Source organism: Aliiroseovarius pelagivivens (assembly GCF_900302485.1).
Taxonomy (GTDB): Bacteria; Pseudomonadota; Alphaproteobacteria; order Rhodobacterales; family Rhodobacteraceae; genus Aliiroseovarius; species Aliiroseovarius pelagivivens.
In genome coordinates this window covers 1,363,829-1,810,229 of record NZ_OMOI01000001.1, presented here as the reverse complement: position 1 = coordinate 1,810,229, position 446,401 = coordinate 1,363,829, and the positions used below count along the sequence as shown (strand labels likewise).

The window sequence follows — 446,401 nt, the reverse complement described above, 5'->3', positions numbered from 1 at the left end:
ACCTGTTTCCACGTTGCCCCCTATGAGGGGTACATATCGCTGGCCGAGCGTTTGAATGCCGCCACGCCGGGTGATTTCGCCAAGAAGACCATGATGGTCACCACCGGCGCTGAAGCGGTCGAGAACGCCGTGAAGATGGCCCGTGCCTACACCGGCCGTTCGGGCGTGATTGCATTCTCGGGCGCTTTCCACGGCCGCACCCTGATGGGGATGGCGCTGTGCGGCAAGGTGAACCCTTATAAGAAAGCCTTTGGCGCCATGCCGCCCGAAGTGCTGCACGCCCCGTTCCCGAATGCCTTCCACGGCGTTTCGGTCGAACAGTCGCTGGCGGTACTGGACAACATGCTGAAAAGCTCGATCGACCCCGAGCGTGTTGCCGCGATGATCATCGAGCCCGTTCAGGGCGAGGGCGGCTTCAATATCGCGCCGCCTGAGTTCCTGAAAGCGATCCGCGCCCTCTGTGACGAACACGGCATTGTCCTGATCGCGGACGAAGTTCAGGCAGGCATTGCGCGGACCGGCAAAATGTTTGCCTTCGATCATGCTGGTGTCGCTGCCGATCTGGTGACCATGGCAAAGGGTCTGGCCGGGGGCTTCCCGCTCTCAGCTGTCACTGGCCGGGCCGAGATCGTCGATGCCGCCCCAGCGGGTGGCATCGGCGGTACTTATGCCGGTAACCCGCTGGCTGTCGCTGCCGCGCACGCCGTTCTGGACGTGATCGACGAAGAAAAGCTGTGTGATCGCGCCACCGAGATTGGTGAGAAGATCAATGCACGCCTGACCGATATTGCGGCCCGTCAGGGCATGGAAGCCATCGGTGATGTGCGCGGCTTGGGCGCGATGGTGGCCTTTGAACTGGTCACCGACCGCGAAACCAATGCACCGGATGCAGCGCTGACCATGGCGATTGTGGCCGAGGCTGAAAAGCGCGGTCTGATCATCCTGCCGTGCGGCACCCGTGGCAACGCCGTGCGCCTGTTGCCGCCCCTGACTGTTCCGGCTGATCAGCTGGACGAAGCCCTTGATATTCTGGAAGCTTCCATCGAAGCCTCCATCAACGCGAAAGGAGCCTGAGACATGGCCGATCTTGCCCCTCAATCCCGCCCTGAACTGTCCAGCTTTAACTGGGAAGACCCGTTCCTGCTGGAAGACCAGTTGAATGAAGACGAGCGTATGATCCGCGACGCGGCCAAGGCCTATTGCGCCGAGAAGCTGGCCCCGCGCGTCACTGAAGCATACGCAACCGAGACCACCGACCCGGAAATCTTCGCCGAGATGGGCGAGATGGGCCTGCTGGGCACCACCATTCCCGAGGAATACGGCGGCATCGGTGCCGGTTACGTGACCTATGGTCTGGTTGCCCGCGAAGTGGAAGGCATCGACAGCGGCTATCGCTCGATGATGTCGGTGCAGTCGTCGTTGGTGATGTACCCGATCTACGCCTATGGCTCGGAAGAGCAGCGTAACAAGTACCTGCCGAAGTTGGCCTCGGGCGAGTGGATCGGTTGTTTCGGTCTGACCGAACCCGATGCGGGTTCGGATCCCGGAAGCATGAAAACCACGGCCAAGAAGGTCGATGGCGGCTATGTGCTGAACGGATCGAAAATGTGGATCTCGAACGCGCCGATTGCGGATGTCTTCGTTGTTTGGGCCAAGTCGGATGCCCATGGCGGCAAGATCCGTGGCTTCGTGTTGGAAAAAGGCATGAAAGGCCTGTCCGCGCCGAAAATCGAAAACAAGCTGAGCCTGCGTGCGTCCATCACCGGCGAGATCGTTCTGGACGGCGTGGAAGTGTCGGAAGATGCGCTGCTGCCCAACGTGGAAGGCTTGAAAGGCCCGTTCGGCTGTCTGAACCGTGCGCGTTATGGCATCGCTTGGGGCGCCATGGGTGCTGCTGAAAGCTGCTGGCACGCCTCGCGTCAGTACGGTCTGGACCGTAAACAGTTCGGCAAGCCGCTGGCACAAACCCAACTGTTCCAGCTGAAACTCGCCAACATGCAGACCGAGATCTCACTGGGCCTGCAAGCCGCGCTGCGCGTTGGTCGCCTGATGGACGAAGCCAAAGCCGCGCCCGAGATGGTCTCGATCATCAAGCGCAACAACTGCGGCAAGGCACTGGAAATTGCCCGACACGCCCGTGACATGCACGGTGGCAACGGTATCTCGCTGGAATTCAACGTGATCCGCCACATGGTGAATCTGGAAACAGTGAACACCTATGAAGGCACCCACGACGTCCACGCCCTGATCCTTGGTCGCGCACAGACCGACCTGCAGGCGTTCTTCTGATCGCCAACTAATCGAATAAAGGGGCGTCCTTTTGGGCGCCCCTTTCCGTTTAATTACCCTCCAAACAGGCGGCGATCGTATCTGCCATCGTCCACATCAGGTTTTCATACAGCATTGGTCCGATATCTTGGGTCGCTCCGCCGGGATCCAGAGCCGCAGTTCCAATGCCTTCGTTCTTGGCCAGCTCCTGCACCAGAGATGTGCCCTGTGTGGGCTCTGAGAAGATGCACGACACGTCGCCCTGCGCGATCTGGTCGGCAATTTCGGCGAGTTGCGCGGCCGAGGGCGGAGCCGCATCAGTTTCGCGGATCGCTCCCAGACTGTTTAGCGCATAGTGATCTGTGAAATAGCCAAGCGCATCGTGGAACAGGATGAATCCCTTGCCTTGAACAGGGGCAAGACGCGCTTGAATGCGGCTGTCCAACGCGGCGATGTTTTCCTGCGCCTTGTGGGCATTTTCGTGATACCGCCCGGCGTTCTCGGGATCCAACTCGGACAGCTCTTCGGCGATGGCTTCAATCCAGACCTGTGCGTTCTGGGGTGACAGCCATGCGTGCGGGTCGACACCTTCGACATGCACGGCGTGCGTGTCATGATCATGGTCGTCATGCGTTTCATGCTCGTGCTCGTGCTCGTGATCATGTTCTGCATGGTCGTCATGTCCGTGATCATCCGTGTGATCGCCTTCATGCTCCTCGGAATCGTCGTGGCCGTGGTCATGCCCGCCTTCGCGCAGTACTGTGCCTGCCTCGGACAATAGTGCCATGCTGTGATCTAGCGATGCCCCTTCGACAGCACGCTCAAGCCACGGCGTCATGGCCGGGCCAACCCAAATCAGCAGATCAGCATCCGACAGGGACCGCATTTGCGACGGACGCATTTGAAAACCGTGCGGATCGGCGCCTTGCGGCAGCAGCAGCTCAGGTGCGCCTACGCCCTCCATCACCTGTGTGGCAAGAGAATGGATGGGTGCGAAATCGGTCACGGCTTTCGGCGTTTCCGACATCAGAAAAGTTGGCACAATGCACAGTGCAACTGTGGCACGGGTCAATGTCATCGGGGCTTGCTCCGGTTAGTGTGATGTTATATCATTTTTAAAAGGTGATAATATTACACAGATCAGGTGTCAACACATGTCCGATCCTGCCAGCGCGTTCCACGACCACGACCACACGTCATGTACCAGCGACGCGCTTTCGCGCGCCGAGGGTATTTGTCTTCAAGCTGGGGCGCGGTTGACGCCGGTACGCCGCCGTACTTTAGAGATTTTGCTTGAGGAGCACCGCGCGATGGGGGCGTATGATGTTCTGGAACGCCTGTCTGAAGATGGCTTCGGCAGCCAGCCGCCCGTCGCTTATCGTGCCTTGGAATTCCTTGTGGATCAGGGGCTTGCGCACCGAATTCGGCGCTTGAATGCCTTCACGGCCTGCACCACATTTGAATGCGACCACGCCCCAGCCTTCTTTATTTGTAGAACCTGCAAGGCCGTGGCCGAGATCCCGGCAACTGCCTTGCGTTCGATGATCAACGAGGCGGGCGCGAAGCTGGGTTTTGCCGTCGAACGCGCCAATGTCGAGGCATTGGGCCTATGCCCATCCTGTCAGGACGAGGCAGCGGTATGACGTTGATCGAGGCCAAGGGCCTGACGGTCCGTCATGGCGCGCAGCTTGTGCTGGACAAAGTCGACATGTCCGTCGCGCCGGGCGAGATTGTCACCATCGTTGGCCCCAACGGATCAGGCAAGACATCGCTTCTGCGGGCACTTCTGGGGCTGATCCAATCCAAGGGGAAGGTCACACGGAAGGCGGGTTTGGTCATTGGATATGTTCCACAAAAGCTGGCGCTTGATCCGACACTTCCATTGCCCGTGCGCACCTTTCTGAACCTTCCAAAGTCGCACAAGCCGGATCAGATCTCGGCGATGCTGGGACGCGTAGGGGTGCCCGGGATCGAAGCACGCCAAGTGGCAGAGCTGTCTGGTGGTCAGTTGCAGCGCGTTCTTTTGGCGCGTGCCTTGCTGGAAAATCCCGACATACTGATCTTGGACGAGCCGACACAGGGGCTGGACCAGATGGGCGAGGCGGGCTTCTATCGCCTGATCGAGGATGTGCGCCGTGATACGGGTGTTGCTGTTCTGATGGTCTCGCATGATCTGCACGTGGTGATGAGCGCCTCGGATCGGGTGATTTGTCTGAACGGGCATGTCTGTTGCGAGGGCAAACCCCAAGTTGTGCAGAACGCTCCTGAATATCGGGCGCTGTTTGGTCATGGCACGCAAGGCGCGCTGGCGTTGTATCAGCATGCGCATGACCACGATCACGATCATAACTGCACGCATGATCACAGCCACGAACACAGCCAAGAACACCGGGCACCGCAGGACGAGGTCGAACATGCTGGATGACTTCCTTGTGCGCGCAGCACTTGCTGCCTTTGGCTTGTCCATCGCAACCGGTCCTTTGGGGGCCTTCGTCGTATGGCGTCGGATGGCCTATTTTGGCGATGCTACGGCCCACGCGGCCATTTTGGGTGTCGCGTTGGCGTTGATCTTCTCGGTTCCAATCAGCCTCGGCACGTTGATCGTCGCGTTGGCTATGGCTGGCGCGATCAGTTGGATGATGGCGCAGGGGCAGTCGCCAGACAGTGGGCTTGGCGTTCTGTCCTTCGGGGCGCTGTCAGCAGGGCTGGTCGCAATATCGTTCGTGCCTAACGTGCGGGTTGATCTGTCCGCCTATCTGTTCGGAGATATTCTGACGGTCACGCGATCCGATCTTCTGCTGATTTGGGGGGGCGCTGCCTTGATAGCTGCAGTTATCGCGTGGCGCTGGTCCAAATTGCTGCTGTCCACACTCAGCCCCGATTTGGCGGCGGCTTCAGGTGTGAAGCCCAACCGCGAAAGCCTTGTCATCACGGTGTCTATTGCGCTGGTGGTTGCGGTGTCATTGAAGGTTGTTGGGGCGCTTTTGGTGTCTGCCATGCTGATTATTCCGGCCACCGCCGCGCGCCGCGTTTCGACGTCTCCGTTGCAGATGGTGATTGCGGCAGTACTGGTCAGCTGGGCCGCCAGCGGGGCAGGGCTTTGGGCGTCGCTGCGGTTGGATACGCCTGCCGGACCGTCAATCATCGTCGCCGCAGCGTTGATCTTTGTGCTGACAACAAGTTATAGGACGATCCGCAACCCAACCTCTTGATAGGACAGCTTCATGACGGCCACGCTGGATCGCGCCTTCGAGATCGCCGCAGAGCGAAAGCCGCGCGTTGTCTTTCCCGAAATGGAAGATCCCCGCATTTCAGAGGCTGCTGCGCGACTGGATGCCGACGGATTGGTGACGCCGGTTGCACTTGTCGAACAAGCCGAGCATCACGTGAACGCGCTGACATCCAACCGGGCAATGCGAAGCACGATTGCCAAGCGGCTGTTGCAACGGCCCCTCATGCGGGCAGCGGCCATGGTCGCGACGGGTGAAGCGGATCTGATGGTGGCAGGCGCCATCGCCCCCACTCGCCGCGTGATCGAAGCCGCGTCAATGGTGATCGGGCTTGAAGACGGTATCCAAACGCCGTCCAGCTATTTCCTTATGGTTCTTCCCGATGGGCAGGAATTCATCTTTGCCGATTGCGCGGTCAACGTGTCTCCGACCTCTCAGGAACTGGCGGATATCGCCAATGCAAGCGCCAAGACCGCAAAGTCCCTTCTGGGGCGCGCTGATGTCGCGCTGTTGTCCTTCTCGACAGGATATTCCGGAACAGGCGAGGCGGTCGAGAAAGTGCGCGAAGCCGCAAATATCACGGGGTTTCCCGGGCCGGTCCAGGCGGATGCTGCCTTGGATATTGTGACGGCGCAGAAAAAACAGGCGGGCATAAGTAGTCGCGCCAATGTGTTGGTTTTCCCAAATTTGGACGCTGGCAACATCGCCTACAAGCTGCTGGTGCAACTGGCAGGGGCCAAAGCGTATGGCCCAATCCTGCAGGGCTTCCGAAAACCGATCTGTGATCTAAGCCGCGGCGCAACTGTAGACGAGATCGTCGCTGCGACTGTTCTGTCGATCGCGGACTCGGACGGGCAATAGAGGCTATTCGTTGTCGCTGGCTTGTGCGGCTGTGACGGCAATCATATGCAGTATGTCCTCGGACGAACATCCGCGTGAAAGATCATTGGCCGGTTTGGCCAGCCCCTGAAGGACTGGCCCAATCGCCTCGGCCCCACCCATACGTTGGGCGATCTTATAGGCGATGTTTCCGCTTTCCAGATTGGGAAAGATAAAGACATTTGCGTTGCCCTGAAGGGGACTGCCTTCGGCTTTGCGGGCGGCCACGTCCGGCACAAAGGCAGCGTCGAATTGAAGCTCGCCGTCGATTATCAGATTTGGCGCGCGGGTGCGGGCGGTCTCGGTCGCGGTCACGACTTTCGACACCGCGTCATGTTCGGCACTTCCACGGGTCGAGAATGACAGCATCGCCACGCGAGGCGCTTCGCCGATCAGGCGCTCGAATGAATGGGCCGAGCTGAGGGCGATCTGTGCCATTTCGTCAGCCGACGGATCAACCACCAGCCCGCTATCGGCAAAGATTATTGCCCCCTTGCGATCATGGTGTTCCTTGCAGAACAGCATCAGAAAAAAGGAGGATACCAGATTGGTGTCCGGTTTGGTCCCGATGATCTGGATAGCGGCACGCACGATGTCTGCGGTGGTCGCAACAGCGCCGCCCACGGTGCCATCGGCGTGGCCGGATTTAACCAGAAGGGCTGCGAAGATATGAGGCAGATCCACGGCGGTCTGCGCATCTTCAGGCGTCACACCCTTGTGTTTGCGCAAGCTGTGATAATGCTCGGCCAGTTCATCGCGAAGTAAAGAAGTCGCAGGATCGTGGATCTCGATCCCGTCCGGAATTTCGATGCCTTGTGCTGCGAACTCGGCCTGTATTTCTGCTGTGTTGCCCACAAGACCAATGCGCGCAATTCCTTGCGTAACTGCCTGATACCCAGCGGTCACAGCACGCGGGTCGCTGCCCTCGGAGAGGATGATCCGCAGGTTGGTGCGGGCCGCATTTTTCAGAAGGGTTTCTAGCGGTTTCATCAGGGCCTCGGGGTCAGGGGACGGGGAGTCGTAAAGTTCTCGGCCAAATGTCCGGGCGCGAGGAACCTCGCGCCCGGGGTGTTGCGATCAGACTTGCTGAGGCTTCATGTCGTCTTTGCTGATGCCAGCAACTTTTACTGGCTTCTTCATCGCGTCGCGACGGAAGGGCTCACCAAGTTCTTGGTTGATCATGGCTTCGATCAGGGTGGTGATGCCGTTCTTCTGGTCCTTCACGGCCTGGTTCAGTGCATCTGTCAGCTCGTCCATGGTGCGGGCGACAACGCCTTTCAAACCACAGGCGTTGGCGATGCCAGCGTAGGATACCTGCTGGTCCAGCTCGGTACCCACGAAGTTGTCGTCAAACCACAGGGTCGAGTTGCGCTTCTCGGCGCCCCACTGGTAGTTGCGGAAGACGATTTGCGTCACGGCGGGCCATTCTTCGCGACCGATGGCGGTCAGTTCGGTCACGGCGATGCCGAAAGCACCGTCGCCCGAGAAGCCAACAACCGGAACATCCGGGCAGCCGATCTTTGCGCCGACAACCGCTGGCAGGCCATAGCCACAGGGGCCAAACAGGCCGGGCGCCAGATACTTGCGGCCCTCGTCGAAGGACGGGTAGGCGTTACCGATGGCGCAGTTGTTGCCGATGTCGGACGAGATGATCGCCTCTTTCGGCAGGGCGGATTGGATCGCGCGCCACGCCATGCGGGGGCTCATCCATTCGGGCTTGTCTGCGCGGGCGCGTTCGTTCCAGGTGGTACCCGGATCGTCGTCCTCGTGCGTCATCGAGCTGAGCTGCTGGGCCCAAGCGGATTTCTTCTGCGCGATGTTGGCTTTGCGCTCGTCGCGGCCTGCATCACCGGCGGTATCCGACAGTTGCGCCAGAATGCCATCGGCGACTTTGGCTGCGTCGCCAATGATGCCTACGGATACGGCTTTGGTCAGGCCGATGCGGTCGGGGTTGATGTCGACCTGAATGATCTTGGCGTCTGCGGGCCAGTACTCCATGCCATAGCCCGGCAGGGTCGAGAACGGGTTCAGGCGGGTGCCAAGGCACAGAACGACGTCGGCGTCCTTGATCAGCTCCATGCCGGCTTTAGAGCCGTTATAGCCCAAGGGACCAGCAAACAGCGGGTGCGAGCCCGGGAAGGCGTCGTTGTGCTGGTAGCCAACGCAAACCGGGGCGTCCAGACGCTCGGCCAGCGCTTTGGAAGCGTCGATGCCACCTTTCGACAGAACCACACCGGCACCGTTCAGGATGACCGGGTTCTTGGCGTCCGACAGCAAGGCTGCAGCTTCGGCCACGGCTTCTGCGCCGCCCGAGGGGCGTTCGAAGTCCACGATGGCAGGCAGGTTGATGTCGACGATCTGGGTGAACATATCGCGCGGAATGTTCAGCTGCGCTGGCGCCGAGGCGCGCTTGGCGTTCATGATCACGCGGTTCAGAACTTCGGCAACACGAGACGGGTCGCGTACTTCTTCCTGATAGCAAACGCAGTCAGCGAACATGCGCATCTGTTCCATTTCCTGGAAACCACCCTGACCGATGGTCTTGTTGGCGGCCTGCGGGGTGACCAGCAGCAGCGGAGTGTGGTTCCAGTAAGCGGTTTTGACAGCAGTCACGAAGTTGGTGATGCCCGGGCCGTTTTGCGCGATCATCATCGACATCTTGCCGGTGGCGCGGGTATAGCCGTCGGCCATCATGCCGCCCGATCCTTCATGGGCACAGTCCCAGAAGGTAATGCCCGCATCGGGGAAAATGTCAGAAATCGGCATCATTGCAGATCCGATAATGCCAAAAGCATGTTCGATCCCATGCATCTGAAGCACTTTTACGAACGCTTCTTCCGTGGTCATTTTCATCTTCACGCTCTCCCTTGAAATGGCAGTGGGGGCCGAGTTCACTTCGGTCACCCTTTTTGTTTTCCTGAATCTTTATTAGGCAGCGTGACCCATCGCCTATAGGGCCAGTTGCATTGGCTATCTGGCGCCAGATCTTTCGGCCGAGGTGATCTCATCCGCAATCAGCGAGATCCCTTCGGGGATACGCGCGGCTGGAATCGAGCTATAGGCGATCCGATAGAAATTGGTTGGTTGGTTGGGGCCGCGAAAGAACGGTGTGCCGGGTTCGATCAAAACACCTTTGGCGTTCAGCTGTCCAGCCAACTTGTCCATGTCCACGCCGTCTGGCGCGCGCATCCAAAAGGCCGAGCCGCCAAAAACGCCGCGTCCCGCTATGGTCAGCCCCGTCTCTTCAATGGCTTGGTTCATGACTTCACGCCGTTCCTGATAGGCGCTCCCCATGCGGCGGATCAGGGCATCGTAATGGCCCAGCGACAAGAAATAGGCGACGGTGCGCTGGATCAGGCCGGGCGGGTGGCGCAGCACGGCAGATCGCAGTGCACGGGCTTCGCGGATAAAGGGTTCGGATCCGACCATGTAGCCAAGGCGCAGTCCCGGAAACAGAGATTTCGAGAAACTTCCCACGTAGATCACACGCCCCTCGCGATCCAAGGATTTCAACGCGGGCGAAGGCGGTTTCAGGAACGACATCTCGAAATCATAGTCGTCCTCGACGATCACCGCGTCCAGTTCCTTGGCGCGCGCTAAAAGCGCCTTGCGCCGCTCGATCGGCATGGTGGCTGTGGTCGGGCTGTGGTGACTGGGCGTGGAGAAGATGACATCGGTGCCGTCTGGCAACATTTCGGGTGGAAGGCCGTCGCGGTCGACGGGGATGTTGACCAAATGGCAGCGACTTTGGGTCAGCACGTCGCGCAGGGAATAGTAACACGGGTCTTCAATCGCAGCGGTGCGGCGTTGGGTCAGAAGGATTTGCGCGGCCATCCACAGCGCGTTCTGCGCGCCCAGCGTGATCAGAATTTCCTCGGGCCGGGCCAGAATGCCGCGACGGGGAAGAATGTGGCGCGCGATGAATTCGATCAGTTGCGGATCATCCTGATCGTAATAGTCGCCCATCATGATCTCATGGTCCTTGTGCCCAAGCGCACGAAGGGCACAAAGGCGCCATGCGTTGTGGTCAAACAACTTCGGGTCAGCCTGACCATAGATGAATGGATATTTCTGTTGCCGCCAGTTCTGCGGCTTTTGCGGCGTGCTGCCGCCGGTGAAATGGTTGCCAATGGCGCGATGCCAATCAACCTTGTCTTCGCCCCGGGCGCGGGGTTGGAAGCTGGGTGGTTCCGGAGCGTTCTCCGAGACATAAAAGCCCGATCTTCCCTTGGACGAGAGATAGTCGTTCGCCTGAAGCTCGGTATAGGCCAATGTCACTGTGATCCGGCTAACACCCAGATGGGTTGACAGTTTCCGCGTTGAGGGAAGCTTTTCGCCACGGGGCAGGCGCCCGGACAAGATCGCCTCGGCGATCATTTGCTGGATCTGAGCCTGAAGCGTGCCTTGGGCGTCTGGGTCCAGAAAAAATGTTTCAACAGGTGCTGCCATAGGAAGCACCTTATATTGGACTTAGTTGGGGTGCAATCTGGATATATTCAACTTCTTAGCGATTTGACGAAATCCAGGCCGACATCAGGCCCGCATCGCGAAAGCACTCATCCGGGACCGAGCGGCGTTTTGCCCGTGCGATACGCTCGGCAAAGGCCACCTGTTTCGAGGTCGCCCGTGTGTCACGCGGTTGTGCAGTGCGGGCCTTAAGGCGGGCTTGGTGTTCTCCAATCCAGCCCGACAGGGCGGCGCGGTCTTGCGCCACATCCGCAGGGATTGCCGCGCCCAGTTTCGACGCAATTGCGCGGGCATAGTCCGTTTGTTTTGGCGTCGGGGGTAGGCTTAGGGGCTGGGCCATGGCGCGTTCCTTTGTTCCAATCACATGAGAACAAATATAGAACAAAATGGTTAATTGTCCAGCCCCCGAGGGTCACGTGTTGGTGACACCCCTTATTTTCTGGGCTTCTCAAGCCGCCATGTCAGGTTTGCCCGGACAGCAGGCCATTCCGATGCGATGATCGAATACACCGCCGTGTCGCGCAGCACACCGTTGCCCTGATCCATATGGCTGCGCAAAACACCGTCCAGTTTCGCCCCGAGGCGTTCAATAGCTGCCCGGCTTTGATGGTTCATGAAATGGGTGCGGAACTCGACCGCGATACAGCCCAGATCGTCAAAGGCATGGGATAGCAAAAGCCGCTTGGCTTCGGTGTTCAATGGGCCGCGCTGGACAGAGGAGCGATACCAAGTCGATCCGATCTCGACCCGTTTGTTGGCGGCGTCGATGTTCATGTAGGTCGTCATGCCAACGGGTGTGCCGTCCGGGGTCATAACGCAGAATGGCAGCATCGCACCGGCCTTTTGCAGAGACAGGCGGCGATTGATTTCGTCCTCCATATCCGCAGGCTTGGGGATCCACGTGTACCAAAGACGGTGCAATTCTCCGTCAGCGCTGGCCTTTTTCAACGCGGGCGCGTGGTCCAAGCTGAGCGGTGCGAGTGTAACGTGATCGCCAGTAAGGGTGACGGGGGCTGGCCACATGATGCAGGTCCTTTCATTGTGCCTGATCGACATGCAAAAAAGGTGGCCCTGTTTCCAGAGCCACCTTTTGATTTTTTGACCAGTCCAATTTTTGTGGGATTAGCCAAACACCTTGGTCAGGGCGTTGTCGACGGCTTCGCAGATCCGGTCGATATCCTGCTCGGTTGCGATCAGGGCCGGGCTAAAGCACAGCGTGTTGTTGCGCCCAGGCAGCGAGCGGTTGGTCGCGCCGATGATCACGCCTTGTGCGCCACAATCAGCAACTACGGCGCCGACTTCGGCTTCCGTAACCGGTTCTTTGGTCTCGCGGTCTTTGACCAGCTCGGCACCAAGGAACAGACCCTTGCCGCGCACGTCGCCGATGACGGCGTGTTTTTCGGCCAGCGCGTTCAGGTTGGCCAACATGCGTTCGCCCATCTTGGTGGTGTTTTCCAGAAGGCCTTCGTCTTCGATGATGCGCAGGTTTTCCAGCGCCGCAACAGGGCCGGCGGTGCAGCCGCCAAAGGTCGAGATGTCGCGGAAATAGCCCAGCGGATCCGAAGCGTCCTCTTTGAACATGTCAAATACACGCTCGTTGGACACACAGCAGGCAATCGCTGCATAGCCCGAGGCCACGCCTTTCGCCATGGTGACAAAATCAGGCTTGATGCCATAGTGCTGATAGCCGAACCAGGTGCCGGTGCGGCCCAGACCGCAGACAACCTCGTCGATGTGCAGCAGGATGTCGTACTTTTCGCAAATCTCTTGCACGCGCGGCCAGTAGCCTTCGGGCGCTTCGATCACGCCGCCACCGGCGGTGATGGGCTCAAGGCACAGGGCACCAACGGTCTCGGGACCTTCGCGCAGGATGACGTCTTCGATGGCGTCAGCAGCGGCGCGACCGAACTCGGCGCCTGACAGATGCTCCAGACCCAGCTCGTGCTTGCGGTATTCCATGCAGTGCGGCACGCGGATGAAGTCCGGCGCGAAGGGGCCGTATTGCGCGTTGCGCTCGTCCTGACCGCCGGCCGACATGGTTGCCAAGGTCGAGCCGTGATAGTCGCGGTCGCGATACAGGATCTTGGTCTTCTTGCCGCCATAGCGCTTATGCGCAATTTGGCGGATCATTTTGAAGGCCTTCTCGTTGGCTTCCGAACCCGAGTTTGTGATGTAGACGCGGCTCATGCCCGGCATCTTCTCGATCAGTTTTTCCGAGAACAGCGCGCCGGGAATCGACCCTGCCGAAGCAGCAAAGTAGTTCATCTTGACCAGCTGATCACGTACGGCGTCTGCAATGGTTTCGCGGCCATAGCCAACGTTGACAGTCCACACGCCACCGGACACAGCGTCGAGATATTCTTTCCCGTTCTGGTCCCAGACCTTCATGCCTTTGCCTTCGACGATGATGCGCGGATCACCGGTTTCAAAGGGCTTGTGTTGGGTCAGGTGGTGCCAAACGTGGGCCTTATCGGCCTCGACAACGTGGCTGATATCGTTTTCTTTGATTTGACCGTCCATGACGTCCTCCGGTGCTGAAGGTTCCCCGTGCGAAGCGGGCCGTGGGAACAGAGATTCTTTGATCAAATATCTTCTCGGAATTCGAAAACGAAAATAGGGCCAGCCCGCTATTAGGATATGTCCAGAATTCCCGAGCAACCGCGGGTTGGGTGGGGTTCTAAGGTGGTCCGTGCTTGAAATGTAACACAGAAATTCAGCGAAAGCTGGAAATCGCCGCTGGATTTGCTTAACTGCCCACATGGCTGGTCAAACTGAAATCGTTCTGAATGCAATCCTGACGTCAATCGACAGGGGTGAATTATCGCCCGGAGAAACGATCGACGAGAATGCGCTGATCGCGCAGTATGAGGTTTCGCGCACGCCTCTGCGCGAAGCGTTGTTGCGGCTTGAAGCGATGGGGTTGGTCGCGCGCCCGCCGCGCAAGGGCGCAGTGCTGTTCAAGCCTAGCTTTGAAGAGTTTCTGGCCATTCTTGAAGTGAACGCTCAGCTGGAAGGGCAGGCGGCAGGTTTGGCTGCGCGTCGGATTGGGGCCGAGGATGGCGCGTCATTGATGCGAATCGTCGAAGCCTGCGAAGCCCATGCCCGTGACAAGGGGGATGGCGACCCGAATGGGTACTATGCGCTAAACCTCGCGTTCCATAAAACGGTGGCCGAGGCGGCAGGCAATCCGTTCCTTTTGGACATGATCAAGATGAACGGGCGCAAGCTGTTGGCCTACTATCGTGCGCGATATCGCAATCCGGGTGCGATTGCAGAAAGCGCGCGCGAGCATCGCCAGATTGCCGAATTGATCCTTGCCCATGACGCTGAAAAGGCTCGCGCCTTGATGACTGAACACGTCTTGTTTGACAGGGTGACCGTGACGGATCTGCTGGCGGCACTTGGTTAGGATTTGGCCGTTGCTGCGTGTTCGAAGAACCTGACGATCCAATCGGCAAATTGCGGGCCGTTGGCGGGTTTTGAAAGCGTGTCACGGGCGGACGCGATCACCTCGGCGGGCTTTTCTTCTTCCAGTTCGTCGATCAATGCCGCGATGAAGTCTGGTGTCATTTCAGGATGGTTCTGCGTGGTGAAGACATGATCTTCCATGCGAAACCCACCAATCGGGCATCCTTCAGACGTCATAATGTTTGTGGCGCCCTCTGGCATCTGGGTCACCTGCTCGATATGGGCGCCATAGAGCCGGAATTGCTGCGCATCGACCCACGGGGCAGGCGTGCTGATCTCCATCTCAGTTGATCCAAAAACCCAGCCGCCCGGGTTGGTCTCGACTTTACCGCCAAGGGCTTTCGCGATGGCTTGATGCCCGAAACAAGCGCCGAAGAGCGGTTTTCGCAGGTCATGCAGGGTGCGGATCAGGTCTGAAAGCTGCTCTACCCACGCATCAACATCATGGACCGAAGCCGGGCTGCCCGTGATCACGAACCCATCAAAGGCTTCAATGTCTTGCGGGAAATCACCGTCTTTCACGGAAAAGGCCACATAGTCCCAATCCGGGCGCTGATGAGACAGCAGCGCGGTCCACTTCTCGCCGTCCTTTGGGTGTTGGTCGGCAAAGCTGCTGTCATCCGTGTTTGCCATCAGAATTGCGATGCGCATGATTTCGGCCTTTACATATTTAACATGTTCTCTAATATATTTATAGACGCGCTATATACAACAGCAAAAACGCCAGGGAGATGCGCATGACCGTTTGGACCCCACAGGATGATGGATTCGCGGATCTGTCCAGCCACGACACGTTTGTGAATGGCGCACCGCATAACACCTTTGCGCGCCTACGCCGTGAAGACCCGCTGAGTTGGACCGATTGGGACGGGGGCGAAGGCTTCTGGAACGTGGTGCGCCATGCGGACATCACCGAGCTGAACCGGAATTACGAACTGATGTCCTCGGCCCGTGGGATCCGGATGGAGGACCAGACCTACGAGGAATATCTGGCCCGCCGCACCTTTCAGGAAACCGACCCACCCGAGCATATGAAAACCCGTGTGATGGTGGGCAAGGCGTTCTCGCGCCCTGTCGTTGCAGGCTTCGAAGATCAGATCCGCGAGCTGTGCCACCCCATTCTGGACGCTGCTCTTGAGGCTGGCACGTTCGATGCCACGAAGATAATCGCCCGCCAACTGCCGATGATGATGCTGGGTCGGATCATCGGCACGCCCGATGAAGACCTGCCGTGGCTGGTTGAAAAGGGCGATGCGTTGATCGCCAACACCGACCCGGACTTCACCGATCACGTCTTGGACAAGATGCAGACCGATGAATACCGGATGATGCCGTTCAACTCGCCCGCCGGGGCCGAGTTGTTCGACTATGCCAAGCGTCTGATCGAGGAAAAGAACCGCAAGGGCGACACCGATGGTGTTCTGCACATGATTTTGCAGCCGAACCGCGACGGAGACGTGATGCCGGAACAAGAGTTCCGCAACTTCTTCTGTCTGCTTGTGGCCGCTGGCAACGACACAACACGCTACTCGATTGCTGCGGGCATTCAGGCGATGGCGCATCAGCAGGAACTGCTCGGTCAGATGCAAGTGGGCGGGGATATCTGGTCCACCGCGCCGGACGAGATTATCCGCTGGGCCACGCCCGCGCTTTACTTCCGCCGCACCGCCACGCGCGATCATGAAATGCACGGGAAGCTTATCAAGGAAGGCGACAAGGTGCTGTACTGGTGGTCATCCGCCAACCGCGATGAAGAGGTGTTTGACGACCCCAATCGTGTGGACCTGCACCGCAGCCCCAACCGCCATATGTCCTTCGGGCAGGGCGGCCCGCATGTCTGTCTGGGCATGCATCTGGCGCGGCTTGAGGTGCGTGTCTTGTTCGAAGAACTGGCGAAACGCGTGAAAATGGTGGAACCTGCCGGGGACCACAAATTCCTGCGCTCGAATTTCGTGGGCGGGATCAAGGAACTGCCTGTGACAATGCAGGCCAAATAACCCCGAAGGGGACGACCCGGATCACCGGGCAGGGAGAGAACATGAAAGATCGTTTGCGGGCCTTGTGGCTTGATCACCTAAGCATTCTGCGTGGCAAATATCTGCCCGGCTCGAAAATCGGCAACAACGAGACGCGGTTTTGCCGGTCCACTTATGGCGTGCACTACGACAAGGACCTTCTGGACGCGCCCGGCGCGATGATGAAGGAAGGCTTGCCGGATATGGAGCTGCGCTGGCGGGCCGAAGACATCCGCGAAGGGTGGGAGTCCTCGACGCAGATTGTCATTGGTGATCTGTACGATCAGGATGGCGTGCCGTTGGACTTGTGCGGGCGGCAGGCGCTGAAACGTGCAATTGCGGCGTGGGAAGAGCGTGGCTTGACCCCGATGGTGGGAATCGAACTGGAATGCTTTGCCCTGATGGCCAACGAAGTCGGGCGCCTTGTCCCCTATGACGCGCCGGGTGGTGTGGTCTATGGCACCGGGCCGTTCACCGATCCGCTGCGCTTTACCGACGACATCTGGGAACGCGCCGAGAAGCTGGGCTTCAATCTGGAAATGATGACGGGCGAGTATGACAGCCCGCAGTTCGAGTTCACCCTGACCTTTGACGAGGCGCTGAAGCATGTGGACGACATTGTCCTGTTCCGCCAGATGGCACGCGAAGTGGCGCTGGAGCACGGGCTTGTCCTGACGTTCATGCCCAAACCGATTGCCGAGGCTGGCGGATCGGGCATGCATATCAACTATAGCTTCCGGGATCGCTCGGGCGGAAATGCGTTGGACAACGGCCCCGTGGGCGGACCCGAGCATATGAACGATTTGGCACGCGGCTGTATCTCGGGCCTGATGCATCACCACAAGGGGCTGGCGGGGCTGGTCGCGCCAACGACGAATTCCTACCAGCGTTTGCAGCCGGGATCCCTGTCGGGCTATTGGCGCAATTGGGGCGGGGATCACCGCAATGTCACTACGCGAATTTCGGGCGAAGGCGGCGCGAAATCGCGGCTGGAGCACCGGATGGCAGATGCTGCGGCCAACCCCTATACGGCGGTCGCCGCGGTGTTGCAGGCGTCATTGCTGGGGCTAGAAAACAACTATCCGCTTGGTCCGATCGAAGGCGGGGATGGGTTTGATCGCACCGAGGCCAAAGACGGCACGGCAGTGAACCTGAAAGCCGCGATGAAGGATCTTGAAGCCGACACAGTGCTTGGCGATCGCGTTGGCCGTCTGCTGGTCGACAATCACATATTCATGAAGCGCAAAGAGGTCATCAAAACCCGCGATCTGGAAGGTGACGGGCTGCGCGATTTCTATGTGAACTTCATTTAAGGTCTGAAAAGCAAGGAGATAGAAGATGAAAGTAACCTGGGTCTTGCCTGGGGGCGAGGAAGTTATGGCAGATGTCCAGACGGGCGTGAACCTGATGGAAGCCGCCCAAGCCAACAATATTGCGGGCATTCAGGGTGAATGCGGCGGGTCTTTGTCTTGTGCAACGTGCCATGTGCATGTGGACGGTGATTGGCTGTCCAAAACCGGCGAAAAGGGCGACTTTGAAGAGGCGATGCTGGACATGGCGGATGGCGAAGTCACCGATGCCTCGCGCCTGTCTTGCCAGATCGAAGCCTCGGATGAACTGGACGGCATCCGGCTGGTTGTTCCTGTCTGAAGCCAGCGTGAGTGTGACCTGTGCTACACTCGTAGCAAAAGGAGGATCACATCATGCAACTCGGAGCGTTTTCCGTCAGCCTTGGCGTCAAGGACCTGGCCGTTTCACGCGTGTTTTACGAAGCACTTGGCTTTACCGCTTATGCAGGAACCGAGGATCACAACTATCTGATCATGAAAAACGGCGACACGCTGGTGGGGCTGTTTCAGGGGATGTTTGAAGGCGCGATGCTGACCTTCAATCCCGGCTGGGATCAGAACGCTACAAATGTGGACCCGTTTGACGATGTGCGCGCGATCAAGGCGCAGCTTGCGGCGGCTGGGATTGAAGTCGCGCAAGAACAGGGCGGGGCAGAGGGACCGGGCAGCTTCATGGTCACTGATCCCGACGGCTTTCCCATCCTGATCGACCAACATAGATAAAGGCCGCCCGATAGGGGCGGCCTTTGTGTTCGTTTCGTTAGGGATTTAGACGGCAGCGAAACCCGCCTTCAGCGCGGACAGAATGGTCTGCACATCCTCTGACGTCAGCACCAGCGGCGGCGACATGATGACGTTCGGGCCAGAAACGCGCACCATCGCGCCGTTCTGATAGGCGACCTCTTGCAGGGTGCCGATGGTCTTTTTGTCGACGGATGCTTTGGTGGCGCGGTCCGACACAAGTTCCAAGGCACACATCAGCCCGTGGCCCCCACGAACATCTCCGATGATGTCATGTTCGGTGGCCAATTTCTGCAGACCCGCGAACAACTCGGCTCCGCGCGCTGCGGCGTTTTCGTTTACCTTCAGGCGCAGGGTTTCTTCCATACAGGCAACCGCAGCAGCGGCCCCGACGGGGTGACCCGAATAAGTGTAGCCGTGGCCGATAGCGGCGGCGCCCGTGGTGTCTTTCTCGAAGGTTTCAACCACATGGTCAGCGATCATCACTGCGCCAAAGGGGAAGTACCCGTTGGTGATCGCCTTGGCCGTACACATGAAATCAGGCTGGACGCCCCAGTACCGGCTGCCGGTCCAGCCACCGGTGCGGCCAAAAGCTGTGATGACCTCGTCGGCGATCAGCAAGATGCCGTGCTTCGAGCAAATTTCGCGCACACCGGGCATGAAGCTTTCATGGGGCGGGATGACGCCGCCTGCGCCCAGAATGGGCTCCATGATCATGGCAGCGATGGTGTTCGCACCTTGGAACGCGATCTCGTCTTCCATCGCCTGCAAGCACAGTTGCGCCAGACGCTCGGGGTCCGTTTCATTGAATGGGTTGCGATAGGTATACGGCGCGGGGATGTGATAACAGCCGGGCAGAAGCGGTTCGTATTGGGTGCGGAAGTTGGCGTTTCCGTTCACCGACGCGCCGCCCATATGGGTGCCGTGATAACCCTTCTTCAAGCTCAGGAATTTGGTGCGGCCAGCGTCGCCCTTCACCTTGTGATACTGGCGCGCAAGACGCAGAGCGGTCTCAACGCTGTCCGACCCGCCCGAGGTATAAAACGCGCGTGTCAGGCCATCTGGTTCGAAGAAATCACGCAGAAGCTCGGACAGCTCGATCACCTTGTCATTGGTGGTGCCCCGGAAGGTCGAATAATAGGGCAGGGTGTCCAGCTGGGCAGAAATCGCATCCTTGATGGGCTGGTTCGAGAAGCCAAGGTTCACGTTCCACAGACCGCCCACGGCGTCGACGACCTCGTGCCCGTCGACGTCCTTGATCTTCACGCCGGATGCGCCGGTGATGATGGTGGGCGGGTTCTGAAGGCTGTCGGCGGGATGCGCCATCGGATGCCAGAGCGAACGGGCGTTCTTTTCTTTCAGAAAGTTGGAATCTTTCATGTCAGCTCGCTTTCTACAGGAGAGTCTGTTGTTTTGATTTTTGGAAAACTGTCAGGCGGGAAGCCCCCAAGCACGCGCGTCGTGCGCCGGGCTGCAAGGGCAAGTTCGGTTTGGATCGTCGATCTCAGCTCGTCGGTCATACGCGAGACAGGGGCGGCGACGGCCATCGCGCCGATACAATGCGACCCGGCGTCGAAAATTGGCACGGCGTGGGAATAGACATCCCGTTCATAGCCACCGATCGACTGTGCCATTCCGCGTTTGCGAATTTTTGGCAGCAAAGCTTGAATCGCTGCGGGATCGGTGACGGTTTCCGGGGTGCGCGCAATAAGCGGTTTGCTTAGGACGGCGTCGACGAATGGGGTGGGCGAAAAGGCTAAGACGGCCAGACCTGAGCCGGTGGAGTGCAGCTCTAGCACCTCGGCGTCTTCCATCATCACCATCGTGCCGTGCTTGTGCGCATAGCTATAGGTGAGGTTGGACAGAACATCGCCGTTCAACAGCGACATATGTGATGTTTCGCCAGTCAGCTCGCTGAGTTTCGTCAGCTCGGCGAGCGCCAGTTCGCGCATCGGAACGGCCTTCTCACGCAAGGCTGCGAGACGCAGAAAGGCTGGGCCGAGACGATATTCACGCCCCGCACCAATCTGTTCAACGAATCCATGATCCGCCAATTCCCCCATCAGGCGATAGACGGTCGCTTTGTTCATACCCGATAGGCGCGCCAGATCGCTTAGTCCGATCTGAGAGTGGGCGCGGCTGAAATAATTCAGCAATGTCAGAGCTTTGGATGCGGTTCCCATAGGGTCTTCCGGTTGGTTTTTGCCCCTGTCCGCTAGCGGACTGCGCAGTTTTTCGTTCACATGTTCAATGATTTGTTGACAGGAATCACTCCGGTCTGTCAATCTATTTTAAAACCAATGGTTCAAATAATGAACCGGCGACATAAATTTTGATCTGACGAAATAGGGAGACCGTCATGAACACCAAATCCATTCTGGCTGGCGCGCTGGCCGTAACCGCAACCATGGTCGCTGCACCGGCCATGGCCGAATATCCGGAAAAGCCGGTTAGCTTCATCGTGCCGTGGCCTCCGGGTGATCTGGAAGACGTGCTGACCCGCATGATTGCTGAAGACTTTCAAGCGGAATACGGCGTCTCGGCTGCCGTCGTGAACAAACCTGGTGGCGGCGGTGGCCCGTTCCCCGGTGCAATCGACGTGGCAACGGCTCCGGCTGACGGTTACACAATTGGCAGCTTCGTGCCCGCTGTGCCCGTGATCGGCCACGAGATCGGCATCGACGAGCTGGCCCCGGCCAAGTTCGACCCGATCGGCATCTTCCTGACCTATCCCTTCGTGGTCGCGACTTCGGGCAACGCGCCCTACAGCTCTATGGAAGAGCTGGCGGCTTACGCCAAAGAAAACGACGTCGCGCTGGGCCACTTTGGCGACGTGCTGACGCCGACGCAGGTCACCAAGGCCTACGCGAAGAATGCTGGCTTCGAGTGGGGCTCGGACGCGGCGTTTGATGCGCTGGACTGCAACACGCTGGCCTCGGGCGACGCGGACGTTATCAACACCACACTGCAGCTGATCCTACCCTGCCTTGACGATGTGAAAGTCCTAATGGCGGTCACCGACGAGCGTATCAGCCTTGTGCCGGACACGCCCACAATCGGCGAACTGGATGAGATGTTGAATATCGCTCTGTGGAACGGCCTGTTCGTGACCAAAGACACACCGGCCGACGTGCGCGAGAAGATCGCCGCTGTTGCCGCTAAAACAGTGATGAGCGACCGTGCTCAGGCAGTTGCCAAGGAAACCGGTGCACTGGTGTACTGGATGGATGCTGAAGCTTCGGCCGCACGCATCGCTGGCGACCAGGAAACCGGTGCCGTGATCAGCGGGATCCTTGAGTAATCTCATCTAACAAGACCTTTCGCGGGGCTGGCTGTGGCTGGCCCCGTGTGACGCATAAGCCCCCCGGAAAGCGCCCGATATGAGCGACGAAATCACCGAACATCCCGATCGACCTCAGCGTGGTCAGGTGTTGTTTGCAGCCTTGTTTTTGATTTGCGCCACGTTGCTGTTGGCTGCCATTGAAGATCAAACCAAGTGGCTGAAAGGCAAAGACTTCTTCGCGCAACCCCGATTTTGGCCGGCAATCGGTGTCGGCGGCATGGTGCTGTTTACGGCACTGCATTTCTGGCATTTGCCGCGCAAACCCCGCCTCCTTCCGCGCTGGATGCGCGAGGCAGATTGGCTGCAATGGGCTGAAAGCCTGTCATGGGCCGTGCTGGCCATAGGGCTGGCGCTTTGGCTTGGGCCGATTGGTGCGGCCCCCATGGTGTTCCTGGTCGCCATTGTTCGCGTGACATGGCTGTACCAGCACTGGACCGACCGGCGCGAAGCCAAGATCTGGGCGTCCGTCTTTGAATGGGCCGGATGGTTTTTGACGTATGTGCTTCTGGTTCCGCTTATCGGGTATCTGCCGGTCACCATCGCGTTCTCGTTGATCCTGACATGGCGGGTCGGCTACCGCTCGCGTCTTATGATGTGGAGCGCTGCTGTCTTCGCCGTCACGGTTGTTCTGGTCTTCAAAAGCTTCCTTCAAGTGAAGATCCCCGGTGCGGCCATCTATGAATATCTTCCGGGCGCGCTGCGCTCGTTCTTCATCCTGAATTTCTGAGGGCAGCATGGACTTGATATACGATTTCCTTGCGCAAGTGCAGGCCAGTTCCTCGGTTCTGGCCCGTTGGGACGTGGTGCTGGCGCTTCTGGTAGGCTCGGTTGGCGGCGTTCTGATCGGCGCGATCCCCGGGGTTGGCCCGGCTGTGGCCATTGCCATTTTGTTGCCAGCGACGTTCAGCATGGACCCCATTGTGGGGCTGACGGTGCTTTTGGGTATTTACGGCAGTTCGATGTACGGGGGCTCGATCCCCGCAATTCTGATCAACACGCCGGGCACGGCGGTGAATGCGTTGACCACCTACGATGGCTATCCCATGACCACGCGGGGCGAGGCACGGCGCGCACTGTCGCTGGCCTATAGCTCGTCTTTCTTTGGCGGTATATTCTCGGTCGTTTGTCTGATCTTCTTCGCGCCAGTTCTGGCAAAGATCGCCCCCATGTTCGGCTCGCGTGAGATATTTCTGGCAGCCCTTCTGGGCATCATCCTTGTCGTCACGGCGCACCGGAAACACACACTGATTGCCGCCTCAATGGCCTGCTTTGGCATCTGGTTAAACTCCATCGGCCTGCATTCGGCGAGCTATTCCAAGCGCTATACGTTCGACCAAAGCTGGTTGTCCGGCGGGGTGAACCTGATCGTGGTGGTGTTGGGTCTCTTCGCGCTGTCACAGGCCTTTACGCTGTTGCATGGCGACGACGAAAAGGTCCGACTGACCAAGTTGAAGGGCAGTTTCTTTCAGGGCTTTCGCGAGCTAGCGCGCCACCCGCGTATTGCAGGTATTTCGGCCACGTTTGGTGTGGTCATGGGCATGATCCCCGGCGTGGGCGAGTTCACCGCGCAGTTCATGTCCTACACCTACGCGCAGAAATCATCCAAGCGGCCCGAGGATTTCGGCCACGGGTCCAGCGAAGGTCTGATCGCAGCTGAAACCGCCAATAACGCGGTCCCCGGCGCGGCTATGGTGCCACTTCTGGCGCTGGGCATTCCGGGCGAAGCGTTGACGGCGATGATGCTGTCCGTTTTCTATGTGCACAACGTGATCCCCGGCCCGCAGTTGTTCCAGAACGACATGGATTTTGTGGTGGCGCTGTACTTGGCGCTTCTGATCCTGAATGTGCTGGTGGTGATCTTCCTTCTGGTCGCAACGAACCAGCTGATCAAAGTGGTGAAGATCCCCAACCGCTTCCTTGGTGTCTGCATCCTGATCCTCAGCTTCGTCGGGGTCTATAGCCTGCGCAACTCGCTGACGGACTGCATCATCGCCGCCGCGTTCGGTATTTTCGGTTTCATCATGAAACGCATGCAACTGCCCGTCGTGCCCATCGTTCTGGGCATGGTGCTGGGCGGCATCATGGAAGTGAAACTGCGCAGCGCCATGGCGCGCGTGAAGACCCCCTTGGACTTTATCGATCGCCCCATCGCGGCGATCCTGTTTGGAATGATCGTTCTGGTCCTGATCCTGCATTTCCGCCGGGTCTGGCTGGACTATAAGGAAAGAAAGAAAGACGAATGGCAGATCAGTCACGCATCAACGAGCTTTCCCGCCATCCTGTCGCGCCGCAGAAACTATATATTGACGGAGCGTGGCAAGAAGCTGAGGGCGAAGCGCAAGACGTTTTCTCGCCGATTGACGGGCAAAGACTGACCACGATTGAACGGGCTTCGGCTGCGGATGTGGATCGGGCTGTTGCGGCAGCACGTCGTGCCTTTGATGATGGGCGCTGGTCGCGTGCAGCTCCGGCGTACCGCAAGAAGGTGCTGCATAAGCTGGCCGATTTGATCGAGGCCAATGCCCTGGAACTGGCCGTTCTGGGCGTGCGCGACAACGGGACCGAGATTGGGATGGCCCTGAAGGCCGAGCCTGGGTCAGCCGCGGGCACCTTCCGCTATTACGCCGAAGCGTTGGATAAAGTGTATGGCGAGATCGCCCCGACGGCACCGGGTATTCTGGGCCTTGTGCACAAGGAACCCGTGGGCGTCGTGGGCGCGATTGTGCCGTGGAACTTCCCGCTGATGATCGGGTCATGGAAGCTGGCGCCTGCGCTGGCAGCCGGGAACTCGGTGGTGTTGAAACCGGCAGAAACCGCGTCATTGTCGCTGCTGAAGCTTGCTGAATTGGCCGCCGAAGCAGGGCTGCCCGATGGTGTGTTGAACGTCGTCACCGGGGCGGGGTCCGTCACGGGCGAGGCGCTGGCCATGTCCATGGACGTGGACGTTCTAGTCTTCACCGGGTCCGGTGGGGTGGGGCGTCGACTGCTGGAATACTCGGCCCGGTCGAACTTGAAGCGCTGTTATCTGGAGTTGGGCGGGAAATCCCCCAATGTGGTCTTCGCAGATGCCCCGGATTTGGAACAGGCCGCCAAGGTCTCGGCAGCAGGCATCTTCCGCAATGCGGGTCAGGTTTGCGTGGCGGGGTCTCGGTTGTTGGTTGAAGAGAGCATCCACGATGAGTTCGTCGAGGCGCTGTCGCGTCACGCCGCCGCGATGAAAGTCGGCAATCCGCTGGACCTGACCACCAACATCGGTGCGGTGAACAACCTGACCCAATTGGAAGGCAACCTGAACTTCGTGACGAAAGCCATCGAAGAGGGCGCAGAGATTGCATTGGGGGGCTCGCGGATCATGCAAGACACGGGGGGCTATTTCATGGAGCCGACCGTGCTGAAAGGTGTGAAGCCCGAACACAATGTGGCCCAGAACGAGGTCTTCGGTCCGGTTCTGGCCGTGACACCGTTCGCTTCGGATGAAGACGCCGTTGCCATAGCTAATTCGACGAAATTTGGTTTGGCCGCAGGGGTTTGGACGTCGAACCTCAGCCGCGCGCACAACATGGTGCGAAACATTCAGGCGGGCGTTGTACACGTGAATACCTATGGTGGCCCCGACGGAACGGTGCCCTTGGGCGGCGTCAAACAATCGGGCAACGGGCACGACAAATCGATGCACGCGTTCGACAAGTATTTCGACCTCAAGACAGCATGGATGCAACTATGAGCGACAAGACAATTCTGGTTGTCGGGACCTATGACACCAAAGATGAAGAGCTGAACTATATTGCCGACGTGATCCGCGAACAGGGTGGCGCTGTTGCCACGATGGACATCTCGGTTCTGGGCGATCCCAGCGCCCCGTGTGACTACTCGAAGCATGACGTGGCCGAGGCGGGTGGGTCGTCCATTCAAGCCGCCATCGACAGCGGCGACGAGAACACAGCCATGCAGATCATGGCGCAGGGCTCGGCGGCTTTGGCGTTGAAACTTTACCGCGAAGGCGTGTTTGACGGGTTGATCGTGCTGGGCGGCACGATGGGCACGGATGCCGCGCTGGACCTGTGTCAGGCGCTGCCGATTGGGGTTCCGAAATACGTGGTCTCGACCGTCAGCTTCTCGCCCCTGATCCCGCCGGAACGTCTGCCTGCGGACGTGCAGATGATCCTTTGGGCGGGTGGACTTTACGGGCTGAACTCGATCTGCAAGGCGTCGCTGTCGCAAGCGGCAGGAGCCGTGCTGGGTGCAGCCCGCGCGGTCGAAAAACCAGACTTCCAAAAACCACTGATCGGCATGACCAGCTTCGGGAAAACCGTGTTGCGCTACATGGTCAGCCTGAAACCGGCACTGGAGGAGCGCGGGTACGAGGTTGCTGTTTTCCACGCCACCGGCATGGGTGGTCGTGCGTTCGAAAGCCTCGCGGGAGAGTGCGCTTTCGCCGCCGTTTTGGACTTCGCCCCGCAAGAGCTGGGCAATCATATCATGGGATCTACAATCTCTGCCGGGCCGGACCGGATGACCAATGCAGGCGCGTCCGGAACGCCGCAGATGGTGTCGATCGGTTGCTATGATCTGGTCGATTTCATCGGCTGGCAGGATGTACCGCCGAAACTGGCGGGGCAGGAGGTGCATGCACACAACCGGCTTCTGTCCTCGGTCATGATGACCCCCGATCAGCGGCGCGAAATGGCGCAGGCCATGTGCACCCAGCTTGCTGGCGCAAAAGGCCCGGTGAACCTGATCCTGCCGCTTGAAGGCGGTAATGAATGGGACCGTCCCGGAGGTCCGCTGCACGACGCAGATGGACTTTCCGCTTTCATCGACGAGATCCGCGCCCATTGTCCAGACAACGTGACGCTGATCGAGTTGGACAGCCACATCAACGACGCGGAATTTTCGGATCGTGTGCTGGCCGAGTTCGATGCGTGGGTTACGGCGGGTGTCGTCACCACCTGAGACAACTTGTTGCACCTGCAATGATTTGCAATTTAGAAGCGATGGGTATTTACTACCAGTGTTAAGGAGTGAACATGCCACACCTGTCTTTCGAATTCAGCAACGGGTTGAGCCAACTGGCAAACTTGCCGGGCCTTGCCGAAACCATGCGCACCACACTGGTCGCCACCGGGAAATGTCCCATTGGCGGTATCCGTGTCCGCGGGTTTGAAGCTGACATCGACGCCATCGGCGATGGGGCAGGCGGGTATCACTTCCTGGATATGATCCTCAGACTAGGGCAGGGACGGGACGAGGCTACGCGCGAGGCCATCGCCGACACCCTTTACAGCGCGGTTGAGGACGCGCTGCGCCCGCAGATGGGCGACACGCCCTTCATTCTCAGTCTCGAGGTTCAGGAAATCGAAACCCGCTTCAGCCGTAAAGGTTGGAGCACGATCCACGCGGCCATCCGCGAAAGGACTGACAATGATGAAGAAACTCGATCGCGCGCTGCCTCTGGCTCTGCTTCACGCTCGTGAGGCGACCCTCAAACCCTTCCGTCAGGAACTCGATGATATCGGCCTGACCGTACAGCAATGGCGCGTCATCCGGGTGCTGGCCGAAGGCAAAGCCTGCTGCGCCACTGAGCTGGCTGAACGGTGCGTCCTGATGCCCCCCAGCCTGTCACGCATCCTGAAAACGCTGACGGAACGCGGGCTGATCGAACGGATTGAAGACACCGACGCCCGCCGCCGCCGCGTACAGATCACAGAAGTGGGCCGCGAGAAATACAGCGCCATGTCGCAGAAGGCTGCCGGGATTTATGAAGACCTGGAAGAAAAGTTCGGAACCGATAAAATGGAAACGCTTCTGGATCTTCTGAACGAGCTTTATAACGTCGCCCGTGCGGCCTGACCCAGGAATAACGTAAGGGCGTCCTTGCGCAGGGACTTGGTGCGGCTTACCCATGGGTAAGCAATGAACGAGGCTTTTCATGTCCGACACCCAATCCGCCCCCGAAGGCGACATCATCCTGCGCACACTTGCCATGCCAAAGGACACCAACGTGGCCGGAGACATCTTCGGCGGTTGGGTGCTGTCCCAAATGGACATCGCGGGCGGCGTGCTGGCGGCGGAATACGCTGGCGGACGCGTGGCAACCGTGGCGGTGGACGCGATGAAGTTCATCTCTCCGGTCAAAGTGGGTGACGTGCTGTGCCTTTATGGCGAGGTCACGAAGGTCGGGCGCACGTCGATGGCGATCACGCTGGAAGCGTGGTCGGAACGTGACCGTGGCCGGTCCAAGCACAAAGTGACCGAGGGCGTGTTCGTCTTCGTCTCACTGGATGATGATGGCAATCCGGTACCGGTGGAGAAAGACTAGACCGCCGGCCCGTGCTGGCGCCGGTCGATCCGCAACATGCCGAAGCGGTTGGCCGTCACGGTGAACAGGTCGCCGTAGTTCAGCGGCGGCTCTCCGCCTGCGCCCAAGGCTTCCCAGATTTCGCGCAAGTTGCCCTTGTTGCCGACCCAGACCACGGTTCTTCCGGCGGATTCGTTGATGAGGCGTGTCGCCATTCCATTGGCGGGCAGCCGGTTGATCGGCAAATCGCGGTCCGTGGCCAAAGGCTGCGCCGTGTCCAGATTGCGCTGCACACTGGGTGCATAGATCGCGTCGACATGGATCCCGTCCAGCGCGCCCACCAAAGCCTGCGCCCGCGCGCGTCCTGTGACATTCAGGTTCGGACCTGTGCGGTCGCCATGCCGAACCATGATCAGCGTTGTGTTCGGAGCAAGCCCGAGCACTCCCGGTCGTGCACATGCCATCAAAACCCCAGCGCCCATCAGCGCAAGAAAACCCCTTCTTTTCATAATGTTTCCCCTCTTCTTAATAGGGGAAGCTTAGCAAGGGGTGGGGGATGAGGCTAGGTTTTGGGGCGGCGGATAGTTGAGCTCAACTTATTGAATATGTTGACGAGGGGCGCTACAACGCTGAGTGGAGATGGTTGCAGGGGAGTGAATTATGGCCAAACGAACAACTGCTGAAAGCAGAAAAATCGACGAGAAGAAGAAGCCGATTTGCGGTATTGTAATGCCGATCTCAGATATCGATGGTTGTTCCCCCCACCACTGGGCCGAAGTGCTTGGTATTGTAAAAGAGGCAGCGGATTCTGCAGGATTCGATGCCGAGCTAGTCAGCGAATCTGATGATGTAGGCGTCATTCAGCAGCGTATTGTGCAGAATCTTTACGATGCGGATATCGTTGTGTGCGATGTTAGTGCAAAGAACGCAAATGTTATGTTCGAACTGGGTTTAAGGCTCGCCTTTGACAAGCCAGCAATTGTTCTCAAGGATGACAAGACGACCTACAGTTTCGATACTTCGCCCATCGAGCACCTAGAGTATCGCCGAGACCTTAGATACAACGATGTTCTCGCATTCAAAGAGAAGCTATCACAGAAGATGATAGCAACTTTTGAAAAGTCATCTGATCCAGAGTACACCACCTTCCTTAAGCACTTTGGGAAGTTCAAAGTTGCTGGTTTGGATACCACAGAGGTTACTGAAAAGGAATTCTGGGCAAGTGAGTTTAATAGTCTCCGTGGTCAGTTGCGAAGACTTGAGAATCAAATTGCGATGCCGAGGCTCTCAACAAGAAACGCGCTGGCACGAAGTAGCTTCTCGCCAAATGCTCCATCACGAACTGAAATCGCCCAGATGCTAGTCCAAGGGCTTGATAGCGGAGCTATTAACCGCACAAAACTTGAGAATGACCATTTGTCTGCGATTGACTATCTAGTTGAACAAGATTCAAGATTTGTGACTAAGTTCAAACATTCGTCGCAGCTCGCGGAAATGATCAGCGAAGAGGTTAAGTTTGTTCTGCGAAATCACCAAGACGATGGTGACTAACCATCTAGCGCTGTAGTCGAGTTTGAATAGCAACGGCCCCCGAAGGGGCCGCTCTCTTATCTCGTAAACTTCTTATGCTTCAGACGCTTAGGCTCCAGCGCGTCCGGTCCCAGCCGGCGCTTCTTGTCCTCTTCGTAGTCCTCGAAATTGCCTTCGAACCACTCCACATGGGCGTCGCCTTCGAAGGCCAGGATGTGGGTACAGATGCGGTCAAGGAAGAAGCGGTCGTGCGAGATGACGACGGCGCAGCCGGCGAAGTCCACCAGTGCGTCTTCGAGGGCGCGCAGGGTCTCCACGTCCAAGTCGTTGGTCGGTTCGTCGAGGAGGAGCACATTGCCGCCCTCTTTCAACAGGCGTGCCATGTGCACGCGGTTGCGCTCACCACCTGACAGCAGGTTCAGCTTTTTCTGCTGATCGCCACCCTTGAAGTTGAAGCTAGAACAATATGCGCGGGAGTTCACCTGCGCGTCGCCCAGTTCGATGATCTCGGCCCCGCCGGAAATGGCTTCCCAGACGGTCTCGTTCGCGTTCAGGTCATCGCGGGACTGGTCGACATAGGACAGTTTCACGGTGTCGCCCAGTTCCACGGTGCCCTCATCAGGTTGTTCCTGACCGGTGAGCATCTTGAACAGCGTCGATTTACCCGCGCCGTTCGGACCGATCACGCCGACGATGCCGCCGGGGGGCAACGAGAAGTCGAGGTTCTCGATCAGCAGCTTGTCACCCATGTGTTTCTTCAGGCCTTCGACCTCGATCACCTTGCCACCCAGACGGGGGCCGTTGGGAATGACGATCTGCGCACGGCCGACTTTGTCACGCTCGGACTGGCCTGCCATCTCGTTATAGGCGGCGATACGGGCCTTGGATTTAGCCTGACGGGCTTTCTGGCCCTGCTGCATCCATTCCAATTCGCGTTCGAGCGTTTTCTGCTTGGATTTGTCTTCGCGCGCTTCCTGCGACAGGCGTTTGGCCTTCTGTTCCAGCCACGCCGAGTAGTTGCCTTCGTAGGGAATGCCCGAGCCACGGTCGAGTTCAAGGATCCAGCTGGTAATATCATCCAGGAAGTAACGGTCGTGGGTGACGATCAGGATGGTGCCTTTGTAGTCGATCAGGTGCTGTTGCAGCCACGCGATGGTTTCCGCGTCCAAGTGGTTGGTCGGTTCGTCGAGCAGCAGCATATCGGGCGCTTCAAGCAGCAGCTTGCACAGCGCAACGCGGCGTTTCTCACCACCCGAGAGCGTTGTGACGTCGGCGTCATCGGGGGGGCAGCGCAGCGCCTCCATCGACACGTCGATCTGCGCATCCAGATCCCAAAGGTTCTGGGCGTCGATCTCGTCCTGCAGCTTGGCCATCTCGTCGGCGGTTTCGTCCGAGTAGTTCATGGCCAATTCGTTATAGCGTTCAAGAATGGCCTTCTTTTCGGCCACGCCCAGCATCACGTTGCCGCGCACATCCATCGATGCGTCCAGCTCGGGCTCCTGCGGAAGATAGCCAACCTTGGCGCCTTCGGCGGCCCATGCCTCGCCCTGAAATTCCTTGTCGATGCCAGCCATGATGCGCATCAGCGTCGATTTACCGGTGCCGTTTACACCGACCACGCCGATTTTCACGCCAGGCAGGAAGCTGAGGCGGATATTTTCAAAGCATTTCTTGCCACCCGGATAGGTCTTTGAGACACCGTCCATGTGGTAGACATATTGATAAGCGGCCATGTGAATGCTCCGTTGAGTGGGCATCTGCCCGTTGTTCCTTTTCGCGCAAGTGATTTGCGCGCATTCCATGCAAATAGCGATTTCGCTGGACGAGGGCAATTGCCGCACGCTAGGGAAGTTGCGGTTTTAGCAGGTGGGCGATGCGTCACGATTTTCCATATGCACGGGCAGGGCAGGTTATTGGCCTATTGGGCGGGTCGTTTGATCCAGCCCATGAAGGGCATGTGCATATCACGCATGAGGCGTTGAAGCGGTTCGGGTTGGATCAGGTCTGGTGGCTTGTGACGCCCGGCAATCCGTTGAAAACGTCGGGTCCGGCGCCTCTTGCGCAACGGGTGTCCCATGCGCAAGCCGTCATGCAGCACCCGCGCGTGAAGATCACGCAGATCGAGGCACACACAGGCACGCGGTATACGGCCGAGACGTTGGAAGCGCTGATCGCGCTCTATCCCGGTGTGCGCTTCGTTTGGCTGATGGGGGCTGATAATTTGGCCGATTTCCATCGGTGGGAACGCTGGGACTGGATCATGTCGAACGTGCCTGTTGGCATCTTGGCCCGTCCGGGGGATCGGGGTGCGGCGCGCATGTCGAAGGCAGCGCGCCGGTTCCGCTCGGCCCGGATCACAGGGCGGGAGGCCGCGAAACTGCGTGTGTCCGAGGCGCCCGCGTGGTCTTTGGTAAATGTGCCGATGCTGGATGTCTCGTCTTCCCAGATCCGGGCACGCGGCGACTGGTAGACCTATCAGAAAGAACATGCCGAGGCGTGGGTTTCTAGCTTGATTGCCCAGAAGTCAGAGGGTTAACTCGCTTCATGACGATCTCTTTCTCAAGACGCGCATTTCTGGCGGGCCTAGGGGCTGGGGCAGGGCTGCCTGCCTTTGCCAACGCCCCCGTCACGTCGCTTTTTCCTGCTCCAAAGCCGGGTGACTACGCCAAAAACGGCCTGCCATCCGCCGATGCCTTGATGGCCGACGCAGGTCTTGGCGGGAAGCTTGGTTTCATGGTGGCGGACGCGCGAAGCGGCGAGGTTCTTGAGGTTCACAACCCCGTTCTACCCTTGCCGCCTGCCAGCGTGGCAAAGGCGATCACCGGGGCGTATGCCCTGTCGACGCTTGGCGGGACGCATCGCTTTCAAACCCGATTGATGGCGACAGGAGCAGTGCAGAGCGGCGTCATTCAGGGGGACCTGATCCTTGTGGGCGGGGCGGACCCGACGCTGGACACGGATGCCCTTTCACAATTGGCGAAAGATCTGCGCGCGAAAGGTGTGACGGGGATCACCGGCAAGTTCCATGTGAACGGTGCGTATCTGCCCTATCAGCGTGTGATCGATCCGGGACAGCCCGATCATTTGGGGTACAATCCGTCCATTTCCGGGCTGAACCTGAACTTCAATCGCGTGCATTTCGAATGGAAGCGAGAAGGGCAGGGCTGGAATGTGGCGATGGACGCCCGGTCGGAAACGCTGCGACCTGCGGTAAAAGTGGCCCGGATGGAGGTTGTTGATCGCAAATCCCCCATTTTCACCTACAAGGATGCAGCAGGCGTCGACAGCTGGACGGTCGCGCGGGCGGCCTTGGGCAAGGGCGGTTCACGCTGGTTGCCGGTTCGGCGGCCTGACATTTATGCGGGCGAGGTCTTTCAGGTTCTGGCGCGCGGGCAGGGAGTGAAACTGCCGCGCCCATTGGCACAAGACGGAGCGCCGATCGGCGAAGTTCTGGTTACGTATTCCTCCGCTCAGGTCACTGAAATTGTGCAAGGAATGCTGAAATACTCGACCAACCTAACAGCCGAAGTCGTGGGCATGGCGGCAAGTGTGGATGTGGGCGGTACACCAGAAGACCTGGCGGGATCAGCGGCGATAATGTCGGACTGGGCGAAACAGGCATTGGGCACCCGTCGTTTGAAGTTTGCCGATCACAGCGGATTGAGCGACCAGTCGATCGTGACTGCAAGAGATATGGTTAAGGCTTTGATTACATTGGGTCCAGACGGGGATCTTGCGCCGCTGTTGAAGACCATCCCACCCAAATCCGAGCTGGTGCCCGGCGGCGGAAGTCACACAATCCGCGCCAAGACGGGCACGCTGAACTTCGTGTCCTCACTGGCGGGATATGTCACTTTGCCAAATGGGCGCGAGCTGGCCTTTGCCATCTTCACTGCTGATATGGAGCGAAGGGAGGCAATTCAGAAAGCGTTCCGGGAACGCCCGCAAGGCGCTCGCGGGTGGAGCCGCAGGTCGCGGCGATTGCAGCACGACCTGATTGCCCGCTGGTCAGTGTTGTTCGGAACATGAAAAAGGGGCCGTGGGGCCCCTTGTGTTGTTTCATATTATTCAGCTTTTTCAGGGCTTCGGCGGCATATCTACGGCGATTTTAGACGCCGGACGATCTGCGCACATGGTGTGCCAACGCAGCACGTTCGAGAAGCTCTCAAGCTCCAGCGCTTCACCCGCATTGTAACCGGTAAACAGTGCGCGGACCCAAGGCCAGATGGCGATGTCTGCGATGGAGTATTCGTCACCGGCCACGACCTCGCGTCCGTCAAGACGGTTGTCCAGAACGCTCAACAGGCGCTTGGCCTCAGTCTGGTAACGTTCCAGCGGGCGTTTGTCCTCGATGTCTTTCCCGCCATAGGCATAGAAGAATCCGAACTGTCCCAACATTGGACCAAATCCGCCCATCTGCCACATCAGCCACTGGATAACTTCGGCGCGTTTCGCTGGGTCAGTGGGAAGGAATTTGCCAGATTTTTCAGCAAGGTAGATCAAAATCGCGCCGGTTTCCCACAGAGGCAGAGGCTTTCCGTCGGGGCCATTGGGGTCAATGATTGCGGGGATCTTGTTGTTGGGGTTCAGCGACAGATACTCGGGCGTGAACTGGTCGCCATCCATGATCGAAACGCGATGCGCCTCGTATGGCAGGCCGGTTTCTTCCAGCATCGCCGAGGCCTTCACGCCGTTTGGTGTCGGCAGAGAGTAGAGTTGGATGACGTCTGGCCGTGTGGCGGGCCAGCGTTTGGTGATTTTAAAATCCTGCAACATGGTTTTCCCCAAGTTTAAATCATTCAAAGAGACGGAAGCCGAGACGCAGTGCTCTTCGAAGTTGCTGCGATGTGACATTGACGCCGGATATGGGCCCGGGTTTGCAACGCTTCAAGATGCGTGTTGATCACGCACGCGTGGTGTCTTTTCGGACACGCAAAACGGAAGGCTATATCAGGCCAACAAGGGGCCACGTGGCCCCTTTATGATGTTCTAGGAATGGCTGTTGCCTTAGATCGTCATGTGACGGGCGCGCGCACCACGTTCGATGGCGGCGGCGTGAAGGCGATCGATGTTCAGCTCGTACCGGATTTCTTCGAGGATGCGCAGTTCCGGGCCTTGCAGGACACCATCAGCGGCAGCTACGTCACAGGCCAGCGCATAAGCGGTTTCCCACAGGTTTTCCGGCAGGTTGTCACGCACAAGACCAAAGAGCGCATCCAATCCATCTTCGACGGCGAATAGGTCAAATACGGTCTGTGACACGGTCTTGAAACGGTCCGGGTCATAGGTTGCGAAGACGGGCAGGTGATTGACGATCCGTTCAATCGTCAAAAGTTCGGCGGATGTAACTTGTTCATCCGAAGCGGAAACCGCCATCATTACGGCGATCAGGCTGTCCTGAGGGGTCAGGGAATGGGGAATGTCTTGCACTTGGAATTGCTCCTCTGTTGCAGTGCAGAATATTGACCCCAGCCCCCCTAGGCAATAGGGAGTGGACCCTAGGGGCAATCGGCCCCTAAATGGTGCGAATATGTGCCGAGAGATAAAGGAAACAGCAGATGACTGATCAGATCAGCCCTGAAATGCGCGACGCCGCGATGGCGTCGAAAGCCTGGCCCTTTGAAGAAGCGCGCCGGGTGCTTAAACGCTATCAGAAGGGCGCACCTGAAAAGGGACATGTGCTGTTTGAAACGGGTTATGGCCCATCGGGACTGCCCCATATCGGCACCTTTGGCGAAGTTGCGCGGACAACGATGATCCAGCGCGCGTTCGAGGTGATATCGGACATTCCGACCAAGCTGATCTGTTTCTCGGACGATCTGGACGGGATGCGCAAGGTGCCGGGCAATGTGCCAAACTCCGAAAGCCTGCATGAGCATCTGCAAAAACCACTGACCAGCGTGCCGGATCCGTTTGGTACGCATGAAAGCTTTGGTCATCACAATAACGCCATGCTGCGCCGCTTTCTTGATACGTTCGGGTTCAAATACGACTTTTACTCGGCCCAAGAGTTTTATCAGTCGGGCCAGTTTGATGAGGTGCTGAAGCGCGCCGTCGAGAAATATGACGAGGTCATGGAGGTGATGCTGAAATCACTGCGTGAAGAGCGTCGCCAGACGTATTCGATCTTCCTGCCGATCCACCCCGAAACCGGCCGCGTTCTGTACGTGCCGATGAAAGAGGTGAATGCCGAGAACCACACCATCACCTTCGATGATGAGGATGGTAAAGAATGGACGCTGCCCGTGACCGGCGGCAATGTGAAGCTTCAGTGGAAACCCGATTTCGGGGCGCGCTGGGCCGCGCTGGAAGTCGATTTCGAGATGTACGGCAAGGACCACTCCACCAACACGCCGATCTATGACAAGATCTGCCGCATTCTGGGCTGGCGTGCGCCGGAGCATTTCACCTATGAGCTGTTCCTCGATGCCAATGGGCAGAAGATCTCGAAGACCTCGGGCAACGGGATTTCGATTGATGATTGGTTGAAGTATGCGTCGACTGAAAGCCTTGCGTACTTCATGTATCTCAAGCCCAAGACCGCCAAGCGGATGCATTTCGATGTGATCCCCAAGGCGATGGACGAATACCACCAGCAGCTGAACGCGTATCACAAGCAAGATCTGAAGCAGCAGTTGAACAACCCGGTTTGGCATATCCACGGGGGCGATGTGCCAGTGTCGAATTTGGTCGTTCCGTTCTCGATGCTGCTGAACTTGGCGTCGGTGGCACATGCCCATGACAAGGCGCAGCTTTGGGGCTTCATCCAGCGTTATGCGCCGGATGCGTCGCCGGAAACGCATCCTGATCTGGATGCGGCGGCAGGCTATGCGGTGAAGTACTATGAGGACTTTGTAGAACCCGAGAAAGTCTTCCGCCTGCCCACAGATCAAGAACGTGGCGCACTGGAAGAGCTGGCGCGTGCGCTGCGCGATGGTGACGTTGCGCTGGACGCGATTGCCCGCAAGAACGAGATGATGGGCAATGAAGACCCGCTGCCCGAGGTCAATTTCCACTCGGACGAGTTCCTGCAATCGGTCGTTTTCGCACTGGGCAAGCTGCATGGGTTCGAAAACCTGCGCGACTGGTTCAAGGCGCTCTATGAGGTGCTTCTGGGTGCCAGCCAAGGTCCGCGCTTTGGTGGGTTTGCTGCCCTGTACGGCGCCGCGGAAACCGCCGCCCTGATCGACAAGGCGCTGGCCGGAGAGCTGGTGAAGTAAGACCTTCTAGGTCACTGAAATAATGAACGGCGTCCGAGTGATCGGGCGCCGTTTTCTATTCTGGCTCTCGTGCAACGCACGCCTGCCTTAACGCTCGTTAACTCCAGGCATTTACCTCTTTTGGCGTTTCTCGCCCCGTCCTGCGCGTCCTTCGCGTCTGCGCGGGGCTTTGCGTGGATTTCGACCTGAAAGGGAACCTGATGAATAAGGCGATTACCGAAGGGGTGGTGTTCATGCCGCCTGAATTTACGGATGGGCTGGATGTCTGGTCAAGCGAGGACGGCACCCCCGGCAGCCTGACCTATGACGGGGCGGGTAATGCGGCCATCGTTCCGGCGGATCAGGATTTCGACAGCTGTCTTGAGCTGTTCAAGGACCAGAATACTCAGACGCTGCGCTATATGGGGCAAACACCGTTCGAACAGGGCTGTTATTTGCGGGTGCGTGCGCGGGTCAAGGCGATCTCGGGGCCGTTGCCGTCGGTCCGTATCGCGACGCGTCCCAGCTTGTCGGGCGGGGGACATGCGGGCGGGTATGTCGAAACCGGGCCGGACGTGCCCCTGACAGCGTATGGCGAAGTGGTCGAGGTCTCGGCGATCATCGGGTCGGGTAGCCGGTCGAGCGTTGATATGGTCTGGGGCGAAGATGTGGCCTATGCCCATATCGGGCTGGATTTGACTGGGTCAAACGGGGCCGCGGTGCGCATTGACGATATGATCGTCGAGGATGTCACCGGCGCCTATCTGCGCGACATGATGGATTGGGTCGATGTGCGCGACTTTGGTGCCGCCGGGGATGGTGTCACCGATGACCATGCCGCGTTCGAGGCCGCCGACGCCGCTTCGGGTGGTCGCACCCTGTTGGTGCCTGACGGGGTATTTCATATCGGCGCAAATCTAACCCTGCATACCGATATTCGTTTCGAGGGCACGGTGACGATGGCGGACAATGTGTATCTGTCGCTGACACGGAGCTTCGATCTTCCCACCTATATCGACGCCTTCGGCAGCGAACTTCTGGGCTTTCGCAAGGCGTTTCAGGCGTTGCTGCACTATGCCGACCACAAGGTTCTGGATATGTGCGGCCGACGCATCGACGTGACTGAACCCATCGATATGCAAGAGGCATATGCGACATCGGACACCTTCCTGATCCGGCGTGCGATCCGCAATGGCCAGTTCTACGTCATCGGCGGCGCGCCTTGGGATGAAGACGTAACGACCTCGGCGGCGCAGTACAGCCCCGCCAATCCAAACAAACTGACCAATGTGCCGGGGATTTCAGCTATCCAGCCGGGATCGGTTGTCACCGGCAATGGCGTCGGGCGCGAAGTGTATGTGAAATCGGTTGATGTCAGCGCAGAAGAGCTTGAGCTAAGCCGCCCACTGTGGGGCGCGGATCCCAACCAGACCTATACGTTCACCCGCCACAAATATGTTCTGGATTTCGGCGGTTTCGCCGAGTTGCGGCGCATGAACCTGATCGAGGTCGAGTTCCAGTGCAACGCGCATGCCTCGGCGGTGATGCTGGCGCGCAACGGCGAGAACATGGTGTTCGAGGATTGCCACTTCATCAAACCGAAGAACCACGGGATCAGTTCGATCGGACGGGCCTGTCAGGGGCTTCATGTAGACCGATGTCAGTTCATCTCGGCCGAGCAAAGCCTGACCGCGACGGATCGTGTGTCGGTAGCAGTGAATGTAAACGCCAACGACTCGAAAATCCGGGATTCTCAATTCCAGCGTATGGGGACATCGATGGTGATGTATGGCTCGGGCCATATCATTCAGGGCAACCATCTGTACCAAGGGGATGAAGTGACCGATGGTCCGCGCGTTGCGGGCATTGTGTTTACGCTTGAGAACAACAAAACGGTTCTGACCGGCAATTACATCGACAATTGTATGATCGAATGGAACAACGAGCATGACTCGGAGCCGGACTTCAGCAACGAGTATGCCTTCGGTGGGATGACGATCACCGACAACATTTTCACCGCCAATGACGTCGCTTCGTGGTTCACGTGGATTATGATCAAGCCGTTCGGGACGGGGCACTATCTGTCGGGCTTACACGTCAGCAACAACACCTTTCGGTCGTTGAACGGGCGGGTTGATCGCGTCGAAAGTGTTTCAACGACTCATGGAACCTTGAACGGTTGGAGCATGCGCGACGTGACCTTCCAGAACAACGCCTTCGTCGGGGTCGATCAGCGCACAATTTCGCCTGTGACCCTCGAGTTCAATCAGAATACAGAGGCCAGCACCTGGAGCTTGGATGGTTCGGCCTATTTCCCGTTTGGTGGGAATGCCCGGACGGTCTCGTCCGTGGTGATCGAAGGTGATCTGCGAGATGGGTCAAACAATCAGGTCTGGGACAATCCGCATGTTTTGGTGAATCAGGGTACTGGTGCGAAGCTGGCCCAGTTGAAGTGGTCCAAGCCCGTACGCGGGACGGCGCATGTGACGCTGCGCACCGATAAACCCGTCTGACACTCTTGTAGAAAGGCCCTCCTATAGGTGGGCCTTTTTCGCAGCTTTTGTGTGGGATTTGTCTGAACATCTTCGGATTCATTGATGCGGATCAAGGCGCGGTGCGGGCTGACTTGGTAAAGGCAAACCGGACAATCAAGGAGAGATGCGAATGAGTGTGAATCAGACCCGTACCAGTACGCCAAAAAATGCAGCAAAAGTAGCTGCCAAGCCCGCTGCTGAAGTCAAAGCCGAGCCCAAACCGTTCCCGAAGGTGAGTGCTGACCAGATCCGCGAGACCTTTGAGAACGGCAAGTATCCCTATGACACCAAGCTTGGTCGCAAGGAATACGAGGCCGAAAAAGCCCGCCTGCAGGCTGAGCTTTTGAAGGTGCAGCGCTGGGTTGGCGAAACGGGTCAGAAATTCGTACTGTTGTTTGAAGGCCGTGATGCGGCCGGCAAGGGCGGCACGATCAAACGCTTTATGGAGCACCTGAACCCTCGCGAAGCGCGCGTTGTTGCGCTGAACAAGCCCACCGATGAAGAACGTGGCCAGTGGTTCTATCAGCGTTACATCAGCCAGCTTCCCACTGAAGGCGAAATGGTCTTCTATGACCGCTCATGGTACAACCGCGCGGGTGTTGAGCGCGTGATGGGTTTCTGTAACCCAAGCGAATACTTGGAGTTCATGCGCCAGACACCTGAATACGAGCGCATGCTGACCCGTTCGGGCATTCGCCTGTACAAGTATTGGTTCTCGGTCACCCGTGAAGAGCAGAAACGCCGCTTTGACAGCCGCAAAGATGACCCATTGAAGCGTTGGAAGCTCAGCCCGGTCGATCTGGCGTCTCTGTCTAAATGGGACGACTATACGGAAGCGAAAGAAGCGATGTTCTTCTATACGCACACTGCTGATGCGCCATGGACCATCATCAAATCGAACGACAAGAAACGTGCGCGTCTGGAATGCATGCGCCACTTCCTGTCGACGGTTGATTACCCGGACAAGGACTATGATCTGGTCCGTGCACCCGATCCGCTGATCGTTGGTCATGCCAGTCAGGTGATCCACAATTCGAACCATATTCTGGGCGCAAGCCTGCATCCGGATCAACGTCGCGGTTGATCCGACCGACGAAACAGAAAGACAAGGGGCGCTTCGGCGCCCCTTTTTCATTCAATCTTTTGTTGAGGCGGGTTAGTCTTGAGAAAACAAGTTTGCGCACGGATCCCAAAGCGCATCGTATTCAAGCAGTGCAGGTGGTTTCATGATCTATTCCAGACGTTTCATTCTGGCCGGTATGTCGGCGCTGTCCCTAGTGGCCTGTCAATCGGGTGGAGCAGGGGGGAGCGCCGTGCGCAGCACGCAAGGCGGAATGCGGGTGGCCCCGAACGCACGGTTTGATGCCTGGGTGCCAGGTGCCAAGAAAAGGATGATCGCACGGGGGCTTTCCCCATCCACCGTTAATCGTGCCTTCCGCGATGTGGGCTTTCTGCCCGGTGTGGTCGAACGCGACCGCAATCAAACCGAGTTCGTGCGCTCGTTCGAAGACTACTTGGCCATCGCCGCATCTGACGCGCGGATCGAGAAAGGGCGCGCGATGCTGTCCAAACACGCGCGCCTTTTGAACAGGCTCGAGGCAAAATACGGTGTCGAGAAAGAGGTGATCGTCGCCATCTGGGGCGTGGAAAGCCGCTATGGTGCGCGGCGCGGCGACGTGCCTGTGATGTCCGCCTTGGCGACGCTTGCCTTTGATGGGCGGCGTGGTCGCTTCTTCGAAGGCCAGATGGCCGCCGCGATTAAAATCTTTGCGCGTGGTGACGTCACACCCGCGCGGATGACCGGCAGTTGGGCGGGCGCGATGGGGCATACGCAGTTCATCCCGACCTCGTATCTGGCATATGCGGTGGACTTCCAGGGTGACGGCAAACGCGACATCTGGTCGGATGATCCCACGGATGCGTTGGCTTCGACTGCCGCTTACCTCAGCCGATCAGGCTGGAAACGCGGGCAACGCTGGGGAACGGAAATTACAGGACGTGAACCATCTGGTCGGGGTCGCGTCGTGAAGCCTGCGGGAGACAGTGGGCCGGTGTTCGAGGTCTACCACAACTACGGTGTGCTCGGCAGGTACAACAACGCCCAGAAATACATCATCGGCGTGGGGCATCTGTCAGACCGTCTGGTCGGGCGTCCCGCCCTTCGTGCTTCGTTCGGTACAGACGAACACGGGCTAACATTGGACGACCGCAAAGCGCTGCAGAAAGGGCTGACACGCGCAGGCTTTGACACCGGAGAGGCCGATGGCGTTCTGGGGAACAAGACCTATGCCGCGATCAAAGCGTTCCAGCGGTCGCGCGGACTTCTTGTGACGGGTACCCCATCCAAAGCGCTACTGGCAATGCTGCGATAGCGCCAACACTCTGTGCTTGCCCAACCGTACCACCGGGAATAGAGGTGGATCATGACACAAGTAATGACTCTCCCTCAGCACATGCGTGCCGTTTTGGTTCTGGGTACGCCCTTGGTGGCCTCGCAGCTGGCGCAGTTTTCGGTGCAAATCACCGACACGATCATGCTGGGGTGGTACGGTGTCGAGGAACTGGCCGCCGTTACCTTGGCCGGCACGTTCTTTTTCATCTTTCTGATCATGGGATCGGGGCCGGCCTTTGCGTTGATGCCCATGGTTGCCGAAGCCGCCGAGGCCGGAGACGACGTCCGTGTCCGTCGCCTGACCCGGATGGCGCTTTGGATCTCGATCGGCTTTGCCCTCGCGGTGTTGCCCCTGATGTGGATGTCCGCGCCGATCCTTCAGGCGATGGGGCAGGACGAGGGGCTTAGCCTGATTGCGCAGGATTACTTGCGGATTGCGGGCTTTGGCTTGATTCCGGCGCTGGGCGTGATGGCCTTGCGCAGTTATCTGTCAGCGTTAGAGCACGCGCGGATTGTGCTGTGGGCGACCATCATTGCGGCCGTGATGAATGGGGTCATCAACTATGCGCTGATCTTCGGCAATTGGGGCGCACCGGAACTGGGTGTCCGCGGGGCGGCGATCGCCTCTGTCACCATTCAGATCGCAGCAGGGATTGTCCTGTGGATGTACGCAGCGCGTCTGAACCCGGAACAAGCGTTGTTCCAGCGGCTGTGGAAGCCGGATTGGGAGGCCTTGATCGACCTGCTGAAACTGGGCGTTCCGATTGGATTGACCACTCTGGCCGAGGTGGGGATGTTTTCGGCCTCGACCATCGTGGTGGGGTTGATTGGCACGGTAGAGCTGGCGGCCCACGGGATCGCGCTTCAGATCACCGCGACCTTCTTCATGGTGCATCTTGGCTTGTCGATGACAGCAACTGTGCGCGCAGGCCGTGCGCTTGGCCGCAAGGACGAACTCGGGCTACGTCGGGGGGCGTTGGCGGCGACACTGGCGTCCGTCCTGTTCGGCGGGCTGACGGTCATCTTGTTCTTTGTGTTCCCCGAGCCGCTGATCCAACTGTTCTTGGACCCAGCCGAGGTCTTGCGCGACGAGATCGTTGTCCTTGGTACCGCATTGCTTGTGGTCGCAGCCCTGTTCCAGTTTGCAGATGGCGCGCAGGCCATTGCCATGGGGCTTCTGCGGGGCGTACAGGACACGCGTGTGCCGATGGTCATCGCCAGCCTTAGCTATTGGGTGGTTGGAATGGGGTCGTCCTATGTGCTTGGTATCACGATGGGCTTTGGCGCGGTCGGCGTCTGGTGGGGACTGCTTTTGGGATTGCTCTGCGCAGGCGCCTTCATGTCGTGGCGCTTCTGGATGCAATCTTCGCGTATTGGCGCATCCGCCTGACGCTGCAGACGACCACACGTACCATCTGAGGCGGCGATTAGCCTTTGATCAACCGATCCGCCTTCTTGCGCACCAACATCGTGCGCAAATCATGCATGGCCAGCAACAGCGCGTCGGTCACCTGTTCCAGATCCTCATCCGAGGCACGGGCCTGCGCCCAATGCGTGGTCAGGTTCAGGTGATCGACGGTGCGCAGGATGTCATCGATATCGCGCTGTTTAAGCTGGGCGCGGCGTTGCTCCATCCAATCCGAGATCGCGGCTTTGTCCTCATCGGACAGCTCACGACCCCCTTGGGGTTTCACATCGCCGTTCTTGATGTTCACGACCGCGATCTGGTCCAGCTCGATCCGGCGCTGCCGATTTTCCGTATCAACCTTGAAGACGAAGGCACCGTTTTCACGGACGCGGAAATAGTAATCTGGCAAGACAGCAGTCATCTGGGACCTTTCGATTCGGATCGCTTTTGGTTCTATACCAAAGAAGCACAGAAATCCTGAATGCGTGTGCAGGCTTCGGTCAGCGCGTCGTCCGACGTGGCATAGCTGACACGGAAGTTCGGCGACAGACCGAAGGCCGAGCCAAAGACCACTGCCACGCCTTTCTCTTCCAGAAGCGCCTTGGCGAAAACTTCATCCGTGTCGATCTTCACGCCCCCAGCCGAGGTCTTGCCGATGCAATCCTTGATCGAGGGGTAGACGTAAAACGCCCCATCCGGCACCGGGCATTCGATCCCTTCGGCGGCGTTCAGCATGTCGACCACCAGATCACGACGACGCACGAACATCTTGTTGTTCTCGGCAATGAAGTCCTGCGGTCCGTTCAGCGCCTCGACGGCAGCCCACTGGCTGACCGAACAAGGGTTCGAGGTCGACTGAGACTGAATCTTGCGCATGGCAGCGATCAATTCCACAGGTCCCGCAGCATAGCCGATCCGCCAACCGGTCATGGCATAGGCTTTGGACACGCCGTTACAGGTCAGCGTGCGGTCATACAGGCCGGGTTCGACCTCGGCAGGGGTGCAGAACTCGAAATCATCGTAGGCAAGGTGTTCATACATATCATCCGTCATCACCCAGACTTGCGGGTGACGCATCAGAACGTCCGTCAGAGCCTTCAGTTCCGCGCGTGAATACCCTGCGCCCGTCGGGTTCGACGGCGAGTTGAAGATCAGCCATTTGGTTTTCGGCGTGATCGCGGCCTCAAGCTGTTCGGGTGTCATGCGGAACCCGGTTTCGATCGGGCATTCGACCACCACGGGTTCGCCGCCGGCCAGAAGCACCATGTCGGGATAGCTGACCCAATAGGGGGCCGGGATGATCACCTCGTCGCCCGGGTTCAGCGTGGCCATCAGCGCATTGTAAAGGATCTGCTTTCCGCCTGTTCCGACAGACACCTGAGCAGGTGTATAGTCCAGCCCATTCTCGCGCTTGAACTTGTCGCAGATCGCCTGCTTCAGCTCGGGCATCCCGTCTGGCGCCGTGTATTTTGTTTTGCCCGCATCAATCGCGGCTTTCCCCGCGGCTTTGATGTTCTCGGGCGTGTCGAAATCCGGCTCGCCTGCGCCAAGTCCGATCACATCGCGCCCGGCTGCTTTCAGCTCGGCTGCAAGAGTGGAAACAGCGATGGTCGGAGAAGGTTTTACGCGGTCAAGTGTCGCGGAGAGGAAAGACATGGCGGCCTCGGTTTGTATGTTGGTCACAATTCTTCTAGGGTGCGCCGCGAAGCTGATCAAGCATCATCAGGTGCCGGTTGTCGACATTGTATGAGGAGAGACAGGCATGGAACAAACTGAATCAAACGGTGACTGGTTTTCCGAGGATGCTGCGACCTTTGGGGATCGCCTTGCTGCCGCCCGCGAAGCTGTAAATATGTCGCAATCCGACTTGGCTAGACGACTGGGTATCAAGCTGAAAACTTTGCGTGGATGGGAAGAGGATCTGTCCGAACCCCGCGCCAACAAACTACAGATGGTTTCGGGCGTCTTGAACGTCTCCATGCGCTGGCTTTTGACCGGTGAAGGGGAAGGGGTTGAAGAACCGGCGCTTGAGAATGGCGAAGCCCCGGAAGTGCGCGACCTTCTGCTTGAAATTCGTGACATCAAGATGCAGATGAACCGCTCGGCCGACCAGCTGGGGCGGCTTGAAAAACGCCTGCGTAAGCGGCTGGAAGGATAAGAGATGAGCGGTATTCCCTATGATCAGCTGAAGGAAACTCCCGGCGCGCATGCGGGCGAGACACCCGAGCATCGTGTCAAGCGGTTGGCCATGCGGTCGATGCGGCGCGGGATCAAGGAAATGGACATCATCCTGACGCGCTATGCCGACGATCATCTGGAAGACATGAGCGCGGATGAGTTGGATCTGTACGAGGCGCTGTTGGGTGAAAACGATCAGGATCTCTATCAGTGGGTGTCGGGTCAACAGGACGCTCCAGAAGCCCTGTCCGAGCTGATCTCTCGAATTGCCAACCATATGCAATCGCGCTGATTGCACCCTGTTCGCACGGCGATTTTCCGAAAATTTTCCCGATCTTGTCGGTGGTTTCACGACATATTTAACTGAATGTTCTTCTTTCAACCTCAAGAGTCGTCACAGTAACGGTTCGGAGAGACGGATGAGCATGCATTTGCAGATCGGGCAAACAGTCAATCATGGCTTCGTAGTGCAATATCTTGAGGCGCTGGCTTTGGTCGAGCGTTTGCACAGATTATTGCTTGATGTAATCAAGGATGAATTTGAACGTGTCGGCGTGTTGGAAGTGAATGCGGTTCAGGCGCTTTTACTGTTCAACATCGGTGATAACGAGGTAACAGCGGGCGAGCTGAAAAGCCGCGGTTATTATCAGGGCTCCAACGTGTCCTATAATCTGAAGAAACTGGTCGAGATGGGCTATATGCACCATCAACGGTGCGAGATTGACCGCCGCTCGGTTCGGGTGCGCCTGACAGAAAAAGGCCGCCTGATCCGCGATACTGTCGCCGGATTGTTCGAGCGTCACGCGGACGGATTGCAGTCGCGCGATGTGCTGTCATCGGATGGCATCAACGACATCAACACCGCATTGAAACGTGTCGAACGGTACTGGACCGACCAGATTCGTTATATCTATTGATCCGAGACGTGCAGGGGCGGCGACGCGTCTGACACCATCATCCCCTGCGTTTCACGCAAAATCTTCTTGATCATGGCGGATTCGAATTCTTTGAAACTGCGGGCCTGGATGGTGAAACTCCCAATGCCGTGCAGGACATAGGCTTCGAAATACGAGGTCAGATCGCGGTCGGGAACAGATGCGCCGATGACCAGTGCGTTGACGACAACGTTTCTCAGTCGCGGATCTTGTCGAACGTCTTGCGGTCGTGGACCGGAATTTGATTGTCCGTCGCCTGAAAGGTCAAGGCTGTGGGACCAGCAGTCAGGTCGTTGCGACAACAGCTCGGCTCCGTAAAGCATCGCGCGCCCCAACCCGGTCGAGGGATCGACGGGTATGCGTGTGGTTCGGCGTAGTCGATCTGCAATGCCGGAAATCACGCTTTCAGAGGTTAGCGCAGTCCAGTTTTGCAACATCCGCTGATGTCCTGGACCACTCCATTCGTAAATGCTCAGTTCGATGACTGTCTCGGGTGAGGCAAGCAGTTTTGCCACCACTTCCGGGCTTTCTAACGCGGCAGCCAGACCATCCAACTGCAGGCGATATTCTTGGCTGTCGACAGATCCCGAAATATCCAGCCCCATCGCAAGCGCCTGCCTGCACTGAGACTGCGAGAGCGCGAGTTGCGGGATCAAACAGATCACCGCCATGCACCTAAAGAAGTGCAAGGCAGTTGCTCCGAATTTCGCCCGAACTGGCATCACCAGTGCCCGGTGTTTTCCATGCTGGCCCAGGGTTCCTGCGATGGCAGGGGGGTCCCGGCCTGCAACAGTTCAACCGACACGTTGTCAGGCGAGCGCACAAAAGCCATCCGCCCGTCGCGCGGTGGGCGGTTGATCACCACGCCATTGTCCTGCAGGTGTTGGCACATGGCGTAGATATCCTCGACCTCATAGGCCAGATGTCCGAAATGACGGCTGTCCGACGGCAACCCGTCATCGCCATCCCAGTTATGGGTCAGCTCGACCGGGCATTCGGGTTGGTCCGGCGGGGCCATGAATATCAGTGAAAACCGCCCCTCTTCAAAGTCGGAATGACGCGTTTTCTCAAGGCCCAGAAGCTCGAAAAAGCGAATGCTGGCCTCCAGATCCTTTACTCGGACCATTGTGTGCAGATAGCGGACTTTCATTGAAATATCTCCGATCCAAGTCTGGTTCGAGGATTAGCCTAACAGTTCAGCCGGGCGATAAAAGCCAAAACAAACGAAATACGGCATATGGCTGTTTTTCCGAAAGCCGCAACTAGATATAGTGGCGGGGCAGCCAACATACGAGAGATTCGCAATGTCACTTAGCCCCGAGCAAATTCAGGAAATTGAAGACCAACGCGCCCAGACCGGCACCACCCGCCGCGCGATCAGCGAGGGGATGGAGAAACACCTGTATACCGCGCATGAAGTTCTGGATCACGGGTTCGTTCGGGTGATCGACTATATGGGTGACGATGCTGCGATCTGTCAGGCCGCGCGTGTCAGCTATGGCAAGGGCACCAAGTCGGTGCAAAACGACGAAGGTCTGATCCGCTATCTGATGCGCCACTGGCACTCGACCCCGTTCGAGATGTGCGAGATCAAGCTGCACGTGAAACTGCCCGTCTTCGTGGCACGCCAGTGGATCCGTCACCGGACCGCGAATGTGAACGAATACTCGGCCCGCTATTCGATCCTTGACCGCGAGTTCTATATCCCGGCGCCCGAACACGTCGCCGCACAGTCCGTGGTGAACAACCAAGGACGGGGCGCAGCCTTGCAGGGCGAGGAAGCCGCGCGGGTTCTGGAGATCCTGAAGGCCGACAGCAACCGCGCCTATGATCACTATCAAGAAATGATCAGTGACGAAGGGCAGGACGGTCTGGCCCGCGAACTGGCCCGCATGAACCTGCCCGCCAACATCTACACCCAATGGTACTGGAAGGTGGACCTGCACAACCTGTTCCACTTCCTACGCCTGCGCGCCGACCACCACGCTCAATACGAAATCCGCGTCTATGCGGATGCGATCTGCAACGTCGTCGCCGACTGGGTCCCCGCCGCCTATGGCGCGTTCGAGGACTACCGTCTGGGCGGCGCCAACCTGTCCGGCCGCGCCATGGAGTGCATCCGCCGGATGCTGAAAGGCGAGGACGTAACGCAGAAGAACTCGGGCATGTCGAAGGGGGAGTGGCGTGAGTTTGAGGCTGAATTGAAGGGGTGACGCCCCCTGAAGGTGTTGCGAAGTTTCCTCATGACCACTTAACATTCTGGGAAGCGTTTTCATTTCATGTCCACCCAGGGTCAGGTGACGCCCTCAGCAGATGAAGCGATCCCCCAAAGAAAAACCCCGCCGAGTATTCACTCCGCGGGGTTTCGAAATTCAAACGGGTCGAGGCTAGCTTAGCCCTGAACCTCAAGATCAATAGCCGACTGGCGACCGTCACGACCTTCTTGTAGCTCGTAAGCCACTTTGGTGTTGTCAGCCAGACCGGTCAGGCCCGAACGCTCAACAGCCGAGATGTGTACAAACACGTCTTTGCCGCCGTTATCGGGCGCGATGAAGCCATAGCCTTTGGTGGTGTTGAACCATTTAACGGTGCCGGTTTCTTTATCGGACATATCCGCTTCTCCTTTATGTAACCCTGCAGTGTGCGGGGCCTTCGTTCGCAATCAGGTATCGTCCGACTGCCTGAAAGGAGGCGGTAGATAGTTCTGTCTTACCCCTCAGACATGGGACGAGAGGCTAATAAATGCAAGAAAAACCTTGTTAACGCCTGATTTGCAGCAAGTCTTTGCAACCTTTCGCTTCGTATGTTTTACGGCCATAAATGGCGCTGACAGCATCATCATTAGGATGCATGACAAGGATATGACAGGGGGCAATATGCGCATCTGGGGACTGAAAAACTGTGACACTTGCCGCAAGGCCGCGAAGGCGCTCGAGGGGGCCGGGCGCACGCTGGACTATGTGGATGTACGTGCCGATGGGGTTTCCGCTGCTGATATTGCCCGGTTTTTCGACACCTTCGGCGATGCGCTGGTCAACAAGCGGTCAACCACGTGGCGTGGACTGTCCGAGGATGAACGGGCGGGCGATCCCGTTGCGCTTCTTGCGCAGCATCCCACATTGATGAAGCGCCCGGTGATTGAAGCGGACGGTCAGTTGACGCTGGGTTGGGACGCAAAAATGCAGGCGAAATGGTTGGAGAACGGCGCCTGATCCCTTATCTGGGATGAAAGAGCAGGAGGATAACGATGCGTAATGCCGCTTTGGTTTTGGGTGTGATTGCTGGTGTGTTGGGCATGATCGTCGGATTTTTTGGATATGGTTACACGGAAGTGATTGACCGATTTGGCGAGCTGCCGGATCTGGCCGAGCAGGTCGAGAACCCCGGTCGCGTGCGGGCGTTTGCGTTGATTGCGCCGCTTCTGGCGCTGGCTGGTGGCGCGATGGCGCGGTCTGTGGCGCAAATTGGCGGCGGGTTGATGCTGGCCTCGGCCGCTGGGATGTATTTCGCTTTTGGTTATGGCGTTTTCACGATGTTCCCGATTGCGCTGGCCGCGCTGGGTGGCATTCTGGCGCTGGCGGCAGTGAAGCCTGATCCGCACTAGACGTTCCAAAGATTTCAAGATTTTTAACACCCGCAGATGCACTCTGCGGGTGTTTTTGTGCCGCCCTGCGGCGGCATGGTTTCTGCATCTGCGTGACTGGAATTTGCAAAAATCGCCGTCTTTGGCCACGCTCGTCCCATCAACGATAAGAAAAACACGCTACTATTGGGGATTTCCCCAAGAAGAACAGGGACATACCATGACAGACCTAGCAAGCGCAGAGAACCTGCGAAACCCAGATTACACGCCACCCTTAGGACAAGCCGTGCCATTGGGCATTCAGCACGTCCTGGCGATGTTCGCGTCCAATGTGACGCCTGCGATTATTGTTGCTGGTGCAGCAGGGTTCGGTTTCGGATCGAACTCGCCTGATTTTCCGGTGATGCTGTACATGATCCAGATGTCGATGCTGTTTGCTGGTATCGCGACGCTGTTTCAGACCATCGGCATGGGGCCGGTGGGTGCGCGACTGCCGATTGTGCAAGGAACGAGTTTTGCCTTTCTTCCGGTGATGATCCCGGCTGTTGCGGGGCAGGGCGTGGCTGGAATGGCCGGGCTGATGACTGGCGTCGTCATTGGGGGTGTGTTCCATTTCCTGCTGGGTACGGTGATTGGGCGCATCCGTTTCGCGCTTCCTCCGTTGGTTACGGGACTGATCGTCCTGATGATCGGCTTATCGCTGGTGAAGGTGGGCATTCAATACGCCGCCGGGGGGGTGCCGCTCATGGGTAAACCAGAATTTGGCAGTCTGAACATGTGGATCCCGGCACTGGTCGTGATTGTCGTGACACTTGGCATCAAATTCTTCACACGCGGCTTTATGGCCGTCGCGGCGGTGCTGATCGGATTGGTCGTAGGCTATGTGGTTGCGTTGATGATGGGGCAGGTAGATTTCGGCAATGTGGGTCGCGCATCGTGGTTCGCACTTCCGACGCCCTTTAAGTGGGGCATGGACTTCAACGGGGCGATCATCATTGGCATGTGCTTCATGGCCGTGATCTCGGCCATCGAGACGGTGGGGGATACGTCAGGCATCACCAAAGGCGGTGCAGGGCGTGAAGCCACGGACAAAGAGATCTCGGGGGCGACCTATGCTGACGGGTTGGGCACTGCGATTGCCGGCATTTTTGGCGGGCTGCCCAATACCTCGTTCAGTCAGAATGTCGGGCTGATCAGCATGACTGGAATGATGAGCCGCCACGTAGTGACCATCGGTGCACTGTTCCTGATCCTGTGTGGTCTGGTGCCGAAGATCGGGTCAATCGTGTCGACGGTGCCGATCAATGTGCTGGGCGGCGGTGTAATCGTGATGTTCGGCATGGTTGCTGCAGCTGGTCTGAACATGCTGTCCGAGGTCACTTGGAATCGCCGCAACATGGTGATCTTCGCCGTGTCGCTGTCGATGGGGCTGGGTCTGCAGATGGTACCGGAAGCGCTTCAGCATATGGGGCGGACGTGGCAGATCCTTCTGACCTCGGGCCTGTTGCCCGCAGCCTTCCTGTCGATAGTGCTGAATCTGGTTCTTCCCGAAGAGCTGGATAAGTAGTTGAAAAGAAAGAGCACCCCGAGGGGTGCTCTTTCCAACACAAGCAAACAAAACACTCGTTACTTAAGCTTAAGAAGCCGATCTACAGATAGCGATCCGGCGCCTTTCAGGACGGGGATCAGCAAAACGACAACCCAGAACAGGCGCTGATCCAGAATAAGGCTGTCGGGGATGCGATCGAACCAGGCGCCAAGCGTTTCCGCATGCTCAATTCCCCCATGACCGAACAGGTCGGTCAAGCTTTGCACGATGACAAAGCCGATCATGCTCAGTGACGCCAGGCGGGTGAACAGCCCGATCACTATCAAAAGCGGCAGGATGAATTCGGCCACGGTGCCTGCGAAAACCACAGCCCAGTGGAAGAAGGTTAGATCACCGACGTTATAGCTGGCGGCCTCCATCGCTTTGGGGAAGATCTGGGCATAGGCGCCAAGCGAGGGTTTGAAGATCCCGAGAAGACCCGGACCCACCTTGGTCAGGGCCGAGGCCCAGAAATAGCCCAAGAGTGTCGCGGCAAACGTGAAGCGCGCCAATAGGGGCAGGGCTTCGGGGGCTGCGCGATCAGCCAGTCCGGCCAGCCGGTTGTGAATGTGCACCAAGGCTTGCATGGTGATGTCCTTCCTTCTTCTTAGTCCCGGTCTATGCCGGTTATGGCCTGCGCCGCGATCAGCGTCGTCAGCGTGGAGGTCAGGTCGAAATCTGGTGTCTCGGATGTGGCAAGCCCAAGCGCCGTGCCAAAACTGCGTCCCTTCAGAAGCGAGCTGACAAAGGCCGCACCGCCTTCGGGCAGCAAAAAGGTTTTCGGTTCAAACCCAATACGCGAGATCAGGATGTCTTCACTGCCCGCACTGGGCTGCGGACCATCCGCCATGTTGAAGTCCCAGATGGACTTCGCAGGCCACTTGGCGCGCAGCACCTCGCAGGCGGGGGCCAGCACCAGGTGGGATTCCATCAGCGCGTGCTGGCTGAGGGCTGTCAGCGCTGCCGGATCAACCGGATCAGCATCGCCCGCGTGATAGGCGCGGCGCAGGGCCAGTTCCAACCGGGCCACATCGGGCAGGTATTTCAGGTGTAGCGTGCCGGGGAAGCTTTCTAGAAAGCCGGGAAAGGCAGCGCCGTAATGCATCATCAACTGCGAGGCGGGCGGGTGGATACGCAGATAGACCTTGGCCATCTCGCGGAAGAATTCGTCCCCCAACAGTTTGGTCAGTACCGGGAAACCGGTCAGCATCGCCTCGGACAGGCTGTGCACCACGTTGTTGCGATAGACCGAAAAGCGTTTGGACGCCTGCTGGCCATCCGGGTTCACCAGCCCCTCGGGTACATCGGCCTGCGCGTTCAGGATCGCGGTGCGAAACTCGGCCTGAGAAACGGTGCTGCGCGCGGGCGTTTGGGTCAGCGTGTCTTGGGTCATGCGGGCACCTTTTGAGTCTGTGCTGCCATCTGCGCGGTGGCGCGGGCGGCTTCGCTTTCCAGCACGTCCCAATCAGGCACGTCATTGTCCCACTCGATCAGGGCAGGGCGAGCACCTGTGCGGGCGATTACATGGTCAAACAGCGCCCAGACAGGTTCGTCCACGGGCTTACCGTGGCTGTCGATCAGCAGCTTGCGACCCAGTTCGTCCGCGTCTTCGTCGTGACCGGCCAGGTGGATTTCCTCGACCAGTTCCAGCGGGTAGGCGTCCAGATAATCCAGCGCTTCAAACTCAAGATTGGTGGCCGAGATGAACACGTTGTTCACATCCAAGAGCAGGCCACAGCCGGTACGGCGCGCGATTTCGCGGATGAAGTCGGGTTCGGACCACGTGCTCTCGGCGAAGGCCAGATACGAGGACGGATTTTCCAGCAGCATCTTGCGACCCAGCAGGTCTTGCACCTCGTTAATATGCGCGGTGACGCGAGTTAGCGTGTCGTTCGTATAGGGAAGGGGCAAAAGGTCGTTCAGGAATGCACTGTCATGGGTCGACCACGCCAGATGCTCCGAGAAGCTGGCCGGGTTCAGCCAATCCACCAGCTTTTTCAGCCGTGCCAGGTGTTCCGGGTCCAAGCGCGTTTCGCCGCCGATGGATGCGCCAACGCCATGCACGGAAATAGGGAAGTTTTCCGCAAGGTGTCGCAGCTGTGCGATCTGACGACCGCCATCGCCCATATAGTTCTCGGCGTGGATTTCCAGCCAAGTGACGGCACCGGGGGTGTTTAGAAGGTCTTGGAAATGCTGCGGCTTGTACCCAACGCCAGCGCCGTCGGGAAGCGTCGTGTTGTTGCGTTGGTCCAGCATGTCAAAGCCCTTCGTGTTCTTGTCTGTTTTGGTCGCTCTGGCCAAATGACCTTGGCCAGAGCGCTTTTTTAGGGACTAGTCAGCGATCCTTAAGGATTAGCCGGGCAGGTTCATTTCAGTCGCGGCCAGCGAACCCATGTGCTTTTTGCCGTCTGCATCGGTGATTTCCATGGTTTCGCAGGTGCCAGCCGGAACCAGTTTCCAAGCGTTGCCCTGATAGTCGACGGTCGACGAACCGGCGCAGGTGGTGCCGGGACCAGCTGCACAGTCATTCTGGCCTGCAAGCGAAACGCCGAAGCATTTTTCGTTGTCTTCAGCAAAAGCCGGAGCAGCGTTGGCAGCTACAGCAGCGGTGACGGCGCCCAGGATGGCTACAGTTTTCTTCGACATCGTATTTCCTTTCGGGTTTGTAATTCGTTCCGCCTCGAAGCGGTAAGGAAAAGCTAAGCGGGGAAATGGGTGGTCTCCACTCACGAAAACGTGGATCACGGGCCTGTCAGGTCAGCGCGAGCGGCACATAACGCGGGCGTGAGCGGCTTGGTTGGGTGGGATTTCGCGAAGATCCAAGAAAACTTGAGTTTCCGTCGGGTTAGCATTTGTCACGTTGCAATGGATTGTAACGAAATATGCTGTCCCGCCGTTCACATCTTTCAAAGGAGCTGGCGCCGATTTCTGTAATGTTACAGTTTTCTGCAATGCGGCGGGGGCTGGATCACGTCCTTTGTGAGCCTATGTAACACCCCAAAATACAAAAAAGCGCCCTCTGACCGGGTCAAAGGGCGCTTGAATTGGTTTTATTTAGCGATCAGGTCAGATCAGGGGCTGTGGCTTCTATGGCCAAATCCGCCGCTACTTGGGCCAGCGGAAGCACCTTCGAATGCTTTTCGCCCAGACGACGCATAGACACGGTGCCGTCTTCGACTTCTTTTTTACCAACGGCCAAGATCACCGGAACCTTGCCGACAGAGTGTTCGCGGACCTTATAGTTGATCTTCTCGTTCCGGATGTCGGCCTCGGCACGGATGCCCTTGGCTTTCAGCTCGGCGACAACTTCCTGCACAAAGTCATCCGCATCCGACACGATCGAGGCCACAACAACCTGACGCGGGGCCAGCCAGAAAGGCAGTTTGCCCGCGTGTTCTTCGATCAGAATGCCAATGAAGCGCTCGAACGAGCCCAGCGTCGCGCGGTGCAGCATGACCGGGCGGTGCTTGGCGCCGTCTTCGCCGACATAGTTTGCGTCCAGACGTTCCGGCAGAACGAAATCGACCTGCAGCGTGCCACACTGCCAGTCACGGCCAATTGCGTCGGTCAGAACAAACTCCAACTTCGGACCATAGAAGGCGCCTTCGCCGGGATTCAGCTCGAACTCGCATCCGGCTGCCTTGGTGGCGGCCATCAGCGCGGCTTCGGATTTGTCCCACACCTCATCAGAGCCCGAGCGTTTTTCAGGGCGATCCGAGAATTTGACCGAGAACTTCTCGAACCCCAAGTCCTTATAGATGTCGGACAGGAATTCGATGAACAGCTTCGTTTCGTCTTCGATCTGCGCTTCGGTGCAGAAGATGTGCGCGTCATCTTGGGTAAAGCCGCGCACGCGCATGATGCCGTGCAAAGCGCCCGACGGTTCATAGCGGTTACACGATCCGAACTCGGCCATGCGCAGCGGCAGGTCGCGATAGGATTTCAGGCCCTGATTATAGACCTGAACGTGGCAGGGACAGTTCATCGGCTTCAGCGCGTTCACAGCCTTTTCGCGGGCGTGCTCTTCATCCACTTCCACGATGAACATGTTTTCCTGGTATTTGTCCCAGTGGCCCGAGGCCTCCCACAGGCGGCGATCCACCACTTGCGGGGTGTTCACTTCGACATAGCCGCCTTTTTGCTGCTGGCGGCGCATGTAATCTTGCAGTTGGGTGTAGATCGTCCAGCCGTTCGGGTGCCAGAATATCTGACCCGGCGCTTCTTCCTGCATGTGGAACAGGTTCATCTCGCGACCCAGCTTGCGGTGGTCACGCTTGGCGGCTTCCTCCAGCATGTGCAGGTGCTTCTTCAGCCCATCTTTGTTCTGGAAGGCGACACCATAGATCCGCTGCAGCATTGCGCGGTCTGAATCACCGCGCCAATACGCACCGGCCACGCTCATCAGTTTGAACGAGTCGGCGGGCAGCTGGCCTGTGTGTTGCAGGTGCGGACCACGGCAGAGATCCTGCCAGTGACCGTGCCAATACATGCGCAGCGGTTCGTCGCCCGGAATGGCTTCGATCAGCTCGACCTTATAGGGCTCGTTATTGGCCTGATAGAACTTCACCGCGCGGTCACGTTCCCAGATTTCGGTGGTGACGGGATCGCGCTTGTTGATGATCTCTTTCATCTTGGCTTCGATCGCGCCCAGATCTTCCGGTGTGAACGGCTCTTCGCGGTCGAAGTCATAATACCAGCCGTTATCGATGACCGGGCCGATGGTAACTTTGACGTCCGGCCAGATCTCTTGCACAGCACGTGCCATCACGTGGGCAAAGTCGTGCCGGATCAGTTCCAGCGCCTGATCGGGATCCTTCATCGTGTGGATAGCGATCTCGGCATTTTCATTGATCGGCCATTGCAGGTCCCAATGGGCTCCGTTCACAGTGGCGGAAATGGCCTTCTTAGCCAGCGAGTTGGAAATGCCAGCAGCGACTTCGGCAGGGGTCACACCTGCGTCGTACTCGCGCGCATTGCCATCGGGAAATGTAAGGGAAATCTGGCTCATTGGCCTAGCTCCTCGTCGTTTTGGCGCCCACGGAACGCCCGGTTGCGGGTTATGTGTGCGGGTCTTTTGACGACTTGAGACAGCTCTGTCAACGCTCGACCCGACACAAGGGGGATTGCACTGGGGCAAGGGGTGGATATTGTCGTCGCCAACGAAAGACGAGGGAGCCAAAATGTCCGAAATCCAGCATCTCGAAACAAAGCAGGGGCGTCGCATCGCCTATGCCAAATCAGACGGGCAGGGGCCGACGATCGTCTTTTTGTCTGGCCTGAAGTCGGACATGGAAGGAACCAAGGCCGTCGCGCTTGAGGCATGGGCGAAAGAGCAAGGCCGCGCATTCCTGCGCTTTGACTATTCGGGCCACGGCGTCAGCTCAGGCGAGTTTGCGGACGGCAGCATTGGCGATTGGCATGAAGATACGCTGGAAGTCGTCGACAAGCTGATTGACGGCCCCATTCTGGCGGTCGGAAGCTCGATGGGCGGCTGGCAGTCGCTTCTGCTGTCACGTGCACGGCCCGAGCGGATCATGGGACTTGTGACCATTGCCGCCGCGCCTGATTTCACCGAGGACGGATATTGGGCTGGGTTCACGGATGAACAGAAAGCCGAGTTGGAGCGCGAAGGCTTCCTGACACTCCCATCAGACTATGAAGAGGACTACATCATCACCAAACGGTTGATCGAGGACGGCCGCGACCAGCTGGTGCTGCGCTCGCCGCTACGGTTGGATATGCCAGTACGATTCCTGCAAGGAACGGAAGACGACGCGGTCCCCACGTCTCAGGCGGTGAAGCTGCTTGAACATGTCGAAGGCGATGACATTCGCCTGACCCTTGTGAAGGGGGCGGATCACCGGTTCTCGGATGATGAATGCCTGCGTACGATCCAGAAAATGGTCAAGGTCGTTCTGACCCGAGGTGCAGCATGAACGGAGTATTGCGTACCGCCATGGGCGTTTCCGCTGTTGTTGCGGCCCTGTTTGTAATCGGCCCGTACGAGCCGGTTGATCTGGAAGTTCAGTTTGACGCGGCCGTAATCGGCCCGGATCCCGACGCCTATCTGGCGCAGCGGGAAGCTGTGTTTGACGACTTGGTCGACGGCGCAGAAAAGCAGATCGTCTGGGCAGGCGAAGCGGGGCAGAAGACGCCCTTGTCCGTCGTCTATATCCATGGCTTTTCCGCCACCCATCAGGAAATAACCCCTGTACAACAACTGGTTGCCGAAGGGCTGGGCGCGAACCTTTATAACGCCCGTTTGGCCGGGCACGGCCGAAGCCCCGAGGCGATGGACGGTCCGACCGTCAACGACTGGATGGTTGATTTCGCCGAAGCGATGGCGATTGGGCGTGCCATCGGGGATGAGGTTCTGATCATCTCGACCTCGACTGGCGGCACCATCTCGGCCCTTGGTATGTTTGATGACGCGGCCGCGAAGAATGTGAAAGGGATCACGTTCATTGCGCCAAACTTCGGGATCAAACAGGCTGGTGCTTCGTTTCTGACCTTCCCTGCTGCACGTCTCTGGGTGCCGTTGATAAAAGGGGCGACCCGCGGATTTACTCCCATCAATGACGCACAAGCCAAATACTGGACCGAAAGCTATCCCACCACGGCTTTGATGCCGATGGCGGCGATGGTGAAGGTCGCGGCGAGCTCGGGCTATGGTATCGTCAATGTGCCGGCATTGTTCATCTATTCGAAAGAGGATCAGGTGGTGTCGGCTGAAGCGACCGAGACCGTCGCCTCGGGCTGGGGCGGGATCGTGCATCGGCACGTGGTCGCATTGGGACCGGGCATCGACCCGATGGCGCATGTGTTGGCGGGGGACATTGTCAGCCCGAATGGCACAGACTCCACGGTTGACAAAATTCTGGACTGGGCGCGCGGGTTATAACTTGCGCGAGCCCTGACCTCGGGCCAAGGTCAGGGCAAAGCAGATAAAAAAATACAGGTGAGGCCAGCATGCAGGAACCCTTGGTTCTGATTCCCGGAATGATGTGCGATGCGCGTGTTTTCGGACCGCAAATCAATGATTTATCCAGAGATTACACAGTGATAACCGCCGCCCCAACACGGGGCGACACCATCCGCGAAATGGCAGCGAAGATCCTTGATCAACTGCCTCCGCGCTTTGCTTTGGCAGGACTAAGCCTTGGTGGGATCGTCGCGATGGAGATGGCCCGGCGCGCCCCTGATCGGGTAAATCGGCTGGCGTTGATCTCGACTTCGCCCTTGGCGGACACGCCGGGACAGGCCGCGTGGCGCGAGCCGCAGATTGTGCATGCAAATATTGGCAGGCTGGATGAAGCCATGGCCGAGGCCTTTTCCCCAGACGTTCTGGCCCCCGGACCGGCACAGGCCGAGATCATGGATCTTGTGTTCCAAATGGCGCGTGCCATTGGGCCCGAGACATTCGTACGCCAGACCCGCGCCCTGCAACGTCGACCTGATGCGCAGCGGGCGTTGCAAAGGCTGAAAGTGCCAACCATGGTGATGTGTGGTGCTCATGACAAAATGACTCCGCCCAAGCGGCATGAAACCATGGCCGAGCTGATCAAGGATGCTGAATTGGTGATCCTGCCCGACGCAGGCCACCTGCCGACGTTGGAAACACCCGAGCATGTGAATATCGGCCTGCGCGCCTGGATGAAGCTGCCGCTCCAGTTGCGAGAACGCGCCATCGCGTGATTCATATGTGATGAAGCATGAAAAAACGCGCCATGCCGACGGGCAGGCGCGTTTTTTAGTGTCTGAGCTGGCCGACGAGACTTAGCTAGCCGCTTTCTTTACGGCCTTCACAGCAACCGGTTTGCCTTTCTTGGCGGCCTTTCTCTTGGCAGCCTGAGCGGCATGGCGGCCGGCGTTCTGATCAATGAAGTCCAGAACCAGCGGGCGGATGTTGGTACGCCAGCTTTTGCCCGCGAAAATCCCGTAATGGCCTGCGCCTTCTTCGACATGGCTGGCCTTTTTGTCGTCCGACAGACCCGTCAACATGTCCAATGCAGCGATACACTGGCCGGGGGCAGTGATGTCGTCCTTGGTGCCCTCGACTGTTTTCACAGCAACATCGGTGATTTTGCCGATGTCGACACGATGGCCATCGACGATGAATTCGTTCTTCGCGATCTCACCGTTTTTGAAAAGACGCTCGACCGTGGACAGATAGAACTCAGCAGTCATGTCCATCACGGCCAGATATTCATCGTAGAAGCGGTTGTGTTTGTCGTGGTCCGACGCTTCACCTTTGGCTACACGCGTGATCTGATCCGCAAATGCTTTCGAGTGCGTCTCAGAATTCATCGACATGAAGCCTGCCAGTTGCAACAGTCCGGGATAGACCATGCGGCCTGCACCATCATATTTAAAGCCGACACGCTGGATCGCCATCTCTTCCAACTGGCCCATGGTCACGCGGCGACCAAAGTCGGTCACGTCGGTGGCGGCGGCATCCGGATTAATCGGGCCGCCAATCAGGGTCAGGGTCTGCGGCTGTGCTTCTGGGTCGATCTCGGCCAGATAGGCGGTGGCAGCCAGCGTCAGCGGAGCGGGCTGGCACACGGCCACAACGTTGATGTCCGGGCCAAGGTGGCGCATGAAATCAACAAGATAGAGGGTATAGTCTTCGACGTCGAACTTGCCTTCGCTAACCGGAATGTCACGGGCATTGTGCCAGTCGGTGACATAGACTTCGGCATCGGGCAGAAGGCTGGCAACGGTCGAATGCAGAAGCGTTGCATAGTGGCCCGACATGGGCGCGACCAGCATTACGCGTCGTGCTTTTTCAGGGCGGCCCAGAACTTTGAACTGGATCAGGTCGCCAAAGGGGCGCTCCACCAGCTTCTCGATCTGCACCACGTGGTCACGCCCGTCCTCGGCCACCACGCTAGTGATGCCCCAGTCAGGCTTTACAACCATTCGGTGAAAGCTGCGCTCGGTCACTTCGCCCCAAGCCGCCATTAATTGAAATACCGGGCTGGGGAACAGTGCGGTCGCTGGGTACGATCCCATTGCCGCGGCCGTGGCGCCAAGCCACTGATTCGTGTTCCGGATGGTCTCCATCAGGTCGTAGGTCGCCATGTAGCGCATGCGCAATCCCCTAATTAGCCTTTGCTTTTTTGTTTCTGCATTTGCATAGTCATTAACATATGCGGTTTTTAAAATGCTGCAACAGCGAAAGGATAGGGGGGAATTCGTGTTATGACAACTGATCAAAAGGAAACTTCGGCAGGTTTGGTGCCCGATACAAGCGAATTGGGGGCGAATCTCGCCAAGATTGAAGAGTTGTCCAGCCGCTTGGGCGAGATCATGTCACATCGAAAACCGGTGCGTCCCAGCCTTCAGGGCCCGGGGCAGGATTTCTATATGAAAGCCGCCAGTTCAATGTGGTCGGACATGATGGCCAACCCCGCCAAAATGATCGAACAGCAGGCTGCCTTTTGGGGCAAAACGCTGGAACATGCGGTCGAGGCTCAGGCCGCGCTTTTGTCGGCAGAGCTGAAGGTTCCTGAGGATCAAGGCCCCAAGGATCGCCGTTTTTCAAACCCCCTTTGGGAAACGCATCCCTACTTCAACTATCTGAAGCGACAGTATCAGATCACTTCGGGCGCATTGGCCGAAGCGTTGGAAGGTGTTGATGGGCTGGACGCTGACGAGCGCAAGCGCCTCGACTTCTTTACGCAGCAAGTGATCGACATGATGAGCCCAACCAACTTCTTGGGCACGAACCCTGATGCGATGGAGCGCGCGATCGAGACCAATGGTCAGTCGCTGGTCGATGGGCTGGAGAATCTTGTATCGGATCTGGAAGCCAATGATGGCGAGCTTCTGGTCAAGCTGGTCGACGAAAGTGCGTTCGAGGTTGGTGGCAACATCGCGACCACGCCCGGCGAAGTCGTATATCGAAATCGTATGATCGAATTGATTCAGTACGCGCCGACGACCGAAAAGGTTCACGCTCGGCCTCTGATCATCTTCCCGCCCTGGATCAACAAATTCTACATCATGGACCTGAAAGAGCAGAACAGCCTGATAAAATGGATTGTTGATCAGGGGTATACACTCTTTGTGGTCAGCTGGGTGAACCCGGATGCGACCTACAGCGATGTAGGGCTCGAGGACTATGTGGAAGACGGCTATATGGCTGCGATCCGTGAGGTGAAAGAGATCACCAACCAGCAGAAAGTGAATGTTGTCGGCTATTGTATTGCGGGCACCACACTGTCGCTGACATTGGCATTGATGAAGAAACGGGGGGACAAGTCGATCAACTCGGCCACCTTCTTCACGACTCTGACGGATTTTTCCGATCAGGGTGAGGTCGGCGTGTTTCTGAATGAAGACTTTGTCGACGGGATCGAAGAAGAAGTTAAAGAGCGTGGGTATCTGGACAGTTTCTTCATGTCGCGCACTTTCTCGTATCTTCGCCCCAATGACCTTATCTATGGCCCGGCGATCAACAGCTATATGCTGGGTAAAACGCCACCGGCCTTTGATTTGCTTTATTGGAATGGCGACAGCACCAACTTGCCGGCCAAGATGACTGTCGAATATCTGCGTGGGCTCTGCGTAGGGAATGAGTTTGCAGAGGGTGGTTTTGATCTGATGGGCGAAACCCTGTCCCTGTCGGATGTGGAAACGCCGATTTGCGCAATTGCCTGCGAGACCGACCACATTGCGGCTTGGAAGTCTTCTTACAGCGGCATGCGGCAGATGTCGGGCAAGGACAAAACCTTCATTCTGTCCGAAAGCGGCCATATCGCGGGGATCGTGAACCCGCCGTCCAAGAAGAAATACGGACACTATACCAATGACAATTGGATCGACGCGCCTGAAGACTGGCTGGAAGGCGCCAGCTTCCACGAAGGATCGTGGTGGGGCCGCTGGGATAAGTGGTTGGCGAAGAAATCCGGCAAAAAGGTCGACGCGCGAGAGCCCGGTGATTCGTCGCATAAGCCCCTCGCACCGGCACCTGGCACCTATGTAAAGGCCGTTCCTAAGGAGTGAAGCCGTCTAAGGGCTTGGAAATTCAACAACTTAAAGTGTTTTATGCTGCAGTGCAGAAAAAAGCTTGATTTGCTGCACTGCAGCATACATATTGGTTGCAGAAACAGAACGGCGCTTTCTCCCGGCGCCCCCGCTACTCTAGGAGCTTTAAGATGACCAAGACTCAAGACTTCAACAAAATGTTCCAGGACATGATGGCCAACTTCCCGATGGACATGTCGATCGCTCAGGACGCTTTCAAAAACCAGGCTGCCCTGGGTGAGAAAATGTCGAAAGTAGCCCTGCAGGCTGCTGACAAGTCGGCTGAGATCTCGACCAAGTGGACCAAAGAAACTCTGGCCAAAATTGGTGACGTTGCGACTGCTAAAGAAGAAGCAACCGACTACACCAAAGCCATGACCGACTTCGCTTCGGCTCAGGCTGAACTGGCTGCTGAAAACATGGCTGCTTTCGCTGAAGTTGCGAAAAAAGTTCAAGCTGAAACCGTTGAGCTGATGATGGCTGCCGGCAAAGAGATGGGCGAAGAAGCTCAGGCCGCTGTTAAAAAAGCCACCGACGAAGTGTCGAAGGCTGCCAAAAAAGCGACCGCTAAATAAGCTAGGATAAACGCCGGGATCCTCCTCCCATCCGGCAACTTCCTGAAGGACGGGTCATTGACCCGTCCTTTTCTTTTTTGGGTGATGTACAGAATTTGAGCAAATGTCTTGCCTTTACGCCCCGCGCTGTTAGGATTTTGCAGTGCAGAAAGCTAGTTTTCTGCGGGGAGGTAACATGAAGAAGTCTCAGGACGCTCTGCTGATCAAGCGTTATGCCAGCCGGCGGCTCTATAACACCGAAACGTCCGATTACGTAACTTTGGACGACATTGCGGGGTTCATCCGCGATGGGCGCGAGGTGCAGATCATCGACCTGAAATCTGGCGATGACCTGACACGTCAGTATTTACTGCAAATCATCGCTGAACATGAAAGCCGCGGCGAGAGTGTCTTGCCAGTGGATGTGCTGACCGATCTGGTTCGCTCTTACACCACGCAAGCCCAAAGCATTGTGCCGCAGTTTCTTGCAGCCAGCTTCGAGATGCTGCGCGACGGCCAGTCGAAGATGATGGAAAACTTAGGCACCATGGGGAACCCAATGGCGAATATGCCAGGTTTTGAAGCCATGCAAGCCCAGCAAGAAGCATTCATGAAAGCTATGATGGGCGGATTCCCCGGTGCGTCAGAAACTTCGCAGGAAAGCGAAGCAGACGAGAAAACCGGAGATGCGGACGAGCTGGACAAGATAAAGAAACAGTTGGTCGAGCTTCAGTCGAAACTATCCAAACTGAGCTAAGACACTGCGTCTTTGACCAAATGGAAAAGCCCGGTGCAGACCGGGCTTTCTTCGTTTCAAGGGTGGCGCTGAAGGCTTAATAAGTGCGGATCAATCCGACCAGCTTGCCCTGAACTTTTACTTGGCCTTCCGGCAGAAGGCGGGTTTCATAGGCGGGGTTTGCAGCCTCAAGCGCGATCATGTCGCCGTTCTTGCGGAAGCGTTTCAGCGTCGCTTCGTAGCCATCAACCTGTGCCACCACGATGTCACCATTATCGGCCTGACTGGTTTCGCGGATTACAACAACGTCGCCATTGTTGATGCCCGCGTCGATCATCGAATCGCCTTTGACTTCAAGCGCATAGTGACGCCCGCCTGCGCCCAGCATGGCACCGGGCACGGACACATGCTGTGCCCCATCGGTGATCGCTTCGATCGGCGTACCCGCAGCGATCCGACCCAGAAGCGGAAGGTCATTTACACCAAGCGCATCCAGCGGCATCGCAGTGTTAGGGGTGCTTTCAGGGCGGCCGCCTTCGACGACGCGCGGTTCGAATCCGGCGCGGCCGGAATTCTCCATGGTTTCAGGCAACTTCACGATCTCGATCGCGCGTGCGCGGTGCGCCAAACGACGGATGAACCCACGTTCTTCAAGCGCTGTGATTAGACGGTGGATGCCGGACTTGGATCGCAGGTCCAGCGCCTCTTTCATTTCATCAAACGAGGGCGAAACCCCGTCCTTCTGCATCCGTCTATGGATAAATTCCAGAAGTTCCAACTGCTTGCGGGTCAGCATCTGCGTTCCTCCGTCCTCGTTCATGGGGCGAAAGGATCAATATTCGACCTTCAGCCCGAGGCCCTCGTCGCGGGGCGTTCAAGGTATGTTCTACCCATGTTCCCTTTTTGTGTCAAGCTCGTCGACCGAATGCACTGAAGCGTCAGATGGGAAGGTATTCAACCTGTACACCTGCCGCCAACGCAGGCGCCGTGACAGGGCGTACAAGAAGCGCATTAGCCTGCGCCAACACACTGAGAAGCGCGCTGTCCTGGCTGTCAAATACGGTCAGTTCGCCATTTTCGACCCGTGCACGCATATAATGTTCACGCGGACCATTCGAGGCGACATCTGCTGTAAGCATGGCAGAGCGACGCGGCGCTGCGGCTTCGCCAAGTCCAAGCATGGCGCGCAGGGCAGGGACAAGGAACACGTGACCACAAACCATTGAAGACACGGGGTTTCCGGGCAGGCCGATCATCACGGCGTCCCCCATCCGGCCAGCCATCAAGGGCTTTCCGGGGCGCATCAGCACTTTGTAAAAACTCTGATCCATTCCCATGTCTGCGGCCACATCCCCGACGATGTCGTGATCCCCAACCGAGGCGCCGCCGATGGTTACGATCAGATCAGCGTCCGCCGCCAAATCCAGCGCCGCGCGCAGGCTGTCAGCATTGTCGCGGGCGATGGGCAACATGCGCGCGTGGCCTCCGTTCGCCTCGATCAGGGCTTTCAGACCGAAACTGTTGGACGCGATGATCTGATCCGGGCCCGGAGTCTCGCCGGGCATGACAAGTTCGTCCCCAGTGGCCAAAAGCGCCACAACTGGCCTACGGGCAACAGTCAGGGTGGGCACGTTCATCGCCGCAGCAAGTGCGAGATCAGCGGGGGTCAGTACGCGGGGCGCGGGGATTGTGTCGCCGGGTTTGAAATCGGCACCTGCCGGGCGCACATGCGGACCTTTGTCCAGCTTGCGGGCCAACGTGATCAGATTGCCCTTGCGGGTCACATCTTCCTGAATGATGACGCGATTTGTGCCTTCGGGCAGGGGCGCGCCGGTAAAGATGCGCACGCATTCGCCGGGGCCGACGCGGCCATCGAACCCGTGACCTGCAGCACTTTCACCAATCACGCGGAACATCGCTTCGGGGTCGGCCTCAACCCCATTCAGTGCGTATCCATCCATTGCAGACGCGGCAAAGGGCGGTTGCAGACGGGTAGCGGTGACGGGGACGGCAAGGGCACGGCCAGCGGCCTCGGCCAGCGGCACCTCTTCGGTTCCACAAGGCGTGACCAGATCAAAGATTGCGTCCAACGCCTCGTTCACCGTGATCATTAGCTTGCCCCAGTATCTGCCGTGTATATTCCTGATTTCCCGCCTTCTTTTCGCAAAAGGCGAATGCCCGTGATTTCCATGCCCTTTTCAGCGGCTTTGAGCATGTCATAGACGGTCAAGCAGGCGACGGACACGGCGGTCAGGGCTTCCATTTCCACGCCGGTTTGGCCACCGGTTTTGACCGTAGCGGTGATGCGTACACCCGGCAGGTCAGGCTGCGGCTCAAGCTCTAACGCGACCTTGGTGATCGGCAGCGGATGGCAGAGCGGGATCAGGTCCGAGGTCTTCTTGGCCCCCATGATCCCGGCCAGACGCGCAATGCCCAGAACGTCACCCTTCTTGGCGGCACCCGAGGTGACAAGTGCCAAGGTCTCAGCCGTCATGCGTACGAAGCCCTCGGCCAATGCCACGCGGTCTGTTACGGCTTTGTCCGAGACATCGACCATATGGGCCTGTCCATCGGCGTCGAAATGGGTCAGAGGGCTATCGTTCATGCGGGTACCGGATTGGCAAGAATGGCGCGGGTTGCGGCTTCGACGTCATCCTGACGCATCAGGCTTTCGCCGATCAAGAAGCTGCGTGCACCATGTTCGGCCATGTCGGCCAGATCTTGTGGCGTGAAAAGGCCGCTTTCGCAGACCAGATGACGTTCAGCTCCGGCCAGTTTCGACAGGCGGCGGGTGGTGTCGAGCGAGGTCTCGAAGGTTTTCAGATTGCGGTTGTTCACGCCCAGAAGCGGGGACTTCAGGATCGTGGCGCGTTCCAGTTCCTCTTCGTCATGCACTTCGACCAGAACATCCATACCCCAGGAAAAGGCTGCGTCTTCAAGTTCTTGCGCCTGAGTGTCTTCAACCGAGGCCATGATGATCAGGATGCAGTCGGCACCCAGCGCACGGGCTTCGGCGACCTGATAGGTGTCGTACATGAAATCCTTGCGCAGGGCAGGAAGCGACACGGCAGCGCGCGCGGCCACAAGGAACTCGTCCGCGCCTTGGAAGGATGGCGTGTCGGTCAGAACCGACAGGCAAGATGCCCCGCCAGCTTCATAGGCCTTGGCGATTGCAGGCGGGTTGAAATCGGCGCGGATCAGACCCTTGGACGGGCTGGCCTTTTTCACCTCGGCAATCAAGCCATAGCCGTTTTCGGCGTCTTTCATCAGCGATTGTGCAAAGCCCCTTGTGGGGGATGCGTCGCGGGCGGCGGCCTCGACTTCGGACAGGGGGCGGGCGGCTTTGCACGCGGCCACGTGTTCAAGTTTGTAGGCTTTGATTTTATCTAGAACGGTGCTCATGGGCTTGGTCTAAATCCTTGAGGAAGCAGGGGCAAGTCAGGCAGCTGAAGTTAGCGCAGCCAATGCCTCGATCTTGGCCTTCGCAGCACCGCTATCGATGCTCTCGGCCGCCATCTCGACGCCAGATTTCAGATCTCCGACCTTGTCGGCAACAACCAGAGCCGCAGCGGCGTTGAACAGAACCGCATCGCGATAGGCTGACGCTTCGCCATCCAGCAGGGCGCGGAAGGCCACGGCGTTCTCGGCAGGCTCGCCGCCAAGGATCGAGGCCAGCGGATGCACCGGCAATCCAGCATCTTCCGGGTGGATTTCGCGGGCGTGGATCTTGCCGTCTTCCAACGCCGCAACCGAGGTCGCCCCGGTGATCGAGATCTCGTCCATCCCGTCTGCGCCGTGCACCAGCCACGCTTTCTCGGACCCGAGCGCTTGCAGGGTTTCGGCCATTGGGAAGATCAGATCGGCGGCAAAAGCACCGGTTAACTGGCGTTTGGCGCCCGCGGGGTTGGTCAGCGGACCCAGAATGTTGAAAATCGTCTTGCAGCCCATTTCCTGACGCACTGGCATCACGTGTTTCATTGCAGGGTGATGCATCGGGGCCATCATGAAGCCGATCCCGACCTCGTTGATCGCGCGTTCGGCCACATCGGCGCCGACCATCACGTTCACGCCCATTTCAGTCAGCGCATCTGCTGCGCCCGACTTGGACGACAGGTTGCGGTTGCCGTGTTTGGCGACAGTCACCCCAGCACCTGCAACGACAAAGGCCGTCGCGGTCGAAATGTTCAGCGTTCCCATGCCGTCGCCACCTGTGCCGACGATGTCCATTGCACCCTCGGGTGCGTTCACCTTTGCGCATTTCGCACGCATGACGGCGGCAGCGGCAGAATACTCCGCCACACTTTCCCCGCGTGCCCGCATGGCGGCCAGAAGCGCACCGATTTGCGCAGGCGTGGCGCGGCCCTCGAACAATTCTTCAAACGCAGCTTCGGCCTGAGCGCGTGACAGTGGACCTTCGGTGGCCGCGTAAATCAGAGGTTTCATCGCGTCGCTCATGCCGCCACCTTTGTTTTCTTCAGGAAATTCTCGATCATCGCGTGGCCGTGTTCCGACCGGATGCTTTCGGGGTGGAACTGTACGCCTTCGATCTCAAGCTCTTTGTGGCGCAGGCCCATGATTAGACCATTGTCCAACTCGGCTGTGATCTCAAGGCAATCGGGCAGGGTGTCACGATCCACCACCAGCGAGTGATAGCGCGTCGCCTGAAGCGGCGAGGGCAGCCCCTCGAACACGCCTTTGCCTTCGTGACGTACCGTGCCCATCTTGCCATGCACGATTTCGGGCGCACGCACGACATCACCTCCGAACGCTTCACCAATGGTCTGATGGCCAAGGCAGACACCAAACAGCGGCACCTTTGCCTCGGCGGCGGCCATGGTCAGAGGCAGGCAAATCCCAGCCTGAGCCGGATCGCAGGGGCCGGGGGATAGGACGATCCCGTCCGCGCCCATGCCCATCGCTTCCTGCACATTCAGCGCATCGTTGCGACGCACGACCACATCGGCCCCAAGCTCGCCGAAATAGTGGACGAGGTTGTAGGTAAAGCTGTCATAGTTATCGATCAGCAGGATCATGTCGCGGCCTTTCGCCAAAGTTGTATCAGAAGGGGTTACGTAAAGCCCTTGTCGGGCTATACATGGTCCAGGCATGCGCCGAGGGTCAAGAGCGGCGCGGGATCAATCGAGTATTCAGGGGGTAAAAGCCATGGCAAAAGGCTTCCTTACAGGTGTAATTTGCGGCGGTTTCGTATCTGCAGTCGGGTTGGCCCTTGTGTCGCCAATGCTGCCGCCCATCCAGATGGCTGCGGCACCGATCGCCCCGGTCGAGGCTCCGCCCCCCAATGAAGAACCCGTTACCGAGGGATCGCAGGCTGAAAATGGCGCGACCGAAACGGATAAAGCACCGGTTTCGGATGCGGTAGAAGAGGCCGCCGTTGAGGATAATACGGCGCAGGCGGATCAATCTACCGAGACAGCTGCCGCGCCAATGACAAGCGCTGACGACAATTCGGAAAGTGCAGAAGCGGTTCAGACCGAAGATTCGGCAAGTGACAATCAGGACGCGGCGACCACCGAAGGTCTAGAACAACCGCAGCCTGAGCCTGACACACCTGAGGCCGAAATCACCGAACCTAACGCCAGCGAACCTGACACCGCTGCTCCCGAGGTGACCACCGAGCAGCAAAACGGTTTGGGAACGGCTGTCGCCCCCCTTGAAGACCAAGCCAACGGCGTGACCACCAACCGTTTGCCCAGCATCGGCTCTACAGCCCCAGAAACAGAGAATTCTGTGTCAGATGAAGGTGTACCTTCCCCTGAGGCTGGAGTCCTTCGGGTCGACCTTTCGTCCTCACCGCTAGCGATCGAGCGTAATTCGGTACCCGTTCCTGATACCAAAGGGCGTCCCCTTATGGCGGTCGTTTTGAAAGATATGGGACCAGAGCGTACCCAGCTGGAAGGTATCGAAAAGCTGCCCTTCCCGGTCAGTATTGTGCTGGATGTAACGGCCCCCGATTTGGACGACGCCATTGCGTTCTACCGAGGCGCGGGCGCCGAGCTGGTGATGCAAGCCGATCTGCCATCCGCAGCCACCCCGACAGATGCCGAGGTGAACCTGCAGGTGCAGCAGGCCAAATTGAACATGGGCGTCGCCGTCTATATGGCGCCTGACAGCGGCTTTCAGACCAACGCGCCCCTGTCGCGTCAGATCTCGGAAATCCTTGTGGCATCTGGGCATGGGCTGATCACACGGCCTGAGGGGCTGAATACAGGCCACAAGAATGCGCTGAAAACGGGTGTGCCGTCTGCATTGGTGTTCCGTGATTTGGATGGAAACGGGCAGGACAACAAAGTGATCCGTCGTTTCCTGGACAACGCCGCATTCAAGGCTGATCAGGAAGAGGGCGTTATTCTGATGGGACGCGCTGTGCCGCAGACCGTGGCCGCCTTGGTCGAGTGGAGCCTTGGAAACCGCGTCAGCTCGGTCGCAATGGTGCCGGTATCGGCCGTGCTTTTGGGCGGCTCGTAAGCTTAGGCTCGGGGGATATCGAACTCGGGCGCAGCCAGCGTGAAGCCTTCAAACCGGAACCCCGGAGATACGGTGCAACTGACCAGCGTGTACGCTCCGGTCGAGCGTGCCGATTGCCAATGATCCTTGGGCACGATGATCTGCGGCATCTGCCCCGCCGCAAGATCAGGTCCAAGCACGTGATCCGTGGCAGGGCCGTTATCCGTCTCGGCCATGGACAGCACCAAGGGTGCGCCCGCGTGATACAGCCAGATCTCGGTTGCATCGACCCGGTGCCAATGACTGTGTTCGCCTTCTTTCAGTAGGAAATAGATGCAGGTGCCGCTTGGGCGGCCATTGCTGTCCGTGTCTACCCACGTCTGCCGATAGTACCCGCCCTCGGGATGGGGGGCGAGATCTAGGTGCTGAATGATCTGGTCCGGGGTCATAGGAAAAAGTGTATAGCCTTTTGATGTATACGCGCGAGTCTGAATGCGTGGTAAGATTTCGTATCTTCACGAGTGCCGAGGCAAGGCAGGGACCTATCATCCATTTCCAATCAGGAGGTTGATATGTCTTTTTATATGTTCAAAGGCCGTTACAGCACGGATAGTCTGCGTGCGCTTGTTGATACCCCGCAAGATCGCGAAGCCGCTGCCGGCGCGATGATGGACAACATGGGGGCCAAGCTACATCACCTGTTTTTCTGTTTCGGAGACGATGATGTCGTGGCGTTGATCGAGGCGCCAGATGACGAAACCATGGCGGCCTGCGCCTTGGTGGTTGGGGCGTCGGGCATGATGGCCGGTGGGTCCACGACCAAGCTGATGACCAGCAAAGATGCGATGAAAGCGATGGAGGCCGCCAGCAAAGGGCGCGCCAGTTATCAGACTGTGTGAGGTTGAACCTAGGCTGGGCGGGGCGGCACGATGCGGTCCCGCCCATCACATGCTGTGGCGCAGTTCGGTGATGGATTTGCCCAATCGGAATGGGGCCGCGAAACTAACCATGCACAGGGCGATCACCTGCCAGATCAGGATGCCAGAATGCTGTTGCAGGTATTCCCATTCGTCTTTCAAAGCGCCGACCTCGGTCACCAGATCCTCATAGGCGCGGGCCAGCACATAGAAGTCGCCGACCACTTCGGGGCGTGTCGGGGTAAGTGCGGTGGCGGCGAGCTTGGTCTTGTCATCTGTGGCCGCAAACACCAGAAACCGCGAGATGTCGAATGCGTCGGCTTGGCTGCGCATTTCCTGCATCTCGGCGTCGCGCTCGGCAAGACGTTCTCCGAACAGAAAGCTCAAGCCCGCAAGGGGCGCGACAGACTGCGTGATTTCGATAAACAGGGGAAGATCGGCATTGGTGGCGGTCGAGGCCGACAGGAACTCGATCTTTTCGCAAAGGGTGATCAGGTCTGGATCCGTTGCCCCCTCGCAGTATCGCAACCGAAACCGGGCGGCATCCCCATCAAAGGCCCGCGTGACCGCATAGGCCACGTCAATCTGACGGTCCAACCGCGAGCTGTCGGTCGTATAGAGCCCGGCGATAATCGCGATTAGCGCACCGATCCCACCCAGCAGAACCCAGACCAGATCTGCCAGCTTCCACGCCGTATGCCCCGGCGGTTTGCGAAACAGAAACAGCGTTCCGACTGCACCGATCCCGAAGAGCAGCAGCATGAAGTGAACTTGGTATTGCGCGATAGAGGCCATGCCCGAAGTTTAGGCGCTGATCGGCGTGGGGCAACCGGGATGACGAAGTTGTCATCGGGGGTATTTGAAGCTGCGCAGTGGCTAAAGATTCATCTCAAAGAACAGAAGGTGCCCCTCGGCGATCTCGGGCACCGGTTGATAGGGGGCGCGAAGCTTGAATCCCATCGACTGATAAAGCTTTTGTGCCGATCGAAGCGGCTTAGATGTGTCCATCAGGATGCGTGCATATCCGGCTTGACGGGCTTGCGTGATCAAGGCGTCCATCAACGCGTAACCTGCACCTGTTCCACGCGCGGTCTCACTTACATAAACGCGTTTGATTTCGGCCGTGTCGGGGGACAGACCATGATACATGCCGCACCCGGCCGGCTGTCCGTCTTTAATCGCAAGCCGAAGCGCGCCTGCGGGGGCTGCGTGCTCAACTTCCAGATTGTCGACAATATTTTGATATTTTTCTGTGGGATAGATTGTGTCGACCAGCGTCGCATCGAACGAGCTGAGAGCGCGAAGAAAGGCGTGGTATTCCCAACAAAGACGCCGGACCGCATCAAGCTGGCCCGGCGTTTCTGGTTCTATGATTGTCAGCATGTCAGGCTCCCTTAGAGGGAAGCCTAGCACGTTTCGGCATTACTTTAGAATGCTGCGCCCTGCATATTCAGCGGTCGCGCCCAGGCTTTCCTCGATGCGGATCAGCTGGTTGTATTTCGCCAACCGGTCCGAACGTGCCAGCGAGCCGGTTTTGATCTGGCCGCAGTTGGTGGCAACAGCGAGGTCAGCAATGGTGGCATCCTCGGTCTCGCCCGAGCGGTGCGACATGACGTTGGTCATGCGCGCGCGGTGGGCCATGTCGACGGCTTTCAGCGTTTCCGACAGCGACCCGATCTGGTTCACTTTCACCAGCATCGAGTTGGCAGCGCCTTTTTCGATGCCCATCGCCAGACGGGCCGGGTTGGTCACGAACAGGTCGTCGCCAACCAGCTGAACCTTGTCGCCGATTGCTTTGGTCAGGGCGACCCAGCCGTCCCAATCGTCTTCGTCCATGCCGTCTTCGATCGAGATGATCGGATAGTCGTCACACAGCGCTTTCAGGTAGTCGGCGTTCTCTTCCGATGTCAGCGATTTGCCTTCGCCAGCCAGAACGTATTTGCCGTCCTTGTAATATTCAGTCGCGGCGCAATCGAGGGCCAGATAGATGTCTTCGCCCGGTGTGTAGCCTGCTTTCTTGATCGAGCTCATGATGAAGTCCAGCGCTGCGCGGGTCGAGCCGATGTTGGGGGCAAAACCACCTTCATCACCGATGCCAGTGGACAGGCCAGCTGCGGTCAGTTCTTTCTTCAGGGTGTGGAACACCTCGGCGCCCATGCGCACGGCTTCGCGGATGTTTTCCGCAGCCACTGGCATGATCATGAATTCCTGAATGTCGATCGGGTTGTCGGCATGCTCGCCGCCATTGATGATGTTCATCATCGGCACCGGCAGAACGCGGGCCGAGGCGCCGCCTACATAGCGATACAGCGGCAGGGCCGAGGCATCTGCAGCGGCTTTGGCAACGGCCAGAGATACGCCCAGAATGGCGTTGGCGCCAAGGCGGCCTTTGTTGGGGGTGCCGTCCAGCTCGATCATGGCAGCATCGATGGCTTCCTGCTCGGTCGCGTCGAAGCCAACTAGCATGTCCGCAATCTCGCCATTCACGGCTTCAACAGCTTCCAGAACGCCTTTACCCATGTAACGCGCCTTGTCGCCATCGCGCTTTTCAACGGCTTCGTGGGCACCAGTTGATGCGCCCGAGGGCACAGCGGCGCGGCCCAGCGTGCCGTCTTCCAAGATCACGTCCACCTCGACGGTGGGATTGCCGCGGCTGTCCAGAATTTCACGGGCGAGAATGTCGATGATGGTGCTCATGTTAGCGCTCCCAATAAGAAGAAAACTTCAGTTGAGGCGTCTTTAGCGCGTTCCGCGCGGCACGACAACAGGGCAGGTGAATTGTTAGCGCACGCGGGCCTGTCGTTCGCGCAGGAACATGTAAATTCCGGTGCCAATGACGATGGCCGCGCCCAGATAGGTCCAGCTGTCAGGACGCTCTGCAAAGATCAGCACGCCAAGGATCATCGAGAAGATCAGCCGCATATAGCGAAACGGCATGATGATCGAGGTTTCTGCGATCCGCATCGCTTGCACGATGGCATAGTATCCCGACACGCCGCAGATGATTGCACCCAGCATGATCAGCCACTCGACACCGTGCGGCATCACGAAGGGATCATTGATCGGGGCCAGAATGATCCCCGCCGGAATGACCGACGCAAAGCCATAGAAGGCAACGCTCATCGATGGGATCGACGCGTCCATCTGCCGGGTCAGCAGATCGCGTACAGCAATGGTGATCACCGCGCCCAAGGGCAGAAGGGCGGCCAATTGGAACGTGTCGCTGCCGGGGCGGATGATGATCAAGACGCCGATGAAACCAAACCCAATGGCGCTCCAACGTCGCCAGCCGACCTGTTCGCCCAGAAACAGAGCAGCCCCTGCGGTGATCGCCAGTGGCGTGGCCTGAAACACGGCCGCGACGGTCGACAGCGGCACCAGCGACAGGGCGGTGATAAAGAACATGGCGGCAACGGCCTCAGACGCATTGCGCCACAGCATGATCGGTGATCGCATGTCGCGATGGACAAGCGGTGCCAGCGTGCCGCGTTGCATATACGTCATGGCGCCAAAGGCAATCATCCCGCCCAATCCCAGAAAGATCAGGACTTCGGACACGGGAATGCCGCGCGACATCGACTTGATGAACGCGTCTTCGCAAGCAAAAGCTGCCATGGAAAAAGTTACGAAGATGATGCCGCGAATGTTTTGCATTGTTTGGTCCGTCTGCACAGTCAGGCGACAGAACCCGATTTGAAGAATTGCGGCAAGTGGGATTTCGATGATGAAACGGATCACCAGAAGTGATGGACGGCGTCAGTCTTTCTTGCGCACGCCGTAAAGCTCCAGACGATGACCCTTCAGCTCGTACCCCAGCTTGGCGGCGATTTTTTCTTGAAGGGCTTCGATCTCGGGGTCGAGGAACTCGATCACTTCGCCGGTGGACAGGTCGATCAAGTGGTCGTGATGGTCACGATCCGCACTTTCATAGCGCGCACGGCCATCGCCGAACTCGTTCTTGACCAGAATGCCTGCTTCTTCAAACAGCTTCACAGTACGATACACCGTCGCCAGTGAAATCCGGTTGTCCACGGCAGACGCGCGGGCGTGAAGCTCTTCCACATCCGGGTGGTCGTGATGGGCGTCTTCCAGCACACGCGCAATCACGCGGCGCTGATCGGTCATGCGCAGCCCCATATCTTCACAACGTTTCAAAATGGATGCGCCTGACATTTGCCCCTCGGTTCTGATTTGCCTGCCCCTTATGCCGTGAAAATTCGGGTAGGCAAAGGGGGTAGGGTGAGCGTGTTAGCGGATCGCGGTCTTCATCATCCAGTCGAACGCCCGATGGGGCAGGATCCGGCGCATCAGAGGCAGAAGGTATCCGAATTTGCCCGCGCGATAGATGGTGCGCGGTTTGGCATCCTCGATCCCGCGCCGGATCGCGTCGGAAATCACTTTGGGATGCGACCCTTTCAACGAAGGCGATGGATTCTGTGCGGCATTGATCATCTTCGCAACTAAATCCGCATAAGGACCGTTGCCCGAGTTTCGGGTGATCTCTTCCCCCAGCACATCGCCAAAGCCGGTGTCGATGATCCCGGGGGCGACCAGCACCATATAGATACCCCTGTCTTCGACCTCGAGCCGCATCGTGCTCGTGAAGCCCTCGACGAAAAATTTGGTGCCGTGATACCAGGCACCCATAGGCGTGTGGACGGTGCCCCCAATGGACGAAATGTTGATGATCCGACCGCTGCCCTGTTCACGCATGCCGGGCAGAACCAGCTGGGTCATGCGCGCCAGACCAAAAATGTTGGTGTCAACTTGCTTGCGGGCGACCTCCATCGAGATGTCTTCGACCGCGCCATAAAGCCCGTAACCTGCGTTGTTGACCAGCACGTCGATCCGGCCCTCGATTTCAAGCACATGGGTAACGGCGGCCTGCATGGAGGCATCGACCGTCACGTCCAGTGAAAGCGCGTGGCCACCGGCCGCTGTGATCTCGGACATGGCGTTCACCCGACGTGCGCCGCCATAGACGGTGTAACCTGCCGCCAAAAGATCCAGCGCAGTCTGTTTGCCGATACCCGAGGATGCACCGGTAATCAGGACAACTTTCTTTTTCATGCTATTTGCCTTTCACTGGGCAGAAGGGATAACTGATTAAGTGACTGATGGTCAGTTAAGTCAATGACCAGCGGAAGCTATCAAGGGGAAGGCGGCGTTGCTGTCGCGAGTGGGGTTATGGCACTGGAAGAAAAGGCAAAACGCGCCCGGTCCGAGGATCAGAAGGCCGAACGGCAAGCCGCGATTCTGGCTGCCGCACGGGAGATCATCGACGAATCAGGCTTTGATGGTGTGACGATGAGCGCCTTGGCAAAGCGCGCGGGGCTCGCCAAGGGGACGTTGTATCTCTACGTGCGCTCGAAAGAAGAGCTGTTCCTGCTTTTGTTCATCGAAGCGATGGAAAAGGTGGTGGAGCAGTTCAAAACAGGTGCGAAACCCGGCGACAGCGCTGCGCAACTGGCGCATCTGTTGACCGTGAATGCCCAGACTACACCTCTTTTCTTGCCGCTATTCGCGCGGCTGGTCGCTGTGATCGAAGCCAATGTTGCGGATGAGCCTCTGTTTGTCGCCAAACGCAGGCTGCTTGCCTTGGGGCACGACTGGGCCACGCATCTGGCGATGGTCATCGGGATCGGAGCCGAGCAGGTCGACACGCTGGCGCGCACGATCATGATGGCGATGCTGGGGGCTGCACAGTTCGACATCTCGGCGCAGCGCGACCCGGAAGGGTTGCCCGACGACATGCGTGAAGCATTCGCAGCCTACGCCTTTGCGCCCAGTTTCGAACCCTCGGTGCGGTTGATCCTAGAAGCTGTGATGATCCCGCCCAAGCAGGGCTAAAGGATCAGTTTACCCGACATGATGCGCACGGCAGATCCAGCAACGGTGACGCGCCCCGGTTCCGCCTGCAAATGGATTTGCGACGGGCGGCCCATATCATAGCCTTGATGAACGGTCAGGCTTTGATCTTCTTCGCGGTCCGCACAGAGAAGTGCCGCCAAGGGCGCGGCTGCGGACCCGGTGGCCGGGTCTTCCGGAATGCCATCCAAGGGCGCGAACATGCGGGCATGGATGGTGCCGTCGGTGTCTTCAACCCACGCATAAACAGCGAAGTCGTGATTGCCGGGGAACAGTTTGGTTCCTTCGCGCATGGCGTCGATGTTGGGCGACAGTTTGGACAGGGTTTCGCGGCTGTCCAACTGCGCATAGACGAAATCCCCACCAAGCGAGGCGATCTCGGGCTGGGTCACGATCAGATCCGGCGTGCAGCCAATGGCACGGGCGACCAGGTCGATTCCGGGTTTACCTTTGCGCTCCAACGGCACCTCGGTCACGAAACGGGCCTGTCCTGCCGCGGCGTGGGCGGGCAGGGGGCCGACGCCCAGCTCCAGCACCATGTCGGGGCCATACCCCATCTCGGCCAGCATCACAGTGGTGCCAATGGTCGGGTGCCCCGCGAAGGGTAGCTCGCGATTGGGGGTGAAAATGCGGATGCGGGCCGTGTGCGCCGGATCCTCGGGCGGCAGGACAAAGGTGGTTTCCGAGAAGTTGAACTCGCGCGCGATGACCTGCATCTGCGCGTCTGTCAGCCCCTCGGCCTCTGGGATTACGGCCAGTTGGTTGCCGCCAAAGGGCGTGTCGGTGAACACATCATAGACAGCATAGTCACGCATCACATCAGCTCCGGTTCGCGGCCGATCCGTTTCGCCATCGGCGCAACGGTCAGCCCTTGCACGATGATCGAGAAGATCACGACGATATAAGTCGCAGTCAGGATCAGAGGTTTCCATTCACTGTCGGGCAGAGACAGAGCCAGCGCAACGGAAATCCCGCCTTTCAGCCCGCCCCAAGTCATGATCGGGATCACCCCGCGTGAGAAGCTGCGGAAGGGTTTCAGAAGCAGCACAGGGACGGCCACGGCGGTCAGGCGCGCGACAAGCGCCAGCGCGATGGCCATGGTGCCCGCCATGACTGCGTCCATGGTGAAGGCAACGGCGAAGACCTCGAACCCGATCATCAGGAAGAGGACGGCATTCAGAATCTCGTCAATCAACTTCCAGAAGGCGTCGACATAGTTGCGGGTCTCTTCGCTCATCCCGTGTTTTGCGCCGACGTCACCGATCAGAAGACCCGCACAGACGGCCATGATCGGGGCCGAGAAATGCAAGGCAACCGCCAGTTCATAGCCACCGAAGGCAAGGCCCAGAGTCAGCAGAACCTCAAGCGAATAGTCGTCGATCTGGCGCATGATGCGGAAGGTCAGCCAGCCAAGGGCCACACCCAGAACGGCGCCGCCAACCGCTTCCTGCAGGAACAGCATGACCGCGCCCATCGCAGCGCTTTCCTCGTGCCCGCCACCGTGGCTACCGTGATGTGGAAAGGCCAATCCGACCAGTACAAGGAAGACCACGTACCCTACGCCGTCGTTGAACAGGCTTTCCCCCGCGATCTTGGTTTCCAGCGACTTTTGTAGGTTCGCCTCACGCAGAACACCAAGAACAGCTACGGGATCGGTAGGGGTGATCAGCGACCCGAACACCAATGCGATCAGGATCGGCATGCCGGTGATCCAGCTGAAGCCCACGCCGACCACGACGGTCGACAGGGCGACCCCCATCGTGGCCATCAGAAAGACCAACCGCCATTGTTCGCGCAAGTCCGAGATTTTTACGTGCAGAGCGCCTGCAAACAGCAAAAGCCCCAGCATGCCTTCCAGCAGCGCGTCCGAGAAGTCGATGCTGGTGACTTGCGTGCGCACCTGATCGGCAACGCCCAGTCCGGGCGCCACAAGATCCAGCAGCAGAATTGCCACCGAAGCCGCCAGAGACACCACAAGGATCCCGATGGCCGATGGTAGTTTCAGGAATAGATAGTTGATGGCGCCAAAAAGGCCGGCCAAAACAATCAAAAGAGATGCAATTTGCAGAAAAGTCATTGTCGGTCCTGTGTGATCCGTAAATCGTGCTTGAGCGCCTCTTAGCACGTGGGCAGGCGCAGACAAACATCGGAAATTGCGACGGATTTACTCAGTCCGTGATCCGCAGCTTTGCCCAGACCGGCAGGTGGTCCGACGCAATGCGCGCCAGTTTGGACTGGTCCACGCCCGCATCACGCAACTCGACGCCCTCTGACGTCGCGATCCGGTCCAGCGCCGCCATCGGGCGCGAGGCGTGGTAAGACCGGCCGGGGGAATGGATGTCGAAATGCACTTCGAGCGGTTCGAAGCCGCGTCGGGGGGACCATTCATTGAAGTCGCCAAGGATGACAGTCGGCAACTCTATATGGTCGAAATGCCCCGCAAGCGCACGCATTTGCTGATGCCGGTAGGGGCGCAGTAGGCCCAGATGGGTGCCGATCACCTGCATCTTGCCTTCGATCCCGACAGACACGGCACCGCGCGGCTCCAGCCCCGGCAGTTCGACCGTGCGAGCGTCATGAAAGGTCAGCCCCTTGCGCACCAGCACCGCGTTCCCGTGGCTGCCAAGGGACAACCCATTGGTGGCAAAGGGGACGGGGATAAAATCCGTCTCTTCCTCGATCATTTTGAAGGGAAGGGCCGAGGGGCGGGGACCAAGGCGGCGGTCAGCCTCTTGCAACACCAACACATCCGCATCCAGATCGTTCAGCACGTTCAGAATGCGATGCGGATCACGTCTGCGGTCCAGCCCAATGGCTTTGCGCATGTTGTAGGTGGCGATTTTCAGGTCCATAGCAGTGCGGCCCGCGCGGGCATATCAAAAGAGATGTGTCATCAAATGATAGCGGTTACGCGACTGAAAGCCCATGCGTTCATAAAGCGCACGTACGCGCTCGTTGTCAGAGTCGACCTCAAGGTTCATCGCTTTCACGCCTTGATCGGACAAGGCGCGCGACAGTGCGGCCAGTGCTTCCGAGCCCATACCGCGTCCGCGCACCCGATTGCGCACATAGATCTCGTCCAGAAAGCAATCGATGCCTCCGAACTCGATCGACCAACCGAAGCTGACGGCGACATAGCCCACAGGGGCCACACGTGGGCCGATCATCCAAATCGCCCCATGGGGTGAGCCTTCCAAAAGTGGGGTCAGAGCGCCGCGCCGCGTCTCGTCATTCTGTTCAATGCCTGCTTCGGCATGGAACCCGGCCACAAGGGGCAGAAGTCGATCAAGGTCGTCCGTTGTGGCAAGGCGCAGGCTGCTCATAATCGGGCAATCCTTTTGGTCAGAAGGTCAAAAAATCCATCCGCATCAAGGTCGCCGATGAAGGTGGCATTGGGGGGGAGATCAGTAACGCCCCACCAGTCTGCAACGGTCATGCCCATGGTCAGCTCGGACTGGGTTTCGATCTGCACATTGATGTGCCGGCCTGTGAATAGGTCCGACCGGATCAGATAGGCGATGACGGTCGGATCATGCAAAGGCGCACCTTCCGAGCCGTATTTGTGGATGTCGAAGCGCTCGAAGAAATCCGTCATCTCGGCCACCGCATGGCCGACGTCTCCGGGCAGGGCACGGAAGGCGTCATTGCGCGGTTTGGTGACCAGCGCTTTATGGGTGACATCGAGCGGCATCACGACAAGATGAACGCCGGATTGAAAAACAATATCAGCAGCTTGCGGATCGACATAAATGTTAAATTCCGCCGTGGGGGTGACGTTGCCAACCTCGAAATAAGCGCCGCCCATCAGGACGATCTCTTGCACATGCTCGACAATGTCGGGTGCGCGTTCAAAGGCGGTGGCGATGTTGGTCAAAGGTCCAAGCGGGCAAAGCGTGACGGTGCCTGAGGGCTCTGTGCGCAGAGTTTCGATGATGAAATCGACCGCGTGCTGATCCTGAAGTGGCATGGTGGGATCTGGCAGAACCGGCCCGTCCAGACCTGTTTTCCCGTGTACATACTCGGCAGTCACCAAGTCTCGGCGCAAAGGGCGGTCACAGCCTGCGAAGACACGTGTTTCAGGTTTCCCAGCCAGTTCACACACGATGCGCGCGTTCTTCTGTGTAAGGTCCAGCGGCACGTTGCCTGCCACAGCGGTAATGCCCAGAACTTCGACATCTTCGGGACTGGCCAGAGCCAAGAGGATGGCGACCGCGTCGTCCTGACCTGGGTCAGTGTCAATAATGATCTTGCGTGTCATTCCAAACCCTTACGCGGCAAGCTTTACCCAAATCGGGACATGGTCCGAGGGCTTCTCACGTCCGCGCACTTCCTTGTCGATCTGGCAGTCTTCCAGCAGGTCCGCACATTCTGGGGACAGCAGGAAATGGTCGATGCGAATGCCGTCATTGCGTTGCCAAGACCCGCGCTGGAAGTCCCAAAACGAGTATTGTTCCGGAGCCTGATTGCGGGCGCGAAACGCCTCGGTCAGGCCAAGGTTCAGGATCTTGCGCCATGCATCACGGCTTTCAGGGCGATAAAGCGCATCTTCCGTCCAATCCTGCGGGCGCGCTGCGTCTTCGGCTTGTGGGATGATGTTGTAGTCACCTGCCATCAAGAAGGGCATTTCTTCGGCCAGCAGTTCCTCGGCACGGGCGCGTAGACGCTCCATCCACGCCAGTTTGTAATCGTATTTCGGACCGGGCACGGGGTTGCCGTTGGGCAGGTACAGCCCGCATATCCGCACGGCCTGATCGCCCACCACGGTCGCCTCGATATAGCGGGCCTGTTCGTCTTCATCGTCACCGGGCAGGCCGCGCGTTACATCCTCAAGCGGTAGCTTGGACAGAAGCGCCACACCGTTAAAGCTTTTCTGCCCGTGTGTTTCCACATTATATCCTTTGTCTTCAAAGGCTTCACGGGGGAAGTTCTCGTCAATGGACTTGATTTCTTGCAAGATCGCCACGTCGGGCTGCGCCTCGTCCAGCCAGTCCATCAAAGCGGGCAAACGGGCCTTGATGCCATTGATGTTGAAGCTGGCGATTTTCATGAGGCTCTCCTGTTGTTGGCGGTACTGTGGGGGCAAATGAGGGTCGGCGCAAGCGGTGCGGGTCAGCCTTCGGCGATATGCCGCCCGGCAGCGTGCGCGCTGGCCCAAGCCCATTGGAAATTGAAACCGCCTAGCCAGCCGGTGACGTCGACGCATTCCCCGATGAAGTAGAGACCGGGGATGGTTTTCGACATCATGGACTTGCTGTCCAGCCCGTCGGTCGAAACCCCACCAAGCGTAACCTCGGCCGTGCGATAGCCTTCGGTGCCAGACGGTATGACTTCCCAGTCAGACAATTGCCCCAGCAACGCATCCAGCGCCTTGTCCGATTGATCTGCCAGCCTCTCGGTTAGGTCGAAACGCCCCGCCCACTCTGTGGTAAGATGTTCAACCAAGCGCCCGGGTAGGTGGCGGGACAATTCGGTCGACAGCTGACGCCGTCCTTCCGATTGGCGCTGAGCGCGCAGGATTTCCCGCAGATCAAGCCCATGGATCAGGTCGATATGCACGGCCTCGCCGGGTTGCCAATAGGACGAGATTTGCAGGATCGACGGGCCGGACAAGCCGCGATGGGTGAACAGCATCGCTTCTTCAAAGCTGGCGCGGTCGTTCCAGACGCGCACAGGCAGGGAGACGCCTGAGATAGACGCAAAACGCCCATCCGGGAAGGTGAAGGGCACAAGCCCCGCGTTTGTCTCGATGATCTTGTGCCCGAATTGCCGTGCAACATCATAGGCAAACCCTGTGGCACCCATCTTGGGGATCGACTTGCCGCCTGTCGAAATGACAAGGTTTTGGCAGGTAAACGAACCCTTCGAGGTGTCTAGTCGGAAACCGTCTTCGATCTGCGTGACCGCATTCACCGCGGTCTCCATCGACATCTCCGCCCCGGCCTGCGCCAGGCGGGTCGTCAGCATCTCGACAATCTGGGTGGACTTCCCGTCGCAAAAAAGCTGCCCCAGCGTTTTCTCGTGCCACGCGATACCCGCCTGATCGACCAGTTCGACAAAATCCCATTGGCTGAAACGGGCCAACGCGGATTTGTGGAAATGCGGGTTTTGCCCCACGAAATTCTTTGGCTCGGCATACATGTTGGTGAAGTTACAGCGCCCGCCACCCGAGATGCGGATCTTCTCGCCGGGTTTCTTGGCGTGGTCAATGACCAGCGTGGCACCCGCCTTGGCCGCATAGGGGGCGGCAAACAGCCCCGCCGCGCCTGCGCCAATGATGATCGTATGCCAATGCGTCTTCATGCGCGCCTCGTAGCGTGTTCGTGGGGTGGGGGGAAGAAAAATGCGCGGGGCAGCGGTTTTCTTCGGAAGCAGTCAGAAATTGTTAACCGAGATCCATCAAGTTTGACGCAAATCTGACGTTTCACAGGAAGGAACACTGCCATGGACCATCTGACACGCGCGCAATGCCTGCACAGCCTAGACCTTTTGGTCGGACAGGAAGATGCATTTGCCCATGCGTTTTTTCCGTTGCTGTTTGCCCGCGCCCCCGAGTTGCGGGTGTTGTTTGGCGACAATATCGACGATCCCACCCAACAGGTTCGGGTGCTCTATCGCATGATGATGGCGTTTGCCGGGAACGATGTGACCCTGATCGCTGGATTGCGCCTGATCGGGTTTCGATTGGCCATGCGCGGACTGGGTGCGGACCAAGCCGAACTTATGGCAAACACGCTGATTGGCACGTTAAAACGCCAGTTGGGAAATTCGTGGCAGAGCGATTTTGCCTTTGCGTGGCGGATTGAGAAAGAGGATGCGTTGGACGCGATGGCACTGGGTGCCGATCTGATGGCAGCCTGATCCCTTAGATCGAGAACGAGGTGCCACACCCGCAGGAGGCCGTGGCGTTCGGGTTGTCGATCACGAAGCGTGCGCCGATCAGCTCTTCGGTAAAGTCGATGACCGCATTGGCCAAAAAGGGCAGGGACACTTCGTCGACCACCACTTGTTCGCCGCCGCCAGTCAGTACCATGTCGCCCTCGGCAGGGTCATCCAACGAGATCTCGTATTGAAACCCTGAACAGCCGCCGCCTTCGACGGCCACGCGCAACGCTTTGCCCTGCGCACTTGCGCCGATCTCGGACAGGCGGGCAAAGGCCCGTTCGGTAACTTTGGGGGGCAGGTTCAGGTCCATCGGGAATTCCGTTTCATGTTCACGCCAAAGGGAATATAGGTTGGCCGGACGGGCGCGACAAGACGCCCTGAACAGGTGCGTGCGGACGGGACATCCAAAACGCGCCAGAGATGACAGGCGGAAAGGGGCAGCCATGCTTGCCAGCTTTGCAACTCAGCCCGGCGCCAGCCGGGGGCGGCTTCATGCAGAAGGGGAAAGCGAATTTCGCGAGCCCTATCAACGGGATCGAGACCGGATCATCCATTCCTCGGGCTTTCGCAGGCTAAAGCATAAGACGCAGGTGTTCGTGGAACACGAAGGCGACTATTTCCGCACCCGCCTGACCCATTCCATCGAAGTGGCACAAGTGGCGCGCACAATTTCGGGAGCACTAGGTCTAAACTCGCACCTGACCGAAGCCGTGGCGCTGGCGCATGATCTGGGTCACACGCCGTTTGGCCATACCGGCGAGGATAAGCTGGACGAGCTGATGACCCCCTTTGGCGGGTTCGATCATAACGCGCAGGCGCTGAAGATCGTGACGTCCTTGGAGCGGCACTATGCCAATTGGGACGGGCTGAACCTGACATGGGAGACGCTGGAAGGGATTGCAAAGCACAATGGCCCGGTGACCGGCGATCTGCCTTACGCATTGGCCGAGTATAACGCACTACACGATCTGGAGCTGTCCACCCATGCCGGGGCCGAAGCGCAGGTGGCTGCACTGGCGGATGACATCGCCTATAACAACCACGACCTGCATGACGGGCTGCGGGCCGGGCTGTTCACGATGGAAGAAATCGCCGAGCTGCCTATTGTGGGCGCTGCGATTTCCGAGGTGGACGGGCTCTATCCCGGTCTGGATGCGGGACGAAGGCGGCACGAGGCGCTGCGCCGCGTCTTTGGCGTGATGGTCGAGGATGTACTGGACACGTCGCAGGCCTTGTTGAAAGCGGCCGACCCCAAAACGGTCGAAGACATTCGCGCGCTGGATCACGCGGTCATTCGCTTTTCGCCCGAACTGTGGAGCGATCTGAAAGTGATCCGCAATTTCCTGTTCACCCGCATGTATCGCGCACCCTCGGTGGTCGAGATGCGCACCCGCGTCACTGCCGTGGTCGGGGATCTATTCGCCCAATTCATGGCGCACCCGATGGAGCTTCCCGACGAGTGGTGCCGCGAGATCGAGGCCGCTGATGGCGAGACCGCTTTGGCGCGCTTGGTGTCGGATTATATCGCGGGCATGACCGATCGTTTCGCGCTTCAGGAACATGCGCGTTTGGGGCTGGGCGGGTAGGGGCTTTGCCCCTCTTGGCCTGCAGCCAATTCACCCCAGGATACTTTAAGTAAGAAAATGGGCCGACAGCGGGTTCGGGCCCAGCATCGCTTGACCTTTGGGGCGGGGCTGATAGGAGTGCGCCTGAGAGAAAAGGACCAAACCGATGAACCTGTTTGCCGATATTCGCGCGCTTGTGATTGATGCCCTGACCCAGATGGTCAGCGAAGGCGCTTTGCCCGAGGGGCTGAGCTTTGACAACGTGGCGGTCGAACCTCCGCGCGATGCGGCGCATGGGGATATGGCAACGAATGCGGCGATGGTTCTGGCAAAACCCGCCAAGATGAAGCCGCGCGACATCGCCGAGACCTTGGCAGCTAAGCTGGTCGAGGATGCCCGCATCGACGTGGCCGAAGTGGCTGGTCCGGGGTTCCTAAACCTGCGCTTGCCTGCATCTGTTTGGACGGGTTTGGTTGAAGGCGTGCTGGCAGATCCAGGCTTTGGCCGGTCAGCCATGGGTGCTGGGCAGAAGGTCAACGTGGAATATGTGTCAGCCAACCCCACGGGACCGCTTCATGTGGGACATACGCGCGGTGCGGTGTTTGGGGATGCTTTGGCCAGTTTGCTGGACTTTGCCGGTCACGACGTGACGCGCGAATACTACATCAACGATGGCGGCGCACAGGTCGATGTGCTCGCCCGCTCGGTGTACCTGCGGTATCTTGAGGCGCATGGCCAAGAGGTGGCGTTCGAGGACGGCACCTATCCCGGCGATTATCTGGTTCCGGTAGGTGAGGCACTGAAAAACCAAGTGGGCGATGCCTATGTGGGCAAGCCCGAAGCTGATTGGCTGGTCAATATTCGTGAGTATGCCACCGAAGCCATGATGGACCTGATCCGCGAAGATCTGGCTCAGTTGGGTGTGAAGATGGATGTCTTCTTCTCTGAGAAATCGCTTTATGGCACGGGCCGGATCGAAGGCGCGATCAAAACGCTTGAAGGCAAAGGCCTGATCTATGAAGGCGTTTTGGAGCCACCCAAGGGCAAAAAGCCCGAGGATTGGGAGCCGCGCGAGCAGACCCTGTTCAAATCGACCGAGCATGGCGACGATGTCGACCGTCCGGTGAAGAAATCTGACGGCAGCTGGACCTATTTTGCGCCGGATATTGCCTATCATTTCGACAAGGTTGAACGCGGCTTTGACGCCTTGATCGACGTGTTTGGCGCCGATCATGGTGGCTATGTGAAGCGGATGAAGGCAGCGGTTTCAGCGCTGTCTGATGGCAAAGTGCCGCTGGACGTCAAGCTGACCCAGCTGGTGAAGCTGTGGAAGAATGGCGAGCCGTTCAAGATGTCCAAGCGGGCGGGCAACTTTGTAACCTTGCGCGATGTGGTCGAGCAGGTGGGATCGGATGTGACCCGCTTCGTGATGCTGACCCGCAAGAACGATGCGCCGTTGGATTTCGATTTCGACAAGGTGTTGGAACAGTCCAAGGACAACCCGGTGTTTTATGTGCAGTATGCCCACGCGCGTGTGCGTTCGGTTCTGCGTAAGGCTGAAGAGCAGGGTATCGCCCTGACCGACACACCAAACCTGCAGGACGAGGCCGAGCTGGCCGTCGCAAAGAAACTGGCCGAATGGCCGCGTTTGGTCGAGATCGCCGCGCGCACCCACGAGCCGCACCGGATCGCGTTCTATCTGTACGAGCTGGCCTCGGAATTCCACGCGCTGTGGAACCGTGGCAACGATAAGCCTGAACTTCGCTTCCTTCAGGATGGCAAGAATGACTCATCGGCGGCAAAAATTGCCCTGCCGCGCGCAGTCGCCGTTGTCATTTCGTCGGGATTGGGTATTTTGGGCGTAACTCCGGCCGAGGAAATGCGCTGACAAAATGCGCCCCGGTCGAGTGCGAGTAGAGCAGTTTAACCGGTGCAGGGTGTGGAAAGAGCCATAAAGGCCAAGCCCCTGGAAAAGCCGGGTGTGAGGCAAGATGGCAGAAGCAAATTGGGGGCATGGCGCCCCACATACGGCGTATCAAAATCATCCTGACTATGGGCATCGGCCCGTAGCGGCCCCAGCAGCGGGATCGGCCTATGTGCATCCCGCGCATGGTGGTCCAGCCCGGCAGCCTGCGCAAATGCAGGCCGATTATGCGGGCTACGAGGAAGCGCCCTATGCCGATCCGGGCTACGATACCCAGTCTGCCGCGCCGACCGCACCATATGGTGGGGGTGCCGGGGGGCTGCTGAACTACGCAGGTGCCGCCGTGTCGCTTGCTCTGATCGTCGGTCTTGGTGTTTGGGGCTACAAGCTGGCCATGCGCGATGTGACCGGCATTCCAGTTGTACGTGCCCTTGAAGGGCCGATGCGTGTGCAGCCTGAAAATCCGGGCGGTCAATCTGCCGATCATCAGGGCTTGGCCGTAAACGCCGTACAGGCTGAAGGCGAGGCATCCGCCCCCGCAGATCGCCTTGTTTTGGCACCCGAGCCCGCTTCGCTATCCGATGATGATGCATCAGTGGCCGCGGTCGCCCGTGCCGATACGGACCTGACTGTTCCCGCTGCCGCCATTCAGGCTTATGTGACCGAGCCGGTCTTGGATGTTGACCCTGTGGCCGCAGCACTGGCCATTGCGGCCCAGATCGCTGCCGATGCACCGTTGCTAGGCACCACAGCCGAAACTGAGCTGACCGAAGTTGTTGCCTCGATCGCGCCGACTGTCGTTCCGATGCCTTCGGTGGCTGACGTTGAAACACCTGAAGCGCCTGCAACGTCTGGCGTCAAAATCATCCCGGCGTCGGTTCCCGGTGTTAGTAAATCCCTGCGCCCCGTTGTGCGGCCGGTGGATCTGAACACCAAGGTTTCAGCCCCTGTTTCGTCGGATACGCCCGCTGCGAAAGAGGTTGATCCGTCAACTCTGGCGCCCGGAACGCGTCTCGTCCAACTGGGTGCATTTGACAGCGCCGAGGTTGCCCGCGAGCAATGGGGTGTCCTGTCCGCCCGGTTCGAGGACTATATGGGCGGAAAGACCCGCGTGATCGAAAAGGCGCAAACCGGGGGCAAAACCTTTTATCGCCTTCGTGTGATGGGCTTCACGGATTTGGCAGATTCGCGTCGCTTCTGCTCGGTGCTGATGGCTGAAAAAGCCGCCTGTATCCCTGTAGTGACCCGATAAAACATGTCCCGCTTTGGTGCATATATCCTTGGATGCGAAGGCCTCGTGCTTTCGCGGGCCGAGCGAGATTTCTTTGAGCGGGTGCAGCCCTGGGGCTTTATCCTCTTTGCCCGAAACGTTGACACGCCCGACCAATTGCGCGCGCTGACCAGCGAACTTCGGGGTGCTGTGGGGCGTGATGCACCCATATTCATTGACCAAGAAGGCGGCCGTGTGGCGCGCATGGGCGCCCCTCATTGGCGTGAATGGTTGCCCGCGCTGGATCAGGTCAAGCTGAACCCCAAGGCGTCGGTGCGCAGCCTGTATATTCGCTATCGCTTGATCGCGGACGAGCTTTTGTCCGTTGGAATTGACGGCAACTGCGCTCCGTTGGCCGACATTGCCACCGCCGAGACTCATCCGATCCTGCACAACCGCCTCTATGGCGAAGATGTTGTCAAAGTCGCCGAACGTGCGGCCAGCGTGGCACAAGGCTTGCTGGATGGTGGCGTCTTGCCAGTGGTTAAACATATTCCCGGGCATGGCCGCTCGACGCTGGATAGCCATTTAGAGCTTCCGCGCGTGAAGACCAAAGCCAAGGAACTCGGTTGGACCGACTTCATGGCGTTCGAGCCGCTGGCCGGGCTGCCCTTGGGCATGTCCGCACATATCGTCTTTGAAGACATCGACCCCGACCTCCCTGCCACCCAAAGCCCGGATATGATCGCGTTGATCCGCGGTAAGATCGGATTTGGCGGGCTTCTGATGACCGACGACATCTCGATGAAGGCATTGTCAGGTGCCTTGTCCGTGCGATCTCGGGCTGCGTTGCGGGCAGGCTGTGACATCGTATTGCACTGCAATGGCGTGCTTGAGCAGATGGAAGAGGTCGCAGACGCCTGCGGAGATCTGGCCGGAGAGGCGCTTTCGCGCGCCCAAGCCGCGCTTTCATGGCGCAAACCGCCCCTTCCCATTGACATTGAAGCCTTGGACGCTGAATTTCAGAGCCTGATGACTGGTGAAACAGTAGCGCAGGCGGGTGATGAGCGAGACTGAAGAGTTTCAAGAAGATGCAATGTCAGTGTCCGAGCGGTTGGCCGCCGAGGCGCTGATCGTTGACGTCGAGGGGTTTGAAGGCCCGCTCGATCTTCTTCTGACGCTGTCTCGGACCCAGAAGGTGGACCTGCGCAAGATCTCGGTGCTGGAGCTTTCGGTTCAATATCTGGCTTTCGTGGAACAGGCGCGGCATCTGAGGATCGAATTAGCTGCCGATTATCTGGTGATGGCGGCGTGGCTTGCCTTCTTGAAATCACGCTTGCTGTTGCCGCCTGATCCCACCGAAGAGGGGCCGTCGGGTGAAGAACTTGCCGCCCACCTTGCTTTCCAGTTGGAACGCCTTCAGGGCATGCGCGACGCCGCTGCCAAGCTGATGGCGCGCGACCAGTTGGGACGCGATTTCTTTGCACGCGGTGTACCCGAAGATGTGACCCGTGTGCGTCGTGTGACCTATACCGCGACGCTTCTGGACCTGATGCAGGGCTATGCCCGGATCCGCACTAAGGATGAGTTCCGCCCCTTCGTCATGGACCGCGACGCGGTGATGACGATGGAGCAGGCACTGGACCGGATGCGCGGGTTGATCAACTATGCGGGCGACTGGACCGAGCTGACTTCCTATCTTCCCGAAGGGTGGGAGATCGAACCCGCCAAACGACGCTCGGCTATGGCCGCAAATTTCGCCGCCACGTTGGAAATGGCCAAACGCGGCGAGCTTGAACTTAGACAGGGCGACTCGTTCTCGCCCATTCAAATCCGCAGGAAATCGAATGACGGATGATGTGATCAGTGACACGCCCAGCGAGGGCCAACGCGCAGACGCCCGCGAAGAAAGCCTGTTCGAGGCACCTCCGATGGGCGAACAGGAACGCATGGTGGAAGCCATCCTCTTTGCCTCGACCGAAGCCGTCAGCGTGAAAGAACTGGAAGGCCGCATGCCCCATGGCTGCGACGCGGCCGAGGCCTTGGTCCATCTGCGCAAGCGCTATGAGGGGCGGGGCGTGTCGGTTGTGAAAGTGGGGGATGCTTGGGCCATCCGCACCGCGCCCGACCTTGGATACCTGATGCAGAAAGAGACGGTCGAGCAGCGCAAACTGAGCCGCGCCGCGATCGAAACTTTGGCAATTATCGCATATCATCAACCTGTTACACGTACCGAGATTGAAGAAATCCGGGGCGTGTCTGTCAGCCGTGGAACCATTGACCAATTGATCGAGATGGAATGGATCCGCTTTGGTCGTCGTCGTATGACGCCGGGTAGACCAGTAACTTTCGTGGTCACGCCGGGGTTCCTGGACCATTTCGGTCTGGAAAGCGCCCGTGACCTTCCGGGGCTGAAAGAACTGCGTTCGGCCGGACTGCTGGAAAGTCGTCCGCCGCCCGGATCCATGCCTGGCCCCAGCAGCGATGACGAAGACGAAAGCCCAGAAGGCCAGTCAGAACTGTTCGAGGATTAATGCTATGAACGCCAATCAGTTAATCAACATGATCATTCGCTTGGTAACGCGCCGTCTGATCAACAAAGGTGTGAATACTGGGGTCGACATGGCAGCCCGGAAAGGCAAGCGGGTGGAAGACATGACTCCGCAAGAGCGCGAGGAAGCCCGGAAAGCGCGCGAGCTTGCGAAACGTGGGCGGAAGTCTATGCGGATCGGAAGGCGATTGTTTTAACCGCCGCGCAGCCGGTCCGCGCATGATACGGCTTTTGCGTTTACTTAAAGTGCTTGGACAGCTTCAGCCCTTGGCCTTGATAGTTCGACTTGATGTCGACGCCATACAGTGCCTCTGGGATTTCACTCATCTTTTCATAGACCAAGCGGCCGACGACCTGCCCGTGCTCCAGTACGAACGGGGCTTCGTGACAGCGAACTTCCAACACGCCGCGTGATCCGGTTCCGCCCGCCGCATCATAGCCGAATCCGGGGTCGAAGAAGCCCGCGTAATGCACGCGAAACTCGCCGACCATGGCCAGATAGGGCGCCATTTCGGCCGCGCAATCGGGTGGGATGGCAATCGCCTCGCGGCTGACAAGGATATAGAACGCGCCAGGGTCAAGGATGATCCGGCCTTCGGTTGTGCGGACCTCTTCCCAGTACTCTGCAGGGTCGTAGTGGGCCAGTTTTGACAGGTCCACGACGCCAGTGTGGCGCTTGGCGCGATAGCCGACCAGATCGCCTTTGGCAGGTTTCAGATCGACCGAGAAGCCCAACCCGTCCGAGATGACAGGCTCGCCCGATACGATCGGGCTGCGGGTATGTACTTTGCGCAGTTCGTCGTCAGACAGAATCGTTTTGCCCTGCCGGAAAATGATCTGGTTCAGCAGTTGACCGGGCTGAACTACGACAGAAAAGCTTTGCGGGCAGAGTTCAGCATACAGCGGGCCGTCATAACCTTCGGGGACGCGGTCAAACTCGATCCCCTGATCGGTGATCACGCGAGTCATTAGGTCGACCCGCCCGATCGAGCTTTTGGCACTGGCAGCGGCGGTCATGCCCTCGGGCAGGTTCAGCCGTTCCATCAGGGGAATCACATAGACACAGCCCTTTTCCAGTACCGCGCCGCCGGTCAGTGACAGCTCGTGCATGGTCAGTTCCGACAGGCGATCGGTGACGGTGGCCTCTTTTCCCGGCAGGAAGGATGCGCGCACGCGATAGGCTTTTTCGCCCAAACGCAAATCAAGCGAGGCCGGTTGGATTTGATCATTCAGGATAGGAGAGGACGCGGAAATACCGCCTTCCGTGATCATCTGCCGGATCTGATGATCAGCCAGCACACCGGATTTCATGGCGTTCCTCCTTCGTCGCAGGCCATAGAGGGGCCTGATCCATACAAAAACACCCACCCGAAAGCCGGGCGGGCGTTTTTTGAATTGGTCGGGCTAGCAGGACTCGAACCTGCGACCTTCCGTCCCCCAGACGGACGCGCTACCAGGCTGCGCCATAGCCCGACTGAGGCCCTTACATAGTGATTTTCACGGGCAGGGCAAGCGGGAAAAGTCCCGAAATTGCGCATTCTTTCCAATGAAATTGTCCAAGGCCCAAGCAGGGTCATTCCGCCTGCCCATTGTCTGACGGGGCAGGGGCCATGCGGGTCGCCAAATCTGACAGACGCGCGGTCAGGCTGCTCAGGGTGTCGTCGGGCAGGTTGCCACCTGCGGCGCGGAACGCTCTGAGTTGCACACTGACCAAAACGCTTGGCGCAACGGCATGGACGTCATCGGCACTGTCCGCAGGGATATGAGAAATGTCGATCGGCGCGGGGGCTTCTGGCGCCGGATCAGATTCTGTCACCGGGGCAGGATCTGCAGGGGCTGCGGTCTCTGGTTCAAACGCCTCGGGCGCCTCTCCCAAGATGTCTGCTGCAGGATCTGCGATTTCACTGGGCGGCGTCTCGCCTTCGTCGGGGGTGTGCGTCTCGGCAATATCAGCCTCAAGCTCGGTTGGCTCGTGGCTGTGCTCGGGTGCAGAAAGATCAGGGTCCGACTGGGGGGCTGCGACCGCTTCCGATGCCTGCGCAACCTCGGCCGAAAACAAATCACGTTCGGTGGGGGCGTCTTCGGCCAATACGGGCTCCGACTGGTCGGCGTGAGGGACAACAAGGTCCTCTGGGGCCTCGTCAGTCGCGTCCGTCAAGGTCGGCGGGCTGTCATGATCGGCGATGTCTTCTGGCGCGGGCTCTGGAGCAGAAGCTGGGGTTTCGTCCACGGTGTCCTGATGATCGTCATGCGCTTCAGCGACGTCCGGGCTGTTGTCCTCTGTCGCTTGCACGACAGATTCTTGTGGGTTTTCGTCGGTGGTGTTTCGTGCGGAGGCCAGAGGCACCACGTTCGATCCATCCGAATCCCGCATTTCGTTGCTTTCAAGCGGAGGGGACATGGTCGCCACGTGCTTGACGCCCTGTTCACGCAGAAGTTTCTGCACGCCACGAATGGTCATGCCATCTTCGTGCAGCAGCTTCCGAATGCCGCCCAGAAGCTCCATGTCGGCGGGGCGATAGTACCGGCGCCCGCCAGCGCGCTTGACGGGTTTGACTTGCGTGAACCGGCTTTCCCAGAAACGCAACACATGAGTGGGCACACCCAACCAATCGGCCACCTCGCTGATGGTGCGAAAGGCGTCAGGAGACTTCTTGTCCATGTCGTTGCCTGCTCTCTAATCCGTGGCGTCTTGGTGCAAATTCAGGCCCTGAACAGGCTCAATCAGCGCTTATTGCCATCCGCAACACGATCTTTCATCAGATGTGACGGACGGAAGGTCAGAACGCGCCGCGGCAGGATCGGCACTTCTTCCCCAGTCTTGGGATTGCGGCCAACGCGGGCCGCCTTATCGCGGATGGAAAATGTTCCAAACGACGAAATCTTGACGCTTTGGCCGGATACCAGCGCGTCTGAAATGTGGTTTAAGACGTTTTCAACCAATTGCGCGCTTTCGTTGCGCGATAGGCCGACCTCGCGAAACACGGACTCGCTAAGGTCCATGCGGGTCAAAGTCTTTTCACTCATATTGTCCCCCTGAATGGCTTTTTCTGCCCTTTTTATCGGCGCATAGGCACCGGGCATGATCAGATACTGGCATGGAGCATGGAATTTTTGAAATTCCGAGTCAATATCAATGGCTTGCGAAAGCAGAAGCTTGCCTGCCCTTTTTGATGTGGATATTGCGCCTTGGAGTGCGAAATACGCGGGTTCAAGCTGTTACCAGCGGAGAACCACGGCCCCCCAAGCAAGACCACCACCGATGGCTTCGGCGACCAGAAGGTCTCCGTCTTTGATTTTACCTTCGCTGCGCGCCACCGACATGGCCAACGGGATCGACGCGGCCGAGGTATTGCCGTGATCCTGTACGGTGACCACAACGCGGTCCATCGGGACGCCAAGCTTTTTGGCGGTGCCTTGGATGATACGGATATTGGCCTGATGGGGCACGATCCAGTTTACGTCATCATCGGTCAGGTCAACTTTGGACAGTGCCGTTTCAGCAGTCTGGGCCAGTTTTCCGACCGCTTGACGGAACAGCGGATTGCCCTGCATGCGCAGGTGGCCCGAGGTCTGCGTGGTCGAGACGCCGCCATCCACATAGAGCATCTCGCGCAGACGACCGTCCGAGTTCAGGTCTGCCGAAAGGATGCCGCGATCGGCGTTCGATCCGTCGCCCTCTTGTGCCTCAAGCACCAAGGCGCCAGCACCGTCCCCAAACAGAACGCAGGTAGCGCGATCTTTCATGTCCAGAATGCGCGAGAACGTCTCGGCCCCGATCACAAGCACACGTTTGGCTTGACCCGCAAGGATCAGCGCGTTGGCATTGGTCAGTGCAAAGACAAAGCCTGCACAGACGGCCTGAACGTCAAATCCAAAGCCGCGCGTCATACCCAATTCGTTCTGCACCATCGTCGCGACCGACGGGAAGGTCAGGTCTGGAGTCGAGGTTGCCAGAACGATGGCGTCGATGTCGTCAGGCTCCAGCCCCGCATCTGCAAGCGCTGCACGTGCCGCGTTTGCACCCATTTTCGAGGTCGTTTCATCTTCTGCTGCGAAGTGGCGGCGTTCGATTCCCGAACGGGTGCGAATCCATTCGTCTGAGGTATCCACGAGGTCTTCGAAATACGAGTTGGGAACCACGCGTTCAGGCAAATAGTGCCCGACGCCTTTGACCACGGCGCGAAGTGTCATGCTGGCTGCTCACCTTCCGGATTTTTGTTTTTTTGATCTTGGCTTGGCGTGCCTGCGGATGCAACCCGCGCAGCAAGCTTCTGGTTGAAACCGCTTTCGGCCAGACGGAAGGCCAGTTTTACGGCCGCAGACATGCCCATCGCATCCGCCGATCCATGGCTTTTTACCACGGTGCCGTTCAGACCAAGGAACACGCCACCATTGTTGCGACGCGGGTCCACACGTTTGCTGAGGCGGCGAAGCGAGCTTAGCGCCAATAGAGCCGAAACCTTCGACAGGATGGTCGCGTTAAACGCATCGCGAAGCAGGCCCGAAACAAGGCTCGCGGTGCCCTCGGCGGTCTTCAGGGCCACATTTCCAGTAAATCCATCGGTGACAATGACGTCCACGCGGTCGGACGGAATATCGCCGCCTTCGACAAAGCCGATATAGTCGATATTCGCGGTCTCGGCGACGTCGCCAATCAGCTCGTGTGCGCTTTTCAGCTCGGGCCGGCCTTTATGTTCTTCGGTGCCAACGTTCAAAAGGCCGACGCGGGGGCGCGCCAGACCAAGCCCATTGCGCGCATACGACGCGCCCATCAAGGCATATTGCAGAAGATCGGTATCATCGGCGCGGATATCCGCACCCACATCCAGCATCACATTGAAGCCAGCTGGATTGCGCGAGGGCCACAGACAGGCAATCGCCGGGCGGTTCACGCCGGGCAGTTTGCGCAGGCGGACCATCGACAGCAGCATCAGCGCGCCGGTGTTGCCACAGCTGACGACCACATCGGCCTCGCCGTTGCGCACCGCATCAATGGCTGACCACATCGAGGTGTTCTGACCATTGCGCATCACATAGCTGGGCTTGTCATCCATGGTCACAACCTCATCGGCGTGACGAATGTCGCAAACCTCGTTCAGATCTTTTGTCCGGGCGACCAGTTTTTCAAGTTCGGGTTTATTGCCGTGCAGAATGAACCCGATATTCGGGTTCTTGTCTGCAGACAGCGCAAGACCGGCAACTACAGCTGCCGGTCCAAGATCTCCGCCCATGGCGTCGACCGATACGATTGTGCGTTTGGGGGCGTTCATTGTCATTCTTTATCCCATGCTCGGGGATTTTCTGACATGCCCACCCGCGCGGGGCAAGTGCCTTACGCCGCGTCCTCGTCGTCCAGGTCGATTTCGTCGGCCATGGCAACAACTTCGCGGTCGTCATAGTGGCCGCAGGACGGGCAAACGTGGTGGGGGCGCTTCAGCTCGCCGCAGTTCGAACATTCGTTCGGGTTCGCAGCAACCAGAGCGTCATGTGCGCGGCGGTTGTTGCGGCGCGACTTGGATACTTTGTTCTGTTGGACGGCCATGGTCTCAACCTTCGATTTTGGGGGCACATGGCCCGTTGAATTCTTAAGGCTTCAGGGAAGCCTGCTTATTCTCGTGTCTGAGTCTGGCGCCTCATACGCTGTTTGCGGGGCGCTGTCCAACCCATCTTGTGGAGAAGCCGGGAAAATACTGGGATTCTTTTTTCTTGCAAGTGCCGATTGGGCCGAATTCACCGAAATATGCCGCTTTCTAGCGAGTTTCAGCGTGATGCGCCGCATCTGCGGGTTTATTCCGCGTCGTCCTCCGACTCGGATTTGCTGGCCAATTGGTCACGCAGGGCAGATAGACCCGCAAAAGGTCTGGCGTCCTCATCGCGCATCGGCGCAACTCCGGGGGCGGCGAAGTTGGCTTGATCCAATGCGGCGCCGTCGGCACGCGGAAAGAGCGGCAAAGCCAGCGCAAGGGATTCGGTCATGACCTCGCCCAGATCAATTTCTGCGCCCAGTTGCTCCAACGTTTCATCATCGGGCATTTCCGTTTCGTCCCCGGCTTCAAGCTCGGGAAGGTCGCGCACCCAGCGGCGGCTGATCGGTTCCTCGATCCGCGTGGTGACGGGATCCAGTGTTACAACACAGTCCTGCACTACGGTTGCGCCCAGTTGCGCCTTCAACTGCCAGTCCGTCTTGCCGCGCGCGGTCAACGTACCTTTGAATCGCACCTTGCGCAGGGCAGGCAGGCCCAAATCTGTCGCAATGGCTTTGCATTCTGCATCCGTCGGGATCAGTTCGAACGGGGTCGCTGCGCCGGTCGACAGATCGGCCACACGCAGGACGTGCTGATACACGGGTGTATTCTGGCCCGCGTTGGGCGTATCGGTGCTCATGGCGGTGTCTCCTGACGTTGTGCCAAACCGGATATGGTGGGAATCCTCACCACGGGGATACAAGATCGGGATCGTTTCTTGAACCGTGGCCGTTCCTGCGATAAGCCGATACCTAGAAGCAAGGGTAGAACGCAAGGGGAGCATATGTCTTATCTTACCGATAGGCTGAAACGCACGGGCAAGGCTATTGCTGTTGCCACGCTTGCCATCGCCTTGACGGCGTGCGCCGCAACCTACCGCAACCACGGCTATTTGCCGGTGAAAGAAGATGTGGATCTTCTGGTGGTTGGTAAAGATACACGCGAAACCGTGACCGAGGCGATCGGCAAACCGGGGACCGCTGGGCTGTTGTCTGACAGTGGGTTTTACTATGTTCGCTCGCAGTTCAAGCACTACCTCTACAACGCGCCGCAAGAGGTCGACCGCGAAGTTCTGGCGATCAGCTTTGACAGCAAAGGGCGTGTCGAGAACATCGAGCGCTTCGGGCTGGACGAGGGACGCGTCATCGTTCTTGAACGTCGTGTGACCGAAAGCAACATCAAGGGCGTCAGCTTCCTGCGTCAGCTCTTTGGGTCGTTCGGCCGAATCGATCTGGCGGAGCAGCTGGGCGGAAGCTAAGTACCGCCTGAATCCAGTGAATTGGCGTCGGTCCTCCGGCGCCTTTTTCATTTGTGGGGCAGGGTGCGCAGCTTTCGCTTTCGTCACGTCACCCCTCTGTCATATCTTATGGGCAGAAGGGCGCATGCGCATATGAACGGAATGGCGTTCGCGCAACAAGCGGAGGCACCTCATGCCGACACGGAACTCACCCTGCTTTCGGGCGCGATTTGATGAAACGCAGGCCGACATTCTGGCCGCTCAAGCGTTGCGCCATAAATGTTTTCGCGGAGGCGAGGGGCTGGACACCGACCCCTTTGACGATATGTGCCGTCACATACTGGTCGAGGACGTCGCAACAGAGAAGCTGGTCGCCTGCTTTCGCCTGATGCGTTTTCGAAACGGAACGTCCATCGACGACAGCTATTCCGCGCAGTTCTACGATCTGTCAGCGCTGCACGCCTATGCTTCACCAATGATTGAAGTTGGGCGCTTCTGTGTTGACCCTGACGCTTGTGACAACGCGGATATCCTGCGCGTCGCGTGGGGGGCATTAACGCGGTATGTGGATCAGGAACAAATTGGGCTGATGTTCGGCTGTTCGTCTTTTCAGGGCACGGACGAAGCGCAATACCTCGACACGTTCGCATTTTTGCGTGACCACCACATCGCACCCGAACGATGGCTTCCGCGTGTCAAAGCACCCAACGTGTTCCGGTTTACTCAGCGCTTGCGCCGCACCCCTGACACCAAGCGCGCCCTGCAGGGACTACCGCCGCTTCTGCGCACCTATCTGATGATGGGGGGGTGGGTGTCAGGTCATGCGGTCGTGGATCACGATCTAAATACACTACATGTCTTTACAGGGGTCGAGATCGCTTCGATCCCAGCCGAGCGTGCGCGCCTGCTGCGGGCAGTTGTGCCTCCTGCTTGACCCCACAGGTGCAAGCCCGTAACCCGTCCCCATGGCACGTATACCTCTTCTGCAAATGAACGATATCGCCCTTACCTTTGGCGGCGATCCTATCTTTGATGGCTTGGACCTTGTGGTGCAGCCCAGCGACCGCGTGGCGCTGGTTGGACGCAACGGGTCAGGCAAGTCGACCCTGATGAAGATCATGGCCGGGATGGTGGAACCCGACACCGGCACCCGCGTTCTGTCTCCGGGCGTCTCGGTGGGCTATATGGACCAGCACCCGGACCTGTCAGCCTATGAGACATTGGGCGAGTTTGCGGCCTCAGGCCTGGAGCCGGGGCATGACTATTTGGTCGAACGGGTGGCCGAGGGTCTGAAGATGCGGCTGGATACGCCGGTTGCCACCGCCTCGGGCGGGGAACGCCGTCGCGCTGCGTTGGCCAAGCTGCTCGCTGAAGCGCCCGAGCTGATGCTGCTGGACGAACCGACCAACCATTTGGATATTCAGGCCATCGAATGGCTGGAAAACGAACTGAAGCAGACCCGCGCGGGTTTTGTCCTGATCAGCCACGACCGTGCCTTCCTGCGCGCGCTGACCCGCGCCACGCTTTGGGTCGATCGGGGGCAGGTGCGCCGTCAGGAAAAAGGCTTCGAGCACTTTGAGGCTTGGCGCGACAAGGTTTGGGACGAGGAGGACACGAACCGTCACAAGCTGAACCGCAAAATCAAATCCGAGGCCCGCTGGGCCGTCGAAGGCATCTCGGCCCGTCGCAAACGCAATCAGGGTCGTTTGCGGGCTCTGCACGCTTTGAAAGACGAACGCTCCTCGCAGATCAAACGGCAGGGCGCTGCGGAAATGGCGCTTGAGGCCGGGCCGAAATCCGGTCGCAAGGTGATCGAGGCCAAGGGGATCTCGAAAATCTATGGCGACAAGGTCATTCTGAAACCCTTCGACCTGCGCGTCATGCGCGGCGAAACCATCGCTTTTGTCGGCCCGAATGGCGCAGGCAAAACCACGCTTCTGAAAATGCTCACCGGTCAGGAAGAGCCTGATACGGGCAGCGTGTCCCACGGGACTGGAATCGAGATGGCGGTGTTCGATCAGAACCGCTCGACGCTCGACGAAAACGCTAGTCTGTGGGAGAATCTGACCTCGGACCCTGAAATGCGCATCTCGGGCAAATCCGATCAGGTGATGGTGCGCGGCAACCCGAAACACGTGGTGGGCTACCTGAAAGAATTCCTGTTCTCGGACGAACAGGCTCGGGCACCGGTACGGTCCCTATCCGGTGGCGAAAAGGCACGTCTGATCCTTGCTCGCATCATGGCACGGCAATCTAACCTTCTGGTGCTCGACGAACCGACCAACGATCTGGATGTGGAAACACTGGACCTGCTGCAAGAGCTGATTTCAGGCTTCGACGGCACCGTGTTGGTCGTCAGCCACGACCGCGACTTCTTAGACCGCGTGGCTGAGCGTACCATCGCGATGGAAGGCAACGGGATCGCCACCGCCTATGCCGGTGGCTGGTCTGATTATCGCGCGCAACGACAAGAGGTAGCTTCCCCAGCTGCGAAGAAGCCAGAGAAAACGAAAACCGCACCCAAGGACAAACCCAAAGACAAACCAGCCGCCTCCGGCCTCAGTTTCACCGAACAGCACCGTCTCGATGCATTGCCCGACGAAATGGACCGCCTGACGGCCGAAATTGCGAAGCTGGAAGAGTTCCTGATGGACCCTGATCTCTTCACCAAAGAGCCGGTGAAATTCAAGAAAGCCTCTGAGGGACTGGCCGAACGGCAACAGAAACTCGCCGCCGCTGAAGAAGAATGGCTGGAGCTGGAAGAAAAAGCCGAAACAGCCGGCTAGCTCTTTTTCTTACGTCAAATATCCTGCGGGGGTCCGGGGGTGCAAAACCCCCGGTCCTGTTAATGCCGCAAAGCGCCAACCTATCTCGGTAGGTGGATGTTGAACCGCGCGCGGATGGCTTGGTCCACAATCGGATCCAAATGGGCACGCGATGTTTCGGCCAGAATGGTCTCTTTCCGGGTCTTGGCGGCCTGAACCAAATCAGGCTTGCCGACCTCGGCCCATTCCTTAGGCGACGTGCGGTCGCCAAGGGTCGGATAGACATATTCCGTCTGCATCAGGCTCAAGGTCTGATCTTCGCCCAAATAGTGCCCAGGTCCGCCCAGACAGACCGAGCGCATCAGGTCCAGATCCACCGCATCCTCGGTCACCTCGATGCCGCGCACGCAGCGCAGGGCCTGTCCGATGATGTCGTCACCAAGGATCAGGCTTTCATGGCAGAAGCCCAGAAGGGACGCATGCATGCCCGCCGCCTCATAGACCATGTTCAGCCCAGACAGACCCGCCATGACGTTCGAGCACATCTGTTCCCACCCGGCTTGCATGTCGGGCAGTTTCGCATCCGAAAACCCCGACGCAGCGCCACCGGGAAGCCCATAGAACTGGTGCATCTGCGAGCAACCAGCGGCAAGCAAAGCCTGTTCGCCCGATCCGCCTGACATCGCGCCGGACCGCAGATCGACCACGAAGGGCCATGTGCCAAAAATCGCCGGGTGACCCGGTTTGATCGCGTTGACATAAACTACGCCCGCCAAGCATTCCGCCACGGCCTGAACAATCGTACCTGCCAGAGTGGGCGGGGCGGTTGCGGTGGACATGCCTGCGGACAGCAGCAACACCGGCATACCTGCTGCGATGACCTTCTCCATCACCTCACAGCTTTCGGTGGCGAACTTCATCGGCGGGACAACGAAACAGTTCGAGTTCGAGACGAAAGGACGGGCGCGCCATTTGTCTTCGCCGCCGGCCATCATGTGCAAAAGCTCGATCCCATCATCGACGAAATCCGGTTCGGTGAACGAGGTGCCAATATGTTTGGTGGTTCCCGCCACACAGGCGTAGATCGAGTTCAGGTCCATATCGCGATTATCTGGGATGTCGCGGCAGACCATTGGGCGTTGCAGGAAGTGGATGTTATCCAGTTGGTCCGCGATGCGGGCCGCGTCGTGCAGATCCTGCACGGTGCTGTCGCGGTATTCGCGGCCATCGACATCTACCATATGCACTGCCGCACCTGCCGTGCCGTAGTGCACACGCGTGCCTGAAAGGTTCATGTCATGCTGTGGGTCGCGCCCGTGCAAGGTGATGTTCTTGGCAGCTTTGGCCAGCATGTCCTCGACCAAGGCGCGGGGGAACCTCAGGCGACCGTCGTCGCCCAGTATGGCGCCGGCGCGGGTCATAATCTCGATGCCAGATTGTGGCGCGTCCGCCAGGCCGATCTGTTCCAGCGCGTCCAGGGCGGCTTGGTGGATGCGCTCCATTCCCGCCTGAGTGAGCGGCTTGTATGCGCCACCTTCAAGACCGGCGCGTACCGGGCGGGTTTCCTTGGCCAAAGGGGCTGCGCGAAGGGCCTGACGGGCCTGGCGGCCGCCCGCGCGGCGAGAAGTTCTTGTTGTCATGTGTGGGATATCCTTCCTGCTGTTTGTCAAATTCTGAGAAATGACATCAGCAGGGGCGACCACGCGCCGCGCGACCGCGCTCGGCGCCGATTGTGCGCACGACGATCGAAATTTTCCAATCCAACCGGTCCATAGTGTTCCTCCACAGAGTTAACTATTGGAGACGTCAGCCGAGGATTCTATTCCGTTTGCGTCATTCACTGTGACGCTTTCTGTACCCCTAAGGGGGCTGGGAAAGATCACGACCACGCCACCATCACCACGGCGGCATAGTGCGCCGCGGCACCTAGAAGCACATGCACATGCCAGATGGCCCGATTGAAGGGCACGTGTTCGCGCAGGTGAAACAGAGTGCCGATGGTGAACAGAAACCCACCGCCGACCAGAAGGACTAGTACCCCAAGGCTGACGCTTGCCAGCAATGGCCCGATCATCAAGACGCCCATCCAGCCCAGCATCAGGGTCAGCATGAAGCCTGTCCGCTCGAACCGGCACAGGAAGAAAAGCTTCAGCGTCATGCCAAACAGGGCGACGCTCCAGATCAGGGCAGCCCATGCCACACCGGTGCTGCCGCCGATCCCGATCAGCGCGATGGGCGTATAGGTGGCAGCGATAAAAAGAAAAATCGCCGCGTGATCAAAGCGGCGAAGAACGGAACGGGCAGATGTGTGCAGGGTCATGTTGTAGGCCGCGGAAAGCGCGAAGCTGGCGACCATCCCAATACCATAGACCATCAAAGGTGGTAGATGCCCCATTGGCGCATCGCCCGAGGCCCAAAGGATCAGCGTGATCGACCCGATCAGCGCGGCGATCACCCCCAGCCCATGCACGACCCCGTCGGCCACATATTCGTGAAAAGTAAAGTGCTGCCCGAAATGGTGTCGGTCGGGCAGAGTGTCAGTGTGGTGGGCAGTACAGCTGTCCGACAGGTTTTCAGTGTAGCCGCCCAGAAAATGTTCACGGAAACGATCCATGTGAATACCCTCTTTCGCTTGCCTCTAATATAAGGGGCGATACAGGCTTGGGTGTGCCGAGCTTTGGTCAATAAAATGTCAGTTGCTCGTGACACCAGCCCCTTTAGAATAGAGCATACTCACGAAAATGTAAAGATTTCCTGACGTTACAGATCTTGTGCAAGTTCTGCGAGAACGGAAGGGATCGTCATCACGTCTTCTCGCGTGCAGGTGAACTGTCCTACGGACACGCGAATGACGAAGGATCCGTCGTGATATGTCTGGGTCAGATAGATGCGCCCGTCGCGGTTCACACGCTCCAAAAGTTCGGCCGTTTTGGCGTCGTCCTGATAGCGGAAGCTGAACAGTGACAGGATCGGGGGCGTGGTGATTTCGAAGCCGGGCAGGGCGGCAATGGCGTCGCTGGCTTCGTTCGCCCACGCGACGTGGTTGCGGATACGAGCGCGTAGGCCCGACAAGCCCTCGGCGCGCAGCAGGAACCAGATTTTCAGCGCACGGAACCGGCGACCAAGGGGCAGGGTCCATTCGTTGTAGTTCACGATCTCGTCTGCGCCCTGCGTCTTCAGGTATTCCGGGCGCAGGCCCATCGTGCCAATCTGTGGGCCGGGGTCGCGCAGGAACTGAACGGCGCAGTCAAACTGCGCGCCCAACCATTTATGCGGGTTGAAGATGATGCTGTCGGCTTGCTCGATTCCCGCCCAAAGATGCCGGAACTCTTCGCAGATCATGGCCGAGCCAGCCCAAGCAGCGTCCACATGCACGGTCAGACTGTGACCATGCGCAACCTTGATACAGGCGGCGATGTCATCGCAGGCCCCAATCGAGGTGCCGCCGACGCACAGGACAACACCTGCAGGTTTGCGCCCGGCGGCGATGTCCTCGCGGATCAGGCGATCCAGCGCGTCCGGGTCCATCGACCATGTTGGGTGGCCGGGAATGGTGGGAACCTTCACCAGATTGTCCTGCCCGATTCCCGACAGGCGCACGGCCTTGTCGACACTGGAATGGGTCTGCGCGCTGGCATAGATGCGCAGTTGAGGCGCGCCGGAGAGGCCCTTGGTGATGCCTGTGTGATCCAGCGCAAGCTCGCGCATCGTTGTGACCGCCGAGAACGTGGCAGTCGTCGCACTGTCATGAATGGTGCCGGTGAAATCCTCGGGCAGGCCCATACCATCGCGCAACCAGCGGATCACGAGATCTTCCATTTCATTGGCGGCAGGCGCGGTCTGCCACAGCATTGCTTGAGCGGACATCGCGTTGGCCAGTTGCTCGGCCAGCATCGATGCAGGGGCGGCGTTCGCGGGGAAATAGGCAAAGAAACGCGGGTGCTGCCAATGGGTCATGGCATCGGGTACAAGCCGTGTGAAGTCGTCGAAAATGGCTTCGATTGCTTCGGGGGCTTCTGGAATAGGGGCTTCAATCTTGGCCAGAAACTCTCCGGGTGCGATGTCAGGCCGCACAGGGCGGTCACGAAGGCCGGCGTGATAGTCGCGAGCCCAATCGGCGGCGCGTTTTTGCCAGTCGGCCAGATCATCATAGTTCATCGAAGGCTCCTGCGATAATTAATTGCGATGTTAAGTATATGGGGCGTTCTGTCAAGATATGAAAAACCCCGACACAATGGCCGGGGTTTTGAATTGTTGGAGTCACAACGGGGATCAGGCCGAGGCCAGCGCCGTGATGATCTGGCCAAAATCCTTGGCCTTTAGGCTGGCCCCGCCAACCAGGGCGCCGTCCACGTTGGACACACCAAAGATATCGGCAGCATTGTCTGGCTTGACCGATCCGCCATAGAGGATTCGGGTAGAAAGCCCGACGCCGTCGCCATAGCGGCGCACAAGCCGCGCGCGGATGAAGTCATGCACTTCGCCGATCTGATCCAGTGTCGGCACTTTGCCAGTGCCAATCGCCCAAATGGGTTCATAGGCGACAATCAGGTTCTCGGCCGTGACCTGATCAGGGATCGAGCCCGCCAGCTGCCCGCCGATGATATCAAGTGTGTTGTTGGCCTCGCGCTCTTCAAGGCTTTCGCCCATGCAGATCACAACCTTTAAACCGGCCTCAATCGCGGCGCGGGCTTTCAGGCGCACATCCGTGTCGCTTTCGTCGTGATCTTCGCGGCGCTCAGAGTGGCCAAGGATCACATGGGTCGCGCCCGCGTCTTTCAGCATCTGGGCCGAGATGTCGCCCGTATGCGCGCCGGTTACCGCCTTGTGGCAATCCTGCCCGCCGATGGCGATGCTATCGCCGCTGACGGATGCGGCCTGATTGATCAGCGTCGCAGGAGGGCAGACCAGAATATCACACTCTGCGTCACCATACCCCTGTGCCAGCGCGTCCAGTTCGGCCAGGTTATCTTGCAGGCCATTCATCTTCCAATTGCCCGCTGCCATCTTGCGCCGCATATCAAACTCCCTCGTCATGTTCGGCCCGTTTTCCGACGCGGGGCACTGGGCGTCAAGCCCTGCGGCCATTTTGCCATTGATCCGTAGGGTGCCTGCTGTAGAAGCGGGCAAGATTATCTTCGAGGTCCCCGATGATCCCCAGACTGGATGCCGCCCTGATTGATGCCCGTGACCCTGCCACGATGGCCGAGCTTTTGCGCGGGGTGCAAGAGGTGGGTTTTCTGACCGTGCACAATACGGCGATCAGCACCGATGAGCTGTCTGCGACAATTGCGATGTATCGCAAGTTCTTTCACCAGCCCAAGCAGGTGAAAGAAGCCGTCAACATGGCAAAGACGGGCGCCAATCGTGGTTGGGGTGCTGCGGGCAGCGAACAGGTCGATCCTGCAGCCAACCCGGATTTCAAAGAGGTCTTTGATTGCGGTTTTGAATTGGCGGCGAATGATCCGCTGCGCGCGCAGAACCTGTCGGTTTACGGTGACAACCAATGGCCCGAGCTTGAAGGCTTTCGCGAGGCCATTCAGGCCTATTACGCCAAAGCGCTGGGCGTCGCGATGGGCGTGCTGCGCGGGATTGCCGCTGCGATCGGCGAGGATGAGACCTATTTCGATGCGGCCTTCACCCGTCCGATGGCGCTTTTGCGCGGGAACTACTATCCGCCGCGCCCTGATTGGGCCGGGGACAAGGACTTCGGCATCGCGGCGCATACGGATTACGGCTGCGTGACGCTTTTGGCCTCGGATGGGGTGGCCGGTCTTGAAGTGCTGGGGGCTGACGAAAGCTGGCTGCTGGTCAACGCACCGCTTGGGGACTTCGTGATCAATTTCGGCGAGATGTTGGAGATGTGGACCGAAGGCCGCGTGAAGGCCACCTTGCACCGTGTCGTTGGATCAGGAGAGGAGCGCGTTTCAGTTCCGATGTTCTTCAATCCCAACCACGACACCAATGTGGCCCCGAAAGACGCCGATCGGGTGATCATGGCCGGAGATCATATGAAAAAGCGGTTTGACGAGACGTATCTGCACCTGATGGCGCAGACCGGATCCTAAAGCGCGTCCAGCGCGCGACGTGCCCAGTCGGTTGCAAGTTCGGGGTCGTCCAGCGCGTCTTCGGGCAGGGTCCAATATCCCATTGTCTTGCCACCCATCCCAAAGATGCGGCTACCCGCATCGGCCATTGCATCAGCAAATGCGCCTTTTGCCTTCAGAAACACTTCACCCTCGCTGGACAGGATCGCAAAAACCTGACCGTCGCAATAAAACGTGGCCCCACCCATCATTTTGCGATGCGTCAACGGACCAAGCCCGGAAAAGAGCTCTTTGACAAAGGCGATGTCGCTGTCTGTGACAGCCATCAGAATTTCGGAGGGGCGTTCAGATCCGCAGGGGCGGCCGACAACGTGTCGTCAAACTTAATCGACTCGCCACAACCGCAGGCCTCGGTCACGTTGGGGTTGTTGAACTTGAAGCCGCTTTCCAGAAGCGAGACCTCATAGTCGATCTCGGTTCCGAACAGGAACATCTGCGCCATGGGGGCGATCATCACGCGGGCATTGCCTTGTTCGACCACCTCGTCATGAGGCTCGACCTCGTCGACATAGTCCATGGTGTACTCCATCCCCGCACAGCCGCCTTTCTTGACGCCGATGCGCAGGCCCTTATGGCCGTCCTTGTCCATCAGCCGGGCAATCTGAGCCTCGGCCGCTGGGGTCATGGTGATGGGTGACTTGCCGGGAATGCCGAACATGTGTGTGATCCTTGTCGCTTGTCTTTAATTTAAGCAGGCTGACCGGCAATCTCAAGCGGGGCAGGTGGGAAATCCGGTAAAGGGCTGAGAAACGCAAAACGCAACCCGATTGGGTCGCGTTGGCTTTGGTTGCTTAGACATGTGTCGGTATAAGCCGGCGGGCTTACATAAAGCCCAGTTCCAACCGAGCTTCGTCCGACATCATCTCCATGCCCCAGGGCGGTTCCCAGGTCAGTTCGACATTCACCTGCTTGACGCCGGCCACGGGTTCAATGGCTTCGACCAGCCAACCGGGCATTTCGCCAGCTACCGGGCAACCGGGGGCGGTCAGGGTCATGATCAGGTCGACCTCGTTCTGGTCGTTGATCTCGATCGTGTAAACAAGACCAAGATCGTAGATATTCACGGGGATTTCCGGGTCATAGACCGTACGACAAGCCTCGACCACCGCATCGTAAAGCGGGTGTTCTACACTGGACGGTTTGATCAGGGGTTCCCCTTCAATCCGGGTATCTGCTGTATCGGTCATGCTGGTCTCGCTCTAATCCTGACCGAACATATAGGGTTCTCGTGGCAAGAGGTCCAGAGCTGCAGTGACAGACATGGGAAAATGCCCGGAAACAGTGTACGATTGACCTGCAAAGATTTCGAATTGTTCAGCTTTAATTTGACGAAGATGTGGCCAAATTTCGCCATAGTTGTAGGCCAATTCTATCTGCAAGATACGCCCCATTGGGGTGATGTGCGTGTATTTGGTGACGGGGATATATAAGGGGTGCGTGGCGACATGACCACGGAGTTTAAAGGCTCTTCAGACCGAGGAGATGAGGAAAGAAACCGGATAGATCAACTGTCCGGTGCGGCGCAAATGGTTCAGGGGTTCACCTATGATCATGCAGCGCATCTTGATCCCACGACTGTGACCGAACTGATGCTGATCAGCCGTAGACTGGAGCGTTTGGCCGAACGTTTGGAAAATGATCCCGGCGTTGTTGCCGCTCTTGCTCAGGCAAACAAGGCAAAGACTGCGCCTGAAGGGTAGGCGGATCTGACAATAGCACTTGGCTTTCGCGCCGGGTTGGGCCACATCTCGGCCATGACTGATCAAAGCACGAAAAAGTTTTCTTATACGCTGAAGGCAACGGATGGGCGCGCACGCACCGGGGTCATCCACACGCCGCGCGGTGACATCCGCACGCCGGCTTTCATGCCCGTAGGGACCGCGGCCACGGTGAAGGCAATGATGCCTGAAAGCGTCGCAGCCACCGGGGCGGATATCCTGCTGGGCAATACCTATCACCTGATGCTGCGGCCAACGGCCGAGCGGATCGACCGGCTGGGCGGGCTGCACAAGTTCATGAACTGGGACAAGCCCATCCTGACGGACAGTGGCGGGTTTCAGGTTATGTCGCTGGCCAGCCTGCGTAAGCTGACCGAAAAGGGCGTGACCTTCAAATCGCATATTGATGGGTCCAAGCACGAGCTGACGCCGGAGCGGTCGATGGAGATCCAGAAGCTTCTGGGATCAGACATCGTGATGTGCTTTGACGAATGCCCCGCGCTGCCCGCCGATCGTAAACGGATTGCAGAAAGCATGCGTCTGTCGATGCGCTGGGCGCAGCGCTCGCGTGATGCCTTTGGGGATCGCCCGGGGTATGCGCTGTTCGGCATCATGCAGGGTGGGCTCGAGCGTGATTTCCGCGAAGAAAGTGCCGAAGCGCTGAAAGAGATTGGCTTTGAGGGCTACGCCATCGGAGGTCTGGCCGTCGGCGAGGGGCAGGAGGCGATGTTCGATTGTCTCGACTACGCGCCCGGTTTCCTGCCCGAGGACAAACCGCGTTACCTGATGGGCGTAGGCAAACCTGATGACATTGTGGGCGCGGTGAAGCGCGGCGTCGACATGATGGATTGCGTACTGCCGTCCCGATCCGGACGCACGGGTCAAGTCTGGACCCGCATGGGCGTTTTGAACATCAAGAACGCCCGTCACCAAGACGACCCGCGCCCGATTGATGAAAACTGCACCTGTCCGGCCTGCACGAACTACTCGCGCGCCTATTTGCACCACGTGTTCCGCTCGAACGAGATGATCTCGGGAATGCTGTTGACCTGGCACAACCTGCATTACTTCCAAGAGATCATGCAGGGCATGCGGGATGCAATCTCTGAAGGGCGCTTTGATGCGTGGGAGGCCGACTTCCACGCAAATCGTGCGCAAGGGGACATCGATCCGTTATAAGGGGATATGGCAGAGCTTCTGATCATATGGCACTCGCGTACCGGCGGCAGTCAGCAAATGGCCGAGGCCGCATTTGCTGCGGCCCGGCACGAAGGAACGGCACGTATCCTGACCGCAGAAGAGGCAAGGCCTGACGATCTGTTGTCGGCTTCGGGATACCTGTTCTGTGCGCCGGAAAATCTGGCCAGCCTGTCGGGGCAGATGAAAGAATTCTTTGATCGGTGTTACTACCCCGTTCTGGGCCGGATCGAGGGGCGCCCCTATGCCCAGATGATCTGTGCGGGATCGGACGGGCAGGGGGCTGCACGACAACTGGCCCGGATTGCCACAGGCTGGCGTCTGCGCGAGGTTCAGCCGCCCCTGATCCTCTGCACGCATGCCCAAACTCCCGAGGCAATCTTGGCCCCGAAACAGTTAGACGCCGAGGCCTTGGAGCCGTGTCGCGAGCTTGGGGCCGCCATGTCTGCCGGCCTTGCGCTGGGCGTCTTTTGATCCGGGCGGTGGGTCAGTCCGCAATTTCCTGTGGATAATTTCGGGACCCGCCTTGTGGATCGTGAATTTGCTGGTCACAATGATGTCAAACGCTCGCCGGACGCGGTTGAAAAACCCAATTCGCACCCCCATTTCGGCGTGACAGGCCTGTTAACCAAGGCTGAATTCCAGGAGGAAGTGTGATCTGCCGACAATCGGGGACACGCTGACTGCCCAACTATAAGGAAGATCAATGAGTGAGCAACTGAGCCAATCCTTCCCGGTCCTGCCGCTGCGCGACATTGTGGTGTTCCCCCACATGATCGTACCGCTCTTTGTCGGACGCGAGAAAAGCGTGCGCGCGCTGGAAGAGGTCATGGCGGATGACAAGCAGATCCTGCTGTCCAGCCAAATCGACCCTTCGGTAGATGAACCGGACGTGGATGGCATTTATCAGGTGGGCGTGTTGGCCAATGTGCTGCAGCTGCTGAAACTGCCCGATGGCACCGTCAAGGTGCTGGTCGAGGGGCAGTCGCGTGTGCGCATCACAGACTATGTCGACAATGCCGACTACTTCGAAGCTTTCGCCGAGGTGATCGACGAACGCCCCGGTGACCCGAACGAGATCGAAGCGCTGTTGCGTTCGGTCGGCGAAGAGTTCGAGCGTTACGGTAAGATCAAGAAAAACATTCCCGAAGAAGCGCTTGCCGCCGTGTCCGAAACACGCGCGCCTGACAAGCTGGCCGACCTTGTGGCGGGCCATTTGGGCGTCGAGGTTGAACAGAAGCAGGAACTTCTTGAAACCTTCGTCGTGTCCGAACGGCTCGAGAAGGTCTATGGCCTGATGCAGGGCGAAATGTCGGTCCTGAAGGTCGAAAAAAAGATCAAGACCCGCGTGAAATCCCAGATGGAGCGCACCCAGCGCGAGTACTATTTGAATGAGCAGATGAAGGCCATTCAGAAGGAACTCGGCGACGGCGAGGAAGGTCAGAACGAACTGGCCGAGCTGGAAGAAAAGATCGAGGAAATAAAGCTTTCCAAGGAAGCGCGCGAAAAAGCGGATGCCGAGCTGAAGAAGCTCAAGAACATGTCGCCGATGTCGGCAGAAGCCACCGTTGTGCGCAACTATCTGGACTGGATGCTGGGTCTGCCATGGGGCAAGAAAAGCCGCGTGAAGAAAGACCTGAACAATGCTCAGAAAGTGCTCGACGCTGATCACTATGGGCTTGAGAAGGTCAAGGAACGCATCGTCGAATATCTTGCGGTTCAGCAGCGCTCGAAAAAGCTGAAAGGCCCGATCATGTGCCTTGTTGGCCCTCCGGGCGTGGGTAAAACCAGCTTGGGCAAGTCGGTCGCCAAGGCCACGGGACGCGAGTTCATTCGCATCTCGCTGGGTGGTGTGCGTGATGAAAGCGAAATTCGCGGTCACCGCCGGACCTATATCGGCTCGATGCCCGGTAAGATCATTCAGGCGCTGAAAAAGGCGAAAACCACGAACCCTCTTATCTTGCTTGATGAGATCGACAAGATGGGTCAGGATTTCCGTGGCGATCCCGCGTCTGCGATGCTGGAAGTGCTTGATCCGGAACAGAACTCGACCTTCGTCGACCACTATCTTGAAGTGGAATACGATCTGTCGAACGTGATGTTCCTGACGACGGCGAACTCCTACAACATGCCGGGCCCGCTTTTGGACCGGATGGAGATCATCACGCTGGCCGGTTACACCGAGGACGAAAAGCGCGAGATCGCTTCGCGTCACCTTCTGCCCCAGACCATTCAGGATCACGGGCTGAAGAAGGGCGAGTTTGCGGTGCCGGAAAGCACTCTGACCGACATCATCCGCTACTACACCCGCGAAGCAGGTGTGCGGAACTTGAAGCGTGAGCTGGCCAAGCTGGCGCGGAAAGCCGTGACCAAGCTGGTGAAGAAAGAGGCTGAAGCCGTCGAGATCACACCTGAATTGCTGGATGACTATCTGGGCGTGCGCAAGCATCGCTTTGGATTGGCTGAAGAGGCTGATCAGGTGGGCGTCGTGACCGGATTGGCTTGGACCAGTGTTGGTGGCGATCTGCTGTCGATCGAGGCTCTGCGCCTTCCGGGTAAAGGTCGGATGAAGACCACCGGGAAACTGGGCGACGTCATGAAGGAATCGATTGATGCGGCCAGTTCCTATGTCCGTTCGATTGCCCCTGAAATCGGTGTGAAACCGCCGCAGTTCGAAAAGTGGGACATCCATGTGCACGTGCCGGAAGGCGCGACGCCGAAGGATGGTCCGTCTGCCGGTTTGGCTATGGTGACGTCCATCGTGTCTGTCCTGACGGGCATTCCGGTGAAGAAAGACATCGCTATGACGGGCGAGGTCACGCTGCGCGGGAATGCTTTGGCCATCGGCGGCTTGAAAGAAAAGCTGCTGGCCGCGCTGCGCGGGGGCGTCAAGACCGTTCTGATCCCGGCAGAGAACGAAAAGGATCTGCGCGAGATCCCGGACAACGTGAAAGAGGGGCTGACCATCATCCCCGTCAGCCATGTGTCCGAGGTTCTGGAACATGCTTTGGTGCGCAAGCCTGAAGCCGTCGAATGGGACGAAGCCGCAGAAGAGGCCGCCGCCAAGGCGCTGGCCAAGGATGCGGGCGGATCGGGTGCCGTGGCGCACTGATCCCAGCCGGATCGACAAGATCATGGGGCGCGGCAGTCATCTGTCGCGCCCTTTTTTCGTCAGGGGGTAATTGGCTGCATTCTGCCTCTTGCACCCTCCGCACGGCGGCGCTAAATAGCGTCCAGTCGGGTGATTAGCTCAGTTGGTAGAGCGCTTCGTTTACACCGAAGATGTCGGGAGTTCGAGCCTCTCATCACCCACCATTTCCCTTTGATAACAAAGCGATGATGCCCTTGGTTCAGGGGGCAGATCCAGTGCGCGCGCGCCGCTGATCAAGATAGGTTTTCAGGCGCTGTTTATACCGCGATGAGTTGCGGCCAATCAGTCCATGAACGCCACGGAGCGCGCCTACGGACAGATCATCCTCGATAAAGGCCCGCATGATTTCATGCGTGACGCCGGTGCCTTCCATGTGTTTCAGCGCAGTGTGACCGCCGAAGGGCAGAGCGACGGGCTTAAGATCCGGGTGCAGGGTGCGAATGTGTTCTGCATGCAGGCGATCCTGCGGAGCTTGCCGAGGGTCATAGGCGATGATGCCCTGAAGGCGCGGCCCATCGTCTAAAGGCTCAAGGTGGTCCAGCGTAGGGTCCAGCAACGCGGCCTCTTGCTGATATCCAGACTCGTAAGGCGCTTTCGATTGCATGATGGAATACTGCGGAGACAACAGCAGAACCCGGCGCAGGCGCAGGGCATTGGCAAACAGCAACGCCCCGTATCCCCCCATCGAGAACCCGACCGAGCAGCTGTCCTTGCCCTGACACAGTTCTGTCAGAAAACCGCGCAACCGGATGGTGTCTTGATTCAGAAACCAGTCATTCTGGGCCGTCTGAATATAGATATGCCCATAGCCGTGGTTCAGGGCTGTGTTCGAGGGACTGTAGTCGGGGAAAGACGCTCTTTCGCGTCGCCAATGGTCAAATGTGACGAACAGGTGAGGCCGCTCGACCGAGCATCCGATGACTCGGAGTGAGGCGCCGTCAAAAAGAAGTTCGGTCAAGTTGGACCCCAATAGTTCCGTTGTCACATGCCGCAAACGCGCGCGTCGCGTCACAAGGGGCAACCTACGGCGCGGTGGGTCCCCGATTCAAGTCTAAGCGCGCAGGGATCTTCGGGTAAATGTGTTGGGGCGTTGGGCGAATTCTGCTTTCTTCTTGGCAGGTTTTCCGTTTCACTTCTTCAGTCACGCAATAGGAGGGACGTATGTCAGATCACGGCTATGCAGGCGGTCGGTTGAACCTGCCATTTGTTGGAATCGCCACCTTTGGCAAGAAGCCCTACGTGGAAAACTGGGATCAAATTGACGCCGACGTGGCCGTCTTGGGCGCACCGTTTGATTTCGGCTGTCAGTACCGGTCCGGCGCACGGTTCGGCCCGCGCGCAGTGCGCGAGGCCTCGACCCTGTTCAGCTTTGGTCATGCGGGTGCTTATGACCACGAAGACGACGCGACCTATCTGGGCGGAGACGTTCGGATCGTTGATCTGGGCGACGCGGATATCGTTCACACCATGACCGATAAAAGCCACGCCAATATCGAATACGGCGTGAAGAAGATCTTGGATGCGGGCGCGCTGCCAGTGACCATCGGGGGTGACCACTCGATAAACATCCCCTGTATTCGCGCCTTTGAGGAAGACTGCGCCGAAAAGGGGCCCATCCATGTGGTGCAGATCGACGCCCACCTGGATTTTGTCGACGAACGCCACGGCGTGACCGAAGGCCACGGCAATCCCATGCGCCGCGCGATTGAGAAAGACTATGTCTCGGGCATGACGCAGCTGGGGATTCGCAATGTCTCGTCCACGGCGAAAGAGGGCTATGAAGATGCACGCGCGCGTGGGTCAGATATCCTGTCGGTGCGGCAGGTGCGCAAGCTGGGGACAGACGGTGTTCTGGACCGTATCCCCGAAGGCGCGCGCTACTATGTAACCATCGACATTGATGCGTTCTGCCCGTCGATTGCTCCCGGCACGGGTACACCCAGCCACGGCGGCTTTGCGTACTATGATGTGCTGGAGATTCTACAAGGTCTCAGCAAACGCGGTGATGTGGTTGGCATTGATCTGGTCGAGGTCGCGCCAGCCTATGACCCGTCTGAGAGCACGCAGATCTTGGCAGCACAGCTGCTATTGAACTTCCTTGGCTTCATCTTCCACAACAGACAGGCCGGGTAGGGGCTTATCCCCCGCCGGCGGAAAACCGGTGGGGGGACATGCCGAAGGTCTCGCGGAACCGTTTCGAGAAATAGGCCGCAGAATCATAACCGCAGGCGATGGCCACATCGACCACAGGCATATCCGTTTCAGCCAGCAAGATGCGGGCGCGTTGCAGGCGAAGGTCTTGCAAGTATTTCTTGGGCGTCGTGTCCAAATGGTGGCGAAACAGGCGTTCCATCTGGCGGCGCGAAATGCCCAATTCCTCGGTGACATTGTCCAGATTGACGCTGTCTTCGAGGTTCTCCTCGAAATAGGTCAGCACGCGCACCAGCTTTTCATTGCGCACCCCGATTGTCGCCGAGGTCGAACTTTGCTGGCGGTCTGTTTCCGACCGTTGGACGGTGTGCAGGCACATGTTCAGGACGGCCTGCGCCAGAACCGGCCCATGCGTGTCATAGATCAGGCGCAGAAACAGATCTGTTGCGGCCGCGCCGCCGCCACAGGTCAGAACGCGGTTGTCGATGGTGTAAAGCTGTTCGACCGGATCAAGATCCGGGAAATGCTCGCGAAATGGGGCGATGTTTTCCCAATGCAGTGTGAACTTGTGCCCGCCTAAAATGCCTGCTTTCGCCAGCGTATACGCCCCAGTGCACAGCGATCCGACCGTACGCCCCAGACGCCACTGCAAACGCACCCAGTCCGAGACCTTCGTCGATACGGATTTCTCGGGCTGAACGCCCGAGCACACAAAGATCCGGCTGCTGGCTGGCGTATCGCCGATGGGGCGGTCAATGCCGATCTCGATGCCGTTTGAACAGCGTACATTCTCGCCGTCTTCCGACATGGTGGTCCAGCGATACAGGATCTGCCCGGTCAACTGGTTGGCAATGCGCAAGGGCTCGATTGCTGACGTAAAGGCCAGCATCGACAAGTTGTCCAACAGCACGAACACGATCGGTTCGGGCTCGGTCGGAGGAGTGACGGCGACATGTGCGACGCCCTTTGGAACGACGGGTTCTTGCATGGCAATCCTGACAGCTAACAGGTGCAGTCTAGCGCTCTTTGCCATGCAGACAAAGTAACTCAGCGTCCAGTTTTAATCCGTCCGCGTCAGAAAATGAAAAAATTGGATTTCCCCTCTTGCCAAGCCCCGGCGAATAGCGATATGTCGCGTCCCACGGCGGGTGATTAGCTCAGTTGGTAGAGCGCTTCGTTTACACCGAAGATGTCGGGAGTTCGAGCCTCTCATCACCCACCATTTACTCCCCACAGGTATCGTGCATGATCCCAGCATGGGATCTATCTATCCGGAAATCTTCGTTATTCGTCACGGGCAAACCGTGTGGAATGCGGCTGGTCGCCATCAAGGGCGATTGGATTCGCCGCTGACCGCAAAGGGGCAACGCCAGGCCGTTGCGATGGCTGGCATGTTGCGACGTGCTGTGGGGGATCGGACGGATTTTATGGTGTTCAGCTCGCCCCAAGGGCGGTCGATGAACACAGCGCGCATTGTGACTGCCGGGACAGGCGCGCCTATCACGCAAAATGCGCTCCTTACCGAGATCGCGTTCGGGGCGTGGGAGGGCAAGACCTTGGAACAGATTCGCAAGAGCTGGCCGGATCTGGCGGCGCTTGCTGAACAGGACATGGTGAACTGGCATTTCAATGCGCCGGGGGGCGAGACATTGCTGGATCTTGAGGCACGCGCAGACAGTTTGCTGAACGCACTACGTGGGCCTGCCGTGATATTCACCCATGGCGTGCTATCGCGCGTGTTGCGCGCCCGCTGGCTGGGGCTGGACGATGGCGGAATGATGGATCTTCCGGGCGGGCAGGGGGTCATATTTCACCTTCACCCCGACCACGGCCACTGCGTGATCGAAAAATAATTCGAAATCTGCAAAAGGCCGCTTGACGCCCCCGACGGGTGGGCCTAGAACGCCCAAACAGTCGCAAGACTGGCAGTGAGCGGTTGTAGCTCAGATGGTTAGAGTACCGGCCTGTCACGCCGGGGGTCGCGGGTTCGAGCCCCGTCAACCGCGCCACCACTGCCCTAAAGAAGCCCCGCCTTTGGCGGGGTTTTTTCGTTGTGCAGGCACCGAAACGCTGTCGCTACCGCCGCCGATTTTTTCGCCACAATCCGTATTTTTTCCCATTGACCCTTCGGCGACCTCGGGCTATTCCAGCCGCCACGCGCGGTTGTAGCTCAGTTGGTTAGAGTACCGGCCTGTCACGCCGGGGGTCGCGGGTTCGAGCCCCGTCAACCGCGCCACTTCACCACATTACGTTTGATACTCTGCCCTGTTAGGGCAGGTGAACCTGCCTGGCGAAACCCTTTGGATCAGGAGATCTTTATGTCCTTCATTGATGAAATGCCGTTCTCGCTGATCCTGATTGCCTGCCTGACATTGGGGCTGGCGCCCTATGCGCCGCCGCATGTCTGGGAGAAGCTGGGGATGCTTGCGTCTGGAACCCTGGTTAAGCCCGTCGATATCTTTGATCTGGTGATGCACGGCGCACCGTGGCTGCTGCTGGTTCTGAAGCTGGTACGCTTGAAGCGGGCATGAAAAACCCCGAAAGGCGGGGCCTTCCGGGGTTCTGAAGTCTTTTGGTGACTAAGAGAACTTAAGCCAGCTCTGCCAGGATCCGTGCCCAGCTGCGAATGCCTTTGTGGAAACTCTCAAGGTCATATTTTTCGTTCGGAGAATGGATCTTGTCGTCATCATTGGCAAAACCCACCAGCATGCTTTCCATACCTAGGATCGACTTGAAATAGCCCGCAATCGGGATTGAGCCGCCCATGCCGGCAAAGACAGCTTCGCGGTTCCATTCGTCCGACAGGCCTTTCTGGGCCGCACCAAACTCGGGCCGGGTGATGTCCATCACCGAGGCGGGAGAGCCTTCCAGATCATTGTCCCAGACCACTTTCATATCGGGCTTCAACTGAGCCTCGACATGGGCGCGCACGCGGTCGCGTAGCTTGTCCGGGTCCATGTCGCCCACCAAACGGCAGGTAATCTTGCAATGCACTTCCGACGGAATCACGGTTTTCGATCCGACACCGTTATAGCCACCCCAAATGCCGTTCACTTCCAGCGTCGGGCGGGCCCATTGCTGTTCCAGACACGACCGGTCCTTTTCGCCGTGGCTGATCGTATACCCGGCATTGTCCAGATAGGCCTTCTGATCGAAGCCCGAGTCCTCCCACGCGTCCAGTTGATCCTGCGGGGTGTCGTGGACGCCCTCGTAGAATCCCTCGACCGTGACTTTACCGGTTTCGTCATCATAGAAGCTGGCGACGATGCGAGACATCTCGCGCAGCGGGTTTAGGCCCGGACCGCCATAATGGCCCGAGTGCAGATCCAGCTTCGGCCCGATCAGGGTAAACTCGTCCTTCAGCATCCCGCGCAACTGGCTGGCAATCGACGGTACACCGGGGCTGACCATGGATGTGTCACAGATCAGAGCGATATCAGCGGTCAGTTCGTCGCGATTCTGCTCCATGAATGGCACAAGCGACGGAGACCCTGATTCCTCTTCCCCCTCGAAGAAAATCGTCAGTTTTGCAGGCAAAGACCCATGCACCTCTTTCCAGGCGCGACAGGCTTCGACGAAGGTCATCAACTGGCCTTTGTCATCCGATGCGCCACGGGCGCGGATGATTTTACCATTGGGCGTGTCTTCGACAAACGGCGCGAACGGGTCGTGGTCCCATTTGTCCAGCGGATCGACAGGTTGCACGTCATAGTGGCCATAGAACAGAAGGTGGCGATCGCTGTCACCACCATGGCCAACCACCATGGGATGGCCGGGGGTGTCGCGCCTATCAGCCTGAAAACCAATCGTTTTCAGATCGTTCACCAGCCAATCTGCGGCGGTCACGCAGTGATCTGCAAAGGCGGGGTCGGTGGAAATCGACTGGATGCGAAGCAGCTCCATCAAACGGTCGAGAGCGTCGGGAAGGCCCGCATCAATGCGGTCCAGAACTTGATCAAGCGACATATCGTGTCTCCGATAACGGGAAGTTTGCGCAGAGCCTATCACTGCCATTGCCACTGTCCAGATCCGATCCGCCCCAAACGGCGCTTGGACGAGTTGTCGCGTTGGCCATGAAAACTCTTCCGTTTGAGGTGGATCAATGTAAAACGGCGCTCAGTCCCGGAAGATGGGTAAGCGAACAGGCGCAATATACGTTTTTTTGAATGCGTTTTGCGGGGGAATCCCTGTATAAGGCTGCGCAGGGAATAGGATGAAACGGCCCGGGAGGGTAAATTGGACTACGATCACAAGCTGGACGAGGCGCTATCGCGCTTGCATGAGGAAGGGCGCTACCGCACCTTCATCGAGATTGAACGCCGTAAAGGGCAGTTCCCTCATGCGACATGGAGCAAACCCGATGGAAGCGAAATGCCGGTCACCGTATGGTGCGGCAACGACTATCTGGGTATGGGACAGCATCCGGTTGTGCTTGAAGCCATGCATGAAGCGATCGACGCCACGGGCGCCGGTTCGGGTGGCACGCGCAACATCTCGGGTACCACGATCTATCACAAACGGCTGGAAGCCGAGATTGCGGATTTGCACCAAAAGGAAGAGGCGCTTCTGTTCACCTCGGCCTATATTGCCAATGACGCGACCTTGTCGACGCTGCCCAAACTGTTCCCCGGTCTGATCATCTATTCGGACGCGCTGAACCATGCCTCGATGATCGAAGGCGTGCGCCGCAATGGTGGCGCAAAGCGCATCTTCCGTCACAACGATGTGGCCCATCTGCGTGAACTTCTGGAAGCTGACGATCCTGCGGCCCCGAAGCTGATTGCTTTTGAAAGCGTCTATTCGATGGATGGCGATTTCGGCCCGATTGAAGAACTCTGCGATCTGGCGGACGAGTTCGGTGCGCTGACCTATATTGATGAAGTACATGCCGTGGGCATGTATGGCCCGCGCGGGGCAGGGGTTGCCGAGCGTGACAATCTGGCTCATCGGATCGACATCATCAACGGTACTCTGGCGAAAGCCTATGGCGTGATGGGCGGCTATATCGCTGCCTCGGCCAAGATGTGTGATGCGGTGCGTTCTTACGCGCCCGGCTTTATCTTCACGACCTCTTTGCCGCCCTCGGTTGCGGCGGCTGCGGCGGCATCGGTGAAGCATCTGAAAACGGATCAGTCGCTGCGCGAACAGCATCAGACCCAAGCCAAGATCCTGAAGACCCGCCTGAAGGGGATGGGGCTGCCGATCATCGATCACGGCTCGCACATCGTTCCGGTGATCGTGGGCGATCCCGTCCACACCAAGCAACTGTCAGATATGTTGTTGGAAAACTTCGGAATTTACGTTCAGCCGATCAACTTCCCGACTGTGCCACGCGGTACCGAACGGTTGCGGTTTACACCGTCGCCAGTTCACGGTCCGGACGAGATGGACAAGCTGGTGCGCGCCCTAGATAGCCTGTGGTCGCATTGTGAGCTAAATCGTGCCGAGCTGTCGGCGTAAGCTGAAAGTTAATATACACAATTTTGCGTGATGTGTTACTTTCCCCATAGGGAAACGATGAACCACGAATCGTATCCTAGGGACAAAAGGCATCAGGAGCAGTTGTATGATCGGGCGTTGGAGCACGTCTCAGGTCGAGGATGAAGAACAACCTACGGGGTTCGATTCCTACGAAGTCCTGTTGGGCGATGTGATGCGCGGAGAACGTGCAACGCTTGGTAAGTCTCTTCTGGATGTTCAGCGTGAACTGAAGATCAAAGCCACCTACATTGCAGCGATTGAAAATGCAGACCCCTCGGCCTTCGCGTCGCAGGGGTTCATTGCCGGTTATGTGCGTTCGTATGCGCGGTATCTGGGACTTGATCCCGAATGGGCCTATTCCACGTTCTGTGCCGAGGCCGGCTTCGAAGTGGACCGCGGCCTGTCTTCGAATGGTCTGCCCAGCGAAAAGAAAGCGCGAAACGCTTCCGAGCATCGTGGTGATCCGCTGGCCAACCCGAATGCGAGCTGGGTGCCGCAAAGGGAAAGCGTTTTTACTGGCATCGAGCCCGGAGCGATTGGATCGATTTCAATGCTTCTCTTGCTGATCGGTGGGCTGGGCTATGGCGGATGGGCCATGTTGAAAGAGGTTCAGCGTGTTGACTTCGCCCCGATTGAACAGACGCCGGGTGTATTGTCTGAGCTGCCTGAGCTGGAAACCACCCCCGATGTCAATCAAAGCGAAAGCACGCAAGTTGCGACGGCTGGTCTGACCACGCCTCCCACAGTGGAAGCATTGGATCGTCTCTATCGTCCGCAAGCGTTGGACGTGCCGGTTCTAACCCATCGCGATGCGCCGATTTCGACGTTGAACCCCAATTCGGTCGGCGTTCTGGCTGGGCTTCAAACGCCCGAGTTTCCTATTGCCGAAGAAAGATTCCCGGAAAGCGACACACGGCTTGCGAGCGCTTCACCTTCAGCTGAAAGTAAAGTTCAGGTGTTGGGGGCAGATGCCGCGGATGTGGCTGTTTTCGCCGTGCGCCCGTCTTGGGTACGCATTCAGTCGGCAGATGGCAGCGTGATTTTCGAAAAGATTTTGGACGCAGGTGAAACCTATGTCCTGCCGAAGACAGAACAGGCCCCTATTTTGCGTTCGGGAAATGCCGGTTCGATCTATTTCGCAGTGAACGGGGCGGCCTATGGCCCCGCGGGCGACGGGCCATCGGTTGTCAAGAATGTGGCTGTGTCTCACGACGCAGTGCTTGAGAACTTCGCGCTTGCCGATCTGGAAGGCGACGCCGACTTGGCAACCGTCGTGGCTGAACTGCAAGCCGCCGAATAACCACATATTGAGCGATCTGTTTTCGAGCGCGCCTTGTCGCCCGCGAGATCGCGGGTTATCTCTCTGACTAAGTGAAGCCAGCTGGAAACCTACACATGTCTCACAATCCCATTCGCCCGTGGCGCGACATCGAACGCCGGACCTCCCGGCAGATCATGGTGGGCAATGTGCCTGTAGGCGGCGGCGCGCCGATCGCGGTGCAGACCATGACCAATACGGACAGCTCGGATGTGAAGGCCACGCTGGGGCAGGTGCTTGCTGCCGCAGAAGCGGGTGCAGACATCGTGCGGATTTCCTGCCCGGATGTGGGGTCCACCACCGCGTTGAAAGAGATCGTGGCCGAAAGCCCGGTGCCTATCGTGGCAGACATTCATTTCCACTATAAACGCGCAATCGAAGCCGCCGAGGCAGGTGCAGCCTGCCTGCGCATCAACCCGGGCAACATTGGCGACGCAGGTCGCGTGCGTGAAGTGATCAAGGCGGCCAAGGATCACGGTTGTTCGATCCGTATCGGGGTGAACGCTGGGTCGCTTGAAAAGCATCTGCTTGAAAAATATGGCGAACCTTGCCCCGAGGCGATGGTGGAAAGCGGATTGGAGCATATCCGAATTCTGGAAGACAATGACTTCCGCGACTACAAGATCAGCGTGAAAGCTTCGGATGTCTTCCTGTCCGCTGCCGCCTATCACGGCATTGCCGAGGCCACCGATGCCCCCATCCATCTTGGGATTACCGAAGCAGGCGGGTTCGTGTCCGGCACAATCAAATCGGCAGTTGGCCTAGGCAACCTGCTTTGGGCCGGTATTGGTGACACGATCCGTGTCAGCCTATCTGCCGACCCAGTCGAAGAGGTGAAGGTGGGTTTTGAGATCCTGAAATCTCTGGGCCTGCGTCATCGCGGTGTGAACATCATTTCGTGCCCGTCTTGCGCACGTCAGGGTTTTGACGTGATCAAGACCGTGGCCACGCTGGAAGAACGGCTTGCCCACATCCACACACCGATGAGCCTGTCGATTATTGGATGTGTCGTGAATGGCCCGGGCGAGGCGCTGATGACTGATGTGGGCTTTACTGGAGGTGGCGCGGGGTCTGGCATGGTCTATGTGGCGGGCAAACAGGACCATAAGTTGGACAACGAAAAGATGGTCGATCATATCGTCGATCTGGTCGAGAAACGTGCGGCACAGATCGAAACAGAAGCTGAGACCGAGGCGGCGGAATAGGGGGCGTTGTCCCCTCGATCCTTCGGCTCTCACCCCCAGGATACTTGTGGTAAGAAAATAAGAGTTTGTTAACCTTGACCAATTAGGTTGAAATTGCGGAACAGGCGGGGACGCCGATGGCCGTTTAAGGAAATGAGACACTCATTTCAGGGAGGCTTCGTGCCTCCCTTTTATTTTCTTACTGTAAGTATCCCGGGGGAGCATGAGTTTCCGCAGGAAAATCATGCGGGGGCAGCGCCCCTGACCGGCACCGCCGGCAATCGCCCCGCTGGGCGCGAGGCAAAGCCGAGCGCATTTTGCTTATTCAGTTGGCGTGACTTCGCGAATAGGGAAGCGCATTCCGTCTTCGGTGATCAACGTCAGTCGCGCTCCGCTGTGGACAATCAGATCGCAGCGCGTGGTTCCGGTGACAAAGGTTGTGCAGGCGACGCCGTCTTCTTTCAATTCGTAGTGACCTAACCAAGTTCCTCCCTCGCCGTAGGTGTAGGAATATTCACCATTCTCCGAGTAGACGGACTTTCCGTTGTCAAAGAAGACGAGGGTGTTTCCAACCAGCTGGGCGCGCAGTTCTGCCGCTGATAAGGGCTGATCATCCGCGCGTGTGTTCCAGTCCGCAGCAAAGGCTAGGACGGGTAGGCTGCACAGGGTTATGGCCAAGGGGAGTATACGCATGAGGGCTCCTGAAGCATGTCAGGGTACTCTAGCGTGCCGCGCAATGACGTGTTGTCACGTTGCGGTGAAAGGCGGTGATCAGGCTTTGTTCAGCCGTGCGCGTCGCCCGCCGCGTCGCTTAGTCAGGCTGGATTTGCGGGTGGGAAGTTCGTCCATGATCTGGGCGCGTTCGGCGTCGGTCATGCCGGACCAACCACCGATTTCGTCGATCGAGCGATAGCAACCGGTGCAGATCCGCGCCTCGGGATGGACCACGCAGATCTTTATGCAGGGGCTTGCAATCTCGTTTCGTTTCCAGACGTCGTCCGTCATCACAGGTGCCTCAACCGGTCCAATACACCTTGCAGGATATACCCGGCGGCAACGTGGTCGATGACCTCTGCGCGACGCTTTCGAGACGTATCCGCCTCGAGCAGGGCGCGTTCGGCCGCAACGGTGGACAGGCGTTCATCCCAAAAGCCGATCGGCAGGTCGGTCAGCTTCTCCAGATTGCGGGCAAAGGCGCGGGTCGACTGGCAGCGCGGCCCCTCGCTTCCGTCCATGTTGCGCGGCAGTCCGAGGACCAGCCCGCCAATTTGTCGATCACTTGTGATCTCAAGAAGACGTTCCGCGTCCAGCGTAAATTTCTTGCGCTTGATGGTTTCCAGTGGTGTTGCCACCTGTCGAAAACTGTCCGAGACCGCGACGCCGATGGTTTTGGTGCCCAGATCCAGTCCAGCCAGAGCCGTCATTGGGGGAAGGGACGCGGCGAAATCTTCGATGCTGTCAAAGATCACTGCGCAACTCCGGCTTGCTGAGCGGCCGCGCGCACGGTTTCGAGCGCCTCGGGATGTGCTGCAAAAATCGTTTGCGCCTCGGCCCAGATGGCGGCGGCGCGTTCAGTGTCGCCCACCACGCCCAGAACCGAAACCAATCGCGCCCATTCCTCGGGCGTGCCGCCGTCTGTGGCCAAGCGTTCGGACAGGCGGGTGATCATGGATTGGATCATCTCGGCCCGCTCTTCGCCCGACATGTCGGATGCCGCTTCGATATCTTCGGCGCTCGGGCCGGATAGGCCAGCAACCGGGGGCATGACAGGGGCTTCCGGTGGCGTGTAGTTCTCGCCAGCGAGGGCCGCGAGATCTCCGATCTGATCACGGATGGCGGGCCACCATTCGGCATCGGTCGGACCTTCTTCCAAAAGTCGACGCCACAGGCGGAATGCCAGATCCGGACGGCCATTCTGGGCAAACATCAGCCCAGAATAGAAGCGGGCTAATGCGTGACCTGGGTCGCGCTCCAGAGCGCTTCTTAGCATGGACTCGGCGTCCGGTGAGACGAATCCCCCGGCAGCATTGATCATCAATTCAGCTTGGCGCGCGAAATCATCCGCCGTTGCGGTGTCGCCTTTCAATTCAAGCAGTTGCCCCATTGCCGTGCGGGCGGCGACCAGGTTTCCAAGCGCTGCTTCGTGCTGGGCCAGAAGGTCCAACCCGCGGGGATCCTCGGGGCGGCCAGCCACGGCTTTGCGCAGCCCATCAACCAGTTCAATATAGTCTGCCGGGGCATCGACCGGCGGGCCTGCCCAAACGGGCATCTGTGCTTCTGCCAGTTCTTGCGAGGGGCGGTTCTGGCGCACCTCATCACTGATTGCGATACGCTTGGCGCGGCCAAAATCCGGTGCGCCCGGAACACCGATGGTCCAGTAAAGGCCGAGACTGCCGACGGCCAGAACGACGGCGATGATGCCCATCGTTGTGCGGGTCAGGCCGTGGGGGGCGTCCTTGGCTGATTTTCTGGATTGCGCGGCTTTGTCCGCCTCGAGCAGACGACGCGAGATTTCGACGCGAGCACGCTCTGCATCCTCTTTCGAGACGGTACCGCGGGTAATATCGCGGTCCAGTTCGGACAGTTGGTCGCGATAGACCTTCATGTCGGAACTCATCGTTTCGACGTCATCTGACGTCTCATCGGCGCTAACCGCGAGTATTCGCCGCGCCAGTACAAGGATGGTTGCCAAAGTGGCTGCACCAATGATGGCCCAAAATGCCAAGTTATCCATGTATCCTCCGCGCGGGTTTGCAATTTAGTAGCTCACCCCATGTAATGCGACATGGCCCGTCGCAAAACCCCAGATCAGGGACTGCGACAATCGGCATGCCAGAAAAGTGACGTGAATTGTGGATTATGTCGCCTTTTTCCAATCAAATGACGCTGGTCTTGGATGGTGTCATGTCGCTTCGGCGTAAAACCGACAAGAAACGAAGGCCCAACAGGGGAATCGCATGCGACGTTATTCAGCATTTGCCATCGCGCGGGAGGCCGCGCGCTATCACACCGGATGGGAGCGGGCGTGGAAATCGCCCAAACCCAAAAAGAAATACGATGTGGTGATCGTAGGGGCTGGGGGCCACGGGTTGGCCACGGCATATTATTTGGGCAAGAATTTCGGGATCACCAATGTGGCGATCATCGAAAAAGGTTGGCTGGGCGGCGGCAATACGGGCCGCAACACCACCATCATTCGCTCGAACTACCTGCAGGATCCCTCGGCGGCGATTTATGAAAAAGCACGCTCTCTGTACGAGACGATGTCGCAGGACCTGAACTATAACGTCATGTTCTCGCCCCGTGGCGTCATGATGCTGGCTCAGACCGAGCACGAGGTGCGCGGATACGAACGCACGGCGCATGCAAATGCTCTGCAAGGTGTTACGACCGAGTTCATTTCGCCCGAGCGCGTGAAGGAACTGGTGCCGATCATGAACATCCACGGCCCGCGCTATCCCGTTCTGGGTGCGCTGTGGCAGGCCCGTGCAGGGACCGCGCGTCACGATGCGGTGGCGTGGGGCTATGCACGTGCGTGTTCCGACATGGGCATGGACATCATCCAGAAATGCGAAGTCACTGGCGTGCGTCAGGCAAACGGCGTTGTCACCGGTGTCGACACCACGCATGGTCAGATTGACTGTGACAAGCTGGCGATGGTTGTCGCGGGCAACGCAGGCCACCTGGCTGACATGGCGGGCTTCCGTCTGCCGATGGAAAGTGTCGCGCTGCAAGCGCTGGTGTCCGAGCCGATCAAACCCTGCATCGACGTGGTTGTCATGGCCAACACCGTGCACGGCTATATGTCTCAGTCCGACAAAGGCGAGCTGGTCATCGGCGGCGGCACCGACGGGTTCAACAATTACACCCAGCGCGGATCGTTCCACCACGTGGAAGAAACCGTGCGCGCACTGGTCGAGACCTTCCCGATCATCTCGCGCCTGAAAATGCTGCGCCAATGGGGCGGCATCGTGGACGTGACCGGCGACCGTTCACCCATCATCGGCAAGACGCCCTTGGGCAACTGCTTCATCAACTGTGGTTGGGGCACCGGCGGCTTCAAATCGATCCCCGGATCGGGCTGGGCCATGGCCGAGACCGTCGCCAAGGGCGAGCCCGGTTCGCTGGCAGGCGCGTTTGGTCTGGACCGCTTCACCGAAGGACGCTTCATCGATGAAAGCGTGGCGGCAGGGGTGGCGCACTGATGGCACACATGAACGTATTTACTTCTTCCCGCGTGGCTCAAACGCGCAACATCTTGAAAGGAGCCGCAACATGCTGATCCTTGAATGCCCATACTGCGGCGTGATGGCCGATGAAACGGACCTGCATGGTGGCGGCGAAGCGCATCTGAAGCGTTTCGGACCCGGCTCGTCCGACGACGACTTCGAGACCTACCTGTTCCACCGAGCGAACCCGAAAGGGGTTCACTTTGAACGCTGGCGGCATGTTTCGGGCTGCGGCAAGTGGTTCCACGCGGCGCGCAACACGATGACGCTTGAGGTTTACGGCATCTATTCCGCCCAGACCTATGAGCCGCCCAAGGCGCTTGTGAACAAGATCAAGAAGAAACATCCTGAATGGGGGGGCTGGAAATGAGCACCCGTCTGGCTAATGGCGGTCGTCTGATCGACCGTTCGAAACCGAAAAACTTCACCTTCAACGGCAAGCGCATGAAGGGCTACGAGGGCGACACGCTGGCCGCGGCGCTTCTGGGCGAAGACCAGATGTTGATGGGTCGGTCGTTCAAATACCACCGTCCGCGTGGCGTTGTGGCCTCCGGTGCGGAAGAGCCGAACGCTCTGGTCAATCTGGGGCAGGGCGACCGCTTTGAACCCAACCAGCGCGTCACCACGACCGAACTGTTTGACGGTCTCTATGCGACCTCGCAAAACCACTGGCCGAGCCTCGAGTTCGACGTGGGCGTGGTGAACAACTATGCCGCGCGCTTCCTGCCGGCGGGGTTCTACTACAAGACATTCATGGCACCCGCTGCCGCATGGAAGCACGTGTTCGAACCAATCATCCGCAAATCCGCCGGTCTGGGCCAAGTCCCAACCGAGGCAGATGTGGATCGTTACGAGCACTATTACTACCACACCGATCTAGTCGTTATCGGCGGCGGTGTGGCGGGTCTTGCGGCGGCTCTGGCTGCTGGCCGGTCGGGCGCGAAAGTGCTGGTGATGGAACAGACCCACCACTGGGGTGGCCGTGCTGCCGTAGACGGCGGCGAGATCGACGGTCAGTCGGTTGACGCATGGATCGACGCCACCGTGGCCGAGCTGGAAGGCATGGAGAATGTCACCCTGCGCACCCGCATGATGGGATCGGGCGTTTATGACCACGGCTATGTGCTGGGTTACGAGCGTGTGGCGGATCACACCCCGGGCGACGGACGTCCACGTCACCGTCTGTGGCGTATCCGTACCAAGCAGATCGTGACCGCAACTGGCGCCATCGAGCGTCCGCTGTCCTTCGCAGGCAACGACATTCCCGGCGTCATGCTGGCCTCGGCCGTGCGCGACTACGCTGTGAACTGGGGCGTGTCCATCGGCGACCGCACTGTGGTTGTCACCAACAATGACGACGGATATCGCACCGCACTGACGCTGAAAGAGGCCGGGCTGGTAGTTCCGGTTGTTCTGGATGCGCGCAGCGAAGCGACTGGTCCGTTGGCAGAAGCCGCCCGCGCCGCAGGTATCCGGGTTGAACCGGGCCGCGCCATTGCAAAAGTGCATGGTGGCAAGCGTGTGACCGGCGTGTCGATCTGTCTTCAGGCGGGCGAGGGCTCGGCTTTGGAAGAGATCAAATGCGACGCGGTTGCCATGTCCGGCGGCTGGTCCCCGGTCGTGCACATGTGGTCGCATTGCGGCGGCAAACTGATCTGGGACGAGGCGCAAGCCCACTTCCGTCCTGATCCGAACCGTGCGCCGACCAGCCATGACGGCGAAGCGTTCGTTGTGACCGCAGGTGCGGCCTCGGGCGCGATGTCGCTGGCCGAGACGCTGGAAGACGCTTACGCGGCAGGTAAGGCTGCGGGCAAGGCGGCAGGTGGTAAAGCCATCCGTAAAGCCGGTCCGAAAGCTGACGCCGAAGAGGCACAGCCGATGGCGCCCGTCTGGATCATGCCGCAGGGCGCAGGCCCGCAGAAGCGCATGAAGATGTGGCTGGATTATCAGAACGACGTGAAAGTTTCCGACGTTCAGCTGGCTGCACGTGAAGGCTATGAGAGCGTCGAACACACCAAGCGCTACACCACGCTTGGTATGGCGACCGATCAGGGTAAGCTTTCGAATATCAACGGCTTGGCGGTGCTTTCTGATGCTCTGGGTCAAGAGATCCCGACCACCGGAACCACCACCTTCCGCCCGCCTTACACACCGATCAGCTTCGGTGCGATTGCAGGCGAAGCACGCCATGAAATCTTCCAGCCGATCCGTCGTACGCCGATGCATCAGTGGCACGAAGACGCGGGTGCCTATATGGAACCTGTCGGCCACTGGCGTCGCCCTTATTGCTACGCGAAACCGGGCGAGACCAACGAACAGGCTGTAAACCGCGAAGTGCTGAACACCCGCGAAAACCTCGGCCTGCTGGATGCGTCCACGCTGGGTAAGCTGATCGTGAGAGGTCCCGACGCGGGCAAGTTCATGGACATGATGTACACCAACATGATGTCGAACTTGGCTGTCGGCAAATGCCGCTATGGTCTGATGTGCTCGGAAAACGGCTTCCTGTCGGACGATGGAGTTGTTGCGCGCATCGACGAGGACACTTGGCTGTGCCACACCACATCGGGTGGTGCTGACCGCATCCACGCGTGGATGGAGGAATGGCTGCAGACCGAATGGTGGGACTGGAAAGTCTATGTCGCCAATGTGACCGAGCAACTGGCGCAGGTTGCCGTGGTTGGACCCAACGCCCGCAAGGTGTTGGAAAAGCTCGGCGGTATGGACCTGTCCAAGGAAACGCTGCCCTTCATGCAGTGGAAAGACGGCAAGATTGGCGAGTTCGACGCACGCGTCTATCGGATCTCGTTCTCGGGCGAACTGTCGTACGAGATCGCCGTGCCCGCCAGCCAAGGCCGCGCCTTCTGGGACGCGCTTCTGGAAGCAGGTGAAGAGTTCGGCGTGATGCCATATGGCACCGAGTGTCTGCACATCATGCGGGCCGAGAAGGGCTTTATCATGATCGGCGACGAGACCGACGGCACCGTGATCCCGCAAGATCTGGGGCTGAACTGGGCGATCTCCAAGAAGAAAGAAGACTTCCTTGGCAAACGTGCTCAGCAACGCTCGCACATGACCGATCCCGAGCGCTGGAAACTGGTGGGTCTGGAAACGCTCGACGGGTCTGTCCTGCCGGACGGTGCCTATGCAGTGGGCGAGGGCAACAACATCCACGGCCAACGCAACATGATCGGGCGCGTAACCTCGACCTATTATTCGCCGACGCTGAAAAAAGGCATCGCGATGGGACTTGTTTTGCATGGCCCCGACAAGATGGGTGAAGTCGTCAGTTTCCCGACGGTGGATGGCTCGAACACGGTGATCAAGGCGCGGATCTGTGATCCGGTCTTCTATGACAAGGACGGGGAGAAGCAAAATGTCTAACGCTGTTTCCGCACTTCAAAGCGCGTCGTTTGACGGCTACTGCAAAGTTGAAGAGGCCGGACTGGTCGGCATGATCACCCTGCGCGGTGACCTGACCTCGAAAGGTGTTGCCAAGGCGGTGAAAGCTGTCACGGGTGCTGCCATGCCGGGGCAGGGCGAGGTTACGGAAGGTGCCAAAGGCCGCGTTGGCTGGATGTCGCCGGACGAGCTTCTGCTGATCGTTGATCACGCCGATGCACCTGCCATCGTCGAAGCCGCGACCACGTCGCTGGGTGACGAGCATTCGCTTGTGGTGAATGTCTCGGACGCGCGCGCGGTCTATCGCGTAAAAGGTGCTGCCTGCCGCGAAGTGATCGCCAAGCTGACGCCTGCCGATACCTCGGTCATGCAACCCGGCATGCTGCGCCGCACCCGCATCGCGCAGATCCCGGCCGCCTTCTATCTGGAAGACGATGAAACCGCCGTTCTGGTCTGTTTCCGGTCGGTTGCTCAGTACGCGTTCGATCTTTTGAAAGACGCGGCCCAGCCGGGTGGTGAGGTATTCTAATAACTGAATACCGCCCTCTTTTTTGGGTTGAAAACACGCCTCAATCAATTTAGCACACTGTTAAGTTGATTGAGGCTTTTATTATGAAATTACTTGTTTCTACGTTGACGGCGTCCTTATTTTTAACGTCATTTGCAGCGGCAGAATCATATGATTGCAATTTTAAAGTGCGCGCCAATGATCGGAAGTGGATTCCGACATCTCTGTCAATTGAAGTAGATCGAAATGACCGCGTATGGGTTTTGGGCAATGTCATCAAAACCGATGATGGGCACCCGATCGAAGGCCGCTCCTCCGACAGAACAAGAACGCGTGAAGTCTTTGTGGTCGAGACCGTGAATGAAAACATTCCAGTCAACAATCATAGGCGTCCTGCCAATCCTGGCTCGCGGCGCGTTAGCTACACCATTTCTATCGATCCTGACGATTTATCCGCCAATCTCCGCGCCTTAACTGGTCGGCTGAATTTTGACAAATCCCGCCGGGTTAGCGGGACCTGCAAAAACCGGTGAAGCACAGGGTGTGTTTCGCCATCAATGATCCTCTACCTTTCTGATTATGGAGTTTACCAATGAGCAAAATCTTCGCAGCCGTTCTCGCGATGAGCACGCTTGTCCCACTATCCGCACAGGCAACAGTTTACGAGTGTAAGCTTGCCGCGTCCGGTGCGTCTGATGCGGGCTGGATCCCGCCAGAGACCATCGTCGAGTTTGATCCGAACTCGAACAAAGCCAAGGTGTATGATGGGTTGATCGATGAGATCTACGGCAAACCGATCGAAGCGAAGATCGCGGTGAACAACAACAAGCGCTACACGTTCACGTGGAACGTAAGAAATGTTCCGATCACGACGACTGAAAGCAGACAGATGCTGGTCAAGAACATGGTTTACCGTCTGACGGTAACCAAAGGGACGCTGCTCGCCACCGAAACCATGAAGCCAATTCGCTTCACCAACACCTTCCGTGCCAAAGGGAAATGCGTCCAGAAGAAGTGAGTATTGGGTCAGGGGATGGATTTTAGCGGCTGAAAAATGCCGTCAACCCTTGACCATGCCACTATTGCTGCCCCATCTAAGGGGCAACGGAAACACGCATTGAACAGGGGGCCCAAAATGGCTTTTGAACTTCCCGATCTTCCTTACGCACACGACGCACTGGCCGAGTTCGGCATGTCGGCTGAAACCATGGAGTTTCACCACGACCTGCACCACAAGGCCTATGTCGACAACGGTAACAAGCTGATTGCTGGCACCGAGTGGGAGGGTAAGACCCTCGAAGAGATCATCGTTGGCACCTATGACGACAAGTCTGTCGCTCAGAACGGTATCTTCAACAACATCTCGCAGCTGTGGAACCACAACCAGTTCTGGGAAATGATGGGCCCGGGCAAGGGTGCCATGCCGGGTGACCTTGAAAAAGCGATCACCGAAAGCTTCGGCTCGGTTGACGAGTTCAAGTCGCAGTTCTCGGCTGCTGGCGCTGGTCAGTTCGGCTCGGGCTGGGCATGGCTGGTGAAGAACGCTGACGGTTCGCTGGCAGTCACCAAAACCGAAAACGGCGTGAACCCGCTGTGCTTCGGCCAGACCGCGCTTCTGGGCTGCGACGTGTGGGAGCACTCGTATTATATCGACTTCCGCAACAAGCGTCCGGCCTACCTGTCGAACTTCCTCGATAACCTGGTCAACTGGGAAAACGTGGCCTCGCGCCTGTAACCCTTGCGGGCGTTATGCCCGAGATCACGAGATAAGATGCGGCTGCCCCTTGGGTGGCCGCTTTTTTTGTGTCAGAGCAGCGAGGGAAGCAGGAGGGTTCGCATGAGCGACACAACCAAAGGCGTCATCGCTATCATCGTGGCCTGCACGGTCTGGGGTCTGTCTCCGCTTTACTATTATGCGCTTGCTCATGTGCCGCCGCTGGAATTGCTAAGCCATCGCACCCTTTGGTCGCTGGTGCTCTTGGGGCTCTATCTGACGCTTCAAGGACGGGTGTGGGAGCTGCCCGCACTGATGACCGGCCGCACCGCACTTCTGGTGCTGCTGGCGGCGGTGATGATCTCGGTCAATTGGGGTGGGTTCATCCTGTCAGTGCAGGTTGGCATGGTGGTCGAGGCCAGCCTTGGTTACTTCATCTTCCCGCTGATCATGGCCACGCTGGGCATGGTGTTCTTTGCCGAGGGGATTTCTGCCAGCAAGTTGACCGCAGTACTTTTGGCCACCGGAGCGGTGCTGGTTTTGACCATTGGACTGGGAGTTGCGCCTTGGCTTGCGCTGCTGCTTGGTGGCACGTTCGCGGGCTATAGTGTGATCAAGAAACTGATCGCAGCGGGCCCGGTGGTCACGGTCGCAGCCGAGGTGTTGTTTCTTGCACCACTTGCGCTGATCTGGCTCTGGGGGACGCACACGCAGGGCTGGGAGGGGATCTTGGGCCGTACTGGTGCGGTGTTCGGCACCGACCTCGTGGCCAGCGCGATGCTGATCGGGTCAGGCCTGCTGACAGGAGGTCCGCTGATGCTGTTCAGCTATGCGTCACGCCGCCTGAAGCTGTCGACCGTGGGGGTGGTGCAATACCTGAACCCCAGCCTTCAGTTCCTCTGTGCCGTCGCCATTCTAGGCGAGACGATCACGCTGTGGCACATGATTGCTTTCCCGTTGATCTGGGCCGCTTTGGCAATCTACTCGGTGGGCGCCTACCGTCAGGACAGGGCTTCGCGCAGGGCCGTCACTGCCTGATCCACATCACCCACGACGGTGACGAAACCCTTTATGCTGTCTTCGGCAAAGCCTTGATCGATCACGTGATCCAACAGCCCGACCAGAGGATCCCAGAACCCGTTCACGTTCAAAAGCAAGATGGGTTTCTTGTGTAGACCCAGTTGGCGCCATGTCAGGATTTCGAAGAACTCGTCCAACGACCCGGCACCTCCGGGAAGCACCACCACGGCGTCCGAGTTCATGAACATCACCTTTTTGCGCTCGTGCATGTTCTCGGTCACGATAAAGCTGGTCAGGTCGCGCTTGCCAACTTCCCAGTTTAAAAGGTGCTCGGGGATGACGCCGAAAGTGTCGGCGCCCGCACTCTGCGCCGCCTTCGCCACTTCCCCCATCAAACCGACATCACCCGCGCCATAAACCAGCCGCCAGTTGTTGGATGCTAGCGCCTTGCCCAAGCCTTCCGCACTGGCGCGATAGGCAGGGTCATTCCCCATGCGAGAACCGCAGTAAACGCAGATCGAGGCTGTATGTTGTGTCATCAGGGTCTCCGGGTGCGAATGTATCGTAATGATCTTTTGACCGGTGTTATCGGGATTGCTAGGGTCGGGCAAGACAACGCGACAGTAAGATCGCAACAGGGGATGTAAATGGCTGATATGTCAGGCGGCGCTGCGGGCGCTGGCAAAATTTGGATTGGTGTCGGGGCGGCTGTGATCGTGGCCGTTTTGGGGTATTGCAGCTTCGATCAAAGTGCTCAGGCACCGGTTTCTGATCCGGTTGACGCCCTGAAGACCACATTGGATGCGCCAGTTGCCGAACCATCGGTCGCCCCGGATGCCGAGGTTGTCACCGACACCCCACCCACAGATCAGGCCTCCACGATCGACCCACCGGCCTTCGACGTTGTACGTGTTGATCCCGACGGGCGTGCCGTGGTCGCGGGACATGCCGCCCCCGGCGCGAACGTGCAACTGTCATTCAACGGTGTTCCAATCGAAACACTCACGGCGGATGATGCCGGAAATTTCGTAGCCTTGTTGGATCTGCAGGTCACGCAATCCGGTCAACTTGGCCTGCAAGCGCTGAACGATGCAGGTGAAGTCGCAGACACCGCGGCCCCCGGGCAAACCGTTCTGATCGAGCCCCGTACACCTGCACCGACTGTCGTGCCGGATGCGCCCGCTGTTGCAAGCGCTGGTGACGCAGACGATTCCACCGCACAGCCCGCCGAACCTGAAATAGCCGTCACCGAAGCCCCCGCTGCACCGCGGGTCCTTCTGGCCGATAACGAGGGTATTACAGTCCTTCAGGACGAAGTTGGCGATCTGACGGTCCAGAACGTGATCATTGACGCCATCTCTTATGATGATCAGGGCGAGGTTGCCTTGTCCGGGCGTGCTGCAGGCGGTGGCGCCTTGCGTGTCTATCTGGACAACGCACCGATCAAGACGGCACCTATTCCCCAGGATGGCCAATGGCGTTTGCCGCTACCCGATGTGGAGGCTGGCATCTATACCCTGCGCGTGGACGAGCTTGCCGCCGATGGCACGGTCACCTCGCGCACCGAAACTCCGTTCAAACGCGAGGACGTGGCACAAATCGCGGCCGCAACCACTCTTTCTGAAGAGCGTGCGAAGGTCGAGGCCGTGACGGTTCAGCCCGGATCGACCCTTTGGGCCATCGCCCGCGATACGCTGGGGGAAGGGCCGCTCTATGTGCGCGTGTTCGAGGCAAACCGCGATCAGATCCGCGATCCCGACCTGATTTATCCGGGGCAAGTCTTTTCGATCCCAGAGTAACGCTGGCACCTTGTTTTCTTACCCGAAATATCTTGGGGTGAGCCACGAAGAGGCGAGGGGCAAAGCCCCTCTAAGCCTTCTCCACCGCAGTTGCGATACAGCCTGTCACGTCGGCAGCCCCGGCGCAGCAATCATTCAGCAGATATGAAATGACGCCCCCAAGCGCCACCCGATCTGCCGCATAAATCACATGCCGGCTTTCCTTGCGTGAGGTCAGAAGCCCAGCCTGTTCAAGTTGAGACAGATGAAAGGACAGGCCCGAGGCAGACACCCCAAGTGTTTGGGCAATCTCACCGGCGCACAGTCCGTCATCGCCACGCGGAACCAGCAGACGTACGATCTCAAGCCGCGTGTCATGGGCCATGGCAGATAGGGATTTCAGGACTCGACTCTGTTTCATAGTTCAAATATTGATGAAATATTGAAACGATGCAAGCCTGAACCTTGTTTCGTAGGATACCTCATATAGTCAGGACAGACGCTATGGCGCCCAGCCGCATCACTTCCACCGAGCTTCCAGACAATAATTGGCGCACCATCCGGCGCGTTGCTCCTTATCTTTGGCCCGAGGATCACCCCTGGGTGAAGCGCCGCGTCGTGCTGGCGATGCTGGCGCTTCTTGTGGCGAAACTGGTCGCAGTGGCAACGCCGTGGTTCTATGGCTGGGCTGTGAATGAACTGGCCGGCGAAAGTACGGCACCAGCCGCGATGCTTGGGGCAGGGGCGGTCGGTCTGACTTTGGCCTATGGCATGGCGCGCTTGATGAGCAACGGGTTCCAGCAGTTGCGCGATGTTATCTTCGCCCGCGTCGGTCAGCGCGCGCTACGCCAATTGGCGCTTGAGACCTTCACCCATATCCACCGCCTGTCCATGCGCTATCACATTACGCGCAAGACGGGTGGTCTTAGCCGCATCATCGAGCGCGGCGTGAAAGGGGTCGAATTCCTTCTGCGCTTCATGCTGTTTTCGATGGGGCCACTGATCCTTGAACTTGGCTTGATCGCACTGATCCTGTTTGTGACATTTGATGTCTGGTACTTGGCTGTCGTCGTGGTCACGATTTGGGCCTATGTCTGGTTCACCTTCAAGGTCACCGAATGGCGCGTTCGGATCCGCAAAGAGATGAATGATCAGGACACGGACGCCAACCAGAAGGCCATCGACAGCCTGCTGAACTTTGAAACCGTCAAGTATTTCGGCGCCGAGAAACGCGAAGCTTCGCGCTATGACAGTGCGATGGCGGGCTATGAACAAGCCGCATTGAAAACTTCGTATTCGCTGGCATTTCTGAACTTCGGACAGGCGCTGTTGATCACGGGTGGCTTGGTCGCAGTGATGGTTCTGGCTGCTGTTGGCGTTCAGAACGGGCAGCTGACTGTTGGCGACTTCGTCATGGTCAACGCATATATGATCCAGATTACCATGCCTCTGAACTTCCTTGGCACGGTCTATCGCGAGATCCGGCAATCGCTGGTGGATATGAGCGAAATGTTCGATCTGCTCGAGCAACCTGCGGACGTAAGCGACAAACCGGATGCCGCTGAGATTGCGGTGACGGGCGGGGCACTTGCATTCCGTGACGTGCATTTCGGATATGAAGCTGCGCGCCCGATCTTGAAAGGTGTTTCACTGGATGTAGGCGCCGGGAAAACCGTTGCGATCGTTGGCCCGTCTGGGTCGGGAAAATCCACCATCGGGCGGCTGTTGTTCCGGTTTTACGACGTGAATGATGGCAGCCTGTCCATCGACGGGCAGGACGTGCGCGACGTGTCTCAGGACAGCTTGCACGCGCAGATCGGCGTGGTGCCGCAGGATACCGTCTTGTTCAACGACACGGTGCTCTACAACATTGCCTATGGCCGCCCCGAGGCCTCTCGGACTGAGATCGAAGCCGCCGCCAAGGCTGCAAAGATCCACGACTTCATCATGGAACTGCCCGATGGTTATCAAACCCAGGTGGGTGAACGCGGGTTGAAGCTGTCCGGCGGCGAAAAGCAGCGCGTGGGGATTGCGCGCACGCTTTTGAAGAACCCGCCGATCCTTTTGTTGGACGAGGCGACCTCGGCCTTGGATACCCAGACCGAACGCGACATTCAGGACAGTCTTCGCGAGATGGGGCAGGGACGCACGGTGATCACCATCGCGCACCGCCTGTCGACCATCGTGGATGCGGATGAGATTGTGGTGCTGGAGGCAGGCGTCATCGTCGAGCAGGGCACGCATGACGCGCTTTTGGAGCAGGGTGGACGGTATGCTGCCATGTGGGCGCGCCAAGCCAGCGAGGAAGAGCCACAGGCTCTGGCGGGCTGACCCGTCCGATATCTTGAAGCGAAGAAAGGCGCGGAACCCTCCGCGCCTTTCTTTTATTCTGCCTTTTATTCCGCGGCGGCCTTACCGCCAGATTTGTCCGGGCTGGGGGCGGTATCTGAAGGATCTTGCAATGCTTCTGCCGTGGCGGGAGCTGGTGCCACGATGACCTCTTGTTCCGGCTCGGACTTGGCCGGAGTCGGCTCGTCTTCAACCCATTGCAGCTCGTGCAGCTCTTGCTTCTTGGCGGCCTTTTCCAACATCCGGTCGCGGGCCGTCTGGCCCGAGCTGCGCGCAAGGCTTTCCAGCAGTGTGATCGACCGATAGGCCCCGGCCGATACCCAGACCCGCAAGGCCAGCATCGACGGCGTGAAGACCAGTGTCAGCACCGTCGCAATACCAAGACCAAAGACCACGGCGGTCGCCAGCTGCTTCCACCACAGCGCAGTCGGGCTGTCGATCGAGTAGCCGCCGCCGAAGAAGTCCAGCGACAGGCCAAACATCATCGGGGCCAGACCGGCCATCGTTGTGATGGTGGTCAGCAGAACAGGGCGAATGCGCGCCTCGGCGGTGCGGGTGATTGCTTCGATCCGCGGCATGTGGCCCGCATAGTCCTGATAGGTGTCGATCAACACGATGTTGTTGTTCACCACGATCCCCGCCAAGGCGACGATCCCTGTCCCGGTCATGATGATCGAGAACGGCTGTTGCATCACCATCATCCCAATCAGCACGCCTGTGGTCGACAAGACCACTGCCAGCAGCACCAGCACCGAATTGTAGATGCTATTGAACTGCGCCAGCAGGATAATGAACATCAACCCCAGCGCGCCGATGAAGGCCTGACCAAGGAAGGCTTGGCTTTCGGCCTCGTCCTCTTGATCGCCGGTCCATTCATAGGTGACGCCATCGGGCAGGCCCGTGGCTTCAATCCAGTCTGTCAGGGTGGCAATCCGTTCGGCCGGGGTGACGGGGGTGCGTGTCAGGTCAGGAGTGTCCTCCATGATCTTCGCCGCTTCATCCAGCGAGACGACCTGATCGCTTCCGTCGTCAGCGGTTAGCCGCACCAGATCGCTAACCACAGCGGCCTTCACGTCGTAGTAGCGGCTTTGATCCACGCGGTCGATTTGCGCAAAGCTGGGAACCGGTTTGCGTGTCACGAAGTTTGACAGCGGCACCAGCCCACCGGGTGTGCGCAAGCGCAGCGTATCCAGTGTGGATAACACCCGGTCTTTTTCCGGCAGGCGCACGCGGATTTCGATTTCCTCGTCCGAGCTGTCGACCCGCATCGTGTCCAGCAAAATACCGTTGGTGATCAACTGAACCATGCCGCCCACGGTGGCGACGTTGGTGCCAAAGCGCCCAGCCTCGGCCACGTCGACCTGAAGCTGCCAGTCGATGCCGGGTAAGGGCAGGGTGTCTTCGATGGCGTTCAAGCCGGGGGTGCTTTCAAACTTTGACACGGCGACTGCTGTTGCCGCCTGAAGGATGTCCCAGTTGTCGCCTTTCAGGCGCAGGTGCACGGGCTTTGCCGAGGCCGGACCACGGTTCAGGTTCAGAACCTCAATGCGGATGCCGGGGATGGTTTTCAGGGTCTCTTCAAGTCGAAGCATCACGGCATCGCCGTCATATTCGGGATCAATCTCGCGCGTTTTGAAGGGGATGATCCCGAACAGGGGCGAGTCTTTCTCGATCGACGGGCGGTCGGCCCAAGCGACAAGCTCGATCTGCAGCTGTCCAACGGTGTCGCGCGGACCCGAGGCCCCACCGGTATTCTGATTCAAACCGCCAGCGCCAGCAAAGGCAAAGACGCTATCAATCCCTTTGGTGCTCAGCGCAATCTCTTCCGCCCGACGCACCATGGCGTCTTTCTCGGCGACACTCAAATTGCCGCGTCCACGCACATAGACGATGGCCTGTTCCGGTTCGCTATCCGTGAAGAACTCGACGCCAAGGCTGTTGCGGCCGAATGTGATGAAGGTGCCGACCACAAAGGTCACGACCAAGACAATGCTGACAATCGGCATGATCGGATTGCCGGCAATGAAATGAATGACGTGGCCAAATTTGGTGCGCTGATAGCCGCCATGGATGTGGTCATCCTCGCGGTGCCAAGGCATGTGCCAGTCTATCGATCCCATAGCAATGGACGTGCCCGAGGCCCCGATCAGGAACATCAGCGCGCCCGGCAGAATGGCCATTAGGCCTTCGATCGGGCTGGTGCCGCCAAAGATATAGCCGGGGTTCAAGAGTTGCAGGGCCGACAAGAACAGCACATAGGCCGAGATCACCGCCAGCGGAACGCGCACCCAGATTGGCGCAAAGGATAGGGCTTTGGACAGCGTGCCAAACAGGCGGCTGATCCGGCCAGAAACCCCGCCAACAACCGGTAGATAGACCAGCGCCACCAGAAGCGAGGCCGACAGCACATAGATTAGCGTCTTCGGCAGCCAGCCCATGAACTGCCCGGGAATACCGGGCCAGAACAGCATCGGCAGGAAGGCGCAAAGCGTCGTCGCGGTCGAGCTGACGATAGGCCAGAACATCCGCTTGGCGGCCATGGTGTAGGCCTGCATGGGGCCGACCCCCAACTTGATCTTCTTGTCGGCATACTCGACGACAACAATTGCCCCGTCGACAAGCATCCCCACGGCGAGGATCAAGCCGAACATCACGATGTTCGAGATCGTAACCCCAAGTGCGCCGAACAGTGCGAAGGTCAGCAGGAACGAAGTCGGGATGGCGAAGCCCACCAGAAGGGCCGGGCGGGTGCCCAAGGCGCCAAGCACCACGATCATCACCAGCGCAATCGCGGTCACGACCGAGCCTTCCAGCTGGCGCACCATGCTGTCTACGATGATGGATTGATCGTTAGACACGCCAACCCAAACGGCTTTCTGCAACTCCGGCGGCCAGTCTTCGCGTGTATCGTCCACGATGCGACGGACTTCGGCGGCGGTGCCGATCAGGTTGAAGCCTTTGCGTTTTACGACCTGAAGCGCCACCGTGGTTTCGCCGTTGAAGCGTGCGGTGCCTTCGCGGTCTTCAAAGGTCAGTCGGATCGTCGCCAGATCGCCCAGCGTCACCACGCTGTCTTCGTTTGCCTTGATCGGCAGGTCATAAATGTCCTGCAATTCGTCAAAGGACGACGGAATCTTGACGGCGGTCGAGCCCGTCGGCGTCTTGATGTCCCCCGCCGCGATCAGCTGGTTGTTGTTTTGCACAACCGAGATCAGCTCGCCCGCGGTTACGTTATAGGCTTCCAGCTTCAGCGGGTCGATTTCGACCTCGATCATCTCATCGCGATAGCCAGCCAGCGAGGCTTCCAGTACGCTGTCCAGTGCCTCCAGCCGGTCTTGAAGATCGCGCGCGATCTGTACCAGCGTGCGTTCTGGTACGTTTCCGGTCAGGTTTACGATGATGATCGGAAATTCCGAGAAGTTGATTTCGTTGACCGAATAGCTGTCGTAGCCCGAAGGGAAATCACCTTCGGCACCATTCATAGCGTCGCGAACGTCAGCCATGACTTTGGTCTTGTCCCAGCCGAACTCGAACTCCAACGCCACGCCTGCATAGCCTTCGGCCGCAGTGCTGGACATGGTTTTCAAGCCATCAATGTCGGCCAGCTCGGTCTCCATCGGGCGGACCAGAAGCTGCTCGGCATCGGCGGCGGAAATGCCGGGGAAGGGGACCGATACGAACAGAGCCGGAATTTCAATGTCCGGCTCGCCTTCTTTCGGAAGGCTGACATAAGCAATCGTGCCTGCCAGAACGGACAGGATCACGAACGCTATGACCATTCGGGCCCGTTCAGAGGCCCAGTCGATGATGGCTGTCATAGCCCGGTCTCCTGATAGGTGATGGCAAGGGCAGACCCGTCCGTTACATAGTGGTGGCCAATGATGATGACATCCGCTGCATCGCCCAGACCCGAGACCCAGACACCTTTCAGGCTGTCACGTACCACGGTGACAGGCATGAACCCGGCGGTATTATCCCCAAGGGCCACACGTACGCCCAGATTGCCGTCGTCATTCAGCGTCAAGGCGCTTTGCGGCAACAGATGCGCGACGGTGCCTTGGCCGGTGGCCACGATTTCGGCTGTTTGGCCAGCACGTACGGGGATTTCATCCTCGGCTGGCAGCATCTCGACATCCACGCGGAAGGTGCGCGTAACGGGATCTGCCGTGTCTGCGACGAAGGTCACAGAGCCCTGCAGGGTTCGGCCCGAGGCCAGACGCACATTTGCCACAAGCCCGGTCGACAGTTGATCAACCAGAATTTCGGACACAAAGCCCACGACGCGGACGGGATCATACTGAACCAATGTGACGCAATGAGCACCCGGTTGCAGCAGGGTGCCAACGTCGGCGGTGTCGGTTTCCAATTCGCCTGCGAACGGCGCGCGGATCTCAAGGCGCTCAATCTCGCGCTCGGCTGCGGCGACGCCAGCGCTGGCAGACTGGATAGAGGCATCTGAACTAGCCGCGCCTGACCGGGCCGAGATCACCCCGGCACGCGCTGTTTCAACGCCTGCACGGGCGTTGGCTACGCGGGTGTCCGATGCAAATCCGCCCTCTGACAGCTTCTCGGCGGCGGTCAGGTTGATCGTTGCTTCGTCCAAACGGGCCTGCGCTTCGATTACGCGCGCCTCGGCTTCGGGTGCGCGGGCTTTGGCTTCGGCCAGACGCGCCTTCGCTTCGGCAAGGCTGGCGTCACGGGTGCCGGGATCAAGGCGGCACATCACGTCACCCTTGGCGACGGTCGAACCTTTGGCCAGTTTATCCGACACAACCTGACCCGAGGTCTCAGACCGCAGCTCGACCCGACGGGTGGCTTCAGTCCGGCCCCGGATTACGATAGGGGTTTCGATCTCTCGTGCGGCGGATTTCAGGACGACAACCGACAAACCAGTCTGCTCAGAGGTTTGAGCCTCGGCCTCGGTTTCCGTCGCCATATCGGCGGTGGCCACCCCGGCAGCTTCGTCAAGAGTGTCACGCTGGAACACAAGCATGAAAAGACCGGCAACGACCAGCAATGCGGTCAAAATAGGGAAAAAACGCATGACCCCTCCTGATGGGTAATATTTTGCGTTGAACATAGGTGTTCCTGTTGGCGGTAACAAGTTCGCGTATGGCTGAATCTGATCACTGATTGTGATGGTAGAGATCGTTGAAACTGCTTTATCGCGCTCGGGACTTGATGCCCCTTGGCATTGCGGCTTCATTGGGGCAAAAGAAAGCGACTGAATTCGGAGGCACGGCCCGTGAGCGACACAGACAGTTTCATTGATGAAGTGAGCGAAGAGGTTCGCCGGGATAAGCTTTACACCATGATGCGGCGCTATGGCTGGATCGCGGTTGTGGCAGTGGTCGCCGTGGTGGGCGGTGCTGCCTATAACGAATGGCGCAAAGCAAGCGCGCAGTCCGCAGCGCAAGCGTTCGGCGACGCCATCCTCGAAGCGGAAGGCATAGAAGATCCGCAGCAAAGAATTGCAGCCCTTCAGGGGGTCGCAGGCGCGGGCGAACAAAACGCTGTTCTGAACCTGCTATTGGCTGGTGACGATGCTGAGGTTTCGGCTGATGCGTTGGGGCAGATTGCCGCTGATACGTCGCTTCCCAATCATTTCCGTCACCTTGCCATGTTGCGTCTGGCGCAGCTGCAGGATGATGCCGTGTCGCTGGACGAGGTGCGCAGTTTGCTGGCACCCGTTGTCGTGGCCGGTGCGCCTTATCGTGTGTTGGGCGAAGAAGCTCTGGCCCTGGCCGAGCTACGCGCAGGCGATAAAGAGGCGGCTGTAAGCCGTTTGCAGGCTCTTCTGCTGGATGATGAAGCATCGGGGGCCTTGCGTCGTCGGGCAACTCAGTTGATTGTGTCGCTAGGGGGCACGCCAGAGGCATCCTGAAGAACAGGTTTTGCCACAAGCCTTTGATGAAATTAATAAGAGTCCTTTTGGGGGTTTATCGTGAAATTCAAAACCAGCGCCGCGCTTCTGACCTCGATGAGTATTCTGGCAGCCTGTTCCACCCCGGAACATATCCTTCAGGGCGATCGCGAGGATCTTCGCAGCCCAAATCCCCAGACACTCGGGGCCGATGCTGCAACCGATGCGATTGCGGCCCGGGATGAAACTGAACAACAGGATGGTCCGCGCCCCATTAACTTGCCGGGCGCGGTGAACCATACCAGTTGGACCCATCTGGGTGGTTCGCCGACACATCAGGTGCAGCACGCTACCTTGTCTTCTCGGCCGCAGATGATCTGGAGCGCCCCAATCGGGCAGGGCAATGATCGCAAGCACCGCATCACCGCCGAGCCCGTGGTGGCGAACGGCCGCATTTATACGCTGGACAGCCGTGCGCAGGTTGTGGCGACCTCGACCTCGGGCGCAAGCCTCTGGGCGCGTGACCTAACGCCGGCGTCGGATCGCTCGGATGACGCGTCGGGCGGTGGTCTGGCCTTCGCAGATGGCACGGTATTCGTTTCGTCAGGTTTTGGACTTGTGTCGGCGCTGGACGCTGCAACCGGTAAAGTTAAGTGGCAACAGCACATGGATGCCCCGGGTTCGGGCGCGCCTGCGGCCGTCGGTGGGCTGGTCTATGTGGTCAGCCGCGACAACACCGCATGGGCGATGGACGCTGCGACCGGTAAAGTGAAGTGGCGTCTGACCGGAACGCCCAGTCAGGACGGCGTCGTGGGCGTTTCCTCGCCTGCTGTGACCGACCGTGTGGTTCTGCTGCCTTTCGGTTCGGGTGAGGTCGTAGCCGCCCTGAGAAAAGGCGGAACGCGTACGTGGTCCAGCTTGGTTGCAGGCGAGCGTGTAGGCCGCGCCTATACGCAAGTCACCGATATCACTGGTGAGCCAGTTGTGAAAAACGGCGTAATCTATACCGGAAACTCGGCGGGCCGCACTGTTGCACTGAACTTGTCGGGCGAACGCCTGTGGACAGCCAAAGAAGGCGCAACCAGCCCCGTCTGGGTCACAGGCGGCTCGGTCTTCCTAGTTTCGGACGAAAACGAGATCGTGCGCCTGGATGCTGCGACCGGAGACCGGATCTGGGGCACACGCCTACCGTATTTCACCAAGCGGAAAGCGCGCAAAATCAAGCGTATCCATGCTAATCTTGGCCCGGTTCTGGCCGGCGGGAAGCTGTGGGTCGCGTCCTCGGACGGGATCATGCGCGGCTATAACCCTGTGGATGGCACCCTGATTGCGCAGACCGCCGTACCGGGTGGCGCGGCAACGCGACCGGTCGTCGTGAACGGCGTTGCTTATGTCGTGGCGCGCGACGGCAAACTTCTGGCTTTGCGCTGATCCAAAAACCGTGTATGCGGGGCGCTTGATGTGACCCGGAGAGCAAAATGAGCTTCACCCTTGCCATTGTAGGGCGCCCAAATGTGGGCAAATCTACCCTGTTCAACCGACTGGTTGGCAAGCGTCTTGCGCTGGTTGATGACCAGCCGGGCGTGACCCGTGACCTGCGCGAAGGCGAGGCGCGGCTGGGAGGCTTGCGGTTTACCGTGATCGACACAGCCGGGCTTGAAGAAGCGACGGATGAAAGCCTTCAGGGCCGGATGCGCCGCCTGACCGAGCGCGCGGTGGAAATGGCCGACGCTTGCCTGTTCCTTGTGGACGGACGTGTCGGGATCCTGCCTGCGGACGAGGTGTTCGCTGACATCCTGCGCCGCAAGAATGCTCACGTTATTTTGGGTGCCAACAAGGCTGAAGGTAAAGCCGCCGATGCCGGTGTGATCGAGGCCTATTCGTTGGGTCTTGGCGAACCTGTTCGCATGTCGGCAGAGCATGGCGAAGGTATGGGAGAGCTGCTGACGGCGCTCGAGCCCATTGCTAAAGAATTCGAAGCACGCGCCGCGGAAACCGCGCCCGAAACCGAAGTCGATGTGGACGCGGACGACGATGAAGATGCGCCCAAGGTTCCCACCAACGAAAAACCGCTTCAGGTTGCCGTCATTGGCCGCCCGAACGCTGGCAAATCGACCCTGATCAACATGCTGATCGGTGAAGATCGTCTTCTGACCGGGCCCGAGGCTGGGATCACCCGCGACTCGATTTCGGTGAAGTTCGACTGGAACGGAACGCCGACCCGGATTTTCGACACTGCAGGGATGCGTAAACGCGCGAAGGTGCAGGAAAAGCTTGAAAAGCTGTCCGTATCCGACGGTTTGCGCGCGGTGAAGTTTGCCGAAGTGGTTGTAGTCCTGCTGGATGCCGCCATTCCGTTCGAGCAACAGGATCTGCGCATCGCTGACTTGGCCGAACGCGAAGGCCGCGCGGTTGTCATCGCCGTGAACAAATGGGACGTCGAGCCTGAAAAGCAGGCCAAGCTGAAAGGCTTGCTTGAATCGTTCAACCGCCTTCTGCCGCAGCTGCGTGGCGCGCCGTTGATCACGATCTCAGCCAAGACGGGCCGGGGAATGGACCGTCTGCACGAGGCCGTGATGCGTGCCTATGACGTGTGGAACCGCCGTGTGAAAACCGCGCACCTGAACGGCTGGTTGGCCGAAATGGTCTCGGCACACCCGCCCCCCGCACCGGGCGGCCGCCGCATCAAGTTGCGCTATATGACTCAGGCCAAGACGCGCCCACCGGGGTTCATTGTCATGTGCTCGCACCCTGACAAACTGCCCGAAAGCTATTCGCGCTATCTGGTCAACGGATTGCGCGAAGATTTCGACATGCCGGGAACGCCGATCCGCCTGACCATGCGTGGCCAGGGGGACAAGAACCCCTATAAAAACCGCAAAAAATCAACACCTTCACGGCTGCGTAAGCACCTTGGGAAGGGCCGCGCGGACGACTAAATTCCACGCTGATACTGCTGACAAGACGAAACTCCGCCCGTGTCCAAACGGGCGGAGTTTCGCTTTTCTGGGGAAAAAGACTCTCGGTTCGCGTCATTTCTCTGTCATGCTGACCTCATAGCATTCCAAAATTCATACAACTGGACCGAGGTTCCCATGCCCTTTTCTCTGACACGCCGCGGTTTTCTGGCCGGTTCGGCCGGCTTTCTCGCGCTTCATCCTTACTCTGTACAAGCATCCTCCAATCAGGCGCATCTGCGCATCATGGAGACGACTGACCTGCATGTGCATGTCTTCCCCTATGACTACTACTCGGATCGTGAAACCGACCGTGTTGGTCTGGCGCGTACCGCTGCCCTGATCAACGACATCCGGGCTGAGTCCACGAACTCTTTGTTGTTGGACAATGGCGACTTTCTGCAAGGCAACCCGATGGGCGACTATATCGCCTATGAGCGTGGCATGAAGGAAGGCGATACCCATCCGGTCATTAATGCCATGAACACGCTAGGCTTTGACGCGTCCACGCTGGGCAATCACGAGTTTAACTATGGTCTGGATTTCCTGATGAAGTCTTTGGCCGGGTCAAGCTTCCCTGTGGTCTGCGCCAACGTCGCCAAATCTCTGGGTGCCTCGCCGCGTGAAGATGAAACGCTGCTGCCGCCTTATGTGATCGTCGACCGTACAATCACCAACGGTGCAGGTACCACACAACCCATCAAGATCGGCTTCATCGGTTTCGTACCGCCTCAGGTCATGAACTGGGATCGCCGCCATTTGGAGGGCAACGTTCAGGCGCGTGATATCATCGAAGCGGCTAAGGCTTATATCCCGCAAATGCGTGAAGAGGGCGCAGATCTGATCATCGCGCTGTCCCATTCGGGCATCGGGTCAGCGGAACACACCGAAGGGATGGAAAATGCCTCGATCCCGCTGGCGGCCATCGACGGCATCGACGCGATCCTAACCGGCCATTCGCATCTTGTGTTCCCATCCTCGACCTATGCTGATTACCCCGGCGTGGATGTCGAACGCGGCACGATCATGAGCACCCCTGCGGTCATGGGCGGCTTCTGGGGATCGCATATGGGGTTGATCGACCTTCTGATCGAACATGATGGCGGCGCATGGCGCGTGGTGTCCCACACCTCCGAGGCACGTCCAATCTATAAACGTAACGAAGACCGGTCGATCACCGCACTGGTTGAAAGCGTCCCGGCTGTTCTGGCCTCGGTTCAGGCCGAGCATGACGATACATTGGCCTATGTACGCCGCGCTGTAGGTAAAACCGACGCCCCGCTGCACAGCTACTTCGCGCTGGTGGCGGATGATCCGTCTGTCCAGATCGTGTCCAACGCGCAGACTTGGTACATCCAGCAGATGATGCAGGGGACCGCGCACGAAGGCCTTCCTATCCTATCGGCGGCGGCCCCCTTCAAGGCCGGTGGCCGGGGCGGTCCAGATTACTACACCGATGTCGCCGTGGGAGATGTGGCGATTAAAAATGTCGCGGACCTCTACCTCTATCCCAACACCGTAAGGGCGGTGCGGATCAACGGTGCGACCGTGCGCGAATGGCTCGAGCGGTCGGCGGGCATGTTCAACCAGATCGAGGCAGGCAGCGCGGATGCCGTGCTTTTGAACCCTGACTTCCCGTCTTATAATTTCGACGTGATAGACGGTGTAACCTATGAAATCGATCTGAGCCAACCGTCTCGCTACAACAAAAAGGGCGAGGTCGTGGCCCCCGATGCTCATCGCATTACAAACCTCAGCTTCAACGGGCAACCGATTGACGACGCACAGGAATTCATCATTGCAACGAACAACTATCGTGCCGGAGGCGGTGGCAGTTTCCCAGGCGCAGATGGCTCGACCACCGTGTTTGAAGGCCCAGACACCAACCGCGATGTGATTGTGCGCTATATCGTCGAACAGGGCACAGTCAGCCCCAAGGCCGACGCCAATTGGCGCTTCGCCCCGATGGAGGGCACGACGGTTCTGTTTGAAACCGGACCGGCTGCAGCCCCCCACGCGACCAACGTGGAAGGGGTCACGATCGAAGAAGCGGGCAACAGTGACACGGGCTTTGCGCTCTTCCGTATCACGCTTTGACCGAACAAATAAAAAGGGCCGCCCGAAACCGGCGGCCCTTATTTTCTTACGAACAGTATCCCGGGGTTCGGAGGCTTCTTGGAAACCGTCCGGTGGACAGTTCCGCCTGAGAACGGGCAGAGCCCCTAATCCCCTCAGTTCAGATAAGGCATCGGGTCCACAGGCTCGGTGCCTTTGAACACAAGGAACTGGATCGCGTTATAGCGGTTCTTTGTGGCAACCGCGATCTGCTGACCGCGCTTAACCTTTTGACCCTTCTTCACCGTGATCCCGGAAATGAAGCTATAGGCGGACTGTGTGCCGTTGCCGTGGTCGATTACCACGATCTCTTCGCCTTCGACGTCCTTTGACACCAGCCGCACCGTACCGCTGGCCGCGGCTTTCACTGGATCGCCGGGTTTGGCCGAGATCAGGATGTATCCCGCTTTCTCGGCGTCAAAGACGCTTGTGACTTTGCCCGCGACGGGCAGGGACATACGGGCCGCGCTGGCCTTGGTGCGGGTTTCTGACAGTTTCGGGGCATCCGGGGCCTTGGGGGCGGGTTGCTTCACCTCGTTCTTGGGCAGAGCGTCTGCCGCCGAAGGTGGGGTCGGTGTAGACGATCCCTGACCGGGTTGCGATATCCGCGTCTCTTTCACGGGTGCGGCGACCTTCACGGGGATCAACAAGTGCTGGCCTTCTCGCACGGTCAGGTTGGCGCCCAATCCGTTCCAGTCGGCCAAGGACCGAACAGACACGCCATAACTGCGCGCGATCGAGTACGCAGTCTCGCCGCGTTCAACGCGGTGGCGCAAGGGCTGTTGGCCCGAGACTTTGGGTGCAGTTGCATTGGCTGGGGTGTTGCCCGCGCGATCAATGGCGTCGCCAGCGAGTGTGGTGATGTTGATCTCGCCTTCCGGCTTGATTACGCCACTTGCGGGTTCGGCCACGCGGCGGGGCAGGGCCAGAAGCTCGCCATCCCGCAGGGGCGCGTCCAGCGCCAGACCGTTGTAGCGGCCCAGCTCGGCGGGGCTCATCCCGATCCGGCCTGCAATATCGGCGACGGTGTCACCACGCTTGGCCAGCGCGACTTGATAGCCGGGATAGGAAATCACACCGCGCGCGTCGGCCCTGGGTCGCTGGGCGGTGCCGACCGATTGCGCGGCTTGTGCCGTAGACAGATCGCCCCCGGCCAGTCCCCGGAAATCCAGGTCGAAATTATCGCCGCAGGCAGATAGTGCCAGAAGCGATCCGAATAGAAGTGTTGCACGTGTTTTGGCCCCGAGGCGCAGTTCGGCGCACTGTTTGGCACGAGGGGGCAGGCACGCAATTGTGCTGTGGAGTGGCATTGCTCGTCTCTTCCTCAATCCATGGACCTGTTTGTCAGGCTCTGCATGTGACCCTTTTTGCGGGCCTTTTTGTGATGTGGCTGGAATAACCCAACCTGAACCCGCCGTCGCGGGGAAAATCGCTATTCGCGCCCCAGCCCTTCCAAAAGGGGTACGAACCGCACCGGCAGAAGCTCGTCATAGTCAAATCCTGTCTCGGTTCTTGTGACCTTGATCAGGCTTTGTACGGCGTCAGACTGCCCCACTGGTACAATCATGATACCGCCAACGGCAAGCTGCGCCAAGAGCGGACTGGGCGGGTCTTCAGCGGCGGCGGTGACGATGATGCGATCAAACGGGGCTTGATCGGGCAGGCCGCGTGATCCGTCACCCGTAATTGCGGTGATATTATGCAGGTCCATTGTCTCAAACAGCTCGCGTGCTTCGGCTACAAGGCGGCGATGGCGATCTATGGTATAGACCCGGCGTGCGAGCTTCGACAGGATCGCGGCCTGATAGCCGGATCCGGTGCCCAGCTCCAACACCTTGTCGCGAGCCGAAATATCAGCGGCCTGCGTCATCAGCCCTACGACCGACGGCTGCGAGATCGTCTGCCCGCAGGCAATCGGCAAGGGCATGTCTTCATAGGCACGTCGGGCGAACACGCCGCGCACGAAGGGGCCACGGTCGATCTCTTCCATTGCGGATAGCACGCGTGGGTTTGTTACGCCTTTCGAGCGCAGCTTGAACAGGAACTGCATTTTCTGTTCTGCATCCCACGTTACGGGTGCCTGTCCGTCAGCTTGGCTCATTCAAACAGACCCTCAAGCGTGGAAAGGTGGTCATGTGCGGTAAGGTCTGCGCGCATCGGTGTTACCGAGACATAGCCTTCAAGGTTCAGGGTCAGATCCATGCCAGGTTCGGACGGGGTGGCCTGCGGCCCCCCTTTGATCCACAGAAATTTGCGGCCCGAGGGGCTGTGATGGGCTTCGGTCCCGAAAAATGCGTCATGCCGCCAGCCTTGCGGGGCGGTGCGTACTCCTCTGACCAAGTCGGCGGCGACAGGCGGGAAGTTCACGTTGTAAAAGATCGGATAGTTGTTGTCCCGGTCCCACGGACCGTTGGCGACCAGCTTGCGCACGATCTCGGGTCCAAACTGGGACGCGGCTTGAAACACGCTGTCCAAATCCTTGGTGCCGACGCCCATGTATTGCGACAGTGCAATGGCGGGAAGGCCTTGCAGAGCGGCTTCCATGGCTGCGCCCAGAGTACCCGAATAAAGCGCGTTCTCGGCCGAGTTGTTGCCCCGGTTCACGCCAGAAATCACAAGATCGGGCCGGTCTGGCATCACATCATAGAGCGCGGCCAGCACACAGTCGGCCGGGCTGCCTTCGGCGGCAAAGCGGCGCGGGGCAAGTTCGGCGATCATGAAAGGGCTGGTGTAGGAAATGCAGTGGCCTACGCCGGATTGTTCGAAGGCCGGAGCGACGGTCCAGATCTCGGCCTTTTCGCCTGCCAGATCCTGCGCGACTTGGTGTGCGATGGCCTCGGCCACTTTTAGGCCGGGGGCGTTAATCCCGTCGTCGTTTGTGATGAGAATGCGCATGGTGTGCCCTTTCCGCCGAGCCCCGTTTTTTGTGGGCCTTTGGCATTCAATAGGGCAGCCGCGCCTGTGCAGCAAGCGCAGCGGGCAATCTTGAGTTCACGAAGTGAAAACCGTTGCGATCAGGTCAAAGTTTAGGCTAGCCCGGCCTCGGACAAAATGCGCTTCGCCTCGTCATCAACTGGGGCCAGCGTGCTGCGGTCTTCGCCGGGGAAAAACCGGCCACGCATCGAGGTTGCAAGCGGCGCAGGTTCGGCCACGACCACACGCGGTCCGATGTTGGCGTTCTCAGCCGCCCAGCTGCGCACCATTGCCACTTGGGCCGCCTTGGTGGCCCCATAACCCGCGAAGAACTTCTCGCCCGCATGATCATCGGCAAAGAACAATGCGGTGCTGTCATCTGTCATCAGCGCGTTGACCATAAAGATCAGATTGCGGGTCGCCTCGACATTGGTGTTCCACGCCTGCGTCCAGCCCTTGTCGTCCAGATCCGGGGTCGGCATCAGGGCAGGACCGTAAATCGCTGTATGTGCCCAGACAGCAATCGGACCCCAACGATCATGGATCGAGCGGCACAGATGCGCCATGGCGTCCTTATTGGTGATGTCCATCGGCGCCAGAGTGGCGGAACCACCGGCAGCCTTGATCTTGTCATCCAGCTCTTCCAAGGCACCTGTGGTGCGGCCCACGGCCACAACGTGATGGGTTTTGGACAGCTCCAGCGCGATGGCGGCCCCAAGGCCACGCGATGCACCGGTTACGAGGGCGATTTTCTGTGTGTCGGTCATGGGGGCGGCTTAACGTTGTCTAATTGAAATGTCGAGTGCGGGAAGCGCTTACGCGTCTGAAAGGTGAGGACGCAGATTATTTCCGGTTTTCGCGTAAATATCGAGAAGGGTGTCGAAACTGATCCCCTCCTGTTGCGCGTCAAATAAAGCGTGACCTTCCTGAACCCACAAAGACGGTCGCTGTCCATCGTCGCCGGGTGTCATGTTGCATGGTAACGGGTCGGTGCTTTCAAAGCAGGGCAGGCTGTTCGCAAGCCACGAAAAAGCGCCTTCGAACACCGCCTCTCCGCGCGAATCCTTAACATATGTGTCGAAGTTTTCGTCGCTTAGCGATCCCCAGCATCCGAAACCGAACCGTTTGCCACTTCCCTTGACGGGCAAGTACAAGACAGACCTAACGAACACGTGCCCGCTGAACCTGCACAGGTCCGTGCCAAGACGGTCCTCGCCCACGATCAGTTCTTCCTGACCGCTTTCCTTGCGGTTTCCGTGTGGCCAAGGATCGGGGTGATCGAAGCCGATATCAAAAATGCCCGAAAAGCTTTGGTCGCAGCAGGGGCATTTATACGCGCTGTCGTTGAAACGCCGCCAACGGGGATCCTTGGACAAATCCTCGGATCCCTTCTGGAAAAAGCGTTCCAGAAACTTCACTATTCCGCCGCCTTCAGCTCAAATCCTTTTTTGATCTGGTCCGCAGGTGTTACCGGATATTCACCCGAGAAACACGCGTCGCAATACTGCGGGCAGTCCTTTTTGCGGCCTTCGGCTTCGCCAACAGCGCGGTACAGCCCGTCGAGCGAGATGAATTTCAGGCTGTTGACCTTGAGATGCGCACACATCTCGTCCTCGGTCATCTTGGCGGCCAAAAGCTTGTCACGATTGGGCGTGTCGACGCCGTAGAAACAGGGCCATGCGGTGGGCGGGGAGGCGATGCGGAAGTGAACTTCCTTGGCGCCTGCATCCAGTAGCATGTCCTTGATCTTGCGGGTCGTGGTGCCACGCACCACGCTGTCATCGACCAGAATAACGCGTTTGCCGCGGATAAGGGCACGGTTCACGTTCAGTTTCAGACGCACACCCATGTTGCGGATCTGTTCGGTCGGTTCGATGAAGGTCCGGCCCATATACTGGTTGCGGATGATCCCCAGCGCATAGGGAATGCCGCTTTCCTGGCTGTAACCGATGGCCGAGGGCACGCCGCTGTCCGGGATTGGGCAGACCAGATCAGCATCGACTGGGGTTTCGCGGGCCAGTTCCACACCGATCTGACGGCGGGTTTCATAGACCGAGCGGCCCCCATAGATGCTGTCAGGGCGCGAGAAATAAACGTGCTCGAAGATACAGAATTTCGAGGGCTGCGGGCGGAACGGGAAACTGCTGTCCACACCGTCATCAGTGATCACCACCATCTCGCCCGGTTCGATCTCGCGAATGAACTCGGCGCCAATGATGTCCAGCGCGCAGGTTTCCGACGACAGTACCCAGCCTTCGCCCAGTTTGCCCAGCACCAGCGGGCGGACACCGTGCGGGTCGCGGACGCCCATCAGCTTGGTTCGGGTCATCGCAACGACCGAGAATGCACCTTCGACCCGACGCAGCGCGTCTTCCATCCGCTCGGGGATGGTGCGTTGCAGAGAACGGGCCATCAGGTGAATGATGCATTCACTGTCCGACGAGCTTTGGAAGATCGAGCCGCGCTCAATCAATTCGCGACGCAGGGCGTCGGCATTGGTGATGTTGCCGTTATGGGCGATCGCGGCGCCGCCCATCGAGAACTCGCCAAAGAAAGGCTGCACGTCGCGGATGACCGCGCCTTTCGATCCGGCAGTGGAATAGCGCACATGGCCGATGGCAAGGGGACCGGGCAGGGTCTCCATCACGCTGGCTTTGGTGAAGTTGTCACGCACATAGCCAAAGCGGCGGGCCGAGTTGAAGCCTTCGGCGGGATCATGGCAGACGATGCCGCCTGCTTCTTGTCCGCGATGCTGCAGGGCGTGCAGGCCAAGGGCGACGAAGTTTGCAGCGTCTTTCAGGCCGATTACGCCGAATACACCACACTCCTCCTTCAGCTTGTCGTCATCAAACGGATGCGCGAATGGCATGGTGGAAGGACAGGCGGGCGAGGTGTCGGACATGAGCAGCGGTCTCCGATTCCGTGGCGTTGGGCTTCTCTTACTGGACAGGTTGCGCCGTGTCATCAATCTATCACATCGCTGGGGTGATTAATTCGCCTGCCCGAAACGAAACAACGCGCCCCGGGGGCGCGTTGTGAATTGATCAGCTGCCGCTATCTTCGGTGGTTGGCAAGCCGCCCGAGCAGGCGCCGACCAGCTCTTCGTATTTGCCGACGATCCAGCCGGGGGCATCCTCGGGGATCTGTTCGTTGATACGATCCTGCGTGCGGGCAAAGATTTTTGCAGTACGGCTGTCATCCACCATCGGAATGGTGTCGGTTGTTACGATGCGATCATAGACCACCAGCGCAATCGCCACCAGAACAAGGCCGCGGACAACGCCAAAGATGAAGCCAAGCGCCTGATCCAGCCCGCCAAGCGCCGAGCGCTGGACAGCCGAGGAAAAGAGCGGTGTGAAGATCGACACGATCACCAGTGCCAAGGCAAAGACGCCAGCGAAGGCCGCAATCATCGACAATTCGCAACTGTCGGCGATGAAATCTTGCAGGACTGGGATTTCCTTGATCAACGGCAGGGCGCGTGGAGCAAATATATAGGCCAGAACTGCAGCAGCGACCCACCCCAGAATCGACATGCCTTCGCGCACAAATCCGCGCGAATAGGCCAGAATTGCCGAGATGAGAATGACCGCAGCCACGATCCCGTCAATCAGAGTGAAACCTTCCATCTTCGTCACTTCGGTTCGGGTCTTGGCCCGATACCGTCCCTGTTGTTGGGCCTATCCGGCCCCGAATATTTCTCCGACGAACCCGGTCAGGTCCGACATTTTCTGAATGTTCAGCCCGGAGCCCGAGCCGGTCTTGCTGCGCGTTGGCGCTATCGCAGATGTGAAACCAAGTTTTTGCGCTTCTTTCAACCGGTTTTCCGTCTGTCCGACAGGACGCAATGCCCCTGATAGACTGATTTCGCCAAAAACCACAGTATCTTTGGGGATCGAGGCGTCCTCGCGCGCGGAAAGTAGCGCCGCCGCCACAGCCAGATCGGCAGCGGGTTCCGAGATTTTCATGCCACCGGCCACGTTTAGATAGACGTCGAGCCCTGCAAACGGGATGCCACAGCGGGCTTCCAACACCGCTAGGATCATCGCCAAACGCCCACTGTCCCAGCCCAGAACAGACCGGCGCGGTTGGCTGTGAGGCGAGGGCGCGACCAACGCCTGAAGTTCAACAAGAACCGGGCGGGTGCCTTCGATGCCTGCGAACACCACCGATCCGGGGGCGGGGTCTTCGCGATCAGACAGAAACAGGGCCGAGGGGTTCACGACTTCGGACAGGCCCGCGCCCGTCATCTCGAACACGCCGATTTCATCTGCTGGGCCGAAACGGTTCTTCACAGCGCGCAGGATGCGGAACTGGTGGCCGCGTTCGCCTTCGAAATAGAGCACCGTGTCGACCATGTGTTCGACCACACGGGGCCCCGCGATCTGGCCGTCCTTCGTGACGTGGCCCACCAGAACGACAGATATCCCGCGTTTCTTGGCGAATGTGGTCAGCTCGTGCGCGGCTGCGCGGACCTGACTGACGGAACCCGGCGCGCTGTCTACATTGTCGGCCCACATGGTTTGGATTGAATCGATGATCGCAAGAGCAGGGCGTTCAGCGTCCAGCGTCGTCATGATGTCGCGCAGATTGGTTTCAGCAGCCAGCCGGACGGGGGCATCCGTCAAGCCCAATCGCTGGGCGCGCATCCGCACTTGGGCCGAGGCTTCCTCGCCCGAGACATAGATCGTAGGCAGCCCCGCTTGCGCGAACAGGGCCGCGGCCTGCAACAGCAGGGTGGATTTGCCGATGCCGGGATCACCCCCCACAAGAATGGCAGAACCGGGCACCAATCCGCCGCCCAACACGCGGTCCAGCTCTCGCATCCCGCATTCGGTGCGCGGGGGCGGGGCCTCTTCCGTAGATAGATCAGTCAGCTTGAGCGATGCCCCGCGCTTGCCGCCCAAGGACTTCGAGGCCGGGCCAGAACTGAGCGGGGCGTCTTCCAGAATGGTGTTCCATTCGCCGCAGGCCTCGCAGCGGCCGGACCATTTCGAGGAGCTGGCCCCGCAGGCCGAACAGGTGAAAATTTTCTGTGCTTTTGCCATTCGGAATTTCTGCCCGGTTGGTGCGCCGTGTGCAAGGGGTTAGGCACTTGCCACGTCAGGCTTTTTGACGTTTCGCGGTTGCAAAACTTAGTACGATCGAGGTCAAGACGCAGGCGGTGAACAGATAAAGCCCCCAGCCGGTCTCGATCTTTGCAAGACCAACGCCTTTTACGATCACGATATAAAGTGCGATCAGGAAGACGTCGGCCATCGCGAGCTTACCCAAAACGTTGAACGCGGGCAGCATCCGGCGGCGCATCATGCCGAACTGGATCAGGGCCAGCCCCAGCACCTTCAGGATCGGTGCGAAGACCGCAAAGAAGGTGACAAGCAGCGCGAGGATCACGTCCGTCTCCCACAGCGCCTGAAGGCCCGAGACGACGCTGACCTCTTTCAAGCCAAAGAGCGGCAGGTTGATGCCTGCGTGCATGAGCGGCGCGAACCAGGCGATGGGGAAGGCGATGAGGAGGGCGAGATTGAGGTAACGCAGTGTCATGAGGACAATGAAAGCTCTCTTGATCGAATTCTCAAGTGGTGACACCGGGGAGAAACGTTGAATTCTTCCCGCTTGAACCCGCTACCTTACCGCCTCAATCGGCCCTTCAGCACTGCCCGAAATGAACTGTGCGACGTAGGGATCGCCCGAGGCATCCATATCGCTGACCGGTCCCGTCCACTGGATCTTCCCGTCATGCAGCATCGCCACTTTGTCGGCAATCACGCGGACCGAGGACATGTCATGGGTGATGGTCATGGCGGTGGCACCCATTTCGACCACGATCTCGCGGATCAGGTCGTTGATGACGCCGGACATGATCGGGTCCAACCCGGTGGTGGGCTCGTCGAAGAAGATGATCTCGGGCTCGGCGGCGATGGCGCGGGCAAGGCCCACACGCTTTTGCATGCCGCCCGACAGCTCGGCTGGGAACAGGTCAGCCACGTCGGGCGTCAGGCCCACGCGGCGCAGTTTCTCGATCGCGATCTCGCGGGCTTCTTCTTTGGGTTTGGCAAGCGATCCGCGCAGCAGGCGGAAGGCAACGTTTTGCCAGACGGGCAGGCTGTCAAACAGCGCACCACCCTGAAACAGCATCCCGAAGCGGGCGAGAAACGCGTCACGCTCGACCTTCGAGGTGTCTTCGCCATCCAGAGTGATGGAACCGCTGTCCTGCACCATTAGGCCCAGAATGCATTTCAATAACACAGACTTACCGGTGCCGGAGCCCCCGATAATCACCATGCTTTCACCGCGATTGATGGTCAGGTCTACCCCGTCCAGAACGCGTTTCGGGCCAAAGGCTTTATGGACGTTTGTAAGTTCAATCATGTCGCAAAAAAGAAGCTGGTGAGAAGGAAGTTGGCGGCTAGGATCAGGACGGCTGCGGCCTCGACCGAGGTTTTGGTGGCGCGGCCCACGCCCTGCGCGCCGCGACCAGAACGCATCCCGTGATAACAGCCCATGACGGCGGCGATGAAGCCAAAGGCCGCGCCTTTGATCAGCGAGGACACGATGTCGGGCGTCTCAAGGAAATTCCATGTGTTGTTCAGGTAAGGCCCAGTGGCAAAGCCAAGCTGTTGGGTGCCAACGATGAAGCCGCCCATGATGCCGATGATGTCGCCGATGCCGACCAGAATTGGCACGACCAGAGTGGCGGCCAGCACGCGAGGGGCGGTCAGGTATTTCATCGGGTGGGTGGACAGCGTGACCAGCGCGTCGATCTGCTCGGTCACTTTCATGGTGGCGATTTCGGCGGCAATCGACGAGGTCACCCGCGCGGCAATCATCAGGCCGACCAGAACCGGGCCAAGTTCGCGCACCATGCCGATGGCGACGATCTGGGGCACGACGGCTTCGGCCGAGAAACGCTGACCGCCTGAATAGATTTGCAATGCCAACGCAGCACCAGTGAAGATCGCTGTCAGACCTACCACAGGCAGGCTGAAATAGCCGATGTTCAGGATCGCGGTCAGAAGCTCGCGTGGATAGAATGGCGGGCGGACGATATGGGCGATGGACTGGCCTGCAAAGATCGCGACGCGCCCGACAAGGGCCAGAAACCCAAGCGTCACACGACCAATTGTGGCCAGTGGTTTGGTCAAGGCGATCATGTGCGGCCCCGTGCATAGTGGCGGTGATAGCGGTGGCCCAACTGGGTCAGAAACTCATAGCCAATGGTGCCTGCAATCTCTGCCAGATCATCGACGGTCTGCTGATCAGACAACATGGTCAAGTTTTTAGGTGTTTCGCGCAGGTGCGTCACGTCTACACCGATCATATCCATCGAGACACGGCCCAAAATGGGGCAGGGCGTATCTTCGTGAAACAGTACGGCTTGGTTTGACAGGTGCCGGTTCAGGCCATCTGCATAGCCGGCAGCCACGGTCGCGACGCGCGACGCGGCTTCGGCCTGCCATGTGTTGGAATAACCCACGGTCTCGCCCTCGGCGACATCGCGGATTTGGATGACGGGCAGGTCCAGATGAACAACCGTCTGGGCGTCCTCGAACGGGAAGCCGCCATAAAGGCCAATGCCGGGACGGGTCAGGTCGAAATGATAATCCGGCCCAAGCAGGATGCCGCCCGTTGCCGCCAGACTACGCGGGATATCGACCCCATCGGTCATGTCGTGAAAGGCCGACAGCTGTTGGTGGTTCATCGGGTGATCGGGATCATCGGCGCAGGCCAGATGGCTCATGATCAGGCGCGGGTTTTGTGGCAGAAGGATGTCGCGTAGTGCGGCCCATTCGGCGGGCTCCATCCCCAGACGGTTCATGCCAGTGTCCAGCTGAATGCCAAACGGGTGGCCGGGCAGGGCTTCCAGATGGCGGGTGACTTGCTCGACCGAGTTCAGCATCGGTACAAGGCCCAGATCGTGCACCATGTCGGTGTCGCCGGACATGTGGCCGGAAAAGACGCTGATTTCCGGGCCGGGGCCAAGGGCCTCGCGCAACGCGGCCCCTTCTTCGGCGGCGGCCACAAAGAAGCGCCGTGTGCCAGCGGCGGCCAGTGCACGACCCACTTTGCCCACGCCAAGCCCATAGGCATCGGCTTTCACAACAGCAGCGGTCTGAACCTCTGCCCCACTTTTTGCATCCAGCGCCCGCCAGTTTGCGACCACTGCATCCAGATCAATTGTTAGTCTGCCCGTACTCATAAAGGCGTTTTTGACGGTGCGGTGGCTCGGGTCAAGGTAAAAAGCGGTCCCTGTGCTATCACACGCGGATTTCCCCGTGTCAGCCTGCCAAAACGGTTTCGATCTGGCTGGAGCTTTCAAGTGTTCGGTGCACCGGGCAACGATCCGCAACTTCCAAAAGGCGCTGGCGCTGGCCAGCATCCAGATTGCCGGTCAGGTGGATTTCGCGCCGGAAGGTGTCGATCCGGTTCTTGGCTCCGGTTTCAGCGTCTTGCGCGTGGACCTTGTCATGGCTGACTTCGACCCGGACATGTTCCAACGGCCAGCCTTTGCGGCGCGCATACATGCGAATGGTCATCGAGGTGCAGGCGCCAAGCCCAGCCGACAGGAACCCATAAGGTGACATACCCTTGTTCGTGCCTCCATAGGCCAAGGGTTCATCCGCCACCGTATGATGCTTCGGGCCAGATTGGATATCTTGTAGGAACCCGCGCGGATCGGCCTCGGATACGCGGACGATGCCTTCGGGCGCGCCGGGGGGCGGAGCGGGAGGGGCGAGGTTCACATACTTCGCCGCCCAGGTGGCGATCACTTCGGCGACATATTCGGCATCACTGGCGCGGCTGATCAGGTGATCTGAATCGTCCAGCGTAATGAAGCTTTTGGGATGCTTAGCCCCCATGAAAAGCGTGGCGGCGTTGTCGATCGACACGATCTGGTCGCGCGGGGCGTGCAGGACCAAAAGGGCAGCGTTCAGAGATTTAAGAGCCTCGTCCAGTTGTGTGAATTGCACATCTTCGACGAAGTCTGCGCCAATACGGAAGGGGCGGCCCCCCAGACAGACATCGGCGGCGCCTTCAGATGTGATGCCGGGCAGGGCGTCCGCGAAGTTTTCAATCACATGCGAGGGATCTGCCGGGGCGCCAATGGTGACGACAGCCTGAATTCCCGACAGGTGGGACGCAGCTTTGATTACGGCTGCCCCGCCAAGCGAGTGCCCGATCAAAAGTGCGGGCGGATATCCACGGTCGCGCAAGGCCTCGGCTGCGTTTTCCAGATCCCGCACATTCGAGGTGAAGCTGGTGTTCTCGAAATCGCCATCCGAGTGTCCAAGTCCGGTAAAGTCAAAACGCAGCACGGCAATACCAAGCGCGGCGAGGCGTGCGGAAATGCGGCGAGCAGCAGCGATGTCTTTGCCGCATGTGAAGCAATGGGCAAACAGGGCCGTTGCCAGATGAGGACCATCGGGCAGATCCAGACGCGCGGCCAGATCGTGACCTGCATGTCCGGGGAAGGTAAACTTTTCGGTCGGCATGGCTGCTCCTGTCCTGATCGGAAACGCCAGAGCGGCAGCAGTGCGCGTGCTGTCTTGGGGCGGTCCGACGAAATGATTTGGTCCGACGAAGGTGGCGTGCCATGGGGGACGGGGCAAGGGGGTGAGGGACAAGTTCACGCAAGGGTGAAGAAACGTATACTCGGGTGATCCAGTGCCCCAATTTACGCTTGCACGGATGTTCGTAGCCGCGCACAGTCCGGCCCGTCACTCAGCGGGGGATACAGATGGTTGAAATCTGTCAAAACGAGCTACCGATTCTGCCTTGGGCGAATCCGAGGACTGCGCGACTTCCGGGACTAAATCCTGTCGAACCGGGGCAGTGGTTGCAGACTGATGACGTGTATCCTGCGCAAATGGCGCACAGATTGTTTCTTATGAAGGAACACGGCCAGCTCGTTCATCGATTGTCCGATGGGGCGCGTGCAGCAGCGGATGAACTGCTTGAGGAAGTGCTTGCAGAACTCTCGGACAAGGACGGATTTGAGGTTCAGGGCGACTGTGTGCGGTGTCCGGATGATCGATTGGTTCAGCTGGATCGTTCGCAGCCCCTTCTGACACTAGGTGCGTTGGTGCAGGAAGACTTTGTCATCCTGCAAAAACAAGATGATGAGCACGTGATGACAGGTGCCATCCTTTGTTTTCCGGCCAGTTGGTCTCTTGATCAAAAATATATGAAATCATTGGTGAAAATTCACATTCCCGTTGACGACTACACGCCTGATATCGCCGCCAGAGTTCAACGACTGTTCGACGGTATTCAGGTTGGCCGACCGATGTGGCGGGCGAACTATCTTTCCTACAATGATCCCGAGCTGTTTCAGCCACGAAGGGAAGAGGAACGCCGTAGCTTTTCCCCTGAGAAAGAAAAGTGGTTGCGGGTCGAGCGTCAGACCATGAAACGGTTGCCAAGAACCGGTGCGGTGGTCTTCTCGATCCACTCGTATGTGTTGTCATGGCAAAGGTTGGAAGAGTTGAACATCAATCCACCTGTAGGTGAATATTAAAAGATCTTCGGATATTGTGGCTTGAATGTGCGTGTTTGCAATGAATTTTGAGCACCAATTTTCATACTTTAGACAAAATTTGTGGCTTAAAGCTAGGTGTGCCCTCGGGCAAGTTCACGAGTGAGAAATAGAGCGGGAAGAAATATGAAAAAACTTACTTTAGTGATGGCGATTGCTGCCACTGGTGCGATGGCTGGGTGTGTCAACAAGACTGCGTATGAAAGCAACCCTGTTAAGATTCAGACCGAGAAGGGTGCCGTGATATGCCAGCTTTATATGCGTGACCGGGTTCAGTGGGATGAATCGATCGCTGTGCCGTCGGGAATGACGAAAGCTGAAGGCGATGCTTATTGCGTTCAGGAAGGCCACCGTCAGTATCAGCAGGCTCACAACCGCGTGGTTGCTGGAAGCTCCTGAGATCTATGACGCCCCGCTAACAGGGGCTTGGGCATAGGCAACCAACAAGCTAATGAATGAAAAGAGCGCCGGATAGGCGCTCTTTTTTTGTTTGGGGCATGCTTGGTTGCCGCTCGAACCAACCCTCTGCCTGAAATGAAAAGGGGCGCCCAATAGGACGCCCCAAGTCAATAATTTCTCAGCGATTAGCAGCTGTAGTACAGCTGGTATTCCACCGGGTGCGGGGTGTGCTCGTAGGCGTAAACCTCTTCCCATTTCAGGTCGATGTAACCCTGGATCTGGTCTTTGGTGAACACGTCGCCAGCTGTCAGGAAGTCGTTGTCGGCTTCCAGGCTTTCCAGAGCTTCGCGCAGCGATGCACAAACGGTCGGGATGCCTTCCAGTTCTTCCGGCGGCAGGTCGTACAGGTTCTTGTCCTGAGCGGGGCCCGGATCGATCTTGTTCTTGATGCCGTCAAGGCCGGCCATCAGCAGGGCTGCAAAGCACAGATAGGGGTTCGCTGCCGGATCGGGGAAACGAGCCTCAACGCGCTTGGCTTTCGGGCTTTCAGTCCACGGAATACGTACACAACCCGAACGGTTCGAAGCCGAGTAGGCGCGCAGAACAGGGGCTTCAAAGCCCGGGATCAGACGCTTGTAGCTGTTGGTCGACGGGTTGGTGAAGGCGTTCAGGGTCTTGGCGTGCTTCAGAATGCCGCCGATGAACCACAGGGCTTCCTGCGACAGGTCAGCGTATTTGTCGCCAGCAAAGAGCGGCTTGCCGTCTTTCCAGATCGACATGTTTACGTGCATGCCGGTACCGTTGTCGCCTGCGATCGGCTTGGGCATGAATGTTGCCGTTTTGCCGTAAGCGTGGGCCACGTTGTGGATGATGTACTTGTACTTCTGCAGCTCGTCGGCCTGCTTGGTCAGGCTGTCGAAGATCAGACCCAGCTCGTGCTGGCACGAAGCTACTTCGTGGTGGTGCTTATCGGTTTTCATGCCGATGTTCTTCATCGTGGTCAGCATTTCCGAACGCAGGTCTTGCGCATCGTCAATCGGGTTCACGGGGAAGTAACCGCCTTTGATGCCCGGACGGTGGCCAGTGTTGCCCATCTCGTATTCGGCGTCCGAGTTCCAAGCCGCGTCAACAGCATCCACTTCGAACGACACTTTGTTCATGGTGTTCGAGAAACGAACGTCGTCGAACAGGAAGAATTCAGCTTCCGGACCCATGTAAGCCACGTCACCAATGCCCGAGGACTTCAGGTAAGCTTCAGCTTTCTCGGCGGTGCCGCGCGGGTCACGGGCGTATTTCTCGCCGGTGTCGGGCTCGACAACCGAGCAGTGAATGCACAGAGTTTTCTCGGCATAGAAGGGGTCGACATAAGTGCTGGTCGTGTCGGGCATCAGTTTCATGTCCGAGCTTTCGATCGACTTCCAGCCGGCAATCGACGAGCCGTCAAACATGAAGCCTTCTTCCAGGAAGTCTTCGTCGACAAGGTCGCAGTCCACGGTCACGTGCTGCAGCTTGCCGCGCACGTCAGTGAAACGGATGTCGACATAGGCGATGTCTTCATCTTTGATCTGCTTGAGTACGTCTTGAGCGCTCATATCAGGTTCCTTTGGTTCGTGTGTATTCGTGTGATTTACAGAGCATCGTCGCCGGATTCACCGGTGCGGATGCGAATGGCTTGTTCAACGGGGCTGACGAAGATCTTGCCGTCGCCGATCTTGTCGGTCTTGGCGGCGTCGATGATGGCCTCAACGGCTTCATCGACCTGATCATCGGCCAGAACGATTTCGATCTTCACTTTGGGCAGGAAGTCGACGACATATTCAGCGCCGCGATACAGCTCGGTATGGCCCTTTTGACGGCCAAAGCCCTTCACTTCGATCACCGACAGGCCCTGCACGCCAATGTCTTGCAGCGCTTCCTTCACTTCATCCAGCTTAAACGGCTTGATGATGGCTTCGATCTTTTTCATGGATAGCCCTCCGGTTCGAAACGTCGTGTTGGGCATCACTGATCACTTTCCTTAACGGGGGGCAATTGACTAGGGTGGTGGTAGCGCACGCGGGCGTGTGAAAAACTGAGCATGTGCCTAAAAATTAAGCAGTGCGCGCGAAGATTGTGCAGAGTGAGAAGAATAAGATGACCGAATTGCTGACAGCTGCCCAAATGCGCGCCATTGAGCAGGCCGCGATTGAGTCGGGCGAGGTCACGGGGCTGGAGCTGATGGAACGCGCGGGCCGGGGCGTGGTCGAGGCCATATTCGAAGAATGGCCCGAGCTGGCAAAAACTTCTCACAAAGCGGTGGTGCTGTGCGGGCCGGGCAACAATGGCGGCGATGGATTTGTCGTGGCGCGGCTGTTGAAAGAATGGGGCTGGGAGGTCGAGGTGTTCCTCTATGGCGATGCCAAGAAGCTGCCACCGGATGCGCGGGTGAATTATGAGCTGTGGATGGATTTGGGGGAGGTTCGATCCTACAGTAGGGAAGAGACTAACCATGGCACATCTAGTGCAAATTCTGACCTTCTTATTGACGGGTTGTTTGGCACAGGACTCAAGCGCGCAGTAACGCAGCCAGAGGAATTATACTGGGATGTTTACCAGCGCTGGGGAAGAAACCAGAACGAACTTGCAGTGATGAAGCCAAAGATTGTCTCAATTGATATCCCATCTGGGGTTTGTTCGGACTCGGGTCGTGAACTGAGTGCGGACAGCGAAGATGAAGCTGGAATCGCTGTTCAAGCGAACCTCTCAGTCTCCTTTCATACCGCCAAACTTGGACATTTATTGAGTGAAGGTACCGGGTGGGCTGGAAAAACGGTCGTCAAATCCATCGGCTTAGAGGGCAGTCCCCGGCCGCGGGGGGGGATGAAATCCCCGCCCGGGGGGGCGGTCGGGGATTGCCCGGCGGTGCCGCCGGGCGAGATTGTCAGATTGGTCGATCGCCCAAGCTGGCTAGGTAAGCCCGGCAACGATCACAAATTCTCCCACGGCCACGCGCTCATCCTGTCTGGACCGTCTGGCAAAGGCGGCGCGGCGCGGCTCTCGGCGCGAGGTGCACTCCGCATTGGGGCCGGGCTGGTCACCGTCGCCCCAACGCCCGGCGCACTCCAGGAAAACGCTGCGAGGTTGGATGCGATTATGCTGTCTCCTGTTGGGGATGCGCAGACGTTGCAGGCTGTGCTGGCGGATGAACGGCTCAACGCGCTCTGCCTTGGTCCCGGTTTGGGCGTAGATCGTGCGCGGGATTTGGTTCCGGTGGCCTTGGCTGCGAAACGCGCGACGGTGCTGGATGCGGATGCTTTGACGTCGTTTAAGGACGATCCGTCGGTGCTGTTCGACATGCTGCATGACAACTGCGTGCTGACCCCGCATGCGGGCGAGTTCGCGCGACTGTTCCCTGATATTGCCGAGAAACTGAACGCCCCCGCCACCAAAGGACCGGCCTATTCCAAGGTCGACGCAACCCGAGAAGCCGCAGCGCGGGCAGGGTGCGTCGTGCTGTTCAAAGGGCCGGACACGGTGATTGCGGCGCCAGATGGCGCATGCTCGATCAACTCCGCCGCCTATGAGCGGTCCGCCCCATGGCTGGCCACCGCCGGATCGGGAGACGTACTGGCGGGTTTCATCACCGGACTGCTCGCGCGGGGCTTCGCGCCCATGCAAGCGGCAGAAACCGCCGCGTGGTTGCATGTGGAATGCGCACTGGAATTTGGGCCGGGATTGATCGCCGAGGATTTGCCCGAACAATTGCCCGCAGTGTTCCGAAAACTAGGGACGTGAGCACCTGATTCTGGGCCTTCCGCCGGGCATCCGCACCGAAAGAGTATGAAATTGCGCGAACTCCTGCTGGATAAGGGCGCTTTTCCTCTCGCATCCGCTGCGCACTGGTGCTAGAAGGGCGCGAATTTGGACGGCCCCGTCCTGAAAACGTGGGCCGTCCTCGGTTTTAGCGGGTGTGGCGAAATTGGTAGACGCACCAGATTTAGGTTCTGGCGCCGCAAGGCGTGGGGGTTCAAGTCCCTCCACCCGCACCAAAATTGAAAGAAGGACGAGACGATGCAGGTCACCGAGACCCTGAACGAAGGTCTGAAACGCGGCTACAAGATCGTGGTTCCGGCCGCTGATCTGGACGCCAAAGTCAACGAAAAGCTGGTTGAAGCGCAGCCCGAAGTCGAAATGAAAGGCTTCCGCAAAGGCAAAGTGCCGATGGCTCTGCTGAAAAAGCAGTTTGGTCAGCGCCTGATGGGCGAAGCCATGCAGGAAGCTGTCGATGGCGCCATGAACGCTCACTTCGAGGAATCGGGTGACCGTCCGGCCATGCAGCCTGACGTGAAGATGACCAACGATGATTGGAAAGAAGGCGACGACGTTGAGATCGAAATGTCGTACGAAGCCCTTCCCGACGTCCCCGAGGTCGACCTGAAAGGCATCAAGCTGGAAAAGCTGGTCGTGAAGGCTGGTGAAGGTGAAGTTGAAGAAGCGCTGGCCAACCTGGCCGAGACAGCTCAGGACTTCAAAGACCGCAAAAAAGGCACCAAGTCGAAAGACGGCGATCAGGTTGTGATCGACTTCCTGGGCAAAGTTGACGGCGAAGCCTTCGACGGTGGCGCAGCTGAAGATTACCCGCTGGTACTGGGTTCGAACTCGTTCATTCCGGGTTTCGAAGAGCAGCTGGTTGGCGCCAAAGCTGGTGAAGAAGTTGAAGTCAAAGTGGCTTTCCCTGCCGAGTACGGTGCGGAAAACCTGGCCGGCAAAGACGCTGTGTTTGAATGCACCGTGAAAGAGGTCAAAGAGCCTGTTGCCGCCGAGATCAACGACGAGCTGGCCACCAAATTCGGTGCCGAAGACCTGAACGCTCTGAAATCGCAGATTGGCGAGCGTCTGGAAGCAGAATTCGCTGGTGCGGCCCGTGCTATCATGAAGCGCAACCTGCTGGACGAGCTGGACAAACTGGTTGATTTCGACCTGCCGCCGTCGCTGCTGGACGCCGAAGCTGGTCAGATCGCTCACCAGCTGTGGCACGAAGAAAACCCGGACGTGCAAGGTCACGATCACCCGGAAATCGAAGCCACCGACGAGCACAAAGCCCTTGCCAGCCGCCGTGTCCGCCTTGGCCTGTTGCTGGCCGAACTGGGCCAGAAAGCCGAGATCGAAGTCACTGATGCCGAGATGACTCAGGCCGTTATGAACCAGGCACGTCAGTACCCGGGTCAGGAACGCCAGTTCTTTGAATTCGTTCAGCAGAACCCGCAGATGCGTCAGCAGCTGCAGGCGCCGATCTTCGAAGACAAAGTCATCGACTATGTTTTCGAACTGGCCGAAGTTTCGGACAAAGAAGTCTCGAAAGACGATCTGCAGAAAGCCGTTGAGGCTCTGGAAGACGAATAAGTCTCACCTGACAGACATTCGAAAGGCCGCTCCGATTGGGGCGGCCTTTTGCGTTGTAGTTAAGGGGGTCAAAGAGTGACGTTCTTAGCGCACTCAGGCCGGGCGTAATCCGGTCTCGACCAACAGACCAAGACGTTTGGCCTCATAATAGTACCCTCGGGCGTACCAGCCCATCGCGTCCTCGATATCTCCGCCCGAAACGATATAGGCGCCGCGCAGGTATTTGCCGGCGTATTTCAAGTTCACGTCAGCATCCAAGAGTTCTTCCGCCGGGCCGCGATGTCCCATGGTGCGGGCGGTTTGGGGCAGAATTTGCAGCAGACCCCAGTAGGGTCCATTGCGCGCCGATGGACGGTGCGTGCTTTCGCGCACGGCCTGACGATGTACCAGCTCGCGCGGGATTTGGTAGTGATCGGCCCATTTGTTGATCAGGGCGCGCAGCTCGGGTGTTTCATTGGGAAAGAGCGGGGGATTGTAGCTGTCGGTCTGTAGGGCACGTGAGGCGCCGCGGTTCGAGCGTCTGCCACAGGCAGTTACAGCAAAGGCGCCGAAGGAGGCGAGGGCGGTGCGACGTGTGAATTGGGTCATGTGGGCAGCATAGAGAAGGCATTGTTCACGGGGAAGCGATTGCAGTGCGTCTAAAGAGAAGCGCGACCTGTCATTCAGAGAACAAATCCATTGGTGTCTAAAGCCCCCTTTATTTGTTGGCGTCGGATGGGACGCGCCCGTGCCGGCGGCATTTGATAAGGTGGCGTGTTCTTGCTGAGCATCTCGTTCAAATGGCTAAGGCCGAAGGTGAGCAGGCCATTCCAAAGGGGGAGTTGTAGTAAACTCTATCGCGCGTCCCAAAGGATGAGCGAATCCGCAAAAAGAAAAGGCCGCTCGGTTGAGCGGCCTTTCTAATCTTGTATCGAAGGAAGATTACTCTTCTTCCGAAGCCTCTGCGGCGGGGGCGTCGTCGCCGGCCGGAGCCAGGTCGTCGTCGTCGTCCGATGCAGCTGCGCCGATGTCGTCGAACAGCTCGGCGATCTCGAACTCGGCTTCAGCTTCAGCTTCAGCGGCCAGTTCCTGGATCGATTTGCCCGAAGCCTGCAGTTCGGCTTCTTCTTGCGAGCGCGCCACGTTCAGGCCGATCTCGGTTTCGACTTCAGGGTGCAGACGTACGGTGACGCTGTGCAGGCCCAAATACTTGATCGGAGTGACCAAGATGATTTGCTTTTTGTCGACCGAGAAACCAGCTTCGGTGGCAACTTCAGCGGCGTCACGCGGGGTGACCGAGCCGTAAAGGGCGCCAGCGTCCGAAGCCGAGCGAATCACGATGAATTGCTCGCCGCCCAGCTTCTCAGCCAGAGCTTCTGCTTCTTGTTTGGTTTCCAGGTTGCGGGCTTCCAGCTGAGTTTTCTGAGCTTCGAACGACGCGATATTGGCGTCCGAGGCCGACAGGGCTTTGCCCTGGGGCAGCAGGAAGTTGCGTGCGTAACCAGGCTTTACGTCGACGACGTCGCCCATTTGGCCCAGCTTGGCCACACGTTCCAGAAGGATAACTTGCATTGATCAGGTCCCCTTACTTAACGGCGTAGGGAAGCAGAGCAAGAAAACGGGCACGCTTGATAGCACGGGCCAGCTCACGCTGCTTCTTTGCCGAAACGGCGGTGATACGCGAAGGAACGATCTTGCCACGCTCAGAGATGTAGCGCTGCAGAAGACGTGTGTCTTTGTAGTCGATCTTCGGTGCGTTGTCGCCCGAGAACGGGCAAACTTTACGACGGCGGAAAAACGGTTTGGCTGCCATGGTTTAGACCTCCGGATTAACGGTCACGGCCACGGCGGTCGCCGCGTTCGTCACGTTTTTGCATTTGTACCGACGGGCCTTCGGCGTGATCGTCGACCTTGATGGTCAGAACGCGCATGACATCGTCATGCAGACGCATCAGGCGTTCCATTTCCTGAATGGCGACAGACGGAGCGTCAGTCTTCAGGAAGGCGTAGTGGCCCTTGCGGTTCTTGTTGATCTTGTAAGCCATCGTCTTGACGCCCCAGTACTCGCTGTCAACGACTTTGCCGCCGTTGTCACCCAGTACGGTGCCGAAATGTTCGATGAGGTTCTCAGCCTGCGCGTTGGACAGATCCTGACGCGAGATGAAGACATGCTCGTAAAGGGGCATGTGAACTCCAGTTCTATTTTCAAGCGCGCTTCAAAGAATGGGCAAAAACCTTTCCGCGACCCATCCACGAGAGGCAACGCGGTTCATTCACTTACGGAAAGGACGGTGCCTTATACACGTCTGACCAAGTGGTGCAAGGCTTTGCGGCGGGTTGTCGGGTGCAAATAAGGTGCATCGGCATCGGTTGGCGCAAATTATGGCCTCTCATTGACCAATCTGACGCCCAACTTCCGTCACACTTCAGGTCGATCTTTTGTTAAGCGCCCTACACTGGGGCGAGAAAACTGAGCTCTGACGCGCTGCTACTTGTCAGATCCGCACATAAAAAAAGAAGGTCTTCTCCCATGACCATGGTCTCATCACTACCTCAGTCTGGCACGAAAGGGTTCGCTTCGGCACAACCCGTACTGCTTACTCCCACAAGATGCGGATACTTGCTGATGAACCAGGTGAAAACGGTTAGCGGAGGAGCGGTGCTTCGTGCATTCTGTCGCTTCCTGGGGGTCGCACTTGCCATTTCCTCGATCGGTTTGTGGGTCATGCAGAATGCCCCGGTAATGGATGACACTGTACTTCTGACCATGAAGCTGGGTTTGACCTGCTTGTTCGTAGGGTTGGGCGGGCTTCTTTATCTGTTCGGTCAAGGCGGCGGAATTGCATCGACCCAGATCGACCTTCACAATCGGATGGTGCGTCGCGGTCGGATCAGCTCGAATAACGAGTTCGAGACAGAAACTTTGGTGCCGTTTGAGGACGTAACCGGATTGTTGCTGTCCTGCAGTAAGGCCACGAGTGGCATTGGCAATGCACGGCAGGCGACATTGTATCTTCGCCTTGATGACGGTGGTGAGAACCTGACCGCGATCGAGGTCCTCTCGGGTCCAGAACAGCTTTTGCGTCCGATCCAAGAGCGCCTGCTGCGTGATCTGAAAGATGATCGTGGTGGGTTGGCTATCCCTAGCTACGAAAGCCACGGGCGCGCTGGTTTGAAGATCCGTACCGATGGGATGGCTTTCCGCGCCGCCTGAACTAGGGCGTTGTACCCCCAAACAGTTTGCACAGCGCTTCGTCGCAAGGTATCCCATTCCTTGAAGCCATTGGCATAAAGAGGAGGGGTCATGAGCCGCGCATTTGTATTTCCCGGGCAAGGGGCCCAAAGCATTGGTATGGGTAAAGCCCTTGCCGACGCCTATCCCACAGCAAAAGCCGTTTTTGACGAGGTCGACGAGGCGCTTGGTGAAAAGCTGTCCTCTCTGATCTGGGAAGGCGAGCAGGACGAACTGACTCTCACCCAAAACGCACAGCCGGCATTGATGGCCACGTCGCTGGCCACCATGCGTGCGCTGGAATCTGAAGGCGTTACGATCGACGCTGCGTCTTACGTTGCTGGACACTCGCTGGGTGAGTACTCGGCGCTGGCAGCTGCAGGCGCTTTGACGGTTGCAGACACCGCGCGTCTACTGCGCACCCGTGGTAAGGCCATGCAGGAAGCCGTACCGGTAGGTGTCGGCGCAATGGCAGCTCTTTTGGGGTTGGATTTCGACACTGCTGCTGAGGTTGCTTCTGAAGCTGCCCATGAACAGATCTGTCAGGCGGCCAACGACAATGACCCTGCACAGGTGGTTGTGTCCGGCCACAAGGAAGCCGTCGAACGTGCCGTTGAGATCGCCAAGGGCAAGGGCGCCCGTCGCGCAGTTCTGTTGCCAGTAAGTGCTCCGTTCCATTGTGCATTGATGCAGCCCGCAGCCGAAGTGATGGCCGAGGCGCTGGTACACGTGGAAATGAACGCCCCTGCTGTGCCTCTGGTGGCAAACGTACGCGCTGCCGAGGTCGCAGACCCGGCACTGATCCGTTCGCTTCTGGTTGAGCAGGTAACAGGGTCGGTGCGCTGGCGTGAAAGCGTGGCATGGATGGCCGAGCATGGCGTGAATGAGATTTGGGAAATCGGTGCAGGCAAAGCATTGTCCGGCATGGTGAAGCGGATCGACAGATCGGTCGCCACGCGTGCCATCGGATCACCCGATGATGTGAAAGCCGCCGCTGAATCGCTGAACGGATAATCAGAACATATTAGCCGATCCAAAGCCCTGACCATAGGGGGATCGGAAACGTGAAGAAGGAAAAGCAGATGTTTGATCTGACTGGAAAAAATGCCCTTGTGACGGGTGCATCCGGCGGCATTGGTGGTGCAATTGCTAAAGCATTGCACGCGGCTGGCGCCACGGTTGCACTATCGGGCACTCGTGTCGAACCGCTTGAGGCGCTGGCCGCTGAGCTGGGCGAACGCGCCCATGTGCTGCCGTGCAACCTGTCGGATGGTGAAGCCGTGGATGCCCTGCCCAAGCAGGCCGTTGCCGCTATGGGCGGCGTCGACATTCTGGTAAACAACGCCGGGATCACCCGAGACCAGCTGTTCATGCGCCTGTCGGATCAGGATTGGGACGATGTTATCAACGTCAACCTGACCTCGACCATGCGTCTGTGCCGTGGCGTGATGCGCCCGATGATGAAATCCCGCTGGGGCCGCATCATCAATATCGGTTCGATCGTTGGTGCGACTGGGAACCCCGGTCAGGTAAACTATGCCGCCTCGAAGGCGGGTATGGTTGGTCTGACCAAGTCGATCGCATACGAAGTTGCCAGCCGTGGTATCACCGCAAACTGCATCGCGCCGGGCTTTATCGGCACGGCCATGACGGAAAAACTGACCGATGATCAAAAGTCGGGCACGCTGGCGCAAATTCCGGCCGGTCGCATGGGGTCACCGGAAGAAATCGCAGCAGCGGTTCTGTATCTGGCCTCGAACGAGGCAGGCTATACGACCGGGGCTACGATCCACGTAAACGGTGGTATGGCCATGCTGTAAACGTGCTGGGCGCTGACAGCTAAATTTTGTCTGTGCCCTTGCACCGCGAAAGCGTTTGCCTATCTTCTTCGATGTGTTATAGGCGGCGCAGGTTTTCCCCTTCAGCCCGAATAGGGCAGTCCAAATGGGCTGGGGGTCTCGGCGTTTCGCGCGGGGAACTTAAGCGGCCCGAACGGGTCAAACGAAAAGGGCCAAGCCCTGAACTAACGTGAGGATTGATCATGAGCGACGTCGCAGATCGTGTGAAGAAAATCGTAGTTGAGCACCTGGGTGTTGAAGAGGACAAAGTCACCGAGACTGCCTCGTTCATCGACGACCTGGGCGCTGACAGCCTGGATACCGTAGAGCTGGTTATGGCTTTCGAAGAAGAGTTCGGCATTGAAATCCCGGATGACGCTGCTGAAACCATTCAGACCTTCGGCGACGCTGTGAAATTCATCACCGAAGCTGCCTGATCCATCAGGACGCATGATTTTTAAAAGCGGCCTACCATCGGGTAGGCCGCTTTTTTTGTGGGCAATCACCTTCTGCCGCCGTTTTCAGGCTGCATTGGGCCGAATTTAGGCGCACATTTTGGGGTGTGCTAAACTTCACTAAACCATCGAAGGTTTGGCGAAGGAGTCGCTCCATGATTATCTATCCAACACTAGAATTGCAGAACGGTCGTTGCGTGACGTTGCATCGTGGCCGTCTTGAAGAGCCTTCAATCTGGCATGTGGACCCTGTGGAAACAGCACAGGGATTTTCCGAGGCCGGGGCCGAATGGATTCAGGTGACCGATTTCGATGCCGTTGCTGGCGAAGGTGACAATGCTGAACTGATTGAGGCGATCATCAACTCGGCAGGATGTTCAGTACAGGTCGCTGGCGGGATCCGCACCCGCGATATGGCTGAGACCTGGATTGAAAAAGGCGCTGGACGCGTCGTTCTGGGAACGGTGGCTGCACGAGATCCAGCCATGGTGAAAGAGCTTGCGAACCGATACCCCGATCAAATTGTTTTGGCGGCAGATATCTGGCAGGGAAACCTGATGACAGATGGGTGGCGAAATCCGGTGGCGATGTCCCCTGAAAGCTTCCTTGCGTCCTATGCGGACGTGCCGCTGGCCAGCGTGCTGATCACGGATATCGACAGCGACATCGAGCAACCCGACGCGCAGTTGGGTCTTCTGAGTGCGCTTGCAGGCGAAACGAAGCATCAGGTGATCGCGGCAGGAACCGTTCACGAGCTGGACGATGTCGCGCGGCTGAAATACGTGCCGAACATCGCGGGTACTCTAATCGGCCGGGCGTTGTTCTCGAAAAATGTGGATCTGTCGGAAGCTTTGGAGGTGGCACGTCCCGTGCCTGAACCCAAAGCGGAATTCATCTGACCCTTAGTGAAACTGACATGCTGGCCGGTGATCGAAACGGGCGTATACCCGTCGCTGGCCAGCATTCACTGGTATGTCCCTGCGTTAATACAATAGGCGAGCTTCCACCAGTGATCGGATTCGGCTTGCCCCAACATGCCTAGCCGCGCTATCACCGCCAAGACATTTGAAAACCTGGGAAAGGGCAACAGAATGCGTCGAGTGGTTGTAACAGGATTGGGCATGATTTCTCCGCTGGCAAGCGGCGTCGAGGAAACATGGGAGCGTATTCTGGACGGACAGTCCGGCGCAGGGCCGATCACGAAATTTGACGCCTCGCGCGTGACCACCAAATATGCCTGCGAAGTACCGCTAGGCGATGGTACCGATGGCACTTTCAACCCAGATGACTGGATGGCGCCGAAAGAGCGCCGCAAAGTCGATGATTTCATCCTCTATGGTCTGGCCGCAGCCGAGATGGCGGTTAAAGACGCCGACTGGATGCCGGAAGACGAAGAAGGCCAACTGCGCACTGGTGTGATCATCGGTTCTGGCATTGGCGGTCTTTCGACCATTGCCGATACCTCGATCCTGCTGAACGAACGCGGCCCGCGCCGTGTATCGCCGTTCTTTATTCCTGGCTCTCTAATCAACCTGATTTCCGGTCAGGTCTCGATCAAGTTTGGCTTTAAAGGACCGAACCACTCGGTCGTGACCGCTTGTTCGACAGGTGCACACGCCATTGGCGATGCCAGCCGTTTGATCCAAACCGGAGATGCGGATGTGATGGTTGCCGGTGGCGCCGAAGCCGCGATCTGTGAATTGGGCATTGCGGGCTTCAACGCTTGTAAGGCTCTGTCGACCAAACGCGGGGATGATCCGAAAGGCGCAAGCCGCCCCTATGACGAAGACCGCGACGGTTTCGTGATGGGCGAGGGTGCTGGCATCGTGGTTCTGGAAGAATACGAACACGCCAAGGCGCGTGGTGCGAAGATCTATGCCGAAGTGCTTGGCTATGGCCTGTCGGGCGATGCCTATCACATCACTGCACCGGCTGAAGATGGCGATGGTGGTTTCCGTGCGATGCAAGCGGCCCTTGGCAAAGCCGGGCTGGAGCCTGCGGCGATTGACTATATCAACGCACACGGCACCTCGACCATGGCGGACACCGTGGAACTGGGCGCAGTTGAGCGTCTGTTGGGCGACGCGGCTGATACGGCCACCATGTCCTCGACCAAATCCTCGATCGGCCACCTTCTGGGGGCTGCGGGCGCTGTGGAAGCTATCTTCTGCGTCCTGGCCATCCGTGACCAGGTCGCACCGCCCACCATCAATCTGGACAACCCGGCGATCGAGCCGCGCCTGTCGCTGGCCGCCAACAAGGCCGAGAAGCGCGAGATCAACATCGCTTTGTCTAACAGCTTTGGCTTTGGTGGTACAAATGCCAGCCTTGTCATGGGGAAGGTTGCTGACTGATGTGGCGCAACATCGCCTCGAATGCGCTGAGCCTGTTCATTGTTGTTCTGATCGTAGCGGTCGGGGTCGTTGCATGGGGTCAGAAACAGTACACATCTGAAGGTCCGCTGGCAGAAACCATCTGCCTGCGGGTCGAGCGCGGCAGCTCGTTCTCGCGCGTGGCGGATAGTCTGGAAGCGCAGGGGGCGATTTCAAACGCCGCGATCTTCCGAATTGGTGTTGAGTATTCCGACAAGGCCTCTGCTTTGAAGGCGGGGTCGTTCCTTGTGCAGGACGGTGCTTCGATGGAAGAGATCGTGGACATCGTCACACGCGGCGGGGCGTCGACCTGCGGGACCGAGATTCTGTACCGCGTGGGTGTTCTGTCTGCTGTCATGCAGGTACGCGAGCTTGATCCGGCCACTCAGGACTACAAAATCACGGCCGAGTTCAAACCGGCCGAGCTGGAGGGCGATGCCCCCGAAACTTACCTTGAGAAACGCGACGAAAGCGATACGCGGTTCCGGATCGCCGTGGCTGAAGGTGTGACCAGCTGGCAGATTGTCGACAGCCTGAACCGCGCAGACTTTATGACCGGCGAGGTTGCAAGCACGCCAGCCGAGGGCAGCTTGGCGCCAGACAGCTATGAAGTGAAAGCTGGCGCTGATCGCGCGACGCTGATTGCATCGATGCAGGACGCGCAGGTCGAAATTCTGGCCGAAGCGTGGAATGCGCGCGCGGCGGATCTTCCTTATGCAAATGCGGATGAAGCATTGGTCATGGCGTCGATCGTCGAGAAGGAAACCGGTCTGGCCGAGGAGCGCCGTCAAGTCGCCAGCGTCTTTGTGAACCGCCTGAACAAGGGGATGCGTCTGCAAACGGACCCCACGGTCATCTATGGCATCACCAAAGGGCAGGGCAGCCTTGGGCGCGGGCTGCGTCAAAGCGAACTGCGTCGCGAGACACCGTACAACACCTATGTGATTGATGCGCTGCCACCGACCCCAATCGCCAACCCGGGCCGCGCCGCCATTGAGGCCGCATTAAACCCGGACAGCACGCCCTATCTGTTCTTCGTGGCAGATGGCACGGGCGGTCACGCCTTCGCGGAAACCTTGGCGCAACACAACGCCAACGTGGCCGAATGGCGCAAGATCGAAGCCGAGCGCGCCAACCAGTAGGTTGATTGATCCTTACCGAAGCGAGCGGTGCACGTGCGTTGCGTTTTGACCGAACGTACGGTCCCGTGTAGTCTCTGACATACGCTAGAAGACATGACTGTAACGGCCTTGGGCATCCGCCCGGGGCCGTTTTTTCATGTCGCTTGTGCGGGCAAGAGCATGAGAGGCAACGACATAAGAATGACAATTATCACGCCCTTGGGGAAGGACGCGGCTTCGGAAGACTACCTGAAGATCGCGGACTCGTTTTTTCTACGTGTTTTGAAAGAGTTGGACCGCCAGTTGTCTACGGCGGAAGTGGATGGGTGCGAAACCACACCTGAGTTGGCCAAAGCCATGACGGAAGTGCGCCGCGCCATGCAAACGGTATTCGAGGAAAGGAAACGTCTTGAACAAAGTGGTAAAGCCGGATTTGGCGGCAACCGGGCAGCAGAGCTGGACCTTGCTCAGGCCCGAGACGAAATCGGGCGCAGACTGGCTTGCCTGCGCGACGCAAGACGAGCGCGAGAGCTTTCTGAACGATCTGAGTGATGGGGCGCTGATGGCGCTGCCCTATCTGTTTGAATTCTGGGCTTTAGATCACCAACTGCCGCCCGAGGGAGATTGGCGGACATGGGTGATCATGGGTGGACGTGGTGCGGGGAAAACTCGCGCTGGGTCCGAATGGGTGCGGGCCGAGGTTGAGGGGGCGGGGCCGTTGGACCCCGGCCGCTCGCGCCGCGTGGCCTTGGTCGGCGAAACCATCGATCAGGTGCGCGAAGTCATGGTGTTTGGGGAAAGCGGCATTCTGGCGTGCTCGCCGCCGGATCGTCGCCCGGTATGGGAGGCCGGGCGACGCAGGCTGGTTTGGCCCAATGGGGCGATTGCGCAGGTGTTCTCGGCCCATGAGCCGGAAAGTCTGCGTGGACCGCAGTTCGATGCGGCATGGGTGGACGAGTTGGCCAAGTGGAAGAAGGCCGAGGACACGTGGAATATGCTGCAATTCGGGCTGCGCCTTGGCACACATCCCCGCCAATGCGTCACGACCACCCCGCGCAATGTTGGGGTGCTGAAACAGATCCTAAAGAATCCCTCGACCGTGACCACGCACGCTCCGACGGAAGCCAATCGCGCTTATCTGGCGAAAAGCTTTCTGGACGAAGTGCGTACACGCTACGCGGACACGCGATTGGGGCGGCAAGAGCTGGATGGTGTGCTTTTGGAAGACACGGAAGGCGCGCTTTGGACGATGGCGATGCTGGACAAACACCGCTTGGGGCCAGACACGCCCGTGTTGGATCGGATCGTCGTTGCGGTGGACCCGCCAGTTACGGGGCACAAAGGATCTGACGAATGCGGGATCGTTGTGGCTGGTGTCATGGCAAAGGGCCCACCCGGCGATTGGAAGGCTGTTGTGCTGGAAGATGCCAGCGTTACGGCAGCCAGCCCGTCGGAATGGGCCGAGGCCGCGCTGAACGCGATGGAACGCCATCAAGCGGACCGTCTGGTGGCCGAGGTTAACCAAGGTGGTGACCTTGTTGAAAGCGTGATTCGTCAGATCGACGCCACCGTGCCCTACAAGGCTGTGCGTGCGACGCGGGGGAAGGTCACGCGGGCCGAGCCTGTGGCGGCGCTTTATGAACAGGGGCGGGTCTTGCACGCTGGCAACATGGCCCAACTTGAGGATCAGATGTGCCGTATGACCAGCCAGGGCTACGAGGGCAAAGGCAGCCCGGACCGCGTGGATGCATTGGTCTGGGCCCTGCATGAGCTGATCATCGAGCCCGTTGCGTCCTATCGCAGACCGCAGGTGCGCACGCTTGGTTAAAGGGTTTTTTAACCCTCGCTGGCAAAGTGCAAAACATCGAAAGGCGGGGTACTAGCCCGATGGGCCACCAGCCCCGCCTGATCACGAAATGACAAGATTGACCGCTGGGTGGCGCGACCGCGTTTGCCCGGACAGGACAGGTTTGCCCGGTTGCAGCCGGAAACCGAAACCAAGGAGCCAAGGCGCATGGTATTTGATTTTCTGAAGCGAGGCGCAGATGACGCGAAGGCCGATATGCCGGGCGAGGCAAAGGCATCGGCCACCGGGCCGGTCATCGCTTATGGAAATGCCGGTCGTGTGGCTTGGAGCCCGCGTGACACGGTCAGCCTGACCCGCAGCGGGTTTTCGTCCAACCCAGTCGGCTTTCGCTCGGTCAAGCTGATCGCGGAAGCCGCCAGCGCTCTGCCCTTGGTGCTGCAGGACGACCAGCAACGTTATGATATTCATCCGCTTTTGGAGCTTCTGGCGCGCCCGAATGCTGCACAAGGCCGGGCCGAGCTGTTCGAGGCCTTCTTTGGGCAGTTGCTTCTGACCGGAAACGGCTATCTCGAGGCCGTTCTGGGCGAAGATGGTCAGCCGCGTGAGCTGCATGTGCTGCGCTCGGATCGGATGGCGTTGGTTCCTGGCGTGGATGGCTGGCCTGTGGCCTATGACTATACTGTCGGGTCTCGCAAACACCGGTTCAATGTGTCCGAGGGTGCATCGCCGATTTGCCACGTTAAAGCCTTCCATCCGCAGGATGATCACTATGGCCTGTCACCGTTGCAGGCGGCCGCGACAGCGATTGATGTGCACAATGCGGCCAGCCGTTGGTCCAAGGCGCTGTTAGACAATGCGGCGCGGCCTTCAGGTGCGATTGTGTTCAAGGGCGCGGACGGGCAGGCGCAGTTAAGTGCTGATCAATATGATCGCCTGCTGTCCGAGATGGAAAGCCATCACGTGGGCGCGCGCAATGCCGGACGCCCGATGCTGCTGGAAGGCGGGTTGGATTGGAAACCGATGGGGTTCAGCCCCTCGGACATGGAGTTCCAGAAGACCAAGGAAGCCGCTGCGCGCGAGATTGCGCAGGCCTTCGGGGTACCACCGATGCTGATCGGCATACCCGGCGACGCCACTTACGCCAACTATCAAGAGGCCAGCCGTGCCTTCTATCGTCTGACTGTGGTGCCTTTGGTGTCACGCGTCTCGGCCAGTGTCGGCCATTGGTTGGCCGGGTTCTCGGACGAAGCAGTGAAGTTGAAACCGGATCTGGATCAGGTTCCCGCATTGGCCGCCGAACGTGACCAGCAATGGGCCCGCGTGGCCGAGGCCAGCTTCCTGACAGATACCGAAAAACGCAGCCTGCTGGGCCTGCCGCCGCTGGCTCAAGATCAATAAGAAAGGGTGCATATCATGGGTGACTACCACACCGATTTCGGGCTTGAGCACAAGTTCGTCAAGCTGGGCGAGACAGTCCAGACCGCCGAGGGCATTCAGATCGACGGCTATGCCAGTTTCTTCGATCAGGTCGACAATGGCGGCGATGTCGTGGCCCGCGGGGCCTATGGCAGATCGCTGGACGAGCTGAAAGCCAAAGGGCGCGGCGTGAAAATGCTGTGGCAGCACGACCCGGCCCAGCCCATCGGGATTTGGGACGAGGTGCGCGAGGATGCCAAGGGCCTTTATGTGAAAGGTCGTATTCTGAGCGACGTCGAAAAGGGCCGTGAGGCTGCCGCGTTGATCGAGGCGGGCGCCATTGACGGGCTGTCCATCGGATATCGCACCAAGAAGTCGTCGAAGACCCAGACGGGCGGGCGGCTTTTGACGGAATTGGAGCTTTGGGAGGTGTCACTTGTCACGTTCCCCATGCTTCCAACAGCGCGGGTGGGGGCGAAGGGCGACATGCTTGATGTCGACGACTCTACCTTGCGTGAACTGGCCGCGACCCTTGAGGACGCGCGCCTGATGCTGGCCCGTAACGCCTGAGCCAGCGATCTGAACCCCTGAAAAGGACCCAATGATGAGCAACAAAGAGACGAAGGCTCTGGGCCAGTCGGCTGCGCCTGCTGGCCAGGTATCGGACCTCAATCCGGCTGCCGAGGTGAAGACCGCGCTGGCTGGTTTTGTGAGCGATATCAATCAGTTTCACGAAGAAATTTCCACCAAACTTCAACAACAGGAAGAGCGACTGACCATGCTGGATCGCAAATCTAACACCATCGCGGGCCGCCCGCATCTTGCCGCTGCCGCTGAGCTGGAAGCGCCTCACCAGAAAGCTTTCGAAGCCTATGTCCGTTCAGGCGATGATGACGCGCTGCGCGGTATCGATCTGGAAGGCAAGGCCATGTCCTCGGCTGTGGCGGCTGACGGTGGCTATTTGGTTGACCCGGTGACCGCTGACACCATCAAGGGTGTTCTGAACAACGCTGCTTCGCTGCGTTCGGTCGCCAATGTGGTCAACGTGGAAGGCACTGCCTATGACGTGCTGATCGACCAGGGTGACCTGATCACCGGCTGGGCGTCGGAAACTGGATCGGCGTCCGAGACGGGCACTCCGCAGATCGACCGTATCTCGATCCCGCTGCACGAGCTGTCGGCCCTGCCGAAAGTTTCGCAACGCCTGCTGGATGACAGCGCTTTTGATATCGAGGGATGGCTGGCCGGCCGTATCGCCGACAAGTTCTCGCGTGCAGAAAGCGGTGCGTTCATCAACGGTGACGGTGTTGAGAAACCCGTAGGCATTCTGAACCACACCGCTGTCGACAACACCAGCTGGACCTGGGGTAATCTGGGTTACGTGGCCACTGGCGAGGCTGGTGACTTCAACGCCACCAACCCGGCAGATGCCATTTTCGACCTGATCTACGCACTGGGCGCGGACTATCGTGCCAATGCGGTCTTTGTCATGAATTCGAAGACCGTGGGGGCTGTACGCAAGTTGAAAGACGCGGATGGCCGTTTCTTGTGGTCGGATGCGACCGTGGCTGGCGAACCCGCCCGTCTGATCGGCTATCCGGTTCTGATCGTCGAGGACATGCCCGATATCGGTGCCGACAGCCACTCGATCGCCTTTGGTGACTTCGCTGCTGGCTACACCATCGCAGAACGTCCTGACACGCGCATCCTGCGTGACCCGTTCTCGGCCAAGCCGCATGTGCTGTTCTATGCCACCAAGCGCGTGGGCGGTGACGTAAGCGACTTTGCTGCGATCAAGCTTCTGAAGTTCTCGGTCTCGTAAGAGACGAACCTGATCCCGTGGAGGCCCAAGGGTCGCCACGGGGCAGGGCGCGCGCCGACCACCCCCCGTGTTGTCTAGCTGCTCCCCCTCCGTCCGAGCAATGCGGATGGTGCGCGCCCACCCTTTCCCACATGACGTGAGGGGCCCGAATTTCGGAGATGATCCATGATGTTAATCGAGCAGACCACAGTGCCGGGCACGGCCCTTCCGGTCGCCCAATTTAAGGACCACCTGCGGCTGGGTACCGGGTTTGCCGATGACGGGGTGCAGGATCAGGTGCTGGAAACCTACCTTCGGGCCGCCATGGCCGCGATCGAGGCCCGCACCGGAAAGATCCTTCTGTCGCGCGAATTTACCTGGACCTTGACCGCATGGCGCGATCTGGCGTCGCAAGCTTTGCCGGTGGCGCCCGTCACGCAAGTGCTGAGCCTTGAGATCCATGACCGTTTGGGCGGGACCGAGGTGATTGACACCGCCCGATATGGGTTGGAGCCAGATATGCACCGCCCCCGCCTTGTGTCGACCGGGCTTTGTTTGCCTGCCATTCCCGTAGGCGGTCAGGCCGTAATTGGGTTCGAGGCCGGGTTCGGTGCCGCTTGGACCGATCTGCCAGCTGATCTGACGCAAGCCGTAATGATGCTGGCGGCGACCTACTATGAAAATCGCGCCGATGGGGGCGTGATCGGGCAAGGCGATTTACCTGCGGCGATTGCAGCTCTGTTGCAACGTTATCGCACCGTGCGCCTGTTTGGCGGTGGAGGGGCGGTATGAAGCGCCCTGTCCTGAACCGCAAACTGTCGCTGGAGGAGCCCGTGCGCACACCGGACGGCGCGGGTGGTTTCACCCAAAGCTGGCAGGTACTTGGCGAACATTGGGCGCAGGTTAAACCCGGCTCGGGCCGGGAACGTGCCGCTGGCTTTGCAACTGTGTCGTCGATCGCGTTTCGCATCACAGTGCGGGCGGCTCCTGACGGTGCGCCATCCCGGCCGAAACCCGATCAGCGGTTTCGCGACGGATCCCGGATCTTCCGCATCCTTGCGGTGACCGAGGCGGATGCCGGTGCACAGTTCCTGACCTGTTTCGCGCAAGAGGAGGTTTCAGCATGAGCTACGGCGTTTCAGCAGCCCTTCAACAGGCCATTTACCAGCGCCTTGCGGCGGATACGGCCCTGTCCACTTTGGTGTCGGGCGCGATCTATGACGCGGTGCCTGCGGGTATCATCACCGGCACCTATGTCAGCCTTGGGCCTGAAGATGTGCGCGAACGCTCGGACATGACCGGGCAGGGCGCGTTGCACGAGGTCACGATCAGCGTGGTCACCGATGCTGCGGGCTTTCAGGCCGCCAAAGAGGTCGCCGCGGCGGTCAGTGACACGCTGGTCGATGCCAGCCTGATCCTGGCGCGTGGCCGGCTTGTGTATCTGAACTTTCATCGTGCGCGGGCGCGGCGGGTTGAAGACGCGGATGTCCGCCGCATCGACCTGATCTTCCGCGCACGTGTCGAAGACAACTAAACCTTTCAAAACGGAGTGATCCTATGGCTGCGCAAAACGGCAAAGACCTTCTGATCAAGCTCGACATGACCGACACCGGTGTGTTCGAGACCATTGCGGGCCTTCGGGCGACGCGCCTGAGTTTCAACGCGGAAAGCGTGGATGTGACCAGCCTGGAAAGCACCGGTGGCTGGCGCGAGCTTCTGGGCGGCGCGGGTGTGAAATCTGCCTCAATCTCGGGCTCGGGCGTGTTCAAGGACGCATCGACAGATGAACGGGCACGGCAGATCTTTTTTGACAACGAAGTGCCGAATTTTCAGGTGATTGTTCCCGAATTCGGCGTGGTCGAGGGCCCGTTCATGATCACCTCGATCGAGTATGCAGGCTCGCATAACGGCGAGGCGACCTACGAGCTGTCGATGGCTTCGGCCGGCGAACTGACCTTTACGGCGCTGTGATCATGGCGAACCCGTGGACGGGCGAAGTGGCGCTGGTGATCGATGGCACATCTCATGTGTTGAAACTGACGCTGGGGGCGCTGGCCGAATTGGAAGAGCAACTGGGCGAGGCATCGATTGTGTCCTTGGTCGAGCGGTTCGAAAGCGGGCAGTTCTCCAGCCGCGATGTGCTGGCGCTGATTGTGGCCGGGCTGCGCGGCGGGGGATGGCAAGGGACTGCCACCGACCTGCTGGCCGCCGAAATTCAAGGCGGACCAGTGGAGGCGGCAAAGGCTGCCGGTCAGTTGCTGACCCGTGCCTTTGCGCTGACCCCGAACGAGGTCACCGATGGCTGAGCCAGCCGGGTTCGACTGGCCCGGGCTGATGCGCCTTGGCCTTGCAAAACTGGGGCTGCGCCCGGATCAATTCTGGGCGCTGACCCCCATCGAATTGGCTGTGATGGCCGGGCTGGACGGGCAACCTGCCACCTGCCTGCGATCTCGGCTGGAAGAGCTTGCCCGTGCGTTTCCTGACGAACCGTGCGGCCCAAATGGAAAGGGCATGTGATGGCTGGATTGGACAGTATCGACAGTTTCGAAGACCAGATGGACGCATTGGAAGCAGCGCTTGGCGGCGCGCAGCAAATGACCACCGGGTTTATCTTCGAGTTGAAGGGGATGCATTCGACGATCTCGGATCTGAACGCGGATGTCAGCACGCTATCTTCGGGCATTTCGTCCGGATTGCGGCGTGCATTCGAAGGCTTGGCCTTTGACGGCATGAAACTGTCAGACGCCTTGAAAGAGGTCGCGCGCTCGATGACCGATGCGGCGTTCAACGCGGCGATCAATCCCGTCACAAGCCATTTTGGCAACATCCTTGGTCAAGGCGTAGGGGCGATCACGAACGCCTTTCTGCCCTTCGCGGATGGTGGCGCCTTTGCACAAGGGCGCGTGATGCCATTCGCAAAGGGCGGCGTTGTCTCGCAGGCCACGGCGTTTCCCATGCGCGGCGGGACGGGCCTGATGGGTGAAGCCGGGCCAGAAGCCATTATGCCATTAAGCCGCGGGGCAGATGGGCGTCTGGGCGTGCGCGCGGCGGGCGGTGGCGCGCCTGTGAACATCACCATGAATATCTCGACCCCGGATGTGGATAGCTTCCGCCGGTCGCAAAGCCAGATCGCGGCCAATGTTCAGCGCGCCCTTGCGCGTGGGCAACGCCACCGCTGATCCACTGATTTTACGACCTTAGGAGGGTTCATCATGTCCTTTCACGAAATCCGCTTCCCCGCCAATTTGAGCTTCGGCTCGGTTGGTGGTCCTGAACGGCGCACTGAAGTGGTCACGCTGGCCAATGGCTTTGAAGAGCGCAACACGCCTTGGGAGCACTCCCGCCGCCGCTATGATGCCGGGATTGGCATGCGGTCGCTCGATGATGTCGAAATGCTGATTGCATTCTTCGAAGCACGGCGCGGGCAGTTGCATGCATTCCGCTGGAAGGACTGGTCGGATTTCAAAAGCGGCCTGCCTTCGGCGGATCCTGCGTTCACGGACCAAATCCTTGGTTGGGGTGATGGCGCTACGACTGAGTATCAGCTGATTAAGACTTACCGGTCGGGTTCGGACACTTATGCACGTCCGATCCAGAAACCAGTAGAGGGCACGGTGAAGTTGGGTCTGAAGGGCGACCCCCAGATCGAAGGCACGCAGTACAGCGTAGATCTGACCACAGGGGTAGTCACATTCGTGACAGCTCCTGAAGACGGGGCAGAGGTCACCGCAGGGTACGAATTCGATGTGCCTGTGCGGTTTGACACTGACCGGGTGCACACTTCGGTCGCGTCCTTCCAGGCTGGCGAAGCCCCGAACGTTCCGGTGGTCGAGGTGCGTGTCTGATGGCGGTTCCAACAGGTTTTCAGGCCCATCTGAGCGAAGGGGTCACAACCGTTGCGCGGCTGTGGAAGGTCACACGACGCGATGGGGTGGTCTACGGCTTTACGGATCACGATCTGGACGTTCAGATGGACGGTCTCGTCTATAAGGCCGACACCGGCATGACGGCCCATGCGTTGAGCCAGACCACCGGTCTGTCCGTCGATAACACCGAGGCTTTGGGCGTCCTGTCCACGGATGCGATCAGCGAAAAGGACATTCGGGCCGGGCGCTATGATGGGGCCGAGGTCGAGGCTTGGTTGGTTAACTGGCGAGATGCCTCGCAGCGGTTTCTGCGCTTTCGCGGGAAGGTCGGAGAACTGGCCCGTGAGGCGGGTGGGTTCCGGGCCGAGCTGAACGGATTGAGCGAGGCGATGAACCAGCCGCAGGGGCGGGCGTACCAGTCGCCGTGCTCGGCGGTGCTGGGCGACGAGAAATGCCGGTTCGATCTGGATCAGACCGGGTATTCGGTCGAATTGGATCTGGTCAGCAATGAGGACGAGACCGTGTTTCGGTTCGAGGACATGGCGCTGTACCCGAATGATTGGTTTGTACGCGGGCGGTTCACGGTTTTGAGCGGCGAGGCGGAAGGCCTGAGCGGGATCATCAAGAATGACACGACGGGCGAGGACGGCGCACGGACCATCGAGCTTTGGGAAGCCCTGCGTGCCGATATGCAGCCCGGGGATCGGGTGCGGCTGGAAGCAGGCTGTGACAAGCTGCCCAGCACCTGCCGCAAGAAATTCAACAATTTCCTGAACTTTCGCGGGTTCCCCGACATTCCCGGCGAGGACTGGTTGATGTCCTATCCGATTCCGACGGGTCGCAACGATGGTGGTGATGGACGCGAGACGTTGGACCTTCAGGATCTGCTGTCTGGTGACGATAATCCGTTCAACCCGATCTCAGGGGGCTGATATGGCGCAGACACAGGCGTTGATACTGCAAGAACTGCAGGAATGGCTTGGCACGCCCTATGTGCATCAGGCCTCGCAGAAGGGGGCGGGATGTGACTGTCTGGGACTGGTGCGTGGTGTCTGGCGGGTCGCATTGGGGCGGGAACCTGTAGAGGTGCCACCCTATACCTCGGACTGGTCCGAAACTGACGGGCAAGAGACCCTGTGGCAGGCCGCACAGTCCTATCTGGTGCCCAAACCCGCGGAAAACCGACAGCCGGGTGACATCCTTCTGTTTCGGATGCGCTCGGATGCGGTGGCCAAGCATCTTGGGTTTGTCGCCAGCGTTGGGCCGACCCCTTCCTTTATCCACGCCTATAGCGGGCACGGAGTTGTCGAAAGCCCGCTTTCGACCCCTTGGGCACGCCGCATTGTGGCGTGTTTTGAATTTCCTGAAAGGACAAGCTGATGGCGACGATACTTCTTTCTGCAGTAGGAGCTGCGGCAGGTGCCTCGATTGGCGGTGGTTTTCTGGGATTGTCTTCGGTGGTCATTGGCAAGGCCATCGGGGCTACGATCGGCCAGACCATCGACAATCGCATTCTGGGCGCAGGGTCTGACCCGATCGAAACGGGTCGTGTCGACCGTTTGCGCCTGAGCGGCGCGTCCGAGGGCACGGCGATCCCCATGATCTATGGACGCGCGCGTTTGGGTGGGCAGGTGATCTGGTCAACCCGCTTCAAAGAAAACGCCACCACAACCGGTGGCGGCGGCAAGGGACTGGCGCCACCGCCAGAGCCCGAAGCCACAACCTATAGCTATTCGATCAGCTTGGCGGTTGCCCTGTGCGAGGGCGAGATCACGCGGGTCGGCAGGATCTGGGCGGATGGAAACCAGATCGAGAAAGGTGATCTGAATATCCGCGTCTACAAGGGCTCTGAAAGCCAGCTGCCCGATCCTAAGATCGAAGCCGTAAAAGGGGCCGGGAAAGCGCCTGCCTATCGCGGCATTGCCTATGTGGTGATCGAGGATCTGGATGTCTCGCAGTTCGGCAACCGCGTGCCGCAATTCAGTTTCGAGGTCTTCCGCCCCGAGCAGCCCAATCAGGACAAAGAGGTCGCGCGCGGCACGCAGGCTGTAGCGTTGATCCCTGGGACGGGCGAATACGCGATGGCGACATCCAAGGTCCACTATAATGGCGGGCCGGGCGTCAGCGGCGGGTCGAACCTAAACAACCCGTCAGGCAAGACGGATTTTGTGACCTCGTACCGGCAGATGCGCGAGGAGATGCCCAATTGCAAGAACACGGCGCTGGTCGTGTCGTGGTTCGGGAATGACCTGCGCTGTGGGTCCTGCCAGATCCAGCCACGCGTCGAGCAGCACGAAATGGATGGCAAATCCATGCCGTGGACTGTCAGCGGTGTGTCGCGTGGGCTGGCTGGTCTGGTGCCGCGGGATGAGGACGATCGTCCGGTCTATGGGGGTACGCCTTCGGATCAGGCCGTGAAAGAGGCGATTGAATTCGCATCGCGCAATGACCGCAAGACCACCTTCTATCCCTTCATCCTGATGGAGCAGATGGAGGGCAACACGCTGTTCGATCCCTGGTCTGCCCAGATTGGGCAGCCCGAATTGCCGTGGCGTGGTCGGATTACCACCTTGCTTGCGCCGCATCACCCCGGGTCGCCGGACGGTACAGCAGGGGCGGTGTCTCAGGTTGATGCGTTCTTCGGGGATGCACAGCCCGGAGATTTCACCGTCACGGGGCAGGGCGTGGACTACACCGGCCCCAGCGAATTCTCGTATCGCCGCTTCATCCTGCACTATGCCCATTTGTGTGCGTCCGCGGGGGGCGTAGATGCTTTCCTGATCGGGTCCGAGCTGCGCAGCCTGACCCAGATCCGTGGGCCGGGAAACAGCTTTCCGGTGGTAGAGCAGTTGATGCAACTGGCTGAAGATGTGCGCGGCATTCTTGGGGCCGAGACCAAGATCTCATATGCGGCCGATTGGTCGGAATATTTTGGTTATCAGCCGCAGGACGGAACAGGTGATGTGTTCTTTCACCTCGATCCTCTGTGGAGCCATGACGAGATCGACTTTGTCGGCATCGACAACTACATGCCGCTGTCTGATTGGCGTGATGGGTTTGATCATGCGGATGCCGGGCATGGATCGATCTACAACCTCGATTACCTCAAGGCGAATATCGAAGGCGGCGAGGGGTATGACTGGTACTATAAGACCCCGGACGCGCGTGAACTCCAGATCCGCACGCAGATCACCGATGGTGCCCATGGCGAGGATTGGGTCTATCGCTATAAAGACCTGCGCGGCTGGTGGGAGAATTCGCACCATAACCGCGTCGGCGGGGTGCGGGATGTGACCCCGACGGACTGGCTGCCCGGGGCGAAGCCGTTTTGGTTCACCGAAATGGGGTGTGCTGCCATCGACAAGGGCACCAACCAGCCCAACAAGTTCCTTGATCCCAAAAGCTCGGAAAGTTCTCTGCCGCGCTATTCCAGCGGACGGCGCGATGACCTGATGCAGGCGCAGTATTTGCGGGCCATGTATGACTATTGGGGGGACAGCACGCACAACCCGCATCACAGCGCCACGGGTGTTCAGATGCTGGATATGAACCGCGCCCATGTCTGGGCTTGGGACACGCGGCCCTTCCCGCAATTCCCTAATCGCAAGGGATTGTGGAGCGATGGGGCAAATTACGATCGCGGGCACTGGCTGAACGGACGTGCGTCGTCGCGGTCGCTGGCCTCGGTGGTCAGCGAGATCTGTGATCGCTCTGGCGTGACACGCTATGACGTGTCCAAGCTCTATGGTTTGGTACGTGGCTATGTGGTCGACCAGATCGGTGGTGCTCGGTCTGCGCTGCAGCCGCTGATGCTTGCCTATGGGTTTGAGGTGTCTGAACGTGAAGGCGTCCTGATTTTTGCGTCTCGTACAGGACGACCAGACTACATTCTGGATCCCGAAAAGATGGCGCTGTCGACCGAGCGCGACACGACGCTAGAGCGCATTCGCGCACCCGAGGCCGAGCTCGCCGGGCGTGTCAGGTTGAACTATATCGAAGGCGGCGGGGATTATGACATCCGCGCGGTAGAGGCGATCTTCCCGGATGAAACCAGCTATTCGGTGTCCACATCTGAGATCCCGCTGATCCTGACTCGGGCCGAGGCCCGTGCCATTACCGAACGGTGGTTGTCCGAGGCCCGCGTGGCGCGTGACAGTGCCAGCTTTGCACTTCCTCCATCGGAATTGTCTAAAGGGGCAGGAGATGTGTTGAAGCTGGAAACCGACGCCGGGACCGAGCATTTCCGCGTGGACCATGTCGAGCATGCAGGCGTTCAGAATATCCGTGCCGTACGGGTTGAACCGGGTCTGTTTTTGCCGTCGGACAGCGCCGAACCTTCCCCCGCGGTGAAACCCTATGTCCCGCCTGCGCCGGTCTTTCCGTTGTTCATGGATTTGCCGTTGCTGACCGGAGACGAAGTGCCCCATGCGCCGCATATCGCGATTACGGCCGAGCCTTGGCCGGGAAACATCGCGATCTATCGCTCGGCCAGTGACAATGGGTATCGCCGGATCGATCGGGTGACCGCACGCTCAATCGTTGGAGTCACCGAAACCGATCTGTTTACAGCGCCATCTGGTGTTCTGGATCGGGGACCCGCGTTGCGCGTGAAACTGTCCTCGCCCGCGACGTTGTTCTCGGTCTCGGACGAGGACTTGCTGAATGGTGCAAATGTTCTGGCGATTGGGGATGGAAGTCCTGACAACTGGGAGATCCTGCAGTTTGCGACAGCGGATCTTGTAGGCGAACAGACCTATGATCTAAGCCTGCGCCTGCGTGGGCAGCTTGGGACGGATGCGACTATGCCATCGTTGTGGCCTATTGGCAGCTATGTCGTTGTGTTGGACGGCACGCAGGACCAAATCCCGCTTGCATCATCGGCTCGTGGGTTGAACCGACATTATCGCATTGGGCCAGCACGCAAAGCCTATACAGACGATAGCTTTGTGCACGAGATTCACGCCTTCAACGGCAATGGATTGCGTCCCTATGCGCCCACGCATTTGACCGCGCGCGATCAGTCTGGGGATCACCAGATCAGCTGGATCCGCCGCACAAGGGTTGACGGCGACCGTTGGGGCGAAACCGACGTGCCGCTGGGCGAGGTCGAGGAACGCTATCGCGTTCGGATCATCGATGGGGGCACCGTGAAGCGCGAACTGGACGTCGCAAGCCCCAGCTGGATCTATGACGCGGTTCTGCGCGCTGCAGATATGGTGTCGGGATCCTATACGGTCGAAGTCGCGCAGCTCTCCGAACGCTTTGGTCCGGGGCCGTTTGCCCAGCTTCAGGTGATGCTCTAAATGCGGCCGGTGCTGCCCGGCGATGCAATGGCCGCGGCCTGTGCGCTTCTGGCGCTTGGGCCGCGCAGGCGCCCCGGTGCAATGCTGGCCATGTTGCACCGGGCCGACGCGGCGGACCGCTATCGTCGGGCGCTGGGCCGGGTGCATCCACGCTGGGGCAATGGAAGTCTGGGGTCGGTTGCCATGTCTTTGCCAAGACAGGCCGAACCGTTCCATGACGATCCGGACTTTCTGGATTGTCTTCTGACGGTCTATGCCGCGCTGAAAGCACGCCACACGCGTCTTAGCCGGCGGCGCAGCTGACACATTTTGGGGCGGTGGGGTCTAGCTCTAGCCGTCCCAATGCAATTTCTTCACCGCAATCTTCGCAAAAGCCGAACTCGTCTTCTTCAATCCGCGCCAAAGCAGCGGTGATCCGTTGGCGCTGTGCCGTACGGCGGGTTTGCGTGGCCTTGGCCATCGCCTGATTTTGCAGCGCATCCATCCGTGACAGCCGCCCAACCGCCTGCTGATCCAACGGTACCACCTTCTGCCCCTCGGCCCCGCGCGCATCATCCAGATCCAGCTCGGCCAACTCGGCCAGCAATCGATCCTTGAAATTTTGCGCGTCGTTCGCGGTCACGGTAATTTCCGATCTATTCCTGCTTTGCATTTTTGAAATTCAAGCCTATCTGGTGTATTCTAGGTGTTCAACGCAGGAGACATCATGGCCGAGAAACGCGCAGTCATCACCCGGATTGATCCCGTTTGGGACCGGATAACCGATGAAGCTAAGCAAGCCATCGCCGAAGAACCCCTTTTGGGGGGGCTAATCGGTGCATGTGTCTTGCATCATAAAACCTTGGAAAAAGCGCTGTCCTATCGCTTTGCGGCCAAGCTCAGCTCGAACGAGATGAGCATGGTGCTTCTGCGCGAGATCGCGGACGAAGCCTATGCCAACTGCGCCGAATTGGCCGAGGCCGCCCGTGCGGACATCACAGCCGTTCTGGACCGTGACCCGGCCTGCCACCGTATGCTGCAGCCGGTTCTGTATTTCAAAGGCTTCCAAGCGATGCAGGCCTATCGTCTGGCGCACTACTTGTGGAAAGAAGGGCGCAAAGATCTGTCCTATTTCATCCAGATGCGCTGTTCCGAGGTCTACGGCATCGACATTCACCCCGGCGCGCGGATTGGGCGCGGGATCATGATTGACCATGCACATTCCATCGTGATTGGCGAAACCGCTGTGGTTGGTGACAATGTCTCGATGCTGCACTCGGTCACGCTGGGAGGTACTGGTAAGGAAGACGAGGACCGTCACCCCAAAATTGGGGACGGCGTGCTGATTGGGGCCGGGGCAAAAATTCTGGGCAACATCAAGGTCGGGGATTGTTCGCGGATCGCGGCGGGTTCCGTGGTTTTGGAAGAAATTCCCTGTAACGTCACGGTCGCCGGCGTGCCGGCAAAGATCGTCGGAGAAGCCGGTTGCGATTGCCCGTCGGTCGAAATGGATCAGACACTTATCCAATAAGTAGAGCTGCTCGCCGATAGCTTTGCGGCTATCGGCGGATTTCCGCAAATTTGCGTTAAATCAATGTGATACTGCAGAAGTTTCATCTATAGGAACCGGGTGATAACCTGGGAGACCACGAAAATGAAACAAATCTGGCTTGCCACCGTCGTGGCGTTTTCTGCAGTGTTTCTTGTAGCAGTGGCCGGTTAATCGTCGCGAGGGTGACCTGAACCACGGGTCCAATCGACGCAACGGACAGAGGCAGAAAGCAAGACCGCTCAGACGGTCAAAAGACAAAAAGGGCGACGCATCAGCGCCGCCCTTTTGTGTATCTGGCGTGTAAAGATCAGGCGGAAAGCTGGTCAAAGGCTTCCATCGCACGTGCGCCGTACATGTAGCCAGGCCCACCACCCATCAGGATCGCAACGGCTACGGTTTCGGCCATTTCTTCGCGGGTAACACCTGCTTTGATGGCCGCGCGGACGTGGAAGCCGATGCAGTCGTTGCACTGTTTGGCAATGCCGATCGCGATGCACTGCAACTCTTTGTCCTTTACAGACAACGCACCGTCGACCAACGCGGCTTTGTGCATGGTGCGAAAGCCGTTTGCGCCGTCCGGGTGAGCAGCGGCAAAGGATTTGGTGTTTTCTGTGGTGTCGTCCAGCAGGGCTTTGAAGTCCATGTAGTCTCTCCGAATGTGACTGTTCGGAAAAGCAAATGGCCCAAGACAGAACGCGCCGCCTTGAGCCATGTCAATAAATTCGCGATTGCGAATACTTATGCCAGCATTGTCAGCGGGTTTTCCAGATTGTCGACAATGGCTTTCAGAAGGTTCGCACCCACAGCGCCGTCAATCACGCGGTGATCGACCGACATGGTGACGCTCATCACTGTGGCGGTGGTCAGTTCACCATCTGCCCCGACAACAGGCTTTTTCACGCCTGAGCCAACAGCAAGAATGCCCGCATGCGGTGGGTTCACGATGGCGTCGAAATTGTCGATGCCAAACATGCCCAAGTTCGAGATTGCAAAGCTGCCGCCTTGATACTCGGTCGGGGCCAGTTTGCGTTCACGCGCACGCGACGCCAGATCTTTCATCTGGGACGAGAGGCTCGACAGCGACTTCTGATCGGCATCCTGCAGAACGGGGGTGAACAGGCCACCCTCGATCGCGACAGCAACCGCCACGTCCGAGGCCTTCATCTGCAATACGCGGTCACCCGCCCAGACGGCGTTGGCTTCCGGCACTTGCTGCAGCGCGTTGGCGACAGCCTTGATGATGAAGTCATTAACCGACAGTTTCACGCCACGCGCTTCCAGCTGTTTGTTCAACTGGCTACGGAAGGCCAGAAGGGCGTCCAGCTTGATATCACGACGCAAATAGAAATGCGGAATGGTCTGCTTGGCTTCCGACAGGCGGGCGGCAATCGTTTTGCGCATCCCGTCGAGGGTGATTTCCTCGTACTCGCGGTCCTGATACATGGCCGCAACCATATCGGTTGAGGGGCCAGTCGGAGCCGCAGCAGCAGGCGCAGCTGCCGGTGCCGCCACAGGCGCCGCTTTCGGAGCTGCGGTTGCACCTTCCACATCCGCCTTCACGATCCGGCCTTTCGGACCTGTTCCAGCGATCTGCGTCAAGTCCAGACCCTTGTCAGCCGCAATGCGACGGGCGAGGGGGGACGCGAAAATGCGTGTGCCATCAGCAGCTTGCGGAGCAGGCGCTGCAGGGGCCGATGCGGCAGGTGCCGCTGCCTCGGCCGCCGCAGGGGCGGCTTCAGTTGCGGCAGGCGCTGCGGGTGCGCTGGCGACGATGTCGTCGGCGCTTTCGCCGTCTTCAAGCAGGACTGCGATGGCGGTGTTTACTCTAACCGCCTCGGTGCCTTCAGCCACAAGGATCTTGCCGATGATACCTTCATCAACGGCTTCGAACTCCATCGTCGCCTTGTCGGTTTCGATTTCAGCGAGAAGATCACCAGACGCGACCTCGTCACCTTCTTTGACCAGCCATTTGGCCAGCGTGCCTTCCTCCATCGTGGGGGACAGGGCGGGCATGAGAATTTCGGTTGCCATGTCTCGGTCTCCTTAACGATAGGTTACAGCTTTGGCGGCCTCTACCACCTCGGCGGTGGTTACAAGCGCAAGCTTTTCAAGGTTCGCAGCGTAAGGCATCGGAACATCTTTGCCCGTCAGATTGATCACCGGCGCATCAAGGTAATCGAAAGCGCGTTCCATGATCTGAGCGGTGATGTGGTTGCCGATAGACGCCACCGGCCAGCCTTCTTCCACCGTGATACAGCGGTTGGTTTTCTGGACCGAGCGGATCACCGTGTCATAATCGATCGGGCGCAGGGTGCGCAGGTCGATTACTTCGGCCGAGATACCGTCTTCAGCCAGCTTGTCAGCCGCTTCCAGTGCGTATTTCATGCCGATGCCGAAGCTGACGATGGTCACATCCGAGCCTTCACGCCAGATGCGCGCCTTGCCGAACGGGATCGCATAGTCGTCCATCACCGGCACTTCGAAGCTTTGGCCGTAAAGCAGCTCGTTTTCCAGGAACACAACGGGGGTCTCTTCGCGGATTGCTGTTTTCATCAGACCTTTTGCATCCGCAGCAGAATACGGCATCGCGACATAGAGGCCGGGGATCTGCGCATACCATGCCGCATAATCCTGCGAGTGCTGAGCACCCACGCGGGCTGCTGCGCCGTTCGGGCCGCGGAAGACGATCGGGCAGGTCATTTGACCGCCCGACATATAGCGGGTCTTGGCGGCGGTGTTGATGATGTGGTCAATCGCCTGCATGGCGAAGTTGAAGGTCATGAACTCGACAATCGGTTTCAGACCGCCCATCGCGGCACCCGTTGCCAGACCGGCAAAGCCGTGCTCGGTGATCGGCGTGTCGATCACGCGTCGGGCGCCGAATTCGTCCAGCAGACCTTGGCTGACCTTATAGGCGCCTTGGTATTCCGCGACCTCTTCCCCCATCAGGAAAACAGTGTCGTCCGAGCGCATTTCTTCGGCCATCGCGTCACGCAGTGCTTCACGCACGGTGGTCGAGCGCATTTCGGTGCCTTCCGGGATTTCCGGGTCGGATAGATCTTCCGATACGATGGGCTGCGCCGCCACAGGGGCTGCCGCCGGAGCCGCTGCTGCAGGGGCTTCCGCTGCCGGGGCAGGGGTCGACGCCACATCATCGGCGCTTTCGCCTTCTTCGATCAGCACGGCGATGGGCGTATTCACTTTCACGCCTTCCGTGCCATCGGCGATCAGGATTTTGCCGATGATGCCTTCATCAACAGCTTCAAACTCCATCGTCGCTTTGTCGGTTTCGATCTCGGCAAGGATGTCGCCCGATGCGACCTCGTCACCTTCTTTAACCAGCCATTTGGCCAGCGTGCCTTCCTCCATCGTGGGGGACAGGGCGGGCATCAGTACTTCAATAGCCATATCTTCTCTCCTCTGTCCGGATCAGGCGTAAATATCGGTCCACAGCTCCTCGAGCGCGGGCTCGGGGCTGGTTTTCGAGAACTCGGCGGCGTCATTTACGACGGCCTTGATCTCTTTATCGATGGCCTTCAGGTCATCTTCGGACACATGTTTGCCTTGCAACAGAAGCTCGCGCACATGTTCGATGGCGTCGCGTTCTTCTCGGACTTTCTGAACCTCTTCGCGGGTGCGGTACTTTGCCGGATCCGACATCGAGTGGCCGCGATAGCGATAGGTTTTCATTTCCAGAATGTAGGGGCCATTGCCTGAACGGCAGTGTTCTGTGGCGCGTTCGCCAGCTTCTTTCACGGCCAGAACATCCATGCCATCGACAGCTTCGCCGGGAATGCCGAACGATGCGCCGCGGGTATAGATGTCAGGGGTCGAGCTGGCACGCTGCAGAGAGGTACCCATGGCGTACTGGTTGTTTTCGATCACGTAGATCACCGGAAGCTGCCACAGCGACGCCATGTTGAAGCTTTCGTAAACCTGACCTTGGTTGGCCGCGCCGTCACCGAAATAGGCGAAAGTTACGCCGCCATTGTCCAGATACTTGTCCGCAAATGCCAGACCAGTACCGATCGGAACCTGCGCACCAACGATCCCGTGACCGCCGTAAAAATGTTTCTCTTTCGAGAACATGTGCATCGAGCCGCCTTTGCCGCGCGAATAGCCGCCTTCGCGGCCCGTCAGCTCGGCCATGACACCTTTCGGGTCCATGCCACAGGCCAACATGTGGCCGTGGTCGCGATAGGATGTCAGGCGTTTGTCGCCTTCCTTCGCGGCGGCTTCCAGCCCAACGACAACGGCTTCTTGTCCGATGTAAAGGTGACAGAACCCGCCGATCAGGCCCATGCCGTAAAGCTGGCCGGACTTTTCTTCGAATCGACGGATCAGAAGCATCTCGCGGTAGTATTCAAGAAGCTCTTCTTTGGATGTGTTTGATTTAGCGGTCTTTTTCGGAGCGCTTTTCCGGGCGGCCATGTGGCGTCCTCCTCCTGGCGTCATTTGGCTTTTGATAATAGTTTAGTGTTAAACTATCTTATACAGACTTCACGCTCATGGGTCGACAAAAACTTGCAGAACCTTGCGCGGGGCAGGGTTGCGCCAAATGCAAGGCTTGCATTTTTAAATGACTTGAAAGGGAAGACGCGCGACGGTCAGCGCAATACGACTTCGTCCGCGCGAACTACACCCAGCACATTGCGGGCTTGTTCGTCCAGCAGATCCAGATCAAGGAAATCATCCGACAGGCGCTTGGTCTTGTTGCGCAGCTCGACGATCTGAGCCGAGAGCGCATCACGCTCTTTCAAAAGCGCATGCGTCTCGGCCTCGATCTGTACGCGCCGGAACAATCCATAGTCGCCCTGCACGCTGGCAAAGGTGAAGTATAAGCCAAGGCCAACGGCCCCAACAAAGTAGATAACTCCACCAATTCCAGCTTGTGCGCGAGGTGCGCCCATAGGTTTCCCGCCTGTATGTACTGCCTCTTGCCCACCTCTTTTCGGGCGGTGCAAGAGAACTATGCCACAGGTGATTCGGCTTGTGAATCCCAAAAACGAATCGGTTGGAAAGTTTTTCGCACGTTCAATAGGAAAACGGCCCGCAAAACTGCGAGCCGTTTCAAAATGCAATCAAAGCAGATGCTTACCCGGCAATGGATGCCTGATAGATGCTGTCGATCGTGTCTGCGATGGTGCCGTTGAACGCGTCGTCGCTTTGCTGTGCCGACAGGCCTTCAGTCAAAGCGCGCGAGAAGCTGGCGATCATGCCTGTGTTTTGCGACAGGCGGGTGTTGGCTTCCTCGCGCGAATAGCCGCCCGACAGGGCCACAACCGACGCCACGCGGGGATGATCCACCAGCGATTTATAGTGGTTGGCAGCTTCCGGCAGGGTCAGCTTCAGCATCACGGTTTGATTATCCGACAGCGCATCCAGTTGGGCGGTCAGCTCGGCCAGCAGAATGTCTTCAGCAGCAGCCTTATCCGCGATCGAGATCGTCACCTCGGGCTCGATAATCGGCACCAGTCCGTGACCGATAATCTGCTTGCCCACCTCAAACTGCTGCGCAACGACAGCTTTGATGCCTTCGGCGTTTGCTGCATTGATGACCGAGCGCATCTTGGTGCCGAAAACGCCAGCTTTCACAGCGCGTTCGCACAGGGCGTCCAGTTCCGGCATCGGCTTCATCACCTGTACGCCGTTCTCTTCGTCGGCAAGACCCTTGTCCACTTTCAGGAAGGGAACCACGCCGCGCTCGTCCCACATATAGGTGGCGGTCGGCTTGCCGTCGATTTGGCGGTCCATCGTCATTTCGAACAGGATCGCGCCGACGACTTTCTCTCCGGTGAAGGCCGGGGCCTGTGCAATCCGCGAGCGCATGGCGTGGATCAGGTCGTACATCTCGGCGTCGCCCGAATAGGCGTCTTCCTCGATGCCATAAAGGCGCAAAGCTTTCGGGGTCGATCCGCCCGACTGGTCCAGTGCTGCGATGAAGCCCTGACCGGCTTTGATCTTGTCCATTTGTGCTTGGTTCGGCATGTCGATCCCACGTGTGAATAAAGGTCTGAATTACCCCGTTCATAGGCGAGGGGACGGCGGCATGCAATTCTGCTGGCGCTAACAGATGCGTAGGAATCGGGGGTGAGGGGCAAGGTTGGATTAAACGGAAATGGGCCTTGCCCCTCGGCAACGGGCGCGAAGGGAATTCGGACGGCAAAGGGGAACTCTGGCCGTCACGCGCCGATGCGTTCGTTGATCTCGATGTTACTTGGTCAGGATCAGTTTTCCTGCGCGGGTGATGGTTAGCGTATAAACCATGTCGTTCAGGACGATACGGGCGGTCTTGCCGCTTTGGGTCAGATCTAACGCATCATGTTCCGGTGGAGCAGTCCGCAATGCGGTTTCAAATACAGCGTTGGTGATGGGGGCGGTCATATGCGGTCTCCTTCGATGGTGGCCTCAATCCATGCGGCCAGAGCTTTCAGGCCGGGGATGAAGGGAAAGGGATTTGGAATGTCGGTGCGGGCGGTCATGCACCCGCATTGGAAATCAGTCATGTGTCGCGCTCCTGACGGCGTGGGGCTGGGGTTGCCTTTCAGGTCTCCGGCTGATCGCAGTGGGTGCGACTGGCTGATTTCTAATGCCTACAAAAATAGTCAGGTAATAGTCAAGCAGGAATCTCGGAAAGAAAAACGCCCTACGCATTTCTGCGCAGGGCGTTGAATTAACGGGTGTTTGAGAGGAGTATTAGCCCAAAGCCGCGACGCCCGGCAGGACCTTGCCTTCCATCCACTCCAAGAATGCGCCGCCTGCGGTCGAGATATAGGTGAAGCGTTTGGCGGCACCGGCCTTGTTCAGGGCGGCGACCGTGTCACCCCCACCAGCGACCGAGGTCAGGTTGCCCCCCTCGGACAGTTCGGCAGCTTTCAGGGCGGCTGCGTTGGTGGCCGCGTCGAAGGGCTCGATTTCGAACGCACCAAGGGGGCCGTTCCAGATCAGCGTGTTGGCTTGTTCGAACACCTCTGAAATCCGCGCGACACTTTCCGGGCCAGCATCAAGGATCATCGCATCCGATGGGCAGGCGTCGGCGGCCACGGTTTCATTGGCAGCGTTCGCAGCAAATTCGCGGGCGATAACGACGTCCGAGGGCAAGACGATCTCGCATCCAGCGGCCTGCGCTTTCATCAGGATCTCGGATGCGGTGTCGGTCATATCATGCTCAGCCAGCGACTTGCCCACATCGATGCCCTGTGCGGCAAGGAAGGTGTTGGCCATGCCGCCACCGATCACCAGATAATCCACCTTGGCGACCAGATTCCCCAGCAGATCCAGCTTGGAGGACACCTTGGCCCCGCCCACAACGGCCACAACTGGGCGTACTGGCTGGCCGAGGGCTGCTTCCAGTGCCGACAGTTCGGCCTGCATCAAACGACCAGCGCAAGAGGGCAGAAGACGCGCGACGCCCTCGGTCGAGCCATGGGCACGGTGCGCCGCCGAAAAGGCGTCGTTGCAATAGACATCTCCCAAAGCAGCCAATGCCGCGGCAAAGGCGGGATCATTCTTAGGTTCCGCCGCATGATAGCGGGTGTTTTCCAGCAGCAAAACCTCGCCAGCTTTCAGCTCGGACACCGCTTGTTTTGCATGTAGACCGATACAGTCGTCTGCGAATTTCACAGGGCTTCCAAGCGCGGCTTCAAGGGCAGGGCGCACAACAGACAGGCTCATATCCGGAACGCGTTCGCCCTTGGGGCGGCCGAAATGCGCCAGCAAAACTGGCTTGCCGCCAGCGGCCAGAATATCGCGAATGGTGGGCAGGATGCGCTGGATGCGGGTATCGTCGGTGACCACGCCGTCTTTCACCGGTACGTTGATGTCTACGCGGGTCAGAACGGTTTTGCCGTTCAGGTCCATCTCGTCGAGTGTTTTCCAGGCCATCGGTCCCTCCTTCAGGTATCGGGCAGGTGTCGGGCGTGTTGCACACCAAAAGCGTGCGCGGGTCAACAGGTGGGGGTGAAAAGAGCCCGCTTGCCCTTCCATCTTTTCCCTAGCGTGCTTAGTTTGGCGCCAACGAAACACATAATCTTAGAAGGAGGCCCCGATGGCCGAATATAAAGATCCCGATAACACCATCCTGATGGAACTGAAAGACGGCACCGTGGTGATCGAACTGCTGCCCGACGTCGCCCCCAAACATGCCGAGCGCATGAAAGAACTGGCCCGTTCGGGCGAGTATGATGGCGTAGTTTTCCACCGCGTGATCGATGGCTTCATGGCGCAGACTGGCGACGTGGCCAACGGGAAAGACCCGATGTCCCTGCGCCGCGCTGGCACTGGTGGATCGTCGCTGCCGGATCTGCCTGCAGAGTTCTCGAAGCTGCCGCATGACCGCGGCACGCTGGGTGCTGCCCGTTCGCAGAACCCGAACTCGGCCAACAGCCAGTTCTTCATCAACTTCAGCGACAACCACTTCCTGAACGGTCAGTACACCGTTTATGGCCGCGTGACCTCGGGCATGGAACATGTCGACGCGATCACCCGTGGCGAGCCGCCTGCAAGCCCGGACATGATGGTATCGGTCAAGGTTGCTGCGGATGTCTGACGGCAACTACACACCTCGGGACAGACGCACCTTCATTATGGCGTTTCTGGCCGGGGTGGCCTTGGTTGTGGGCTATGCGATTTACACGCTGTGGCCCTCGACCCCACCCGAGCTGGACCCGGTTGTGGTCGGTGACGCGCCGAAGATTGAGATCACCGTCGAAGGCGAAGCCAATGGCGTGATCGAGATTACCCTGCGCCCCGATCTGGCCCCCATGCATGTTGAGCGGATCATCACGCTGGCCAACGAAGGCACTTATGACAACGTGGTCTTCCACCGTGTCATCGATGGCTTCATGGCGCAGACCGGCGATGTCGAGTTCGGCAAAGCCGACGGCAATGGCGGTCGTGCGGGTCAGGGTGGGTCATCTTATCCGGACCTGAAGGCCGAGTTCACGGATGAGCCCTATCTGGCCGGCACCGTGGGCATGGCACGGTCGCAGAACCCGAACTCGGCCAACAGCCAGTTCTTCATCATGTTCGCCCCCGGCGATTTTCTGAACGGGAAATACACCGTCGTGGGCAATGTGACCGGTGGCTTTGACGTGGTTCAGGCGATCAAGCTTGGCAAGGGTCCGAACGGGTCGGTGCTGGGTAAGCCCGACGTCATGACCTCGATGCGCGTGGTGGAATAAGCCGCGCGCACAATTGCTCAAACCCTCGTGAGGGGGGCTATGGGGCCGCTTCTTTCTCTGTCAGGCTGGTTTTGACAGAAAAAGGAGCGGCCCTATGCGTATTCTGCTGACCATGCTTGCGATACTGGCCGGGCTGTGGGTGCAGGATGTGCGCGCCAACCCGACCCAATGGGAACGAGAGTTTCCCAAAACCGATTTCTCTCGATCAGACATTGGCGGGTGGCAAGAGATCCTGTCGGGCGGTCCGGGCCGTGATGGCATTCCGGCGCTTAGCGATCCGGCCTTTCAAAAAGTCGACAGCGAGACCCGTATCGACCCCCGCGAACCCGTTCTGACGGTCGAAATCCAAGGCGCCACCCCGCGCGCCTATCCGCTACGCTATCTGACTTGGCATGAGATCGTGAATGACACCGTTGGCGGCGTGCCGGTCGCGGTCACCTTCTGCCCACTCTGTAATTCCGGCATGGTGTTCGATCGTCGCGTGGGCGGTCAAACGCTGAGCTTCGGCGTGACAGGCAAGCTGCGCAACTCGGACATGGTGATGTATGACCATCAGACAGAAAGCTGGTGGCAACAGGCGTTGGGGCAGGGGATCGTTGGCAAGCACACTGGCACCCAACTGAAGCAACTTCCGGCGTGGATGGAAAGCTGGGCGGAATTTGCCCGCCGCAATCCCGACGGTCTTGTCATGGACCAACCCCGCGCGAACCGTTCATACGGACGCAACCCCTATGCTGGCTATGATAGCCGAAATCGGCCCTATGGGTTCTTTACCGGAGAACAACCACCCCATGGCGTGCCAGCACTTGCCCGTGTTGTTCGTGTGGGTGACCGCGCATGGCCGGTAGCGCGCCTGTCGAAAGAAGGCGAAATCCGCGAGGCTGGTGTGACCATCAGCTGGAGCGCAGGACAGGCCTCGGCGCTGGATACGGCACAAATCTCAAAAGGACGCGACGTCGGTACCATCCGCGTGCGGGATGCGCAGGGCAAGGATGTGCCCCATGATGTGCTGTTTGCCTTTGCCTTCCACGCGTTCTGGCCGAAGGGAATGTGGATGTTGGGGGGCTAATCCTCTAGGGGCCTCACCCCAGGATATACTTGCCAAGTAAAAAACGGGCCAAGTTCTCGCGATTTGAGTTAGGAGGCTTCCGCAATCCGCCGCGCTTTCTCAACTGCTGCTGCAAGCCCTTTGTCAATCACATCTTCAACCCCAGCGGCTTTCATCGCCTCAAGCCCCGCTGCCGTTGTCCCGGCATAGTCGATCATCCATTGAACCTGCTTAGCCGGTGACGGGCCTCCGGCGCCCATCTCGTTCCCTGCCGCCAAGAAAAGTTGGCGCACGGCGCGCTCGGCTACATCTCCATCAACACCCTGATCGCGGGCGAAGCCGATCATCGCATCGGCGAACAGCGCCACAAAGCCGGGCACTGGGCCTGTGATCGCGGTGAACACATCCAGCTGCGCTTCTTCGTGCAATGCATCCGTTTTCCCGATCGCTCCAAACAATTCCTCGGTCAATGCCGCGTCGTCTCGTGCGCCGGTTCTAAGCACATAAGGAGAATAGGCTAACTGCTCCGCCGCCGCCGGGCTCGACATGGCGCGGATTACGCGGTCATGGCCTGCGATCTCGGCCAACTGGTCTATAGTCACGCCAGCCATCACCGACAGAACCAGTTTGCCGTCGGCACGAAGGCGCATCTCGGACGCTCCCGTAGGAGGGACAGACAGCAGGATGACGTCGCAGGCCGCAACCAACTCGGCGTGGTCTGTCACTACCCGCACCGTGTCTGGCAGATCACCCCGAGCTCCGCTTCGGTTCGACACAAGGATCCTGTTCGCCGGAAGCGCATTTGCGGCCACCAAACCTTGAATGATCGCACAGCCCAGCTGACCACTGCCACCGATCACGCCCAAAATCTTGTCGCCAAGCATCGCCGCCCCTCATTTTCTTACCAAAAATATCCTGGGGTGAATGCGCAATGCGCAGAGGGGCAACGCCCCTGACCCCTTACCGGTTGCCGCGCCGGGTGAACATGGCCGCATCTTCGGCCGCCCGCCGGATGGCTTTGGACTTATTCACCGTCTCTTCATATTCGGCCTCGGCGTCGCTGTCGTAGACAACTCCACCACCGGCTTGAATATAGAGCTTCTCATCCTTCACCACCGCGGTACGCAGGGCGATACACATGTCCATGTCGCCGCCCGCGCTGAAATAGCCCAAGCCGCCGCCATAGACACCACGTTTTTCAGGCTCCAGCTCGTCGATGATCTCCATCGCGCGGACTTTCGGCGCGCCAGAAACCGTCCCGGCAGGCATACCCGCCATGAAGGCGGACAGCGCGTCCTGATCATCGGCCAGCTCGCCCACCACGTTCGACACGATATGCATCACGTGGCTGTAGCGTTCGATGATGAACTCTTCGGTCGGGCGGACGGTCCCGATTTTTGAGACCTTGCCCGTGTCGTTGCGGCCCAGATCCAGAAGCATCAAGTGCTCGGCCAGCTCTTTTTGGTCGGCCAGCAGATCGGCTTCCAATGCCTTGTCTTCCTCGGGCGTCTTGCCACGGGGACGGGTGCCTGCGATGGGACGGATCGTGACCTCGCCATCAAAGACCCGGACCAGGATTTCCGGGCTTGCGCCCACAACCTGAAAGCCGCCGAAGTTGAAATAGAACATGAAGGGCGAGGGATTGGTACGTCGCAAGCTGCGATAGAGCGCAAAAGGCGGCAGCGGGAAGTTCTGCGTCCAGCGCTGGCTGGGAACCACCTGAAAGATGTCGCCCGCGCGGATGTATTCCTTGGCTTTCTCGACTGCTGCCAGATAGTCGGGCTTGGCGAAGTTGGACACCAGCGGACCAAGCTCTTGCGCTTCGCCCAGATCGCGTGTCTCGCCAGCAGTGCCGCGATCCAGATCACGTAGGGCATCCATCACCCGTTCGGCCGCCTGAGCATAGGCCGCCTTGGCCGTCAGACCCGAGCTGACAAAGGCGGGTGAGACCAGCGTTACATCACCTTTTACACCGTCCAGAACCGCCACCACAGACGGACGCATCATCACCGCATCGGGTACGCCCAGTGGGTCAGGATTCACATCGGGCAGATGTTCGACCAGCCGGATCATGTCATAGCCCAGATAGCCAAACAGACCGGCAGAGGCCTGAGGCAGGTCGTCTGGCAGATCAATTTCGCTTTCGGCCAGAACAGAGCGGAAGGCGTCCAGCGGATTGCCCGGCATGTCCTCGAATGCGTCGGCGTCAAAGCGCGCCATACGGTTCACGCGCGAGGTCTCGCCCCGGCATTCCCAGACCAAGTCAGGCTTCATGCCAACGATAGAGTACCGCCCGCGCACTTCGCCGCCGGTGACACTTTCCAACATGAAGCTGTCACGCCGCGCTTCAGTCAGTTTCAGCATCAGGCTGACTGGCGTGTCCAGATCAGCCGCCAGCCGCGTATAGACCACTTGGTTTTTGCCAGCATTCCAACCGGCTTCGAACTCTTCAAACGAGGGCGTAAGGGCCATGGATGTCTTCCCGGTCGGAGGTTACTGGAACTGCGCGTTCACGGCGTTGATCATCGGGCGGTTCAGCTCGATCCCCGCCTTGTTCTGGATGGCGCGCGCAAAAGCGTTTTCGATGTCGATGGCAATTTCCTGTGCGGTTTGCGCGGCGAAATTGGCTTTGATTGCAGCGGCCTCATCGCCGTCGTGATCAACCGGCACAACGGCATCCAAACGTACCAGAAGCACACCATCTACCGACGGCACAACCTGCCAGTCACCGGTCTCCATCAGGAACACTTCGGTCAGGAAAGCAGGCGGAGTACCTTCGACAAAGGCGTCACGTTCCTGTCCTTCTTCGATCACTTCCGTCAGACCGAGCGAAGCCAAGCTTTCGCCACCTTCCAGCGATGGGATCAGTCCACGCGCTTCGTCGGCCAGCAATTCAAGACGCTTTCCGGCTTGCCATCCAGCCAGAACGGCCTCGGCCACTTCGCTTTGTTCCTGAACGCGCGATGGCTCCAGTGCATCCACACGCAAGGCGAAGACACCTCCGTCCGACATCAGAGTGATCTCGGGGAAATCCCCGTCGACTGCAGCAGCGGCGGCTTCGCGGAATGCTTCATATGCAGCAATCCCGTCCGAGGTGTCTGCGGTCCAGTCGATCTGTTCCAGCGCCATATTGTGGCTCTCGCTGATCTCTTCCAGTGTCGCGCCACCAGCCATCAGGTCGTCCAGCTCGGCGACCATATCGCCGACACGGCGACGTGCAGCATCGGCTGCCAGCTCGGCGTTCAAGTCCGCGCGCACGGCGTCAATAGGCGTGTTGCGCGCCGACAGAATGGCATTCATGCGAAACAGAGCCGGACCAAGATCGCTGGGTGCCGGACCAGCAATGCCCGGTTCGGTCAGGGCAAACACAGTGTCTGCCGCGGCGCCCAATTCGGCCTTGGAGAGATCACCCAGATCAACGTCGGACAAGGCCAGTTCGCGCGCGGATACCAGATCTTCAAAGCTGGTCTCGCCAGCCGCGATCGCGTCTGCCGCGGCCTGTGCTTCAGCGTCCGAGCCAAAGACCAGTCGTTCGACCATGCGGCGTTCGGGTTGGTTGTACTGAGCGTTCCGCTCGTCATAAAGCGCCTTGATCTGCGCCTCATCCACCTCGATTTCGTCGACCAGAGCCTGCGGGTCCAGCCACGCATAGGTGATCTTTTTCGTTTCGGGCAAGGTGAAAGCGGACGGGTTGGCGTCGTAATAGGCTGTCAGTTCGTCTTCAGTCGGCTCGGGCAGGGCGGTCGTCAGGCGCGACACCGGCATCTCGGCCCATGTGAAATTCCGAGCTTCACGGGCAAAGCCATAAAGCGTGTCCACATAGGTGTCGTCGGCCACGATCCCGTTGGTCACTGCGGCCTGAAGGATCTGACGGCTGACTTCGGCGCGCAGGGTCTGTTCAAATCCTGCGGCAGTCAGTCCCGATTGCTCCAATGCAAAGCGATAGCTTTCGCGGTCAAATTGACCATCCACACCGGCAAAGGCGGGGATGTCCACGATGCGAGCGCGCAGGTGATCGTCGCCGACCGAAATTCCAAGGCGTGCGGTCTCGTCTTCAAGCGCTACGGCTGCAATCACCCGCGCCAGCACCTGCTGATCCACGCCGAAAGCCTGTGCCTGCTGCATGGTCAGACGCTGACCGGTTTGGGCTTCGAATGCATTCAGCTCGGACTGAAGTTCACGCGAATAGCGGCGTGCGTCGATTTCGGTGTCGCCCACCGTACCAATTGACCGGCCTGAGCCGCCGAAATTCGTTGATCCGAACCCTACGAGTCCCACCATCACCAGACCCATCAGGATCCAACCGAAGGTACGAGAAGCCTTGCCAGTCGCCATGGACGCTTTCCTTTTCATCAGACTGTTATCGGGTTTGTAGGCGGTTCATGGCGGAATGCCAAGCCGCCCTGCACGCGTGATTAAGGTTGAAATGCTGCCAGTCGGTTCAGAGCGGTCTGAATGCCCGCCGTATCGATGTTGGCGAAGGCCACGCGCATCTGCTGCGCACCGCTTTTGTCGCCCTCTGGCGTGAACATTGTGCCGGGCAGGGCCAGAAGGCTGGCGTGATCTACCAATGCCTGTGCCAGCTGGTCCGAGGGCATGTCGAACGGGTGCTGCAAATAGGCGAAATACGCCCCGCAACCCATCAATTTCCAACCGCGTTCGGTCAGCGGGGCAAACCCATCGCGCATCGCCTGCGCACGGCCCAGAATCTCGAGCCGTTCACCCGCCAGCCACTCATCCAGATTGCGCAGCCCCCACAAAGCTGCGTGCTGCCCCAATTGCGCCGGGCAAATGGTGACTGTGTCCAGAAACTTCTCGATCTCGGCTAAGCGGGCAGGCGAGGTCAGCACCGACCCGACCCGGTGGCCGGTCAGGCGGTAGGATTTCGAGAAACTGTAAAGCTGAATGACCGTGTCGTCCCAGTCGGGATCAGAGAACAGGTCATGCGGTGCCCCGTCCTGACTGTGAAAATCGCGATAGGTCTCGTCGATGATCAGGGCAATCCCATGCTTACGTGCGAGGTCGCGGAATGCTGCAATCAGTTCGGCCGGATACTCCACCCCGGTCGGGTTGTTGGGCGTCACCAGCGCAATCGCGCGTGTGCGCGGCGTGATCAATGCCGCTGCCTTGCTGGGATCGGGCAACAAGTCGTCCCCCGTCGCCAGAGGCACCGCCGTGATCCCACCCATATCGAGCCACATTTTATGGTTGAAATACCAAGGGGTTGGTAGAATGACCTCATCCCCTGGCGCGGCCAAAGTGGCGATCGACGCCGCAAAGGCCTGATTGCAGCCCGAGGTGATTGCCACGTTTTTCGACGTTACATCAGCACCATAGTGCCGGTTAATATTGAACGCCAACTCATCCCGCAGCGCCGGAAGTCCCAGAACCGGACCATAAAGATGGGTCTCGGGTAGGCGCAAAACCGCATCGGCCATCGCCTCGCGCATGGCCTCGGGGGGCGGGTCCACGGGGGCGGCTTGGCTGACATTGATTAGCGGCTGATCAGGCGAAAAGCTCTTGCCCTCCAACCAGCGCCGCGCCTCCATCACCGGGGGCGAAAATGTCGTGGCAAGGTTGGGGTTCAAGAGCATTGCAGGCCTCGTGCGCGATGTTACAGACGGACCCTATCAATGAGAAAGGGGCGCGACAATCCATGTCAGCACCCCTCGGTTTCTTGTTTGCTTGATCCTTGGGAATGGCGGCTTAGCCTTCCAAAACCACCAGCGCGTGGCGTTTCTTGCCCGCGGACAGCTTCATCGGTTCGGCCAACTCACCCGCGCTGATCATCCGGCCGGTTTCGGTCAGGGCTTCATCATTCACCTTGGCGCCGTTTTCGGCGATCAGGCGTTTGGCTTCCTTGCCCGATTTCACCAGACCCGCCTTCACGAACAGCTGAATAATCGAGATCCCATCGCCCAGATCCGCAGCAGACAAGGTTACAGTCGGTAGGTCGTCGCCCGTGCCGCCTTTCTCGAAAACCTCGCGTGCGGTGGCTTCTGCAGCCGCAGCAGCCTCGGCGCCATGCGCCAGCGTCGTCACTTCGTTGGCCAACACGATCTTCGCATCGTTGATCGCCTGACCTTCCAGTGCACCCAGACGATCGCATTCCTCGATCGGAAGCTCGGTGTAGAGCTTCAGGAACCGGCCCACATCCGCATCCGTGGTGTTGCGCCAGAACTGCCAAAACTCGTAAGGCGACAGCATATCTGCATTAAGCCAGATCGCACCATTCAGCGACTTGCCCATTTTCTTGCCGTCCGAGGTGGTCAGCAAGGGAGAGGTCAGGCCGAAAATCTGGTTGTCCAGAACGCGGCGGGTCAGGTCGATCCCGTTGACGATGTTGCCCCACTGGTCCGAGCCACCCATCTGAAGCAGACATCCATAACGGCGGTTCAGCTCGAGGAAGTCATAGGCCTGCAGGATCATGTAGTTGAATTCGAGGAACGACAGGCTCTGCTCGCGGTCCAGTCGCGACTTCACGCTTTCAAACGACAGCATCCGGTTGACCGAGAAGTGCCGCCCGATGTCGCGCAGGAAATCAAGATAGTTCAGGTCGTCCAGCCACTCGGCATTGTTCAGCATCAGCGCTTTGTTGGGGCCGTCCGAGTCGTAGTCGATATAGCTTGCAAAGACCTTCTTGATCCCCGCGATATTGTCGTCGATTTGATCCGGCGTCAGCAGCGGACGCTCGTCCGCGCGGAAAGACGGGTCACCCACCTTGGTGGTGCCGCCACCCATCAAGGTGATCGGCTGGTGGCCGGTTTTCTGCAACCAGCGCAGCATCATGATCTGGATCAGCGATCCGACATGCAGCGATTTCGCGGTGGCATCAAAGCCGATATAGGCTGGAAGGACACCTTCGACCAAAGCTTCATCCAGCCCCTGATAATCAGTGCAATCGGCCAGAAAGCCGCGCTCGATCATCACACGCATGAAGTCGGATTTTGGGTGGTAGGTCATCGTATTTCAGTCCATCCTGTCTGCATTGGCCTTCCGTATAAACGGGGGCTGCCAAAAGGGAAAGAGCGTGTTGGCGATGGCAAGGGCAGTGGGATCCGAGAATGGTCCGATATGGGCGCTGGGGATGATGTCCGGCACCTCGCTTGACGGGGTAGATGCAGCGCTGGTCCAGACGGATGGCACGCGTGTTTTTGCCTTCGGGCCAAGCGCCTATACGGATTACACTGACGCGCAGCGGGCCGAACTGCGCGCGGCACTCGGTCAATGGCCGGACGGGTCGGAGGTGAAGAATGCCGCCCGCGTGGGTGAGGCTGCGCATATTGCGTTGGCCCAGACGCTGGTTGCGGGCAATCCTACGGATCTTCTTGGGTATCACGGGCAAACGCTGGCCCATGACCCGGCCAATGCCCGCACGCACCAAGCGGGGGACGGGCAGGTGCTGGCAGATGCGCTGGAGGTACCCGTCGTCTGGGACTTCCGCTCGCAGGACGTGGCCGAAGGCGGCGAGGGCGCACCACTGGCTCCGTTCTTTCATCACGCCTGCGCGCGCTTCATCGGGGCGGAGGCGCCGATTGCCTTTCTGAACCTCGGGGGCGTGGGCAATGTCACTTGGGTAGACCCGCGCATCGACGCGCCTGAAGCCCCAGACGCTTGTCTTGCCTTCGATACCGGCCCAGCGAATGCACCGATCAATGATCTGATGCAGGTGCGTCGTGGGATCGCGTTGGATCAGGGCGGAGCACTAGCACTGTCTGGCACTGCGAACACGGAATTTGTGCAGTCCTTTCTGGCGCATCCCTATTTCACCCGCCAACCTCCCAAGTCGCTCGACCGGGATGCGTTTCCCGATTTGCTGACATCCGTGGCCGATCTGCCAGATGCCGATGCGGTGCGCACGCTGGCCGCCTGTGCTGTCGAAGCCGTCGCTCAGGGCATGCGCCATTGCCCAAGTCCCCCGACCGCGCTGTTGGTCACAGGCGGGGGGCGCAAGAACGCCGCTTTGATGCAGGAACTTTCTGCGCGTCTGTCTGTGCCGGTACAGGATATTGATGATACCGGATTGGACGGCGACATGCTGGAAGCGCAGGCCTTTGCTTATCTGGCGGTGCGCGTGGCGCGCGGGCTTCCGACCTCGGCCCCCAGCACGACAGGCGTTGCAGTCCCGGTTGGTGGTGGGAGGGTGTCTTACCCTTTGTCCTAGTGTCAGGTTGCACTGGTGTGTCTTCAGATTAGACGGCATAGAAGATGGACGGAACACAGGCACAAGGGCAGGGGAATAACATGTTTCTGAAAAACGCATGGTATGTGGCGGCATGGGATCACGAGGTGTCCCGCGACCCCAGTCAAGTTGTGGTCCTGAACGAAAAGATCTGCCTCTATCGCACACAGGATGGCGAGGTGATTGCGCTTGAAGACGCTTGTCCGCACCGCAAGCTGCCGCTGTCAAAGGGGCGCGTGAAGGGTGACAATATTGAATGTGGCTATCACGGGCTGACCTTTGATTGTGCCGGGCAATGTGTCTGGGCACCGGGTACGGGCCGCATTCCATCCGCCGCCAAACTGCGCGCCTATCCCGTGCACGAGAAATACGGGCTGGTCTGGGTCTGGATGGGCAATCCAGCCATCGCAGACCCCGACGAGATCTTCGAGATCGAGAATTACGGCAACCCCGATTGGGGCATCAACCGTGGCGCCGCGATGGAGCTGGGGTGCAACTATCTGTACATGACCGACAACCTTCTGGACCCGACCCATGTGGCGTGGGTGCATCAGGGATCGTTCGCACAGGCTGCCACCAAAGACACGCCACTGCGCGTAACGAAAACCGACAATGGTGTCATCGTGCACCGCTGGATGATGGATGTAGAGCCCGCGCCGTTCTATGCCAAGGTCGTGCCCTTCGAAGGCAACTGTGACCGGCTGCAGCACTACGAGGTGCGCTATCCCAGCCATGCGATCATTCGCGCGGTGTTTACACCGGCAGGCACGGGGGGCGTCGATGGGCCTCTGCATGACGATAAGTTCATCATGGACAGCTTCAATTTTATGACACCCACGACCGAGAAGACCACGCGGTATTATTGGTTCCAACTCCGCAACATCCGCCCGAATGACGCAGAGTTAAGCAAGATGATGAGCGAAGATGTCCGCAAAGCCTTTGAAGAGGACCGGGCGGTGCTGCATGAGGTGCAAATCGGGATGGACGAAAAGACGTCGCCCCATATCGACTTGCCGATTGACGGAGGCCCCCTCAGGTTCCGTCGTCAGCTGCAAGCGATGATCAATGAAGAGGCCGCGGTAGACAAACAGCTGGAGGGCTAAGCCCCCAGCCAATCGTCAGCTCCGCTCAGGTGCGCGCGACGGTCGCCTTGTCGGCGTAGAACGCCATATGGCCCTTGATCTGTTCAAGATCTTCGATCGGGGCGTCATGGGACCAGGCTGCATCCTCGATCACGGTCGATTTCGTCTGGATCGAGAAGTGTTTTGCCTCGCCCTTGTAAGGGCAGGTGGTGACGGTGGCACTGTTATCCAGAAACGCCATCGCTATGTCAGCGCGCGGGAAGTAGATCACCGGCGGCAGATCACCTTCTCGCACTTCAAGCGCGTCGCGGCTTTCCCCGATCACAGCGCCCCCGGCACGTACGGTCCATTTGCCTTCAGCGGCGCGAATGATGATGTTGTCAGACATGGTTCTTCTTTTTCCCAAGCAATTTGGCGCTAACCTAGCAGATCTGGTGTAAAGATCGCGTGTCAAATTGGCGCGCAAGCACGTTTCAACCATTGCAACGCAGCGTCAGTCACCTGATCTGACAGCAAGACCAGCGTTTTGGCGTGATAGGCGTTCAGCCATGCGCGTTCTTCGCCCGACAGCATCTCGTTGATAATCAACGAGGTGTCGAGCGGCACATAGGTGAGTGTTTCAAGGTTCAGCATCTCGCGCTCACGGTCGCCGCCCGGCGGTGTGGGCGCTTTCTGCACGACCACAAGGTTTTCCAGCCGGATACCGAAAGCGCCGTTGCGATAGTATCCCGGTTCGTTGGACAGGATCATGCCCGGCAGAAGTTCGATCTCGGAGATCGGAGAGAACCTCTGCGGCCCTTCATGCACTGACAGATATGCACCAACGCCGTGCCCTGTGCCGTGGTTGAAATCCTGATGCGCGGCCCACAGCGGATATCGTGCAATCGGGTCCAGATCGCGGCCCGTGCGGCCCTTTGGGAAGTATGTGCGCGACAGGGCAATCATGCCTTGCAACACACGGGTAAAGCAGCGCTTTTCGTCGTCTCCGACCTCGCCCACACGCAAGACGCGGGTGATATCTGTGGTGCCGTCGCGATACTGCCCGCCACTGTCCAGAACCACCAGATTGCCGTCTTCAAGCGGGCGGTTTGTGTCTTCGGTCACGCGGTAATGCATGATCGCGCCATTGGGGCCGGCGCCGGCGATGGTCTCGAATGAGATGTCCATCAGAGCATTCGTGGCGCGGCGCTTTTCTTCCAGTCGGGTGACCAGATCTATCTCGGTCAGGCTGGACTTGTCAGCGGCATCGAACCACGCCAGAAACTCGACCACGGCGGCGGCGTCTCGCAAGTGCGCGGCACGTGCGCCTTTCAGCTCGGTCGGGTTTTTCTGGGCTTTGGGCAGGATTGCGGGATCTTCGGCCCAGTCAATCTGGATCCCGGCATCTGTCAGGATTTGCCAGACCGCAAACGGAGCCGATGCCCGGTCCACACGCACTGGTCCGTCCAGACGGGTCAGAGCCGCCTGAAAATCACGGATCGGATGCAGGGACACATCCGCATCGAAACGCGCCTCGACCGTCCGTCCCTCGGTGGCGAAAAACTGAACCGAGGCATCGTCGCACAAGATTGCAAAGCCCTGCACAACCGGAATGCTAGGGATGTCGTCGCCGCGGATGTTCAACAGCCACGCGATGCTGTCCGATAGGGTGATGGCGCAGGCCTTTTGACCTTTGGCAAGCAGCTCATCCGCCAGCTCGCCACGCTTTGCAGCGCTGGATTGTCCGGCAAATTCAAGGGGCTGCTCGACGATCTTGCCGCTGGGAGACGCGGGGCGATCTTCCCAAATCTGATCGACCAGGTTGTCGGTCGGGACCAGCGTGACCCCGGTGCCGTCCAGCGCCTTCTCGATTTTTTCGATCTCGGATTTCGTGTGCAGCCACGGGTCAAACCCGATACGCGCCTTGCCCGCAATCTGCTTCTTCAGCCATTCACCCGGCTGGACCTCTGGCCAGTCAACGGGGGTATATGCGGCCATGTCCGCCTGTTCACGCACTTGCACCCTGTATCGCCCGTCCACGAAAATCCCTGCCACGTTTTTCAGCGCGATACAGAATCCGGCCGAGCCGGTGAACCCAGTCAACCATGCAAGCCGCGCGTCGCAGGCGGCGACATACTCGCCCTGATGTGCATCTGCACGCGGCACGAAGAACCCATCCAAGCCCTTCATTCCCATAGCGCGACGTAGGCGTTCCAATCGGGCAGCCCCTTTGCTGGGATCAGCGGTGGTGGTGAAAGTCTGGAACATCTCTGTCTCCGAAGTCGGGTGGCGAAAACAAGACACGCCCGCGAAAAGCGGGCGCGTGTTAGGGGCAACATGCCGCGAAACGGGCGCGGTGAAAAGGGGTCACATGGCTTTCTTGATGCCCATGACACGGGCGCGGGCACGTGGATCGCTGTCAAACAGTGCGGCCAGCTGTTCTGTCATGGCACCAGCCAGCTGTTCCACATCCGTGATCGTCACAGCACGTTCGTAATACCGTGTCACGTCATGGCCAATCCCGATCGCCAGAAGCTCGACCTGCTTGCGTTTCTCGACCATGTCGATCACGTCGCGCAGGTGTTTTTCCAGATAATTCGCAGGGTTAACGGATAGAGTCGAATCGTCCACCGGAGCCCCATCGGAGATCACCATCAGGATTTTGCGCTGCTCGGGACGGGCCACGATCCGGCGATGCGCCCATTCCAGCGCCTCGCCGTCGATGTTTTCCTTAAGCAGCCCTTCCTTCATCATCAGGCCCAGATTGTCCCGCGTGCGGCGCATCGGGGCATCGGCCTTTTTATAGATGATGTGGCGCAGATCGTTCAGACGACCGGGCTGTTGCGGACGACCGTCGGCCAGCCATTTTTCACGCGCAAGCCCGCCTTTCCAGGCGCGGGTGGTGAAGCCCAACACCTCGACTTTCACCTGACAACGTTCCAGAGTGCGCGACAGCACGTCGGCACAAATCGCGGCGATCGAGATCGGACGCCCGCGCATCGAACCCGAGTTGTCGAGCAAAAGCGTCACAACCGTATCGCGGAATTCGGTGTCTTTTTCCTGCTTGAAGGACAGGGGGGTCGTCGGGTTCGCAATCACGCGTGCCAGACGGCCAGCGTCCAGAATGCCCTCTTCCAGATCAAACAACCACGAGCGGTTTTGCTGGGCCTGCAAGCGGCGCTGCAACTTGTTGGCCAGACGCGAAACAGCGCCCTTCAAGGGCTCCAACTGCTGGTCAAGATAGGCGCGCAGTCGTTCCAGCTCGGCCGGCTCGGCCAGGTCTTCAGCCATGACCTCTTCGTCATGCTCGTTGTGGAAAACCAGATAATCCGGATCCGCATCGGACGCGGGCTGAGGCGTCGGCGGTTCAATCGGCGCATCCGCGTCGGGCATTTCTGCCTCTTCGCCCACCTCATCCTCGGCCATGTCATCAATGGTGACCTGCGCCTCGGACGGGTCCATCTGCTCGTCTTGCGCGCGTTCGGGATCGGCCTCGGCTTCTTCGTCATCCGGGGATTGTTCCGAATTCGGTTCGTCCTGTGCCTCGTCGTCTTCGGGCTGGGCTTCGTCCTCGTTCTCGTCGTCTTCACCATCCGGGTCATCGCCTAGTTGGTCACCATAGCCAAGGTCTTCGATGATTTGACGGGCAAAGCGCGAGAACTGTTGCTGGTCTTCCAGCGCGCCAGTCAGGTCGTCCAGATGCTCGCCACATTGCGCTTCGATAAAGTCGCGCCACAGGCCCATCACGTTGTCAGCGGCCGGAGGCAGATCGCGACCCGTCGCCAGATGGCGCATCAGGTATCCGGCGGCAGTGGCCAAAGGCGCATCGGCTGCAGCGGTGATCTGGTCAAACCCGGCGCGGTTGGCCTCGTGCCCGATCTTGGCGTCGATATTGCCCGCTGTGCCCGGCATGTCGCGCGCACCAAGAGCCTCGCAACGCGCGGTTTCCATCGCCTCGTAAATGTCACGCGCCATGTTGCCCGCAGGGGCGTATTTCGCGTGCATGGCATCGTCGTGATAACGCAGCTTCATGGCATAGGCATCCGCCGTACCACGTGCCAACAACACCTCGTCCTTGGTCATGCGACGCGTGATCTGAGGCAGGCGCATCGCCTCGCGGCTGACACCCGAGGGGTCCACCGTAAAGCTGACCGACAGCTCTGGCTCGTTGGCAAGCGTTTTGGTCGCTTCAGCCAGCGCTTTCTTGAACGGATCAGCAGGGTTGTCGGTGGGTTTTTTCATTCTATTGGCCTATCGATCCACAGTTCAACGCGACATCGCGATGAGGGCGGTGAAGACCCGCGGGGTGGCGCATAAGCGCCGCCCCATGGGGGCGGGTCGGCGCTGCCCGGTTTAACAACCGGGCGGTGCAAGCTGATATCAGTCGCTCAGAGTTCACCCCAAGCTCATGCTTACCGCGCTCTCCGGCAGCTCCTGGTCGAAACAACGCTGATAGAACTCGGCCACGATCTGGCGTTCCAGCTCGTCGCATTTGTTCAGGAAGGACAGGCGGAAGGCATAGCCGACGTCTCGGAAAATCTGAGCGTTCTGCGCCCAGTTGATCACGGTCCGCGGGCTCATCACTGTCGACAGGTCGCCGTTCATAAACGCAGTCCGGGTCAGGTCCGCGACGGTGACCATCTGGCCCACGGTCTTGCGTCCGGATTCGGTGTTCAGGAACGGGTTCTTTGCCAACACGATGTTGGTTTCAGCGTCATGCGACAGATAGTTCAATGTGGCGACCAGCGACCAGCGGTCCATCTGCGCTTGGTTGATCTGCTGAACGCCATGGTACAGCCCGGTGGTGTCGCCCAGACCCACGGTGTTTGCGGTGGCAAACAGGCGGAAGGACGGGTGGGGGGTGATGACCTCGTTCTGGTCCAGAAGGGTCAGCTTGCCGTCATGCTCCAGCACACGCTGGATGACGAACATCACGTCCGCACGACCTGCATCGTATTCGTCGAATACAATCGCGGTCGGGTTGCGCAGCGCCCAAGGCAGGATGCCTTCTTGGAATTCGGTGACCTGCATGCCGTCTTTTAGCTTGATCGCGTCCTTACCGATCAGGTCGATCCGGCTGATGTGGCTGTCGAGGTTCACACGCACGGCGGGCCAGTTCAAACGGGCGGCAACCTGTTCGATGTGGGTCGATTTGCCCGTGCCGTGATAACCTTGGATCATCACGCGGCGGTTGTGCGAGAAACCTGCCAGAATGGCCAGCGTGGTGTCCGGATCAAACTTATAGGTGCTGTCGATTTCAGGCACGCGGCTGGTGCGCTCGGCAAAGCCTTTGACCATCATGTCGCTGTCGATGCCGAAAACCTCGCGTACCGAGATGTCCTCGGTGGGTTTCGCGTTCATATCCAGGGTGCCGTCTGCCATGTGGAGGATCCTTCTTTCACACGCCGCATTGCGCGCTTATTGCACGTTGTTGAGCCTGTGATGCCCGATGCGCGCGGAGCGTGCAAGGGGAAGGGGTGGGAAAAGGTGACGCTGGGCAAAGCTGGCCCTAATGACGTTGCGTGTCTGGCCTGACCAAATGGTCAAAAAATAAGCGCGAAGGGGCTTGGAATAGCCCCTTCGCGCTGTTTGTAAGCATGTATTTAGATAGCATCGCGGGTGAGCGTCACTTGAAGCTGCGGCTTTCCTTGATCTGATCCCAAGCCCAGCGAACCTCTTGCAGCTGTTCTTCCTGAGACCGGTCGCCACCATTCATATCCGGGTGCAGCACCTTGATCAGCTTCTTATAGGACTTGCGGATCTCGGCCTTGGTCCAGTGGTCCTTGGCTTCCAGAATGTCGACGGCGCGGCGTTCCGTGGGGGGCAGCTTTCGGGTGCCAGTGATCGATTTTCCGGGGTTCTGTGTCGCGTTGGCACCCAGAACCTGATGCGGATCGTCCACGCCCAGACGGGCCCAGGCGCGCTGTTCATCCTTGGTGCCCAAGGGCTTCGTCTCGCGTTCCCACACGCGATCTTTGTCCATCTGTTCGTTCATTTCTTCTTCGGTCGATCCGTCGAAGAAATTCCACTTCAGATTATACTCGCGCACGTGGTCCTTACAGAACCACTTGAACTCGTCCAGGTGATCAGGCGAGCGGGGCGCGCGGTACTGACCGGCTTCTTTACAGCCGTCATGTTCACAGACACGTTTCGAGGTTTCAAACGCACCTGACATCCCACGTTTGCCGCGCGGATTGCGTTTCTTGGCCGCTGAGACCGACATGTCAAAACCAAAAGGATCGTCGTTGGGCATCTTAATCTACTCTTTTCGACTCGGACCCGAGAGTTTACTGCTTTTTCACCGGGATTGAAGAGGGAACTGCGAAGAAATGAACCGATCATCACGAATTAATCAGGCGCTAACCGATGCATTCGACCCGGAACATCTTGAAGTCATTGACGAAAGTGAAAAACACATCGGTCATTCTGGCTATCAAGAGGGGGGCGAAAGCCATTTTCAAGTGGTCATCCGTGCGCCAGTTTTTTCCGACATGTCCCGTATCGCGCGCCACCGCGCCGTACACAAAGCACTCGGCGCGGAGCTGGTCTCCGAGATCCACGCCCTGGCGCTTGATATTTCCGGTTGATCACCTGAGGGTAAAGGGCTCGCTGCGTTCGACGCTGGGGGCCGCGTCACTGGCTTCGTTCGCGTCCGTGGCCGAAGGCAGATTTGGCGCGTGGTGCTCCTCGGCAGCCTCGGCTTCGGCGGTGGCAACCTCGGCGAGTGCTGTCACAGCTTCGAAATCAGCATCCGCTGCCTGCTCGTCGGTTTGATCCTCGATTGCACGGCGGAACACCAACAAGTTTTGATACACGGTTGTGCGACCTGTCAGCCCCGAGCGTTCTTCGCTGGGCAGCGTGTCGGTACGCAGATACTCCCAGCCGTCTGCACTGGCTTCGTTCAACGCGTCTTGAATGGCGAGGGCAAAACGGGACTCGGACCCCTTTACGCCACGGGCTTTCTTGCCTTTGCGCGGCGCGGGGATCACTTGGTATTCGTAGCTCGTCATGGACTGACCTTTTCAATTTCACCGGCTTAACGCCGTATAGACGGTTTTCTGCACAGGGGCCAAGAGGGGGGCGGCGCCAACGGCGGATTGCCCCGGTGGGGTCAGCCCACCAACCGGGGTGGTTTGACCTCTTTCAATTCCGCAGCCTCGGCGCGTGTCAGCTGCTCGCCCTGTTTACGCTTCAGCAAAACCTCGCGGGCGCGGGCATATTCATCACCCTGCCAGAAAATCAGACACCCATTGCAGCCTTTACCACAGCAGCCATCTGTACCGACCCTGTTGGTTTTCAGACGCGTTTCACGCCCGTCTTCGGCAATGGCATCGGCCAGAGCATCGCGGCGCTTTTCATAGGCTTTCGGGTTTTCTTTCCCAGTTATTTCAAGCCCTTGCGTCAGCTTGTCAAAGCGGATGCGTTTCCATTGTTCATCCGTCAGCGCCTTTTCTTTGCGCAGAACCGTAAGCGCCGGGAAGCGGGCTTTCAGATCGTCCAGATCTTCGTGATCGAACAGCGCGAAGGGCACACGGATCGTAGTTTTGGTGCTGCCATGTACGACCTCTTTGACCCCGCCCTTGTGGTAGTCTTCGAACTCGTACATCCGCAGCAGAACCGTCTCGCGCGCGATGGGCGAGATGAATTCAAGCACTTCACCGGCTTCCAGTTTGTTCTTCACTTCGACAAGGAATGCATCTTCGGTCACGTCCGTCACGACGCCCGCATATTCCCACTGCGCCAGCGAGGCGGTGTGTTCGTAGTCATGGGCATAGTTGGTCAGGCGACCTTCATGGAACGCCAGCGTGTAGCCCCGATTACCGACGGCCTCCAGCTCGCGCATGTAGGGTTTCGGATCCCAGTTTTCAGGATCTTCGTAGTAGTCGTCGATGGCCATGCGATAGGCGCGGGCGACGATGGCGCAGTAATATTCCGACTTGCCGCGCCCTTCGACCTTCAGGCTGTCGACGCCGATTTTCAGATACTCATCCAGCTTCGGCATGATGCATAGATCGCGCGAGTTCAGGATGTAAGAGCCACGCCCGTCTTCTTCGATCGGCATGAACTCACCCGGGCGGCAGCCTTCTTCCAGCAGAAACTCGAACATGTCCGCATTGTCTTCGTTGATGTTCAGGTCTTGGATCGTGCCGTCTTTCAGACGCATCCGGACGCCATAGTTCCAGCGGCAGGAGTTCGCGCAGTTGCCTTGGTTCGCGCCACGTTCAGCCATGAAGTTCGACAGCAGGCAGCGACCGGAATAGGTCATGCACATGGCGCCGTGAACAAACGCCTCAAGTTTCACATCGGGGCACTGTTCGCGGATTTCGACCAGCTCGGGGTATGACACTTCGCGTGCCAGAACGACCAGTTCTGCGCCTTGATCTTCCCAGAATTTCACCGACAACCACGAGCAGACATTGGCCTGAGTAGAGATGTGCAGCGGTAGCTCGGGCGCATGGGTGCGTACGTATTGAAACACGCCGGGATCGGCGATGATCAATCCGTCTGGCTTCACCTTGCGCACCGTCTCGATATACTCAGCAAGCTTTGGGATATCTTTGTTATGGCTAAACAAATTCAGTGTCAGATAGGCGCGGCGACCATGAGCGTGGCAGAACTCTACCCCCTCGATCACGTCTTCCAGTGAAAACTGAGACTTGGTGCGCAAAGACATATCGGGCGTGCCCAGATAGACCGCGTCCGCGCCATAAAGCACGGCCATTTTCAATTTTCGCAGATTGCCCGCAGGCATCAAAAGTTCCGAGCGTCGCTGTGACATGTTGATCCGTTCGCGTTTTGTGGATGTGGCGCGCTTCTATCAGCCACGCGCGCACATTTCCAGTGCGGAAGATCAGGGGATATTCAGCACGATCTTGCCCATATGCCCCTTGCTGGCAAAGCTTTTCTGCGCATCAACGATCTGTGCCAGCGGATAGGTTTCGGCGACCAGCGGGCGGATGTCTCCGCTTTCGATCCGCTTCACGAGGTTTGGGAAGACTTCACTGTTCAACACCGTGCAACCGAAAAAGCTAAGGTCTTTCAGGTACAACGTACGTACGTCCAGCGTGACTTCTGGCCCGCCAATTGCGCCGGCCACCGCATAGCGGCCCCCAGGGCGCATCACGTCAAGCAGAGCGGGCCAGCCCGGGCCGGCGACAAGATCAATCACAACATCGACGCTGTTTTTCCCAAGTTCGGCAACCAAATCAGCGTTGCGGTCCAAGGCTTTCGACGCGCCCAGTTCCTCAAGCAGCGCGATCTTTGCAGGGCTCGTCAGGGCGATCACCTCGGCCCCACGGGCGCGGGCCAGCTGAACTGTGGCAGAACCGACCCCGCCGGACGCCCCGGTGACCAGCACGCGGTCGCCTTCACCAACACCCGTGCGTGTCAGCATGTTTTCCGAGGTTGAGTACGAACACGGGAAGGACGCCAATTCCACATCGCTGAGCGTGCTGTCGATTTTGTGCGCATGGCGCGCGGCCACTTTGGTGAATTGCGCGAAACCGCCATCGCATTCCGATCCGAAATACTTCGCCGTGTCTGGGGCTGCATTTGGTTCGCGCAGGCTGGGCTCGATCAACACACGTTCGCCGATCCGGGCCGGGTCGACGCCTTCGCCCACGGCCGAGATGTGGCCGCACACATCGGCCCCTTGGATCAAGGGAAGCTTCAGGGCATTGCCGCTCCAGCTTGCATCCTCGGCGTCGCTGTCGCCCTTGGAATACCATGCAAGGCGCGTGTTCAGGTCTGTGTTGTTCACCGCCGCTGCTGCCACGCGGATTTGCACCTCGCCGGGGCCGGGCGTCGGAACGCTCAAGTCGTCGCGATAAGACAGTTGGTCATAGTCGCCATGCCCGGTCAGGATCACACCCGTCATTGTTTCGTTTGCCATCTCACGCTCCGCATTTGGTTCTGGACCAGAGTGTCTGGTCTGGCGGTGTCGAACTAGAGCAAAAGCGACGTGTACGTGTCGCGCACGAAAAAAGCCGGACCACGATGCGGCCCGGCTTTCAATTCTACTTGTGATGTGGCTTAGAGACCCAGTTTGGCTGTCACCAGATCGTTTACCGCTTTGGGGTTGGCCTTGCCGCCGGTGGCTTTCATCACCTGACCAACGAAGAAGCCGACCAGTTTCGGGTTCTGTTTGGCCTTCTCGACCTGCGCGGGGTTGGCGGCGATCACTTCGTCCACGGCGGCTTCGATGGCACCGGTGTCGGTGACCTGTTTCATGCCGCGCGCCTCCACGATCTCGGCCGGGTCGCCACCTTCGGTATACACGATTTCGAACAGATCCTTGGCGATCTTGCCCGAGATGTCGCCTTTGGCGATCAGGCCGATGATACCACCCAGCTGTGCGGGGCTGACCGGGCTTTCCTTGATCGAGTGATCTTCTTTTTTCAGACGGCCAAACAGCTCGTTGATGACCCAGTTGGCGGCCAGCTTGCCATCATTGCCGGCGGCCACTTCTTCGAAGAAGGCGGCGTTTTCGGCTTCGGCGGTCAAGACATCTGCATCATATTCCGACAGACCAAATTCAGTTACGAAGCGTGCCTTTTTCTCGTCGGGAAGTTCGGGCAGCGTCTTGGCGATGTCATCGACCCAATCTTGCTCGATTTCCAGCGGCAGCAGGTCGGGGCAGGGGAAGTAACGATAGTCATGCGCTTCTTCCTTCGAGCGCATCGAGCGTGTCTCGTTCTTGTCCGCGTCATACAGGCGCGTTTCCTGCACCACTTCGCCACCATCTTCCAGAATGGCGATCTGGCGCTTCGCCTCGTAATCAATCGCGGCCTGAATGAAACGCATCGAGTTCATGTTCTTGATCTCGCACCGCGTGCCCAGATGGCCGAAGTCCTGCGTTTCCATGTATTTTTCGTACTGACCGGGACGACAGACCGAGACGTTCACGTCCGCGCGCATGTTGCCGTTCTGCATGTTGCCATCACAGGTGCCCAGATAGCGCAGCAATTGGCGCATCTTGGTGACATAAGCCGCAGCTTCCTCGGGTCCACGAATGTCGGGGCGCGATACGATTTCCATCAAGGCAACGCCGGTACGGTTCAGATCCACGAAGGACATGTTCGGGTCCATGTCGTGAACCGACTTGCCCGCGTCCTGTTCAAGGTGGATGCGTTCGATGCGCACCTTGCGCGCCACACCCGGACCCATATCCACAATCACTTCACCTTCGCCGACGATGGGGTGGTAAAGCTGCGAGATCTGATAGCCCTGCGGCAGATCCGGATAGAAATAGTTCTTGCGGTCAAAGGCCGAGAACAGGTTGATTTCGGCTTTCAGGCCCAGACCTGTGCGTACGGCTTGCTCAACACAGAATTCGTTGATCACGGGCAACATGCCCGGCATGGCGCTGTCCACGAAGGCCACATTCGAATTCGGCTCGGCCCCGAACTTGGTCGACGCGCCGGAAAACAGCTTTGCGTTCGAGCTGACCTGAGCATGGATTTCCATCCCGATGACCAGTTCCCAATCGTCCTTGGCCCCTGCAATCACTTTCGGCTGCGGGCTTTCATAGGCGAGATGATCAAGCATGTACGTGTTCCCAAGTGTCTAAACCTGCCCGCGTTCTAGTAGAGGTGACGGGAAGGAGCAAGAGGGCAGACGCGTCGACAAGGCAGGAGATTGGATGGCTGAGGCGGAAATGCTGCGGTGCAGAAATAGCACTAACATACCTATAGCGTTCGATTTATTTCACGCGTGAACTGGAATGCATACCAGCCTTGCAAATAAGGCATATCAGCAAGTCATGGCGCAACGCTGCGGTGCAGCAAAAAAAGTGTTGCAATACGCAACCAACGGTCTTATTTGCTCCTGATCAGACACCGGGGGGAACGTCTGTACCAAATGTAGGTGGGAAAAATGAAACGGATGATTATGGGCCTTGTGGCGACAGTGATGCTGTCGGACGCTGCTCTGGCCGAAGACTTTTTTGGTTCGCGCGCTGCGCGTCAACCTGTAATGACCATGCAGTGGGATGAGAAGCCACAGGCAAAAGCCTGGACCGAAGCTACCATCGCCGCTCTGGAAAACCATGGCACCGCTTTGTCGCAAAGCGTGCCGACAGACATTGCCGAATGGTGTCCGGATTACGAAAATCAGGACACAGCCGGACGCAACGCGTTCTGGGCTGGGCTTTTGTCGTCGCTGTCCTTCTATGAAAGCACCTGGCGCCAGACCGCCGTTGGTGGCGGTGGTAAATGGTACGGGCTGGTGCAAATCCTGCCCGCGACCGCACGTGGCTATGGCTGCGAAGCACGTTCAGGCGAAGCGCTGAAAAATGGCGAGCTTAACCTGTCCTGCGCTGTGCGCATCATGTCGGTGACTGTTCCGCGCGACAACGTTGTTTCGCGTGGGATGAAAGGCGTCGCTGCCGACTGGGGCCCCTTCCATTCGAAACGCAAACGCGAAAGCATGCGTGAATGGGTGCGCGAACAGAACTATTGCACCACCGGCTAAGCCCGGATTGAATACTCCATCAACCGGGTTTCTGCCGGTTGAAACGACAAGGGCGGGATGTTTCCCGCCCTTTTTGTATGGCTTATCCGTTCAGGATGCGCCCCAGCATTTCCTGACTGTCTCGGCTAAGCCCTTCGGTGGCCAGAACCCGTTCAATCTGAGCTTTCATCATTGCCTGTCGGTCCACGTCATAGCGGCGCCATGTTTCGAACGCGGATGACATGCGGGCGGCGATCTGCGGGTTCACTGGGTCCAGTTTGATCAGCCAATCCGCAAACAGCTTGTACCCGTCGCCGGATGCGTTGTGGAATCCCGCCGGGTTCGTCATCAGCGCACCAAAGACAGCACGGAAGCGATTGGGGTTTTTCCAGTTGAATGCGGTGTCCTTTGTCAGCTTGTCGGTCACATCGACCGCGTCTTCCGGCGCTGCATGATACACCTGCATCGAGAACCACTTGTCCATGACCAATTCGTCATCTTCAAACTGCCTGCGGAAGGCTGAAAGCGCCGTATCGCCTTTCTGGGCCTGCAACAGATACCCAAGCGCGCCCAGCCGCAGGGTCATGTTGTCGGCGCGGTCATAAAGCGTTTGCGCGGCAGCACCGCCATCCAGACGGTTCAGAAGGTTCATCAGACCCAGTCCCAAGGCGCGCTTGCCCGCTTGTTCTGCATTGGGCTGGAACGGTTCGGTCACCTCCATTTCTGCCATCAGACGCGGCAGCAGGTCTTGCAGGTGTTCAGCCATTGCCTGCCACAAGGTCTGCTGGGCGCGATAGATTTTCATCGGGTCCGGGGTGACGCCTGCGTCAAACAGGGTCTGCGCAAGATCGTCTTGACTGGGCAAGCCAAGTGTCAATGCACGGAAGGCTGGGTCAAGGCTGTCGTCCCGCAGCATCACCGCAATGGCGTTCAGATAATCGTCCAACGGCGCGTCTTCCTCGGTGATCAGGGCAACGAGTACATCCTTCGCCAGCGTTCGGCCGGCCTCCCATTTGTTGAACGGGTCCGTGTCATGGGCCAACAGGAAGGCACGTTCCTGCGCGGTGCTGTCCCGTTCCAGGATCACCGGGGCCGAGAAATGGCGCAGGATCGAGGGTACGGGTTTCGCCGCCAGCCCTTCGAAGGTGAAGCTCTGCTCGGCCTCGGTCATTTCAAGGATCTGTGTCGGCTGTACCTCGTCGCCATTGGGGCCCAGAAGCCCCACGGCCAGCGGAATATGCTGCGGCAGTTTCTCGTCCTGACCGGGGGTGGGGGGCGTCGACTGTTTGAACGTCAACGTATAGGTGCCATCGGTCCAATCTTCCGATACGGCAACGCGCGGCGTGCCCGCCTGTTTGTACCAGCGGCGGAATTGCGTCAGATCGCGTCCGGTGCTGTCTTCAAAGACTTTGACCCAGTCTTCGATCGTCGCGGCCTCGCCATCGTGACGCTCAAAATACAGCTCCAGCGCTTTGTCATAAGCATCATCACCCACCAGCACCTTCATCATACGGATCAGCTCGGCCCCTTTTTCATAGATCGTGGCCGTGTAGAAATTGTTGATCTCGACAAAGCTGTCGGGCTGGACTTGGTGGGCCAGCGGGCCGTTGTCTTCGCGGAACTGGCGCCCGCGCAAAGCGGACACATCATTGATCCGACACACGGCTTCCGACCGCATATCGCCCGAGAACTGCTGATCGCGGAACACGGTCAGACCTTCCTTCAAGCTCAGCTGGAACCAGTCGCGACAGGTGATGCGATTACCGGTCCAGTTGTGGAAATATTCGTGGGCAATGATCGCCTCGATCCGCTCGAAATTCGCATCCGTCGAGGTTTCGGGCGATGCCAGAACAGCCGAGGTGTTGAAGATGTTCAGCCCCTTGTTCTCCATCGCGCCCATGTTGAAATCGGATACGGCGACGATCTGGAAGATGTCCAGATCATACTCGCGGCCATAGACCTCTTCGTCCCACTTCATGGAGTCCTTCAGCGCCTGCATCCCAAACGCCGTCTTGCCCTCGTCACCCGGGCGGACCCACAGTTTCAGGTCCACCTCCTTGCCGGACATGGTGGTGAAGCTGTCGTCGCGGGCCACAAGGTTGCCTGCGACCAGCGCGAACAGGTATGCAGGCTTGGGCCACGGATCGTCCCATTCGGCCCAACCATCGCCCGAGGCGACCGGGTTGCCGTTAGACAGCATCACAAGTTCGTCCCCGTCGATGCGCACCTTGAAGGGGGCCATCACGTCGGGCCGGTCCGGGTAATAGGTGATGCGGCGGAAGCCCTCGGCCTCGCATTGGGTGCAGTACATGCCGTTCGACATATAAAGCCCTTCCAAGGCGGTGTTGGCTTCTGGGCTGATTTCGACCTCGGCCTCCCACAGGAAGGGCGCGTCGGGCACGTCCGCTTTCAGGCCGCCATCGACAAGTTCGGGGGTGATGTCGCGTCCGTCAACAGATGCGCGGATTAGGGTAAGTCCCTCGCCATGCAAGAAAAAATCTTTGCTGGTGGCGGCCGCGTTCGGGGTGAACCGGATTCTTGAGATCACCCGCGTGGCGGTGGGGTGTAGTTGAAAGTCCAGCTCGACCCCGTCGATCAGATAAGCAGGGGGCGTATAATCGGCCAGATAGATCGGTTGGGGGGCTGCGTCTTTCATAAGAAATCCTTCAGGCATGAGTCCAGACCCGAAACCTAGGCGCGCGCTCGCGGGGCTGCAAGCCCGTCTACGCGTCAGCCCTTCGCCTTTCAGATAAGCCATTCTTAACCGAGGTCAAAATAAACCCACTTGCGCATCGGTTTCGTATCGGAAACTCTTAGGTGCATGCAGAGGTATACGAAGGGTTTCGACATGAGCGACTATATCGAACGGTCTGGGCTTCAGGTTCATCGCGAACTGGGCCGCTTTCTAGAAACACGCGCGCTGGCAGGAACGGCGCTGCGTTATGACGATTTCTGGAAGGGCTTTGCGCAGATCCTGAACGATCTGGCCCCAAAGAACCGCGCTCTGCTTGAGAAACGCACGCAGCTCCAGCGCCAGCTGGACGATTGGCACAAGGCCCGTGCGGGCCAGCCCCACGACGCCGCTGCTTATCGCGCCTTTCTGGAAGAGATCGGCTATTTGGTACCCGAAGGGCCGGACTTCGAGATCGAGACCGAAAACACCGACCCCGAGATTGCCCTGATCCCCGGTCCGCAGCTTGTGGTGCCGATTATGAATGCGCGCTACGCGCTGAACGCGGCCAATGCCCGTTGGGGCAGCCTTTATGACGCTCTTTATGGCACCGATGCTTTGGGCGATCTGCCCGAAGGGAAGGGCTATAACCCGGCTCGCGGTGCCCGCGTGATCGCAGCGGCGAAAAGCTTCTTGGATGGCGTTCTGCCGTTGGCAGATGGCAGCTGGGCCGAAGCTATTCGCATCGGGAACACGCCGCCTGCCTTGGCAAATCCCGGTCAGTTTTTGGGTAGCCGTGAGAATCAGTTCTATTATGAAAACAATGGCTTGAAGGTCGTTCTTGAGTTCGATGACACGACCGAAATCGGTGCATCGGATCCGTTGGGACTGTCAGACGTTCGGCTGGAAAGCGCGATGTCGGCCATCATGGATTGCGAAGACAGTGTTGCTGCCGTGGATGCCGACGACAAGGTGTTGGCTTACAGCAATTGGCTGGGGCTGATGAACGGGTCGCTCACCGAAGACGTCACGAAGGGCGGCAAAACCCACACCCGTGCACTGAACGACGACCTGACATTTGACGGTCCGGATGGCGAGGTCACGTTGAAAGGCCGCGCCCTGATGCTGGTGCGCAATGTGGGGCATCTGATGACCAACCCGGCGATCCTGCTGCCCGATGGCTCGGAAGTGCCCGAAGGGCTGATGGATGCCGTGGTTACGACGCTCTGTGCCATGCACGATCTGAAACGCGAAAGCGGAAACTCGGTCACCGGATCGGTTTACGTTGTGAAGCCCAAGATGCACGGACCGGAAGAGGTCGCCTTTGCAGATGAAATCTTTGGCCGGGTCGAAGAGCTGTTGGGCCTGCCGCGTCACACCGTGAAGCTGGGCATCATGGATGAAGAACGCCGCACCTCGGTGAACCTGAAGGAATGCATCCGCGCCGCCAAACACCGCGTGGCATTCATCAATACAGGTTTCCTTGACCGCACCGGGGATGAAATTCACACCTCGATGGAAGCAGGGCCAATGATCCGCAAGGGCGAGATGAAAAATGCCGCGTGGATTGCCTCGTACGAGGATCGCAACGTGGATATCGGTCTGGTCTGTGGCCTGAAGGGCCGGGCGCAAATTGGTAAAGGCATGTGGGCCGCGCCGGACCGGATGGCGGATATGCTGGATCAGAAGATCGGCCACCCGATGTCGGGTGCAAATTGCGCATGGGTACCTAGCCCCACCGCTGCGACCCTGCACGCCACGCATTATCACCAAGTGGACGTGCTGGCGCGTCAGGAAGAACTGCTGGAAGGCGGCGCACGTGGCACGCTGGAAGATCTGCTGACGATCCCGGTCGCCGCAGGCGTGAACTGGTCCGAGGACGAGATCCGCGAAGAGATTGAAAACAACGCCCAAGGCATTCTGGGCTATGTGGTGCGCTGGGTCGATGCTGGCGTTGGCTGTTCGAAGGTGCCCGACATCCACGACGTTGGCCTGATGGAGGACCGCGCCACCTGCCGGATCTCATCACAGGCATTGGCGAATTGGCTGCATCATGGTGTGGTCTCGGAAGACGAGGTCATGGCCGCTCTGCATAAGATGGCTGTGAAGGTAGATGCGCAGAACGCGGACGATCCAAGCTATCAACCGATGGCTCCGGGCTTCGATGGTGTGGCATTTCACGCCGCCTGCGACCTTGTGTTCAAGGGCCGTGTGCAGCCGTCCGGTTATACTGAGCCCGTGCTGCATGCACGTCGTCTGGAAAAGAAGGCAGAGGCTTGAGGGAAAATATGAACAGGATCACTTTGGACGCAGCCCGCGTTATCATTCACGACACGATGGCCTTTGGCCGTGAAAAAGGCATGAAGCCACTATCTGTGGTCGTCGTTGACGCTGGCGGGCATGTGCTGGCATTCGAGCGTGCAGACGGGGCGCCTCCGGGCCGGTTCGATATCGCGCGCGGCAAGGCCTATGGTTCGGTCATGCTGGGGATTGGCGGGACCGCACAACGCGACCGTGCCGAGGCACAGGCTTATTTCATAGCAGCCGCCGGCGCGGCCTATGAGGGCAAGCTGATACCGGTGCCGGGTGGCATTTTGGTGCGCAATGACTCGGGCGAAGTGATCGGGGCTGTTGGGGTCACCGGCGATACCTCGGAAAACGACCTTGAAGCTGGATCGGTCGGGATCAAGTCCGTTGGGTTGACCGCAGACGGCTGATCACCCGTGTTCACAGTCAGTTAAGAGACAGCGCAAGGGGTTTGAACTTCCCTTTGCGCTGTTTTACGTTCCGGGAAATGAATATATCACAAGCGTCGGAGCAGACATGAAACGCCCAACCGTTGGCATCATCGGCAATTCCTATCTGTTGAATGACAATTACCCGACCCATGCGGGCGGTACGATGAATTCCGAGGCGGTGTCTCAGGTCTCGGGCTGTCTGCCCCTGATCGTTCCGACGGATCCGCGCTTTGTCACGGTCGACGAGCTGCTGGAAACCTGCGACGGGTTCCTGTTCACCGGCGGTCGGCCAAATGTGCACCCCGAAGAATACGGCGAAGATGAAACCGAAGCACATGGCGAGTTTGATCGCTGCCGTGACGCCATTACGCTGCCTCTGATCCGCGCCTGCGTTGATCGCGGCCAGCCCTTTTTCGGGATTTGCCGCGGCTTTCAAGAGGTGAACGTCGCCATGGGCGGCTCGCTCTATCCTGAAATCCGCGAGCTTCCGGGGCGGATGAACCACCGGATGCCGCCCGATGGCACGCTCGAAGAAAAATTCGCGATCCGTCACGACGTGCATTTCGACAAAGGCGGTGTGTTCTGCGGTCTTCTGGGCGAAACAGTGCGGACCAACACGCTGCACGGGCAGGGGATCAAGACCTCTGGCCCACGCGTGATCATCGAAGGCCATGCCGATGATGGCACACCCGAGGCCATCGTCATCAAGGATGCGCCGGGCTTTACGCTGTCGGTGCAGTGGCACCCGGAATACCGCGCTTCCGACGACCCGGTGTCGCGCGTGTTGTTCACGGCATTTGGCGACGCTGTACGGGACTGGGCGGCGCGCAAGCCCGCATGATCACATCCACGTGAAACAGGCCGTTTGCGCCGGTTGACCGTTGACCTTCCCCCTGCTGGAACCCGTATCGCTGTGTCCAATGACAGTTGGACTGGGATGAGATCAGAATGAAGCCAGCGTATTTCTATGGTGTAGCAGGGCTCGCAGGAATTGCCGTTATGGGATGGATCGGGTTCGGTGCGTCCCCTGATGTTCCGGAGGTCAAGCAGGTGGACAGTGCGGACCAATCTGATGCTGCCCCGGCCGAGATGGTGCAGGTGACACTGCCTGATCTGGGCAGTGACTTTGAAATTGGCGCCCGCGCCTTCACAGCGAAATGTGCGGCCTGTCATGGGCCATCTGCGGGGGGATTGGACGGGTCCGGCCCGCCGCTCATCCACAAGATCTATGAACCGTCGCACCACGGGGATGCCGCGTTTTTTCGCGCCGCCGAACTGGGCGTGCGGGCGCATCACTGGCCGTTTGGTAATATGCCCCCGGTCGAGGGGATCACACGCGCCGAGATCGCCGAGATCGTGAAGTATCTGCGCGCGGTTCAACGCGCAAACGGGATCCTCTGAATGCAAAAGGGCCCCAGCACAGCGGGGCCCTTGCTATGGGAATGTGGCCGGGCTTAACGCGTCAGGTCCAACACGCGGGTTTCATATTTTTTCAAAACCATGCGTGCTGTGTCGCCATACTGGCGCGGTTCACTGCGCAGCTCGGGGAAAAGGGTGAACAGCTCGTCACGTGCGGCGTCATCGACAGCTTTCAGTCCCTGATGGCCCGGATGGAAGCTCTCCGTTGCCGCGCCGTTGGCGAAAATCACCTGATGCGTATCAAACATCATGTGGAAATAGGTCACGCGGTCCACGTCGTTTTGCGTTGCGCACCCGCTGTGCAGCAGGTGAACGGCGGGGATCATGACTTCAGGCTGAGCGAACAGCAAGCTTGCTTGCGGCCCCTCGTAAACCATGCGGTGTTGCGGCGAGACGATCAGCGGGCTGTGATTTCCAAATGCCCCGGACTGAATGCGAATGGGCGCCAGGCGCCCAACGCCGGCAGTCGTTGTGTGGCTGATCCAGCGAATGGGCTGAAGGCCGTGATCTCGGGTGACCACCATGTCGCCAACACACAGGTCTTGCACCGGACGTTCACCGCGATCTGTCAGGATCAAGCTATCGGTCGTGAAACAAATCACGTCACGATAGTCATAGTCGCCACCGGTCCCTGCGTCTCCATCCGTGTCTGGCAGGGTGATGTTGCCTGAACCGTCAACGTCGGCATCGTTTACGTCCCAGCCATCAACATCATCGACCACATCCTTGATGCCGTCTCCATCCGCGTCGCCCGAAGCGTCGATCAGGGCTTGAGTGACACCATGTCCGGCCTCATCCGTGTCCGAAATGCCGTCATCGTCACTGTCCAGATCAAGATAGTCCATGATGCCATCATCATCTGTATCCTCAGGTGACAGGCCATTCGATCCGGCCGCACCGGTCGTCGGAGTCGCGTCATAGGCGTCGTCCAGACCGTCCCCGTCGCTGTCCAGACCCGTAGGGGCATCATAATCCGCCGAGGTCTGTGCCTCGACGTTGTCAGTGATGCCGTCATTGTCGCTGTCCAGATCAAGGTGGTCGGCAATCCCATCACCATCAGAATCTACAGAGACTAGGCCAGTACCATCGATGTCGAACGTATAGGACAGGGCGGGGTTGCCGCTCAGCGGATTGACGTCGCCGCTTGCGTCCCCTGTTACAATCAGCCCGGGGACACCGCCGCCAATGTCCACAACGGTGACCGTGAATGTCTGAGGCGTGGTGAGGGACGTGAGCGAACCGTTGTTCTGGATATCAGTCTGGACATCACCTGTGTTGTACTCACCATTGTTAAAATCAAGGGTGAAGGTTTCAGAGTCGCCATTCAGGTCGCCGTCGGCAAGGATGTTGGAAATGTCGACGGTATCGCCGATGCTCACACCATAGGCGCTAAGGTCGATGGTGTTGGTCGACGAGCCACCGGTGGTGTTGATGTCGACCTGATCCGATGTGGTGCTGAACGAGCCGGGGACCATCTCGTCTTCATTCAGGATGCCGTCGCCGTCGATGTCGAGGTCAACATCATCCCTAACGCCGTCGCCATCCGTGTCCGGGGCGGGAACATCGAAGGAAAGATCCGAGATGCCCGACCCGCCGGTCTGCGCTGCATCCGGGCCAGGTTCATAGGTCAAAACCAGCTGTGAAACTGGGCCCGAGAGGTTTACGTCGATATCGTTGGCATTTGTGCCTTCGGTTTGGATCGACACGGTGCCATCAGGGTTTGTGATGATAAGCTCATCATCCACGCCTGACAGGCTGGCAATGACGTCTGCGGCAGGGACAAGGTTGCCGTCCGCATCATAAGCAGCGATGGTCCAATAGTCGTCATATGTCGACGCGCCATCATCATTGACGTGATCAATGGTGAAGGACAGGTTTTCGACGGGTGTCGAGAACGAGTAATCTGCAGTGATCGGCGATGAGACGGCGAAGGCACCAAATTCAGAGACATTGTTACCGCCTTGGGAGGCATCCCAATTGCCTGTGAATGACGTTGAGACGTCAGTGCTATACGGTCCATCGTTGATTGTGGTTGTGCCGCCTACAGCTGATCCGCCCGCGCCGGTCAGCCAAATCGCATTGTCCAAAGTAGCCATGCAATCTACCCCAAATTTTAATCATCACTATGCGCCAAGACCGAACTTCGGTTCCGGATCAAAACGCCACACTCTTCACTGCCACCAACAAGGTGGATCACTCGTTAACCTGTTTCAGACGCAGGATAAATCTCTGCGGCCGAAACAAACTCGTTACCAATCTAGGTTGCGGGATTTAAAACAATCTGAATAAGACAATTTCAAGGCGGAAATCGGAATCTCGGGCCTTTACCTAGGGGAAAACTCACAAATTTTTCCCCCACTGTTTCGCCGCATTTATCAATGGTGGAGCCGCGCGGGGAATGTCGACGTTTTGCGTGTAAAGTGCAGTTAGCGTCGTGCCATGAATCGCTTTAGACGTTCCAAGCCTTCGCGGATATCCTCGGTTGAACGGGCATAGGAAAAGCGCAGGGTTTGGTGCCCTCGCACTGGATCGAAATCCATGCCGGGGGTGACTGCAACGTCGGCTTTCTCGAGGATCTCAGAGGCGAATGCGCGGCTGTCATCGGTGTGCTCGCTGACATCCGCATATATATAGAATGCGCCATCCGGCGGCGCGATCTTGTCAAAACCTGCCTTGGGAAGCTCGTCCAGCATCAGTTGCCGGTTGGTTCGGTAGGTGGTCAAGTTGGCGTCCAGCTCGTCGCGTGCGTCCAGTGCGGCAAGGGCTGCGATCTGGCTGGCATGGGGCGGGCAGATGAACATGTTCTGCGCCAACCGCTCGATGGTGCGAATGTGATCCTCGGGTACGACCATCCAGCCCACGCGCCACCCGGTCATCGAGAAATACTTTGAGAAGCTGTTGATCACGTAGATGTCATCTGACACTTCCAGCGCCGAAATCGCGCGCCCGTCATACTGCAAACCATGATAAATTTCGTCAGCGATGAAGCTGGTGTTCTTGGCGCGGCAGGTATCGATGAGTCCCTCTAGGGCCGCATGATCCAGCATGGTGCCAGACGGGTTCGCGGGCGAAGCCGTGATCAATCCCGCCAGCCCGTCGGGGATGTCGGCGGGCACGGGTTGCAGTCGGTTTTCAGGTTTGGTGGACAAGCCCACAGGGATCAGGTCGAGGGCCTTCAGAATCTGGCGGTAGGATGGATAGCCGGGTTCGCCCAAACCAACCTTGTCACCAGCGTTGAAGAGCGCTGTAAAGGCCAGGATAAAAGCACCGGAGCTGCCTGGGGTAATCACCACGCGGTTGGGGTTAAGATCTAGATTATACCAATCCTTATAAAGCTTTGCGACGCCTTCACGAAGGGCGGGCAGGCCAAGGGCAACCGTATATCCCAGTGCGTCGCTCTCCATTGCGTCGGCCAGAGCTGCACGTGCCGAAGCAGGCGCCGGCGTCGACGGCTGACCGACTTCCATATGGATGATGTGGCGCCCTTCGGCCTCGGCCGCGCGAGCGGCTTCCATCACGTCCATTACGATAAAGGCGTCAACGTTACCACGGGTCGAGTTTTTCATCTTGTCCTCTTTGCGGTCTTGGCTGGAATGGATCGGGCAGGGCGCTGCCGAAATGGTGAAATCTGTCTGCTTGTCTCGTCGGGTGAAGTCAAGTTGCAGTCGTTGTCGCAGCAGGTGCCTTTCAATAGGCCGGATGGTACCGATCCACAGGTTGAACGTGACGCAATGGTTGGCAGCGCGCGCGCCATGGACTACATCCGAATTAACTTCGCTTAATTCGCCCCGTTGGGGTGCCCAGACAGGATCCTGATTGCATGCCCATTTCCTTTTCCCTGCGCAAAACTGCTCTGACCGCCACGCTGATGATGGCCCTGACGGCGGTGTCGTCTCTGCCGGCCAGTGCGCTGGACCTGACCAACCTGTCGGATGACGAGCGCAACGCCCTGCGCGACGAGATCCGCGCCTATCTTCTGGAAAACCCCGAAGTGATGGTCGAGGTCTTCGGCGTGCTGGAACAGCGTCAGGCACAAGAGCAGGTCGAGCAAGACAAGCATTTGGTCAGCGTCAATGCCGACGCGATTTTCAACGATGGCTTTTCGCATGTCATGGGCAATCCGGATGGCGACTATACAATTGTCGAATTTGTCGACTACCAGTGCGGGTTTTGCCGCAAGGCCCATGCTGTCTTGAAAGATCTGCTGGCTGCGGATGGCAACATCCGTTTGGTCCTGAAAGAGTTCCCGATCCTTAGCGAAGGCAGCCTGATGTCGGCACAGTTCGCAATCTCTGCCCAACAGCAGTTCGGTGCCGAGGCCTATGAAACCCTGCACAACGCGCTGATCAGCATGCGTGGAAATGTGACCGAGGCCCGTTTGGCCGAGCTGGCTGACGGCTTGGGACTGGACGGGGCGGCAATCGCGGCTGGCATGTCCTCGCCCGAAGTACAGCGCATTCTGACCGAGAACCGTGAGTTGGGCAAACGCCTGCAGGTCACCGGAACCCCGGCCTTTGTCATGAACGACACTATGGCACGTGGCTTTATGGAACTGGAGCAGATGGAATATCTTGTATCAGAGGGCCGCGCTGCACAGTAAGCTGCGTGTGAGGTGCTGAGAATAACAAGAAGTCGGGGCAGATGACCGTTCAAACGCTTGGAAGCAAAGGCAGGAACTGGCTGGCATGCACTTTGCTGGCAGTGTTGTGTCCCGTGATGGGCGCCGCCAGCAGCGACCTTGCACCTGAAACCTCACTTCACCCCAGGGCACGCCCAAGCACATCAGTGCCGATCCAGTCGACTGCTGGGGCAGGGGACGCTGTTGCCCCTGTCACGCCGTCAGCCGCTCAATCCCCTGCCACGTTAAGCGGATTGGCGTATCTGGCCGGCGACGGTGTCGCGGTGACGGACCGTTGGCGCGGTGTCGCCATCGAAGTGCCGATGACACAGGCAGTGCCGTGGCGTGTGTTCACCTTGGACAACCCCAAGCGTCTGGTGCTGGATTTCTCAGAGCTGGACTGGCAAGGCATTGATATTCCCAATCTTCTTGCGCAGGGTGATTGGTTCACCGACATTCGCGCAGGGCTGTACCGGCCGGGCTGGACCCGGATCGTGTTTGATCTGAATGCTCCGTTGCGGGTGGTCTCAGCAGGGCTTTCCACGCAAGAGCAACCCGTTGCCGTTTCGCAAAGGGTCGAGGCTGCGCGCCTGCGCGTCGAGCTGATGACCGGCACAGTCGCCGATTTTGCAGCGCAGGCCGGTGCGCCCAAAGATGCGCTGTTCGATCGTCCCGCGCGCCCCATGCCATCGCCGAAGACGCGTCAGCGCGGGTTTGAAGATGTAACCGTCGTGCTGGACCCCGGCCATGGCGGGATTGATCCCGGTGCCGAGCGGGGCGGTGTGGTCGAGGCTCATCTGATGATGAGCTTTGCACGTGAATTGAAAGAAGAACTGTTGCGCGCTGGCGGCTTCAACGTGGTCCTGACCCGTAGCCGAGACGAGTTCGTTCCGCTGGAGGAACGCGTATCCATCGCGCGACGCGCTGGCGCCGATGTGTTCCTGTCACTGCATGCAGATGCGCTTGCTCAGGGACGGGCGACGGGGGCAAGCGTCTATACACTGTCGCAGGACGCTTCGGATGAAGCATCGCGCAAGCTGGCTGAACGCCATGATCGGAGTGATATTTTGGCAGGTGTGGACCTGTCGCAGCAGGATGATGCTGTGGCGTTGGTCCTGATGGATCTGGCACGGACAGACACGGCCCCAAGGTCCGAGGCTTTGGCAGACAGCCTTGTCGAAGGGATCCACAGCGCAACCGGGTCGACCTATAAAACACCGCGCATGCAGGCTGGGTTCTCGGTCTTGAAAGCGGCCGATATTCCGTCGGTTCTGATTGAGCTTGGCTTCCTGTCCTCCGAGCGGGACCGCAAGCTTCTGACCTCGCGCGAGTGGCGGGCCGATGCGGCGCGTGGCATGCGTGAAGCGCTGCAATACTGGGTGTTGCAAGATGCTGGGCAAGCTGAACTTCTACGTCAATAGGGTGCCGTAAGTCATTGAAATAAAATGAGTACGGCCGCCAAATCGGCGGCCGTATCTAAGTTTATCCGGCCCTATAGGCCCTTGGCGCGATAGCTGGCCGCGATACGCTCAATCGCCACGATAAAGGCGGCCATCCGCAGGTCATCCACATCGTCGCGGGAATGCCAGACCTCGCGCATGGACTGATATGCCACGCGCATCGTGTCATCCAGACCCGAGCGTACCAGCTCAAGCTCATCGGCACCGCGCAAGTACTTCTCTTTGAACGCGGGCGACATCGACCAGGCATCGCCAAGATAGCGATCCAGACGCTCTAGCTCGTCCACGACAAGCTGGTGCCGTGCTTCTTCCTGACGACGCTGCATGCGGCCAAAGCGGATGTGGCTGAGGTTTTTGACCCATTCAAAATAGGACACGGTCACACCGCCTGCATTGGCATAAAGATCGGGAATGATCACGACGCCTTTGTCGCGCAGCACCTTGTCGGCACCCGATGTGATCGGCCCGTTTGCGGCCTCGATGATCAGAGGGGCTTTGATGCGCTCGGCATTGGTCAGGTTGATTACGCCTTCAAGGGCCGCGGGGATCAGGATGTCACACTCGACTTCCAGAAGATCGGCGCCATTTTCGACGAATTGCGCGTCCGCAAAGCCTTTCACGCCACCATGGCCAGCGATCCACTGGTGGACGGCTTCGACGTCCAGCCCGTTGGCGTCGTACAAAGCGCCATCGCGTTCAATGACTCCGATGATACGCGAACCGTCTTCATGCGACAGGAATTTGGCGGCGTGATAGCCAACATTGCCCAGCCCCTGCACGATGATGCGCTTGTCTTTCAGCTTGCCCGACAGATTGGCAAGCTTGATGTCTTCGGGGTGTCGGAAGAACTCGCGCAAGGCATATTGCACGCCGCGCCCTGTTGCCTCGACCCGGCCCGCGATCCCGCCGGCATGGGGCGGTTTCCCGGTGACACAGGCGCGCGCATTGATGTCTGTGGTGTTCATGCGGGCATATTGGTCCGCGATCCAGGCCATTTCGCGTTCGCCGGTGCCCATGTCGGGGGCAGGGACGTTTTGCGAGGGGTTGATCAGGTCGCGTTTGGCCAGCTCATAGGCGAAACGGCGGGTGATCAGCTCAAGCTCGTGCTCTTCATATTCGCGCGGATCGATGCAAAGTCCGCCTTTTGAGCCGCCAAATGGGGTTTCCACCAGCGCGCACTTGAAGGTCATAAGAGAGGCCAGCGCTTCGACTTCGTCCTGATCCACTGAGATGGCATAGCGAATGCCACCTTTTACTGGTTCCATATGCTCTGAATGGACAGAGCGGTAGCCGGTGAATGTTTTGATTTCACCCCGTAGACGCACGCCAAAACGGACCGTGTAGGTCGCGTTACAGACCCGGATTTTTTCTTCCAGGCCCGAAGGCAAGTTCATCAGGGACGCCGCCCGATTGAACATCAGTTCAACGGACTCTCTAAAACTCGGCTCATTCGTAAGGGACATTTTGTACCTCTGTACAGGTTTTGCATTGGATTGCTGCATTGCCGCAGAATCGTTTTAACTGCGACTCTACGACACAGAGGTTATGAAGAATTGACCAAAGTACCACCCCATACATACCCGACCGCATGGTCGTGGTATAACCATGATTGTTTCCAGGGTGGATTTAAAACATCTGGGGCTACGTATTTGGTTTCCAAAATATTGAACTAAATCAGTACTTCACGCGACGGAAAGCGGTTTCCAGCGCTGATGCCCTCAGGCATGCCATATTTATGACACATCCAGCTTATTGTTTATTAGCCATACTGAGAGTGGGTGTAGACTTCCCGGTTTGCGTATTTGCGTGTGCCGTATGGGAAGTGTGGTTACCTGTGTTTCGGAGTGTAAGAGTATGTATGTTTCTAGTTCAAAGGCGCGTCTTGCGTGCCGCAAGCCGCTATCATATGTGAAAAATTTCACAGCTCGGGAAGACGGCGCAATGATCGGCTTCTCGCTTCTTGTCTTCATGGCTATGCTTATCTTCTCGGGACTGGCCATCGATTTGATGCGTCACGAGCTGCATCGTACCCGAATTCAGGCCACCATGGACCGCGCGCTTTTGGCCGCGGCGCATCCGGATCAGCAAACCAACCGAAAAGAAGTGGTTCTGGACTACTTCAAACGTGCGGGCCTTGATGGGATCGTCAAGCGCGAAGATATCAAAGTGCAAGTTGCCTTCGACGGGACAAGCGTTTCCGCGACCGCCAATAGCCGGGTAAGCACTCCATTTCTGAACTATGTGGGTGTCAGCAGCCTGCCCGTCCCCGCAGGCGGGGGGGCCGCGAAAGCGAACGTGCTGACCGAGATATCTCTGGTTGTTGACGTCTCTGGCTCGATGGCGAACAATTCGTCCAACGGAGTGTCCAAAATATCAGAACTCCGTACAGCAGCGACTGAGTTTTCCAATCTGCTTTTGTGCGATCCGAAAAACCCCGCGACGCCGGCGTCTTGGGAAGACTGTACGATTAAAAGCAAAAAGACATCACTGTCTTTGGTGCCGTACTCCACTCAGGTGAATGCAGGCGCAGCCATCCTAGGCAAATTTGATCGTCAGGATGCACAGACTGATGCCTATTGTGCGACTTTCAAGGACACGGATTTCACGAAAACTTCGGTGGTCCCCAAAGTCGATATGGCTGTTGAGCCGGAGAAAGCGGTCACTCAGGCCGCCAAGTTTTTCCGATATAGTCAGTATAGCAGTAGAACTGGTGGGGATTTCCAGATTGCTTCCTCTGACTTCGACGGCCGGAACGCTTATTGGTCCTGTCATACTGACAGTTGGCGTGAGATTTCGGCGCTGGAAGACAACCCGGCGCATATGAAAGCGCGTATTGATTTGCTTAAGGCCAGCGGGGACACCGCAATCGACATCGGCATGAAGTGGGGTGTTGCGCTTCTGGACAACGCGATGGCGCCAGTCGTCACGGATCTTATCGGCGAAGGGCTTGTGCACGGCGATTTTGCCAGCCGTCCGCTTAATCCAGCGGTGACGCCGTCGTCAAAGTTCGTTGTGCTGATGACAGATGGTCAGAACACCAACCACCACCATTTGGTGGATGGATATCGGACTGGCCCCTCTTTGTTTTGGCGGAATCGTCAGACGGGTATGATCTCGGTTCTGGATAAGGGACTCAATCTCGAAAGTGATCACGACGATACCTATATCTGGTTCGATCCAAGCGAGAGCGAACGTGAAAGCGATCAATCCCGCGGCATGCCTGACTATCAACGAATGAGCCTTCCCTTCGGAGATGACGGCGTGCGCCATTGTCATCAGAACCGGCACGGAACTTGGCGTTGTTCCACCCAAGATAACGATACGACCTCGCGTATGTCCTGGGAGGACTTCTGGGCCGCAGGGTACACTTGGCGGATGTTCGAGCTGTACGAGCATACAAGGTTCAGACTTCGGAATACGTCCAACAATCTTATTCCGGGGCGTCTGATCTCGAACAGCAGTAACAGTGGTTCGGTGGATGAAAACGGAGATCCCATCAAGGCCATTGATAAACGCCTTCTGGATCAATGTGATGCGGCGAAAGCGGCCGGCATCACGATCTATGCAATCGAGATGGAAACGCCGAACACGGCAACAGACGCTATGCAGAAATGCGCTTCGACAAAGGAAGGCAAGCTTCTGCACTACAAAGTCGACGCAAACCTTGACCTTTCCACTGTGTTTGGTCGCATCGCCGAAGATATCAACCGTCTGCGTCTAACGCATTAATAAGTATGGGCGGGCAATCGAATGCTCGTTGGTCGCCCAAAGTTTTCCGAGTTTGGAGACATAGCCAGTGACTAGGAACAAAAGCAGATTCAGGACACGTATGTCCCAGTTGATCTGGTGGCGTGACCAGAGCGGCAGTTCGACGATCGAGTTCGTCCTCTGGTTCCCGCTGTTCATGACGTTGTTCCTGACGTCATTCGAGCTTAGCTACTATGGGATGCGCTCAGTGTTCCTAGAGCGCGCAGTGGACATGACGGTGCGCGAGATGCGTCTGGGCATCAGTCGCCCTCAGAACACGGGGCAGTTCAAAACGCAGGTCTGTGAAAAGACATTGCTGGCGGGGACGTGCGCCGACGACCTGATGGTCGAGCTGATTTTGGTTAATCAAGCTACCTGGAATATGCCCAAAGGCAATATCAGCTGCATTGACCGGAATGACGCTATGCAACCCCTTCCTGCCTTTGGTGGCGGGGGTGGTGGCGACTTGATGCTGTTGCGGGTGTGCTGGTTGAAACGCCCGTTCTTTGCCACGACACCGCTTGTGATGGGCCTGCCGCGTGATGCGAATGGCGAAATCGCCCTGACGGCCGTGTCGACCTATGTGAACGAACCGTGATGGAAAGCAGGATGTTGGCCATGGATCACACCACGAACGCGAAAGGGATATGGAACCGGATGTGCAGCCGGGTCGCTGATTTCGCACGAACGGAATCCGGTACGGTGACGGTTGAAAGCGTCATTATTCTGCCGCTTCTTTTGTTCGGGCTTCAGGCCACCTATGCCTATTTCGAGGCCTATCGCCACCAAAGTCTGGCGCTGAAGGCCAACTACGCGATTGCTGACTATCTGTCCCGTATTCCGGCCTATGATCAGTCTATGGTGGATGGGCTGGACGAGCTGTTCGAGTATATGACCCGCAGTTCGGAAAGCAGTTGGGTGCGTGTGACTGTTGTGGAATGCAAGCGTAGCGCCACCAAATGCAACGTTGAGATACCCCGCAAAATTCATGTGCCTCAGCCAGATGGAACTCTTTGGAACTCGCACGGAAGCGACGGCAAGCTGCGCCACAACAATGCTTCGTTGCGTGCGAAATTGGCCCACCACATCCCAAAGATGTACAATGGCGAGCATCTCATTGTTGTTGAGACATCAGCACAGTTCCGCCCAACTTTCGCAGGTCGCTGGACTGGGATCTATCGCCCTGAGTTCCTGCATATCTCGGTCACCAGCCCGCGCGAGCACGACACTCTGTGTTGGCCGGACGAAGCAACCTGCGCAGGGTTGTAGGGGTCACAGCGAACGCCGTGGATTTGATGTTGAAACGGTGCGGGGCTGCTCTGTGCATTTCTCAACTAAACCCTGTTCATTTGCGCAAATTGCGCGATGGCACACGGACATCTAGTTTCTAGGCAGTTGAAACGCCAACGAAGCGAGGTTCCCATGTCCATTCGCCCTGTTCTTTCCGCTGACCTATCCAAACCCACAATGGAAGGGGCTGGGGTGCACCTGCATCGTGCCTTTGGCTTTCACGATCCCAAGGCCTACGACCCTTTCCTGCTGTTTGACGATTTCCGCAATGACGATCCCCGTCTGTCTGAAAAGGGCTTTCCGTGGCATCCACATCGCGGGATCGAGACCATCACTTATGTGTTGGCCGGAGAGGTCGAGCATGAGGATAGTCTTGGCAACAAAGGACGGTTGGGGGCCGGAGACATTCAATGGATGACCGCCGGGTCTGGCATCATGCATCAGGAAATGCCGAACGCGAACACGACGGGACAAATGCACGGGTTCCAGCTGTGGGCCAACTTGCCACGCGATCTGAAGATGACTGCGCCCAATTATCAGGACGTGCCCTCGGTCGAGATCCCCGTGATCGAGGAAGACGATGGCACCAAGGTGCGCGTGATCGTTGGGAAGTTCTGGGGCCGCTCTGGCCCGGTCGATGGGATCGCAGCAGATCCGCTGTATTTGGATGTCAGCATTCCTGCGGGCGTCACAAAGACGTTGCCGATTGATACACGTCGTCAGGCCTTTGCTTATGTGTTCGAAGGGGCAGGGGCGTTTGCAGACGCGGCGGCGCCTCAGGGTGTGCTTTTGGAAAAAGAAGTAATGGGGCAAGAGGTCAACATCCGCGACCTGTCAGGCAATCGCACCGTGATCCGCTTTGGCGCAGGGGATGAGGTGCGCGTGCAGGCCGGTCCCGAAGGCGTACGCTTCCTTCTGGTCGCCGGGGCTCCGATCCGAGAACCCGTCGCCTGGCATGGGCCTATTGTCATGAACACCAAAGACGAACTGCGCCAAGCGATGAGCGATCTGCGCAATGGTACGTTTATCAAGCCTGCGCATTAGGACTGCGACGAATGTCTAATTCATCTGGCGTTGCATAAATCTGTCGAATTGTTACAAGGGCAGGAAAGCTGCCCTTTATTCGCTGGTACCATGTCTAGATTGCTCCGCCTTGTTGATTTGCCTCCAATGTGGCTGATTGCTATGGCTGCTGTCGCCTTTGGGTTGGATAGCTTTGTCCCTGGGCTTGGCTTCGATCTGAACTGGACGCGCTGGCTGGGAACGGGTCTGGTCGGGACAGGGATTGGTGTAATGGTGCTGGCGGTGTGGGAATTCCTGCGCGCACGCACGACGATCATCCCGCGTCAGCGTCCTACCGCGTTTCTTCAATCCGGCATCTATCGCCTGACACGCAACCCGATCTATTTGGGTGATGCGCTGGTTCTGGGCGGGCTTGTCCTGCGCTGGGATGTACTGCCAGCCCTGATTTTAGTGCCGATGTTCACGAGAATCATCACGACACGTTTCATTATTGGAGAAGAAGCCGGACTGACCGCCATTTTTGGCGATGAGTTCAAAAACTGGGCTGCGACCGTGCGTCGCTGGCTGTAAATTGCTGCAAAGCGGCATTGCACCGCGACGTGCTGTCGCGTATTGAAATAAAATTGTCGCATTGCATGCTGAAACGATAGCTTCTTGCGCAGGGGATGCGTATAGAATGCGCCATGAAACCGCCGGGGCCGAGGGACAGACCCCTCGTTCGGCACACGACGGGAGAAGGAAGAGACTGTGAAAATCGGTGTACCCAAGGAAGTATTTGAGGGCGAAAACCGGGTCGCAATGACGCCGGAAAGCGCCAAGATGCTGCAAAAGCTGGGCTATGACTGCGTGATCGAGACCAAGGCCGGTGCGGCTGCGGGTTTCTCGGATGCGGTTTATAAAGAAGCAGGTGTCGAGGTCGTCAAGACCGCCGCCGCGCTTTGGAAAGCTGCAGACATCATCGCAAAAGTGCGTCAGCCGAATGATACCGAGCTGAAGCGTCTGTCGGCGGATAAAACGCTGATCAGTTTCTTCAATCCCGGCGGCAATGAAGACGGGATGGAGAAGGCCAAGAAATCCGGTGCCAATGTCATCGCGATGGAAATGGTTCCCCGTATTTCGCGCGCGCAGAAAATGGACGCCCTGTCCTCGATGGCAAACATCGCAGGTTATCGTGCGGTGATCGAAGCTGGTAACAACTTCGGCCGTTTCTTCACAGGTCAGGTCACTGCTGCTGGTAAAGTTCCGCCTGCCAAGGTTCTGGTTGTAGGCGCCGGTGTGGCCGGTCTGGCTGCGATTGGTACCTCGACCTCGCTGGGTGCGATCACTTACGCGTTCGACGTGCGTCCGGAAGTGGCCGAGCAGGTTGAAAGCATGGGCGCCGAGTTCGTCTATCTGGATTTCGAGGAAGAACAGCAGGACGGTGCCGCCACCGGTGGTTACGCCGCTGTGTCCTCGCCCGAGTTCCGCGAAGCCCAACTTGCCAAGTTCCGCGAACTGGCTCCTGAAGTTGACATCGTCATCACCACCGCGTTGATCCCGAACCGCGAAGCTCCGAAGCTTTGGTTGAAGGACATGATCGACGCGATGAAGCCGGGCTCGGTCATTGTTGACCTTGCTGCCGAAAAGGGCGGCAACGCCGAAGGCACCGTGATGGACGAGAAGGTCGTGACCGAAAACGGCGTGACCATCATCGGCTATACCGACTTCCCGTCGCGTATGGCTGCGCAGTCCTCGTCGCTTTACGCCAACAACATCCGTCACATGATGACTGACCTGACGCCTGAAAAGGACGGTGTGGTCAATCACGACATGGAAGATGACGTGATCCGTGGCGCGACCGTGACCCATCAGGGCGAGATCACATTCCCGCCGCCGCCCCCGAAGGTGCAGGCCATTGCAGCCAAGCCCAAGGAAGTGGTGCCGGAACTGACACCGGAAGAAAAACGCGCCGCTGAAGTGGCTGCGTTCAAAGCCCAGACCAAACAGCAGGTCACTCTGCTTGCGGTCGGTGGTGGTCTGATGCTGCTTGCTGGTCTGTTTACGCCCGCAAGCTTCATGCAGCACTTCATCGTGTTCGTTTTGGCCGTGTTCGTTGGCTTCCAGGTGATCTGGAACGTAAGCCACTCGCTGCACACACCGCTGATGGCTGTTACCAACGCCATTTCGTCGATCATCATTCTGGGCGCGCTCATGCAGATCGGATCGGGAAGCTTCCTTGTCATCCTGCTGGCGGCGGCCTCGGTCTTCATGGCCGGGATCAACATTTTCGGTGGTTTCCTCGTGACACGGCGCATGCTTGCCATGTTCCAGAAATCTTAAGGGGGTAGGGATCATGGAATTTGGTTTCACCACAGCTGCATATGTTGTTGCAGCAGTTCTTTTCATCCTCTCTCTTGGCGGTTTGTCGGGACAGGAAAGCGCGAAACGCGCGGTATGGTATGGCATTGTCGGCATGGGTCTGGCAGTGGCTGCGACCCTGATTGGCCCCGGAGCCGGTCTTTGGTGGCTGTCGATCCCGCTGATCGCTGCGGGTGGTTTCATTGGCTATCAGCTGGCATCGAAGGTCGAGATGACCCAGATGCCGGAACTGGTCGCTGGGATGCACGCACTGGTCGGTCTGGCTGCTGTTTTCGTGGGCTTCAACGCCCATTTCGAGATCGGCAACGCGGCCGAGGCTCTGGCTGCTGGCGGCGACGCTGTCAAAGAGCTGGGTGCCTTCGGCAAACTTATCGCCAAGAAATCCGCAGTCGAGATCAACATTCTGTTGGTCGAGCTGTCGCTGGGTGTCTGGATCGGTGCCGTGACCTTCACCGGTTCGGTCATTGCGTACGGCAAACTGTCGGGCAAAGTGACATCGTCGGCTGAAAAGCTGCCGGGTGGTCACATGCTGAACGCCGGCGCTGCAGCGATTTCGGTGATCTGCCTGATCTGGTATCTGAACACGGCAGCCTTCCTGCCGCTAATCATCCTGACCATTGCAGCTCTGTTCATCGGCTATCACCTGATCATGGGCATCGGCGGTGCCGACATGCCGGTGGTTGTGTCGATGCTGAACAGCTACTCGGGTTGGGCTGCGGCTGCGATCGGCTTCTCGCTGGGCAACGACCTTCTGATCGTTGTCGGCGCGCTGGTTGGTTCGTCGGGTGCGATCCTGTCCTACATCATGTGTAAAGCGATGAACCGCTCGTTCGTCAGCGTTATCCTTGGTGGCTTTGGTGGCGGTTCCGACGGTCCTGCCATGGAAATCGACGGCGAACAGATCGCCATCGACGCCGATGGTGTTGCGGCTGCACTGGATGAAGCCGACAGCGTGGTCATCATCCCCGGTTACGGTATGGCTGTGGCGCAAGCCCAGCAGAACGTGGCCGAGCTGACCCGCCGTCTGCGCGCCAAGGGCAAGAACGTCCGCTTTGCAATCCACCCGGTTGCTGGCCGTCTGCCTGGGCACATGAACGTGCTGCTGGCGGAAGCCAAGGTGCCTTACGACATCGTGCTTGAGATGGATGAGATCAATGACGACTTCCCGGAAACAGACGTCGCCATCGTCATCGGCTCGAACGACATCGTGAACCCTGCTGCACAGGAAGACCCCAACAGCCCCATCGCCGGCATGCCGGTTCTGGAATGCTGGAAAGCCAAGCAGGTCTTCGTGTCGAAACGTGGTCAAGGTACCGGTTACTCGGGCATCGAGAACCCGCTGTTCTTCAAAGAGAACACGCGCATGTTCTATGGCGACGCGAAACAGTCGCTGGATACATTGCTGACGATGATCCAGTAAGACATTCTAAGTTATGTGAAGCGCCCCCGATTTCGGGGGCGTTTTGCTTTTGTAGAAGGTGGAGTTCTGTACCGTCAAGAAGACGACGCGCGCGCCTACTAGAGTCCCTTGATCTCGAAAGCGGGCACCCAAGGGTGGTGCGTGACGCCTTCAAACGCAAGACTTGGAAATCCCCGTTCCTCGCGCAGACAGCCAATCCCGGCGGCCCAGCCAGTTACGCGTTTGTCTTCGGGAAGATCGGCCATTGCGTATCGAATTCCCAAGGCTGCGCCCATGTCATCGCGGGGAACTCGATCCAGCTGAATGGATATTTCACAGTCCGATATAACCCTTACCTGTTGTATCGATGCCCGTTGCCGGGGTCCGATGATTTGGAACCCGAAATTAGCAGGGGGCGCAGGAAAATACGTTTCATCAAGAACCAAACTTGTTTCATTATCAAAACGGATGCGAATTTCATTCTCTGAACGCGCGGCATGGATAGGGCTGATGGCAGCGCACCGATTGCCTTGTTCTAGGTCCCAAATAGCGCGCCCTAAGAACTCTCCATAAAGTGCTTTGGCACGATTGCTCCAGTGCGTTGTGTCATGAAGTGGATAGGGGTATCTGGGCTGGATCAGGTGCACATTCGGAAAACGGTCGGCAAGATCCTTCAGCGCCAGGCGCGCTTGCCAGCTGGAGTCCCGAAAAGTGCCCGGAGATTGATCAAGAAGCCAGAAGACAGGAATGTTTAGATGGGACAACCCGTCTTCGACGTCTTTGAAAAAGTTAGTGGCCAGTTCAGCGTAGCTTTCTCGTCGTGCACCGCGATCAGCTTCTTGATGGGTGAATGCAATGTATATGACTTCAACAGGTGCGCCTTGCTCTTTAGCGACTTTGACCGTTTGAACTGCCGTTGAGATGAGGTTTTTGAAACATTGCGCGCGTTCGCCCAGCTCGTTCTTGTGCAGACCGGGTCGCCGCGGGAACTGTGAGTTACCGATGAATGCCTGACCACCGATGGCTTCTGAACGGACGATGATTTGCGGCCACTCCTGATCTTTAGGGATTTGCGCAAGATAGGTGCTCGCAGCGGCTCCTACAACGGACTGAAGTGGAAGCCAAACATACTCGTCAAGTAGAGCAATGTCTGTAATCGGTCCTCTGGGTACAGTGCCCATCAATCCGCGAGTTCCTCTGCCGTCATTGGGTGTAAGGATGTGATATGGGGTTTTAATAACCCCTGAAATTGGGCCACCCGCAGGATGAATTCCTGCATTTGACTGCCCAGTATGCATCAGCAGGATCGACCGGTCGGTGATGGGGCGTACAAAGCCCTCGGGCGACAAATAGCAGCGTTGATCCGAACCATGTCCTGCGTCGATCAGGAACTCTTTTCGGCCATTGACGGATTGCCGATCTTTACTGTTTTCGGGGAAGTCGTGGTAGATTTGTGGGCGCTGTGCATCAATCACAGCTTTAGCCAAACGACTTGCCTTGCGCTTGAGGTTTGCGTTCCAGAGCGCCATGAACTTACCCTGCGAAGGCAGCCGATCGGTTTGGTTGTTTACATGGCCACCAAGATCCGAGTGCAAGGTGCCCAAGTAACCAGCGAGTTGATTGACCGAGGTTGAGATGAAGCTTCCGGTAAACAACAAGACAGGCTTCAATTCGGACGCATCGTTGCGTGAGTAAACAGTCAGGCAGCCAGGGGAAATCACCACGCATTTTTTCTGCTCCACTGGGACAGCTTCAAGCAGTGGCTTCGTATTTCCATTCGGAGGTGCCAATAACAACGCCTGGCGGATACCCACTGCGTGCTGTAGGGAACCGTGAACCTCAAGTATCTGGCACCAGCCCTCGATCCCGTCCGACAGCGCAGGGACATTGGGATCATCGAAATCCCGATGATAGTATTCCAGCTGGGTGCCATCTTGTGACACCACGGCAAGAATGAACTCACTCTCATCAAACTCGGGCAAGGCTTTAACAGCCTGTTCATTGGACGAGAAGCAGCGCGGCAACTTTTGCGCCCAAGCGGTAAGCTGACGACATTTGGCTAGAATGCGATCAGGTTTGTTTACCGCAGCGCTTTCGATGATCGAAGGTTGTGTTGTGGTCATTAGGTTCAAGGGCTCTTGATTGCGCGTTTCAGGCCATGCCTGCTGTCGGGATTTTCACCATGTGTCCATTGTCTAAATACAGCTTGTTCACCGCCTCTGGAGGCCGTCCCAATGCCAAGCAAATGCTACAACGCAACCAAGCACCATGTCCAAAACAACTATGGTGCGGTCATTCATATCACGCAGACATTCGTACTCTTTGCGGAAGCGGGTGACAAAGCCAGCACAGCAGTCACCCAAACTGATCGTAACGGGGTAATTCACTGACTTGTCCTCCGGATATACGACCTTAGGAGGAGCGCATACTAAACAGTTGCTATGATTGCGTTTTGCGGCGCAAATCCATTTCTGTCAACTCGCCCAGTCCAAAGGCCTCATCTTGTTGCGAATTAGGTCTTTCTGTGGCTGCACTTCAGCATGTTTGGCCAATCGACACCGAAAGCCTGCCTGGACTGTTCGAAATGGGCACCTTGATCAGCAAGATTTCAGCGGCGGCGGCATAGTCGGCGTCAATGGACTATCGCTTGCGCGGCTTCCACGGGCGGTCCAAGATCATTTCCTCGTGGTTAAAAATGCGAGTCCCATTGGGGGTGCGCGTCGTCAATGACCAAAGCATGGGTGTGGCGGCGGTGACCTTTTAGGTGCGGGTGATTCAGGGGTAGGTTGTCGTGAGTATGGGCGACCTCGACCGGATCGTCGGCGGGCCAGAAACGAAGCGCTGCTATGATCCCAAGCGTGGCCAAGCCAGCAAGGACCAGAAGGGTCGGTACCGTTCCAAATACGGTCAAAAGCCAGCCTGACAGCGGATAGGTTAGTAGCCAGCAGGCATGTGACAGGGCAAACTGGGCAGCAAAGATGGCGGGCCGGTCCTCGGCGTGGGCCGAGCGGGCCAGCAACCGTCCCGAGGGTGTCAGCACCGTAGAATACCCCAGCCCGATCACAGCCCACGCGACCAGCAAGATGGGCCACGTAAGCCCCCAAAGCTCGATAATCACGGTGAGCCCGAAAAGAGTGGCGGCCATCAGGCAAGCCCCTGACAGCATCAACGGGCGTTCGGCCCAGATGTTCAGGGCTTTGGGCAAGGTCACGGCGGCTATCATGCTGCCAAATCCGAAGGCAAACATGCTCCAGGCCAACGCGCTTTCATCCAGTCCCAATTGACTGCGCACCAAAACGACTGTGTTCACCAGAACCATTGCGCCGGCGCTGGATACCGCAAGGTTCAGCCCCAGCAAGCCGCGCAGTCGGGGCGTGGCGAGATAGATGCGGATGCCAAGTGTCGTACGGTCATAGAACCCACGACGGGTCGCGGGTTTGGGATCGGGCAGGCGGACGGACATCACCATCAGGGCCGAGATCATGAAACCGAGCGTGGTGCCCAGAAACAAGCTGCTATAGCTCGCGATGGTCAGGATCAGGGCGGCAAGGGTAGGGGACAGGATGTTTTCAATGTCAAAGGCCAGACGGGACAAAGACAGCGCCTTGGTATAGCGCTCTTCATCCGGCAACACGTCCGGGATGGTGGCCTGAAAGGTGGGCGTGAACGCGGCCGAAGCTGCTTGCAGCACGAAGATCAACCCATAGACCTGCCATAGCGTCGTGGCAAAGGGCAGGCAGAGCACCACCAATGCGCGGATCAGATCTAACGTCACCAGAAGGGCACGTCGGTTCACCCGGTCGGCCATCGCACTGGCAATTGGGGCCAACCCCACATAGGCGATCATCTTGATCGTGAAGATCGTTCCCAGAACCAGCGCGGCGTTCGCACCCGCAAGATCATAGGCCAAAAGCCCCAACGCGACGGTGGCGAGCCCCGTGCCTATAAGGGCGACGACCTGCGCCAGAAACAGGTTACGGTAAGTTCGGTTGCTGAGAACCTCTAACATGTGCGCCTCACAAATACCGGGTGATGGCTTTAAGCTCTGCCACCGCGCCTGATGTTTCATCCCCAAGGCAGTGATCCAGATGGTCGTGGATCAATGCTTGTTTTGCATTGCGGATTGCGCTTTCAACCGCTTGTAATTGCTGGGCAAGTTCTACGCATGGGCGTCCTTGGTCGATCATCTCGATGACCGACCTTAGATGCCCATCGGCGCGTTTCAGGCGGGCTGAGATTTTTGGGTGGCTGGCATGCGTGTGTGGCTGTTCCATGTGTAGACCATATCCCCCGGGGGGGGATCAAGCAAGGCGACGCTACGCGCATCTAGAGAAACAGGAGAACGCTTTCGCTTTTCACCAGCCAACCAAGCGCGTATGCGAGGGCATGACCCCAAATCGCGGAATACTTCTGAAACTCGGATCGGTTGCGTTTTTCATGTCCATGCAGGCCATGATCAAGGCTGCCTCGGGCCATCTTCCCCCCGGCGAGATTGTCTTTTTCCGTTCGATCTTTGCTTTGCCGATCATTGCAGCGTGGTTGGCCTATGAAGGTCGGCTACATTCGGCCCTGCGCACGCAGCAGCTGTGGGGGCATGTCAGCCGGGGAACCGTGGGCGTTATGGCGATGGGGTTGAATTTCACCGCCGTGGCCTATTTGACGCTGCCAGACATCACCGCGATCCTATATGCATCGCCCATCATTACCGTGGTCCTGGCGGCGATTTTTCTTGGAGAGCAGGTGCGCATGGTGCGGATCGGGGCGGTGCTGGCCGGGCTGGTCGGGGTCCTGATCATCATGTGGCCGCAGCTTCAGGGCTTGGGTGGCGGGGATGAACTGCGCGCCTTCGGAGCGATGCTGGCATTGACCGCGGCCTGTTTCATCGCGGTGGCCAAGATCCTTGTGCGCAAATTGGTAGGGGTGGATCCGCCCTCGACCGTGGTGATCTATGCCTCGTTTACGGCGATCGTCCTGTCGCTTCTGACCGTGCCTTTCGGTTGGGTTTGGCCCACTGGGAACGAATTCGCGTTGCTCCTGGCGGCAGGGCTTGCGGGAGGTGTCGGGCAGTTGATGCTGACCACCGCCTACACCCATGCCGAGGCCTCGACCATTGCGCCGTTTGACTATTCGTCGATGATCTTCGCACTTGCCTTCGGGTTCCTCTTCTTTGGTGACTTGCCCACGGCGCAAACCTTGTTTGGCTCGGCCATCGTGATCTCGGCGGGGCTGGTGATCATTTGGCGAGAGAGACGATTGGGCAAGGACCGCTCGAAATCCCGCGCCGCCGGTGCGCCAAGCGGGTGATTGCCGATTGGTGCTGCGGCCTGCGTAAAATCACTGGAAATATTGAGTAAACCCAAGTATTCTTGCCGCAAGGCTTCGCGCAAGACGAGGCCACAGGCACCGGCACCAATAACCCGCAAAGGGATGGGGCGGATATTATGAGCGGTACAGGCAAATTGCAGGCGATTATTCATGACTGAGATGGTGTATGGTGCGGTCCCCGCGCAAAGCGGCGATCCCATTCTTCCTCGTTGGTGGCGCACGATCGACAAGTGGTCGGTCTCGTGCATCCTGATCCTTTTTGGCATCGGCATTCTTCTAGGACTGGCAGCTTCGCCCCCCTTGGCTGAACGCAACGGGCTGGGTTATTTCCACTATGTTGAGCGCCAGTTGGTTTTCGGTGTCGCCGCGTTGATCACCATGTTTGCCTTCACCATGATGACCCCGCAGATGGTACGCCGACTGGGCGTCCTTGGGTTTATCGTGGCGTTGGTGGCCGTGATGCTATTGCCCGTACTGGGTACAGATTTCGGCAAGGGGGCCACGCGTTGGTATTCGCTGGGCTTTGCCTCGGTTCAACCGTCTGAGTTTCTAAAGCCGGGCTTTGTTGTGGTTGCCGCGTGGCTGATGGCCGCGAGCCAAGAGATCAACGGCCCGCCCGGACGCGCCATGTCTGCAGGTCTGGTCACGGTGATCGTGATGTTTCTGGCAATGCAGCCGGACTTTGGTCAATCGGCCCTAATCCTCTTTGGTTGGGGCGTGATGTATTTCCTTGCTGGCGCACCCATCTTGCTGCTTGTCGGCGCAGCAGGGCTGGTCGTTCTTGGCGGTACCTTCGCCTATCACAATTCACAACACTTCGCGCGTCGCATCGACGGCTTTCTGAATCCCGAGGTCGATCCGACCACCCAGCTGGGATATGCCACCAACGCCATCCGCGAGGGCGGTTTCTTTGGCGTCGGCGTGGGCGAGGGACAGGTGAAGTGGTCTTTGCCCGATGCACATACGGATTTCATCATCGCCGTCGCGGCCGAGGAATATGGCCTGCTTTTGGTCCTGATCATCATCGCGCTTTACGCCACCATCGTGGTCCGCAGCTTCCTGCGTCTGATCCGTGAGCGGAACACTTTTATCCGTCTGGCAGGTTCGGGCCTTGCTGCCATGTTTGGGGTGCAGGCATTGATCAACATGGGCGTGGCGGTACGTCTTCTGCCCGCGAAAGGCATGACGTTGCCGTTCGTCAGCTATGGCGGCTCGTCTTTGATCGCCGGAGGTATTGCACTTGGCATGCTTTTGGCCTTTACCCGCACGCGGCCTCAAGGCCGGATGCAGGACGTATTTGCGAACAGGCAGGGCAGATGACTACAGATCAACCGCTTCTTGTGATTGCTGCCGGTGGGACCGGCGGCCACATGTTTCCCGCGCAGGCCTTGGCGGAAGCGATGCTGCGTAAAGGCTGGCGTGTGAAGCTGTCGACCGACGCTCGCGGTGCGCGCTATACCGGTGGTTTTCCCCATGTGGTCGAGATCGAGCAAGTCTCCTCGGCCACCTTCCAGCGCGGCGGCATCTTGGCGAAAGCAATCGTACCGTTCCGAATTGGGGCAGGCGTGCTGGGCGCAGTTTTGAAGATGCGGCGTGACCGCCCCAATGCCGTTGTCGGCTTTGGCGGCTATCCGACCATCCCCGCCTTGGGCGCGGCCAAGCTTCTGAACCTGCCACGGATGATCCACGAACAGAACGGCGTTCTGGGCAGGGTGAACACGATCTTCTCAAGCCGCGTGAACCGCGTGGCCTGTGGCACATGGCCCACCGATCTGCCCGAAGGGGTCGAAGGTGTCTATACCGGCAATCCCGTGCGCGGCGCTGTCATGGCCCGTCAGGGCGCGGGCTATATCGCGCCGGGTGACTATCCGATGTCGGTCCTTGTGATCGGCGGTTCGCAAGGGGCGCGGGCTCTGTCCGATCATGTGCCTGCCGCTTTGGCCAGCTTGCCAGATCATTTGCGTCGTCATATCTCGGTCAGCCATCAGGCCCGGGAAGAAGACATGGAGCGGGTCAGCGCGTTTTATGATGCCAATGGCATCCGCGCCGATGTACAAAGCTTCTTCAACGATATCCCACGCCGGATGTCCGAAGCCCAGCTGGTGATCAGCCGGGCAGGGGCCTCGTCCGTGGCGGATATCTCGGTTATCGGGCGCCCCTCGGTTCTGATCCCGCTGCCTACAGCCACGGATGATCACCAAAGCGCCAATGCGCGTGGGTTGGTGGATGCAGGCGCCGCGATCTTGCTGCCTGAAAGCATGCTAACGCCAGAGAGTTTGGCCGAGCAGGTCGCGTTGGTTTTGGAAAACTCGGAAGGGGCCGAACAGATGGCCCGTGCCGCGCTGGCCCATGGTCGCCCCGACGCAACGGATGCGTTGGTAGCGCTGGTCGAGGATCTGGCCGCGCAGGCCTGAGTATAGAATTCGAAAGGTAGATAGATGAACGCAGCAGCCACCAAGCTTCCCACCGAAATGGGCAAAATCCACTTTGTGGGCATCGGCGGGATTGGCATGTCGGGTATCGCCGAGGTGCTGCTGAATCATGGCTATCAGGTGCAGGGATCTGACCTGAAGGCGACAAAAATCACCGACCGTCTGAAGAATTTGGGGGCCGAGATCTTTGTTGGTCAGCGCGCCGAAAACCTTGAGCTCGCAGAGGTCGTCGTGATCTCGTCGGCCATCAAGCCGGGCAACCCCGAGCTGGACGCCGCGCGTGCCCGCGGCCTTCCAGTGGTCCGCCGGGCCGAGATGCTGGCCGAGCTGATGCGCCTGAAATCAAACATTGCGGTTGCTGGGACGCATGGCAAAACCACCACCACGACCATGGTGGCCGAACTGCTTGTCAAAGGCGGCATCGACCCCACCGTAGTCAATGGTGGCATCATTCACGCCTATGGCTCCAACGCGCGGATGGGGCAGGGCGAATGGATGGTGGTCGAGGCTGACGAAAGCGACGGCACCTTCAACCGTCTGCCCGCAACCATCGCAATCGTAACCAATATCGACCCCGAGCACATGGAGCATTGGGGTGACTTCGACACGCTGCGCCAGGGCTTCCTTGATTTCGTGTCGAACATCCCGTTCTACGGGCTTGCCGTGTGCTGCACTGATCACCCCGAAGTGCAGGCGTTGGTGGGCAAAGTCACTGACCGCCGCGTTGTGACCTATGGGTTCAATGCGCAAGCCGACGTTCGTGCGGTGAACCTGACCTATAAACGCGGTGTCGCGCATTTCGACATCGAGCTGAACCACGAAGGCACCAAGATCGAAGGCTGTACGCTGCCGATGCCGGGGGATCACAACGTCTCGAACGCACTGTCCGCCGTCGCGGTGTCGCGCCATTTGGGCATGAAGCGCGACGAAATCCGCACAGCGCTTGCCAGCTTTGGGGGTGTGAACCGACGCTTCACCAAGGTCGGAGAAGTGAACGGCGTCACCATCATCGACGACTACGGCCACCACCCGGTCGAAATTGCTGCGGTCCTGAAAGCTGCTCGTCAAGCAAGCGAAGGCCGCGTGATTGCTGTTCATCAGCCCCACCGTTATTCCCGCTTGCATGACCTGTTCGAAGAGTTCTGCGCTTGCTTCAACGAGGCAGATGTCGTTGGTATTGCAGAAGTTTTCGCCGCCGGAGAAGACCCGATCGAAGGCGCCTCGCGCGATGATCTGGTTGCTGGTCTGGTCCGTCACGGCCACCGCCACGCGATGGCGGTCACCGATGAAGATGCCCTGACCGCATTGGTTAAGGAACACGCCGAGCCGGGCGACATGGTGGTCTGTCTGGGCGCGGGTACGATCAGCGCATGGGCAAACAATTTGCCGGGACGGTTGGGGTAAGCCCCACCTTACGCAAGGGTTCTCTTGAATAGGGCTTCGTTTCGTGATGGTTTGAAAGCCGCGCGACACCTCGAGATATTCCTATTCCCCAACAGGTGACTCCATGAAACCCGCCCCTCTCAAGCGAAACCTCGGTCTGGGACTTCTGACCATGTATGGCGTCGGTGTCATGGTCGGGGCAGGGATCTATGTGCTGGTGGGCGCCGTCGCGGCCGAGGCCGGGATCTGGGCCCCCTTGGCGTTTCTTCTGGCAGGCCTGATCGCCGCTCCGTCGGCGCTCAGTTATGCGGAACTCAGTTCACGCATCCCCGAAGCCTCGGGCGAGGCGGCATATGTCGAGAAGGGGCTGAACAGTCACCTTCTGGCTGTGTTGATCGGCTTGGCGATTGTGCTTGCGGGCACCGTGTCCGCTGCGGCGGTTCTGCGGGGGGGCGTTGGGTATCTGACGGCTTTGGTCGACATCCCAAGCGAATGGGCCATCATCGGCATTGGTATCGCTCTGACACTCGTGGCGCTTATTGGCGTGTTGGAAAGCCTGTCACTGGCCGCCATCTTCACGGTGGTCGAGGTTTTGGGCTTGATCGCCGTAGTCTACGCAGGATTCACTGCGCCTCCGGTTGCCATGCTGACCGACCTGCCCGAGATTTACTGGCCTGGCGTTGCAGGTGCCGCCGCCTTGGCGTTCTTTGCCTTCATCGGGTTCGAAGACATGGTGAACATGGCGGAAGAGGCCAAGGACCCCACGCACACTGTTCCCCGCGCCATTCTGATTGCCTTGGTTGTCACGACCTTGCTTTACGCGCTGGTCTCTTATGCTGCGGTGCGTGCGGTGCCTGTGGATGCGCTGGCAAGCTCGGGCCGGCCATTGGTTCTGGTGTGGGAAAGCAGCCTTTCGGCATCGCCTGCCGTTCTGGGTGCCATCGCGGTAGTTGCGGCGCTGAACGGCGTGCTGGCACAGATTGTTATGGCCGCGCGTGTCCTGTTCGGCCTTGGGCGGCGCGAGAAACTTCTGTCGTACTTCTATCGCGCCCACCCCCGGTTCGGTACGCCTGTTCTGGCAACAGTGCTGCTGGGGGCTGGGGTGATTGGGGCTGCGCTGGCCTTGCCTGTTTCCGAGCTTGCAGCTGTAACGTCGACCGTATTGTTGATCGTGTTCGCTGTCGTGAACATCGCGTTGATCGCGTTAAAACGGAAAGCGCCCAAAGCTCCGTTCCGGACCGCTGTCTGGGTCCCTTGGCTGGGGTTGATCGGCGCTCTGACGGCGTTGGCCGCATCTTTCCTGACAGGAGCCACACATTGAGCCCGTCCCTGATCGCCGCGGCTCTCTGGGCCATTGCGGCCACGATTGTCGCGCTGTTGCCCATGCGCATGCAGTTCCCACCGGGGATACTCTTGCTGATCTCAGCACCATTTCTGATCGTCTGGATCGGGGCCACCCACGGCTGGGTGTGGGCCGCGCTGGGACTGGCTGCGTTCTTGTCCATGTTCCGCCGACCCTTGTGGTATCTGGCGCGTAAGGCAGTAGGCCGGGCATGACGCTGTCTCTGATCCTGGTGTGCCTTTGGGCTGTATTGGCACAGGTGATCGCGCTGACGCCCTCGCGTGATCATCATTGGCGGGTGGCTTACGTCTTGATTGCCGTGGGCATTCCGCTATTGGGATACGTGATTTACGAGAACGGCCCGTGGGTAGGGCTTCTGGTCATGCTGGGCGCGATGTCGATCCTGCGTTGGCCAGTGATCTACCTGACGCGCTGGTTGAGAAAGAGGTAGCACATGGCCCGTCCTGATCAGATCACCATTCGCGGCAGCCTGATGGCGGACAAAGAGCTGGCTGGGCTGACATGGTTGCGTGTCGGTGGCCCCGCCGACTGGCTGTTCATGCCCGCTGACGAAGACGATCTGGCGCATTTCCTGTCTGAACTGGACGCAGATATCCCGGTTTTTCCGATGGGCGTCGGCTCGAACCTGATCGTGCGTGATGGCGGCATCCGGGGCGTCGTGATCCGCATGGGACGCGGGTTCAACGGGGTCGAGATTGACGGCCAGACGGTGACGGCCGGCGTCGCCGCGCTGGACGCTCAGGTTGCCAAAAAGGCGGCCGCCGAGGGCGTGGACTTGACTTTCCTGCGCACCATTCCGGGCGCGATCGGTGGCGCAGTCTGCATGAACGCCGGCTGCTATGGTTCTTATATTGCTGATGTTTTTCAATCTGCGACGGCCCTCACACGGGCCGGCGAGCGCGTGACGCTGACTGCCGATGATTTGCAGTTTCAGTATCGCCAAAGCGAACTGCCGGACGGTTGGGTTATAACGAAAGCCGTCCTGACAGGCCCGTCCGGGGATCCCGAGAAGCTTGCCGCCCGGATGGAGGCCCAGCTTGCCAAGCGCGATGAAACCCAGCCTACGAAAGACCGCACCGCAGGGTCGACCTTCCGTAATCCAGCGGGCTTCAGCTCGACGGGCCGGGCGGATGACAGCCACGAATTGAAGGCATGGAAGGTGATTGACGAGGCCGGAATGCGGGGCGCGACACGGGGCGGCGCGCAGATGAACCAGATGCATTCGAACTTTCTGACCAACATCGGCGATGCGACCGCTGCCGACCTTGAAGGATTGGGTGAAGAGGTCAGAAAAAAGGTTTACGAACACAGCGGCATAAAGCTACAATGGGAAATCAAGCGCATAGGCGAACCGGCGGCAGAATAGACCGGGCGCCAAGAGACGAAAAAGACGCAAAAGACACGGTCAAAAGACCGGAAATTGAGGGGTCGGGCAGGCCCTGAAAGCCGAAAAACAGACGCAGAAAACTGCGCGACAGATCGGTTCGGGGCGGTACGCCTCATGACAGACACCGTGGTTACACGGGATTAACGCCGGAAACGGCAGGGCATTTTGGCCGCATTGCGGCCGTGTACGAGGCATTACAGGCTATGTCGGGTTCTTCCGTCAGCAAAGTTGTGGTTTTGATGGGCGGTCCATCGGCCGAGCGCGACGTGTCGCTTAGCTCGGGCGAGGAATGCGCCAAAGCCTTGGCCGGCGAGGGGTTTGAGGTCGTAAAGATCGACGCAGGCGCCGATCTGGCCGAGCGCCTGAAGGCCGAATCCCCTGACGTCGTGTTCAACGCATTGCATGGACGCTGGGGCGAAGATGGCTGCGTGCAGGGCCTGCTGGAATGGCTGCAAATCCCCTATACTCATTCGGGCGTTCTGGCGTCCTCGCTTGCGATGGACAAGGAACGCGCCAAGGAAACTTTCCGCGCCGCGGGTCTTCCCGTGGTTGCCAGTGTGTTGGCCGAGAAGGACGACGTTCAGACCCGCCATGTGATGGAACCACCCTATGTGGTGAAGCCCTATAATGAAGGCAGCTCGGTCGGGATTTACATCGTGCAAGAGGGCGCAAATACGCCACCCAAGCTGGCCGACAGCATGCCCGATACAGTGATGGTCGAAACCTATGCCCCGGGGCGCGAGCTGACGACCACCGTGATGGGGGATCGTGCGCTTGGCGTCACCGACATCATCACAGATGGCTGGTATGACTATGACGCGAAATACGCCGAGGGTGGTTCGCGCCACGAAATCCCCGCCAACATCCCCGCCGAAATCGAGGCCGCCTGTCTGGACTTTGCGGTACGGGCGCATAAGGCCCTTGGCTGTCGTGGTGTCAGCCGCACCGATTTCCGCTGGGACGAAGCCCGCGGTCTGGATGGGCTGATCATTCTGGAAACCAACACGCAGCCCGGCATGACGCCGACCTCGCTGGCACCCGAGCAGGGCGCGCATCAGGGGATGAGCTTTGGCAAGTTCTGCGCATGGATGGTGGAGGACGCATCGTGCAACCGATGACCGCGCCTCAGCAGAATAAACCCGAGGCGCAGCGCCGCGACCCAGCCCCGTCTCGTCTTGCCTATAAGGCCCATCGCCTGTGGCTAACGCCGGTGTTCCGCGCCTTCCTGCGTGTCGGGCTTCCGGTCTTTATTATTTTGATGGCTGCGGGCTGGTATCTGGCCAACCCGACCAACCGGTACGCGATCGGCGAGAAGCTGACCAACGTGAAGCGCTCGGTTCAGGAACGGCCCGAGTTCATGGTCAAGCTGATGGCGGTCGAAGGCGCAACCCCGGTTGTCGACAACGCCGTGCGTCAGATCCTACCCATCGATTTCCCGATCTCGAGCTTCGATCTGGATCTGGAACGGATGCGGACTGAGATCATGAAACTGGATGTAATCGAAGATGCGGATCTGCGCATCCGGCCGGGTGGCGTGCTGGAAATCGCGCTGACCGAACGCCAGCCGGTGATCCTGTGGCGCCACAGTGGTGTCATCGACATGTTGGACGCGGGTGGTCATCGCGTGGCCAGCCTGCTGGAGCGCGACGCGCGCTCGGACCTGCCCTTGATCACGGGAGAGGGGGCAGCCGAAGCTGTGTCCGAAGCACGTGCCATTCTTGACACTGCAGGTCCGCTGCGCGGCGAATTGCGCGGATTGATCCGCGTGGGTGAACGTCGCTGGGACGTGGTTCTGAAAACCAACCAACGCATTCAGCTTCCCGCTGAAAACCCGGTGGCCGCACTAGAGCAGGTGATTGCTTTGCATCAGGCGCAAGACCTGTTTGGTCGCGATCTTAGTGTGATTGATATGAGAAATCCCCAGCGACCCACGCTGCGTCTTGGCGACACCGCCATGGACGAGCTGCGTCGCATCAAAGGGGTTCAGATTGAAGAGGTTTCCCAATGACCGATATTTACAGCCAGCAACGCGCGATGCGGGCCATGCGCGAAGCCGCCATGCAACGCGGCGTGATTGCCATTCTGGATATCGGCAGTGCAAAGGTCGGTTGCCTGATCCTGCGCTTTGACGGACCGGATCAGTTCCGCGACAGCGACGGGGTAGGGTCTTTGGCTGGGCAAAGCGCCTTTCGCGTGATTGGTGCCGCAACGACCCGTTCGCGCGGCGTTCGCTTTGGCGAGATTGACGCCATGGCCGAGACCGAGCGTGCCATTCGCACCGCTGTCCAAGCCGCGCAAAAGATGGCCAACATTCGCGTGGACCACGTGATCGCCTGTTTCTCGGGTGCAAACCCGCGCAGCTATGGGCTGGACGGAGCGGTCGCGCTTGACGGTCGCGCTGTCACCGAAGACGACGTGGCCCGTGTGCTGGCTGCTTGTGACATGCCGGACATTGGCGACGGACGCGAGGTGTTGCACGCACAGCCGGTGAACTTCGCATTGGATCACCGCTCGGGCCTTGGTGATCCGCGTGGACAGATCGGCAACCGTTTGGCGGTCGATATGCATGTTCTGACTGTCGATTCAGCTGTCATTCAGAATCTGCTCTATTGCATCAAACGCTGCGATCTCGAGGTCGCGGGGCTGGCCAGTTCGGCCTATGTGTCTGGCATTTCGGCATTGGTCGAAGATGAACAAGAGCTGGGCGCGGCCTGTATCGACCTTGGCGGCGGTTCAACTGGCATCTCGATCTTCATGAAAAAGCACATGATTTTTGCCGACAGCGTACGTCTGGGCGGGGATCATGTGACCTCGGACATTTCAAAAGGGCTGCATGTGCCGTTGTCGACGGCCGAGCGGATCAAAACTTTTTACGGGGGCGTTGTCGCGACCGGCATGGATGATCGCGAGATGATCGAGATCGGTGGCGACACGGGCGATTGGGAACATGACCGTCGCACGGTCAGCCGGGCCGAGTTGATCGGCATCATGCGTCCGCGTGTCGAAGAAATTCTGGAAGAGGTGCGGATGCGCCTTGATGCTGCCGGGTTTGATCACCTGCCCAGCCAGTCCATCGTTCTGACAGGCGGAGGCAGCCAGATCCCAGGTTTGGACGGGCTTGCCCCGAAAATTCTTGGTCAGAATGTACGCATCGGACGTCCGTTGCGGGTGCAGGGTTTGCCGCAGGCGGCGACAGGGGCGGGGTTCGCCTCGGCCGTCGGGTTGTGTCTGTTTGCCGCCCATCCGCAAGACGAATGGTGGGATTTCGAAATGCCGTCGGAAAACTATCCGGCGCGCAGCTTCCGCCGGGCGTTCAGGTGGTTCAAGGACAATTGGTAAGTCTCGCGCTGCACCGCAACATGCTGTGTCTTCGGCGAAATCCTGCTTAAAACCTCTAGATTCTCTCAATATTTTGCGGTGAATCGCCCCTTTTGGGCGTGACGAACCATGCAGTTTTAAGCTATTATGAAAAAAAAGAGGCAGTTACCGGCGATTCAGTCGGGATAACAACATACCAGCCGCCTTCGGGGCACATCGAAGCGGCGCAGACCTATACAGGCGGAAAAATCATGACTTTGAACCTTACCATGCCCGGTCAGGAAGAGTTGAAACCTCGTATCACAGTGTTTGGCGTAGGCGGTGCTGGTGGCAACGCGGTCAACAACATGATCGAGAAGGAACTCGAGGGCGTAGAATTTGTAGTCGCAAACACCGACGCGCAGGCATTGCAGCACTCGCGCGCAGCTGATCGCATCCAGATGGGTGTGAAGGTCACCGAAGGTCTGGGCGCAGGTGCCCGTGCCACGGTTGGCGCAGCAGCGGCTGAAGAAAGCATTGAGCAGATCGTAGACCATCTGGCGGGCGCACATATGTGCTTCATCACCGCTGGTATGGGCGGTGGTACCGGAACCGGTGCGGCCCCGATCATTGCACAAGCCGCCCGCGAACTGGGTGTGCTGACCGTTGGTGTTGTCACCAAGCCGTTCCAGTTCGAAGGCGCCAAGCGCATGAAGCAGGCGGAAGACGGTGTCGAAGCCCTGCAGAAGATGGTCGACACGCTGATCATCATTCCGAACCAGAACCTGTTCCGTCTGGCCAACGAAAAGACGACCTTCACCGAAGCGTTCTCGATGGCAGATGATGTTCTTTATCAAGGTGTTAAGGGTGTGACGGACCTGATGGTTCGCCCCGGTCTGATCAACCTCGACTTTGCTGATGTTCGCGCCGTGATGGACGAGATGGGCAAGGCAATGATGGGCACCGGCGAAAGCACCGGCGAAGATCGCGCGGTTCAAGCCGCCGAGAAAGCCATCGCCAACCCGCTTCTGGACGAAATCAGCCTGCGTGGCGCGAAAGGTGTGTTGATCAACATCACCGGCGGTTACGACCTGACCCTGTTCGAACTGGACGAAGCAGCCAACCGCATCCGCGAGGAAGTCGACCCCGAGGCCAACATCATCGTTGGTTCGACGTTGGATGACGGCCTTGATGGTGCCATGCGCGTGTCCGTTGTGGCCACTGGCATCGATGCCGCTGAGGTTCCGTTGGACATCCCGGTTCCGCGTCGTACGCTGGCGCAGCCTCTTCAGTCGCCGATCGAGGTCGAGCAGAAGATGGAAGCTGAAGCGCCCGCTGCTGTTGCCGCTGCCGCCGAGATTGACGCGGCCCCTGTCCATGCTGAAGCTCCGGCTCCGATGGAGACTGAGGTTGCTGAAGCTCCTGTTGAACCGTCACTCTTTGGTCATATGGAGCAGCCAGCAGAAGCTGCTGCACCAGTAGAGGCCGAGCTGGGAAACAGCTTCCCCGCTGAAACCGCAGGTGGCGATGTGCCTCCGCCGGTTTATCAGTCGCGCGAAGAAGAAGCCGTGGATCCCCGTTTTGTCGAGGAACCCGCAGTGGCACAGTTTGTAGCCCCTAAACCGGCCGCTCCTGGCACTCCGTCGCCTGAGGCGATGGCGCGCTTGCAAGCCGCTGTGCAAAACCAGCCGCGCGCAGGTCAGCCAGCACAACCGGCAGCACCTGCACCTCATGCCGAGGCTCCGGCTGCGCATGAAAAAGCCCGTTTTGGCATCAACTCGCTGATCAACCGGATGACCGGTTCGGGCGCAGCTGATGGTACTGCTCGCTCGCAGCCTCCGGTGCAAAGCGAACAGCCCGTTCAGCATCAAGCCCCCGCGGCTGGTCCCGAGCAGGAAAAGGTCGAGATCCCTGCGTTCCTGCGCCGTCAGGCCAACTGAACCGGTTAAAACCAAAGAAAAAACAAGCCGCTGCGCAGAAATGCGCGGCGGTTTTTCGTTGTAGAGACGGATGAACTGGCAACGAAAGTCGTCAAGTTAACCTTTTTACTTGTTCCATCAGCGAAGGTTTGCCGGAGTTTACAGTTGGAACGCGGGAAGGTTTTGGTGGCCTGATCAGCCTTGAAAAACAATAAAAACCAAAGACTTGCCGGTCTTCTCTTCGGGCTTGCGCGGTTTTTTGCGCACCTGACAGGACATGTTACAAACCATTACAGAGGTTTGAATTGTGATTAACCTCTTGGGAGATTACCCACAGAAGCACCAGTCGAACCTGATTGGTGCGCACCCGTTTGGGTATTAGATCGCTAAGAACCTACCTGAGAGGTTCGATCTAGGCCGAGCGCCGCCAGTCTGGTGGTACGAACGGAATGGTTGGGCCGGCCCCGTGTTTACTCCACACGGGGGCGGACGACCCGGCCAGACCGGGCAACCACAAAAGGACGCGCAAAGACAATAATGCGGAACTGTCAAATTGGCAGGGCATCGCACCCGAACCGAGGTAACGAAAGAGGCGTCACGTGCAGACCACAGTAGCCAGCACAGTCAGTTTCAACGGCACCGGATTGCATTCCGGGCGCCCGGTTCGCATGAAGGTACAACCTGCCTCGGCGGAATATGGCATTTGGTTCAAACGCACCGACGTGGATGACTGCGACAATCTGATCGCAGTGCATTGGGCCTCGGGTGTGCCGTCGCCCCTGTGTACGGTGATCCGTAACGACGCCGGGGTCGAGGTTCGCACCATTGAACATATCATGGCAGCCCTTGCTGGCTGTGGCATCCACAATGCGCTGATCGAGATTGATGGCCCGGAAGTTCCAATTATGGATGGAAGCTCTGCCCGGTTTGTGGACGGATTGATTAAAGCTGGACAGCGTGAGCTGTCCGCTCCGGTGCGCGTGATCGAAGTGCTGGAACCAGTAGAATACCGCGAAGGTGCCGCTTGGGCACGATTGGAGCCTTCGGATGGCTTCCAGATTGATTTCCACATCTCGTTCCCGGATGCAGCCATTGGTACACAAGACATGAGCTTGGATTTGTCCAACGGCAATTTTGTCCGCGAGCTGTCGGATTGTCGGACCTTCTGCCGTCAGGCGGACGTGGACGCGATGCACAAAGCAGGGCTTGCCCTAGGTGGCACGTACGAAAACGCCGTCGTTGTCGACGGAGATCAAGTGCTGTCCCCCGGTGGTTTGCGCCGTACGGACGAAGCTGTTCGCCACAAAATGCTGGATGCATTGGGGGATTTGGCTTTGGCTGGTGCGCCACTGCGCGCACGCTATATCGGCCATCGCGCCGGACATGCCATGACAAACAAGTTGCTGCGCACCTTGTTTGATACACCTGGTGCTTGGCGTTTGATCGAATGCGACGGTCAGGATGCACGCAAGCTGCCCGGCGTCGGTGTGCGCCGTTCTGACCTGCCGATGACGGCTTGATTGGACCAATTGGCGATCAATGGACCGGGCGATGTCTTCGGCCAGTCTCAAAGAACAACAGCCAAACATCGTAGGTTTCCGATAAACTCTTCCAACATGGTCGAATTTTGGTGCGCAAACCATTTTGCCCACAAAATTTCTGTGCTAGGAATCGCTGGAAGATGTCGGAATTATTCTATCGGCAGAAAACAGTTGGGGTAGCACCGGTTATGATCCGCGTGAAATTGGGCAAATCCATCAGCATTGCACTGGTATCCGGCTTGGTTTTGACGGGCTGCAGCGGTGGTTCCGGCAGCTTGGGATTCGGAAGCTTGGGCGGAAGTTCGGGATTCGGTGGCGATGGCACTGGCGGCGGTATTTTTGGCACCCGTGTCGAAAAACGTCCCATTGATCAATGGAGCGCCGAAGAAATCTTCAAGCGCGGCGAATATGATCTTGAGCGTGGCGACCCCGAAGAAGCAGCGGAATGGTTCGGCGAAGTCGAGCGGCTGTACCCCTATTCGGAATGGGCCAAACGCGCGCTGATCATGCAGGCGTTTGCGCATCACAAAGACAAAGAATACGAATTGGCCCGCGCCACGGCGCAGCGCTTTATCGATTTCTATCCCGGTGATGAAGACGCCGCCTACGCGCAGTATCTTCTGGCCATCAGCTATTACGATCAGATTGATCTGATCGGGCGCGATCAGGGTCTGACCTTTCAGGCGCTGCAGGCACTACGTACTGTGATCGAGCGTTATCCGGATACGGAATACGCCAAGTCCGCCATTTTGAAATTTGATCTGGCCTTTGACCATCTGGCGGCCAAGGAAATGGAAATCGGGCGTTACTATCTGAAACGCAAGCATTACTCGGCGTCGATCAATCGTTTCCGCGTTGTGGTCGAGCAGTTCCAGACCACCACCCATGTGGCTGAAGCGCTGCATCGTTTGGTCGAAGCTTACCTGTCATTGGGTCTGGTCAACGAAGCCCAAACCGCTGGTGCGATCCTTGGTCACAACTTCCAGTCGACCGAATGGTATCAAGACAGCTATCGTCTGTTGACCAGCCGTGGATTGAAACCGGAAGCCAAGGGCAACAGCTGGTTGCGTCAGGTTCATCGTCAGATGATCAAGGGCGAATGGCTCTGACCGGGCAGGGCCACATGGCCCGCCTGACGGTTCTCGGGCCAAGCGCTGACGGGTCTTAGGATGCTACGGTCTCTGGACATTCGAGATATGCTAATCATCGACCGGTTGGAGCTTGAGTTCCAGCCGGGGCTAAACGTGCTGACCGGCGAGACCGGTGCAGGCAAATCTATCTTGTTGGACAGTCTGGGATTTGTGTTGGGGTGGCGCGGTCGTGCCGATCTGGTGCGTACGGGTGCAGAACAGGGCGAGGTCGTCGCAGTATTTGATTTACCCGCTGATCACCCAGCCCGTGCGGTGTTGGACGAGGCCGGGATCCCTGCAGATGACGAACTGGTATTGCGCAGGATTAACCGACTGGACGGGCGCAAGACCGCGTGGGTCAATGACCGTCGGGCAAGCGGCGAGGTATTGCGTGCCTTGTCGGACAGCTTGGTCGAGCTACATGGCCAGCAGGATGACAAAGGACTTTTGAACCCCCGCGTGCATCGGCTGCTTTTGGACGAATTTGCAGGGCTTGGGGGCAACGTCGACAGGGTGAAAACCGCGTGGCGTGCCGTTGCGCAGGCATCCAAGTCGTTGGACGAAGCGCGTGCCCGTATTGACGCTGCTAAAGCCGAAGAAGAGTTTTTGCGCCATGCGGTCGAAGAGTTGGACATGCTGGACCCTCAGCCCGGCGAGGACGCTGAACTGGACGCGCGCCGTCGCTTAATGCAAGGAGCCGAGCGGATAGGCGAAGACATCTCGCGCGCGCATCAGGCGCTTGGCACTGGCGACGGGGCCGAGGCGCGTTTGGGCGACGCTCTGCGCTGGCTGGAAGGCGCTGCTGATCAGGCAGGCGACACGCTTGACGCTCCGCTTGCCGCCTTGAGCCGAGCGATGGATGAGCTGGGCGAGGCCGTATCGGGCGTCGAAGCGGCGATGAACAGCCTGTCCTTCAATCCGCACGAACTGGAGCAGGTGGAAGAACGCCTGTTTGCCATTCGCGCAATGGCGCGCAAGCACCACACCACCCCAGACGAGTTGGGCGTGTTCGCTGAAGACTTGCGTGGTCGGTTGACAGCATTGGACGCGGGCGCGGACGAGATTGCAGGGCTGGAAGCAGCCTTGGCCGACGCGCGCGCGCAGTACGACGCGGCGGCGCAGGTTCTGTCCAAAGCGCGACAGGACGCAGCGATCCGGCTGGATCAGGCTATGGGGGCCGAGCTTGCTCCGCTCAAGATGGAACGCGCTGTTTTCACGACAGAAATCACCGCAGCGGACCCCGGTCCGGATGGTATAGATGCGGTGACATTCTCGGTTGCCACCAACCCTGGCGCACCTTCCGGGCCATTGAACAAGATCGCCTCGGGCGGGGAACTCAGCCGTTTCTTGTTGGCCCTCAAGGTCTGCCTGACCCGTGACGCGACCGGCCTGACCATGATATTTGACGAAATTGACCGCGGCGTGGGGGGGGCCACCGCCGATGCCGTTGGGCGACGTTTGGCGGATCTGGCCTCTGCAGGTCAGGTGCTGGTCGTAACCCACAGCCCGCAGGTGGCCGCACTTGGTGGGCATCATTGGCGTGTCAGTAAATCGGTGACGAATGGTGTGACGCTCTCGACCGTGTCCCCGCTGTCGTCCGATCAGCGTGTGGACGAGATTGCCCGGATGATATCCGGCGACACCATCACGGACGCGGCCAAGGCCGCCGCGAAAGAGCTGTTGGCAGGCTGATCTTATCCGGCTTGCGGGACCAGCTTGCCGGGGTTCAGGATATTACGAGGATCGAGCGCGGTCTTGATGTCCCCCATCAGAGCCCAGCCAAAGCCATGCTCTTCTTCCATCAGATGTAGTTTGCCCATTCCCACGCCATGCTCTCCGGTGATCGTGCCTCCCAAGGCCAGCGCACGACGGCTCATCCGTTCTGCAAGGATCTTTGCTTCGGCCATTTCATCGGGGTTGTCCGTAGCAATCAGTAGAATGGCATGAAAATTCCCATCCCCAACATGCCCAAGGATAGGGCCGGGTATGGACGAGGCCTCGATGTCCGCGCGGGTGTCTTCGACCGCTTTTGCTAATTGCGAGATTGGGACACAAATGTCGGTGACCAGCGCATGTGCGCCGGGGCGCAGACTTTGCACGGCATAAAACGCGTGATGTCTGATCTTCCAAAGCGCGTTGCGATCCTCGGCCTTTGTGGCGTGTTCATAGCCCGTGGCCCCAAAGTCCTGGACGATCTCGCCGAAAATATCACTGGCTTCTGTGACGCTGGTTGGGCTGCCATGAAACTCGACAAGCAGATGTGGGCATTCTTCCATCTCGGTTCCGGCATATTGGTTGAAGGCGCGCGCGGTCGTCTCGTCCACAAATTCGATCCGGGCCACGGCAAGGCCCATCTGGATCACCTGTTGAACCGCACCCACGGCTGATCCCATGTCAGGAAAGGCACAGATTCCGGCGCGGATTTCTTCCGGTTGCCCATGCAGACGCAAGGTAAGCTCGGTGATAATCCCCAAAGTGCCCTCGGATCCCAGAAAAAGGGCAGTCAGATCATAGCCCGAGGATGACTTTGCGGCGCGCGATCCCGTGCGGATTATGCGCCCATCTGCAAGGACGACGGTAAGCCCGAGCACGTTTTGACGCATAGACCCATAGCGCACAGTCGTTGTCCCCGAAGCGCGTGTCGCGGCCATCCCCCCCAAGGTTGCGTTCGCGCCGGGATCAACCGGGAAGAAAACGCCTAATGTACGCAATTCATGGTTAAGCTCTTCGCGTGTCAGCCCCGCTTCGACTTGGGCAATCATATCACCCGGATCCTGCGAGAGAATCTGGTTCATCCGGGCCATATCCAGGCAAACACCACCTTTTGCCGCACTTGTATGTCCTTCCAAGGACGTGCCGGCCCCAAAGGGGATCACCGGTAAACCGGCATGACTACAGATTTTCAGAATCCTGCTGACTTCATTGGTGTTCTCGGGCCAGACCACGATATCGGGTGGCGCAGAAGCAAAATGTGTCTCGGACCCGCCATGTTGATCCAGAACAGGCTTGGAGCGGCTGATGCGATCGCCTAGAAATGACGAAAGCTCGGTGAACGCGGTGTCGATGGCCATCCCATCCTCCCCTGAGAAACCGGAACAACTTATGGTAAATGACCGGCCTTGGGAAGGGTTCTAAACGCGCAGCGCAATGATAGAACAGATAAAATTGATATTGGTTGAGCGTACCCGAAACCTTGGCGGGAATGCGCGCGACACATGGGAGGTCTTGATCGAAAAAGGCCCAAGCCAGATGCAATTCTGGCTGATTGCGCTTGTCATCGGTGTGGCCTCGGGGGCTGCAGCGCTGGGGTTTCGCAAAGGGATCGAAATCCTGCAGGCTGCGCTCTACGGAACGGATGATCTGTCCCATTTGCACAGTTTTGCTGAAACCTTGCCATGGTATTGGATATTGCTCTTGCCAACCTTGGGCGGCTTGGTCGTTGGGCTGATCCTGAACTGGTTCACCCATGACGGTCGTGTGCGCGCGGTTGCCGATGTGATCGAGGGCGCAGCCCTTTGGGACGGTCGGGTGGAAAAACGCGCAGGTCTTGGCTCGGCTTTGGCGTCGCTTGTGACGCTGTCCACCGGCGGTTCATCAGGGCGCGAAGGCCCTGTCGTCCACCTCGCTGCGGTGATCTCAAGCTGGATTTCAGCGCGGATCAACGCCAATGGTATCACCGGGCGTGATCTTCTGGGGTGCGCCGTCGCAGGCGCTGTTTCGGCCAGTTTCAACGCCCCCATCGCGGGCGCTCTATTCGCGCTTGAGGTTGTGCTGCGCCACTTCGCCGTCCACGCCTTTGCACCGATCGCCATCGCCGCCGTGTCTGGCACAGTGATCAACCGGCTGGAATATGGTGGTGTGACCGAGTTTGTGCTGCCAGATGAAGGCACGCTGGCCTTCTATATCGAACTGCCCGCCTTCCTAATCCTTGGGCTTGTCTCGGGTATTGTTGCGGTGATCCTTATGCGTTCGATTTTCTGGGCCGAGGATCTGGGTAACACCGTGCAGGATCGCCTGCGCCTGCCGCGTATTCTTCGCCCTGCGCTATCTGGGTTCCTGTTGGGAGCCATCGCGATCTATTTTCCACATATCATTGGCGTCGGGTACGAAACAACTTCGGCGGCCTTGACGGGAAGCCTGACAGCTGGTGTCGCCATCCTGTATGTCGCCGTGAAAGTGGCCGCAGTAGCCATTACAATGGCGGGACGCATGGGGGGCGGTGTGTTTTCTCCGGCGCTGATGGTGGGGGCACTGACCGGTCTGTCCTTCGGGATCATCGCCACGGCCATTTTCCCGGATGTATCGGGGTCCGAAACCCTCTATGCGCTTGCTGGCATGGGCGCTGTCGCGGCCGCCGTATTGGGCGCCCCGATTTCCACAACGTTGATCGTGTTCGAGTTGACCGGGGACTGGCAGACCGGGATTGCCGTGATGTCCGCCGTATCGTTATCGACCGCGCTGTCTAGCCAGCTGGTGGATCGCAGTTTCTTCCTGACTCAATTGGAACGCCGCAACATCCACCTTGCCGCTGGTCCGCAAGCCTATCTGCTATCCACCGTGCGCGTGGCGCAGGTGATGCGTGATCTGGAACACGCGCGCGCCGCTGGAGAAGAACATTGCTGGGAACTGATCGAGGCCGGCATCTATGTGGACGGAAATACGACGCTTGAAGCAGCTATGCCGATCTTTGAAACCACGGGCGAGGCGTACATACCTGTCGTCACCCTTGGTGGTGAAGGCGACCCACCCGAGTTGTGGGGCGCTATCTTCCATGTGGACGCACTGAAAGCCTTCAACCGTGCGCTCGCGGAAACGGCTGCCGAAGAACACTCCTGATCCAACTGTTCATTTTCTTACCGAAAATATCCCGGGGGAGCGCCAAAGGCGCGGGGGCAGAGCCCTCCAAAAAACGCCTAACCCAAGGCCCGCGACAAAGCACAGAAGGCCTCGACGTCGATCTCTTCGGCGCGCGAGGTTGGTTTGATCCCGACCGACGTCAGCACGTCCTCGATCTCGGGGTGCAGACCTTTCAGCGAGGCGCGCAGCATCTTCCTGCGCTGCCCAAAGGCTTTGGCGACAACCGCCTGCAATTTTTTTGCATCCGCCTCGAATCGAGGGACAGGCAGGGCTTCGAAATGCACCACAGCCGAGTGGATCTTCGGCGGTGGCGTAAAGGCTTCGGGCGGAAGCTCCATCACCACGCGTGGTGTGGTGCGCCACTGGGCTAGAACGGCTAGGCGCCCGTATTTCTTCGATCCCGGCTGCGCCACGATGCGTTCCGCCACTTCCTTTTGGAACATCAATGTCAGGCTGGACCATGCTGGCGGCCAGCTGGGGGGCGTTAGCCAACGCACAAGAAGCTCGGTCCCGATGTTATAGGGCAGGTTGGCCACGATACGGATAGGGGGCGTCAGATATTCGAGCGGATCAAGCTCCAACGCATCGGCGTTCACGACTTCCAACCGACCCGGATAGACCTCGGCAATTTCGGCCAAGGGGGCCATGGCACGGCTGTCTTTCTCGACGGCCAGAACCTTGCGTGCGCCTTCGACCAGAAGGCCACGGGTCAAACCGCCGGGTCCGGGGCCGACTTCCAGCACATCACTGCCTGACAGATCCCCGGCAAGCCGTGCAATCTTGGCGGTCAGGTTCAGGTCCAGAAGAAAGTTCTGGCCCAGCGATTTCTTGGCCACCAATCCGTGGGTGTTGATCACGTCGCGTAGTGGTGGAAGTCCGTCGATCTGGCTCATTATGTGCTCTCCTGTCGACGGGCAAGGCCCATCTGGTGGGCCATGCGCAGGGCATTGATCAAGGACGTCGCATCCGCCTTGCCTGTGCCCGCGATGTCATAGGCGGTGCCGTGATCGGGCGAGGTCCGCACGAAGGGCAGCCCCAAGGTGACGTTGACGCCACCCGCGAAATCGATCGTCTTGATCGGGATCAGGGCTTGGTCGTGATACATACAAACTGCCGCATCATAGCCAGCACGCGCGCTGGCGTGGAACATGGTGTCGGCGGGCAGGGGACCCAGCAGATCCAGACCTTCGGCACGCAGATCGTCCAGCAAGGGCGTGATCATGTCGATCTCGTCCATGCCCATCGCGCCGCCTTCCCCTGCATGGGGGTTCAGGCCAGCAATCGCCAGCCGTGGAGCGTCCAGCCCGAAATCACGGATCAGGGCGGCATGGGTGGTGCGGATGACTTGAGCCAGTTTCTCGCGTGTCAGTGACGTGGGGACATCGGACAGGGCGATATGAATCGTGGCAGGCACCACGCGCAACGCGTCACAGGCCAGCATCATCACAACATGGGCGTCCCCGGCCAGATGCGATAGGTATTCGGTATGGCCCGGAAACGGAAACTCCGCCCCGTCTTTCAGCGCTTTCTTATTGATCGGATTGGTGCAAACCGCCAGCGCCCGGCCGTTTTGGGTCAGGTCCACGGCCTGCGCGATGACGTCGATCACCGGCTGGGCGTGTTCAGCTTGTGCGACGCCCGGCACGCGTGGGGTCTGGAAGTCATACGGCAACACCGGTAGAGATTTGGCCCCAAGGGCGTCAGCTGGGGTGTCGATCCGAGTGAACGCAACGCCCTCGGGCAGGTGGCGCGGATCCCCGATCAGGAAGAATGGCAAGGTGCCTTGCAAAGCCGCGAAGGCTTTGGCCGCGATCTCGGGCCCAATGCCTGCCGGCTCGCCCATGGTCAAAGCCACGGGCGGTACAATTCCGGACACGCTGCTTTCAGCGGTCATTGCGCGTCAAATTCCTCGATAAACGCGGCGGCGCGCAGCTCTTCCAGATAGGCGGTCGAGAAGGCCTGCAAGCGCTGGTTTTGAAGGCGCGCGCGCAGCTGGTCACGACTGACGTCTTCTGGCAGTTCGCGACTGCGCGAACATAGCATCAGGAAAACAAGGCTTTGCCCATTGGACGAGGTAAGCGCAGTCGATGCTTCGCCTTTGTCCAGCTGGGCCAATTCAACGGCATAGCGGGTGGGCAGCTCGCCGACGGGCACAGATTCGCGCTGAATTTGTGCCTCGGTCGATCCGGGGAACAAGCCAAACAGATCGTTGCAGCTGTCCGCTTTGGCACGAATTTCGGCGGCTTGCGTCAGGGCTTCGGTGCTGCGTCCGCCGGGGATCATCAGCGCGGAATATTCTACGGTGACGTCCTGAGGTGTTGGGCGATCGAGTTCTTCAATCGCACGCAGTTGAAAGACGGCTACCCCGTTCTTGACGGGCACCGGGTCGGTTACGTGACCGGGCTCCAGTGCCACAACCTGTGCGGCCACCGCCGGAGGAAGATCCGACAGGTCCGTCCAGTTCAGGCGCCCCGAACGGCCACGTGACTCGGCAACCGACGAATTGCGCGCCGCAGAGGCAAACGCCCCCAAAGTGGTGATCTCGGACAACTGCGAGGCGCGGGCGTTCGCATCCTGCATCGCCTCAGGATTTTCTGCAGCCAGAACAATTTCGGACAACAGAACACGGACATTCTGCCCCGGAGCGGTCAAAGACAGCTGGCGGTCAATTTCGTCCTCGGTCACGTTGATGCGACCCTGCCAGCGTTTGCCCACGACAGAGCGCCACAGCAGACCACCCGAAACGAAGTCGCGGAAGGTTTCCGGCGCAACCCCGGCCTCGGCGATGATCTTGTTGAACTCTTCGACCTTCAGATTGAAACGGCCGGTAAATTCGGACATGCCCGCCAAAACTTCCTCGGCTGTAATGGAAACGCCAGCGGTATCTGCAGCCTGACGTTGCAGGGCTTCATCTGTCAGCTGGTTCAACGCCAACTCGCGCAGGTTGCCCGGTGCGCGCAGCACGGTCAGAAACAACATGCGTTGGGACAATTCATACGAGGTGATCACACGCTCATTGATCTTCTTTACCGGGGCAAACATGTTTTGCGCCTCGGCTGGGGTCGGGCCCATTCCAACCAGCGTGACCAGCCCCAAAACAAGGCCAGAGGTGGCACAGGTCCATAGCGAAGCGGTCGATTTGCGCGGCTCTTGCTGCGCTTTTGATTGGCGAAGAAATCCCATGGGTGTTTTCCTGTATCGCATAAGCTCGTATCCCCTGACTTCGATCTGTCCTGCTTCAATCACGTAGTTTTCAGCCGCGGCATTTATTCACTGCTGCCCCGCGACCACTTCCAAATCCGATCAGTTCGAATTGCAGGCCAAAATCAGTTGTTGGCTCTACATTAATAGAGGTTGTAAAGCGACGCGAGAGGGAAAGATCAATCGAAAGACATTCATTTCGGTATTCCACCCCAAAACTGGCGCGGGTGGCTTGTTTTGCCTCGACGTCAAAGCTGCCATCAGCCGTAATTGTCCAAAAATCCCCGGCCTTCCAGGCACTGTCCAAGCGCAGTTCATGGGTAGGAGTAGGCCGGCTTTCGGCCGCATCATCTATCACCCAGATATGCGCAGCACCCAATTGGAACTGATCAGTCAGCCACGCGGCGCGGGTTTCGGATTTGGTCAGCCCGAAATCGTCGTCCAGAAGCGCACGACCCTGAACCGAGACGCGCCCACCAAAATTGATCGATGCACCCAAAAGCCAGTCAGAATTTTGGCCCGCTAGACCAGAGGCATCGGTGAACTGGCCCAAATCCACTTCGCGAAAGACACGCCCAGCGGCCAAGGTGAATCCCCAGCCAGACGGTGTGTTGCGGGTCCAGCTTAGACCCAAGGCGGCGCGCAACCCTTCCTCGCGTCGGTCGCTTCCCGGAAAGCGGTTGAGATCGAACAGGTTGCCCTGATCAAATTCAACGAATTGGCTGTCTTCATTGGGAATATCCGCGCCAACCTGTTCGGACCATGCGACTGCAGCGACAGGTTCCAATATGTCGACCGTTCCATTGCCTGCTACCCTCGACAGGGGCCAGCGCAAGGTCACGCCGGCAGAAGGCGTGGCGAAGCTCTGCTCGGTCTGATAGCGGCTATCTTGTTCGATCCAGTAGATATCCGCGTCCAGGGCGGCCTGACCTTCGATCACCAGACCAGCCGGGCCGATCCAGTCGCGCCGCCAGTTCAGACCGGCGCCCATGCGCGCGACATCGCGCCCCTGAACATCCAGTTTGCTTTCGCGGAAATGGGCCTGCCAAGACAGATTGGCCCGCAATTCGCCGCCGACAATTCCTCCGGGATGGAAGCGACGTTCATAAAAGGCATCAATCTGGGCGAATGGAAGTTGATCCGAGATTGGCAGTTCCGACGCACGCAACGTGTCATAGCGGGTGATGCCGGCAAAGGCGAACTCGTCCCGGCGCGCGCGCATCACTTCGATTGCGTTGCGCAGTCGGTCCTGATCGGAGTAACCGTAGTCCAGCAGATAGCCGGGGTCCGAAACCTCTTGCAACTGGAAGGACAGGGTGAAGTCGCGCGGTAGCTGGAACTCACCTTCACCGAACACATAGAAACGTGTCGTGTCATTCAGAATGCTATCTCGGCTGACAGCCCCTTCGACCTGAATGTCACCAGTCTGAAAAGCTTGCCGATAGCGAAGCTCTAACGTGCGAGTTTTGTCGGCAATATAGGGTGATACTGTGACATCCGCATGATCACCAAGTTTGATGAAGTAGGGGGTGGCAAGGCCAAACCCTAGGGTCGTGTTGGTACGGATCTTGGGCGGCAGGAATCCGGTTGCGCGATTCAGCGTGGGATCAGGCAGGCGTAGGCGGGGCAGATAGAAGACCGGTACATCGGCAATACGAAGTTGTGCGCCATGAAAATAGAGCTGACGGGTTTTTTCGTCATGGACCACACGCTCGGCGCGGATCTGCCAAAGCGGCACTGGGTTTTTCAAACACACATGGCACGAGGACGCCGTAACGCGCGACAACTGGGTATAGCGGTCTTGCACGCGGTTGATCTGGGCCGCGGCGATCTGCAATTGCTCGTCAAGGACAAGACGCGCACTGGTCAGGATCCCATTGCGCAGATCAGCAGACAATTGTGCCTCGTCTGCCACCAGTATTGTACCATCAGGTCGGGTAATGGTGATCGGCCCGGTGATAGACAGCGTATCAGTCGCCTTGTCATAGCTGACCCGCGTTGCGGTCAGGCGCGTGCCGTCGAAAAGAACCACGACATTGCCCTCGGCGACCAGTCCACCATTGCTAACCACGCGTACGTGATCCGCAATCAGGCTTGCGGTTTCGGCAATGGCTGCTCCGGTACCAAGAGCGACGGTGCTGACGGACCCTGCCAACAGGGCCAAGGCCAGTCGCCCGGCGCGCAGATGCTGTGACAAACCCATCATCCGTCCTCCAGATGCAAAAGAATGCCCAGCGGCATAAGGATCGCGGCGACAGGAGGGGCCCATGCGGCCAGAAGGATCGGAATCTGTCCGTTCTCTCCAAGGATCTGCGCGAAGTTTCGGATGAAATAGGCACCGAATCCCATCATCAGGGCAAATAGGACCATGACGCCGGTTCGGCCAAAGCGCGTGTGGCGCATTGTAAATCCCGCACCGATCAGAACCATGGCGACCAGAAAGACGGGCATGGCCAATTCCATATGCAGCCAGACGCGATGTGCGCGGGCCGAAAAGCCAGCGGCCTCGAGCTGTTGGATAAAGCGCGGAAGATCCCAGATCGAAATTGAACTGGGTTTGCCGAAGCTGTCGCGGATCTGTTCCTGCGTCAAATTCGAGGCCAGCGTAAACATCGGGTATTGAATGGCCGAGCTTTCGGGGTTGGCATCACTGATCAGATCCCAAACCTTTGCACCACGAATGGCCCAGTGACCGGGTTCCAATTTGGCGCTTGCGGCTTCAATCCGCAGTGTAGGCGGACCTTCAGGGGCAAAGGAGAAGAAGGTGACGTCGAACAGCTCGGTCCCTTCAAGATTTGACCGATCGGCCCGGATCACGGTTTGGCCCGTTTCATTTCCCTGACGCAACCACACCCCGTCAGAGGCAATCGACAGAACGGATGCGCCGCGTCCTTCGTACTGCGCTGCGATACGTTCATATTTCTTGGTTGTCCCGGCTGTAATCGGGTTGCCGATGGCCACCGCCAGAATGCCAAACAGAAATACGGTCAATACGGGTGAAATCAGTGTCATCAGCGCAGACCGACCCGCTGCGCGCGTCACAACCATTTCCGAGCTGCGCGCAAGGCTAAGGAACATCCAAACTGTCGACAGAATCACAATCAACGGCAGGATGCGGTACATCCAGACCGGGGTGTTCAAAAGCGTCAGTCCTAGAACATTTGATATCCCGACCGAGGCCGCATCGAAGCGCCGCATGCTTTCGACCATGTCGAGCAGGACAAAGATAATAGCCAGCACAACAAGCATGCTCAGGAAGGCGCGCAGAAAGCGACGAGCGATATAAAGATGCAGCCTCATGAGTTTGCCTCGGACAAATGGCGGTTGCGTTCGCGCAACGTGCGCCGACGACGGCGCAGATCTGATAGGGACGGTTGGGTGGCCATGTACAGTACCACCAAGTTGAATACGACGCCGACAAGGGTTGCCATATAGACCAGACCGACACCGCCTTCGGTCCGGCGCGCCAGATCAAGCATGGTGTTGTCCAAAGATTGCAACATCGCTACTGCTGCCAATGCGATCACCACCTGCCGCCAAAGACCAAATCGGCTGAATCCAGCCACAATCAGCATCGAGTAGCCAGCCATTGCGGTCACGATGGAATAGAGCGCTTGGGCGTTGCGGAAGTGGCCCTCGGCACGCAGGGCTGCGCGGGTTTCACCGGTTTCCGCAAGCGTCGAGGCAGGAGGGTTCAGCAGTTCAGGGGTGTAGATCTGGGTCAGGGTGCGCACGCCTTCCTCGGCCCCGGTGAGAAGCGTGGCAATGTTATAGGTGAAATCCTCGAACCCGGTGGTGGTCAGACGTTGGGTTTCGATATTGATCACCTGTGCCAGCCCGTCAAACATGACAAGACGTGGGCCAAGGTCGGTTTTCACGATCAACGCACGGCGGGCGGTATATGTGTAACTTTGTTCCTCATCCCGTTCATCCGACAGGAAAATGTCAAAGAGCTCGCCTGCGGGACTGATTTCACGGATGTAGAGGGTGATGCCATCTGAAGGGTGCACAAAACTACCTTCGGTCAGGAAACGCGCCGTGACATTCTCGGCGATCTCGGCCTGACGTTCTGCAAAGCGCAGCTGGCTCATGGGGACAAGGATATGTGTCAGGGCCAGCATGAACAGCGCGGTCAGAAGGCCGAATATCAGTACCGGACGGGCCAGTCGAAACGGACCATAGCCCGCTGCCTGTGCAACCACCAATTCGCTTTCCGAGTTCAGCCGATTGGTGACGGATACCGCTGCTGCAAAAGAGGCGATCGGGATAATGAACACGATCACACCCGGTAGGATCATGGCCGAGAATTCAAGGAATACCAAAGCGGTCTGACCGTTGGCGATCAGCTGATCGAACAGCCGCACCGCCCGGTTCACCCAAAAGAGCATCACCAGGACAAGCCCGTAGAAGCCGAACAGCACCACAAGCTGCGACAGCATATAACGGTCGAATCTGGCCACGTTCCCCCCTGAGAACCCAATATCTTGTGGTCTGGTTTCTAAACCATCCGACGGGCGGGGAAAACTGCTATCTGGTCAAACCTGCGGTGGGGGGCTACCAATGGCAGAAACCTGCCAGACAAAGGACCCGTCATGACCGCTCCGATCCTTCCAAGTTTTACCGAAATCAACCTTGATGCGATTGGCACCCATAAGGGCCGTGTCACCGTGGTTCTGTCCGAACCCGGCAAGCTGCATCCGGCCGCGCGGCGCGTGAATAAGCTGATGCGCGGGGCGCTTGTGCGCTTCACCGAAAGCGATGCGTTTGAGAAGATGAAAGACGGCGATGCGCTGGATCTGGCATGGCCCGTCGGGATGGAGGCTGAGGCCGTTCAGGTTATCCGCCTGTCCCCGCGCGCTGACGAAAACACCGCCCGTAAGGCTGGTGGAAAAATCGGCAAGGCGCTTCTGGGTAAAGATGTTTTGGTTCTGGCGGGGTCTCTGAAAACCGCAGATGAACTGGCGCTTGGGGCCACCTTGCGCGCCTATGCGTTTGATGATCACCAGACACACGACGATGCACCAGAAGGTGGCAGCCTGATGGTCATGGTATCGAAGCCCGAAAGCTTTGAGGGCGCGACGGTCAACATCAACGCCCTGTCCGAAGGCGTGTTCTTCACCCGCGACTTGGTGAACGAGCCTGCCAACGTCCTGACAACGGTCGAGTTTGCGGACCGTCTTGAGGCGCTGTCGGCCCTTGGCGTCACAGTGAAAGTGCTGGAAGAGGACGAACTGGAAGCCCTTGGTATGCGCGCGCTTTTGGGCGTGGGGCAGGGGTCGGAAAGCCCCTCTAAGATTGTCATCATGGAGTGGCTGAAAGGCGAAAAAGGCGCGGCGCCGCTGGCTCTTGTTGGGAAGGGCGTCGTGTTCGACACGGGCGGCATCAGCCTGAAGCCCGGCGCGGGCATGGAAGACATGACCATGGATATGGGCGGGGCTGGTACGGTCTCGGGCGTGATGAAAACGCTGGCGCTGCGCGGGGCTAAGGCCAATGTGGTCGGGCTTGTTGGTCTGGTCGAAAACATGCCGGACGGACGTGCGCAACGCCCCGGCGATATCGTGACATCCATGAAAGGCACCACGATCGAGGTGATCAACACCGACGCAGAAGGCCGTTTGGTTCTGTGTGACGTGATGTGGCATGCGCAGGAAGAATACAAACCCGCCGCCATGGTGGATCTGGCCACACTGACCGGCGCGGTCATTATCGGCTTGGGCCATGAAAACACAGGTGTTTTCTCGAATGACGACAGTTTCTGCAACAGCTTCCTGAACGCGGCCGCCGCCGAGGGCGAAGGCGCGTGGCGGATGCCGATGGGTCCGGGATATGACAAGCTGATCAAGTCCCACAAGGCCGACATCAAGAATGTTGGTGGGCGTGCCGCGGGTTCCGTTACCGCAGCCCAGTTCCTTGGTCGCTTCGTGAAAGACGATCAGCCCTGGATCCACTTGGACATCGCGGGCACCGCCCAGCTGTCCGGCGAAAGCCCGCTGGCCCCCAAAGGGGCGACCGGTTGGGGCGTGTTGGCGCTGAACCGTCTGGTGAAAGACCAGTTCGAAGGTTGAGCCCATGACTGAAACAGCAGGGACCGAAGAAGAGGTGAGGGCAGAAGGCGTCGCGCAAGGCGAGGTTTTCTTCTATCACCTGACCCGGTCCCCGCTTGAAGCTGCACTACCCATGTTGCTAGAGCGCAGCCTGCAGGCTGGCTGGCGTGTTTGTGTGCGTGGCCCGAACGCTGCGCGTCTGAACTGGCTGGATGAACGGTTGTGGTTGTACCCCGAGGACGGGTTTTTGCCCCACGGGCAGGCAGGCGGTCCGCAGGATGCCCATCAACCGATCTTGTTGACCAACGACCAAGGCAATCCAAACGATGCGCAGGCATTGATGGCCATCGACGGGGCCGAGATTTCAGAAGATGACATGCGCGGTCATGTTCGTGTTTTCGTTGTATTCGACGGAAACGATCCTGACGCGGTGGCGCATGCGCGCACCCAATGGATGGCGGCGAAGAACGCGGGTGTCACTGCGAAATACTGGAGTCAGGAAAGCGGTCGGTGGGAGATGAAAGCCAGCACCGCGCCTGACGACGCCTGATCCGCTAGCGCGTCAGAACCAGCTGGTTGCGGCTGATCTCGATCTTTTCAAACCGTTGCAGATAATCGTTGCCCAGAAGCGAACGTGGCATCTCGCCCTCGTTCACCCAGACCTCGACCCCGAAATCCTGAACGTTCAGCAGCTCGACCTTGGCGATGCGCGCCGGGGCCGTGCGGACCTCGCCATTGGCGCTCATTGCGCGGCCATAAAAGCGCAGCGCGTTCATTTCAACACCGATACGGGAAGCGTCTTCTTTGGTCAGGACGATGTTGCTGGCCCCGGTATCTACTATGAAATCAACGGGTTGCCCGTTCATCTTCAAGGTCGCATAGAAGTGACCATCAAAGGCGCGTGGCAATACGATTTCGCCCGTGTCTTGAATGACGCCTTGGCGCGGAGAGATGTCGTCGCGAATGTCGCTCCACAGTCCAACCCCCGCCAGAGCGCCCACAAATATCAGTGCCCAGATCAGCGCGTAGCGCAGGTTCCGCCCTAGACTGGCGCGGCTTTCCGCAACGAAATAGCCGCCCACGGCTGTCAAAAGCAGGGCAAGATAGGCAAATCTGGCGATATCGTCTCCGGTCATGATCTTGATATAGGAACGTCAGATGGGAATGTCACCGGGTCAGCATGCCGCGTCGCGTGTTAGATCAGCCCATCAGCCCGAAATCACGCAGCCCTTCCAGCACGAATTGCACGGCCAGTGCGGCCAGCAACATGCCCAGAAGCCGTGTAACCACCTTGATCCCGGTTTCCCGCAGCAGGCGTTCAAGCAGAGGGGCTGCGTTGAACAGGACGAAGGCAATGACCAGAACAAGGGACATCACGACCAGCGCCAATCCGACGCCCGCCAAGCCGTCACCTTGACCTGCCAACAAGATCACCGTGGCAATCGAACCGGGACCGGCAATCAAAGGCATGGCAAGCGGAAAGACGGACGGATCCTCGTCACTTTCGGTCTCTTCCGACTGATCTTTGCGCCGCTGGGTGCGCCGTTCAAACAGCATGTCCAATGCGGTCAAAAGAAGAAGGATCCCACCTGCAATCCGGAAGGCTGGCATCGAGATGCCAAGGAAGTTCAGAACGCCTTCACCAAGGAAGGCGAATAGCGTCAAAAGTACGCCCGCAATGATACAGGCGCGAATGGCGACGGCGCGGCGTTTGGCGGCATTCATTCCTTGGGTCAACGCCATAAACAAGGGCGAGATCCCGATTGGGTCCATCACGACAAACAGGGTCACGAAGGACGGAACAAATAGATCAAAGTCCATCGTTAAGCCTCTGCTTTTTCGAGCTTACTTTGTGCGTTCATCCAGAGGTCTTCGGCCTTGTCCATGGCCTCCATCACCTCGGCATACTTCTTTTGCCACACCCCAAGGTCACCGGCACGCTCGTTTTCATAAAGCTCGGGATCGGCGAGTTTGGTGGCAAGCTTGTTGCGCATATCTTCGATCTTTGCCATGCGGGCTTCGCATTTGCGCACCTCTGCGCGCAGGGCCAAGATCTGATCACGACTCGGTCGTTTGGGCTTGAGCTTTGCGGCGGCTTTCTTGTCCGTCTTCTTGGCCGTGTCGGGTGCCAAAAGCATCTTGCGATAAGCCTGCAGATCCTCCTCGTAAGGCGCCACATGGCCGTCTTTCACCAGCCACAGGCGGTCTGCGACCATCGACAGCAAATGCATGTCGTGGCTGACCAGAATGACTGCGCCGCTATAGGCGGTCAGCGCTTCGACCAGCGCCTCGCGGCTTTCAATGTCCAAGTGGTTGGTCGGCTCATCAAGGATCAGCAGATGCGGGGCGGGCAGGGTCGCCAATAGCAGTGACAGACGCGCTTTCTGACCACCAGACAGGCGTCCAACCTCGGTGTCCGCTTGATCCGGGCCAAGGCCGAACCCTGCCAGACGCGCGCGCAGCTTTGCTTGCCCTTCCGAAGCGCGTTCGCGCATCAGGTGTTGCAGAGGCGTTTCGTCAACATAAAGCTCGTCCACCTGATGCTGCGCAAAGAACCCGATACGCAGTTTGTTCGAGGACACCATATTGCCCTCCATCAGGTCCAAACGACCCGACAACAGTTTGGAAAGCGTGGATTTTCCTTCGCCGTTACGCCCAAGCAGTGCGATGCGGTCGTCTTGGTCAATGCGCAGGTTCAGATTGCGCAGAACAACAGTCTCGCCATAGCCCACAGCCGCCTTTTCGGTAGCGATAATAGGGGGCGAAAGCTCTTCCGGTTTGGGGAAGGTGAACACGGTGCGCGCCGCATCTTCGGGTGCGCGGATGGTTTCCATCCGTTCCAGTGCTTTCACGCGCGATTGCGCCTGTTTCGCCTTAGAGGCTTTGGCCTTAAAGCGATCCACAAATGCCTGCAAATGCGCGCGATGCGCGTCTTGTTTCTTGGCCGCAGACGCCATCAGAGCACGCTTCTGCGCGCGCTGCTTGGCGAACATGTCATAGGTGCCCGTGTAGTAAATCAGGCCCTTGTCTTCGAGGTGCAGGATGCCCCCGACCGAGCGGTTCAGTAGCTCGCGGTCGTGCGAAACGATCAACACGGTGTGGGGATATTTGACCAGATAGGCCTCGAGCCACAACGCGCCTTCCAGGTCCAGATAGTTGGTCGGTTCGTCCAGTAGCAACAGGTCAGGCTCGGAAAACAGCACAGCAGCAAGCGCCACGCGCATCCGCCAGCCGCCCGAAAATGCCGAGCACGGCATTTGCTGCTCTTGATGGGTAAAGCCAAGACCTTTCAGGATCGAAGCCGCCCGCGCCTCGGCTGACCAAGCGTCGATGTCAGACAGGCGGGTCTGGACCTCGGCGATGCGAGTCGGGTCGGTGGCGGTCTCGGCTTCGGCCATCAAGGCTTCGCGTTCGGTGTCCGCGCGCAAGACCGTGTCGATCAAAGACACCTCGTTGCCGGGCACCTCTTGGCTGACACCGCCGATCTTCCAGCCCTTTGGGAGCGAGACCGAGCCGGTGTCCAGCACCATCTCGCCGCGAATGATCTTGAACAACGTCGTTTTGCCCGAGCCATTGCGCCCTACAAGGCCCACTTTGTGACCCGTCGGAATGGTCACCGAGGCGTTTTCGACCAAGGTGCGACCAGAGATAGAATATGTGATGTCTGAGATTTTAAGCATGACCCCATGTGCCTGACCTGCGCCAGCCCGTCAATCGCCGCTTTTCAAAATGACGATCCCATGCTACGGGGGCGCAAATCACATGCGCATCGGGGCAGGGGTCCCGTTGCCTTAAACGTAAAAGGGACCATCATGGCTATCCAACGCACATTCTCGATCATCAAACCCGACGCAACCAAGCGCAACCTGACCGGCCAAATCGCCGCCAAGTTCGAAGAAGCTGGCCTGCGCATCGTCGCGTCCAAGCGCATCCAACTGACTCTGGCACAAGCCCAGCAGTTCTATGGTGTACACGCCGAGCGCCCCTTCTTTGGCGAACTGTGTGAGTTCATGATCTCCGAGCCGATCGTTGTTCAGGTTCTGGAAGGTGAAGACGCCATCGCGAAAAACCGCGAAGTTATGGGCGCAACCAACCCGGCCGAAGCTGCTGAAGGCACCATCCGTAAAGAGTTCGCCCTGTCGATCGGCGAAAACTCGGTTCACGGTTCGGACGCTCCGGAAACCGCTGCAGAAGAAATCGCTTTCTTCTTCTCGGGTCTGGAACTGGTTGGCTAAGCCATTTTTCTAGAAGAACAAAAGGCCGCTCGGGGAAACTCGGGCGGCCTTTTTTGGGGGGGATCACGCCTTACGGATGCCGATTGCATCCAATATGGCTTCCATTTTGTCTTCGGGAGGTTTCTTCGCAGAGGCTTCGGACTTCAGCGCATCAAACCGCGCGCGAAGGGCGTCTTTTTCCTTGCCCTGACAGTCATTCCAAGGGCGTCCCTGTAATCCCATCACCATGGCGTAGTAGGCGATGAAATGTGGGCGCGATCCGGTGGCCAGAAGGCGGCGATAGGCCTCGTCCGGGCCTAGGGTACGCAGCTCTTCGGCAGTATGAATGCCTGCGCGGGCATAGACCGCGTCTGAGGCTTCGCCAAGATTTCGGATGGATGATACAGGATCGCTCATGCGCCGAAGTTAATCGGTACAGAAAAATTCTTAAACCCGTATCAAGACCAAATCTTAAATGCTGGCCCAATCGGTAAATAGAACCGTCGGCTCTTTCGGCTCGTCCGTGCGGGTGCGATCCCGCTTGGGCGGTGCCTTGACATGCACGTAACGCGTGCCGCCAGACGGTGGTTTATGCTTTTCTTCGGGTTTTTCCCCAGCCATATCCTTGCTCCGTTACTCATTAGAGGTGCGTGGAAATATACGCACCGGTTTCCCCACAGGAGCCTTTCGGCCTTCACATGTTAACATATCGCCGCGCAATATTCGTAAAACTTTGAACACAAATTGTTTCCATTATGAAAAGGTGTGGCAGAGCTGCGACATTGGAGGGGCGCTGGCTAAACACAGTAAATTCAAGGGTGGAATGGCATAGGAAGTCGTTAATGCCCTGTAAAGGCTTGGTAAACGGTGATCAGTAGTCTCGTTCGTAGTAAACGCCGACGCCTGTGTCCCCATCCGATCCCAATGTCCCGCGCGCAGTTAGGGATGGGGAAAGGGTGAGGTTCAAATTGACCTCGGCCTTGCCGTCTGCGCCGACAGTGACGTCAGTATAGATGTTTTCCGAGATGTACTTGCCTGCCCGAACCGATGCAGCGCCTGTTTCATCTGTGGTGACATCCAGATCATCCAACGCGAAGTTTCCGCGCAGACGCCCCAGAACACCTTCGCCGCCCTTACCCGCCAATGTGCGCACGGCAGCCGCCAGTCGCAGCGCCTGAATGGCCGAGATCTGGGTGATGTCCTTGCCGAACAGAAGGCGGGCCAGAACCTCGTCCTCGGGCAATTCAGGGGACGACGTAAAACTGATCACGGGCGAGAACGCAGGGCCGGTCACACCGATTTTGATCTCTGTGTCTTCAGCTTGGGCTTCGGCGAGGAAGTTCAAATAGGGATTGAAATCGCCTTGCAAGCTGACCTCGCCCTCGGTCAAGGTCAGGCGTTTGCCTAGCATATCCAGACGTCCACGGATCAGATTGAACTCGCCCTGAGGAACGACGTCGGCGCTGGTGCCAGTGACACGTAGGGATCCCCCCAGTTCCGCGTCCAGCCCACGTCCGCGCACGAAGATTTGCCCCGGGGCGTTCAGTGTAATGTCCAGTGGGTAAGGGCGACCGGGGGCTGCGGTGCTTGGAGCCACTATGAGCCCGGCAAACTGTCGCGTTTGACGCACGGCAGCCGGTTCGCCCACATGCTTCAACCCTTCCATGACGGGCAATGCGCCAGAGGCGGTTTCTGGTACGCGAAGTTCGGTCCGTCCCAGGTTCAGCTCAGCGCGCAGCGTAGCCCCCCCCTGAAGCGGGCCGCGGAAATCGGCCGTGCCGTCCACCGTGGTTTCAAACAGCTCTCCGTCTGTCAGGCGCAGCTGGTCCAACAGGATCGACAGGTCCGCTTGCATAGGTGCGGCAAGCCCGATTGTCCCCGTTGTGGTGATACGCCCCCCAGCGGCGACCGAGCTTTGGACATTCAGCGTTGCCGTCCCTGCGTTTAATGTGACCTGTCCGCTGGTAATGTCGATGGACTGTTTCAAGCGGGGAAGGGCCACGCGGGCGTTTTGTGTGGTGATTGTTCCAGATAACGAGGCAAGGTCCAGTGGTCCGCGCACAGCAAGGTCATAGCTGGCAGTGCCTGTGGCAAGGCGCGGGCGAATTGCCGGGTTGGCAAGGGCAAGAGGTGCGGTGCCAGAAAGAGCAAGATCAGCCTGCGCGCCGTCTGCGCTGACTGTACCGTCCATGCGCCCGTTCACACCCGCTGGCCCAGTGGCGTCAATCGAAATGCGCCAGGCATTGGCGCTCAGCTCGGCGCTGCCTTGTGCTTCGGCCGCGCCAGACATGCCATCGGCAACCAGACCAAGATCGGCAAGGCGCGACTGGAACGTCACGCGGGTACCGTTGTCCGAGGGCTGGCCTTCGGCCGTCAACGACAGTGCATCAGTGCGCAGGGTCAGGCGGTCCAGAAGAACAGGGGCGTCGCCCTTGCGATGGGCCGCAAGCGTGAAATCAGAGGCCCCGCGCAGGACCGCATCAACCTGTGCAATGCCGGTCCCAAGAGATTGCGCTGTGCTGTCCACCTCAATCGAGAAATCACCGCTTTCTGGGGACGTTTGGCCGGTTGCCTCAAATTTCAGACCGCCAGACAGGGCGCGCTGTGCCAACCCGCTATAGGGGGCAAGCTGTGCAATTTCGCCACTTAGCGTTCCTTCGATCTGAGCGACCGCACCATCCACAAGATGCAACAGCGCCGAGGACTGCATGTTCGCTTTGCCCGGACCATTGAAATCTGCGTCCATCTGCCAATTATTCCCGGACTGTACTAGCGATGCGTTCACGCGGACTTGGCCGGTGAGCTTGGGATCGACCGCGCTGGCGTCGGGCAGGGTCAGCGATAGGTCCGCGGTCGAGCCTTGGGTTTTCAGATCCGCAGAGGCCTGAAGCCGCACGTCATCTGTTTTCAAGTCTAAGCCCTCGATCCGGGTGCCATTTGCATCACGCACGGCCCGCAGCGCCAGTCGACTTGTTCCACCGATCAGTGAATCCAAATACGGCTGGTTCACGCCCAGCCCTCTTCCCCGACCATTCAGGCGCAGATTGAAAGCACCCCCCAAAAGGTTGATATCGTCGGCCAGATCAAGCGCAGCGTTGCCCGATAGGGGGATCCCGAGAACACCAGAGAATTGCGACAGATCATACGCTGTTAGGCGGAGCGAATATATGCGTGCTAGAATGCCCTCGGTAAAATCCGAAAGGCTCAGCGCACCGGCTAGTTCATAGCCTGTGCCCGCAAACTGCAAATCCGATAGGTCCAAGCGCGTACCATCAGCCCAGTTAAAGCGCAGGGTTCCGGAAAGATCCGGCCCGATGGCAGCGGCCAGTTCCGGGCTTTCTAGATGGATGTCGCTTGCGTCAAACTGCACAGCGCCGTCGATCACTGGGGCTGCCCCTTCTTCCCCTGCGCGCAAGCGTCCCGATCCAGTCAGTTTGGCTGTCTTAATCGTCAGATCGTCCTGCGTGAGGTTGTCGAGGCTGGCGCGCGCCGTCCAAAGATCGCCTGTGCTGGCATCATATGCGATGTTCAGGTCAACAGACGAAACCATCGTACGTGGGCCGGATATGGGCAGGCGAACGGGTTGGCCATCCGGCGACGCGATCTTTCCGCGCAAAGCCATACGCTCGGGCCAGCCGTTTGGGGTTAACTCTAAGTTGCCCGTCAGATCGAGCGATGCAGATCGCATCGACAGCGCGTCAATCCGGGTCGATCCGTCTGATGATTGAGCGGCCCGTGCCGTCAGATTAACCGCATCCCCGAAGAAAGCATGATAGTCCGAATGCAACAAAGGTGAGATATCCCCCGACAGGTCCACCGCGAACTGCCGGTCGTTGGCGGGTTCGTCTGCGGAACCTGGTGTTGTAGGGGTCTCTAGCAACGTGACCGATCCATTCAGCCGGTCCTGTCCCTCGGTTGCAACAGCGATCTGGGCCGTGAAGTCAGACAGCGGGCCAGTACCATCGATTTTCAAGCCAAGGGCCGGGTGGTTGGGAATACTCAGCAGCTTCGCAGCCAATCCACCCGCGTTTTCTTCCAGCGACAGAAGCAGCGACAGGATCCGATCGGTGTTGTCATAGCTGCCCGACAGCTCCAATCTGCCTGTTGGCCCATCCAGTCGGGTGATGTTCAGATCGACCTTGCCCGTCCCTGTCTCTAGCGTTGCGGACCCTTGAAGGGTAATCGCCGCCGCAGCACCAAGGACGGCTTCCTCCAGATTGACCCGTGCGGCACGAATGGTGCCGATGTTCAAGGACACGGGAAGTTCTGGCAGCGCAAAGCCCGTGGCTTCGGGCGTGGGTAAGCCGGGTTCTGGGATCGGGCGGCGCAACAGGGTAATTTCTTCGGCCTCGAGCGCGTCGATTTTTACGTTTCCGGTCAACAGCGCACTGCGCGTCCATGTCAGTGTCAGGCCACGCAAGCTAAGCCAGATCCCCTCGCGATCCGCGACTGTAATCTCGTCGACAGTGGCCTGAGAGCTAAATGCCCCCGCAAATCCGATGATTTTGATCTCGCGCCCGGTGTCGGACAGGTTGTCTTCCAGAAAGGCTTGCAGATAGCCACGATCATCTTCGGATGAGCTGTCCGCGCTTTGCGACAGGGCCGCAAAAGGCAGAGCCAGACAAGTCACCAAGATCAGCAAGAAACGTCGTGTCATGATCAGAACGCCTGTCCAATGCCGAGGTAGATTTGAATGCCGTCACCGGTGTCTCCGGAAATCGGCCACGCCACATCCAAGCGAAGCGGCCCGATAGGGGTCTTATACCGCACCCCAAGCCCCGCACCTGCGTGCCAGTTGCCATCGCCTGCAAACAGGCTGTCATCGCTGACATGACCGGCATCGGCAAAGGCTACCACGCCAATCGTATCGGTGATTGTTGCGCGCAGTTCAGTGGACAGCGCCAGATAAGACCGCCCGCCGCGCAGGTCTGCACCTACGGGGATACCCAGCGACTGATAAGGCTGTCCGCGGACCGAGTTTCCGCCGCCCGAGAAGAACAGGTATTCGGGTGGGATATCCGTGACGCTCTCAGAATAAACTGTGCCCGCCTGAACACGGCCCGCGAACACAAAGCGGTCTCCGACCCCCAGTCCGCGATAGGCGCGCGCATCAACAAAACCCCGTGCGCCACTGCCACCATCGTTCAGAGATAGAAACGGTGTGACCTCGGCGCGGACAAACAGACCTGAAGTCGCATCCAGCAGATCATTGCGACGGTCCCATGTCAGACCAATCGGCAACGTCAGGTGAAAGAACTCGCGATCGCCGAATACGTCGGTGGTGTCGGAATAATGCAGCCCAACGCCAATCTCGCCGTTTAGGGTGTCCGAGAAGATGCGTGTCATCCCGGCCCCCAGTTCAATGCTGCGCGAAATATACGCCGGCTCATCTTCGTAGGCGGCATTGGCATACCCGAATGCCGTCGTGTCGGGGCCGAACGTGGCAGGTTGTTCCAATCGTGCGCCCAGGCGATAGTCCGTGCCGCTGTTCTGCCCGCCAATACCGGCAACCTCGCCTTCGACCCGGAAGCGTTCCGCCCCGCCAAGGAAATTTCGGTGCATCCAATATGCGGATAGGCCGATGCCCTCTTGCGATGACAATTCTGCGCCAACACCAAACCGACGTGGTTTTTCGTCAGCGAGGGCAAGCCCCACGTCCAACGTGTCATCCGGGTTGAGCGTCTCGGCTTCAGTCAGGGATACAGATGAGAACGCGCCTGTGCGGCGCAGACGGCTTGCCACTTTCTCAAGGGCTTCGGGCGAGTATACCTCGCCACTGGGAAATCCGGCGATACGTGTGATGCGCTCGGCCCGGACTGTGCTGTCAGTCGTCTGGGTCATGCGGCCAAACTGGGCTTTGGGACCTGAGGTAAATCGCAGATCTGCCGACAGGGTGTGACGGGTGTGATCGGCGGTGATGCTTTGGCTGGTCAGATCAGCCTTTGGGTGACCCGCCTGACGCCAAGCCAGATGGGCCGCGTCGGCAGCCGCTTGAACTTGCGTGCTTTCTGCACGTGCGCCAGCGCGAAACCCTTCAGGCAACTTCGTCCCCGGAGCCAGAGGCGCAACGCGCGCCGCTCCAAATGTGAACGGAGCACCCGGATCCACGGTGATCGCGATGGTGCTGATACGAGTAGGCAGGTTGAAAACGGGGATGCGCCCGGCCTCGCGTCCGTCGACACGGATGCGGATCACGCCGCCGTAATAGCCATTGGCATAAAGCACTTCCGTCAGGCGACCATATTCCGCCAACGCGGCGGCCATCACGTCGCGGGGATCGGTTTCACCGTCTTGCTTGGCAGTCTGTACAAGTGATGCTGCATTGATCGCGCTTTCCAGATCGCTGTCTGCCCCCAGAACCGTAATCTGAACGTCGTCGAGCGCCAGTGCAGACTGACCCAAAAAGACCAACGCGACGGGCATGCAAATCCGTCGCCAAAGCGGCGCGAAATTCAACTTTCTCAAACCCAGATTCCTTGTGAGCAGCACAACAATCCCCAATGCCTTGAAATCTAGCCCGTCGTTGGGCCAAGCACCACAGGATTCGCTGGGTCGGCAGCTTTCCGCCTTGTCGGCGTTGGGGGGGCTAGGAGGCGAGTTGAGTGCCGAACAGCCGGCAAATTTGGGGCATCTCATCTTCGATCCCAGCCAGACGCAGCATGTGCCACACAAGGGCTGTGTTGCTGGACAGGACCGGGATGCCAAGTTCGGCCTCGAGCTGCGGAATGACATTCAGACAGCGCAGATTGGTGCAGGCGATCACAAGGGCGTCGCAATTGGCGTCGGCGGTGCTCGCGACCTGAAGCCCGGCGTTGTGGATTGCGCCTTCAGTGATACGGGCGACCACACGATCATCGCCTTCCTCGAACGATCCGCCAGCCGAAATGTGAAAGCCCGCAGCTTCCAGTTTTTCGCGCATTTTCAGTGACACTTCAGGGATGTAAGGTGTTATGAAGCCGAGGTTTTTCGCACCCAGAGATTTCCCCGCCGCGATCAGCGCAGCCAGAGGATCGGTCACTTTCGCACCGGGACGAACGCTTTGAATTGCGGCCGCGACATTGTCCGAGCCAATCACGGTCGATGCCGAAGTGCAGCCATACCCGATCACGTCGAACTCGAACGACGATGGGAATAGCCTTGCCGATGCAGGCAGGTCATCTTTCATCCGCGCCAGAGTGTCTGGGCGGATATCAGTGACCATCGGGATGCGGCTGTGATAGCGCGCGACGCCTTCTAGGTCTGCCATCCGGGCGAACTCGGTCTCTAGCGTTTCATCCGTTTCCAGAACGATCATGCCCAAATTGGCGCGCGTTCCGATCCCGTCATCTGTGTCGAACTCAAGCTTCAGCATAATGCCCTCAGATCACTGGCAGTTCAGTCGCTGCGCGTTGGGTCAAAAGCTTTGCGCCATCCGCCCGCACGACGATGTTTTCCTCATGGACCATGATGCGCCCATCGCCATAAGAAAGCGAGGGTTCAAACGTCAGCACCATGTTTTCCTCTATCACCGTGTCGTCAAACGCGGCGTGCGACGGCCATTCGGTCAGCTGCATCCCCAGCCCATGCCCCAGACGCCCAACATCACCGCCCTGATCATCCAGCTCGGCGATCACAGATTGCATGGCGTGGAACAGGTCGCGGCAGGTGGTTCCGGGGCGGGCGGCCTCGATCCCGGCCTCGGTCGCGCGCCATAAAACGTCATAGGCTCGGCGCGAGGCATCATCGGCATGACCAATGGCCCAGTTTCGATCAAAGTCGCAGTAATACCCGTCCCACGTGGCGCCCGTGTCCAACATGAAGATATCCCCACGCTGCAAGGGGCGGGGCGACGGGGGCGAGATCACGTCGTGATATCCGCCCTGATCCGCGCCGCCGACCAAATAGGGCACATCATCGGCACCTTGAAACAATGCTTCGCGGCGAAAGAGGCGGAACAGATCCTCGAAAGGCAGCCCTTCGCGGGCAAGCTGTGGCACCTCGCCAAATGTGCGTGAACCGATGCCACAGATATGCGCAAGCTTTTCGATTTCAGCCTCGGATTTGACCATGCGCAGGGCGCGGACCAGACCGGTGGCATCCGCGACCTCCATGCCGCGCAAAGATGACATCAGCCGTTCATAATCGCCCAATGGCATTCGAAGGTTTGTTTCGTGGCCTTTCAAGACGCCCAGCCGGCCGCCGGACTGCGCCAAAGGAGACAGAAGCTCGGTCAGCAGGCTGATCCCGTCATCCGACGGGGCAGGGGCACTCCAGGTGCGGATATCCTCGATCCATGTCTGGCGCATCAATTCGGCGCCGATTTCCGGGATGATCGCAATGGGCTTGCCAGTTGCCGGGACGAACAGAAACCAAGGTCGCGTGGGGCTTTGCCAGAACAGCGTGTGAAAGCCGCTGAAATAGCGCACCTCGGGTTCGGTCAGCAAAAGCATCCCGTGTAGCCCCTGTTGCGCCATCAAGGCCTGCGCTTTTTCGGTACGGGTGGCGAACTCGGCTTCCGGGAACCCCCGCGAAGGTGCGCCAACGGTCCCAAGAGTCAGCCGCGCGTCAGACATGGTCCGCCCCGGCCATGATCGCTTCGAAGATCGCCGGATCGGTCACACCTTCGGACCCGATCAGCAACACGCGCGATGTCTCATCCAGCCCTAGCGTTTCTGACAGTGCCTGATCCTGACGCGCAGCGATCACAGCGGCCAGCCCGGCCACAGCGCTTTCTCCGGCCTCGACGACCTCATCCCCGGTCTCCCCATTGGCCAGCAGGCGCACGGTGGGCGCGACGATGCTGTCGGGAATGGTCAAGAAGTCCGCGGCCTCTTCCGACAGGATTTCCCACGCCATTTCCGAGGGTTCTCCGCAGGACAGTCCCGCCATGATGGTTTCTTCGGCGATTGCAAATGTGGTGGCCTTGCCCGCTTTAGCACTGTCAAACAGACAGGCAGCCAGATCCGGTTCAACGATGACCACACGGGGCGAAGCGTCTTTATAGAACTGCCGCAATCCCGCCGCGACCGAGGCCGCAAGCCCGCCGACGCCGCCCTGCAGGAAGACGTGGGTTGGCGCGTCCTCCAGTGTCTCGCAGATCTCGCGGGTCATGACACTGTAGCCGGCCATCACGTCGCGCGGCGGCTCAGTATAGCCTTCCCACGAGGTATCAGACACGACGAACCAGCCATTCTGCTCGGCTTCGGTTTTCGCCAAGACCACGGATTCGTCATAGTCGCCGTCGATACGGATCACGTGGGCACCCAGATCGCGCATCGCCTCGGCGCGGCCTTCGCTGACCTCGGCATGGATATAGATGCGGCAGGGTGCGCCAAAGCGCTGACAGCCCCACGCCAAAGACCGCCCGTGATTGCCATCCGTGGCCGAGACCAGCGTAATCTGAGCGCAGGCGTCGCGGTGGTCGCCATTGCGGATTTCTTCAAGGCTGATTTCGCGGCCCAGTTTGGCGCTCAGCTCGCGTTGCAAGACACGCAGTGCGGCGTACGATCCGCCCAGCGCCTTGAAGCTGCCCAGCCCAAAACGGGGGCCTTCGTTTTTATAGTCGATCCGTGCAACGCCCAACTGTTCTGCCAACCCGGCCAGTGACACAAGCGGCGTTGCTTCATACCCTTCCCACGCCATGATTTCACTACAGGCGTTTGCGAAGTCCTGTTCAGACAGAACACTGAACGCGGCTTTAGATGGGGCAGGCGATCCAGCCGTGTGGTGCAGGGGCGCCGTGCTGAAAATATCCTTCATGATCAGTCCTTTCGAGAGGGCAGGCGGTCCTGCACAAGTTTGGTCCAAAACGCGGTGCCGATGGGCAACAGCGCGTCGTTGAAATCATAATCTGAGGCGTGCAGGGGCTTGCCATGCGCGCCTTCGGTCCCGTTGCCCAAAAGCAGGAAGCAGCCGGGGACGGCAGCGGCGAAATGGGCGAAATCTTCAGAAAAGCTCATCGGTTGGCGATCCGGGATCACGTCGCATCCGGCAGCAGTGGCCGCGCGACAGACGGCCTGTGTTGGGCCGACGGCATTGATGGTTTCAATGAATTCGGTCTGGAACTGAACCGTCGCAGTCACCCCATGTGCCGCTGCCACGCCATCGGTAATCTGGCGCATGAAGCGTTCTACGGCCAGACGGTCCTCGGGCGCGCGGGCGCGGACGTCGCCTTTCAGCACGGCCTGTCCCGGCAACACGTTGCGCTGTCCGTCGGTCACGAATTCCGTCACCGAAACCACAACGCCCGCACCGGGGGACAGTTTGCGTGCCACGATGGTTTGCAGGGCCAGCACCAGCTCTGACCCGACAGTAATCGCGTCTACGCCGACCTGAGGCATCGAGGCATGGCCGCCCTGACCGTGGATGGTGATTTCAAACAGGCTTTCACTGCTGCAAATCAGGCCGGGGCGAGTGGACACCTGACCCACAGGCGCACCGGGCAAGTTGTGAATGGCATAGACCTCGTCCACGGGGAAACGCGTCAACACGCCTTCGTCGATCATGGCCTGCGCGCCCAGCCCGTGTTCCTCGTTCGGTTGGAACAGGAAGATCACGGTGCCATCAAAATCGGCATCATTCGCCAGTGTTTCGGCCGCACCCAGCAACATGGTCATGTGCCCGTCATGGCCACACGCATGCATCACGCCGGGTGTCTCGGATGGATAGCCATGGTCGGTGTTCTCAAAGATCGGAAGCGCATCCATGTCCGCCCGCAATCCAATGGCACGGTTGCCATTGCCCTTGCGCAAAACGCCCACGACGCCAATGCCCTCGTGCACCTCGATCCCGAGGTCACGCAGATGACTGGCCACCAGCTTCTTGGTGTTCTCTTCCTGAAAGCCCAGCTCCGGTTGGCGATGAAGCTGACGCCGCAAATCAATCAAGTGATCCACGCATACCTCCCAATTCTCTTGGGATAATCCTAACGGGTATATGGGGACGGTATACATCTTAGTTTTGTGGAATAGTTCTGAAACAGATTGCAATTCGCAAAAATAGTGATGATTTTCAGATCATGGATGACAAAGACCTGCATATTCTGAGGCTGGTTCAAACCAACGCCCGCCTGACCGCCGAGACCATCAGCGAACGGGTGGGTCTTTCCTCGGCGGCCGTTCAGAAGCGTTTGAAAAAGCTGAAAGAAACCGGCGTGATTGAACGCGAGATTGCCGTCTTGTCTCCGAAGAAACTAGATCGGGATCTGACGGTGATTGTCGAGGTCATTCTGGAACGTGAGAATCGCCAACAGCTTGAAGCATTCAAGAAAAAGATGCGCACTGCGCCATCCGTGCAGCAATGCTACTACACCACGGGCGAAGCTGATTTTCTGCTGATCCTGTCGGTGCGCGATATCAAGGAATACGAGGCCTTCACCCAAGAGCACTTTTTTGATGCGTCCAACATTAGCCGTTTCAAAACCTCGATTGTCATGGACCGGGTAAAGACGTCATTGGACGTGCTATAGTCGGATCTTACCGCTACGCTGGACGATGCTGGGGTCATTAGATTGAGCCGCTCAGTTCGTATCTTCTCATCATCTGAAAACCAAACCATGTCGGTCATGTATGACGGTCGCTCCTTGATCAGCACGCAAGGCAGGCGCTTGCTGCGTTGAGTTTGAGGGTCGAGAGAAAGGAAGAGTAGGCGCGACACTCGGAAGTCGAATGGCAAACACACATCTACGATCGCCTCACTTCTGCAAAATGGCGCTCTCCCATTCTGAAAGGAACGCGCGTTTCTTGAGTTGGTCCAGGAACACAAGAAGCCCGGGACCGATCCGAATGCGATTCAAGGCAGCTTCATTCTGGCTGAGATCAAGCGCTGGGTTGGTCAAAACCTGAGCATCCTGTCCATGCGATCTTGTCATCAGGTGATCCAGAAATAGGGCCGCGAGTTCAGAAGACGGCGCGTTGCTGGGGATCAGCGCAGTGCGCAACATAACCGTTGTAAAGTCCGAGGGCAGGATGATGGCGAATTCATCCCGATCCTCGCGGTTGATCGCATAACTTCCAAGGACGTTGTAGGCGATTAGCAGATCACCGGATTTGACCGCGTCGATCATATCGGACGAACAGCAGAACAGCTGCGCATCAAGCCCACCCATGACCTCGGTCAGGCGCCAATAGATCTCGGAGGCGCGCGTGTCTTGGGTCGCGAACAGATAGCCAAGTCCAGACTGGCGCACGTCATAGGTGCCGACCCTGCCGCGGAAAAGCTCGGGGTGTTGCCGCAGAAGGTTGATCAGATCGTTTCTGCTTTCGGGAAGGGGAATGTCGCCGAAGCCCGACTTGGACACCACGATTGCAGCCGGTTCCTGCGTGAATGCGAACAGCATGTCATTCCACACAGCCCAACTTGGAAGGGAGCTGGTGGCCTCGGATGTGAAGCTTTGGGCCCAGCCATCATTGGCCAGTTTTGTTTGCAGGTCCATTGCGCTTGAGATTGCCACATCAAAGGCTTCGCCCTCGTCGACAATGGCCTTTTGAAGCTCTGACGAGCCAACAACCGTGTACTCGATGGCTATTCCGGGATCTGATGCAAGGAAGGACGAGATCATCGGCTTGATAAACGCGATATCGGCGGTCGAAATGATCCGCAGCTCCCGTTCACTATCTGATGGGCCAAACCGCGCGACGTCTTCGGCCTCGAAGGCGCCGGCCCATCCGGCGGTGAAGATCAGGAAAAGGGAAAGAGCAAACTGACGCATGCGCCGCCTCCTGAGTTGTTACTAATCTGCAAAGTGCCACCATGCGCCTCGACCACCTCTTTCGCGATGGTAAGCCCTAGGCCGGAACCGATGATTGTCTGCGTATTCGCACCGCGCACAAACCGTTTCGGAAGCTCGCCAAGCTCATCGGTCAGAAAACCGGGGCCGGTGTCTTTGACACTCACGTCCGCGCCGTGTGCGCCGACGTTCAGGGCCACGTGGATTTCAGCGCCGGAAGGCGAGTACTTCACGGCGTTGTCCAGAAGGTTGTGAAGGGCGTTCTGCACAAGGATCGGGTCGCCCTTGATGACGGCGTTGTCCATCCCGATCGTTTCGAGCGTGATGTCCTTCAGTTCCGATGTTGGCCGCATTCTTTCAACAGTATCCTGCACCAGACGATGAAGGTTGATCTCTTCCCGGGCCAAGTGATCCAACCGGAACGTCACCATGGCATGATCCAGAAGCTGTCCAGCCGTGCGCGAACTCTCGTCGATGGCGTATATCATTTCCTTCAGCGCCTTGCGGGTCTCGGGATCATCGGATTTGCGTTGCGCGACCTCGGCTTTGGTTCGGACGACTGCCAAAGGCGTACGGACTCGGTGCGCGGCTTCCGCGATGAAGTCCTCGGATCGCATAAGGGATTGCTGCAAGCGACGCATGAAGGAGTTCAGTGACGCGACCAGCGGCACCATCTCGGATGGCACGGGGGCTGCGACAGGGCGCAGATCTTTTGGACCTCTGCGCGAAACCGATTCCGTCAGGCGATCCAACGGGCGGATCGTACTGCGCGAGATGAGCGCCGCCAGCACCACCGACACAAGGAAGAACCCGGCCCCGATCCCCATTGACGTCCGCGAGATCCGTGCAAGGGCCTGTTTCTGCCCCGAAAGTGTCTGTGCGACCGAAACCTTAAGAAAGCTTCGACCGGTATCCGTCGACATCCGTCGTCTGACCGTGGCAACGCGGACCTCTTCACCAAGGAACATGGCAGATAGATAGGCCGGCGTTGCAGCGTCGTTCTCTTTCGCTTCCGGCAAATCGGCATAGCCGCTCAGAAATTCGTCCTCAAGGCGGATGGCATAGAATACGCGTTCGTCCGAGATGCTGTCCAGCATGGAAAGGGCAGAGTAGGGCAGGTCGATGCTGATCTCTCCTCCGTTCAATCGGGCACTATCAAGAATAGACAGGGCAGACGCTGTCAGCACATTATCCTGACTTTCCTGCGCGACCTGCCGAGCGACGGATTGCACAACGAAATAGACAACAATTGCCAAAACAGCCGCACTTGCCAGCAACGATAGCAAAAGCCTGCGACGAAGCGAGCCATGTGCAACCGGTGTGCTCATTCGATCTCTAACTTGTAGCCAAGTCCGCGAATGGTCGTGATCATCACCGTCGAGGCCTCGAGGTGCCGACGTAGCCGCCCGATATACACTTCGATCGCATTTTCCGTGACGTCTTCGTCATAGGAAAACAGCCGGTCCACCAGCGTTGATTTCGAAAAAACCTGTCCGGGCGCGTTTGCCAAAACCTCGAAAAGGCGCAGCTCGCGGGTGCGAAGTTGGATGTCTCGATCGGCCAGTTTGAGCGTGCCTGACAGCGAATCGAAGTGGAGGTTTCCAAGGGTCAGCAGGTTTTGTGCCGCACCGCCACGGCGGCGCATGACCGCGCGGCAACGTGCTTCCAGCTCGGAAAAGTCGATCGGTTTGACCATGTAATCATCGGCGCCAAGATCAAGAAGACCCACGCGATCCGCAACTTCCGAGCGCGCGGTCAACACGATGACTGGCGTGCTTTCTTCTTGCTTGCGATGCTGCGCCAGAAAGCTTCGCCCGTCTCCGTCGGGAAGCATAATATCCAGTAATATCAAGTCATAAGCAGTTGTCGCCGTGAAGTCATGCCCGGTCTGAATGTCGGGTGCATGGTCGACGACATGACCATCCAGCATCAGCCTGTCCACGACAGCTTCGGCTAGTTGTTTGTTGTCCTCGATCAGCAGGAATCGCATGTAAGGTTTTCTCTTTTTGCTCGTTTTTTAGTCGTGTCAGCTTTGTGTCAGCTTAGATCGTCACCCTCTTCCGACATGAGCGGCAAGTGTCGCCAATGTCAAATGGGAGGACATAAACATGAAATTCAAATTGGGCCGTCGCGCCTTTATCGCAGCTGCTGCATCGCTGAGCCTTGCTGCCCCGGTTTTTGCTGACGGCCACAAGGTCGTTGACAGCATTCACTTCCTGATCCCCGGTGGCGCAGGCGGCGGCTGGGACGGCACCGCGCGTGGAACCGGCGAAGCCTTGACCGGCGCTGGTCTGGTTGGCACCGCATCCTACGAAAACATGTCGGGTGGCGGCGGTGGTAAAGCCATCGGCTATCTGATCGAAAACGCAGACAGCCAGCACGGCACGCTGATGGTCAACTCGACCCCGATCGTGATCCGTTCGCTGACTGGCGTGTTCCCGCACAACTTCCGTGACCTGACCTTGGTCTCGGGCACCATCGGCGACTATGCCGCCATCGTTGTTGGCAAGGACAGCCCCCTGAATTCGATGGGCGATCTGCTGGCCGCGTTTGACGCGGATGCATCTGGCACGGCCATCGGTGGTGGTTCGGTTCCGGGTGGCATGGACCATCTGGTTGCCGCCATGGTGATGGAGGCCGCGGGCAAAGACGCGCTGGCCGTGAAATACATCCCCTATGACGCAGGCGGTAAAGCCATGGCAGCGCTGCTGTCGGGCGAAATCGCAGCTCTGTCGACCGGGTTCTCGGAAGCGGTCGCCTTGGCCGAAGCAGGCGAGGTCAAAATCCTGGGCGTGACCGCGGATGACCGCGTCGCGGCCTATGATGCGCCGACCATGAAAGAGCAGGGGATCGACACCACCTTCGTCAACTGGCGCGGTTTCTTCGGTGCCCCTGGACTGCCGGCCGACAAGGTGGCTATGTACCAAGAGGCCATCACCAAGATGTATGACACCCCTGAATGGGAAGCCGTGCGTGCACGCAACGGCTGGGTCAACATCCACAACTCGGGCGATGATTTCAGAACCTTCCTGGAAGGTCAGGAACAGGTCATTGGTGACCTGATGAAGAAGCTGGGCTTCCTTTAAGCCGATCACGCACTAACGCAACCGGCCTATTCTGGGCCGGTTGCCCATTTTCCAAGGGAGGGGACAATGGCACTGGACCGCTGGGTAGCATTCGTCATTCTGAGCGCCGCACTGGCCTATGGCTATGCCGCATTCTTCACAATGGACGGGTCTCTGCCGCCGTTCATGCAACGCAACCCGATCTGGCCAAGCACCTTTCCAAAAGTTCTGGCAGTGCTGACGATTGCGACGTCTCTGGTCATCCTGCTGGGGTTGGAAAAATCCCCGGAAAGCGACCAAGAGCCTGACATCGATTACCGGCGTCTGGGGGACTATCATCTGGGTCAAGCGCTAACGCTGCTGGGTTTGATGGTTGCCTATGCACTCTTGTTGCGCCCCGCTGGCTTCCTGTTTGCGACCTTTGCCTTCCTAAGCTGCGGGTCGTTCACTTTGGGCGAACGCAAGTTCCATATCCTGCTGCCTGTCGCGGCCATCGCCAGCTTTGTTGTCTGGTATCTGGTGGACGAGGTGCTGGGCATCTTCCTGCGCCCCTGGCCATTCTTTTTCTAAGGAGCTGAGACATGATCGAAGGACTTCTGATCGGCCTTGGCGCCGCATTCTCAATCCAAAACCTTTTGATGGTGATCGCAGGCTGTCTGATCGGCACCTTTATCGGCATGCTGCCGGGTCTGGGCCCGATGTCGATCATCGCCATCATGATCCCCGTCGCCATCACAATCGGTGATCCGTCGGCAGCGATCATCCTGTTGGCCGGTGTCTACTACGGCGCAATTTTCGGCGGTTCAACCTCGTCCATCCTGCTGAATGCCCCCGGTGTGGCGGGCACGGTGGCATCAAGTTTCGATGGCTATCCGATGGCGCGCAATGGGCAGGCCGGTAAGGCCCTGACCATTGCGGCAATCGCCTCGTTCGCGGGCGGCAGCATCGGGGCGCTGCTTCTGATGATCTTCGCCCCCATGTTGTCGACAGTCGCGCTCTTGTTCCACTCGGCCGAGTATTTCGCGCTGATGGTCGTCGGCCTGTCGGCCATCGCGGCCTTTGCGGGGACCGGAAACGTGGGTAAGGCCATCCTGATGACCTTGCTTGGACTGGTCATGGCAACAGTGGGCGAGGGCGCTCTGTTCAACATGCCGCGCTTCACCATGGGTCTGATGGACCTGCAGTCAGGCTTCAGCTTCATCACGCTGGCCATGGCAATGTTTGCCCTTCCTGAAGCGCTGTTTCTGGTTTTGAATCCGAAACGGTCGGCCCAAGGCAGCAGCGGCAAGATCGAGAACCTGCGCATCACCCGTGAAGAGGGGCGCAAGATTGCCCCGGTCATTGGTCGCCAGTCGATCCAAGGCTTCTTCATCGGCGTTTTGCCGGGGGCAGGGGCTACCATCGCCTCGTTCCTTGGCTACGCAGTGGAACGCAACATTGCGACCAAAGAAGAGCAGGAAGAGTTCGGCAAAGGGTCCATCAAGGGGCTTGCTGCACCCGAGACTGCGAACAACGCCGCCTGTACCGGGTCGTTCGTGCCGCTTCTGACACTGGGTATTCCCGGTTCGGGCACCACGGCGATCCTACTGGGCGCACTGATCGCGCTGAACGTTACGCCGGGCCCGCGCCTGATGATCGACGAGCCGCAGATTTTCTGGGCGGTCATCATCTCGATGTATATCGGCAACCTTGTGCTGTTGATCCTGAACCTGCCGCTGATCCCCTATATCGCCAAGGTTCTGACCATCCCGCGGACCTATCTGATCCCGTTCATCCTGTTCTTCACGCTGATGGGCAGCTATATCGGGCAGAACAATGCGACCGAGCTTTTGATCCTTGTTGGTATGGGAATTTGTGCGACGGTCCTGAAGTTCGCGGACTATCCGCTGGCCCCACTGCTGATTGGCTTCATTCTGGGCGGTATGTTGGAAGACAACTTCTCGCGCTCGATGCAGCTGTATGATGGGATCGGGTTCATCGTCGACCGGCCAATGACCCTTGGCCTGTTGGTGATCGCGGTTCTTCTGGTGGTCATCCCAAGCTACCGCGCACGCCGTGCCAAGGCACGCCAAGAAGGTGTGGCCGAGGGCGATTGATACGGATGCTGTATGAGGTACACGGGTAAGCACATGTCGCGTGCGTTGACCTTTTTTATCGCCGGTACAGGCAGTCTGGGGTTCTATATCCTCGGGCTGCCTTTGCCGTTTCTGCTGGGCCCGATGTTTGCCTGCCTGATTGCCGCGCTTGGCGGATTGCACCTTACAGGCGCGGGGCAGTTTGGCATGTTCATGCGAACGTTTCTTGGGGTCGCCGTCGGCAGCTCGATCACCCCCGAGTTGCTTGGCCGTATGCCCGAGATCGCCAGTTCCTTGATCTTCGTACCACTTTTCATCGCGGTGATCGCGGTGCTGGGATATCCCTTGCTTCGCTATGTGTTCGGATTGGACCCCGTCACATCTTGGTACAGCGCCATGCCTGGTGGGCTTCAAGACATGTTGATCTTCGGCGAAGAAGCCGGCGGCGACCCACGCGCCCTGTCCCTGATCCATGCGACCCGTGTCGTCGTTCTGGTCAGCTGCGCGCCTGTCTTGATGCAGTTTGTCTGGGGGCTGGATCTGAGCGTCGCGCCCGGACTGCCAATGTCGTCCGTATCGCCTTCTCAGATCGCGATCATGGTCGCGGCAGGCTTGGTCGGTTGGAAATTCTTCGAGCGGATCGGCCTGTTTGGTGCGTCAATCTTGGGCCCAATGATCGTGTCCTCTGCATTGTCTTTGGCAGGGGTGATCGAGACCCGGCCCCCGGCCGAGATCATCCAAGCCGCGCAGTTCTTCATCGGCATCGCCGTTGGCGTAAAATATGTCGGCATCACCAGCCGAGAAATCCGCGTGAACGTCATGGCCGGGATCCTCTATTCAGTCCTGCTTGGACTGATCTCGTTTGGGTTCTTTGTCATCATTACCCGTCTGGATCTTGCGCCCTCGCTTGATGCTTTATTGGCCTTCTTACCGGGTGGGCAGGCCGAGATGGTTGTCATTGCAATCATTGCAGGTTCGGATCTGGCTTATGTCGTCACGCACCACATATTCAGGATCGTCATTGTCGTCCTGCTTGCCCCAGTAATCGGGCGCCGCTTTCCAAAACTCTGAAATATTTAAGAACTTGCAGATGCGGCAAGGATCGTAATTGCAGCCCCGGATACTTGAGCAAAGAATGTAAGACGCAGAAGATCAAGTTTTGACACTTTCTCAAGCAGAGGCGATCTTAGGTAACGAAGGGCGTTGAGCCGTCGTTCGCTTCGTTCCTCGACAATGTCTGCAATGCGGACCTATTTACGCGTTCCACGTAGAACTTTGCTTATCCGGTTCTGCGTCGCCGGTGTCACAAAATGAGACCGTAATATCTCTGTGAATTGAGTGCTGGGCCTCGGAGAGCTGCCACTCTTTCATCATTGATTGCAGCTGTGGCTGGTTGAAAAATTTCGAAATCACCCTATATAGAAACAATACATGAAAGTGATTTCTGATCGAGCGGGCAAGCGACCTGCACTTGAAATCGCCGTGTTCCATCAAGAAAATTCAGACGTCCCGGTAAAATCGCCGTGATTTTTGGGAAAGGTGCCGATGAACTCGCGCACGACGACCACCGTGGTGGCGTTTGCTCATCCATTCGAACTGGCCGGTTGTCCCGGCGCATTGCCTGCAGGGCAATATCCAGTCATCGCTGAAGATGAACTTATCCAAAGCCTTAGCTTTGAAGCATATCGAAGAACCGCGACCTTTCTTGTGAAGGAAAGCCCAGGTCTCACGAAATTCTTTCCAATACGCCAAGAGGACCTTGATCAGGCTCTTGTCGAGGATCGCGCCCTTTCAGAACGAATTCATGACAGCGTGGCGGCGCTTTCTCCGCCGGAGGATGAAATATGAATAACTTTAAATGGATTAAACCAGGAATCTATGGCTTCGTGGTCGGCGCAATTACGGTCCCGATCATCGGATTCAGCTGGGGCGGATGGATAAGAACTGGGACCGCAGACAAAGCGGCTATTGCCTTTGCCAACGGCGAAGTCACCCGGTCGATGGTGCCGGTCTGTCTGGAAATGGCCGCGTCTGATCCGCAACGGCTGGCCAAACTGACCGGACTTCAAGCCGCGGAAGGGTTCACACGTCGCAACGCGATGATGGCCACCGGCTGGGCAACCATACCGGGGTCCGATACACCTGATCGGAAACTGGCGGACGCCTGCATCGAAAGGCTTGACCTTGATGCCTCGTAAGGCAGCCCCCTTTCCCGGTGTGGGTTTGGCTGGTGATTGCCCGGCTAAGCATTCGTGGCAGCCCGGTTTCTTTGCAGAACTCCGTGACCGTCGCAGCAAGCCCGGTCAAACAAACGCCCAGCGACTTACGAAACTTGTGCTGGGTTTCGCTCTGTTGGTTTTCGCGACCCAGGTTTCCGCACAATCCGCGGTCACATCCATACCTGAAAACGCCCACGCCAAGAGATACGGCGACGGGTGGGAATGTGATGTTGCCTTCAGGCCCGACGGTGATCAATGTGTCGCCGTTGTCATTCCCAAAAACGCCTATGGTATCAATCACGCCTATGGCAAGGGTTGGGAGTGCCATCATGGGTTCAAAGAAACCAATGAAACAAGTTGCGTAAAAGTTGTCGTTCCCGAGGGTGCGTACCTCGATTCCTTAGGCGAGCGCTGGCGTTGTCTGCGCGGGTTCGAGAAGAACGGTGAGACTTGCCGCAAGATCGCCATACCCCCAAACGCTTTTCTTGACAGCTCGGCCTATGAAACAGCATGGCGATGTGATCGGGGATACATGGCCAGCGAAGGCAAATGCGTTGCCATCGATGTCCCCAAGAACGGCTATCTGAATCCGCGAAACTATGGGCAGCCCTGGATTTGCGAGCGCGGCTTCTATGAGAACGACGGAAAGTGTGACCCGGTCATCGTCCCTCCGAACGCCTACTTCGATAGCTCAGCTTCAAACTCTAGATGGGAGTGTGAGCGCGGGTACTCGAAGGTCAGAGACGGGTGCGAACTGATCATTTTGCCCGAGAACGCGCATCTGGACAACGCAGGCAACCGCTGGACCTGCAATCGAAATTTTCGGCTCAAAGAACGGCGTTGCGTACCGAGGCGCTAGTCTCGGGTGCTGCAAGCCACTCAAAAGGAAATAATCATGGATTCTACAATTCTTAATACGAGAACACCTCTCAAGAACATCCGCGTTGCCCAAGGCCCACCAGAAGATGGGTCAGTTCACTCAACCAACGTAATCGACACACCTGTCGTGCGCGCACCCTCGGCAATCGTGTATTGTGAAGGAAACTTCGCAAAAATCGACGGAAAGACTGCAAATGGACTCGTCCGGCATTCTGAGGCCTATCGTATTCATTCAGTCATCGACAGTGACAAGGCCGGGCAGGACTGCGGTGTTGTTCTGGATGGAACCGCCAATCACATCCCGCTTTTTTGCGATCTGGAAACGGCAGTTTGTAGCGGAATAGAAGTTCCGGACACGCTGATATACGGCATGGCGCCGTCGACGGGCAAACTGTCTGCCAAGGATCGTGAAGTCATCTTGGATGCCATCGCCTACGGCATGAATATTGTCAGTGGTCTGCACGAATTCCTGAGCGACGATCCGGAAATCAAAGAGGCTGCCAAAATAGGCGACGTTTCGATCCGCGACATCCGCAAGCCGCGCCCCGCCAAGGATATGCGCCTGTTTGATGGTTCGGTGTCGCGTGTCAACGCCATCTGCATCGCCGTCATGGGGACTGATTGTGCAATCGGCAAGCGCACGACGGCAACCGTTCTGGCAGGAGCTTTGAACGCGAAAGGCGTCAAAACTGTGTTGGTTGGAACAGGCCAGACAGGGTTGATGCAGGGCGCCCGCCATGGGATCGCAATGGATGCAATCCCACCACAATTCTGCTGCGGTGAGCTGGAACGTGCAATCGTCGAAGCCGCTGACACCGAAACCCCAGATGTCATCCTGATCGAGGGTCAGGGCGCACTTAGTCACCCAGCATTTTGCACGTCCGCCTTCATCCTGCGGGGAAGCCAACCTGATGCTGTCATTCTTCAACATGCACCGAAGCGTGCGCATCGCTGCGATTTTCCCGATATGGCAATGCCGAGCCCTTCGTCGGAAATTGCCCTGATAGAAGCCTTCTCGGACACTACGGTGATCGGGGTGACGCTGAACCACGAAGGCATGGCCGACGAAGAGATTGATGCCGCGATATCAAGGTATTCAGACGAGCTGGATCTACCCGTCACCGATGCGCTTGCTCGCCCCGTTTATGATCTGGTTTCGATGGTTCGTGATGCTTTCCCAGTGTTGCAGCCCAGCCGTAGTTCGGAACGGTTATGACCGCCACGCCCCGCATCGACGTTGAGCTCGACAAAATTCGCCACAACACGCGCATACTGGTCCAGCGGCTACACCCGCTTGGGATCAACGTGATTGGCGTAACCAAGGCGGTGTGCGGGCACCCAGAGATTGCCAAGGCCATGCTTGATGGAGGTGCGCGCGGCCTGGCCGACGCACGGATCGGCAATGTCGAAAGAATGCGTCAGGCGGGCATAACGGCGCCCATAGTGATGATACGGCCTCCGATGCTCAGCCAGATTTGCGAGGTAACAGACGCCTGCAGTTCAAGCTACAACTCCGAATTTGAAACGATCGCGGCATTGAGCGCGGCCGCGCACCGGAAAAGAAAAACGCACCGCGTCATTCTGTTGATCGAGATGGGTGATCTGAGGGATGGAATTCTGCCCGATGATCTGGACGCACTCGTGGCTCGGATTGTCGATCTGCCGGGTATTTCCTTGAAAGGAATTGCAACCAACTTTGCCTGCCTTGGTCATAAGGAACCCGACCATCGCACGATGGCAGCCTTCTCGGCCCTCGCTGATGACGTCGAAAGCGCGCACGGGCCTTATATGGAAACTGTTTCCGGCGGAAGCTCAGTGAGCTTACCATGGGCTCTGGGGCCATTTAAAAAAGGGCGCATCAATGAACTCAGACTGGGTGAGGCGATCCTTTTGGGGATTCATCCATTAACGGGAAACCCAATCCCCGGACTGCACACGGATGCATTTTCGCTCAAAGCTGAAGTGATTGAGGCAAAGGTCAAAACTCTATCTTGCAGCAACTCTCGTTTTTCTCGGGAAACTCCGTCGCTGCGATTGGTCCCCGACCACGCTGAAAGCATCCGGGTAAACCTCGCCGTCGGATATCAGGACACCGATATTGCTGGATTAACATTCCCGGAAGGGATCGTGCTGGCAGGGGCGACGAGCGACCACACCGTCGTCGAAACCAATGATCGCGGCATACGACCCGGCAATGAAGTGAACACCCAGCCAAACTACAGTGCATTGATGCGCGCTATGGCCGCGCCTGACGTTTCAGAAGTCATACATAGTGCATGCAATGCATCGTCACGCGGGCCTAAGGGGCCCATCCGACCAACACCTTCTCTGGTCGCAATTGATGGAGGTTATGAATGACTAAAATACACCTGATCAAAGATCCGACCATTCAAGCTGCCAACGACGTGCCCAAGAAACGCAATTGTTTACGCTGTAACGCATATTTTGAAAGCGAAAGCTTTGGTAACCGCATTTGTGGCCAGTGCAAGTCGACGACAGCTTGGCGCAACGGCGTTGCATTTGCCCCAGGAACGTCTAGTCGGCGATAAATCAAACTTTCCAAAGGTTCTAAGAAGATGCGGGCCTAGATTACGAACTCAACCCAAACGCCGAGTTTGATAATTGGTTGTTGTTGGTCTCGTTCCTTAGAAGGCAGGTATTCGCGCTTTTAGCAGCATTTGGAACATGGGGCTCAGATCAGCCCTACGTTGTGACGGTCGTAAGGCTGGCTTAACGAAAGGAACCATGAACAATGTATGCAGAAGGGTTTCGTTTGTAGGAAGCGTTGCGACAAATCTACAACGTCGCTTTAAGGGGCGCGATGCTTCAGTAGTGCTTCCCCCGCGCAAATTAGACCAATTGGCCTAAATGCCAAAAAACCTCCAAGCTATTGAGCTTGAAGGTTTTTTATGGCTCCGGCGGTAGGGATCGAACCTACGACCAATTGATTAACAGTCAACTGCTCTACCGCTGAGCTACGCCGGAACATGTGGGCGATATAGCAAGGGCGATTCAGGGCCGCAAGAGGCGAATTTACTTTTTTTCGTCCTTCATTCGAAAAACTGCGTTCGCCTCCAATCTGGGGCTGGCGGCCACGATTTCGCGAGTTGCAAGATCGATGAGGTGTGCAAAGACATTTCGTTCGGCTGCGGGGATTAGGGCATCAGGCGTTTCGGTGTAGATTTCGCTGGTCAGGGCAGGGACGGTTGCGTTTTGTAGGTCAGATAGGGCGGCCAAAATCTCGGCCTCGCGGGTCAAGCGATGGTTGATCAGCCAATCCAGACGGGTGGCGGGAGCGTCGATCCGATCACCATGGGCAGGGTAGTATACGCGGTCCCCGCGTGCGGCCAGTTTGTGGCAGGACGCCATGAAGGCCGTCAGATCACCGTCAGGCGGTGACACCAATGAACTGGCCCATGCCATGATGTGATCCCCTGTAAAAACAGCATCTTGGGCGGCAAAGCTTACGTGGTTGGCAAAGTGTCCAGGGGTCCAGATGGTCTCGACCTGCAGTCCGCCAGCGGTGAATGTTTCGCCATCTGCAAGGGAAATGTCGCACGTAAAGCCAGCGTCAACGCCTTCGCCACCAGACGACAATCCGCGTGCAACCAGATCAGACATCACCGAGCTACGGCCAGCCAACGCATCGCCATAAGCCAGAACGGGGGCACCCGTGGTCTTGGACAGCGGGCGTGCCAGCGGCGAGTGGTCCAGATGCGAGTGGGTCACAAGGATCTGGGTGATCCGTTCACCGGGCTTCAACCCATCTAGGATGGCTTGCATATGGCCGGGATCAGCAGGGCCGGGGTCAATCACGGCCACATCACCTTCTCCCAGCACAAATGTGTTTGTGCCCCAGTATGTCATGGGCGAGGGGTTGGGTGCGATGATCCGGCGGATGCCGGGTTCCATCTGCTGCATGATACCTGCGGCGGGGCGCGCTTCGCGATCAGATGTCATCAGCTTTCCTTTCACTGTGTTTCCACCTTCCTGACGCTGCACCCTGCGCTTGGCAAGCGCGTCGCCGCGTCATAGGGTCGGGCCATGTCGCAGACGAACCGCCCCCAAGGCGCCAACTGGCGTGATTTTGCATGGCTGAAACAGTTCATGCCGCGTGGGCTTTACGGGCGAGCGGCTTTGATTCTGATTGTGCCGATCGTAACGCTGCAACTGGTGGTGTCGGTTGTGTTCATTCAGCGGCACTTCAACCGCATTACTGTCCAGATGACCGAAGCAGTGGTTGCTGAAGTCTCGTTGATTGTCAGTCAGATCAATGCCTCCGCTTCCGTGGACGAGGCGCTTGCGGCCTCCAAAGGGATAGCCGGCCCGCTGAATATTCGTGTGGCGTTGCCTGCCGATACCGTGGCCACGCAACGCCAGTTCGCTGATTTCACCGGTTTGCGGGTCGAGCGCACGTTAGAGCAGGGGCTGCCGGGACTGATCGGAGTGGATTTGGTCGGCGACCGATCTTTGGTAACTCTGGCCGTAGACACGAACTTTGGCATTCTACGCGTTGTGCTGGATCGCGACCGCGTCTCGGCGACCAACCCGCATCAATTGTTGGTTCTGATGGTCGTCACCGGATTTTTGATGACCCTGATCGCCTATCTGTTTCTGCGTAATCAATTGCGACCGATTCGACGTCTGGCGAGAGCGGCCGAAGCGTTCGGGAAAGGGCAGGTGCTGCCGTACCGTTTGGCGGGCGCGACCGAGGTGCGGGCGGCAGGTAAGGCGTTTTTGGACATGCGCTCGCGTATTGATCGCCAGATCGAGCAGCGCACCTTGATGTTGTCTGGCGTCAGCCATGACCTGCGCACTCCATTGACCCGGTTGCGCCTTGGGCTCTCGATGCTCGAGGATGATGCGCGTGACGAACTTCAGCGGGATGTGGACGACATGGAGCGTCTGGTCGACGGCTTTTTGGGATTCGCGCAGGCGGATGCTTTGGAAGACGCGCCCGAACAGGTGGATCCTGTCGAAATGATTCATCATCTTGCCGAGAATGCACAGCGGGCTGGGATGGCGGTCTCGCTTGGTGATGTTGCCAACCCCGGAGAGCGCCCGCTGAGACGCGCGTCTCTGGAGCGCGCTTTGGACAACTTGTTGGGCAACGCAACGCGCTATGGTTCGCGTGCGCGTCTGTCATTGTTGCAAGGCCGGGGGGATCTGCGGTTTGTTGTTGAAGATGATGGTCCGGGAATTGCCGTTAAAGACCGAGAAGAAGCGCTGAAACCTTTCACCCGCTTGGACAAATCCCGCAATCAGAACAAGGGCTCGGGCGTTGGTCTTGGGCTTGCGATCGCCAGTGATATCGCGCGCGGTCAGGGCGGGCATCTCAGGTTGGGGGAGAGCACCGATTTGGGCGGGCTTAAGGTCGAACTGGTTCTGCCGCTTTAGGTTGGTCGCAAACAGGCTCGACAGGTCGCGATTTGATCTGTCTTCTGGATCCAATCGAAAGGATTTCAGATGACCGTAACTGCCTCCATGCCCAATATCGCCCATTGGAATGAACGTGTCGATATGGCGGCCGCCTTTCGCTGGACCGCGCGGCTGAATATGCACGAAGGCGTGGCAAACCATTTCAGTCTTGCGCTGAATGACAGCGGCACCAAGTTCCTGATGAACCCCAATCAAATGCATTTCGCGCGGATACGGGCCTCGGACCTGTTAGAGATCGACGCGGACGACCCCAGCACCATGGACCGCCCTGACGCGCCCGATCCCACCGCATGGGGCCTGCATGGGGGTGTGCACCGCCATTGTCCGCATGCGCGCTGTGTGATGCATGTGCACTCGATCCACGCGACGGTTCTGGCGTCCTTGGCGGACAGCAACCTGCCACCCATCGATCAGAACTGTGCCACCTTCTACAATCGCTATGTGATTGATGACGGCTATGGCGGGTTGGCGTTCGAGGATGAAGGCGAACGTTGTGCGGCGCTTCTGACCGATCCAAAGGTGAAGGTCATGATTATGGGCAATCACGGCGTTCTGGTGATCGGAGACAGCGTCGCGGACACGTTCAACCGGCTCTACTACTTCGAACGCGCAGCCGAGACCTATATCCGTGCCCTTCAAACGGGCCAGCCCTTGCGCGTTTTATCGGATGAGATCGCCGAGAAAACCGCGCAGGAACTGGAAGAGTACCCCGAGCAGGGGGACCGACACATGGCTGAGTTGAAAGCGATCTTGGATGAAGACGGCTGCAACTATGCGACGTAAGCACCGCTGAACACGTGGCCTTCGTGCGGCGCTGGATGCGCTTCACGAAGGGGATTTTCTTGCGGATTATTGTGCGACTTTCACAACTACTTTCCCGAAACTATTGCCAAGCAATACGTCATTCAGGGCCTGGGGCGCGTTCTCGATACCATCGACAACCTGTTCTTTGTACTGAACTTTCCCCTCGGACAGCCAGCCAGTCATATCCTGCACAAACTCCTTGTAAGTGCTGATCGGGAAGTTGTCGAAAATGATGAACCCCTGCACCTTTACTTTCATCCGCAAGATTGTGCTCATGATCAGGGGACCAAAATCGGGCCCTTCAGGCAATCCGGTCAAATTGTACCACGCCACAACGCCGCAAATCGGCATCCGTGCGAACGGGTTCAGCAAGGGCAGGACGCCGTAAAGAACTTTGCCGCCCACATTATCGAAATACACGTCGATACCGTCAGGGCAGGCGGCCTTGAGCTGTTCTGCAAAATCATCGGCGTTATGGTCGATGCAAACGTCAAAGCCCAAGTTGTTCACGACATGCGCGCATTTATCGGCACCACCGGCGATTCCAACAGCGCGGCAGCCTTTGATCTTGGCGATCTGACCTACAGTGGCCCCAACCGGGCCCGATGCTGCAGCGACCACGACGGTTTCACCGGGTTTCGGCTCGCCGATCTTCAGAAGCCCTGCATAGGCGGTGTATCCCGGCATGCCGAGGATGCCCAACGCCCAAGAGGGGTTGCTGGGCGAAGCACCCAGATTGACGACCTCAGTTCCGTCAGAAATTGCATAGTCCTGCCACCCGCTGCCCGCGAGCACGCGGTCCCCCACCGCAAACCCGTCAAGATTTGAAGATACGACCTCGGCCACAACCTGTCCGGTCATCACTTCGCCAATTTTCACCGGCTCAGCATAGGATTTGGCGTCGTTCATGCGACCACGCATGTAGGGATCAATGGACAGAAACTCTGTGCGCAGCAGCATTTCGCCATCTTTGGGAGTCGGCAGGTCGGCCTCTTCAAGGCGCAGGGTATTTTCATCGGGAAGCCCAACGGGGCGCTCGGCAAGAACGACGCGACGGTTGATTGATCCGGATTGAGGCATGGTTGGCTCCTGTTTGTCTTGACGTGAGAGATGCAGCAATCAGCCATTTCGACGATCGAAGAAAACTACATGTCAGAGTTTCTTTGGATGGCACGCATCCGTAAACCGAAATTTTTGAAGTCGTGGTAGGCCCGGCAGGACTTGAACCCGCAACCAAAGCGTTATGAGCGCTCTGCTCTAACCAATTGAGCTACAGGCCCACTGTTACTCTTGGTGGCGCCATTGCTAGCAAACTGTGGGCCAGCGTCAAGCAAGCCGTAGACTCTTTCTGCCCCTTACGCTATCGCAGGCGCAGAAAATTTGCCGCGCGACCACAGCCACCATGGGGGACAGACATGAGCGACGCATCCAAGGGCATTACCTACGCAGACGCAGGCGTTGACATCGACGCGGGCAACGCGCTGGTTGAACGGATTAAACCGGCCGCCAAACGCACCAACCGTCCGGGCGTGATGGCCGGTCTTGGTGGCTTCGGCGCGCTGTTCGATCTGAAGGGCGCAGGGTTTAACGACCCGGTTCTGGTTTCGGCCACTGATGGAGTGGGCACCAAGCTGCGCATCGCGATCGACACAGGCAACGTGGACACGATCGGGATCGATCTGGTGGCCATGTGTGTGAACGACCTTGTGTGCCAAGGCGCCGAGCCGCTGTTCTTCCTCGATTACTTCGCGACGGGCCGTCTGGAGACCGACAAGGCCGCGCGGATCATCGAAGGCATCGCCAAAGGCTGCGAGCTTTCTGGCTGTGCGCTGATCGGTGGCGAAACCGCCGAGATGCCGGGCATGTATGAAGACGGCGACTTTGACCTTGCTGGTTTCTCGGTCGGCGCGATGGAGCGCGGCGAGGATTTGCCCAAAGGCGTCAAAGACGGCGATATTCTTCTGGGCTTGGCCTCGGATGGGGTGCACTCGAACGGCTATTCGCTGGTGCGCAAGTTGGTCGAGGTTTCGGGCCTTGGTTGGGACGCAGACTGTCCGTGGGATGGCGACATCACGCTGGGAGAGGCGCTGCTGGCGCCGACTCGTCTTTACGTCCGCCAGGCTCTGGAAGCGGTGCGGGCAGGCGGCGTGCATGCGCTGGCCCACATCACCGGTGGCGGCCTGACCGAAAACCTGCCGCGCGTATTGCCTGAAGGGCTGGGTGCGCTGGTTGATCTGGACCAATGGGATCTGCCGCCCGTCTTCAAATGGCTGGCAGAAACCGGTGGCATGGATCAGGCCGAAATTCTGAAGACCTTCAACTCGGGCCAAGGCATGGTGCTGGTCGTTGATGCGCAGGCCGCGCAATCGCTGACCGATCTGCTGACCAACGCAGGCGAGACCGTGACCCAACTGGGCCGTATTCAGAAGGGCGAAGGCGTCAGCTATCTGGGATCGCTTCTGTGAGCGACGCCCCCAAGAAACGGGTCGCCATCCTGATTTCAGGGGGCGGCTCAAACATGGTGACGCTGGCCAACTCGATGGTCGAAGATCACCCCGCGCGTCCCTGTCTGGTTCTGTCGAACGTGCCGGACGCGGGTGGTCTGGCCAAGGCAGAAGCGATGGGCATCCCTACAGCTGTCGTTGACCACCGGGATTACAAAGGGGACCGTGAAGGGTTCGAGGCGGCTCTGAACACCGTGTTAGAGCAGGCAAACCCCGACATCATCTGTCTTGCAGGTTTCATGCGTATCCTGACCGAAGGCTTCACGGGTCACTGGGCCGGACGTTGCCTGAACATCCACCCGTCACTATTGCCAAAATACAAAGGTCTGCACACTCACCAGCGCGCGTTGGATGCAGGTGATGCCGAAGCAGGTTGTTCTGTCCACGAGGTCACCGCCGAACTCGATGGTGGCCCGATCCTTGGGCAGGCGCGTGTATCTGTTGAATCGGGCGACACAGCGGACACTCTGGCCGCTCGGGTTTTGGTGCAGGAACACAAGCTATACCCAGCAGTGCTGCGCCGTTTTGCAGACGAGGACAAAACGCCCGTCCTGCTGCCATAACGCAGCGGGGCAAGGGCAACTTGGCGCGAGGCTTCCCTTTCGGAACATTTCCCCTTAAACCCGGGCGGAGCCCAAATTTGGTGCGGTAAAGAGCAGGTAAAAGCATATGATCACGATCACGACCACCGAGGCCTTGGAAGAATTCTGCATCCGCGCGACCTCGCACCCTTATGTGACCGTTGATACCGAATTCCTGCGAGAGCGCACCTACTACTCAAAGCTTTGCCTTATCCAATTGGCCGTTCCCGGAAATGACGACGAGGATGCGGTGCTGGTTGATCCCTTGGTGGACGGTCTGTCGCTGGAACCGCTCTATGAGCTTTTCCGCGATGAGCGTGTCGTCAAAGTGTTCCATGCCGCCCGTCAGGATCTCGAGATCTTCTTTGTCGAGGCTGGCGTGTTCCCACGCCCTCTGTTTGACACGCAGGTCGCTGCAATGGTCTGCGGCTTTGGCGATCAGGTTGGATATGAAACATTGGTCCGCAAAATCGAGCGGGCACAGATGGATAAATCCAGCCGCTTTACCGACTGGTCGCGCCGTCCTTTGACGGATGCACAGAAAAAATATGCGCAGGGCGACGTGACACACCTGCGCGGGATCTACGAATACCTATCCAAAGAGCTTGAGAAATCGGGGCGCGCCCATTGGGTTCAGGAAGAACTGACCAGTCTGACCTCCCCCGAGACCTATACGATCCATCCGGACGATGCCTGGAAGCGTTTGAAAACACGCACCAATTCTGGTCGCTTCCTTGGTGTGGCGAAGGAACTGGCCCGCTTCCGCGAAGGATATGCGCAATCACGTAATATTCCCCGCAATCGGGTGATGAAGGACGACGCGCTGCTGGAATTGGCATCCACAAAACCGCGTACCATTCAGGAACTTGGCCGCTCGCGCCTGCTTCTGCGCGAGGCGCGCAAGGGTGAAGTGGCCGAGGAAATCTTGAAGGCCATCTCGGTCGGACTTGAGCTGCCGCAGGATCAACTGCCCAAAGCACCTGACCGTTCCAAGGAAAAGCTGCAAGTGAACCCAGCTTTGGCCGATCTTCTGCGTGTACTTTTGAAGGCGCGCTGCGAGCAGGAAAAAGTCGCTCAGAAACTGATTGCCTCGGCGGCTGATCTGGATGCTTTGGCGGCAGGAAAACGCGATGTTGTCGCTTTGACAGGCTGGCGTGCCGAAGTCTTTGGGGATGACGCACTACGCCTGTGCGAAGGAAAACTTGCGCTGGCCGCCAAGGGCCAACGCGTCGAGGTTTTCGAGGTTTGATAGGCGTTTAGCGGCGCGCGGACCGACTGTTGTTCGCGCCCACCACACGGATCGTGCGCACGCCCTGAAGCTTGATGTCCGACACAAAGTGACCCACATAAACTTCGCGCTGTTTAGAACGACCGGTTTGGGTGCGATAGTACGGCTCGGTGATCCGGAACATATAGGTCAGGACACCGTCTTCAGGCCGCTCGAAGTTCTCTGGCACCAGCTCGGCGTCCCAATATCCAAGACGAGGTGGCAAACCCTTGGCGCGGATGATGGCACCACCTTGGGCGCGTAGAATCTCAAGTTCAATGACATCAGCCACAAGCCCGCGGTTTTCCTGATCATCCAGAAATCCGCCTTCCGGGATCAGTGCGATCTCCTCGACCCCATCTGAGCTAAACCAACCCATAGGGTTGAGGTTCACATTTCCACCGCAGGCCGTCAGCGCCAGCAAAGACGCGGTTAGCAGGGCAGGGGCAGCAAATCGGCGGAAAATCATGTCGGCTCCTCTTTCTCTGCCCAAAGGGTTAGCCCATGTCGGCGTCTTTGAAAAGACGGCAATCCGCACCAAGGCTGGACCTTTGATCGCTCAACGCTTAGGTCATGGCAAAAGCAAGAAAGGATCCCCCATGGCCAGTCCGGCATTTGAAGAGATTGTTGAAGATTTCGCCTTCTTGGATGATTGGGAAGATCGCTATGCAACAGTCATCGACATGGGCAAATCACTGCCCGACATGGACCCGGCGCTGAAGGTGCCTGCCACCAAGGTCGAAGGCTGCGCCAGCCAAGTTTGGTTGCATCCTGAGATTACCGAAGGTCGGTTCAGCTTTGCCGGCGACAGCGACGCCATGATCGTGAAGGGTTTGATCGCGGTTCTGTCGGCGCTCTATACAGATTTGCCGGTATCCGAGGTCGCCACGATCGACGCCCCCGCCGAACTTGGCCGACTAGGTTTGAACGAGCACCTGTCCTCGCAACGTTCAAACGGGTTGCGCGCAATGGTCGAACGAATCCGTCAATACGCCTCGGAAGCGGCCTGACATCCACATATTCTTGTCAAAATATTCTCGGTAAGCGTCGAAGACGATGGGGCAGAGCCCCCCACAGGCTCGAGAAGAGAGCCGACGACGCTAGCCTAGATCGCGCAACGCGGTTTCAAGATCTCCGTATCCGGCGAACCTGCGTTCATAAGACAATCCAAGCCGCTCGGCGGCCGCCTCTGCCATCTTGTCCAGCTCGGGATTGTCGGTCTGCGCCAGATACATCAGCTTTCTATAGTGCCCGAAATACATGTCACGCAGCTGCGGGTGACGGTCCAATCCAAGCGGTTTGATGACGAAGCTCTCAAACCCACGCGCCAGAAAATCGGTCAAATAGAACACATCGATTTCGTCCTCGGCGCGCGCGCTGAACGCATCATTACCTTCGAAGAAGGAATAGCAATGCGGGCCCCGGATCATCTCGATGCCCAGCTCTTCGCACAGTGCGGTCAATTGTCCACCCGTGCCGCAATCCGCATAGGCGAGAAATACATGGTCAAAATTGTCGCGATGCTTCTCGACAGCATCACGCACTGCGTTGGGGATTTTCTCTGGTGCATTATGCAGAATGGCAGGCAGGCAGGTCAGGCTCATGTGATCCCAGCCGTTCATTCGGATCAGGGCAAGGATCTCGTTCGCCAATGCGCCACAGGCCAGAATCAACACGGTTCCCGACGTTTGGGTTGCGTCCAGTCCGTCATGGGTAAGGGTGTTATCATTCAGCATCAGTCATCCCTTCCAGCACTTAAGGCCCGCCACGCGATAGAAGCCAGCATCACCAGCGGCAACAACGCCATGGCAAGCTGACCATTCAGCTGCCCTGAGGTTGCCGCCCATCCAGCAACACCTACCGTCAGCCCCCCGGCAAGGATCACCATCGAGATCAGAAAGAAGAAACGCATTTTGCTCATAGGTTCAATCTGGGGGCAGGCAGGTAAAAAGAAAAGGCCCCGCCAAATGGCGAGGCCTCAAATTTCAGGTTAATCCCGCATCGGGATCAGCCAGCGGCCAGCTGGTTGTGCTTGCTGGCCATGTATTCTTTGGCGGTCTCAACCGCGACTGCAGCGTCGCGGCAATAGCTGTCAGCACCGATGGCTTTACCGAATTCTTCGTTCAGCGGAGCACCACCCACCAGAACGGTATAGTCGTCGCGGATGCCTTTTTCGACCAGCGTGTCGATGACCACTTTCATGTATGGCATGGTGGTCGTCAGCAGAGCTGACATGCCCAGGATATCGGGCTCTTCTTTTTCCAAGGCTTCCAGATAGGCCTCGACGGCGTTGTTGATGCCGATGTCTACGACATCAAAACCAGCGCCTTCCATCATCATCGAGACAAGGTTCTTGCCGATGTCATGGATGTCGCCTTTCACGGTGCCGATAACCATCTTGCCCATGCGCGGTGCGCCGGTTTCGGCCAGCAGGGGCTTCAGGATGCCCATGCCGGTTTTCATGGCGTTCGCGGCCAGAAGAACTTCGGGAACGAACAGGATGCCGTCGCGGAAGTCGATGCCTACGATGGTCATGCCGCCGACCAGTGCGTCGGTCAGAACGTTATATGGCTGCCAGCCACGTTCCAGCAGAATATTGACGCCTTCTTCGATCTCTTCAGCAAGACCGTCATAAAGGTCGTCATGCATTTGCTGCACCAACTCTTCATCATTGAGTTCGCTCAGGATGATATCTTCTTCTTGATCAGACATGTGCGTCTTTCCCTGGCTGGAGGACTATTTCTTATTCCCTAATGCGACATCTTGGCGCGATAGGTCTGGGCAATTTGCGACATGGAGTGCCCTTTCACCGACCTGATAGCAAATGAATATTCCGCGCAATAAATGTGAATACCATTTGATTGTTCTGTAAATGTTCTTATTTTACCCCCATGGAAAAGACGGGTTCCGACAGAATTGATGCAGATTGCCGCCGGGGGCGTGGGGCAGGGTCGAATAACACCGGACGATTCGAAGAATTTCAGCGCGTGCGCGTTGATGACGGCTGGACGGAAGAGCCTCTGCCGCCCTTTCGAACCGAGGTCTCTATCGAGCGGCCTCGGTCTGTAATCTCTCGAAACAGCTCTCCTGATCTGGCGTTTGACCGTTCGTTGAATCCTTATCGAGGTTGCGAGCATGGGTGTATTTATTGCTATGCACGGCCGACCCATGCGTGGCTGGGCTATTCCCCCGGCTTGGATTTTGAAACGCGTCTGATTGCGCGTCCGGATGCGGCCATACAGTTGGAAAAAGAGCTGCGGCGGAGGGGGTATCAGGTGGCTCCTTTGGCTTTGGGAACGAATACCGACCCGTATCAGCCGATCGAAGGGCAATACCGGATCACCCGGCAAGTGCTTGAGGTGCTTGAAGCGTTTCAGCACCCTGTCCTGATCATCACCAAGGGCACACTGATCGAGCGGGATCTGGACATCTTATCGCGCATGGCTGCCAAAGGGCTGGCACAGGTGGGGATCTCGGTCACCAGCCTGCAAGCCGATTTGTCCCGCAAGATGGAGCCGCGTGTGCCGAGCCCGGCGCGGCGTCTGCGGATGATCCAAGCTCTTTCAGAAGCAGGGGTGCCGGTGCGCGTCATGGCCTCTCCGATCGTGCCGGGGCTGACGGATCACGAGTTGGAACCGATATTGAAGGCTGGTCGCGATGCAGGCGCGGTGGCGGCCAACTATATCTTGTTACGCCTACCCGGCGAGGTGGCCCCATTGTTTCAGGATTGGCTGGACGAGCATTACCCGGACCGTGCCGAGCGTGTCATGAACAGGGTGCGTGAAATGCGAGATGGGAAAGCGTATCAATCCGAGTTCGGCGAGCGTTTTGTCGGACGCGGCGTAGTGGCCGAGCTTTTGAAACAGCGGTTTCAAAAGGCCTGTCAGCGGCTGGGGCTGACAAAGGATTTGCCGGATATGCGCTGTGATCTGTTTACGCCGCCCCTACAGCAGGGTGATCAACTGAGCTTATTTTAGGTCCGCGCACGGACCCGCGCCTGCGGCGGGCAAGGGGCGCTCGCTGTGCGAGCGCCCGTCTTGTATGCTAGTAAGTTGATTGTATCAGCTGCGACGACGACGGTTGCGACGTGCGGGCTGATTGGCATCGTCGCCGGTACCGTCCGAGGCTGACGAGAACCCACCAATCGCTTCCGAGATCTGGTCCAGCGTCGGGCGCGTATTGCTTGCCGGACGTGTTTCCAGTGCTTCGCGCATAGACTTCAGGTGCTCAGGTGTCGTCCCGCAGCAGCCGCCAATGATCTTGGCGCCACAGTCGCGGGCTAGAACGGCGTAGTCAGCCATCAGCTCAGGTGTGCCATCATAATGGATATGACCGTCCACATATTGCGGAATGCCGGCGTTGCCTTTGGCGATGATCGGGCGTTCGGATCCTTGGGCGGCGAAGCCCAGTACAGTGCGCAGAAGGTCTGCAGCGCCGACGCCGCAATTGGCCCCGAAGGCAAGCGGCGGGTTCGGCAGGGTTTCAACCATTTTCGCCAGATCGGCAGAGGTCAAACCCATCATGGTGCGCCCGGCGGTGTCAAAGCTCATCGTGCCACACCATGGCATTCCAGTCAGTTCAGCAGCGCGGGCGGCGGCCTTGTATTCTTCCGGGGCCGAGATCGTTTCGACCCAAAGCACATCTGCGCCGCCTTCTTTCAGACCTTCGGCCTGTTCGTGGAACATCTCGACCGCGCCGTTGAAGGTCAAGGACCCCATGGGTTCCATAATTTCACCTGTCGGACCAACCGAGCCTGCCACGATGACGGTTCGGCCAGATGCATCAGCCACTTCACGACCAAGCTCGGCTCCGACTCGGTTCAGTTCGCGTACGCGCCCTTCGGCACCGTGAAGTTTCAGACGCGAGGCATTGCCGCCGAATGTATTGGTCAGGAAGATGTCCGACCCGGCCTCGACCGGTCCACGATACAGCGCGCGGATGTTGTCCGGTTTGTCGACGTTCCACAGCTCGGGAGCGTCGCCCGATGTCAGCCCCATATTGAACAGGGTCGTGCCGGTGGCGCCATCCGCCATCAACCAATCGCGTTCGTTCATCAGTTTCGTCAGGGCATCTGTCATGGGTGTCTCCGTTCACCGCTGGTCTAGGCGCTACCTGCCACGTAACGCCGTCCGGCGCAAATGCAATACGTTCATGTTGCATCTGAATGGTTTTCAAACGCGCATCGTGTATTGCGGCGTGCGAGCGGATTGCATGTGTGGATCTGGCTGGGTGCCAGCGCGGGGGTGGCGGTGTTATTTCACATTCCCGACTTCAACCTTGCGGCAAATCTCGCGCGAGATATCCAGAGCCCCAAACGCAAGTGCCACACGAGTAGGAGCTGCTGCATAAAGCGTCTCCCAGCTGGGTGCGAAAGACGTCTTGAATTGGCGCAGACCAGCGGCGCCGCTGATGTTGTCCAGTTTCAGTCTGGCGTGGTGGAACGCCCAAGGTTCCCCGGACTGTTCTTCCAGAGGGACCGCAGCCAAAGACAGGCGCGTGCATCCCGCGTTCGCGGCCCGAGAGATGGCGTAGTTCAGCAGCGCGTGCATGGTGCCATCAGGGGCATCCGGGCGCATACGCATCAGGTCCAACACCTGTTCGGCAACATTTTCGTGGAGGGTCAGGAACCCAACAAGCGAACCGTTCTTCCATGCCAGATAGACACGAGCGTGGGGCAGGTGGTCAGGATGCCATTTTCCCATCGAGAAGCCACGCTCCCCTCCGCGGGCCTTGCGCCACTCGTCGGCGATTTGCTGCATATCACAAATGGGCAGGTCGGCACCGGCTTCGCAAAAAGAAAGCCCCGCCGCGTCAGCCTGTCGAAGTTTCCGTCGCAATTGGCGCTTGGTGGATCCGTCCAATGTAAATTCCGTTGGATCAATCCAGCCTTCACGCGCAATGGGCATAACCTGCCAACCGGCTTGGCGGGCAGCTGAAGCCCAGCGGCCTCCGGCTTTATAGAGAAATGGCGTCAGAAAGCTGCGTTTTGCCAGCGATTTAATGTCCGAAAGCAAAGCCCCACGATCCGTGGCTGCCGAGAGTGGATCTGACAAAACCAGAAGACTCTGGCCCGAGGACGCTGCCATCGCTGCGGCGGCGTCTCGACCCGTTGTCAGCAAGGAAAGCCGCCCTTGGCGCAGCAGACCTGCTTCCGCACGTGGAGCTTCAGCGATCACTTGGGCTATATGCGCTGGCAGGTTGGGTGCCGATTTCACAGACACGAGGGCAGGGCAGGCAGTGTTCGTATCAGAGCGCGGCGTACTTACAGGTCCGCGGATCGTTACGGCGGCTGCAATCAGAGCAGGCAGGGCATAATAAACGGCGCGGAAGGCAAGTATGGCTGCCAAAAGCGGTTCAGCGTCCAGTGCTGGAAGCAGGGCCAGAAGCGTGACCTCGAACGCGCCCATGCCGCCTGGTGCGCTGCTGATCAAACCAGCGCCCAAGGCTAGAAGATAGGCTGCGATCAAGGGAAGAAGAGCGACTTCGCACCCGTCAGGCAGGACCATCCACAATGCGGCACCTGCGGCGGCCGTATCAATCAAGGCTAACGCCAAAAACGCACCCATCGCGCGCAGAGGTGGAATGTGTAGCGCAGCCATGATGGACGGACGCAGGACCGACAAAAGCGCAAACACCGCAGCACCACCCAAAACGACCCATGCGATCCAACCCGCCCAAGGCAACGTCATCGGGACGGTCAGTGCGATGATAGAGGCCACAACGGCCCATGCGGACAGGAAAGACATGGCCACAATGGCCGAGATCCGCATCGCTTGCATCAAGGATAGCTCAGGAAGCATACGCCAACGCACAAATGCAGACGAGATTACACCAAGCCCGACGGTCTGCGACAAGGCGATGGCGGTGATCCCCGCACGTTCAGCTGCTTTGGATGAGACATCTGTGCCGATCAATCGATGGACGACACCATCGTATTTTCCAAGGGCCCAGAACGAGGCGACCGAAAACAGGGCCGCTCCAAACCACTGAACTGGCGATACAGTTTTCAGTGAGGCGTAGATATAGGGCAGGTCCAATCCGCCAGCGCGCTGCCACAACAGGGCAACCAAACCGATGGTCAGTCCAATAGGCAGCAACTGGCGCAGCGCGGCACGACGCAGATCCAATCCGTTTTCCGCGCTGCGGGTAAGCGCGGCCGATAGTCCACGATTGGCTGTTCTACCTGATGTGTCCTTAGCGTGTTTCATAAATCACGGCCCCCATCTTGTCCCACATGCCTATGCGCAGCATGGAGGTTTGCGACGAAGGAAGTCTTAACGTCTCTAAGTTTAGGTTTTTGCGACACATCCGTTTTGGACAGCGCGCTTGAAACCTATTTGAGAAAAAGGCGCGTCTTGCGGACGCGCCTTCCTGAATTCCAACATGATAGAGAGGTGCTTATACCTCGGTCATGATTTCTTTTTTGGCTTGAGCCAGCAATTCGGCGCGCTTGGCACGAACTTCATCGGCTGTTACGCTGCTCAGGTCTCCGGTGACCTTGCGTACTACGTCTTCGTGGCCGGCTTCTTCGAAGTCCGAAACGATAACTTCGCGAGCATAGGCTTCGGCGTCATCGCCGGTTTTTCCCAGCTTCTCGGCCGCCCAAAGGCCAAGTTTCTTGTTGGCACGGGCTTCGGCCTTGAAGATCATTTCTTCGTCGTGGGCAAATTTGGCTTCAAAGGCGCTTTCGCGATCGTCAAAGGTGGTCATGGTGTTCCCTTATCAACTGGCGGGGTCTTTATTACCGTGCGCAGGCGGCATGCACCTGCGTCCGCATTCCTGTCTGATATGCCAATCACAGGCGCGTATCGCAACCCCGCTAGCGCTCTCACGGGGGTGATTTCCTGTATTTGTTGTTTCAATGGTGTTTCTTGGGGGCGATATTCTTGCCCCACATGGGCCTTTACCGTATAGGGCGGGCAACGGCGGAGTCGCGACCGGGCAGGGGGCCCGTGACGCGCATACCCGTCTAACCTGACGTGAGGGACCCCATGGCACGGCGCAAGAAGCTTTATGAAGGCAAGGCAAAGGTTCTGTATGAAGGCCCCGAGCCCGGAACCATCGTTCAGTATTTCAAGGATGACGCCACCGCGTTCAATGCCGAGAAGAAGGACGTAATCGAGGGCAAGGGCGTGTTGAACAACCGTCTGTCCGAGTTCTTTATGAACGGTTTGACCCAGATTGGCGTGCCGAACCACTTTATCAAACGTCTCAACATGCGCGAACAACTGGTCCGCGCAGCCGAGATCGTGCCGCTGGAAGTGATCGTGCGCAACTACGCTGCGGGCTCGATGGCGAAACGTCTGGGGATCGAAGAAGGCACACGCCTGCCGCGCCCCATCGTCGAGTTTTCGTATAAAGATGATGCGCTTGGCGATCCGCTGGTGCCTGAAGAATATATCATCGCCTTTGGCTGGGCCTCGCAGCAGGACATGGACGACATCGTTGCCATGGCGCTGCGCGTCAATGACTTCATGTCCGGCACTATGTATGGCGTTGGCATCAAGCTGATCGATTTCAAAATCGAATTCGGGCGCGTTTACGAAGGTGATTTCCTGCGCTTGATCGTTGCCGACGAAATCAGCCCAGACAGCTGCCGCCTGTGGGACATCGAAACCGGCCAGAAGCTGGACAAAGACGTGTTCCGCCAGGATCTTGGCAACCTGAACGATGCTTATACCGAGGTCGCGCGTCGACTGGGGGTTCTGCCTTCGAACGTGACCCATGCCGCCACCAAACCGACCCTGATCAACTAAGGAAGTGTACCGATGAAAGTACGTGTTGATGTGATGCTGAAACCCGGCGTTCTGGACCCTCAGGGCGAGGCCGTGCGCCACGCGCTTGGCAACTTGGGCTTTGAGGGCGTCGAAAAAGTCCGTCAGGGCAAAGTGATCGAGCTGGACGTGGCCGAAGGCACGTCGGAAGCTCAGATCAAGGATATGTGCGAGAAGCTTCTGGCCAATACCGTGATCGAAAACTACTCCATTCAGGTGCTGTGATGAAGGCCGGTGTAATTGTCTTTCCGGGTTCGAACTGTGACCGCGATCTGGCGGTAGCATTTGAGCGCGCAGGTGCGCAGGTCCAGATGATCTGGCACAAGGAAACCGAGCTGCCCACCGATCTGGATATCGTGGGCGTGCCCGGAGGATTCTCGTTCGGGGACTATCTGCGCTGCGGTGCCATCGCGGCCCAGTCGCCCATCACCCGGTCGCTGATCAAGCACACCGAGCGTGGCGGCTATGCCATCGGTATCTGCAACGGCTTTCAGGTGCTGACCGAAACCGGCATTCTTCCAGGTGCGTTGATGCGCAACGCGAACCTTAAGTTCATCTGCAAACCTGTTGGTTTGAAAGTGGAAACCACAGATTGTGACTTCCTGTCCGGCTATGAGCAAGGGCAAGAGATCACCGTGCCAGTGGCGCACCATGACGGCAACTACAACGTCACGGATGAGAAGCTGGCACAGCTGCGTGATGAAGGCCGGATTGCTTTCACCTATTCCGACAATCCGAACGGCTCGACCGGGGATATTGCGGGCGTGATTTCCAAGAACCGCCGGGTCCTTGGCATGATGCCGCACCCGGAACGCTGCGTGGACGCGCTGCATGGTGGCACTGACGGAGTGGCAATGTTCCGCTCGTTGGTGGACAGCGTCGTCGCGGCCTGATTGTGATGGGGCCTGAAGCGCCCTATCTTTCCCCTATGGGGGATGAGACCACAAACACCATGCCCGACCCGCGGCCTTCACGCCCCGGGGCCAGCATGCGCGCACGGCTGGTGCTGATCGCTTTGATCTCATTGGCCGTGGCGGTGGTCTATGTCTCGAACAACCTTCTGACTGAACGCTATACGGAAACGACCCGCAACCGGGCCGAGCTGCGCGTGGCGCTGTATTCGGGCAACCTGATTAGCGAACTTCAGAGAAATTCGGTAGTACCGCTGCTGTTGTCGCGCGATCCGGCGCTGATTTCGGCGTTGAACAGTTCGGATTTCTCGCAGAGCACCGCGCGGCTGATTTCCTATCTGGACGAGATCGAGGCCGCGTCCCTTCTGCTTCTGGATCGTGATGGTCGCGCTGTGGCGGCGACCAACCGCGAGATATTGGGGTCGCAGCACCGCTCGGATCCCTATTTCATCGAAGCTTTGCGCAGCAATGACACGGTGTTCACCACGGTTCAGACGGATTCAGGGCGATACGTATTTACCTATTCGCGCAAGGTTGAACAGGCGGGCAATACACTGGGCGTGATTGTCGTCGGGGTGGATCTGCAGAAATTCGAAACCAGTTGGGCCGGCATTTCGGACGCGGTTTTGGTGACTGACAGCGAAGGGAATGTGATTCTCTCCACCGAACCACGCTGGCGCGGCAAACTTGAAGGCGAGGCGCTGGCCACGGTGTCCGCACCCGAAGCCATTCGCCGTTCCGCGCGTCAGGCCATTGATTGGTCGGGCCTTCCCACCGAAGTGCTTTACCTGGGCGAGGCCGTTATGCGTCATGAGACGCGCGTACCGTTTCAGGGCTGGCGGATGACCTCGTTCACTTCCTATGCCTCGGTGCGAGAGAAGGTGAACGCTGTTTTGTCCTTGGAAATCATGGCCTTCGCCATGCTTTTGTCGCTGCTGTTCTACATGATCAGCCGCCGCGCCCAATGGCGTAGCGTCGAATTTGCACAGGAATCGGCCGAGCTGCGCCAGCTAAACCTCGCGCTCCAGCGCGAGATCGCCGAGCGCAAACGAGCCGAGGAAAATCTGCAAGTGGCGGAACAGACCTTGGCGCAAAGCTCGAAGCTGGCGGCGTTGGGTGAAATGTCGGCGGCGGTCAGTCACGAGTTGAATCAGCCGCTAGCCGCGATGAAGACCTATCTGGCGGGCGCGCGGCTGTTGTTGCAGCGCAAGCGGCCCGATGAGGCGCTGTCCAGCTTCCAGCGGATTGATGACCTGATTGGACGTATGGGTGCCATCACGCGCCAACTGAAGTCTTATGCCCGTAAGGGGGGTGATTCATTCGAGCCGATGGATGTGCGCGACTGCGTTTCTTCGGCCTTGTCGATGATGGAACCCCAGCTAAAACGCCGCGAAGTCCGCATCACGCGCAATATTCCGCGCGATCCGGTGATGGTGATGGGCGATCGCTTGCGCTTGGAGCAAGTCCTGATCAATTTGCTGCGCAACGCATTGGACGCGACCAAGTCCGTCGAGCTGCCGCAGGTGGACATCATTGTCAGCCTTGGCGACTACGCCTTGATCACGGTGCGCGATAACGGAAACGGCGTGGACGATTTGGATAGTCTTTTTGAACCCTTCTACACGACCAAGGCTCCGGGCGACGGGGTTGGGTTGGGTCTGGCGATCTCGTCAGGTATCGTGTCTGACCTTGGTGGTCGTTTGACCGCGCGCAATGGTCAAGACGGGGGGGCTGTATTTGAGGTCGAACTTCCTATCTTAAAATCGGAAGACGCCGATATTGAAGCCGCGGAATAGCGGCCAAGACAAGAAGCGCACTTAGGAGAGCGACATGGCACAGGCAATTAAAATCGCGATCGTCGATGACGAACAGGATATGCGACAGTCCATTTCTCAGTGGCTGTCCCTGTCGGGATTTGAGACCGACACTTTTCCCTCTGCCGAAGAGGCGTTGAAAGCCATTGGGCCGGACTATCCGGGTATTGTGGTGTCTGACATCCGCATGCCGGGTCTGGATGGCATGGGGTTTCTGAAGAAACTGATGAGCCAAGACAGCAGCCTTCCCGTAATCATGATCACCGGTCACGGTGATGTGCCGATGGCGGTCGAGGCGATGCGCGTCGGCGCCTATGACTTCCTTGAAAAGCCATTCAACCCGGACCAGCTGACCAAACTGGTGAAAAGCGCCACCCATAAACGCCGCATGGCAATGGATGCCCGCGCGCTGCGTCGCGAGCTGGGGGACGGCACCACGATCATGAAAAAGCTGATCGGCGCGTCCCCGATCATGTCGCGCTTGCGCGAGGATATTTTGGATATCGGTCAGTCAGACGGTCATGTGTTGATTGAAGGCGAGACCGGTACTGGCAAGACCCTTGTGGCCCATGCGCTGCACGCGGTGGGGGCCAAGGCCGGCAAGCGCTTCGTCGTGACGTCCTGTGCGGGTGTGGAAGAAGACGAGCTGACCCGCCGCTTCTTTGGCCCGCTTGACGAAGGTGGCGCACTGCCACTGGTCGAAGAGGCCCGTGGTGGCACGTTGGTATTGGAAGATATCGAAGGCATGCCGATGGGTCTTCAGGCGCGGTTGCTCGCGTGGATGAACGACCAAGGAAACCCGGCCGAGACCCGCGTTGTGGCGATCTGTAACCTGCAAGAGCAGGGCAAAACCTGCGAAGATTGCCTACGCCCCGATCTGTTCTATCGCCTTGCAGCCATGAAGATCACTCTACCGCCGCTGCGTCAGCGCGGTGAAGATATCCTGATGCTGTTCACCGTCTTCGCGGATCAGTTCGCGGACGAATACGGCTGTGCCGCGCCAGGTGTCAGCGCGCAAGAGGCCGCCCAGCTTCTGCAAGCGCCGTGGCCGGGGAACATCCGTCAGCTTGAGAACATCGCCGAACGTGCCGTACTTCAGTCGCGTCGTGGATCGGGCACGATCTCATCACTTCTTATGTCGGACCACGATGAGGTTCAGCCTGTGATGACGACCGAGGGTAAGCCCTTGAAAGAATACGTAGAAGCGTTCGAACGGATGCTGATCGACAACACGATGCGTCGTCACAAGGGTTCCATCGTGGGCGTGATGGATGAGCTGTGCCTGCCGCGCCGGACGTTGAACGAAAAGATGGCGAAGTACGGTTTGCAGCGTTCTGACTATCTGAACTAACTGTCGGAGGGGCTTGCCGTGGGTGCGGTGATGCTCTACCTTTATTGTTGCGATGTTAAGCAATGGAGGGCGTAATGCCAGCATCACCCAACACGCTGAAAAAGAAATTGGCCGCAGGCGAGATGCAGATCGGCCTGTGGTTGAACCTTGGCGATGTCTCGGCCACGGAAATTGCTGCGGCGGCTGGGTATGATTGGTGTCTTATCGATGGCGAACACGCGCCTTACGATCCGGTGACGATCCAAAACCAACTGCGTGCTATGACCGGGTATGACAGCAGCCCCGTCGTACGTGTCCCAATCGGCGAAGACTGGGTGATCAAGCAAGTGCTTGATCTTGGTGCACAAAGTGTTCTGGTCCCGATGGTCGACACCGCCGAACATGCGCAGCAAATGGTGGCAGCCACACGCTATGCCCCCGAGGGGCGACGCGGCATGGGCGCGGCTGTGGCGCGGGCCTCGGGTTGGGGGCGCAATGCGGACTATGGCACCAACATCAATGACGAGATCTGCCTGATCGTGCAGGCTGAAACGCGCGTGGCGATGCAAAACCTAGACGAGATCGCCGCTGTGGACGGCGTCGACTGCGTTTTCATTGGTCCGGCGGATCTGTCTGCCGATATGGGGCATCGCGGCAATCCCGGCCATCCCGAGGTGAAAAAGGCCATCGCAGGCGGTGTCGCCAAGATCCGCGCCGCTGGGAAGGCGGCGGGCATCCTGCATTATGACAGCACGAATTTTTCCTATTATCGCGATCTCGGCGTGACGTTCCTTGGCGTCGGTTCCGAGGCTTCGCTTCTGCGGGCGGCGGTGCATCAGACCCTGTCGGACGCACGACAGGCCGTCACGGGCTGACACAGCCCTAAAGGGATGCGACAATAGCGCGCCTTGGGCGGGCTTTCGAAAAGCTTGGCCGCGCGTTACATCAGGGCAAGCCGAAAGGATCCCAAATGAGCAAACCGCCATATTTCCCGCCTCCGCCGCCCATTCCCGAAAAGACGCGCCTGTTTCAGCGCACGCCTCCTGCGATCTTTCCGCCAATCATGGGGTTGTTCGGGCTTGGCCTTGCGTGGCGTCGTGCGACCGAGGTGTTCGGGGTGCCCGCCGGGTTTGGGGATGTGGTCCTTGGCGCGGTAACGCTGCTTTATCTATTTTGTGTAGTGGCTTACATCGCGAAGCTAATTCAACGACCAGCCACTTTCTTTGAAGATCTGAAGGTACTGCCGGGACGTGCAGGGCTGATTGCGATGATGCTTTCGGGATATCTGTTGGCAGCCAGCATTGTGGTCTACTCGACGACGTGGGCAACGGTCATCTTCTCTCTCGCGCTCGCCGGGCATATTCTTGTGGCTGGCCGCGTGGCCTTCACGCTGATCACCGGTCCGGTCGAGGCGCGCTCGGTCACACCTGTGTGGCACCTGTTGTTTGTTGGCTTCATCCTAAGCCCGTTTCCTGCGCTGCCCTTGGGTTTTCATGCATTCTCGACCGTGGCGTTCTGGGGAAGCCTTGTTGTGGCAATCGCCATTTGGGGCGCCAGCCTTGCGCAATTCCTGCGTGCAGATGTCCCGCCACCTCTGCGACCGCTTCTGGCCATTCACCTGGCTCCGGCCAGCGTGTTGCCCACCGTGGCCTTCATGCTCGGATTGCCTGAAGTCGCCTATCCGCTCTGTGCGTTGGCCGTTGTACTGCTAAGCCTACTGGTTCTGCGGGCGCGATGGCTGACAGTTGCCGGATTCAGCCCGCTTTGGGGGGCGTTTACATTCCCACTGGCGGCATTTTCGACCGTGATGCAGATCGCTGCGGTCTCTACCGGCTCGGAGGTTCTGCGCATCATTGCAGGGCTTAGCCTTGTCGCCGCCAGCCTGATGATCCCGCCCATTGCCTATAAGGTCGTGATGATGTGGTCCAAAGGGGTGCTGGCTGTGAAAACCAACGCGGCTCAGGCTTGATCGGCAAACGCGGGTAGGGCGGCTTGGGCCTTTTTGGTCAGGCTGCCCCGCACCAGCGCATAAGAACGGCGGATCCGATGAGTTAGCTCTTCCGGGTCCGTGTCGAACGGTATGTTCACCCATGAGCGATGAAAATAGGGCGCTTTGACGCCGACACCGGCCTCGATCAGCATCGTTGCAGTCTCGATATCTGGGGTTTTGACGGACACGCCTGGTGTCTTCGCACCTATCGCTGCAAAGATCTTGTCGCCCACTTTCCACACGTCATGTCCCGGTCCAAACGGCTCGGACCAGTCAGCGCCCGGAAGGGCTGCGCAAATCTTGTTCACTGCATCGCGTGTCATGGCCCGACGATAACCCGCTTGGCAGGTGCGGGGAAGAGTGATAGCGTCCCTCTAATGAAACGGACAAGCATCATCATTATCTGCTGCATTACCCACTGAGATACTCAGGCGGGCCGTTCTTCTATTCCATACATGTCAGGAACTTGGTAAGCCCGCACGGGAAATTCTGTGGGAACACGTATGCGCGGACGCACGAGGACAACATGACGGATATCAAGCTTTACAACACGATGGCGCGGGCGAAGCAGGACTTCACCCCGATCGACCCCAATAACGTCCGCATGTATGTCTGTGGGCCGACGGTCTATGACCGCGCCCATCTGGGCAACGCGCGCCCCGTGGTGGTGTTCGATGTGCTCTATCGCCTGCTGCGCCATGTCTATGGGGCGGATCACGTGACCTATGTGCGCAACTTCACCGACGTGGATGACAAGATCAACGCGACCGCGCTGGCCCGCAAGGAAGCAGGCGCTTCCGGCACGTTGGAGGAACTTGTGCATGAACGCTCGAACGAGACGATCGCGTGGTACCTGAACGACATGCGCGCGTTGGGGGCGATGGACCCCAACGAAATGCCGCGCGCGACCGAGTTCATCCAGCCGATGGTCGACATGATCGAGGATCTGATTGCCAAGGGGCATGCGTACCAGGACGGGGCAGGGCATGTGCTGTTTTCGGTGAAAAGCTATGACGACTACGGACAGCTGTCGGGCCGCTCGGTCGATGACATGATCGCCGGCGCGCGTGTCGAGGTTGCGGACAATAAGCGCGACCCGATGGATTTCGTGCTGTGGAAGCCTTCGACCGATGATCTGCCCGGCTGGGACAGCCCGTGGGGCCGAGGCCGCCCAGGCTGGCATATCGAGTGTTCCGCCATGAGCCATGACCTGCTGGGGGCGTCTTTTGACATCCACGGCGGCGGCAACGACCTTCAATTCCCACACCATGAGAACGAGATCGCGCAGTCGAAATGCAGCCATCCCGATGCGGGGTTTGCCAACTATTGGCTGCACAACGAGATGTTGCAGGTCGAAGGCAAGAAGATGTCCAAATCCTTGGGCAACTTCTTCACCGTGCATGACCTGCTAGAGCAGGGCGTGCCGGGCGAGGTAATCCGCTTCGTGTTTCTTGGCACGCATTATCGCAAGCCAATGGACTGGACCGAGAAGAAGCGGGCCGAGGCGGAGGCGACACTGCGCAAGTGGCGCGGTTTGACCGCAGGTGTCGAACCAGCATCTAGCCCGTCGCCAGTTGTTGCTGCGGCTATTGCGGATGACCTGAATACCGCAGGCGCTTTGGCCGAGTTGCACAAGATGGCGGCAGAAGGCGACGCCTCCGGCCTGTTGGCTTCAGCGCAAATGCTGGGGCTTTTGACAGGTGAATTGGGGGATTGGGCCACAGCCCCCACAGTGGACCTGTCTGGCTTGGCGCAAAAGCTCCACGAGACCCGGGTGGCTGCGATGGAAACCAAAGATTTCTCCGCTGTGGACGCGCTGAAAGCCGCCTTGACCGAGGCAGGCGTTCAAATCCGTATGTCCAAGGAAGGGGTCGAGCTTGAACCGGGTGCAGGTTTCGACGCCTCAAAATTGGAGGGGCTGCTATGACAGAGCGCCTTTACATCTACGACACCACGCTACGTGACGGGCAGCAGACCCAAGGTGTGCAGTTCTCGCTGACGGAAAAACAGCAGATCGCAACCGCTCTGGATGCGCTTGGTGTGGACTATATCGAAGGCGGCTGGCCCGGTGCGAACCCGACCGACAGCGACTTTTTCGATGCCGCCCCCAAGACCCGCGCGACGTTCACCGCCTTTGGAATGACGAAACGGGCAGGGTACTCGGCTGAAAACGACGACGTGTTGGCGGGCGTGATGAACGCGGGCACCTCTGCGGTCTGTCTGGTGGGCAAAAGCCACGATTTCCACGTCACCACTGCGCTTGGTATCACGTTGGACGAAAACGTCGAAAACATCAGCGCGACAATGGCTTACATGGTCAAGGAAGGGCGCGAGGCGCTTTATGACGCCGAGCATTTCTTTGATGGCTACAAAGCCAATCCCGACTATGCGCTGACCTGTGTGAAAGCCGCCTATGACGCCGGGGCGCGTTGGGTTGTGCTGTGCGACACCAACGGGGGCACGCTTCCCCATGAAGTGTACGAGATCACCAAGGCGGTCATTGCTGCGGGTATCCCCGGCGACCATCTGGGCATCCACACCCATGACGACACGGGCAATGCGGTGGCGTGTTCGCTGGCCGCCATTGATGCGGGCGCGCGTCAGGTGCAAGGCACGTTGAACGGGCTGGGCGAGCGCTGTGGCAACGCCAATCTGGTGACATTGATCCCGATCCTGTTGACCAAGGAACCTTATGCCAGTGCCTATGAACTGGGCGTCAACAAGGATGCTCTTGCGGGTCTGACCCGCATGTCGCGCCAGCTGGATGACATCCTGAACCGCGTGCCGAACAAGTCGTCGCCCTTCGTTGGCGCGTCGGCCTTTGCGCATAAGGCGGGGCTGCACGCCTCTGCAATCCTGAAAGACCCGACCACCTACGAACACATTCCGCCCGAAACGGTGGGCAACACGCGTATCGTGCCCATGTCCAATCAGGCCGGACAATCGAACCTACGCGCGCGCCTTGCCGACGCTGGGATCGAGGTCGAAAAGGGCGATCCGCGTCTGGGCGACATCCTGAACCGCGTGAAAGAACGCGAGGATCAGGGCTATGCTTATGACGGCGCGCAGGCCAGTTTCGAGCTGGTCGCCCGTGACGTTCTGGGCCAACTGCCGCAGTTCTTCGAAGTGAAGCGGTATAAGGTCACGGTTGAGCGTCGCAAGAATAAGCGCAACCAGATGATCAGCCTGTCCGAGGCGATCGTGGTAGTGAAAATCGGTGACGACAAGAAGCTGTCCGTGTCTGAAAGCATGGATGCATCCGGTACCGATCGCGGCCCGGTGAACGCGCTGGCAAAGGCATTGGCGAAGGATCTGGGGCCGTATCAGGCGATCATCGAAGACATGCAGCTGGTCGATTTCAAGGTGCGCATCACCCAAGGCGGGACCGAGGCACAGACCCGCGTGATCATCGACAGTGAAGACGGGGCCGGGCACCGCTGGTCCACGGTCGGCGTCAGCCCGAACATCGTTGACGCCTCGTTCGAGGCGCTGTTGGATGCGATCATCTGGAAGCTGCTGCGTGACGGGGCGCAGGCCGCATGACGACCGCTCCTGAAGATTATGATCCCATTGCTGCCTGTGCCGAGCAGGTTCTGAAAGGCGATCCGGATCGTTTTCTGGCCGCGATGAGCGGTACGGTGGAGGAACGAAAGCGGCTTTTTCCGCTCTATGCGTTCAATCTGGAAGTCGCCCGCGCACCTTACATGTCACAAGAGCCGATGGTGGCCTTGATCCGGCTTCAGTTCTGGCGAGATGTGATTACGGGGGCTGTCGACGGGACCGAGGCTCCGCGCCACGATGTTGCGACGCCGCTGTCTCAGCTGGTGATCTGGGGCGACATGCGGGCCGCGCCCTTGCTTCGTATTGTTGAAGCGCGCGAGGGCGACGTGCAGGGAAACCAGCTTCAAGGCGTTGATCAGATCCGCGCCTATCTGCGTGCGACCTCCGGCGCGTTGATGCTGGCAGGGGGGCAGCTGTGCGGCATGACTGAATTTGCTGGTGATTTCGAGATCGACACCGCGCTGGAAGATCTGGGCGAAGCAGTAGGGCTGGCCAACTGGTTGCTGGCGCAGCCTGCGCTGGCCAAGGCCGGGCGGGGGCATGTGACCCCGGATGCCGAGGTCATTCAGACGCTCTGCGCGGGTGGTCTTGAACATCTGAGCAACGCACGTGCGGCCTTGGGGCGTCGCGGAAATCCCGCCTTGCGCAGTGCATGGCGAGCGCAAGGCATTCTGAAACAGGCGGCAAAACAGCCTGCTCTTGTGACCGAAGGTGCGCTTGGCCACGCCGAGGTCACCCGGCGCGGCCATATGTTGTGGCTTGGGCTGACAGGTGGTTGGTAAGCCAAAGCGCTTAGCCGGCAAACCACTTCCGATGCCAGCGGCGTAGTTCTTTTTCAGCGCGGGCCTGGCTGTCGTTCTGCATCTTCCGTTCATCCCGAAAAACGGTTTTCTGGCCGTCGGTATGGCGCTCGGTCCGGGTGGCGGTGCGGAAGGAATTTGATAGTATCGAGATCATGGTCTCTCTCCTTTATATCTTTGTTCTGTTATGAAAATAGGGTTGATTGGGTGCATCTGGCAAAGCAGTATGATTTTCAATATGTAAGATGAGGTAACAATATGGATTGGAGGTCCCTGCCATCGCTGGCCACGTTGCGCGCGTTCGAAGCTGCCGCACGGCATCAAAACCTCAGTCAGGCGGCCCGCGAATTGAACGTGACCCACGCTGCTATCAGTCAGCATGTGCGCAAGCTTGAGGAAGAGTTGGGCGAGCCGCTGTTGCTGCGACAGGGGCGTGGTATGGCGCTGACCGATGCGGGGCGGCAGCTGGCAGACAGTCTTGGCACTGGATTTTCAACCATCGCCGACGGGATCGACCAGATCCGACAGCGCGGACAGGACAGGCCGGTCCAAATCTCGGTCACACCCGCCTTCGCCTCCCATTGGCTGATGCCCCGGATCGGCTCGTTCTGGGCCGAGTATCCCGAGGTTACGATCAACATCAATCCCAGCATGGATCTGGTGGATCTCCGTCGGGATGGGGTGGATCTGGCGGTCCGTTATGGGGACGGAAATTGGCCGGGTATGGATACAGAGCTTCTGACCGATGGCGAATTTATCGTCGTCGCCCATCCCGACCTGATCCGGGGGCGGCAGGTGAACAGCCTGTCTGATCTGGTGGATCTACCGTGGGTGATGGAAAGCCATATGATGGAGCGACGTCGGATTGTCGAAGAAGAAGGGATTGATCTGGATCTGGTAAGTCTGACCACCATGCAAACCAGCGGGTTGGTGATGTCGGCAGTTACGGCGGGGTTGGGCGTGTCCGTACAACCTAAGTCTCTGATTGAAGCGCAGATCAAGGCGGGAACCGTCGTGTCTCTACACCGCTTCATGCAGACCGAACTGGGGTATTATATCGTGACCCGCCCCGGAGCCCTGACACAGAATGCTGTGACGTTTCGCAATTGGTTGCGACGCAAAGGGGCGGAGGCGATGGCGGGCTAATGTGCTATCACAAGGCGATACCCACAGTCTCGATTGTCCAGTTCCAGCAAGTCTGCGTGTTTGCGCGCCCAGGTTCCGTCTGACAGGTCGCTGGCCAGCTGTGACAGTTCAGACGAGATATCCCCGATGGCGTGAAAAGATGACATGGCGGCGCGAATACGTGGATCCAGATAGGCTTCGGGCCTGCGCCAATAGGCAGCCAGGAAGCCGTCAGTGCAGTCGTGGGGTATGGGTAGCTCGGTGACCTCGACCCTGCCCAACCACGCGTCATAGGCGGCCATCGGTGGCATCTGCCCATCATCCAGCACCGCCAGTTGCGGGATATAATCCAGAAGCCAGAAATCACGAAACGACGGGTCGTAAGACAGGATAACCAATGGCCCTTTGGTCACGCGCCGCATCTCGGTCATGCCTTTGGCCTGATCCGTCCAGTGATGGATCGTTAGGACCGCCATCGCAGCATCAAAGCTGTTGTCATCAAAGGGCAGGTCCTCGGCCACGCCTTGAACCACGCGGGTGGGCGAGGGGGGACGTTGGGCGATCATCTCGGCCGAGGGCTCGACGGCTGTCAGTGTGCGGCCTTCAGGCTCGTACGATCCGGCACCTGCGCCGACATTCAGGACTGTCTGCGCGTCACCCAACGCAGCTTCGATCCGCGCCGCGATACGCGGGTCAGGTTTGCGTAGCTGCGCATAGTCTATGCCAATTCTGTCATATTTTGCGGCCATGCCAATTCATAGCAGGACCGTCGCGTTCTGTCAGTCAGTGAGCGCCGCGGCTTCGGCAGCCAGAGCTTCGATCCCCGCCCAATCGCCGGCTTCGACCAGGTCCGCCGGTGCAACCCACGACCCACCGACGCAGAGCGTGTTGGGCAGCGATAGATAGTCCATTGCGTTTTTCAGGCTGACTCCACCGGTCGGGCAAAAGCGGATCTGGGGCAGGGGCGAGGACAGTGATTTCAGGAAGGGCACACCGCCTGCAGCTTCGGCAGGAAAGAATTTCTGCACGGAGTAGCCTCGTTCAAGCAAGCGCATGCTTTCCGAGGCCGAGGTCGCGCCGGGTAGAAGCGGCAGGTCGTTGGCCTCGCAGGCATCCAGCAACCTGTCGGTGGCGCCGGGTGACACGCCGAAGGTCGCGCCCGCCATCTTGGCATTCTCGACGTCGTCAGACGTCAGCAATGTGCCAGCACCCACCACGCCGCCCTCGATCCGCGCCATTTCGGTGATCACTTCAAGTGCCGCCGGGGTGCGCAGGGTCACCTCCAATGCGGGAAGCCCCCCCTTGACCAGAGCTTTTGCCAAGGGCGCAGCATGAGCCACGTCCTTCACGACCAGCACGGGCACCACAGGTGCCAAGCGGCAGATTTCTTCGGCGATGTTGCTTGCCATATCGGGTGTCATGTCGCTGTCTCCCTTAAAATATCGATGTTGCGCCTTCGGTTGCCGGGCGTGCCGCGCGGCGGAAGGTCTCGAACAGTTCGCGACCGCAGCCGTCGCCGTTTCCGCTTAAGTCCACCTGTACGGCAGGGCGGTCTGTGGCGCCTTCGGTCAGTACTTCCAGCGTCCCGTTCGTCGCATCCAGCCGGATGATGTCGCCGTCACGGATGCGCGCAATGGGGCCACCGTCCGCGGCTTCTGGCGCCACATGAATGGCGGCTGGAACCTTGCCCGATGCGCCCGACATGCGTCCGTCTGTCACCAGGGCCACACGTTGGCCCCGAGATTGCAGGACCGACAGAACCGGGGTTAGACCGTGCAGTTCTGGCATGCCATTCGCGCGGGGGCCTTGGAAGCGCAGGACAAAGATGATGTCGCCGGTCAGCTCACCCGCCTTAAACGCGGTTTTGACGCTTTCCTGATCGTGGAAAATGCGAGCGGGGGCTTCGATCACATGGCGATCGGGGTCCACGGCCGAGATCTTGATCACGCCCTGACCCAGATTGCCCGACAACTGAGACAGCCCGCCGGTTTTCTGGAATGGGTCACTGGCGGGGCGCAGGATCTTGTCGTTTAGGCTTTCACGAGGCGCGGGTTCCCAACGCACGCGGTCGCCGTTCAGCTTCGCCTCTTGTGCATAAGCAGTCAGGTTGCCTGCATTGGTGGTGGCGTCGGGGTGCAGCAGGCCTTCTTCAAGCAGGTTGCCAATCATATAGCCCAACCCGCCAGCGGCGTGGAAATGGTTCACGTCGGCCAGGCCATTGGGGTAAACCCGCGCCATCAGCGGTACCAGCGCCGAGATGTCGGCGAAATCTTCCAGTGTCAGGATAATGCCAGCGGCGCGCGCCATTGCGGGCAGGTGCAAGACAAGGTTTGTCGAACCTCCGGTCGCCATCAAGCCAACCAACCCGTTTACAAAGGCTTTTTCGTCCAGCACGTGACCGACCGGTGTGAACTGATCCTTGCCGTGGGCAATGTCCAGCGCACGGCGGGTGCCTTCGGCGGTCAGCGCGTCGCGCAATGGCGTGCCGGGCGTGACGAACGAGGCGCCGGGCAGGTGCAGGCCCATGAATTCCATCAGCATCTGGTTGGTGTTCGCGGTACCGTAGAACGTGCATGTACCGGGTCCGTGATAGGCGGCCATTTCGGATGCCATCAGCTCTTCCCGGGTGGCGTCGCCAGTGGCGAACTTCTTGCGTGTTTCGGCCTTTTCGTCGTTTGAGATGCCGGATGTCATGGGGCCAGCGGGCAGAAATAAAGTCGGGATATGGCCAAAGCTGGCGGCGGCAATGATCAGCCCCGGCACGATCTTGTCGCAGACGCCCAGATAGAGGGCTGCATCAAAGGTGTTGTGGCTCATCGCGACGGCGGCAGCCATGGCAATTACATCGCGGGAAAACAGGCTCAGCTCCATCCCGGTTTCACCCTGCGTGACCCCGTCGCACATGGCAGGAACACCGCCAGCCACTTGGGCCGTTGCCCCTTGCTCGCGGGCAATCTGCTTGATCAGGTCCGGGTAACTGGCAAATGGCGCGTGTGCTGACAACATGTCGTTATAGGCGGTTACGATCCCAATATTGGGTGCGCGTCCAGTCGCAAGCTGCGCTTGATCCGCCCCCGCGCCGGCATAGGCATGGGCCTGACCCGAACAGCTGAGATGCGCGCGGCGTGGCCCGTCCTCAATCGCGGCTGCGACCTTTTTCAGATAGGTCGCGCGGCTGTCGCGCGAGCGTTCCATGATGCGGTCGGTGATGGCTGTAAGGGTCGGATGGGTGGCCATGTTGTGCCTTTCCAAGTGCTTACGGTTGCGCGTTACGGTCAGGATACCGCGTTTGTGCCCCGGATAACAGAAAATGATAGCGCTAACAACAGGTAGAATTGCCGCGAAGGCAGATTGTTGAGCAAGCGGGGGCAATGGAATTGGCCTTTCCGTTGCCATATCCACGCGGTAGGGAAGTCCAACAACGTACTGAACCTTACAGGCCGCCCTATGACACAGACTCCGCAAGACCAATCTGACCGCCCGGTGATCCGCCTGAAGCCCAAGGCCAATGCACGCGCCATTCGGCACGGGTCGCCTTGGGTCTTTGACAACGAACTTGTCACCGACCGTCGCACCAAGAAAATCGCGGCTGGTGGCATTGCGACGCTTGAGGATGCGGGCCGAGAAGTGCTGGGCACTGTCGCAGTTTCGCCCGGATCGCGCATTTTCGCGCGGATCTTGGATCGAGACCCTACAGCGCAGATTGATGTGGATTGGTTCAAAACAAAGCTGCAAGCGGCGCTGGACCATCGCGCACGCCTGTTCGATGCCCCGTTCTATCGTTTGATCCATGCCGAGGCAGACGGCTTGCCCGGCGTGATCATTGACCGGTTCGGAGATACGGCCGTGATCCAGCCCAATGCGGCTTGGGCCGAAGCGCATCTGGATCTTCTGACCGAAGCTTTGATGCAGGTCACGGGTGTCACCACGGTCCTGAAAAATGCCGCGGGTCGGGCACGTCAGTTGGAAGGGTTGGACGCTGAGAACGCGGTTTTGCGTGGTGCGGCCCCTGACGCGCCGGTCCACGTGCCGATGAATGGCGCGACCTATCTGGCGGACCTGACCGGTGGGCAAAAAACTGGACTGTTCTATGATCAGCGCCCCAACCATGCTTTCGCAGCGGGCCTGTCGAAAGGCGCGCGGGTGCTGGATGTGTTTTCGCATGTTGGTGGGTTTTCTTTGGCGGCGCTTGCAAGCGGCGCGTCTTCGGCGCTTGCGGTGGATGGATCGGCTGCTGCTTTGGCTTTGGCTGAAGGTGGGGCTGATGCCATGGGTGCGTCTGACCGTTTCTCGACCCGGAAGGGGGATGCGTTTGACGTCTTGACTGCGCTGAACGAAGAAGGCGCGCAGTTTGATGTGGTGATTTGCGATCCGCCCGCCTTTGCACCTTCAAAAAGGGCACTGGAACCCGGTTTGCGCGCCTATGAACGTGTGGCCCGTCTGGCGGCGACCTTGGTTGCCCCGGGCGGCTATCTGGGGCTGTGTTCATGCTCGCACGCGGCGACGATCGACAAATTCCGCAGTGCCTCGATCCGTGGGATCGGCCGGGCAGAGCGCAGCAGTCAACTGATCCATACGGGCTTTGCCGGGGCCGATCACCCGATGCATCCGCAGCTGGCCGAAAGCGGGTATCTGAAGTCGCTGTTCTTCCGGATCCTGCCGTGAAAGTCCTGATCGACGCCTGCGTCCTTTACCCGACCGTCATGCGCGAGATGGTGTTGGGCGCGGCGAAGATGGGGATGTTCATCCCGCTCTGGTCTCCTCGCATCTTGGAAGAATGGGCGCGCGCGGCTGCCCGCCTTGGTCCTGAACAAGAGACCTTTGCGCGCGGCGAGATCGCCCTGCTGAACGCCAACTGGCCAAAAGCGAGCATCCGGCCAAATGACGGCGTTGAGGCGCGCCTTTGGCTGCCGGATCAAAACGATATTCATGTTCTGGCCGCGGCGGTAACAGGTGGCGCAGATGTGCTTTTGACGCTCAACAACGCCGATTTCCCGCGCCATACCTTGGCGGAAGAGGGGATGCGCCGTGAAAGCCCGGATCTGTTCTTACGTGGTTTTGTCGACAGCCATCCAAGCGACATGGCTGCGCTGGCCAATCGTGTATTGTCCGAAGCCATCCGTCTGTCGGGCGACGACAGCTGGACCTTGCGCAAGCTGATGAAGAAAGCGCGGTTGCCCCGCTTGGGAAAAGCTCTAGAGGCTATGGCCTAACGCCGCCTAAACCCAGTTCGCCTGATTTTTCTCGATCGCGGCGATGCGGTCAGCGGTTTTCGGGTGGCTCATCAGCCAGGCAGGCATGACGCCGCCTCGGCCTTTGGTCAGTTCGTCCAGTTTGCCAAATAGGCTTTTCTGCCCCTCGGCCCCGATGCCCGACTTGATCAGAAGCGCCGTGGCATAGGCATCAGCTTCATATTCATCGCCGCGGCTTAGACCTGCTGCCACCAACCGTGTCAGGATGCGCGCGACATAGGCACCGGCACCGGGCAGGAAGCGCGAGATCATCATCGTCAGAACGGTCCGCAGCGCATTCTGACCAGAAAAATCGATCATCCGCTTACGGGCGTGTCCCAATGCGACGTGGCCAAGTTCATGCGCGATGACGCTGGCCAATTCCTCGCCCGTGACGCGCCCCTTCAGGTATTCGTCATAGAATCCCCGCGTGATGAATATCCGCCCATCCGGGGCTGCAAGACCGTTCACAGGCTGGATTTCATAGATGTGCACCGGAATGTCTGCCAGATCCAAACTGGCCGCCATGCGGTCCGTCAGCGCCTTCAGCTTTGGGTCCGCCAGCCGGGTGGATTTCGCATCCAACTCGCGGTGGGTGCGCCAGACTGAAAACCTGTAAAGGATCAGGCCATAGAGGATCGGAAGAAGGATCGGTAGAAGCTTGGTCATGTCCCCTATATGGGGGTAAATCGCCCGTCTTGAAAGAGTTTACGGGGCGGTGCATTCAACCGGGTCCTTTATGGACTTGTGACGCTCGTGCGCGCGGATCATCGCCTTGATCCACAGCATCGCGCCTGCCGCAACCACAAGGGCTGCCAACAGACCGGCGATGTTGCCCATCAGGCTTGCAAGGCTCTCGATCCGAGACGCGAACATGAAGCCAAGCCCGACATAAAGCGTCACCCAGATGGTTTCGCCAAGGATGTCCCAGACTGCAAACCGCAGCCAACCAAGACCCGTCGCGCCAGCTGCGAAGTTCACCCACGGGCCCAGTGGGGCAACCGCCCATGTGGACAGGAACACGCCCAAGCCACCGCGCCGATCAACAAACGCATGCGCTTTCGCCAGCACGGCTTTTCGGGCCGGGTTGCGAGCCAGTTTTTCTAGCGCCGGGGTGCCTCCGAACCGCCCGATGGCAAAACCGGTCTGGTCCCCAATTACGGCGCCGATGAAGGCGGCCGCGACAACATTGGTCAGCGCCAGATCTCCGGTCGCGGCAAACGCTCCGCCTGCCAGCATCATCAGAGAGGTTGGAATAGGCAGGGCGAGGCAGGACAGGAAGGCAGACGCAAACACCACCCACGGGCCATAGTCGGACAGAAGCGTGAAGACGAGCTCGGTCGAGATCATGGCTGCCCGCCGTCCTTGGTCGCGGTTGTGCGGTGCTCTTCAATCGCGGTTTCGATCCGCAAAATCAGCTCTTCAAGCGAGATGCCCTGCGCCTCGGCAAGGCGTTTCAGGTTGCGCCCCTCGGGGTTTTTATCGCCCATGGCAATGGCGTCGATCATGACCGGGCGCGGAACGTCCCAAGAGAAAGCAACGTAACGAGGTGTCATCCAGCCCGCGATCGGCTGGTCGATGTGAGCCGGATCGTTCCAATACACCCAATTTCCGATCGTACGCACGCCAAAGACGGCCGACGCCGACAATGCGATGACCAATATAACCGTGGCGATGGGGGCCGCGGCCCACATGCGGCGAAGGGATGAGATCACTGGGTTTCTCCTTCCTGTCAGGGTTACACGCGCGTCGTTTGAAGTTCCGTCGCCATCTGTGCGACATTTCGCCGGGTTTCGCCAGAGCCCCTGTCACGTCTATGCCCGTCAGAGCCAAAATTGCAGGGATCACGCATATGACCAAGGCCCGTTCCATCTGGATGTTTCGGAAAATCGCGTCCGTCGAAGGGTGGAGCTTTATTGTGCTGCTGTTTGTGGCCATGCCCTTGAAATATTGGGCTGACATGACCGAGATCGTCCCCATGGTTGGAATGGCACATGGGTGGCTGTTCGTGGCCTATATGGGCACATTGGTCTTTGCGTCCTCATACGGTGGCCTGACGATGACGCGGGTGAACTGGGCTATTCTGGCCAGTCTTTTACCCTTTGGCACCTTCGTACATGACCCGTATCTGAAGCGGGACGAAGAGGCCGTGCGCGCGCAAGACGCTGTTTAGCGTCCCAGCTCTTTCATGCCGCGCTCGATCCCGTCGATGGTCATGGGGACCATGCGACCTTCGAAGATCTGATTGATCATCTGAACCGACTGCGTATAGCGCCAGTGCTGCTCGGGCAGGGGGTTGATCCACATGTTGTCGGGCCACTGCTCGCGTGCGCGTTCCAGCCAGACTTGACCCGTTTCATCGTTCCAATGCTCGTTCGCGCCACCGCGATAGGCGATCTCGTAGGGGGACATCGAGGCATCGCCGACGAAGATACATTTGTAGTCCGAACCATAGGTGCGCAGCACTTCCCAAGTTGGGATTTGTTCGGTCCAGCGGCGAGAGTTGTCGCGCCACACACCTTCGTAAAGGCAGTTGTGGAAATAGTAGTATTCTAGGTGCTTGAACTCGGACCGTGCGGCGGAAAAGAGCTCTTCCACCACTTTGATATGCGGGTCCATGGATCCGCCAACATCAAGGAACAACAACACCTTAACAGCGTTCTTTCGTTCGGGGCGGGTCTTTACGTCCAGATAGCCATGTTCGGCCGTGGCGCGAATTGTGCCGTCCAGATCCAGCTCGTCATGGGCGCCGTCGCGGGCCCAGTTGCGCAGGCGTTTCAGGGCAACTTTGATGTTGCGCGTGCCAAGCTCGATGGAATCGTCGAGGTTCTTGAATTCGCGCTTGTCCCAGACCTTTACGGCGCGCTGGTGGCGCGAACGATCCTGACCGATGCGCACGCCTTCGGGGTTATACCCGTAGGCGCCAAAAGGCGAGGTGCCGGCAGTGCCAATCCATTTGTTGCCACCTTGGTGCCGCGCCTCTTGCTCTTTCAGCCGCTCTTTCAAGGTTTCCATCAGCTTGTCGAACCCGCCAAGGGCCTCGATCTCGGCCTTTTCTTCCGCGGTCATGAATTTCTCGGCCATTTTTTCCAGCCATTCCTGCGGAATATCGACGGCTTCCAACATCTGATCGGCGCTGATCGCTTCAAGCCCTTGGAAACTGGCTGCAAAAGCCCGGTCGAACTTGTCTAGATTACGCTCGTCTTTCACCATCGCGGTGCGGGCGAGGTAATAGAACCCCTCGATGTCATAGGTGACCAACCCAGCCTTCATCGCTTCCAGAAAAGACAGGTACTCGCGCAAGGATACCGGCACATTGGCCGCGCGGAGGTTTTCGAAGAAGGGCAGGAACATGGGCAGTCCTTAGGCGCGGGTGATCACAATGGTCAGGAAGGTCGCGATCAGCGCCAGCACGATGCCATGAACAGCACCATACTGCGCCATGTCCAGCCGATTACCGCCACGTTTCTTTGCACGAAGCGCGCCGAGTGCAGCGCCCACGATAAAAGCCACAATTACAACCATCTTCGCATCCCTGGCCTATGGTCGCCATGAACTGGCGACCCTGTCGAATTGCCTAGCCGGGAGCGATAGCTGCAATTTCTTGAAGCCGCGCACCCACTTGGGCGTTTGAGCCGAAGCCATACCGTGCCCAGCCCAGACTGTCGAGCCGTACGCGCGCAGCGTCACTTGAAAGCCCCTTGTGATCGAGCGCCTCGGCTTTGATCATCAAAAGCGTGGCCAAAAGGGCGGCATTCTGGGCCTGCCTTACCGCTGGAATATGTCGGTTAACGGTCGCGATGGCCTGATCAGCACTACCCGTCGATAGGGCGTAGGCCGCCAATTGCATACCCATATGTGCGGCGTGAAGATCGGTGCCCGCGCGATCACGATAGATGTTTTCGGCTTCGCGAAATGCGGCGAGGGCTGCGTGGCTGTCGGTGCGCATGTCTAGGCGACCCATCGCATACAGGCTGAAGGCCAACCGGTTGTCCTGCCAACCCTTTTGCCGCGCGATCGAAACTGCACGTTGTGCCGCCGCTTGACGTGACCTGAGGGACTTGTTGCGCCCCATGGCGACCGCGATGGCTTGCTTCCAATCCGTTGGGGTAATCGGGGACAAACGAGCGCTGCCGCTTCCGCCGGAAGGATTTAGACGATTTAGAACAGCGGGCAGGCGGCGTGCAACTTCAGCCTGTGACAGGCCAGATTGAAGTTCAGGTGCGTAGAAAATGCGCAGGATTAGCATGTCAAACCCGGTCAGAACCGTGTGGAAATTGTCGTCGTTGAAAACGCTGTTCTCTAACCGGTACAGGTCGTTCACGGGGCCAAGCGCCTGCGCGATTTCTTCGTGCAGACAGTCACGCATTTCCTGCGGGCTGACATCTGACGGGATGAATACGGCCATTTGCTTGCGTTGACGCATTTTGGTCCAATCCGTACGCGCGGTTCTGCGATTTTGCAGATAGTCGGTCCATCCCGACACGTTTGGGGTGACGAAGCAGGCGGCGTGCGGCACGTATTTCTGTAGCGTACGTTTAGGGATCAGTTCGACGGCGATCCGTCCGGCCGAGGGGCCCGTGCCGCGCCGAATGTTAATCCCGGCCTCGTTCCGAAGACGGGTCAAAAGCTGGTCCAAATCACGCTTCAACTGGGCTGGTGCATGACCAGAGACGGTGACAGAGATCGGACCTTCGAAGCGCGTTAAAACCGGTAAGGGGCGACCGCTTTCAAGCTGAAAGGTAAGGTCTATAAAATCGCCCATAATCAGACTGTTGGATCGAATTGGACGATCGGTTCTGATTGGCGAGAACGTTCTCATTGCAGGCAGAGTGTTGGGCAAGCTGATGCGCCGTGTGGCCACATCATTGGTGCGGTCTCCGCGATGAACGGCATTACCCGGGGCGGCCCCATCCGCGTTGGGCGCAGGGGCCATACAGCCCGCCAGTAAGAATGCGAGGGGGATCAAGACTGAGGGGCGGTAAGACCACATGGTAGGCTCCTTCCACAACGGTCAGAGGCCACGCGCCAAGGCGGATCCCTGTGGATGTGATGTGTCAGGAGCGGACGAGGGCGTCCATATATATGCAAGCACCCGGTCGATCTGGTGCCAGATCGCCGGTTAAATCGCGCCAAGCAGGCGCGGTCCCTGACGGGCGGGGCCCGATCACACAGGGTCACGTTCGAAAGGACTGGGGCTGCACAGGGTGGGGTGGTTTCATGTCCCCCGGCACCTGTGCGTTTCACACCAGATTGCCAGCGACCGTCCCACCGGTCGCACGACACCAAATGGGCGCGCCACGTCACAAATCGAACGGAAATGCAGGCATTGTTTCCCATAACAATACAAACACACCGTTTTTGATGCCCCCCCAGGCACTCGGCCATCTTAAAGGGGCAGTGTGGTCAGACCAAGGCAAACCCGTCCATTTGCTGGTTTGAGGTTAAGAAAAAACAAACTTGCTCAATATGTTGTGGGATGATGTTCAGTCAACACAAAGCCGCAGCACCGGATCGCGTCTGCATAGGCGAATCAAAACGGGGCCAAGTTGCCTTGGCCCCGAAACGAACTGGTTAGAAACCAAACTGTGGTTAGCGTTGACCGCGCGCCATGAAAGCAAGTCGTTCGAACAAGTGCACATCCTGCTCGTTCTTAAGCAGCGCCCCATGCAGGGTTGGCAGTGCACTGGCGCCGTCGCGCTTCAATTCGGCCGGGTCGATGTCCTCGGCCAGCAGCAGTTTCAGCCAGTCCAGCACTTCCGAGGTCGACGGCTTCTTCTTCAGCCCGGGCTGTTCTCGGATTTCATAGAACTGGGTCAGGGCTTCGGTCAGCAGACGCGCTTTGATTCCGGGGTGGTGGACTTCGACAATTCTTGCCATCGTTTCAGCATCCGGGAAGCGGATGTAGTGGAAGAAGCAACGACGCAGGAAGGCGTCGGGCAGCTCTTTTTCGTTGTTCGACGTGATGATGATGATCGGACGGTGGCGGGCCCTGATGGTTTCACCAGTCTCGTAGACGTGGAACTCCATCTTATCCAGCTCTTGCAGCAGATCGTTCGGAAACTCGATATCTGCCTTGTCGATTTCGTCGATCAGCAGAACGACACGTTCGCCGGCCTCGAAGGCTTCCCAAAGCTTGCCTCGCTTGATGTAGTTCTTGACGTCATGCACGCGCTCGTCGCCCAGTTGGCTGTCACGCAGACGGCTTACGGCATCGTATTCGTAAAGACCCTGCTGCGCCTTGGTGGTCGACTTGATGTTCCACTCGATCATTCGTGCGCCCAAAGCGCTTGCCACCTGCAGTGCAAGCTCGGTTTTGCCTGTACCAGGCTCCCCTTTGACCAAAAGCGGACGTTCCAAAGTGACCGCCGCATTCACGGCGACCTTCAGGTCATCTGTGGCAACATAGCTGTCGGTTCCGTCAAAACGATTGGTCATACCCGTTCCTTACATCCGGTTCGTGCGATTTGTGACGAGGTAAACACCGAAGTGCACTTTGGCAAGGCCAACGCGCCCTGACGCTACGACGTCATATTGAATTCGTTGGGCGCGCCTTATCTGGTCAATCGGCGCACAATTTGAATGGAAGATGTTATGCGCTATCAGAGAGTTAGTCGGAAGTGCCGAAAAGCTTGCATATGTTAAGTTTTTCAGGCGTGACATTCCCCGAAAGCGGGTGTACATCAGCGCCATAAGAAACCGGGTATCTCCTGCCGAAAAGGTTCGACAGGGACTGCGATCCGGTAGAAGAGGGAGTTGGTATGAAAGCCGAGGCATTCCTGTCCGACGATTATCGGCCAGCCGAAGATGAGCCATTTATGAATGACCGGCAGCTGGAGTATTTCCGGCGCAAACTTGAAGCTTGGAAAGCCGAGCTTCTGGATGAAAGCCGTCACACGATCGAAGGCCTGCAAGACGGCACGCGCAACATTCCTGACATCGCGGATCGCGCCTCGGAAGAGACGGACCGCGCGTTGGAACTGCGCACGCGGGATCGGTCCCGCAAGCTGGTGGGCAAAATTGATCAAGCCCTGCGCCGGATCGACGAAGGCGAATACGGTTACTGCGAAGACACTGGCGAGCCGATCTCGCTGAAGCGTCTGGATGCACGCCCGATCGCAACGTTGAGCCTTGAGGCACAGGAACGTCACGAGCGCCGCGAAAAAGTGCATCGCGACGACTGATCTAGGGTCACGTGGATTGTGCCGACTGGAGGGCGGCGCAATTTGTCACGTACCAATGGAAAAAGAAACATGTCACAAAGGCGGCGGGCTTTCCGCCGCCTTTGTTGTTGCTGGGGTGTCGCGGAACTTGTTCATTGACGCGGACGCTCAACAGGGACCAAGAAAGCATGATCAAAGATCAGCAAATTACCATTTTGGGGGCCGGAATCGGCGGGTTAGCAGCTGCAACCGCTCTGGCCCAACGCGGCGCGAAAGTGACAGTTCTGGAACAGGCGCCCGCCATTACCGAGGTCGGAGCGGGATTTCAGATCAGCCCGAATGGCGTCCGGGTGCTGGATGCTTTGGGTCTGGGCGACAAGGCCCGCGCCAATGCGATCCGGGGGCACGGGGTTTGGTTGCGTGACGGAGTGTCGGGACACGGTGTTCTGGATCTGGATTTTCGCACGCTGAAGCCGGATGACACATTTTTGCTGTTCCACCGCGCGGATCTTCAGAAGCTTCTCTACGATGCGGCGCTTGAGGCCGGCGTTACGATCCAATGTGGTCAGCGTGTTCAATCCGTGCATCCAGGAGAAGACGGCACCGAGGTCGTGCTCGAGGGACAAGATCCCATCAACATGGGCTTTGTGGTTGGCGCAGACGGGCTGCATTCCGTGATGAGGTCGGCTTTGAATGGCCCGGCGACGCCAGAATTTACTGGACAGGTTGCATGGCGTGCCTTGGTCCCTGCAACCGGGCGCGAGCAATATGAAGCGACGGTCTTTATGGGGCCGGGGCGCCACATGGTGACCTATCCACTGCGCGAAGGTAGCCTCGTCAACATTGTCGCGGTTGAGGAACGGGAAAGCTGGACTGAAGAAGGCTGGTTTCACAAAGATGATACTGCCAATTTGATGGCGGCGTTCTCGGGGTTTTGCGATGACGCAATGGCGTTGTTAGAGCGCGTGGACGAGGCGCATATCTGGGGTCTGTTCCTGCATCCCGTCGCTGACAACTGGCATCAGGGGCAAGCGGTGTTGCTGGGCGACGCGGCCCATCCCACTTTGCCCTTCATGGCGCAAGGTGCGGTGATGGCGCTGGAAGACGCTTGGGTACTGGCGGATTGCCTTGATCGCTTCGGGTTGGAACGTGGACCTGCCGTCTATCAGGGCAAACGCCGTCCGCGCACCGCCAAGATCGTGGCAGAAGCACACAAAAACGCGCGCAACTATCACTATACCAATCCGATGGTGCGTGGCGCGGGGCATATGGCGATGCGGCTGATCGGCCGCATGGCGCCGCAAGTCCTGATGCGGCGCTATGACTGGATCTATGACATGGACGTCACTGCCTAGGCGTCACTCCTTCAGTAAAGCGTCGATCTTGTCGCCCGAAATCTCCTTGCCAAGCAGGCTGAAATCGCCTTCCCCAAACATGCCTTGGGCGGCGTCGAAGATCACCCGATGCGTCGCCCGGGCCAATGCGGATCCAAGCGAAATGCGTGCCACGCCTGCCTTGGCAAAATCACCACGGCTATGCTGGGTGAATAAGCCAGCGGCTAAGGCGTTCACAGGCAGATTTGTCGATGCGCAGACGGCAGCTTGATCCTCGAGCGTGCCGGGCAGGGGAATGTAAAGGCAATCCGCCCCGGCGTCTTCATAGCCTTTCAGGCGCGCCATCGCCTCGGCCAGATCATACTGCCCGTTCATCACCCCGTCGGCGCGGGCGACCAGCACGAAGTCACCGGGAAGCGCGCGGGCGGCGGCGGCAGAGGCACGGATGCGCTCGACCGCGATATCGCGGTCGTAGGGCGTCGCAGCAGGCAGGGCAGTGTCCTCGATCGAGATACCCGCCAGCCCCGCCTCATAGGCCAGCCGCACCGTTTCAGCGCAGGTGTCGGGATCGTCGCCAAAGCCGTTCTCGAAATCGCCCGAAACCGGGACGTCCACCGCCGCCACCAAATCCTGTGCGTGGGCCAGTGCCTCGTCGCGGGTCACATGGCCCATATCCGGGCGACCCAGAGTGAAGGCATGCGCAGCCGAGGAGGTGGCAATCGCATCGGCCCCCAAAGCCGCAAGCATCTTCGCGCTGCCAATGTCCCAGGCATTGGCAAGGATGAACGGGTTGCCCTTTTGGTGCAGGGCGCGGAAGGCGGTGCCTCGGTTCGTGTCGGTCATTGTGTGTCTCCTGCAGTCAGAGTATTCGCAAATTCGATCAGGCGTTCGACCGCATCCAGAAACCGGTCGTCGTCGATGGTCATGGCAATACGGACATGGCCCGCTGCGGCGTGTCCGAAGCTTTCACCGGGCATGACGGCGATGTGTTCATCATCCAGCAGGCGCAGGGCGAACTCTTCACCGGACAGACCCGTCGCGCGAATATCCACCATCAGATACATCGCCCCGTCCGACGGGATCAGGCGGGCCGCCTCTTGACCAGAAAACAGCGGCGTGGCTGCGTCGCGGCGTCTTCGGAAGGGGGCGGCGATTTTGGCCTCGAACCCCGGTCCTTGGCGCAGCGCAAATAGGGCTGCATCCTGAATGAACCCCGCCACGCCGTAATTGGTGTTGATGGATAGAGTCGCCAGATGGGCAATCGCCTCGTCCGGGCCAATAATCCAGCCAAGGCGGCTGCCGGTCATCGCGTGACTTTTCGACATGGATCCGACGACCAACGTGCGCTCTGCCATGCCGGGTAGGGCACGAGGGGACAGATGCGCGCCATGCCAGACTTGGCTGTCATAAACCTCGTCCGAGATCAGCCACAGATCTTCGTCGCGACAGACCTGAGCCAACCCTTGCAGCGTGTCGTCGGTGTAGATCACGCCGGTCGGGTTGTTGGGCGTATTGATTAGCAGACTTTTGGCGCCCTTTGCGGCACGGCGCACCGCGTCTAGATCGGGCTGGAACCCATCGCGGGATCGTGCGGGGATGGCCATGGCTTTGGCACCAACGGAGCGGATCGTGCCGGGATAGGTGGTGTAATGCGGATCAATGAACAGCGCAGTATCGCCGTCGTCACAGGCGGCCATATGAGCCGCGAACAAGGCTGCTTGCCCTCCGGGCGTGATCAACACGTTTCGGCGGGTGGTTGGCACATGGGTTTGGTGTTCGACCCGCTGGGCGACCGCATCACGTAAAGATGGGGTGCCGGGCACGTCAACATATCCGGTGTGTCCCCCCATGGCCGCGTCATACATCGCCTTCAGGATCGAGGGATCAGTACGGATGTCATGTTCCCCGATGGTCAGTTCGGTCACGTCAACGCCCGCTGCTTTCATCGCGCGGGCTTTGTAATAGACCCCCCAGCCGTCATCCCCTCCGTCCAGAATGCCGCGAATGCGCGTCGACAGTTCCATCAAAGCCTCGCCATGTTCACATTTGTTCCATCTCAGAAGCTCACGGCCCGTTCGGTTTGTCAAACCCCGGAAATACGTGTGGATTGCTGTCCTGAGAGAAAACAGGGCCTTCAGAGGCAGAAATATCACCTCAGCCCTTTCCAATTGCCCCAACCCATGAGATAGGGACGTGCCAAACGAAAACTCCCAAGGAGAACGCTCATGGAGATTCGCGAGGCCCTTACCTTTGATGATGTTCTGCTGGTCCCGGCAGCCAGCAACGTGCTGCCCTCGACTGCGGATACGTCGACCCATGTGACCCAATCGATCGCACTGAATATCCCGCTGCTAAGCTCGGCGATGGACACCGTGACCGAGGCCCGTATGGCCATTGCAATGGCGCAGGCTGGCGGCATGGGTGTGATCCACAAGAACCTGGACGCAGACGAGCAAGCCCAGCAAGTGCGCCGCGTGAAGCGCTTTGAGAGCGGGATTGTTTACAACCCGATTACCCTGACAGCGGATCAGACGCTGGCAGACGCGAAGGCGCTGCAGGAACGTTACCGCGTCACCGGGTTCCCGGTGGTTGGCCCGGAAGGGCGCGTGGTGGGGATCGTGACGAACCGCGACATGCGCTTTGCTGAAAGCGATGACACGCCGGTCAGCGTTATGATGACCTCGGACAATCTGGCGATGTTGCAAGAGCCGGCAGAGTTGGAAGAGGCGAAAAGCCTGATGCGCGCGCGCCGGATCGAGAAGCTTCTGGTCACGGATGCAGACGGCAAGCTGACCGGACTTCTGACCCTGAAAGACACAGAACAAGCCGTTCTGAACCCCACCGCCTGTAAAGACGATCTGGGCCGTCTGCGCGTTGCTGCAGCAAGCTCGGTCGGGGACAGCGGATTTGCTCGGTCCGAGATGCTGATTGATGCGGGTGTGGACATTGTTGTGGTCGACACTGCGCATGGACACTCGGCAGGCGTGATCGAGGCTGTGAAGCGCGTGAAGGCGCTCTCCAGCACGGTTCAGGTGATTGCGGGCAACGTCGCCACGGGCGATGCTACTCGCGCGTTGATCGACGCTGGCGCGGATGCGGTGAAAGTGGGCATTGGCCCCGGATCGATCTGTACCACGCGGATGGTGGCCGGTGTGGGCGTTCCTCAGCTGACCGCGATTTCCGACTGTGCCGCGGCCGCCGGGGATATTCCGGTGATCGCAGATGGCGGCATCAAATTCTCGGGCGACTTCGCCAAGGCGATTGCAGCCGGCGCAAGCTGCGCGATGGTGGGCTCGATGATCGCAGGCACCGATGAAAGCCCGGGCGAGGTGATCCTGTATCAAGGTCGTTCCTTCAAAGCCTATCGCGGCATGGGATCGCTTGGTGCGATGGCCCGTGGTTCGGCCGATCGTTACTTCCAGAAGGATGCAGCGTCGGACAAGCTGGTGCCGGAAGGCATCGAAGGTCAGGTGCCTTACAAAGGTCCTGCAGGCACCGTGATCCACCAGTTGGTGGGTGGTCTGCGGGCGGCCATGGGTTATACAGGCTGTGCGACCGTTGAAGAGATGCGCAACAACTGCAAATTCGTCAAGATCACCGGAGCAGGTCTGAAGGAAAGCCATGTGCATGATGTTCAGATCACCCGCGAAAGCCCGAACTATCGGATCGGCTAAGGCGGTTATGGGGATCCTGCAATGACACCTGGTGCACGCGTCGCTGCCGCGATTGAGGTGCTGGACAGCTATCTGTCCGGCACAGCAGTCGAGCAAGCCCTGACCGGCTGGGCACGCGGCCATCGTTTTGCGGGCTCGAAAGACCGTGCTGCCATTCGCGATCACGTGTTTGACGCAGTGCGCAGGTTGTCCTCGTCGCAGGCACTTGGCGGCGGCACGGATGGGCGCGCAGTGATGATCGGTCTTCTGCGCGGGCAGGGGCTGGATCCCGCAGAGCTTTTCTCGGGCGAGGGCCACGCTCCGTCCACGTTGACCGAGGCAGAGGCTGCGATATCGGCAGATATGACGCGTGCTCAAACGTTGGATTGCCCGCAATGGCTGCTGCCCGAGTTTGATAGAAGCCTTGCTGCCAAAACTGACGCCTTTCTGGACAGCTTACGCAGTCGGGCACCTGTGTTCGTACGCGCAAATCTGGCGAAGTGTGATCGGGACACGGCCGTGTCTATCTTGGCCGAAGACGGGATCGAAACCTGCCCATCTTCACTTGCATCCACGGCACTTGAAGTTTTAACAAATCCTCGCAAAATCAAAAGCTCACGCGCCTTTCTTGAAGGATTTGTCGAGCTTCAGGATGCGGCCTCGCAAGCAGTGATCGAAGACCTGAACATCCAGCCCGGAATGCGCGTGTTGGACTATTGCGCGGGGGGTGGTGGCAAGGCGCTGGCGATGGCTGCGCTGGGGGCCGACGTCACCGCACATGACCTATCGTGGGAGCGGATGAAAGATATCCCCGCACGGGCCGAACGTGCTGGCGTCGCGATACGTCGCGTACGGCATGGAGAATTAGAAACGCTTCGCGGTTTTGATCTGGTTCTTGCAGACGCTCCTTGCTCGGGGAGCGGGTCTTGGCGCCGTGCGCCGCATGGAAAGTGGCTTCTGACGCCAGACAAGCTGGCAGAAATCCACACCGCTCAGCAAGAGATCCTGTCTTCCATGCCGGGTTTCTTAAAGCCAACCGGGCGAATGGCTTATGCAACTTGTTCGGTCCTATGCAGTGAAAACCGAGATCAGGTAGATCTGTTTTTGAAGCATCATGAGATCTTCAATCTGACCGCCGAATGCCAGTTCACCCCATTGGATGGCGGAGATGGTTTCTATCTTGCGCAACTACAGGGCAGTTAAGGCTTGGCAAAAACAATCTAAAGTAGATAGTCTTCCTTCATTAATCGGGCATTAACCCTCTTCTTTCAGAAAAGAGGGCGATTGAAAGAAGGAACTATCGTGCAGACATCTGCCTTTACGTCGCACCCGTTTGCTCTTGTCGCATTGCGACTTGCGCCCAGAACGCTTGCTTTGATGGTGATTGGTGCCGCGTTTCTAGGTGCATCGTGGTTCGTAGAAGCTCCTATGCTCGGCCTGAGCTTGATTGTGACTGGATTGTCCTTTGTATGTTTGGCCGTAATCGTTCGCGGTGTCGCAATTCTGAAAAGCCTTCACCGGGATCGGCTGATAAACGTCATGTCGGGATTGGTCGCGCATGACAACACAGCCGCCTTTCTAACGGGTGAGGACGGGGACGTGATTTATCGGAACGCGGCAGCGGTACAGTTTTTGGGGGAACGCGCTGGTGGTGTTTTGTCGACGCATCTTGCCGATTTATTCGCAGCTCCTGCCTCGGTCCTATATCAGCTGCAAGGGCGCGCGCAGGCCAAAGGATATGCAAGCGAAGAACTTCACACAAAGTGTGGGCATCTGCGGATCCGCGTCCATCTTGTTCAGGACAATGGGTATCTTTGGAGGTTAGAGCAGCATTCCAGCCAATTCGCCGGCGCGCGTATGGGGGAAAACATCAGTCTGCCGATGATGACCGTGTCCAAAACCGGTACCGTTCTGTTTATGAACGAAGCCGCTCGTAACCTATTGGGCGGACGCGAAACCACTCTGGATCGAGTATTCACCGAACTTCCCATTCAGCCGGGCACCATTATGCAGGTTTCGGGCCGTGACGGGCCGGTTCCAGCTTTGGTGTGCGAGCTTCCTACAACTGCTGGACGGCGCGAGCTTTACTTGCTTCCACCAAGTTCTGCCCCAGAACTGACGAGCGAGGAATGGGCATTTATCGACGGCCTGCCAGTGCCTCTTTTGAAGCTTGATGTTACCGGGCGCATTACCATGGCCAACCGTCGCGCCCGCGATCTGTTGGGTGACGGCGACGCAATCGGGTCCTTGATGGCGGATCAGGTCGAAGGGCTTGGACGCCCAGTTTCTGAATGGCTGCGCGAGGCGCATGCGGGGCGGCATCTTGGGCGATCCGAGATTGTGCGGGCCACTCGCGAGGACGAAGATGTCTTCATCCAGATATCGCTGGCACAGATCAGCGAAGGAAAGGGAACTGCGCTGGTAGCAGTTCTTCAGGATGCGACCGAGCTGAAGTCTTTGGAAGCACAGTTTGTCCAAAGCCAAAAAATGGAAGCAATTGGTCAGCTTGCAGGGGGCGTAGCCCATGATTTCAACAACTTGCTGACCGCTATCTCTGGTCATTGCGACCTTCTTTTGTTGGGGCGAGACGAACAGGATCCGGCCTACTCGGATCTGTCTCAGATCGTCCAGAACGCCAATCGAGCCGCGGCTCTGGTTCGGCAGCTTTTGGCGTTTTCGCGCAAACAGACGTTGCGGCCCGAGAAGCTTCTGTTGACCGAGTCCCTTTCGGACCTGACCCATCTTTTGAATCGCTTGGTAGGTGAAAAGATCTTGCTTCAGCTAGATCACGACGCCGCTCTATTGCCCGTTCGCGCAGATCGTAGGCAGCTGGATCAGGTGATTATGAACCTCGTTGTGAATGCACGCGATGCGATGCAGGACGGGGGGACGATCCGGGTCGAAACGCGCAATGTTATTTTGGAAAGCGCTCTGCAGCGGGATCGCGCCAGTGTTCCTGCCGGTGAGTACGTAGCCATTCGTGTGGTTGATCAGGGAACCGGAATTCCGGCGGATAAGATCGGTAAGATATTCGAGCCCTTCTTCACCACGAAGATGGCAGGCAAAGGTACGGGTCTTGGTCTGTCCATGGCCTATGGCATTGTGAAGCAGATGGGAGGGTATATTTTTGTCGACTCCCTGCCAGGGCAGGGCACGACATTCACTTTGTACTTCCCGGCTAGTCGTGAAGCTGATTTCCCTGAAGATGCGCGAGATGCAGAGGTGTCCGGTCAGACAGCCTACGACCCCGAGACCGACGGATCGCAACCCGCTTTGGGCTCGGTCCCTGAAGATATGGCATCCATGTACTGTGCAGAGAACAGAGATGGAGAGGCGTCTCTTCCCCCGCACTGTCAGACATCGGAACACAAGGTCACTGAGGTGTCACAGGTTGCGTCCGAGGTGGCTGATCCGCAGGACAATGAGACAGGTGGCGTTGTCTTGTTGGTCGAGGATGAAGCGCCGGTCCGCGCATTTGCATCACGTGCGCTCAGGATGCGTGGCTTTACTGTTCTGGAAGCAGATTGTGCCGAGCAAGCCTTGAGTGTTTTGGACGACACAGCGTTAAAAGTGGATGTGTTTGTCACCGACGTGATTATGCCAGGAATGGATGGTCCAACTTGGGTAGCAAAGGCGCTTGAAGACCGGCCCGACGTAAAGGTGGTTTTCGTATCGGGTTATGCCGAGGATTCGGTGGCGGACCATCAGGCTCGGATTCCGAATTCCGTTTTTTTGCCCAAACCGTTCTCACTGACAGAGTTGACAGCGACCGTGAACGAACAAATGCACTGAAGAAAAAAGCACACTTTCAGGTCACATTGTAACTCCACAAGTCTGCTTAAGGCTATGATAAGGAATGCAAAAGAGTGCTTTCTGGAAGAACAATCACAGACGGAAAACTAAGGTTAATAACTTGGTTACCTTTGAGGCCTATCTTGAGTTCTAGAAAAACTTTACTTGAAATGTTCTTAATTTGTACTCATACAGAAAACAAGAACAAGGCAAGAACAATCCAGCGATTGCCGAGTGCAGGCGGGTGTGGAATAAGTGAGGGCGAGATATGGCAACAGCGGATATTTTCCAGATGAAAAAAGATAGCGACAAGCAAAAGGCGCTCGACAGCGCTCTGGCCCAGATCGAACGTCAGTTCGGTAAAGGCTCGATCATGAAACTTGGCGCGGACAATCCGGTTGCCGAAATTGAATCAACTTCGACAGGGTCTCTGGGGCTGGATATCGCGCTGGGGATTGGCGGCCTGCCCAAGGGCCGGATCGTTGAAATCTATGGCCCGGAGAGCTCGGGCAAGACAACGCTGACACTGCATTGTGTCGCGGAAGAACAGAAAAAGGGCGGCGTCTGTGCCTTCGTTGACGCGGAACACGCTCTGGACCCGCTATATGCCAAGAAGCTGGGCGTGGATCTGGACGAGCTGCTGATTTCGCAGCCCGATACAGGTGAACAGGCGCTTGAGATCGTGGATACGCTGGTACGCTCGGGCGCGGTGAACATGGTTGTCGTCGACTCGGTTGCTGCACTGACACCAAAATCCGAGCTGGAAGGCGATATGGGCGACAGCAATGTGGGCGTTCAGGCCCGCTTGATGAGCCAAGCGATGCGCAAACTGACCGGCTCCATTTCGCGTTCCAACTGCATGGTGATCTTTATCAACCAGATCCGCATGAAGATCGGCGTGATGTTTGGTAGCCCTGAGACCACGACCGGCGGTAACGCACTGAAGTTCTACAGCTCGGTGCGACTGGATATTCGCCGTATTGGCGCGATCAAGGACCGCGACGAGGTCGTCGGCAACGCAACCCGCGTGAAAGTTGTGAAAAACAAAGTGGCTCCGCCGTTCAAACAGGTCGAATTCGACATCATGTATGGCGAAGGCATCTCGAAAATGGGCGAACTTCTGGACCTTGGCGTCAAGGCTGGCGTGGTCGAGAAATCTGGTGCGTGGTTCAGTTATGGCGATGAGCGGATCGGGCAGGGGCGTGAGAACGCCAAGAATTACCTGCGCGAACACAATCGCACAGCGCTAGAGATCGAGGACAAGATCCGCGCAGCGCACGGTCTGGATTTCGAAATGCCAGAGCATGAAAAAGACAAGGATGATGACGGGCTGCTTGAAGCGTAAAATCATCTGATAATTTGATCAAAGGACTGGCCTCGGCCGGTCCTTTTTTCTTTGTAACCGCCTGATGGCCCACACGCTGTGGACAGCACGCCCACACAGGGGTAAATGAAACCGACAGCGCATAAGAGACGAGACAAAATGGCCAGCCTCAACGATATCCGTTCGACCTTTCTGAACTATTTTGAACGCGAAGGGCACACGATCGTGGACAGCTCTCCGCTGGTGCCGCGAAATGACCCGACGCTGATGTTCGTGAACTCGGGCATGGTGCAGTTCAAGAACCTCTTCACCGGGGTCGAGAAGCGCGACTATGTACGTGCCACCACCGCGCAGAAATGCGTACGGGCGGGCGGCAAGCACAACGATCTGGACAACGTGGGCTACACGGCGCGTCACCACACGTTCTTTGAGATGCTGGGGAACTTCAGCTTTGGCGACTATTTCAAGTCAGAAGCCATTCCTTTCGCTTGGAACCTGATCACCAAGGAATTCGGCATTCCGAAAGAAAGGCTCTACGTCACCGTGTATCACACGGATGACGAAGCATTTGATATCTGGAAGAAGCTTGGCGTACCGGAAGAGCGGATCATCCGCATCGCGACCTCGGATAACTTCTGGCAGATGGGGCCGACCGGTCCTTGCGGCCCGTGCACCGAGATCTTCTATGACCACGGCGAGCACATCTGGGGTGGCCCTCCCGGAAGCCCGGAAGAAGACGGCGACCGCTTCATCGAGATCTGGAACATCGTGTTTATGCAAAACGAGCAGTTTGAAGACGGCTCGATGATTGATCTGGACATGCAGTCCATCGACACCGGTATGGGACTGGAACGCATCGGTGCGTTGCTTCAGGGCAGCCATGACAACTATGACACAGACCTGTTCAAGGCGTTGATCGAAGCTTCGGCCCATGCGACCGGCGTCGACCCCTTTGGCGACAAGAACGTGCATCACCGCGTGATCGCTGATCACCTGCGTTCGACCTCGTTCCTGATTGCGGATGGCGTGATGCCGTCCAACGAAGGCCGTGGCTATGTCCTTCGTCGCATCATGCGCCGCGCTATGCGTCACGCGCATCTGTTGGGCGCCAAAGATCCGGTCATGCACCGTCTGGTGCCCGAGCTTGTAGCCCAAATGGGACAGGCCTATCCTGAGCTTAATCGCGGTCAGGCAATGATCGAAGAGACGCTTCTGAACGAGGAAACTCGGTTCAAGAAGACGCTGGATCGCGGCTTGAAGCTGCTGGATGATGAAGTGTCCAGCCTTGCTGTAGGTGCAGACCTTCCCGGCGAAACCGCGTTCAAGCTTTACGACACCTATGGCTTCCCACTGGACCTGACGCAGGACGCGCTGCGCGAAAAGGGTCTGGGCGTGGACCAGCCCGGTTTCGACGCTGCCATGGAAGAACAGAAAGCGCGTGCACGTGCGGCGTGGTCCGGTTCGGGCGAGGCAGCGGACGCCACAATTTGGTTCGATCTGGCGGAAGAACACGGTGTGACCGAATTCCTTGGTTATGACACCGAACACGCCGAAGGACAGGTTCTGGCACTGCTGCAGGACGGTAAACCCGTCGACAGCGTGAAGGCTGGCGAAGACGTGCAGATCGTAGTGAACCAGACACCGTTCTATGCCGAAAGCGGCGGTCAAGTGGGTGACAAGGGTTTGATCCGTACCGAAAGCGGTTCGGTCCATGTAACCGACACCAAAAAAGTTGCGGATGTGTTTATTCACGTTGCAAAGGTCGATGAGGGCGAGATCTCTACGGGACAGGGCGCGGAACTGGCCGTGGATCACCTGCGCCGGACGTCCATTCGTGCCAACCACTCGGCAACGCACCTGCTGCACGAAGCACTGCGCAACGAGTTGGGCGAGCATGTGGCGCAGCGCGGGTCGTTGAACGCGCCCGATCGCCTGCGCTTTGACTTCAGTCACAACAAGGCCGTCAGCCCGCAGGAGCTGAGCAACATCGCCCGCGAAGTGAACACCTATATCCGTCAGAACACACCTGTCGAGACCCGGATCATGACGCCTGATGATGCGCGTGACATCGGCGCGCAGGCACTGTTTGGCGAGAAATACGGCGACGAAGTTCGCGTGGTTTCGATGGGTCATGCAGCAACTGGCAAGGGTGCGAGCGGGGACACCTACTCGATTGAACTCTGTGGCGGTACCCATGTGAAGCAAACGGGTGACATTGGCATCTGCGTGATCCTGTCGGAAGGCGCATCGGCCGCTGGTATTCGCCGGATTGAAGCGCTAACTGGAAAGGCCGCTGTGGCCCATATCGAAGCCGAAGCCGCGCGCGGGTCGGAACTTCAGGGCATGCTGAAAGCCAAGCCTGAACAGGTTGTAGATCGCGTGAAGGGCTTGATGGACGAACGCAAGGCTCTGCAAAACGAAATCTCTGCGCTGAAACGCGAGTTGGCCAAAGCCGCTGGTGCAGGTGCAGAAGCCAAAGATATCAACGGTGTGAAATTCCTGGCGATGTCGATTGCTGGCGTTGGGGGGAAAGACCTGCAAGCGCTTGTGAATGAACAGAAAGATGTACTGGGATCCGGTGCGGTGCTGATCATCTCGGACAATGACGGCAAGGTGGCTGTGGCTGCGGGCGTGACCGCGGACCTGACTGACAAGCTGTCGGCTGTCGATCTGGTGAAGGCTGCTGTGCCTGAATTGGGCGGTAAGGGTGGCGGTGGCCGTCCCGAACTGGCGCAGGGTGGCGGTGCGGACGCATCGAAATCCGCTGAAGCCATCGCAGCAGCAGAAGCCACCATCGCGGGCTAAGTCGCTCTTTCCAAACGTATTAAGGCCGCGTATCGTTTGTTCGATACGCGGCCTTTTTTATACTGGAGAACTGCCCATGCCCGCCCTTTGGATTGCTCACGTCACCGTCACGGATGAAGATGCCTATGGTAAATACGCCAAGTTGGCCGGACCCGCCGTTGCGAAGCATGGCGGCAAGTTTATCGCCCGTGGCGGACGCTATGTTCAGCTTGAGGGAAAGGACCGCCCGCGCAACGTGGTCGCCAAGTTTGAAAGCGTGGAGGCAGCTGAGGCTTGCTATCATTCGCCCGAATATCAAGAAGCGCTAAGCCATGCGCGTAACGCGTCCGAGCGTGAGTTGCTGATTGTAGAGATAGATGAATAAGCCCATCTAACATACTGATATAAAAGAAAAAGGGGCCTTTCGGCCCCTTAATTATTCTCAAATGTGAAACACGTTACTGTGCTGCGCGCGCTTGGCGTTTGCGCTCGTGCGGATCCAGATAGCGTTTGCGCAGGCGCACGTTTTCGGGCGTCACTTCGACCAGTTCGTCGTCGTTGATGTAGGCAATTGCCTCTTCCAACGAGAGCGTAACCGGCGTGGTCAGGCGTACCGCTTCGTCGGTTCCCGATGCACGTACGTTGGTCAGTTTCTTACCTTTCAGCGGGTTCACCTCGAGGTCGTTTTCACGGCTATGTTCTCCGATGATCATGCCTTGATATACATCAACCTGAGAGCTGATGAACATCTTGCCGCGATCTTCAAGGTTCCACAGTGCGAATGCCACCGATTGTCCGTTCTCCATCGAGATCAGAACACCTGCGCGACGACCTGGGATGGAGCCTTTGTGTTCGGTCCAGCCGTGGAACACACGGTTCAGCACACCGGTGCCGCGTGTGTCGGTCAGAAACTCGCCATGATAACCAATCAAACCGCGCGAAGGCACATGCGCGATGATACGCGTTTTGCCAGCACCAGCGGGTTTCATTTCGACCAGTTCGCCTTTGCGCGCACCGGTCAGCTTTTCGATCACGGCGCCGGAGTATTCGTCATCCACGTCGATTGTGGCTTCTTCGACGGGCTCCATGCGGACACCGTTTTCTTCTTTCATGATCACCTGCGGGCGCGAGATCGACAGTTCGAACCCTTCGCGGCGCATGTTCTCGATCAGAACACCCATCTGGAGTTCGCCACGGCCAGAAACCTCAAAGGCCTCACCGCCGGGGGTGTCTTCGATCTTGATGGCGACGTTCGATTCCGCCTCTTTCATCAGACGGTCACGGATGACGCGCGACTGAACTTTCTTGCCGTCACGGCCGGCCAACGGGCTGTCATTGATCCCGAAGGTCACGGTGATGGTTGGCGGATCGATCGGCTGGGCGTCCAGGGGAGTATCAACCGCCAATGCACAGATCGTGTCAGCCACCGTAGCTTTTGACATGCCCGCAATCGACACGATGTCGCCGGCCTGCGCTTCGTCGATGTCGGCCTCTTCCAGCCCGCGGAATGCGCGGATCTTGGTGACGCGGAATTGTTCGATCTTTTGGCCGATACGGCTGAGGGCCTGAACGGTAGCACCGACTTTCAGCGTGCCGCTTTCAACGCGACCTGTCAGGATACGACCAACGAACGGGTCCGATCCCAATGTGGTGGCCAGCATACGGAAGTCTTCGCCCTGATGCGCGATTTGCTTCGGGGCGGGGACGTGGTTGACGATCAGGTCAAACAACGCGTGAAGGTCTGCGCGCGGTCCATCAAGCTCGTGATCAGCCCAGCCCGAACGGCCCGACGCATACATGTGCGGGAAATCGAGTTGGTCTTCGGTGGCTTCAAGGCTGGCAAACAGGTCAAAGCATTCGTCCAGCGCGCGATCGGGTTCTGCGTCGGGCTTGTCCACTTTGTTCAGAACCACGATCGGGCGCAGGCCCAGTGCCAGCGCTTTCGAGGTTACGAACTTAGTTTGAGGCATCGGGCCTTCAGCGGCATCCACCAGCAGGACAACGCCATCCACCATCGACAGGATCCGCTCAACCTCGCCACCGAAATCGGCGTGGCCCGGGGTGTCAACGATGTTGATGCGTGTGCCTTTCCATTCAACCGAGGTCGGTTTGGCGAAAATCGTGATGCCACGCTCGCGTTCGATGGCGTCATTGTCCATAGCGCGTTCGGCAACGGCCTGGTTTTCCCGGAACGCACCGGATTGTTTCAGAAGCTCGTCAACAAGGGTTGTTTTGCCGTGGTCAACGTGTGCGATGATCGCAATATTGCGCAGGTCCATAAGGGCCACCTTCGAATGAAAAAGGGATAAGTTAGGGCGCGCATAGCCCGGTTATGGAGCGATTGCCAGTAGAAATGCGCTAATTCGGGGTATTTCACCCGTTCAGTGCTGAGCCGAGTTTGAAAACAGGTGAATGATCAGGATGCCGCCAAGGATCATCGATAGGCCAAGAAGGGCAGGCAGGTCCAGTTTCTGACCAAAAAGCGCGTATCCAATGGCGGCAATCAAAACGATCCCAAGTCCCGACCAGATTGCATAGGCGACCCCGACTGCCATGTATTTCAACGCCCAGCCCAACAGGAAGAAGCTGATCGCATAGGCCACGACGACCGTCAGTGACGGTCCAAGCCGCGTGAACTGCTGGCTGGCCTGCAGGGCGGTAGTGCCGATGGTCTCGGCGATGACAGCAAGGATCAGGATCAGATAAGGCATGGCTCGGCTTTCGATTTCTGGACCGTTCTAGGCCGCGCTGTTCAAACTGTCAGGTCTTAAAGCGACAGTTCTGTCGTTTCCTTTAGCTCTTCCATCACGAAGCTGGCTGAGACATCGCTGAGGTCGACCTTCTCGATCAGGCGTTGGTATAGCGCGTCATAGTCTTTCACATCGTTCACGCGCGCGTGGATCAGGTAATCCAGATCGCCGGTCATGCGATAGGCGCCGAGGATCTCGGGCATCAGCTTGACCGCCCGCGAGAATTTTTCCAGCCAGTCTGCATCATGGTTCGACGTGCGGACCTGAATGAAAACGGACAGGCCAAGCCCCAGCTTCTGAGGATCCAACAGGGCGACGCGTTTGCGAATGATCCCGGTTTCCTGAAGGTTCCGAACGCGCCGCCAACAGGCGTTGCGTGACAAGCCGACCCGCTCGCCCAGTTCCTCCAGACTTTGATCTGCATTTTGTTGTAGGGCGCCCAGGATTTTGCGATCTAATGTGTCAATATCTTGCATATTAGGTATCTAGAGGGAAAATATCTCAATATTCAACTAATGCTTCGATAGTTTGGGAAAAAATCTACGTGATTGTGGAGCATTCTTTTCATACACACTCACGGAGAAGCGCGATGATCAGCAAGGTATTTCTTGACCACCCGAATTCAGTAGATGAAACCTATTTGGAACACGCTCGATTTGCGGCCGGTTTTTCATTCTGGTTGTTCGTAGCTGCTGGTGCAGCAGTGATCCACGCAGTGATTCCATCTGCATTCGAGAAAACTGCCAGCGGGATCATCGCGCGGCTTTATGCCAAGACCCATAATCGCGGCCAGTAAGCCCGAAGGGTAAGACTGGAAAGCAAGGGGGCAGTATGTGCCGTTGGGCCGCCTATCTGGGTGCACCGATTTTTATGGAAGAGGTCGTGGTCCAGCCCGGCCATTCGCTGATCCAGCAAAGTCAGGAAGCGGAAGAGGCAAAAACCGCCATCAACGCTGATGGGTTCGGGGTGGCGTGGTATGACCATCGCGCCGAACCTGGGCTGTACAGGGATGTGTTGCCCGCGTGGTCTGATCCGAACCTGCGGGCGTTGGCCCATCAGGTGAAATCGCGGCTGTTTTTGGCCCATGTGCGCGCCTCGACGGGATCGGCCACCAGCCGCAACAATTGTCATCCGTTTGCATATAAGCAGTGGAGCTTCATGCATAACGGCCAGATTGGCGGGTTCGAGGGGTTCCGCAAACAGGCGGACATGCTGATCCCAGATGCGCTTTATGGAAAGCGGCAGGGAGCCACGGACAGCGAAGTGCTGTTTCTTCTGACCATCGAGGCGATTGAAGCGGGCGCGAGCGTACCACAGGCGCTTGAGCGCGCCACGCGTGCCTTGCTGGACTTGTCGCGCCGCTTAGGCACCACACCGCATCTGCGCCTGTCGGCGGCTTTGTCAGACGGAACATCCCTTTGGGCCGCGCGGTGCGCGTCGGATCAGTATGCGCCATCTGTCTATTATCGCTGGTCAGACAGCCGGCAAGGGTGGGCTGTCGTGTCCGAACCGTTGGATCGGGACGAAGATGATTGGATCAGTCTGCCACCCGGCCACATCGCGCAGTTTGATGGGCGCGATGTGACGGTGATGACGTTTCAGCCCTAAGCGTCTTCGTTCTGAGACCACTCAGGCTTGCGCTTTTCGATGAAGGCCTGAATGCCCTCGGCGGTATCGCGCAGCATCATGTTCTCTGCCATTACGCCGCCAGTGAAGGCATAGGCCTCTTCCAGATCCATCAGGGCTTGATCGTAGAAAGCGGACTTGCCGATCTTCACAGCGGCCCCCAGTTTCGAGGCCACCGTTGCAGCCAGTTCGTCCGTTGCCGCGCGCAAGTCATCATGCGGAACCACGCGGTTAACCAATCCGACCTCGCGTGCACGGGTGGCGTCAATGAACTCGCCCGTGGTCAGCATCTCGAACGCGACTTTGCGCGGCACATTGCGGGTCAGGGCGACCATCGGAGTCGAACAGAACAACCCGATATTCACCCCATTCACGCCAAAGCGTGTGCCTTCCGCAGCAACGGCCATATCGCATGTCGCAGCCAGCTGGCAGCCAGCGGCGGTGGCGATACCGTGGATCTCGGCGATGACGGGTTGGGGTAGGCGGGGGATCAGGGTCATTACTTCGGCACAGCGGGTGAACAGGTCGTTGAAATAGGCGTGACCTCCATCCTCGGCGGCACGGCCCGCGGTCATTTCCTTCAGGTCGTGACCGGCGCAGAACACCTTGCCCGCACCCGCGATCACAATCGCCCGGATCGAGCTGTCATTGGCCAGTGCCTCGAGCTCGGATTTTAGTGCGGCCAGCATCGCATCCGACAGCGCGTTCAGCGCTCCGGGGTTGTTCAACGTCAACCTCGCAACTGACGCTGCGTCCTCGCGGATCAGAATTGGGTCTGCCATCTTGTTCTCCCTTGGTTTGCGTCACACGATAGGCGGGAGCAACCGAAGGGGAAACCATGCAATTGAAAATGACGCAACGTGAATTGCAGGCCTTCCTGCAGGCCGAGTTCCCTCAGGTCGCGGATGACTTCGAAGTAGCCGAGGTCGCGCCGATGCGCGCCATCATCCGCAAACGCATCAGCGACAAGCATTTGCGCCCCGGTGGCACAGTCTCCGGCCCCAGTATGTTCGCCTTGGCGGATGTGGCGATTTATCTGGCTGTGCTGGCGATGATCGGACCCAAAGCGCTGGCCGTCACCACCAATTGCTCGATAGATTTCATGCGCAAACCGGCGTCCGGCGCGGATCTTTTGGCACATGCGACCATCCATAAGCTGGGGAAGGTATTGGCCGTCGGCGATGTGCTGATCTATTCCGAGGGTCATGACCGCCCGGTGGCCCGCGCCAGTTTGACCTACTCGATCCCGCCGGAACGGGCTTGACCCGGGCAGGCGAAAGGCGCACCACATTAGGATATTGCAATATGTCGCGCGAGGTTTTTAACGCCCATGTCTGACACGACCCAAGCCCCTGATCCGAACATGCCCCCGGAAGAGTTCAGCCGTCTGGCGCATTTTCCTGTCACATTCTTTGCGATCGTGATGGGGTTGATGGGGCTGACATTGGCGTTGCATGCGGGCGCTCCGGCGATGCCGATGCTCGAGGCTGCGTCGTCGCTGATGCTGCTGATTGGCGCCGCGGTGATGATCGCGATTGCCCTGATCTATGTCGCGAAGGCGTTGCGTCATCCCGCTGCCGTGGCCGAGGAGTGGCACCATCCCGTCAAGCTAGCCTTTTTCCCGACGATCTCGATCTCGCTTCTTTTGCTGGCGACGGCGGTGTTCCCGTACAATCCAACACTGGCCGAGTATGTGTGGCTTTTGGGCGTTGCGGGGCAGGGCGTGCTGACCATCGCGGTAATCTCTGGCTGGATCAGCCACCGGTCCTTTCAGGTGGGTCATCTGACGCCTGCGTGGTTCATTCCAGCAGTGGGTAACGTCATTGTTCCGGTGCTGGGTGCCCGTATCGGATATATCGAAACCTCTTGGCTGTTCTTTTCCGGCGGAATGATTTTCTGGATCGTGCTTCTGACGCTGGTAATGAACCGGTTGATTTTTCACGATCCTATTGTGGCGCGGCTGTTTCCGACCATGGTCATTCTGATCGCCCCACCCTCGGTCGCGTTTCTGGCCTATGTCAGCATGACAGGCGAGGTGGACGGTGTCGCCAGGTTGCTGATCTACTCGGGCTATATCTTTGCAGCGCTCGTGGTTGCTCAGGTGCCGCGTTTGGCAAAACTTCCCTTTGCGCTTAGCTGGTGGGCGTTGAGCTTCCCGATCGCGGCGTTGTCTATCGCCTCGTTCCGGTTTGCCCAGTTGGACGGCTCGCGTACACATCACAACATTGGCTTCATTTTGCTAGTTGTGTTGGTATTGGTGGTCGCTGGTCTGATCTGGCGTACCGGAAAAGCGATGCTGCGGGGCGAGATTTGCGTACCGGAATAGGTCTGAATTCGGTGTGTGGTGTGGGGTAAAATAATACCATATTTGTAATGTGTTGTTTTTGCACACTAAAAGCGGAAAGTCTGTGCTTGACCCGCCCTGCAAAATCACTAGAACCACACCATCCGAAACCCAATCAGGGCTGAATCAATGAAAACCTTCTCTGCAACGCCTGCAGATATCGAGAAAAAGTGGATCATCATCGACGCCGAAGGCGTTGTACTGGGCCGTCTTGCATCGATCATCGCAACGCGTCTTCGTGGCAAGCATAAAGCCTCGTTCACGCCGCATATGGACATGGGTGACAACGTCATCGTGATCAATGCGGACAAAGTACAAATGACCGGCAAGAAGCGCACCGACAAAGTGCACTACTGGCACACCGGTTATCCGGGCGGCATCAAGTCGCGCACTGCTGGCCAGATCCTCGAGGGTGACCACCCCGAGCGCCTGCTGACCAAAGCTGTGCAGCGTATGCTGCCGGGCGGCAAACTGAGCCGTCAGCAGATGACCAACCTGCGCATCTACGCCGGCGCCGAGCACCCCCACGAGGCCCAGAGCCCCGAAGTGCTGGACGTCAAGTCGATGAACCCCAAAAACACACGTGAGGGCTGATCATGACTGAAGAGATCAAATCGCTGGACGAGCTGAACGCCGTCGCAGAAGGCACCGAAGCTGTTGTTGAGGTTGCTGCCCCCCGTGAGCCCGTCCGTGACGAGCTGGGACGTTCCTATGCCACCGGCAAGCGTAAAGACGCTGTTGCTCGTGTGTGGATCAAGCCGGGTTCCGGCAAGGTCACCGTGAACGGCAAGGACATGGACAAATACTTCGCACGCCCCGTGCTGCAGCTGATCGTACGTCAGCCCGCACAGGTTGCTGGTGTTGAAGGCGAATTCGACGTGGTTGCCACCGTTAAAGGCGGCGGTCTGTCGGGCCAAGCTGGTGCCGTTAAGCACGGGATTTCGAAAGCTCTGCAGCTTTACGAACCCTCGCTGCGTGGCGCACTGAAAGCTGCTGGCTTCCTGACCCGTGACTCGCGTGTTGTTGAACGTAAGAAGTTCGGCCGCCGCAAAGCACGTCGTTCGTTCCAGTTCTCGAAGCGTTAATCGCCCGAGCGACGGTACTACAAAAATCAAAGGGTTCGCATTTTGCGAGCCCTTTTTTTATTGGAATGTGGGAAATTAGCCTTCGGATAGCGCCGTCAGCATATGGTAGTGCCTTGTCTGGAGTGATAAACTATAGATTGTCACTTTAGAGCGGAAAGGGATTGATTATGTTAAATAATATTGGCTTACCTGGTTTGGTCTTACTATTCGTAGTTGGAGCCATAGTTTGGGCAGCAGTTACCCAAACAGGCAAAGGAAAGCTCTATTTTAAGAACCCACACAATGGTCGTTTGCGCGATGCTCCGATTGGATTTTCTTGGACAACTTTGTTTTTTGGCCCTTTCCCTGCTCTATTTCGAGGTCATTGGGTTGGTGCGATAGTGATCTTCATCGTTACTCTCATAAGTTATGGTCTCGCCGGAATTGTCTTTCCGTTTTTCTATAATAGGTGGTATGTGGGTTACTTGGTCAATGATGGCTATAAAGTGACCGGAGCAGACGGAAGTATCGCCGAAATCTCAAACTATCTGGGTAGAGAATTGCCTCAGTAAGAAATTGGCGCTGAGGTCTTACAACGAAATACCAAGCATTAATCGTCGAGATACAGATTTTGGGAAGGGCTGCCAGTTTGGCGGTCCTTTTCTTTTGTACCGCTCTGAAATGCCGCGGTTTCATGTTGCGGGGGGCAGGGCGATGGCCTATATCCCCGCCTTAAGCACCCGTAGCTCAGCTGGATAGAGCGCTGCCCTCCGAAGGCAGAGGCCAGAGGTTCGAATCCTCTCGGGTGCGCCATTTTCCTAACTATATCTGTAGCATCTGCCCTTGTATGGGCTTAGCTGTCCCGATACCGATCCACGAAATTCCGCAAGATCTGGGCGGGTGCGTGAACGTTTGCTGCGTGGACCATGTCGACCAGCGCTTCCGCTTCTTCCGGCGGGAAATAGCCGTGGTGTTTGTAAATCCCGATCCGGGTTTCAAACCCATGTGCGTCGGCTTCTGGGTGGAACTGGGTGGCATAGACGTTCTGGCCAAAGCGGATCATCTGAAACGGGCAGGGGGCGGATGTCACCAACTGCGTGCAGCCCTCGGGCAGCTGTTGCATTGCTTCCTTATGACCTACGAAGGCCTCAAACGCGTCAGGGATGCCCTTCAGCAGTGGATCGTCGCGTCCTTCGTCGGTCAAGCGGCAGGGGCTTGCGCTGACGGGCTCTCCGAATTGATCTTTTGAGATCGCGCCCGGTTTAAGGTGATGGCCCAAGATACCGATACCATAGCAGCAACCCAGAAACGGGATGTCGCGGGTGGTGATTTCGGGCATGAGCGACAGGCACTCTGCTTCGATCTTGGCCTCGATTGCGGATTTCTTGTCTGGCGCGTCTGAAACGCAGCCCGGTCCGCCGCCGACAATGACACCCGAATAGGCGGTCAGATCCAAGGTGTCGGGAATGCGTTCCTGATCCAGTCGGATACGATGCACCTGATCCGCGCTTAGCCCACCTTTGGACAGAAACGCCTGAAATTCGTCATCCGAGGCGTCGGTTTCAGGGCGCAGTTGCAAGATCAGGAAAGGTTTCATCATCGCCTCATTTGTCGTTCAGGGTTAGATGCCAAAGCTGGGCAGGCGGGTCAACAGACTGCGTCACAACAAAAAAGCGCCCGAGGGCGCTTTTGACTGCATCGTATCATGTTGTCGGATCAGCGACCCCAAGTGCGAACCACGCCGCAATCCATATGCACAAAGTTCGAGCCGGAGTATTTTCCAACACCGCCACCGTTACAGGCAACCGCAGCTTTGAAGATCTGGTTCACCGAACGGGATTTCAGACGCAAGTCTGCGGCCTGACCTTTCATGTGAAGCGAATTCTTGGCGACGCCGCGCGAACGTGAACGCAACATTGCGTTGGTTTTGGGCGAACGATAACCAGACAACATGGTGTAGGGTTCACGTACATCCATTAGACCATGGGCAGCAGCCATGATGTCGATGTTGCGGGTGTCGATCTTGATCGAGGTGTCCGTACGCCAGTCACGCATGAAATGGTTGATCTCTTTCAAGGCATCTTTGATGTATTTGCCTTCGACCCAATAAATCATGTTGATGGTTTCGCCGGTGCGTCCTGAATACATGGCCAGACGGCGTACATCGCCACCGCCACGCAAAAATCCAGCTGCATTGGCATACATGGGGGCTGAGGTTACAGCGGTAGCTGCAAAAGCCCCAAGTAGCCCGCGCCGAGTGATGCCCGATTTCAAGCCGTTAGAAGTCCCGTAGGTCATTGTCGTAGCGTGTCCCGTCGCTTGCCTGTCACCATACCCGCCTGACTCTGTGGTCAAATCGGGGTGATGCGTTTACCTATTCCCCAGACGTGCCTCCTTATGGCACAACTCGAATCGTGCGCCAAGTAGAGTTTTCAGTCCCTTAACGGGTTCAAGAAAAATCGGCAGAAATTTGCTGAAAATCACAAAGCGCGGGTTAATCGTGGCGCTGGCGCAGCACTTGGCGCGGTTGTGGTAAGGTATTCCGGATACAGTTAATGCGCTTTGCGTAAAACCTGCCCCAGTTTTCCTTATTGTGAATAGACAGCCGTAACGAGATGTTGGAATACTCATTCTCAGCACGATCCCATTCATTTCGGACATGACATGACGAATAAATTACCCAAGCGCGTACGGTCGCCATTTCTGACTTTTGCATTTGCTGCTGTCGGGGCCGCTGCTCTTAGTATTTCATCACCCGTTCCAGCGACGGCTCAAAGCACTGTTTCGGCTTTTGCCCAATCGGTCGCCGAGGCTGCAGCGCGCGAAGGTGAAGTTGCTGCATTCTATCGTGCAAATGGCTATCAACCAATCTGGACAGGTAATTCGGCCGAGGATCTGTCCCGTCGAAAAGCGCTTCTTACTGCGCTGTCCAAGGCAGGTGATCACGGACTTCCGACCGTTGACCTTGGCGATCTTAAAATGCGTATGGCGAACGTAACCTCAGTGCGCGACTTGGGTGCGCTTGAGGTCGAGTTGTCGACGTTGTTGGTCGACTACGCGCAAGGCGTGAGTTCGGGCATTCTGACGCCGAGCAAAATTGACAGTGGGATCGTCCGTAAGATCAATCGCAAGGACGGCACCGATGTTCTTTCGGGTTTTGCATCTTCCTCACCTGCTGGATATCTGAAATCCCTGCCGCCGAAGAATGCCGAATATGGCCGCCTCATGCGCGAGAAGTTGCGTTTGGAAAACGCCATCCAGCATGGCGGCTGGGGCAAGACCGTTGCTGCGAAGAAGCTGAAGCCGGGTCAGTCGGGCGACGCTGTGATTGCCCTGCGGAATCGCTTGGTCCGCATGGGATATCTCAGCCGTTCGGCCAGCCGCAGCTATGATGCGTCGATCCAAAAAGCTGTGCAGCAGTTTCAAGCCGATCACGGCCTGACCGATGACGGTGTCGCAGGGGCTGGCACCATTGCCGAGATCAATGTCACGCCAGAAAAACGTCTGGCTTCGATCCTAGTCGCGATGGAACGAGAGCGCTGGACCAATTTCGAACGTGGAGAGCGCCACGTTTGGGTGAACCTCACTGATTTCACCGCCAAGATTGTGGATAGGGGCAGCGTTACGTTCCGAACACGCTCGGTCATTGGCAAGAATGTCTCGGACCGCCGCAGCCCAGAGTTTTCGGATGTGATGGAGCATATGGTGATTAATCCCACCTGGAATGTTCCTCGTTCGATCGCCACGAAAGAGTATCTTCCGATGCTCAAGAACAATCCCAATGCGGTCAGTCATCTGAAGTTGATCGATAGCCGAGGCCGTGTGGTCAACCGGGGGGCAGTGGATTTCACCAAGTTCACCGCGCGTAGCTTCCCCTTTGCGATTAAGCAGCCGCCGTCATCGCGCAATGCTTTGGGGCTGGTGAAGTTTATGTTCCCCAACAAATACAACATCTATCTGCACGATACGCCTTCCAAAAACCTGTTCGCGCGCGAAGTGCGTGCCTTCAGCCATGGATGTATCCGGCTGAGCGATCCGTTTGATTTTGCCTATGCGCTTTTGGCAAAGCAAAGCAGCAATCCCAAAGCGACTTTCCACAATGCGCTGGAGACAAGACGCGAAACGCGGATTGATCTGGAAAAGCACGTGCCGGTTCATATCGTCTATCGTACAGCCGTGGCACCTGCGAAGGGACGTGTGAACTATCGCCGCGATATTTATGGGCGCGATGCGAAAGTTTGGGCCGCTTTGCAAAATGCTGGGGTAGCACTTCACGCCGTGGATGGTTAAATCCTTTAGTGTGGTGATCGGGCGCAGAAGCCCGGCACCTTTAAAGGAGCGTTGAATGACTTTCACCCTTTCCGAGATTGCCGCCGCGCTGGGGGCTGAATTCCAAGGCGATGGCAGTATCGCTTTGTCCGGGGCAGCTGAACCGCAGGACGCCCGCGCAGACCAATTGGCGTTGGCGATGGACCCGAAATATGCGGACGGTATCGCCGAAGGTAAGGCACGTGCGGCCTTGTTGTGGGACGGGGCTGATTGGAAAGCGCTTGGTCTGGATGGTGCGATCTGTATGACGCGCGGCAAGACGGCGATGCCGATTTTGACCCGTGCGCTGGATCCGGGCTTGGGAATCGCGCCGGGCATTCACCCTTCTGCCGTTGTTGAAGACAGCGCCGAGGTCGGAGAAGGTGCCCGCATTGGTCCTCTTGCTGTGATTGGGGCGGATGTGAAAATCGGCGCGAATGCACAGATTGGGGCGCATGCCTCGATTGGCTATGGATCTGTGATCGGCGACGATCTGATCCTGCATCCCGGGGCACGCATTGCACATCTCTGCTCTATCGGAAATCGCTATACAGGTCAGTCCAACTCGGTTGTTGGCGGCGACGGGTTCTCCTTTGTCACGCTGGACAAGGAAAGCGCTGTCGAAAGCCTGCGTGGAGGCATGGCCGAAGGTGAAACTGCTGTTTCGGTGGAAGGCAGCGCCCATTGGGCACGCGTCCATTCGCTGGGCGGGGTCGAAATCGGAGATGATGTGGAACTTGGCGCAGGCTCGACCATTGACCGCGGCACCATCCGCGCCACACGGATCGGACGCGGCACCAAGATCGACTGTCAGGTTCAAGTTGGCCACAACGCCGAGGTAGGCGAAGATGTGATGATGTGTGGCAACGTGGGCGTGTCGGGGTCTGCCAAAATCGGCAACCGCGTCGTGCTGGGTGGCAAGGTCGGCGTAAGCGACAACATCTTCATCGGAGATGACGTAATCGCTGGCGGGGGCACCAATATCTATACCAACGTTCCTGCCGGGCGCGCGGTACTGGGAAGTCCGGCCGTGAAGATCGAGACGGAAATGGCTATTCGGCGCGAATTACGCCGTCTGCCGCGTTTGGCCGATACTCTTCGTGAGCTTCAAAAAACAGTTACAAAACTAGTGGACAAGGGCTAGAAATTCGCCACCGCGAAAGGGGACCATATGTCTGAAAGCATTCAGGACCGCGTCATCGCCATCATCGCCGAACAGGCCATTTTGGAGCCGGGCGACGTCAGCCTAGATCAATCCTTGGAAGATCTCGGCATCGACAGCCTTGGCCTTGTTGAAAGCATCTTCGCCATCGAAGAAGCCTTTGACATTTCAGTGCCGTTCAACGCCAACGAACCCTCAAAGAGCGATTTTGACATCTCGTCGGTCGCTGCCATCATTCGTGCGGTCGAAGGTCTGGTCGCGGATCAAGCCGCCTGACAGCCATGAAACGTATTGTCATCACCGGCCAAGGCACGATCAATGCGCTTGGCCGTAATGTCCCGGAAACGCTCGAAGCGATGCGCGAGGGGCGCTGTGGGATCTCGGATCTTGAGTTTCAGGATGTCGAACGCCTGTCCATTCGCATCGGTGCACAGGTCAAGGGCTATGAACCGGAAGAGACGTTCAACCGCCAGCAGATCGCGCTTTATGATCGCTTCACACAGTTCACCCTGATTGCCGCACGCGAGGCGATTAGCCAGTCAGGTCTGACCTTCTCGGGCGAGCTTGCGACGCGCTCTGGCGTGGTCCTTGGCACTTCTGGCGGGGGAATGAACACGCTGGATGAGAATTATCGCTCGGTCTATGAGGACGGCAAAAACCGGGTGCACCCCTTTGTTGTTCCCAAATTGATGAACAACGCAGCAGCCAGTCATGTGTCGATGGAATGGAACCTGAAGGGGCCAAGTTTCACCGTGGCGACGGCATGCGCCAGTTCCAACCACGCGATGGGGCAGGCGATGCAGATGATCCGGTCAGGCATGGCGGATGTGATGATCACTGGCGGATCCGAGGCGATGCTGTGCTTTGGTGGGATCAAGGCCTGGGAAGGCTTGCGGGTTATGTCCAAAGACGCCTGCCGACCGTTCTCGGCCAATCGCAACGGGATGGTGCAGGGTGAAGGCGCTGCGGTTTTTGTATTCGAAGAATTTGAGCATGCGCGTGCCCGGGGCGCCGAGATCCTGGCCGAGGTGGTGGGCTTTGCAATGACCTCGGACGCGGCTGATATCGTGATGCCATCCAAGCAAGGCGCATCGCGTGCGATTGCAGGTGCCATGAAGGACGCCCGCATGAATCCGGAAGACGTCGCCTATATCAATGCACATGGCACCGGCACAGCGGCCAATGACAAGACGGAATGCTCGGCTGTGGCAGATGCGTTTGGCCATCATGCGGACGAGCTGATGATCTCTTCAACCAAATCCATGCATGGGCATTTGATTGGCGGCACCGGAGCAGTCGAGCTTTTGGCCTGTATCATGGCGCTGCGGGAAGGTGTGATTGCCCCCACGATTGGCTATGAGGAGCCAGATCCGGAATGCGCGCTTGACGTGGTGCCGAATGTCGCCCGCGATGTGAAGGTTGATGCGGTTCTTTCCAACGCTTTTGCGTTCGGCGGCTTGAATGCCGTTCTGGCCTTGCGGGCTACCTGACGGGTCGAAAGAAATACGTCTTCGCCAACAAAAAACGCCGCCTGAAATGGGCGGCGTTCTAATTTTTTGTGATCTGTTTCTTACTGCGCTTCAGGTGCAGCCCGCGGAACCGGTGCTGTCAGCTCGTCATAGGACGCTGTAAAGCCGGACAAGGACATGGTCAGGTTGACGCGCTGATCAGGAGCAGCTGCTGGAACAATCGACACCGTGGCCTTTGCGCCGGCTTTGAAACCCGCAATCTCGTCTGCGGTGAAGCCGATATTGGCCACACAGCCCAATTGGGTGCAGAAACGGAACGGATAGCGACGGCCCTGCGCACCATCGACAGAGATGGTCAGCTGTTGGGTCAACAGCGTTTCCAGCGGCGCAACGACAGTCGCCCCAGCCACGGCCTGACTACCCTCGGGCAGTTTGCCCAGCGAGATCTCGGCAACGGCGTTTCCGGTGTCATCTTTCAGAAGCTGGTACATCTGGCAGGGGTCTTCGCCCTGGCCTTCAGGAAGCGTGATGCATTTGCGTTCCCAGTCTCCGGTGACCTTTTCAACATAGGTCTGTCCCGGTTGGCGGGTGCCATCAACGGGTTCACCCAGATCAACGGCTGGCTGGGTTGCCGGAGCGTCTTCTGTGGTTGCTTCCGAATTGTTCTGAGCCATGGCAGCAGTGCCCAACGAAAGCGCTGCGACAAGTGAGAGGGATCTGATCAGCTCGATTTTCATGATCTTTCCTTGTTTCGAAATCAATTTTTTGTTGGGGATGGAATAACATGGTGCCGCGAAAGTGTCAGGTGAAAATGCACCAGAATGACGGGAAATAAGGGGGGATTACAATCGGTGGCGGTGGACCGCCGATGCAAGGGGATAAGACGGATTCAGACTGGCAGAAAAGCGCCATATTTCAGCACAAAAAGAAAGGGACCCGCGATCACGGGTCCCCTTCGAATTTCTCTCCCTGCCGGACTGACCGGCTTATTGTTGGCGACGCTATGTCACTTGAAAGAAGCGGTCAAGTTAGAAAGTGACGTGTATTCGACATAATCGAGACTTTTTGCGTCACCGATCTTAGCCCGATGAAAATCCGTGCAAGGTATTGAACATGATAAAAAAACCGCGCCCGAAGGCGCGGCAGTCTGACAGGGAGGAAGTCTTCCCAGACCCCAAAGGTCAATGGGAATGATTACAGTATGGCCTGTGGTGGTTAATTTAGTATTGTCGCAGACAAGAATGATTTTATGGGCAGGAGACAGGCAAGTGGACGGTACGATTTTCATTGGTGGCGGCGGCGAAGAATACGGCGAGAAACAGGGGCTGTTGCTGAAATATGCCAACCGTCATGGACTGGTCGCTGGCGCTACGGGGACTGGGAAAACCGTCACACTACAAATCATGGCCGAAAGCTTTGCCGCACAAGGTGTTCCGGTCTTCCTGTCGGATGTGAAAGGCGACTTGTCGGGGCTGGCCAAGGCGGGTGATGCAGGGTTCAAACTGCACGATGCCTTTACCTCGCGTGCCGAAAAGATCGGTTTTGACGACTATACCTATAATGCTTTCCCGGTCACTTTCTGGGATCTTTATGGCGATCAGGGTCACCCGATCCGCACCACCGTGTCCGAGATGGGGCCGCTTCTGCTGTCGCGTCTATTAGAGCTGACCGACGCGCAGGAAGGGGTTCTGAACATTGCCTTCCGCGTGGCGGACGAACAGGGGCTTGGGCTTCTGGACCTGAAAGACCTTCAGGCGCTTCTGGTCTGGGTGGGTGAAAATGCCAAGGACATGTCGTTGCGCTATGGCAATGTCTCGACCTCATCCGTCGGGGCCATCCAGCGCGCGCTTTTGGTGCTTGAGAACCAAGGTGGACATAAACTCTTTGGTGAGCCAGCGTTGGAGCTGTCTGACATTATGCGTACGGACACAGATGGGCGCGGACGAATCTCGATCCTTGCCTCGGACAAGCTGATGGGCGCACCGCGTCTTTATGCGACCTTCCTGCTGTGGCTGTTGTCAGAACTGTTCGAAGAACTGCCCGAGGTGGGCGACCCCGACAAACCCAAGCTGGTCTTCTTCTTTGATGAAGCGCATCTGCTGTTTGATGACGCCCCCAAGGCGCTGGTGGACAAGGTAGAGCAAGTGGCCCGCCTAATCCGGTCAAAAGGTGTGGGCGTCTATTTCGTCACCCAAAACCCGGCAGATGTTCCCGAGGACATTCTGGGGCAACTAGGCAACCGTGTGCAGCACGCTTTGCGCGCCTTCACGGCTAAAGACCGTCGTGCGCTGAAGCAGGCGGCGGAAACCTATCGCGACAATCCGCGGTTCTCGACTGAAGACGCCATCCGAGAGGTCGGCGTGGGTGAAGCGGTGACCTCGTTCCTGGAATCTAAAGGCGCGCCCGGAGTGGTCGAGCGCACGTTGATCCGGCCGCCGTCTTCGCAGCTTGGTCCGATTGAAATCAGCGAACGCAAGGCGCTGATCGACGCCTCGCCGATCGCGGGGAAATACGAAACGCTGAAGGATCGCGAAAGCGCCTATGAGGTGCTGACCAAACGGGCCGTTGAAGCTGCGAAAGAAGCAGAAGAGGCTGAACGTCTTGAGGAAGAAGCCGAAAGTGTCGCCGAACGGGAATACCGTGCGGGCCGGCGCTATTCAGGAAGTAAAGTCGGACGCTCGACCTCGCGCAGCAAGTCATCCTCTGGCGGGTTTGGCAAAGCCGTGACTGATGTCGTGCTGAAAGAGCTGAAAGGCACCACAGGCAAACGGATCGTGCGCGGCATTCTGGGATCGCTGTTCAAAGGGCGTTGACCGCCCCTTGAGTAAAATCAGGATCAGAGCGGCCGAATTTTCAGCTGCTCGATCCGGTTTCCGTCGCGTTTGACGACCTCGAACCGGAAGCTATGGAAGCTGAACACCTGACCCTCGTTGGGGATCATTTGCGCTTCGTGAATTACCAACCCGGCGATTGTGTTGGCTTCCTCGTCTGGCAGGTTCCAATCTTTCGCGCGGTTCAAATCGCGGATCGTCACGCCGCCTTCCACCATGAAACTGCCATCGCTTTGCGACTTGATTTCGTGTTCGGTCTGGACGTCGAACTCGTCTGTGATTTCGCCCACGATTTCTTCCAGAATGTCTTCCAGCGTGATCAACCCTTCAAGCGAACCATATTCATCCACCACCAGCGCAAAATGCGTGTGGCGCTTCAGAAACTCGCGCATCTGGTCGTCCAACGTGGTGGTTTCGGGGATGAAATAAGGTTCCATCGCCACCTGAAGGACGTCAAATTCCTCGATCACTTTGCCTTCACGCTGGAACACATACATCGAGCGCGACAGATCTTTGGCGTGGATGACACCGATGATGTTCTCGGGTTCGTCACGATAGACGGGCAGGCGGGTGTGACGCGACTCGAGGATTTGCTCCAGCACTTCGACTGCGGGCGCGTCGGCGTCGATCATCTCGATCTGGCTGCGGTGAAGCATGATCTCTTCAACAACACGATCACCAAGGTCCAGCGCACCCAGCAGACGGTCACGGTCTTCTTTTTCAACGGCGCCTTCCGAGTGGCCCAGCGCAATCGCGCCCATGATTTCTTCACGCACGGCAAGGATCTGGCTGTCCGGATCGGTTTCCACACCAAACAGGCGCAGGACGCCGCGGGTGATCATCCGAACGGCTGACACGATAGGAGCGAAGACAAGGATGATCAGAGCAATCGGCCCCGACGCGCGCGAGGCCGCCATCTCAGGGCGGGTAATGGCATAGGTCTTGGGAAGCACCTCGGCGAAGATCAGGACCAGAAGTGTCATGACCAGAGTGGCCAGCGCCACACCGCTGTCGCCGAACAGGCGTGTGAACATCGCAGTGGCCAATGAGGTCGCCAAGATGTTCACAAGGTTGTTGCCCAAAAGGACCGAGCCAATCAGACGTTCATTGTCCTCGGTGATGTTCAGGGCCCGATCGGCACCTCGGTCACCCTTGTCAGCCCGCGAGCGTAGCTTGCCGCGTGACGCCGCCGTCAGTGCAGTTTCCGAACCCGAGAAGAAGGCCGACAGCACCAAAAGCGCCGCAATCGCCGCGCAGCTGATCCAAAATCCTGTGTCCAAACCCACTTCCATCGAAAACTCCATTGTTCTTCACAATCTTATGGGCACTTGCGCCGAGGCTTTCAAGGGATCGTGGCTGGGGCGACGGTCTGCACCACAAAAGAAAAAGGCGAAAGCATGTGCCTTCGCCTTTTCCAGTGCCGTGAGTGGGCGTTCTATGAGGTGATGTCGTAGGCGCGTTCGCCATGGGCCGACAGGTCCAGCCCATTGACTTCGCTTTCCAGATCCACGCGCAGGGGCGTGATGGCGGCGGTCAGTTTGATCAGCACATATGTGACAACGAAAGTGAAGATGCCGACAATGATCAACGCGCCGAACTGCGCCACAAAGCTGCCCTGTCCGAAGACCGCGATCATGATCGTACCGAAGATACCGCCGACGCCGTGCACTGCGAAGACGTCCAGCGTGTCATCGATATTCAGCTTGTTGCGGATAAAGTTCACGGCTTCTTGGCACAGGACACCTGCAACGGCGCCGATGATCAGGGCCGCGATGGGTCCGACGAAACCAGATGCTGGTGTGATCGAGGCCAGACCTGCAATGGTGCCAGTGACGAGGCCAACAAGGCTAGCTTTACCGTATTTTATGCGTTCATAGAGCGCCCAGCTCAGCGATGCCGTGGCTGCCGAGATATGAGTGACCGTGATGGCCATGGCCGCGCCACCGTCAGCGGCCAGTTGCGAGCCACCGTTGAAGCCGAACCAGCCGACCCACAGCATGCCCGCACCTACAAAGACCATCCACGGCGCGTGGGGCGGGGTGGTGCGATGCTTGCGCGGGCCAAGGGCCACGGCGATCATCAGGGCTGCGATGCCTGCGGTTTCGTGAACCACGATGCCGCCTGCGAAGTCGCGTGTGCCGATCTCGCCAAAGATGCCGCCATCGGCCAGTGCGCCGCCACCCCAGATCCAATGGACCACGGGCGCATAGCACAGAAGCATCCACAGCGAGGAAAACGTCAGGACGAAGCCAAAGCCTACGCGTTCAACATATGCGCCGACGATCAGCGCGGGTGTGATGATGGCAAACGTCATTTGGAAGGCAAAGAACAGAACCTCGGGCAGGGTACCAGACAGGCTGTCGGCGGTGACGCCCGACAAGAACGCCTTGTCCAACGAGCCGAACCAACCATGCGAGGCGTCGCCAAATGCGATCGTATACCCAAAGGCCAGCCACAGGATGCTCATCAAACAGGCGATGGCATAGACATGCATGAAGACGCTCAGCACGTTGCGTGCACGTACAAGGCCGCCATAGAAAAGCGCCAGTCCTGGCAGTGACATGAACAGCACCAGTGCTGTTGCTACGATGATCCAGGCAGTATCTGCGCCGTTCATAGTCCCCTCCTTGGGTTTTAACCGTTGGAATGGGGTGTGATGGAATTTCCAGCGCAACGCACCCGGAACGCGCGTTTCCTTGGTGAGCGTGGGGCGGAAAACGTGGGTTGCTTAAAAAATAGGCGAGGTGCCTAGGGGTATGCCTGCAGAATGCGCGAGGTAAGAACGGATCAGGCTTGAACTGATCTCGCCTCTGCCCCTTGTGTAAGCAGCATAAGCGCGTGTTTGGCGGCGGCAGCGCGCACTTTGTCCCGGCCCAGCGCACCAAATTCCTGCGTTTCGACATGGATGATATCGCCATGGGCCAAACCGAAACAAACCCGACCTTCGGGCTTGTGTTCGGACCCGCCGGGGCCAGCAATGCCCGTGATGGATACAGTAATATCGGCCTGAGAACGCGCCAAAGCGCCCACGGCCATTTCGGCTGCGACCTGTTCTGATACAGCTCCGTAAGTGTCGAGCGTGGCTTTCTGTACCCCCAACATGTCCTGCTTTGCGGCGTTGGAATAGGTTATGAAGCCACGATCAAACACATCCGAACTGCCCGGCACTTCGGTCAACCATGCGCCGACCATTCCCCCAGTGCAGCTTTCTGCAGTACCGAGCTTTAGGCCCTGCGCGCGGCAGAGGTCCAGAAGGGCGGAAGTATCTATCACATCAAAAACTCATGGGCCGCATAGGCCGAGATGATGACCACAATCGCCGCCGCGACACCGGCCCAGACGTCATCCATCATCACGCCGGTTGCGTCTCCACGGCGGTCCGCTTTGCCAATCGGGCCCCATTTGGTGATGTCAAACAAGCGGAACGCCAAGAAGCCGACGATCCAGCCGGGGTAGAGCGCCAGAATGCTCGCGCCCATCATCCACGCTCCGAACGAGACAGGGAACAGCGTGATCCACATGCCGACCACTTCGTCGATCACAACTTCCGACGGATCATGGTCTGATTTGCCGGCCGTATAGGCCTCAGTCGCTTTTAGACCGATCAGATAGGCCAGAATGGTGGCACCGATCAGCGCAATAGGACCGCCGATCTGATGCAGGATCCATGCGGCGGGCAGGGCGGCCAGACTGCCCCATGTGCCGGGGGCGGGGCGTAGAAGGCCCGAATAGAAGAAAGTGGCGATTAGCTTGGCGGTCGAGGGGGTCATGTTAGGCTCCGATCAGGGTTGCCGTGGCCATCGAGGCGATGCCCTCGGATCGACCGGTGAAGCCAAGACGCTCGCTCGTGGTGGCTTTCACACTGATCCGGTCCACTGCCAGTCCCATGATGTCCGACAGTGCAGCACGCATTGCCAGTGCATTGGGTCCGATCTTGGGCTGTTCGCAGATCAGCGTCACATCAACGTTCGAGATCCGATACCCACGTTCGCCCGCCAGCGCGACTGCGTGGCGTAGGAAAATATCACTGGCAGCACCCTTCCATTGGGGGTCCGAGGGCGGGAAATGCTGGCCAATATCGCCATCCGCAAGTGCGCCGTAGATGGCATCGGTCAGGGCATGCATGCCTACATCGGCATCCGAATGTCCCCTCAGTTTGCGGTCATGCGGGATTTTAACCCCGCAAAGGATTACGTGGTCCCCATCCTCAAACGCATGTACGTCGTAGCCGCTGCCCACCCGAATATCCATCCGGCTCTCCTTATTCTTCTGTTGGCGCTGTAAAAGCAGTCGCTCGGCCCGGGCAAAATCGCCGGGTGTGGTGATTTTCAGGTTCTGTTCGTCACCGTCAACAATGGAAACGTCCAGCCCGGTGGCGCGGGCAACCTCGACATCATCGGCAGCACCGCCGTCATGTGCGTTGTGCGCGCTCAGAATTTCGCCAAAGCGAAAGCCCTGCGGAGTCTGTGCCCGATACAGCCCCGCACGATCCTGAGTGCCCACAACTTGGCCATCTGCACCGCACCACAGCGCATCCGTAACCTGAAGGGCAGGGGCTGCGCCCGGCGTGTGATCAAGCGCGGCGATCACGTCGTGGATCACCTGATCCGAGACCAAAGGCCGCGCAACATCGTGGATCAACACGTGGTCAGGGTCGTCCGCGCGGAGCGCCTGAAGCCCGGCATGGACGCTCGCATCCCGTGTCGCCCCGCCATGCACCAAAGTAACGCCTTCGATCGGATCGGCAAATTCGTGATCATCCGGGTGAATCACAAGAATGATCTGCGAGATCTCGGGATGCGCCCGAAACGCGCGCACCGTATGGGCTGCGACGCTGTTTCCGGCAATCTGGCGCCACTGCTTCGGCACTTCGCCACCCGCGCGTGTCCCGCGCCCGGCGGCCACAATGATGGCTGCTGTCGTCATACAAGTTGTTTAGGCTGTGCTTAGAGGAAGAACAACTCTGCAGTCTGCACCCCAAATACTGCCTAAAAAATGTGCAGAATATGAATCCGATGCTCGAATACTCCGCGAAATGTTGATATATTTCGGGCGGTCAGCCCTAACTATGCGCAGTGCACAAGGAATAAGCATGTCTCTTTCCGTCGGACCCCTTCAATTGGAAACGCCCGTGATTCTGGCCCCGATGGCCGGGATCACCGATTTACCGTTTCGCAATCTGGTCGCCTCGTTCGGGGCGGGGCTTGTGGTGTCCGAAATGGTCGCCAGTCAAGAGATGGTGCAGGCCAAGCCGGGCGTGCGCGAGCGGGCCGAGCTGGGCTTCGGGTTGGACAAGACCTCGGTCCAGCTGGCCGCGCGGGACGTTTACTGGGCGGGCGAGGCGGCGCGTATGGTCGAACAGAATGGCGCGCGGCTGATCGATATCAATATGGGCTGCCCGGCACGTAAAGTGGTCGGCGGCATGTCCGGGTCAGCATTGATGCGCGATTTGGACCACGCGTTGCGCCTTATCGAAGCGATCGTGGGCGCGGTCAGCATCCCCGTCACGCTGAAAACCCGGCTGGGCTGGGATGACACCAGCCTGAACGCACCCGAGCTTGCACGGCTGGCTGAAAGTGCCGGTATTCAGCTGATCACCATCCATGGGCGCACGCGCTGTCAGTTTTACAAGGGCACGGCCAATTGGACCGCGATCCGCCCGGTGAAAGAAGCAGTGTCGATCCCCGTCATCGCCAATGGCGATATCGTCGACAGCGCCACTGCCCGAGAAGCGCTGACCCAAAGCGGCGCAGATGGGGTGATGATTGGGCGCGGTTCTGGCGGACGACCCTGGCTGTTGGCGCAGGTGGCGCATGACCTTTATGGCGCGCCGGCCCCTGACATTCCCAGCGGAGAAGTGTTGGCAAATCTGGTCGCGGATCACTATCGCGCCTGTCTGGACTTCTACGGTCCCGATCTGGGTGCGCGGGTCATTCGCAAGCATCTGGGCTGGTACATGGATGACGCGGGTACGGATCCCGATCTGCGGCGGCAGATCCTGTCGTCGCGCGATCCGCTACAGGTAATTGACCTGATCCCCAAAGCCCTTAGCGCTGAAAGGAAGGCCGCATGACCCGCGATGATCGCATTTGGTCTGTCTTGCCCGTGCCGGGGCTGGAGCTTGATGGGAAAGGGCTTGTCCTTCGTGTGAACGGGGCGGCTGAGAGTTTTCTGAACCTGTCCGAGCGGCGCTTGGTTGGCAGGCATCCCAATGTAACGCTGGGGTTCTCGCTGGATTTTGACGAACTTCTGACCCGCGTCCGTGAAAGCAGCAACGCGCTTTACGTGGATGGTGTGGATATGCGCTTGTCCGACTCCACGACGCGCGACGTCAATCTTCACATCGCGCCTTTGCCTGAAGAGCCGGGAGCGTCCTCAGGCTATATCGTGATCCTCCAGCCACGCGGCGGGTCCGAGGCATTGGGGCAGGTTCAAGGCACGAAATCAGCCGCGCGTCAGGCCATCGGCATGGCCGAAATGCTTGCACACGAAATCAAGAACCCGCTGGCGGGGATCTCGGGGGCCGCGCAGCTTTTGTCCATGTCATTGCCGCCCGAGGATCAGGAAATGACCGATCTGATCGTCGCCGAGACCCGGCGCGTCGTCGCACTTCTTGATCAGGTCGAACGGTTCGGAGATCTGCGGCCCCCTGAAAGTCAGCCGACGAACATCCATGACCTGCTTGATCGCGCATGGGCAACGGCGCAGTTGGGCTATGCCGCAGGAATGGAGATCTCCAAGCTGTATGATCCGTCTTTGCCGGACGTCTTCGTCGACGCGGACCAGATCCAGCAAGTGTTCCTGAACTTGATTAAGAACGCAACGGAAGCCTCTGGTAATCAGGGGAATATTACGCTGAAGACGTTCTATGACAGCGGATTGCGGGTGCCTCTGCCCAACGGGGATCAGGCGCATCTTCCCATTCAGGTCGAAGTCATTGACGACGGTCCCGGCCTTCCACCAGATATCGCTGACAGTGTATTTGATCCCTTTGTTTCGGGCCGTGAAAACGGCACCGGTCTGGGGCTGGCGCTGGTGTCCAAGATCATCACGGATCATGGTGCGCTGATCTCGGTCAATTCTGTTCCGGGGCGCACGGCGTTTCGGATCAGTCTTCCCGTCGCAAAATCTCTTCACGCAACAAGTCGTAAACCCTAAGGAGTCCTGAGATGGATGGAACAGTTCTGGTGGCCGATGACGATCGTACGATCCGCACGGTTCTGACACAGGCGCTGACTCGCGCGGGATGCCGTGTGCATGCGACAGGCTCGATCCAGACACTTATGAAATGGGTCGAAGAGGGCCGCGGGGACGTTGTGATCTCGGATGTGGTGATGCCCGACGGCAATGGGCTTGAGGCCTTGCCACGCATCTTGAAGCTGCGCCCGGATTTGCCTGTGATTGTGATCTCAGCGCAGAACACGATCATGACTGCCATTCAGGCGGCCGAAGCCGACGCATTTGACTATCTGCCCAAGCCCTTCGACCTGCCAGAGTTGATGAAACGCACCGCGCGTGCGTTGGAACGCAAGCGTGTACGTCCCGCTGAACTTGCCAATCCCCAACCACCGGTGGCACGCGATGTGGATGATCTGCCTTTGGTCGGGCACAGCCCAGCAATGCAAGAGCTCTATCGTCTGGTTGCACGGGTTCTGAATGTTGATCTGCCGGTGCTAATCACCGGGGAAAGCGGTGTCGGGAAGTCTTTGATTGCGCGCGCACTGCATGATTTTTCAGATCGCGGGGTTGCGCCGTTTGTCGTTGCCACGCCTGACGATCTAAGCCACCCGGAATCGGTGCAAACGCTTCTGTCGCGTGCGCGGGATGGGGTTATCTTGTTCGACGGCATTCAGGATCTGGACGACGCGGCACAGGGAAGACTGGCGCGCGTTCTTGATGCAGTGATGGAAAACAACACGCGCGTTCTTTCGATCTCGCAGGGGGATCTGGGAAGCGCGGCTGCGACCGGGCGATTCAGATCGGATTTGTACTACCGCCTAGCGGGGATTGTTATTCCAGTTCCTCCGTTGCGCGACCGGATTGAGGATATTGTCGGGCTGGCAGAGCACTTCCTGAATCGTGCCGCGCAGGACGGGCTTGCAAAACGTCAGCTGACAGAAAGCGCAGCGTCAGCGCTCAGGGCATATCCCTGGCCGGGGAATGTGCGCGAACTTGAGAATTTGATCAGTCGATTGGCGGTTACAGGAATCGATGACCGCATTGCATCCGCTGAATTCGAAGCAGCCCTTGGCACTACGGGCGCGCAGGCGGTTAGCGTTTCTTCGGTGGGCGGCACCAATGGGCAGGAAATGGCCGATGCGCGTCTGTCTGATACGGTTGCGCAACATTTGCAGCGATATTTTGATTTGCATGGCGGAGCGCTCCCTCCAACTGGCTTGTATCAGCGCATTTTGCGGGAAATTGAGCTTCCATTGATCGAAATCGCATTGGATGCCACAGGGGGCAATCAGGCCAGATGTGCCGATCTTCTGGGAATCAACCGCAATACTTTGCGTAAAAAGATCACCGAGCTCGAAATCGAGGTGACACGCCGCCGCAAGTTGATGTAAAAGGGCAACATAGCGTGGCATTCGGGCACAAGATCCGAACCATATTGGCGGCAACTGTCTGCATGAGGCTGCGGACAGAGATTTTATGAGGGCGAGCACAGTGGCGCAACGCGCGGTGCGGAAGTCGAATTACGAGCGTTATCTGTCCATGCGCCGTTGGCGCAAGTACAGCTCTTACGGCGCATTTGGAATGATCGTGTTCGGGCCGATTTTGGCCGTGACCACGTTCTTGGTGCTGGGCCCTTTTGCTCAGGGCGCCGACAGTCGTGCGCTTCGACTGATTATCCTTGCAGACATCGTCTATGTGATCCTGGTCGCCGGGTTTGTTCTGGCAGGCGTCAGTCGAATGATTGTCGCACGCCGAAAGGAAAGTGCAGGGTCGCGATTGCACTTACGTCTGACGGGTGTTTTTGCCTTTATCGCGCTCAGCCCGACGATCCTTGTCGCAATCTTTGCAATGCTGACATTGAATATGGGGCTCGAGGGGTGGTTCTCGGATCGCGTGCGCACCGTGGTTGGAAACTCGCGTGCTGCGGCCGAGGCGTATAAGCAAGAAAGCCGGGATGGGCTGGTGCAAGACGCCCGCGCGATGGCCGTATTCCTTGAATTACAACGTCAGACCCAGCTTTTGTTAACCGATGCCGAGGTCGGGCAGTTCCTGAAGCAAGCTCAAGAGCGCATCCAACGTGGTCTTCGTGAGGCCTACGTGGTCTCGGGCGATGGCACGATCCGGGTACGTGGCACGCGGTCTTATCTGTTTGATTATGAACAGCCCACGTCAGAGCAGTTTGCACAGGCAGACGCTGGCGATGTCGTGGTGATCGAGGATTGGGACATCAACGAGTTTCGCGTGTTGATCCGTCTAAAGGACTTTACGGATCATTACATACTGCTGACCCGCGACGTAAACGGCGACATCCTTGATCTGGTGGATGAAACGCAAGAGGCCGCGCGGGTCTATAACCAGCTTGAATCGCAACGTGGCCAACGCCTATTCCAGTTCGGCCTTATCTATCTGGGCTTCGCCGCAATCCTGATCCTTGCGGCCATTTGGATGGGAATGTGGTTTGCCGAGCGTCTGTCACGCCCTGTGGGGCGTTTGGCCAGTGCGGCCCAACGTGTCGGGGCAGGGGATCTGGATGTACGCGTCATCGAGGAAGAAGGCGATGACGAGATCTCGATGCTGGGGCGGTATTTCAACCAGATGACCAGCAGATTGAAGGGCCAACGTGACCGGTTGCTGGAAAACACCGACCAGATTGAACGTCGTAGACGTCTGTTTGACAGCGTGCTCAGCTCGGTCACCGGTGGTGTGATTGGCTTGAATGCGGGCGGGCAGGTGACGTTCCTGAACCGCGCCGCCGAGCTTCTGCTGGATGTACAAGATGAGAATGATCAAGAGCACGAACTGTCGCTGGTCGTACCCGAGTTTCAACCGCTTCTCGATGCGGTTTCGAAGGGTCAGCCAAGTGCCCAGCAGGAAATGCGCCTGACCCGCAATGGCAAGCAGGAAAACCTGTTGGTCCGAATTGCCACCCGTCGCAGTGATGATGATGGTCTGGAAGGTTACGTGATTGCATTTGATGACGTGACAGATCTGGTTTCAGCCCAGCGCATGGCAGCCTGGGGGGATGTTGCCCGACGCATTGCACACGAAATCAAGAACCCGCTGACCCCGATCCAACTGTCTGCGGAACGGATCAAGCGCAAGTTCTCTAAGGTCGATGGCGTGGACGTCGACGCGCTTGAACAATACACCGACGTGATTGTGCGCCAGACCAACGATTTGCGCCGGATTGTGGACGAGTTCTCAAAATTTGCGCGTATGCCCGAACCTGATCGGCGCGAAACTGATCTGACCAAGCTATTGCAGGATATCCTTCTGCTGCAGAAAACGGGTCAGGAAGAAGTGCGGTTCAGATCTCAGATCGTGGATCACCCTGTACTGATCGAGATTGACCAGACTATGATTGGTCAGGCGTTGACGAATTTGATTAAGAATGCCGGTGAAGCCATTGAAACATTGTACGAAAGTGGCAAACCCGATGGACATCAGGCCGAAATTCATGTGGCGATGGGACATGTGGATGGTGGGATCAGCATTACAATTGCCGACAACGGCATCGGCCTGCCGGAAGATCGCGCCCGATTGTTTGAACCCTACGTGACGACACGTGAAAAAGGGACCGGGCTGGGCTTGCCGATCGTCAAGAAAATCATCGAAGAACATGGCGGGCGTCTGACGCTGGAAGATGCGCCCGTTTTTGAAAGTGAAATAGAAAAAGGCGGCGCACATTTTGGCGCCATGGCCCGCATCTTCTTGCCGATTAGCGGCGCAGATCGCGGTGACAAAGCTACAAACACAGGAGAACCGACATGAGCGATATTCTGATTGTTGATGACGAACGGGACATCCGCGAACTGATTTCAGATATCCTTGAGGATGAAGGCTTCACGACCCGACTGGCGGGCACCTCGGACGAGGCTGTTGCGCAGGTCAAGGCCGATCCGCCTGCGCTGATGATCTTGGACATTTGGCTAAAAGACAGTGCCATGGACGGGATCGACATCTTGAAGATGGTCAAGCGCGATCATCCCGAAGTGCCGGTGGTGATCATCTCGGGGCATGGCAATATTGAAATTGCGGTCGCGGCGATCAAGCAGGGGGCTTACGACTTCATCGAAAAGCCCTTCAACATTGACCAATTGATGGTTGTGATCACACGCGCGATGGAGACCAGTCGTCTGCGTCGTGAAAACACCGAACTGAAACGCCGAGATAGCCTGCCGTCTGAAATGGTTGGACAAAGTTCGTCCTTCAAGAACTTGAAATCTAACCTTGATAAGGTCACCAAATCCAACGGTCGCGTGATGCTGACCGGACCTGCCGGAGTTGGCAAAGAGTTGGCTGCACGTTTTATCCACGCCAATTCCGATCGCGCGTCCTCGCCCTTGGTCGTGGTTAATTCCGCCTCGATCGAGGCCGACCGCATGGAAGAGGTGTTGTTTGGCCGTGAAAGCGACGAGCGCGGAATTGAGCCGGGACTGCTGGAAGAGGCCAATGGCGGCGTCGTCTATTTTGATGAAGTTGCCGACATGCCTATCGGAACGCAGTCGAAGATTTTGCGCGTGCTGGTCGATCAGCGGTTCAAAAGGGTTGGCGGCGCAGACAAGGTGTCGGTCGATTTGCGGGTGGTTTCGTCCACCAGCCGTGACCTGCAGGCCGAGATTGCCGCCGGAAACTTCCGAGAAGAGCTGTTTCACCGTCTGAACGTGGTGCCGATTGCAGTGCCGCCCTTGGACGAACGGCGCGAAGATATTCCTGAACTGGCTGCGCATTTCATATCGATGTTCAATGCCGAACAGGGCTTGCCGCTGCGCGAGCTGGCCGAGGATGCACAAGCGATGCTGCAAACGATGCAATGGCCTGGCAACGTGCGGCAGTTGAAGAACGTGGTCGAACGGGTGTTGATCTTAGGGGATGGTACGGATCCGATTGCAGCAGCAGAACTTCCGGGCCAAGAGGCTGCCGTCGAAGAGGGGGCTGATCAGGCTGTTGTTGTGTCCGGGGCTCTGGCAATGATGCCCCTGCGCGAAGCACGAGAAGCGTTCGAGCGTGAATACCTGCTGACCCAGATCAACCGTTTTGGGGGCAATATCTCGCGCACAGCGAATTTCGTCGGGATGGAGCGCTCGGCGCTGCACCGCAAGCTGAAGTCATTGGGCGTCGTAACCGGCTCCAAGGCTGGTGCACGTATGGCCTATGTTGCGGGCGAAGAGGAAGAATCCGCCGAGGCGTGATGGATTGTAGGAGTGCGCGGTCACAGGGCAAGCCATTGACCCTTCCGTGCCCATCTGCCATCCCTTCGACAGGATTGCGCATGTCACATGCGGTCGAAGCGGCGCCTGACTGGTTACAGGACCGCGTTCTAAGGAGAGCCGGATGAAGGTTATCATTTGCGGTGCAGGGCAGGTGGGGTGGCAGATCGCCCGCCACCTTTCTAGCGAAAAGAACGATGTGACCGTGGTGGACAACAACCCCGAGCTTGTCGCGCGGGCGACCGATACGTTGGATGTTCAGGGGATTGCGGGCCACGCCTCGCATCCGGACGTGCTGGACCGTGCCAATGCGCGGGATGCCGATATGATCATCGCCGCCACCTATTCGGACGAGGTGAATATGGTCACCTGTCAGGTGGCGCATTCGGTGTTCTCGATCCCACGCAAAATCGCTCGTTTGCGGTCGCAAAGTTATTTGGATGCGATCTATGCCGACCTGTATCGGCGGGATCACTTGCCAATCGACGTGGTGATTAGCCCCGAACGCGAGGTCGCCGAGGCGGTTTTGAAACGCATTCAAGCCCCGTCTGCCTTCGATATTGAAAGCTTCATGGGCGGCAAGGTGCAGCTTCTTGGGATACAGCTTGGCGATGAATGTCCGGTTCTGAACACCCCTTTGCGTCAGTTGACGGACCTTTTTTCTACCCTCAGCGCCATTGTAGTCGGCGTTCGCCGTGACAAGGGACTGTTTGCACCCGAGCCTGGGGATCAGTTGTTCGCAGGCGACCAGATCTATGTGTTCACCCGAAGCGAAGACGTAAACCGCACGCTGGAAGTGTTCGGCAAGTCTACTAAACGGCAGGAACGTGTGGTGATCCTTGGGGGCGGCAATGTTGGCTTGGCTGTTGCGCGCGAGCTTGAAACCCGGACGGATCGCATCCGCGCCAAAGTGATCGAACTGAACCGCGATGTGGCTGAGCGCGCGGCCGATACTCTGGAACGCACAGTTGTGTTGCATGGTGATGGGATGAACCGCGAACTGATGAAAGAGGCAGGCGTACCGCGCGCCGACGCCATTCTGGCTGTTACGGATGATGACAAGGTGAACCTTTTGTCTTCGGTACGGGCGAAGGCGGAAGGCTGCGCCATGTCCATTGCGCTGGTCAATGACCCGTCGCTTGTGGGTCTGATGGAACCCCTGAACATCGACGCCTATATCAACCCGCGCACGCAGACGGTCAGTTCGATCCTGCGGCATATCCGGCATGGTAAAGTGCGCGAGGTCTATTCGCTGGGCGACGCCGAAGCCGAGGTGATCGAAGCGCAGGTTCTTTCGACCTCTCCTATCGCAGGCAAGGCTATCCGGGATGTGGACTTCCCCGAGGGCGTTCTGGTTGGGGCCTTGATGAAAGGCGAGACGGTGGTCAAACCCGCTGGCAAGGTACGCATCGACGAAGGCGATGTGGTGACATTGTTCTGCATGGCCGCTGACGTGCCCGAGGTTGAGCGTCTGTTGCAGGTCTCGATCGACTTCTTCTAGGGCGGAATCATGCTGACCCAGATCACCAAACTGCCGCTTCTTGTGATCCTGATGGGGATCAGCGTGCTGGCGATGCTGTTGCCCGCAGGCTTTGCTTGGACGGTTGCCGAGTACTATCAAGGCCGCGTGTTCCTGTACGGGGCGCTTCTGTTTGGGTTTCTGACCTTCTTTCTGGCCATTGCTATGGCTGGTCGACCAAGATCAACCCGACATCGTCGCCATCTTATGGCGCTTCTGGGGCTATTTGTTCTTCTGCCGATAATGTTGGCAGTTCCGTTTCATCAGGCGCTGCGCACCACAACTTTTCTGAACGCTTACGTCGAGATGGTCTCGGCCCTGACAACCACGGGGTTGACGCTGTTTCCTGATCCTGACCGGCTGCCGAAGTCGCTTCATCTGTGGCGTGCTTTGGTCGGCTGGATGGGGGGATTTTTCATTTGGGTGGGTGCGATTGCCATTCTCGCCCCGATGGCCCTTGGCGGATTTGAAGTGCGCACGCGATTTGGTGCGCGTGGCTCGGCATTGGATACGCGACTTGGGGCTGGGCACAGCCAGATCACCCGCGTCGCCGACTTTTCGGATCGGATCAGAACTTATGGGGTTCGCCTGTTGCCCATTTATGCGGGTTTGACCGGAGCTTTGTGGGTCGGACTGGTCGTCGTCGGGGAAAGCCCTTTTGTTGGGCTGTGTCACGCGATGTCCGCGCTTGCCACCAGTGGGATATCACCGGTCGGTGGTCTGTCTGGCGGGGTGTCAGGTTTCGGTGGAGAGGTCATGATCGCGGTGTTCTTGGCCTTCGCCATTTCTCGCCAAACTTTTGCCAGTGACATGCAAGCCAGCGAGATCCCTTCGCTCTGGCGCGATCCGGAAATTCGACTGGCCTTTGTGATTGTTGTTTCCCTCACCGGCTTTCTGTTCTTACGCCATTGGATTGGGGCCTATGAGGTCGACGAGGAGTTGAACCTGATCGCTGGGCTGACCTCGCTTTGGGGGTCGCTCTTTACCGTTGTGTCATTCTTGACCACGGCAGGTTTCGAAAGCCAAGCGTGGGAAGCCAGCCGTAACTGGTCGGGCCTTGAGACACCCGGTCTTCTGTTGATGGGCTTGGCGCTGATCGGGGGCGGGGTCGCCACGACCGCAGGCGGGGCCAAGCTGATGAGGGTCTATGCGCTCTACCTGCATGGATTGCGCGAAATGGAGAAATTGGTCCATCCAAGTTCGGTTGGCGGGTCAGGAACCGAGGCACGCCACCTGCGCGGACGAGGGGCCTATATGGCGTGGGTGTTCTTCATGTTGATGGCTCTGTCTGTTGCCGTGATCATGGCGCTATTTGCCTTGACGGGGCAGGATTTCGAAAGCGCGATGATCCTGACCATCGCCACGCTGACCACCACCGGCCCCGTGGTCGAAGCCGCCACAGTCAATCCGCTGTCAATCGTAGACCTAAGCGCACCGGCAAAGATGGTTTTAACGGGTGCAATGATCCTTGGACGGTTGGAAACTCTGGCGATTATTGCACTGCTCAGCCCGGACATCTGGCGGCGCTGAAGAACGTGGTCACAGGCCTGTTTCCTGTATCCTGTTGTTTACATGCCATACCCCGGTTGAAGCCGCGTAAATTGGGGGTGGAATCCCCTAAAAGAGCAAGCCATAGTGACAATCAGGTGAAATTCCTGCCGTTTTCCGGCAGCACGAAACAAAAAAGGCAATAAAAAATGGCTGCCGATAAGCAAAACTTGCAAGACGCATTCTTGAATCATGTGCGCAAATCGAAAGTTCCTGTGACGATCTTTCTGATCAACGGCGTTAAGCTTCAGGGTGTAATTTCCTGGTTTGACAACTTCTGCGTCCTTCTGCGTCGCGATGGCCAGTCGCAGCTGGTCTATAAGCACGCGATTTCGACCATTATGCCAGGCCAACCGATCAATCTTTATGACGGCGAAGACAGCTGACAGACCTCATTGAACAAGAGGAGAAGGCCACCCGCGCTTGGGTCCTTCACCCAGAACTAACCTCAGACCCCAACCGCCGGACCGCTGGTCCTGCGCTGGCAGAAGCTGTGTCATTGGCTGCTGCGCTTCCGCACCTTGAGGTGCTGGGAGCCGAGATTGTTCGCCTGCGCGATCCGCATCCCGGCAAGCTTTTTTCAAAAGGCAAACTTGATGATCTCAGCCAGCGCCTGAAAGTGGCCGAGGTCGATCTGGTGCTGGTTGATGGGCTGGTCAGCCCGGTTCAGCAGCGCAATCTGGAAAAAGAATGGAACGTCAAGATCCTGGACCGGACGGGCCTGATCCTCGAGATCTTCTCGGATCGCGCACGTACTCGTGAAGGGGTGTTGCAGGTCGAGATGGCCGCACTGTCTTATCAGCGCACCCGGCTGGTACGGGCTTGGACCCACCTAGAACGTCAGCGTGGCGGACTTGGCTTTGTTGGCGGTCCCGGTGAAACCCAGATCGAGGCCGACCGCCGCGCCATTGATGACCACATGAACCGTCTGCGAAAGCAGCTGGAAAAGGTCGTGAAAACCCGTGAACTGCACCGCGCAGCCCGTGCGAAGGTTCCTTTCCCAATTGTTGCACTAGTGGGATATACCAACGCCGGTAAATCCACTCTGTTCAATCGGATGACCGGGGCGAAGGTGCTGGCAAAAGATATGTTGTTTGCCACGCTTGATCCAACCATGCGTCAGATCGAGTTGCCGGCCTTGGGCAAGACACCGGGGCAGGGTGGTGGCCGCAAGGTGATCCTGTCAGACACGGTGGGATTCATCTCGGACTTGCCGACGCAGCTGGTTGCTGCTTTCCGCGCCACACTGGAAGAGGTTCTGTCCGCAGATCTCATTTTACATGTGCGTGACATCAGCCACGAGGGCACGGATGAACAGGCGCAGGACGTCGCCGCCATCATGGCCGAGCTTGGTGTAGATGAAGAAACTCCGCAGCTTGAGATTTGGAACAAGCTGGATCTTCTGGATGAGGAAGAGGCCGACGCCCGTCGTCGTGAAGCTTCGCGCAATGATGAGATCCTGACCCTATCCGCCATAACCGGCGAAGGGTTTGACGATCTGGTCGAGGCCATCGACCGTGCTCTGGACGCGCCGCGAAAGACAGTCACACTGGATCTTGCGTTCTCGGACGGGCGCAAGCGTGCTTGGTTGTTTGAAAAAGGTATCGTGGAAGCTGAGGAGCCGGGCGAAACCGGCTGGAAAATCACAGTGACCTGGACCGATCGTCAGGCATCGGAATACGCCGCACTTTAACACCGTACAAAAGTTTGAAGGCCATCCCGAGGGATGGCCTTCTGGCCGTGAGTGGCCAAACATCGTCCAGTTGTGGGGACGCGCTAGATGGCGCTGTGGACGACGATCTGTTGGAACGGTATCTCAATCCCGTCTTTCCGGAACTGCTCGTAAATGGCCTGGGGAAGGCTGTATTTTACGTCAAAGTAATGAGCACCTTCGGTGAACGGGCGCACCAAAAGATCAACGGATGACGCATTTAGCGTCTCGACTTCGACAAACGGGGCAGGCTCGGACAGGACGTGTTCATTAGCCTTCAGAACTTTCGCGATCGAGGCTTTCACCTTTTTGATGTCGCTGCCATAGGCCACAGAAGCAACCATATCGACACCGCGGATGGAGTGATGCGAGTGGTTAGTGATCTTGGAGCCCCAAATCTCGGAGTTGGGGATGATGATGTGTTGGTTGTCGAATGTGATCATGTCCGTAGTAAACAGCGTGATCGAGTCTACTTTACCAAAAGTACCCGCTGCATCCACGAAATCGCCTACTTTAAAGGGGCGGAACAGTATCAACATGATCCCGGCGGCGAGGCTCGACAGCGTGCCCTGAAGGGCCAGACCGACGGCAAGACCTGCCGCACCCAGAATGGCGATCAGCGATGTGGTCTCGATGCCAAACCGATCCAGAACAATTAGACCGGCAAAGGCCAGAACTGCATAACGGGCAATCGAACCAAGAAAATGAAACAGGGTTTCGTCCAGTGCCTCGTGGCTTTTGCCCAACCCGATAACAAGCCGTTTCACCAGACTAGCAAGCCAATAGGCCGCGATGGCGATCACGACAACGTAAACCACATTTAATGCGTTGGATTGTAGCCAGCCCATACCTTGCGAGACGTTTTCCATGTCGGATACCCTATCTGTCTGCATTTATCAGTTAGGGTGATGTAACGTAGGATCAGGATTTCAATTAAGGGGAAAAGCCCGCAGGAGTTAACCCCCTAGAATTGAGGCAAGGGCTATTTCGGGCGTGGAACCAGTCGCGTGACACCGACTGCGGCGGCGCGCGCCAGCTCGGGATCTAGCGACATTGGTGTGAACTCACCCCGTCGCCACAGTTCGCCAAGGTCGTCATAGTGTCGCGACAAGGGGTGCCCGGATTGCCCGGTCGACGTCACGAACAACGAACTGTCGGGATCCGAGAAGTCATAGATGCCGCGATAGGCCGCACCATGCACGTTTTGAAACGGGTTCTTGCCGGTGCCGGCTGTCAGCCCGCGCAACAACGTGTTGTCCCCGCCCGATGTCGATTGACGGATGTTCACGAACCATTTCAGGAAGGGAACGTCACCCAGCACCGCATGCTTGTGGACGGCCTGATGGTAATCCCCCCAGCGCAGGCTTTCCTGTTTGCCGCCTGCATTTTCCGACAGCCACAAAAGGGCATCGTCCAGCGCGACGCGGGCGATATCTGTGCAGGACTCGGTGGCGGCCGACTGGATCACGTCACACCAGATGGATGCGCCTTCGATATCGCGGTAAACACGTTCCACAAACACCGGATCAACATGGGTGAAGGCCTTGGCCAGCGGCCCAAGTTCGTCCCGGATCAGCCGGTTCTGAAGCGCGCGTATCCATGTTGAATAGATCAGCGGCTCGGGCATGTGTTCGTTCATCTCGCCATTCCAGTTGGCCAGAAGTCCAAGCGCGTCCTGACGATCACGTTCAGGTGTGCCGACTGGCGCGGCCTCGCCGGTGAACCAAAGATCAGCACCTACAAGGGGCAAAAGTGTGCGGGCGGTGACGGATACGCTGTCTAACTGCGCTTCGATGAAACTGTCGCGCGTATGAACCTCGCGTGCTTGCATCAGACGCTTCCAGCGTTGGATGCGTTGGCTGTCACCCCAGTTAAAGCTCATATGCGCGGGGAAGGGGCGGTCGATAATCTTGTTGTTGGTGTTGCCAAGGATTCCGCCAGATGGCTGCACAAACTCGGGGTTGGCACTGTAACTCAGCGGTGCGCCCCACAAGTTGTCCTTGACCCAACCGGGGCTGGGAATGCGGCCCTGCGTCTGGTGCCGCGAGTTTCGACCAGGCATCTGGCCGATCACTTTCATCGCGATCGTGTCATTGTCAGCCATCGTCAAGGTCAGGCTCGGCGAGACATAGTCTGCAGCGGCAGCGATCCCCTCCATCACGGTTGCGGCGCGCATCAGGCCGATCCCGGCGCTCATCGAGCGGTCCTTCTCGGTCAGAAGCGTCCAAGACAGAGACATGGCATGACCCACGGGCGTAATCAGCCCAAGCCCGTACATGTCAGACGGCAGGATTGGGCCATTCGGCGTCCATTGCAGCGTCAAAGTGACCGGCGCTTCGTCCTTGATGCGCAAGATCGTTCCGCGCGTGGTGATCGGCTTAAACCCGTCGGGGGTAAGTACCTCGTCCACGTTGTCCGGGTTCAGTTTCTCAAGATGCAGATCCTGATCATCCAGATACGAGGATGTAATGCCAAAGCCAAAACCGTCTGTGCGCCCGGCCATAATCAAGGGCATTCCCGGGATCGAGCCACCGATCACGCCACCCGAGCTAAGTTCAAGCCGCGCAAGATACCAGATCGATGGTGCCGAGAACCCCAGATGCGGATCATTGGCCAGCAAGGTTCCCCCTGCAGCCGAGCGATTTGGCGCCGCAGCCCATCCGTTCGAGGCTCCTGCAAAGCCACGTTTCGGGCTGGGCCATAGGGTCGGGCGTTCTTGTATGTCCATGTTCGCGAAACGCGGAGCTGCACCGTCAAAAAGGGCTGCGTAGTCTGGCAACGACGCGACTCCGGTCCCCGGCATGTCGGGCAGGACGTCACGCACACGTTCCTCGGGCAGGGCAAGTGAGACACGGGCTCGCAGCACCTCGTCTTCCAACTGACCCGCCAACTGCACACCCATCAGTTTCAGGATTGCCAGACTGTCGACCGGTTGCCACGGCGAAATTTCATTCGAGAACAGGAAGAACTCTGGCGCACCACGCCCCAGAGCCTCGGAGTTCACACGCGCTAGATAGGCATTCACACCCGAGGCATAGGCTTCCAGAGCGGCCCTGGTGTCATCATCCTGGTACTGCAGCGATCCACGGGCCAGAGAGTACAGATCCAGACGACGCATAAGCTCGTCGGTTTTCAACGTGCGTGCGCCGAACATCTCGGACAAACGCCCTTGCACGGTGCGGCGCATCATCATCATCTGCCACAGTCGGTCCTGCGCGTGGACATAGCCTAGGCCAAAGAACACATCGCTGTCCTTCTCGCCCAGAATATGCGGGATGTTGGCGTTGTTGCGCACAATCTCGACCGGGGCGGTGATGCCGGGCGTTTCTCGGGTGACGTCATATTCAGGCAGGGACTGAGAGGCAAGATAATAGACCAGCGCCAGAACGGCGACGGCCAATCCTACCAAAGCGGCAATGCCGCGGATCATCCACAGTATGAATTTGCCCATATTCAAACCTAATTTCTGTCCCATGCGCCGGAAACGCAGGTTGATCTTGCCCTCGTGAGCGGTAACTACTGTGAACCGAACGGGAATTCAACGAAAGGGTCTTGGTATGGCTAAATGTGCGTTTTTAGGCTTGGGCGTGATGGGCTATCCGATGGCGGGCCATCTGATGGCGCAGGGTCACGAGGTGACGGTGTACAATCGGACGACGGCCAAGGCCGAGGCTTGGGCCAAAGAGCATGGCGGAAAATGGGCCTCGACACCGCGTGAAGCCGCGATGGGTGCGGATTTCGTCATAGCCTGCGTGGGCAATGATGATGACCTACGATCGGTGGTGTTGGGCGAACAGGGAGCTCTCTCTGGTATGGCTGAGGGCGCGGTTTTCGTGGATCACACCACGGTTTCCGCGGCTGTGACGCGCGAGCTGTATGGCGAGGCGAAAGGCGCTGGCGTTTCTTTTGTGGATGCGCCCGTTTCGGGTGGTCAAGCGGGGGCCGAAAACGGTGTTCTGTCGATCATGTGCGGGGCAGATCAGGCGGCCTATGACTCTGCCGAGCCGATTATGCAAAGCTACGGACGAACCGTGAAGCGGCTTGGCGACAGTGGCGCAGGACAATTGACCAAGATGGTTAACCAGATCTGCATTGCCGGACTGGTGCAGGGCCTGTCGGAAGGGCTGCATTTTGCCGAGAAAGCCGGTTTGGACATCCGCGAGGTCGTCGACGTGATCCAGGGTGGCGCGGCTGGCAGCTGGCAGATGGTGAACCGACATGAGACCATGGCGGACGATCATTTCGACCACGGGTTTGCGGTGGATTGGATGCGCAAGGATCTGGGGATCTGTCTGGACACGGCCAATGAAAACGGCGCGAGCCTACCGGTCACGGCGCTGATTGATCAGTTCTATAAGGACGTGCAGAAGTTGGGCGGAGGGCGTTGGGATACGTCCAGCCTGATCAAGCGGTTGCGCGCTTTGGACTAAACGAAAAAGGGCGGCTTAATGGCCGCCCTTTGTATTTTGGAATTGTGCGCCGACTTAGGGGATGATCCGGGTGTATTTCGCGCCTTCGATCGATGCGCCCGCGATCAGTCCGGCCTGACCGAACACTACGGCCACAACTGGCGATGACGATGTGATCGTGTCCGCAGTCAGACGGTCGCCTTCATTCTGGAAAGCGTATTTGATATCAGCCGAAGCGACCCAACCCGCATCTGCGCGGAAATCCTGAAGGGCTTCGTCGGTCATGAAGAACAGCACATGTGCAAACTGCTGTGCGCCGATCTGAAGTCCGGCGCTGGCCTGTGTCAGCGAATAATAGTCCACCGTCACGTCGTTGATACGCAGTGCGCCGCGTCCATAAGCTCCGCCAAGGCCGAAGCCAGCTTCCGTCACCAGTGGCATGACCAACTGGCCGGTTGACTTGTCAGCCAGTTCACGCGTGCCCGGATAGCGGTTGTACAAATAGGTGAGTGTGCTGTTGGCCCGCGCGTCGATCCGTGCGCCGCCACTAGAGCCGATGCTGTTGTCACACGCCGCGAGCGCCATGCCTGCAACGCCGACGCCGATCAGAAAACCACGGCGAGAAAAATTGGAAATTTGCATGTGTTTGCCTTTGTGCCTCATGCTGGGTCGCCATACCGCCAAGGCATGTGATCGACCGGGTTGCTCGAACGCGGATCTTTGTCCGCTTTGGCACAAAATATAGCGGATCGCGCGCGGGCTGTCACCTAGAAGTAAGGCGCACTGCGGAAATTCGCCTGCTCGGAATACGGGTCATGTGTCGGCCAACAAGCGCGCCATGCGGGGTGCGAAATAGGTCAGAATGCCGTCGCAGCCCGCGCGTTTGAACGCCATCAGGCTTTCGGCCATCACCTTGTCACCATCCAGCCAGCCGTTCTGCGCCGCCGCCATGAGCATCGCGTACTCGCCCGAGACCTGGTAGGCGAAGGTCGGCACGCCAAAGCTGTCTTTCACACGCCGGCAGATATCCAGATAGGGCATACCCGGCTTGACCATGATCATATCCGCGCCTTCTTGCAGATCGCGCTCGACAAGACGGATTGCCTCGTCGCTGTTGGCCGGATCCATCTGATATGTCTTCTTGTCGCCTTTCAGAGCCCCCGAGGCCCCGACCGCATCGCGGAACGGACCGTAAAAGGCGCTCGCATATTTGGCGGTATAGCTCATGATGGTCAGGTTGTGGTACCCGGCGGCTTCGATCGCTGTGCGCATCGCGCCGATGCGACCGTCCATCATGTCTGACGGGCCAAGGATGTCTGCCCCGGCCTCGGCCTGCGCCAGCGCCATCTTGACCAAAGCCTCGACCGTTTCGTCATTCACGATCTCGCCGTCGCGGACAATCCCGTCATGGCCATTGGCGTTGTAGGGGTCCAGCGCGATGTCGGTCATCACAGCAATCTCGGGAACTTCCGCTTTGATTGCACGAATGGCGCGGTTCGACAGGTTGTCGGGGTTCCACGCCTCTTCACAGGTCTCGGTTTTCAGCGCGGGATCGGTGTAGGGAAACAGGCAAATGGCAGGGATACCCAACGCGGCGGCTTCTTTCGCAGCCTTTACCACCAGATCCACCGATTTGCGCGTAACACCCGGCATCGAGGGGATCTCTTGTTCCACATTCTCGCCCTCGACCACGAAAACCGGCCAGATCAGATCGGCCGCCGTCAGCGTGTTTTCCCGGACCAGATCGCGAAGTGCGCCGGATGATCGCGTGCGGCGCAGGCGCGTGGCGGGGAAGGGGGCGACGGTATTGGGCTGAGGAATGCGGCTCACAAGGCTCTCCTTGGCTGGGCTTGGCCGGGTTGGGGCCATAAAAGTGATCTGAAACTTCCTGCCATGGGTCAGGCAAGTTCACAAGTCCGCAAATTTCCGTTTCACAGGCTGTTCCCGCTGGCACACAATACGACCCATCGCTAGGGTGAAGCACAGAAGGACCACCAGAAAGGGATCGAAGTTGGATCTATACGCTACCCTTTTCGAAATCATTGATATGCGGTCTTTTTCCAATCTGTGGTACTGGATCGGCCTTGCGGTGGCATGGTCCATGGCCAGTTATTGGGTGATGGGGGTTCCCTATGACATGATCCAGCGCGCGGGCCGTGTCGAAGGCGACGCACAAGACGATCTTGAGACCATTGTGCGAGTAAACTGCAACCGGATCACGTCACTTTCCGAGCAATCGGGACTGTCGATGATCGCGGTGGCCTCGGCAATTCTGACGTCTCTGGTCATCATGGGGTTCTGGTACAGTATAGAATTCGCTCAGGCCGTCTTCCTTTTAATGTTTCCAATGATGTTTGTCGGGCTCCTTTCGGTTCGCGCTGCGATCATGATTCAACGCCGCGAGCTTAGTGGGAAGGCCTTGCGTAGCTATATGCTGAGGCATCGATTGATGGTGCAATTGATTGGAATGGTTGCCATCCTGATCACCGCGATGTGGGGCATGTATCACAACCTCGCGTATGGCGTGCTAAGGTAAGCCATCGTCTCACACCCTTGCATGGCGGTAGTTGCACGGATACATCCGCCGCATGGACAAGCTTATTCTTTCAGGTGCCCCAGAAGGCTTTGACGCGACCCTTGTCGTGAAGGAACTCGACCGCACAGGCGGACCGATTGTGCATGTGGCACGCGATGAAAAGCGGATGGCTGCAATGCAGGCGGCGCTTGGCTTTTTTGCACCGGATGTGGTCTGTGTGACGTTTCCCGGTTGGGATTGTCTGCCGTTTGACCGGGTGTCGCCCAATGCGGATGCATCAGCGGCGCGGATGGCAACATTGGCGGGATTGGCGACGGGCCAGATCAAAGGCCGGTTTGTCCTGTTGACCACGCTAAACGCGGTCACACAGCGTTTGCCTGCGCGCGCCACTCTGGCCGAGGCAAGCTTTGTTGCTCAAGTGGACAACCTGCTGGATGTGGATGAGCTTCGGGCGTTTCTGGTGCGTATGGGGTTTTCACAGTCGCCGACCGTGATGGAACCCGGGGACTTCGCCGTGCGGGGCGGGATCATCGACATTTTTCCCCCGGGCGAAAGCGGGCCTGTCCGTCTGGACCTGTTTGGCGATGTGCTGGACGGCGTACGCAGGTTCGACCCGGCCACGCAGCGCACAACGGAAAGCCTGAAGGGGATCGAACTGGCCCCGGTGTCCGAGGTCATATTGGACGAAAAAGCCATCACGCGGTTCCGGCAGAACTATCGTATCGAGTTCGGCGCCGCTGGGTCGGACGATCCGCTTTATGAAGCAGTGTCCGCTGGGCGCAAGCATCAGGGGATCGAGCATTGGCTTCCCTTCTTCCATGAAGAACTTGAAACGCTGTTTGACTATCTTCCCGACTCATCCGTGATGCTGGATGACGGGCTGGACCCCGCGCGCCTTGCCCGGTGGGAGTCGATCACCGATCAATACGAAACCCGCAAGATCGCGATGAATGCGAAGAACCGGATGGACAGTGTTTATAAACCCTGTCCGCCTGACTTGCTTTATCTCGACGACCCTGCGTGGGCGAACGCGCTGGATGGACGGCGCGTCGTACAACTGACAGCGCTTCCTCAACCAATAGGAGTCGGTGTTGTCGATGGTGGCGGCCGGATTGGGCGCAACTTCTCGCCTGAACGACAGCAAGAGAATGTGAACCTTTTCAAATCTCTCGCGGATCATATTGAAGCAAAGCATGAGGCATCTGTCGTCGTCGCCTCGTATTCCGAAGGCGCACGGGAGCGGCTTCAAGGCTTGCTGGCCGATGAGGGTGTGATCACAAGTCAGGTGATCACAAATTTCCGCGACGTACCGGACAAAGCCGGTGGGATCTATCTGGCGGTTTGGGCGCTAGAGCATGGGTTCGAGGGGCCGGGACTGACCGTAATCTCGGAACAGGACGTGCTGGGCGACCGCCTGATCCGCGCGCCCAAACGCAAACGCCGTGCTGAAAACTTCCTGACCGAGGCACAAAGCCTGTCCCCCGGTGATCTGATCGTCCATGTCGATCACGGGGTCGGCAAATATAACGGTCTGGAAACCGTGACGGCCATGGGTGCGCCACACGAATGCATTGCGTTGGAATATGCGGGCGGAGATCGTCTGTTTGTACCGGTCGAAAACATCGAGCTTTTGTCCAAGTTTGGTCAAGACACTGGTCTTCTGGACAAGCTGGGTGGCGGCGCGTGGCAGGCCAAGAAAGCCAAGCTGAAAGAGCGCATCCGCGAGATTGCCGACAAGCTGATCCGTTTGGCTGCCGAACGCGAATTGCGCAAAGCACCTATGCTGGAAGCGCCTCATCATGCGTGGGAAGAGTTCTCGGCGCGTTTCCCGTATCAGGAAACAGACGATCAACTGTCGGCAATTGAAGACGTAATCGAAGATCTGGCATCGGGCCGACCGATGGACCGTCTGGTCTGCGGCGATGTGGGCTTTGGGAAAACCGAGGTCGCGATGCGCGCGGCGTTCGTTGCGGCCATGTCCGGCCAACAGGTCGCTGTCATTGCGCCGACGACGCTCTTGGCGCGTCAGCACTTCAAAAGCTTTTCGGAACGTTTCCGGGGCTTTCCGATCAATGTTGGGCAGCTGTCACGCTTCGTCGGGCAGGCCGAGGTGAAACGTACCCGCGAGGGCATGTCGCGCGGCACGATGGATATTGTGGTCGGCACTCATGCGCTTTTGGCCAAGGATGTGCGGTTTGAAAACCTCGGGCTTCTGATCGTTGACGAAGAGCAACGCTTTGGTGTGAACCACAAAGAACGCCTGAAAGAACTGCGCTCGGACGTGCATGTTTTGACGCTTTCAGCGACGCCGATCCCGCGCACCTTGCAGATGTCTTTGTCGGGGGTTCGGGATCTCTCGATCATCGGCACGCCCCCCGTTGACCGTCTGTCGATCCGTACCTATGTGTCCGATTTTGACGGGGTCACGATCCGTGAGGCCTTGCTGCGCGAACACTATCGCGGCGGGCAAAGCTTCTACGTGGTGCCGCGCGTCAAAGACATTCCCGACATCGAGGCCTTCCTGAAAGATCACGTTCCAGAAGTCAGCTTTGTTGTCGCCCATGGCCAGATGGCCGCCGGCGAGCTGGATGACCGCATGAATGCCTTTTATGACGGCAAGTTCGACGTGCTTTTGGCAACGACGATTGTCGAAAGTGGGATCGACATTCCCACGGCCAACACAATGGTCGTGCACCGTGCGGATATGTTCGGGTTGGCGCAGCTTTACCAGATCCGGGGCAGGGTGGGGCGCTCGAAAACGCGCGCCTATGCTTATCTGACAACGAAGCCGCGGGTGCCGTTGACGCAAACCGCACAAAAACGCCTGCGCGTGCTGGGGTCTCTGGATACGCTGGGGGCTGGGTTCACGCTTGCCTCGCAGGATTTGGATATTCGCGGTGCTGGCAATCTGGTCGGAGAAGAGCAATCTGGCCAAATGCGCGAAGTAGGGTACGAGCTTTACCAGCAGATGCTGGAGGAGGCGATTACCAAAATCAAATCAGGTCAACTTGAAGGCCTGTCGGAGGCTGATACCGGTTGGGCACCGCAGATCAACCTCGGCGTTCCTGTATTGATCCCAGATACTTACGTGCCTGATCTTGATGTACGATTGGGCCTGTATCGCCGCCTATCGTCGCTATCCAAGAAGGTCGAGCTGGAAGGCTTCGCGGCCGAGTTGATCGACCGTTTCGGCCCGCTTCCAAAAGAAGTGAACACCTTGATGCTGATCGTACGCATCAAAGGCATGTGCAAACGTGCAGGCATCTCGAAGCTGGATGGCGGACCCAAAGGGGCAACGATCCAGTTCCACAATGACAAATTTGTTTCGCCCGTTGGGTTGGTCGAGTTTATTCAGGCTCAAAACGGTCTGGCCAAAGTACGCGACAACAAGATCGTTGTGCGCCGGGACTGGCGCAAAACCGCGGACAAGATCCGGGGAGCCTTTGCCATTGCGCAGGATCTGGCGATAAAAGTGAAAGAGGCCAAGGCGCGCGACAAGAAGGCTTGATCGGAAAACTGAGGGAATCCCGAGAAATGTTGGGATTTCTTAAAGGAATACAGTGTTCTGATGGATATTCCTAAGGGTTGCCGCAGGCCGTACGCCGCCTTGGTTCGTCATCACAACCTGCGCATGAATTGCACCGCTGGGAAGCCAGATGTGCAACTCCTTGCAAACGCCACGTTTCGCGCTTTGACAAGACGGTTTTGACCCCTTATCCACGTGGCTACTGGGATGTCTAAAGAAAGATAGATACATGGCATTTTTTGAGGGGTCGGGCAGTGCAGCCGGTACTTCAGCGTTTAGAACGCTTAAGGGACTGGCCAGCAGCAGCGGATTGGCTATTTTACTAGCAATTTCAGGGGGGGCTGCCACCACCCCAATGCCCGCTCACGCGCAGGCATATACATTTACCAAGGTTGAAATCGAAGGTACGCAGCGGATCGAAGCTGCAACCATCTTGTCTTATCTGGGAATCGCTCAGGGCGAAGCGGTTAGCGCAGCGCAGCTGAATGACGGTTATCAGCGCCTTGTTGGGTCGGGTCTGTTCGAAGATGTTCAGATCACCCCGCGTGGGAACGTCCTTGTCGTTAAGGTCCGGGAACACCCGACGATCAACGTTGTGTCGGTGGAAGGCAATCGCAAGGTCAAAGATGAAGTCTTTACGCCCTTGCTGAAATCGCAGCCGCGTCAGGTATTCAACCCGGCCACCGCCGAGCAGGACGTGCAAACCATTGTCGAGGTCTATCAGGCACAGGGCCGTTTGGCGGCCCGTGTTACGCCGAAGATCATTCGCCGTGCGAACAATCGGGTGGATCTGGTCTTTGAAGTAATCGAAGGCAAAAACACGGAAATCGAGCGCCTATCTTTTGTTGGAAACCGCAAGTTCTCGGATGCGCGTCTTCGTCGCGTTCTGGAAACCAAGCAGGCAGGCATTCTGCGCGCGTTGATCCAACGCGATTCCTATGTTCCCGAACGGATCGAGTTCGACAAGCAGGTGCTGAAGGATTTCTATCAGACACGCGGCTATGTTGATTTTCGGACCACTGGCGTAACGAGCGAGTTCTCACGTGAACGCGACGCCTTCTTCATCACGTTCCAAGTCCAGGAAGGACTGCAATACCGGTTCGGTGAAATCACCACCCTATCCGAAGTCGAGGGTGTGGATCCGGAAGAGTTTCACGCCGCTCAGAATATCAAGTCTGGCAACGTGTTCAGCCCCGCTCAGTTGGACAATGCCATTGGACGTATGGAACGTCTTGCCATCCGCAATGGGCTGGACTTCATTCGCGTTGACCCGCGTGTCACCCGTGACGAGCGCAACCAGCTTTTGAACATCGAACTGGTTCTGACACGCGGCCCGCGTATCATCGTCGAACGCATCGACATTGAAGGCAACGCCACCACATTGGACCGGGTTGTACGTGATCAGTTCCGCGTGGTCGAAGGCGACCCCTTCAACCCGCGTGAAATCCGCGAAGCGAGCGAGCGCGTTCGTGCTCTTGGTTTCTTTGCTGACGCACAAGTCGACGCCCGTCCCGGTTCCGCACCTGATCAGGTCGTGATCGACGTCGACGTCGAAGAGGCACCAACAGGCTCGCTTAGCCTTGGTGGTGTTTACAGTCTTGAAAACGGTTTTGGTCTGAACTTGGCATTCACGGAACGTAACTTCCTGGGTCGTGGTCAGTATCTTTCGGCAAGCTTCCAGAACTCTGATGACAGCCTGAGTTTCTCGTTCAAGTTCGCAGAACCCGCCTTCTTGGGTCGTGATTTGGAGTTCGGGTTTGAAACCTATTACCAGTCCACAGATCAGGCTTCTTCGTTCTACAACACGCGTTCGTTGGCCTTCCGTCCATCGATTGCCTTCCCGATCAACGAGTATTCGCGCCTTGGCTTGCGCGTTTATGCCGATGGGACCGACATCACCGATGTGAACGCAGACAGCTCGGTTCTTCTCCAAAATGACGGCGCGCGTGGCCGCCAAATTGGCGGTGGTTTCGGGCTTTCCTATAGCTACGATACGCGGCGTACCGGGTTGGACCCGAACCGTGGTTTCCTGATCCAGCTTGATGGTGACATCGGTGGTTTGGGTGCAGACTATCAGTATGCGCGCGCAACGGCCTTGGCCCAGGCGCAAACCAGAGTTTGGAATGATCAGGTTACACTTTTGGCCACCGTAGAAGGCGGTGTACTGAGCAGCCTGAACGGTGCAAGCTCTCGTGTCACCGACCGTTTCCGGATGGGCCCGTCCAAGCTGCGTGGTTTCGCAACCAATGGTCTTGGACCTCGTGATTTGACTGCCACGAACGAAGACACGTTGGGCGGAAACATGTTTGCCGTAGCGCGTCTTGAAGCACAGTTCCCGCTGGGGCTGCCGGAAGAATACGGTATCACAGGCGGTTTGTTTGCTGATGCGGGTTCGCTCTGGGGGCTGGATGATACTCTGGGCGGAACAATTGACGACAGCGCGCATCTGCGGTCTTCGATCGGTGCATCAATTTTCTGGGATACCCCAGTTGGACCTCTGCGTTTCAACTATTCCAAGGTTCTGGCCAAGGAAAACTATGACGAAGAAAACAATTTCGAGCTTACGATTTCGGCTCAGTTCTGATCAGAAAGTGCCTCGGGTAAACCGAGGCACTTTTTTTCGGAGAACGTTTCGCATTGCGGCTATAGCAGCGGCATTGTTTGCTGGTTCTATGCCGAATGGCGCGACGGCCCAACAATCTGGCGTTCAATCTGTTTCTCAGATCGTGACCATTGATCGCCAAAGGTTGTTTTCGGAAACGGTCTATGGTCAACGGGTTGTAGCAACTGTCGAGGTCGAGCGTGCGCGTTTAGCGCAAAAAGCGCGGGAAGCTGAAGCGGATCTGGCACAGGAAGAAAAGCTTCTGACCGATCAGCGCGGCTCGATGGACCCCACTGCATTTCGGGTTCTAGCGGATGCTTTTGATCGCAAAGTCAATGAGTTGCGTGCCGAGGGTCAACAGCGTGAACAAGAATTCGTAAGTGTTCTTGAACGTGAGCAATCAGCTTTCTTTGAGAGGATCGGTCCGATTTTGGGCCGTATGGTGCGCGAGCTGGGAGCAGTTGTAATCCTTGATCGCCGCGCAATTTTGCTTGCGACGCGTAATATCGACATCACCGAAATGGCCATTCGCCGAATTGATCTTGAACTTGGGGACGGGGTAACCAATCCGACCGAGCCTTCAGACAATTCGACTGATGATGAGGCACCCGCCGCCCCCGACGGGCAACCGGATACCATCACGCCCGAAGATGCCAGCAACAACTGAATCGGATTGTTTCACTCTGGCAGTGCTGATAATCAATGATGTCAGACAATTGGCGTGAAAAGCGCCGGGACAGAAGGAAAGACAGACATGGTCGACGTGCCCAGCACAGCTGATATTCAGCTTATTCAGGAATGTATCCCTCATCGCTATCCCTTCCTTCTGGTAGATCGGGTTGAAGACATCCGCGCGGGCGAGTTTGCCCGTGGCATCAAGATGGTCACGATGAACGAGCCGCATTTCCAGGGCCACTTCCCAGGTCTGCCGATCATGCCCGGTGTGACAATCATCGAAGCGATGGCCCAGACCTCGGCCGTGATGGTGTCGCTGTCACTGGATCTGGTTGGGTCAGGTGCTGTGGTCTATTTCATGGGCATCGATTCCGCGAAATTCCGTCGCAAAGTGGTTCCGGGCGACAAGCTGGAACTGGAAGTGACGACCATCCGCGGCGGGGCAAAAGTCTGGAAATTTGACGGTGTTGCCAAAGTCGACGGCGAAGTCGCCTGTACGGCGACGTTCATGGCGATGATCGACGTCACCGCTGGAAAGGGCTGACTATGGGGATTGATCCCTCGGCCAACATCCATTCCAGCGCAATCGTGGACGACGGCGCTGTCATTGGCGCGGATTGCCAGATCGGCCCTTTCTGCACAGTTGGGCCTCAGGTCAAGCTGGGTAAAGGTGTGCAGCTGAAATCTCATGTCGTCATCACTGGCGAAACAGAGATTGGTGATGAAACCGTGGTCTTCCCGTTCTCTGTGATCGGAGAGATCCCACAGGATCTGAAATTCGCCGGTGAAAACACCAAGCTGATCGTCGGCAAGCGCAACCGCATCCGTGAACATGTAACCATGAACACCGGAACAGCCGGAGGCGGCTATGTCACCCGTGTGGGTGATGACGGGCTGTTTATGGCTGGGTGCCATGTGGCCCATGATGCCCAGATTGGCAACAACGTCATCTTGGTCAACAACGTGGCCGTCGCAGGACATGTGGTGATTGAAGACGATGTGATCGTTGGCGGTCTGTCTGGCTTGCACCAATGGGTGCGCATCGGGCGTGGAGCCATCATTGGTGCGCTTTCAATGGTGACTGCCGACGTGCTTCCGCATGCATTGGTACAAGGCCCACGCGGAGAGCTTGACGGCCTGAACCTTGTGGGTCTGAAGCGTCGCGGTGTCGCACGCGCTGACATCACCGCATTGCGGGCCGCTTTTCTGATGCTGAAGCAGGGTGAAGGCTCGTTCCAAGAGCGCGCGGCGCGGTTGGCCGATGAAAGCGACAGCGAATATGTCCGCGAAATGGTTGCCTTTATCACAGGTGACAGTGATCGCGGCTTCCTGACGCCCAAGTAATCCCTCATGTCGGATCGCCTTGCCATCATCGCCGGAACCGGAGAGCTGCCGCAGCAGATTGCGGCGGCCAATCCGGGTGCGCTCTATGTTTCGATCAAGGGTGTCGATGTGACCGTGCCGGACGGGTCAGAGCACGTTGCCGCGAGTTATGAGAAGCTTGGGGCTTTGTTCAAGACGATGCGCGGGGCAGGGGTCGCGCGCGTTGTTTTCGCTGGAAAAGTGGATCGACCCAAGCTGAACCCTTTGCGCATGGATCGTGTGACCATGGGGCTGTTTCCCCGCGTGAAGGCGGTTCTGGGCAAAGGCGACGATGCGCTACTGCGCCTTGTCGCCGAGGTGTTCGAAGAACAGGGTTTTGTTGTCGTGGCCGCCACCGACGTTGCCTCAACGCTGGCCATTGAGGCCAGTCACTCTGGTCGTACGCTCAGTGCGCAGGATCGCGCGGATGCGAACCGGGGCTGGCAGCTTTTGACCGTCTTGGCGGGGGAAGACATCGCGCAGGGCGTGGTGATTGCAGGCGGACAATGCTTAGGCGTTGAATGCATTCAAGGAACGGATGCGTTGTTACGTTTCGTTGGCCAGACACCTGAGCATCTGAAACAGGGTGCTCGCGGCGTCTTTGTGAAACGGCCAAAGCCGGGGCAAGACGGACGGATGGATATTCCGACGATCGGACCGGATACAGTGCGTGCGGTGGCAGACGCAGGTCTTGGTGGCATTGTCTTGCAAGAAGGCGTGATTGTGCTAGAGCGGGCTGAGATCGAACGATTGCTGACGATGCATGATCTGTTTCTAGATGTGCGCGGGGACAGCGTATGAGGGTTTTTCTGATCGCAGGTGAACCGTCCGGAGACCGATTGGGTGCTGCCCTGATGGAGGGCCTGAAAACCCTACAGCCTGACATCGAATTCCTTGGGGTCGGGGGCACCGCGATGGAGGCTCAGGGACTGCAATCGCGCTTCCCCATGTCCGAGCTCTCGATCATGGGCATTGCTGAGGTTGCCCCAAAATACTTCCACCTGAAACGCCGCATTCGCGAAACCGCCGAGGCCGTGGTCGAGGCTGATCCCGATGTGTTGATCACAATAGACAGCCCGGATTTTTGCCTGCGCGTGGCACGCATCGTGAAGGAAGAAGAAGTTGAAGGGCAGACCTTCGGCCACGACATTCCGATCGTTCATTATGTGGCCCCGTCGGTTTGGGCGTGGCGCCCGAAGCGCGCTGCCAAGATGGCCCGCTGGGTGGACCATGTTCTTGCGCTTTTGCCATTCGAACCACCTTATATGCAGGCCGCCGGGATGGGCTGTGACTTCGTCGGGCACCCTGTTGTGGCCGAGCCGCAAGCGGATGACGCAGCGGCTCAGGCATTCCGGGACACCCATGGCATTGCAGACGCACCGCTTTTGCTGGTCCTTCCGGGATCCCGCAAGGGCGAGGTGTCACGGTTGGCCGAACGGTTTGGCGAGGTGATCGCCCACGCGAAACGTGCCAAACCCGACTTGCAGGTCGTTTTGCCGATGGCCCAAGGGGTCGAGGATTTGGTCCGCGAAGAGACTGCGAAATGGTCCGTCTCGCCCATCTTGATCCCGGCCAAGCAGCAAGAAGATAAAATGGCTGCGTTCAAAGCTGCAAATGTGGCGCTGGCTGCCTCCGGTACCGTATCGTTAGAACTTGCCGCGGCGCACACCCCGATGGTCATTGCTTACGACATGAATTGGCTTAGCCGCTTCCTGATCGGACGGATGCTGCAGATTGACACGGTGACACTGGTTAATCTGATTTCCGAGACCCGCGCGATCCCCGAGTTTCTTGGGGCAAACTGCACACCCGACCGCATCACACCTGCGCTTTTGTCCGTTCTGGATGCTCCTGAAGCACAGAACGATGCAATGCGGGTCACAATGGAGCGTTTGGGGCAGGGCGGTGAGGCGCCGGGTCTACGCGCTGCCCGGTCTGTACTAGGTGCGATGGGTTAAGCGCGTTAGCCGCGCCAAATCCACCCGCCCCCAAAGATGCGCGGGCCATCCAAGTCATAAAATACACATGCCTGCCCAGGGCTAACGCCTTCCTCGGGGGTCAACAGCTCTACTTCGGCCTCGGTGTCCGAAATAGGACGGATGATCGCTTCACGCGGAGGGCGGGTCGAGCGGATCTTGACGCCCACATGCCATTCCTTGCGGGAAGTGAAGGGCTCGTCTCCCAGCCAATTGATTTCACGCACGGGTACAACGCGGGTAGAGAGCATCTCTTTCGGGCCGACAACGACTTGTTTGTTGTCGACGTCCAGCTTCACGACGTAAAGCGGCTCGGACAGGCCGCCGATGCCAAGGCCACGACGCTGGCCGATAGTATAGTGAATGACACCCTCGTGCTTGCCCAGAATGCGGCCATCAGCATGGACGATCTCTCCGGGTTCGGCCGCGCCGGGGCGCAGCTTCTCGATCACGCCTGCATAGTTGCCGTCTGGTACGAAACAGATGTCTTGGCTGTCTGGCTTGTCTGCCACCTCAAGTCCATATTTCCGTGCAAGTTCACGAGTTTCCGCCTTGGTCTTCAAGTGACCGAGCGGGAAGCGCAGATAGTCCAGCTGCTCGGGTGTGGTGGAAAACAGGAAGTAGCTTTGATCGCGCACGGGGTCAGCAGCGCGGTGCAGTTCCGCACCAAGCTCGCCCATGGAACGCTGAATATAGTGGCCGGTCGCCATACAGTCGGCCCCAAGATCGCGGGCAGTTTCCAGAAGGTCTTTGAACTTCACCCGTTCATTGCAGCGAATGCAAGGCACAGGAGTTGCGCCACCCAGATAGCTGTCGGCAAACTCCTCGATCACCGCATCTTGGAAGATGTTTTCGTAATCAAGAACATAATGGGGAAAGCCCATGTCCTCGGCCACGCGGCGCGCGTCATGGATGTCGATCCCAGCGCAACACGCACCTTTTTTGGCCAGCGCGGCACCGTGGTCATAAAGCTGAAGCGTGACACCAATCACGTCATAGCCGTCCTCGGCGAGTTTTGCAGCCACGACTGAGCTGTCCACACCCCCAGACATAGCGACGACGACCCGCGTCTCGGCAGGGGATTTGGCAAAGCCAAGAGAATTCAGCGCAGGCGCATCCGGTGTATTAACCGACATGTTGGGATCCTTTTCGAAGCGTATCGGAATATAGGAAAATTCGAACGAACAACAAGGGGGCGCTTCATAGATCTTTAAACCAGTCTAGGCATGGTCGGTCCAGATCATTTGCGAGGGTTCATCATGTATCTGAAAAAAATCGAAGGGCCACGTGCCGTTACTCTGCCTGACGGCACCATTATGACGCGTGCAGATCTTCCCCCAAAGGACACTGGACGCTGGGTCGCAAGTCGAAAAGCTACAGTGGTCAAAGGGATAAGAAGTGGTTTGCTAACAGCGGACGAGGCCTGTTCTCTTTATGCGCTTTCTGAGGAAGAGCTTGAAGAATGGCTTACCGCTGTTGAAAAGCATGGGGAATCCGCGCTGAAAGCAACAGCGCTACAAAAGTATAGACAACCTTAGGTTGTCTTCGCTAAAAGTTCTTCTAGGGTAACCTGTAGTTAACCATTTCGCGCAATGTTCAACCCAAGACAGAACCAGATGTGGAGAAACCCATTATGCGAATCCTTCTTGTTGAAGATGATCCGACAACATCACGCAGTATTGAGCTGATGCTGACTCATGCGAACCTGAACGTCTATGCTACTGACTTGGGCGAAGAAGGAATCGATCTGGCAAAACTTTATGACTACGATCTTATTTTACTTGATTTGAACCTTCCGGACATGAATGGGCACGAAGTGCTGCGCCAGTTGCGCATGGCTCGGATCGACACGCCGATTCTGATCCTGTCGGGTGCAGACGACACTGAAAACAAGATCAAGGGATTTGGTTTTGGAGCAGATGACTACATGACGAAACCCTTCCACCGGGAAGAGCTGATTGCCCGTATTCACGCGATTATTCGACGCTCGAAGGGGCATTCGCAGTCCGTGATCAAAACAGGGCAGGTGTCGGTCAATCTTGACGCAAAAACAGTGGATGTTGATGGACGTCCGGTTCATCTGACCGGCAAGGAATACCAGATGCTTGAGCTTCTATCCCTGCGCAAGGGGACAACTTTGACGAAAGAGATGTTCCTGAACCACCTTTATGGTGGCATGGATGAACCCGAATTGAAGATCATCGACGTATTTATCTGCAAGTTGCGCAAGAAGTTGTCCAACGCAACAGGCGGTGAAAACCATATCGAAACGGTTTGGGGGCGCGGCTATGTGCTGCGTGATCCTAATCCGGTCGAGCTTGATGCTCAGATTGCGATTGGTGCTTAAGGGCACCTCAGCAAGCATTGCTACTATCTACTTTAAGAAAAGGGCGGGTTGGCCGCCCTTTTTTGTTGCTACGCCTCAGACATGGAGCGCGCAATTTGCGAGGCCAGTTGTGCGTTGTTTTTCACCAAGGCGATGTTGGCGGCCAGCGAGGCACCCTCGGTCGCGTGGAAAATGCGATCCAAAAGATAGGGGGTGACGCCTTTGGCCGAAATGCCATCAGCCTCGGCTGCAGCAAGTGCTTCTTCAATCACGGGAGTGATGGCTTCGCGCGGGATTTCGGCGCTTTCAGGGATCGGATTGGCGATCAGTTGGCCACCCTCAAGCCCCATCCGGGCACGGGTGATGGCAGAAGCGGCGATTTGATCGGGACTGTCCATGCGCAACGGGGCAGCCAGATCCGAGTTGCGCGACCAGAACGCAGGGAAACTATCTTGCCCATAGGCGATCACGGGCACGCCCAGTGTTTCCAATACTTCCAGCGTTTTGGGCAGATCCAGAATGGCCTTGGCCCCGGCAGCGACCACAGTCACAGGGGTTTTCGACAACTCGCGCAAGTCAGCAGAGATGTCAAAGCTGGTTTCGGCCCCACGATGCACGCCGCCAATCCCGCCTGTTGCGAAGACCGAGATTCCGGCCAGATGTGCTGCAATCATCGTGGCGGCCACAGTGGTGGCCCCGGTGCCTCCGGTTGCGATGCACGCTGCCATATCGGCGCGCGACAGTTTTGCGACGCCTTTGGCCTGACCCAGCGCATCCAGCTGCGCGTCATTCAGGCCGATGTGTAGATTTCCGTCAAGAACAGCAATCGTCGCCGGGACAGCGCCGTTTGTACGAACAACAGCCTCGACCGCGCGGGCGGTCTCGACGTTTTGAGGGAACGGCATACCATGGGTGATGATGGTGCTTTCCAACGCGACAATGGGTGTACCTGCGTCACAGGCCGCTTTGACCTCGTCTGACAGGTGCAGGGGCAAGGTCATAAGTCTTCTCCTGATACATATTGGGCGGCAGTTTTCTGAGCCATTTCAAGCGCGACAGTGGGAGAGTTTCCGGCAAGTTCGGCCGCAATATGCGCCGCCATGAACGTGTCTCCAGCCCCAGTGATCCGACGCACGCGGACCGGGGGGCAGGGGGTTTGGATCACGCCGCGTTGGTGATGGCCGTCGGCGGCAAAGCTACCGCCATCGGTGACCAATACCCGTGTGGCTCCGGCATCCAGAAGACCCCGCGCAGCTGTGCCGGCACTATCATATTGGGCCTCGGTCAGATATCCAGCTTCCTCGCGGTTCACATAAAGCGTTGCTCCTGCGTGCCCCATTAAAGGCGCAAGACGACGTGCCTTGCCGGGACTGGCCGGGGCCACGCGCAGATCAGCACGAGCGAAACTATCGCGGGTTGCGATGTCGTCTAGAAGCGCGCGTGTCAGATTGCCGTCGAGAGCAATCGTACCCGTGTAAGGTGCGCGCGCGCTTCCCAGCCGCCCATCTTCCAGGGGGGCTAGGATCGCGTCTCCTGCCGCTTCAAGTGTATGCGCGTCGGCTACAGCTGCGATCAGACCTTCCTGACCTTCAATGGCCATATAGCGGTCGGTAGGCAGGTCAGCCGGGCGATAAACAAATTTTGCATTCATACCGCGCGCCGCGCAGTCGTCCAGCAACTCATCACCCTCACGATCCCGTCCAACAGCCGTCAGAAGCGCCGAGCGCAACCCGAACCGTTGTAGTGTCATCGCAATATTCATCGCGACGCCGCCAGGCAGGCGCGTGATCCGGCCAGGTTCGTCCGAGCCAACACGCATGGGATGCGGTGTGCGCCCGATCACATCCCAAAGGACCGAACCGATACAAAGAATTTCCTGTGTCATGATCAGTTTTGTGCCGTGATTTCCGGGGAAGAACAAGCCAAGACATCACAGCGTCGTTTTGGACTTGCAGGGTCAGGATATGCCCTGTATACGCGCGCTCACAAACCACAGGTGCTGTGCGGGCCTATGGGGGAGACATCCCCATCGCGTCCACCGGTTGAAGGGCAACCTTCGAAACGCAGCGCCGAGGATGAAACCGGAAAAGGATATAGAAATGGCATTGCCTGATTTCTCGCTGCGCCAGCTGCTCGAAGCTGGTGTTCACTTTGGTCACCAGACCCAACGTTGGAACCCCCGTATGGCTCCGTTCATCTATGGTGAACGCAATGGGATCCACATTTTTGACCTGACCCAGACCCTGCCGATGCTGGACGCTGCACTGAACGCTGTTCGTGACACCGTCGCAAAAGGTGGCCGCGTTCTGTTCGTCGGCACCAAGCGTCAGGCCGCTGGCCCGATCGCAGATGCCGCTGAAAAGTCGGCTCAGTATTACATGAACCACCGCTGGCTGGGTGGCACGCTGACCAACTGGCAGACCGTTTCCAAGTCGATCAACCGCCTGAAAGAGGTGGACGAGAAACTGGCATCGGGTGCTGAAGGCCTGACCAAGAAAGAGCGTCTGGGCATGGAACGCGACCAGGGCAAGCTGCAGGCTTCGCTGGGCGGGATCCGCGAAATGGGCGGCGTTCCTGATCTTCTGTTCGTCATCGACGTGAAGAAAGAAAGCCTGGCCATCGCAGAAGCCAACAAACTGGGTATCCCGGTTGTAGCTGTTGTCGACACCAACTGCCCGCCGGAAGGCGTGGACTACATGATCCCGGGCAACGATGACGCAGCACGCGCCATCGGTCTGTACTGTGATCTGGCTGCTCGCGCAGCTCTGGATGGTATGACCGCCCAGATGGGCGCTGCTGGTTACGACCTGGGCGCGATGGAAGAAGCTCCGGCAGAAGAAGCCGTAGCTGAAGAAGCTGCTCCGGCAGAATAAGACAGACCGCGAGCGCGGGGCAGGGAACTGGCCCGCGCAACTGTCACTGAATTGATACCCGGCGGGTTTTTTGCCCGTCCGGAGCCCCCAAGGAGTAGAGACATGGCAATCACTGCTGCACTCGTAAAAGAACTGCGTGAATCCACCGGCGTTGGCATGATGGACGCAAAAAAAGCACTGGTCGAAAACGACGGTGACATGGAAGCCGCTCAAGACTGGCTGCGTACCAAAGGTCTGGCAAAGGCCGCCAAGAAAGCTGGCCGTACCGCCGCTGAAGGTCTGGTCGCAGTGACCGTGGCTGGTGGCAAAGGCGTTGCTGTCGAAGTAAACTCGGAAACCGACTTTGTTGCAAAGAACTCCGAGTTCCAGGACATGGTCTCGGGCATCGCCGCTGCGGCTCTGACCGTTGCTGACGTTGACGCACTGAACGGTGCTGATATGGGCGGCAAAACCGTTGCAGCTACCATCACCGACAAAATCGCCACCATCGGCGAAAACATGTCGCTGCGTCGCATGGCGACTGTCGAAGGCGAAAACGTTGTGACCTACGTACACAACGCTGTCACCGACGGCATGGGCAAGATCGGCGTTCTGGTTGCAATGAACGGTGGCGACGAAGCATTTGGCCGTCAGGTTGCAATGCACATCGCAGCTGCGAACCCGCAGGCACTGAACGAAGCCGCTCTGGATCCGGCGATCGTTGAGAAAGAGCGTCAGGTTCTGACCGATCAGGCACGCGAAAGCGGCAAGCCTGAGAACATCATCGAGAACATGATCAAGGGCCGTATGAAGAAGTTCCTGGCAGAAGTTACCCTGCTGGGCCAAGATTTCGTCATCAACCCGGATCTGACCGTTGAAGCCGCTGCCAAAGAAGCTGGTGCCGAAATCGTCGGTTACGTGCGTATGGAAGTTGGCGAAGGCATCGAAAAAGAAGAAGTCGACTTCGCTGCTGAAGTGGCCGCTGCTGTTCAGGGCTAAGCCCCACAGGGCAGGGCGCTTAACTGCGATCTGTATTTGACTAAGAAGGCCGGTCGATTTGACCGGCCTTTTTCGTTGTTCGTGTGCACTTCAACGCTGCAATCTGGATCTGTTTGTTGAATAAAAAAAGCGCTGACTGTTGTCAGCGCTTTGCAAGCAGATAATCTGTTTCCGGAGCGCTGGTGCCTTTGGGAACAATACTCCATCGACACCAGCTCCGTTTTACCGGAAGAATGAAACGTGGTCTGATATCACAGTCCGTTCACCCCAAAATGTCCCAAGGCCAAAGCCACCACTCACGGAACTCTAAAATCATGCCTGATTCGTGCAACTATTGGAAGTACGGGAATCCCTACCATTTCTTCCCTTACGTCAACAAAGCGTGATGAGAGCGAGAAACTGTTTCGCTGCAAAGCCCCAATCTAGATCTAAAGATTAAGAAGTTAAGATCTGTCTGGGGTGAAAATCTGGTTCAGGAAAGACATTTTTAGAACGGCCTGAGCCGAAGTATCAACACCCAATTTGTCCCGTGCGATACGCAGATGCTTTTCAACCGTGGCAGGGGTGACGCCTAGAATAGTCGCAATATCCTGATTGGTTTTTCCGTCGCCAACCCATTCCAGAACTTCGCGTTGACGCTTGGACAGGTTGGATCGTTCAGTGCTTAGAGGAAGCGAGATAATTTTAAGATGCGCAACGTTGTTCAGCGCTTCAATCTCATCTCCTTGTTCTTTCCAGATTGCGTCGACGTCTTCTTGGCTAAGTCCACGTCTTGCTGTTAACGCGATGACACCTTTTGATCTGCGCGATGTTTCCTGGAAGGAAAGGGTATACCCAGCGGTAATTCCCATCTGGCGGTTCAGTTGAATGACTTTGCGGTTATTGTCATCCATTATGTCCATATTTTTATGGATCCAGGACCAACTACACGCACCGGTATTTGCAGCCGCCCAAAGCAACATCGGGCTCGATCTGTAGAGTTCGGGCCCGTAGTAATGTTCCATGTATTCAGGGTCATGCGATGACAAGGTCATCACGTCTTCACGTGGGCCGATCGAATTGGGTGTCATGAAGTGGGTTACGCCATAGATCAGCCTGTCAAACCCATAACTCTCCATCTTTTTGCAATGGATTTCCCAGACCTCGGCCATGGTTTCACATTGACAGATGGCTTTAACGTATTGAAGCATCAGGCTTTCCCGGAAAGTCCGGCAGCAGCATCGATCGCCAACAAATAGCCCTTTGCACCAAATCCGCAAATCTGGCCAACCGCTACACGGGCGATATAGGAGCGATGTCGGAACTCTTCGCGCGCGTGAATGTTGGACAAGTGAAGTTCAATCGTTGGGACTTCGGCTGCGATGATCGCATCCATCAACGCAATGGACGTATGCGTGTAGGCACCAGCGTTTAGAATGATGGCGTCGTGTACACCACGAGCTTCCTGAATTCTCGTTACAAGCGTACCTTCGTCATTGGACTGTTCGAACTCGCAAGAAATACCAAGCTTTTCTGCATGAGCGTTACAAGAGGCTTTAATGTCCTCAAGACGCAAGGACCCGTAGATCTCAGGCTGGCGTACACCAAGCATGTTCAAATTAGGGCCGTTAAGAATAAGCAGTGAACTCATATCATCTTCCTTGTGCGGACACTGTTATATCAGCATTATTTCTAACGATGTCGAGAAAATAGAGTGCTTTGGCAATCAGTTTTAAAGATCGTTACGGGAATGCAATATTAACATAATATGGATTATGCGTTTATCTGATTGGGAGCACTGACGATCACCTACGATCCATCTGTTTACAAACAAACTATGCTCTACCGCTATATTGTCAGCGATCTAACTAAACCTAGCTGCTACTCTTCCGCACTACAGCATTGCAGGAATTTCGTTGCTAGCGGCGTGAAGCTGCAATTCTGTCCAGCGCAGTTTCCATAAGAAATCCTACTTCCATTAGATTGAGGTTCGATCTAAGCGTTAAAAAGGGGCAGTTCCCTGCCCCTTAGTTTGATGTGTGAGTGATGGATGTTGCTATTATCCTAGATCGAACCGATCAGCATTCATGACCTTCACCCATGCAGATACGAAATCGTTGACGAACTTCTGACCAGCATCTTCTTGTGCATAGACTTCGGACAGAGCACGCAGCTGCGAGTTTGAACCGAACACCAGGTCTACCCGCGTGGCAGACCATTTTTGCGCGCCGGTGCTGAGAGCCGTGCCGGTATAGGTGCCATCACCCTGATCTGCCCATTTCGTTCCCATATCCAAAACATTCACGAAGAAATCAGTGCTCAGCTTGCCGATGCTCTGCGTCAGGACACCATGCGCGCTTCCGCCATGATTGGCGCCGAGTACGCGCAAACCACCGACCAGAACCGTCATTTCAGGGGCGCTCAGCCCCAGAAGCTGCGCCTTGTCGATCAGAAGCTCTTCGGGCGAGATGGTGAACTCGGTCCGTTGCCAGTTGCGGAACCCGTCAGCTGCCGGCTCCAGATAACCAACGCTTTCCACATCAGTCATGTCTTGCGTGGCATCGCCACGGCCCAACGTGCACGGCACCAGAATGCAGTGTCCCGCATCGGCGGCGGCCTGTTCCACGGCAGCGGCGCCGGCGATCACGATTAGGTCGGCCATTGAAACCGGCTTACCAAAGCCGTCGCGCAGCTCTTCCAGACGGGTCAGAACACGGTCCAATGCCTCGGGTTCATTCACCTCCCAGCGGTTCATTGGCTCAAGGCGGATACGCGCCCCGTTGGCCCCACCCCGCATATCGGACCCGCGGAAGGTCGAGGCGGATGCCCAAGCCGTTTTCACAAGGTCCGAGATGCTTAGCCCGGTGTCCAGCACCGCGGCCTTCAAAGTATTCACATCCTCGTCGCTCAGATCCGTTTCCGATGCCGGGATGGGATCTTGCCAGATCAGTTCCTCGCCCGGGACATCTGCGCCCACGTACCGCGAACGTGGGCCCATGTCTCGGTGGGTCAACTTGAACCAAGCACGGGCAAAAGCGTCGGCAAATTCGTCTGGGTTTTCATGGAAGCGCTTGGAAATTGGACCATAGATCGGGTCCATCCGCATCGCCATATCCGCCGTGGTCATCATGGTCGGCACCTTCTTCGACGGATCGTGGGCCTGTGGGGCCATGTCATCATCCGAAACGCCGACAGGTTCCCAGATCCACGCGCCAGCTGGTGACTTTGTCAGGTTCCAGTCATAGCCGAACAGAAGATCGAAATAACCGTTGTCCCACTGGGTCGGGTTTGCCGTCCATGCGCCTTCGATGCCACTGGTCGTGGTGTCATCGCCATGACCCGAACCATGTGCGTTGATCCAACCAAGGCCCATCTCCTCGATCCCGGCTGCTTCGGGTTCGGGACCAACCAAGGACGGATCCCCTGCCCCATGCGCCTTGCCAAAGGTGTGGCCGCCCGCGACCAGCGCGACGGTCTCTTCGTCATTCATTGCCATGCGGGCGAAAGTATCGCGAATGTCGCGGCCCGAGGCCAGAATGTCCGGCTCTCCGTTCGGACCTTCCGGGTTTACATAGATCAGGCCCATCTGCACAGCGGCCAGTGGGTTTTCAAGATCACGTTCACCGGAGTAACGACTGTTGGGATTGTCGTCGCCCACCAACCATTCCGTTTCGGCACCCCAATAGGTGTCTTCTTCCGGCTCCCACACATCTGCGCGGCCCCCGGCAAATCCAAAAGTCGGCCCGCCCATTGAGGTGATGGCAACATTGCCCGCCAAGATCATCAGGTCCGCCCAGGAAATCTTGTTGCCGTATTTCTGTTTGATCGGCCACAAAAGACGGCGCGCCTTGTCCAGATTGCCATTGTCCGGCCACGAGTTCAGCGGTGCAAAGCGTTGCTGCCCGGTCCCTGCCCCGCCACGACCATCGGCGGTGCGATAGGTGCCAGCACTGTGCCATGCCATGCGGATGAACAACCCACCATAGTGGCCATAGTCTGCCGGCCACCAGTCTTGGCTGTCGGTCATCAGCGCTGTCAGGTCGGCTTTCAAGGCGTCAAGATCTAAGGATTTGAAGGCCTCGGCATAGTCAAATTCGGTGCCCATCGGATCCGACTGGGCCGAGTTTTGATGCAGCATTCTGAGGTTCAGTTGATTGGGCCACCAGTCTTTGTTGGACCGCATCCCGACATTGGTCGCGCCATGCGCTACTGGGCATTTTCCCATGCTGTTTCCGTCCATCTTGTGACTCCTTATTTGATATACTGATACGACAGCGGATGCCGTCGGTGTTGGTGTAAGCCTAGTGCTTTAAATCGATTAGAGGAAATTGCAGTTTTTAATCTCTGTGATAGGTTACCATTATGGGTAAAATCACTTTGCGACAGCTTCGTTACTTTGATGCGCTTGCCGAACACGGCCATTTCGGGCGAGCCGCCGAGGCTTGTGCCGTGTCTCAGCCTGCCCTGTCGGTGCAGATCAAAGAGCTTGAAGACGCGCTGGGATGCATCCTGTGTGAACGCATGCCCCGACAGGTTCGCCTGACGACCTTGGGGCGTGAGTTTCTGAAACGTACACGTGACATTCTGCGTGCGGTGGATGAGCTTGAAGATGTCTCGCGCGCCGCGCAGGATCATTGGGTGGGCGAGTTGCGGATCGGAGTAATCCCGACCATTGCGCCTTACCTCTTGCCAAGGATCGTACAGGAACTGGCGGGAAGCTTCCCCGGGGCCGAAATCCATATGCGCGAAACCATGACGTCGAATCTGATCCGCGAACTGGTGGATGGCCGGATCGACACGGCGATTTTGGCCCTGCCGATTTCCGATCCCGCGCTGACAGAGGTGCCTTTGTTTGATGAAGAGTTTGTTTTGGTGCGCCCAGAGGCCGACAAGGACAAGCCCGTTCCAAATCGCGAAGGGCTGCGCGAAATGCGCCTTCTTTTGCTAGAAGAAGGCCATTGCTTCCGCGATCAAGCGCTTTCGTTTTGCGATATGCAAAGCACAAACCCACGCGAGACTTTGGATGGCAGCGCCCTGTCCACACTGGTTCAGATGGTGGGCGCGGGAATGGGCGTCACGTTGATCCCGGACATGGCCGTCGGCGTCGAGACGCGATCAGCCCCTGTAACTGTGTCCCGCTTTGACGCGCCGAAACCTAGCCGCACCATAGGAATGCTCTGGAGGGCGAGCTCTCCTCTTGCGAAACAATTTCAACAGATGGCCGAGTGTGTAAAACGCGCAGCGAAAGACTGAAAGATCACGGACAGAACAGGTCGTTTGTAAAGCCAAGCGCCATCACGGTCAGGACCACCGCCAGCCCGATGGCCAACAGAACGTTCATCACCTTGTCCGAAGGCGGTTTACCCGTCACCGCTTCCCACGCGTAGAACACCAGATGACCACCATCCAGAACCGGGATCGGGAACAGGTTTAGCATGCCAATCGCTGTAGACAGCATCGCGATGAAGGCCACGAAGCTGACAGCACCTTGCGACGCCACCTGCCCCGAGACTTGCGCAATGCCGATCGGGCCCGAAAGGTTGCAGCTGGAAATCGCGCCAGTAATCATGTGCCACAGGCCTGACAGACTGCTTTGAATTATAAAGATCACACGATCCACGCCCGAGGATAGGCTTTCCCAGACCCCTGCCGGACGGGTTGCCGGTTCAAACACCAACCCCGAGGTGATGCCGATCAGCCAACGTGTTTCAAACCCGCCGTCGGCGGCGGGGATATCCTGTCGGCGCGGCGTCAGGGTAACGTCCAGTGGCGTACCATCCCGCAGGATGCCCAAGGACAGTTCGGCCCCATCACCATTTACCACGATCTCACGCAAGGCGCTGAAGGTCGGTACGGACACGCCATCCACGCTCTGGATGAAGTCCCCTTCCCGTAACCCCGCTGCCATTGCTGCGGATTGCGGGCTGACGGATCCGATCAGAGCCGGATAAGGGTGTGTGGCCGACAAGGTCAATACTTGCCCGTCGCGTTCGACCTGATAGTCCACCCGGGCTGTGTCCGGAAGCTTTTCGATCACCTCGTAGAACTCGGACAACGGTGGAGTTTCAAAGCCGGCGATGGACAGGATCTTGTCACCCTCGCGTAGCCCCTGCTCCATCCCCGGCACGTCGAGCACCGTTTTCACCGCAAGCGGATCGCGGGCGACGCCGGTGTTCATCATCAGAGCCGCAAAGATCAGAATAGACAGGATGAAGTTAAATATCGGTCCGGCAGCCACGGTTGCCGTGCGCGCCCACAAAGGCGCGCCATGCATCGTGTGGCGACGATCTTCGTCCGACAACTCGGCCATAACAGCGTCATCCGCGCCACCCGAAGCAGCGTTTGCATCCCCGCGAAACTTTACATAACCGCCTACCGGAAAGGCTGCGATCTGCCATTGGGTACCGTGCTTGTCAGTTCGTGCAAACAACACCGGCCCCATACCGATCGAGAATACGTCCGCCTTGATGCCGCTCCAACGTCCAACGATGTAGTGGCCGTATTCATGCACTGCGACAATCACCGTCAAGGCGGCCACAAAGGCAAGGATCGTAAAGGCAAGATTGCCAAAATCGGGCAGAAAGCTGATCAGATCCATGTCTTAGAAATGTCCTTAGGTTTTCAGAGCGTTGCGCGTCTGCTTAGGTCTTGTTGGCCATAAGCGCGCGGGCGATGTTACGTCCCATCTGGTCAGCGGCCAGCACATTATCAAGGGTCATGGCCGCATGTATCAGGCTGACATTTCCGTCAAGCTGGGTCAGCGTGTCTTCCACCAGCCCAGTCATGTCCATAAAACCGATCTGACCTGCAATGAATCCGTCCAATGCTATTTCCTTGGCCGCGTTGAAGACAGCCCCCGACAAACCGCCAGCCGACATAACCTCGCGCGCAAGACGCAAAGCGGGGTAACGTGTCTCGTCGGGTGCGCGGAATTCCAGCGTGGCAACTTTCGCCAGATCCAATCGTTCGACCGGCAGTTCTCGGCGTTCGGGCCAGTGCAGCGCATACCCAATTGCGTGGCGCATATCCGGCGCGCCCAGATGCGCCATCAAGGCCCCATCATTGAAGCCAACCAGCGCGTGAACAAGGCTTTGCGGGTGCACCAGTACTTCGATCAGATCCGGGTGGATCTGGAAATACTCTTTGGTTTCTATGACTTCCAAGGCTTTGTTGAACATCGATGCGCTGTCGATCGTAATCCGTTGCCCCATGTCCCAATTGGGATGAGAGCTGGCCTGCGCTAGAGTTGCGGTGGCCAGCTTTTCTATCGGCCAATCTCGAAACGCGCCGCCCGATGCGGTGATGATGATCCGCTCGACCGCGTCCATATCTTCGCCCACAAGTCCCTGAAAAACTGCGGAGTGTTCGCTGTCTACCGGCAGGATGCGAGAGTGATGCGCTTGAGCAGTGGCCATGATCAAAGGCCCGGCAGTCACAAGGCTTTCCTTGTTGGCCAGTGCAAGTGTGGCGCGGGCTTCCAGCGCACGAAGGCCGGGCAACAGCCCTGCCGCCCCGACAATCGCGGACATAACCCAGTCGCAAGGTCGGGTTGCGGCCTCTTCGATGGCAGCAGAGCCTGCGGCAGCCTCGATGCCACTTCCCGCCAACGCCTCTTTTAGGGCAGGCAGATTGTTTTCATGTGCTGTGATCGCGACATCAGCATGCAGATCGATGGCATCTTTTGCCAATTGATCAATGTTATGACCGCCGGTCAAAGCCACCACATCATAGGTGTCCTTATCGCGCCGGATCAGGTCTATGGTTGATTGCCCGATCGACCCGGTGGCCCCGAAAATCGAGATACGGCGCTTGCCCGTTGCTGTGCTCATGCCCTGCCCTTAGCCCGCAAATATCAACGTCCCGGCACCGGCCAGAAGCACCAATGCCCCAGCCGCTCCGATCATTGCGTCAAATCGGTCAAGAACCCCTCCGTGACCCGGGATCAGGTTCGAGCTGTCCTTTACCCCGACCATCCGCTTGATGGCGCTTTGGGCGATATCCCCCATCTGACCAGCGAAGGCGATAAGGGGCACAAACGCAGCTTCCAGTGGCGTGAACACGCCTTGCGACATGCCAATCAGTCCCAAGATCAAAGCGCCAATCCATCCGGCAATCGTACCCGACCAAGTTTTCTTGGGGCTGACACGCGGCCAAAACTTCTTGCCTCCGATGATACGGCCCGCGAAGTAACCAGCCACATCCGAAGTAATAATGATCAGGATGAACCAGATCAGTGCAGGCCCCGGACCCATGGCCAGAAAACCAAGTCCGGCGAGCATAATCAAAAGCCCATAGCCGAAGAACAAAAGCCGGTGACGATTGGCAAGTACCGCACCCATTACTGGGGCGACGAACAGTGCAGCGATCTGAGGCGACATGACCACGCCTGGTGCGTTAATCGGGCCAAGACTGCTTAGGAAAATGCCAACAGCTGCGGCCAGTCCCATAACGATGGGCAATGCGGTTGGTGTTGGTTGCAGCAGACGCGCGAACTCCCACATGCACAGGCCGATGACGACTACGATCAGCGCCAGATAGGCAGCACCACCAAGCCATATTGCTGCCACAGCAATCGCAGCCATGGCGATGGCGGACAACACGCGAGGGGCGAGATCGGCCCATTTCGAGGAAGACGACTGAGAATTCATTTAGGGGTTATCGCATTGCGCGGGCTGGGTCTCAAGTCAAAGAAAGGCCCGGATGCACCTATTCTGCGGCGGGCTTAACAGCACCAAACCTGCGGTCGCGTCCAGAAAAGCGATCAATGACTTCGCCAAACACTTCAGACGAGAAATCAGGCCAAAGTGTATCAATGAATTCATACTCGGCGTAGGCGGACTGCCAAAGAAGAAAGTTCGAGATCCGCGCCTCGCCCGAGGTGCGAATGACAAGATCAGGATCAGGTAAAACACTTGTATCCAAATAACTTGAGATGGTTTCTTCATTCACGGCATCTGGCAGCAGCGCACCGTCTGCGATGTCCTGCGCCATGCGTTTCGAGGCTCGCGCCAATTCATCTCGGCCGCCATAGTTCAGCGCGATGGTAAGATGCACATGGTCATTGTGACCGGTCATCTCTTCCAGCTCGCTCATCAGTTTGACCAGCTTCTTTCCAAGGCGGGTGCGATCTCCGATGAAGCGTACACGCACGCCCTCTTCTACCAGGTCGCGCGCTTCTTTGGTGATATAGCGGCGAAACAAGCTCATCAGGCCGGTGACTTCAGCCTCTGAACGTTTCCAGTTTTCAGTAGAGAAGGCAAAGATGGTTAGGTACTTCACATCCAGATCAGGACAGGCGCGCACGATCTCGCGCACGCGCTTTGCTCCGGCACGGTGTCCGAACAGGCGCGGTCTGCCACGACGCTCAGCCCAGCGGCCATTGCCATCCATGATGATGGCAACGTGCCGAGGCGAAGTCGCCTTGGCTTGTTTTTCCGCCTTTGCCATAATCATTAACTGATCCAATACCTATACAAAATGGAGGAGCGTACAGGATTAGACCTGCATGATCTCTTCCTGTTTGGTTTCCAAGGACTTGTCCACGACACCTACAAATCTGTCAGTCAGTTCTTGCACCTCGTCGGACCACATCTTCGCGTCGTCCTCGGACATGTTGTCCTTGCCCTTTTTGATTTGCTGCATCCCGTCCTGACGCACGTTGCGCACAGCAACGCGGGCATGTTCAGCATATTGCGCGGCGACACGGGTCAGCTCGCGACGGCGTTCTTCGTTCAACTCGGGGATCGGCAGCATGATGATGGTACCGTTAAGCTGAGGATTGATGCCCAGACCGCTTTCACGAATGGCCTTTTCGACTGCCTGAACCATGCTTTTGTCCCAGACATTCACCGTTACCATACGCGGTTCGGGTACGTTCACGGTGCCGACTTGGTTCAAGGGGGTGCGCTGGCCATAGGCTTCGACCGTAATCGGATCCAGCATCGCGGCCGATGCCCGACCCGTACGCAGCGATGCGAATTCGGTTCTCAATGCGCCAATTGCGCCTTCCATCCGGCGTTCCAGATCGTCGATATCCAGTTCAAACTCTTCGTCAGCCATCGCTAGGCGTTCCCTTCGTCTTTCAAGCTCTTATTTGTCCGAGCGTGTTTCGCCCGGTATAACGCCACCGCCCCCCGATTGTATAGGTCAGGTTCCACTGAAGGTGGCAAAGAAATGTGTCTGGGCGAAAATCCGCCCTCACGTGACGGTTAACCTCCGACGCGCGTATAGGTTCCCTGCCCGTCCAGAATACCGCGGAAGCCGCCCGGTTCATCCAGTGAAAAGACGATGATCGGCAGGTTATTGTCGCGGGCCAGCGCAATGGCTGAAGCGTCCATAACGCCCAGACGCTTTGCCAGAACATCGTCATAAGAGACTGTGTCATAGCGTACAGCGTCGTCATTCTTGACCGGGTCTTTGTCGTAAACCCCATCCACCTTCGTGCCTTTGAAGATCGCCTCGCAGGCCATTTCATTGGCGCGCAGCGTGGCAGCGGTGTCGGTGGTGAAATAGGGGTTGCCGGTCCCGGCCGCGAAGATGCAAACGCGCTTTTTCTCAAGGTGACGTACGGCGCGGCGGCGGATGTAAGGTTCGCAGACCTGATCCATCGGAATGGCCGAGATTACACGGGTGTAAACGCCAATACCTTCCAGTGCGGATTGCATTGCTAGAGCGTTCATCACCGTGGCCAGCATCCCCATATAGTCTGCTGTGGTGCGCTCCATCCCCTGTGCCGAGCCCTGAAGCCCGCGGAAAATGTTGCCGCCGCCGATCACCATGCAGATCTCGACGCCCATGTCGTGGACTGTCTTAACTTCGCGCGCGATGCGTTCCACCGTGGGCGGGTTCAGGCCGAAACCTTGGTCGCCCATCAGGGCCTCGCCCGAGATTTTCAACATGACACGTTTATAGGTCGGCTGCGGGGTCTCACCCTCTGCCGTGGTCTGGGCCTGATCACTCATCTGTTGCCACTCTCTGATTGTCGTGATTGTGTTGCCCGGCAATTTGCCCGATTAGGGCGGGATATTCAATGAGCGATCCGCCCTCTGAACGGAAAAAGTAAGGACGACTTCACGTGTCGAACGCGCAAGAAACCATTACGGAACTGGCCCGTCAGGTTCAGGATGATCAGCCGGTGCTGATCGCCGGGGCTACGGCGTCGGGCAAGTCGGCATTGGCCTTGGCCATTGCCGAGGCTTCGGGCGGCGTGATCGTGAACGCTGATGCGCTTCAGGTGTTTGAAAACTGGCGCGTGGTGACCGCACGTCCGTCAGCCGACGACGAAGCCCGTGCACCACATCTGCTTTATGGGCACATTCCAGGGGATCAGGACTATTCGGTTGGACATTGGCTGCGCGATGTCGCGCCAATTCTAACCGGGCCGCAACGTCCGATCATCGTGGGTGGCACTGGGTTGAATCTGACCGCTTTGACCGAAGGGCTGGCCGACATTCCCCTGACACCACCCGCCATCCGGAAAGAGGGCGAGGCGCGATTGTCAGAGGCAGGTTTGCCCGCACTTCTTGCGGATCTGGACCCGGATACTCTGGCGCGGATCGACAAACGAAATCCTGCCCGCGTGGCCCGCGCGTGGGAAGTGCAGCGCACCACCGGGCGTGGTTTGGCCAGTTGGCAGGATGATACCCCCCCGCCCCTATTGCCTTTGTCTGCTGCGCGCGCCTTCCACCTTGATGCGGAACGAGATTGGCTGCGCGACCGGATCGAACGGCGTTTCGACATTATGCTGCAAGACGGCGCATTGGATGAAGCACAGCGGAACCTTGCGACCTGGGATCCGAAAGCCCCCTCTTCAAAAGCCATTGGTGCGCCCGAGTTGATCGCCCATCTGAAAGGCGAGATCACACTGGAAGACGCCCGCGAGGCTGCGATCATCGCAAGTCAGCAATACGCCAAGCGTCAGCGCACCTGGTTTCGCAAACGGATGCGCAATTGGCAGGTGATTCCCCTTGGGTCAGATCACTAAGATCGAAGTTATCCACAGGCAGGCTCCTAATCTTGTGGAAGACTCTGTGGAAAAGTTGTAATCTGTCAAAAATAATGAGACAGGTCGAACAGGTTAAGCTAGCGATTGAGCAGTAAGGTAATTCTACTGGCTGCTGCGATTGTTTTCTTATGTCTGATACAAATCATCCGAATTCCCCCTTCCGAGTACTGCCTCTGGCCCGTCTAGGTGTCGGCGGACGCTGGCGGACCGAAGCCATGCGTTCTTACGGTGCACCCGTCCTGTTGTGGTTCACCCGCGGACAGGGCCGCATCACGGTCAATGGCGTTACTTCCGGCTATGGGCCGCATAACTGTGTCTATCTGCCAGCCGGAACGATGCATGGGTTCGAGATGAGCACTCAGGTTGTTGGAACGATCATCGTGTTCCCTCAAGGCAGTGAAGAGCAGCTTGGACTGCCGCAGGATTCCGTACATCTGCGCCTACGTGAAGCGGATCGGCAGATTGAGCTCAGTAATCTCGTGGACAATTTGCAGCGCGAGATGTCGAAAGGCACGTCACGCGCTTCGCGGGCCATGATGTGCCATGCGGGGCTGATTTCGGTCTGGCTCGATCGTCAATTGGAAACGATCGACGAAAGCGATTTGAAACCCAAATCTGGCAAGCGACTGGTCAATGCGTTTACCGCACTTGTTGAACAGGATTTCCACAGTTCAAAAACAGTACGGGACTATGCTGCTGATCTAGGCATTACCCCGACCCACCTTAGTCGGGTGTGCAACAACGCTTGTGGCCGCCCTGCCTCTGCCATTTTGCAGGATAGGATCACTTATGAAGCGCGACGTCTACTGACCGAAACCAGGGTTCCGATCAAGGACATTGCCGACTCGCTTGGGTTTGCTTCCGCAGCCTATTTTACGCGGTCGTTTCAAAAGCAAACCGGACAAACACCTTCGGCTTTTCGTAAGCGGGGGTAAGCAACCCCCTCCCCCTTACAGGAGCATCACCCCACAATCGTTGCATTTGAAATGAATATAGCATATATCGTGTTCCCAAAAGGAGCACGCTTATGAAAATCGAACAGATTCACCACGTCGCGTATCGCTGTAAAGATGCGAAAGAGACCGTCGAATGGTATGGCAAGATGTTGAATATGGATTTCATTTTGGCCATCGCCGAAAACCATGTTCCGTCGACCCACGAACCTGACCCCTACATGCATGTGTTCTTGGATGCAGGAAATGCGAATGTGCTGGCGTTCTTCGAACTTCCGACCAAGCCGGAAATGGGCCGCGACCCCAACACTCCGATCTGGGTGCAGCACATTGCCTTTAAAGTAAAAGACCGTGCTGAACTGGTTGAATTCAAGGAACATCTTGAAGCCAATGGCGTCGATGTTCTGGGAGTAACAGACCACTCGATCTTCCATTCGATCTATTTCTTCGACCCCAATGGGCACCGCGTCGAGCTGGCCTGCCCCGATCCCGAAGAAGAAGCCATGCTGAAGCGCATGGACGAAGTGAAGTGGGACATGCTGAACGAATGGTCCGAGACCAAACGCGCACCCAAGCACGCTGAATGGCTGCACAAGAAAGAGCTGTCGGACGTCTAACCTCATGGGGCTGACGCACAGCCCTTATTGATCTATGCATGGGCGTATCTTTGAAAGGATGCGCCCATGTCTTTTGACGAATCCCGTTTCGCTCCTCTGCCCGATCCCCCTTATTACGCAGTGATTTTTACCAATCAGATGACATCGACCGTACGAGGGTACGACCAGATGGCAGACAAGATGGTTGAGTTGGCCCAAAAACAGGATGGGTTTATCGGAGTTGAAAGCACGCGTGATGCCTTTGGTGTTGGCATTACGGTCTCGTACTGGCGCGACGAGGCCGCGATTGCAGCGTGGAAGGCAGACATGGAACATCTGATGGCACAAAAGCTGGGGCGGACCCGCTGGTACGCTCAGTATCACCTGCGCGTCGCCAAGGTCGAGCGCGCCTATTCTGGTCCTGAAGGTCGAGGTGTTTAACTGCCCAAGATGGCCTTAACGTAGCCTTGGGTTTCCTTGTACGGCGGTACGCCATTGTACTTGGCCACCGCTTCGGGACCCGCGTTATAGGCTGCAAGGGCAAGGCGCCATGAGCGGAACCGATCATACTGCTGGCGCAGATAGCGTGCGCCCCCTTCCAGGTTTTGCGACGGGTTCCAAGGATCAACACCCAGCTTACGAGCTGTGAAGGGCATCAACTGTGCAAGGCCAATGGCCCCAGCATGGCTTTTTGCCTTCGGATTCCAGCCGCTTTCCTGCTGAACAAGCCGCAGGAACAGATCTTCTGGAATACCATGTTGGCGCGCTGCTGCTTGCGCGATCGGCAAGAACTGGCCCTTGTAGTTCCCTGAGTAGCCGGGAACGCCATAGCTGGTCGGGGTTTTCGGCGCATTCGGCTTCAGACGCGACGAGTTCGAGTATTGCTGCGCTGCGCGTGAATCCAACACATTTAGCTGCGAATTGAACGTGCTTCGTCCGCCTGAACTGCCAAATAGGCTTTCAGCCACAGCCACATTTCGTGGAGCTTCGATAGCAAGGGCCGCGACTACACTTAGCCCGGCAACTTTGAAAACTCTTCGGCGCAATTTCCCGCCTCCAGCTTGAATACTGCGCCAATATAGGTGCTAGAAGGCGCTCTGGGAAGTGCTGCGCAACCAAACACGCGAAACTAAGCGTACTGGGTAATTTTCGCGGCAGAAATCGCGTTCCCCTCGCCCGTATATGGTGTAACCATATGGCCCAATCTAGAATCGAAAGGACGCAGGATGGCAGGTTCGCTTAACAAGGTCATGCTTATTGGTAATCTGGGTGCAGATCCCGAGGTACGGACCTTCCAGAATGGTGGTAAAGTGTGCAACCTGCGCATTGCGACCTCGGAAACGTGGAAAGACCGCAACACCGGCGAGCGCCGCGAGAAAACCGAATGGCACACTGTGTCGGTCTTCTCGGAAGGTCTGGTGCGCGTGTGTGAGCAATTCCTGCGCAAAGGCTCGAAGGTCTATGTCGAAGGCCAGCTGCAGACCCGCAAATGGCAAGATCAAACCGGCAATGACCGCTATTCGACTGAAGTTGTGCTACAAGGCTTCAATGGCACGCTGACCATGCTGGATGGTCGCAGCGGCGGCCAAGGCGGTGGCGGCGGTCAAGGTGGCGGCGGCTATGGCGGCGGCGCTGGCGGCGGTTACGGCGGCGGAAGTCAGGGCGGAAGCTTTGGCGGCGACAACCAAGGTGGTGGGGGCCCGGCCCCAGCTGGCGGCGGTTTCGACGACGAAATCCCGTTCTAAAACAAACAAAAAACAAGGAGGCGCGCGATGTCATGGTCCTTTCCAATCGGGCGCCTTTTTGGCTCGCAGCTGCGCGTCCATGCGACCTTTTTTCTGCTGCTGGCTTTCATCGGCGCCTCGACGTGGTCTGAAAGTGGCCCCGAGGCGGCACTTTGGACCGTCGTCTTCGTACTCCTTCTCTTTGCTTGCGTCGTAGCGCATGAGTTTGGCCATGCCCTGATGGCGCGTCGCTTCGGCATTCGCACGCCAGACATAACGCTTTTGCCAATCGGCGGATTGGCGCGACTGGAACGCATGCCCGAGAAACCGGGTCAGGAAATCTTAGTGGCGTTGGCTGGACCTGCGGTGAACGTGGTCATCTGGTTGATCCTGACGCTGGTTCTAAGTGCGCCGACCGAGACAGAGCAGTTGACCGGAACGGCGATATCACCCTCGACCCTGCCTGCTCAGTTGGCCACGCTGAACCTCGTTCTGGCCATATTCAACCTGATCCCAGCCTTCCCGATGGATGGCGGACGGGTGTTGCGCGCTGTACTGACCCTGTTTACCGACCGGGTCAGAGCAACGCGAATTGCGGCAGGTGCGGGTCAGATGGTGGCCTTTCTGATGGCGGCAACCGGGTTCATGTCCGGCAATCTGATGCTGGTGCTGATCGCAGGCTTCATCTTCTTTGCTGCGAGCGGCGAAAGCGCGGACGTCGCCATGCGAGACGTGGCGCGCAAGCTGATGGCGCGCGATGCAATGATCACCGAATACGAGGTCCTGCGCCCGGATGATCTGATAAGTCTTGCCGCAACGACGCTGATCCGGACCACTCAGCACGAATTTCCAGTGCTGGACATGCAAGGACATCTGGCTGGATTTCTGACCCGCGAAGCCCTGTTCCATGCCATGGCCGAGGGGGCTTCGGATACCCGTGTGGGCAACGTGATGCAAAGCGTACCAAGCGCGACATTGACCGATGGGCTTGAGATGATCCTGGAAAGATTGGGCACCGGTCCCGCAGTCGCAGTTCTAGACCGCGAGGGGTACCTTCTGGGCTATATCACCCGCGAGAATGTGGGCGAATTGATGGTGATTGCAAACGCGCGCCGATGAGAGGCCGTGTATTTATCCCGACGCCAGTGCTTCGGTCAGGACGTCTTTGACCACGTCCATATCTACGTCATCAGCCACGAACGCATCGCCAATCGCACGGGCCAAAATGAAGCGCAGCTTGCCCTGCACAACCTTCTTGTCCTGCCCCATCAGATCAATCAGCCCATCCGCATCGGGCAAATCGCCCGGAATGTCACGGATGTCTTTCTTCATTCCCATCGCCGCCAGATGCTCGCGGAACCGCGACGGGCTTTCCTGACTCAATAGTCCCATTCGGGCCGAGGTTTCAAACGCGAGCGCGCAGCCAATGGCAACGCCTTCGCCGTGCAACAGGCGATCAGAATATCCGGTTGCCGCTTCAAGCGCGTGACCGAACGTGTGGCCAAGGTTCAGAAGCGCGCGGTCACCCTGTTCGGTTTCATCGCGCACGACGATGTCGGCTTTCATCTGGACGGACCAACGTACGGCCTCTTCCCGCAACGCCAGATCTCCGGCGGCTAACGCGGGACCGTTCACTTCGAGCCAATCAAAGAAAGACGCGTCGCCAAGGCCACCATATTTCACAACTTCGCCATAGCCGGCCAGAAAATCGCGCGGCTTCAGCGTACCCAGTACGTCAATATCGGCCAAAACAAGCGAGGGCTGATGGAAGGCGCCAATCAGGTTTTTGCCCTGCGGCGCGTTGATCCCGGTCTTGCCCCCGACCGAACTGTCCACCTGCGCCAACAGAGATGTCGGCAATTGAACGAACCGCACACCACGGCGCAGGATCGCAGCAGCAAAGCCCACCAGATCGCCAATCACGCCGCCACCAAAGGCCAGCACAACGTCTTTTCGCTCGACCTTTTGTTCAAGCAGCCATTCGACGGTTTGCATCAGATACGGCCAGCTTTTCGTAGATTCGCCGGGCGGTAGGATCAAAGCCTCGGACGCGATGCCTTCGGCAGAAAGTCCGGCTTTCAATGCATCCAGATGCAGGCCTGCGACGGTTTCCTCGGTCACGATCCAGACCTTCGGGCGCGGCAACAAGGGTGCAATTTCGGCTCCAGCGCGCGCGATCAGACCCGGTGCAATCCGTACGTCATAGGCGCGATCCCCCAAGGGGACGTGAACGGTTGTCATGCGGAGGTCTCCTCAAGCACATCGGGGCGGGATTTCAGAACCTCGATCACCGCCTCGGTCATCTGCGCAATCGTATAATCAGGTTGGGCATCCACAACCAGGTCAGCCAATTCATAGACGGGCACGCGCGCCGTGTAGATCTCGGTCAGCGTCGCTTTCGGATCGGGCGTCCGTAGCAAAGGGCGCGTGTCTTTGTGTTTGACCCGGTTCCAAAGCAGGTCCAGATCCGCGCGTAGCAGGACAGACACACCACGTTCGCTGATCATGGACCGGTTGCGTTCTGCCATGAAAGCCCCGCCACCTGTCGACAAGACTGCACGCTGACCATCCAGCAAACGCCCAATTACCTCGGTTTCGCGGTCCCGGAAGAAGGCTTCACCATCGCGCTCGAAAATCTCGGCGATAGACATGTTGGCAGCGCGCACGATCTCTTCGTCGCTGTCCAAGAATGGGACACTTAGACGGGCGGCGAGTGCCTGCCCGACGGCAGTTTTACCCGCCCCCATCATGCCCACCATGACGATGGATTTTTTCAGTTTGAATGCCAAAACGGCGCTCGCTTGCCCAAAACCAGATTTCTTTCCTGAATGGCGTGATCTTGGGGGAAATACCAGTTATAAATCAGCAAAACGAAGACCGAGGCAGAAAAATAGGTGACTCTCTATGCTGATCCGCTTGATCAAGCTTGTGTTCTTTCTAGCAATTTTGGGCGTGATTGGGCTGTCTGGCTATGCCTATTTGGGTGACATGTCGCCCCCCAGCGCGCCGCAAAGCACCACAGTGACGCTGAATGGCGGTTAGTGGATTTAACAAAACCGCGATTGCAAGCGCGGTTTTTGCCCTGACCATGGGGCCGGTGCAGGCACAGACTGCACAAAGTTCCGCGCCGATGTCGGCTATTGGCTGGCTTTCTGACAGTGTGGCCCTTCCACCCCCGTCCATCGACAGCGTCGTGCTTCCCCCTGACCCGAACGAGCCTGATACCGCGACGGGCGCGTCGGTCGCTCAGGTTACGATGAGCCTTCTGGAAACCCCGGTTCTGGACGCCGTTGGGCTTCTCTCAAGTGCTACCACTGGGTTTTCACGCGATCTTTGGGGGCAATCCCGTCCCGATGATCTGGCGCGCCGTATCACGGGAATGCCGCTGTATCTTTACCCTGCGATGCAGGATCTGTTGAACACACTGCTGTTGGCCGAATTGAACCCACCCAAAGGCGCGCGTACCGGGGATGATCGGTTGTTCATGGCGCGGGTCGACCGATTGTTGTCCATCGGAGCGCTGGATCAGGCGGAAGCGCTTTTGAACCGGGCCGGAAGCACCAATCCGCGCGTGTTCCGGCGTGGATTTGATACCGCATTGCTTCTGGGCTCCGAAGATCGCTTCTGCGAAATCTTGAAGAGCTCACCTGACCTGAGCCCGACCTTTCCCGCACGCGTTTTCTGTTTGGCGCGTTCCGGAGAATGGGAAGCAGCGGTGCTGACGCTCGAAACCGGGCGGGCGCTTGGGTACATCTCGGATTTCGAAGATGCCCTTCTGGCCCGTTTCCTCGATCCTGAATTATTCGAAGGCGAGCCGCCGCTACGGTGGCCACCCGACCTAACACCCCTGACCTTTCGTATGTTCGAAGCGATTGGCGAACACATACCCACTGGGAACCTGCCCTTGGCGTTCGCACAGGCTGACCTACGCTCAAATATCGGTTGGAAAGCACGGGCAGAAGCAGCAGAACGATTGGCGCGTGTTGGGGCGGCCACTCCGAACCAATTGCTTGGGCTGTACACCGAACGCCGACCCGCGGCCTCGGGCGGCATTTGGGACCGGATGTTGACCGTGCGCCGGTTTGAACAAAGCCTTAACAGCGGAAACGAGGCTGCTTTGACCGCCTCGCTGAACTCTCTGTGGCCGCAGATCGAGGATGCGGCGTTGGAAGTCCCGTTCGCGCGCTTGTTCGGAGAGCGGCTGATTTCAAACATACCTCAGGACCCTGCCGCACGAACCGTGGCGTTGTCTCTTGGGCTTTTGTCCGCAAGCAACGAGGCGTTTGCCGCGTCTTGGCCGACGCGTGGGCGCAACCCAAAAGAGGCTCTTTTGACTGCAATCGCCTTGGGAAACACAGAAACGGCTTCAGCCTATAACGCGACTTCGCGTGCGGTTGTTGAAGGGCTGAATGCACGCGAAATACCTGTACGGCTGAAGTCCCTTATGGACAGTGACCGCATGGGCGAAGCGATCCTGCGCGCCATCTCTCTTTATGAAAGCGGTACCCACGGCAATCTTGATGAAGTCGCCGATGCTTTGGCTTTCTTCCGTCAAATTGGACTAGAGCGGGTTGCACGACAGGCCGCACTTGAGGTTCTGATCCTCGAGAGACGCGGATGACCCCCGATCACGCTCGCTGGATCTCGGCGTTTCTGGACGCTCAGGCGGCCGAGCTTGGGGCATCTGAAAACACGCGATTGGCCTATGGGCGCGACTTGAAGGCATTCTCCGACTACATCGAAGATAAGAAGGTGCGCTTTGATGATCTATCGCGATCCGACATCGAGGCCTTTCTGGTGGATTGTGACCTTCAGGGATTTGCTACGTCTACCCGCGCGCGCAGACTGTCTTCCGTCAAGCAACTGTTCCGATTTGCCTATGAGGAAGGCTGGCGCACGGACAATCCAGCCCTGAAAATTCGCGGTCCGGGTCAGATGAAGTCGCTACCCAAGACCCTGTCCGAAGATCAGGTCGAGGCGCTGTTGGGCGCCACGCGAGACGTTGGGCGCGCAGATGCAGATCGGCTGCGCAACGTCTGTTTGATGGAGCTTCTCTATGCCACTGGGATGCGTGTCAGTGAACTTGTCTCGCTACCCGTGTCCGCCGCCCGTGGTGATCCTCAGCTTCTGCTGATCCGCGGAAAGGGCGACAAGGAACGGCTGGTGCCTCTATCGACCGAAGCGCGCTCTGCTTTGACCGACTGGCTAGAATGCCGGGACGGCGCCGAAGACACTGCGCGGATTGAGAGAGGGATCAAGCCCTCGCCTTTTCTGTTTCCGTCGACGGGTGCATCCGGTCATCTGACACGGCATCGTTTTTATGCCATCATCAAAGAGATCGCCGTAGCTGCCGGGGTCTCGCCCAACGATGTCACTCCACACCGGCTGCGCCACGCCTTTGCCACCCATCTTTTGGCCCATGGCGCGGATCTGCGATCCATTCAGGCGCTGTTGGGTCACGCGGATCTGGCCACGACCGAAATCTACACACATGTGTTGGAGGAACGACTGCGCGAACTTGTCTTCACCCACCACCCTCTTGCCGAAAAGGATTAAAACATGAGTGTCTTGGCAACCGTTCTGATCCTGCTGATCGCAGCACTGCACCTGTACATCCTGTGGTTCGAGATGTTCGCTTGGGAAAGCCGTGGTCCGAAAGTGTTTCGCAGTTTCCCCCGTGATCTGTTTGCGCCGACAAAGGCTATGGCTGCCAATCAAGGTCTGTATAACGGCTTTCTGGCTGCCGGCCTGATCTGGTCACGCCTGATCTCTGATCTGGCTTGGTCGCACAATATTGCGCTGTTCTTTTTGCTGTGTGTCGCAGTTGCAGGCATTTTCGGCGCCGCAACAGCATCAAAGAAGATCTTTCAGGTACAAGCCCTACCCGCCCTGATCGCGATCGCTCTGCTTTTAATCAGTTGATCAGCTGCGATAAAGCGCGGCGGCTCGCTTTTCGAAAGCAGCGACGATCCGGTGCATCGCCTCGTTAAAGACAAGGCCGATCACCTTTTGCAGCATTGGGCTTTTGAATTCGAAATCTACGAAAAACTCGACCTCACACCCCTGCGGATGATCGGTGAAGGTCCAGTAAGATTTCAGGTATTTGAACGGACCATCCAGATATTCGGTATCAATCCGCCGCGCCGCCTGATCCAAGGTCACCCGGCTGGTGAAACGTTCGCGGAATACCTTGAAGCTGATCACCAGATCCGCCTCCATCAACTGCCGCCCGTCGTCCAGCGGAACCACCCGGCGCACGCGTGCGGCTGAATTCCACGGAAGAAACTCTGGATAACGACCAACATCTGCCACCAGATCGTACATCTGGTCGGCCGTATACGGCATCACGCGTTTTTCGCCATGAGTGGGCATATCTGGCTTTTTCCTTCTCAGTCAGACGCACATGTCTTAGGAATGCAGACGAGAATCAAGGGGGAAGCCATGGTTCAGCGACCATATGTCATTGATACGCTCATCTCGGCCAAGCAAATCGCGGCGCGGGTGGAAGAACTGTCGAAAGAAATTCACGACGAATTTGATGGTACCGACAAACTGATTGTTGTCGGGTTACTGAGGGGGTCGTTCGTTTTCATCGCAGATGTCGTACGCGAACTGGACCTGCCGGTCGAAGTCGACTTTCTGGAAGCGTCTTCTTACGGAAACTCGACAGAAAGCAGCCGGGAAGTCCGTATTCTCAAAGACTTACGGGGCGAGATTGCTGGGCGAGATGTACTGGTGGTCGAAGACATCGTGGACACCGGCTTTACTCTGAAACATGTGATCAACATGTTGCACGCCAAGGGACCGCGCAAGCTGCGCACGATCGCTTTGCTGGACAAACCGTCACGTCGCGAGGTCGACGTGAAGGCAGATTGGACGGGATTCGAGATCCCGGACGAGTTCGTCGTGGGCTATGGCATCGACTATGCGCAGCGCAATCGCAACTTGCCCCATATTGGTAAGGTGCGTTTCCTGGACACCCAAGACGGCGAACACTGAACCATGAACCCGCTTTGGCTTCTCAGGATGTCAAAATGGGCGCGCAATCCGCCTTCGGCCAAACGGGTGGTGTTTGGCCTTATCGTGATTTCGATCTGTCTTGCGCTGTTCGCCTATGAATACTTCATAGGTGCGCCTGATTGGATGGCAATCGAGCGCATCAGAAGACCATAATCTAATCTTATCAGGCTTTTGCCAGACTTTCTTCACGTGCTTTTCGCAGCAGCGCGAAGTCATCACCCGCATGGTAGGACGACCGCGTCAACGGCGTGGCCGAAACCATCAGGAAACCCTTGCCATAGGCGGCTGTCTCGTAATCCTTGAACTCGTCCGGATGGACGAACCGCTCGACCGCATGGTGTTTCGGCGTGGGCTGCAGATACTGCCCGATGGTCAGGAAATCGATGTCAGCGGCACGCATGTCATCCATGATCTGCATCACTGACTGACGATCCTCACCCAGACCGACCATTATGCCGGATTTGGTGAACATGGACGGATCCAGTTCTTTCACCCGCTGAAGCAGACGCAGCGAATGGAAGTAACGGGCACCGGGGCGCACCTGGGGATAAAGGCCAGGTACGGTTTCCAGATTGTGGTTGAACACGTCGGGACGCGCTTCAACGACGGTTTCCAATACGCTGTCTTCACATTTCAGGAAGTCAGGAGTCAGGATTTCAATCGTGGTGTCGGGCGACTGGTGACGGACTGCACGGATGGTCTGGGCAAAGTGCTCGGCCCCTCCGTCCTTCAGGTCATCGCGGTCTACCGATGTGATCACTACGTGGTTCAGGCCCAGCTTCTTGACGGCATGTGCCACGCGTCCCGGCTCGAAAGTATCCAGATCATCCGGTTTCCCGGTGGCCACGTTGCAGAAGGTACAGCCACGGGTACAGATCTCGCCCATGATCATCATGGTGGCGTGACCTTGGCTCCAGCATTCACCTGCGTTGGGACAGCCCGCTTCTTCGCACACGGTAACCAGATTGTTTTCGCGCATGATCTTATGCGTCTCGGCATAGCCCTTGCCGCCGGGCGCTTTCACGCGAATCCAGCTTGGTTTCTTGGGCTGTGCGTTGTCCTTGCGATGCGCCTTTTCCGGGTGGCGGCTTTCAGGAATTTTCAGATCACGCATGGCTGTCCTCCGGGCCAGTAGTTCTGACCTATATAGGGGCGATATCTGCCCAAGTCACCTTGAAACCCTGCTTTTCTGTTATGCAACACGCGCATATCAGTTCCTCGACGAAAGGCTGTCATTCGGCGCAACCCAAGCAAATTGTCGCGGCGCAGAAAATCCCCGTTGAGCACCATTTGGAATCGTTCTAATCCTTCCATCGACGCGCGAAACGATTCCCAGCCACGCGCAGCTACAGCAAAGGATTTTCCCAATGAAAGCAGGCGTTAACGTCCCCAACATCACCTTCCGCACCCGCGTTCGTGATGAAAGCATCGAGGGCCCGAACCCGTTCCGTTGGCAGGACATGAGCTCGGACGATTACTTCAAAGGCAAGCGCGTTGTTCTGTTCTCGCTGCCCGGCGCGTTCACCCCGACCTGTTCGACCTATCAGCTGCCCGGTTATGAGAACGGCGCAGACGATTTCCGTGCACAGGGCATCGACGAGATCTATTGCATGTCGGTCAACGACAGCTTCGTCATGAACGCCTGGGCCCGCAACCAAGAGCTGGAAAACGTCAAAGTCATCCCCGATGGCTCGGGCGACTTCACCCGCCTGATGGGCATGCTGGTTCAGAAAGACAACCTGGGCTTCGGTGCCCGTTCGTGGCGCTATGCCGCCGTCATCAATGACGGTGTTGTAGAAGCATGGTTCGAAGAGCCGGGCCGCTGCGATAACCACGGCGAAGACCCCTATGGCGAAAGCGCACCGGAAACCGTTCTGGCGTGGCTGAAAGAAGCCAAAGAAGCTGTGGCATAAGCCAAAAGCATTAGAACCCGGGGGTCGCTAACTGCAGCGGCCCCTTTTTTATCCAGCCTTCGGATCTGTGGATACTCGGTGTTACGATCTGTGGCTTAGTCGGCTCTCGCTTCGGGCAAATGCCCAAAGCTGATTGCTAGACGGTTCCACGCATTCATTTGAGAAATTATCAGCGTCAGATCAACGACCTGTTCGTCAGAAAAATGCTGGCACATGTCTTTATAGAGCTCTTCAGGCGCCCCATTCTCGGCAACGTTTGTCACCGCTTCGGCCCATGCGAGCGCCGCCTTTTCAGACTCATCGAAGAACGGCACCTCCTTCCAGACAGGAAGGCAATCAAGCCGCTGCACGGTTTCTCCTTCGCGGCGGGCCTCTTGGGCATGCAAGTCAACGCAGTAGGCACATCTATTGATCTGCGAGACACGAAGTTCGATCAGCGCCCGAAGCTTGGCACCAATCGACGGCATGCATGTCTTGGCCTTTGCCATATTTGCGATCGCGGCGCCATTTACTGACACATAGTCCAACCGTTCAATCATTCGACGCTCCCAGTAATGTCGTGACCAGATAAGCAGATTGCGACGAACGAGGCGAGATCGAAGGGATGAAAATGTCTATTCGCGTGCGGCTTTCAACCCGTTCAAGAACCGCGCGGCATTCGCTTGATACCCAAGTGCCGAAGCCTCCAGCCCCTTGATCGCCGTCGCGTCCAGCTCGCGCACCACTTTCCCCGGTGCACCTAAAACCATCGATCCGTCGGGGATCACTTTGCCCTCGGTCACCAGCGCCCCTGCCCCAATCAGGCAGTTCTTGCCGATCACAGCGCCATTCATCACGGTGGCGTTCATGCCAATCAGACTGCCGTCGCCGATGGTACAGCCATGCAGCAGCACCTTGTGGCCCACTGTGACGTTCTGACCGATGGTCAGCGGAAAGCCCATGTCGGTGTGAAAAACGCAGTTCTCCTGCACGTTCGAGCCCGCGCCCACATGGATCAGCTCGTTATCGCCGCGCAGGGTCGAGCCGAACCAGACCGAGGCTTTCGAATCGATTTGTACCTTGCCGATCAGGTTGGCATCCGGCGCGATAAAGGCGTCTTCGGCGATTTCCGGGGCGATCCCGTCCAATTCATAAATCATGCGTCTCCCTCCTCGAATTCGGCTTGCAGCTTGCGAACGTGATCCAGCAGGCTTGGTTGCTGATTGCGGCGCTGGCGGGTGGCCTCGACGATGGTGATCAGCTTTTGCGCCGTCGCCTCAAGATCATCATTCACCAGTACGTAGTCATAGCTGCCCCAGTGGCTAATCTCGTCC

The 446,401-nt window shown here is 58.2% G+C and carries 435 protein-coding genes and 9 tRNA genes (2 of these 444 cut by a window edge); 240 read left to right on the top strand and 204 right to left on the bottom strand.

Translation table 11 applies throughout. The annotated features are described in order from the left end of the window. Together gabT and ALP8811_RS08860 are read left to right on the top strand one after the other, a co-directional pair. On the top strand, positions 1 to 1,074 hold the 3' portion of the coding sequence (gene gabT, locus ALP8811_RS08865; protein WP_108856754.1) for a 4-aminobutyrate--2-oxoglutarate transaminase. Its footprint begins 222 nt before the window's first position; 1,074 of the gene's 1,296 nt are visible here — the last part of the coding sequence; the start codon falls outside the window, past its left edge; its stop codon occupies positions 1,072 to 1,074. Between the two features lie 3 nt (positions 1,075 to 1,077). Beyond that, positions 1,078 to 2,289 (top strand): acyl-CoA dehydrogenase, encoded by a 1,212-nt coding sequence (locus ALP8811_RS08860; RefSeq protein ID WP_108856753.1) that lies wholly within the window; start codon positions 1,078 to 1,080, stop codon positions 2,287 to 2,289. Positions 2,290 to 2,338: 49 nt separating this feature from the next. Here ALP8811_RS08860 and ALP8811_RS08855 read toward each other — a convergent pair whose 3' ends face one another. Further along, positions 2,339 to 3,346 carry a zinc ABC transporter substrate-binding protein gene (locus ALP8811_RS08855; protein ID WP_108856752.1) on the bottom strand — a complete coding sequence of 336 codons (1,008 nt, stop codon included), beginning with the start codon at positions 3,344 to 3,346 and terminating at the stop codon, positions 2,339 to 2,341. A 76-nt stretch (positions 3,347 to 3,422) separates the two neighbouring features. Between ALP8811_RS08855 and ALP8811_RS08850 the strand changes: the two genes are divergently transcribed. Genes ALP8811_RS08850 through ALP8811_RS08835 form a run of 4 tightly spaced genes read left to right on the top strand, consistent with a single transcriptional unit; the run spans position 3,423 to position 6,359 of the window. After that, positions 3,423 to 3,911, top strand: coding sequence for a Fur family transcriptional regulator (locus ALP8811_RS08850; protein ID WP_108856751.1), 489 nt, complete (start codon positions 3,423 to 3,425; stop codon positions 3,909 to 3,911). Continuing rightward, positions 3,908 to 4,693 (top strand): metal ABC transporter ATP-binding protein, encoded by a 786-nt coding sequence (locus ALP8811_RS08845; RefSeq protein WP_108856750.1) that lies wholly within the window; start codon positions 3,908 to 3,910, stop codon positions 4,691 to 4,693. Before ALP8811_RS08850 ends, ALP8811_RS08845 begins: the two co-directional genes overlap by 4 nt. Continuing rightward, positions 4,683 to 5,480, top strand: coding sequence for a metal ABC transporter permease (locus tag ALP8811_RS08840; protein WP_108856749.1), 798 nt, complete (start codon positions 4,683 to 4,685; stop codon positions 5,478 to 5,480). Before ALP8811_RS08845 ends, ALP8811_RS08840 begins: the two co-directional genes overlap by 11 nt. 12 nt (positions 5,481 to 5,492) lie before the next feature. After that, positions 5,493 to 6,359, top strand: coding sequence for a phosphate acyltransferase (locus ALP8811_RS08835; protein ID WP_108856748.1), 867 nt, complete (start codon positions 5,493 to 5,495; stop codon positions 6,357 to 6,359). A 3-nt stretch (positions 6,360 to 6,362) separates the two neighbouring features. On the opposite strand, the gene pta is transcribed toward ALP8811_RS08835, so the two are convergent. The 6 genes from pta to ALP8811_RS08805 form a co-directional block, all read right to left on the bottom strand. Beyond that, complete coding sequence (gene pta, locus ALP8811_RS08830; protein WP_108856747.1) at positions 6,363 to 7,367, bottom strand: phosphate acetyltransferase; 1,005 nt, start codon at positions 7,365 to 7,367, stop codon at positions 6,363 to 6,365. Between the two features lie 87 nt (positions 7,368 to 7,454). Further along, the gene (gene xsc, locus ALP8811_RS08825; protein WP_108856746.1) at positions 7,455 to 9,230 is read right to left on the bottom strand and encodes a sulfoacetaldehyde acetyltransferase; all 1,776 of its coding nucleotides are present in this window, start codon (positions 9,228 to 9,230) and stop codon (positions 7,455 to 7,457) included. A gap of 117 nt (positions 9,231 to 9,347) precedes the next feature. Further along, positions 9,348 to 10,826, bottom strand: coding sequence for a MocR-like pyridoxine biosynthesis transcription factor PdxR (gene pdxR / locus ALP8811_RS08820; RefSeq protein WP_108856745.1), 1,479 nt, complete (start codon positions 10,824 to 10,826; stop codon positions 9,348 to 9,350). A gap of 55 nt (positions 10,827 to 10,881) precedes the next feature. After that, the gene (locus ALP8811_RS08815) at positions 10,882 to 11,184 is read right to left on the bottom strand and encodes a hypothetical protein (RefSeq protein ID WP_108856744.1); all 303 of its coding nucleotides are present in this window, start codon (positions 11,182 to 11,184) and stop codon (positions 10,882 to 10,884) included. Positions 11,185 to 11,276: 92 nt separating this feature from the next. Then, positions 11,277 to 11,867: a GNAT family N-acetyltransferase gene (locus ALP8811_RS08810; RefSeq protein WP_108856743.1), complete on the bottom strand. Its 591-nt coding sequence runs from the start codon at positions 11,865 to 11,867 to the stop codon at positions 11,277 to 11,279. Between the two features lie 99 nt (positions 11,868 to 11,966). Further along, positions 11,967 to 13,364 (bottom strand): aminotransferase family protein, encoded by a 1,398-nt coding sequence (locus tag ALP8811_RS08805; protein WP_108856742.1) that lies wholly within the window; start codon positions 13,362 to 13,364, stop codon positions 11,967 to 11,969. Between the two features lie 238 nt (positions 13,365 to 13,602). On the opposite strand from ALP8811_RS08805, the gene ALP8811_RS08800 reads away from it, so the two are divergent. Next, positions 13,603 to 14,253: a GntR family transcriptional regulator gene (locus ALP8811_RS08800; protein ID WP_108856741.1), complete on the top strand. Its 651-nt coding sequence runs from the start codon at positions 13,603 to 13,605 to the stop codon at positions 14,251 to 14,253. Here the strand turns inward: ALP8811_RS08800 and ALP8811_RS08795 are convergent. Then, positions 14,250 to 14,963, bottom strand: coding sequence for a type 1 glutamine amidotransferase (locus ALP8811_RS08795; RefSeq protein WP_108856740.1), 714 nt, complete (start codon positions 14,961 to 14,963; stop codon positions 14,250 to 14,252). The two genes, ALP8811_RS08800 and ALP8811_RS08795, sit on opposite strands and share 4 nt — an antisense overlap. Before the next feature lie 86 nt (positions 14,964 to 15,049). On the opposite strand from ALP8811_RS08795, the gene ALP8811_RS08790 reads away from it, so the two are divergent. From ALP8811_RS08790 to ALP8811_RS08775, 4 genes are read left to right on the top strand one after another with little or no spacing between them, the layout of a single operon-like run. After that, positions 15,050 to 16,309 carry a cytochrome P450 gene (locus ALP8811_RS08790; protein ID WP_108856739.1) on the top strand — a complete coding sequence of 420 codons (1,260 nt, stop codon included), beginning with the start codon at positions 15,050 to 15,052 and terminating at the stop codon, positions 16,307 to 16,309. Positions 16,310 to 16,350: 41 nt separating this feature from the next. After that, positions 16,351 to 17,640 (top strand): type I glutamate--ammonia ligase, encoded by a 1,290-nt coding sequence (locus ALP8811_RS08785; RefSeq protein WP_108856738.1) that lies wholly within the window; start codon positions 16,351 to 16,353, stop codon positions 17,638 to 17,640. A gap of 25 nt (positions 17,641 to 17,665) precedes the next feature. Next, on the top strand, positions 17,666 to 17,977 hold the full coding sequence (locus ALP8811_RS08780) for a 2Fe-2S iron-sulfur cluster-binding protein (protein WP_108856737.1): 312 nt from the start codon (positions 17,666 to 17,668) through the stop codon (positions 17,975 to 17,977). Positions 17,978 to 18,030: 53 nt separating this feature from the next. Then, complete coding sequence (locus tag ALP8811_RS08775; protein ID WP_108856736.1) at positions 18,031 to 18,399, top strand: VOC family protein; 369 nt, start codon at positions 18,031 to 18,033, stop codon at positions 18,397 to 18,399. Positions 18,400 to 18,444: 45 nt separating this feature from the next. On the opposite strand, the gene ALP8811_RS08770 is transcribed toward ALP8811_RS08775, so the two are convergent. After that, positions 18,445 to 19,797, bottom strand: coding sequence for an aspartate aminotransferase family protein (locus ALP8811_RS08770; protein WP_108856735.1), 1,353 nt, complete (start codon positions 19,795 to 19,797; stop codon positions 18,445 to 18,447). Continuing rightward, the gene (locus ALP8811_RS08765; RefSeq protein ID WP_108856734.1) at positions 19,794 to 20,600 is read right to left on the bottom strand and encodes an IclR family transcriptional regulator; all 807 of its coding nucleotides are present in this window, start codon (positions 20,598 to 20,600) and stop codon (positions 19,794 to 19,796) included. The genes ALP8811_RS08770 and ALP8811_RS08765 overlap by 4 nt, the downstream gene beginning before the upstream one ends. A 176-nt stretch (positions 20,601 to 20,776) precedes the next feature. Between ALP8811_RS08765 and ALP8811_RS08760 the strand changes: the two genes are divergently transcribed. The 8 genes from ALP8811_RS08760 to ALP8811_RS08725 all read left to right on the top strand — a co-directional run bounded on the left by ALP8811_RS08760 (position 20,777) and on the right by ALP8811_RS08725 (position 28,079). After that, positions 20,777 to 21,718, top strand: coding sequence for a tripartite tricarboxylate transporter substrate-binding protein (locus tag ALP8811_RS08760; RefSeq protein WP_108856733.1), 942 nt, complete (start codon positions 20,777 to 20,779; stop codon positions 21,716 to 21,718). Positions 21,719 to 21,797: 79 nt separating this feature from the next. After that, positions 21,798 to 22,487: a hypothetical protein gene (locus tag ALP8811_RS08755; RefSeq protein ID WP_108856732.1), complete on the top strand. Its 690-nt coding sequence runs from the start codon at positions 21,798 to 21,800 to the stop codon at positions 22,485 to 22,487. Between the two features lie 7 nt (positions 22,488 to 22,494). Beyond that, entirely contained in the window at positions 22,495 to 24,135 is a 1,641-nt protein-coding gene (locus ALP8811_RS08750; protein ID WP_108856731.1) for a tripartite tricarboxylate transporter permease, read from the top strand. Then, complete coding sequence (locus tag ALP8811_RS08745; RefSeq protein ID WP_146184023.1) at positions 24,018 to 25,484, top strand: aldehyde dehydrogenase; 1,467 nt, start codon at positions 24,018 to 24,020, stop codon at positions 25,482 to 25,484. Before ALP8811_RS08750 ends, ALP8811_RS08745 begins: the two co-directional genes overlap by 118 nt. Next, complete coding sequence (locus ALP8811_RS08740) at positions 25,481 to 26,713, top strand: Tm-1-like ATP-binding domain-containing protein (RefSeq protein WP_108856730.1); 1,233 nt, start codon at positions 25,481 to 25,483, stop codon at positions 26,711 to 26,713. Before ALP8811_RS08745 ends, ALP8811_RS08740 begins: the two co-directional genes overlap by 4 nt. 74 nt (positions 26,714 to 26,787) lie before the next feature. Next, positions 26,788 to 27,234 (top strand): 5-carboxymethyl-2-hydroxymuconate Delta-isomerase, encoded by a 447-nt coding sequence (locus ALP8811_RS08735; protein WP_108856729.1) that lies wholly within the window; start codon positions 26,788 to 26,790, stop codon positions 27,232 to 27,234. Further along, positions 27,185 to 27,610 carry a homoprotocatechuate degradation operon regulator HpaR gene (gene hpaR, locus ALP8811_RS08730; RefSeq protein WP_181363724.1) on the top strand — a complete coding sequence of 142 codons (426 nt, stop codon included), beginning with the start codon at positions 27,185 to 27,187 and terminating at the stop codon, positions 27,608 to 27,610. Before ALP8811_RS08735 ends, hpaR begins: the two co-directional genes overlap by 50 nt. Positions 27,611 to 27,689: 79 nt before the next feature. Next, complete coding sequence (locus tag ALP8811_RS08725; RefSeq protein WP_108856727.1) at positions 27,690 to 28,079, top strand: acyl-CoA thioesterase; 390 nt, start codon at positions 27,690 to 27,692, stop codon at positions 28,077 to 28,079. Here the strand turns inward: ALP8811_RS08725 and ALP8811_RS08720 are convergent. Further along, positions 28,076 to 28,567 carry a histidine phosphatase family protein gene (locus ALP8811_RS08720; RefSeq protein ID WP_108856726.1) on the bottom strand — a complete coding sequence of 164 codons (492 nt, stop codon included), beginning with the start codon at positions 28,565 to 28,567 and terminating at the stop codon, positions 28,076 to 28,078. The genes ALP8811_RS08725 and ALP8811_RS08720 overlap by 4 nt on opposite strands. A 151-nt stretch (positions 28,568 to 28,718) precedes the next feature. Here ALP8811_RS08720 and ALP8811_RS08715 point away from each other — a divergent pair, with 151 nt between their 5' ends. Beyond that, complete coding sequence (locus tag ALP8811_RS08715) at positions 28,719 to 29,609, top strand: RNA helicase (RefSeq protein WP_108856725.1); 891 nt, start codon at positions 28,719 to 28,721, stop codon at positions 29,607 to 29,609. 56 nt (positions 29,610 to 29,665) lie between these two features. Here ALP8811_RS08715 and ettA read toward each other — a convergent pair whose 3' ends face one another. Beyond that, positions 29,666 to 31,321, bottom strand: a complete 1,656-nt coding sequence (gene ettA, locus ALP8811_RS08710) for an energy-dependent translational throttle protein EttA (RefSeq protein WP_108856724.1) — start codon at positions 31,319 to 31,321, stop codon at positions 29,666 to 29,668. Positions 31,322 to 31,461: 140 nt separating this feature from the next. Here ettA and ALP8811_RS08705 point away from each other — a divergent pair, with 140 nt between their 5' ends. Together ALP8811_RS08705 and dacB are read left to right on the top strand one after the other, a co-directional pair. Next, a complete protein-coding gene (locus ALP8811_RS08705; RefSeq protein WP_108856723.1) occupies positions 31,462 to 32,058 on the top strand; it encodes a nicotinate-nucleotide adenylyltransferase in 597 nt (198 codons plus the stop codon). A gap of 74 nt (positions 32,059 to 32,132) precedes the next feature. Further along, complete coding sequence (dacB, locus tag ALP8811_RS08700; protein ID WP_108856722.1) at positions 32,133 to 33,617, top strand: D-alanyl-D-alanine carboxypeptidase/D-alanyl-D-alanine endopeptidase; 1,485 nt, start codon at positions 32,133 to 32,135, stop codon at positions 33,615 to 33,617. Between the two features lie 48 nt (positions 33,618 to 33,665). Here the strand turns inward: dacB and ALP8811_RS08695 are convergent, their stop codons facing one another. Together ALP8811_RS08695 and ALP8811_RS08690 are read right to left on the bottom strand one after the other, a co-directional pair. Further along, positions 33,666 to 34,364: a glutathione binding-like protein gene (locus tag ALP8811_RS08695; protein ID WP_108856721.1), complete on the bottom strand. Its 699-nt coding sequence runs from the start codon at positions 34,362 to 34,364 to the stop codon at positions 33,666 to 33,668. Between the two features lie 231 nt (positions 34,365 to 34,595). Further along, entirely contained in the window at positions 34,596 to 35,018 is a 423-nt protein-coding gene (locus ALP8811_RS08690) for a tellurite resistance TerB family protein (protein ID WP_108856720.1), read from the bottom strand. A 128-nt stretch (positions 35,019 to 35,146) separates the two neighbouring features. Here ALP8811_RS08690 and ALP8811_RS08685 point away from each other — a divergent pair, with 128 nt between their 5' ends. The 5 genes from ALP8811_RS08685 to ALP8811_RS08665 all read left to right on the top strand — a co-directional run bounded on the left by ALP8811_RS08685 (position 35,147) and on the right by ALP8811_RS08665 (position 43,103). Then, entirely contained in the window at positions 35,147 to 36,808 is a 1,662-nt protein-coding gene (locus ALP8811_RS08685; RefSeq protein ID WP_108856719.1) for a lysine--tRNA ligase, read from the top strand. A 200-nt stretch (positions 36,809 to 37,008) separates the two neighbouring features. Continuing rightward, the gene (locus ALP8811_RS08680) at positions 37,009 to 39,300 is read left to right on the top strand and encodes a right-handed parallel beta-helix repeat-containing protein (protein WP_108857490.1); all 2,292 of its coding nucleotides are present in this window, start codon (positions 37,009 to 37,011) and stop codon (positions 39,298 to 39,300) included. A 151-nt stretch (positions 39,301 to 39,451) separates the two neighbouring features. Next, complete coding sequence (gene ppk2 / locus ALP8811_RS08675; RefSeq protein ID WP_108856718.1) at positions 39,452 to 40,405, top strand: polyphosphate kinase 2; 954 nt, start codon at positions 39,452 to 39,454, stop codon at positions 40,403 to 40,405. Positions 40,406 to 40,547: 142 nt separating this feature from the next. Continuing rightward, positions 40,548 to 41,693 (top strand): lytic murein transglycosylase, encoded by a 1,146-nt coding sequence (locus tag ALP8811_RS08670; RefSeq protein WP_108856717.1) that lies wholly within the window; start codon positions 40,548 to 40,550, stop codon positions 41,691 to 41,693. Positions 41,694 to 41,744: 51 nt separating this feature from the next. Beyond that, entirely contained in the window at positions 41,745 to 43,103 is a 1,359-nt protein-coding gene (locus tag ALP8811_RS08665) for an MATE family efflux transporter (RefSeq protein WP_108856716.1), read from the top strand. Positions 43,104 to 43,140: 37 nt separating this feature from the next. Here ALP8811_RS08665 and ALP8811_RS08660 read toward each other — a convergent pair whose 3' ends face one another. Continuing rightward, positions 43,141 to 43,542, bottom strand: coding sequence for a hypothetical protein (locus tag ALP8811_RS08660; protein ID WP_108856715.1), 402 nt, complete (start codon positions 43,540 to 43,542; stop codon positions 43,141 to 43,143). A gap of 32 nt (positions 43,543 to 43,574) precedes the next feature. Beyond that, positions 43,575 to 44,777 carry a pyridoxal phosphate-dependent aminotransferase gene (locus tag ALP8811_RS08655; protein ID WP_108856714.1) on the bottom strand — a complete coding sequence of 401 codons (1,203 nt, stop codon included), beginning with the start codon at positions 44,775 to 44,777 and terminating at the stop codon, positions 43,575 to 43,577. Positions 44,778 to 44,883: 106 nt separating this feature from the next. Between ALP8811_RS08655 and ALP8811_RS08650 the strand changes: the two genes are divergently transcribed. From ALP8811_RS08650 to ALP8811_RS08640, 3 genes are all read left to right on the top strand, one after another. Beyond that, positions 44,884 to 45,279, top strand: a complete 396-nt coding sequence (locus ALP8811_RS08650) for a helix-turn-helix domain-containing protein (protein ID WP_108856713.1) — start codon at positions 44,884 to 44,886, stop codon at positions 45,277 to 45,279. Positions 45,280 to 45,282: 3 nt separating this feature from the next. Continuing rightward, positions 45,283 to 45,591, top strand: coding sequence for a succinate dehydrogenase assembly factor 2 (locus tag ALP8811_RS08645; RefSeq protein ID WP_108856712.1), 309 nt, complete (start codon positions 45,283 to 45,285; stop codon positions 45,589 to 45,591). Positions 45,592 to 45,718: 127 nt separating this feature from the next. Continuing rightward, entirely contained in the window at positions 45,719 to 46,216 is a 498-nt protein-coding gene (locus ALP8811_RS08640) for a MarR family winged helix-turn-helix transcriptional regulator (protein ID WP_181363723.1), read from the top strand. Here ALP8811_RS08640 and ALP8811_RS08635 read toward each other — a convergent pair. Both ALP8811_RS08635 and ALP8811_RS08630 read right to left on the bottom strand, forming a co-directional pair. Next, positions 46,210 to 46,905, bottom strand: a complete 696-nt coding sequence (locus tag ALP8811_RS08635; protein ID WP_108856711.1) for a DUF1194 domain-containing protein — start codon at positions 46,903 to 46,905, stop codon at positions 46,210 to 46,212. The two genes, ALP8811_RS08640 and ALP8811_RS08635, sit on opposite strands and share 7 nt — an antisense overlap. A 50-nt stretch (positions 46,906 to 46,955) precedes the next feature. After that, positions 46,956 to 47,384 carry a VOC family protein gene (locus ALP8811_RS08630; protein ID WP_108856710.1) on the bottom strand — a complete coding sequence of 143 codons (429 nt, stop codon included), beginning with the start codon at positions 47,382 to 47,384 and terminating at the stop codon, positions 46,956 to 46,958. Between the two features lie 154 nt (positions 47,385 to 47,538). Here ALP8811_RS08630 and thyX point away from each other — a divergent pair, with 154 nt between their 5' ends. After that, positions 47,539 to 48,447, top strand: coding sequence for an FAD-dependent thymidylate synthase (gene thyX / locus ALP8811_RS08625; RefSeq protein WP_108856709.1), 909 nt, complete (start codon positions 47,539 to 47,541; stop codon positions 48,445 to 48,447). 179 nt (positions 48,448 to 48,626) lie between these two features. Here the strand turns inward: thyX and ALP8811_RS08620 are convergent, their stop codons facing one another. Continuing rightward, positions 48,627 to 48,845: a cold-shock protein gene (locus ALP8811_RS08620; RefSeq protein WP_108856708.1), complete on the bottom strand. Its 219-nt coding sequence runs from the start codon at positions 48,843 to 48,845 to the stop codon at positions 48,627 to 48,629. Between the two features lie 265 nt (positions 48,846 to 49,110). On the opposite strand from ALP8811_RS08620, the gene ALP8811_RS08615 reads away from it, so the two are divergent. From ALP8811_RS08615 to ALP8811_RS08605, 3 genes are all read left to right on the top strand, one after another. After that, positions 49,111 to 49,446 (top strand): arsenate reductase family protein, encoded by a 336-nt coding sequence (locus ALP8811_RS08615; protein WP_108856707.1) that lies wholly within the window; start codon positions 49,111 to 49,113, stop codon positions 49,444 to 49,446. Between the two features lie 35 nt (positions 49,447 to 49,481). Beyond that, positions 49,482 to 49,838 carry a hypothetical protein gene (locus ALP8811_RS08610; RefSeq protein ID WP_108856706.1) on the top strand — a complete coding sequence of 119 codons (357 nt, stop codon included), beginning with the start codon at positions 49,482 to 49,484 and terminating at the stop codon, positions 49,836 to 49,838. Positions 49,839 to 50,037: 199 nt separating this feature from the next. After that, positions 50,038 to 51,384, top strand: a complete 1,347-nt coding sequence (locus ALP8811_RS08605) for a uracil-xanthine permease family protein (RefSeq protein WP_108856705.1) — start codon at positions 50,038 to 50,040, stop codon at positions 51,382 to 51,384. A 59-nt stretch (positions 51,385 to 51,443) separates the two neighbouring features. Here the strand turns inward: ALP8811_RS08605 and ALP8811_RS08600 are convergent, their stop codons facing one another. The 5 genes from ALP8811_RS08600 to thrS form a co-directional block, all read right to left on the bottom strand. Next, a complete protein-coding gene (locus tag ALP8811_RS08600; RefSeq protein WP_108856704.1) occupies positions 51,444 to 51,992 on the bottom strand; it encodes a DoxX family protein in 549 nt (182 codons plus the stop codon). Between the two features lie 20 nt (positions 51,993 to 52,012). Next, positions 52,013 to 52,798, bottom strand: coding sequence for an HvfC/BufC N-terminal domain-containing protein (locus tag ALP8811_RS08595; protein ID WP_108856703.1), 786 nt, complete (start codon positions 52,796 to 52,798; stop codon positions 52,013 to 52,015). Beyond that, on the bottom strand, positions 52,795 to 53,661 hold the full coding sequence (bufB, locus tag ALP8811_RS08590; RefSeq protein ID WP_108856702.1) for an MNIO family bufferin maturase: 867 nt from the start codon (positions 53,659 to 53,661) through the stop codon (positions 52,795 to 52,797). The genes ALP8811_RS08595 and bufB overlap by 4 nt, the downstream gene beginning before the upstream one ends. 96 nt (positions 53,662 to 53,757) lie before the next feature. Next, complete coding sequence (locus ALP8811_RS08585) at positions 53,758 to 54,051, bottom strand: BufA1 family periplasmic bufferin-type metallophore (protein ID WP_108856701.1); 294 nt, start codon at positions 54,049 to 54,051, stop codon at positions 53,758 to 53,760. 415 nt (positions 54,052 to 54,466) lie between these two features. Next, positions 54,467 to 56,413, bottom strand: coding sequence for a threonine--tRNA ligase (thrS, locus tag ALP8811_RS08580; protein ID WP_108856700.1), 1,947 nt, complete (start codon positions 56,411 to 56,413; stop codon positions 54,467 to 54,469). Positions 56,414 to 56,585: 172 nt separating this feature from the next. On the opposite strand from thrS, the gene ALP8811_RS08575 reads away from it, so the two are divergent. From ALP8811_RS08575 to ALP8811_RS08565, 3 genes are all read left to right on the top strand, one after another. Further along, positions 56,586 to 57,341 (top strand): alpha/beta fold hydrolase, encoded by a 756-nt coding sequence (locus tag ALP8811_RS08575; RefSeq protein WP_108856699.1) that lies wholly within the window; start codon positions 56,586 to 56,588, stop codon positions 57,339 to 57,341. Continuing rightward, a complete protein-coding gene (locus ALP8811_RS08570; RefSeq protein WP_181363722.1) occupies positions 57,338 to 58,306 on the top strand; it encodes an alpha/beta hydrolase in 969 nt (322 codons plus the stop codon). The genes ALP8811_RS08575 and ALP8811_RS08570 overlap by 4 nt, the downstream gene beginning before the upstream one ends. A 68-nt stretch (positions 58,307 to 58,374) precedes the next feature. Continuing rightward, on the top strand, positions 58,375 to 59,100 hold the full coding sequence (locus ALP8811_RS08565; RefSeq protein WP_108856697.1) for an alpha/beta fold hydrolase: 726 nt from the start codon (positions 58,375 to 58,377) through the stop codon (positions 59,098 to 59,100). An 81-nt stretch (positions 59,101 to 59,181) separates the two neighbouring features. Here ALP8811_RS08565 and phaZ read toward each other — a convergent pair whose 3' ends face one another. Then, positions 59,182 to 60,498, bottom strand: coding sequence for a polyhydroxyalkanoate depolymerase (phaZ, locus tag ALP8811_RS08560; RefSeq protein ID WP_108856696.1), 1,317 nt, complete (start codon positions 60,496 to 60,498; stop codon positions 59,182 to 59,184). A gap of 111 nt (positions 60,499 to 60,609) precedes the next feature. Between phaZ and ALP8811_RS08555 the strand changes: the two genes are divergently transcribed. The 3 genes from ALP8811_RS08555 (at position 60,610) to phaR (ending at position 63,747) form a co-directional block, all read left to right on the top strand. After that, a complete protein-coding gene (locus tag ALP8811_RS08555) occupies positions 60,610 to 62,415 on the top strand; it encodes a PHA/PHB synthase family protein (RefSeq protein WP_108856695.1) in 1,806 nt (601 codons plus the stop codon). 152 nt (positions 62,416 to 62,567) lie between these two features. Then, positions 62,568 to 63,011 carry a Phasin gene (locus ALP8811_RS08550; RefSeq protein WP_108856694.1) on the top strand — a complete coding sequence of 148 codons (444 nt, stop codon included), beginning with the start codon at positions 62,568 to 62,570 and terminating at the stop codon, positions 63,009 to 63,011. 175 nt (positions 63,012 to 63,186) lie between these two features. Then, positions 63,187 to 63,747 (top strand): polyhydroxyalkanoate synthesis repressor PhaR, encoded by a 561-nt coding sequence (phaR, locus tag ALP8811_RS08545; RefSeq protein ID WP_108856693.1) that lies wholly within the window; start codon positions 63,187 to 63,189, stop codon positions 63,745 to 63,747. Positions 63,748 to 63,823: 76 nt separating this feature from the next. On the opposite strand, the gene lexA is transcribed toward phaR, so the two are convergent. The 6 genes from lexA to ALP8811_RS08515 form a co-directional block, all read right to left on the bottom strand. Then, entirely contained in the window at positions 63,824 to 64,522 is a 699-nt protein-coding gene (gene lexA, locus ALP8811_RS08540; protein ID WP_108856692.1) for a transcriptional repressor LexA, read from the bottom strand. A gap of 142 nt (positions 64,523 to 64,664) precedes the next feature. Beyond that, the gene (locus tag ALP8811_RS08535; protein WP_108856691.1) at positions 64,665 to 65,837 is read right to left on the bottom strand and encodes a molybdopterin molybdotransferase MoeA; all 1,173 of its coding nucleotides are present in this window, start codon (positions 65,835 to 65,837) and stop codon (positions 64,665 to 64,667) included. Beyond that, positions 65,837 to 66,331: a cyclic pyranopterin monophosphate synthase MoaC gene (moaC, locus tag ALP8811_RS08530; protein ID WP_108856690.1), complete on the bottom strand. Its 495-nt coding sequence runs from the start codon at positions 66,329 to 66,331 to the stop codon at positions 65,837 to 65,839. The genes ALP8811_RS08535 and moaC overlap by 1 nt, the downstream gene beginning before the upstream one ends. Further along, a complete protein-coding gene (trpC, locus tag ALP8811_RS08525) occupies positions 66,328 to 67,128 on the bottom strand; it encodes an indole-3-glycerol phosphate synthase TrpC (RefSeq protein ID WP_108856689.1) in 801 nt (266 codons plus the stop codon). Before trpC ends, moaC begins: the two co-directional genes overlap by 4 nt. 36 nt (positions 67,129 to 67,164) lie before the next feature. Further along, on the bottom strand, positions 67,165 to 68,181 hold the full coding sequence (gene trpD, locus ALP8811_RS08520; RefSeq protein ID WP_108856688.1) for an anthranilate phosphoribosyltransferase: 1,017 nt from the start codon (positions 68,179 to 68,181) through the stop codon (positions 67,165 to 67,167). Next, positions 68,178 to 68,759, bottom strand: a complete 582-nt coding sequence (locus ALP8811_RS08515) for an anthranilate synthase component II (protein WP_108856687.1) — start codon at positions 68,757 to 68,759, stop codon at positions 68,178 to 68,180. The genes trpD and ALP8811_RS08515 overlap by 4 nt, the downstream gene beginning before the upstream one ends. A 130-nt stretch (positions 68,760 to 68,889) precedes the next feature. Between ALP8811_RS08515 and ALP8811_RS08510 the strand changes: the two genes are divergently transcribed. Next, positions 68,890 to 70,212: a divergent polysaccharide deacetylase family protein gene (locus tag ALP8811_RS08510; protein ID WP_181363721.1), complete on the top strand. Its 1,323-nt coding sequence runs from the start codon at positions 68,890 to 68,892 to the stop codon at positions 70,210 to 70,212. Positions 70,213 to 70,214: 2 nt separating this feature from the next. Here ALP8811_RS08510 and ALP8811_RS08505 read toward each other — a convergent pair whose 3' ends face one another. Next, the gene (locus ALP8811_RS08505; RefSeq protein ID WP_108856685.1) at positions 70,215 to 70,640 is read right to left on the bottom strand and encodes a cupin domain-containing protein; all 426 of its coding nucleotides are present in this window, start codon (positions 70,638 to 70,640) and stop codon (positions 70,215 to 70,217) included. A gap of 123 nt (positions 70,641 to 70,763) precedes the next feature. Here ALP8811_RS08505 and ALP8811_RS08500 point away from each other — a divergent pair, with 123 nt between their 5' ends. After that, positions 70,764 to 71,090 carry a GYD domain-containing protein gene (locus ALP8811_RS08500; protein ID WP_108856684.1) on the top strand — a complete coding sequence of 109 codons (327 nt, stop codon included), beginning with the start codon at positions 70,764 to 70,766 and terminating at the stop codon, positions 71,088 to 71,090. 45 nt (positions 71,091 to 71,135) lie between these two features. On the opposite strand, the gene ALP8811_RS08495 is transcribed toward ALP8811_RS08500, so the two are convergent. The 6 genes from ALP8811_RS08495 to ALP8811_RS08470 form a co-directional block, all read right to left on the bottom strand. Then, positions 71,136 to 71,903, bottom strand: coding sequence for a hypothetical protein (locus tag ALP8811_RS08495; RefSeq protein ID WP_108856683.1), 768 nt, complete (start codon positions 71,901 to 71,903; stop codon positions 71,136 to 71,138). Between the two features lie 81 nt (positions 71,904 to 71,984). After that, on the bottom strand, positions 71,985 to 72,491 hold the full coding sequence (locus ALP8811_RS08490; RefSeq protein WP_108856682.1) for a GNAT family N-acetyltransferase: 507 nt from the start codon (positions 72,489 to 72,491) through the stop codon (positions 71,985 to 71,987). Between the two features lie 39 nt (positions 72,492 to 72,530). Continuing rightward, entirely contained in the window at positions 72,531 to 73,805 is a 1,275-nt protein-coding gene (gene eno / locus ALP8811_RS08485) for a phosphopyruvate hydratase (protein ID WP_108856681.1), read from the bottom strand. Between the two features lie 84 nt (positions 73,806 to 73,889). Beyond that, positions 73,890 to 74,762, bottom strand: coding sequence for a DMT family transporter (locus ALP8811_RS08480; RefSeq protein WP_108857488.1), 873 nt, complete (start codon positions 74,760 to 74,762; stop codon positions 73,890 to 73,892). A 102-nt stretch (positions 74,763 to 74,864) separates the two neighbouring features. Then, positions 74,865 to 75,281: a Fur family transcriptional regulator gene (locus ALP8811_RS08475; protein ID WP_108856680.1), complete on the bottom strand. Its 417-nt coding sequence runs from the start codon at positions 75,279 to 75,281 to the stop codon at positions 74,865 to 74,867. Positions 75,282 to 75,356: 75 nt separating this feature from the next. Continuing rightward, positions 75,357 to 76,178 carry an oxidoreductase gene (locus ALP8811_RS08470; protein ID WP_108856679.1) on the bottom strand — a complete coding sequence of 274 codons (822 nt, stop codon included), beginning with the start codon at positions 76,176 to 76,178 and terminating at the stop codon, positions 75,357 to 75,359. A 117-nt stretch (positions 76,179 to 76,295) separates the two neighbouring features. Here ALP8811_RS08470 and ALP8811_RS08465 point away from each other — a divergent pair, with 117 nt between their 5' ends. Further along, complete coding sequence (locus tag ALP8811_RS08465) at positions 76,296 to 76,958, top strand: TetR/AcrR family transcriptional regulator (protein WP_181363720.1); 663 nt, start codon at positions 76,296 to 76,298, stop codon at positions 76,956 to 76,958. Here the strand turns inward: ALP8811_RS08465 and ALP8811_RS08460 are convergent. From ALP8811_RS08460 to ALP8811_RS08430, 7 genes are all read right to left on the bottom strand, one after another. After that, positions 76,955 to 77,791 carry a PhzF family phenazine biosynthesis protein gene (locus tag ALP8811_RS08460; protein WP_108856677.1) on the bottom strand — a complete coding sequence of 279 codons (837 nt, stop codon included), beginning with the start codon at positions 77,789 to 77,791 and terminating at the stop codon, positions 76,955 to 76,957. The two genes, ALP8811_RS08465 and ALP8811_RS08460, sit on opposite strands and share 4 nt — an antisense overlap. Continuing rightward, positions 77,791 to 79,053: a cation:proton antiporter gene (locus ALP8811_RS08455; RefSeq protein WP_108856676.1), complete on the bottom strand. Its 1,263-nt coding sequence runs from the start codon at positions 79,051 to 79,053 to the stop codon at positions 77,791 to 77,793. Before ALP8811_RS08455 ends, ALP8811_RS08460 begins: the two co-directional genes overlap by 1 nt. A gap of 91 nt (positions 79,054 to 79,144) precedes the next feature. Continuing rightward, positions 79,145 to 79,828, bottom strand: coding sequence for an endonuclease/exonuclease/phosphatase family protein (locus ALP8811_RS08450; protein WP_108856675.1), 684 nt, complete (start codon positions 79,826 to 79,828; stop codon positions 79,145 to 79,147). A 24-nt stretch (positions 79,829 to 79,852) separates the two neighbouring features. Next, complete coding sequence (locus ALP8811_RS08445) at positions 79,853 to 80,299, bottom strand: GNAT family N-acetyltransferase (protein WP_108856674.1); 447 nt, start codon at positions 80,297 to 80,299, stop codon at positions 79,853 to 79,855. Next, the gene (locus tag ALP8811_RS08440; protein ID WP_108856673.1) at positions 80,296 to 81,234 is read right to left on the bottom strand and encodes a nucleoside hydrolase; all 939 of its coding nucleotides are present in this window, start codon (positions 81,232 to 81,234) and stop codon (positions 80,296 to 80,298) included. The genes ALP8811_RS08445 and ALP8811_RS08440 overlap by 4 nt, the downstream gene beginning before the upstream one ends. Positions 81,235 to 81,243: 9 nt before the next feature. After that, positions 81,244 to 82,023, bottom strand: a complete 780-nt coding sequence (xth, locus tag ALP8811_RS08435) for an exodeoxyribonuclease III (RefSeq protein WP_108856672.1) — start codon at positions 82,021 to 82,023, stop codon at positions 81,244 to 81,246. Positions 82,024 to 82,085: 62 nt separating this feature from the next. Further along, on the bottom strand, positions 82,086 to 83,276 hold the full coding sequence (locus ALP8811_RS08430) for a BaiN/RdsA family NAD(P)/FAD-dependent oxidoreductase (RefSeq protein ID WP_108856671.1): 1,191 nt from the start codon (positions 83,274 to 83,276) through the stop codon (positions 82,086 to 82,088). 141 nt (positions 83,277 to 83,417) lie between these two features. Between ALP8811_RS08430 and ALP8811_RS08425 the strand changes: the two genes are divergently transcribed. Then, positions 83,418 to 83,834 (top strand): globin family protein, encoded by a 417-nt coding sequence (locus ALP8811_RS08425; RefSeq protein WP_108856670.1) that lies wholly within the window; start codon positions 83,418 to 83,420, stop codon positions 83,832 to 83,834. 4 nt (positions 83,835 to 83,838) lie between these two features. Here ALP8811_RS08425 and ALP8811_RS08420 read toward each other — a convergent pair whose 3' ends face one another. Beyond that, positions 83,839 to 84,162, bottom strand: coding sequence for a HesB/IscA family protein (locus ALP8811_RS08420; protein ID WP_108857487.1), 324 nt, complete (start codon positions 84,160 to 84,162; stop codon positions 83,839 to 83,841). 139 nt (positions 84,163 to 84,301) lie between these two features. On the opposite strand from ALP8811_RS08420, the gene ALP8811_RS08415 reads away from it, so the two are divergent. From ALP8811_RS08415 to ALP8811_RS08385, 7 genes are all read left to right on the top strand, one after another. Further along, positions 84,302 to 85,444: a deoxyguanosinetriphosphate triphosphohydrolase gene (locus tag ALP8811_RS08415; protein WP_108856669.1), complete on the top strand. Its 1,143-nt coding sequence runs from the start codon at positions 84,302 to 84,304 to the stop codon at positions 85,442 to 85,444. 145 nt (positions 85,445 to 85,589) lie between these two features. Next, the gene (argS, locus tag ALP8811_RS08410) at positions 85,590 to 87,311 is read left to right on the top strand and encodes an arginine--tRNA ligase (protein ID WP_108856668.1); all 1,722 of its coding nucleotides are present in this window, start codon (positions 85,590 to 85,592) and stop codon (positions 87,309 to 87,311) included. Between the two features lie 103 nt (positions 87,312 to 87,414). Next, a complete protein-coding gene (locus tag ALP8811_RS08405; RefSeq protein WP_108856667.1) occupies positions 87,415 to 88,599 on the top strand; it encodes an SPOR domain-containing protein in 1,185 nt (394 codons plus the stop codon). Positions 88,600 to 88,602: 3 nt separating this feature from the next. Then, entirely contained in the window at positions 88,603 to 89,634 is a 1,032-nt protein-coding gene (locus ALP8811_RS08400) for a glycoside hydrolase family 3 N-terminal domain-containing protein (protein ID WP_108856666.1), read from the top strand. Next, positions 89,621 to 90,415, top strand: coding sequence for a segregation and condensation protein A (locus tag ALP8811_RS08395; RefSeq protein ID WP_108856665.1), 795 nt, complete (start codon positions 89,621 to 89,623; stop codon positions 90,413 to 90,415). The genes ALP8811_RS08400 and ALP8811_RS08395 overlap by 14 nt, the downstream gene beginning before the upstream one ends. After that, positions 90,405 to 91,091 (top strand): SMC-Scp complex subunit ScpB, encoded by a 687-nt coding sequence (gene scpB / locus ALP8811_RS08390; RefSeq protein ID WP_108856664.1) that lies wholly within the window; start codon positions 90,405 to 90,407, stop codon positions 91,089 to 91,091. The genes ALP8811_RS08395 and scpB overlap by 11 nt, the downstream gene beginning before the upstream one ends. A gap of 4 nt (positions 91,092 to 91,095) precedes the next feature. Next, positions 91,096 to 91,305, top strand: a complete 210-nt coding sequence (locus ALP8811_RS08385; protein ID WP_108856663.1) for a hypothetical protein — start codon at positions 91,096 to 91,098, stop codon at positions 91,303 to 91,305. Positions 91,306 to 91,345: 40 nt separating this feature from the next. Here the strand turns inward: ALP8811_RS08385 and ALP8811_RS08380 are convergent, their stop codons facing one another. The 8 genes from ALP8811_RS08380 to ALP8811_RS08345 all read right to left on the bottom strand — a co-directional run bounded on the left by ALP8811_RS08380 (position 91,346) and on the right by ALP8811_RS08345 (position 97,495). Then, the gene (locus ALP8811_RS08380; RefSeq protein ID WP_108856662.1) at positions 91,346 to 92,419 is read right to left on the bottom strand and encodes a 2'-deoxycytidine 5'-triphosphate deaminase; all 1,074 of its coding nucleotides are present in this window, start codon (positions 92,417 to 92,419) and stop codon (positions 91,346 to 91,348) included. Positions 92,420 to 92,504: 85 nt separating this feature from the next. Beyond that, positions 92,505 to 92,581: transfer RNA gene (locus tag ALP8811_RS08375), tRNA-Pro, on the bottom strand. A 100-nt stretch (positions 92,582 to 92,681) separates the two neighbouring features. Next, entirely contained in the window at positions 92,682 to 93,770 is a 1,089-nt protein-coding gene (locus tag ALP8811_RS16435; protein WP_245924608.1) for a MerR family transcriptional regulator, read from the bottom strand. 62 nt (positions 93,771 to 93,832) lie between these two features. Beyond that, positions 93,833 to 94,135: an integration host factor subunit alpha gene (ihfA, locus tag ALP8811_RS08365; protein ID WP_108856661.1), complete on the bottom strand. Its 303-nt coding sequence runs from the start codon at positions 94,133 to 94,135 to the stop codon at positions 93,833 to 93,835. Between the two features lie 192 nt (positions 94,136 to 94,327). After that, positions 94,328 to 95,302, bottom strand: coding sequence for a beta-ketoacyl-ACP synthase III (locus ALP8811_RS08360; protein ID WP_108856660.1), 975 nt, complete (start codon positions 95,300 to 95,302; stop codon positions 94,328 to 94,330). Continuing rightward, positions 95,299 to 96,387, bottom strand: coding sequence for a phosphate acyltransferase PlsX (gene plsX / locus ALP8811_RS08355; RefSeq protein WP_108856659.1), 1,089 nt, complete (start codon positions 96,385 to 96,387; stop codon positions 95,299 to 95,301). Before plsX ends, ALP8811_RS08360 begins: the two co-directional genes overlap by 4 nt. Positions 96,388 to 96,443: 56 nt before the next feature. After that, positions 96,444 to 96,653 carry a 50S ribosomal protein L32 gene (rpmF, locus tag ALP8811_RS08350; protein WP_108856658.1) on the bottom strand — a complete coding sequence of 70 codons (210 nt, stop codon included), beginning with the start codon at positions 96,651 to 96,653 and terminating at the stop codon, positions 96,444 to 96,446. A gap of 245 nt (positions 96,654 to 96,898) precedes the next feature. Next, complete coding sequence (locus tag ALP8811_RS08345) at positions 96,899 to 97,495, bottom strand: YceD family protein (RefSeq protein ID WP_108856657.1); 597 nt, start codon at positions 97,493 to 97,495, stop codon at positions 96,899 to 96,901. A 144-nt stretch (positions 97,496 to 97,639) separates the two neighbouring features. Between ALP8811_RS08345 and ALP8811_RS08340 the strand changes: the two genes are divergently transcribed. The 3 genes from ALP8811_RS08340 (at position 97,640) to ALP8811_RS08330 (ending at position 100,878) form a co-directional block, all read left to right on the top strand. Beyond that, positions 97,640 to 98,113, top strand: a complete 474-nt coding sequence (locus ALP8811_RS08340; RefSeq protein ID WP_108856656.1) for an outer membrane protein assembly factor BamE — start codon at positions 97,640 to 97,642, stop codon at positions 98,111 to 98,113. 172 nt (positions 98,114 to 98,285) lie between these two features. Continuing rightward, positions 98,286 to 99,026, top strand: coding sequence for a GNAT family N-acetyltransferase (locus tag ALP8811_RS08335; protein WP_181363719.1), 741 nt, complete (start codon positions 98,286 to 98,288; stop codon positions 99,024 to 99,026). A 31-nt stretch (positions 99,027 to 99,057) separates the two neighbouring features. Then, positions 99,058 to 100,878, top strand: coding sequence for an ABC-F family ATP-binding cassette domain-containing protein (locus ALP8811_RS08330; protein ID WP_108856655.1), 1,821 nt, complete (start codon positions 99,058 to 99,060; stop codon positions 100,876 to 100,878). 80 nt (positions 100,879 to 100,958) lie between these two features. Here the strand turns inward: ALP8811_RS08330 and ALP8811_RS08325 are convergent, their stop codons facing one another. The 4 genes from ALP8811_RS08325 to tpiA all read right to left on the bottom strand — a co-directional run bounded on the left by ALP8811_RS08325 (position 100,959) and on the right by tpiA (position 105,876). Further along, entirely contained in the window at positions 100,959 to 102,497 is a 1,539-nt protein-coding gene (locus tag ALP8811_RS08325; RefSeq protein WP_108856654.1) for a trimethylamine methyltransferase family protein, read from the bottom strand. Positions 102,498 to 102,736: 239 nt separating this feature from the next. Next, the gene (trhA, locus tag ALP8811_RS08320) at positions 102,737 to 103,471 is read right to left on the bottom strand and encodes a PAQR family membrane homeostasis protein TrhA (RefSeq protein ID WP_108856653.1); all 735 of its coding nucleotides are present in this window, start codon (positions 103,469 to 103,471) and stop codon (positions 102,737 to 102,739) included. A 146-nt stretch (positions 103,472 to 103,617) separates the two neighbouring features. Beyond that, positions 103,618 to 105,015 carry a pyridoxal phosphate-dependent decarboxylase family protein gene (locus tag ALP8811_RS08315; protein WP_108856652.1) on the bottom strand — a complete coding sequence of 466 codons (1,398 nt, stop codon included), beginning with the start codon at positions 105,013 to 105,015 and terminating at the stop codon, positions 103,618 to 103,620. A gap of 114 nt (positions 105,016 to 105,129) precedes the next feature. Then, positions 105,130 to 105,876, bottom strand: a complete 747-nt coding sequence (tpiA, locus tag ALP8811_RS08310) for a triose-phosphate isomerase (RefSeq protein ID WP_108856651.1) — start codon at positions 105,874 to 105,876, stop codon at positions 105,130 to 105,132. 131 nt (positions 105,877 to 106,007) lie between these two features. On the opposite strand from tpiA, the gene ALP8811_RS08305 reads away from it, so the two are divergent. Further along, entirely contained in the window at positions 106,008 to 106,925 is a 918-nt protein-coding gene (locus tag ALP8811_RS08305) for an isopenicillin N synthase family dioxygenase (protein ID WP_108856650.1), read from the top strand. Here ALP8811_RS08305 and ALP8811_RS08300 read toward each other — a convergent pair. The 3 genes from ALP8811_RS08300 to ALP8811_RS08290 all read right to left on the bottom strand — a co-directional run bounded on the left by ALP8811_RS08300 (position 106,922) and on the right by ALP8811_RS08290 (position 108,151). Next, positions 106,922 to 107,230 carry a TfoX/Sxy family protein gene (locus tag ALP8811_RS08300; RefSeq protein WP_108856649.1) on the bottom strand — a complete coding sequence of 103 codons (309 nt, stop codon included), beginning with the start codon at positions 107,228 to 107,230 and terminating at the stop codon, positions 106,922 to 106,924. The two genes, ALP8811_RS08305 and ALP8811_RS08300, sit on opposite strands and share 4 nt — an antisense overlap. Next, positions 107,230 to 107,622, bottom strand: coding sequence for a HesB/IscA family protein (locus tag ALP8811_RS08295; RefSeq protein WP_108856648.1), 393 nt, complete (start codon positions 107,620 to 107,622; stop codon positions 107,230 to 107,232). The genes ALP8811_RS08300 and ALP8811_RS08295 overlap by 1 nt, the downstream gene beginning before the upstream one ends. Before the next feature lie 163 nt (positions 107,623 to 107,785). Then, positions 107,786 to 108,151, bottom strand: coding sequence for an SUF system Fe-S cluster assembly protein (locus tag ALP8811_RS08290; protein WP_108856647.1), 366 nt, complete (start codon positions 108,149 to 108,151; stop codon positions 107,786 to 107,788). Between the two features lie 258 nt (positions 108,152 to 108,409). Here ALP8811_RS08290 and ALP8811_RS16245 point away from each other — a divergent pair, with 258 nt between their 5' ends. The 5 genes from ALP8811_RS16245 to ALP8811_RS08270 all read left to right on the top strand — a co-directional run bounded on the left by ALP8811_RS16245 (position 108,410) and on the right by ALP8811_RS08270 (position 113,194). Beyond that, complete coding sequence (locus ALP8811_RS16245) at positions 108,410 to 108,664, top strand: hypothetical protein (RefSeq protein WP_146184005.1); 255 nt, start codon at positions 108,410 to 108,412, stop codon at positions 108,662 to 108,664. Positions 108,665 to 108,718: 54 nt separating this feature from the next. Continuing rightward, positions 108,719 to 109,861, top strand: a complete 1,143-nt coding sequence (gene tgt, locus ALP8811_RS08285; protein WP_108857486.1) for a tRNA guanosine(34) transglycosylase Tgt — start codon at positions 108,719 to 108,721, stop codon at positions 109,859 to 109,861. Between the two features lie 6 nt (positions 109,862 to 109,867). Then, positions 109,868 to 110,353: a flavodoxin family protein gene (locus ALP8811_RS08280; protein ID WP_108856646.1), complete on the top strand. Its 486-nt coding sequence runs from the start codon at positions 109,868 to 109,870 to the stop codon at positions 110,351 to 110,353. Between the two features lie 232 nt (positions 110,354 to 110,585). Further along, positions 110,586 to 112,991 carry an endopeptidase La gene (gene lon, locus ALP8811_RS08275; RefSeq protein ID WP_108856645.1) on the top strand — a complete coding sequence of 802 codons (2,406 nt, stop codon included), beginning with the start codon at positions 110,586 to 110,588 and terminating at the stop codon, positions 112,989 to 112,991. A gap of 127 nt (positions 112,992 to 113,118) precedes the next feature. After that, a tRNA-Val gene (locus tag ALP8811_RS08270) sits at positions 113,119 to 113,194 on the top strand. Between the two features lie 35 nt (positions 113,195 to 113,229). On the opposite strand, the gene ALP8811_RS08265 is transcribed toward ALP8811_RS08270, so the two are convergent. Beyond that, positions 113,230 to 113,988 carry a hypothetical protein gene (locus tag ALP8811_RS08265; RefSeq protein ID WP_146184004.1) on the bottom strand — a complete coding sequence of 253 codons (759 nt, stop codon included), beginning with the start codon at positions 113,986 to 113,988 and terminating at the stop codon, positions 113,230 to 113,232. A gap of 203 nt (positions 113,989 to 114,191) precedes the next feature. Here ALP8811_RS08265 and speB point away from each other — a divergent pair, with 203 nt between their 5' ends. Next, positions 114,192 to 115,163: an agmatinase gene (gene speB, locus ALP8811_RS08260; RefSeq protein WP_108856643.1), complete on the top strand. Its 972-nt coding sequence runs from the start codon at positions 114,192 to 114,194 to the stop codon at positions 115,161 to 115,163. Positions 115,164 to 115,167: 4 nt separating this feature from the next. Here speB and ALP8811_RS08255 read toward each other — a convergent pair whose 3' ends face one another. Next, on the bottom strand, positions 115,168 to 116,169 hold the full coding sequence (locus ALP8811_RS08255; protein ID WP_245924607.1) for a GlxA family transcriptional regulator: 1,002 nt from the start codon (positions 116,167 to 116,169) through the stop codon (positions 115,168 to 115,170). 158 nt (positions 116,170 to 116,327) lie between these two features. Between ALP8811_RS08255 and ALP8811_RS08250 the strand changes: the two genes are divergently transcribed. From ALP8811_RS08250 to ALP8811_RS08230, 5 genes are all read left to right on the top strand, one after another. Then, positions 116,328 to 116,403, top strand: a tRNA-Val gene (locus ALP8811_RS08250). A 34-nt stretch (positions 116,404 to 116,437) separates the two neighbouring features. Continuing rightward, complete coding sequence (locus ALP8811_RS08245) at positions 116,438 to 117,034, top strand: histidine phosphatase family protein (protein WP_108856641.1); 597 nt, start codon at positions 116,438 to 116,440, stop codon at positions 117,032 to 117,034. Positions 117,035 to 117,113: 79 nt separating this feature from the next. Beyond that, positions 117,114 to 117,190, top strand: a tRNA-Asp gene (locus tag ALP8811_RS08240). Positions 117,191 to 117,340: 150 nt separating this feature from the next. Next, positions 117,341 to 117,417 (top strand) — tRNA-Asp (locus tag ALP8811_RS08235). 82 nt (positions 117,418 to 117,499) lie between these two features. Continuing rightward, positions 117,500 to 117,712 carry an RND transporter gene (locus ALP8811_RS08230; protein ID WP_108856640.1) on the top strand — a complete coding sequence of 71 codons (213 nt, stop codon included), beginning with the start codon at positions 117,500 to 117,502 and terminating at the stop codon, positions 117,710 to 117,712. Between the two features lie 58 nt (positions 117,713 to 117,770). Here ALP8811_RS08230 and ALP8811_RS08225 read toward each other — a convergent pair whose 3' ends face one another. Further along, positions 117,771 to 119,147: a M20/M25/M40 family metallo-hydrolase gene (locus ALP8811_RS08225; protein WP_108856639.1), complete on the bottom strand. Its 1,377-nt coding sequence runs from the start codon at positions 119,145 to 119,147 to the stop codon at positions 117,771 to 117,773. 270 nt (positions 119,148 to 119,417) lie between these two features. On the opposite strand from ALP8811_RS08225, the gene hemA reads away from it, so the two are divergent. The 3 genes from hemA (at position 119,418) to ispG (ending at position 123,185) form a co-directional block, all read left to right on the top strand. Next, entirely contained in the window at positions 119,418 to 120,641 is a 1,224-nt protein-coding gene (gene hemA, locus ALP8811_RS08220) for a 5-aminolevulinate synthase (protein WP_108856638.1), read from the top strand. Between the two features lie 106 nt (positions 120,642 to 120,747). After that, entirely contained in the window at positions 120,748 to 121,962 is a 1,215-nt protein-coding gene (locus tag ALP8811_RS08215) for a helix-turn-helix domain-containing protein (protein WP_108856637.1), read from the top strand. A gap of 95 nt (positions 121,963 to 122,057) precedes the next feature. Continuing rightward, positions 122,058 to 123,185: a flavodoxin-dependent (E)-4-hydroxy-3-methylbut-2-enyl-diphosphate synthase gene (gene ispG / locus ALP8811_RS08210; RefSeq protein WP_108856636.1), complete on the top strand. Its 1,128-nt coding sequence runs from the start codon at positions 122,058 to 122,060 to the stop codon at positions 123,183 to 123,185. Between the two features lie 300 nt (positions 123,186 to 123,485). On the opposite strand, the gene ALP8811_RS08205 is transcribed toward ispG, so the two are convergent. The 4 genes from ALP8811_RS08205 to ccmI all read right to left on the bottom strand — a co-directional run bounded on the left by ALP8811_RS08205 (position 123,486) and on the right by ccmI (position 125,898). Then, positions 123,486 to 123,857, bottom strand: coding sequence for a hypothetical protein (locus ALP8811_RS08205; RefSeq protein WP_108856635.1), 372 nt, complete (start codon positions 123,855 to 123,857; stop codon positions 123,486 to 123,488). A gap of 78 nt (positions 123,858 to 123,935) precedes the next feature. Beyond that, entirely contained in the window at positions 123,936 to 124,169 is a 234-nt protein-coding gene (locus tag ALP8811_RS08200) for a DUF1289 domain-containing protein (RefSeq protein ID WP_108856634.1), read from the bottom strand. Further along, positions 124,169 to 124,633 (bottom strand): Holliday junction resolvase RuvX, encoded by a 465-nt coding sequence (gene ruvX, locus ALP8811_RS08195; protein WP_108856633.1) that lies wholly within the window; start codon positions 124,631 to 124,633, stop codon positions 124,169 to 124,171. The genes ALP8811_RS08200 and ruvX overlap by 1 nt, the downstream gene beginning before the upstream one ends. Beyond that, entirely contained in the window at positions 124,630 to 125,898 is a 1,269-nt protein-coding gene (ccmI, locus tag ALP8811_RS08190) for a c-type cytochrome biogenesis protein CcmI (protein WP_108856632.1), read from the bottom strand. The genes ruvX and ccmI overlap by 4 nt, the downstream gene beginning before the upstream one ends. A 223-nt stretch (positions 125,899 to 126,121) precedes the next feature. Between ccmI and ALP8811_RS08185 the strand changes: the two genes are divergently transcribed. The 8 genes from ALP8811_RS08185 (at position 126,122) to rarD (ending at position 134,055) form a co-directional block, all read left to right on the top strand. Further along, positions 126,122 to 127,369, top strand: coding sequence for a sarcosine oxidase subunit beta family protein (locus ALP8811_RS08185; protein WP_108856631.1), 1,248 nt, complete (start codon positions 126,122 to 126,124; stop codon positions 127,367 to 127,369). A gap of 70 nt (positions 127,370 to 127,439) precedes the next feature. Continuing rightward, a complete protein-coding gene (locus ALP8811_RS08180; protein ID WP_108856630.1) occupies positions 127,440 to 127,763 on the top strand; it encodes a sarcosine oxidase subunit delta in 324 nt (107 codons plus the stop codon). Beyond that, positions 127,760 to 130,777 carry a sarcosine oxidase subunit alpha family protein gene (locus ALP8811_RS08175; RefSeq protein WP_108856629.1) on the top strand — a complete coding sequence of 1,006 codons (3,018 nt, stop codon included), beginning with the start codon at positions 127,760 to 127,762 and terminating at the stop codon, positions 130,775 to 130,777. The genes ALP8811_RS08180 and ALP8811_RS08175 overlap by 4 nt, the downstream gene beginning before the upstream one ends. Then, on the top strand, positions 130,770 to 131,324 hold the full coding sequence (locus tag ALP8811_RS08170) for a sarcosine oxidase subunit gamma (RefSeq protein ID WP_108856628.1): 555 nt from the start codon (positions 130,770 to 130,772) through the stop codon (positions 131,322 to 131,324). Before ALP8811_RS08175 ends, ALP8811_RS08170 begins: the two co-directional genes overlap by 8 nt. Before the next feature lie 83 nt (positions 131,325 to 131,407). Beyond that, positions 131,408 to 131,836, top strand: coding sequence for a hypothetical protein (locus ALP8811_RS16240; protein WP_146184003.1), 429 nt, complete (start codon positions 131,408 to 131,410; stop codon positions 131,834 to 131,836). A gap of 59 nt (positions 131,837 to 131,895) precedes the next feature. Further along, the gene (locus ALP8811_RS08165) at positions 131,896 to 132,321 is read left to right on the top strand and encodes a hypothetical protein (protein ID WP_108856627.1); all 426 of its coding nucleotides are present in this window, start codon (positions 131,896 to 131,898) and stop codon (positions 132,319 to 132,321) included. Positions 132,322 to 132,438: 117 nt separating this feature from the next. Then, positions 132,439 to 133,038 carry a superoxide dismutase gene (locus tag ALP8811_RS08160; RefSeq protein WP_108856626.1) on the top strand — a complete coding sequence of 200 codons (600 nt, stop codon included), beginning with the start codon at positions 132,439 to 132,441 and terminating at the stop codon, positions 133,036 to 133,038. A gap of 102 nt (positions 133,039 to 133,140) precedes the next feature. After that, entirely contained in the window at positions 133,141 to 134,055 is a 915-nt protein-coding gene (gene rarD, locus ALP8811_RS08155; RefSeq protein WP_108856625.1) for an EamA family transporter RarD, read from the top strand. Here rarD and ALP8811_RS08150 read toward each other — a convergent pair. Next, the gene (locus ALP8811_RS08150) at positions 134,019 to 134,576 is read right to left on the bottom strand and encodes an LOG family protein (protein ID WP_108856624.1); all 558 of its coding nucleotides are present in this window, start codon (positions 134,574 to 134,576) and stop codon (positions 134,019 to 134,021) included. The genes rarD and ALP8811_RS08150 overlap by 37 nt on opposite strands. A 108-nt stretch (positions 134,577 to 134,684) precedes the next feature. Here ALP8811_RS08150 and ALP8811_RS08145 point away from each other — a divergent pair, with 108 nt between their 5' ends. Next, positions 134,685 to 135,836: a LysM peptidoglycan-binding domain-containing protein gene (locus ALP8811_RS08145; protein ID WP_108856623.1), complete on the top strand. Its 1,152-nt coding sequence runs from the start codon at positions 134,685 to 134,687 to the stop codon at positions 135,834 to 135,836. A gap of 70 nt (positions 135,837 to 135,906) precedes the next feature. On the opposite strand, the gene ALP8811_RS08140 is transcribed toward ALP8811_RS08145, so the two are convergent. Continuing rightward, positions 135,907 to 136,236: an ArsR/SmtB family transcription factor gene (locus ALP8811_RS08140; RefSeq protein ID WP_108856622.1), complete on the bottom strand. Its 330-nt coding sequence runs from the start codon at positions 136,234 to 136,236 to the stop codon at positions 135,907 to 135,909. A gap of 83 nt (positions 136,237 to 136,319) precedes the next feature. On the opposite strand from ALP8811_RS08140, the gene ALP8811_RS08135 reads away from it, so the two are divergent. Beyond that, positions 136,320 to 138,146, top strand: coding sequence for an ABCB family ABC transporter ATP-binding protein/permease (locus tag ALP8811_RS08135; RefSeq protein WP_108856621.1), 1,827 nt, complete (start codon positions 136,320 to 136,322; stop codon positions 138,144 to 138,146). Between the two features lie 65 nt (positions 138,147 to 138,211). Here the strand turns inward: ALP8811_RS08135 and ALP8811_RS08130 are convergent, their stop codons facing one another. After that, positions 138,212 to 141,982 carry an efflux RND transporter permease subunit gene (locus ALP8811_RS08130; protein WP_108856620.1) on the bottom strand — a complete coding sequence of 1,257 codons (3,771 nt, stop codon included), beginning with the start codon at positions 141,980 to 141,982 and terminating at the stop codon, positions 138,212 to 138,214. Continuing rightward, positions 141,979 to 143,208 (bottom strand): efflux RND transporter periplasmic adaptor subunit, encoded by a 1,230-nt coding sequence (locus ALP8811_RS08125; RefSeq protein WP_108856619.1) that lies wholly within the window; start codon positions 143,206 to 143,208, stop codon positions 141,979 to 141,981. The genes ALP8811_RS08130 and ALP8811_RS08125 overlap by 4 nt, the downstream gene beginning before the upstream one ends. 201 nt (positions 143,209 to 143,409) lie before the next feature. Between ALP8811_RS08125 and ALP8811_RS08120 the strand changes: the two genes are divergently transcribed. From ALP8811_RS08120 to ALP8811_RS08105, 4 genes are all read left to right on the top strand, one after another. Beyond that, the gene (locus ALP8811_RS08120; RefSeq protein ID WP_108856618.1) at positions 143,410 to 144,048 is read left to right on the top strand and encodes a tetratricopeptide repeat protein; all 639 of its coding nucleotides are present in this window, start codon (positions 143,410 to 143,412) and stop codon (positions 144,046 to 144,048) included. Positions 144,049 to 144,108: 60 nt separating this feature from the next. Further along, a complete protein-coding gene (locus ALP8811_RS08115; protein WP_306418711.1) occupies positions 144,109 to 145,458 on the top strand; it encodes a PQQ-like beta-propeller repeat protein in 1,350 nt (449 codons plus the stop codon). Positions 145,459 to 145,505: 47 nt separating this feature from the next. Next, positions 145,506 to 146,966, top strand: a complete 1,461-nt coding sequence (gene der / locus ALP8811_RS08110; RefSeq protein WP_108856617.1) for a ribosome biogenesis GTPase Der — start codon at positions 145,506 to 145,508, stop codon at positions 146,964 to 146,966. 156 nt (positions 146,967 to 147,122) lie between these two features. Then, a complete protein-coding gene (locus ALP8811_RS08105) occupies positions 147,123 to 149,081 on the top strand; it encodes a bifunctional 2',3'-cyclic-nucleotide 2'-phosphodiesterase/3'-nucleotidase (protein WP_108856616.1) in 1,959 nt (652 codons plus the stop codon). 134 nt (positions 149,082 to 149,215) lie between these two features. Here the strand turns inward: ALP8811_RS08105 and ALP8811_RS08100 are convergent, their stop codons facing one another. The 13 genes from ALP8811_RS08100 to ALP8811_RS08040 all read right to left on the bottom strand — a co-directional run bounded on the left by ALP8811_RS08100 (position 149,216) and on the right by ALP8811_RS08040 (position 161,506). After that, positions 149,216 to 150,409 carry a LysM peptidoglycan-binding domain-containing protein gene (locus tag ALP8811_RS08100; protein ID WP_108856615.1) on the bottom strand — a complete coding sequence of 398 codons (1,194 nt, stop codon included), beginning with the start codon at positions 150,407 to 150,409 and terminating at the stop codon, positions 149,216 to 149,218. 122 nt (positions 150,410 to 150,531) lie between these two features. Continuing rightward, entirely contained in the window at positions 150,532 to 151,200 is a 669-nt protein-coding gene (locus tag ALP8811_RS08095) for a protein-L-isoaspartate(D-aspartate) O-methyltransferase (protein ID WP_108856614.1), read from the bottom strand. Next, the gene (gene surE / locus ALP8811_RS08090; protein ID WP_108856613.1) at positions 151,197 to 151,994 is read right to left on the bottom strand and encodes a 5'/3'-nucleotidase SurE; all 798 of its coding nucleotides are present in this window, start codon (positions 151,992 to 151,994) and stop codon (positions 151,197 to 151,199) included. The genes ALP8811_RS08095 and surE overlap by 4 nt, the downstream gene beginning before the upstream one ends. Positions 151,995 to 152,125: 131 nt before the next feature. Beyond that, positions 152,126 to 152,779: an SDR family NAD(P)-dependent oxidoreductase gene (locus ALP8811_RS08085; RefSeq protein ID WP_108856612.1), complete on the bottom strand. Its 654-nt coding sequence runs from the start codon at positions 152,777 to 152,779 to the stop codon at positions 152,126 to 152,128. Positions 152,780 to 152,827: 48 nt separating this feature from the next. Next, positions 152,828 to 153,430, bottom strand: a complete 603-nt coding sequence (locus ALP8811_RS08080; RefSeq protein ID WP_181363718.1) for a DUF2199 domain-containing protein — start codon at positions 153,428 to 153,430, stop codon at positions 152,828 to 152,830. Beyond that, on the bottom strand, positions 153,430 to 154,881 hold the full coding sequence (gene purF, locus ALP8811_RS08075) for an amidophosphoribosyltransferase (RefSeq protein WP_108857484.1): 1,452 nt from the start codon (positions 154,879 to 154,881) through the stop codon (positions 153,430 to 153,432). The genes ALP8811_RS08080 and purF overlap by 1 nt, the downstream gene beginning before the upstream one ends. 175 nt (positions 154,882 to 155,056) lie before the next feature. Beyond that, positions 155,057 to 155,641 (bottom strand): CvpA family protein, encoded by a 585-nt coding sequence (locus ALP8811_RS08070; protein ID WP_108856610.1) that lies wholly within the window; start codon positions 155,639 to 155,641, stop codon positions 155,057 to 155,059. A 51-nt stretch (positions 155,642 to 155,692) separates the two neighbouring features. After that, entirely contained in the window at positions 155,693 to 157,060 is a 1,368-nt protein-coding gene (gene radA, locus ALP8811_RS08065) for a DNA repair protein RadA (protein ID WP_108856609.1), read from the bottom strand. Between the two features lie 55 nt (positions 157,061 to 157,115). Then, positions 157,116 to 157,556: a paraquat-inducible protein A gene (locus tag ALP8811_RS08060; RefSeq protein ID WP_108856608.1), complete on the bottom strand. Its 441-nt coding sequence runs from the start codon at positions 157,554 to 157,556 to the stop codon at positions 157,116 to 157,118. Between the two features lie 81 nt (positions 157,557 to 157,637). Beyond that, positions 157,638 to 158,384, bottom strand: a complete 747-nt coding sequence (locus ALP8811_RS08055; protein ID WP_108856607.1) for an ABC transporter ATP-binding protein — start codon at positions 158,382 to 158,384, stop codon at positions 157,638 to 157,640. After that, positions 158,381 to 159,166, bottom strand: a complete 786-nt coding sequence (locus ALP8811_RS08050) for an MlaE family ABC transporter permease (RefSeq protein ID WP_108856606.1) — start codon at positions 159,164 to 159,166, stop codon at positions 158,381 to 158,383. The genes ALP8811_RS08055 and ALP8811_RS08050 overlap by 4 nt, the downstream gene beginning before the upstream one ends. Then, positions 159,163 to 160,212 carry an alanine racemase gene (alr, locus tag ALP8811_RS08045; protein ID WP_108856605.1) on the bottom strand — a complete coding sequence of 350 codons (1,050 nt, stop codon included), beginning with the start codon at positions 160,210 to 160,212 and terminating at the stop codon, positions 159,163 to 159,165. Before alr ends, ALP8811_RS08050 begins: the two co-directional genes overlap by 4 nt. Before the next feature lie 79 nt (positions 160,213 to 160,291). Continuing rightward, positions 160,292 to 161,506, bottom strand: coding sequence for a bifunctional alpha/beta hydrolase/OsmC family protein (locus ALP8811_RS08040; protein WP_108856604.1), 1,215 nt, complete (start codon positions 161,504 to 161,506; stop codon positions 160,292 to 160,294). A 245-nt stretch (positions 161,507 to 161,751) separates the two neighbouring features. Between ALP8811_RS08040 and ALP8811_RS08035 the strand changes: the two genes are divergently transcribed. Continuing rightward, complete coding sequence (locus ALP8811_RS08035; protein ID WP_108856603.1) at positions 161,752 to 162,531, top strand: heme-dependent oxidative N-demethylase family protein; 780 nt, start codon at positions 161,752 to 161,754, stop codon at positions 162,529 to 162,531. A 144-nt stretch (positions 162,532 to 162,675) separates the two neighbouring features. Next, positions 162,676 to 162,948: a hypothetical protein gene (locus ALP8811_RS08030; RefSeq protein ID WP_108856602.1), complete on the top strand. Its 273-nt coding sequence runs from the start codon at positions 162,676 to 162,678 to the stop codon at positions 162,946 to 162,948. A gap of 185 nt (positions 162,949 to 163,133) precedes the next feature. Here the strand turns inward: ALP8811_RS08030 and glnA are convergent, their stop codons facing one another. Both glnA and ALP8811_RS08020 read right to left on the bottom strand, forming a co-directional pair. Beyond that, complete coding sequence (glnA, locus tag ALP8811_RS08025; RefSeq protein WP_108856601.1) at positions 163,134 to 164,540, bottom strand: type I glutamate--ammonia ligase; 1,407 nt, start codon at positions 164,538 to 164,540, stop codon at positions 163,134 to 163,136. A gap of 35 nt (positions 164,541 to 164,575) precedes the next feature. Then, complete coding sequence (locus ALP8811_RS08020; protein WP_108856600.1) at positions 164,576 to 164,914, bottom strand: P-II family nitrogen regulator; 339 nt, start codon at positions 164,912 to 164,914, stop codon at positions 164,576 to 164,578. A gap of 167 nt (positions 164,915 to 165,081) precedes the next feature. On the opposite strand from ALP8811_RS08020, the gene ALP8811_RS08015 reads away from it, so the two are divergent. From ALP8811_RS08015 to tig, 3 genes are all read left to right on the top strand, one after another. Then, complete coding sequence (locus tag ALP8811_RS08015) at positions 165,082 to 166,722, top strand: NAD(P)H-hydrate dehydratase (protein WP_108856599.1); 1,641 nt, start codon at positions 165,082 to 165,084, stop codon at positions 166,720 to 166,722. A 169-nt stretch (positions 166,723 to 166,891) separates the two neighbouring features. Continuing rightward, positions 166,892 to 166,976 (top strand) — tRNA-Leu (locus ALP8811_RS08010). 22 nt (positions 166,977 to 166,998) lie between these two features. Continuing rightward, positions 166,999 to 168,330, top strand: coding sequence for a trigger factor (gene tig / locus ALP8811_RS08005; RefSeq protein WP_108856598.1), 1,332 nt, complete (start codon positions 166,999 to 167,001; stop codon positions 168,328 to 168,330). Positions 168,331 to 168,423: 93 nt separating this feature from the next. Here tig and ALP8811_RS08000 read toward each other — a convergent pair whose 3' ends face one another. The 4 genes from ALP8811_RS08000 to rpsF form a co-directional block, all read right to left on the bottom strand. After that, the gene (locus ALP8811_RS08000; protein WP_108856597.1) at positions 168,424 to 168,918 is read right to left on the bottom strand and encodes a lytic transglycosylase domain-containing protein; all 495 of its coding nucleotides are present in this window, start codon (positions 168,916 to 168,918) and stop codon (positions 168,424 to 168,426) included. A 333-nt stretch (positions 168,919 to 169,251) separates the two neighbouring features. Next, the gene (gene rplI, locus ALP8811_RS07995) at positions 169,252 to 169,881 is read right to left on the bottom strand and encodes a 50S ribosomal protein L9 (protein WP_108856596.1); all 630 of its coding nucleotides are present in this window, start codon (positions 169,879 to 169,881) and stop codon (positions 169,252 to 169,254) included. A gap of 13 nt (positions 169,882 to 169,894) precedes the next feature. Continuing rightward, positions 169,895 to 170,122, bottom strand: a complete 228-nt coding sequence (rpsR, locus tag ALP8811_RS07990) for a 30S ribosomal protein S18 (protein WP_005982441.1) — start codon at positions 170,120 to 170,122, stop codon at positions 169,895 to 169,897. A gap of 16 nt (positions 170,123 to 170,138) precedes the next feature. Beyond that, positions 170,139 to 170,495, bottom strand: coding sequence for a 30S ribosomal protein S6 (gene rpsF, locus ALP8811_RS07985; protein WP_108856595.1), 357 nt, complete (start codon positions 170,493 to 170,495; stop codon positions 170,139 to 170,141). 440 nt (positions 170,496 to 170,935) lie between these two features. Between rpsF and ALP8811_RS07980 the strand changes: the two genes are divergently transcribed. The 24 genes from ALP8811_RS07980 to ALP8811_RS07865 all read left to right on the top strand — a co-directional run bounded on the left by ALP8811_RS07980 (position 170,936) and on the right by ALP8811_RS07865 (position 191,823). Further along, positions 170,936 to 171,523: a hypothetical protein gene (locus tag ALP8811_RS07980; protein WP_108856594.1), complete on the top strand. Its 588-nt coding sequence runs from the start codon at positions 170,936 to 170,938 to the stop codon at positions 171,521 to 171,523. Positions 171,524 to 171,613: 90 nt separating this feature from the next. After that, positions 171,614 to 172,555: an ACP S-malonyltransferase gene (fabD, locus tag ALP8811_RS07975; RefSeq protein ID WP_108856593.1), complete on the top strand. Its 942-nt coding sequence runs from the start codon at positions 171,614 to 171,616 to the stop codon at positions 172,553 to 172,555. A 68-nt stretch (positions 172,556 to 172,623) separates the two neighbouring features. Beyond that, entirely contained in the window at positions 172,624 to 173,361 is a 738-nt protein-coding gene (fabG, locus tag ALP8811_RS07970; RefSeq protein ID WP_108856592.1) for a 3-oxoacyl-[acyl-carrier-protein] reductase, read from the top strand. 221 nt (positions 173,362 to 173,582) lie between these two features. Then, positions 173,583 to 173,816, top strand: coding sequence for an acyl carrier protein (locus ALP8811_RS07965; protein ID WP_108856591.1), 234 nt, complete (start codon positions 173,583 to 173,585; stop codon positions 173,814 to 173,816). Positions 173,817 to 173,989: 173 nt separating this feature from the next. Continuing rightward, positions 173,990 to 174,733, top strand: a complete 744-nt coding sequence (locus ALP8811_RS07960) for a 1-(5-phosphoribosyl)-5-[(5-phosphoribosylamino)methylideneamino]imidazole-4-carboxamide isomerase (protein ID WP_108856590.1) — start codon at positions 173,990 to 173,992, stop codon at positions 174,731 to 174,733. 192 nt (positions 174,734 to 174,925) lie between these two features. Then, positions 174,926 to 176,188 (top strand): beta-ketoacyl-ACP synthase II, encoded by a 1,263-nt coding sequence (gene fabF / locus ALP8811_RS07955; protein ID WP_108856589.1) that lies wholly within the window; start codon positions 174,926 to 174,928, stop codon positions 176,186 to 176,188. Beyond that, positions 176,188 to 177,348, top strand: a complete 1,161-nt coding sequence (mltG, locus tag ALP8811_RS07950; RefSeq protein WP_108856588.1) for an endolytic transglycosylase MltG — start codon at positions 176,188 to 176,190, stop codon at positions 177,346 to 177,348. Before fabF ends, mltG begins: the two co-directional genes overlap by 1 nt. Before the next feature lie 180 nt (positions 177,349 to 177,528). Further along, complete coding sequence (locus ALP8811_RS07945) at positions 177,529 to 177,879, top strand: hypothetical protein (RefSeq protein ID WP_108856587.1); 351 nt, start codon at positions 177,529 to 177,531, stop codon at positions 177,877 to 177,879. A gap of 10 nt (positions 177,880 to 177,889) precedes the next feature. Next, positions 177,890 to 179,155, top strand: a complete 1,266-nt coding sequence (locus ALP8811_RS07940; RefSeq protein WP_108856586.1) for a DNA-packaging protein — start codon at positions 177,890 to 177,892, stop codon at positions 179,153 to 179,155. A 186-nt stretch (positions 179,156 to 179,341) separates the two neighbouring features. After that, positions 179,342 to 180,532, top strand: coding sequence for a phage portal protein (locus ALP8811_RS07935; protein ID WP_108856585.1), 1,191 nt, complete (start codon positions 179,342 to 179,344; stop codon positions 180,530 to 180,532). A 15-nt stretch (positions 180,533 to 180,547) separates the two neighbouring features. Beyond that, a complete protein-coding gene (locus tag ALP8811_RS07930; protein WP_108856584.1) occupies positions 180,548 to 181,120 on the top strand; it encodes an HK97 family phage prohead protease in 573 nt (190 codons plus the stop codon). Positions 181,121 to 181,154: 34 nt separating this feature from the next. Next, positions 181,155 to 182,372, top strand: a complete 1,218-nt coding sequence (locus tag ALP8811_RS07925; protein ID WP_108856583.1) for a phage major capsid protein — start codon at positions 181,155 to 181,157, stop codon at positions 182,370 to 182,372. A 165-nt stretch (positions 182,373 to 182,537) separates the two neighbouring features. Beyond that, complete coding sequence (locus ALP8811_RS07920) at positions 182,538 to 183,143, top strand: head-tail connector protein (protein WP_108856582.1); 606 nt, start codon at positions 182,538 to 182,540, stop codon at positions 183,141 to 183,143. Further along, entirely contained in the window at positions 183,140 to 183,478 is a 339-nt protein-coding gene (locus ALP8811_RS07915; protein ID WP_108856581.1) for a head-tail adaptor protein, read from the top strand. Before ALP8811_RS07920 ends, ALP8811_RS07915 begins: the two co-directional genes overlap by 4 nt. Further along, entirely contained in the window at positions 183,475 to 183,885 is a 411-nt protein-coding gene (locus tag ALP8811_RS07910; protein WP_108856580.1) for a DUF3168 domain-containing protein, read from the top strand. Before ALP8811_RS07915 ends, ALP8811_RS07910 begins: the two co-directional genes overlap by 4 nt. A 23-nt stretch (positions 183,886 to 183,908) precedes the next feature. After that, the gene (locus tag ALP8811_RS07905; protein WP_108856579.1) at positions 183,909 to 184,322 is read left to right on the top strand and encodes a phage major tail protein, TP901-1 family; all 414 of its coding nucleotides are present in this window, start codon (positions 183,909 to 183,911) and stop codon (positions 184,320 to 184,322) included. A 2-nt stretch (positions 184,323 to 184,324) separates the two neighbouring features. Beyond that, entirely contained in the window at positions 184,325 to 184,657 is a 333-nt protein-coding gene (locus tag ALP8811_RS07900; protein ID WP_108856578.1) for a gene transfer agent family protein, read from the top strand. Then, entirely contained in the window at positions 184,650 to 184,868 is a 219-nt protein-coding gene (locus ALP8811_RS07895; RefSeq protein ID WP_108856577.1) for a rcc01693 family protein, read from the top strand. The genes ALP8811_RS07900 and ALP8811_RS07895 overlap by 8 nt, the downstream gene beginning before the upstream one ends. After that, a complete protein-coding gene (locus ALP8811_RS07890) occupies positions 184,868 to 185,530 on the top strand; it encodes an RcGTA-type gene transfer agent tail tape measure protein (protein WP_108856576.1) in 663 nt (220 codons plus the stop codon). The genes ALP8811_RS07895 and ALP8811_RS07890 overlap by 1 nt, the downstream gene beginning before the upstream one ends. A 33-nt stretch (positions 185,531 to 185,563) precedes the next feature. After that, the gene (locus ALP8811_RS07885) at positions 185,564 to 186,196 is read left to right on the top strand and encodes a DUF2460 domain-containing protein (protein WP_108856575.1); all 633 of its coding nucleotides are present in this window, start codon (positions 185,564 to 185,566) and stop codon (positions 186,194 to 186,196) included. Further along, positions 186,196 to 187,149, top strand: a complete 954-nt coding sequence (locus tag ALP8811_RS07880) for a phage/gene transfer agent baseplate hub protein (protein WP_108856574.1) — start codon at positions 186,196 to 186,198, stop codon at positions 187,147 to 187,149. Before ALP8811_RS07885 ends, ALP8811_RS07880 begins: the two co-directional genes overlap by 1 nt. Before the next feature lies 1 nt (position 187,150). Then, entirely contained in the window at positions 187,151 to 187,597 is a 447-nt protein-coding gene (locus ALP8811_RS07875) for an NlpC/P60 family protein (protein ID WP_108856573.1), read from the top strand. Further along, positions 187,597 to 191,520: a baseplate multidomain protein megatron gene (locus tag ALP8811_RS07870; RefSeq protein ID WP_108856572.1), complete on the top strand. Its 3,924-nt coding sequence runs from the start codon at positions 187,597 to 187,599 to the stop codon at positions 191,518 to 191,520. The genes ALP8811_RS07875 and ALP8811_RS07870 overlap by 1 nt, the downstream gene beginning before the upstream one ends. Then, positions 191,521 to 191,823 (top strand): DUF7742 family protein, encoded by a 303-nt coding sequence (locus tag ALP8811_RS07865; protein ID WP_108856571.1) that lies wholly within the window; start codon positions 191,521 to 191,523, stop codon positions 191,821 to 191,823. It begins immediately after the preceding gene. Here the strand turns inward: ALP8811_RS07865 and ALP8811_RS07860 are convergent. After that, positions 191,804 to 192,142 (bottom strand): TraR/DksA family transcriptional regulator, encoded by a 339-nt coding sequence (locus tag ALP8811_RS07860; RefSeq protein ID WP_245924605.1) that lies wholly within the window; start codon positions 192,140 to 192,142, stop codon positions 191,804 to 191,806. The two genes, ALP8811_RS07865 and ALP8811_RS07860, sit on opposite strands and share 20 nt — an antisense overlap. Before the next feature lie 84 nt (positions 192,143 to 192,226). On the opposite strand from ALP8811_RS07860, the gene cysE reads away from it, so the two are divergent. Next, a complete protein-coding gene (cysE, locus tag ALP8811_RS07855) occupies positions 192,227 to 193,030 on the top strand; it encodes a serine O-acetyltransferase (RefSeq protein ID WP_108856569.1) in 804 nt (267 codons plus the stop codon). Positions 193,031 to 193,358: 328 nt separating this feature from the next. On the opposite strand, the gene ALP8811_RS07850 is transcribed toward cysE, so the two are convergent. From ALP8811_RS07850 to ALP8811_RS07815, 9 genes are all read right to left on the bottom strand, one after another. After that, a complete protein-coding gene (locus tag ALP8811_RS07850) occupies positions 193,359 to 193,694 on the bottom strand; it encodes a carboxymuconolactone decarboxylase family protein (RefSeq protein ID WP_108856568.1) in 336 nt (111 codons plus the stop codon). Positions 193,695 to 193,789: 95 nt separating this feature from the next. Next, positions 193,790 to 195,082, bottom strand: coding sequence for a pyruvate dehydrogenase complex dihydrolipoamide acetyltransferase (locus tag ALP8811_RS07845; protein WP_108856567.1), 1,293 nt, complete (start codon positions 195,080 to 195,082; stop codon positions 193,790 to 193,792). 12 nt (positions 195,083 to 195,094) lie between these two features. Beyond that, on the bottom strand, positions 195,095 to 196,459 hold the full coding sequence (locus ALP8811_RS07840; protein WP_108856566.1) for a pyruvate dehydrogenase complex E1 component subunit beta: 1,365 nt from the start codon (positions 196,457 to 196,459) through the stop codon (positions 195,095 to 195,097). A gap of 21 nt (positions 196,460 to 196,480) precedes the next feature. Next, a complete protein-coding gene (gene pdhA / locus ALP8811_RS07835) occupies positions 196,481 to 197,482 on the bottom strand; it encodes a pyruvate dehydrogenase (acetyl-transferring) E1 component subunit alpha (protein WP_108856565.1) in 1,002 nt (333 codons plus the stop codon). A gap of 176 nt (positions 197,483 to 197,658) precedes the next feature. Continuing rightward, positions 197,659 to 197,961, bottom strand: coding sequence for an FtsB family cell division protein (locus ALP8811_RS07830; RefSeq protein ID WP_108856564.1), 303 nt, complete (start codon positions 197,959 to 197,961; stop codon positions 197,659 to 197,661). Positions 197,962 to 198,145: 184 nt separating this feature from the next. Next, the gene (locus ALP8811_RS07825; RefSeq protein ID WP_245924604.1) at positions 198,146 to 199,021 is read right to left on the bottom strand and encodes a fructose bisphosphate aldolase; all 876 of its coding nucleotides are present in this window, start codon (positions 199,019 to 199,021) and stop codon (positions 198,146 to 198,148) included. Between the two features lie 243 nt (positions 199,022 to 199,264). Next, positions 199,265 to 199,435: a hemin uptake protein HemP gene (hemP, locus tag ALP8811_RS07820; protein WP_108856562.1), complete on the bottom strand. Its 171-nt coding sequence runs from the start codon at positions 199,433 to 199,435 to the stop codon at positions 199,265 to 199,267. Further along, positions 199,432 to 199,557, bottom strand: a complete 126-nt coding sequence (locus ALP8811_RS16500; protein ID WP_281260702.1) for a hypothetical protein — start codon at positions 199,555 to 199,557, stop codon at positions 199,432 to 199,434. Before ALP8811_RS16500 ends, hemP begins: the two co-directional genes overlap by 4 nt. Positions 199,558 to 199,747: 190 nt before the next feature. Beyond that, on the bottom strand, positions 199,748 to 200,935 hold the full coding sequence (locus ALP8811_RS07815) for a phosphoglycerate kinase (RefSeq protein ID WP_108856561.1): 1,188 nt from the start codon (positions 200,933 to 200,935) through the stop codon (positions 199,748 to 199,750). 163 nt (positions 200,936 to 201,098) lie between these two features. Between ALP8811_RS07815 and ALP8811_RS07810 the strand changes: the two genes are divergently transcribed. From ALP8811_RS07810 to ALP8811_RS07800, 3 genes are all read left to right on the top strand, one after another. Then, entirely contained in the window at positions 201,099 to 201,599 is a 501-nt protein-coding gene (locus ALP8811_RS07810; protein WP_108856560.1) for a peptidylprolyl isomerase, read from the top strand. Next, positions 201,592 to 202,233 carry a peptidylprolyl isomerase gene (locus ALP8811_RS07805; protein ID WP_245924603.1) on the top strand — a complete coding sequence of 214 codons (642 nt, stop codon included), beginning with the start codon at positions 201,592 to 201,594 and terminating at the stop codon, positions 202,231 to 202,233. Before ALP8811_RS07810 ends, ALP8811_RS07805 begins: the two co-directional genes overlap by 8 nt. Positions 202,234 to 202,327: 94 nt before the next feature. Beyond that, positions 202,328 to 203,302, top strand: coding sequence for a DUF3179 domain-containing protein (locus ALP8811_RS07800; RefSeq protein ID WP_108856559.1), 975 nt, complete (start codon positions 202,328 to 202,330; stop codon positions 203,300 to 203,302). 68 nt (positions 203,303 to 203,370) lie between these two features. Here ALP8811_RS07800 and ALP8811_RS07795 read toward each other — a convergent pair whose 3' ends face one another. The 5 genes from ALP8811_RS07795 to tyrS all read right to left on the bottom strand — a co-directional run bounded on the left by ALP8811_RS07795 (position 203,371) and on the right by tyrS (position 210,244). Next, a complete protein-coding gene (locus tag ALP8811_RS07795) occupies positions 203,371 to 204,165 on the bottom strand; it encodes a pyrroline-5-carboxylate reductase family protein (RefSeq protein ID WP_108856558.1) in 795 nt (264 codons plus the stop codon). 76 nt (positions 204,166 to 204,241) lie between these two features. Beyond that, the gene (gene trpE, locus ALP8811_RS07790) at positions 204,242 to 205,753 is read right to left on the bottom strand and encodes an anthranilate synthase component I (protein WP_108856557.1); all 1,512 of its coding nucleotides are present in this window, start codon (positions 205,751 to 205,753) and stop codon (positions 204,242 to 204,244) included. A 21-nt stretch (positions 205,754 to 205,774) separates the two neighbouring features. Then, a complete protein-coding gene (locus ALP8811_RS07785) occupies positions 205,775 to 207,616 on the bottom strand; it encodes a SurA N-terminal domain-containing protein (protein ID WP_181363717.1) in 1,842 nt (613 codons plus the stop codon). 80 nt (positions 207,617 to 207,696) lie between these two features. Then, a complete protein-coding gene (locus ALP8811_RS07780) occupies positions 207,697 to 208,875 on the bottom strand; it encodes an aminotransferase (RefSeq protein WP_108856555.1) in 1,179 nt (392 codons plus the stop codon). 112 nt (positions 208,876 to 208,987) lie between these two features. Next, positions 208,988 to 210,244 (bottom strand): tyrosine--tRNA ligase, encoded by a 1,257-nt coding sequence (tyrS, locus tag ALP8811_RS07775; RefSeq protein WP_108856554.1) that lies wholly within the window; start codon positions 210,242 to 210,244, stop codon positions 208,988 to 208,990. Positions 210,245 to 210,320: 76 nt separating this feature from the next. Between tyrS and ALP8811_RS07770 the strand changes: the two genes are divergently transcribed. Together ALP8811_RS07770 and ALP8811_RS07765 are read left to right on the top strand one after the other, a co-directional pair. Continuing rightward, on the top strand, positions 210,321 to 211,445 hold the full coding sequence (locus ALP8811_RS07770) for an anhydro-N-acetylmuramic acid kinase (RefSeq protein ID WP_108857482.1): 1,125 nt from the start codon (positions 210,321 to 210,323) through the stop codon (positions 211,443 to 211,445). An 80-nt stretch (positions 211,446 to 211,525) separates the two neighbouring features. Next, positions 211,526 to 212,566: an aromatic ring-hydroxylating dioxygenase subunit alpha gene (locus ALP8811_RS07765; protein WP_108856553.1), complete on the top strand. Its 1,041-nt coding sequence runs from the start codon at positions 211,526 to 211,528 to the stop codon at positions 212,564 to 212,566. A gap of 25 nt (positions 212,567 to 212,591) precedes the next feature. On the opposite strand, the gene ALP8811_RS07760 is transcribed toward ALP8811_RS07765, so the two are convergent. The 5 genes from ALP8811_RS07760 to ALP8811_RS07740 form a co-directional block, all read right to left on the bottom strand. Continuing rightward, entirely contained in the window at positions 212,592 to 212,933 is a 342-nt protein-coding gene (locus tag ALP8811_RS07760) for a DUF427 domain-containing protein (protein ID WP_108856552.1), read from the bottom strand. A 62-nt stretch (positions 212,934 to 212,995) separates the two neighbouring features. Next, positions 212,996 to 214,792, bottom strand: coding sequence for an aminopeptidase P family protein (locus ALP8811_RS07755; protein WP_108856551.1), 1,797 nt, complete (start codon positions 214,790 to 214,792; stop codon positions 212,996 to 212,998). 99 nt (positions 214,793 to 214,891) lie between these two features. Further along, on the bottom strand, positions 214,892 to 216,766 hold the full coding sequence (gene cobT / locus ALP8811_RS07750) for a cobaltochelatase subunit CobT (protein WP_108856550.1): 1,875 nt from the start codon (positions 216,764 to 216,766) through the stop codon (positions 214,892 to 214,894). A 153-nt stretch (positions 216,767 to 216,919) separates the two neighbouring features. Then, positions 216,920 to 217,906, bottom strand: coding sequence for a cobaltochelatase subunit CobS (gene cobS, locus ALP8811_RS07745; RefSeq protein ID WP_108856549.1), 987 nt, complete (start codon positions 217,904 to 217,906; stop codon positions 216,920 to 216,922). Between the two features lie 244 nt (positions 217,907 to 218,150). Further along, entirely contained in the window at positions 218,151 to 218,777 is a 627-nt protein-coding gene (locus tag ALP8811_RS07740) for a DnaJ domain-containing protein (RefSeq protein WP_108856548.1), read from the bottom strand. Positions 218,778 to 218,853: 76 nt separating this feature from the next. Between ALP8811_RS07740 and ALP8811_RS07735 the strand changes: the two genes are divergently transcribed. After that, on the top strand, positions 218,854 to 219,111 hold the full coding sequence (locus ALP8811_RS07735) for a BolA family protein (RefSeq protein ID WP_108856547.1): 258 nt from the start codon (positions 218,854 to 218,856) through the stop codon (positions 219,109 to 219,111). On the opposite strand, the gene ALP8811_RS16345 is transcribed toward ALP8811_RS07735, so the two are convergent. From ALP8811_RS16345 to gatB, 4 genes are all read right to left on the bottom strand, one after another. Then, positions 219,112 to 219,534 carry a DUF4177 domain-containing protein gene (locus tag ALP8811_RS16345; protein WP_181363716.1) on the bottom strand — a complete coding sequence of 141 codons (423 nt, stop codon included), beginning with the start codon at positions 219,532 to 219,534 and terminating at the stop codon, positions 219,112 to 219,114. A 101-nt stretch (positions 219,535 to 219,635) separates the two neighbouring features. After that, on the bottom strand, positions 219,636 to 221,303 hold the full coding sequence (locus ALP8811_RS07725) for a U32 family peptidase C-terminal domain-containing protein (protein WP_181363715.1): 1,668 nt from the start codon (positions 221,301 to 221,303) through the stop codon (positions 219,636 to 219,638). A gap of 72 nt (positions 221,304 to 221,375) precedes the next feature. Then, a complete protein-coding gene (locus ALP8811_RS07720; RefSeq protein ID WP_108856545.1) occupies positions 221,376 to 222,416 on the bottom strand; it encodes an alcohol dehydrogenase family protein in 1,041 nt (346 codons plus the stop codon). Between the two features lie 140 nt (positions 222,417 to 222,556). Next, the gene (gatB, locus tag ALP8811_RS07715; protein ID WP_108856544.1) at positions 222,557 to 224,071 is read right to left on the bottom strand and encodes an Asp-tRNA(Asn)/Glu-tRNA(Gln) amidotransferase subunit GatB; all 1,515 of its coding nucleotides are present in this window, start codon (positions 224,069 to 224,071) and stop codon (positions 222,557 to 222,559) included. 327 nt (positions 224,072 to 224,398) lie between these two features. Here gatB and ALP8811_RS07710 point away from each other — a divergent pair, with 327 nt between their 5' ends. Further along, positions 224,399 to 224,995 carry a transglycosylase SLT domain-containing protein gene (locus ALP8811_RS07710; RefSeq protein ID WP_108856543.1) on the top strand — a complete coding sequence of 199 codons (597 nt, stop codon included), beginning with the start codon at positions 224,399 to 224,401 and terminating at the stop codon, positions 224,993 to 224,995. Positions 224,996 to 225,077: 82 nt separating this feature from the next. Here ALP8811_RS07710 and pepN read toward each other — a convergent pair whose 3' ends face one another. Further along, a complete protein-coding gene (gene pepN, locus ALP8811_RS07705; protein WP_108856542.1) occupies positions 225,078 to 227,630 on the bottom strand; it encodes an aminopeptidase N in 2,553 nt (850 codons plus the stop codon). A 192-nt stretch (positions 227,631 to 227,822) separates the two neighbouring features. Here pepN and ALP8811_RS07700 point away from each other — a divergent pair, with 192 nt between their 5' ends. The 4 genes from ALP8811_RS07700 to ALP8811_RS07685 all read left to right on the top strand — a co-directional run bounded on the left by ALP8811_RS07700 (position 227,823) and on the right by ALP8811_RS07685 (position 231,784). Further along, positions 227,823 to 229,925, top strand: coding sequence for a malate synthase G (locus ALP8811_RS07700; protein WP_108856541.1), 2,103 nt, complete (start codon positions 227,823 to 227,825; stop codon positions 229,923 to 229,925). Between the two features lie 8 nt (positions 229,926 to 229,933). Continuing rightward, positions 229,934 to 230,362, top strand: a complete 429-nt coding sequence (locus ALP8811_RS07695; RefSeq protein ID WP_108856540.1) for a GlcG/HbpS family heme-binding protein — start codon at positions 229,934 to 229,936, stop codon at positions 230,360 to 230,362. 106 nt (positions 230,363 to 230,468) lie between these two features. Beyond that, entirely contained in the window at positions 230,469 to 231,224 is a 756-nt protein-coding gene (locus ALP8811_RS07690) for a gamma-glutamyl-gamma-aminobutyrate hydrolase family protein (RefSeq protein ID WP_108856539.1), read from the top strand. 107 nt (positions 231,225 to 231,331) lie between these two features. Then, entirely contained in the window at positions 231,332 to 231,784 is a 453-nt protein-coding gene (locus ALP8811_RS07685) for a c-type cytochrome (RefSeq protein ID WP_245924602.1), read from the top strand. Between the two features lie 53 nt (positions 231,785 to 231,837). On the opposite strand, the gene ALP8811_RS07680 is transcribed toward ALP8811_RS07685, so the two are convergent. Continuing rightward, positions 231,838 to 233,898, bottom strand: coding sequence for a Hint domain-containing protein (locus tag ALP8811_RS07680; protein ID WP_108856537.1), 2,061 nt, complete (start codon positions 233,896 to 233,898; stop codon positions 231,838 to 231,840). A gap of 330 nt (positions 233,899 to 234,228) precedes the next feature. Then, positions 234,229 to 235,368, bottom strand: a complete 1,140-nt coding sequence (locus ALP8811_RS07675; RefSeq protein ID WP_108856536.1) for a pyridoxal phosphate-dependent aminotransferase — start codon at positions 235,366 to 235,368, stop codon at positions 234,229 to 234,231. A gap of 254 nt (positions 235,369 to 235,622) precedes the next feature. Here ALP8811_RS07675 and ALP8811_RS07670 point away from each other — a divergent pair, with 254 nt between their 5' ends. Continuing rightward, a complete protein-coding gene (locus ALP8811_RS07670; protein ID WP_245924601.1) occupies positions 235,623 to 236,402 on the top strand; it encodes a DsbA family protein in 780 nt (259 codons plus the stop codon). Positions 236,403 to 236,518: 116 nt separating this feature from the next. After that, positions 236,519 to 237,841 carry an N-acetylmuramoyl-L-alanine amidase gene (locus tag ALP8811_RS07665; protein ID WP_108857480.1) on the top strand — a complete coding sequence of 441 codons (1,323 nt, stop codon included), beginning with the start codon at positions 236,519 to 236,521 and terminating at the stop codon, positions 237,839 to 237,841. A gap of 71 nt (positions 237,842 to 237,912) precedes the next feature. On the opposite strand, the gene ALP8811_RS07660 is transcribed toward ALP8811_RS07665, so the two are convergent. Next, the gene (locus ALP8811_RS07660; RefSeq protein WP_108856535.1) at positions 237,913 to 239,343 is read right to left on the bottom strand and encodes a Glu/Leu/Phe/Val family dehydrogenase; all 1,431 of its coding nucleotides are present in this window, start codon (positions 239,341 to 239,343) and stop codon (positions 237,913 to 237,915) included. Between the two features lie 445 nt (positions 239,344 to 239,788). On the opposite strand from ALP8811_RS07660, the gene ALP8811_RS07655 reads away from it, so the two are divergent. The 7 genes from ALP8811_RS07655 (at position 239,789) to ALP8811_RS07625 (ending at position 247,718) form a co-directional block, all read left to right on the top strand. Beyond that, positions 239,789 to 241,609, top strand: coding sequence for a TadE/TadG family type IV pilus assembly protein (locus ALP8811_RS07655; protein ID WP_181363714.1), 1,821 nt, complete (start codon positions 239,789 to 239,791; stop codon positions 241,607 to 241,609). 100 nt (positions 241,610 to 241,709) lie between these two features. Next, positions 241,710 to 242,225 (top strand): TadE/TadG family type IV pilus assembly protein, encoded by a 516-nt coding sequence (locus tag ALP8811_RS07650; protein WP_108856533.1) that lies wholly within the window; start codon positions 241,710 to 241,712, stop codon positions 242,223 to 242,225. 20 nt (positions 242,226 to 242,245) lie between these two features. Next, positions 242,246 to 242,896 (top strand): TadE/TadG family type IV pilus assembly protein, encoded by a 651-nt coding sequence (locus ALP8811_RS07645; RefSeq protein ID WP_146184002.1) that lies wholly within the window; start codon positions 242,246 to 242,248, stop codon positions 242,894 to 242,896. A gap of 153 nt (positions 242,897 to 243,049) precedes the next feature. After that, the gene (locus ALP8811_RS07640; protein WP_108856531.1) at positions 243,050 to 243,961 is read left to right on the top strand and encodes a pirin family protein; all 912 of its coding nucleotides are present in this window, start codon (positions 243,050 to 243,052) and stop codon (positions 243,959 to 243,961) included. A 126-nt stretch (positions 243,962 to 244,087) separates the two neighbouring features. After that, complete coding sequence (locus ALP8811_RS07635; RefSeq protein WP_181363713.1) at positions 244,088 to 244,510, top strand: methyltransferase family protein; 423 nt, start codon at positions 244,088 to 244,090, stop codon at positions 244,508 to 244,510. Positions 244,511 to 244,687: 177 nt separating this feature from the next. Beyond that, positions 244,688 to 246,259, top strand: a complete 1,572-nt coding sequence (locus ALP8811_RS07630) for a Re/Si-specific NAD(P)(+) transhydrogenase subunit alpha (protein WP_108856529.1) — start codon at positions 244,688 to 244,690, stop codon at positions 246,257 to 246,259. Positions 246,260 to 246,272: 13 nt separating this feature from the next. Further along, positions 246,273 to 247,718, top strand: coding sequence for an NAD(P)(+) transhydrogenase (Re/Si-specific) subunit beta (locus ALP8811_RS07625; protein ID WP_108856528.1), 1,446 nt, complete (start codon positions 246,273 to 246,275; stop codon positions 247,716 to 247,718). Positions 247,719 to 247,816: 98 nt separating this feature from the next. Here the strand turns inward: ALP8811_RS07625 and ALP8811_RS07620 are convergent, their stop codons facing one another. From ALP8811_RS07620 to ALP8811_RS07610, 3 genes are all read right to left on the bottom strand, one after another. Further along, positions 247,817 to 249,820, bottom strand: coding sequence for a hypothetical protein (locus ALP8811_RS07620; RefSeq protein ID WP_108856527.1), 2,004 nt, complete (start codon positions 249,818 to 249,820; stop codon positions 247,817 to 247,819). A gap of 566 nt (positions 249,821 to 250,386) precedes the next feature. Continuing rightward, positions 250,387 to 251,706, bottom strand: a complete 1,320-nt coding sequence (locus ALP8811_RS07615; RefSeq protein WP_108856526.1) for an MFS transporter — start codon at positions 251,704 to 251,706, stop codon at positions 250,387 to 250,389. A gap of 7 nt (positions 251,707 to 251,713) precedes the next feature. Then, complete coding sequence (locus ALP8811_RS07610; protein ID WP_108856525.1) at positions 251,714 to 251,971, bottom strand: metal-sensing transcriptional repressor; 258 nt, start codon at positions 251,969 to 251,971, stop codon at positions 251,714 to 251,716. A 112-nt stretch (positions 251,972 to 252,083) separates the two neighbouring features. Between ALP8811_RS07610 and ALP8811_RS07605 the strand changes: the two genes are divergently transcribed. The 15 genes from ALP8811_RS07605 to recN all read left to right on the top strand — a co-directional run bounded on the left by ALP8811_RS07605 (position 252,084) and on the right by recN (position 269,166). Then, on the top strand, positions 252,084 to 253,001 hold the full coding sequence (locus ALP8811_RS07605) for a DMT family transporter (protein WP_108856524.1): 918 nt from the start codon (positions 252,084 to 252,086) through the stop codon (positions 252,999 to 253,001). Between the two features lie 171 nt (positions 253,002 to 253,172). Beyond that, positions 253,173 to 254,342, top strand: a complete 1,170-nt coding sequence (ftsW, locus tag ALP8811_RS07600; RefSeq protein ID WP_108856523.1) for a putative lipid II flippase FtsW — start codon at positions 253,173 to 253,175, stop codon at positions 254,340 to 254,342. Further along, entirely contained in the window at positions 254,339 to 255,436 is a 1,098-nt protein-coding gene (murG, locus tag ALP8811_RS07595; RefSeq protein WP_108856522.1) for an undecaprenyldiphospho-muramoylpentapeptide beta-N-acetylglucosaminyltransferase, read from the top strand. Before ftsW ends, murG begins: the two co-directional genes overlap by 4 nt. 24 nt (positions 255,437 to 255,460) lie before the next feature. Continuing rightward, positions 255,461 to 256,858, top strand: coding sequence for a UDP-N-acetylmuramate--L-alanine ligase (murC, locus tag ALP8811_RS07590; protein ID WP_108856521.1), 1,398 nt, complete (start codon positions 255,461 to 255,463; stop codon positions 256,856 to 256,858). A 103-nt stretch (positions 256,859 to 256,961) separates the two neighbouring features. Beyond that, complete coding sequence (locus ALP8811_RS07585) at positions 256,962 to 258,158, top strand: APC family permease (RefSeq protein WP_108856520.1); 1,197 nt, start codon at positions 256,962 to 256,964, stop codon at positions 258,156 to 258,158. Further along, positions 258,155 to 258,394: a DUF2484 family protein gene (locus ALP8811_RS07580; RefSeq protein ID WP_108856519.1), complete on the top strand. Its 240-nt coding sequence runs from the start codon at positions 258,155 to 258,157 to the stop codon at positions 258,392 to 258,394. Before ALP8811_RS07585 ends, ALP8811_RS07580 begins: the two co-directional genes overlap by 4 nt. Then, complete coding sequence (locus ALP8811_RS07575) at positions 258,391 to 258,630, top strand: DUF2484 family protein (RefSeq protein WP_108856518.1); 240 nt, start codon at positions 258,391 to 258,393, stop codon at positions 258,628 to 258,630. The genes ALP8811_RS07580 and ALP8811_RS07575 overlap by 4 nt, the downstream gene beginning before the upstream one ends. Before the next feature lie 3 nt (positions 258,631 to 258,633). Next, positions 258,634 to 259,566 (top strand): UDP-N-acetylmuramate dehydrogenase, encoded by a 933-nt coding sequence (murB, locus tag ALP8811_RS07570; RefSeq protein ID WP_108856517.1) that lies wholly within the window; start codon positions 258,634 to 258,636, stop codon positions 259,564 to 259,566. Positions 259,567 to 259,790: 224 nt separating this feature from the next. Next, positions 259,791 to 260,705 (top strand): D-alanine--D-alanine ligase, encoded by a 915-nt coding sequence (locus tag ALP8811_RS07565; RefSeq protein ID WP_108856516.1) that lies wholly within the window; start codon positions 259,791 to 259,793, stop codon positions 260,703 to 260,705. Continuing rightward, the gene (locus ALP8811_RS07560) at positions 260,702 to 261,595 is read left to right on the top strand and encodes a cell division protein FtsQ/DivIB (protein ID WP_108856515.1); all 894 of its coding nucleotides are present in this window, start codon (positions 260,702 to 260,704) and stop codon (positions 261,593 to 261,595) included. The genes ALP8811_RS07565 and ALP8811_RS07560 overlap by 4 nt, the downstream gene beginning before the upstream one ends. Beyond that, the gene (gene ftsA / locus ALP8811_RS07555) at positions 261,592 to 262,926 is read left to right on the top strand and encodes a cell division protein FtsA (RefSeq protein WP_108856514.1); all 1,335 of its coding nucleotides are present in this window, start codon (positions 261,592 to 261,594) and stop codon (positions 262,924 to 262,926) included. Before ALP8811_RS07560 ends, ftsA begins: the two co-directional genes overlap by 4 nt. Positions 262,927 to 263,156: 230 nt before the next feature. Further along, positions 263,157 to 264,824 carry a cell division protein FtsZ gene (ftsZ, locus tag ALP8811_RS07550; protein WP_108856513.1) on the top strand — a complete coding sequence of 556 codons (1,668 nt, stop codon included), beginning with the start codon at positions 263,157 to 263,159 and terminating at the stop codon, positions 264,822 to 264,824. Between the two features lie 578 nt (positions 264,825 to 265,402). Beyond that, positions 265,403 to 266,323, top strand: a complete 921-nt coding sequence (gene lpxC / locus ALP8811_RS07545) for a UDP-3-O-acyl-N-acetylglucosamine deacetylase (protein WP_108856512.1) — start codon at positions 265,403 to 265,405, stop codon at positions 266,321 to 266,323. A 209-nt stretch (positions 266,324 to 266,532) separates the two neighbouring features. Beyond that, a complete protein-coding gene (locus ALP8811_RS07540; RefSeq protein ID WP_108857479.1) occupies positions 266,533 to 267,453 on the top strand; it encodes an outer membrane protein assembly factor BamD in 921 nt (306 codons plus the stop codon). A gap of 60 nt (positions 267,454 to 267,513) precedes the next feature. Further along, positions 267,514 to 269,166, top strand: a complete 1,653-nt coding sequence (recN, locus tag ALP8811_RS07535; protein ID WP_108856511.1) for a DNA repair protein RecN — start codon at positions 267,514 to 267,516, stop codon at positions 269,164 to 269,166. A gap of 2 nt (positions 269,167 to 269,168) precedes the next feature. Here recN and ALP8811_RS07530 read toward each other — a convergent pair whose 3' ends face one another. Further along, complete coding sequence (locus tag ALP8811_RS07530) at positions 269,169 to 270,545, bottom strand: FAD-binding oxidoreductase (RefSeq protein WP_108856510.1); 1,377 nt, start codon at positions 270,543 to 270,545, stop codon at positions 269,169 to 269,171. A 76-nt stretch (positions 270,546 to 270,621) separates the two neighbouring features. Here ALP8811_RS07530 and ALP8811_RS07525 point away from each other — a divergent pair, with 76 nt between their 5' ends. Beyond that, positions 270,622 to 272,310 (top strand): chloride channel protein, encoded by a 1,689-nt coding sequence (locus ALP8811_RS07525; RefSeq protein WP_108856509.1) that lies wholly within the window; start codon positions 270,622 to 270,624, stop codon positions 272,308 to 272,310. A 77-nt stretch (positions 272,311 to 272,387) separates the two neighbouring features. Here ALP8811_RS07525 and rsmA read toward each other — a convergent pair whose 3' ends face one another. From rsmA to ALP8811_RS07495, 6 genes are all read right to left on the bottom strand, one after another. Beyond that, a complete protein-coding gene (rsmA, locus tag ALP8811_RS07520; protein WP_108856508.1) occupies positions 272,388 to 273,224 on the bottom strand; it encodes a 16S rRNA (adenine(1518)-N(6)/adenine(1519)-N(6))-dimethyltransferase RsmA in 837 nt (278 codons plus the stop codon). Beyond that, the gene (pdxA, locus tag ALP8811_RS07515; protein WP_181363712.1) at positions 273,224 to 274,225 is read right to left on the bottom strand and encodes a 4-hydroxythreonine-4-phosphate dehydrogenase PdxA; all 1,002 of its coding nucleotides are present in this window, start codon (positions 274,223 to 274,225) and stop codon (positions 273,224 to 273,226) included. The genes rsmA and pdxA overlap by 1 nt, the downstream gene beginning before the upstream one ends. Beyond that, positions 274,222 to 275,514, bottom strand: coding sequence for a peptidylprolyl isomerase (locus tag ALP8811_RS07510; RefSeq protein WP_181363711.1), 1,293 nt, complete (start codon positions 275,512 to 275,514; stop codon positions 274,222 to 274,224). The genes pdxA and ALP8811_RS07510 overlap by 4 nt, the downstream gene beginning before the upstream one ends. 70 nt (positions 275,515 to 275,584) lie before the next feature. Then, positions 275,585 to 277,735, bottom strand: a complete 2,151-nt coding sequence (locus ALP8811_RS07505; RefSeq protein WP_181363710.1) for an LPS-assembly protein LptD — start codon at positions 277,733 to 277,735, stop codon at positions 275,585 to 275,587. Then, a complete protein-coding gene (lptG, locus tag ALP8811_RS07500) occupies positions 277,735 to 278,832 on the bottom strand; it encodes an LPS export ABC transporter permease LptG (RefSeq protein WP_108856505.1) in 1,098 nt (365 codons plus the stop codon). Before lptG ends, ALP8811_RS07505 begins: the two co-directional genes overlap by 1 nt. Further along, entirely contained in the window at positions 278,829 to 279,992 is a 1,164-nt protein-coding gene (locus ALP8811_RS07495) for an LptF/LptG family permease (RefSeq protein ID WP_245924599.1), read from the bottom strand. Before ALP8811_RS07495 ends, lptG begins: the two co-directional genes overlap by 4 nt. A 132-nt stretch (positions 279,993 to 280,124) precedes the next feature. Here ALP8811_RS07495 and ALP8811_RS07490 point away from each other — a divergent pair, with 132 nt between their 5' ends. Next, a complete protein-coding gene (locus ALP8811_RS07490; protein ID WP_108856504.1) occupies positions 280,125 to 281,597 on the top strand; it encodes a leucyl aminopeptidase in 1,473 nt (490 codons plus the stop codon). Positions 281,598 to 281,601: 4 nt separating this feature from the next. Continuing rightward, entirely contained in the window at positions 281,602 to 282,126 is a 525-nt protein-coding gene (locus ALP8811_RS07485; protein ID WP_108856503.1) for a DNA polymerase III subunit chi, read from the top strand. A 4-nt stretch (positions 282,127 to 282,130) separates the two neighbouring features. On the opposite strand, the gene ALP8811_RS07480 is transcribed toward ALP8811_RS07485, so the two are convergent. The 3 genes from ALP8811_RS07480 to ALP8811_RS07470 all read right to left on the bottom strand — a co-directional run bounded on the left by ALP8811_RS07480 (position 282,131) and on the right by ALP8811_RS07470 (position 285,256). Then, positions 282,131 to 282,712, bottom strand: coding sequence for a retropepsin-like aspartic protease family protein (locus ALP8811_RS07480; protein WP_108856502.1), 582 nt, complete (start codon positions 282,710 to 282,712; stop codon positions 282,131 to 282,133). A gap of 64 nt (positions 282,713 to 282,776) precedes the next feature. After that, complete coding sequence (locus tag ALP8811_RS07475) at positions 282,777 to 283,397, bottom strand: MarC family protein (protein WP_108856501.1); 621 nt, start codon at positions 283,395 to 283,397, stop codon at positions 282,777 to 282,779. Between the two features lie 2 nt (positions 283,398 to 283,399). After that, positions 283,400 to 285,256 carry an ABC-F family ATP-binding cassette domain-containing protein gene (locus tag ALP8811_RS07470; protein WP_108856500.1) on the bottom strand — a complete coding sequence of 619 codons (1,857 nt, stop codon included), beginning with the start codon at positions 285,254 to 285,256 and terminating at the stop codon, positions 283,400 to 283,402. 132 nt (positions 285,257 to 285,388) lie between these two features. Here ALP8811_RS07470 and ndk point away from each other — a divergent pair, with 132 nt between their 5' ends. Beyond that, on the top strand, positions 285,389 to 285,811 hold the full coding sequence (gene ndk, locus ALP8811_RS07465) for a nucleoside-diphosphate kinase (RefSeq protein WP_108856499.1): 423 nt from the start codon (positions 285,389 to 285,391) through the stop codon (positions 285,809 to 285,811). Between the two features lie 63 nt (positions 285,812 to 285,874). On the opposite strand, the gene ALP8811_RS07460 is transcribed toward ndk, so the two are convergent. The 8 genes from ALP8811_RS07460 to ALP8811_RS07430 form a co-directional block, all read right to left on the bottom strand. Next, complete coding sequence (locus ALP8811_RS07460; protein ID WP_108856498.1) at positions 285,875 to 286,207, bottom strand: TfoX/Sxy family DNA transformation protein; 333 nt, start codon at positions 286,205 to 286,207, stop codon at positions 285,875 to 285,877. A 54-nt stretch (positions 286,208 to 286,261) separates the two neighbouring features. Then, positions 286,262 to 286,411, bottom strand: coding sequence for a hypothetical protein (locus tag ALP8811_RS16340; protein ID WP_181363709.1), 150 nt, complete (start codon positions 286,409 to 286,411; stop codon positions 286,262 to 286,264). A 250-nt stretch (positions 286,412 to 286,661) separates the two neighbouring features. Next, positions 286,662 to 290,447 carry a translocation/assembly module TamB domain-containing protein gene (locus ALP8811_RS07455; protein WP_108856497.1) on the bottom strand — a complete coding sequence of 1,262 codons (3,786 nt, stop codon included), beginning with the start codon at positions 290,445 to 290,447 and terminating at the stop codon, positions 286,662 to 286,664. A gap of 2 nt (positions 290,448 to 290,449) precedes the next feature. Beyond that, entirely contained in the window at positions 290,450 to 292,255 is a 1,806-nt protein-coding gene (locus ALP8811_RS07450) for an autotransporter assembly complex protein TamA (protein ID WP_181363708.1), read from the bottom strand. 121 nt (positions 292,256 to 292,376) lie between these two features. Further along, positions 292,377 to 293,141, bottom strand: coding sequence for a maleate cis-trans isomerase family protein (locus ALP8811_RS07445; protein ID WP_245924598.1), 765 nt, complete (start codon positions 293,139 to 293,141; stop codon positions 292,377 to 292,379). 7 nt (positions 293,142 to 293,148) lie between these two features. Further along, positions 293,149 to 294,342 (bottom strand): M24 family metallopeptidase, encoded by a 1,194-nt coding sequence (locus ALP8811_RS07440; RefSeq protein WP_108856495.1) that lies wholly within the window; start codon positions 294,340 to 294,342, stop codon positions 293,149 to 293,151. Continuing rightward, on the bottom strand, positions 294,335 to 295,528 hold the full coding sequence (locus ALP8811_RS07435) for a diaminopropionate ammonia-lyase (protein ID WP_108856494.1): 1,194 nt from the start codon (positions 295,526 to 295,528) through the stop codon (positions 294,335 to 294,337). Before ALP8811_RS07435 ends, ALP8811_RS07440 begins: the two co-directional genes overlap by 8 nt. Before the next feature lie 2 nt (positions 295,529 to 295,530). After that, positions 295,531 to 296,664, bottom strand: a complete 1,134-nt coding sequence (locus tag ALP8811_RS07430) for an amidohydrolase (RefSeq protein ID WP_245924597.1) — start codon at positions 296,662 to 296,664, stop codon at positions 295,531 to 295,533. A gap of 122 nt (positions 296,665 to 296,786) precedes the next feature. Here ALP8811_RS07430 and ALP8811_RS07425 point away from each other — a divergent pair, with 122 nt between their 5' ends. Further along, positions 296,787 to 297,236 (top strand): Lrp/AsnC family transcriptional regulator, encoded by a 450-nt coding sequence (locus ALP8811_RS07425; protein ID WP_108856492.1) that lies wholly within the window; start codon positions 296,787 to 296,789, stop codon positions 297,234 to 297,236. A gap of 225 nt (positions 297,237 to 297,461) precedes the next feature. On the opposite strand, the gene ALP8811_RS07420 is transcribed toward ALP8811_RS07425, so the two are convergent. Genes ALP8811_RS07420 through ALP8811_RS07410 form a run of 3 tightly spaced genes read right to left on the bottom strand, consistent with a single transcriptional unit; the run spans position 297,462 to position 300,486 of the window. Next, the gene (locus tag ALP8811_RS07420; protein WP_108856491.1) at positions 297,462 to 298,478 is read right to left on the bottom strand and encodes an ABC transporter substrate-binding protein; all 1,017 of its coding nucleotides are present in this window, start codon (positions 298,476 to 298,478) and stop codon (positions 297,462 to 297,464) included. Further along, complete coding sequence (locus ALP8811_RS07415) at positions 298,448 to 299,824, bottom strand: sensor histidine kinase (protein WP_108856490.1); 1,377 nt, start codon at positions 299,822 to 299,824, stop codon at positions 298,448 to 298,450. The genes ALP8811_RS07420 and ALP8811_RS07415 overlap by 31 nt, the downstream gene beginning before the upstream one ends. Further along, a complete protein-coding gene (locus ALP8811_RS07410) occupies positions 299,821 to 300,486 on the bottom strand; it encodes a response regulator transcription factor (protein WP_108856489.1) in 666 nt (221 codons plus the stop codon). Before ALP8811_RS07410 ends, ALP8811_RS07415 begins: the two co-directional genes overlap by 4 nt. A gap of 118 nt (positions 300,487 to 300,604) precedes the next feature. Here ALP8811_RS07410 and ALP8811_RS07405 point away from each other — a divergent pair, with 118 nt between their 5' ends. From ALP8811_RS07405 to ALP8811_RS07360, 9 genes are all read left to right on the top strand, one after another. After that, on the top strand, positions 300,605 to 301,582 hold the full coding sequence (locus ALP8811_RS07405; RefSeq protein ID WP_108856488.1) for a tripartite tricarboxylate transporter substrate binding protein: 978 nt from the start codon (positions 300,605 to 300,607) through the stop codon (positions 301,580 to 301,582). A gap of 66 nt (positions 301,583 to 301,648) precedes the next feature. Then, positions 301,649 to 302,131: a tripartite tricarboxylate transporter TctB family protein gene (locus ALP8811_RS07400; RefSeq protein ID WP_108856487.1), complete on the top strand. Its 483-nt coding sequence runs from the start codon at positions 301,649 to 301,651 to the stop codon at positions 302,129 to 302,131. An 11-nt stretch (positions 302,132 to 302,142) separates the two neighbouring features. Beyond that, positions 302,143 to 303,657, top strand: a complete 1,515-nt coding sequence (locus ALP8811_RS07395) for a tripartite tricarboxylate transporter permease (RefSeq protein WP_108856486.1) — start codon at positions 302,143 to 302,145, stop codon at positions 303,655 to 303,657. A gap of 12 nt (positions 303,658 to 303,669) precedes the next feature. Continuing rightward, positions 303,670 to 304,707, top strand: coding sequence for an AbrB family transcriptional regulator (locus tag ALP8811_RS07390; RefSeq protein ID WP_245924596.1), 1,038 nt, complete (start codon positions 303,670 to 303,672; stop codon positions 304,705 to 304,707). Between the two features lie 474 nt (positions 304,708 to 305,181). Further along, complete coding sequence (locus tag ALP8811_RS07380) at positions 305,182 to 305,484, top strand: hypothetical protein (RefSeq protein WP_108856483.1); 303 nt, start codon at positions 305,182 to 305,184, stop codon at positions 305,482 to 305,484. Next, entirely contained in the window at positions 305,481 to 305,834 is a 354-nt protein-coding gene (locus ALP8811_RS07375; RefSeq protein WP_108856482.1) for a hypothetical protein, read from the top strand. Before ALP8811_RS07380 ends, ALP8811_RS07375 begins: the two co-directional genes overlap by 4 nt. Beyond that, positions 305,824 to 306,714 (top strand): hypothetical protein, encoded by an 891-nt coding sequence (locus ALP8811_RS07370; RefSeq protein WP_245924595.1) that lies wholly within the window; start codon positions 305,824 to 305,826, stop codon positions 306,712 to 306,714. The genes ALP8811_RS07375 and ALP8811_RS07370 overlap by 11 nt, the downstream gene beginning before the upstream one ends. 36 nt (positions 306,715 to 306,750) lie before the next feature. After that, positions 306,751 to 307,950 (top strand): N-acetyltransferase DgcN family protein, encoded by a 1,200-nt coding sequence (locus ALP8811_RS07365; protein WP_108856481.1) that lies wholly within the window; start codon positions 306,751 to 306,753, stop codon positions 307,948 to 307,950. Continuing rightward, complete coding sequence (locus ALP8811_RS07360) at positions 307,947 to 309,092, top strand: alanine racemase (protein WP_108856480.1); 1,146 nt, start codon at positions 307,947 to 307,949, stop codon at positions 309,090 to 309,092. Before ALP8811_RS07365 ends, ALP8811_RS07360 begins: the two co-directional genes overlap by 4 nt. A gap of 552 nt (positions 309,093 to 309,644) precedes the next feature. Here the strand turns inward: ALP8811_RS07360 and ALP8811_RS07355 are convergent. Next, a tRNA-Asn gene (locus ALP8811_RS07355) sits at positions 309,645 to 309,719 on the bottom strand. 48 nt (positions 309,720 to 309,767) lie between these two features. Beyond that, a complete protein-coding gene (locus ALP8811_RS07350; protein WP_108856479.1) occupies positions 309,768 to 310,694 on the bottom strand; it encodes an MBL fold metallo-hydrolase in 927 nt (308 codons plus the stop codon). 84 nt (positions 310,695 to 310,778) lie between these two features. On the opposite strand from ALP8811_RS07350, the gene ALP8811_RS07345 reads away from it, so the two are divergent. Both ALP8811_RS07345 and ALP8811_RS07340 read left to right on the top strand, forming a co-directional pair. After that, a complete protein-coding gene (locus ALP8811_RS07345; protein WP_245924594.1) occupies positions 310,779 to 312,131 on the top strand; it encodes an ATP-binding protein in 1,353 nt (450 codons plus the stop codon). 69 nt (positions 312,132 to 312,200) lie between these two features. After that, a complete protein-coding gene (locus ALP8811_RS07340) occupies positions 312,201 to 312,956 on the top strand; it encodes a class II aldolase and adducin N-terminal domain-containing protein (protein ID WP_108856478.1) in 756 nt (251 codons plus the stop codon). Positions 312,957 to 313,022: 66 nt separating this feature from the next. Here the strand turns inward: ALP8811_RS07340 and curA are convergent, their stop codons facing one another. Together curA and ALP8811_RS07330 are read right to left on the bottom strand one after the other, a co-directional pair. Continuing rightward, positions 313,023 to 314,057 (bottom strand): NADPH-dependent curcumin/dihydrocurcumin reductase, encoded by a 1,035-nt coding sequence (gene curA, locus ALP8811_RS07335; protein WP_108856477.1) that lies wholly within the window; start codon positions 314,055 to 314,057, stop codon positions 313,023 to 313,025. Positions 314,058 to 314,180: 123 nt separating this feature from the next. Beyond that, positions 314,181 to 314,257, bottom strand: a tRNA-Ile gene (locus tag ALP8811_RS07330). A gap of 135 nt (positions 314,258 to 314,392) precedes the next feature. On the opposite strand from ALP8811_RS07330, the gene purM reads away from it, so the two are divergent. The 3 genes from purM (at position 314,393) to rnd (ending at position 317,311) form a co-directional block, all read left to right on the top strand. After that, on the top strand, positions 314,393 to 315,442 hold the full coding sequence (gene purM, locus ALP8811_RS07325; RefSeq protein ID WP_108856476.1) for a phosphoribosylformylglycinamidine cyclo-ligase: 1,050 nt from the start codon (positions 314,393 to 314,395) through the stop codon (positions 315,440 to 315,442). Further along, on the top strand, positions 315,439 to 316,044 hold the full coding sequence (gene purN, locus ALP8811_RS07320; protein ID WP_108856475.1) for a phosphoribosylglycinamide formyltransferase: 606 nt from the start codon (positions 315,439 to 315,441) through the stop codon (positions 316,042 to 316,044). The genes purM and purN overlap by 4 nt, the downstream gene beginning before the upstream one ends. Before the next feature lie 106 nt (positions 316,045 to 316,150). Continuing rightward, a complete protein-coding gene (gene rnd / locus ALP8811_RS07315) occupies positions 316,151 to 317,311 on the top strand; it encodes a ribonuclease D (protein ID WP_108856474.1) in 1,161 nt (386 codons plus the stop codon). A 7-nt stretch (positions 317,312 to 317,318) separates the two neighbouring features. On the opposite strand, the gene ALP8811_RS07310 is transcribed toward rnd, so the two are convergent. Next, the gene (locus ALP8811_RS07310) at positions 317,319 to 317,798 is read right to left on the bottom strand and encodes a hypothetical protein (RefSeq protein WP_108856473.1); all 480 of its coding nucleotides are present in this window, start codon (positions 317,796 to 317,798) and stop codon (positions 317,319 to 317,321) included. A 130-nt stretch (positions 317,799 to 317,928) separates the two neighbouring features. On the opposite strand from ALP8811_RS07310, the gene ALP8811_RS07305 reads away from it, so the two are divergent. Continuing rightward, positions 317,929 to 318,339 carry a SufE family protein gene (locus ALP8811_RS07305; protein WP_108857473.1) on the top strand — a complete coding sequence of 137 codons (411 nt, stop codon included), beginning with the start codon at positions 317,929 to 317,931 and terminating at the stop codon, positions 318,337 to 318,339. A 90-nt stretch (positions 318,340 to 318,429) separates the two neighbouring features. On the opposite strand, the gene ALP8811_RS07300 is transcribed toward ALP8811_RS07305, so the two are convergent. The 3 genes from ALP8811_RS07300 to ALP8811_RS07295 form a co-directional block, all read right to left on the bottom strand. Beyond that, positions 318,430 to 319,065 (bottom strand): DUF1638 domain-containing protein, encoded by a 636-nt coding sequence (locus ALP8811_RS07300; protein ID WP_108856472.1) that lies wholly within the window; start codon positions 319,063 to 319,065, stop codon positions 318,430 to 318,432. Then, complete coding sequence (locus tag ALP8811_RS16335) at positions 319,065 to 319,241, bottom strand: hypothetical protein (protein WP_181363707.1); 177 nt, start codon at positions 319,239 to 319,241, stop codon at positions 319,065 to 319,067. Before ALP8811_RS16335 ends, ALP8811_RS07300 begins: the two co-directional genes overlap by 1 nt. 95 nt (positions 319,242 to 319,336) lie before the next feature. After that, a complete protein-coding gene (locus ALP8811_RS07295) occupies positions 319,337 to 320,041 on the bottom strand; it encodes a cobalamin B12-binding domain-containing protein (RefSeq protein WP_108856471.1) in 705 nt (234 codons plus the stop codon). A gap of 179 nt (positions 320,042 to 320,220) precedes the next feature. On the opposite strand from ALP8811_RS07295, the gene ALP8811_RS07290 reads away from it, so the two are divergent. Next, the gene (locus tag ALP8811_RS07290) at positions 320,221 to 321,306 is read left to right on the top strand and encodes a PA0069 family radical SAM protein (RefSeq protein ID WP_108856470.1); all 1,086 of its coding nucleotides are present in this window, start codon (positions 320,221 to 320,223) and stop codon (positions 321,304 to 321,306) included. Between the two features lie 84 nt (positions 321,307 to 321,390). Here ALP8811_RS07290 and bmt read toward each other — a convergent pair whose 3' ends face one another. The 3 genes from bmt to ALP8811_RS07275 all read right to left on the bottom strand — a co-directional run bounded on the left by bmt (position 321,391) and on the right by ALP8811_RS07275 (position 325,039). Then, a complete protein-coding gene (gene bmt, locus ALP8811_RS07285) occupies positions 321,391 to 322,407 on the bottom strand; it encodes a betaine--homocysteine S-methyltransferase (RefSeq protein WP_108856469.1) in 1,017 nt (338 codons plus the stop codon). Positions 322,408 to 322,581: 174 nt separating this feature from the next. Beyond that, complete coding sequence (locus ALP8811_RS07280) at positions 322,582 to 324,537, bottom strand: phosphatidylglycerol lysyltransferase domain-containing protein (RefSeq protein ID WP_108856468.1); 1,956 nt, start codon at positions 324,535 to 324,537, stop codon at positions 322,582 to 322,584. 190 nt (positions 324,538 to 324,727) lie between these two features. Then, positions 324,728 to 325,039: a DUF1476 domain-containing protein gene (locus ALP8811_RS07275; RefSeq protein ID WP_108856467.1), complete on the bottom strand. Its 312-nt coding sequence runs from the start codon at positions 325,037 to 325,039 to the stop codon at positions 324,728 to 324,730. Positions 325,040 to 325,320: 281 nt separating this feature from the next. Between ALP8811_RS07275 and purC the strand changes: the two genes are divergently transcribed. The 7 genes from purC to ALP8811_RS07240 all read left to right on the top strand — a co-directional run bounded on the left by purC (position 325,321) and on the right by ALP8811_RS07240 (position 332,127). Next, positions 325,321 to 326,085, top strand: a complete 765-nt coding sequence (gene purC, locus ALP8811_RS07270) for a phosphoribosylaminoimidazolesuccinocarboxamide synthase (protein WP_108856466.1) — start codon at positions 325,321 to 325,323, stop codon at positions 326,083 to 326,085. Positions 326,086 to 326,097: 12 nt separating this feature from the next. Continuing rightward, positions 326,098 to 326,328, top strand: a complete 231-nt coding sequence (gene purS / locus ALP8811_RS07265; protein ID WP_108856465.1) for a phosphoribosylformylglycinamidine synthase subunit PurS — start codon at positions 326,098 to 326,100, stop codon at positions 326,326 to 326,328. Continuing rightward, complete coding sequence (gene purQ / locus ALP8811_RS07260) at positions 326,328 to 326,996, top strand: phosphoribosylformylglycinamidine synthase subunit PurQ (protein WP_108856464.1); 669 nt, start codon at positions 326,328 to 326,330, stop codon at positions 326,994 to 326,996. The genes purS and purQ overlap by 1 nt, the downstream gene beginning before the upstream one ends. A 59-nt stretch (positions 326,997 to 327,055) precedes the next feature. Then, positions 327,056 to 328,810: a sensor histidine kinase gene (locus ALP8811_RS07255; protein ID WP_108857472.1), complete on the top strand. Its 1,755-nt coding sequence runs from the start codon at positions 327,056 to 327,058 to the stop codon at positions 328,808 to 328,810. A gap of 34 nt (positions 328,811 to 328,844) precedes the next feature. Beyond that, entirely contained in the window at positions 328,845 to 330,179 is a 1,335-nt protein-coding gene (locus ALP8811_RS07250) for a sigma-54-dependent transcriptional regulator (protein WP_108856463.1), read from the top strand. A 74-nt stretch (positions 330,180 to 330,253) separates the two neighbouring features. After that, positions 330,254 to 331,033 (top strand): HpcH/HpaI aldolase family protein, encoded by a 780-nt coding sequence (locus tag ALP8811_RS07245; RefSeq protein WP_108856462.1) that lies wholly within the window; start codon positions 330,254 to 330,256, stop codon positions 331,031 to 331,033. A gap of 95 nt (positions 331,034 to 331,128) precedes the next feature. Continuing rightward, on the top strand, positions 331,129 to 332,127 hold the full coding sequence (locus tag ALP8811_RS07240) for a TDT family transporter (protein ID WP_108856461.1): 999 nt from the start codon (positions 331,129 to 331,131) through the stop codon (positions 332,125 to 332,127). Here the strand turns inward: ALP8811_RS07240 and ALP8811_RS07235 are convergent. Then, positions 332,118 to 332,471, bottom strand: a complete 354-nt coding sequence (locus ALP8811_RS07235; protein ID WP_108856460.1) for an MmcQ/YjbR family DNA-binding protein — start codon at positions 332,469 to 332,471, stop codon at positions 332,118 to 332,120. The two genes, ALP8811_RS07240 and ALP8811_RS07235, sit on opposite strands and share 10 nt — an antisense overlap. A gap of 203 nt (positions 332,472 to 332,674) precedes the next feature. Between ALP8811_RS07235 and cysS the strand changes: the two genes are divergently transcribed. Genes cysS through ALP8811_RS07220 form a run of 3 tightly spaced genes read left to right on the top strand, consistent with a single transcriptional unit; the run spans position 332,675 to position 336,491 of the window. Continuing rightward, positions 332,675 to 334,075 carry a cysteine--tRNA ligase gene (gene cysS, locus ALP8811_RS07230; protein WP_108856459.1) on the top strand — a complete coding sequence of 467 codons (1,401 nt, stop codon included), beginning with the start codon at positions 332,675 to 332,677 and terminating at the stop codon, positions 334,073 to 334,075. After that, positions 334,072 to 335,691, top strand: a complete 1,620-nt coding sequence (cimA, locus tag ALP8811_RS07225) for a citramalate synthase (protein WP_108856458.1) — start codon at positions 334,072 to 334,074, stop codon at positions 335,689 to 335,691. Before cysS ends, cimA begins: the two co-directional genes overlap by 4 nt. Then, a complete protein-coding gene (locus ALP8811_RS07220) occupies positions 335,688 to 336,491 on the top strand; it encodes a squalene/phytoene synthase family protein (RefSeq protein ID WP_108856457.1) in 804 nt (267 codons plus the stop codon). The genes cimA and ALP8811_RS07220 overlap by 4 nt, the downstream gene beginning before the upstream one ends. Positions 336,492 to 336,501: 10 nt before the next feature. Here the strand turns inward: ALP8811_RS07220 and ALP8811_RS16330 are convergent, their stop codons facing one another. Beyond that, a complete protein-coding gene (locus ALP8811_RS16330; protein WP_181363706.1) occupies positions 336,502 to 336,666 on the bottom strand; it encodes a hypothetical protein in 165 nt (54 codons plus the stop codon). A 101-nt stretch (positions 336,667 to 336,767) separates the two neighbouring features. Between ALP8811_RS16330 and ALP8811_RS07215 the strand changes: the two genes are divergently transcribed. Continuing rightward, on the top strand, positions 336,768 to 337,655 hold the full coding sequence (locus ALP8811_RS07215; RefSeq protein WP_108856456.1) for a LysR family transcriptional regulator: 888 nt from the start codon (positions 336,768 to 336,770) through the stop codon (positions 337,653 to 337,655). Here the strand turns inward: ALP8811_RS07215 and ALP8811_RS07210 are convergent. The 3 genes from ALP8811_RS07210 to edd are packed head-to-tail and all read right to left on the bottom strand — an operon-like array spanning position 337,652 to position 340,871. Next, the gene (locus ALP8811_RS07210; protein WP_108856455.1) at positions 337,652 to 338,383 is read right to left on the bottom strand and encodes a class I SAM-dependent methyltransferase; all 732 of its coding nucleotides are present in this window, start codon (positions 338,381 to 338,383) and stop codon (positions 337,652 to 337,654) included. The genes ALP8811_RS07215 and ALP8811_RS07210 overlap by 4 nt on opposite strands. A 30-nt stretch (positions 338,384 to 338,413) precedes the next feature. After that, entirely contained in the window at positions 338,414 to 339,055 is a 642-nt protein-coding gene (eda, locus tag ALP8811_RS07205) for a bifunctional 4-hydroxy-2-oxoglutarate aldolase/2-dehydro-3-deoxy-phosphogluconate aldolase (protein WP_108856454.1), read from the bottom strand. A 13-nt stretch (positions 339,056 to 339,068) separates the two neighbouring features. Continuing rightward, positions 339,069 to 340,871, bottom strand: coding sequence for a phosphogluconate dehydratase (edd, locus tag ALP8811_RS07200; RefSeq protein WP_108856453.1), 1,803 nt, complete (start codon positions 340,869 to 340,871; stop codon positions 339,069 to 339,071). Positions 340,872 to 341,081: 210 nt separating this feature from the next. On the opposite strand from edd, the gene ALP8811_RS07195 reads away from it, so the two are divergent. Then, complete coding sequence (locus tag ALP8811_RS07195) at positions 341,082 to 342,299, top strand: RSP_2647 family RNA methyltransferase (protein ID WP_108856452.1); 1,218 nt, start codon at positions 341,082 to 341,084, stop codon at positions 342,297 to 342,299. Then, positions 342,296 to 342,847, top strand: coding sequence for an RSP_2648 family PIN domain-containing protein (locus ALP8811_RS07190; protein ID WP_108856451.1), 552 nt, complete (start codon positions 342,296 to 342,298; stop codon positions 342,845 to 342,847). Before ALP8811_RS07195 ends, ALP8811_RS07190 begins: the two co-directional genes overlap by 4 nt. 6 nt (positions 342,848 to 342,853) lie before the next feature. On the opposite strand, the gene ALP8811_RS07185 is transcribed toward ALP8811_RS07190, so the two are convergent. From ALP8811_RS07185 to ALP8811_RS07175, 3 genes are read right to left on the bottom strand one after another with little or no spacing between them, the layout of a single operon-like run. Beyond that, positions 342,854 to 343,534: a M48 family metallopeptidase gene (locus ALP8811_RS07185; RefSeq protein ID WP_108856450.1), complete on the bottom strand. Its 681-nt coding sequence runs from the start codon at positions 343,532 to 343,534 to the stop codon at positions 342,854 to 342,856. A gap of 39 nt (positions 343,535 to 343,573) precedes the next feature. Continuing rightward, positions 343,574 to 344,215, bottom strand: a complete 642-nt coding sequence (locus tag ALP8811_RS07180; protein ID WP_108856449.1) for a DedA family protein — start codon at positions 344,213 to 344,215, stop codon at positions 343,574 to 343,576. Then, the gene (locus tag ALP8811_RS07175; protein WP_146184001.1) at positions 344,212 to 344,580 is read right to left on the bottom strand and encodes a hypothetical protein; all 369 of its coding nucleotides are present in this window, start codon (positions 344,578 to 344,580) and stop codon (positions 344,212 to 344,214) included. The genes ALP8811_RS07180 and ALP8811_RS07175 overlap by 4 nt, the downstream gene beginning before the upstream one ends. Before the next feature lie 137 nt (positions 344,581 to 344,717). Here ALP8811_RS07175 and ALP8811_RS07170 point away from each other — a divergent pair, with 137 nt between their 5' ends. Beyond that, positions 344,718 to 345,038 carry a DUF3817 domain-containing protein gene (locus tag ALP8811_RS07170; RefSeq protein ID WP_108856447.1) on the top strand — a complete coding sequence of 107 codons (321 nt, stop codon included), beginning with the start codon at positions 344,718 to 344,720 and terminating at the stop codon, positions 345,036 to 345,038. Here ALP8811_RS07170 and ALP8811_RS07165 read toward each other — a convergent pair. The 4 genes from ALP8811_RS07165 to ALP8811_RS07155 form a co-directional block, all read right to left on the bottom strand. Further along, positions 345,035 to 346,219: a vWA domain-containing protein gene (locus ALP8811_RS07165; protein ID WP_108856446.1), complete on the bottom strand. Its 1,185-nt coding sequence runs from the start codon at positions 346,217 to 346,219 to the stop codon at positions 345,035 to 345,037. The genes ALP8811_RS07170 and ALP8811_RS07165 overlap by 4 nt on opposite strands. Positions 346,220 to 346,228: 9 nt before the next feature. Beyond that, on the bottom strand, positions 346,229 to 346,390 hold the full coding sequence (locus tag ALP8811_RS16325; RefSeq protein WP_181363705.1) for a hypothetical protein: 162 nt from the start codon (positions 346,388 to 346,390) through the stop codon (positions 346,229 to 346,231). A gap of 52 nt (positions 346,391 to 346,442) precedes the next feature. Next, positions 346,443 to 347,858, bottom strand: coding sequence for a DUF2927 domain-containing protein (locus tag ALP8811_RS07160; RefSeq protein ID WP_181363704.1), 1,416 nt, complete (start codon positions 347,856 to 347,858; stop codon positions 346,443 to 346,445). Between the two features lie 599 nt (positions 347,859 to 348,457). After that, entirely contained in the window at positions 348,458 to 349,303 is an 846-nt protein-coding gene (locus ALP8811_RS07155; protein WP_108856445.1) for an AAA family ATPase, read from the bottom strand. Between the two features lie 323 nt (positions 349,304 to 349,626). Here ALP8811_RS07155 and dksA point away from each other — a divergent pair, with 323 nt between their 5' ends. Continuing rightward, positions 349,627 to 350,049, top strand: a complete 423-nt coding sequence (gene dksA / locus ALP8811_RS07150; protein ID WP_108856444.1) for an RNA polymerase-binding protein DksA — start codon at positions 349,627 to 349,629, stop codon at positions 350,047 to 350,049. Positions 350,050 to 350,216: 167 nt separating this feature from the next. After that, positions 350,217 to 351,383 (top strand): FAD-dependent monooxygenase, encoded by a 1,167-nt coding sequence (locus tag ALP8811_RS07145; RefSeq protein ID WP_108856443.1) that lies wholly within the window; start codon positions 350,217 to 350,219, stop codon positions 351,381 to 351,383. Positions 351,384 to 351,386: 3 nt separating this feature from the next. Here the strand turns inward: ALP8811_RS07145 and ALP8811_RS07140 are convergent, their stop codons facing one another. Together ALP8811_RS07140 and ALP8811_RS07135 are read right to left on the bottom strand one after the other, a co-directional pair. Next, positions 351,387 to 352,205, bottom strand: a complete 819-nt coding sequence (locus tag ALP8811_RS07140) for an isocitrate lyase/PEP mutase family protein (protein ID WP_108856442.1) — start codon at positions 352,203 to 352,205, stop codon at positions 351,387 to 351,389. Next, positions 352,202 to 353,386 carry a pyridoxal phosphate-dependent aminotransferase gene (locus ALP8811_RS07135; protein WP_108856441.1) on the bottom strand — a complete coding sequence of 395 codons (1,185 nt, stop codon included), beginning with the start codon at positions 353,384 to 353,386 and terminating at the stop codon, positions 352,202 to 352,204. Before ALP8811_RS07135 ends, ALP8811_RS07140 begins: the two co-directional genes overlap by 4 nt. 201 nt (positions 353,387 to 353,587) lie before the next feature. Between ALP8811_RS07135 and guaB the strand changes: the two genes are divergently transcribed. The 6 genes from guaB (at position 353,588) to ALP8811_RS07105 (ending at position 363,300) form a co-directional block, all read left to right on the top strand. Then, positions 353,588 to 355,036 carry an IMP dehydrogenase gene (guaB, locus tag ALP8811_RS07130; protein WP_108856440.1) on the top strand — a complete coding sequence of 483 codons (1,449 nt, stop codon included), beginning with the start codon at positions 353,588 to 353,590 and terminating at the stop codon, positions 355,034 to 355,036. 21 nt (positions 355,037 to 355,057) lie between these two features. After that, positions 355,058 to 356,218 (top strand): RsmB/NOP family class I SAM-dependent RNA methyltransferase, encoded by a 1,161-nt coding sequence (locus ALP8811_RS07125; protein ID WP_108856439.1) that lies wholly within the window; start codon positions 355,058 to 355,060, stop codon positions 356,216 to 356,218. 174 nt (positions 356,219 to 356,392) lie between these two features. Continuing rightward, on the top strand, positions 356,393 to 358,807 hold the full coding sequence (locus ALP8811_RS07120; protein WP_370738902.1) for an ATP-binding protein: 2,415 nt from the start codon (positions 356,393 to 356,395) through the stop codon (positions 358,805 to 358,807). Positions 358,808 to 359,075: 268 nt separating this feature from the next. Next, positions 359,076 to 360,152: a recombinase RecA gene (recA, locus tag ALP8811_RS07115; RefSeq protein ID WP_108856438.1), complete on the top strand. Its 1,077-nt coding sequence runs from the start codon at positions 359,076 to 359,078 to the stop codon at positions 360,150 to 360,152. 138 nt (positions 360,153 to 360,290) lie between these two features. Next, positions 360,291 to 362,936 (top strand): alanine--tRNA ligase, encoded by a 2,646-nt coding sequence (alaS, locus tag ALP8811_RS07110; RefSeq protein WP_108856437.1) that lies wholly within the window; start codon positions 360,291 to 360,293, stop codon positions 362,934 to 362,936. Between the two features lie 76 nt (positions 362,937 to 363,012). Beyond that, positions 363,013 to 363,300 carry a DUF1330 domain-containing protein gene (locus ALP8811_RS07105; protein ID WP_108856436.1) on the top strand — a complete coding sequence of 96 codons (288 nt, stop codon included), beginning with the start codon at positions 363,013 to 363,015 and terminating at the stop codon, positions 363,298 to 363,300. Between the two features lie 73 nt (positions 363,301 to 363,373). On the opposite strand, the gene typA is transcribed toward ALP8811_RS07105, so the two are convergent. The 3 genes from typA to ALP8811_RS07090 form a co-directional block, all read right to left on the bottom strand. Next, positions 363,374 to 365,194, bottom strand: a complete 1,821-nt coding sequence (gene typA, locus ALP8811_RS07100) for a translational GTPase TypA (protein WP_108856435.1) — start codon at positions 365,192 to 365,194, stop codon at positions 363,374 to 363,376. A 102-nt stretch (positions 365,195 to 365,296) separates the two neighbouring features. After that, positions 365,297 to 365,626 carry a DMT family transporter gene (locus ALP8811_RS07095; RefSeq protein WP_108856434.1) on the bottom strand — a complete coding sequence of 110 codons (330 nt, stop codon included), beginning with the start codon at positions 365,624 to 365,626 and terminating at the stop codon, positions 365,297 to 365,299. Positions 365,627 to 365,682: 56 nt separating this feature from the next. After that, a complete protein-coding gene (locus ALP8811_RS07090) occupies positions 365,683 to 366,141 on the bottom strand; it encodes an Lrp/AsnC family transcriptional regulator (RefSeq protein WP_108856433.1) in 459 nt (152 codons plus the stop codon). A 113-nt stretch (positions 366,142 to 366,254) separates the two neighbouring features. On the opposite strand from ALP8811_RS07090, the gene ALP8811_RS07085 reads away from it, so the two are divergent. Both ALP8811_RS07085 and ALP8811_RS07080 read left to right on the top strand, forming a co-directional pair. Then, the gene (locus ALP8811_RS07085) at positions 366,255 to 366,461 is read left to right on the top strand and encodes a DUF6356 family protein (RefSeq protein ID WP_108856432.1); all 207 of its coding nucleotides are present in this window, start codon (positions 366,255 to 366,257) and stop codon (positions 366,459 to 366,461) included. A 35-nt stretch (positions 366,462 to 366,496) separates the two neighbouring features. Further along, complete coding sequence (locus tag ALP8811_RS07080; protein ID WP_108856431.1) at positions 366,497 to 367,273, top strand: class II glutamine amidotransferase; 777 nt, start codon at positions 366,497 to 366,499, stop codon at positions 367,271 to 367,273. On the opposite strand, the gene ALP8811_RS07075 is transcribed toward ALP8811_RS07080, so the two are convergent. Continuing rightward, positions 367,270 to 368,073, bottom strand: coding sequence for an enoyl-CoA hydratase (locus ALP8811_RS07075; RefSeq protein ID WP_108856430.1), 804 nt, complete (start codon positions 368,071 to 368,073; stop codon positions 367,270 to 367,272). The genes ALP8811_RS07080 and ALP8811_RS07075 overlap by 4 nt on opposite strands. A gap of 56 nt (positions 368,074 to 368,129) precedes the next feature. Between ALP8811_RS07075 and ALP8811_RS07070 the strand changes: the two genes are divergently transcribed. From ALP8811_RS07070 to ALP8811_RS07045, 6 genes are all read left to right on the top strand, one after another. Then, a complete protein-coding gene (locus ALP8811_RS07070) occupies positions 368,130 to 368,555 on the top strand; it encodes a PaaI family thioesterase (RefSeq protein ID WP_108856429.1) in 426 nt (141 codons plus the stop codon). A gap of 66 nt (positions 368,556 to 368,621) precedes the next feature. Then, entirely contained in the window at positions 368,622 to 369,617 is a 996-nt protein-coding gene (locus ALP8811_RS07065) for an SLAC1 anion channel family protein (protein ID WP_245924591.1), read from the top strand. A 147-nt stretch (positions 369,618 to 369,764) separates the two neighbouring features. Beyond that, positions 369,765 to 370,229, top strand: coding sequence for a 50S ribosomal protein L13 (gene rplM, locus ALP8811_RS07060; RefSeq protein WP_108856428.1), 465 nt, complete (start codon positions 369,765 to 369,767; stop codon positions 370,227 to 370,229). A gap of 2 nt (positions 370,230 to 370,231) precedes the next feature. After that, on the top strand, positions 370,232 to 370,720 hold the full coding sequence (gene rpsI, locus ALP8811_RS07055; protein WP_108856427.1) for a 30S ribosomal protein S9: 489 nt from the start codon (positions 370,232 to 370,234) through the stop codon (positions 370,718 to 370,720). Between the two features lie 167 nt (positions 370,721 to 370,887). Next, a complete protein-coding gene (locus tag ALP8811_RS07050) occupies positions 370,888 to 371,271 on the top strand; it encodes a hypothetical protein (protein WP_108856426.1) in 384 nt (127 codons plus the stop codon). Positions 371,272 to 371,435: 164 nt separating this feature from the next. Next, a tRNA-Arg gene (locus ALP8811_RS07045) sits at positions 371,436 to 371,512 on the top strand. Positions 371,513 to 371,552: 40 nt separating this feature from the next. Here ALP8811_RS07045 and ALP8811_RS07040 read toward each other — a convergent pair. Both ALP8811_RS07040 and mepK read right to left on the bottom strand, forming a co-directional pair. Next, positions 371,553 to 372,296: a glutamine amidotransferase gene (locus tag ALP8811_RS07040; protein ID WP_108856425.1), complete on the bottom strand. Its 744-nt coding sequence runs from the start codon at positions 372,294 to 372,296 to the stop codon at positions 371,553 to 371,555. Between the two features lie 119 nt (positions 372,297 to 372,415). Then, positions 372,416 to 372,997 (bottom strand): peptidoglycan L,D-endopeptidase MepK, encoded by a 582-nt coding sequence (gene mepK / locus ALP8811_RS07035; RefSeq protein ID WP_108856424.1) that lies wholly within the window; start codon positions 372,995 to 372,997, stop codon positions 372,416 to 372,418. 366 nt (positions 372,998 to 373,363) lie between these two features. On the opposite strand from mepK, the gene ALP8811_RS07030 reads away from it, so the two are divergent. Genes ALP8811_RS07030 through ALP8811_RS07015 form a run of 4 tightly spaced genes read left to right on the top strand, consistent with a single transcriptional unit; the run spans position 373,364 to position 377,659 of the window. Further along, on the top strand, positions 373,364 to 374,989 hold the full coding sequence (locus tag ALP8811_RS07030; protein ID WP_108856423.1) for a L,D-transpeptidase family protein: 1,626 nt from the start codon (positions 373,364 to 373,366) through the stop codon (positions 374,987 to 374,989). Between the two features lie 55 nt (positions 374,990 to 375,044). After that, positions 375,045 to 376,151: a UDP-3-O-(3-hydroxymyristoyl)glucosamine N-acyltransferase gene (locus tag ALP8811_RS07025; protein ID WP_108856422.1), complete on the top strand. Its 1,107-nt coding sequence runs from the start codon at positions 375,045 to 375,047 to the stop codon at positions 376,149 to 376,151. A 27-nt stretch (positions 376,152 to 376,178) separates the two neighbouring features. Continuing rightward, entirely contained in the window at positions 376,179 to 376,445 is a 267-nt protein-coding gene (locus ALP8811_RS07020; RefSeq protein ID WP_108856421.1) for an acyl carrier protein, read from the top strand. Between the two features lie 5 nt (positions 376,446 to 376,450). Continuing rightward, positions 376,451 to 377,659: a beta-ketoacyl-[acyl-carrier-protein] synthase family protein gene (locus ALP8811_RS07015; protein ID WP_108856420.1), complete on the top strand. Its 1,209-nt coding sequence runs from the start codon at positions 376,451 to 376,453 to the stop codon at positions 377,657 to 377,659. An 80-nt stretch (positions 377,660 to 377,739) separates the two neighbouring features. On the opposite strand, the gene ALP8811_RS07010 is transcribed toward ALP8811_RS07015, so the two are convergent. Beyond that, a complete protein-coding gene (locus ALP8811_RS07010) occupies positions 377,740 to 378,375 on the bottom strand; it encodes an invasion associated locus B family protein (RefSeq protein WP_108856419.1) in 636 nt (211 codons plus the stop codon). 531 nt (positions 378,376 to 378,906) lie between these two features. On the opposite strand from ALP8811_RS07010, the gene ALP8811_RS07005 reads away from it, so the two are divergent. Further along, positions 378,907 to 380,451, top strand: a complete 1,545-nt coding sequence (locus ALP8811_RS07005) for a helicase HerA-like domain-containing protein (RefSeq protein WP_108856418.1) — start codon at positions 378,907 to 378,909, stop codon at positions 380,449 to 380,451. A gap of 23 nt (positions 380,452 to 380,474) precedes the next feature. On the opposite strand, the gene ALP8811_RS07000 is transcribed toward ALP8811_RS07005, so the two are convergent. The 5 genes from ALP8811_RS07000 to ALP8811_RS06980 form a co-directional block, all read right to left on the bottom strand. Next, positions 380,475 to 381,761 carry an HlyC/CorC family transporter gene (locus ALP8811_RS07000; RefSeq protein WP_370738887.1) on the bottom strand — a complete coding sequence of 429 codons (1,287 nt, stop codon included), beginning with the start codon at positions 381,759 to 381,761 and terminating at the stop codon, positions 380,475 to 380,477. Positions 381,762 to 381,904: 143 nt separating this feature from the next. Next, a complete protein-coding gene (locus ALP8811_RS06995; RefSeq protein ID WP_108856416.1) occupies positions 381,905 to 383,086 on the bottom strand; it encodes an ammonium transporter in 1,182 nt (393 codons plus the stop codon). Positions 383,087 to 383,256: 170 nt separating this feature from the next. Beyond that, positions 383,257 to 383,739 carry a CinA family protein gene (locus ALP8811_RS06990; RefSeq protein ID WP_370738901.1) on the bottom strand — a complete coding sequence of 161 codons (483 nt, stop codon included), beginning with the start codon at positions 383,737 to 383,739 and terminating at the stop codon, positions 383,257 to 383,259. Then, the gene (locus tag ALP8811_RS06985; RefSeq protein ID WP_108856414.1) at positions 383,739 to 384,239 is read right to left on the bottom strand and encodes a phosphatidylglycerophosphatase A family protein; all 501 of its coding nucleotides are present in this window, start codon (positions 384,237 to 384,239) and stop codon (positions 383,739 to 383,741) included. The genes ALP8811_RS06990 and ALP8811_RS06985 overlap by 1 nt, the downstream gene beginning before the upstream one ends. A 1-nt stretch (position 384,240) precedes the next feature. Next, positions 384,241 to 385,395, bottom strand: coding sequence for a bifunctional 2-C-methyl-D-erythritol 4-phosphate cytidylyltransferase/2-C-methyl-D-erythritol 2,4-cyclodiphosphate synthase (locus tag ALP8811_RS06980; RefSeq protein WP_108856413.1), 1,155 nt, complete (start codon positions 385,393 to 385,395; stop codon positions 384,241 to 384,243). 166 nt (positions 385,396 to 385,561) lie between these two features. Between ALP8811_RS06980 and dusB the strand changes: the two genes are divergently transcribed. From dusB to hflX, 9 genes are all read left to right on the top strand, one after another. Beyond that, positions 385,562 to 386,542: a tRNA dihydrouridine synthase DusB gene (gene dusB, locus ALP8811_RS06975; RefSeq protein WP_108856412.1), complete on the top strand. Its 981-nt coding sequence runs from the start codon at positions 385,562 to 385,564 to the stop codon at positions 386,540 to 386,542. Continuing rightward, the gene (locus tag ALP8811_RS06970; RefSeq protein ID WP_108856411.1) at positions 386,539 to 387,627 is read left to right on the top strand and encodes a two-component system sensor histidine kinase NtrB; all 1,089 of its coding nucleotides are present in this window, start codon (positions 386,539 to 386,541) and stop codon (positions 387,625 to 387,627) included. Before dusB ends, ALP8811_RS06970 begins: the two co-directional genes overlap by 4 nt. A gap of 11 nt (positions 387,628 to 387,638) precedes the next feature. Next, positions 387,639 to 389,039 carry a response regulator gene (locus tag ALP8811_RS06965; RefSeq protein ID WP_108856410.1) on the top strand — a complete coding sequence of 467 codons (1,401 nt, stop codon included), beginning with the start codon at positions 387,639 to 387,641 and terminating at the stop codon, positions 389,037 to 389,039. Positions 389,040 to 389,124: 85 nt separating this feature from the next. Further along, positions 389,125 to 391,419, top strand: coding sequence for a sensor histidine kinase NtrY-like (locus ALP8811_RS06960; protein ID WP_181363703.1), 2,295 nt, complete (start codon positions 389,125 to 389,127; stop codon positions 391,417 to 391,419). Continuing rightward, the gene (ntrX, locus tag ALP8811_RS06955) at positions 391,416 to 392,840 is read left to right on the top strand and encodes a nitrogen assimilation response regulator NtrX (protein ID WP_108856408.1); all 1,425 of its coding nucleotides are present in this window, start codon (positions 391,416 to 391,418) and stop codon (positions 392,838 to 392,840) included. Before ALP8811_RS06960 ends, ntrX begins: the two co-directional genes overlap by 4 nt. A gap of 142 nt (positions 392,841 to 392,982) precedes the next feature. Further along, positions 392,983 to 394,359, top strand: coding sequence for a Trk system potassium transporter TrkA (gene trkA / locus ALP8811_RS06950; RefSeq protein WP_108856407.1), 1,377 nt, complete (start codon positions 392,983 to 392,985; stop codon positions 394,357 to 394,359). Between the two features lie 9 nt (positions 394,360 to 394,368). Then, on the top strand, positions 394,369 to 395,907 hold the full coding sequence (locus ALP8811_RS06945) for a TrkH family potassium uptake protein (protein ID WP_108856406.1): 1,539 nt from the start codon (positions 394,369 to 394,371) through the stop codon (positions 395,905 to 395,907). Positions 395,908 to 396,074: 167 nt separating this feature from the next. Next, positions 396,075 to 396,311 carry an RNA chaperone Hfq gene (gene hfq / locus ALP8811_RS06940; RefSeq protein ID WP_091430174.1) on the top strand — a complete coding sequence of 79 codons (237 nt, stop codon included), beginning with the start codon at positions 396,075 to 396,077 and terminating at the stop codon, positions 396,309 to 396,311. A gap of 8 nt (positions 396,312 to 396,319) precedes the next feature. Further along, the gene (hflX, locus tag ALP8811_RS06935; RefSeq protein ID WP_108856405.1) at positions 396,320 to 397,618 is read left to right on the top strand and encodes a GTPase HflX; all 1,299 of its coding nucleotides are present in this window, start codon (positions 396,320 to 396,322) and stop codon (positions 397,616 to 397,618) included. 83 nt (positions 397,619 to 397,701) lie between these two features. On the opposite strand, the gene ALP8811_RS06930 is transcribed toward hflX, so the two are convergent. Both ALP8811_RS06930 and ALP8811_RS06925 read right to left on the bottom strand, forming a co-directional pair. Next, positions 397,702 to 398,529 carry a mechanosensitive ion channel family protein gene (locus tag ALP8811_RS06930; protein ID WP_219928719.1) on the bottom strand — a complete coding sequence of 276 codons (828 nt, stop codon included), beginning with the start codon at positions 398,527 to 398,529 and terminating at the stop codon, positions 397,702 to 397,704. An 89-nt stretch (positions 398,530 to 398,618) separates the two neighbouring features. Further along, on the bottom strand, positions 398,619 to 401,087 hold the full coding sequence (locus ALP8811_RS06925; protein WP_108856403.1) for a penicillin acylase family protein: 2,469 nt from the start codon (positions 401,085 to 401,087) through the stop codon (positions 398,619 to 398,621). A 106-nt stretch (positions 401,088 to 401,193) separates the two neighbouring features. On the opposite strand from ALP8811_RS06925, the gene ALP8811_RS06920 reads away from it, so the two are divergent. Continuing rightward, positions 401,194 to 402,066 carry an NAD(P)-dependent oxidoreductase gene (locus ALP8811_RS06920; RefSeq protein ID WP_108856402.1) on the top strand — a complete coding sequence of 291 codons (873 nt, stop codon included), beginning with the start codon at positions 401,194 to 401,196 and terminating at the stop codon, positions 402,064 to 402,066. A gap of 54 nt (positions 402,067 to 402,120) precedes the next feature. Here ALP8811_RS06920 and ALP8811_RS06915 read toward each other — a convergent pair whose 3' ends face one another. Both ALP8811_RS06915 and hemB read right to left on the bottom strand, forming a co-directional pair. Next, complete coding sequence (locus tag ALP8811_RS06915; RefSeq protein ID WP_108856401.1) at positions 402,121 to 402,687, bottom strand: lipid-binding SYLF domain-containing protein; 567 nt, start codon at positions 402,685 to 402,687, stop codon at positions 402,121 to 402,123. Positions 402,688 to 402,858: 171 nt separating this feature from the next. Continuing rightward, positions 402,859 to 403,875 (bottom strand): porphobilinogen synthase, encoded by a 1,017-nt coding sequence (hemB, locus tag ALP8811_RS06910; protein WP_245924590.1) that lies wholly within the window; start codon positions 403,873 to 403,875, stop codon positions 402,859 to 402,861. Positions 403,876 to 404,092: 217 nt separating this feature from the next. On the opposite strand from hemB, the gene ALP8811_RS06905 reads away from it, so the two are divergent. The 8 genes from ALP8811_RS06905 to lpxB all read left to right on the top strand — a co-directional run bounded on the left by ALP8811_RS06905 (position 404,093) and on the right by lpxB (position 414,704). Continuing rightward, the gene (locus ALP8811_RS06905; protein WP_245924589.1) at positions 404,093 to 404,581 is read left to right on the top strand and encodes a component of SufBCD complex; all 489 of its coding nucleotides are present in this window, start codon (positions 404,093 to 404,095) and stop codon (positions 404,579 to 404,581) included. Between the two features lie 52 nt (positions 404,582 to 404,633). Then, positions 404,634 to 408,089, top strand: coding sequence for a transcription-repair coupling factor (gene mfd, locus ALP8811_RS06900; protein WP_108856398.1), 3,456 nt, complete (start codon positions 404,634 to 404,636; stop codon positions 408,087 to 408,089). Positions 408,090 to 408,336: 247 nt separating this feature from the next. Next, positions 408,337 to 410,691, top strand: coding sequence for an outer membrane protein assembly factor BamA (bamA, locus tag ALP8811_RS06895; protein ID WP_108856397.1), 2,355 nt, complete (start codon positions 408,337 to 408,339; stop codon positions 410,689 to 410,691). An 88-nt stretch (positions 410,692 to 410,779) separates the two neighbouring features. Next, positions 410,780 to 411,376: an OmpH/Skp family outer membrane protein gene (locus ALP8811_RS06890; protein WP_181363702.1), complete on the top strand. Its 597-nt coding sequence runs from the start codon at positions 410,780 to 410,782 to the stop codon at positions 411,374 to 411,376. 87 nt (positions 411,377 to 411,463) lie between these two features. Further along, positions 411,464 to 411,928, top strand: coding sequence for a 3-hydroxyacyl-ACP dehydratase FabZ (fabZ, locus tag ALP8811_RS06885; RefSeq protein WP_108856395.1), 465 nt, complete (start codon positions 411,464 to 411,466; stop codon positions 411,926 to 411,928). A 2-nt stretch (positions 411,929 to 411,930) separates the two neighbouring features. Continuing rightward, positions 411,931 to 412,728, top strand: a complete 798-nt coding sequence (lpxA, locus tag ALP8811_RS06880) for an acyl-ACP--UDP-N-acetylglucosamine O-acyltransferase (protein WP_108856394.1) — start codon at positions 411,931 to 411,933, stop codon at positions 412,726 to 412,728. A gap of 6 nt (positions 412,729 to 412,734) precedes the next feature. Further along, positions 412,735 to 413,547, top strand: a complete 813-nt coding sequence (locus ALP8811_RS06875; RefSeq protein WP_108856393.1) for an LpxI family protein — start codon at positions 412,735 to 412,737, stop codon at positions 413,545 to 413,547. Beyond that, on the top strand, positions 413,544 to 414,704 hold the full coding sequence (lpxB, locus tag ALP8811_RS06870; RefSeq protein ID WP_108856392.1) for a lipid-A-disaccharide synthase: 1,161 nt from the start codon (positions 413,544 to 413,546) through the stop codon (positions 414,702 to 414,704). The genes ALP8811_RS06875 and lpxB overlap by 4 nt, the downstream gene beginning before the upstream one ends. A gap of 5 nt (positions 414,705 to 414,709) precedes the next feature. Here lpxB and mnmA read toward each other — a convergent pair whose 3' ends face one another. Beyond that, positions 414,710 to 415,858 carry a tRNA 2-thiouridine(34) synthase MnmA gene (gene mnmA / locus ALP8811_RS06865; protein WP_108856391.1) on the bottom strand — a complete coding sequence of 383 codons (1,149 nt, stop codon included), beginning with the start codon at positions 415,856 to 415,858 and terminating at the stop codon, positions 414,710 to 414,712. Positions 415,859 to 415,981: 123 nt separating this feature from the next. Here mnmA and sciP point away from each other — a divergent pair, with 123 nt between their 5' ends. Further along, the gene (gene sciP, locus ALP8811_RS06860; protein ID WP_108857468.1) at positions 415,982 to 416,260 is read left to right on the top strand and encodes a CtrA inhibitor SciP; all 279 of its coding nucleotides are present in this window, start codon (positions 415,982 to 415,984) and stop codon (positions 416,258 to 416,260) included. Positions 416,261 to 416,355: 95 nt separating this feature from the next. After that, positions 416,356 to 417,069, top strand: coding sequence for a response regulator transcription factor CtrA (ctrA, locus tag ALP8811_RS06855; RefSeq protein WP_108856390.1), 714 nt, complete (start codon positions 416,356 to 416,358; stop codon positions 417,067 to 417,069). Between the two features lie 68 nt (positions 417,070 to 417,137). On the opposite strand, the gene ALP8811_RS06850 is transcribed toward ctrA, so the two are convergent. Both ALP8811_RS06850 and ALP8811_RS06845 read right to left on the bottom strand, forming a co-directional pair. Then, positions 417,138 to 418,049, bottom strand: coding sequence for a pseudouridine-5'-phosphate glycosidase (locus tag ALP8811_RS06850; protein ID WP_108856389.1), 912 nt, complete (start codon positions 418,047 to 418,049; stop codon positions 417,138 to 417,140). Beyond that, the gene (locus ALP8811_RS06845; protein WP_108856388.1) at positions 418,046 to 418,933 is read right to left on the bottom strand and encodes a carbohydrate kinase family protein; all 888 of its coding nucleotides are present in this window, start codon (positions 418,931 to 418,933) and stop codon (positions 418,046 to 418,048) included. Before ALP8811_RS06845 ends, ALP8811_RS06850 begins: the two co-directional genes overlap by 4 nt. A 214-nt stretch (positions 418,934 to 419,147) precedes the next feature. Here ALP8811_RS06845 and rpsB point away from each other — a divergent pair, with 214 nt between their 5' ends. Both rpsB and tsf read left to right on the top strand, forming a co-directional pair. Continuing rightward, positions 419,148 to 419,921, top strand: coding sequence for a 30S ribosomal protein S2 (gene rpsB, locus ALP8811_RS06840; protein ID WP_108856387.1), 774 nt, complete (start codon positions 419,148 to 419,150; stop codon positions 419,919 to 419,921). A gap of 102 nt (positions 419,922 to 420,023) precedes the next feature. Then, complete coding sequence (gene tsf, locus ALP8811_RS06835; RefSeq protein ID WP_108856386.1) at positions 420,024 to 420,899, top strand: translation elongation factor Ts; 876 nt, start codon at positions 420,024 to 420,026, stop codon at positions 420,897 to 420,899. A gap of 443 nt (positions 420,900 to 421,342) precedes the next feature. Here tsf and ALP8811_RS06830 read toward each other — a convergent pair whose 3' ends face one another. From ALP8811_RS06830 to katG, 3 genes are all read right to left on the bottom strand, one after another. Then, the gene (locus ALP8811_RS06830; protein WP_245924587.1) at positions 421,343 to 422,050 is read right to left on the bottom strand and encodes a helix-turn-helix transcriptional regulator; all 708 of its coding nucleotides are present in this window, start codon (positions 422,048 to 422,050) and stop codon (positions 421,343 to 421,345) included. Between the two features lie 38 nt (positions 422,051 to 422,088). Further along, entirely contained in the window at positions 422,089 to 422,529 is a 441-nt protein-coding gene (gene aroQ / locus ALP8811_RS06825) for a type II 3-dehydroquinate dehydratase (RefSeq protein ID WP_108856384.1), read from the bottom strand. A gap of 408 nt (positions 422,530 to 422,937) precedes the next feature. Continuing rightward, on the bottom strand, positions 422,938 to 425,118 hold the full coding sequence (gene katG / locus ALP8811_RS06820) for a catalase/peroxidase HPI (protein ID WP_108856383.1): 2,181 nt from the start codon (positions 425,116 to 425,118) through the stop codon (positions 422,938 to 422,940). 122 nt (positions 425,119 to 425,240) lie between these two features. Here katG and ALP8811_RS06815 point away from each other — a divergent pair, with 122 nt between their 5' ends. Beyond that, positions 425,241 to 426,131 carry a LysR substrate-binding domain-containing protein gene (locus ALP8811_RS06815; RefSeq protein ID WP_108856382.1) on the top strand — a complete coding sequence of 297 codons (891 nt, stop codon included), beginning with the start codon at positions 425,241 to 425,243 and terminating at the stop codon, positions 426,129 to 426,131. 4 nt (positions 426,132 to 426,135) lie between these two features. Here the strand turns inward: ALP8811_RS06815 and rseP are convergent, their stop codons facing one another. The 6 genes from rseP to pyrH all read right to left on the bottom strand — a co-directional run bounded on the left by rseP (position 426,136) and on the right by pyrH (position 431,839). Continuing rightward, entirely contained in the window at positions 426,136 to 427,476 is a 1,341-nt protein-coding gene (rseP, locus tag ALP8811_RS06810) for an RIP metalloprotease RseP (RefSeq protein WP_108856381.1), read from the bottom strand. A gap of 43 nt (positions 427,477 to 427,519) precedes the next feature. Further along, positions 427,520 to 428,707, bottom strand: a complete 1,188-nt coding sequence (gene dxr, locus ALP8811_RS06805) for a 1-deoxy-D-xylulose-5-phosphate reductoisomerase (RefSeq protein ID WP_108856380.1) — start codon at positions 428,705 to 428,707, stop codon at positions 427,520 to 427,522. A gap of 9 nt (positions 428,708 to 428,716) precedes the next feature. Next, the gene (locus ALP8811_RS06800) at positions 428,717 to 429,526 is read right to left on the bottom strand and encodes a phosphatidate cytidylyltransferase (protein WP_108856379.1); all 810 of its coding nucleotides are present in this window, start codon (positions 429,524 to 429,526) and stop codon (positions 428,717 to 428,719) included. Between the two features lie 58 nt (positions 429,527 to 429,584). Further along, entirely contained in the window at positions 429,585 to 430,325 is a 741-nt protein-coding gene (uppS, locus tag ALP8811_RS06795; RefSeq protein ID WP_108857467.1) for an undecaprenyl pyrophosphate synthase, read from the bottom strand. 48 nt (positions 430,326 to 430,373) lie between these two features. Continuing rightward, on the bottom strand, positions 430,374 to 430,937 hold the full coding sequence (gene frr / locus ALP8811_RS06790) for a ribosome recycling factor (RefSeq protein WP_108856378.1): 564 nt from the start codon (positions 430,935 to 430,937) through the stop codon (positions 430,374 to 430,376). A gap of 149 nt (positions 430,938 to 431,086) precedes the next feature. Then, on the bottom strand, positions 431,087 to 431,839 hold the full coding sequence (gene pyrH / locus ALP8811_RS06785; RefSeq protein ID WP_108856377.1) for a UMP kinase: 753 nt from the start codon (positions 431,837 to 431,839) through the stop codon (positions 431,087 to 431,089). Between the two features lie 113 nt (positions 431,840 to 431,952). Here pyrH and miaA point away from each other — a divergent pair, with 113 nt between their 5' ends. The 4 genes from miaA to ALP8811_RS06765 all read left to right on the top strand — a co-directional run bounded on the left by miaA (position 431,953) and on the right by ALP8811_RS06765 (position 434,872). Then, the gene (miaA, locus tag ALP8811_RS06780) at positions 431,953 to 432,861 is read left to right on the top strand and encodes a tRNA (adenosine(37)-N6)-dimethylallyltransferase MiaA (protein ID WP_245924586.1); all 909 of its coding nucleotides are present in this window, start codon (positions 431,953 to 431,955) and stop codon (positions 432,859 to 432,861) included. Positions 432,862 to 433,010: 149 nt separating this feature from the next. Next, entirely contained in the window at positions 433,011 to 433,817 is an 807-nt protein-coding gene (locus tag ALP8811_RS06775) for an AraC family transcriptional regulator (RefSeq protein WP_108856376.1), read from the top strand. A 92-nt stretch (positions 433,818 to 433,909) separates the two neighbouring features. Then, on the top strand, positions 433,910 to 434,452 hold the full coding sequence (locus ALP8811_RS06770; RefSeq protein ID WP_108856375.1) for a VOC family protein: 543 nt from the start codon (positions 433,910 to 433,912) through the stop codon (positions 434,450 to 434,452). 66 nt (positions 434,453 to 434,518) lie between these two features. Then, positions 434,519 to 434,872 (top strand): antibiotic biosynthesis monooxygenase family protein, encoded by a 354-nt coding sequence (locus ALP8811_RS06765; protein WP_108856374.1) that lies wholly within the window; start codon positions 434,519 to 434,521, stop codon positions 434,870 to 434,872. Here ALP8811_RS06765 and ALP8811_RS06760 read toward each other — a convergent pair. Beyond that, the gene (locus tag ALP8811_RS06760) at positions 434,869 to 435,477 is read right to left on the bottom strand and encodes a lytic transglycosylase domain-containing protein (protein WP_370738886.1); all 609 of its coding nucleotides are present in this window, start codon (positions 435,475 to 435,477) and stop codon (positions 434,869 to 434,871) included. The two genes, ALP8811_RS06765 and ALP8811_RS06760, sit on opposite strands and share 4 nt — an antisense overlap. Positions 435,478 to 435,657: 180 nt before the next feature. Here ALP8811_RS06760 and ssb point away from each other — a divergent pair, with 180 nt between their 5' ends. Further along, the gene (ssb, locus tag ALP8811_RS06755; protein ID WP_108856373.1) at positions 435,658 to 436,176 is read left to right on the top strand and encodes a single-stranded DNA-binding protein; all 519 of its coding nucleotides are present in this window, start codon (positions 435,658 to 435,660) and stop codon (positions 436,174 to 436,176) included. A 27-nt stretch (positions 436,177 to 436,203) separates the two neighbouring features. Next, positions 436,204 to 437,274 (top strand): site-2 protease family protein, encoded by a 1,071-nt coding sequence (locus tag ALP8811_RS06750; protein WP_108856372.1) that lies wholly within the window; start codon positions 436,204 to 436,206, stop codon positions 437,272 to 437,274. A gap of 12 nt (positions 437,275 to 437,286) precedes the next feature. Here ALP8811_RS06750 and aroB read toward each other — a convergent pair whose 3' ends face one another. Beyond that, complete coding sequence (gene aroB / locus ALP8811_RS06745; protein ID WP_108856371.1) at positions 437,287 to 438,396, bottom strand: 3-dehydroquinate synthase; 1,110 nt, start codon at positions 438,394 to 438,396, stop codon at positions 437,287 to 437,289. Then, complete coding sequence (locus ALP8811_RS06740) at positions 438,393 to 439,010, bottom strand: shikimate kinase (RefSeq protein WP_281260718.1); 618 nt, start codon at positions 439,008 to 439,010, stop codon at positions 438,393 to 438,395. The genes aroB and ALP8811_RS06740 overlap by 4 nt, the downstream gene beginning before the upstream one ends. A 49-nt stretch (positions 439,011 to 439,059) precedes the next feature. Between ALP8811_RS06740 and ALP8811_RS16320 the strand changes: the two genes are divergently transcribed. From ALP8811_RS16320 to ALP8811_RS06725, 4 genes are read left to right on the top strand one after another with little or no spacing between them, the layout of a single operon-like run. Continuing rightward, positions 439,060 to 439,197, top strand: a complete 138-nt coding sequence (locus ALP8811_RS16320) for a hypothetical protein (protein ID WP_181363764.1) — start codon at positions 439,060 to 439,062, stop codon at positions 439,195 to 439,197. Then, positions 439,187 to 440,776: a hypothetical protein gene (locus ALP8811_RS06735; RefSeq protein WP_108856369.1), complete on the top strand. Its 1,590-nt coding sequence runs from the start codon at positions 439,187 to 439,189 to the stop codon at positions 440,774 to 440,776. The genes ALP8811_RS16320 and ALP8811_RS06735 overlap by 11 nt, the downstream gene beginning before the upstream one ends. After that, positions 440,773 to 441,711 (top strand): site-specific tyrosine recombinase XerD, encoded by a 939-nt coding sequence (locus ALP8811_RS06730; RefSeq protein WP_108856368.1) that lies wholly within the window; start codon positions 440,773 to 440,775, stop codon positions 441,709 to 441,711. The genes ALP8811_RS06735 and ALP8811_RS06730 overlap by 4 nt, the downstream gene beginning before the upstream one ends. Before the next feature lie 3 nt (positions 441,712 to 441,714). Further along, positions 441,715 to 442,077, top strand: coding sequence for a DUF1304 domain-containing protein (locus tag ALP8811_RS06725; protein ID WP_108856367.1), 363 nt, complete (start codon positions 441,715 to 441,717; stop codon positions 442,075 to 442,077). Here ALP8811_RS06725 and ALP8811_RS06720 read toward each other — a convergent pair whose 3' ends face one another. After that, positions 442,078 to 442,527 carry a type II toxin-antitoxin system RatA family toxin gene (locus ALP8811_RS06720; protein ID WP_108856366.1) on the bottom strand — a complete coding sequence of 150 codons (450 nt, stop codon included), beginning with the start codon at positions 442,525 to 442,527 and terminating at the stop codon, positions 442,078 to 442,080. Positions 442,528 to 442,596: 69 nt separating this feature from the next. Here ALP8811_RS06720 and hpt point away from each other — a divergent pair, with 69 nt between their 5' ends. Beyond that, positions 442,597 to 443,154, top strand: a complete 558-nt coding sequence (hpt, locus tag ALP8811_RS06715) for a hypoxanthine phosphoribosyltransferase (protein ID WP_108856365.1) — start codon at positions 442,597 to 442,599, stop codon at positions 443,152 to 443,154. A gap of 3 nt (positions 443,155 to 443,157) precedes the next feature. Continuing rightward, entirely contained in the window at positions 443,158 to 443,328 is a 171-nt protein-coding gene (locus ALP8811_RS16315; RefSeq protein ID WP_181363701.1) for a hypothetical protein, read from the top strand. Between the two features lie 10 nt (positions 443,329 to 443,338). On the opposite strand, the gene lipA is transcribed toward ALP8811_RS16315, so the two are convergent. After that, on the bottom strand, positions 443,339 to 444,289 hold the full coding sequence (gene lipA / locus ALP8811_RS06710; RefSeq protein WP_108856364.1) for a lipoyl synthase: 951 nt from the start codon (positions 444,287 to 444,289) through the stop codon (positions 443,339 to 443,341). 253 nt (positions 444,290 to 444,542) lie between these two features. Between lipA and ALP8811_RS06705 the strand changes: the two genes are divergently transcribed. Then, on the top strand, positions 444,543 to 445,088 hold the full coding sequence (locus tag ALP8811_RS06705) for a peroxiredoxin (protein ID WP_108856363.1): 546 nt from the start codon (positions 444,543 to 444,545) through the stop codon (positions 445,086 to 445,088). Between the two features lie 95 nt (positions 445,089 to 445,183). Here ALP8811_RS06705 and ALP8811_RS06700 read toward each other — a convergent pair whose 3' ends face one another. From ALP8811_RS06700 to gmk, 3 genes are all read right to left on the bottom strand, one after another. Next, on the bottom strand, positions 445,184 to 445,627 hold the full coding sequence (locus ALP8811_RS06700) for a carboxymuconolactone decarboxylase family protein (RefSeq protein ID WP_108856362.1): 444 nt from the start codon (positions 445,625 to 445,627) through the stop codon (positions 445,184 to 445,186). Between the two features lie 75 nt (positions 445,628 to 445,702). Then, positions 445,703 to 446,227: a gamma carbonic anhydrase family protein gene (locus tag ALP8811_RS06695; RefSeq protein ID WP_108856361.1), complete on the bottom strand. Its 525-nt coding sequence runs from the start codon at positions 446,225 to 446,227 to the stop codon at positions 445,703 to 445,705. Further along, positions 446,224 to 446,401, bottom strand: partial view of a guanylate kinase gene (gene gmk, locus ALP8811_RS06690; protein ID WP_108856360.1) — the 3' end only. It continues 476 nt past the right edge of the window; only the last 178 of its 654 coding nucleotides appear in the window; its start codon lies off the right edge, out of view; it ends in the stop codon at positions 446,224 to 446,226. Before gmk ends, ALP8811_RS06695 begins: the two co-directional genes overlap by 4 nt.

What these genes read in the sequence shown, in the direction of transcription:
- ALP8811_RS07475 (WP_108856501.1), bottom strand. Translation starts at nt 283,397, where the DNA reads ATGGACTTTGATCTATTTGTTCCGTCCTTCGTGACCCTGTTTGTCGTG.
- ALP8811_RS06945 (WP_108856406.1), top strand. Translation starts at nt 394,369, where the DNA reads ATGCTGACCCAGATCACCAAACTGCCGCTTCTTGTGATCCTGATGGGG.
- ALP8811_RS08385 (WP_108856663.1), top strand. Translation starts at nt 91,096, where the DNA reads ATGAACGCCAATCAGTTAATCAACATGATCATTCGCTTGGTAACGCGC.
- ALP8811_RS07870 (WP_108856572.1), top strand. Translation starts at nt 187,597, where the DNA reads ATGGCGACGATACTTCTTTCTGCAGTAGGAGCTGCGGCAGGTGCCTCG.
- fabF (WP_108856589.1), top strand. Translation starts at nt 174,926, where the DNA reads ATGCGTCGAGTGGTTGTAACAGGATTGGGCATGATTTCTCCGCTGGCA.
- ALP8811_RS08510 (WP_181363721.1), top strand. Translation starts at nt 68,890, where the DNA reads ATGGCAAAAGGCTTCCTTACAGGTGTAATTTGCGGCGGTTTCGTATCT.
- ALP8811_RS07365 (WP_108856481.1), top strand. Translation starts at nt 306,751, where the DNA reads ATGGATTCTACAATTCTTAATACGAGAACACCTCTCAAGAACATCCGC.
- cimA (WP_108856458.1), top strand. Translation starts at nt 334,072, where the DNA reads ATGACAGAGCGCCTTTACATCTACGACACCACGCTACGTGACGGGCAG.
- ispG (WP_108856636.1), top strand. Translation starts at nt 122,058, where the DNA reads ATGTCTCACAATCCCATTCGCCCGTGGCGCGACATCGAACGCCGGACC.
- ALP8811_RS08345 (WP_108856657.1), bottom strand. Translation starts at nt 97,495, where the DNA reads ATGAGCACCGATACGCCCAACGCGGGCCAGAATACACCCGTGTATCAG.
- ALP8811_RS07090 (WP_108856433.1), bottom strand. Translation starts at nt 366,141, where the DNA reads ATGCAAGATATTGACACATTAGATCGCAAAATCCTGGGCGCCCTACAA.
- ALP8811_RS07030 (WP_108856423.1), top strand. Translation starts at nt 373,364, where the DNA reads ATGACGAATAAATTACCCAAGCGCGTACGGTCGCCATTTCTGACTTTT.
- purF (WP_108857484.1), bottom strand. Translation starts at nt 154,881, where the DNA reads ATGCCATTCGCGCATCCGTTTGATGACGACAAGCTGAAGGAGGAGTGT.
- ALP8811_RS06735 (WP_108856369.1), top strand. Translation starts at nt 439,187, where the DNA reads ATGGCGGTTAGTGGATTTAACAAAACCGCGATTGCAAGCGCGGTTTTT.
- ALP8811_RS07670 (WP_245924601.1), top strand. Translation starts at nt 235,623, where the DNA reads ATGCCCATTTCCTTTTCCCTGCGCAAAACTGCTCTGACCGCCACGCTG.
- ALP8811_RS07900 (WP_108856578.1), top strand. Translation starts at nt 184,325, where the DNA reads ATGGCGAACCCGTGGACGGGCGAAGTGGCGCTGGTGATCGATGGCACA.
- ALP8811_RS08785 (WP_108856738.1), top strand. Translation starts at nt 16,351, where the DNA reads ATGAAAGATCGTTTGCGGGCCTTGTGGCTTGATCACCTAAGCATTCTG.
- ftsZ (WP_108856513.1), top strand. Translation starts at nt 263,157, where the DNA reads ATGACTTTGAACCTTACCATGCCCGGTCAGGAAGAGTTGAAACCTCGT.
- ndk (WP_108856499.1), top strand. Translation starts at nt 285,389, where the DNA reads ATGGCTATCCAACGCACATTCTCGATCATCAAACCCGACGCAACCAAG.
- bamA (WP_108856397.1), top strand. Translation starts at nt 408,337, where the DNA reads ATGGCATTTTTTGAGGGGTCGGGCAGTGCAGCCGGTACTTCAGCGTTT.
- ALP8811_RS08705 (WP_108856723.1), top strand. Translation starts at nt 31,462, where the DNA reads ATGCGTCACGATTTTCCATATGCACGGGCAGGGCAGGTTATTGGCCTA.
- ALP8811_RS08215 (WP_108856637.1), top strand. Translation starts at nt 120,748, where the DNA reads ATGATCGGGCGTTGGAGCACGTCTCAGGTCGAGGATGAAGAACAACCT.
- mnmA (WP_108856391.1), bottom strand. Translation starts at nt 415,858, where the DNA reads ATGTCGGTTAATACACCGGATGCGCCTGCGCTGAATTCTCTTGGCTTT.
- scpB (WP_108856664.1), top strand. Translation starts at nt 90,405, where the DNA reads ATGACGGATGATGTGATCAGTGACACGCCCAGCGAGGGCCAACGCGCA.
- aroQ (WP_108856384.1), bottom strand. Translation starts at nt 422,529, where the DNA reads ATGAGTTCACTGCTTATTCTTAACGGCCCTAATTTGAACATGCTTGGT.
- moaC (WP_108856690.1), bottom strand. Translation starts at nt 66,331, where the DNA reads ATGAACGATAGCCCTCTGACCCATTTCGACGCCGATGGACAGGCCCAT.
- ALP8811_RS07560 (WP_108856515.1), top strand. Translation starts at nt 260,702, where the DNA reads ATGACCGCGCCTCAGCAGAATAAACCCGAGGCGCAGCGCCGCGACCCA.
- xth (WP_108856672.1), bottom strand. Translation starts at nt 82,023, where the DNA reads ATGAAAATCGCCAGCTTCAACATCAATGGCATCAAGGCCCGTTTGCCC.
- ALP8811_RS07395 (WP_108856486.1), top strand. Translation starts at nt 302,143, where the DNA reads ATGATCGAAGGACTTCTGATCGGCCTTGGCGCCGCATTCTCAATCCAA.
- ALP8811_RS06770 (WP_108856375.1), top strand. Translation starts at nt 433,910, where the DNA reads ATGAAAATCGAACAGATTCACCACGTCGCGTATCGCTGTAAAGATGCG.
- ALP8811_RS06775 (WP_108856376.1), top strand. Translation starts at nt 433,011, where the DNA reads ATGTCTGATACAAATCATCCGAATTCCCCCTTCCGAGTACTGCCTCTG.
- ALP8811_RS07760 (WP_108856552.1), bottom strand. Translation starts at nt 212,933, where the DNA reads ATGTCTGACAACATCATCATTCGCGCCGCTGAAGGCAAATGGACCGTA.
- ALP8811_RS08340 (WP_108856656.1), top strand. Translation starts at nt 97,640, where the DNA reads ATGTCTTATCTTACCGATAGGCTGAAACGCACGGGCAAGGCTATTGCT.
- ALP8811_RS07865 (WP_108856571.1), top strand. Translation starts at nt 191,521, where the DNA reads ATGCGGCCGGTGCTGCCCGGCGATGCAATGGCCGCGGCCTGTGCGCTT.
- ALP8811_RS07280 (WP_108856468.1), bottom strand. Translation starts at nt 324,537, where the DNA reads ATGAAACACGCTAAGGACACATCAGGTAGAACAGCCAATCGTGGACTA.
- murC (WP_108856521.1), top strand. Translation starts at nt 255,461, where the DNA reads ATGAACGCAGCAGCCACCAAGCTTCCCACCGAAATGGGCAAAATCCAC.
- ALP8811_RS07650 (WP_108856533.1), top strand. Translation starts at nt 241,710, where the DNA reads ATGTCCCAGTTGATCTGGTGGCGTGACCAGAGCGGCAGTTCGACGATC.
- ALP8811_RS08100 (WP_108856615.1), bottom strand. Translation starts at nt 150,409, where the DNA reads ATGCCACTCCACAGCACAATTGCGTGCCTGCCCCCTCGTGCCAAACAG.
- ALP8811_RS07250 (WP_108856463.1), top strand. Translation starts at nt 328,845, where the DNA reads ATGGCACAGGCAATTAAAATCGCGATCGTCGATGACGAACAGGATATG.
- tgt (WP_108857486.1), top strand. Translation starts at nt 108,719, where the DNA reads ATGACTGATCAAAGCACGAAAAAGTTTTCTTATACGCTGAAGGCAACG.
- ALP8811_RS07510 (WP_181363711.1), bottom strand. Translation starts at nt 275,514, where the DNA reads ATGGGATTTCTTCGCCAATCAAAAGCGCAGCAAGAGCCGCGCAAATCG.
- ccmI (WP_108856632.1), bottom strand. Translation starts at nt 125,898, where the DNA reads ATGGATAACTTGGCATTTTGGGCCATCATTGGTGCAGCCACTTTGGCA.
- ALP8811_RS07420 (WP_108856491.1), bottom strand. Translation starts at nt 298,478, where the DNA reads ATGCGTCAGTTTGCTCTTTCCCTTTTCCTGATCTTCACCGCCGGATGG.
- ALP8811_RS08255 (WP_245924607.1), bottom strand. Translation starts at nt 116,169, where the DNA reads ATGCAAGAACCCGTCGTTCCAAAGGGCGTCGCACATGTCGCCGTCACT.
- ALP8811_RS06850 (WP_108856389.1), bottom strand. Translation starts at nt 418,049, where the DNA reads ATGACCTTGCCCCTGCACCTGTCAGACGAGGTCAAAGCGGCCTGTGAC.
- ALP8811_RS08145 (WP_108856623.1), top strand. Translation starts at nt 134,685, where the DNA reads ATGGCTGATATGTCAGGCGGCGCTGCGGGCGCTGGCAAAATTTGGATT.
- ALP8811_RS07105 (WP_108856436.1), top strand. Translation starts at nt 363,013, where the DNA reads ATGCCCGCCCTTTGGATTGCTCACGTCACCGTCACGGATGAAGATGCC.
- ALP8811_RS08585 (WP_108856701.1), bottom strand. Translation starts at nt 54,051, where the DNA reads ATGTCGAAGAAAACTGTAGCCATCCTGGGCGCCGTCACCGCTGCTGTA.
- ALP8811_RS08845 (WP_108856750.1), top strand. Translation starts at nt 3,908, where the DNA reads ATGACGTTGATCGAGGCCAAGGGCCTGACGGTCCGTCATGGCGCGCAG.
- typA (WP_108856435.1), bottom strand. Translation starts at nt 365,194, where the DNA reads ATGGACCTGCGCAATATTGCGATCATCGCACACGTTGACCACGGCAAA.
- ALP8811_RS07640 (WP_108856531.1), top strand. Translation starts at nt 243,050, where the DNA reads ATGTCCATTCGCCCTGTTCTTTCCGCTGACCTATCCAAACCCACAATG.
- purQ (WP_108856464.1), top strand. Translation starts at nt 326,328, where the DNA reads ATGAAGGCCGGTGTAATTGTCTTTCCGGGTTCGAACTGTGACCGCGAT.
- ALP8811_RS07660 (WP_108856535.1), bottom strand. Translation starts at nt 239,343, where the DNA reads ATGTCCCTTACGAATGAGCCGAGTTTTAGAGAGTCCGTTGAACTGATG.
- rpsB (WP_108856387.1), top strand. Translation starts at nt 419,148, where the DNA reads ATGGCATTGCCTGATTTCTCGCTGCGCCAGCTGCTCGAAGCTGGTGTT.
- ALP8811_RS07700 (WP_108856541.1), top strand. Translation starts at nt 227,823, where the DNA reads ATGAGCGACTATATCGAACGGTCTGGGCTTCAGGTTCATCGCGAACTG.
- argS (WP_108856668.1), top strand. Translation starts at nt 85,590, where the DNA reads ATGAACCTGTTTGCCGATATTCGCGCGCTTGTGATTGATGCCCTGACC.
- ALP8811_RS08770 (WP_108856735.1), bottom strand. Translation starts at nt 19,797, where the DNA reads ATGAAAGATTCCAACTTTCTGAAAGAAAAGAACGCCCGTTCGCTCTGG.
- ALP8811_RS08765 (WP_108856734.1), bottom strand. Translation starts at nt 20,600, where the DNA reads ATGGGAACCGCATCCAAAGCTCTGACATTGCTGAATTATTTCAGCCGC.
- ALP8811_RS07300 (WP_108856472.1), bottom strand. Translation starts at nt 319,065, where the DNA reads ATGCTGAATGATAACACCCTTACCCATGACGGACTGGACGCAACCCAA.
- ALP8811_RS07195 (WP_108856452.1), top strand. Translation starts at nt 341,082, where the DNA reads ATGACACAGACTCCGCAAGACCAATCTGACCGCCCGGTGATCCGCCTG.
- eda (WP_108856454.1), bottom strand. Translation starts at nt 339,055, where the DNA reads ATGACACCCGATATGGCAAGCAACATCGCCGAAGAAATCTGCCGCTTG.
- cysS (WP_108856459.1), top strand. Translation starts at nt 332,675, where the DNA reads ATGACGGATATCAAGCTTTACAACACGATGGCGCGGGCGAAGCAGGAC.
- ALP8811_RS07800 (WP_108856559.1), top strand. Translation starts at nt 202,328, where the DNA reads ATGCGTATTCTGCTGACCATGCTTGCGATACTGGCCGGGCTGTGGGTG.
- ALP8811_RS07960 (WP_108856590.1), top strand. Translation starts at nt 173,990, where the DNA reads ATGATTATCTATCCAACACTAGAATTGCAGAACGGTCGTTGCGTGACG.
- ALP8811_RS08760 (WP_108856733.1), top strand. Translation starts at nt 20,777, where the DNA reads ATGAACACCAAATCCATTCTGGCTGGCGCGCTGGCCGTAACCGCAACC.
- ALP8811_RS08185 (WP_108856631.1), top strand. Translation starts at nt 126,122, where the DNA reads ATGCGACGTTATTCAGCATTTGCCATCGCGCGGGAGGCCGCGCGCTAT.
- ALP8811_RS07935 (WP_108856585.1), top strand. Translation starts at nt 179,342, where the DNA reads ATGGTATTTGATTTTCTGAAGCGAGGCGCAGATGACGCGAAGGCCGAT.
- ALP8811_RS07140 (WP_108856442.1), bottom strand. Translation starts at nt 352,205, where the DNA reads ATGACCGACACGAACCGAGGCACCGCCTTCCGCGCCCTGCACCAAAAG.
- ALP8811_RS07610 (WP_108856525.1), bottom strand. Translation starts at nt 251,971, where the DNA reads ATGGAACAGCCACACACGCATGCCAGCCACCCAAAAATCTCAGCCCGC.
- ALP8811_RS07625 (WP_108856528.1), top strand. Translation starts at nt 246,273, where the DNA reads ATGGAATTTGGTTTCACCACAGCTGCATATGTTGTTGCAGCAGTTCTT.
- ALP8811_RS07155 (WP_108856445.1), bottom strand. Translation starts at nt 349,303, where the DNA reads ATGACCAATCGTTTTGACGGAACCGACAGCTATGTTGCCACAGATGAC.
- ALP8811_RS08650 (WP_108856713.1), top strand. Translation starts at nt 44,884, where the DNA reads ATGGAACAAACTGAATCAAACGGTGACTGGTTTTCCGAGGATGCTGCG.
- ALP8811_RS08615 (WP_108856707.1), top strand. Translation starts at nt 49,111, where the DNA reads ATGCGCATCTGGGGACTGAAAAACTGTGACACTTGCCGCAAGGCCGCG.
- ppk2 (WP_108856718.1), top strand. Translation starts at nt 39,452, where the DNA reads ATGAGTGTGAATCAGACCCGTACCAGTACGCCAAAAAATGCAGCAAAA.
- cysE (WP_108856569.1), top strand. Translation starts at nt 192,227, where the DNA reads ATGGCCGAGAAACGCGCAGTCATCACCCGGATTGATCCCGTTTGGGAC.
- ALP8811_RS08020 (WP_108856600.1), bottom strand. Translation starts at nt 164,914, where the DNA reads ATGAAAAAGATCGAAGCCATCATCAAGCCGTTTAAGCTGGATGAAGTG.
- ALP8811_RS06750 (WP_108856372.1), top strand. Translation starts at nt 436,204, where the DNA reads ATGTCATGGTCCTTTCCAATCGGGCGCCTTTTTGGCTCGCAGCTGCGC.
- speB (WP_108856643.1), top strand. Translation starts at nt 114,192, where the DNA reads ATGTCAGATCACGGCTATGCAGGCGGTCGGTTGAACCTGCCATTTGTT.
- ALP8811_RS07215 (WP_108856456.1), top strand. Translation starts at nt 336,768, where the DNA reads ATGGATTGGAGGTCCCTGCCATCGCTGGCCACGTTGCGCGCGTTCGAA.
- ALP8811_RS07810 (WP_108856560.1), top strand. Translation starts at nt 201,099, where the DNA reads ATGGCCGAATATAAAGATCCCGATAACACCATCCTGATGGAACTGAAA.
- mfd (WP_108856398.1), top strand. Translation starts at nt 404,634, where the DNA reads ATGGACAAGCTTATTCTTTCAGGTGCCCCAGAAGGCTTTGACGCGACC.
- ALP8811_RS07065 (WP_245924591.1), top strand. Translation starts at nt 368,622, where the DNA reads ATGTCTGACACGACCCAAGCCCCTGATCCGAACATGCCCCCGGAAGAG.
- ALP8811_RS07095 (WP_108856434.1), bottom strand. Translation starts at nt 365,626, where the DNA reads ATGCCTTATCTGATCCTGATCCTTGCTGTCATCGCCGAGACCATCGGC.
- ALP8811_RS08515 (WP_108856687.1), bottom strand. Translation starts at nt 68,759, where the DNA reads ATGATCCTGCTGATCGATAACTATGACAGCTTTACCTACAACCTCGTC.
- trpD (WP_108856688.1), bottom strand. Translation starts at nt 68,181, where the DNA reads ATGAGCGACGCGATGAAACCTCTGATTTACGCGGCCACCGAAGGTCCA.
- ALP8811_RS16245 (WP_146184005.1), top strand. Translation starts at nt 108,410, where the DNA reads ATGACCACGGAGTTTAAAGGCTCTTCAGACCGAGGAGATGAGGAAAGA.
- pepN (WP_108856542.1), bottom strand. Translation starts at nt 227,630, where the DNA reads ATGAAAGACGCAGCCCCCCAACCGATCTATCTGGCCGATTATACGCCC.
- ALP8811_RS07380 (WP_108856483.1), top strand. Translation starts at nt 305,182, where the DNA reads ATGAACTCGCGCACGACGACCACCGTGGTGGCGTTTGCTCATCCATTC.
- ALP8811_RS08290 (WP_108856647.1), bottom strand. Translation starts at nt 108,151, where the DNA reads ATGACCGATACAGCAGATACCCGGATTGAAGGGGAACCCCTGATCAAA.
- ALP8811_RS07235 (WP_108856460.1), bottom strand. Translation starts at nt 332,471, where the DNA reads ATGACACGCGATGCAGTGAACAAGATTTGCGCAGCCCTTCCGGGCGCT.
- ALP8811_RS06905 (WP_245924589.1), top strand. Translation starts at nt 404,093, where the DNA reads ATGCGGTCTTTTTCCAATCTGTGGTACTGGATCGGCCTTGCGGTGGCA.
- ALP8811_RS08470 (WP_108856679.1), bottom strand. Translation starts at nt 76,178, where the DNA reads ATGAAAAAGAAAGTTGTCCTGATTACCGGTGCATCCTCGGGTATCGGC.
- ALP8811_RS07850 (WP_108856568.1), bottom strand. Translation starts at nt 193,694, where the DNA reads ATGGACTTCAAAGCCCTGCTGGACGACACCACAGAAAACACCAAATCC.
- murG (WP_108856522.1), top strand. Translation starts at nt 254,339, where the DNA reads ATGACTACAGATCAACCGCTTCTTGTGATTGCTGCCGGTGGGACCGGC.
- ALP8811_RS16240 (WP_146184003.1), top strand. Translation starts at nt 131,408, where the DNA reads ATGAAATTACTTGTTTCTACGTTGACGGCGTCCTTATTTTTAACGTCA.
- ALP8811_RS08295 (WP_108856648.1), bottom strand. Translation starts at nt 107,622, where the DNA reads ATGTTCGGCATTCCCGGCAAGTCACCCATCACCATGACCCCAGCGGCC.
- ALP8811_RS07905 (WP_108856579.1), top strand. Translation starts at nt 183,909, where the DNA reads ATGGCTGCGCAAAACGGCAAAGACCTTCTGATCAAGCTCGACATGACC.
- ALP8811_RS07400 (WP_108856487.1), top strand. Translation starts at nt 301,649, where the DNA reads ATGGCACTGGACCGCTGGGTAGCATTCGTCATTCTGAGCGCCGCACTG.
- ALP8811_RS06995 (WP_108856416.1), bottom strand. Translation starts at nt 383,086, where the DNA reads ATGAACGGCGCAGATACTGCCTGGATCATCGTAGCAACAGCACTGGTG.
- pdxA (WP_181363712.1), bottom strand. Translation starts at nt 274,225, where the DNA reads ATGACCGCTGAAAGCAGCGTGTCCGGAATTGTACCGCCCGTGGCTTTG.
- ALP8811_RS07725 (WP_181363715.1), bottom strand. Translation starts at nt 221,303, where the DNA reads ATGTCACAGCGACGCTCGGAACTTTTGATGCCTGCGGGCAATCTGCGA.
- ALP8811_RS08280 (WP_108856646.1), top strand. Translation starts at nt 109,868, where the DNA reads ATGGCAGAGCTTCTGATCATATGGCACTCGCGTACCGGCGGCAGTCAG.
- ALP8811_RS08315 (WP_108856652.1), bottom strand. Translation starts at nt 105,015, where the DNA reads ATGAACTATGATGATCTGGCCGACTGGCAAAAACGCGCCGCCGATTGG.
- fabZ (WP_108856395.1), top strand. Translation starts at nt 411,464, where the DNA reads ATGGTCGACGTGCCCAGCACAGCTGATATTCAGCTTATTCAGGAATGT.
- dxr (WP_108856380.1), bottom strand. Translation starts at nt 428,707, where the DNA reads ATGAGCACAGCAACGGGCAAGCGCCGTATCTCGATTTTCGGGGCCACC.
- ALP8811_RS06915 (WP_108856401.1), bottom strand. Translation starts at nt 402,687, where the DNA reads ATGCAAATTTCCAATTTTTCTCGCCGTGGTTTTCTGATCGGCGTCGGC.
- ALP8811_RS08635 (WP_108856711.1), bottom strand. Translation starts at nt 46,905, where the DNA reads ATGGCGGTGATCTGTTTGATCCCGCAACTCGCGCTCTCGCAGTCTCAG.
- lpxA (WP_108856394.1), top strand. Translation starts at nt 411,931, where the DNA reads ATGGGGATTGATCCCTCGGCCAACATCCATTCCAGCGCAATCGTGGAC.
- ALP8811_RS08465 (WP_181363720.1), top strand. Translation starts at nt 76,296, where the DNA reads ATGGCACTGGAAGAAAAGGCAAAACGCGCCCGGTCCGAGGATCAGAAG.
- ALP8811_RS06730 (WP_108856368.1), top strand. Translation starts at nt 440,773, where the DNA reads ATGACCCCCGATCACGCTCGCTGGATCTCGGCGTTTCTGGACGCTCAG.
- pta (WP_108856747.1), bottom strand. Translation starts at nt 7,367, where the DNA reads ATGAAACCGCTAGAAACCCTTCTGAAAAATGCGGCCCGCACCAACCTG.
- ALP8811_RS07930 (WP_108856584.1), top strand. Translation starts at nt 180,548, where the DNA reads ATGGGTGACTACCACACCGATTTCGGGCTTGAGCACAAGTTCGTCAAG.
- ALP8811_RS08795 (WP_108856740.1), bottom strand. Translation starts at nt 14,963, where the DNA reads ATGCGCATCGCAATTCTGATGGCAAACACGGATGACAGCAGCTTTGCC.
- mepK (WP_108856424.1), bottom strand. Translation starts at nt 372,997, where the DNA reads ATGACCTACGGGACTTCTAACGGCTTGAAATCGGGCATCACTCGGCGC.
- ALP8811_RS07710 (WP_108856543.1), top strand. Translation starts at nt 224,399, where the DNA reads ATGAAACGGATGATTATGGGCCTTGTGGCGACAGTGATGCTGTCGGAC.
- ALP8811_RS08175 (WP_108856629.1), top strand. Translation starts at nt 127,760, where the DNA reads ATGAGCACCCGTCTGGCTAATGGCGGTCGTCTGATCGACCGTTCGAAA.
- ALP8811_RS07605 (WP_108856524.1), top strand. Translation starts at nt 252,084, where the DNA reads ATGACCCCAAATCGCGGAATACTTCTGAAACTCGGATCGGTTGCGTTT.
- hpaR (WP_181363724.1), top strand. Translation starts at nt 27,185, where the DNA reads ATGAAGAAACTCGATCGCGCGCTGCCTCTGGCTCTGCTTCACGCTCGT.
- ALP8811_RS08565 (WP_108856697.1), top strand. Translation starts at nt 58,375, where the DNA reads ATGCAGGAACCCTTGGTTCTGATTCCCGGAATGATGTGCGATGCGCGT.
- ftsA (WP_108856514.1), top strand. Translation starts at nt 261,592, where the DNA reads ATGACCGATATTTACAGCCAGCAACGCGCGATGCGGGCCATGCGCGAA.
- cobT (WP_108856550.1), bottom strand. Translation starts at nt 216,766, where the DNA reads ATGAAAAAACCCACCGACAACCCTGCTGATCCGTTCAAGAAAGCGCTG.
- ALP8811_RS06695 (WP_108856361.1), bottom strand. Translation starts at nt 446,227, where the DNA reads ATGATTTATGAATTGGACGGGATCGCCCCGGAAATCGCCGAAGACGCC.
- ALP8811_RS08475 (WP_108856680.1), bottom strand. Translation starts at nt 75,281, where the DNA reads ATGTCAGGCGCATCCATTTTGAAACGTTGTGAAGATATGGGGCTGCGC.
- ALP8811_RS07965 (WP_108856591.1), top strand. Translation starts at nt 173,583, where the DNA reads ATGAGCGACGTCGCAGATCGTGTGAAGAAAATCGTAGTTGAGCACCTG.
- ALP8811_RS08640 (WP_181363723.1), top strand. Translation starts at nt 45,719, where the DNA reads ATGAGCATGCATTTGCAGATCGGGCAAACAGTCAATCATGGCTTCGTA.
- ALP8811_RS08245 (WP_108856641.1), top strand. Translation starts at nt 116,438, where the DNA reads ATGGGATCTATCTATCCGGAAATCTTCGTTATTCGTCACGGGCAAACC.
- ALP8811_RS07645 (WP_146184002.1), top strand. Translation starts at nt 242,246, where the DNA reads ATGGATCACACCACGAACGCGAAAGGGATATGGAACCGGATGTGCAGC.
- ALP8811_RS08715 (WP_108856725.1), top strand. Translation starts at nt 28,719, where the DNA reads ATGGCCAAACGAACAACTGCTGAAAGCAGAAAAATCGACGAGAAGAAG.
- ALP8811_RS07350 (WP_108856479.1), bottom strand. Translation starts at nt 310,694, where the DNA reads ATGACATCTGATCGCGAAGCGCGCCCCGCCGCAGGTATCATGCAGCAG.
- tsf (WP_108856386.1), top strand. Translation starts at nt 420,024, where the DNA reads ATGGCAATCACTGCTGCACTCGTAAAAGAACTGCGTGAATCCACCGGC.
- ALP8811_RS07895 (WP_108856577.1), top strand. Translation starts at nt 184,650, where the DNA reads ATGGCTGAGCCAGCCGGGTTCGACTGGCCCGGGCTGATGCGCCTTGGC.
- ALP8811_RS08850 (WP_108856751.1), top strand. Translation starts at nt 3,423, where the DNA reads ATGTCCGATCCTGCCAGCGCGTTCCACGACCACGACCACACGTCATGT.
- ALP8811_RS08805 (WP_108856742.1), bottom strand. Translation starts at nt 13,364, where the DNA reads ATGGACGGTCAAATCAAAGAAAACGATATCAGCCACGTTGTCGAGGCC.
- ALP8811_RS07635 (WP_181363713.1), top strand. Translation starts at nt 244,088, where the DNA reads ATGTGGCTGATTGCTATGGCTGCTGTCGCCTTTGGGTTGGATAGCTTT.
- ALP8811_RS08405 (WP_108856667.1), top strand. Translation starts at nt 87,415, where the DNA reads ATGGCAGAAGCAAATTGGGGGCATGGCGCCCCACATACGGCGTATCAA.
- ALP8811_RS06890 (WP_181363702.1), top strand. Translation starts at nt 410,780, where the DNA reads ATGCCGAATGGCGCGACGGCCCAACAATCTGGCGTTCAATCTGTTTCT.
- ALP8811_RS06725 (WP_108856367.1), top strand. Translation starts at nt 441,715, where the DNA reads ATGAGTGTCTTGGCAACCGTTCTGATCCTGCTGATCGCAGCACTGCAC.
- ALP8811_RS08165 (WP_108856627.1), top strand. Translation starts at nt 131,896, where the DNA reads ATGAGCAAAATCTTCGCAGCCGTTCTCGCGATGAGCACGCTTGTCCCA.
- ALP8811_RS08450 (WP_108856675.1), bottom strand. Translation starts at nt 79,828, where the DNA reads ATGGACCTGAAAATCGCCACCTACAACATGCGCAAAGCCATTGGGCTG.
- ALP8811_RS07925 (WP_108856583.1), top strand. Translation starts at nt 181,155, where the DNA reads ATGAGCAACAAAGAGACGAAGGCTCTGGGCCAGTCGGCTGCGCCTGCT.
- ALP8811_RS08860 (WP_108856753.1), top strand. Translation starts at nt 1,078, where the DNA reads ATGGCCGATCTTGCCCCTCAATCCCGCCCTGAACTGTCCAGCTTTAAC.
- ALP8811_RS07000 (WP_370738887.1), bottom strand. Translation starts at nt 381,761, where the DNA reads ATGGAAGTGGGTTTGGACACAGGATTTTGGATCAGCTGCGCGGCGATT.
- ALP8811_RS08360 (WP_108856660.1), bottom strand. Translation starts at nt 95,302, where the DNA reads ATGACACTTCGCGCCGTGGTCAAAGGCGTCGGGCACTATTTGCCTGAA.
- trkA (WP_108856407.1), top strand. Translation starts at nt 392,983, where the DNA reads ATGAAGGTTATCATTTGCGGTGCAGGGCAGGTGGGGTGGCAGATCGCC.
- phaR (WP_108856693.1), top strand. Translation starts at nt 63,187, where the DNA reads ATGAAGAAGTCTCAGGACGCTCTGCTGATCAAGCGTTATGCCAGCCGG.
- ALP8811_RS06920 (WP_108856402.1), top strand. Translation starts at nt 401,194, where the DNA reads ATGGCTAAATGTGCGTTTTTAGGCTTGGGCGTGATGGGCTATCCGATG.
- recA (WP_108856438.1), top strand. Translation starts at nt 359,076, where the DNA reads ATGGCAACAGCGGATATTTTCCAGATGAAAAAAGATAGCGACAAGCAA.
- ALP8811_RS08130 (WP_108856620.1), bottom strand. Translation starts at nt 141,982, where the DNA reads ATGACAGCCATCATCGACTGGGCCTCTGAACGGGCCCGAATGGTCATA.
- ALP8811_RS08035 (WP_108856603.1), top strand. Translation starts at nt 161,752, where the DNA reads ATGGTTGAAATCTGTCAAAACGAGCTACCGATTCTGCCTTGGGCGAAT.
- rpmF (WP_108856658.1), bottom strand. Translation starts at nt 96,653, where the DNA reads ATGGCCGTCCAACAGAACAAAGTATCCAAGTCGCGCCGCAACAACCGC.
- trpC (WP_108856689.1), bottom strand. Translation starts at nt 67,128, where the DNA reads ATGAGCACCGTTCTAGATAAAATCAAAGCCTACAAACTTGAACACGTG.
- ALP8811_RS08230 (WP_108856640.1), top strand. Translation starts at nt 117,500, where the DNA reads ATGTCCTTCATTGATGAAATGCCGTTCTCGCTGATCCTGATTGCCTGC.
- ALP8811_RS07375 (WP_108856482.1), top strand. Translation starts at nt 305,481, where the DNA reads ATGAATAACTTTAAATGGATTAAACCAGGAATCTATGGCTTCGTGGTC.
- ALP8811_RS08455 (WP_108856676.1), bottom strand. Translation starts at nt 79,053, where the DNA reads ATGACTTTTCTGCAAATTGCATCTCTTTTGATTGTTTTGGCCGGCCTT.
- ALP8811_RS06875 (WP_108856393.1), top strand. Translation starts at nt 412,735, where the DNA reads ATGTCGGATCGCCTTGCCATCATCGCCGGAACCGGAGAGCTGCCGCAG.
- ALP8811_RS08225 (WP_108856639.1), bottom strand. Translation starts at nt 119,147, where the DNA reads ATGTCGCTTGATCAAGTTCTGGACCGCATTGATGCGGGCCTTCCCGAC.
- ALP8811_RS08380 (WP_108856662.1), bottom strand. Translation starts at nt 92,419, where the DNA reads ATGAAATCCGGTGTGCTGGCTGATCATCAGATCCGGCAGATGATCACG.
- ALP8811_RS07170 (WP_108856447.1), top strand. Translation starts at nt 344,718, where the DNA reads ATGACCAAGGCCCGTTCCATCTGGATGTTTCGGAAAATCGCGTCCGTC.
- ALP8811_RS07120 (WP_370738902.1), top strand. Translation starts at nt 356,393, where the DNA reads ATGGTGATTGGTGCCGCGTTTCTAGGTGCATCGTGGTTCGTAGAAGCT.
- ALP8811_RS08665 (WP_108856716.1), top strand. Translation starts at nt 41,745, where the DNA reads ATGACACAAGTAATGACTCTCCCTCAGCACATGCGTGCCGTTTTGGTT.
- dksA (WP_108856444.1), top strand. Translation starts at nt 349,627, where the DNA reads ATGAAAGCCGAGGCATTCCTGTCCGACGATTATCGGCCAGCCGAAGAT.
- ALP8811_RS08500 (WP_108856684.1), top strand. Translation starts at nt 70,764, where the DNA reads ATGTCTTTTTATATGTTCAAAGGCCGTTACAGCACGGATAGTCTGCGT.
- ALP8811_RS08775 (WP_108856736.1), top strand. Translation starts at nt 18,031, where the DNA reads ATGCAACTCGGAGCGTTTTCCGTCAGCCTTGGCGTCAAGGACCTGGCC.
- curA (WP_108856477.1), bottom strand. Translation starts at nt 314,057, where the DNA reads ATGCCTCAATCCGGATCAATCAACCGTCGCGTCGTTCTTGCCGAGCGC.
- ALP8811_RS06700 (WP_108856362.1), bottom strand. Translation starts at nt 445,627, where the DNA reads ATGATTGAACGGTTGGACTATGTGTCAGTAAATGGCGCCGCGATCGCA.
- ALP8811_RS08000 (WP_108856597.1), bottom strand. Translation starts at nt 168,918, where the DNA reads ATGACCCAATTCACACGTCGCACCGCCCTCGCCTCCTTCGGCGCCTTT.
- surE (WP_108856613.1), bottom strand. Translation starts at nt 151,994, where the DNA reads ATGCGCATTCTCATCACAAACGACGACGGGATTAACGCCCCCGGCCTA.
- ALP8811_RS08555 (WP_108856695.1), top strand. Translation starts at nt 60,610, where the DNA reads ATGACAACTGATCAAAAGGAAACTTCGGCAGGTTTGGTGCCCGATACA.
- aroB (WP_108856371.1), bottom strand. Translation starts at nt 438,396, where the DNA reads ATGACAACCGTTCACGTCCCCTTGGGGGATCGCGCCTATGACGTACGG.
- ALP8811_RS07685 (WP_245924602.1), top strand. Translation starts at nt 231,332, where the DNA reads ATGAAGCCAGCGTATTTCTATGGTGTAGCAGGGCTCGCAGGAATTGCC.
- ALP8811_RS08815 (WP_108856744.1), bottom strand. Translation starts at nt 11,184, where the DNA reads ATGGCCCAGCCCCTAAGCCTACCCCCGACGCCAAAACAAACGGACTAT.
- ALP8811_RS08480 (WP_108857488.1), bottom strand. Translation starts at nt 74,762, where the DNA reads ATGCAAAACATTCGCGGCATCATCTTCGTAACTTTTTCCATGGCAGCT.
- ALP8811_RS07615 (WP_108856526.1), bottom strand. Translation starts at nt 251,706, where the DNA reads ATGTTAGAGGTTCTCAGCAACCGAACTTACCGTAACCTGTTTCTGGCG.
- ctrA (WP_108856390.1), top strand. Translation starts at nt 416,356, where the DNA reads ATGCGAATCCTTCTTGTTGAAGATGATCCGACAACATCACGCAGTATT.
- ALP8811_RS08680 (WP_108857490.1), top strand. Translation starts at nt 37,009, where the DNA reads ATGAATAAGGCGATTACCGAAGGGGTGGTGTTCATGCCGCCTGAATTT.
- ALP8811_RS08695 (WP_108856721.1), bottom strand. Translation starts at nt 34,364, where the DNA reads ATGTTGCAGGATTTTAAAATCACCAAACGCTGGCCCGCCACACGGCCA.
- katG (WP_108856383.1), bottom strand. Translation starts at nt 425,118, where the DNA reads ATGGACGGAAACAGCATGGGAAAATGCCCAGTAGCGCATGGCGCGACC.
- ALP8811_RS07825 (WP_245924604.1), bottom strand. Translation starts at nt 199,021, where the DNA reads ATGGACAAGATCAAAGCCGGTCAGGGCTTCATCGCAGCACTGGACCAG.
- purC (WP_108856466.1), top strand. Translation starts at nt 325,321, where the DNA reads ATGGCACGGCGCAAGAAGCTTTATGAAGGCAAGGCAAAGGTTCTGTAT.
- ALP8811_RS08735 (WP_108856729.1), top strand. Translation starts at nt 26,788, where the DNA reads ATGCCACACCTGTCTTTCGAATTCAGCAACGGGTTGAGCCAACTGGCA.
- ALP8811_RS07485 (WP_108856503.1), top strand. Translation starts at nt 281,602, where the DNA reads ATGACTGAAACAGCAGGGACCGAAGAAGAGGTGAGGGCAGAAGGCGTC.
- ALP8811_RS07305 (WP_108857473.1), top strand. Translation starts at nt 317,929, where the DNA reads ATGGCCAGTCCGGCATTTGAAGAGATTGTTGAAGATTTCGCCTTCTTG.
- eno (WP_108856681.1), bottom strand. Translation starts at nt 73,805, where the DNA reads ATGAGCACCATCATCGACATTCTCGCCCGTGAAATTCTGGACAGCCGC.
- ALP8811_RS07405 (WP_108856488.1), top strand. Translation starts at nt 300,605, where the DNA reads ATGAAATTCAAATTGGGCCGTCGCGCCTTTATCGCAGCTGCTGCATCG.
- ALP8811_RS08550 (WP_108856694.1), top strand. Translation starts at nt 62,568, where the DNA reads ATGACCAAGACTCAAGACTTCAACAAAATGTTCCAGGACATGATGGCC.
- ALP8811_RS08440 (WP_108856673.1), bottom strand. Translation starts at nt 81,234, where the DNA reads ATGACACGCAAGATCATTATTGACACTGACCCAGGTCAGGACGACGCG.
- ALP8811_RS07425 (WP_108856492.1), top strand. Translation starts at nt 296,787, where the DNA reads ATGGATGACAAAGACCTGCATATTCTGAGGCTGGTTCAAACCAACGCC.
- ALP8811_RS08205 (WP_108856635.1), bottom strand. Translation starts at nt 123,857, where the DNA reads ATGCGTATACTCCCCTTGGCCATAACCCTGTGCAGCCTACCCGTCCTA.
- thrS (WP_108856700.1), bottom strand. Translation starts at nt 56,413, where the DNA reads ATGAGCCAGATTTCCCTTACATTTCCCGATGGCAATGCGCGCGAGTAC.
- ALP8811_RS06970 (WP_108856411.1), top strand. Translation starts at nt 386,539, where the DNA reads ATGACCCGCGATGATCGCATTTGGTCTGTCTTGCCCGTGCCGGGGCTG.
- ALP8811_RS16340 (WP_181363709.1), bottom strand. Translation starts at nt 286,411, where the DNA reads ATGGCTGGGGAAAAACCCGAAGAAAAGCATAAACCACCGTCTGGCGGC.
- ALP8811_RS07585 (WP_108856520.1), top strand. Translation starts at nt 256,962, where the DNA reads ATGAAACCCGCCCCTCTCAAGCGAAACCTCGGTCTGGGACTTCTGACC.
- rseP (WP_108856381.1), bottom strand. Translation starts at nt 427,476, where the DNA reads ATGGATCTGATCAGCTTTCTGCCCGATTTTGGCAATCTTGCCTTTACG.
- ALP8811_RS16435 (WP_245924608.1), bottom strand. Translation starts at nt 93,770, where the DNA reads ATGGACAAGAAGTCTCCTGACGCCTTTCGCACCATCAGCGAGGTGGCC.
- ntrX (WP_108856408.1), top strand. Translation starts at nt 391,416, where the DNA reads ATGAGCGATATTCTGATTGTTGATGACGAACGGGACATCCGCGAACTG.
- alr (WP_108856605.1), bottom strand. Translation starts at nt 160,212, where the DNA reads ATGAGTACGGGCAGACTAACAATTGATCTGGATGCAGTGGTCGCAAAC.
- ALP8811_RS07780 (WP_108856555.1), bottom strand. Translation starts at nt 208,875, where the DNA reads ATGCTCTTGAACCCCAACCTTGCCACGACATTTTCGCCCCCGGTGATG.
- ALP8811_RS07770 (WP_108857482.1), top strand. Translation starts at nt 210,321, where the DNA reads ATGGCAAGGGCAGTGGGATCCGAGAATGGTCCGATATGGGCGCTGGGG.
- ALP8811_RS07360 (WP_108856480.1), top strand. Translation starts at nt 307,947, where the DNA reads ATGACCGCCACGCCCCGCATCGACGTTGAGCTCGACAAAATTCGCCAC.
- ALP8811_RS07290 (WP_108856470.1), top strand. Translation starts at nt 320,221, where the DNA reads ATGGAAAAGACGGGTTCCGACAGAATTGATGCAGATTGCCGCCGGGGG.
- ALP8811_RS07875 (WP_108856573.1), top strand. Translation starts at nt 187,151, where the DNA reads ATGGCGCAGACACAGGCGTTGATACTGCAAGAACTGCAGGAATGGCTT.
- ALP8811_RS07940 (WP_108856586.1), top strand. Translation starts at nt 177,890, where the DNA reads ATGGCGCTGCCCTATCTGTTTGAATTCTGGGCTTTAGATCACCAACTG.
- ALP8811_RS07525 (WP_108856509.1), top strand. Translation starts at nt 270,622, where the DNA reads ATGATAGAACAGATAAAATTGATATTGGTTGAGCGTACCCGAAACCTT.
- ALP8811_RS07135 (WP_108856441.1), bottom strand. Translation starts at nt 353,386, where the DNA reads ATGGAACTGTCGACGCGCATTCGCGGCATTCTGGACGGAGGGGATGAC.
- ALP8811_RS08755 (WP_108856732.1), top strand. Translation starts at nt 21,798, where the DNA reads ATGAGCGACGAAATCACCGAACATCCCGATCGACCTCAGCGTGGTCAG.
- lipA (WP_108856364.1), bottom strand. Translation starts at nt 444,289, where the DNA reads ATGCGTGATCTGAAAATTCCTGAAAGCCGCCACCCGGAAAAGGCGCAT.
- hemP (WP_108856562.1), bottom strand. Translation starts at nt 199,435, where the DNA reads ATGACCGCCCCCATCACCAACGCTGTATTTGAAACCGCATTGCGGACT.
- ALP8811_RS08125 (WP_108856619.1), bottom strand. Translation starts at nt 143,208, where the DNA reads ATGCGTTTTTTCCCTATTTTGACCGCATTGCTGGTCGTTGCCGGTCTT.
- ALP8811_RS08685 (WP_108856719.1), top strand. Translation starts at nt 35,147, where the DNA reads ATGACTGATCAGATCAGCCCTGAAATGCGCGACGCCGCGATGGCGTCG.
- ALP8811_RS08015 (WP_108856599.1), top strand. Translation starts at nt 165,082, where the DNA reads ATGACCGAATTGCTGACAGCTGCCCAAATGCGCGCCATTGAGCAGGCC.
- ALP8811_RS07410 (WP_108856489.1), bottom strand. Translation starts at nt 300,486, where the DNA reads ATGCGATTCCTGCTGATCGAGGACAACAAACAACTAGCCGAAGCTGTC.
- ALP8811_RS06980 (WP_108856413.1), bottom strand. Translation starts at nt 385,395, where the DNA reads ATGACGACAGCAGCCATCATTGTGGCCGCCGGGCGCGGGACACGCGCG.
- ALP8811_RS08840 (WP_108856749.1), top strand. Translation starts at nt 4,683, where the DNA reads ATGCTGGATGACTTCCTTGTGCGCGCAGCACTTGCTGCCTTTGGCTTG.
- ALP8811_RS07310 (WP_108856473.1), bottom strand. Translation starts at nt 317,798, where the DNA reads ATGATTTTCCGCCGATTTGCTGCCCCTGCCCTGCTAACCGCGTCTTTG.
- ALP8811_RS07910 (WP_108856580.1), top strand. Translation starts at nt 183,475, where the DNA reads ATGAGCTACGGCGTTTCAGCAGCCCTTCAACAGGCCATTTACCAGCGC.
- ALP8811_RS16330 (WP_181363706.1), bottom strand. Translation starts at nt 336,666, where the DNA reads ATGATCTCGATACTATCAAATTCCTTCCGCACCGCCACCCGGACCGAG.
- ALP8811_RS06720 (WP_108856366.1), bottom strand. Translation starts at nt 442,527, where the DNA reads ATGCCCACTCATGGCGAAAAACGCGTGATGCCGTATACGGCCGACCAG.
- ALP8811_RS08670 (WP_108856717.1), top strand. Translation starts at nt 40,548, where the DNA reads ATGATCTATTCCAGACGTTTCATTCTGGCCGGTATGTCGGCGCTGTCC.
- ALP8811_RS07620 (WP_108856527.1), bottom strand. Translation starts at nt 249,820, where the DNA reads ATGACCACAACACAACCTTCGATCATCGAAAGCGCTGCGGTAAACAAA.
- lptG (WP_108856505.1), bottom strand. Translation starts at nt 278,832, where the DNA reads ATGAGGCTGCATCTTTATATCGCTCGTCGCTTTCTGCGCGCCTTCCTG.
- ALP8811_RS08855 (WP_108856752.1), bottom strand. Translation starts at nt 3,346, where the DNA reads ATGACATTGACCCGTGCCACAGTTGCACTGTGCATTGTGCCAACTTTT.
- ALP8811_RS08160 (WP_108856626.1), top strand. Translation starts at nt 132,439, where the DNA reads ATGGCTTTTGAACTTCCCGATCTTCCTTACGCACACGACGCACTGGCC.
- thyX (WP_108856709.1), top strand. Translation starts at nt 47,539, where the DNA reads ATGTCACTTAGCCCCGAGCAAATTCAGGAAATTGAAGACCAACGCGCC.
- purS (WP_108856465.1), top strand. Translation starts at nt 326,098, where the DNA reads ATGAAAGTACGTGTTGATGTGATGCTGAAACCCGGCGTTCTGGACCCT.
- ALP8811_RS07765 (WP_108856553.1), top strand. Translation starts at nt 211,526, where the DNA reads ATGTTTCTGAAAAACGCATGGTATGTGGCGGCATGGGATCACGAGGTG.
- purM (WP_108856476.1), top strand. Translation starts at nt 314,393, where the DNA reads ATGAGCGACGCATCCAAGGGCATTACCTACGCAGACGCAGGCGTTGAC.
- dusB (WP_108856412.1), top strand. Translation starts at nt 385,562, where the DNA reads ATGTCTCTTTCCGTCGGACCCCTTCAATTGGAAACGCCCGTGATTCTG.
- ihfA (WP_108856661.1), bottom strand. Translation starts at nt 94,135, where the DNA reads ATGAGTGAAAAGACTTTGACCCGCATGGACCTTAGCGAGTCCGTGTTT.
- ALP8811_RS08200 (WP_108856634.1), bottom strand. Translation starts at nt 124,169, where the DNA reads ATGACGGACGACGTCTGGAAACGAAACGAGATTGCAAGCCCCTGCATA.
- ALP8811_RS08810 (WP_108856743.1), bottom strand. Translation starts at nt 11,867, where the DNA reads ATGTGGCCAGCCCCCGTCACCCTTACTGGCGATCACGTTACACTCGCA.
- ALP8811_RS07675 (WP_108856536.1), bottom strand. Translation starts at nt 235,368, where the DNA reads ATGAAAAACTCGACCCGTGGTAACGTTGACGCCTTTATCGTAATGGAC.
- ALP8811_RS08070 (WP_108856610.1), bottom strand. Translation starts at nt 155,641, where the DNA reads ATGGAAGGTTTCACTCTGATTGACGGGATCGTGGCTGCGGTCATTCTC.
- rpsR (WP_005982441.1), bottom strand. Translation starts at nt 170,122, where the DNA reads ATGGCAGCCAAACCGTTTTTCCGCCGTCGTAAAGTTTGCCCGTTCTCG.
- ALP8811_RS08325 (WP_108856654.1), bottom strand. Translation starts at nt 102,497, where the DNA reads ATGACAACAAGAACTTCTCGCCGCGCGGGCGGCCGCCAGGCCCGTCAG.
- ALP8811_RS07575 (WP_108856518.1), top strand. Translation starts at nt 258,391, where the DNA reads ATGACGCTGTCTCTGATCCTGGTGTGCCTTTGGGCTGTATTGGCACAG.
- ALP8811_RS08335 (WP_181363719.1), top strand. Translation starts at nt 98,286, where the DNA reads ATGCCGACACGGAACTCACCCTGCTTTCGGGCGCGATTTGATGAAACG.
- ALP8811_RS07295 (WP_108856471.1), bottom strand. Translation starts at nt 320,041, where the DNA reads ATGTCTGATCAAGAAGAAGATATCATCCTGAGCGAACTCAATGATGAA.
- ALP8811_RS08050 (WP_108856606.1), bottom strand. Translation starts at nt 159,166, where the DNA reads ATGATCGCCTTGACCAAACCACTGGCCACAATTGGTCGTGTGACGCTT.
- ALP8811_RS07070 (WP_108856429.1), top strand. Translation starts at nt 368,130, where the DNA reads ATGCAATTGAAAATGACGCAACGTGAATTGCAGGCCTTCCTGCAGGCC.
- fabD (WP_108856593.1), top strand. Translation starts at nt 171,614, where the DNA reads ATGAGCCGCGCATTTGTATTTCCCGGGCAAGGGGCCCAAAGCATTGGT.
- ALP8811_RS07480 (WP_108856502.1), bottom strand. Translation starts at nt 282,712, where the DNA reads ATGACCGGAGACGATATCGCCAGATTTGCCTATCTTGCCCTGCTTTTG.
- ALP8811_RS07390 (WP_245924596.1), top strand. Translation starts at nt 303,670, where the DNA reads ATGAGGTACACGGGTAAGCACATGTCGCGTGCGTTGACCTTTTTTATC.
- ALP8811_RS08095 (WP_108856614.1), bottom strand. Translation starts at nt 151,200, where the DNA reads ATGAGCCAAGCTGACGGACAGGCACCCGTAACGTGGGATGCAGAACAG.
- ALP8811_RS08495 (WP_108856683.1), bottom strand. Translation starts at nt 71,903, where the DNA reads ATGGCCTCTATCGCGCAATACCAAGTTCACTTCATGCTGCTGCTCTTC.
- ALP8811_RS07565 (WP_108856516.1), top strand. Translation starts at nt 259,791, where the DNA reads ATGTCGGGTTCTTCCGTCAGCAAAGTTGTGGTTTTGATGGGCGGTCCA.
- ALP8811_RS16320 (WP_181363764.1), top strand. Translation starts at nt 439,060, where the DNA reads ATGCTGATCCGCTTGATCAAGCTTGTGTTCTTTCTAGCAATTTTGGGC.
- rplM (WP_108856428.1), top strand. Translation starts at nt 369,765, where the DNA reads ATGAAAACCTTCTCTGCAACGCCTGCAGATATCGAGAAAAAGTGGATC.
- ALP8811_RS07245 (WP_108856462.1), top strand. Translation starts at nt 330,254, where the DNA reads ATGCCAGCATCACCCAACACGCTGAAAAAGAAATTGGCCGCAGGCGAG.
- ALP8811_RS07540 (WP_108857479.1), top strand. Translation starts at nt 266,533, where the DNA reads ATGATCCGCGTGAAATTGGGCAAATCCATCAGCATTGCACTGGTATCC.
- pdxR (WP_108856745.1), bottom strand. Translation starts at nt 10,826, where the DNA reads ATGGCAGCACCTGTTGAAACATTTTTTCTGGACCCAGACGCCCAAGGC.
- rsmA (WP_108856508.1), bottom strand. Translation starts at nt 273,224, where the DNA reads ATGAGCCAGATCGACGGACTTCCACCACTACGCGACGTGATCAACACC.
- ALP8811_RS07180 (WP_108856449.1), bottom strand. Translation starts at nt 344,215, where the DNA reads ATGATCTCGACCGAGCTCGTCTTCACGCTTCTGTCCGACTATGGCCCG.
- trpE (WP_108856557.1), bottom strand. Translation starts at nt 205,753, where the DNA reads ATGGCCCTTACGCCCTCGTTTGAAGAGTTCGAAGCCGGTTGGAATGCT.
- ALP8811_RS07445 (WP_245924598.1), bottom strand. Translation starts at nt 293,141, where the DNA reads ATGCTGAAGCTTGAGTTCGACACAGATGACGGGATCGGAACGCGCGCC.
- ALP8811_RS07945 (WP_108856587.1), top strand. Translation starts at nt 177,529, where the DNA reads ATGACAATTATCACGCCCTTGGGGAAGGACGCGGCTTCGGAAGACTAC.
- uppS (WP_108857467.1), bottom strand. Translation starts at nt 430,325, where the DNA reads ATGGCAAAGGCGGAAAAACAAGCCAAGGCGACTTCGCCTCGGCACGTT.
- ALP8811_RS08030 (WP_108856602.1), top strand. Translation starts at nt 162,676, where the DNA reads ATGAAAAAACTTACTTTAGTGATGGCGATTGCTGCCACTGGTGCGATG.
- ALP8811_RS08425 (WP_108856670.1), top strand. Translation starts at nt 83,418, where the DNA reads ATGGACCATCTGACACGCGCGCAATGCCTGCACAGCCTAGACCTTTTG.
- ALP8811_RS08490 (WP_108856682.1), bottom strand. Translation starts at nt 72,491, where the DNA reads ATGCTGACAATCATAGAACCAGAAACGCCGGGCCAGCTTGATGCGGTC.
- ALP8811_RS07210 (WP_108856455.1), bottom strand. Translation starts at nt 338,383, where the DNA reads ATGGCCGCAAAATATGACAGAATTGGCATAGACTATGCGCAGCTACGC.
- ALP8811_RS08835 (WP_108856748.1), top strand. Translation starts at nt 5,493, where the DNA reads ATGACGGCCACGCTGGATCGCGCCTTCGAGATCGCCGCAGAGCGAAAG.
- ALP8811_RS06845 (WP_108856388.1), bottom strand. Translation starts at nt 418,933, where the DNA reads ATGACACAGGAAATTCTTTGTATCGGTTCGGTCCTTTGGGATGTGATC.
- ALP8811_RS08620 (WP_108856708.1), bottom strand. Translation starts at nt 48,845, where the DNA reads ATGTCCGATAAAGAAACCGGCACCGTTAAATGGTTCAACACCACCAAA.
- ALP8811_RS16315 (WP_181363701.1), top strand. Translation starts at nt 443,158, where the DNA reads ATGAACCCGCTTTGGCTTCTCAGGATGTCAAAATGGGCGCGCAATCCG.
- ALP8811_RS07530 (WP_108856510.1), bottom strand. Translation starts at nt 270,545, where the DNA reads ATGGCCATCGACACCGCGTTCACCGAGCTTTCGTCATTTCTAGGCGAT.
- ALP8811_RS07880 (WP_108856574.1), top strand. Translation starts at nt 186,196, where the DNA reads ATGGCGGTTCCAACAGGTTTTCAGGCCCATCTGAGCGAAGGGGTCACA.
- ALP8811_RS07025 (WP_108856422.1), top strand. Translation starts at nt 375,045, where the DNA reads ATGACTTTCACCCTTTCCGAGATTGCCGCCGCGCTGGGGGCTGAATTC.
- ALP8811_RS07690 (WP_108856539.1), top strand. Translation starts at nt 230,469, where the DNA reads ATGAAACGCCCAACCGTTGGCATCATCGGCAATTCCTATCTGTTGAAT.
- ALP8811_RS16345 (WP_181363716.1), bottom strand. Translation starts at nt 219,534, where the DNA reads ATGACGAGCTACGAATACCAAGTGATCCCCGCGCCGCGCAAAGGCAAG.
- hpt (WP_108856365.1), top strand. Translation starts at nt 442,597, where the DNA reads ATGGTTCAGCGACCATATGTCATTGATACGCTCATCTCGGCCAAGCAA.
- ALP8811_RS08725 (WP_108856727.1), top strand. Translation starts at nt 27,690, where the DNA reads ATGTCCGACACCCAATCCGCCCCCGAAGGCGACATCATCCTGCGCACA.
- phaZ (WP_108856696.1), bottom strand. Translation starts at nt 60,498, where the DNA reads ATGCGCTACATGGCGACCTACGACCTGATGGAGACCATCCGGAACACG.
- ALP8811_RS08655 (WP_108856714.1), bottom strand. Translation starts at nt 44,777, where the DNA reads ATGTCTTTCCTCTCCGCGACACTTGACCGCGTAAAACCTTCTCCGACC.
- ALP8811_RS07160 (WP_181363704.1), bottom strand. Translation starts at nt 347,858, where the DNA reads ATGTGGTCTTACCGCCCCTCAGTCTTGATCCCCCTCGCATTCTTACTG.
- ALP8811_RS06930 (WP_219928719.1), bottom strand. Translation starts at nt 398,529, where the DNA reads ATGCAGACAGATAGGGTATCCGACATGGAAAACGTCTCGCAAGGTATG.
- ALP8811_RS16500 (WP_281260702.1), bottom strand. Translation starts at nt 199,557, where the DNA reads ATGACTGATTTCCAATGCGGGTGCATGACCGCCCGCACCGACATTCCA.
- rplI (WP_108856596.1), bottom strand. Translation starts at nt 169,881, where the DNA reads ATGCAAGTTATCCTTCTGGAACGTGTGGCCAAGCTGGGCCAAATGGGC.
- ALP8811_RS08055 (WP_108856607.1), bottom strand. Translation starts at nt 158,384, where the DNA reads ATGATTGAACTTACAAACGTCCATAAAGCCTTTGGCCCGAAACGCGTT.
- ALP8811_RS06985 (WP_108856414.1), bottom strand. Translation starts at nt 384,239, where the DNA reads ATGACCCCCTCGACCGCCAAGCTAATCGCCACTTTCTTCTATTCGGGC.
- ALP8811_RS08780 (WP_108856737.1), top strand. Translation starts at nt 17,666, where the DNA reads ATGAAAGTAACCTGGGTCTTGCCTGGGGGCGAGGAAGTTATGGCAGAT.
- cobS (WP_108856549.1), bottom strand. Translation starts at nt 217,906, where the DNA reads ATGGCAGACGGCACCCTGGATATGAACGCGAAACCCACCGAGGACATC.
- ALP8811_RS07785 (WP_181363717.1), bottom strand. Translation starts at nt 207,616, where the DNA reads ATGGCGACTGGCAAGGCTTCTCGTACCTTCGGTTGGATCCTGATGGGT.
- ALP8811_RS08430 (WP_108856671.1), bottom strand. Translation starts at nt 83,276, where the DNA reads ATGAAGACGCATTGGCATACGATCATCATTGGCGCAGGCGCGGCGGGG.
- ALP8811_RS08740 (WP_108856730.1), top strand. Translation starts at nt 25,481, where the DNA reads ATGAGCGACAAGACAATTCTGGTTGTCGGGACCTATGACACCAAAGAT.
- ALP8811_RS08105 (WP_108856616.1), top strand. Translation starts at nt 147,123, where the DNA reads ATGCCCTTTTCTCTGACACGCCGCGGTTTTCTGGCCGGTTCGGCCGGC.
- ALP8811_RS08720 (WP_108856726.1), bottom strand. Translation starts at nt 28,567, where the DNA reads ATGAAAAGAAGGGGTTTTCTTGCGCTGATGGGCGCTGGGGTTTTGATG.
- ALP8811_RS07455 (WP_108856497.1), bottom strand. Translation starts at nt 290,447, where the DNA reads ATGACACGACGTTTCTTGCTGATCTTGGTGACTTGTCTGGCTCTGCCT.
- ALP8811_RS06830 (WP_245924587.1), bottom strand. Translation starts at nt 422,050, where the DNA reads ATGGCCGAGGTCTGGGAAATCCATTGCAAAAAGATGGAGAGTTATGGG.
- ALP8811_RS08605 (WP_108856705.1), top strand. Translation starts at nt 50,038, where the DNA reads ATGACAGACCTAGCAAGCGCAGAGAACCTGCGAAACCCAGATTACACG.
- ALP8811_RS07695 (WP_108856540.1), top strand. Translation starts at nt 229,934, where the DNA reads ATGAACAGGATCACTTTGGACGCAGCCCGCGTTATCATTCACGACACG.
- ALP8811_RS06965 (WP_108856410.1), top strand. Translation starts at nt 387,639, where the DNA reads ATGGATGGAACAGTTCTGGTGGCCGATGACGATCGTACGATCCGCACG.
- pdhA (WP_108856565.1), bottom strand. Translation starts at nt 197,482, where the DNA reads ATGGCCGCCCGGAAAAGCGCTCCGAAAAAGACCGCTAAATCAAACACA.
- lexA (WP_108856692.1), bottom strand. Translation starts at nt 64,522, where the DNA reads ATGCTGACCCGCAAGCAGTTGGAACTTCTGGAATTTATCCATAGACGG.
- alaS (WP_108856437.1), top strand. Translation starts at nt 360,291, where the DNA reads ATGGCCAGCCTCAACGATATCCGTTCGACCTTTCTGAACTATTTTGAA.
- tyrS (WP_108856554.1), bottom strand. Translation starts at nt 210,244, where the DNA reads ATGACCTACCACCCAAAATCCGACTTCATGCGTGTGATGATCGAGCGC.
- ALP8811_RS07255 (WP_108857472.1), top strand. Translation starts at nt 327,056, where the DNA reads ATGCCCGACCCGCGGCCTTCACGCCCCGGGGCCAGCATGCGCGCACGG.
- ALP8811_RS06960 (WP_181363703.1), top strand. Translation starts at nt 389,125, where the DNA reads ATGAGGGCGAGCACAGTGGCGCAACGCGCGGTGCGGAAGTCGAATTAC.
- ALP8811_RS07040 (WP_108856425.1), bottom strand. Translation starts at nt 372,296, where the DNA reads ATGAAACCTTTCCTGATCTTGCAACTGCGCCCTGAAACCGACGCCTCG.
- hfq (WP_091430174.1), top strand. Translation starts at nt 396,075, where the DNA reads ATGGCTGCCGATAAGCAAAACTTGCAAGACGCATTCTTGAATCATGTG.
- ALP8811_RS07460 (WP_108856498.1), bottom strand. Translation starts at nt 286,207, where the DNA reads ATGAGCGATCCTGTATCATCCATCCGAAATCTTGGCGAAGCCTCAGAC.
- ALP8811_RS08570 (WP_181363722.1), top strand. Translation starts at nt 57,338, where the DNA reads ATGAACGGAGTATTGCGTACCGCCATGGGCGTTTCCGCTGTTGTTGCG.
- ALP8811_RS08645 (WP_108856712.1), top strand. Translation starts at nt 45,283, where the DNA reads ATGAGCGGTATTCCCTATGATCAGCTGAAGGAAACTCCCGGCGCGCAT.
- ALP8811_RS06925 (WP_108856403.1), bottom strand. Translation starts at nt 401,087, where the DNA reads ATGGGCAAATTCATACTGTGGATGATCCGCGGCATTGCCGCTTTGGTA.
- ALP8811_RS07980 (WP_108856594.1), top strand. Translation starts at nt 170,936, where the DNA reads ATGAACCAGGTGAAAACGGTTAGCGGAGGAGCGGTGCTTCGTGCATTC.
- rnd (WP_108856474.1), top strand. Translation starts at nt 316,151, where the DNA reads ATGATCACGATCACGACCACCGAGGCCTTGGAAGAATTCTGCATCCGC.
- ALP8811_RS08085 (WP_108856612.1), bottom strand. Translation starts at nt 152,779, where the DNA reads ATGACCGACACACAGAAAATCGCCCTCGTAACCGGTGCATCGCGTGGC.
- ALP8811_RS07680 (WP_108856537.1), bottom strand. Translation starts at nt 233,898, where the DNA reads ATGGCTACTTTGGACAATGCGATTTGGCTGACCGGCGCGGGCGGATCA.
- ALP8811_RS07020 (WP_108856421.1), top strand. Translation starts at nt 376,179, where the DNA reads ATGTCTGAAAGCATTCAGGACCGCGTCATCGCCATCATCGCCGAACAG.
- rpsI (WP_108856427.1), top strand. Translation starts at nt 370,232, where the DNA reads ATGACTGAAGAGATCAAATCGCTGGACGAGCTGAACGCCGTCGCAGAA.
- radA (WP_108856609.1), bottom strand. Translation starts at nt 157,060, where the DNA reads ATGGCAAAAGCACAGAAAATTTTCACCTGTTCGGCCTGCGGGGCCAGC.
- ettA (WP_108856724.1), bottom strand. Translation starts at nt 31,321, where the DNA reads ATGGCCGCTTATCAATATGTCTACCACATGGACGGTGTCTCAAAGACC.
- ALP8811_RS07805 (WP_245924603.1), top strand. Translation starts at nt 201,592, where the DNA reads ATGTCTGACGGCAACTACACACCTCGGGACAGACGCACCTTCATTATG.
- ALP8811_RS07415 (WP_108856490.1), bottom strand. Translation starts at nt 299,824, where the DNA reads ATGAGCACACCGGTTGCACATGGCTCGCTTCGTCGCAGGCTTTTGCTA.
- ALP8811_RS07815 (WP_108856561.1), bottom strand. Translation starts at nt 200,935, where the DNA reads ATGGCCTGGAAAACACTCGACGAGATGGACCTGAACGGCAAAACCGTT.
- ALP8811_RS07740 (WP_108856548.1), bottom strand. Translation starts at nt 218,777, where the DNA reads ATGCCCAACGACGATCCTTTTGGTTTTGACATGTCGGTCTCAGCGGCC.
- ALP8811_RS08630 (WP_108856710.1), bottom strand. Translation starts at nt 47,384, where the DNA reads ATGAAAGTCCGCTATCTGCACACAATGGTCCGAGTAAAGGATCTGGAG.
- ALP8811_RS07145 (WP_108856443.1), top strand. Translation starts at nt 350,217, where the DNA reads ATGATCAAAGATCAGCAAATTACCATTTTGGGGGCCGGAATCGGCGGG.
- ALP8811_RS07370 (WP_245924595.1), top strand. Translation starts at nt 305,824, where the DNA reads ATGCCTCGTAAGGCAGCCCCCTTTCCCGGTGTGGGTTTGGCTGGTGAT.
- ALP8811_RS07015 (WP_108856420.1), top strand. Translation starts at nt 376,451, where the DNA reads ATGAAACGTATTGTCATCACCGGCCAAGGCACGATCAATGCGCTTGGC.
- ALP8811_RS08460 (WP_108856677.1), bottom strand. Translation starts at nt 77,791, where the DNA reads ATGCGTGACTATGCTGTCTATGATGTGTTCACCGACACGCCCTTTGGC.
- pyrH (WP_108856377.1), bottom strand. Translation starts at nt 431,839, where the DNA reads ATGAGTGATCAGGCCCAGACCACGGCAGAGGGTGAGACCCCGCAGCCG.
- guaB (WP_108856440.1), top strand. Translation starts at nt 353,588, where the DNA reads ATGGAGATTCGCGAGGCCCTTACCTTTGATGATGTTCTGCTGGTCCCG.
- ALP8811_RS08180 (WP_108856630.1), top strand. Translation starts at nt 127,440, where the DNA reads ATGCTGATCCTTGAATGCCCATACTGCGGCGTGATGGCCGATGAAACG.
- ALP8811_RS07915 (WP_108856581.1), top strand. Translation starts at nt 183,140, where the DNA reads ATGAAGCGCCCTGTCCTGAACCGCAAACTGTCGCTGGAGGAGCCCGTG.
- ALP8811_RS08400 (WP_108856666.1), top strand. Translation starts at nt 88,603, where the DNA reads ATGTCCCGCTTTGGTGCATATATCCTTGGATGCGAAGGCCTCGTGCTT.
- ALP8811_RS08040 (WP_108856604.1), bottom strand. Translation starts at nt 161,506, where the DNA reads ATGCCGACCGAAAAGTTTACCTTCCCCGGACATGCAGGTCACGATCTG.
- ALP8811_RS07165 (WP_108856446.1), bottom strand. Translation starts at nt 346,219, where the DNA reads ATGTTCCTGCCCTTCTTCGAAAACCTCCGCGCGGCCAATGTGCCGGTA.
- ALP8811_RS07795 (WP_108856558.1), bottom strand. Translation starts at nt 204,165, where the DNA reads ATGCTTGGCGACAAGATTTTGGGCGTGATCGGTGGCAGTGGTCAGCTG.
- ALP8811_RS07920 (WP_108856582.1), top strand. Translation starts at nt 182,538, where the DNA reads ATGATGTTAATCGAGCAGACCACAGTGCCGGGCACGGCCCTTCCGGTC.
- ALP8811_RS07490 (WP_108856504.1), top strand. Translation starts at nt 280,125, where the DNA reads ATGACCGCTCCGATCCTTCCAAGTTTTACCGAAATCAACCTTGATGCG.
- ALP8811_RS07220 (WP_108856457.1), top strand. Translation starts at nt 335,688, where the DNA reads ATGACGACCGCTCCTGAAGATTATGATCCCATTGCTGCCTGTGCCGAG.
- ALP8811_RS07050 (WP_108856426.1), top strand. Translation starts at nt 370,888, where the DNA reads ATGTTAAATAATATTGGCTTACCTGGTTTGGTCTTACTATTCGTAGTT.
- lpxB (WP_108856392.1), top strand. Translation starts at nt 413,544, where the DNA reads ATGAGGGTTTTTCTGATCGCAGGTGAACCGTCCGGAGACCGATTGGGT.
- ALP8811_RS08415 (WP_108856669.1), top strand. Translation starts at nt 84,302, where the DNA reads ATGCTTGCCAGCTTTGCAACTCAGCCCGGCGCCAGCCGGGGGCGGCTT.
- ALP8811_RS07080 (WP_108856431.1), top strand. Translation starts at nt 366,497, where the DNA reads ATGTGCCGTTGGGCCGCCTATCTGGGTGCACCGATTTTTATGGAAGAG.
- ALP8811_RS07435 (WP_108856494.1), bottom strand. Translation starts at nt 295,528, where the DNA reads ATGAAGGATATTTTCAGCACGGCGCCCCTGCACCACACGGCTGGATCG.
- xsc (WP_108856746.1), bottom strand. Translation starts at nt 9,230, where the DNA reads ATGAAAATGACCACGGAAGAAGCGTTCGTAAAAGTGCTTCAGATGCAT.
- ALP8811_RS08660 (WP_108856715.1), bottom strand. Translation starts at nt 43,542, where the DNA reads ATGACTGCTGTCTTGCCAGATTACTATTTCCGCGTCCGTGAAAACGGT.
- ALP8811_RS07845 (WP_108856567.1), bottom strand. Translation starts at nt 195,082, where the DNA reads ATGGCAACCGAAATTCTCATGCCCGCCCTGTCCCCCACGATGGAGGAA.
- ALP8811_RS08600 (WP_108856704.1), bottom strand. Translation starts at nt 51,992, where the DNA reads ATGCAAGCCTTGGTGCACATTCACAACCGGCTGGCCGGACTGGCTGAT.
- ALP8811_RS08505 (WP_108856685.1), bottom strand. Translation starts at nt 70,640, where the DNA reads ATGACCCCGGACCAGATCATTCAGCACCTAGATCTCGCCCCCCATCCC.
- bufB (WP_108856702.1), bottom strand. Translation starts at nt 53,661, where the DNA reads ATGCTGGACCAACGCAACAACACGACGCTTCCCGACGGCGCTGGCGTT.
- glnA (WP_108856601.1), bottom strand. Translation starts at nt 164,540, where the DNA reads ATGAGCGCTCAAGACGTACTCAAGCAGATCAAAGATGAAGACATCGCC.
- ALP8811_RS07075 (WP_108856430.1), bottom strand. Translation starts at nt 368,073, where the DNA reads ATGGCAGACCCAATTCTGATCCGCGAGGACGCAGCGTCAGTTGCGAGG.
- ALP8811_RS08150 (WP_108856624.1), bottom strand. Translation starts at nt 134,576, where the DNA reads ATGACACAACATACAGCCTCGATCTGCGTTTACTGCGGTTCTCGCATG.
- plsX (WP_108856659.1), bottom strand. Translation starts at nt 96,387, where the DNA reads ATGACAATGAACGCCCCCAAACGCACAATCGTATCGGTCGACGCCATG.
- tig (WP_108856598.1), top strand. Translation starts at nt 166,999, where the DNA reads ATGCAGGTCACCGAGACCCTGAACGAAGGTCTGAAACGCGGCTACAAG.
- ALP8811_RS08135 (WP_108856621.1), top strand. Translation starts at nt 136,320, where the DNA reads ATGGCGCCCAGCCGCATCACTTCCACCGAGCTTCCAGACAATAATTGG.
- ALP8811_RS07340 (WP_108856478.1), top strand. Translation starts at nt 312,201, where the DNA reads ATGACCGTAACTGCCTCCATGCCCAATATCGCCCATTGGAATGAACGT.
- ALP8811_RS08305 (WP_108856650.1), top strand. Translation starts at nt 106,008, where the DNA reads ATGATCCCCAGACTGGATGCCGCCCTGATTGATGCCCGTGACCCTGCC.
- ALP8811_RS07275 (WP_108856467.1), bottom strand. Translation starts at nt 325,039, where the DNA reads ATGACCACCTTTGACGATCGCGAAAGCGCCTTTGAAGCCAAATTTGCC.
- ALP8811_RS07010 (WP_108856419.1), bottom strand. Translation starts at nt 378,375, where the DNA reads ATGAAAATCGAGCTGATCAGATCCCTCTCACTTGTCGCAGCGCTTTCG.
- ALP8811_RS07890 (WP_108856576.1), top strand. Translation starts at nt 184,868, where the DNA reads ATGGCTGGATTGGACAGTATCGACAGTTTCGAAGACCAGATGGACGCA.
- ALP8811_RS08790 (WP_108856739.1), top strand. Translation starts at nt 15,050, where the DNA reads ATGACCGTTTGGACCCCACAGGATGATGGATTCGCGGATCTGTCCAGC.
- ALP8811_RS07505 (WP_181363710.1), bottom strand. Translation starts at nt 277,735, where the DNA reads ATGGGTTTGTCACAGCATCTGCGCGCCGGGCGACTGGCCTTGGCCCTG.
- ftsW (WP_108856523.1), top strand. Translation starts at nt 253,173, where the DNA reads ATGACTGAGATGGTGTATGGTGCGGTCCCCGCGCAAAGCGGCGATCCC.
- ALP8811_RS06765 (WP_108856374.1), top strand. Translation starts at nt 434,519, where the DNA reads ATGTCTTTTGACGAATCCCGTTTCGCTCCTCTGCCCGATCCCCCTTAT.
- murB (WP_108856517.1), top strand. Translation starts at nt 258,634, where the DNA reads ATGGCCCGTCCTGATCAGATCACCATTCGCGGCAGCCTGATGGCGGAC.
- fabG (WP_108856592.1), top strand. Translation starts at nt 172,624, where the DNA reads ATGTTTGATCTGACTGGAAAAAATGCCCTTGTGACGGGTGCATCCGGC.
- dacB (WP_108856722.1), top strand. Translation starts at nt 32,133, where the DNA reads ATGACGATCTCTTTCTCAAGACGCGCATTTCTGGCGGGCCTAGGGGCT.
- ALP8811_RS08750 (WP_108856731.1), top strand. Translation starts at nt 22,495, where the DNA reads ATGGACTTGATATACGATTTCCTTGCGCAAGTGCAGGCCAGTTCCTCG.
- ALP8811_RS08060 (WP_108856608.1), bottom strand. Translation starts at nt 157,556, where the DNA reads ATGACACTGCGTTACCTCAATCTCGCCCTCCTCATCGCCTTCCCCATC.
- edd (WP_108856453.1), bottom strand. Translation starts at nt 340,871, where the DNA reads ATGGCCACCCATCCGACCCTTACAGCCATCACCGACCGCATCATGGAA.
- mltG (WP_108856588.1), top strand. Translation starts at nt 176,188, where the DNA reads ATGTGGCGCAACATCGCCTCGAATGCGCTGAGCCTGTTCATTGTTGTT.
- sciP (WP_108857468.1), top strand. Translation starts at nt 415,982, where the DNA reads ATGTATCTGAAAAAAATCGAAGGGCCACGTGCCGTTACTCTGCCTGAC.
- ALP8811_RS08300 (WP_108856649.1), bottom strand. Translation starts at nt 107,230, where the DNA reads ATGGCTGTCACAGACAGCGACATCGCCTTTGTCAAAGAGCTCTTTTCC.
- ALP8811_RS08330 (WP_108856655.1), top strand. Translation starts at nt 99,058, where the DNA reads ATGGCACGTATACCTCTTCTGCAAATGAACGATATCGCCCTTACCTTT.
- ALP8811_RS07345 (WP_245924594.1), top strand. Translation starts at nt 310,779, where the DNA reads ATGTCGCAGACGAACCGCCCCCAAGGCGCCAACTGGCGTGATTTTGCA.
- ALP8811_RS16335 (WP_181363707.1), bottom strand. Translation starts at nt 319,241, where the DNA reads ATGCGTTTCTTCTTTCTGATCTCGATGGTGATCCTTGCCGGGGGGCTG.
- ALP8811_RS08610 (WP_108856706.1), top strand. Translation starts at nt 49,482, where the DNA reads ATGCGTAATGCCGCTTTGGTTTTGGGTGTGATTGCTGGTGTGTTGGGC.
- ALP8811_RS06800 (WP_108856379.1), bottom strand. Translation starts at nt 429,526, where the DNA reads ATGAATTCTCAGTCGTCTTCCTCGAAATGGGCCGATCTCGCCCCTCGC.
- rarD (WP_108856625.1), top strand. Translation starts at nt 133,141, where the DNA reads ATGAGCGACACAACCAAAGGCGTCATCGCTATCATCGTGGCCTGCACG.
- ALP8811_RS08395 (WP_108856665.1), top strand. Translation starts at nt 89,621, where the DNA reads ATGAGCGAGACTGAAGAGTTTCAAGAAGATGCAATGTCAGTGTCCGAG.
- der (WP_108856617.1), top strand. Translation starts at nt 145,506, where the DNA reads ATGAGCTTCACCCTTGCCATTGTAGGGCGCCCAAATGTGGGCAAATCT.
- ALP8811_RS06705 (WP_108856363.1), top strand. Translation starts at nt 444,543, where the DNA reads ATGAAAGCAGGCGTTAACGTCCCCAACATCACCTTCCGCACCCGCGTT.
- ALP8811_RS07665 (WP_108857480.1), top strand. Translation starts at nt 236,519, where the DNA reads ATGGGCGCCGCCAGCAGCGACCTTGCACCTGAAACCTCACTTCACCCC.
- rpsF (WP_108856595.1), bottom strand. Translation starts at nt 170,495, where the DNA reads ATGCCCCTTTACGAGCATGTCTTCATCTCGCGTCAGGATCTGTCCAAC.
- ALP8811_RS07735 (WP_108856547.1), top strand. Translation starts at nt 218,854, where the DNA reads ATGAACCGATCATCACGAATTAATCAGGCGCTAACCGATGCATTCGAC.
- ssb (WP_108856373.1), top strand. Translation starts at nt 435,658, where the DNA reads ATGGCAGGTTCGCTTAACAAGGTCATGCTTATTGGTAATCTGGGTGCA.
- ALP8811_RS06815 (WP_108856382.1), top strand. Translation starts at nt 425,241, where the DNA reads ATGGGTAAAATCACTTTGCGACAGCTTCGTTACTTTGATGCGCTTGCC.
- ALP8811_RS08170 (WP_108856628.1), top strand. Translation starts at nt 130,770, where the DNA reads ATGTCTAACGCTGTTTCCGCACTTCAAAGCGCGTCGTTTGACGGCTAC.
- ALP8811_RS07125 (WP_108856439.1), top strand. Translation starts at nt 355,058, where the DNA reads ATGACACCTGGTGCACGCGTCGCTGCCGCGATTGAGGTGCTGGACAGC.
- trhA (WP_108856653.1), bottom strand. Translation starts at nt 103,471, where the DNA reads ATGGATCGTTTCCGTGAACATTTTCTGGGCGGCTACACTGAAAACCTG.
- ALP8811_RS07185 (WP_108856450.1), bottom strand. Translation starts at nt 343,534, where the DNA reads ATGACCAAGCTTCTACCGATCCTTCTTCCGATCCTCTATGGCCTGATC.
- ALP8811_RS08575 (WP_108856699.1), top strand. Translation starts at nt 56,586, where the DNA reads ATGTCCGAAATCCAGCATCTCGAAACAAAGCAGGGGCGTCGCATCGCC.
- ALP8811_RS07085 (WP_108856432.1), top strand. Translation starts at nt 366,255, where the DNA reads ATGATCAGCAAGGTATTTCTTGACCACCCGAATTCAGTAGATGAAACC.
- ALP8811_RS07240 (WP_108856461.1), top strand. Translation starts at nt 331,129, where the DNA reads ATGAGCAAACCGCCATATTTCCCGCCTCCGCCGCCCATTCCCGAAAAG.
- ALP8811_RS07755 (WP_108856551.1), bottom strand. Translation starts at nt 214,792, where the DNA reads ATGTTCCAGACTTTCACCACCACCGCTGATCCCAGCAAAGGGGCTGCC.
- ALP8811_RS07840 (WP_108856566.1), bottom strand. Translation starts at nt 196,459, where the DNA reads ATGGCTATTGAAGTACTGATGCCCGCCCTGTCCCCCACGATGGAGGAA.
- frr (WP_108856378.1), bottom strand. Translation starts at nt 430,937, where the DNA reads ATGGCTGACGAAGAGTTTGAACTGGATATCGACGATCTGGAACGCCGG.
- ALP8811_RS08595 (WP_108856703.1), bottom strand. Translation starts at nt 52,798, where the DNA reads ATGACCCAAGACACGCTGACCCAAACGCCCGCGCGCAGCACCGTTTCT.
- ALP8811_RS07830 (WP_108856564.1), bottom strand. Translation starts at nt 197,961, where the DNA reads ATGGGCGCACCTCGCGCACAAGCTGGAATTGGTGGAGTTATCTACTTT.
- ALP8811_RS08535 (WP_108856691.1), bottom strand. Translation starts at nt 65,837, where the DNA reads ATGATCACGGTGAACGAGGCGTTGGACGCAATCTTTGATCTGGTCACG.
- ALP8811_RS16325 (WP_181363705.1), bottom strand. Translation starts at nt 346,390, where the DNA reads ATGGTTGTAATTGTGGCTTTTATCGTGGGCGCTGCACTCGGCGCGCTT.
- ALP8811_RS07885 (WP_108856575.1), top strand. Translation starts at nt 185,564, where the DNA reads ATGTCCTTTCACGAAATCCGCTTCCCCGCCAATTTGAGCTTCGGCTCG.
- recN (WP_108856511.1), top strand. Translation starts at nt 267,514, where the DNA reads ATGCTACGGTCTCTGGACATTCGAGATATGCTAATCATCGACCGGTTG.
- tpiA (WP_108856651.1), bottom strand. Translation starts at nt 105,876, where the DNA reads ATGCGGCGCAAGATGGCAGCGGGCAATTGGAAGATGAATGGCCTGCAA.
- ALP8811_RS07440 (WP_108856495.1), bottom strand. Translation starts at nt 294,342, where the DNA reads ATGTCTGACGCGCGGCTGACTCTTGGGACCGTTGGCGCACCTTCGCGG.
- bmt (WP_108856469.1), bottom strand. Translation starts at nt 322,407, where the DNA reads ATGACAGATGCCCTGACGAAACTGATGAACGAACGCGATTGGTTGATG.
- ALP8811_RS08445 (WP_108856674.1), bottom strand. Translation starts at nt 80,299, where the DNA reads ATGAGCAGCCTGCGCCTTGCCACAACGGACGACCTTGATCGACTTCTG.
- ALP8811_RS07720 (WP_108856545.1), bottom strand. Translation starts at nt 222,416, where the DNA reads ATGGCAAACGAAACAATGACGGGTGTGATCCTGACCGGGCATGGCGAC.
- gatB (WP_108856544.1), bottom strand. Translation starts at nt 224,071, where the DNA reads ATGCTTGATCATCTCGCCTATGAAAGCCCGCAGCCGAAAGTGATTGCA.
- ALP8811_RS08800 (WP_108856741.1), top strand. Translation starts at nt 13,603, where the DNA reads ATGGCTGGTCAAACTGAAATCGTTCTGAATGCAATCCTGACGTCAATC.
- ALP8811_RS07470 (WP_108856500.1), bottom strand. Translation starts at nt 285,256, where the DNA reads ATGCTTAAAATCTCAGACATCACATATTCTATCTCTGGTCGCACCTTG.
- lon (WP_108856645.1), top strand. Translation starts at nt 110,586, where the DNA reads ATGAGTGAGCAACTGAGCCAATCCTTCCCGGTCCTGCCGCTGCGCGAC.
- ALP8811_RS08140 (WP_108856622.1), bottom strand. Translation starts at nt 136,236, where the DNA reads ATGAAACAGAGTCGAGTCCTGAAATCCCTATCTGCCATGGCCCATGAC.